This is a genomic window from Mucilaginibacter sp. HD30 (genome assembly GCF_054061755.1).
The window spans coordinates 3800017-4261389 of record NZ_JBSSEO010000001.1 but is presented as its reverse complement, the minus strand read 5'-3'; the positions used below and the strand labels follow the sequence as shown (position 1 = coordinate 4261389).

General features: G+C 42.8%; 404 protein-coding genes, 3 tRNA genes and 3 pseudogenes (2 of these 410 cut by a window edge). 210 read left to right on the top strand and 200 right to left on the bottom strand.

From position 1 onward, the window contains the following. The 8 genes from thrA to ACVW2L_RS19985 form a co-directional block, all read left to right on the top strand. A protein-coding gene (thrA, locus tag ACVW2L_RS20020; RefSeq protein ID WP_457129725.1) for a bifunctional aspartate kinase/homoserine dehydrogenase I crosses the window boundary here: on the top strand, positions 1 to 1776 show its 3' portion. 675 nt of this gene lie to the left of the window's left edge; the window shows 1776 of its 2451 coding nt (coding positions 676-2451); its start codon lies beyond the left edge, outside the window; the stop codon is at positions 1774 to 1776. Between the two features lie 66 nt (positions 1777 to 1842). Continuing rightward, on the top strand, positions 1843 to 2820 hold the full coding sequence (locus ACVW2L_RS20015; protein WP_457129724.1) for a homoserine kinase: 978 nt from the start codon (positions 1843 to 1845) through the stop codon (positions 2818 to 2820). A 97-nt stretch (positions 2821 to 2917) separates the two neighbouring features. Next, the gene (gene thrC, locus ACVW2L_RS20010; protein WP_457129723.1) at positions 2918 to 4225 is read left to right on the top strand and encodes a threonine synthase; all 1308 of its coding nucleotides are present in this window, start codon (positions 2918 to 2920) and stop codon (positions 4223 to 4225) included. A gap of 41 nt (positions 4226 to 4266) precedes the next feature. Further along, positions 4267 to 4509, top strand: coding sequence for a DUF6364 family protein (locus tag ACVW2L_RS20005; protein WP_457129722.1), 243 nt, complete (start codon positions 4267 to 4269; stop codon positions 4507 to 4509). Further along, the gene (locus ACVW2L_RS20000) at positions 4499 to 4918 is read left to right on the top strand and encodes a type II toxin-antitoxin system VapC family toxin (protein WP_457129721.1); all 420 of its coding nucleotides are present in this window, start codon (positions 4499 to 4501) and stop codon (positions 4916 to 4918) included. The genes ACVW2L_RS20005 and ACVW2L_RS20000 overlap by 11 nt, the downstream gene beginning before the upstream one ends. Positions 4919 to 5154: 236 nt before the next feature. Further along, a complete protein-coding gene (locus tag ACVW2L_RS19995; protein WP_457129720.1) occupies positions 5155 to 6318 on the top strand; it encodes a zinc-dependent alcohol dehydrogenase in 1164 nt (387 codons plus the stop codon). A 16-nt stretch (positions 6319 to 6334) separates the two neighbouring features. Next, on the top strand, positions 6335 to 7129 hold the full coding sequence (locus tag ACVW2L_RS19990; protein ID WP_457129719.1) for an SDR family NAD(P)-dependent oxidoreductase: 795 nt from the start codon (positions 6335 to 6337) through the stop codon (positions 7127 to 7129). A gap of 179 nt (positions 7130 to 7308) precedes the next feature. After that, positions 7309 to 9717, top strand: a complete 2409-nt coding sequence (locus tag ACVW2L_RS19985) for a PAS domain-containing protein (RefSeq protein WP_457129718.1) — start codon at positions 7309 to 7311, stop codon at positions 9715 to 9717. Between the two features lie 292 nt (positions 9718 to 10009). Here ACVW2L_RS19985 and ACVW2L_RS19980 read toward each other — a convergent pair whose 3' ends face one another. From ACVW2L_RS19980 to ACVW2L_RS19945, 8 genes are all read right to left on the bottom strand, one after another. After that, a complete protein-coding gene (locus ACVW2L_RS19980) occupies positions 10010 to 10390 on the bottom strand; it encodes a cupin domain-containing protein (protein ID WP_457129717.1) in 381 nt (126 codons plus the stop codon). Positions 10391 to 10402: 12 nt separating this feature from the next. After that, positions 10403 to 12478: a transketolase C-terminal domain-containing protein gene (locus ACVW2L_RS19975; RefSeq protein WP_457129716.1), complete on the bottom strand. Its 2076-nt coding sequence runs from the start codon at positions 12476 to 12478 to the stop codon at positions 10403 to 10405. A 30-nt stretch (positions 12479 to 12508) separates the two neighbouring features. Further along, on the bottom strand, positions 12509 to 13264 hold the full coding sequence (locus ACVW2L_RS19970) for an SDR family NAD(P)-dependent oxidoreductase (protein ID WP_457129715.1): 756 nt from the start codon (positions 13262 to 13264) through the stop codon (positions 12509 to 12511). A gap of 37 nt (positions 13265 to 13301) precedes the next feature. Next, positions 13302 to 14375, bottom strand: coding sequence for a zinc-dependent alcohol dehydrogenase (locus tag ACVW2L_RS19965; RefSeq protein ID WP_457129714.1), 1074 nt, complete (start codon positions 14373 to 14375; stop codon positions 13302 to 13304). Between the two features lie 2 nt (positions 14376 to 14377). Beyond that, the gene (locus tag ACVW2L_RS19960; RefSeq protein ID WP_457129713.1) at positions 14378 to 15163 is read right to left on the bottom strand and encodes a cyclase family protein; all 786 of its coding nucleotides are present in this window, start codon (positions 15161 to 15163) and stop codon (positions 14378 to 14380) included. Between the two features lie 90 nt (positions 15164 to 15253). Then, a complete protein-coding gene (locus tag ACVW2L_RS19955; RefSeq protein ID WP_457129712.1) occupies positions 15254 to 16726 on the bottom strand; it encodes a CoA-acylating methylmalonate-semialdehyde dehydrogenase in 1473 nt (490 codons plus the stop codon). 78 nt (positions 16727 to 16804) lie between these two features. Continuing rightward, positions 16805 to 17746 carry a sugar phosphate isomerase/epimerase family protein gene (locus ACVW2L_RS19950; RefSeq protein ID WP_457129711.1) on the bottom strand — a complete coding sequence of 314 codons (942 nt, stop codon included), beginning with the start codon at positions 17744 to 17746 and terminating at the stop codon, positions 16805 to 16807. A gap of 17 nt (positions 17747 to 17763) precedes the next feature. Further along, positions 17764 to 18207, bottom strand: a complete 444-nt coding sequence (locus ACVW2L_RS19945) for a DMT family transporter (protein ID WP_457129710.1) — start codon at positions 18205 to 18207, stop codon at positions 17764 to 17766. Between the two features lie 348 nt (positions 18208 to 18555). On the opposite strand from ACVW2L_RS19945, the gene ACVW2L_RS19940 reads away from it, so the two are divergent. The 6 genes from ACVW2L_RS19940 to ACVW2L_RS19915 all read left to right on the top strand — a co-directional run bounded on the left by ACVW2L_RS19940 (position 18556) and on the right by ACVW2L_RS19915 (position 26888). Further along, on the top strand, positions 18556 to 19437 hold the full coding sequence (locus tag ACVW2L_RS19940; protein WP_457129709.1) for an AraC family transcriptional regulator: 882 nt from the start codon (positions 18556 to 18558) through the stop codon (positions 19435 to 19437). 110 nt (positions 19438 to 19547) lie between these two features. Then, positions 19548 to 22127 carry a PAS domain S-box protein gene (locus ACVW2L_RS19935; protein ID WP_457129708.1) on the top strand — a complete coding sequence of 860 codons (2580 nt, stop codon included), beginning with the start codon at positions 19548 to 19550 and terminating at the stop codon, positions 22125 to 22127. Positions 22128 to 22409: 282 nt separating this feature from the next. Next, entirely contained in the window at positions 22410 to 22697 is a 288-nt protein-coding gene (locus ACVW2L_RS19930; RefSeq protein ID WP_457129707.1) for a hypothetical protein, read from the top strand. Between the two features lie 17 nt (positions 22698 to 22714). Continuing rightward, positions 22715 to 23884: an MFS transporter gene (locus ACVW2L_RS19925; protein WP_457129706.1), complete on the top strand. Its 1170-nt coding sequence runs from the start codon at positions 22715 to 22717 to the stop codon at positions 23882 to 23884. A 60-nt stretch (positions 23885 to 23944) separates the two neighbouring features. After that, the gene (locus tag ACVW2L_RS19920) at positions 23945 to 24604 is read left to right on the top strand and encodes a DUF6766 family protein (protein WP_457129705.1); all 660 of its coding nucleotides are present in this window, start codon (positions 23945 to 23947) and stop codon (positions 24602 to 24604) included. Between the two features lie 61 nt (positions 24605 to 24665). Further along, positions 24666 to 26888: a TonB-dependent receptor domain-containing protein gene (locus ACVW2L_RS19915; RefSeq protein ID WP_457129704.1), complete on the top strand. Its 2223-nt coding sequence runs from the start codon at positions 24666 to 24668 to the stop codon at positions 26886 to 26888. A gap of 68 nt (positions 26889 to 26956) precedes the next feature. On the opposite strand, the gene ACVW2L_RS19910 is transcribed toward ACVW2L_RS19915, so the two are convergent. Next, complete coding sequence (locus tag ACVW2L_RS19910) at positions 26957 to 27361, bottom strand: hypothetical protein (protein WP_457129703.1); 405 nt, start codon at positions 27359 to 27361, stop codon at positions 26957 to 26959. Between the two features lie 546 nt (positions 27362 to 27907). Here ACVW2L_RS19910 and ACVW2L_RS19905 point away from each other — a divergent pair. The 3 genes from ACVW2L_RS19905 (at position 27908) to nhaA (ending at position 31253) form a co-directional block, all read left to right on the top strand. Continuing rightward, a complete protein-coding gene (locus tag ACVW2L_RS19905; protein WP_457129702.1) occupies positions 27908 to 28666 on the top strand; it encodes a DUF72 domain-containing protein in 759 nt (252 codons plus the stop codon). A gap of 97 nt (positions 28667 to 28763) precedes the next feature. Further along, on the top strand, positions 28764 to 29876 hold the full coding sequence (locus ACVW2L_RS19900; RefSeq protein ID WP_457129701.1) for an AI-2E family transporter: 1113 nt from the start codon (positions 28764 to 28766) through the stop codon (positions 29874 to 29876). A gap of 48 nt (positions 29877 to 29924) precedes the next feature. Beyond that, positions 29925 to 31253 carry a Na+/H+ antiporter NhaA gene (nhaA, locus tag ACVW2L_RS19895; protein WP_457129700.1) on the top strand — a complete coding sequence of 443 codons (1329 nt, stop codon included), beginning with the start codon at positions 29925 to 29927 and terminating at the stop codon, positions 31251 to 31253. Here the strand turns inward: nhaA and ACVW2L_RS19890 are convergent. Both ACVW2L_RS19890 and ACVW2L_RS19885 read right to left on the bottom strand, forming a co-directional pair. Further along, entirely contained in the window at positions 31250 to 32011 is a 762-nt protein-coding gene (locus ACVW2L_RS19890) for a glycosyltransferase family 2 protein (protein ID WP_457129699.1), read from the bottom strand. The two genes, nhaA and ACVW2L_RS19890, sit on opposite strands and share 4 nt — an antisense overlap. After that, on the bottom strand, positions 32004 to 33275 hold the full coding sequence (locus ACVW2L_RS19885) for a glycosyltransferase family 4 protein (protein WP_457129698.1): 1272 nt from the start codon (positions 33273 to 33275) through the stop codon (positions 32004 to 32006). Before ACVW2L_RS19885 ends, ACVW2L_RS19890 begins: the two co-directional genes overlap by 8 nt. 148 nt (positions 33276 to 33423) lie before the next feature. On the opposite strand from ACVW2L_RS19885, the gene ACVW2L_RS19880 reads away from it, so the two are divergent. Beyond that, a complete protein-coding gene (locus tag ACVW2L_RS19880) occupies positions 33424 to 33945 on the top strand; it encodes a serine acetyltransferase (protein ID WP_457129697.1) in 522 nt (173 codons plus the stop codon). 20 nt (positions 33946 to 33965) lie between these two features. Beyond that, a complete protein-coding gene (locus tag ACVW2L_RS19875; RefSeq protein ID WP_457129696.1) occupies positions 33966 to 34712 on the top strand; it encodes a class I SAM-dependent methyltransferase in 747 nt (248 codons plus the stop codon). Positions 34713 to 34748: 36 nt separating this feature from the next. Here ACVW2L_RS19875 and ACVW2L_RS19870 read toward each other — a convergent pair whose 3' ends face one another. From ACVW2L_RS19870 to typA, 8 genes are all read right to left on the bottom strand, one after another. Next, positions 34749 to 35669 carry a sugar transferase gene (locus tag ACVW2L_RS19870; protein WP_457129695.1) on the bottom strand — a complete coding sequence of 307 codons (921 nt, stop codon included), beginning with the start codon at positions 35667 to 35669 and terminating at the stop codon, positions 34749 to 34751. Positions 35670 to 35709: 40 nt separating this feature from the next. Next, positions 35710 to 39486 carry a T9SS type B sorting domain-containing protein gene (locus ACVW2L_RS19865; protein WP_457129694.1) on the bottom strand — a complete coding sequence of 1259 codons (3777 nt, stop codon included), beginning with the start codon at positions 39484 to 39486 and terminating at the stop codon, positions 35710 to 35712. Positions 39487 to 39607: 121 nt separating this feature from the next. Next, complete coding sequence (locus ACVW2L_RS19860) at positions 39608 to 41104, bottom strand: lipopolysaccharide biosynthesis protein (RefSeq protein WP_457129693.1); 1497 nt, start codon at positions 41102 to 41104, stop codon at positions 39608 to 39610. Between the two features lie 10 nt (positions 41105 to 41114). Beyond that, positions 41115 to 41879 (bottom strand): TylF/MycF/NovP-related O-methyltransferase, encoded by a 765-nt coding sequence (locus ACVW2L_RS19855; protein ID WP_457129692.1) that lies wholly within the window; start codon positions 41877 to 41879, stop codon positions 41115 to 41117. Then, positions 41879 to 43006, bottom strand: coding sequence for a glycosyltransferase (locus tag ACVW2L_RS19850; RefSeq protein WP_457129691.1), 1128 nt, complete (start codon positions 43004 to 43006; stop codon positions 41879 to 41881). The genes ACVW2L_RS19855 and ACVW2L_RS19850 overlap by 1 nt, the downstream gene beginning before the upstream one ends. Continuing rightward, a complete protein-coding gene (locus tag ACVW2L_RS19845; RefSeq protein ID WP_457129690.1) occupies positions 43006 to 43692 on the bottom strand; it encodes a class I SAM-dependent methyltransferase in 687 nt (228 codons plus the stop codon). The genes ACVW2L_RS19850 and ACVW2L_RS19845 overlap by 1 nt, the downstream gene beginning before the upstream one ends. Before the next feature lie 65 nt (positions 43693 to 43757). Then, positions 43758 to 44513, bottom strand: coding sequence for a hypothetical protein (locus ACVW2L_RS19840; protein WP_457129689.1), 756 nt, complete (start codon positions 44511 to 44513; stop codon positions 43758 to 43760). Between the two features lie 101 nt (positions 44514 to 44614). Next, positions 44615 to 46423, bottom strand: coding sequence for a translational GTPase TypA (gene typA / locus ACVW2L_RS19835; protein ID WP_457129688.1), 1809 nt, complete (start codon positions 46421 to 46423; stop codon positions 44615 to 44617). Between the two features lie 180 nt (positions 46424 to 46603). Between typA and ACVW2L_RS19830 the strand changes: the two genes are divergently transcribed. Both ACVW2L_RS19830 and ACVW2L_RS19825 read left to right on the top strand, forming a co-directional pair. Further along, a complete protein-coding gene (locus ACVW2L_RS19830) occupies positions 46604 to 46759 on the top strand; it encodes a FeoB-associated Cys-rich membrane protein (RefSeq protein WP_457129687.1) in 156 nt (51 codons plus the stop codon). A gap of 67 nt (positions 46760 to 46826) precedes the next feature. Further along, positions 46827 to 50186, top strand: coding sequence for a glycosyltransferase (locus ACVW2L_RS19825; RefSeq protein WP_457129686.1), 3360 nt, complete (start codon positions 46827 to 46829; stop codon positions 50184 to 50186). An 88-nt stretch (positions 50187 to 50274) separates the two neighbouring features. Here ACVW2L_RS19825 and ispF read toward each other — a convergent pair whose 3' ends face one another. After that, entirely contained in the window at positions 50275 to 50757 is a 483-nt protein-coding gene (gene ispF / locus ACVW2L_RS19820; protein ID WP_457129685.1) for a 2-C-methyl-D-erythritol 2,4-cyclodiphosphate synthase, read from the bottom strand. 2 nt (positions 50758 to 50759) lie between these two features. Next, positions 50760 to 51923 (bottom strand): type IX secretion system outer membrane channel protein PorV, encoded by a 1164-nt coding sequence (gene porV, locus ACVW2L_RS19815; RefSeq protein WP_457129684.1) that lies wholly within the window; start codon positions 51921 to 51923, stop codon positions 50760 to 50762. A gap of 250 nt (positions 51924 to 52173) precedes the next feature. Between porV and ACVW2L_RS19810 the strand changes: the two are divergent. Then, positions 52174 to 53824: pseudogene (locus tag ACVW2L_RS19810) on the top strand (SUMF1/EgtB/PvdO family nonheme iron enzyme). A gap of 103 nt (positions 53825 to 53927) precedes the next feature. On the opposite strand, the gene ACVW2L_RS19805 reads toward ACVW2L_RS19810, so the two are convergent. After that, on the bottom strand, positions 53928 to 54209 hold the full coding sequence (locus tag ACVW2L_RS19805) for an ATP-dependent Clp protease adaptor ClpS (RefSeq protein ID WP_457129683.1): 282 nt from the start codon (positions 54207 to 54209) through the stop codon (positions 53928 to 53930). Between the two features lie 40 nt (positions 54210 to 54249). Further along, a pseudogene (gene dcd, locus ACVW2L_RS19800) lies at positions 54250 to 54785 on the bottom strand (dCTP deaminase). A gap of 73 nt (positions 54786 to 54858) precedes the next feature. On the opposite strand from dcd, the gene ACVW2L_RS19795 reads away from it, so the two are divergent. From ACVW2L_RS19795 to ACVW2L_RS19775, 5 genes are all read left to right on the top strand, one after another. Then, positions 54859 to 55497: a 4'-phosphopantetheinyl transferase family protein gene (locus ACVW2L_RS19795; protein WP_457129682.1), complete on the top strand. Its 639-nt coding sequence runs from the start codon at positions 54859 to 54861 to the stop codon at positions 55495 to 55497. A gap of 3 nt (positions 55498 to 55500) precedes the next feature. Continuing rightward, a complete protein-coding gene (gene lipB / locus ACVW2L_RS19790; RefSeq protein WP_457129681.1) occupies positions 55501 to 56223 on the top strand; it encodes a lipoyl(octanoyl) transferase LipB in 723 nt (240 codons plus the stop codon). Positions 56224 to 56309: 86 nt separating this feature from the next. After that, positions 56310 to 56717 (top strand): type II RES/Xre toxin-antitoxin system antitoxin, encoded by a 408-nt coding sequence (gene parS / locus ACVW2L_RS19785; RefSeq protein WP_457129680.1) that lies wholly within the window; start codon positions 56310 to 56312, stop codon positions 56715 to 56717. Continuing rightward, positions 56714 to 57175: an RES family NAD+ phosphorylase gene (locus ACVW2L_RS19780; protein ID WP_457129679.1), complete on the top strand. Its 462-nt coding sequence runs from the start codon at positions 56714 to 56716 to the stop codon at positions 57173 to 57175. The genes parS and ACVW2L_RS19780 overlap by 4 nt, the downstream gene beginning before the upstream one ends. Positions 57176 to 57238: 63 nt before the next feature. Continuing rightward, positions 57239 to 57943, top strand: a complete 705-nt coding sequence (locus ACVW2L_RS19775) for an SGNH/GDSL hydrolase family protein (protein ID WP_457129678.1) — start codon at positions 57239 to 57241, stop codon at positions 57941 to 57943. A gap of 52 nt (positions 57944 to 57995) precedes the next feature. Here the strand turns inward: ACVW2L_RS19775 and ACVW2L_RS19770 are convergent, their stop codons facing one another. After that, complete coding sequence (locus ACVW2L_RS19770) at positions 57996 to 60107, bottom strand: LruC domain-containing protein (RefSeq protein ID WP_457129677.1); 2112 nt, start codon at positions 60105 to 60107, stop codon at positions 57996 to 57998. Between the two features lie 149 nt (positions 60108 to 60256). Beyond that, positions 60257 to 61684 carry an L-serine ammonia-lyase gene (locus ACVW2L_RS19765; RefSeq protein WP_457129676.1) on the bottom strand — a complete coding sequence of 476 codons (1428 nt, stop codon included), beginning with the start codon at positions 61682 to 61684 and terminating at the stop codon, positions 60257 to 60259. A 117-nt stretch (positions 61685 to 61801) separates the two neighbouring features. Here ACVW2L_RS19765 and ACVW2L_RS19760 point away from each other — a divergent pair, with 117 nt between their 5' ends. Together ACVW2L_RS19760 and ACVW2L_RS19755 are read left to right on the top strand one after the other, a co-directional pair. Further along, positions 61802 to 62275 carry a DUF5684 domain-containing protein gene (locus ACVW2L_RS19760; RefSeq protein ID WP_457129675.1) on the top strand — a complete coding sequence of 158 codons (474 nt, stop codon included), beginning with the start codon at positions 61802 to 61804 and terminating at the stop codon, positions 62273 to 62275. After that, entirely contained in the window at positions 62275 to 62658 is a 384-nt protein-coding gene (locus tag ACVW2L_RS19755) for a DUF2752 domain-containing protein (RefSeq protein WP_457129674.1), read from the top strand. The genes ACVW2L_RS19760 and ACVW2L_RS19755 overlap by 1 nt, the downstream gene beginning before the upstream one ends. On the opposite strand, the gene ACVW2L_RS19750 is transcribed toward ACVW2L_RS19755, so the two are convergent. Next, complete coding sequence (locus ACVW2L_RS19750; protein ID WP_457129673.1) at positions 62619 to 63362, bottom strand: RDD family protein; 744 nt, start codon at positions 63360 to 63362, stop codon at positions 62619 to 62621. The genes ACVW2L_RS19755 and ACVW2L_RS19750 overlap by 40 nt on opposite strands. Positions 63363 to 63447: 85 nt before the next feature. Between ACVW2L_RS19750 and ACVW2L_RS19745 the strand changes: the two genes are divergently transcribed. From ACVW2L_RS19745 to ACVW2L_RS19720, 6 genes are read left to right on the top strand one after another with little or no spacing between them, the layout of a single operon-like run. Beyond that, positions 63448 to 64410: a stage II sporulation protein M gene (locus ACVW2L_RS19745; protein WP_457129672.1), complete on the top strand. Its 963-nt coding sequence runs from the start codon at positions 63448 to 63450 to the stop codon at positions 64408 to 64410. Beyond that, on the top strand, positions 64397 to 65284 hold the full coding sequence (locus ACVW2L_RS19740) for a hypothetical protein (protein ID WP_457129671.1): 888 nt from the start codon (positions 64397 to 64399) through the stop codon (positions 65282 to 65284). Before ACVW2L_RS19745 ends, ACVW2L_RS19740 begins: the two co-directional genes overlap by 14 nt. A gap of 38 nt (positions 65285 to 65322) precedes the next feature. Further along, positions 65323 to 66006, top strand: a complete 684-nt coding sequence (locus tag ACVW2L_RS19735; RefSeq protein WP_457129670.1) for a DUF4129 domain-containing protein — start codon at positions 65323 to 65325, stop codon at positions 66004 to 66006. Then, positions 66006 to 67172: a DUF4350 domain-containing protein gene (locus ACVW2L_RS19730; protein WP_457129669.1), complete on the top strand. Its 1167-nt coding sequence runs from the start codon at positions 66006 to 66008 to the stop codon at positions 67170 to 67172. The genes ACVW2L_RS19735 and ACVW2L_RS19730 overlap by 1 nt, the downstream gene beginning before the upstream one ends. 5 nt (positions 67173 to 67177) lie before the next feature. Further along, positions 67178 to 68155, top strand: coding sequence for an AAA family ATPase (locus ACVW2L_RS19725; protein ID WP_457129668.1), 978 nt, complete (start codon positions 67178 to 67180; stop codon positions 68153 to 68155). A gap of 5 nt (positions 68156 to 68160) precedes the next feature. Continuing rightward, on the top strand, positions 68161 to 69504 hold the full coding sequence (locus ACVW2L_RS19720) for a DUF58 domain-containing protein (RefSeq protein WP_457129667.1): 1344 nt from the start codon (positions 68161 to 68163) through the stop codon (positions 69502 to 69504). Here the strand turns inward: ACVW2L_RS19720 and ACVW2L_RS19715 are convergent, their stop codons facing one another. From ACVW2L_RS19715 to miaB, 8 genes are all read right to left on the bottom strand, one after another. Beyond that, complete coding sequence (locus ACVW2L_RS19715; protein ID WP_457129666.1) at positions 69505 to 70305, bottom strand: mechanosensitive ion channel family protein; 801 nt, start codon at positions 70303 to 70305, stop codon at positions 69505 to 69507. It lies immediately after the preceding gene. 359 nt (positions 70306 to 70664) lie between these two features. Then, on the bottom strand, positions 70665 to 72302 hold the full coding sequence (groL, locus tag ACVW2L_RS19710; protein ID WP_457129665.1) for a chaperonin GroEL: 1638 nt from the start codon (positions 72300 to 72302) through the stop codon (positions 70665 to 70667). Positions 72303 to 72346: 44 nt separating this feature from the next. Then, the gene (locus tag ACVW2L_RS19705) at positions 72347 to 72637 is read right to left on the bottom strand and encodes a co-chaperone GroES (protein ID WP_457129664.1); all 291 of its coding nucleotides are present in this window, start codon (positions 72635 to 72637) and stop codon (positions 72347 to 72349) included. A gap of 236 nt (positions 72638 to 72873) precedes the next feature. Beyond that, positions 72874 to 73245, bottom strand: a complete 372-nt coding sequence (secG, locus tag ACVW2L_RS19700) for a preprotein translocase subunit SecG (protein ID WP_457129663.1) — start codon at positions 73243 to 73245, stop codon at positions 72874 to 72876. Between the two features lie 7 nt (positions 73246 to 73252). After that, a complete protein-coding gene (locus ACVW2L_RS19695) occupies positions 73253 to 74926 on the bottom strand; it encodes a hypothetical protein (RefSeq protein ID WP_457129662.1) in 1674 nt (557 codons plus the stop codon). Positions 74927 to 74947: 21 nt separating this feature from the next. Further along, positions 74948 to 75460, bottom strand: coding sequence for an LPS assembly lipoprotein LptE (lptE, locus tag ACVW2L_RS19690; protein WP_457129661.1), 513 nt, complete (start codon positions 75458 to 75460; stop codon positions 74948 to 74950). A gap of 4 nt (positions 75461 to 75464) precedes the next feature. Next, a complete protein-coding gene (locus tag ACVW2L_RS19685) occupies positions 75465 to 76712 on the bottom strand; it encodes a sigma-54 interaction domain-containing protein (protein ID WP_457129660.1) in 1248 nt (415 codons plus the stop codon). Between the two features lie 83 nt (positions 76713 to 76795). Further along, positions 76796 to 78244, bottom strand: a complete 1449-nt coding sequence (gene miaB, locus ACVW2L_RS19680; protein WP_457129659.1) for a tRNA (N6-isopentenyl adenosine(37)-C2)-methylthiotransferase MiaB — start codon at positions 78242 to 78244, stop codon at positions 76796 to 76798. Between the two features lie 115 nt (positions 78245 to 78359). On the opposite strand from miaB, the gene ACVW2L_RS19675 reads away from it, so the two are divergent. The 6 genes from ACVW2L_RS19675 (at position 78360) to ACVW2L_RS19650 (ending at position 86168) form a co-directional block, all read left to right on the top strand. Beyond that, positions 78360 to 80249, top strand: coding sequence for a hypothetical protein (locus ACVW2L_RS19675; protein WP_457129658.1), 1890 nt, complete (start codon positions 78360 to 78362; stop codon positions 80247 to 80249). 2 nt (positions 80250 to 80251) lie between these two features. Continuing rightward, positions 80252 to 80911, top strand: a complete 660-nt coding sequence (locus ACVW2L_RS19670; protein WP_457129657.1) for a hypothetical protein — start codon at positions 80252 to 80254, stop codon at positions 80909 to 80911. A 16-nt stretch (positions 80912 to 80927) separates the two neighbouring features. After that, a complete protein-coding gene (locus ACVW2L_RS19665) occupies positions 80928 to 82022 on the top strand; it encodes a hypothetical protein (protein WP_457129656.1) in 1095 nt (364 codons plus the stop codon). Positions 82023 to 82193: 171 nt separating this feature from the next. Beyond that, entirely contained in the window at positions 82194 to 83693 is a 1500-nt protein-coding gene (locus tag ACVW2L_RS19660) for a sensor histidine kinase (RefSeq protein ID WP_457129655.1), read from the top strand. Positions 83694 to 83789: 96 nt separating this feature from the next. Then, complete coding sequence (locus tag ACVW2L_RS19655; RefSeq protein WP_457129654.1) at positions 83790 to 85319, top strand: TlpA family protein disulfide reductase; 1530 nt, start codon at positions 83790 to 83792, stop codon at positions 85317 to 85319. Positions 85320 to 85475: 156 nt separating this feature from the next. Further along, on the top strand, positions 85476 to 86168 hold the full coding sequence (locus ACVW2L_RS19650) for a LytR/AlgR family response regulator transcription factor (RefSeq protein ID WP_457129653.1): 693 nt from the start codon (positions 85476 to 85478) through the stop codon (positions 86166 to 86168). A 23-nt stretch (positions 86169 to 86191) separates the two neighbouring features. Here the strand turns inward: ACVW2L_RS19650 and ACVW2L_RS19645 are convergent, their stop codons facing one another. Together ACVW2L_RS19645 and ACVW2L_RS19640 are read right to left on the bottom strand one after the other, a co-directional pair. Then, a complete protein-coding gene (locus ACVW2L_RS19645; RefSeq protein ID WP_457130217.1) occupies positions 86192 to 87373 on the bottom strand; it encodes an asparagine synthetase B in 1182 nt (393 codons plus the stop codon). Between the two features lie 240 nt (positions 87374 to 87613). Beyond that, positions 87614 to 88225 carry a porin family protein gene (locus tag ACVW2L_RS19640; RefSeq protein ID WP_457129652.1) on the bottom strand — a complete coding sequence of 204 codons (612 nt, stop codon included), beginning with the start codon at positions 88223 to 88225 and terminating at the stop codon, positions 87614 to 87616. 142 nt (positions 88226 to 88367) lie between these two features. Between ACVW2L_RS19640 and ACVW2L_RS19635 the strand changes: the two genes are divergently transcribed. Beyond that, a complete protein-coding gene (locus tag ACVW2L_RS19635) occupies positions 88368 to 91664 on the top strand; it encodes a leucine--tRNA ligase (RefSeq protein ID WP_457129651.1) in 3297 nt (1098 codons plus the stop codon). Between the two features lie 459 nt (positions 91665 to 92123). Continuing rightward, complete coding sequence (locus tag ACVW2L_RS19630) at positions 92124 to 92831, top strand: prolyl oligopeptidase family serine peptidase (RefSeq protein WP_457129650.1); 708 nt, start codon at positions 92124 to 92126, stop codon at positions 92829 to 92831. A 33-nt stretch (positions 92832 to 92864) separates the two neighbouring features. Here the strand turns inward: ACVW2L_RS19630 and ACVW2L_RS19625 are convergent, their stop codons facing one another. Then, complete coding sequence (locus tag ACVW2L_RS19625; protein WP_457129649.1) at positions 92865 to 93257, bottom strand: hypothetical protein; 393 nt, start codon at positions 93255 to 93257, stop codon at positions 92865 to 92867. Positions 93258 to 93458: 201 nt separating this feature from the next. Between ACVW2L_RS19625 and ACVW2L_RS19620 the strand changes: the two genes are divergently transcribed. Further along, positions 93459 to 94976 (top strand): choice-of-anchor I family protein, encoded by a 1518-nt coding sequence (locus tag ACVW2L_RS19620; protein WP_457129648.1) that lies wholly within the window; start codon positions 93459 to 93461, stop codon positions 94974 to 94976. An 89-nt stretch (positions 94977 to 95065) separates the two neighbouring features. On the opposite strand, the gene ACVW2L_RS19615 is transcribed toward ACVW2L_RS19620, so the two are convergent. Together ACVW2L_RS19615 and ACVW2L_RS19610 are read right to left on the bottom strand one after the other, a co-directional pair. Next, entirely contained in the window at positions 95066 to 95836 is a 771-nt protein-coding gene (locus ACVW2L_RS19615) for a GLPGLI family protein (RefSeq protein WP_457129647.1), read from the bottom strand. A gap of 4 nt (positions 95837 to 95840) precedes the next feature. Then, positions 95841 to 98633 carry a TonB-dependent receptor gene (locus ACVW2L_RS19610; RefSeq protein ID WP_457129646.1) on the bottom strand — a complete coding sequence of 931 codons (2793 nt, stop codon included), beginning with the start codon at positions 98631 to 98633 and terminating at the stop codon, positions 95841 to 95843. A 387-nt stretch (positions 98634 to 99020) separates the two neighbouring features. Here ACVW2L_RS19610 and ACVW2L_RS19605 point away from each other — a divergent pair, with 387 nt between their 5' ends. Both ACVW2L_RS19605 and ACVW2L_RS19600 read left to right on the top strand, forming a co-directional pair. Further along, positions 99021 to 99731, top strand: a complete 711-nt coding sequence (locus ACVW2L_RS19605; RefSeq protein WP_457129645.1) for an SAM-dependent methyltransferase — start codon at positions 99021 to 99023, stop codon at positions 99729 to 99731. Then, positions 99732 to 101330 carry an FAD-dependent monooxygenase gene (locus ACVW2L_RS19600; RefSeq protein ID WP_457129644.1) on the top strand — a complete coding sequence of 533 codons (1599 nt, stop codon included), beginning with the start codon at positions 99732 to 99734 and terminating at the stop codon, positions 101328 to 101330. It begins immediately after the preceding gene. On the opposite strand, the gene ACVW2L_RS19595 is transcribed toward ACVW2L_RS19600, so the two are convergent. Both ACVW2L_RS19595 and ACVW2L_RS19590 read right to left on the bottom strand, forming a co-directional pair. Further along, on the bottom strand, positions 101331 to 102782 hold the full coding sequence (locus tag ACVW2L_RS19595; RefSeq protein WP_457129643.1) for a T9SS type B sorting domain-containing protein: 1452 nt from the start codon (positions 102780 to 102782) through the stop codon (positions 101331 to 101333). Between the two features lie 174 nt (positions 102783 to 102956). After that, a complete protein-coding gene (locus ACVW2L_RS19590; protein ID WP_457129642.1) occupies positions 102957 to 103211 on the bottom strand; it encodes a 4a-hydroxytetrahydrobiopterin dehydratase in 255 nt (84 codons plus the stop codon). A 341-nt stretch (positions 103212 to 103552) separates the two neighbouring features. Between ACVW2L_RS19590 and lipA the strand changes: the two genes are divergently transcribed. The 3 genes from lipA to ACVW2L_RS19575 are packed head-to-tail and all read left to right on the top strand — an operon-like array spanning position 103553 to position 105840. Beyond that, on the top strand, positions 103553 to 104431 hold the full coding sequence (lipA, locus tag ACVW2L_RS19585; protein WP_457129641.1) for a lipoyl synthase: 879 nt from the start codon (positions 103553 to 103555) through the stop codon (positions 104429 to 104431). Between the two features lie 24 nt (positions 104432 to 104455). Then, on the top strand, positions 104456 to 105007 hold the full coding sequence (locus tag ACVW2L_RS19580) for an RNA polymerase sigma factor (RefSeq protein WP_457129640.1): 552 nt from the start codon (positions 104456 to 104458) through the stop codon (positions 105005 to 105007). Between the two features lie 8 nt (positions 105008 to 105015). Next, positions 105016 to 105840: an anti-sigma factor gene (locus tag ACVW2L_RS19575; RefSeq protein WP_457129639.1), complete on the top strand. Its 825-nt coding sequence runs from the start codon at positions 105016 to 105018 to the stop codon at positions 105838 to 105840. A 298-nt stretch (positions 105841 to 106138) separates the two neighbouring features. Here ACVW2L_RS19575 and ACVW2L_RS19570 read toward each other — a convergent pair whose 3' ends face one another. Next, positions 106139 to 107644 (bottom strand): NAD(P)H-hydrate dehydratase, encoded by a 1506-nt coding sequence (locus ACVW2L_RS19570; RefSeq protein WP_457129638.1) that lies wholly within the window; start codon positions 107642 to 107644, stop codon positions 106139 to 106141. 42 nt (positions 107645 to 107686) lie between these two features. Next, the gene (locus tag ACVW2L_RS19565) at positions 107687 to 108202 is read right to left on the bottom strand and encodes a GNAT family N-acetyltransferase (protein ID WP_457129637.1); all 516 of its coding nucleotides are present in this window, start codon (positions 108200 to 108202) and stop codon (positions 107687 to 107689) included. 36 nt (positions 108203 to 108238) lie between these two features. Here ACVW2L_RS19565 and ACVW2L_RS19560 point away from each other — a divergent pair, with 36 nt between their 5' ends. From ACVW2L_RS19560 to infB, 4 genes are all read left to right on the top strand, one after another. Then, entirely contained in the window at positions 108239 to 108652 is a 414-nt protein-coding gene (locus ACVW2L_RS19560; RefSeq protein ID WP_457129636.1) for a hypothetical protein, read from the top strand. 146 nt (positions 108653 to 108798) lie between these two features. After that, a complete protein-coding gene (locus ACVW2L_RS19555) occupies positions 108799 to 109269 on the top strand; it encodes a ribosome assembly cofactor RimP (protein ID WP_457129635.1) in 471 nt (156 codons plus the stop codon). A gap of 5 nt (positions 109270 to 109274) precedes the next feature. Continuing rightward, positions 109275 to 110510 carry a transcription termination factor NusA gene (nusA, locus tag ACVW2L_RS19550; RefSeq protein WP_457129634.1) on the top strand — a complete coding sequence of 412 codons (1236 nt, stop codon included), beginning with the start codon at positions 109275 to 109277 and terminating at the stop codon, positions 110508 to 110510. Positions 110511 to 110585: 75 nt separating this feature from the next. Then, positions 110586 to 113561: a translation initiation factor IF-2 gene (gene infB / locus ACVW2L_RS19545; RefSeq protein WP_457129633.1), complete on the top strand. Its 2976-nt coding sequence runs from the start codon at positions 110586 to 110588 to the stop codon at positions 113559 to 113561. A 65-nt stretch (positions 113562 to 113626) separates the two neighbouring features. Here the strand turns inward: infB and ACVW2L_RS19540 are convergent, their stop codons facing one another. Then, positions 113627 to 114301, bottom strand: coding sequence for a LytR/AlgR family response regulator transcription factor (locus tag ACVW2L_RS19540; RefSeq protein WP_457129632.1), 675 nt, complete (start codon positions 114299 to 114301; stop codon positions 113627 to 113629). Then, positions 114298 to 115368, bottom strand: a complete 1071-nt coding sequence (locus tag ACVW2L_RS19535) for a sensor histidine kinase (protein ID WP_457129631.1) — start codon at positions 115366 to 115368, stop codon at positions 114298 to 114300. Before ACVW2L_RS19535 ends, ACVW2L_RS19540 begins: the two co-directional genes overlap by 4 nt. Before the next feature lie 165 nt (positions 115369 to 115533). On the opposite strand from ACVW2L_RS19535, the gene ACVW2L_RS19530 reads away from it, so the two are divergent. Further along, positions 115534 to 116634 (top strand): redoxin domain-containing protein, encoded by a 1101-nt coding sequence (locus ACVW2L_RS19530; RefSeq protein WP_457129630.1) that lies wholly within the window; start codon positions 115534 to 115536, stop codon positions 116632 to 116634. 2 nt (positions 116635 to 116636) lie between these two features. Here the strand turns inward: ACVW2L_RS19530 and ACVW2L_RS19525 are convergent, their stop codons facing one another. The 5 genes from ACVW2L_RS19525 to recJ all read right to left on the bottom strand — a co-directional run bounded on the left by ACVW2L_RS19525 (position 116637) and on the right by recJ (position 122037). Then, on the bottom strand, positions 116637 to 117413 hold the full coding sequence (locus tag ACVW2L_RS19525; RefSeq protein ID WP_457129629.1) for an enoyl-CoA hydratase/isomerase family protein: 777 nt from the start codon (positions 117411 to 117413) through the stop codon (positions 116637 to 116639). Between the two features lie 5 nt (positions 117414 to 117418). After that, a complete protein-coding gene (locus ACVW2L_RS19520) occupies positions 117419 to 117841 on the bottom strand; it encodes a cobalamin B12-binding domain-containing protein (RefSeq protein ID WP_457129628.1) in 423 nt (140 codons plus the stop codon). 133 nt (positions 117842 to 117974) lie between these two features. Next, positions 117975 to 119495 carry a GH3 auxin-responsive promoter family protein gene (locus tag ACVW2L_RS19515; RefSeq protein WP_457129627.1) on the bottom strand — a complete coding sequence of 507 codons (1521 nt, stop codon included), beginning with the start codon at positions 119493 to 119495 and terminating at the stop codon, positions 117975 to 117977. Between the two features lie 12 nt (positions 119496 to 119507). Beyond that, positions 119508 to 120269 (bottom strand): LPS export ABC transporter ATP-binding protein, encoded by a 762-nt coding sequence (gene lptB, locus ACVW2L_RS19510; protein WP_457129626.1) that lies wholly within the window; start codon positions 120267 to 120269, stop codon positions 119508 to 119510. A gap of 70 nt (positions 120270 to 120339) precedes the next feature. Continuing rightward, a complete protein-coding gene (gene recJ / locus ACVW2L_RS19505; protein ID WP_457129625.1) occupies positions 120340 to 122037 on the bottom strand; it encodes a single-stranded-DNA-specific exonuclease RecJ in 1698 nt (565 codons plus the stop codon). A 196-nt stretch (positions 122038 to 122233) separates the two neighbouring features. On the opposite strand from recJ, the gene ACVW2L_RS19500 reads away from it, so the two are divergent. The 4 genes from ACVW2L_RS19500 (at position 122234) to ACVW2L_RS19485 (ending at position 125124) form a co-directional block, all read left to right on the top strand. Continuing rightward, a complete protein-coding gene (locus ACVW2L_RS19500) occupies positions 122234 to 122995 on the top strand; it encodes an MBL fold metallo-hydrolase (protein ID WP_457129624.1) in 762 nt (253 codons plus the stop codon). Between the two features lie 10 nt (positions 122996 to 123005). After that, the gene (locus ACVW2L_RS19495; protein WP_457129623.1) at positions 123006 to 123944 is read left to right on the top strand and encodes an NAD(P)-dependent oxidoreductase; all 939 of its coding nucleotides are present in this window, start codon (positions 123006 to 123008) and stop codon (positions 123942 to 123944) included. Positions 123945 to 124186: 242 nt separating this feature from the next. Next, positions 124187 to 124660, top strand: a complete 474-nt coding sequence (greA, locus tag ACVW2L_RS19490; RefSeq protein ID WP_457129622.1) for a transcription elongation factor GreA — start codon at positions 124187 to 124189, stop codon at positions 124658 to 124660. 71 nt (positions 124661 to 124731) lie between these two features. Next, positions 124732 to 125124: an HIT family protein gene (locus tag ACVW2L_RS19485; RefSeq protein WP_457129621.1), complete on the top strand. Its 393-nt coding sequence runs from the start codon at positions 124732 to 124734 to the stop codon at positions 125122 to 125124. Between the two features lie 131 nt (positions 125125 to 125255). Here ACVW2L_RS19485 and ruvC read toward each other — a convergent pair whose 3' ends face one another. The 9 genes from ruvC to ACVW2L_RS19440 form a co-directional block, all read right to left on the bottom strand. Beyond that, positions 125256 to 125834 carry a crossover junction endodeoxyribonuclease RuvC gene (gene ruvC / locus ACVW2L_RS19480; protein ID WP_457129620.1) on the bottom strand — a complete coding sequence of 193 codons (579 nt, stop codon included), beginning with the start codon at positions 125832 to 125834 and terminating at the stop codon, positions 125256 to 125258. A gap of 55 nt (positions 125835 to 125889) precedes the next feature. Beyond that, on the bottom strand, positions 125890 to 126372 hold the full coding sequence (gene aat / locus ACVW2L_RS19475; protein ID WP_457129619.1) for a leucyl/phenylalanyl-tRNA--protein transferase: 483 nt from the start codon (positions 126370 to 126372) through the stop codon (positions 125890 to 125892). Positions 126373 to 126388: 16 nt separating this feature from the next. Beyond that, positions 126389 to 126529: a hypothetical protein gene (locus ACVW2L_RS19470; RefSeq protein WP_457129618.1), complete on the bottom strand. Its 141-nt coding sequence runs from the start codon at positions 126527 to 126529 to the stop codon at positions 126389 to 126391. Between the two features lie 5 nt (positions 126530 to 126534). Then, complete coding sequence (gene hisS / locus ACVW2L_RS19465; protein WP_457129617.1) at positions 126535 to 127923, bottom strand: histidine--tRNA ligase; 1389 nt, start codon at positions 127921 to 127923, stop codon at positions 126535 to 126537. Between the two features lie 52 nt (positions 127924 to 127975). Then, complete coding sequence (locus tag ACVW2L_RS19460; protein ID WP_457129616.1) at positions 127976 to 128347, bottom strand: VOC family protein; 372 nt, start codon at positions 128345 to 128347, stop codon at positions 127976 to 127978. After that, positions 128340 to 128717: a VOC family protein gene (locus ACVW2L_RS19455; RefSeq protein WP_457129615.1), complete on the bottom strand. Its 378-nt coding sequence runs from the start codon at positions 128715 to 128717 to the stop codon at positions 128340 to 128342. The genes ACVW2L_RS19460 and ACVW2L_RS19455 overlap by 8 nt, the downstream gene beginning before the upstream one ends. Before the next feature lie 110 nt (positions 128718 to 128827). Then, positions 128828 to 130663: a glutamine--fructose-6-phosphate transaminase (isomerizing) gene (glmS, locus tag ACVW2L_RS19450; RefSeq protein WP_457129614.1), complete on the bottom strand. Its 1836-nt coding sequence runs from the start codon at positions 130661 to 130663 to the stop codon at positions 128828 to 128830. 105 nt (positions 130664 to 130768) lie between these two features. Continuing rightward, complete coding sequence (locus tag ACVW2L_RS19445) at positions 130769 to 132169, bottom strand: DUF4270 family protein (RefSeq protein WP_457129613.1); 1401 nt, start codon at positions 132167 to 132169, stop codon at positions 130769 to 130771. A gap of 15 nt (positions 132170 to 132184) precedes the next feature. Then, positions 132185 to 133009 carry a glycogen/starch synthase gene (locus ACVW2L_RS19440; protein ID WP_457129612.1) on the bottom strand — a complete coding sequence of 275 codons (825 nt, stop codon included), beginning with the start codon at positions 133007 to 133009 and terminating at the stop codon, positions 132185 to 132187. A 153-nt stretch (positions 133010 to 133162) separates the two neighbouring features. On the opposite strand from ACVW2L_RS19440, the gene panC reads away from it, so the two are divergent. Together panC and panD are read left to right on the top strand one after the other, a co-directional pair. Then, entirely contained in the window at positions 133163 to 133999 is an 837-nt protein-coding gene (panC, locus tag ACVW2L_RS19435; RefSeq protein ID WP_457129611.1) for a pantoate--beta-alanine ligase, read from the top strand. A gap of 176 nt (positions 134000 to 134175) precedes the next feature. Continuing rightward, positions 134176 to 134526: an aspartate 1-decarboxylase gene (gene panD, locus ACVW2L_RS19430; RefSeq protein ID WP_457129610.1), complete on the top strand. Its 351-nt coding sequence runs from the start codon at positions 134176 to 134178 to the stop codon at positions 134524 to 134526. A gap of 271 nt (positions 134527 to 134797) precedes the next feature. On the opposite strand, the gene ACVW2L_RS19425 is transcribed toward panD, so the two are convergent. From ACVW2L_RS19425 to ACVW2L_RS19375, 11 genes are all read right to left on the bottom strand, one after another. Continuing rightward, positions 134798 to 136237: a TolC family protein gene (locus ACVW2L_RS19425; protein WP_457129609.1), complete on the bottom strand. Its 1440-nt coding sequence runs from the start codon at positions 136235 to 136237 to the stop codon at positions 134798 to 134800. Between the two features lies 1 nt (position 136238). Further along, positions 136239 to 136916: an ABC transporter ATP-binding protein gene (locus ACVW2L_RS19420; RefSeq protein ID WP_457129608.1), complete on the bottom strand. Its 678-nt coding sequence runs from the start codon at positions 136914 to 136916 to the stop codon at positions 136239 to 136241. Between the two features lie 52 nt (positions 136917 to 136968). Continuing rightward, positions 136969 to 139386, bottom strand: coding sequence for an ABC transporter permease (locus ACVW2L_RS19415; protein ID WP_457129607.1), 2418 nt, complete (start codon positions 139384 to 139386; stop codon positions 136969 to 136971). 132 nt (positions 139387 to 139518) lie between these two features. After that, entirely contained in the window at positions 139519 to 141945 is a 2427-nt protein-coding gene (locus ACVW2L_RS19410; protein WP_457129606.1) for an ABC transporter permease, read from the bottom strand. Between the two features lie 37 nt (positions 141946 to 141982). Continuing rightward, positions 141983 to 144340, bottom strand: a complete 2358-nt coding sequence (locus tag ACVW2L_RS19405) for an ABC transporter permease (protein WP_457129605.1) — start codon at positions 144338 to 144340, stop codon at positions 141983 to 141985. Between the two features lie 88 nt (positions 144341 to 144428). Next, positions 144429 to 146816 carry an ABC transporter permease gene (locus ACVW2L_RS19400; RefSeq protein ID WP_457129604.1) on the bottom strand — a complete coding sequence of 796 codons (2388 nt, stop codon included), beginning with the start codon at positions 146814 to 146816 and terminating at the stop codon, positions 144429 to 144431. 31 nt (positions 146817 to 146847) lie between these two features. Further along, on the bottom strand, positions 146848 to 149205 hold the full coding sequence (locus ACVW2L_RS19395; protein WP_457129603.1) for an ABC transporter permease: 2358 nt from the start codon (positions 149203 to 149205) through the stop codon (positions 146848 to 146850). Between the two features lie 30 nt (positions 149206 to 149235). Further along, complete coding sequence (locus ACVW2L_RS19390) at positions 149236 to 151611, bottom strand: ABC transporter permease (RefSeq protein ID WP_457129602.1); 2376 nt, start codon at positions 151609 to 151611, stop codon at positions 149236 to 149238. A 79-nt stretch (positions 151612 to 151690) separates the two neighbouring features. Next, the gene (locus tag ACVW2L_RS19385; protein WP_457129601.1) at positions 151691 to 154105 is read right to left on the bottom strand and encodes an ABC transporter permease; all 2415 of its coding nucleotides are present in this window, start codon (positions 154103 to 154105) and stop codon (positions 151691 to 151693) included. A gap of 124 nt (positions 154106 to 154229) precedes the next feature. Further along, positions 154230 to 154907 carry an ABC transporter ATP-binding protein gene (locus ACVW2L_RS19380; RefSeq protein ID WP_457129600.1) on the bottom strand — a complete coding sequence of 226 codons (678 nt, stop codon included), beginning with the start codon at positions 154905 to 154907 and terminating at the stop codon, positions 154230 to 154232. Between the two features lie 109 nt (positions 154908 to 155016). Continuing rightward, complete coding sequence (locus ACVW2L_RS19375) at positions 155017 to 156270, bottom strand: efflux RND transporter periplasmic adaptor subunit (protein ID WP_457129599.1); 1254 nt, start codon at positions 156268 to 156270, stop codon at positions 155017 to 155019. 314 nt (positions 156271 to 156584) lie between these two features. Between ACVW2L_RS19375 and ACVW2L_RS19370 the strand changes: the two genes are divergently transcribed. The 4 genes from ACVW2L_RS19370 to ACVW2L_RS19355 all read left to right on the top strand — a co-directional run bounded on the left by ACVW2L_RS19370 (position 156585) and on the right by ACVW2L_RS19355 (position 162948). After that, complete coding sequence (locus ACVW2L_RS19370) at positions 156585 to 157943, top strand: sigma-54-dependent transcriptional regulator (protein ID WP_457129598.1); 1359 nt, start codon at positions 156585 to 156587, stop codon at positions 157941 to 157943. Then, positions 157933 to 159282, top strand: coding sequence for a sensor histidine kinase (locus ACVW2L_RS19365; RefSeq protein WP_457129597.1), 1350 nt, complete (start codon positions 157933 to 157935; stop codon positions 159280 to 159282). The genes ACVW2L_RS19370 and ACVW2L_RS19365 overlap by 11 nt, the downstream gene beginning before the upstream one ends. A gap of 524 nt (positions 159283 to 159806) precedes the next feature. After that, positions 159807 to 161522, top strand: coding sequence for an IlvD/Edd family dehydratase (locus ACVW2L_RS19360; protein WP_457129596.1), 1716 nt, complete (start codon positions 159807 to 159809; stop codon positions 161520 to 161522). Between the two features lie 112 nt (positions 161523 to 161634). Next, positions 161635 to 162948, top strand: coding sequence for a gluconate:H+ symporter (locus ACVW2L_RS19355; RefSeq protein WP_457129595.1), 1314 nt, complete (start codon positions 161635 to 161637; stop codon positions 162946 to 162948). Between the two features lie 72 nt (positions 162949 to 163020). On the opposite strand, the gene ACVW2L_RS19350 is transcribed toward ACVW2L_RS19355, so the two are convergent. The 7 genes from ACVW2L_RS19350 to ACVW2L_RS19320 all read right to left on the bottom strand — a co-directional run bounded on the left by ACVW2L_RS19350 (position 163021) and on the right by ACVW2L_RS19320 (position 168130). Beyond that, entirely contained in the window at positions 163021 to 163563 is a 543-nt protein-coding gene (locus ACVW2L_RS19350) for an OmpA family protein (protein ID WP_457129594.1), read from the bottom strand. Positions 163564 to 163749: 186 nt separating this feature from the next. After that, positions 163750 to 164202: a QcrA and Rieske domain-containing protein gene (locus ACVW2L_RS19345; RefSeq protein WP_457129593.1), complete on the bottom strand. Its 453-nt coding sequence runs from the start codon at positions 164200 to 164202 to the stop codon at positions 163750 to 163752. Positions 164203 to 164221: 19 nt separating this feature from the next. Beyond that, positions 164222 to 165163, bottom strand: coding sequence for a DUF5777 family beta-barrel protein (locus ACVW2L_RS19340; protein WP_457129592.1), 942 nt, complete (start codon positions 165161 to 165163; stop codon positions 164222 to 164224). A gap of 7 nt (positions 165164 to 165170) precedes the next feature. Further along, the gene (locus ACVW2L_RS19335) at positions 165171 to 165722 is read right to left on the bottom strand and encodes a YceI family protein (protein WP_457129591.1); all 552 of its coding nucleotides are present in this window, start codon (positions 165720 to 165722) and stop codon (positions 165171 to 165173) included. A 1-nt stretch (position 165723) separates the two neighbouring features. Further along, positions 165724 to 167010, bottom strand: coding sequence for a hypothetical protein (locus tag ACVW2L_RS19330; protein WP_457129590.1), 1287 nt, complete (start codon positions 167008 to 167010; stop codon positions 165724 to 165726). After that, positions 167007 to 167645: an RNA polymerase sigma factor gene (locus tag ACVW2L_RS19325; protein ID WP_457129589.1), complete on the bottom strand. Its 639-nt coding sequence runs from the start codon at positions 167643 to 167645 to the stop codon at positions 167007 to 167009. The genes ACVW2L_RS19330 and ACVW2L_RS19325 overlap by 4 nt, the downstream gene beginning before the upstream one ends. Positions 167646 to 167929: 284 nt before the next feature. Beyond that, on the bottom strand, positions 167930 to 168130 hold the full coding sequence (locus ACVW2L_RS19320; RefSeq protein ID WP_457129588.1) for a hypothetical protein: 201 nt from the start codon (positions 168128 to 168130) through the stop codon (positions 167930 to 167932). A gap of 318 nt (positions 168131 to 168448) precedes the next feature. Between ACVW2L_RS19320 and ACVW2L_RS19315 the strand changes: the two genes are divergently transcribed. The 3 genes from ACVW2L_RS19315 to ACVW2L_RS19305 all read left to right on the top strand — a co-directional run bounded on the left by ACVW2L_RS19315 (position 168449) and on the right by ACVW2L_RS19305 (position 171039). Then, positions 168449 to 169315, top strand: coding sequence for a helix-turn-helix domain-containing protein (locus ACVW2L_RS19315; RefSeq protein ID WP_457129587.1), 867 nt, complete (start codon positions 168449 to 168451; stop codon positions 169313 to 169315). A 1-nt stretch (position 169316) separates the two neighbouring features. Beyond that, entirely contained in the window at positions 169317 to 169742 is a 426-nt protein-coding gene (locus tag ACVW2L_RS19310) for a DUF983 domain-containing protein (protein ID WP_457129586.1), read from the top strand. A gap of 94 nt (positions 169743 to 169836) precedes the next feature. Next, complete coding sequence (locus ACVW2L_RS19305; RefSeq protein WP_457129585.1) at positions 169837 to 171039, top strand: ABC transporter substrate-binding protein; 1203 nt, start codon at positions 169837 to 169839, stop codon at positions 171037 to 171039. Between the two features lie 47 nt (positions 171040 to 171086). Here the strand turns inward: ACVW2L_RS19305 and ACVW2L_RS19300 are convergent, their stop codons facing one another. The 3 genes from ACVW2L_RS19300 to ACVW2L_RS19290 form a co-directional block, all read right to left on the bottom strand. Further along, positions 171087 to 171989, bottom strand: coding sequence for a prohibitin family protein (locus tag ACVW2L_RS19300; RefSeq protein WP_457129584.1), 903 nt, complete (start codon positions 171987 to 171989; stop codon positions 171087 to 171089). Positions 171990 to 172055: 66 nt separating this feature from the next. Continuing rightward, positions 172056 to 172241 carry a DUF6358 family protein gene (locus ACVW2L_RS19295; RefSeq protein WP_457129583.1) on the bottom strand — a complete coding sequence of 62 codons (186 nt, stop codon included), beginning with the start codon at positions 172239 to 172241 and terminating at the stop codon, positions 172056 to 172058. 1 nt (position 172242) lies between these two features. Next, on the bottom strand, positions 172243 to 172557 hold the full coding sequence (locus tag ACVW2L_RS19290) for a rhodanese-like domain-containing protein (protein WP_457129582.1): 315 nt from the start codon (positions 172555 to 172557) through the stop codon (positions 172243 to 172245). Positions 172558 to 172665: 108 nt separating this feature from the next. Between ACVW2L_RS19290 and ACVW2L_RS19285 the strand changes: the two genes are divergently transcribed. From ACVW2L_RS19285 to ACVW2L_RS19270, 4 genes are all read left to right on the top strand, one after another. Beyond that, on the top strand, positions 172666 to 173784 hold the full coding sequence (locus tag ACVW2L_RS19285; RefSeq protein ID WP_457129581.1) for a DUF4407 domain-containing protein: 1119 nt from the start codon (positions 172666 to 172668) through the stop codon (positions 173782 to 173784). A 63-nt stretch (positions 173785 to 173847) separates the two neighbouring features. Then, positions 173848 to 175725, top strand: coding sequence for a M61 family metallopeptidase (locus tag ACVW2L_RS19280; protein WP_457129580.1), 1878 nt, complete (start codon positions 173848 to 173850; stop codon positions 175723 to 175725). Between the two features lie 5 nt (positions 175726 to 175730). Next, positions 175731 to 176720: a M20/M25/M40 family metallo-hydrolase gene (locus ACVW2L_RS19275; RefSeq protein WP_457129579.1), complete on the top strand. Its 990-nt coding sequence runs from the start codon at positions 175731 to 175733 to the stop codon at positions 176718 to 176720. Positions 176721 to 176806: 86 nt separating this feature from the next. Beyond that, positions 176807 to 177217 carry a DUF1801 domain-containing protein gene (locus ACVW2L_RS19270; RefSeq protein WP_457129578.1) on the top strand — a complete coding sequence of 137 codons (411 nt, stop codon included), beginning with the start codon at positions 176807 to 176809 and terminating at the stop codon, positions 177215 to 177217. 184 nt (positions 177218 to 177401) lie between these two features. Here the strand turns inward: ACVW2L_RS19270 and ACVW2L_RS19265 are convergent, their stop codons facing one another. The 4 genes from ACVW2L_RS19265 to ACVW2L_RS19250 form a co-directional block, all read right to left on the bottom strand. After that, positions 177402 to 178304: a helix-turn-helix domain-containing protein gene (locus tag ACVW2L_RS19265; protein WP_457129577.1), complete on the bottom strand. Its 903-nt coding sequence runs from the start codon at positions 178302 to 178304 to the stop codon at positions 177402 to 177404. 224 nt (positions 178305 to 178528) lie between these two features. Further along, positions 178529 to 179356, bottom strand: a complete 828-nt coding sequence (locus ACVW2L_RS19260; RefSeq protein WP_457129576.1) for an SDR family oxidoreductase — start codon at positions 179354 to 179356, stop codon at positions 178529 to 178531. 121 nt (positions 179357 to 179477) lie between these two features. Continuing rightward, a complete protein-coding gene (locus ACVW2L_RS19255) occupies positions 179478 to 179675 on the bottom strand; it encodes a DinB family protein (RefSeq protein ID WP_457129575.1) in 198 nt (65 codons plus the stop codon). Next, on the bottom strand, positions 179662 to 179982 hold the full coding sequence (locus tag ACVW2L_RS19250) for a hypothetical protein (RefSeq protein ID WP_457129574.1): 321 nt from the start codon (positions 179980 to 179982) through the stop codon (positions 179662 to 179664). Before ACVW2L_RS19250 ends, ACVW2L_RS19255 begins: the two co-directional genes overlap by 14 nt. A 158-nt stretch (positions 179983 to 180140) precedes the next feature. Between ACVW2L_RS19250 and ACVW2L_RS19245 the strand changes: the two genes are divergently transcribed. Continuing rightward, positions 180141 to 180662, top strand: coding sequence for an ExbD/TolR family protein (locus ACVW2L_RS19245; protein ID WP_457129573.1), 522 nt, complete (start codon positions 180141 to 180143; stop codon positions 180660 to 180662). Between the two features lie 112 nt (positions 180663 to 180774). On the opposite strand, the gene xth is transcribed toward ACVW2L_RS19245, so the two are convergent. From xth to ACVW2L_RS19205, 8 genes are all read right to left on the bottom strand, one after another. Continuing rightward, complete coding sequence (xth, locus tag ACVW2L_RS19240) at positions 180775 to 181548, bottom strand: exodeoxyribonuclease III (protein ID WP_457129572.1); 774 nt, start codon at positions 181546 to 181548, stop codon at positions 180775 to 180777. Between the two features lie 66 nt (positions 181549 to 181614). Then, positions 181615 to 182067 (bottom strand): rhodanese-like domain-containing protein, encoded by a 453-nt coding sequence (locus ACVW2L_RS19235; protein ID WP_457129571.1) that lies wholly within the window; start codon positions 182065 to 182067, stop codon positions 181615 to 181617. A gap of 30 nt (positions 182068 to 182097) precedes the next feature. Next, positions 182098 to 182862, bottom strand: coding sequence for an SDR family NAD(P)-dependent oxidoreductase (locus tag ACVW2L_RS19230; RefSeq protein ID WP_457129570.1), 765 nt, complete (start codon positions 182860 to 182862; stop codon positions 182098 to 182100). A gap of 27 nt (positions 182863 to 182889) precedes the next feature. Then, positions 182890 to 184527 (bottom strand): UxaA family hydrolase, encoded by a 1638-nt coding sequence (locus tag ACVW2L_RS19225; RefSeq protein WP_457129569.1) that lies wholly within the window; start codon positions 184525 to 184527, stop codon positions 182890 to 182892. A gap of 11 nt (positions 184528 to 184538) precedes the next feature. Continuing rightward, a complete protein-coding gene (gene fucP, locus ACVW2L_RS19220; protein WP_457129568.1) occupies positions 184539 to 185837 on the bottom strand; it encodes an L-fucose:H+ symporter permease in 1299 nt (432 codons plus the stop codon). 245 nt (positions 185838 to 186082) lie between these two features. Further along, the gene (locus tag ACVW2L_RS19215) at positions 186083 to 186631 is read right to left on the bottom strand and encodes a DoxX family membrane protein (protein ID WP_457129567.1); all 549 of its coding nucleotides are present in this window, start codon (positions 186629 to 186631) and stop codon (positions 186083 to 186085) included. An 18-nt stretch (positions 186632 to 186649) separates the two neighbouring features. Continuing rightward, a complete protein-coding gene (locus tag ACVW2L_RS19210; protein WP_457129566.1) occupies positions 186650 to 188626 on the bottom strand; it encodes an alpha-ketoacid dehydrogenase subunit alpha/beta in 1977 nt (658 codons plus the stop codon). A 149-nt stretch (positions 188627 to 188775) separates the two neighbouring features. Continuing rightward, on the bottom strand, positions 188776 to 190161 hold the full coding sequence (locus ACVW2L_RS19205) for a LutB/LldF family L-lactate oxidation iron-sulfur protein (protein WP_457129565.1): 1386 nt from the start codon (positions 190159 to 190161) through the stop codon (positions 188776 to 188778). Positions 190162 to 190286: 125 nt separating this feature from the next. On the opposite strand from ACVW2L_RS19205, the gene ACVW2L_RS19200 reads away from it, so the two are divergent. Then, on the top strand, positions 190287 to 193154 hold the full coding sequence (locus tag ACVW2L_RS19200; protein ID WP_457129564.1) for a hypothetical protein: 2868 nt from the start codon (positions 190287 to 190289) through the stop codon (positions 193152 to 193154). 112 nt (positions 193155 to 193266) lie between these two features. Here the strand turns inward: ACVW2L_RS19200 and tnpA are convergent. Continuing rightward, a pseudogene (gene tnpA / locus ACVW2L_RS19195) lies at positions 193267 to 193690 on the bottom strand (IS200/IS605 family transposase). A gap of 3 nt (positions 193691 to 193693) precedes the next feature. Beyond that, positions 193694 to 195253, bottom strand: a complete 1560-nt coding sequence (locus ACVW2L_RS19190) for a pseudouridine synthase (protein ID WP_457129563.1) — start codon at positions 195251 to 195253, stop codon at positions 193694 to 193696. 247 nt (positions 195254 to 195500) lie between these two features. Here ACVW2L_RS19190 and ACVW2L_RS19185 point away from each other — a divergent pair, with 247 nt between their 5' ends. Further along, positions 195501 to 196283, top strand: a complete 783-nt coding sequence (locus ACVW2L_RS19185; protein WP_457129562.1) for a lytic transglycosylase domain-containing protein — start codon at positions 195501 to 195503, stop codon at positions 196281 to 196283. 67 nt (positions 196284 to 196350) lie between these two features. On the opposite strand, the gene ACVW2L_RS19180 is transcribed toward ACVW2L_RS19185, so the two are convergent. Beyond that, complete coding sequence (locus tag ACVW2L_RS19180; RefSeq protein ID WP_457129561.1) at positions 196351 to 197649, bottom strand: esterase-like activity of phytase family protein; 1299 nt, start codon at positions 197647 to 197649, stop codon at positions 196351 to 196353. A 179-nt stretch (positions 197650 to 197828) separates the two neighbouring features. On the opposite strand from ACVW2L_RS19180, the gene uvrA reads away from it, so the two are divergent. The 13 genes from uvrA (at position 197829) to ACVW2L_RS19115 (ending at position 209905) form a co-directional block, all read left to right on the top strand. After that, positions 197829 to 200672: an excinuclease ABC subunit UvrA gene (uvrA, locus tag ACVW2L_RS19175; RefSeq protein WP_457129560.1), complete on the top strand. Its 2844-nt coding sequence runs from the start codon at positions 197829 to 197831 to the stop codon at positions 200670 to 200672. 68 nt (positions 200673 to 200740) lie between these two features. Continuing rightward, positions 200741 to 200992: a type II toxin-antitoxin system Phd/YefM family antitoxin gene (locus tag ACVW2L_RS19170; RefSeq protein ID WP_457129559.1), complete on the top strand. Its 252-nt coding sequence runs from the start codon at positions 200741 to 200743 to the stop codon at positions 200990 to 200992. Beyond that, positions 200989 to 201243 (top strand): Txe/YoeB family addiction module toxin, encoded by a 255-nt coding sequence (locus tag ACVW2L_RS19165; protein ID WP_457129558.1) that lies wholly within the window; start codon positions 200989 to 200991, stop codon positions 201241 to 201243. The genes ACVW2L_RS19170 and ACVW2L_RS19165 overlap by 4 nt, the downstream gene beginning before the upstream one ends. Positions 201244 to 201311: 68 nt before the next feature. Then, a complete protein-coding gene (locus ACVW2L_RS19160; protein WP_457129557.1) occupies positions 201312 to 202286 on the top strand; it encodes a hypothetical protein in 975 nt (324 codons plus the stop codon). Next, the gene (locus ACVW2L_RS19155) at positions 202270 to 202908 is read left to right on the top strand and encodes a glycosyltransferase (protein ID WP_457129556.1); all 639 of its coding nucleotides are present in this window, start codon (positions 202270 to 202272) and stop codon (positions 202906 to 202908) included. Before ACVW2L_RS19160 ends, ACVW2L_RS19155 begins: the two co-directional genes overlap by 17 nt. Further along, the gene (locus ACVW2L_RS19150) at positions 202868 to 203401 is read left to right on the top strand and encodes a glycosyltransferase family 2 protein (protein ID WP_457129555.1); all 534 of its coding nucleotides are present in this window, start codon (positions 202868 to 202870) and stop codon (positions 203399 to 203401) included. The genes ACVW2L_RS19155 and ACVW2L_RS19150 overlap by 41 nt, the downstream gene beginning before the upstream one ends. A 92-nt stretch (positions 203402 to 203493) precedes the next feature. Further along, positions 203494 to 204690 carry an ABC transporter permease gene (locus ACVW2L_RS19145; protein ID WP_457129554.1) on the top strand — a complete coding sequence of 399 codons (1197 nt, stop codon included), beginning with the start codon at positions 203494 to 203496 and terminating at the stop codon, positions 204688 to 204690. A 42-nt stretch (positions 204691 to 204732) separates the two neighbouring features. Next, entirely contained in the window at positions 204733 to 204915 is a 183-nt protein-coding gene (locus tag ACVW2L_RS19140) for a hypothetical protein (RefSeq protein ID WP_457129553.1), read from the top strand. Continuing rightward, positions 204899 to 205972, top strand: a complete 1074-nt coding sequence (locus ACVW2L_RS19135) for a PP2C family protein-serine/threonine phosphatase (protein WP_457129552.1) — start codon at positions 204899 to 204901, stop codon at positions 205970 to 205972. The genes ACVW2L_RS19140 and ACVW2L_RS19135 overlap by 17 nt, the downstream gene beginning before the upstream one ends. A 65-nt stretch (positions 205973 to 206037) precedes the next feature. Then, on the top strand, positions 206038 to 206646 hold the full coding sequence (locus tag ACVW2L_RS19130) for a ribonuclease HII (RefSeq protein WP_457129551.1): 609 nt from the start codon (positions 206038 to 206040) through the stop codon (positions 206644 to 206646). 96 nt (positions 206647 to 206742) lie between these two features. Further along, positions 206743 to 207945 (top strand): glycosyltransferase family 4 protein, encoded by a 1203-nt coding sequence (locus ACVW2L_RS19125; protein WP_457129550.1) that lies wholly within the window; start codon positions 206743 to 206745, stop codon positions 207943 to 207945. Between the two features lie 75 nt (positions 207946 to 208020). Next, positions 208021 to 209100: a glycine cleavage system aminomethyltransferase GcvT gene (gcvT, locus tag ACVW2L_RS19120; protein WP_457129549.1), complete on the top strand. Its 1080-nt coding sequence runs from the start codon at positions 208021 to 208023 to the stop codon at positions 209098 to 209100. A 49-nt stretch (positions 209101 to 209149) separates the two neighbouring features. Then, complete coding sequence (locus ACVW2L_RS19115; RefSeq protein WP_457129548.1) at positions 209150 to 209905, top strand: 2-phosphosulfolactate phosphatase; 756 nt, start codon at positions 209150 to 209152, stop codon at positions 209903 to 209905. Positions 209906 to 209962: 57 nt separating this feature from the next. Here the strand turns inward: ACVW2L_RS19115 and ACVW2L_RS19110 are convergent, their stop codons facing one another. From ACVW2L_RS19110 to ACVW2L_RS19095, 4 genes are all read right to left on the bottom strand, one after another. Then, a complete protein-coding gene (locus ACVW2L_RS19110; protein ID WP_457129547.1) occupies positions 209963 to 210829 on the bottom strand; it encodes a DUF4349 domain-containing protein in 867 nt (288 codons plus the stop codon). Between the two features lie 86 nt (positions 210830 to 210915). Then, positions 210916 to 211242 carry a nucleotide pyrophosphohydrolase gene (locus ACVW2L_RS19105; protein WP_457129546.1) on the bottom strand — a complete coding sequence of 109 codons (327 nt, stop codon included), beginning with the start codon at positions 211240 to 211242 and terminating at the stop codon, positions 210916 to 210918. A 3-nt stretch (positions 211243 to 211245) separates the two neighbouring features. Continuing rightward, entirely contained in the window at positions 211246 to 211704 is a 459-nt protein-coding gene (gene dtd / locus ACVW2L_RS19100; RefSeq protein WP_457129545.1) for a D-aminoacyl-tRNA deacylase, read from the bottom strand. Positions 211705 to 211738: 34 nt separating this feature from the next. Beyond that, the gene (locus ACVW2L_RS19095; protein ID WP_457129544.1) at positions 211739 to 213289 is read right to left on the bottom strand and encodes a glycoside hydrolase family 10 protein; all 1551 of its coding nucleotides are present in this window, start codon (positions 213287 to 213289) and stop codon (positions 211739 to 211741) included. A 306-nt stretch (positions 213290 to 213595) separates the two neighbouring features. On the opposite strand from ACVW2L_RS19095, the gene ACVW2L_RS19090 reads away from it, so the two are divergent. Continuing rightward, complete coding sequence (locus tag ACVW2L_RS19090) at positions 213596 to 214507, top strand: hypothetical protein (RefSeq protein ID WP_457129543.1); 912 nt, start codon at positions 213596 to 213598, stop codon at positions 214505 to 214507. Positions 214508 to 214575: 68 nt separating this feature from the next. Here the strand turns inward: ACVW2L_RS19090 and ACVW2L_RS19085 are convergent, their stop codons facing one another. Both ACVW2L_RS19085 and ACVW2L_RS19080 read right to left on the bottom strand, forming a co-directional pair. Then, positions 214576 to 215238, bottom strand: a complete 663-nt coding sequence (locus tag ACVW2L_RS19085; protein ID WP_457129542.1) for a hypothetical protein — start codon at positions 215236 to 215238, stop codon at positions 214576 to 214578. A gap of 101 nt (positions 215239 to 215339) precedes the next feature. After that, complete coding sequence (locus ACVW2L_RS19080) at positions 215340 to 215549, bottom strand: hypothetical protein (protein ID WP_457129541.1); 210 nt, start codon at positions 215547 to 215549, stop codon at positions 215340 to 215342. 226 nt (positions 215550 to 215775) lie between these two features. Here ACVW2L_RS19080 and ACVW2L_RS19075 point away from each other — a divergent pair, with 226 nt between their 5' ends. After that, positions 215776 to 217119, top strand: a complete 1344-nt coding sequence (locus ACVW2L_RS19075) for a sigma-54-dependent transcriptional regulator (RefSeq protein WP_457129540.1) — start codon at positions 215776 to 215778, stop codon at positions 217117 to 217119. A gap of 61 nt (positions 217120 to 217180) precedes the next feature. On the opposite strand, the gene ACVW2L_RS19070 is transcribed toward ACVW2L_RS19075, so the two are convergent. Further along, entirely contained in the window at positions 217181 to 219277 is a 2097-nt protein-coding gene (locus ACVW2L_RS19070; protein ID WP_457129539.1) for an LruC domain-containing protein, read from the bottom strand. 461 nt (positions 219278 to 219738) lie between these two features. Between ACVW2L_RS19070 and ACVW2L_RS19065 the strand changes: the two genes are divergently transcribed. The 6 genes from ACVW2L_RS19065 (at position 219739) to ACVW2L_RS19040 (ending at position 225431) form a co-directional block, all read left to right on the top strand. Continuing rightward, the gene (locus ACVW2L_RS19065; protein WP_457129538.1) at positions 219739 to 221187 is read left to right on the top strand and encodes a circularly permuted type 2 ATP-grasp protein; all 1449 of its coding nucleotides are present in this window, start codon (positions 219739 to 219741) and stop codon (positions 221185 to 221187) included. Between the two features lie 137 nt (positions 221188 to 221324). Continuing rightward, positions 221325 to 222260 carry an alpha-E domain-containing protein gene (locus tag ACVW2L_RS19060; RefSeq protein ID WP_457129537.1) on the top strand — a complete coding sequence of 312 codons (936 nt, stop codon included), beginning with the start codon at positions 221325 to 221327 and terminating at the stop codon, positions 222258 to 222260. Between the two features lie 38 nt (positions 222261 to 222298). Next, a complete protein-coding gene (locus ACVW2L_RS19055; protein ID WP_457129536.1) occupies positions 222299 to 223282 on the top strand; it encodes a transglutaminase family protein in 984 nt (327 codons plus the stop codon). A 265-nt stretch (positions 223283 to 223547) separates the two neighbouring features. Next, the gene (locus ACVW2L_RS19050; RefSeq protein WP_457129535.1) at positions 223548 to 224399 is read left to right on the top strand and encodes a helix-turn-helix domain-containing protein; all 852 of its coding nucleotides are present in this window, start codon (positions 223548 to 223550) and stop codon (positions 224397 to 224399) included. An 87-nt stretch (positions 224400 to 224486) separates the two neighbouring features. Beyond that, entirely contained in the window at positions 224487 to 224903 is a 417-nt protein-coding gene (locus ACVW2L_RS19045) for an OsmC family peroxiredoxin (RefSeq protein WP_457129534.1), read from the top strand. A 33-nt stretch (positions 224904 to 224936) separates the two neighbouring features. Beyond that, the gene (locus ACVW2L_RS19040) at positions 224937 to 225431 is read left to right on the top strand and encodes a hypothetical protein (protein ID WP_457129533.1); all 495 of its coding nucleotides are present in this window, start codon (positions 224937 to 224939) and stop codon (positions 225429 to 225431) included. A gap of 142 nt (positions 225432 to 225573) precedes the next feature. Here the strand turns inward: ACVW2L_RS19040 and ACVW2L_RS19035 are convergent, their stop codons facing one another. From ACVW2L_RS19035 to ACVW2L_RS19020, 4 genes are all read right to left on the bottom strand, one after another. Further along, positions 225574 to 226125: an REP-associated tyrosine transposase gene (locus ACVW2L_RS19035; protein WP_457129532.1), complete on the bottom strand. Its 552-nt coding sequence runs from the start codon at positions 226123 to 226125 to the stop codon at positions 225574 to 225576. Between the two features lie 191 nt (positions 226126 to 226316). Further along, a complete protein-coding gene (locus ACVW2L_RS19030; protein ID WP_457129531.1) occupies positions 226317 to 226841 on the bottom strand; it encodes a TlpA family protein disulfide reductase in 525 nt (174 codons plus the stop codon). Between the two features lie 7 nt (positions 226842 to 226848). Beyond that, complete coding sequence (locus ACVW2L_RS19025; protein WP_457129530.1) at positions 226849 to 227862, bottom strand: Gfo/Idh/MocA family oxidoreductase; 1014 nt, start codon at positions 227860 to 227862, stop codon at positions 226849 to 226851. A gap of 98 nt (positions 227863 to 227960) precedes the next feature. Continuing rightward, entirely contained in the window at positions 227961 to 228506 is a 546-nt protein-coding gene (locus ACVW2L_RS19020) for a DUF4142 domain-containing protein (protein ID WP_457129529.1), read from the bottom strand. Between the two features lie 129 nt (positions 228507 to 228635). Here ACVW2L_RS19020 and gcvH point away from each other — a divergent pair, with 129 nt between their 5' ends. Beyond that, positions 228636 to 229016, top strand: coding sequence for a glycine cleavage system protein GcvH (gcvH, locus tag ACVW2L_RS19015; RefSeq protein WP_457129528.1), 381 nt, complete (start codon positions 228636 to 228638; stop codon positions 229014 to 229016). 3 nt (positions 229017 to 229019) lie between these two features. After that, positions 229020 to 229415 carry a VanZ family protein gene (locus ACVW2L_RS19010; RefSeq protein WP_457129527.1) on the top strand — a complete coding sequence of 132 codons (396 nt, stop codon included), beginning with the start codon at positions 229020 to 229022 and terminating at the stop codon, positions 229413 to 229415. Positions 229416 to 229764: 349 nt separating this feature from the next. Here ACVW2L_RS19010 and ACVW2L_RS19005 read toward each other — a convergent pair whose 3' ends face one another. The 5 genes from ACVW2L_RS19005 to ACVW2L_RS18985 are packed head-to-tail and all read right to left on the bottom strand — an operon-like array spanning position 229765 to position 235835. Then, complete coding sequence (locus ACVW2L_RS19005) at positions 229765 to 230751, bottom strand: L-histidine N(alpha)-methyltransferase (protein ID WP_457129526.1); 987 nt, start codon at positions 230749 to 230751, stop codon at positions 229765 to 229767. A 15-nt stretch (positions 230752 to 230766) separates the two neighbouring features. Next, the gene (gene egtB, locus ACVW2L_RS19000; RefSeq protein ID WP_457129525.1) at positions 230767 to 231915 is read right to left on the bottom strand and encodes an ergothioneine biosynthesis protein EgtB; all 1149 of its coding nucleotides are present in this window, start codon (positions 231913 to 231915) and stop codon (positions 230767 to 230769) included. Continuing rightward, positions 231916 to 233487: an ABC transporter permease/substrate-binding protein gene (locus ACVW2L_RS18995; protein ID WP_457129524.1), complete on the bottom strand. Its 1572-nt coding sequence runs from the start codon at positions 233485 to 233487 to the stop codon at positions 231916 to 231918. It lies immediately after the preceding gene. After that, positions 233480 to 234436 carry an ABC transporter ATP-binding protein gene (locus ACVW2L_RS18990; protein ID WP_457129523.1) on the bottom strand — a complete coding sequence of 319 codons (957 nt, stop codon included), beginning with the start codon at positions 234434 to 234436 and terminating at the stop codon, positions 233480 to 233482. The genes ACVW2L_RS18995 and ACVW2L_RS18990 overlap by 8 nt, the downstream gene beginning before the upstream one ends. 7 nt (positions 234437 to 234443) lie before the next feature. Continuing rightward, the gene (locus tag ACVW2L_RS18985; RefSeq protein ID WP_457129522.1) at positions 234444 to 235835 is read right to left on the bottom strand and encodes a mercuric reductase; all 1392 of its coding nucleotides are present in this window, start codon (positions 235833 to 235835) and stop codon (positions 234444 to 234446) included. A gap of 200 nt (positions 235836 to 236035) precedes the next feature. Between ACVW2L_RS18985 and ACVW2L_RS18980 the strand changes: the two genes are divergently transcribed. Next, positions 236036 to 236107 (top strand) — tRNA-Glu (locus ACVW2L_RS18980). On the opposite strand, the gene ACVW2L_RS18975 is transcribed toward ACVW2L_RS18980, so the two are convergent. From ACVW2L_RS18975 to ACVW2L_RS18945, 7 genes are all read right to left on the bottom strand, one after another. Then, a complete protein-coding gene (locus tag ACVW2L_RS18975; RefSeq protein WP_457130216.1) occupies positions 236070 to 237671 on the bottom strand; it encodes a recombinase family protein in 1602 nt (533 codons plus the stop codon). The genes ACVW2L_RS18980 and ACVW2L_RS18975 overlap by 38 nt on opposite strands. A 35-nt stretch (positions 237672 to 237706) precedes the next feature. Further along, positions 237707 to 237910, bottom strand: a complete 204-nt coding sequence (locus ACVW2L_RS18970; RefSeq protein ID WP_457129521.1) for a hypothetical protein — start codon at positions 237908 to 237910, stop codon at positions 237707 to 237709. A gap of 1 nt (position 237911) precedes the next feature. Next, positions 237912 to 238319 carry a hypothetical protein gene (locus ACVW2L_RS18965; protein WP_457129520.1) on the bottom strand — a complete coding sequence of 136 codons (408 nt, stop codon included), beginning with the start codon at positions 238317 to 238319 and terminating at the stop codon, positions 237912 to 237914. A 2-nt stretch (positions 238320 to 238321) separates the two neighbouring features. Continuing rightward, positions 238322 to 239668 (bottom strand): type IV secretory system conjugative DNA transfer family protein, encoded by a 1347-nt coding sequence (locus ACVW2L_RS18960; protein WP_457129519.1) that lies wholly within the window; start codon positions 239666 to 239668, stop codon positions 238322 to 238324. A 122-nt stretch (positions 239669 to 239790) separates the two neighbouring features. Further along, the gene (locus ACVW2L_RS18955) at positions 239791 to 240345 is read right to left on the bottom strand and encodes a hypothetical protein (protein ID WP_457129518.1); all 555 of its coding nucleotides are present in this window, start codon (positions 240343 to 240345) and stop codon (positions 239791 to 239793) included. 155 nt (positions 240346 to 240500) lie between these two features. Continuing rightward, positions 240501 to 241574 carry a hypothetical protein gene (locus ACVW2L_RS18950; protein WP_457129517.1) on the bottom strand — a complete coding sequence of 358 codons (1074 nt, stop codon included), beginning with the start codon at positions 241572 to 241574 and terminating at the stop codon, positions 240501 to 240503. A gap of 221 nt (positions 241575 to 241795) precedes the next feature. Next, a complete protein-coding gene (locus tag ACVW2L_RS18945; RefSeq protein ID WP_457129516.1) occupies positions 241796 to 242107 on the bottom strand; it encodes a hypothetical protein in 312 nt (103 codons plus the stop codon). A 194-nt stretch (positions 242108 to 242301) separates the two neighbouring features. On the opposite strand from ACVW2L_RS18945, the gene ACVW2L_RS18940 reads away from it, so the two are divergent. The 13 genes from ACVW2L_RS18940 to ACVW2L_RS18880 all read left to right on the top strand — a co-directional run bounded on the left by ACVW2L_RS18940 (position 242302) and on the right by ACVW2L_RS18880 (position 259034). Beyond that, entirely contained in the window at positions 242302 to 244215 is a 1914-nt protein-coding gene (locus tag ACVW2L_RS18940; RefSeq protein ID WP_457129515.1) for a P-loop NTPase, read from the top strand. A gap of 2 nt (positions 244216 to 244217) precedes the next feature. Then, a complete protein-coding gene (locus tag ACVW2L_RS18935; RefSeq protein ID WP_457129514.1) occupies positions 244218 to 245054 on the top strand; it encodes a relaxase/mobilization nuclease domain-containing protein in 837 nt (278 codons plus the stop codon). Between the two features lie 77 nt (positions 245055 to 245131). After that, positions 245132 to 245773, top strand: coding sequence for an HsdM family class I SAM-dependent methyltransferase (locus ACVW2L_RS18930; protein ID WP_457129513.1), 642 nt, complete (start codon positions 245132 to 245134; stop codon positions 245771 to 245773). Between the two features lie 224 nt (positions 245774 to 245997). Next, entirely contained in the window at positions 245998 to 246132 is a 135-nt protein-coding gene (locus tag ACVW2L_RS18925; RefSeq protein ID WP_457129512.1) for a hypothetical protein, read from the top strand. Beyond that, complete coding sequence (locus ACVW2L_RS18920) at positions 246129 to 247178, top strand: hypothetical protein (RefSeq protein ID WP_457129511.1); 1050 nt, start codon at positions 246129 to 246131, stop codon at positions 247176 to 247178. The genes ACVW2L_RS18925 and ACVW2L_RS18920 overlap by 4 nt, the downstream gene beginning before the upstream one ends. Before the next feature lie 32 nt (positions 247179 to 247210). Next, positions 247211 to 248185, top strand: coding sequence for a hypothetical protein (locus ACVW2L_RS18915; protein WP_457129510.1), 975 nt, complete (start codon positions 247211 to 247213; stop codon positions 248183 to 248185). A gap of 4 nt (positions 248186 to 248189) precedes the next feature. Beyond that, positions 248190 to 249128 carry a hypothetical protein gene (locus ACVW2L_RS18910; protein WP_457129509.1) on the top strand — a complete coding sequence of 313 codons (939 nt, stop codon included), beginning with the start codon at positions 248190 to 248192 and terminating at the stop codon, positions 249126 to 249128. 21 nt (positions 249129 to 249149) lie between these two features. Next, on the top strand, positions 249150 to 249839 hold the full coding sequence (locus tag ACVW2L_RS18905) for a hypothetical protein (protein ID WP_457129508.1): 690 nt from the start codon (positions 249150 to 249152) through the stop codon (positions 249837 to 249839). A gap of 17 nt (positions 249840 to 249856) precedes the next feature. Next, positions 249857 to 250885, top strand: a complete 1029-nt coding sequence (locus ACVW2L_RS18900; RefSeq protein WP_457129507.1) for a hypothetical protein — start codon at positions 249857 to 249859, stop codon at positions 250883 to 250885. Positions 250886 to 250888: 3 nt separating this feature from the next. Then, positions 250889 to 254566: a hypothetical protein gene (locus ACVW2L_RS18895; RefSeq protein ID WP_457129506.1), complete on the top strand. Its 3678-nt coding sequence runs from the start codon at positions 250889 to 250891 to the stop codon at positions 254564 to 254566. A 32-nt stretch (positions 254567 to 254598) separates the two neighbouring features. After that, positions 254599 to 254994 carry a hypothetical protein gene (locus ACVW2L_RS18890; protein ID WP_457129505.1) on the top strand — a complete coding sequence of 132 codons (396 nt, stop codon included), beginning with the start codon at positions 254599 to 254601 and terminating at the stop codon, positions 254992 to 254994. A 10-nt stretch (positions 254995 to 255004) separates the two neighbouring features. Next, positions 255005 to 258526, top strand: a complete 3522-nt coding sequence (locus ACVW2L_RS18885) for a DUF6443 domain-containing protein (protein ID WP_457129504.1) — start codon at positions 255005 to 255007, stop codon at positions 258524 to 258526. Position 258527: 1 nt separating this feature from the next. After that, entirely contained in the window at positions 258528 to 259034 is a 507-nt protein-coding gene (locus ACVW2L_RS18880) for a hypothetical protein (RefSeq protein ID WP_457129503.1), read from the top strand. Between the two features lie 370 nt (positions 259035 to 259404). Here the strand turns inward: ACVW2L_RS18880 and ACVW2L_RS18875 are convergent, their stop codons facing one another. Then, positions 259405 to 259833 carry a hypothetical protein gene (locus tag ACVW2L_RS18875; protein ID WP_457129502.1) on the bottom strand — a complete coding sequence of 143 codons (429 nt, stop codon included), beginning with the start codon at positions 259831 to 259833 and terminating at the stop codon, positions 259405 to 259407. 218 nt (positions 259834 to 260051) lie between these two features. On the opposite strand from ACVW2L_RS18875, the gene ACVW2L_RS18870 reads away from it, so the two are divergent. After that, positions 260052 to 260273: a helix-turn-helix transcriptional regulator gene (locus ACVW2L_RS18870; protein ID WP_457129501.1), complete on the top strand. Its 222-nt coding sequence runs from the start codon at positions 260052 to 260054 to the stop codon at positions 260271 to 260273. A gap of 84 nt (positions 260274 to 260357) precedes the next feature. Here the strand turns inward: ACVW2L_RS18870 and ACVW2L_RS18865 are convergent, their stop codons facing one another. The 4 genes from ACVW2L_RS18865 to ACVW2L_RS18850 form a co-directional block, all read right to left on the bottom strand. After that, positions 260358 to 260837, bottom strand: a complete 480-nt coding sequence (locus ACVW2L_RS18865) for a hypothetical protein (protein WP_457129500.1) — start codon at positions 260835 to 260837, stop codon at positions 260358 to 260360. After that, positions 260818 to 261075, bottom strand: coding sequence for a hypothetical protein (locus tag ACVW2L_RS18860; RefSeq protein ID WP_457129499.1), 258 nt, complete (start codon positions 261073 to 261075; stop codon positions 260818 to 260820). The genes ACVW2L_RS18865 and ACVW2L_RS18860 overlap by 20 nt, the downstream gene beginning before the upstream one ends. A 129-nt stretch (positions 261076 to 261204) precedes the next feature. Beyond that, positions 261205 to 261501: a hypothetical protein gene (locus ACVW2L_RS18855; RefSeq protein WP_457129498.1), complete on the bottom strand. Its 297-nt coding sequence runs from the start codon at positions 261499 to 261501 to the stop codon at positions 261205 to 261207. 162 nt (positions 261502 to 261663) lie between these two features. Then, positions 261664 to 263346 carry a recombinase family protein gene (locus ACVW2L_RS18850; RefSeq protein WP_457129497.1) on the bottom strand — a complete coding sequence of 561 codons (1683 nt, stop codon included), beginning with the start codon at positions 263344 to 263346 and terminating at the stop codon, positions 261664 to 261666. 466 nt (positions 263347 to 263812) lie between these two features. Between ACVW2L_RS18850 and ACVW2L_RS18845 the strand changes: the two genes are divergently transcribed. Beyond that, on the top strand, positions 263813 to 264988 hold the full coding sequence (locus tag ACVW2L_RS18845; RefSeq protein ID WP_457129496.1) for a type IV secretory system conjugative DNA transfer family protein: 1176 nt from the start codon (positions 263813 to 263815) through the stop codon (positions 264986 to 264988). A gap of 38 nt (positions 264989 to 265026) precedes the next feature. Here the strand turns inward: ACVW2L_RS18845 and ACVW2L_RS18840 are convergent, their stop codons facing one another. After that, on the bottom strand, positions 265027 to 266448 hold the full coding sequence (locus ACVW2L_RS18840; protein WP_457129495.1) for a hypothetical protein: 1422 nt from the start codon (positions 266446 to 266448) through the stop codon (positions 265027 to 265029). Between the two features lie 69 nt (positions 266449 to 266517). Here ACVW2L_RS18840 and ACVW2L_RS18835 point away from each other — a divergent pair, with 69 nt between their 5' ends. After that, the gene (locus tag ACVW2L_RS18835) at positions 266518 to 266889 is read left to right on the top strand and encodes a hypothetical protein (RefSeq protein ID WP_457129494.1); all 372 of its coding nucleotides are present in this window, start codon (positions 266518 to 266520) and stop codon (positions 266887 to 266889) included. 132 nt (positions 266890 to 267021) lie between these two features. Continuing rightward, positions 267022 to 268839 carry a DUF4365 domain-containing protein gene (locus tag ACVW2L_RS18830; RefSeq protein WP_457129493.1) on the top strand — a complete coding sequence of 606 codons (1818 nt, stop codon included), beginning with the start codon at positions 267022 to 267024 and terminating at the stop codon, positions 268837 to 268839. A gap of 452 nt (positions 268840 to 269291) precedes the next feature. Here ACVW2L_RS18830 and ACVW2L_RS18825 read toward each other — a convergent pair whose 3' ends face one another. Together ACVW2L_RS18825 and ACVW2L_RS18820 are read right to left on the bottom strand one after the other, a co-directional pair. Beyond that, positions 269292 to 269816, bottom strand: coding sequence for a restriction endonuclease (locus ACVW2L_RS18825; protein ID WP_457129492.1), 525 nt, complete (start codon positions 269814 to 269816; stop codon positions 269292 to 269294). A 634-nt stretch (positions 269817 to 270450) separates the two neighbouring features. Then, the gene (locus tag ACVW2L_RS18820) at positions 270451 to 273027 is read right to left on the bottom strand and encodes a hypothetical protein (protein ID WP_457129491.1); all 2577 of its coding nucleotides are present in this window, start codon (positions 273025 to 273027) and stop codon (positions 270451 to 270453) included. Positions 273028 to 273308: 281 nt separating this feature from the next. Between ACVW2L_RS18820 and ACVW2L_RS18815 the strand changes: the two genes are divergently transcribed. The 7 genes from ACVW2L_RS18815 to ACVW2L_RS18785 all read left to right on the top strand — a co-directional run bounded on the left by ACVW2L_RS18815 (position 273309) and on the right by ACVW2L_RS18785 (position 290452). Then, a complete protein-coding gene (locus ACVW2L_RS18815) occupies positions 273309 to 277937 on the top strand; it encodes an Ig-like domain-containing protein (protein ID WP_457129490.1) in 4629 nt (1542 codons plus the stop codon). Then, entirely contained in the window at positions 277934 to 278929 is a 996-nt protein-coding gene (locus tag ACVW2L_RS18810; protein ID WP_457129489.1) for a PorP/SprF family type IX secretion system membrane protein, read from the top strand. Before ACVW2L_RS18815 ends, ACVW2L_RS18810 begins: the two co-directional genes overlap by 4 nt. A gap of 10 nt (positions 278930 to 278939) precedes the next feature. Further along, on the top strand, positions 278940 to 280904 hold the full coding sequence (locus ACVW2L_RS18805; protein WP_457129488.1) for an OmpA family protein: 1965 nt from the start codon (positions 278940 to 278942) through the stop codon (positions 280902 to 280904). Positions 280905 to 281223: 319 nt separating this feature from the next. After that, a complete protein-coding gene (locus ACVW2L_RS18800; RefSeq protein ID WP_457129487.1) occupies positions 281224 to 286824 on the top strand; it encodes an alpha-2-macroglobulin family protein in 5601 nt (1866 codons plus the stop codon). Between the two features lie 96 nt (positions 286825 to 286920). Continuing rightward, on the top strand, positions 286921 to 289299 hold the full coding sequence (gene pbpC / locus ACVW2L_RS18795; RefSeq protein WP_457129486.1) for a penicillin-binding protein 1C: 2379 nt from the start codon (positions 286921 to 286923) through the stop codon (positions 289297 to 289299). Positions 289300 to 289383: 84 nt separating this feature from the next. Then, the gene (locus tag ACVW2L_RS18790) at positions 289384 to 289854 is read left to right on the top strand and encodes a ferritin-like domain-containing protein (RefSeq protein ID WP_457130215.1); all 471 of its coding nucleotides are present in this window, start codon (positions 289384 to 289386) and stop codon (positions 289852 to 289854) included. Between the two features lie 37 nt (positions 289855 to 289891). Then, positions 289892 to 290452, top strand: coding sequence for an NADPH-dependent FMN reductase (locus ACVW2L_RS18785; protein WP_457129485.1), 561 nt, complete (start codon positions 289892 to 289894; stop codon positions 290450 to 290452). A gap of 202 nt (positions 290453 to 290654) precedes the next feature. Here the strand turns inward: ACVW2L_RS18785 and ACVW2L_RS18780 are convergent, their stop codons facing one another. After that, the gene (locus tag ACVW2L_RS18780) at positions 290655 to 290873 is read right to left on the bottom strand and encodes a hypothetical protein (RefSeq protein ID WP_457129484.1); all 219 of its coding nucleotides are present in this window, start codon (positions 290871 to 290873) and stop codon (positions 290655 to 290657) included. Between the two features lie 182 nt (positions 290874 to 291055). On the opposite strand from ACVW2L_RS18780, the gene ACVW2L_RS18775 reads away from it, so the two are divergent. The 3 genes from ACVW2L_RS18775 to ACVW2L_RS18765 all read left to right on the top strand — a co-directional run bounded on the left by ACVW2L_RS18775 (position 291056) and on the right by ACVW2L_RS18765 (position 292173). Then, on the top strand, positions 291056 to 291229 hold the full coding sequence (locus tag ACVW2L_RS18775) for a hypothetical protein (protein ID WP_457129483.1): 174 nt from the start codon (positions 291056 to 291058) through the stop codon (positions 291227 to 291229). Positions 291230 to 291379: 150 nt separating this feature from the next. Next, on the top strand, positions 291380 to 291967 hold the full coding sequence (locus ACVW2L_RS18770; RefSeq protein WP_457129482.1) for an SDR family NAD(P)-dependent oxidoreductase: 588 nt from the start codon (positions 291380 to 291382) through the stop codon (positions 291965 to 291967). Then, positions 291940 to 292173: an SDR family oxidoreductase gene (locus tag ACVW2L_RS18765; protein ID WP_457130227.1), complete on the top strand. Its 234-nt coding sequence runs from the start codon at positions 291940 to 291942 to the stop codon at positions 292171 to 292173. Before ACVW2L_RS18770 ends, ACVW2L_RS18765 begins: the two co-directional genes overlap by 28 nt. 171 nt (positions 292174 to 292344) lie before the next feature. Here the strand turns inward: ACVW2L_RS18765 and ACVW2L_RS18760 are convergent, their stop codons facing one another. From ACVW2L_RS18760 to ACVW2L_RS18720, 9 genes are all read right to left on the bottom strand, one after another. Beyond that, complete coding sequence (locus tag ACVW2L_RS18760; protein ID WP_457129481.1) at positions 292345 to 295107, bottom strand: T9SS type B sorting domain-containing protein; 2763 nt, start codon at positions 295105 to 295107, stop codon at positions 292345 to 292347. Between the two features lie 359 nt (positions 295108 to 295466). After that, positions 295467 to 295907 (bottom strand): DUF5627 domain-containing protein, encoded by a 441-nt coding sequence (locus ACVW2L_RS18755; protein WP_457129480.1) that lies wholly within the window; start codon positions 295905 to 295907, stop codon positions 295467 to 295469. Then, positions 295879 to 296505 (bottom strand): DUF1735 domain-containing protein, encoded by a 627-nt coding sequence (locus ACVW2L_RS18750; RefSeq protein ID WP_457129479.1) that lies wholly within the window; start codon positions 296503 to 296505, stop codon positions 295879 to 295881. The genes ACVW2L_RS18755 and ACVW2L_RS18750 overlap by 29 nt, the downstream gene beginning before the upstream one ends. Positions 296506 to 296527: 22 nt before the next feature. After that, positions 296528 to 298321, bottom strand: a complete 1794-nt coding sequence (locus tag ACVW2L_RS18745; protein ID WP_457129478.1) for a RagB/SusD family nutrient uptake outer membrane protein — start codon at positions 298319 to 298321, stop codon at positions 296528 to 296530. Between the two features lie 24 nt (positions 298322 to 298345). Continuing rightward, positions 298346 to 301189: a SusC/RagA family TonB-linked outer membrane protein gene (locus ACVW2L_RS18740; protein ID WP_457129477.1), complete on the bottom strand. Its 2844-nt coding sequence runs from the start codon at positions 301187 to 301189 to the stop codon at positions 298346 to 298348. Between the two features lie 20 nt (positions 301190 to 301209). Continuing rightward, positions 301210 to 303084, bottom strand: a complete 1875-nt coding sequence (locus ACVW2L_RS18735) for a RagB/SusD family nutrient uptake outer membrane protein (RefSeq protein WP_457129476.1) — start codon at positions 303082 to 303084, stop codon at positions 301210 to 301212. A 23-nt stretch (positions 303085 to 303107) separates the two neighbouring features. Then, positions 303108 to 306476 (bottom strand): TonB-dependent receptor, encoded by a 3369-nt coding sequence (locus ACVW2L_RS18730; RefSeq protein WP_457129475.1) that lies wholly within the window; start codon positions 306474 to 306476, stop codon positions 303108 to 303110. 284 nt (positions 306477 to 306760) lie between these two features. Beyond that, positions 306761 to 307957, bottom strand: coding sequence for a FecR family protein (locus tag ACVW2L_RS18725; RefSeq protein ID WP_457129474.1), 1197 nt, complete (start codon positions 307955 to 307957; stop codon positions 306761 to 306763). Between the two features lie 72 nt (positions 307958 to 308029). After that, a complete protein-coding gene (locus ACVW2L_RS18720; RefSeq protein ID WP_457129473.1) occupies positions 308030 to 308638 on the bottom strand; it encodes an RNA polymerase sigma factor in 609 nt (202 codons plus the stop codon). Positions 308639 to 309241: 603 nt separating this feature from the next. On the opposite strand from ACVW2L_RS18720, the gene fumC reads away from it, so the two are divergent. The 8 genes from fumC to trhO all read left to right on the top strand — a co-directional run bounded on the left by fumC (position 309242) and on the right by trhO (position 317664). After that, positions 309242 to 310639, top strand: coding sequence for a class II fumarate hydratase (fumC, locus tag ACVW2L_RS18715; protein ID WP_457129472.1), 1398 nt, complete (start codon positions 309242 to 309244; stop codon positions 310637 to 310639). 138 nt (positions 310640 to 310777) lie between these two features. Then, the gene (locus ACVW2L_RS18710; RefSeq protein ID WP_457129471.1) at positions 310778 to 311278 is read left to right on the top strand and encodes a fumarate hydratase; all 501 of its coding nucleotides are present in this window, start codon (positions 310778 to 310780) and stop codon (positions 311276 to 311278) included. A 3-nt stretch (positions 311279 to 311281) separates the two neighbouring features. Then, positions 311282 to 312070 (top strand): S1/P1 nuclease, encoded by a 789-nt coding sequence (locus tag ACVW2L_RS18705; protein ID WP_457129470.1) that lies wholly within the window; start codon positions 311282 to 311284, stop codon positions 312068 to 312070. A gap of 117 nt (positions 312071 to 312187) precedes the next feature. Continuing rightward, the gene (locus ACVW2L_RS18700) at positions 312188 to 312622 is read left to right on the top strand and encodes a low molecular weight protein-tyrosine-phosphatase (RefSeq protein ID WP_457129469.1); all 435 of its coding nucleotides are present in this window, start codon (positions 312188 to 312190) and stop codon (positions 312620 to 312622) included. A gap of 247 nt (positions 312623 to 312869) precedes the next feature. Next, positions 312870 to 313670: a hypothetical protein gene (locus ACVW2L_RS18695; protein WP_457129468.1), complete on the top strand. Its 801-nt coding sequence runs from the start codon at positions 312870 to 312872 to the stop codon at positions 313668 to 313670. Positions 313671 to 313696: 26 nt separating this feature from the next. Beyond that, positions 313697 to 314461: a methyltransferase domain-containing protein gene (locus ACVW2L_RS18690; RefSeq protein WP_457129467.1), complete on the top strand. Its 765-nt coding sequence runs from the start codon at positions 313697 to 313699 to the stop codon at positions 314459 to 314461. Positions 314462 to 314470: 9 nt separating this feature from the next. Then, the gene (locus ACVW2L_RS18685; protein WP_457129466.1) at positions 314471 to 316609 is read left to right on the top strand and encodes a sensor histidine kinase; all 2139 of its coding nucleotides are present in this window, start codon (positions 314471 to 314473) and stop codon (positions 316607 to 316609) included. A gap of 77 nt (positions 316610 to 316686) precedes the next feature. Next, entirely contained in the window at positions 316687 to 317664 is a 978-nt protein-coding gene (trhO, locus tag ACVW2L_RS18680) for an oxygen-dependent tRNA uridine(34) hydroxylase TrhO (RefSeq protein ID WP_457129465.1), read from the top strand. 21 nt (positions 317665 to 317685) lie between these two features. On the opposite strand, the gene ACVW2L_RS18675 is transcribed toward trhO, so the two are convergent. Both ACVW2L_RS18675 and ACVW2L_RS18670 read right to left on the bottom strand, forming a co-directional pair. Next, a complete protein-coding gene (locus ACVW2L_RS18675) occupies positions 317686 to 318048 on the bottom strand; it encodes a hypothetical protein (protein WP_457129464.1) in 363 nt (120 codons plus the stop codon). Positions 318049 to 318159: 111 nt separating this feature from the next. Then, positions 318160 to 319158 (bottom strand): pyruvate dehydrogenase complex E1 component subunit beta, encoded by a 999-nt coding sequence (locus tag ACVW2L_RS18670; protein ID WP_457130214.1) that lies wholly within the window; start codon positions 319156 to 319158, stop codon positions 318160 to 318162. Between the two features lie 135 nt (positions 319159 to 319293). Between ACVW2L_RS18670 and ACVW2L_RS18665 the strand changes: the two genes are divergently transcribed. Together ACVW2L_RS18665 and ACVW2L_RS18660 are read left to right on the top strand one after the other, a co-directional pair. After that, entirely contained in the window at positions 319294 to 321165 is a 1872-nt protein-coding gene (locus ACVW2L_RS18665) for a DUF4153 domain-containing protein (protein ID WP_457129463.1), read from the top strand. 16 nt (positions 321166 to 321181) lie between these two features. Then, positions 321182 to 321697, top strand: a complete 516-nt coding sequence (locus tag ACVW2L_RS18660) for a hypothetical protein (RefSeq protein WP_457129462.1) — start codon at positions 321182 to 321184, stop codon at positions 321695 to 321697. 404 nt (positions 321698 to 322101) lie between these two features. Here ACVW2L_RS18660 and ACVW2L_RS18655 read toward each other — a convergent pair whose 3' ends face one another. Together ACVW2L_RS18655 and amaB are read right to left on the bottom strand one after the other, a co-directional pair. Then, positions 322102 to 323742: a S8 family serine peptidase gene (locus ACVW2L_RS18655; RefSeq protein ID WP_457129461.1), complete on the bottom strand. Its 1641-nt coding sequence runs from the start codon at positions 323740 to 323742 to the stop codon at positions 322102 to 322104. 475 nt (positions 323743 to 324217) lie between these two features. Next, the gene (amaB, locus tag ACVW2L_RS18650) at positions 324218 to 325759 is read right to left on the bottom strand and encodes an L-piperidine-6-carboxylate dehydrogenase (protein WP_457129460.1); all 1542 of its coding nucleotides are present in this window, start codon (positions 325757 to 325759) and stop codon (positions 324218 to 324220) included. Positions 325760 to 326006: 247 nt separating this feature from the next. Between amaB and ACVW2L_RS18645 the strand changes: the two genes are divergently transcribed. Further along, a complete protein-coding gene (locus tag ACVW2L_RS18645) occupies positions 326007 to 327410 on the top strand; it encodes a tetratricopeptide repeat protein (protein ID WP_457129459.1) in 1404 nt (467 codons plus the stop codon). 102 nt (positions 327411 to 327512) lie between these two features. Beyond that, complete coding sequence (locus tag ACVW2L_RS18640; protein ID WP_457129458.1) at positions 327513 to 328268, top strand: phosphosulfolactate synthase; 756 nt, start codon at positions 327513 to 327515, stop codon at positions 328266 to 328268. On the opposite strand, the gene ACVW2L_RS18635 is transcribed toward ACVW2L_RS18640, so the two are convergent. Next, positions 328237 to 328872 carry a class I SAM-dependent methyltransferase gene (locus ACVW2L_RS18635; RefSeq protein ID WP_457129457.1) on the bottom strand — a complete coding sequence of 212 codons (636 nt, stop codon included), beginning with the start codon at positions 328870 to 328872 and terminating at the stop codon, positions 328237 to 328239. The two genes, ACVW2L_RS18640 and ACVW2L_RS18635, sit on opposite strands and share 32 nt — an antisense overlap. 117 nt (positions 328873 to 328989) lie before the next feature. Between ACVW2L_RS18635 and ACVW2L_RS18630 the strand changes: the two genes are divergently transcribed. After that, entirely contained in the window at positions 328990 to 330258 is a 1269-nt protein-coding gene (locus ACVW2L_RS18630) for a mandelate racemase/muconate lactonizing enzyme family protein (protein WP_457129456.1), read from the top strand. Positions 330259 to 330373: 115 nt separating this feature from the next. Here ACVW2L_RS18630 and ACVW2L_RS18625 read toward each other — a convergent pair whose 3' ends face one another. Beyond that, on the bottom strand, positions 330374 to 331564 hold the full coding sequence (locus ACVW2L_RS18625) for a glycosyltransferase family 2 protein (RefSeq protein ID WP_457129455.1): 1191 nt from the start codon (positions 331562 to 331564) through the stop codon (positions 330374 to 330376). Between the two features lie 173 nt (positions 331565 to 331737). On the opposite strand from ACVW2L_RS18625, the gene ACVW2L_RS18620 reads away from it, so the two are divergent. Next, positions 331738 to 333417 carry a glutamine--tRNA ligase/YqeY domain fusion protein gene (locus tag ACVW2L_RS18620; protein ID WP_457129454.1) on the top strand — a complete coding sequence of 560 codons (1680 nt, stop codon included), beginning with the start codon at positions 331738 to 331740 and terminating at the stop codon, positions 333415 to 333417. A gap of 83 nt (positions 333418 to 333500) precedes the next feature. Here the strand turns inward: ACVW2L_RS18620 and ACVW2L_RS18615 are convergent, their stop codons facing one another. The 3 genes from ACVW2L_RS18615 to ACVW2L_RS18605 are packed head-to-tail and all read right to left on the bottom strand — an operon-like array spanning position 333501 to position 336290. Beyond that, on the bottom strand, positions 333501 to 334397 hold the full coding sequence (locus ACVW2L_RS18615; protein WP_457129453.1) for an N-acetylmuramoyl-L-alanine amidase: 897 nt from the start codon (positions 334395 to 334397) through the stop codon (positions 333501 to 333503). Positions 334398 to 334434: 37 nt separating this feature from the next. Further along, positions 334435 to 335283 carry a KPN_02809 family neutral zinc metallopeptidase gene (gene ypfJ, locus ACVW2L_RS18610; protein ID WP_457129452.1) on the bottom strand — a complete coding sequence of 283 codons (849 nt, stop codon included), beginning with the start codon at positions 335281 to 335283 and terminating at the stop codon, positions 334435 to 334437. Between the two features lie 47 nt (positions 335284 to 335330). Beyond that, positions 335331 to 336290, bottom strand: a complete 960-nt coding sequence (locus ACVW2L_RS18605) for a hypothetical protein (RefSeq protein ID WP_457129451.1) — start codon at positions 336288 to 336290, stop codon at positions 335331 to 335333. Positions 336291 to 336493: 203 nt separating this feature from the next. Here ACVW2L_RS18605 and ACVW2L_RS18600 point away from each other — a divergent pair, with 203 nt between their 5' ends. The 8 genes from ACVW2L_RS18600 to rplS all read left to right on the top strand — a co-directional run bounded on the left by ACVW2L_RS18600 (position 336494) and on the right by rplS (position 341170). Then, on the top strand, positions 336494 to 337027 hold the full coding sequence (locus ACVW2L_RS18600) for a 30S ribosomal protein S16 (protein ID WP_457129450.1): 534 nt from the start codon (positions 336494 to 336496) through the stop codon (positions 337025 to 337027). Between the two features lie 174 nt (positions 337028 to 337201). Next, a complete protein-coding gene (gene rimM / locus ACVW2L_RS18595) occupies positions 337202 to 337726 on the top strand; it encodes a ribosome maturation factor RimM (RefSeq protein ID WP_457129449.1) in 525 nt (174 codons plus the stop codon). A 48-nt stretch (positions 337727 to 337774) separates the two neighbouring features. Then, positions 337775 to 338296 (top strand): hypothetical protein, encoded by a 522-nt coding sequence (locus ACVW2L_RS18590; RefSeq protein ID WP_457129448.1) that lies wholly within the window; start codon positions 337775 to 337777, stop codon positions 338294 to 338296. Between the two features lie 104 nt (positions 338297 to 338400). Then, positions 338401 to 338853, top strand: a complete 453-nt coding sequence (locus ACVW2L_RS18585; RefSeq protein ID WP_457129447.1) for a hypothetical protein — start codon at positions 338401 to 338403, stop codon at positions 338851 to 338853. Then, positions 338850 to 339650: a hypothetical protein gene (locus ACVW2L_RS18580; RefSeq protein WP_457129446.1), complete on the top strand. Its 801-nt coding sequence runs from the start codon at positions 338850 to 338852 to the stop codon at positions 339648 to 339650. Before ACVW2L_RS18585 ends, ACVW2L_RS18580 begins: the two co-directional genes overlap by 4 nt. Next, entirely contained in the window at positions 339647 to 339847 is a 201-nt protein-coding gene (locus tag ACVW2L_RS18575) for a helix-turn-helix transcriptional regulator (RefSeq protein ID WP_457129445.1), read from the top strand. Before ACVW2L_RS18580 ends, ACVW2L_RS18575 begins: the two co-directional genes overlap by 4 nt. A gap of 112 nt (positions 339848 to 339959) precedes the next feature. Continuing rightward, on the top strand, positions 339960 to 340634 hold the full coding sequence (trmD, locus tag ACVW2L_RS18570; protein ID WP_457129444.1) for a tRNA (guanosine(37)-N1)-methyltransferase TrmD: 675 nt from the start codon (positions 339960 to 339962) through the stop codon (positions 340632 to 340634). Between the two features lie 182 nt (positions 340635 to 340816). Next, a complete protein-coding gene (gene rplS / locus ACVW2L_RS18565) occupies positions 340817 to 341170 on the top strand; it encodes a 50S ribosomal protein L19 (RefSeq protein ID WP_457129443.1) in 354 nt (117 codons plus the stop codon). Between the two features lie 156 nt (positions 341171 to 341326). Here the strand turns inward: rplS and ACVW2L_RS18560 are convergent, their stop codons facing one another. The 4 genes from ACVW2L_RS18560 to ACVW2L_RS18545 are packed head-to-tail and all read right to left on the bottom strand — an operon-like array spanning position 341327 to position 343957. Next, positions 341327 to 341989 (bottom strand): phosphatidylserine decarboxylase family protein, encoded by a 663-nt coding sequence (locus ACVW2L_RS18560; RefSeq protein ID WP_457129442.1) that lies wholly within the window; start codon positions 341987 to 341989, stop codon positions 341327 to 341329. A 21-nt stretch (positions 341990 to 342010) separates the two neighbouring features. Next, positions 342011 to 342817 carry a phosphatidate cytidylyltransferase gene (locus ACVW2L_RS18555; RefSeq protein ID WP_457129441.1) on the bottom strand — a complete coding sequence of 269 codons (807 nt, stop codon included), beginning with the start codon at positions 342815 to 342817 and terminating at the stop codon, positions 342011 to 342013. A 5-nt stretch (positions 342818 to 342822) separates the two neighbouring features. After that, positions 342823 to 343029, bottom strand: a complete 207-nt coding sequence (locus tag ACVW2L_RS18550; protein WP_457129440.1) for a hypothetical protein — start codon at positions 343027 to 343029, stop codon at positions 342823 to 342825. Between the two features lie 7 nt (positions 343030 to 343036). Beyond that, positions 343037 to 343957, bottom strand: coding sequence for a CPBP family intramembrane glutamic endopeptidase (locus ACVW2L_RS18545; protein ID WP_457129439.1), 921 nt, complete (start codon positions 343955 to 343957; stop codon positions 343037 to 343039). Positions 343958 to 343999: 42 nt separating this feature from the next. Here ACVW2L_RS18545 and dusB point away from each other — a divergent pair, with 42 nt between their 5' ends. Both dusB and apaG read left to right on the top strand, forming a co-directional pair. After that, positions 344000 to 345010, top strand: coding sequence for a tRNA dihydrouridine synthase DusB (gene dusB, locus ACVW2L_RS18540; RefSeq protein WP_457129438.1), 1011 nt, complete (start codon positions 344000 to 344002; stop codon positions 345008 to 345010). Positions 345011 to 345124: 114 nt separating this feature from the next. Continuing rightward, positions 345125 to 345511: a Co2+/Mg2+ efflux protein ApaG gene (gene apaG, locus ACVW2L_RS18535; RefSeq protein WP_457129437.1), complete on the top strand. Its 387-nt coding sequence runs from the start codon at positions 345125 to 345127 to the stop codon at positions 345509 to 345511. Between the two features lie 56 nt (positions 345512 to 345567). Here the strand turns inward: apaG and ACVW2L_RS18530 are convergent, their stop codons facing one another. Next, a complete protein-coding gene (locus tag ACVW2L_RS18530) occupies positions 345568 to 347172 on the bottom strand; it encodes a glucuronyl esterase domain-containing protein (RefSeq protein ID WP_457129436.1) in 1605 nt (534 codons plus the stop codon). Positions 347173 to 347432: 260 nt separating this feature from the next. Next, entirely contained in the window at positions 347433 to 348161 is a 729-nt protein-coding gene (locus ACVW2L_RS18525; RefSeq protein ID WP_457129435.1) for a zinc metallopeptidase, read from the bottom strand. 92 nt (positions 348162 to 348253) lie between these two features. Between ACVW2L_RS18525 and ACVW2L_RS18520 the strand changes: the two genes are divergently transcribed. Both ACVW2L_RS18520 and ACVW2L_RS18515 read left to right on the top strand, forming a co-directional pair. Beyond that, complete coding sequence (locus ACVW2L_RS18520) at positions 348254 to 349396, top strand: NAD(P)/FAD-dependent oxidoreductase (protein ID WP_457129434.1); 1143 nt, start codon at positions 348254 to 348256, stop codon at positions 349394 to 349396. 204 nt (positions 349397 to 349600) lie between these two features. After that, positions 349601 to 351055, top strand: a complete 1455-nt coding sequence (locus tag ACVW2L_RS18515) for an IS1182 family transposase (protein WP_457128019.1) — start codon at positions 349601 to 349603, stop codon at positions 351053 to 351055. 179 nt (positions 351056 to 351234) lie between these two features. Here the strand turns inward: ACVW2L_RS18515 and ACVW2L_RS18510 are convergent, their stop codons facing one another. Then, a complete protein-coding gene (locus ACVW2L_RS18510) occupies positions 351235 to 351660 on the bottom strand; it encodes a DUF3805 domain-containing protein (RefSeq protein WP_457129433.1) in 426 nt (141 codons plus the stop codon). A 5-nt stretch (positions 351661 to 351665) separates the two neighbouring features. After that, the gene (gene ettA / locus ACVW2L_RS18505; protein ID WP_457129432.1) at positions 351666 to 353348 is read right to left on the bottom strand and encodes an energy-dependent translational throttle protein EttA; all 1683 of its coding nucleotides are present in this window, start codon (positions 353346 to 353348) and stop codon (positions 351666 to 351668) included. 233 nt (positions 353349 to 353581) lie between these two features. Between ettA and ACVW2L_RS18500 the strand changes: the two genes are divergently transcribed. Further along, positions 353582 to 354394 carry a hypothetical protein gene (locus ACVW2L_RS18500; protein WP_457129431.1) on the top strand — a complete coding sequence of 271 codons (813 nt, stop codon included), beginning with the start codon at positions 353582 to 353584 and terminating at the stop codon, positions 354392 to 354394. Between the two features lie 341 nt (positions 354395 to 354735). Here ACVW2L_RS18500 and ACVW2L_RS18495 read toward each other — a convergent pair whose 3' ends face one another. Then, complete coding sequence (locus tag ACVW2L_RS18495; RefSeq protein WP_457129430.1) at positions 354736 to 356472, bottom strand: phospho-sugar mutase; 1737 nt, start codon at positions 356470 to 356472, stop codon at positions 354736 to 354738. Positions 356473 to 356688: 216 nt separating this feature from the next. Here ACVW2L_RS18495 and ACVW2L_RS18490 point away from each other — a divergent pair, with 216 nt between their 5' ends. The 7 genes from ACVW2L_RS18490 (at position 356689) to ACVW2L_RS18460 (ending at position 366706) form a co-directional block, all read left to right on the top strand. Further along, positions 356689 to 357648, top strand: a complete 960-nt coding sequence (locus tag ACVW2L_RS18490; protein ID WP_457129429.1) for a TIGR01212 family radical SAM protein — start codon at positions 356689 to 356691, stop codon at positions 357646 to 357648. A 123-nt stretch (positions 357649 to 357771) separates the two neighbouring features. Further along, entirely contained in the window at positions 357772 to 358971 is a 1200-nt protein-coding gene (locus ACVW2L_RS18485) for an acyltransferase family protein (protein ID WP_457129428.1), read from the top strand. Positions 358972 to 359257: 286 nt separating this feature from the next. Then, positions 359258 to 360451, top strand: a complete 1194-nt coding sequence (locus ACVW2L_RS18480) for a glycoside hydrolase family 26 protein (protein ID WP_457129427.1) — start codon at positions 359258 to 359260, stop codon at positions 360449 to 360451. A 155-nt stretch (positions 360452 to 360606) separates the two neighbouring features. Next, complete coding sequence (locus tag ACVW2L_RS18475) at positions 360607 to 361869, top strand: acetylxylan esterase (RefSeq protein ID WP_457129426.1); 1263 nt, start codon at positions 360607 to 360609, stop codon at positions 361867 to 361869. Positions 361870 to 362178: 309 nt separating this feature from the next. Further along, the gene (locus tag ACVW2L_RS18470) at positions 362179 to 363009 is read left to right on the top strand and encodes a hypothetical protein (protein WP_457129425.1); all 831 of its coding nucleotides are present in this window, start codon (positions 362179 to 362181) and stop codon (positions 363007 to 363009) included. A gap of 58 nt (positions 363010 to 363067) precedes the next feature. Further along, a complete protein-coding gene (locus ACVW2L_RS18465) occupies positions 363068 to 364342 on the top strand; it encodes an acetylxylan esterase (RefSeq protein ID WP_457129424.1) in 1275 nt (424 codons plus the stop codon). Positions 364343 to 364369: 27 nt separating this feature from the next. After that, complete coding sequence (locus tag ACVW2L_RS18460) at positions 364370 to 366706, top strand: tetratricopeptide repeat protein (RefSeq protein ID WP_457129423.1); 2337 nt, start codon at positions 364370 to 364372, stop codon at positions 366704 to 366706. Positions 366707 to 366720: 14 nt separating this feature from the next. Here ACVW2L_RS18460 and ACVW2L_RS18455 read toward each other — a convergent pair whose 3' ends face one another. The 3 genes from ACVW2L_RS18455 to ACVW2L_RS18445 form a co-directional block, all read right to left on the bottom strand. After that, entirely contained in the window at positions 366721 to 367740 is a 1020-nt protein-coding gene (locus tag ACVW2L_RS18455; protein WP_457129422.1) for a hypothetical protein, read from the bottom strand. Positions 367741 to 367814: 74 nt separating this feature from the next. Beyond that, positions 367815 to 368030 carry a DUF2442 domain-containing protein gene (locus tag ACVW2L_RS18450; protein ID WP_457129421.1) on the bottom strand — a complete coding sequence of 72 codons (216 nt, stop codon included), beginning with the start codon at positions 368028 to 368030 and terminating at the stop codon, positions 367815 to 367817. Between the two features lie 54 nt (positions 368031 to 368084). Then, positions 368085 to 368810, bottom strand: a complete 726-nt coding sequence (locus ACVW2L_RS18445; RefSeq protein ID WP_457129420.1) for a YebC/PmpR family DNA-binding transcriptional regulator — start codon at positions 368808 to 368810, stop codon at positions 368085 to 368087. A 225-nt stretch (positions 368811 to 369035) separates the two neighbouring features. On the opposite strand from ACVW2L_RS18445, the gene ACVW2L_RS18440 reads away from it, so the two are divergent. Next, a complete protein-coding gene (locus ACVW2L_RS18440; protein WP_457129419.1) occupies positions 369036 to 369851 on the top strand; it encodes a hypothetical protein in 816 nt (271 codons plus the stop codon). 38 nt (positions 369852 to 369889) lie between these two features. Here ACVW2L_RS18440 and ACVW2L_RS18435 read toward each other — a convergent pair whose 3' ends face one another. The 3 genes from ACVW2L_RS18435 to ACVW2L_RS18425 are packed head-to-tail and all read right to left on the bottom strand — an operon-like array spanning position 369890 to position 371477. Further along, the gene (locus ACVW2L_RS18435; RefSeq protein WP_457129418.1) at positions 369890 to 370210 is read right to left on the bottom strand and encodes a type II toxin-antitoxin system PemK/MazF family toxin; all 321 of its coding nucleotides are present in this window, start codon (positions 370208 to 370210) and stop codon (positions 369890 to 369892) included. Further along, on the bottom strand, positions 370197 to 370490 hold the full coding sequence (locus ACVW2L_RS18430; protein WP_457129417.1) for a hypothetical protein: 294 nt from the start codon (positions 370488 to 370490) through the stop codon (positions 370197 to 370199). The genes ACVW2L_RS18435 and ACVW2L_RS18430 overlap by 14 nt, the downstream gene beginning before the upstream one ends. Before the next feature lie 42 nt (positions 370491 to 370532). Continuing rightward, positions 370533 to 371477, bottom strand: coding sequence for an NAD-dependent epimerase/dehydratase family protein (locus ACVW2L_RS18425; RefSeq protein ID WP_457129416.1), 945 nt, complete (start codon positions 371475 to 371477; stop codon positions 370533 to 370535). A 169-nt stretch (positions 371478 to 371646) separates the two neighbouring features. On the opposite strand from ACVW2L_RS18425, the gene ACVW2L_RS18420 reads away from it, so the two are divergent. Beyond that, positions 371647 to 372654: an aspartate-semialdehyde dehydrogenase gene (locus ACVW2L_RS18420; RefSeq protein WP_457129415.1), complete on the top strand. Its 1008-nt coding sequence runs from the start codon at positions 371647 to 371649 to the stop codon at positions 372652 to 372654. A 309-nt stretch (positions 372655 to 372963) separates the two neighbouring features. Here ACVW2L_RS18420 and ahcY read toward each other — a convergent pair whose 3' ends face one another. The 4 genes from ahcY to ACVW2L_RS18400 all read right to left on the bottom strand — a co-directional run bounded on the left by ahcY (position 372964) and on the right by ACVW2L_RS18400 (position 376187). After that, positions 372964 to 374280 carry an adenosylhomocysteinase gene (gene ahcY / locus ACVW2L_RS18415; RefSeq protein ID WP_457129414.1) on the bottom strand — a complete coding sequence of 439 codons (1317 nt, stop codon included), beginning with the start codon at positions 374278 to 374280 and terminating at the stop codon, positions 372964 to 372966. 93 nt (positions 374281 to 374373) lie between these two features. Continuing rightward, on the bottom strand, positions 374374 to 374730 hold the full coding sequence (locus ACVW2L_RS18410) for a bactofilin family protein (protein WP_457129413.1): 357 nt from the start codon (positions 374728 to 374730) through the stop codon (positions 374374 to 374376). Then, entirely contained in the window at positions 374730 to 375596 is an 867-nt protein-coding gene (locus tag ACVW2L_RS18405; RefSeq protein WP_457129412.1) for a M23 family metallopeptidase, read from the bottom strand. The genes ACVW2L_RS18410 and ACVW2L_RS18405 overlap by 1 nt, the downstream gene beginning before the upstream one ends. Before the next feature lie 135 nt (positions 375597 to 375731). Next, a complete protein-coding gene (locus ACVW2L_RS18400; protein ID WP_457129411.1) occupies positions 375732 to 376187 on the bottom strand; it encodes a DUF4920 domain-containing protein in 456 nt (151 codons plus the stop codon). A gap of 134 nt (positions 376188 to 376321) precedes the next feature. Between ACVW2L_RS18400 and ACVW2L_RS18395 the strand changes: the two genes are divergently transcribed. After that, entirely contained in the window at positions 376322 to 376900 is a 579-nt protein-coding gene (locus tag ACVW2L_RS18395; protein ID WP_457129410.1) for a DUF4142 domain-containing protein, read from the top strand. A gap of 318 nt (positions 376901 to 377218) precedes the next feature. Here the strand turns inward: ACVW2L_RS18395 and ACVW2L_RS18390 are convergent, their stop codons facing one another. The 5 genes from ACVW2L_RS18390 to ACVW2L_RS18370 all read right to left on the bottom strand — a co-directional run bounded on the left by ACVW2L_RS18390 (position 377219) and on the right by ACVW2L_RS18370 (position 385800). Next, positions 377219 to 379450, bottom strand: a complete 2232-nt coding sequence (locus tag ACVW2L_RS18390) for a tetratricopeptide repeat protein (RefSeq protein WP_457129409.1) — start codon at positions 379448 to 379450, stop codon at positions 377219 to 377221. Positions 379451 to 379573: 123 nt separating this feature from the next. Then, a complete protein-coding gene (locus ACVW2L_RS18385) occupies positions 379574 to 380389 on the bottom strand; it encodes an MBL fold metallo-hydrolase (RefSeq protein WP_457129408.1) in 816 nt (271 codons plus the stop codon). Positions 380390 to 380489: 100 nt separating this feature from the next. Next, entirely contained in the window at positions 380490 to 383402 is a 2913-nt protein-coding gene (locus ACVW2L_RS18380; RefSeq protein ID WP_457129407.1) for an outer membrane beta-barrel protein, read from the bottom strand. Between the two features lie 30 nt (positions 383403 to 383432). Then, entirely contained in the window at positions 383433 to 384422 is a 990-nt protein-coding gene (locus ACVW2L_RS18375) for a hypothetical protein (protein ID WP_457129406.1), read from the bottom strand. 196 nt (positions 384423 to 384618) lie between these two features. Continuing rightward, the gene (locus ACVW2L_RS18370) at positions 384619 to 385800 is read right to left on the bottom strand and encodes a sensor histidine kinase (protein WP_457129405.1); all 1182 of its coding nucleotides are present in this window, start codon (positions 385798 to 385800) and stop codon (positions 384619 to 384621) included. Positions 385801 to 385953: 153 nt separating this feature from the next. Between ACVW2L_RS18370 and ACVW2L_RS18365 the strand changes: the two genes are divergently transcribed. From ACVW2L_RS18365 to ACVW2L_RS18350, 4 genes are all read left to right on the top strand, one after another. Beyond that, positions 385954 to 386670: a LytR/AlgR family response regulator transcription factor gene (locus tag ACVW2L_RS18365; protein ID WP_457129404.1), complete on the top strand. Its 717-nt coding sequence runs from the start codon at positions 385954 to 385956 to the stop codon at positions 386668 to 386670. Positions 386671 to 386800: 130 nt separating this feature from the next. Further along, complete coding sequence (locus ACVW2L_RS18360) at positions 386801 to 387346, top strand: peroxiredoxin (RefSeq protein ID WP_457129403.1); 546 nt, start codon at positions 386801 to 386803, stop codon at positions 387344 to 387346. A gap of 89 nt (positions 387347 to 387435) precedes the next feature. After that, positions 387436 to 388020, top strand: coding sequence for a carboxymuconolactone decarboxylase family protein (locus ACVW2L_RS18355; RefSeq protein WP_457129402.1), 585 nt, complete (start codon positions 387436 to 387438; stop codon positions 388018 to 388020). A 120-nt stretch (positions 388021 to 388140) separates the two neighbouring features. Beyond that, on the top strand, positions 388141 to 388605 hold the full coding sequence (locus tag ACVW2L_RS18350) for a response regulator (protein WP_457129401.1): 465 nt from the start codon (positions 388141 to 388143) through the stop codon (positions 388603 to 388605). Positions 388606 to 388614: 9 nt separating this feature from the next. Here the strand turns inward: ACVW2L_RS18350 and ACVW2L_RS18345 are convergent, their stop codons facing one another. The 9 genes from ACVW2L_RS18345 to ACVW2L_RS18305 all read right to left on the bottom strand — a co-directional run bounded on the left by ACVW2L_RS18345 (position 388615) and on the right by ACVW2L_RS18305 (position 399154). Next, positions 388615 to 389037, bottom strand: coding sequence for a response regulator (locus ACVW2L_RS18345; RefSeq protein WP_457129400.1), 423 nt, complete (start codon positions 389035 to 389037; stop codon positions 388615 to 388617). Between the two features lie 6 nt (positions 389038 to 389043). Beyond that, entirely contained in the window at positions 389044 to 390129 is a 1086-nt protein-coding gene (locus ACVW2L_RS18340; RefSeq protein WP_457129399.1) for a hybrid sensor histidine kinase/response regulator, read from the bottom strand. Positions 390130 to 390217: 88 nt separating this feature from the next. After that, positions 390218 to 390730: a phosphoribosyltransferase family protein gene (locus ACVW2L_RS18335; RefSeq protein ID WP_457129398.1), complete on the bottom strand. Its 513-nt coding sequence runs from the start codon at positions 390728 to 390730 to the stop codon at positions 390218 to 390220. A 115-nt stretch (positions 390731 to 390845) separates the two neighbouring features. Beyond that, on the bottom strand, positions 390846 to 391241 hold the full coding sequence (locus ACVW2L_RS18330; protein WP_457129397.1) for a hypothetical protein: 396 nt from the start codon (positions 391239 to 391241) through the stop codon (positions 390846 to 390848). A gap of 9 nt (positions 391242 to 391250) precedes the next feature. Beyond that, positions 391251 to 392696 (bottom strand): 23S rRNA (uracil(1939)-C(5))-methyltransferase RlmD, encoded by a 1446-nt coding sequence (rlmD, locus tag ACVW2L_RS18325; protein WP_457129396.1) that lies wholly within the window; start codon positions 392694 to 392696, stop codon positions 391251 to 391253. Positions 392697 to 392908: 212 nt separating this feature from the next. Then, the gene (locus ACVW2L_RS18320) at positions 392909 to 394342 is read right to left on the bottom strand and encodes a TolC family protein (RefSeq protein WP_457129395.1); all 1434 of its coding nucleotides are present in this window, start codon (positions 394340 to 394342) and stop codon (positions 392909 to 392911) included. Next, positions 394335 to 397502 carry an efflux RND transporter permease subunit gene (locus tag ACVW2L_RS18315; protein WP_457129394.1) on the bottom strand — a complete coding sequence of 1056 codons (3168 nt, stop codon included), beginning with the start codon at positions 397500 to 397502 and terminating at the stop codon, positions 394335 to 394337. Before ACVW2L_RS18315 ends, ACVW2L_RS18320 begins: the two co-directional genes overlap by 8 nt. 22 nt (positions 397503 to 397524) lie before the next feature. Then, positions 397525 to 398604 (bottom strand): efflux RND transporter periplasmic adaptor subunit, encoded by a 1080-nt coding sequence (locus ACVW2L_RS18310; protein WP_457129393.1) that lies wholly within the window; start codon positions 398602 to 398604, stop codon positions 397525 to 397527. A gap of 148 nt (positions 398605 to 398752) precedes the next feature. Further along, positions 398753 to 399154, bottom strand: a complete 402-nt coding sequence (locus tag ACVW2L_RS18305; protein ID WP_457129392.1) for a hypothetical protein — start codon at positions 399152 to 399154, stop codon at positions 398753 to 398755. Positions 399155 to 399432: 278 nt separating this feature from the next. Between ACVW2L_RS18305 and ACVW2L_RS18300 the strand changes: the two genes are divergently transcribed. Beyond that, entirely contained in the window at positions 399433 to 400989 is a 1557-nt protein-coding gene (locus tag ACVW2L_RS18300; protein WP_457129391.1) for a carboxylesterase/lipase family protein, read from the top strand. 316 nt (positions 400990 to 401305) lie between these two features. On the opposite strand, the gene ACVW2L_RS18295 is transcribed toward ACVW2L_RS18300, so the two are convergent. From ACVW2L_RS18295 to recF, 9 genes are all read right to left on the bottom strand, one after another. Continuing rightward, on the bottom strand, positions 401306 to 402214 hold the full coding sequence (locus ACVW2L_RS18295; RefSeq protein WP_457128872.1) for an IS3 family transposase: 909 nt from the start codon (positions 402212 to 402214) through the stop codon (positions 401306 to 401308). Further along, complete coding sequence (locus ACVW2L_RS18290; protein ID WP_457126385.1) at positions 402211 to 402534, bottom strand: hypothetical protein; 324 nt, start codon at positions 402532 to 402534, stop codon at positions 402211 to 402213. Before ACVW2L_RS18290 ends, ACVW2L_RS18295 begins: the two co-directional genes overlap by 4 nt. Before the next feature lie 243 nt (positions 402535 to 402777). Continuing rightward, the gene (locus tag ACVW2L_RS18285; RefSeq protein WP_457129390.1) at positions 402778 to 403797 is read right to left on the bottom strand and encodes an asparaginase; all 1020 of its coding nucleotides are present in this window, start codon (positions 403795 to 403797) and stop codon (positions 402778 to 402780) included. 32 nt (positions 403798 to 403829) lie between these two features. Further along, positions 403830 to 404594, bottom strand: coding sequence for a TatD family hydrolase (locus ACVW2L_RS18280; RefSeq protein ID WP_457129389.1), 765 nt, complete (start codon positions 404592 to 404594; stop codon positions 403830 to 403832). 64 nt (positions 404595 to 404658) lie between these two features. Beyond that, a complete protein-coding gene (locus tag ACVW2L_RS18275) occupies positions 404659 to 405672 on the bottom strand; it encodes an FKBP-type peptidyl-prolyl cis-trans isomerase (protein WP_457129388.1) in 1014 nt (337 codons plus the stop codon). 41 nt (positions 405673 to 405713) lie between these two features. Continuing rightward, positions 405714 to 406640 (bottom strand): FKBP-type peptidyl-prolyl cis-trans isomerase, encoded by a 927-nt coding sequence (locus ACVW2L_RS18270; protein ID WP_457129387.1) that lies wholly within the window; start codon positions 406638 to 406640, stop codon positions 405714 to 405716. A 2-nt stretch (positions 406641 to 406642) separates the two neighbouring features. Then, complete coding sequence (locus ACVW2L_RS18265; RefSeq protein WP_457129386.1) at positions 406643 to 407653, bottom strand: DHH family phosphoesterase; 1011 nt, start codon at positions 407651 to 407653, stop codon at positions 406643 to 406645. Positions 407654 to 407826: 173 nt separating this feature from the next. After that, positions 407827 to 408117: a DUF721 domain-containing protein gene (locus ACVW2L_RS18260; protein WP_457129385.1), complete on the bottom strand. Its 291-nt coding sequence runs from the start codon at positions 408115 to 408117 to the stop codon at positions 407827 to 407829. Next, positions 408110 to 409210, bottom strand: a complete 1101-nt coding sequence (recF, locus tag ACVW2L_RS18255; RefSeq protein WP_457129384.1) for a DNA replication/repair protein RecF — start codon at positions 409208 to 409210, stop codon at positions 408110 to 408112. The genes ACVW2L_RS18260 and recF overlap by 8 nt, the downstream gene beginning before the upstream one ends. Positions 409211 to 409350: 140 nt before the next feature. Here recF and ACVW2L_RS18250 point away from each other — a divergent pair, with 140 nt between their 5' ends. The 3 genes from ACVW2L_RS18250 (at position 409351) to ytxJ (ending at position 411173) form a co-directional block, all read left to right on the top strand. Continuing rightward, complete coding sequence (locus tag ACVW2L_RS18250) at positions 409351 to 410028, top strand: tetratricopeptide repeat protein (RefSeq protein WP_457129383.1); 678 nt, start codon at positions 409351 to 409353, stop codon at positions 410026 to 410028. Between the two features lie 82 nt (positions 410029 to 410110). Next, positions 410111 to 410605 (top strand): 6,7-dimethyl-8-ribityllumazine synthase, encoded by a 495-nt coding sequence (ribH, locus tag ACVW2L_RS18245; RefSeq protein WP_457129382.1) that lies wholly within the window; start codon positions 410111 to 410113, stop codon positions 410603 to 410605. Between the two features lie 235 nt (positions 410606 to 410840). Further along, the gene (gene ytxJ / locus ACVW2L_RS18240; RefSeq protein WP_457129381.1) at positions 410841 to 411173 is read left to right on the top strand and encodes a bacillithiol system redox-active protein YtxJ; all 333 of its coding nucleotides are present in this window, start codon (positions 410841 to 410843) and stop codon (positions 411171 to 411173) included. A 35-nt stretch (positions 411174 to 411208) separates the two neighbouring features. Here the strand turns inward: ytxJ and ACVW2L_RS18235 are convergent, their stop codons facing one another. Beyond that, positions 411209 to 411610, bottom strand: a complete 402-nt coding sequence (locus ACVW2L_RS18235; protein WP_457129380.1) for an OsmC family protein — start codon at positions 411608 to 411610, stop codon at positions 411209 to 411211. A 167-nt stretch (positions 411611 to 411777) separates the two neighbouring features. Here ACVW2L_RS18235 and ACVW2L_RS18230 point away from each other — a divergent pair, with 167 nt between their 5' ends. From ACVW2L_RS18230 to ACVW2L_RS18185, 10 genes are all read left to right on the top strand, one after another. Beyond that, entirely contained in the window at positions 411778 to 412503 is a 726-nt protein-coding gene (locus ACVW2L_RS18230) for an HAD family hydrolase (protein ID WP_457129379.1), read from the top strand. Further along, positions 412478 to 413311 (top strand): phosphoribosyltransferase family protein, encoded by an 834-nt coding sequence (locus ACVW2L_RS18225; protein ID WP_457129378.1) that lies wholly within the window; start codon positions 412478 to 412480, stop codon positions 413309 to 413311. Before ACVW2L_RS18230 ends, ACVW2L_RS18225 begins: the two co-directional genes overlap by 26 nt. Positions 413312 to 413314: 3 nt before the next feature. Further along, positions 413315 to 413869 (top strand): TerD family protein, encoded by a 555-nt coding sequence (locus tag ACVW2L_RS18220; RefSeq protein ID WP_457129377.1) that lies wholly within the window; start codon positions 413315 to 413317, stop codon positions 413867 to 413869. 12 nt (positions 413870 to 413881) lie between these two features. Then, a complete protein-coding gene (locus ACVW2L_RS18215; protein ID WP_457129376.1) occupies positions 413882 to 414493 on the top strand; it encodes a TerD family protein in 612 nt (203 codons plus the stop codon). 45 nt (positions 414494 to 414538) lie between these two features. Further along, a complete protein-coding gene (locus tag ACVW2L_RS18210; protein WP_457129375.1) occupies positions 414539 to 415651 on the top strand; it encodes a toxic anion resistance protein in 1113 nt (370 codons plus the stop codon). A 9-nt stretch (positions 415652 to 415660) separates the two neighbouring features. Further along, positions 415661 to 416617 (top strand): hypothetical protein, encoded by a 957-nt coding sequence (locus ACVW2L_RS18205; protein ID WP_457129374.1) that lies wholly within the window; start codon positions 415661 to 415663, stop codon positions 416615 to 416617. 47 nt (positions 416618 to 416664) lie between these two features. Further along, a complete protein-coding gene (locus ACVW2L_RS18200; RefSeq protein ID WP_457129373.1) occupies positions 416665 to 417417 on the top strand; it encodes a TerC family protein in 753 nt (250 codons plus the stop codon). A gap of 191 nt (positions 417418 to 417608) precedes the next feature. Beyond that, on the top strand, positions 417609 to 419009 hold the full coding sequence (locus ACVW2L_RS18195) for an ATP-binding protein (RefSeq protein WP_457129372.1): 1401 nt from the start codon (positions 417609 to 417611) through the stop codon (positions 419007 to 419009). Positions 419010 to 419036: 27 nt separating this feature from the next. Beyond that, positions 419037 to 420704 (top strand): FAD-dependent oxidoreductase, encoded by a 1668-nt coding sequence (locus ACVW2L_RS18190; protein ID WP_457129371.1) that lies wholly within the window; start codon positions 419037 to 419039, stop codon positions 420702 to 420704. Further along, complete coding sequence (locus ACVW2L_RS18185; protein WP_457129370.1) at positions 420704 to 420976, top strand: UBP-type zinc finger domain-containing protein; 273 nt, start codon at positions 420704 to 420706, stop codon at positions 420974 to 420976. The genes ACVW2L_RS18190 and ACVW2L_RS18185 overlap by 1 nt, the downstream gene beginning before the upstream one ends. 46 nt (positions 420977 to 421022) lie before the next feature. Here ACVW2L_RS18185 and ACVW2L_RS18180 read toward each other — a convergent pair. Continuing rightward, positions 421023 to 421096, bottom strand: a tRNA-Ala gene (locus tag ACVW2L_RS18180). Positions 421097 to 421387: 291 nt separating this feature from the next. On the opposite strand from ACVW2L_RS18180, the gene ACVW2L_RS18175 reads away from it, so the two are divergent. Next, entirely contained in the window at positions 421388 to 421711 is a 324-nt protein-coding gene (locus ACVW2L_RS18175; protein ID WP_457126385.1) for a hypothetical protein, read from the top strand. Further along, a complete protein-coding gene (locus tag ACVW2L_RS18170; RefSeq protein ID WP_457128789.1) occupies positions 421708 to 422616 on the top strand; it encodes an IS3 family transposase in 909 nt (302 codons plus the stop codon). The genes ACVW2L_RS18175 and ACVW2L_RS18170 overlap by 4 nt, the downstream gene beginning before the upstream one ends. A 270-nt stretch (positions 422617 to 422886) precedes the next feature. On the opposite strand, the gene ACVW2L_RS18165 is transcribed toward ACVW2L_RS18170, so the two are convergent. Next, positions 422887 to 423915: an IS3 family transposase gene (locus ACVW2L_RS18165; protein WP_457127555.1), complete on the bottom strand. Its 1029-nt coding sequence runs from the start codon at positions 423913 to 423915 to the stop codon at positions 422887 to 422889. Continuing rightward, positions 423912 to 424238: a hypothetical protein gene (locus ACVW2L_RS18160; RefSeq protein WP_457127556.1), complete on the bottom strand. Its 327-nt coding sequence runs from the start codon at positions 424236 to 424238 to the stop codon at positions 423912 to 423914. The genes ACVW2L_RS18165 and ACVW2L_RS18160 overlap by 4 nt, the downstream gene beginning before the upstream one ends. A 758-nt stretch (positions 424239 to 424996) precedes the next feature. Between ACVW2L_RS18160 and ACVW2L_RS18155 the strand changes: the two genes are divergently transcribed. From ACVW2L_RS18155 to ACVW2L_RS18120, 8 genes are all read left to right on the top strand, one after another. After that, positions 424997 to 426202 carry an MFS transporter gene (locus ACVW2L_RS18155; protein ID WP_457129369.1) on the top strand — a complete coding sequence of 402 codons (1206 nt, stop codon included), beginning with the start codon at positions 424997 to 424999 and terminating at the stop codon, positions 426200 to 426202. A 210-nt stretch (positions 426203 to 426412) separates the two neighbouring features. Further along, positions 426413 to 426601 (top strand): hypothetical protein, encoded by a 189-nt coding sequence (locus ACVW2L_RS18150; RefSeq protein ID WP_457129368.1) that lies wholly within the window; start codon positions 426413 to 426415, stop codon positions 426599 to 426601. Positions 426602 to 426611: 10 nt separating this feature from the next. Next, entirely contained in the window at positions 426612 to 426761 is a 150-nt protein-coding gene (locus tag ACVW2L_RS18145) for a hypothetical protein (RefSeq protein ID WP_457129367.1), read from the top strand. A 35-nt stretch (positions 426762 to 426796) separates the two neighbouring features. Further along, entirely contained in the window at positions 426797 to 426946 is a 150-nt protein-coding gene (locus ACVW2L_RS18140) for a hypothetical protein (RefSeq protein ID WP_457129366.1), read from the top strand. Positions 426947 to 427249: 303 nt separating this feature from the next. Continuing rightward, positions 427250 to 431182: a DUF4175 family protein gene (locus ACVW2L_RS18135; protein ID WP_457129365.1), complete on the top strand. Its 3933-nt coding sequence runs from the start codon at positions 427250 to 427252 to the stop codon at positions 431180 to 431182. A 1-nt stretch (position 431183) separates the two neighbouring features. Next, complete coding sequence (locus tag ACVW2L_RS18130) at positions 431184 to 431603, top strand: ATP-binding protein (RefSeq protein WP_457129364.1); 420 nt, start codon at positions 431184 to 431186, stop codon at positions 431601 to 431603. Next, entirely contained in the window at positions 431603 to 432034 is a 432-nt protein-coding gene (ybeY, locus tag ACVW2L_RS18125) for an rRNA maturation RNase YbeY (protein WP_457129363.1), read from the top strand. Before ACVW2L_RS18130 ends, ybeY begins: the two co-directional genes overlap by 1 nt. A gap of 50 nt (positions 432035 to 432084) precedes the next feature. Next, positions 432085 to 432594, top strand: coding sequence for a glutathione peroxidase (locus ACVW2L_RS18120; protein WP_457129362.1), 510 nt, complete (start codon positions 432085 to 432087; stop codon positions 432592 to 432594). A gap of 57 nt (positions 432595 to 432651) precedes the next feature. On the opposite strand, the gene ACVW2L_RS18115 is transcribed toward ACVW2L_RS18120, so the two are convergent. Beyond that, positions 432652 to 433362: a pirin family protein gene (locus tag ACVW2L_RS18115; RefSeq protein WP_457129361.1), complete on the bottom strand. Its 711-nt coding sequence runs from the start codon at positions 433360 to 433362 to the stop codon at positions 432652 to 432654. Positions 433363 to 433443: 81 nt separating this feature from the next. Between ACVW2L_RS18115 and ACVW2L_RS18110 the strand changes: the two genes are divergently transcribed. From ACVW2L_RS18110 to ACVW2L_RS18095, 4 genes are all read left to right on the top strand, one after another. Then, positions 433444 to 434100, top strand: a complete 657-nt coding sequence (locus ACVW2L_RS18110; RefSeq protein WP_457129360.1) for an NAD(P)H-binding protein — start codon at positions 433444 to 433446, stop codon at positions 434098 to 434100. Beyond that, positions 434097 to 435959 (top strand): ABC-F family ATP-binding cassette domain-containing protein, encoded by a 1863-nt coding sequence (locus ACVW2L_RS18105; RefSeq protein WP_457129359.1) that lies wholly within the window; start codon positions 434097 to 434099, stop codon positions 435957 to 435959. The genes ACVW2L_RS18110 and ACVW2L_RS18105 overlap by 4 nt, the downstream gene beginning before the upstream one ends. Positions 435960 to 436060: 101 nt before the next feature. After that, on the top strand, positions 436061 to 437923 hold the full coding sequence (gene mnmG, locus ACVW2L_RS18100; protein WP_457129358.1) for a tRNA uridine-5-carboxymethylaminomethyl(34) synthesis enzyme MnmG: 1863 nt from the start codon (positions 436061 to 436063) through the stop codon (positions 437921 to 437923). 114 nt (positions 437924 to 438037) lie between these two features. Continuing rightward, positions 438038 to 439690, top strand: a complete 1653-nt coding sequence (locus ACVW2L_RS18095; protein ID WP_457129357.1) for an Ig-like domain-containing protein — start codon at positions 438038 to 438040, stop codon at positions 439688 to 439690. Here ACVW2L_RS18095 and ACVW2L_RS18090 read toward each other — a convergent pair. Further along, positions 439677 to 440192 (bottom strand): gamma carbonic anhydrase family protein, encoded by a 516-nt coding sequence (locus ACVW2L_RS18090; protein WP_457129356.1) that lies wholly within the window; start codon positions 440190 to 440192, stop codon positions 439677 to 439679. The two genes, ACVW2L_RS18095 and ACVW2L_RS18090, sit on opposite strands and share 14 nt — an antisense overlap. Before the next feature lie 64 nt (positions 440193 to 440256). Here ACVW2L_RS18090 and ACVW2L_RS18085 point away from each other — a divergent pair. Then, a tRNA-Gly gene (locus ACVW2L_RS18085) sits at positions 440257 to 440329 on the top strand. A gap of 2 nt (positions 440330 to 440331) precedes the next feature. Here the strand turns inward: ACVW2L_RS18085 and nadB are convergent. Next, positions 440332 to 441924 (bottom strand): L-aspartate oxidase, encoded by a 1593-nt coding sequence (nadB, locus tag ACVW2L_RS18080; protein ID WP_457129355.1) that lies wholly within the window; start codon positions 441922 to 441924, stop codon positions 440332 to 440334. Positions 441925 to 442333: 409 nt separating this feature from the next. Here nadB and nadA point away from each other — a divergent pair, with 409 nt between their 5' ends. Further along, on the top strand, positions 442334 to 443326 hold the full coding sequence (nadA, locus tag ACVW2L_RS18075; RefSeq protein WP_457129354.1) for a quinolinate synthase NadA: 993 nt from the start codon (positions 442334 to 442336) through the stop codon (positions 443324 to 443326). 152 nt (positions 443327 to 443478) lie between these two features. Beyond that, entirely contained in the window at positions 443479 to 444162 is a 684-nt protein-coding gene (locus tag ACVW2L_RS18070) for a porin family protein (protein WP_457129353.1), read from the top strand. 55 nt (positions 444163 to 444217) lie between these two features. On the opposite strand, the gene ACVW2L_RS18065 is transcribed toward ACVW2L_RS18070, so the two are convergent. Then, positions 444218 to 445615: a DNA/RNA non-specific endonuclease gene (locus ACVW2L_RS18065; protein ID WP_457129352.1), complete on the bottom strand. Its 1398-nt coding sequence runs from the start codon at positions 445613 to 445615 to the stop codon at positions 444218 to 444220. Between the two features lie 120 nt (positions 445616 to 445735). Next, positions 445736 to 447175 carry a DNA/RNA non-specific endonuclease gene (locus tag ACVW2L_RS18060; protein ID WP_457129351.1) on the bottom strand — a complete coding sequence of 480 codons (1440 nt, stop codon included), beginning with the start codon at positions 447173 to 447175 and terminating at the stop codon, positions 445736 to 445738. A 185-nt stretch (positions 447176 to 447360) separates the two neighbouring features. Between ACVW2L_RS18060 and thiL the strand changes: the two genes are divergently transcribed. From thiL to ACVW2L_RS18045, 3 genes are all read left to right on the top strand, one after another. After that, a complete protein-coding gene (gene thiL / locus ACVW2L_RS18055) occupies positions 447361 to 448410 on the top strand; it encodes a thiamine-phosphate kinase (protein ID WP_457129350.1) in 1050 nt (349 codons plus the stop codon). Between the two features lie 62 nt (positions 448411 to 448472). Continuing rightward, the gene (locus ACVW2L_RS18050) at positions 448473 to 448925 is read left to right on the top strand and encodes a hypothetical protein (protein WP_457129349.1); all 453 of its coding nucleotides are present in this window, start codon (positions 448473 to 448475) and stop codon (positions 448923 to 448925) included. Positions 448926 to 448963: 38 nt separating this feature from the next. Then, positions 448964 to 449821 (top strand): hypothetical protein, encoded by an 858-nt coding sequence (locus ACVW2L_RS18045; RefSeq protein ID WP_457129348.1) that lies wholly within the window; start codon positions 448964 to 448966, stop codon positions 449819 to 449821. A gap of 38 nt (positions 449822 to 449859) precedes the next feature. Here ACVW2L_RS18045 and rmuC read toward each other — a convergent pair whose 3' ends face one another. Next, positions 449860 to 451245 carry a DNA recombination protein RmuC gene (rmuC, locus tag ACVW2L_RS18040; RefSeq protein WP_457129347.1) on the bottom strand — a complete coding sequence of 462 codons (1386 nt, stop codon included), beginning with the start codon at positions 451243 to 451245 and terminating at the stop codon, positions 449860 to 449862. A 148-nt stretch (positions 451246 to 451393) separates the two neighbouring features. Here rmuC and ACVW2L_RS18035 point away from each other — a divergent pair, with 148 nt between their 5' ends. Beyond that, on the top strand, positions 451394 to 451645 hold the full coding sequence (locus ACVW2L_RS18035; RefSeq protein ID WP_457129346.1) for a hypothetical protein: 252 nt from the start codon (positions 451394 to 451396) through the stop codon (positions 451643 to 451645). Positions 451646 to 451652: 7 nt separating this feature from the next. Here ACVW2L_RS18035 and ACVW2L_RS18030 read toward each other — a convergent pair whose 3' ends face one another. Genes ACVW2L_RS18030 through ACVW2L_RS18020 form a run of 3 tightly spaced genes read right to left on the bottom strand, consistent with a single transcriptional unit; the run spans position 451653 to position 454667 of the window. Further along, positions 451653 to 452126 carry a gliding motility lipoprotein GldH gene (locus ACVW2L_RS18030; RefSeq protein WP_457129345.1) on the bottom strand — a complete coding sequence of 158 codons (474 nt, stop codon included), beginning with the start codon at positions 452124 to 452126 and terminating at the stop codon, positions 451653 to 451655. Positions 452127 to 452131: 5 nt separating this feature from the next. Next, the gene (locus ACVW2L_RS18025) at positions 452132 to 453520 is read right to left on the bottom strand and encodes a PSP1 domain-containing protein (protein WP_457129344.1); all 1389 of its coding nucleotides are present in this window, start codon (positions 453518 to 453520) and stop codon (positions 452132 to 452134) included. Between the two features lies 1 nt (position 453521). Beyond that, entirely contained in the window at positions 453522 to 454667 is a 1146-nt protein-coding gene (locus tag ACVW2L_RS18020) for a DNA polymerase III subunit (protein ID WP_457129343.1), read from the bottom strand. Positions 454668 to 454853: 186 nt separating this feature from the next. Here ACVW2L_RS18020 and ruvX point away from each other — a divergent pair, with 186 nt between their 5' ends. From ruvX to ffh, 9 genes are all read left to right on the top strand, one after another. Then, a complete protein-coding gene (gene ruvX / locus ACVW2L_RS18015) occupies positions 454854 to 455264 on the top strand; it encodes a Holliday junction resolvase RuvX (protein WP_457129342.1) in 411 nt (136 codons plus the stop codon). A gap of 16 nt (positions 455265 to 455280) precedes the next feature. After that, positions 455281 to 456099, top strand: coding sequence for a maleylpyruvate isomerase family mycothiol-dependent enzyme (locus ACVW2L_RS18010; RefSeq protein WP_457129341.1), 819 nt, complete (start codon positions 455281 to 455283; stop codon positions 456097 to 456099). 11 nt (positions 456100 to 456110) lie between these two features. After that, positions 456111 to 456761, top strand: coding sequence for an O-methyltransferase (locus ACVW2L_RS18005; protein ID WP_457129340.1), 651 nt, complete (start codon positions 456111 to 456113; stop codon positions 456759 to 456761). Between the two features lie 3 nt (positions 456762 to 456764). Further along, complete coding sequence (locus ACVW2L_RS18000) at positions 456765 to 457337, top strand: glucosaminidase domain-containing protein (protein ID WP_457129339.1); 573 nt, start codon at positions 456765 to 456767, stop codon at positions 457335 to 457337. 14 nt (positions 457338 to 457351) lie between these two features. Then, positions 457352 to 458200, top strand: a complete 849-nt coding sequence (locus tag ACVW2L_RS17995; protein WP_457129338.1) for a glucosaminidase domain-containing protein — start codon at positions 457352 to 457354, stop codon at positions 458198 to 458200. Between the two features lie 65 nt (positions 458201 to 458265). Next, positions 458266 to 459006: a hypothetical protein gene (locus tag ACVW2L_RS17990; RefSeq protein ID WP_457129337.1), complete on the top strand. Its 741-nt coding sequence runs from the start codon at positions 458266 to 458268 to the stop codon at positions 459004 to 459006. Positions 459007 to 459108: 102 nt separating this feature from the next. Further along, entirely contained in the window at positions 459109 to 460095 is a 987-nt protein-coding gene (locus ACVW2L_RS17985; RefSeq protein WP_457129336.1) for a DUF3078 domain-containing protein, read from the top strand. Between the two features lie 90 nt (positions 460096 to 460185). Beyond that, positions 460186 to 460686, top strand: a complete 501-nt coding sequence (locus ACVW2L_RS17980; protein WP_457129335.1) for a hypothetical protein — start codon at positions 460186 to 460188, stop codon at positions 460684 to 460686. 126 nt (positions 460687 to 460812) lie between these two features. Beyond that, positions 460813 to 461373, top strand: partial view of a signal recognition particle protein gene (ffh, locus tag ACVW2L_RS17975; RefSeq protein ID WP_457129334.1) — the start only. It continues 768 nt past the right edge of the window; only the first 561 of its 1329 coding nucleotides appear in the window; its start codon is at positions 460813 to 460815; its stop codon lies beyond the right edge, outside the window.

The following is a 461373-nucleotide window of genomic DNA, read 5'->3' as shown; positions in this document are numbered from 1 at the left end:
TGGACCGATGTTAACGGCATGATGACCGCCGACCCCCGCATGGTTAAAAAGGCTTTTAGCCTGCCGGAGTTAACTTATACGGAAGCCATGGAGCTATCCTACTTCGGCGCAAAGGTGATCTATCCCCCTACCATGATCCCGGCTTTCATGAAGAAGATCCCAATTGTTATTCGCAATACTTTTGAGCCGGAATTTAAGGGAACTTTTATCCGTCACGATTGCAAGCCATCAAACCTGGTCATAAAAGGCATATCATCTATTAATAACATCAGTATACTCAACGTTCAGGGTAGCGGCATGGTGGGCAAATCAGGCTTTAGCGGCCGCTTGTTCTCATTACTTGCCCGCGAACAGATCAACGTTATACTGATTACGCAATCATCTTCAGAACATAGTATAACTTTCGCCGTATCACCTACTGATACCGAGAAAGCCATGAAGGTTATTGAACAGGAGTTTGAGCTGGAGCTGATGGCCAAAAAACTGGAAAACATTGATATTGAGCAGGACCTTGCCATTTTAGCCGTTGTTGGCGAAAATATGAAGGAAACCCCGGGTGTATCCGGAAAATTGTTCAGTTCGCTTGGCCGTAACGGGGTAAATGTACGTGCAATAGCGCAGGGCTCGTCAGAGTATAATATATCGGTTATCATATCAGCAAGCGATCTGAACAAGGCCTTAAACGCAGTTCATGATGCTTTCTTTGTTGAGTTAACCAAAACCTTGCACGCCTTTTGCCTGGGCACCGGCAACATAGGCAAAACACTGTTTAAGCAGTTGAATGGTCATACTACCTTCCTTAAAGAAAATAACGGTATCCAGGTTAAAATTGCAGGCATAAGCAATACCCGTAAAATGGCATTCAACAGTGATGGCATTGATCTGGACGAATGGGAAGAAGCACTGGAAAGATCGCACGATACTGCCGACCTGGCCGGCTTTGTTGCCAAAATGCAAAGTATGAATTTGCCTAACTGCGTGTTTATTGATAACACCGCAAGCCCTAAGCCAATTGCTTTTTACGAGGATGTATTGAAATCAACTATATCTATAGTAACCTGTAATAAAATAGGTAACTCCGGGCCATACAGTCAGTATAAAGTATTCCGCGATGCGGCGCGCCAGCACGGCGTTGATTTCTTTTATGAGACCAACGTAGGTGCAGGTTTGCCCATCATCCGCACTTTAAAAGATCTGATGAACAGTGGCGACCGCGTGCAGCGCATTGAAGCTATCTTGTCGGGCACTATATCATTCATCTTTAACAACTTTAAAGGTGCTGTAAGTTTTCATGATGTGGTTAAACTGGCGCAGGAAAAAGGCTATACCGAACCTGATCCGCGTGATGACCTGCGTGGCACCGACTTTATGCGCAAAATGCTGATCCTGGCACGCGATGCGGGCTACAGTTTAGAGGCAAATGATGTTAAAATAGGCAGCATTTTACCACAAGCTTGTTTAGATGCGCAATCGGTTGATGATTTTTACGCTGCCTTAAAAGCAGAAGATGCCTATTTTGCCAACCTTAAAGCCCAAGCTGAAAGCAATGGCAAAGTGTTAAGATACATAGGCATATTAGAGAACGGCAAAGCGGCTATAACACTTGAAATGGTTGATGAAAATCACCCTTTCTTTACTCTTTCCGGCAGTGATAACATCATATCATTCACAACCGACAGATATAGAGAGCGCCCGTTAGTGGTTAAAGGCCCTGGTGCGGGTGCAGAGGTTACAGCGGCTGGTGTATTTGCTGATTTGATAAATGTAGGGGCGTAGATGATTTGCAGATGAGTGGATATGCAGATATGCAAATGACCATTTAATAAGGATTACAATACAAACATGGAAGAATTAGTAACGTCGGAAAAAATGCCAGCATTTGATATAAAAGAAAAAAGCGTTCACGTTTTTGCCCCGGCAACCGTTGCCAACGTGGTATGTGGGTTTGATGTGTTGGGCTTTGCCGTAAACGAGCCGGGCGATGAGGTGATAATGCGGATTACTGACAAACCGGGTATTACCATTAGCAAAATTACCGGAGATGACGGCAGGTTGCCGCTTAGCCCGGAAAAAAATACGGTGAGTGTTAGTGTAAAGCATTACCTGCAAAGCATCGGTCGTGATGATATAGGTTTGGATATTGAGTTGCATAAAAAAATGCCTATTGGCAGCGGTTTGGGCTCCAGCTCGGCAAGTACTGTGGCGGGTTTGTTTGCTATTAAAACCCTTTTGGGCGATGACAGCGACCCGATAAAACTTTTACCCTTTGCCATGAAAGGTGAAGAAATGGCCTGCGGGCATGGGCATGCGGATAACGTGGCGCCCGCCCTGTTTGGTGGCTTTGTATTGATCCGCAGCTATGAGCCGTTGGATGTGGTTAGATTACCGCACCCTAAAGGTTTGTATTGCGCCATCGTGTTCCCTGATGTTGATGTGCCTACCCGCGAAGCCAGGCAGATCATCCGCAATAAAATTTATATGAAAGATGCCGTTACCCAATGGGGCAATATTGCCGGTTTGGTAAGCGGTTTATTTATGGGCGATATTGACCTGATAGGCCGCAGCATGAAAGATGTTTTGGTTGAGCCGGTACGTTCTATGCTGATACCTGATTTTTACAAAATGCGCGAAATGGCGATGGGGTTAGGCGCGGTGAGTTTCGGCATTTCCGGTTCGGGCCCATCGGTATTTGCGTTTACAAAAGATGAAGAAACAGCAAAGCAGATCACCCAGAAATTACAAAAGCATTTAACTGCGATAAAGATCGGCTCGCAAGCGTATGTATCACCAATTAATGATGCAGGGCCAAGGGTGATATAAGCCCCACCCAAACCCTCCCCGGTAGGGAGGGCTTTTAATTAACTAATGAATAAATATTAAAGTCTCCCCTACCGGGGGAGATTTAGAGGGGGCTCAAATGAAATTATACAGTACCAATAATCCGGAATCAAGCGTTAGCTTTAAAGAGGCGGTTTTTAACAGCATGCCGCAGGATAAGGGCCTTTACATGCCTCAGAACATCCCTCGTTTAAGCGACCTTTTCCTCAATAACCTGGATAGCTACAGCCTGCCAGAAATTGCCTTTCATGTAGCGAGCAATTTGATAGGTGATGATATTCCGGAAGAAGACCTGAAAGCCATTATATACGATGCCATTAACTTTTACGCACCCATTGTAAAACTGGAAGATAAAGCTTATGTATTGGAGCTTTTCCACGGACCATCATTGGCGTTTAAAGATTTCGGTGCACGGTTTATGAGCCGTGTAATGAGTTATTTTCTTAAGGAAGGCGAAAAGCAGCTTGATGTATTGGTAGCAACATCAGGCGATACCGGCGGCGCCGTAGCCTTAGGCTTTTTAGGTGTACCGAATACCCGCGTAACTATTCTTTATCCCAAAGGAAAAGTAAGCGATATACAAGAACTGCAGTTAACCACCAACGGACAAAACATTCGTGCCTTAGAAATTAACGGCACTTTTGATGATTGCCAGGCTTTGGTTAAACAAGCGTTTACAGATGCTAAACTGAACGAGAAGTACCGTTTAACATCAGCCAACTCTATCAACATAGCGCGTTTGATACCGCAAACATTCTATTACTTTAATGCCTATGCGCAGGCGCTAAAACAAGGCAAAACCAAAGTGATATTCTCTGTGCCCAGCGGCAATTTCGGCAATTTAGGTGCAGGCCTGTTAGCGTGGAAAATGGGTTTACCCGTCCATCAATTTATTGCTGCAACTAACGCTAATGATACCGTTCCGCAGTTTTTAAAGACAGGAGTTTACGATCCGAAACCATCTGTAGCTACGCTATCAAATGCGATGGACGTGGGCAATCCAAGCAACTGGGTGCGCATTGCCGACCTGTTCAAAGCAGATGCAGATCAGCTTAAAACATTAATAAAAGGATATAGCTATACCGACGAAGAAACAAGCGCCGCTATTGAAGCTATTTACGCCAATTACAAATATGTTGCTTGTCCGCATACCGCAATAGCGTGGCGCGCTTTAAAAGATCATCAGCAGGAGAATAAAGATGAGGCGACCGGCATATTTTTATCCACCGCTCATCCATGCAAGTTTCCGGATGCTTATTCAAAAGAAATAGCAGCAAAAATTGACCAGCCAGACCAGGTAAAAGAGCTACAGGCAAAAGAAAAACAATCGGTTGAGTTGGGTAAAGATTTTGAAGGATTTAAAGATTACTTGTTGAAGAACGCATAGAATCTATGCGCATAAATTAAATATATACGTATATTTGTTATATGAAAACGCATGTAAACTTGTCTATAGAAAAAGATTTGGTTAAACAGATTAAGGCATATGCTGAAAAGCATCAAACCAGCGTCTCTGATTTGGTTGAAGCATACTTTAGCAAAATTGTTAAACCGAGAAAAAAATCGAATATTATTAACTTAATAGAAAGTTTAGAAAAGCCTGCTATTGACGAAAACATCGATTTAAAGAAAGCTTATTACGAGGATCAAGCTTCTAAATATGGCTTCTAAAATTTTCCTTGATGCTAATATCCTATTAAACTTCACTTTAAAAAGAGGGAATTATAATGCATCACAACAGTTAATTGAACATGTGGTTGACGGACAATTTCAACCTTATATAACTCCGGCTATAGTACACATAACAGGGTATTGGTTGAGTAAGACCTATAGTAAGATCAAAACAAAAGAGATACTTTTAGAATTATTAACTGCTGTAAAAGTTATTGATTGCAAACACGACTTAGTTATCAACGCGTTAAATTCTGCGATGACAGATATTGAAGATGCGTTACAATATTATACCGCCTTACACCATAAAATTGATTATTTCATAACTTGCGATAAACACCTTAAGAAAGCAGCAATCCCTTCTTTACCTGTTTATTTGCCAGAGGAGTTTTTAGCAGAATTTTTATAGTAAGTCAATTCAGCCCTCTTTATACTAAAACGCTACTAATTTTAGGCAGTTAATAACATTGTCGTAGCAAAATCTATACGCCACCCTTATCGCGGTTCCATACTTTAGCCCATAATCTCTTACTATTCCCTCCAACAGCAAATTATTTATGCCGCTGCCTTTACTGTGGAATACTCTTTGTTAATTTTCTATAATAAGAAATTTTATTAATCAATAATTACTAAAACCTATTATTTATGAAAGCAGCAGTCTTCCACAAACCTGGCGATATTCGTTACGATACAATGCCAGACCCGCGCCTTGAACAGGCCACGGATGTGATATTGAGAGTAACATCCACAGCTATCTGCGGTTCTGATCTTCACATACTAAGCGGCGCGGTACCGCAACCAGAGCCGATGATAATGGGACACGAGTTTATGGGAATTGTGGAAGAGGTAGGCGCAGAAGTTAAAAATTTAAAAAAAGGTGATCGTGTTGTAGTACCCTTCCCTATTGCCTGCGGGCACTGCTTTTTTTGCTGTCACGGCGCATCACCGGCTTGCGAAAATTCTAATTATAAACACTACGGGCCAAACGGCGATCTGATGGATCAGAAAGGCGCGGCCTTGTTTGGTTATACCGATCTGTATGGCGGTTACTCTGGCGGGCAGGCGGAGTATGTGCGCGTGCCTTATGCAGACATTAGTCCGCGCATAGTACCCGATAACATGACGGATGAACAAGTACTTTTCCTAACCGACATTTTCCCCACAGGATGGTCTGCAATTGATTGGGCTCAGCTTAAAGGTGGCGAAGTAGTGGCAATTTTCGGCTCAGGCCCTGTTGGGTTAATGGCGCAAAAAGCGGCATGGATAAACGGCGCAAGCCGGGTTATAGCTATTGATCCGCTAAACTATCGCCTTGAAAAAGCCAAAGCTGTTAATAAAGTAGACACACTAAATCCCGACGAAGTAGACGTGGTTGAAGCCATTCGTGCCATGACCGGCGGCCGTGGTGCAGATGTGTGCGTGGACGCGGTTGGCTTTGAGCCGGAACGCACATTTCTGGATAAGGTTAAGGCCACCATCAATTTTGAAAAAGGCAGCATGAAAGTTTTAGACCTTTGCTTTGAAGCCGTGCGTCGTTCTGGCACAGTATCCATAATGGGCGTTTATGGTTCACCTTACGATAATTTCCCGCTACACAGGCTGTTTGATAAAGGAATTACCCTTAAAATGGGACAGGCACCTGTGTTAAATTATATAGATCATCTGATAGATCTGGTTAAAGAAGAAAAAGTGGCACTGGATGACATCATTACCCATAAACTGCCGCTTAGCCAGGTATCGCATGGCTATAAGATATTTGATGAGAAAGAGGAAGACTGCGTAAAAGTGGTGTTACAACCAGGAGAATAAAATAAAAAATACACTTATGGAAAATCAAACAAAAACGGCCCTTATTACCGGCGGAACCAGTGGTATAGGCAAAGAATTAGCAAAATTATTTGCGCTGGATGGCTATAAACTGATCATAGTGGCGCGTAATCAAAATGAATTGGACAACACAGCTACTGAGCTGCGCGGGCTTGGTGTACAAGTTGACACTATTGCAAAGGATCTTTCAAAAATGGATGAAGCTTTTGCATTGTGTCAGGAAGTAAGTCAGCAAGTGGATGTATTGGTTAATGATGCAGCGCAAGGCGTATATGGTTTATTTATGGAGAATGACATTGAGCGCGAACTGGATATCGTTCACCTAAATATTTGCGCTACTGTAATACTTACCAAACACTTTGCAACGCAAATGGCTGCGCGCGGCGAAGGCAGGGTGCTTAATTTAGGATCAATAGCCAGCAAAATGCCCGGCCCATGGCAGGCAGTTTATCATGGGACTAAGGCCTTTGTATATTCATTCACCATGGCTATTCGCCAGGAAATGAAAGACTCGGGCGTTACTTTCACTACCCTGATGCCGGGCGTTACGGATACAGATTTCTTCAATAAAGCAGGCATGAATGAAAGCAGAATAGTACAGGATAAAGACGCCATGTCTGACCCTGCAGACGTTGCGAAAGATGGCTATGAAGCTTTAATGGCCGGCGATGACTATGTTATATCCGGGTTTAAGAACAAAGTGATGGTTGGTTCGGCCAACCTGATGCCCGACAGTGCTGTAACTAAAATGATGGACGAGCAGCAAAAACCGGTTGAGCAAGGCCAACAATAAGAGTAATTTAAACTACAATGCATGGCGCCCGTAAAGGGCGCTTTGTGTTTATTGACAATTTAAAACAAGTGTGGTAAACAATAAAGTTGTAAATTATAAAGAAACTGCAACCGTCACATTAAACAAAAATGTTGATTTTTAGTTATTTTGGTTGTTGATTGTTAAAACGACTATCTTTTATGTTATCTGCCGACGGAGAAGACCTGAATAAAACCATACTTACTGCGCCTATTGGCATTTGTATCCTCAATGCTGACAGCTTAGTTACTGAGACCGTTAATGATAAATTTCTGGAGGTGGCAGGAAAACACCAAAATGAAGTTTTGGGCAAACGCTATTGGGATGTATTTACAGAAACCCGCCCTTTGAATGAACCGGCAATGACCGGCGTAATAACCACGGGCGAACCTTATTACGGAAATGAGGTAGAATTAGTAATTACCAGGCATGGCGTGGTAGAAAGAGTATTTGTAACTTTCGTTTATTCGCCGGTAACAGATAAAACCGGCAAAGTTACCAAGGTGTCGGTATGGGTTTTAGAAAACACAAAACAGGTAGCCGCGCGCAAAAAAGAGGCTGATGCAAAAGCTATTCTTCAACGGGAGCGCAATAGGCTAAAAAGCATTTTTATGCAAGCGCCAGCCAGTATTTGCATACTGCAAGGCCCCGATCTGGTTTATGAGTTAATAAATCCCGCTTATCAGAAAATAATACCCCATAGGAATGTATTAGGCCGGCCCATCTTTGAAGCCCTACCAGAACTTGTAGGCACGCCCTTACAGGATGAGGTACTGAAGGTTTATAGCACCGGCACGCCATATCAGGTTGATAACCTATTGGTACCTGTTGCAGATTATGAAGGCGGCCCGACAAAAGATAGATATTTCACATCAAGCTTTTATGCGCAGCGCGATGACAACAACGATATAGATGGTATAGTTAATATTGTTTTCGAAGTAACGGGCTTCATAAAAATCCAGCAGGAACTTCATGAAGCCCGCGAACAAGCTGATAAGCAAAAACGGATCTATGAAACCATCACATCCGGCACACCCGATCTGATGTATGTGTGGGACCTTGACTATAAATTTACTTACGTTAATAAGGCCCTGCTTAACATGTGGGGAAAAACCTGGGATACGGCTATTGGAAGGGGCTTCAGGGACCATGGGTATGAAGAGTGGCACGCAACCATGCACGAGCGGGAAACCGACCGGATAGTAGCCAACAAACAGCCTATACGCGGCGAAGTTGCTTTTCCGCACGCAACATTGGGTCGAAGGATCTATGATTACATATTGATACCCGTACTTAATGATCACGGCGAAGTGGAGGCTATTGCCGGCACCACGCGCGATGTGACAGAGCGCAAACGGATGGAAGATGCCCTGGCGCAAAGTACAGAAGAATTGCAGGCCATTAACGAGGAAATGGCCGCCAGTAACGAAGAGCAAATAGCATCCAATGAAGAACTGATAGCAACTAATAATGAGTTAGAGTTAGTTAATCAGCAACTGCTTCATGCCAGGCAAAAAGTTGAGGAGAGCGAAGTAGCACTTCGTTTAGCAATAGAAGCATCTGATTCGGGTACCTATTCTATCAATACCAAAACGCTGGAGTTTTATGCTTCGTCGCGTTTGAAAGAGCTACATGGTTTTCGGCGTGATGAAAACCCGTCCTACCAGGACCTTATAGCGCAAGTGCGGGATGATTACAGGCAAGCTGTTAGTGATATGGTGGAAGCAGCAATTACAAAGGGCGACAAATTTGATCTGATTTTTCCGGTCATCGGATTTCATGATGATAAACAACGCTGGCTGCGGTCGGTAGGTACTTTTCAGCAGGTGGCTAACAATTCAGAAACTTATTTTGCCGGTATTACCAATGATGTGACAGAACAAAAAGAGGACGAACAACGCAAAAATGATTTCATTGGGATGGTGAGTCATGAACTAAAAACCCCGCTAACTTCGCTCACCGCTATTGTGCAGGTTGCCAATGCCAAATTAAAGCATAACGAAGATCCGTTCCTGGCGGGAGCAATGGAAAAAGCCAACCTACAGGTTAAGCGGATGAGTAAGATGATAAATGGCTTTCTGAATGTGTCGAGGTTGGAGTCTGCAAAGCTATTGATAGACAAAAAAGAATTCGACCTGCACCACCTGATAGAAGAAGTGGTTAAAGAAACTGCTCTGAGTGTATCTACTCACAATATTACCATGAATTTATGCCATATAATTGTTAATGCTGATGCAGATAAGATAGGCTCGGTGGTTACCAACCTTGTGAGCAATGCGGTTAAATACTCGCCAAAGGGAAAAGAAGTTGAAGTAAAATGCGAAGTGATAGACGATAAAGTACATGTAAGCGTTAAAGATGAAGGCTTCGGTTTGTCGCCCGAGGATAAGGCAAAAGTTTTTGAGCGTTATTTCCGCGTAGAAAGCAGCAATACAAGGCACATTTCTGGTTTTGGCATTGGCTTGTACCTAAGCGCAGAGATCGTCCACCATCATGGCGGTGAAATTTGGGTAGACAGCGAGCCGGGCAAAGGTTCTACATTTTATTTTAGTCTGCCCATTAAAAATTAAACCATGGGTAAACCTATTTTAGGACGAGAAAGTGGGACAAAAAATGCCTATTTTGTATTCGTACTGATAAACAGCAATTTAACGCAAATCCACAGCTAAACTTCCTGACGAATAAGTAGTCTCACTTTGTCCCGCTTAAAAAAGTCAAATAACTTACTATCAAATAGTTGCTGCAATAATTGTCCCACGGTATCTCAATCTGTCTCACACTCGTGTGGGACAGCACAGCACAAAAAAGCCCTCCCGATCGCTCAGGAAGGCTCAGCATTAAACCCAACCGAAAAAGGGTGCCTTATTCAGGGAAATCAATTCCCTCAAACATCTTATAGTTATCAATATTGGTGGCAGGTGCAAAAAAGCATACCACTTTCATTTCAGTATCTCCGGTGTTCTTCAGCATGTGTACTTTGCCTTGTTCAAACAAAATGGCAGAGCCTTCGCGCACCTCGCCAACTTCCCCCTCTATCATTACCTTGCCGTTGCCTTTTATAATGTAGATCAGCTCCTCGCTTTGCGGATGCGAATGCGCCGGCCTTACCGCCTGGCCAGGCAAAACACGGATAACACAACAAGACAAATGGTTAGCTTTAAGCGAATCTTCGCTGGCCAGCCAGCGCATAAACCTGCCCGGGTGCTCTACTTCGGGTACGTCGGCTTCGTTTATAATCGTCATATCAATATCGTATTAAACTGTTTTTAAAGTGTTCAAAATGGTTTGGCTTAACGCAGCTCCGTTCAGGTTATAATGTGCCGCCAGCTCGGCATACGTGCCGGAGTGGATGTAATGCAACCCGCCGTTAGTGGTTGTGTTGATGGCGATAAGCTGTTTGGTATTGATGCTGCTTTCCTGCTCAAATAGCACCTTGCGGAAGTGCGACCACAGGTAACCATTGTTCTGCTCGGCAATAAACACCGGCTTACCTGAGCGATATAGCTTAACAATGGCATCGGCATCAATAGTGGGCATATCAACCACGTTAACTGTTATACCTTCTGCTTCTAACTTATCAGCAGCATCCAGCGCCTCGTACACTCCACGACCAGAGCTAACTATTGTAGCCTCTGCATCTGCCGAGTGTTTAACAATGTAAGCTTTGCTAAACTCAAAGCTAAAATCGGCATCATAGATAGCGTTGGATGGCGCACGCAGCAAACGCATGTAGATCATGCCTTTATTGCCTTCCATTATCCATTTTAAAACACCCAATAATTGCTGCGGGCACGATACATTGATGATCTTGAGCTGAGCAACTTCGTTAAACAGCATCACATCGTCATTGCCCATGTGGGTAGCGCCGTTTGATTGTGTTTCCAGATCGGCTGCGGTGGCAACCATGGTATAATCCAATCCGTGCCCTTCACTTAGCCAACCGTCAGGCTCGGCAATAACCTCAAGGCGCTCCTGATGGCCAACGGCAATGCGGCGCATAACCTTCCAGTCAAAAAACGGGCAGAAGGTACTTACCCAGGCGTTACCGCCCAATATGGCAAACGCCTCGCCTAACAACATCATGTTTGATTCTGCCACACCGGCGTTTAACGCACGGTATTTGTCAACAAACCCAATACCCGATTGCAAACCGCTGGTAGATGCCAGGTCGGAGTCGACAGAAAATACGCGCTCGTCCTGGGCAAAGGCTTTCATGGATAGCTCAATCACTTTATTGGCTGCATAAGGTTTCCCCTTTTCCAGCTTAGGTAATTGTGCTGCGTTGTATCTTATCTTTTTATCGCGTACCGGTGCTTTTTGAGTTTTAACAGGAGTGTCTATGCTTGTGATCTTATCTTTTTCAATTTTAAGACCGATCTTCTCCCCATGTTTTTGAATAGTGGCTCGCACCTCTTCAAATTCTTCGCCGCTTAACCGGTTGAAGAATTTAAAGAAATCCAGCTCTCGGGCAGTTCGTTGGTTGAACTGCAGTTGATCTTCCTGGTCTAGAATATCAGTAGCAATGGTGGCCTTGTGGGTATTCATATAGTCTGACAAGCCACCATGCCCCTTTGTGGTTTTGCAGATGATGACGGTTGGCCTGCCATCTCGCTCACCATATTTAAAGTCCTGCAAGGCAGCATAAACGGGGTGATACTTGGTAGCATCAACCTCAATTACCTTCCACCCAAAGCTGGCAAAGGTGCCGCTTAAGCTGTTATGCGGAAAGTGCAGGGTGCTGGTTATATCCAACTGGCCCCCGTTGTTATCAACCATTACGCAAAGGTTATCCAGTCGTTTGGCACCTGCGTACATTACGGTTTCCCAAACAGGCCCCTCCTGTAATTCGCCGTCGCCGGTAACCGTGTAAACATCAAATTGCGGCGAACGCTGGCCTGCTACCGCAAAACCCTGCGCCACGCCGATGCCCTGGCCCATTGGGCCGGTGGCAACGTGAACACCGGGCAATACCGGACCGGGGTGACCATTCAGTATACTTTTAACCGACCGCGAATTTTTTAATACGGCCTTATCAAAATAACCCAGATCTGAGTAAATAGATGCCAGAGTAGCTACGGCGTGGCCTTTGCTCAGCACAAACATATCCTGATCTGTAGCGGTTGGTTGTTCTACATTTACATCAATAATGCCGCCGTAAAAAAGGCTAACCATTGGTATAGTTGCAGACGACGCACCGCCAATGTGGATAGAGCTATCTACCGCGTGCCTGCACTGGTACAGGTTAAGCAATCTTATATCAGAATCTTTAACCTGCAGCAGGTGCGTGATCCCTTTATTAACTAACGATTTTTTTTCCTCTAAATAAACCAAAACAGTACGTTTAAATTTTAATAAATCTGATTACATGATAGACCAGCCGCCATCAACAAAGTAGGCCGCGCCTGTTACAAACGATGCCTCATCTGATGCCAGGAAATACATTACATTGGCAACTTCTTCTGATGTACCCATGCGGCCAAAAACACTTTTTGATCCAAGGAAAGCTTCGGTAGCTGCAGGGTCGGGCGAATCATTTATAGAACCGCGTAGCAAAGGGGTATCAATTGCACCCGGCACCACGCAGTTTACGCGGATGTTTTTCTCAGCAAGGTCAAATGCCATGCTGCGGGTAAGGGTATCAATAGCACCTTTTGATGATGAATAAGCAGCGCGCTCACCCACTGTACGGTAACCTAATATAGAGCCCGTGTTTACAATGGCGCCTTTGCCTTGCTCAAACATCATGGGGGCAAAAGCATTCGTCATGTAGTACATGCCTTTCAGGTTGATATCATACAGGCGTGTCCAATCGTCTTCAGAGCATTGGGTAATACTTCCTCTAACTTCTAAACCTGCGTTGTTGATCAATACATCAGCACGGCCAAAGTGTTGCTTTGTTGTTTCGGCAGCATTTTGCACCTCTTCCTTTTTTGATATATCGCAATGGCAATAAACCGCATTGGTTCCTATGGCTTTTATCTTTTCAACAGCTGTGGCACCTTTTTCATCATTTATGTCGCAGATAACAATATCGTATCCGTTTCTGGCAAATTTTTCAGCAGCAGCCAGGCCCAATCCTGATGCTCCGCCGCTTACTATCATTACTTTATTACTCATATAGGTTTGATTTAATTTTTGGTCAAATACTAATAGATTACATTCCGTTTGGTTTAGTAGCCACCTTTATGGCACCTTCTTTTCTGCCTTCAAAAACATCCAGCGCTATGGCAAAATCTTTAAGCGCGAAGCGATGCGTCATTAAAGGTGTAAGGTCTACGCGGCCATTTACCAGCAGATCAATAGCTTCCTGCGCGGTGTTAGGGTTTGCGCGGTTGCCTATTAACTCCACTTCATCCAATACAATTCTTTTTATAGGGAGTAAGGGATCTGAATGCGGAATACCGATCATAGATACTACGCCACCTTTTGAAGCAGCCAAACAAGCCAAACGGATTGATTCACTTGTGCCCGCGCATTCCAACACAGCTGGCACACCCAACCCGTTGGTTAATGCTTTTATTTGCGCTAAAACATCGCCCGCTTTATAACTGATGCCGATAGCGCCCAGCTCTTCCGCTTTTTTCAATCGCTCTCCACTGCCAACTGCCAGTATTCTGCCGGCACCTAAAGCCTTGGCACAAAGTATGGCCATTAAGCCTTGCGGGCCAGTACCTAATATCAGTACGTCATCGCCCGGCTGTAAGCGCGAACGTTTAACAGTGTATAAAGCGATGCTCAATGGGTCAACACAGGCCGCATACTCCAGATCCATTGAATCAGGCACTTTGTAAATGCTTTTTACCGATGTACGCATGTATTGCGCATATGCACCCGGTGTATAGTGCCCGTATTGGCGGTGACCGCGCTCCTCGTGCCCGTAGTTTAAGCAATTGTTAAAACGGCCCTTCATACAGTTGGCGCAATAACCGCAACCGCAATGCGAGATACCGCAAACGCGGTCGCCCTCTTTCCAGCCCAGGCTAAGCGCTTTAGGCCCAGACTGAACAATAGTGCCAGACCACTCATGGCCCGGAATAAACGGATATCCGGTTGGCCAAAAGCCGGGAAAATCTCCGTTTATTATATGTGGGTCCGTACCGCAAATAAAGGTAGTATCAACCTTACAGATCACTTCGTCAGTATCCGGCTGTGGCACTGCTACCGTTTGTATTTCAAAATCACGAACGCCTTTTAATACAACAGCGTCCATTTGGTTAGGTAAACTCATAATTATTTGATATTACTTTCGGGCACTATGGCCACACCCCTGAACGGAGAGCCTGAGCCTCCTTTTATTTTAAGTGGTAAACCCACGAACCAAAACTCGTGCGCAGGGATCATGTCCACTTGTGCCAGATTTTCGATGTTAAGTATTTCTCTTTCGCGGCACACAATGTGGGCAGGCTGTTCTTTAACAACCGCCACCTCGTTAAAGCTGTCAATGCTCGGCGCATCGGCTCCAATGCTTATAGCGCCCAAATCATTCAGGTACTCAATTGCGCTTCGGTCAACACCCGGATAATCGCGGATGTAGCCAAAGTTGTCATTCCATTTTTTGTACCAGCCGGTGTAATACAACACTACCGATTGTGGCTTAATGGTTACCCCTGTTTTTTCGATAGCTTCTTCAATATCAGCTCTGGTTATGTAGCTGCTTGGTTCTTTGTGCGAGAAATCAAACCAAACACCGGGTGCCATAAACCATTCTAAAGGCAGTTCATTAATAGCACGCGCATCGGGCTCATTAACTACGTGATTAATTGCATCAACGTGGGTGTTAGAGTGATCGCACATGGTAAAGCCCACCACTTTGTAAGAGTATGGGGCTTTGGTTAACCCCATTTTTTGTGTTTCCTCGTGAGATAGGTGGTTCCATATCAGCGTGCGCTGATGGCCGATAAATGTAGGGTCCGTAGTAGCAATGGTATGACTAAGGTCGGTTACAACACAGTCAATACCCATAAAGTTCATTTTTGTCTGGAACTGAAACGGCGGACAAAAGGCTTTCTTAAACATGTATAATTCGGGTTAATGTTTACAAATCAATTATCTATATGCCCCTCTAAATTCCCCTTACCGGGGGAGATTTAGAGGGGGCTTTTTGCTTTAAAATTTCCTTGACCACTCTTTTGGCCATCTTTCAACAACCACTTTAGTTTGGGTAAAGAATTCAATAGCGTGGCGGCCCTGACCGTGCAGATCTCCAAAGAAACTTTCGTTCCATCCGCTAAAAGGGAACTGCGCCATTGGTGCAGCAACGCCAATGTTAATGCCAATGTTACCTGCATTAGCCTGACTGCGGAATTTACGTGCATTAGCGCCGCTGCTGGTAAACAGGCAAGCCATATTACCATAGTTGTTTCCGTTTATAAAATTTAAGGCATCATCAACAGTATCTAAAGAAATAAGGCTCATTACCGGGCCGAATATCTCTGTTTTGATAACGTCCCCACCTAACGGCAAACCTTCTAAAATAGTCGGGAGAATGAAATTGCCTTTTTCAAATCCGGTTATGCTGGCTTTTCTGCCGTCTAACAAAACCTTGGCACCTTCTGCCTCTGCCTTACCTATCAGGTATTCCACCCTTGATTTGCTTTCGGCGCTTATAACCGGGCCCATTTCGTTGGTTTCGTCTAAACCGTAACCGGTTGTTCTTTTCTTAGCAGCTTCGTATAGGGCCTCTTTAATGTGGCCACTGTCGCCCACAGTAATAATGTTTGATGCCGCCAAACAACGTTGTCCGGCGCAGCCATAAACACTATCGCTTATTATTTGCACAGACATATCTATATCTGCATCAGGCAAAATAACTACCGGATTTTTGGCACCGCCCTGCGCTTGTACACGTTTGCCATTAGCAGCGCCACGGCCGTATACGTACTGTGCAATTTTAGATGAACCCACAAAGCTGATAGCTTTGATAAGCTTATGATCTAAAAAGGCATCAACGGTTTCTTTACCACCGTGTACCAGGCTGATAACGCCCGGCGGAAGATCGATCTGCTCGATCAATTTAAACACTTTCATCATCGTCAACGGAACCTTCTCTGATGGTTTAAGAACGAAAGAATTACCGCAGGCAATGGCGTATGGAAGGAACCAAAAAGGTATCATCCCCGGGAAGTTAAACGGAGCTATACAAGCACAAACCCCTAATGGCTGGCGGATCATAAACTCATCAACGCCACCGGCTATATTTTCTGAAAACTCACTCTGAATAAGCATTGGCGTACCACAAGCCACTTCAACGTTTTCAATAGCGCGTTGTATCTCGCCCCGTGATTCGGCTAAAGATTTACCGCACTCTAATGTGATGGTTCTTGCAATATCTTCTGCATTTTCTTCAAGCAATTGTTTTAGTTTATACAAAGGCTGCACCCTTTTCATCACCGGCACCTGGCTCCATTGTTTATACGCCTCGTGTGCTGCCAACACTGCAGTGTCCACATCGGTAGCAGTTCCGCTTCCGTAAGGAACTTTACCTAATATTTCCTGTGTAGCGGGGTTCACTACATCGGTGGTATTAGACTCCTTGCTTGTTACCCATTTATTGCTAATGTAATTGCTTAAAATTTCCATGTTTTGCTTTTAGAAGACCCATGCCCGCCAGCTAGCTAAGCGCACCATGGATCTTTATTATTTAGTTTTTGATAGATTTTAGATGGTTTTCGGCTCAAACTTATAGTCCAATTTAGCCATAAAATCTCTTGAGATCTTAGCTGCTTCCAAAGGCGAATACGGTGGTTTAACCCTGTTATCGTAATCCAGCTCAAACATCACCATGCCTGCCATTTTTTTCTTACGTTTTTCCAGCATATCCATAATGGTTGCCAGCTGAACCTTACCCTCGCCAAGCGGAGAATAACCCAGATATCCATTATCGCCACCGGCAAAATCTTTCAGGTGAACGTGCTCAATCAAATCCATAAAGTCTTTACAGATCTTAACCGGATCGCCACCACCTTTTTGTATCTGACCTACGTCCGGGCCAAATTTCATGTAGCGGGTATCCACGTTCTCCATTATAAAGTAGATCTCTTCTTCAGTTTCGATAGGTGTTCCGGTATGTGGATGCAACGCTGCAACCAAACCCTCCTCCTGCGCAACTTTACCATACATGTTCATGGAGTCTACCAGGTTCTTTTTATAGTTCTTGTAGTCGTAACCACGGCGGCTGCCGCCGGCGCAATACTCAATTACATTACCTCCGTTGGCTTTCAGTATTTTACACCAGCGCCTTAACTTTTCAACCTCCGCTGCTGTTTTTGCCGGATCGAGCACATCGTGCGTACAAAAGGCTGATACAATTGGCACTTTGTATTTCTCTACAACCTGTGCAAACCCACCCGGCTGTTTTTCAAACTGTTCCATCACCTGGCCAAAGGTTTCAAAAGAATGAAATCCTAATGAAGCGATATCCTTTAACGAAGCCTCCAGCACATCGGCACCATATCCCCAAAGAATAAAAGTTGAGCCTATTTGAAACTTGCGTTTTTTTGCTTCCTCAAAAGCAAGGCTTGGCGCCACAAGCGCCGCTGCCCCGGCCATGCCGGCCAGTCGCATAAAATCTCTGCGATTAAATGAATTTAAATTTTCCATGGTATCAAAATTTAATATTACTTACCAAATGTTACTAAAGCTGTTCCGGCCAACAATAGCAAAGCACCACCTATTTTTGTGTATGATATTGGATCAGGTGCGTTTGCAAACCATCCAAAGTGCGAGAATACCAGACCTGTTATAACCTGTCCCGCAATCATTAAAATGGTTGCCCTGCCCGGGCCCAGTATTGGGAAAGCATAAGCTATGCCTAACACAAGCGCCCCGCCCATTATACCTGCGGTAAGCAACCACATAGGCACTTCTTTTAGGCGCGTAAAAACGCCGGGGTCCCAATCCGTAAGGCCTATAATAATGGCGGCACATGCGCCAATGGCCCAAAAAATGGCATTACCCATACGCGGGTTTGCTAAGATAGCGCCTACCTTACCATTCATGGCAAGGTGCAGGGTTAGTACAAACCCGATAACAAGCATCAGAGCGATTAAAGAAACTTTCATGTTCTCAAAATTTTAAATTAGGTTAATTGGTTAAATTGGTATTTATTAAAATTGGTTTCTAATTGTATCTCAAACTTAATTAAAGTACACCTTTTAACCGCCTTAGCTCATCTTACGATGTTTTGACCGCGCTTTGCAGCATTAGTTAAAATGTAACGCAAAAAACTTTAAGCAATTGTTGGTTTATAGAACCGGCGGTGATATGCCCACCATATCACGTTTATCGTTCTATCCAAATTTCATCTATTAAAGTAGAAAAAATTTCCAACCAATTCGCAAAAAGTAATACTATAGTAACATATATTTGAAAGAAACAACGCCCATATTGTAGATTTTATACCTTCTGCCATGAAACCACACCTGCTGAAAGTACCGCATAAGCCTGAATCCTCGTTTTCTATTTACCAGAACAAGGACGAGAATTTCTATAACCAATGGCACTTTCATCCGGAAATTGAGTTGATCTACATACACAAGGGGCGAGGTACACGGTTTATCGGAAATGACGTGCATCGTTTTGAGCCTGACGAGTTGTGCCTGTTCGGTTCTAACCTGGCGCACATGTGGCGCTGCGACCCTGAATATTTTGTAGAAGACTCTAAATTAAAGGCCGAGGTAACGGTAATTTATTTTCAACATGATTTTTTAGGCGACAAGTTCTTTAACACGCCCGAGCTTAAAAACATTGAATCTTTACTTGAAAAAGCGAAACAGGGCATCAAAATAACCGGCAGCACGAAAGCGCTTGTAAAAACCCTGATAAAAAAGTTGGCAGAAGCCAGCGGCCTTGAACGGATAATGATTTTACTGAACATTTTAGACAAAATAGCAACCTCAAAAGAAAGGGAGTACATTAACACCATTTATCATCCCCAAAAAATTGAACCACAAGAAGCCGACCGGCTTAACAAAGTGTTTCACTATATATCAGAGAATTTTCAGAAAAAGATAACGCTGGAAGAAATAGCATCAGTAGCCAACCTTAGCGCAAAGGCGTTTTGCAGGTATTTTAAATCTAAAACCCGCAAAACTCTCCAGGATTTTTTACTGGAAGTAAAGGTGGCACATGCCTGTAACCTGATCTTAGAAAAAGACATGACCATTTATGAGGTCTGTTATGACAGTGGCTTTAACAACCTGTCTAACTTTAACCGCTACTTTAAAAAACTGATGAAAAAAACTCCGCTGGAGTTTAAAAAAGAACATAGCATGCTCAGGGAGGCAGGGTAAAGCATAAATAATCTTCTCAAAACTTTATTGCTTTTAAAGCCTTATATTTATCCAATGTTGTCGATCTTTCGATACTAATTATAAATGCAAAAGCCAATAGTATTAACTTAATGCCGGAAAATCATAGCGTAAATAATTCAATACTACCCTTCCTGCAGGGCGGCGGCACCATGGGTAAATTAATGAAGGAGTTTAACTGGGAAACGAGCGCGTTAGGTGCGCCTCAAAACTGGCCCGTTCAGCTAAAGCAGCAAACCGGTATCATGCTGAATACCCCCTCACCCATGATGATCTGTTGGGGTAAGGACCTTATTCGTTTATATAACGATGCCTGTATTCCCATTTTAGGGTCAACCAGGCATCCACATGCTCTGGGGATTACGGTTTATGACACCTTTGCCGGGGGACAGGAGACCCTAAAACCCTTATTTGAAAAAGTAATGGGAGGCGAGGCGGTGGCATTTCAAGACGCTAAGTTCAGATTAAACAGGGACGGACAAGAGGAAGATGTTTACTTTGATTTTTCATATACTCCCATTACTGATGAGCATATGAATATTCATGGCATGTTGGTGATATGTACAGAAACAACTGCGAAGGTTCTGGCCCTTGAAGGCCTGCAGAACACCAATAAAAAAATAGCTGAAGCAAACAGGGAGCTCTTAACTAATAATGAACAGTTGTCATCCAGTCAGAAAGATCTGCGGAAGATAGTTTACGAATTAGCTGAGAGTGAACATAGGATAAGGGCCATAATAGAGAACGCTCCTTTCCCAATAGGTGTGTATATGGGCAGGGAGCTGCGTATTGCATTTGCTAACCAGGCTATTCTTGATGTTTGGGGTAAAGGGCAAAAAGTGATAGGGAGAAAATACGCTGAGGTTTTGCCGGAACTTAGCAATCAGTCGGTTTTTACCCAATTAGATGATGTATTTACTACTGGCAAACCTTTCCATGCCCGTAACCAGCGCATTGATCTGAGTGTGGATGGCCAAATGCGCACCTATTATTTTAACTACAGTTTTACCGCACTGGCTGATCAGAAAGGTAAAATATATGGTGTGATGAATACCGCAGCGGACGTAACCGATACTGTATTAGCTAAACAGCAGGTTGAAGAGTCTTCGGATGAACTTGCAGCGCTTAACGAAGAAATGGCCGCCTCTAACGAAGAGTTGCAGGCAATTAACGAAGAACTGGCAAGCACGAACGAAGAGTTGAATGAGAGCAGGCAGCAATTGGAAGCTGCTAATCAGGAACTGGCTACCAGTGCATCAAGATTGCGAATGGCGATAGAATCTACCAGCTTGGGCACTTGGGAATATATGCCTACAACCGGCGAATTATATTGGTCAAAAGAGTTGCGCGAGATCTATGGTATAGCAGAAACAGCTCCTGCTACGATGGAAGCGTTTGCCGAACATATCTATCCTGAAGATTATGCATGGGTACAAGCACAAATTGCCGCTGCAATGGATCCGGTTACGGGCGGCCGGTATGATCTGAGCTATCGCATTACCAGGTTTGATAACCATGAAACACGCTGGATAAAGGTACAAGGCAGTGTTTATTTCGATGAGGGTGAAGCTGTGCGTTTTATAGGTACCGCGTTTGATATCACCGGATTGAAAGACGCGGAGGAGAAAACCGCCAAGTTAGCAGCCATTATAGCATCAACTGATGATGCCATCATCAGCAAAACTTTTGAAAGTGTTATAACCAGTTGGAATGCATCTGCGGAGCGAATGTTTGGGTACAGTGCAGATGAAATTATAGGTGAAAGTATTTATAAGCTTATACCGCACGATAGGCTGGATGAAGAACCCCTTATACTGGCGCGACTAAAATCAGGCGAACGGGTACAGCACTTTGAAACCAAAAGGCTTACCAAGGACGAAAGATTAATAGATGTTTCTGTAACGGTTTCGCCGGTAAAGGACAGCGACGGAAAAATAATAGGCTTATCAAAGATTGCCCGTGATATTACTGAGCGCAAACTGGACGAAAATCGTAAAAACGATTTTATTGGCATGGTGAGCCACGAGTTGAAAACACCGTTAACATCATTGAGCGCTATTTTACAGGTGGCTAAAGCTAAACTCAACAATACCGACGATACCTTCTTGTCTGGCGCTATGCAGAAAGCCAATCACCAGGTAAAACGAATGACAACTATGATAAATGGCTTTTTGAATATTTCGCGCCTGGAGTCGGGGAAGATACAGATAGACAAACAGCTTTTTAACATTAAAACCCTAATTCACGAAGTTGCGGACGAAATGAAAGTTACAGCCACAACTCATACCATCAATATAGACCAATGCGAGGATGTTGACGTTAATGCGGATCAGGATAAAATACAATCTGTTATCTCTAACCTGATAAGTAACGCGGTAAAATACTCTTCAAATGGCACGGTAGTGAGCGTTGGCTGTAAAACCAATGAGGGCGAGGTTATAGTAAGCGTAAGCGATGAAGGGATCGGTATTCAACCCGCCGACGCGGAGAAGATATTTGACCGCTATTACCGCATTGAGAATAGCAATACCAAACATATTTCCGGCTTTGGCATCGGGCTTTACTTAAGCGCCGAGATCATTCACCGCCACGAGGGACAGATATGGGTGGAAAGCGAAAGCGGCAAAGGCTCTACCTTTTACTTTAGCTTGCCGCTTGGCTTAACACCGTAATGGCTTACTGTCCCGCGCGGGTGTGAGACAATGTGAGACCATGTGGGACACTCTTTTTAGTAAGCTATTGACAGTAAACGCTTTAAAGTTTTAAGCTGGGACAAAGTGAGACTACTTATTCGTCAGGAAATTTAGCTGTAGAACATGCATAAGGATGTAATTATTAAGCGCTTATAAATTGGTATTTTTTGTCCCAAATTTTAGTGTAAAAAACCATCACAAAATAAAGGCAAACATTGTGTAATTCGATGGGTTATTCTGTATGTAATTAGCATAAAACCCATGAAAAATCCATTTAAAAAGAAAGATAACACCCTGTTAATAGCCGGTATTGCCATTGGCGCGGCCGCGGCCAGTTTAGCCTATTTATTTTTAACCGAGAGCGGTATTGCAGTCCGGCAGCAACTCGCCGGTTATTTCGGGCAAGGACAAGATGATGCTGACGACCATGAGGAGCAAGATCCGCAAGCCTACATGCACCACCCCGGCAAGGCGCCAAAAACCGACCGGGACGCTCTGTTAAAAAACGAGATTCTTCATAATACTGACGAAGATAACGCGCAGTCTTAATGTATTGATAGGGCAGTATGAAGCTAAAAAGGATTCTTTGGGTGCTGGTGTTTATCTGTATCATTGATTCCATGGGCTTCGGTATGATGATCCCGCTCATCTATTCGTACGGCAAGCAGTTCGGCCTCACCAAGGCAAGCCTTGGCTGGCTAACTGCTACCTTTTCTGTTGTGCAGTTTTTCTCTACGCCGCTGCTGGGTTCACTTTCAGACCGCTTCGGTCGCAAATGGCTGCTGGTAACCTGCCTGGTGGGCACTGCCGCATCGTTTGTGCTTTTCGGGCTGGCCGGCAGCTTGCTCATGCTTTTTTTAGCAAGGGCTTTGGACGGCCTTACCGGCGGGGACATATCCATAGCGCAAGCAATAGTGGCAGACATTTCTTCATCAGAAAACCGGGCAAAATACTTTGGCATTCTCGGTTCGGCATTTGGCTTCGGCAGTGTAATGGGGCCGGCTGCAGGAGGCTTACTGAGCGGCTTTGGTATGAGCACCCCTTTTTTTATCGCCGCCGGCCTTTCACTTACGGGCGCGCTTTTAAGCATGATATTTTTAAAGGAAACAAATAGCAAAACAAAAAAACAGCGGCAAAAGAAAGCCTTCGCGTTTAAATCATTGATCACGGTGCTTAAGCAGCCTGTTATTGGGCCGGCAGTTTGCACGGGCTTTTTACTCACCACGGCGCAATTGGTAATGCTGATCGGTTTCCAGACATTTTGTACCGATGCCCTCAAACTAACGCCCACACAAGTGGGCATTTTCTACGCGGGATTTGGCGTTATGGGCATCCTTACCCAACTTGCGGTTCCGTACATTACAAAAATGATCTCCTCCCGCTCTATTATTTTACTTATATCAACAATAGCTTGCCTGGGGGCAATGGCCTTTACCGGTTTTGTAAACGCTTTAATACCATTCGCCATCGGCATCGGGATATATGGCTTGTTCAATGGTTTAAGAAACCCAATGCTAAATGCCATTATAGCAGACAAAAGTAAAGCAACACAACAAGGCGAGATCATGGGCATTAACCAGTCGTACACCTCATTGGGGCAGGCCACCGGCCCTATTATAGCAGGCTTAGCGCTTGCCATAACACAGTCTGCCGCGTTTTTTTTGGCGGCCCTGCTCATGCTAATTGCCGCTGTGGTAAGCATACGGCTTAAGACTCAGGAGTCTCCGGATAGTTAGCTTACCGGTTAAGCAAACAAAGCGAAACAACTAATGGTTGTAAAAATAAAATTGGTTATTATGAAAAAGCACACCTTTTTTTATCGCAACGGATTAAGTATCGTGTTCTTGTCATTGTTCATCATTTCGCTTTTTGGCCAGGCGTTTACAGGCTGGAAAGAATATAACGACGAACTGAAAGATGAAAATGCTGTGCAGGTATCGTTCCCGGCCTACCTTATTACCGGCCATTTTGTATCGGCAACCTTTGAGAACTTTCAAAGCGAGTTTTTACAAATGGCGCTGTATGTTGTTTTAACAGTGGGGCTTAGGCAACAAGGTTCTTCAGAATCAAAAAGCCTGGAAGGCAAAGAGGAAGTTGACAGGGAGCCCGTTGCTAAAAAAGATGCCCCCTGGCCGGTAAAAAAAGGTGGGATATGGCTTTTGCTATACAGCTATTCGCTTTCCATTGTATTCTTTCTACTGTTTTTTGCCAGTTGGGGAATGCATTTGTACGGCAGCTGGACGGATTACAATGCTGAACAGATGATCAAAGGCAAACTTCCCGAGACGATAAGCGGGTTTTTAACCGCTCCGCGATTTTGGTTTGAGACATTCCAAAACTGGCAAAGCGAATTTTTATCCGTTTTTTCTATAGTTGTTCTCTCTATCTTTCTGAGGCAAAAAGGATCGCCGGAATCAAAACCTGTTGATGCACCTTATATGGAAACCGGCAAATAGCTTAGGTGTAAAGAAATAGCAGCAGTGTAACATTGGCCAAATATCTGCGTCTATTAACCTGATGCTGATCATATCCTTTAAAAACCCGGTTGCCGTAGTTGGCTTTTTACTACTGTCTGTATCAACCTACGGACAATCTGCAACAGATACCTTAAAGACAGACTCTGTCAAAAAGAACAACCAAACCTTACAGGAAGTAAATATCACTGCAAAAACGCCGCTGATACGGATGGAGCAAGGCAAAATGATAGTTGATGTAGCCGCATCAGTAACTAATGTTGGCGCTACTGTATTAGAGGTTTTAGAGAAATCGCCGGGCGTTACTGTTGACAGAAATGGCGGCATTGCCTTGCAGGGAAAAACGGGCGTACTGGTATTAATTGATGATAAGCCCACCTATCTATCGGGATCTGAATTGAATAATCTGTTGAGCAGTATGAATTCGGCACAGGTACAGCAAATTGAATTGATAACCAGCCCTACGGCGCGGTACGATGCCAGCGGCAATGCGGGCATCATCAATATAAAAACAAAAAAAACCAAGGAGAAAGGCTTTAACGGCAACTTTACAGTGGCCGGCGGCTATGGCGTTTATCCTAAAAACAACAATAGCCTTGCGCTTAACTACCGTACCGGCAAGGTAAACCTGTTTTTAAATTACAGCATGAACTATACAGAGTACCTTACAGATCTGTATGCTTTACGCAAATATTTTAACGCCCAACACCAGGTTGTTTCGCAGTTAGATCAGCCAGGTTATTTTTCGGGCACATTTTTAAATAATACCGTAAAAACAGGGCTTGATTATAATGTATCGGCCAAAACTACCTTAGGCATTGTGCTTGGGGGCATCAAGGTTAAACGGGATGGTTATAATACAGCGGTAGCCACCTGGCTAAACCCGGCAGGCGCAACAGACTCGGCAATTTATACGAATAACAGCAGCGGCAGCCGTTTTAAAAACGGATCCGTCAATTTAAACCTACGCCATAAAATAACCGAAAGCCAGGATCTGTCTGCCGATGCCGACTGGCTGGGCTACGATATTACCAGTACTCAGGCTTTCAACAATAGTCGCCCGGGGCCGCCCACAGTTGGTTATGAGCAACAGTCCAGGGGTAACATACCATCCACCATTAAGATACTATCAGGCAAAATAGACTATACCAACAGGTTTTCAAAGGGTGCCACCTTACAGGCCGGTTGGAAATCATCATCAACCAATACGGATAATTTAGCGTCGTACGAAAATTTAAAACCCACGGGCTGGGTGCCTGACAATGTTAAGAGCAATCACTTTTTGTACGATGAGCGCATCCACGCGTTTTATGCATCTATAGATAAAAAGTATAAAAAACTCAACTTTCAAATAGGCTTGCGGTATGAAAATACCGGATATAAGGGCCATCAATTGGGTAACGCGGTTCAAAGAGATTCATCGTTTTCGCGTAACTATAGCGGCTTATTTCCGAGCGGATACATAACCTACCAGGCAGATTCTTTAAACAGTTTTAGCTTGAACGCGGGCAGGCGTATTGACCGGCCGAGCTTTCAAAACCTTAACCCATTTTATTTTATCATTAATAAATACACCTACCAAACAGGTAACCCGTTTTTGTTGCCGCAGTACACCTGGAACTTTGAGCTGAGCCATCAGTACAAAAACCTGTTAACCACAATGCTATCGTACAGTAGTATAAACAACTATTTTTCGCAGCTTTTTTTAACAGATAAGGAAAAAGGGATTTTACTATACACGCAGGGCAACGTTGGCCATACCTACACTATTGGTGTAACTGAAACTGTGGTGGCGTCGCCGTTTAAATGGTGGTCTGTAACAGCGCAGGCGGTTTATAACTATAAGCAGTTGCGGGGCTTTAACGGTAATACCTACACCAGCGATATTAACCAGCTTAGCGTAAGCGCCAACAACCAGTTTACCATAGCTAAAATTTATACGGCCGAACTATCGGGCGCGTACACCACCCGGGCACGTAATGATGTGCAGGAACTACTTTACCCAACAGGGCAGCTATCAGCAGGTATTGCAAGGCCGATAATGAAAAAGCGCGCCACACTACGTTTTACCGCCCGAGACCTGTTGTACACCAACGTAATGCACGGCCTTACACAGTTCCCTAACGCTGAAGAATATTTTAGACTGCGCCGAGATACGCGTGTGTATACATTATCGTTTACTTACAGATTTGGCAAAGCCTATAAAACTAATAGCCGCAGCCAAGGCAGTGCTACTGATGAGGCGCAGAGGGTTGGAAATGGTTGATAAGTTGGCAGCTTGCAGTGAGGCACTATAGATCCTGCTAACTGCTCACTAAAAACTGCCAACTGCCGCTACGGCTGCATTGGGTTAACTGGTCTGGCAGAAACAACACTATCCACAACAAAATTGCTTACACCACGCCAGGGCAAAGTGTGCAGGTACTCTTTGTAATGTAATTCCAGATAAGCGCCCGCGTTTTTGTTAAGTATGTCCGCAACATGTTTATCGGTAACAGAGAACATAAACTCGTTTGATTGTATAGTGCCCTGTGTTGGTGCCCGGATACCGCTTTGGATGAGGCGCCCTTCGTAAGTTTTAAACAGGTAACCTTTGTGCACAAAGTAGTTCATTGTACCCGCCTTAACACCATCGCCAAAAACAAAATAATACCGATAGTAAAATACACCGGATAATATAACAATCACCACTATAGAGATGATGAGGATGATCTTTTTTAAATTGCTGCGCTGTTCCATGTACCCTTAACAAGCGCGGGGCTATAATGTAAGCGCCGGCTGCTTTTATTTTTTGTTGACGAGTTTATGCTGCTGGCAAACTATATTACTTATTTTTACACTGTTACGCACCACCCTAATTTTTAAACTCGTAAATGAAGACACCCGTAGCATTCCTTGGGCCTATATTTTATTTGTGCTTAAGTTTAATAGTCAGGTTAATTAACTGGTCGCGTTTAATGACATAGGGCTTTTAAATGATCCGTATAGGTGCGTGGCTGGGTGGCATTTCTTATGGTATTTATATTATACATGCCCCCTTGCTTTTTTGGGTAGGGAGCATTAGTGTTTTTGAAAATAAGCTTTGGGCTTACATTATTAAGTTTACTTTGCTGTTTACCCTAATTATAATACTCGCATACTTATTAGAAAAAGTATATCAACCCTGAATAAAAAATCTGCTGATAAAGAAAAAAACTGTTTAACCCGGCTAATCAGTATCCTTTACACAGTTAATAAATAACCCTTACAAAAACCGCAAAGCTTACCATGTGTTGAAACTATACAATGGCGAGTGAAAACTATTTTTCGGGCACAAGCGGCCTGGTACTACCGGTGCCCAACAAAACACATTACCCACCTGAGTTTAAAGACAAAAGCAGGTTATGTTATTATACTTCCTTGTTTAACAGCATTGAGGTTAATTCGTCTTTCTACAAAATACCGCAGGCCCGCACAGTGGCCAAATGGGCGCAGGAAGCGGGCGACGACTTTAAGTTTACATATAAACTTTGGAGAGGAATAACACACGAAAAAGGTTTGATATTTGATGTTGCAGATATTAACCGCTTTATGGCGGCAATTGATGGTGCCGGTAACAAAAAAGGCTGCCTGCTCATCCAACTGCCACCATCAGCTAAGGCCAGCCTAATGCCACATCTGCAATACCTGGTTAATTGTGTGTTAGAAGCCGATTTTGATCATAGCTGGCAGATCGCTATTGAACTGAGGCACGCATCATGGTATACCGATGACCTGTTTGAGTTTGCCGAAAGCAATAAGCTAACCATAGTACTGCACGATATACCAGCCTCTGCTACGCCATTGCAATTTTACGATACGGCAGATACGGTTTACCTGCGTTTTCACGGACCCGGCGGCAAATACCGCGGCAGTTATGCTAACGATTTATTATACGAATACAGCAGCTACATACACGATTGGCAGCAGGAAGGTAAAACCGTTTACGTTTATTTTAACAATACCATGGGCGATGCTGTACGTAACCTGGACACGCTGAATACATTTGTGCGGCCGGGCTTTTAGCTGATTTATTACAATGAAATAATTAATGGGACATAAATGGCATCATAAAACAATTTGTCCATAATTTGCTTTTGTGTCTGTACCCAAATCATTGTAAATGGCCATAAAAATTAAAGACCAACCCTTTTATGTACAAAGCACAGCGGTGCTGCTTGGCTTGGTGTTGTTGGTATATGCTTTAGCAACACTTACGGATATTTTAGTACCATTGGCATTTGCGGCATTTATAGCGGTATTGCTAAATCCTGTTGCTAACCGTTTGCAGCGTTATAAAATGTCACGGGCTTTATCCATAGCTATAACCATGCTGGCAGCGCTGGTGGTAGTAGCGGGTGTATTTTATTTTCTTTCCTCGCAAATTGTGCAGTTCGGCGATTCGCTGCCCATGCTAAAACAAAAATTCGGAGAGATAACGCACGACTTAAAACTTTGGGTCCAGGATAACATTGGCACGCCGGTAGCCAAACAAGATCAAATGATAAAGGAGACCTTGGGCAATGGGCAGGCAATGGTTGGTAAAACTTTGGGCGGCCTGGTTGGCACTTTGGGTATTATATTCTTATTACCTGTTTACATATTCTTTTTACTGCTGTACAAACAGCTGATACTAAATTTTTTATACGAAGTTTTTGCTGAGGAGAATTCTGCCAAAGTAAGCGAGGTTTTAAGCGAAACCAAGCTTGCCATACAAAGCTACATTGTAGGCTTGCTGATAGAGATGATAATTGTAGCTGTTATGAACTCAGCCGCGCTGTTATTGCTGGGTGTTAAATATGCCATATTAATTGGCTGCATAGGTGCCATACTTAACCTGATCCCCTATCTGGGCGGCATTATAGCAATTGCTTTACCTGTGCTTATGGCCACCGTAACTAAAGACGGCTACTCAACGCAATTGGGCGTTATAATTGCTTATATTGTAATTCAGTTTATTGATAATAATATACTGGTGCCGCGCATTGTATCATCAAAAGTGCAGATAAACGCGCTTATGTCAATTATAGTAGTGTTGCTGGGTAACCAGTTATGGGGCGTATCGGGCATGTTCCTGTCCATACCTTTTGTGGCCGTGCTCAAAATAATTTTCGACCGCATTGAAGAGCTTAAACCATGGGGTAAGCTGTTAGGCGACAATATTCCCACCAAACGTATTGGCAAGCACACAGGAGCGCGCGGCAAAAAAGAATTGACCAAAGACCCGGATCAGTAAAGACGTTTCAATCTGTTTACGCACTGAAAACGTTATCTTTGGGGACTGATGCAAAAGTCGCCTATAGATAAGCTTATCCATCCTGTTAACCGCTTTATTCATTTAGAGTACACCAGCGGTATTGTGCTTTTTCTGGGCGTAGTTATAGCGCTTATCTGGGTAAACTCACCTTATAGCGAAAGTTACCACCATATCTGGAACATTGAATTTTCTTTTGGGTTTGATAAAAATGTATTGAGCCATCCGCTCCACTTGTGGATAAACGATGGTTTGATGGCCATCTTCTTTTTTGTAATAGGCCTTGAGCTGAAACGCGAATTTATTGCGGGAGAACTATCAACCTTAAGCAAGGCCTCTTTACCGATGGTGGCAGCGCTGGGCGGCATGTTGGTGCCCGCGGGTATTTATATGGCGTTTAACCACGGCACAGCCGGCGAACATGGCTGGGGCATACCCATGGCTACGGATATCGCGTTTGCCCTCGCACTGCTCTCTATCGCAGGCAAACATATTCCGGCCTCCATTAAAGTATTTCTTTCTGCACTTGCTGTAGCCGATGATCTGGGTGCGGTTTTGGTGATAGCCTTTTTTTACAGTTCAGGTATTGTGTGGGTGCCTTTGTTAATAGGCGTTGGCTTTTTAGCTATTCTTGCAGTTGCCAACGTGCTAGGCATCCGCAGTTCTACATTTTATTTATTGATAGGTTTTGGGGTATGGGTTGGCTTTTTGCTATCAGGTGTGCATCCTACTATCGCAGGTGTTTTGGTAGCATTTACGATACCTGCGCGTACCAAGATCAACGAAAAACAATACTCAGAGAGGCTTAATAAACTCTCTGCAGCGTTTGATGCGGAGATCCCTAACTGCAGCTCGCTTACCACTCCTAAACAGCACGATACCATTGAGCATATTAAAGCGCTGAGCCTTGCCGCACAAACCCCGCTGCAAAAAATTGAAACCGCGCTTCACCCCTGGGTGGCATTTGTTATTATGCCGTTGTTTGCATTGGCAAATGCCGGGATTGTTATCGGTGCAGATTTTTTCGCTGTACTTATCAATCCGGTAAGCATTGGCGTAACTGTGGGTTTGGTAATTGGAAAATTTATTGGTGTACTGCTGTTTACGTGGTTATTGGTTAAGTCGGGCATTGGCGCACTGCCCGAGGGCGCTACCTGGAAACATATTATTGGGGTAGCGTTGCTGGCGGGTATAGGTTTTACCATGTCGTTGTTCGTGTCTGCGCTGGCATTTGATAACGTGCAAATGATAGATCAGGCTAAGTATGGGATACTGTTGGCCTCTCTTATCGCGGGTATTGCCGGCGTAATTGTATTAAAGGCTCAACGCGGACGAGTTAAAGCAATCGCAGGACATTAATCGTTTGTGCGTTTGTTTCTAAGCCAGTACCGGCCAAGATTGAAAGCAATAACCATATGGTTAAACACCGTAGGCAACAACCCGTAATGTTTTTTCATAATATCAAAACGCTCCAGCAGGCTTTGCCTGTGTTTTTGTTTTGACATGCCGCCCATTTTATATCGCGCCACATATGTGTGAACATTCACTATGCTCTTGGCTTTCTTTGCCGCACGCAAGATCCAGTCAATATCGGCGCTTAACTGGTATTTTGGATCATAGGGTTCAACAAGCGAGCGTTTTATATAAATAGCCTGGTGACTTATACTCATGCCATATTTAAAGTCCCGCCAGGTAAAGGCTTCGGGTGCGGCGTGGCGGCGGCGACCGAGATTGTTACCCTCTTCATCCATCATCTCTGTCTCGCCATAATAAATATCAGCATCCTCCGCAGACGCAAATACCCGGGCGACAGTATCATCAGAATAGAATTCATCACCAGAGTTCATGAATATAATATAATCGCCTGTAGCCGCCAATATGCCCTTATTCATGGCATCATAAATACCTTTGTCTTCTTCGCTGATGAATTTGCCCAGTTTGTCTTTATAACGCTCAATAATCTGCAAAGTACCATCGGTTGACGCGCCGTCAATAACAATATATTCAATAGCCGGGTAGGTTTGGTTAAGCACCGAAAGCATAGTACGCTCAATATTTGCTACGTTGTTATAAACAACAGTAACAACAGAAAGTATGGGCCGGGCCTGTTTACTCATTACTTAAAACGGAGCGGTAAAGTTCAAGATAATGTTTAGCTACTTTATCATTGGTGTAATTATTTAACACTTTTTGGCGCGCGTTGGCAGCCATTTTTTTTGCATCTGCATTGTACAAAATTTCTGTTATTCCATCGGTTATTCCCTTTGCCGATGCCAGGGCTGCCAGATAGCCGTTTTGTAAATGATCTACCAGTTCTGGCACTCCACCAGTATTAAACGCAACCACCGGCGTACCGCAAGCCATGGCTTCCATTACCATATTGGGTAAGTTATCTTCTAACGACGTGGTTACAAATACATCTGCCATGCTATAAATTCCCGCCAGCTCATTTTCTTTTGTAATTATATTCAACTGATGCACAGGGAACGGCAATTGCGTTACATCAAAGTGCTTGTTCTTACCAAAGATCACTACTTCAACAGCAGAAGTATCCTGATCGTTTTGTTTTAAAAGCTGCAAGGCTTCTACCAGGAACCGGATGCCCTTACGTTTATCATTAATATTAGCTGCGCCGAACAAAATGATCTTAGCGTCAACTTTAATACCGCGCTTGCTGCGTTCCGCTACCTTATTGCCGGGCGAAAATGTCTCGATATCAATAGGATTTGGTATAGCGGTAATAGGGAACTGGCTGATCAAAGAACTTGTGCGAGCCACCTCTCCTAACCAATTACTGCAAGTTACAAAGCTGATATTCTTCGCGCCCGCGTACATAGCAGCCTTGCGGAGCCAACCCTGATGGGATAGGTCGTCTTCCCCGGCATCCCGTAAAAAGGGACAGTTACCACACTCGTTTTTAAACCGCTCACATGTGCCTGAATAGTGGCAGCCACCGGTAAAGGTCCACATATCGTGAAGCGTCCAGATGATGGGTTTACCTGTATCTATCAGTTGTTTCAGATCTGCTATAGAGAGAAAGCCAGAATTTGTCCAATGCAGATGCAGTATATCCGCATCCTTTACCAAGGGGTTATTTGCTATGCTTGTTCCGGCATTAGCTGTAGAGAACGCGAAACGCACCGTTTTGTCCCGTTCATGAAAAAGTATAAAAGGAATACGTTCTGCTAAAAAAGTAAGCCTGGCTTTTAACTTGCTAATGGCATCTTTTACAATACCGGTAACGCCCGCGTTATTTGTTTTTTTATACTGAACCAATAAACGCGCATCGCCGCCCTGCAATTGCAGCGCTTGCAGCAACCGCATACAAGCGGCAGGCGCGCCACCCCCGGCATCAGCAGTGTTGATGAGCGTAACTTTCATTTGCACAAGTATAGTGAAAAGCTGAAAGACTATAGCTGAAAGCGAAAAGACTAAAGCAGAAAGCTTTCAAGCTAACTTGCAAACGTATCCATAGCACTAAAAAAGCTTTGGTCTTTCTGCTTTCCGCTTTTTGCTTACTTTTGAGGAAATGAACGCCATTACCTACTTATTTCAGGACCGCAAAGCCAACTCCTTAAATTTTAAGGGTCAGCTGGTGTTGTTTTTGTTCAGGCTGGCGTCGCTTATTAATCGCTCCATGATAGCTAAGGTGATATTTTATCCTTACCTGCTATGGTACCGTTATGTAGTTGATTGGATTTGGGGGATTGAGCTGCCGCGTAAACTAAAAGCCGGTAAAGGCTTGATCATTTATCACGGCCATGCTTTGGTAGTTAATCAGGGTGTTGTTTTGGGCGATAATTGTGTTTTGCGAAATTCTGTTACCATAGGCCATAAAAAACTGGCCGACGGTAGTTTGAGCGGCTGCCCAAGGATAGGTAATAACGTAGATATAGGGGCCAACGTGGTTATTGTGGGGGATATAGAGATAGGTGATAATGTGATGATTGGCGCCGGGTCGGTAGTTGTAAAAAGCGTGCCGTCTGACTGTACCGTTGTGGGTAATCCGGCAAGGATACTAAAGAAAAAAGAACCATTGCATTTTATTTAAAATAAGGGCTGATCTGATAAATGGAGAATAATTTAACCGACCGTTCGTTCTGGAAATCTTTCTGGGAATCAAGGATCGGCCTGATCTTTACTATAAAACCCGATTATGTTTTTGGCGATATCCTGGCCAAAATAATTAAACAGAAGAACGCCAAAACAGCTATAGAACTGGGCGGCTTTCCGGGTTATTACGCCATCTACCTAAAAAAATATCAGCAAATGGAAACTACCTTGCTGGATTATTTTATCCATGAAGGCCTTGTTAATCAACTGCTTGAAAAAAACGGCCTGAATGAAAGCGATATAAAGATAATTGAGGCAGATCTGTTTAACTACACTCCTGCCGAACAGTATGATATGGTGCTTTCCTTTGGATTGATAGAACATTTCAGCGATACAAAAAGCATCATCAAAACTCACCTTTCTTTTTTAAAACCCGGGGGTACCTTATTTATCACCCTGCCTAACTTTACCGGGATTAACGGTTGGGTGCAGCGCAAATTCGATCGCGAAAATTACGACAAGCATTATATTGAAAGTATGAACCCTCCCCTGCTTGCAGACTATTGCCGGCAGTTAGGGTTAAAAAATGCAGAGGCCTATTATCATGGCGGTTTTTCTATCTGGTTAGAAAACAAAACACATCAGTCTGCGCTAACCAAAAGCTTTGTTAAAGGATTATGGTTTGCCGGGAAAGTGATAAGTAAGATAATTCGCGTAGAAAGTAAAGTATTGTCGCCTTATATAGTGGTTAAGGCAGAGCGTTAGCGATTAGTTGATTGGTGATTAGAGATTAGTTAGTCTCTATTTTCCTTTTATCGCGTACTTTATACGCCACTGCCTTATTAAGCGCAACCCACGTTGCAATAAAGTTCCCTTGCGGTTTTTTAAGAAATGCCATATTGCTAAATGGGCTTTCCCATCTTCCTTTACTTCAGCGGGAAAATGCTTAACAGGTTTATCCGCAACGCTTACGCCGTACATGTGCTCAATATTGGAGTGTACGCCTGTACCGTCATGCCCTATGTTGTGAATAAGCGAATGTGAAGGATGCAGCGCTAAACCGCCTTTTAAAAATATAGAAGCATACCAACGGATGGCCCAGGAATTATTTTTACCGGCCTTAAATTCCATTATCTGTTTCCAGAAGTTGCCGGTTCCGTCAACAGAAAATTCCTGAATTTTTTGGCTATCAAATTGTGCTATCAGTTTATCAACGTCTGGCTCAAAATTACGCCATGCCCTATCCCACGTGGCCCAACCCCAACTGGTAGCAATGCGGTAAAAAAATGTTTCGGGCAGCGTTTTATCATATAACGGAAACATATAGGCCCCAATATGCATAGCCTTTTCCTGGTGTTGGTACCGCGTAAGCGCTTCGTTAAAATACTCCAGCGTATGTGGCGAAGACAGCAGGTCATCTTCAAAAACTATAACGTTGCCATAATGGTTAACCAGCTGCGTAACCCCATCAATAATGGAATTAGCAAGGCCCATATTTTGTTTCCTGCTGATCAGTTGCACCGATTTGAATCCAGTAACCTGCGCTGCCAGATCGCGCACTTCCTGTACTTTCTGCTCATCGCCCGACGTTTTTGCCCCGTCAGAAAAAATATAAAGCTTAGAATCATTAGCCAGCACGTTTTTTTGCAAATAGCACAGCGTGCGGCGGGTATGATCTGGCCGGTTATAAACAAAAAGTGCTATTGGAGCAAGGGATTGCATGTTGGGCCAAAATTAACTTATTGTGTTTAAATCCGCCGTGTTATTTTACAACAGCCACCCATCCTGATAATCCCTTTGTACCGTTTTTCAGGTCGATGGTATAATAGTAGTTGCCAAATGGTACAACTCTGCCGTTATAACTACCATCCCACGCTTTTGAATATCCGATGCTCCTATATAAGAGCTCGCCATTTCTGTTAAATACAGAAACAACACTGCCGCTGTAATTACTTAAACCAGAAATTTCCCACACATCATTTATACCATCGTGATTAGGTGTAAAAGTATTCGGTGGGGCTATTTTAGGATACACTTTTACAAAAACATCATCGAAAACAATAAAACAATTATTGGCACTGGTTACGGTAAGAGTATAAGCGATGCTTTCGGGGGGAGACGCAGTAGGGTTAGCGATATTAGGATTATCCAGATACAAGGTGGGCGACCAATTGTATTGCAGGTCATTCCCTGTTACCACAGCATCAAGCAACACGCTGCCACCCTTTAATATTTCTTTGTCCTTGCCGGCATCAACCGTTGGTGGCGGTATAACATTAACCGTTGTAGTAATTGTGGTACTGCATAATCCATTTGAAATCGTTAGCGTGTATAGCGTGGTAACGGTGGGCGATGCCACCGTATTTGATGAAGTGGTATTTGAAAGCCCAGCTGCTGGAGACCATTGATAGGTAAAATTGCTGTCTCCGCCGATTGGATTTAACGTGGTATTTGCACCCTGGCAGATGGTCACTTCAGCCTGTAGGGTTATAACAGGCATTACATCAACAGTTATCTTTATAACATTGCTGTTTTGCGGAATATTACAACTGCCCGAGGTTACTATGCGGCGAAAATAAGTGGTAATTGTAACGGTGGGTGGATCAAAATCTTTTGCTATCGCTCCACCAATATTGCTGAAAGCAATACCATCGGTTGAACTTTGCCACATGTAGGAGTAGGTGCCATCACCACCCTCAGGCGTGCTCCCTACAATATTACCGGGCTCTCCGCTGCTACAAAAAGAATTGATAACAGGAGAAGTTATTGTGTTATTTGCAACAGCGGGGTCAATCCGTATAACCACCACATTACTTATAAGTGGTACTACACACACAGCAGAACTAACTATCCGTCGAAAGTAGGTCGTCATCGCTATTGACGGCGGATCATAATTATTGGTTATGGCGCCCGGGATATCTGCAAAATGAATATTATCCGTTGTGCTTTGCCATTGATAAATGTAAGTAAAAGCACCTGGCGGAATGTTTCCGGTTATTACCCCGGGATCTGCGTATACGCAAAAAGTTGTCGGCAATTGTGCTGATATTGTGTTAGCTGATACAGTGGACTGTACCTGCAGCTGAATGATATTGCTCGCTGTTTCGCAGGAGCCTGACCTAACTTTGCGACGATAATAAACTGTTGAATTAATAACCAATGGATCATGGTCTTTAGATGTTGCGCCGGTTATATCTGTAAAATTAATTCCATCCACGGCACTTTGCCATTGAAAAACATAGACACCATTGCCGCCTGTTGGCGTGCTGCCTGTTATAACATCCGGGTCGCCATTGCCGCAAAATGCTGTAGCAGACGGAGCATTGATCTGGTTATTTGTTATAGCCGGCTGCGCAGAAAATTGTATCATGTTACTTAAGGATGTTGCGCAACTACCTGATGTAACAATTCGTTGATAATAAACTGTTGAATTAATAACCGGCGCATCAAAGTCCTTTAATGTAGCGCCGGATAGGTCTGTAAAATTAATCCCATCACTTGAACTTTGCCATTGATAAGCATAGGTGCCGACACCACCCGTTGGTGTACTACCTGTAATTGCATCAGGATCTGTGCTGCTACAAAACGAAGTTGTTACGGGAGCGGCTAATTGATTATTAGCTATTGGTGGCTGCACACTTATTTCAACTATATTGCTTATTACATCACACCCCCCCGATGTTACTTTTCTTCGATAATAGGTTGTTACGCTAATAACTCCGGGGTCAAGATTGTTTAAAGTTGCGCCGGTAACGTCACTAAAATTAACGCCGTCGTTTGAATTTTGCCATTGAAACGCGTAGGTGCTGTTGCCACCTGTGGGAGTACTTCCTGTAATAACAGCGGGATCTCCGCTACCGCAAAACTGGACCACAGACGGAGCGGTAATGACATTATTGGCAATGGTGTTTTGTTGATTAATTTGAATTGTGTTACTGCTAATATCTAAATTACAATTGCCTGAACCAACCATTCGCCGAAAATAAGTAGTGCCCGTGGCACTTGGCGGGTCGTAATCTTTTCCAGACGCACCCGGAATATCAGCAAAATTAATTCCGTTGGCAGAACTTTGCCACTGATATGTGTAAGTACCCACGCCGCCGGTTGGCGTACTGCCAAGTATTACCGCGGGGTCAAAAGGGCCGCAAAAGCTTGTTATAATCGGTGCGGTGATAATATTGTTAGCCAACCCTGTAGCGGAAGGAGTGTATTTGGCGAGGAAGGCATCACGAGTGGGACTTGTTGCTGTTAAATTATAAGATGTGCACCCCGAAACATCGAAATTAATAGTTGAGCAGAAGGTGCCGGAAAATAATACATCATTGTTGCCGTCAATACCAACCGCCCGTCCCAATGTATTGCCACAACTGTTATTCCCAGCCGTAACCGCCCATTGGTAATCTCCGTCAATATTATATTTCAGTAAAAAAAAGTCACGCTGCCCGTGATAATTTATAATAGCAGAACCCATAGAGCCATCAAAATCAACAGTACCATTAAAATACCCTGAAATATACACGTTATCGTTTTTAACAGTAATTCCGTTATTTGATACAGACGCATTTGATCCGTCTACCCCCTTCGCCCAAATGAAAGAACCGTCTTGCGCATATCTGGCAATAAACATAGCCTGGCCTGCCGCAGCGTTCAATGTATTTCCAGGATCAAATGTTACAGTTGAATACGTTCCCGTGGCAAATATATTATTGCTACTTCTATCAACGGCAATGTTAGTGGCTGTGTTTCCGGTAATTACTTTTACCCAAATTAACTGACCGGAGGAAGTATATTTGGCAATATATGATGCCGTGCCCGGCGAAGATAAGTTATAACTCGCACCTAAGGGGTTAAAATTAACGGTGCCACTAAAAGTACCTGAAATAATGATGTCTTTGTTGTTATCCGTTTCTATTCCAACGCCCTTATTATCGCCGGATGCCCCAAGGCTGAAAGACCACAAATAGTTGCCCGCGGCATCATATTTAGCAATAAGTCCATTGAATGTTCCGCTGGTAGAATAGGTTACAGTGCCCACTTGAACAGTTTGTTGAAACTGGCCTATCATAATTCTGTTACCATCTTTATCTATTGCCACTTTGTTTCCGTAGTCGGCACCCGAACCACCTATAGACTTAGCCCATAAAAAGTTACCATTAGCGTCCAGATTGATAATGAACATATCGAAATCGGAAGCGTTATTAAGCGAGAAGACGCCCGCACCTGGATTTGCGTCTATAGGTGAATTGAACTGACCAACAATAGTAACATTGCCGTTATTATCTAAATCCATTCCGCTTGGCTGGTCAGTACCTGCCCCTCCCATTGATTTAGCCCAAATCAGATTACCATTCGTATCATACTTTGCAACAAAAGCATCAAAGCCTCCTGTAGCTGTGAGATTAAAGGTGCTGACCGAAGGATCAAAATCTATAATTCCTTCAAAAATCCCTGTAACATAAGTGTTATTTTGTGCGTCAACCCGTAAATAAGAAGATATACACGAGCCGGAACCGCCGATATCACTCACCCATTTGGGCACAGACGGCGTTATCTGGCAAATAGCAACAAACGGCAGAATTAATAGAAGAAGTAGAAAAAAAAGTTTATTCCTTGCAATCACATCATTAATGGAATAGGCACTTACAATTTAGCAATATAAATTAAATAACCCCGATACTTTTCAAGGTCTTATCAACCTTTTCGTTTATATCAGGCGATATTTTGAACAGGTAAGTAAGTATGCTATAACATGCCGCGGTTGTGCCGCTACGCAAAATTATATCAAGCCAAACATTGGGCATTCGCCAAAAATAATAACCCACAGCCAGGCTAACCAGCGAAATGCCGAGCACCGCGATATGCTTATAACCAAAAGGCTGCATTTTAAACCTGTATTTTATGTAAAACCAGGTTATAAAATTTAACGAGCCTATAGAAATTAAATAAGCAAGCGCTGCGCCTAAGCCTTTATAGGTAGGGATAAGCAGGAAATTTAAGCCTACGCAAATTATACTGGCCACCAACACCATTAGGGTAACTAACCTGTATTTGTGCGATGTTGAAACGATATAGGTATTCAAGCCGCCTGTTATATCCACCATAAAACCCAGGCCTATAACAATAAACAAACTAAAATACTTGGGATCTGTAAACTCCTGATTGCGTACCAGGGCATACAAATTTTCTCTATTTACAATTACACCTATAAAAAGCAGCGCGCCAATAGCCATTTGCACAATAGACGTTTTATAATAAACATCGGCAATATTGGCCAGGTTGTTTGATTTCCACGAATCGGCAACCAGGGCATATGTTGTACGGCTAAGCGCCTGTGCCGGTACGCTGATAATGATAGCGATATTAAAATACCAGCTATAAACTCCCTGTTCGGCTTCGCCGGCCATTGAAGTCAGCATCAGAATATCAATCTTTTGTAACGATACATATACCGCGCTGGATAATAAAGTAAATAAGCCAAAACGTACCACTTCGCGTTGTTTTATGGTTTTAAAACGGTAGTCGTTAACCTTGTAACTAAACTTGCCACTGGCGGCTATGCTGATAAGCAGCAACAGCGATATGGCACCGTTAGCGGCTATGTATAGCAATATGAACTGCTGAAAATTTATCCACTTAAAAATTATCATTACCAAAAAAGCAGATGTGAGTAAACGCAACAGCACGTTTTGCAACACATTTGAATAAATGGTTTGATAAATGATGCGGCCCGTCATTTCCAGGTAGTTGAACGCAACTATAAATAACGACAGCGGTATAAGCAAATAGTAGTACTTAACAAAGAGCGGCGATTCATTAATATAAGCCGATACGATTATTGGCCTGAATATTACGTAAAGGCCTGTGGCAGCTAAAAAACCAACAACAGAAATTATGGCCGACCAGTGCATAAAACCACTATGTAGTTTATCATCTGTACGGTAAAACGGGAAGTATTTGGCCAGTATACTTGGTATGCCCATAGACGCCACCAATGAGTATAATACCGATATGCCAATGATAAGGTTATAAAAACCATACTCGCTACTGCTTTTAGGGAAGACGGATGGGAACAATAAAACCGTATTAAGATACGCTATGACCATACCCGCGTAGGATACGATGGTATTTTTATAGGCCTGCGCTTTTACAATCCCCATTTAGGTAATACTAATATTTTATGCCGATACGGCCGGTGTAGTCGATGCGGTTTAACAATAACGGTAGTTTCTCAGATTCAATATATTCATCAACTGCTTTGCGTGCGCCTTCCCAATGGCCGTAATCGTCAATAATAATAACGCCGCCCGGTACAAGCAAAGGGTAAAGGTGCTCCAATTCATGTTTGGTGCTTTCGTACCAATCAGTATCCAATCGCAACAACGCTATTTTACCGGGTAGCGTTTGCGGGATGGTGTCTTCAACCTTACCTTTTACGTAGTGTACTTTAGCTGCCGGATACTTAAGCGTACCGACATTTTTTTGAACCTCTTCTAATGCCGAGTAGCACCAAACCGATGTAGCGTCTTCTTTAACACTGCTGTCTAACAAAACATCGGCAGCAGTACCGCTCAGTTCTTTATCATGCTCCGTTGGTTCAGACATCCCCTCAAAGGTATCGTATAAATACACCGTACGGCTGGTATCGCCTGCTTTAATCAGGGTATCAATAGCTGCCATTGTGCTGCCACCGCGCCATACACCGCACTCTACAAAATCGCCTTCAATGTTGTTCTTAACCAAATAATTTACCGCGTTACATAATGATGCTATGCGCTCGGGTGTAGTCATGGTGTAGGTTTTTACCTTGCTAAATGTGTCTACCGTTTCTTTGTCAAAATCAGCAGGCAAGCCATTCTTTATCAGCCGTTCATCGGGCTTTACAAGATCATAACCAAATTTCTTAAGTGTATTCCGTACCAGTTGTCTTACCATTACTTTTTATCTTTTACTGCCTGCCTAAGTGCGGCAGCTAATGTATTTATCCTATCACTTATATCATAATTTTGGCGTATGTGCTGCGCCTCTTTAGCACCAAGCGAAGCGGCGAGTTGTACATCTTCCGCAATTTTTATCATGTAGTGCGCCATGCCCTTTATATCGTGCTCAGGCACAAGGTAACCGGTTTCACCGTTTATTACGGCTTCTTTTATTCCGGCGTGTTGTGTACTTACAATGGCAAGGCCCGATGCACCCGCTTCTAATATGGTGTTAGGAGTTCCTTCTTTATCACCATCAGTTGCGGTAACAGAGTGCTGAACAAAGCATCGCATTTGCTGCATTAGCGCCTGGATCTCGTTTTTTGACAGTACGCCGGTAAAGGTTATTTTATCTGATAGTTTAAGCTGCCCGGCCAGTTCCTTTGCCTGAATAAACAACGGGCCATCGCCTACCATCCATAACCGGGCATCGGCTACATTTTTTGAAAGTATAAAGAACGCCTCAATAACAGATAACGGAGACTTTTTCTCTACAAAACGTCCCACCGTCAAAAAGTCCGGTGCCGAATCGCTCAGGTTTACTTCGGTGAAAAGATCTGTATCAACACCATATGGGTTTAAAACGACTTTCTCTGCCGGAGCACCTAATTGCTTTAAACTCTCCACCATTTCGTTGGATACAGCAACAATGGTACTTGCATATTTAAACATGGTACGGTATAAGTCGTGATATTTTGCTACTGTCCCCTTGTGGTGTGCATCAGCTCCGTGGAAATGAACAACCATGGGCACGTTAGCTAATTTGCAGGCCTGCGTTATCATGGCTCCTACCATTCCGTATTCGGCCAGTACAACGTCAATTTTCTCGCGCTTTAAATAATTGCTGAGTGCTTTTGTTCTGACGCCAATGTTCTGCCGCTTGAATAAACGTTTTTGTATCAGATAGCTTATTACTCCAAAAACAGACTTGATCAAAAACTTCCCTTCATGATTATAAACCGGAAAGGCCCCGCCGTAAAGCACTTTTTTGTTTCCCGGAAGCCTGTCTATGTGTGCTTGTATAAAGGTCTCAGAAAAAGTGCCTTTGTTTGGCTTTATGATACATAAATTAAAATCTTCCATTAAATGGATGGCTTTTGAGCTATCACTACATATAATGAAGCGTCCCTGTCGCGCTGCGGCTGTGAGTTCATTTTATTGAACAACCTTATTTTTAGCTGCATAACAAAAGCAAAAGGCGGCACTAAAAACTTAGGCAGCTTATTAATAATTGCATCCTGTAATAATTGTAAACCGCTGGCTGCAAGCCCCATAATGCCATGAAAAGATTTTACCTCAAATCCCGAGTCCTCAACTGTTTTGCGTAGACCCGCGCTTGTCCACCGCCAGTAGTCGTTAGGCGTTGGATGGTAATACCAATAACCATGGGTAGTTAAAATAATAGAGCCGCCTGGTTTTAATATGCGCAATGCTTCTTTGAGATAGCCAGAAGGCGAATCAACATGCTCCAGTACTTGGTTGGATAAAACTATATCGGCGTAGTTATCTGGCAGCGTTGTTTTGCTGTCAAAATCAATATGATGCTCTGCTTTAGGATTCATATCAAGATCAACGCCTAAATACCTGCCAACATGCGGTTCAATAACCGACCGGTAAGGCATATCGCCGCAACCAAAATCAACCAGCAACAGATCTTTTTTATCGGCAGTTAATTGATAGATAGTTTTTAAAGTAGCATCACGTAAATGCGTAAGATGTACATAACGCGGATGAAATAAAGAGGGTTGCAGGCGATCGTTACCTTTCATCCGGCTAAGATAATTGTTTTATCAGGTTTATTAAAGCGCAATTACAGTGCATAAGCGCATTGCCCTTAATGCTTTTTATACACCAATAGATAATTGGTTTTTGCCACTGTGTCTTTATACCACAGCTTAAGCGAGTCGGCTGTTAGTTTTTCTACTATGTATGATTTTTCCCAGCGCTTGTTTTTATCTAATACCAGGTTACAATCGGGCTGCGCTATTCCCCACGTTCCTTTAAACAGGAAAGCGTTACTTGTCAGTTCATACCCGGCGTCGGTATTAAATTTTATATACCCCGCCGGATAGCTTATCTGCCTGTTGCTCACGCCTGTTGGGTCATAATCAACAGTGCGGGTCTCAACATTATCCCAACGGTTCTCCAGTTTGTTCATATCAGGGCACATAAACGTTGCAAAATGCAGGGTTGTTGTAATAGCACCAACACGCTCACTTATAATAAGCGAATCGGTAGTTAATTTCTTCACCTGGTAGGTATGCTGGTTTCCGTTGGAAGGCTTTAGTACAAAATTGCAGTTTTCGTCAACAAACCATTTACCTTCCGCAGGCTGCGTGTCTCCAAAAAGTTTATACGTAGCGTTAAAATTGATGTTAAAGTAGCCATAAGCGGGAATAATGGTTGTCTTTTTCACGCCCGATTCCTGGTTATCTATCCGGGTGTAGACAGCGGCCCACTTTTTCTGATAGTACAACGTGGAATTACGCAGGCAAACGTCCGCGTCAATTACCGCTTTAATTTCTTTTTTGCACGCGCTAAAGCATACGCACAGCGAGATTAAAAGAAACAGGGGGTATCTTCTTTGCATCAGGTTATTTAATCAACGCTGCTAATATACAGCGTTTTATGATATAAATAAAAAAAGCTCCATAAAGGAGCTCTTTTTTATCATTTTATTAAAAAGTCTGGTTATGACTGGAACTTCTTAGCGTTTATTCTGCGTTCGTTCTCGTTAAGGAAGATCTTGCGCATGCGGATGCTCTGAGGCGTTACCTCAATGTATTCGTCGGCCTGTATATATTCCATAGACTCTTCTAACGAGAATTTGATAGCAGGCGCTATACGTACGTTGGTATCGCTACCAGATGCACGCATGTTGGTTAACTGCTTGCCTTTGGTTAAGTTAATAACCAAGTCGTTATCACGTATGTGCTCGCCTAATACTTGTCCTTCGTAAATATCAACTCCCGGATCAACATGGAAACGACCACGATCCTGTAATTTGTCAATAGCAAAAGCAGTTGTTTTACCGGTATCCATTGATACCAATACACCGTTTGAGCGGCCGGGGATAACACCTTTCCAAGGCTCGTATGCTTTAAATCGGTGAGCCATAATAGCCTCGCCACCTGTTGCAGTTAATACGTTGTTACGTAAGCCAATAATACCACGTGCTGGTATCTCAAACTCTAAGTGTTGTAAATCGCCTTTAGGCTCCATTACTAACAGGTCGCCTTTGCGTTGGGTTACTAACTCAATTACTTTACCTGCAACATCACCCGGTACGTCTACCGTTAAAACTTCAACCGGTTCGCATTTAACACCGTTGATCTCTTTAACAATTACCTGTGGCTGCCCTACTTGTAACTCATATCCTTCGCGACGCATGGTCTCGATCAATACAGATAAGTGAAGAATACCACGACCGTATACCAGGTATGAATCTGGTGATTCTGTCTCAACAACTTTAAGCGCCAGGTTTTTCTCCATCTCTTTGTATAAACGATCACGTAGGTGACGTGAGGTTACAAATTTACCCTCTTTACCAAAGAAAGGCGAAGTGTTGATGGTGAACAACATGTTCATGGTAGGCTCATCAATATGGATAACTTCCAATTGCTCCGGTTTTTCAAAATCGGCAATGGTATCGCCAATATCAAAACCATCAATACCTACAACTGCACAAATATCACCAGCGCTAACTTCGGAAGCTTTAACCTTACCTAAGCCTTCAAAAGTGTATAGTTCTTTTATTCTTGTTTTTTGGATGGTGCCATCGCGTTTTACTAACGATACTGCCTGGTTTTCTTTAACAACACCGCGTGCAACACGACCGATAGCGATACGGCCCACAAATGAAGAATAATCTAAAGATGTGATCTGCATTTGTAAAGTACCTTCGCTAATTGGCGGCGGTTGGATGTTTGCTATGATCGCATCCATCAACGGGAAAATATCTTCGGTTGGTTTTTTGTAATCTGTACTCATCCAACCTTGTTTTGACGAACCGTAAATTACCGGGAAATCCAGTTGATCTTCGGTAGCGTCAAGGTTGAAGAACAATTCGAAAATTTGCTCGTAAACCTCTTCAGGGCGGCAATTTTCTTTATCCACCTTGTTTACAACCACAATTGGTTTTAAGCCTAAAGCCAAAGCCTTTTGGGTTACAAAGCGAGTTTGAGGCATAGCGCCTTCAAACGCGTCGCAAAGTAATAATACACCATCAGCCATTTTCAACACACGCTCTACCTCACCGCCAAAGTCGGCGTGACCAGGTGTATCAATGATGTTAATTTTAGTACCCTTGTATACTACAGAAACGTTTTTTGAAACAATGGTGATACCACGCTCACGCTCCAAATCGTTATTATCAAGTATCAACTCACCAGTTTCCTGGCCCTCGCGGAAAATTGCACAGCTGTGCAGGATTTTATCAACCAAAGTAGTTTTGCCGTGGTCAACGTGTGCGATGATCGCAATGTTTCTTATATTTTGCATGAAATGCCTCTAAAATTTGGCGCAAAGGTAACGTTAATTTACTTCATTAAAAAGCTTTTAATGCTTTTACTTAGTTACTTAACTTCAGCACAAAGTAAAATTAACTTCAAACACAACATATCCGTGCTATAATCGTATATTAATCAGTACGTATATATTTATTATACTATTTTTGCAGCAATGAATATCCAAACCATAATAGTAATTCTTTTGTTTGCCGGAGCGCTGTTTTACGTTGGCAGAATGGCATACAAAAAGTTATTCACCAAAAAAAGCTGCGGCGGCAACTGCAAGTGTGGGGTTGATTTTTCCGCCATTGAGCCGCAGAATAAGTAATATCCTTCAGTTAGTCTGTTGGCTTTACTAAACTTTTTATCTGATCCTTTAACTTTTATCTGTTTTAATGCGGCATAAACAAATTTTTCAGGCTGACACACCCGAGAGATGGAATCGCTTTAAGTGGACAAGTCGTGTAATATTACTTGTATTGATCATTGGCGTTATAGCCGCTGCCATAACCGTTACCTCGCAAAGCTATCCGGAACTCCCTAACCTTAACCCGGCCCCAAAACGTATCAGCGACCAGGATTTAGAACAATACAAAAAATCAACGCGCTATAAAGATTATAAAATAGACAAACGGCAACTTGAAGTACTGGAAGCCAAGCGCCGCAGCCAGCTTAAGCATGCCAATAATAAAGAGCGTATAAACGCCGCGTTTTACCGCGAATGGGAATCGCAAGCCTATAACTCTTTAAAAGAAAACATTAGTCAGTTAGATATGGTGGTGTCTGAAGGTTTTTTTATAAAACCGGGTGCAGATACCGTTGAGGCCCGTATTGATACCGGCCTGTTGCACATAAACAAAAAATACAACAAGCCAATTGTTGTTTCTATATCCAACTATGTTAATAAAGATAACCAAAGCGGTTATTTTGACACAAAAGATGTTGTGCGCATTACATCTAACAAAGAGCTGCGAAAAATCTTTATAAACGGCCTTGTTAAACAGCTAAAAAAATATAATCTGCGTGGGGTAAACCTGGATATAAACAACCTGCCCGATAGGAGTGACGGAGCCTACCGCGCTTTTCAGGAAGATCTTTATAATATACTCCATCCACAGGGCTTTTTGGTTACGCAAAACGTAATTCCGGATGATGAACGTTACGATCTGAGGCACTTGCAGCGCTTTAACGATTACCTTTTTGTTATGGCGATGGATCAGCATACCGAAGAGAGTAATGCCGGCGATATATCACATCAGCATTGGGTTGAGGAGCAACTTGACCGTGTTTGCGAGATAGTGCCGAGCGAAAAAGTGATATTAACCATAGCAGGCGGTGGCGTAGACTGGCCGGAAAACAGTGAAGGTAATGCTGTTGGCTACCAGGCTGCTGTAAGCATTGCGCAGCAATTTCAGAGCAAGGTTGTTTATGATCCTGTATCTGCTAATTTACACTATAAATATAGACAGGCTGACAGCATTGAGCATACCGTATATTTTGTTGATGCCGCTGCTAATTTTAATGTTATGCGCATGGCTGATGACTGGGGTACTGCCGGCATTGCACTTTGGCGCTTAGGGGCTGAGGACCCGCGTTTGTGGAAGTTTTTCCAAAAGAACCTGGCACTGGCATCATTAAAAAAGACGGGTTTTGATATTAGTCCGTTGGATAACGTAGCGCTGAACAACAAAATTGACTACACCGGCGATGGCGAGGTACTTGAGATAATTACCACCCCATCCAGAGGCAAAATAAACCTGAAGCTGGATAAAGAGAATTACGTTTTTACCGACCAGACGTACATAAAACTGCCTACCAAATATGTTATTAAAAAGTTTGGTTACAAGCGGGGTAAAGTTGTTTTAACTTTTGACGACGGCCCCGACCCTGATTTTACACCGCGTATTTTAGAGATCCTTAAAAAAGAAAATGTTCCCGCCTCGTTTTTTGTTGTAGGCGGCATGGTTGAAAAGAACATCCCTCTTTTAAAACGCATTTTTAACGAGGGGTATGAAATTGGCAACCACACCTACCTGCATCCGGATATATCAAAAGTTAGTTTAGACAGGGTGATATTGGAGCTTAACGCTACCCGTAAACTGATCGAGTCTATAACCGGGCACAGTACCATCCTTTTTCGCCCGCCGTTTAATGCTGATGCTGAACCGCAGACGCTGGACGAGGTTATTCCGGTAGCCGAAAGCCGCAAACAAAACTACATTACCATAGGCGAATCTATTGACCCGCGCGACTGGGAAGAAGGCGTTACTGCGCAGCAAATAATTGACCGCGTAAAGCAGGATTACGATAAAGGATCAATGATACTACTGCACGACGCCGGCGGCGACACCCGCGAAGCTACCGTACAGGCTCTGCCAGAGATAATTCGTTTTTATAAACAGAAGGGGTATGAATTTACCACCATTGCCGACGTTTTAGGTAAAACCAAACAGGATTTGATGCCACCTATACAGGATGATGCCGACAGCGGTGTTATCGGCTGGTTTTATGACGCCGTTGTAGTGGGGCTTTTTTATGGCAACATGTTTCTGTTCTATGTATTTATTTCGGCTATTTTCCTGGCAATTGGGCGCATTGTGCTCATCGGCATATTAGCGATTAGGCAGCATACCGAGAATAAAAAGGAGAAGAGGCCCCAAACTGCCCTATCTGTACCGGTGAGCATTATAGTGCCTGCTTATAACGAAGAAGTAACCGCCCTAAAAACCATAAAAAGTCTACTTAACACCGATTACCCGCTTTTTGAAATAATATTTATTGATGACGGATCAACAGACAATACCTACAATATTATAAATGAAGAATACGCGGATAATCCCTTAGTAACTGTATTAACCAAACCTAACGGCGGCAAGGCATCGGCATTAAACTTTGGGATAAGCCATGCCAAATATGATTTTACGGTTTGTATTGATGCGGATACACAGCTAAAAAATGATGCTGTTTACCACCTGATGACCTATTTTACCGATGATGAAATAGGCGCAGTAGCCGGAACCGTTAAAGTAGGCAACGAAAACAACATTATAACAAAGTGGCAAGCCATTGAGTACATTACGGCTCAGAATATGGATCGCCGAGCTTTTGATCTGATCAACAGTATCACCGTCATTCCCGGTGCTATTGGCGCGTTCCGTAAATCGGCTATAGAACAGGCGGGCGGCTTTACATCTGACACGCTTGCCGAGGATTGCGATCTTACCATGCGCATTTTAAAATGCGGCTATATAGTGCGTAACGCTGCGGAGGCCATTGCCTACACAGAAGCACCCGAGACTTTAGAAGGATTGCTTAAACAGCGTTTTAGGTGGAGTTTTGGTGTGATACAAAGCTTCTGGAAAAACCGCAAGGCCTTGTTCAACAAAAAATTCAAGTCTTTTGGAATGGTGGGGATGCCAAATATTCTGATCTTCCAGATCATTCTGCCGCTGTTCTCACCCCTTGCTGATCTGATGATGATATTCGGGCTGTTCGGCGAAAAGCCCGAGAAGATCTTGATGTATTACGTTCTTTTTGTTGTGATAGACTTTATCGTTTCTATCATAGCCTTCCGCATGGAGAAGGAGAATTACAGAAAACTTATTTACATCATTCCGCAGCGCTTTATCTGGCGGCAGTTAATGTATTATATCCTGTTCAAGGCTATCCGCAGGGCGTTAAAAGGCGAATTAAACGCCTGGGGCGATCTGAAACGGACGGGGAATGTTAAGGGCGAAATGGTAGGTAAAGATTAGTTATCGAAGAATAAAGATTAGCTTTTTTGAGCTCCGAAATCTATTTCACGATGAAATAAACCGGACAACCAATCTTCAATCTTTATTATTAAATTTTTTCAATCAAACAAACAGCATAAGCAACTACGCCCTCCTGCCTGCCTATAAAACCCATTGTCTCGTTGGTAGTAGCTTTTATAGAAATATCGTCCTCGTCAATACCGGCAGCGGCGGCTATGTTTTTTTTCATAGCGGGGATGTGCGGATTGATCTTGGGTGCTTCCAAACATACCATGGCATCAATATTACCTATCCCCCAGCCTTTATCCTTTAACAATTCCAGTACATGCTGCAGTAGTTTCAGGCTGCTTATGCCCTTCCAACGGTCGTCAGTATTTGAAAAATGAAAACCTATATCGCGCAGATTGGCAGCCCCTAAAAGAGCATCACAAATGGCGTGCAACAAAACATCAGCATCAGAGTGGCCGTAAGCGCCAGAGTGATGCTCGAGCTTAACCCCACCTAAAATAAACGGATGTTCATCTTTTAACTGATGCACATCAAAACCAAACCCAACACGTATCTTCCCCATAATTATTTTTTACTGCCAAAGCTAATTCCGAGCGTTATTCTGAGCGTATTGGCTAAAGGGCTGTTTTTTTGGCTTGCTGCCAGGTAAGAAAAATCAAAGCGGTAAATATCATATTTAAGGCCAACCCCAAGCGTAGCATACTGCCTGCCGCCTTTTGATGGGTTTTCGTAAAAATAACCGGCCCTTAACGCAAACTGCTGGTTGTACCAGTATTCAAGTCCGGATGATATACTTACTTCCCTAATTTCTTCTTTGAAACCACCGGGCGCATCAGTAAATGAACCAAATATACCCGAGGGAACCGACACGTTATCGTCGCGTCCCGAGATAATAGAGCCGTTGGCATCGCGCAATGGCGGCGTTGGTACAAGCAGTTTATTAAAATCCACAGTAGCGGTAAGCTGGCTGTAATCATCAATGTTCCAGGTATCTGCAACGCCTAACTTTAAATTGGTAGGCAAAAAGTACGATGGCCCACCCTCTGAATATTTAACCTTTGTACCTATGTTTGATATATTGGCGCCGAAAGAGAAAATGCCATCGGTACCAAACTGTTCCATCGGTTTTTTGTAAAACATAGATATATCTGCAGCGAACGCGTTGGCAGGTTTTATACCCTGGGTTGCGCCTGAAGAAAACGAAGCGTTTGACAGATCTGAATGGATAAACCTCATGGTAAGCCCTAATGAAAAATTATCCCCAAACTTACGAGCCAGCGAAGCATCTATGGAATACTCGTTGGGGCGATAGGTGCCTTGATTAAGCTGATTATTATCTACTAATTGTATAGTGCCTAAATTAAAATACCTTACAGATGCGCCAATAACATTCCGCTCATCTAATTTATGGGCAAACCCGACGTATGACAAGTTTACATCGGGCACTAAACGCCTTAGCCATGGGCTGTATGAAGCGCCTACAGCGAAATCATCTTCAATAAAAGCGAGTTTAGATGGGTTCCAGAAATTTGAATTGGCATCGGCTGATATAGCTACGCCCGCCTCGCCCATTGCACCAGATCGTGAATCAGGAGCGATATTTAGAAAAGGCACTGCGGTAGGAATTGCGCCAAAACCGCTTCCATCGGTATTAGTTTGCGCCATTACACCTGCAGGCATTACCATCAGCAAGTATAAAAAAGCTATCCCACCTATAAAAAACTTCATCGTGCTACAGATTTAAATTAACGGATAAATATAACTGAATTAAATGCTACCCACCTAACAAGATTTTTTTTATTCCATCCTCAGCATCTGCAACATGTTAAAGGTAAATAGCGTTAAAATGCGTACGTAAAACATACATTATCAGCAATGGTAAAATTTTGATTAGCTTTTTACTTTAAAATAATTAAATTTACCCCTATATATATTTATTAAATTTATCCCCCTATAACATATATACAACCGTAAAAATATGAAATTACTTTTTACTCGTACTGCTTTAGCGCTGTTGGGTGTTGCAATGTTAGCGAGCAGCTGTAGTAAACAACGGTCTGAAAAAACGGGTATTCCTTATGGCGACAAAAAATTTGGATATCAAAAATTCAGGCAAACCCACCCTGCTCCGGGGTCGGGCCTTGTTGCTATAGAAGGTGGTACATTTGTTTTAGGCGGCAGTGCTGACCAGGACGTTACATTTGAGTATAACAATGTACGCAGACGGGTAACCATACCCGCGTTTTATATGGATGAAACCGAAGTTTCAAATCAGGATTGGTTAGACTACCTTTCATGGATACGGACTACCTTTCCTAATGACCATGAACTTTATTACAATGCACTGCCGGACACGCTGGTTTGGCGCAGACCGCTGTCATACAATGAGCCTTATGTAAATAACTACCTGCGTCATCCTTCATTTCAGGACTATCCGGTTGTTGGTGTTACCTGGGAACAGGCTAAAGAATACTGCCAGTGGCGCACAGACCGTACTAACGAGTTTATTTTACAAGAGCGCGGAATTTTAATAAATCCACGCGACAAAAAGAACAGCCAGCTTATAGCTGCCAACCCTGACGGGCAGAAAACTCCGTTTAATACGGATATGTATCTTAATAATCAGGTAAGAGGAGTTGGTGTTGACGGTAAACGTATGCCAGTTAACTTAAATCCGACAGCAGACCCTACTGCACCACTTGGTTCTAACCAGAAGCAAGTAAGGCCGGTACGTGTAGAAGATGGTATTTTAAACCCAGCTTACCGCCTGCCTACCGAAGCTGAATGGGAATATGCTGCCTTATCACTTAACGGCAACACGCAATTTGAAAATATAAACGATGGCAAAATTTATCCATGGAATGGTTTAGGTGTGCGTTCGCCTGAAAAAGGAACCAGGGGTTTAATTTTAGCCAACTTTAAACGCGGTAGCGGCGATAATGCCGGTGTTGGCGGATATTTGAACGATAAAGCATTTATTACCGGCCCTGTTAGATCTTTCCAACCTAATGACTTTGGTTTGTACAATATGGCAGGCAACGTTAATGAGTGGGTTGAAGATACCTACCGCCAAATGTCATTTGAAGATGTTGACGCATTTAACCCATTCAGGGGAAATCAATTTAGCGATAAACGTTTGGCTAATGCAAGTACAGGCCAGTATGCCAAAGATAAATATGGCCGCCCGATAAAAGACCCTGCTAAGTCTTCAGAAAAAAATGACCTATGCTGAATTGATAGCGTCGCAACGTGCTGATAGCCTGGCTAACGTAACTGCTGCTACCGGCAGGCCGGCTGTAGCTAATCAAGGCGTTCCGTTTGTAAATAAAGACAAAGATCCATTGGCGGGCAAGGCTTATAGTGCAGATGCCCGCGGTTTCAGGGATACTGTTAATGCCAACTTATATGGCATAACCACTTTGGTGAATGATCGCTCTAAAGTTTACAAAGGTGGCTCATGGAATGATTTAGCCTATTGGTTAAATCCGGCTACCCGCCGTTTTATGGATCAGGCTGATGCCAGCGCCGAAGTGGGTTTCCGTTGCGCGATGGACCTGGTTGGCGCTCCGGAAATAAACCCGAGTGGCAAACCGCATTTCAGCGTAAGAAAATCTAAAGCGGGCCGATAGGTCTCTAAGAAACAGAAAAAATTTTCACTCATAAAAAGAGCCGCTGTAAATATTATAGCGGCTCTTTTATTTTTATATATCTTGTTGCTAAACAAACACACACCTAATCAACAGAAACTGTCAGTCCCTCCTGTTGTAAAATTTTCCGATAGATCTCCATTTCGGTAAATGAACCTTCCAATACAGCGCATTTGCCTTCGTTGTGCACCTTCCACGCAATTTTACCCGCCTGGCTTTCGGTATAATCAAGGTATTTCATCATGCAGTGTATCACATGATCAAAGGTGTTAAAATCATCGTTCCATAATATTAAACGATGCATTTCCTTTAAGCTGGCCAGCAGTTCTTCCAGCGTGAAGGTTTCTTCTTGGGTTTGAGTAGGCATTAGGGGAGCAAATTTACTCAAAAAGCATAAAAAACCTGCATTAAAACGTATTCTTCCACATCATACTCTCAACAGGCCGTGTAGACGGGTTGGTATATTTGGCGTTGGCCTTCTGGCTGTAGCTGGTTTCTACGTCACCGTCAACTACAAAATATATAAGCTGGCCTATTGGCATGCCCGCATAAATACGCACAGGCTGTAAGCACGATATTTCAAGCGTCCATGTATTACAAAAGCCTACGTCGCCTTTTCCGGCCGTGGCATGGATATCAATGCCCAAACGCCCCGTGCTTGATTTTCCCTCTAAAAAGGGAATGTGCTTATGGGTTTCGGTATACTCCATGGTTACCCTAAATACAGCGTGTTGGGTTGCAACACAAAGCCCTCTTTAGGTATCTCAAATGCGTCAATCTCGTTATGCATTTTCGCGTCGAGCATGCGGTTACGGTAGGTAGCCATATGCTTGCCTAAATGAACATCATAGGAGTTTGAACCCAAACATTCCTGCTTAAAGGGCTCAATAACAATGTGTCCATTGTCTATCTCTTCCAGAATACGCTTGTCGGATAAAATCATTGGGGTATTATTTGGAGGGCTAAAATTAGAATTATTTAACATAAGTTTGCCACGCTTTTTGCAATTTTACTTTATGGCCATAGCATACCGCCAACGGATTGATGAGGATACGGAGTTTGCGCTCTGGAAAATTGAAGAACAAGCTGATGAACTATACAGGCAGCTGCAGCTTAACGGCGAAGAAAAGGCTTTTGTAGAAGGGATAAGTAACGGTAAACGGCACCTTCACTGGCTTGGTACCCGGGTTTTACTGCGTAAAATGCTGAACACCGAAGAATATATAGATTGCCGCGTTGATGAACATGGCAAGCCCTATCTGTTTACTTTGCCTTACCATATCTCTTTAAGCCACTCATTTGACTATGCCGCCGTAATGATAAGCCGCAAAAGCCCGGTTGGTATTGACGTTGAACAGATAAAACAAAAGGTAGAACGCATTGCCCACAAATTTATGCGCCCACACGAACTTGCATTTATTGAGCCGCAATACAAAATTGAACAGCTATATGTGTGTTGGTGTGCTAAAGAAGCCGTTTACAAATGCCACGGGCAAAAAGAAGTATCATTTGCTGATGATATTTTGTTACAGCCTTTTAAGTTTGCCAACAAGGGTGCGCTTGAAGCGGTATTGCAGAAAGATGAGGTTAATATTAATTACACCGTAGGTTACCTACATTATGAAGACTATATGGTAGGATATGTAAAGGGATAAGTGATGCAAAACAAAAAAGTTGAGGTGCAGGATTGGGGTTTGATGGATTACAAAGCGGCCTGGGATAAACAGGAAGCCATATTTGCTGATACCATAGCTATAAAAACCGCCATACGAAATAGAGAACATGTAATAACTGCTGACGAGGAGCACTGCGATCTAACACCTAACTATCTTATATTTTGCGAGCATCCGCATGTTTATACGTTAGGAAAAAGCGGCAAAACCGAAAATTTACTGCTTGATGATGCCGGATTGGAAGAAAAGCACGCCAGCTTTTACCCAATAAACCGCGGCGGCGATATAACCTACCACGGGCCGGGGCAGTTGGTATGCTACCCTATATTAGACCTTGACAATTTTTTTACCGATATACATTTATATCTGCGCAAGCTGGAAGACGCTGTAATACTTACATTGGCTGATTACGGTTTAACGGCTGGGCGCTACCCCGGTTACACCGGTGTTTGGTTTGATGCCGACAATGCACGTGCGCGTAAAATATGTGCTATGGGGGTGCGCTGCAGTCGTTGGGTAACAATGCATGGTTTAGCACTCAATGTTAACAGCCATCTGGATTATTTTAAAAATATAGTTCCCTGCGGGATTGATGACAAAGCCGTAACATCGATGCAAAAAGAACTGGGCCACGAAGCAGATTTAAAAGAGGTACAGTTAATATTACAGCAGCATATTGCTAAGCTGTTTGATATGAAACTGACGTAAACCTTTGCATTTAAAGAAAACTTTTTAAAAATTTTACTTGTTTATCTTTGACAAGTGCCGTAAATTTGATGACAGATGTCAAAGATATGAGCAAAGTAAAAAAATATCCAATTGGTGATGATGATGCCTTTGATCTGGCCAATATGGTTAGAGAGGGTGTGCCATATCCTTATTTCACTAAACTTTCTACTCAAATTAATTTTGGTTTCGAGGAGTGGTCGTCATACCTGCATCTTTCTGAACGCACCATCCAGCGTTATAAAAAGGAAAAGAAATCTTTCGATCCTATCTACTCTGAAAAAATACTACAAATTGAACTGCTATATAAAAAGGGAAATGATGTTTTTGGCGTAGCCGATAACTTTTATACCTGGATGGATACCAAAAGCATTGCCTTAGGCGGGGTAAGGCCTAAAGATATGCTTGATACCTCTTTCGGTATAAACCTTATTTATGATGAGTTGGGGCGCATTGAACACGGCATATTTGCATGATTGTTTACCGGCTTAGCAAGCAGGCGTATATTAATGATCTTTCGGGCTATGGGGCCGAAAAAACCGGAGGCAGATGGAACAGCAAAGGTATACCCATTTTATATACAGCGGCATCGCGCGCGTTAGCTGTGGTTGAAATAGCGGTTCATGTTCCTCTGGGTATTATTCCTACCGATTATTATCTGGCAACAATTGAAATACCCAACAAAGCAAGCATTCCCCGCGTAGAAATTGCCGATCTGCCTGCAAACTGGAACAAAAATCCGTTTACAAAAACCACCCAGTTAATTGGCGATGGTTTTATTAAAAGCAACAAGCACTTAATGGTGCAGGTGCCATCAGCAACCGTTACCGGCGATTATAACTACCTTATTAACCCTCGTCATCCCGACTTTAAAAATGTACTAATAAAAAGTGTGGATGCCTTTGAGTTTGACTTGCGACTGTTTAAGAAATAACGCTTTGGACGGCCAAACATCTAAAGCGGCATACTTTTCGTATGATTAGTATAGGGGGTGTTTATGAGAACGTTTATTTCTTTACTATTATCAGTTATAGCGTTAAGCGGATGTGCTAAAAAAAGCGAATTCGACAATGAAGTTTCCAATGGGATATATATAAACCCTTCTGCTAAATATCTGGCCCTGGGCGATTCATATACCGTGGGACAGTCTGTACAACTTGATTTATCTTTTCCTTACCAGCTTACCCGGCAGCTGGGCAAAGATCAAACAGGAGACCCAAGTATAATAGCTGCTACAGGTTGGACCACAGCTAACTTAATGAACGCGATAGATCAAAGCGGTGTACAAAATAAAAAATTCGACATTGTTACCCTGCTTATAGGCGTTAATGACCAGTATCAGGGTATAAATTCTACCACCTATAGCAACAACTTTAAACAATTGCTCAACACAGCAATAACATTTGCCAACAATAAAGTAAACCGGGTTTTTGTACTTTCTATACCCGATTATAGCGTTACGCCTTATGCGGCATCAGCTAACAGAGCCGATATAGCCGCGCAAATAGATCAGTTTAACGCCATAAATAAACAAATGGCTTTATCAGCAGGGGTAAATTATCTTGATATAACTGATATATCAAGAAAAGCCAAAGATGAGCCCGACCTTATCGCCGGCGATGGCCTGCACCCCTCAGCTAAAATGTATGGCTTTTGGATACAACGGCTGGAACCTTTAGTAAGATCTTCGTTATCTAAATAATACAACAAGAGCCGCTCCGTTAAAGAGCAGCTTTGTTGTAGCAGATCAATTATTATTTACTATAAACATTTCCCGAACTGCGGTAGCCAGCAGCGGTATTAGTGTACCAGTCGGGATAGCTTATACCACCCGAGGATGCCCATTCATTAAAGTGAAGATATGTTGCACTTATATTAGCGCCCTCTATGGGGTAACTAAAACCCTCGCTGAAGCTTATACCCCAAGGCAAATTTTCCTTGGTTTGATAATACCTGTTTTGTGCAGGTATTGAGTTATCATCGTCTTTACCGAACAATGTTGTGGTTACTTTGTCTGTTGGCGCATAACCCGGCAAATGCGCTTCGTATCCGCGACGCAGGTCGCTTATGATGAATGGATTAAAGGCAGACGCTGTTAAAACAGAAGAGGCAACAGGCGTTCCAAATTTAACAACAACGGTTGCTGTACTACCATTGGTAACTTTATCTTTATCTGCTTTGGTATTGATGAAATAAGAGAGATCAGGATTTTTTAGCAATATCTCGTGGTTATCAAACGGAATTATTACCGCCTTACTTTGACCTGCCTCAACGCCGTTTGCAGCCAATGTAATGTAATTACTCATAAACTGCTGGCCTGTTACAGAAGTAACAGCCGATGCAGCCACCGGTAGCTGTACGCCAAAACCATTGTGGAACGATGCACCCGAAGCAGCTACCTTAAATTCGCCCTTGAGTTCAACAACCTGGTTGGCCGCGTTACTGGTAAAAGCATAACGATAATTAACAACAAGGTCGTTCAGGTCGTAGTCGCCTTTTTTTGGCCAGTTATCTTCAAAGCCCAGTGTCGCCATTTTACTTGCTGATGGGTAGTAACTTACGTAAGCTCTGGTGCCATCATTTGGGAATGCATCCAATTCGTCCAGAACCCCGTCTCCATCGCTATCGCCGCCATTGTCTATTGCCGCTACACCTGTGTTAGAAATAGCTGTTATGGGATTAGATGTAGCGTAGAAAACCAGATCATTAAAATCGTTATCAGATCCTCCGTTTTGCCGATTTTGGTCTTCGAAGCCCATCAGATATAGTTTATGCACATCATCATACAACATAACAGTATGTTTACGCAGTGCTGCGGTATTTTCAGGGTTAAATTCGTCCTGTGTAAAAAACTTGGTGCCAAGGGTACTAACGCCACTGCCTGTCCACGCGTTTTGAAGTAAAACAAAGCCAATGGTAGTGCCGGCATCAAAAGTGCCCAATTTTACTTTATCGCCTGATTTTAAACCACCACCTGATCCGTTGGCCGACGCATTTGGGAATATATAAGTTATTTTATCAATGCCTCCGAAAAGTGTACCCCCTGCAGAAGCACTTGGTGGCGATCCGGTTCTGTAAGTATAAAAGCCTAAAGTATTTTGAAAACCGGCGCCTTCAGATACGAACGTGATCCATACATCGGCCCTGGCTGTTACATTGATAACTCTTGTAGCACTATTGTTCAGGTACTCCGGGTGAAGATTAGGAACAGTCTGGCTTTCGGGCAGAGACGCATTAACATAGGCGAGCAAAGATGCGTCTATCACATCTGAAGTAGTTTCAAGGTAAGTCGGCTTACCCTGATTAACAGGTGCAGCAAAAGCGTTAGCACTTGAATAACCGCTTGGGTAAGCGTATTCTGTGCCAAGCAAACCATTAACCTGCCTGCCACCATTGGATGTAGGAGTTAAAGGCGTATCATTTATTGCATCAGGCACTATGTCGCCACTATAGCCCGCTTTACCGCCTATAACAGCCGTTGTTGCGTTATTATTCAAGCTAACTGTTACATTGCGCATTAAGCCTACGTATGCCGGGTCAATAACCAGCCGGGTATAATACGCCGGAACGTTAATAGTCGCCGTTATTTTACCTGAGGCATCGCTAACACCTTTAAAAATAGCAGCATCGGCGCTAGTATTGTCAGCTGCATATACACTTAATACCACGCCTTTAAGTGGCCCGTCATTATTATCGCGCAGCGTGACATTAACCGTTACGTTTTTTGAGCTGGAAAAATTAAAACCATCAGGCGCTGCTTTAACTACATTTTCCGGAGGGTTTTCGGGGATCTGATTATTTTTGCGGCATGATACAATGCTACCTGCTATTGTAACAGCGAGAATGAAGGACGTAAGTTTTCTCATAAACTTTCAATTAGTAAGTAAAACTTATACTTACCTTAAAAGCTATTAGTTTCAAACCATTTTGTTCATTTTCATTGCCTGATCAACCAATTAGCTTTTTTAAGACTTTAAAGGAAAATCTAACTATAGGATGTATAGCTCATTGCAAACTAACATTCCGGCAAACTTAACGGAATATTGATGGCCAGGCCGCCATCAGAAGTTTCTTTATATTTAACATTCATGTCCTGCGCGGTTTGCCACATGGTTTTAACAACGGCATCCAAGCTTACTTTAGCCTTATCCGGGTTACTTTGCAAAGCTAGTTGCGATGCTGTTATTGCCTTTATTGCCCCCATGGTATTACGTTCAATACATGGTACCTGCACCAGGCCACCTATTGGATCGCAGGTCATGCCCAAATGGTGTTCCATGGCTATCTCGGCAGCCATTAAAACCTGCCGCTGCGAGCCGCCTAAACGCTCTGTAAGCGCCGCAGCTGCCATAGCCGATGATACACCTATTTCTGCCTGGCAACCGCCCATAGCGGCCGATATAGTGGCTCCTTTTTTAAATATGCTACCTACCTCTGAAGCGGTAAGTAAAAACTTAATAATGTTATCATCATCAAAACCATTGCAAAAAGCTATGTAGTATTGAAGCACTGCCGGTATAACACCCGCCGCTCCGTTTGTTGGAGCCGTTACCACGCGGCCAAATGATGCATTCTCTTCGTTTACGGCCAGCGCAAAGCAGCTTACCCAATCCAGTATATTATGAAAACTATTGCCAGTTTTTCTGATGGCGGCTACCCATTCCTCATAATTACTATAAGCGTTGTCGCCTATCAAACGTTTATTTAATACGTCGGCTCTGCGGGCAACATTAAGGCCGCCCGGCAAATAGCCGCTTGAATGGCATCCCCGGTACATACATTCTGACATCACCTTGAAAATTGCCACCACGCCATCGCGGGTTTCATTCTCGTTTCGCCAGGCCAACTCGTTTTCCATTACAACGTCGGAGATCTTAAGTCCGGTTTTTATGCACCAGTGCAGCAGATTAGCGGCAGTGTCTATCGGGAATGGCAGATCTACTTCAGGCTTGAAACTTCCGCCCTGGCCCTCTGTAACCACAAAGCCACCGCCTATAGAATAATAGGTTTGCGACATGGCCTTTCCATTGGCTAATAAAGCCTGAAAAGTTACGGCGTTGGGATGAAAAGGAAGGCTTTCGTTATAAAGGAACAACAGATCATTATCTATAAAAAAACTAATTTCTTTACTCCCGCCAAGTCGCATGATGTTTCCTGATCGTATCGCATTTATTTCTTCCTCTATTTTATCAACAGGGAAGGTAACCGGATCAAAACCGCTTAAACCTAATAAAATGGCAATATCGGTTCCGTGGCCATGCCCGGTTTTTGCCAGCGAACCGTACAGTAACACTTTAACTTCATTAACCGAAGAAAAAGAATCATTTTTATTAAGCAATTGGACAAACTGCTGTGCCGCGCGCCACGGACCCAAGGTGTGAGAACTTGACGGGCCAATGCCCACCTTAAACATATCAAATACCGAAATCTGCTCGCGCTGCATAGGCGCAAATTTAATTAATAAAAAAGAGCATACTGTTACCGAGTCAGTTTGAAATTTAATTTTTTATATTGCATTGATTATAAACCCTAACTATTTAACCTCTTTATCTTATCAATTATGAATGACTATTCATCAACCACAGCGAACCCTGGCGTGGTAGCCGCATTGTTCGGTATTATCTTTGTTCCTTTTCTTATTATCTGGGTAATTTCTGTAATAGGCAAATGGAAGATCTATGAGAAGGCCGGAAAAGAGGGTTGGGCAGCCATAATCCCAATTTATAATTACATAGTGCTGCTGGAGATTGTAGGCAAGCCCGTTTGGTGGATAATTTTGTTGCTTATACCCTGCGTAAACATTGTAATTTTTATCTGGTTAGCCAACTTATTGGCCAAAAGCTTTGGTCAAAGCGAAGGGTTCACCATTGGGCTTTTACTGCTACCATTTATATTTTATCCGATACTTGGTTTTGGCAATTATGCTTACCTGGGCCCATCAGCCAGCGAAGCAAAATTTGCGGGCATGCCGCAGGACCCATTTAACACTAAACCGCCACGGGATCCATTTGATAACAACCCACTGCAAGTTTAATGGCGCTGATTACTGCCTTAATAAATATATCCCGCGGCCAGCCGGTTTTTATCAGCTGGCTGCGGGATCACTTGTTATCTTGTCCGTTTAAATATATCACCGGTTTAGACTGCCCCGGTTGCGGCTTTCAGCGTGCCGTGCTGGCACTTGTTCAGGGCGATATAAATGAAAGTTTTCGCATTTACGCTCCAACCATTCCGCTATTGCTTTTCTTTACTTATACCCTTACAGACAGGTTTTTTAAACTGGATACAGAAAAAGGCTTGTTAAAAAAGAGTCTTTTTGTTTTAGTTGGCTGGATAGTGCTGATCAATTATGGCATTAAGCTGTGGGGTATTTTCACTCACGATAACTCGCTTGCGTTCGCGGCCGCTACTATGTAATTATAATCTTTGGTAAGCGTTTGTAAAAACCTCATATCATCCATGCCAGTCTGTATGTTCAATACTTGTTTTAACCTGGTGGCTGTATTGTACAAAATAACGCTGTTACCAGATTGAACGTAATTTGTAATTACCTCGTGTATCAGGGCTATATCCTTATCATTTAACTGCACAGCTTCAGGAAAAACCGGGGTATATCCTTCATCCTCCGGCGGGGTGAATGCAATATCCTGCATTTTAGTGCCAGGGCTGGTTCTTATTAAAGCTGTACCCGCTACCATATCTCCAACGCGTTGGTTTTTTTCGCTAACAGCTGCTGATATAAGCGCGCAAAGACTTCCGGTAAGCGAAAAATCAACAATACGGAATAACCACCGTAACATGTATTGCCCAACGGATGGTCTGCCACCGTCAAGACTGATAACTTTGATCTTCATGATTTTTTTTCCGATGCTTTGCCCGTTCATAAATATCTCGCAGAGCAAATCATAAAAAACATATAACAGACCAAAAATGGCTACCATTATGCCAACTGCAATGTTATTAAAATTGCTTCCGGTTAAGCTTAAAGAGATAGCGGCGGCTCCAACAATAACAACAAATAATAATCCATCAAGTATACGTGCCAAAATGCGTGGCCCAACGCCTGCTATTTCATAGTCGATGTCAATATTCTGTGAGGTTGTGATACGGATGGTTGGCATTGCTTAAAATTTATTAGTTGAATATTCAATAAATAGTTGAATGAAACAAATTTTGTATCTAATTTAACCCTGAAATTGATTATAAATGCGCGAACCTTTATTTGTTAAACAAAACTCGGCTAAATGGAAAAGCTTTGAAAACGAGCCATCCAATGACCCTGATGTGCTGGCTGACCGCTTTATTCAGATAACAGACGACCTTGCCTTTGCCAAAACGTTTTACCCCGACTCAAAAACTACAGCTTACCTTAATGCGTTGGCGGCAGGGTTACACCAGTCTATCTACAAAAACAAAACAGAAAAAAGCAACAGGTTTATTTCCTTTTGGAAATTTGAGTTGCCCTTGATATTCTACATCTATCGCAGGCAGTTGCTATACGCGTTTCTATTCTTCTTTGTTTTTTCGTTGATGGGCGCGCTGTCGGCAAAGTACGACGACAGTTTTGTGCGCATTATTATGGGCGATAACTATGTGGATATGACGGAGGCCAACATTGCAAAAAAAGACCCCTTTGCGGTATACAAACAACAAAACGAGTTTTTAATGTGGCTGGCTATTGGTGGCAACAATATTTATGTTGCCCTTAGAACTTTTGTTTGTGGCATATTTGCATCGGTAGGTACGGTATATATGCTGTTTATTAACGGCATTATGCTGGGTTCGTTCCAGTACTTTTTCTTTAGTAAAAGCCTGGGTATGGCATCGGTATTGGTTATATGGGTGCATGGCACGCTAGAGATATCATCTATAATTATTGCAGGCGCGGCGGGGCTTGTATTGGGTAACTCTATATTGTTCCCAAAAACTTTTTCGCGCATAGAATCGCTGAAACGGGGGGCGAAAGACGGAATGAAAATAGCCATAGGCCTGGTGCCTATTTTTATTGTCGCCGCTTTTTTTGAAAGTTTTATAACCCGCCATACCGAAATGCCTATGTGGTTAAGCAGCTTTATATTGGCAGCTTCATTAATTTTTATAATTTGGTACGTAATTATATACCCGTATAAATTATCTAACCCTAAACATATTCACAATGACCCAACCTAATATTGAACTGGCAAAAGTTCGCGACTTCAGCGCCATAATAAGTGATTCATTTTTGTTTTTGAAGCAAAACTTTAAACCGCTTTTACGCTGCTTTTTTACTTTTTGCGGCTTTATTATTGTGGTGGCCATAATTACAAGCATTTTTCAACAGCTAAAAGTTCATGATTTTTATGAAAATAACGGCGTGGAAAACATGTCTTCCAACAAGATATATAACTATTACAGAACGTGGGGCTGGGAGGCGGCCCTCTCCATAATTTTTGCTGTACTAAGCTATACCATCATCCCAATTACAGTGCTATGCTATATTGCTATTTATAAAGCAAACGGAAACGTACCACCTACCAACGAAGAAATGTGGGGGTATATTAAATATTATTACCTGAAGATATTGGGCTGCATGCTGCTTAATGGTATTATAGTTTTTATCGGCGCTGTGTTTTGCCTTGTACCGGGTATTTGGCTATACCCCATTATGTCATTAACACTCCCTATAATTATAATGGAAAACGCTACTTACGGCTACGCTTTTAATCAAAGTTTCCGGTTGATAAAAGATAACTGGTGGACCACATTTGGCGCTATATTTATTATGGCAATAATAGTAGGTATTGCAGCTGCAATAGTTACTGTACCCGCAGCATTGTGGAGCCAATTCTCATTATTACTACACTGGCCCGGCGGTAAAATAGCCACCATTCTCACTTCCGTTTTAGGTCATGTGGCTTTGGTATTGTACATATTACCCGTTATCACAATTGCACTATGTTACTTTAGCCTTAATGAGCAAAAAGAAGGTACCGGCTTAATGGCACGGATAAACCAAATTGGCGAAAACAAAGCTGACAGTAACTTACCCGCCGAAGAATACTAATGCTGCGTTTTTTTTATTTAACTGTATTGTTTATAAGCATGCACGCCGGCATAGCTTTTTGCGCCAAACCTGAAAAGGAAGTAAAAAAGCCATTGGTAGCCAGGTATGATAGTTTGGATATCAGCAAAAGAACGTTCAACCCGCCTGCCTTAGAAAAATACAAGCAGCAAGAAGCATTTCACTATGACGAAGGATATGTGGGAGAATCTTTTTGGGATCGTTTTAAAAGGTGGTTTTGGAGCTTATTTGACAATACAGACAAGAGCATAATTGGGACAGTTGTAACGTATTTACTTATGGGCCTGGGCGTAGCAGCGATTGCTTTTCTTATAATGAAGCTGGCGGGCGTTGATCCGTTTAAAGTTATACGTGGCAAATCTGCGTCGGCAGCGTTACCATACAGCGAGTTTAACGAGAATATTCATGACATTAACATGGATGATGAGTTGGAAAAAGCCGTTAACGTGCACAATTACCGCCTTGCGGTTAGACTGCTTTATCTAAAAAGCCTTAAACAATTAAATGATGCGGGGCTGATACATTGGGAGCCCAATAAAACCAACACCGAATATAGTAATGAATTGCAGGATTTTAACCAACGGCTGGCGTTTAACCTGCTAACCCGGCAGTTTGAATATATATGGTACGGCGAATTTAATATTGATGGCGACGTATTTGCGCGGATAAGTAACCTGTTTAAAGATTTTAAAGTTAAACGCTAATGAAAGACTTTAAGATCTATATTATTATAGGCAGCGTATTGCTAATAATCTACCTGGTTATTCAATACAACAAGCCGGCGCCCGTTAACTGGCAGCCCAGTTTAGCAGCCGCTGATAAAATTCCGTTTGGGACGTTTGTACTGCGCGAGCGTTTAACTGATATTTTTCCGGGGGCGCGGGTTACTAATACAAATAAATCTGTTTACAACTTCTTTCGCCGCCAGATAAAACCCGGCAACTATATCATCATCGCTAAATCTGTTAACATCACCAAGGCAGATTTTGAGCAAATGGTGAGGTATATAAGGGCAGGGAACAATGTATTTATAAGCACATTTACCTGGGACGGGGCGTTTGCTAATAAGCTAAGGCTTGAAACCGGAGTAGAGGATGATAATAAAGCTGCATCTATTAGATTCAACAGTAAATCGCTACAAAACACTACCTCTTACAAATTTGATAAGGATATCAGCACGCAATATTTTTCTTCAATAGACACGGCAAGGGCAACTATCATCAGTAGTAATAAAAATGGCAAGGCCAATTATGTACGTTACCGTTTCGGCAAGGGTAGTTTACTGCTTTGCGCTAACCCCGAACTTTTCACCAATTACAGTTTGCTAAAGCCCCAGGGGGCCGATTATGCCGCCAAAGCATTGTCGTTCCTGCCTGCGCATGACAATATCTATTGGGACCAGTATCAAAATAAAGACATAGTAATTGATAGATCGCCGCTACGGGTTTTCTTTACAAACCCAAGCCTGCAATGGGCATTTTATATAAGTTTGTTGGGTTTAACCTTATTTGTTTTGTTTGAAGTAAAAAGGCGGCAGCGCGTTATTCCGATAATAGAGCCTCTAAAAAATTCGACCGTTGGCTTTGTTGAAGTGGTTGGAAAAGTTTATTACGAAAAACGCGATAACGTCAATATCGCTCATAAAAAAATACTATACCTGCTAAGTTTTTTGCGGGAGCAATACCAGCTTAAAACCACACAACTTGACAAAGAATTTGTTGACAGCCTGGTATGGAAAACCGGGATTGATAACGCTTTGGTACAGGATCTTGTGGACTACATTAATTACATCGGCCACCAAAATAAAGTTAACGACAAAGAACTAATTGAATTGAACCGCCTTATAGAGAAATTTTACCAAAAAATATGAGCACCATGGACGACGAAATATTTGAACAAAGAACAGATCTTAGCAAACTGAGCGCCGCTGTTGAACAGATAAAAGCAGCTATAGGTAAAATTATAGTAGGGCAGCACGATACCATAGAACTGATTATAGCCGGCATTTTGGCCGATGGGCACCTGCTTATTGAAGGGGTACCCGGGGTGGCCAAAACCTTAACCGCTAAATTGATAGCTAAAACCATTAATGCGCAATACTCGCGTATTCAGTTTACGCCAGATCTGATGCCGTCTGATGTGTTGGGAACCTCTGTTTTTAGCCCGAAAACTAACGCGTTTGAGTTTAGGCGCGGACCAATTTTTGGCAACATTATTTTGATAGATGAGATCAACCGCTCGCCGGCCAAAACACAGTCGGCTTTATTTGAGGTGATGGAAGAGCGCCAGGTAACCATTGATGGGCAAACCTATAAAATGCAGGAGCCTTTTATTGTTTTGGCCACGCAAAACCCTATAGAGCAGGAAGGCACCTACCGCTTGCCCGAAGCGCAGCTTGACCGCTTTTTATTTAAGATAGAAGTAAAATACCCATCGCTTGAAGATGAGATAGCCATACTTACTCAACAGCATCAGCAAACACCTGCCGAACAATTAACCCATATAGCCCCGGTACTATCTATCGATGATATTGTAACATTGCGAAAGCAGGTAAAGGGACTGCATGTAGAACCAAAACTACTTGAATTTGCTGCTAAAATTATTCACGAAACACGTAACAACAAATCCTTATACCTGGGCGGCTCGCCACGGGCATCCTTAGCTATAATTAACGCTGCAAAAGCTTTGGCCGCTATAAGAGGGAGGGATTTTATAACGCCTGATGACATTATTGCTACCGCTGTACCTGTTTTGAGGCATCGCATTATGCTTACTCCTGAGAAAGAAATGGAAGGCTTAACGCCGGATGACGTGATCCACCAAATAATTAAAAAAATAGAAGTACCAAGATAATTTTTGTGAAAAGGATCATCAGGTTTTACGCTGATCTGTTTTTAACTAACAGATTATTCATCGCCACTGCCGCTGCAGTGGTGATGTTTATGCTGTCGTTCTTTTTTCCGTGGCTGGGTGTGGTTCCGCAACTATTTTTTTGGGCATTTGTGGTAGTTCTTTTGGTAGACATTATTTTACTTTACAGCACCCCAAAAGGCATCTTCGCGCGGCGCCATGCGCCGGAACGGCTGAGCAACAATGACGACAACCTGCTTGGTGTTTATATGGAAAATAATTACCCGTTTGCTATTAGCGTGGGTGTTATTGATGAGATCCCTTTCCAGTTTCAAAAACGCGACGTTTGGTTTAAAACTAATTTGCAAGCACGCGAGCATAAAGTATTAAATTACATTTTACAGCCCCGAAAACGCGGCGAATACAATTTTGGCTATGTAAGGATCTATGTAAGCTCGCCATTGGGCTTGCTTAACCGCCGGTACAATTTTGAGCAGGCGCAAATACTGCCGGTTTATCCCTCGTTTTTACAAATGCGCAAGTACGAGCTAATGGCCATCTCCAACCGGCTGGATGAATTTGGCATAAAAAAAATAAGGCGCCTTGGTCACAGCCTTGAATTTGAGCAGGTAAAAAACTATGTGCCTGGCGATGATTACCGGGCCATTAACTGGAAGGCGACAGCACGACAAGGTAGTTTAATGACCAACTCTTACACAGACGAAAAATCACAACATGTGTATTGCGTTATTGACAAATCAAGGGTGATGAAAATGCCGTTTGAGGGTTTGAGCCTGCTGGACTATGCCATTAATGCCAGCCTAATTCTTTTAAACGTGGCCATGCTGAAAGAGGATAAAGCGGGGCTGATAACTATATCAGAAAAAAAAGGAACAGTTGTGCCAGCCGATAAACGGGCCACCCAGCTTAATAAAATAATGGAGGCTTTGTATAAAGAGAAGACCCGCTATCTTGAAACCGATATGGGCCTGCTCTATACAACTATTCGCAGTGTATTAAAACAGCGGAGCCTGGTGGTTTTTTTTACCAATTTTGAAAGCCTTTCTGCACTTAACCGGCAATTGCCTTATCTGAAACGAATAGCTAAGTTCCATTTATTGCTGGTGGTGTTTTTTGAAAATACCGAGTTAAAAAAGCTAAGCGAAGAACACGCGGAAGATGTGGAGGGGATCTATATAAAAACCATTGCAGAGAAAATGGCTTTTGATAAAAAGCTTATTGTTAAGGAACTTGCCAAACACGGGATACAATCAATATTGAGTGCTCCCCAGCATTTGAACGTAAATACCATAAACCGTTACCTGGAGATCCAGGCCCGGCAAAAATTATGATCAGGTGCCGAGTAACTTTACCCCGGCAGCCTTTAGCCCTTTAATAATATTTTCCTGAAGCTCCATTTTGGTAGTTAAAAAATCAGAAGGTTTTACCCATACGTTTACTCCGAACCTGATCGAATCAACCTCCAGTGACATAATACCTACTCTTATTGCGGGGCTGGTCAATACGCTCCTGTCAGCCTTAACTGTATCTAAAATAACCTGCTTTACCTGGTCAATATCCACCACATACCCCACCTTAACCTCAAAATCAAGCCGGCGCTTGCCTTCGCGGGTAACGTTTACAATCACCTCGTTAAACAGTTTGCCGTTGGGAATGATGACGGTCTTGTTATCGGCAGTAAGTAATACGGTATAAAATATTTGTATGGAGGTTACTCGCCCATCCTGGCCTTGAGCAACAATGCTGTCGTCCAATTCAAAAGGTTTTAATAACAATATAAGCACACCACCCGCAAAGTTTTGGAACGTGCCTGATAATGCTAAACCAATAGCAACCGTAGCGCCGCCAAGTATAGTGCTAACATTTATTATATCTATCTGGTTTAGCGCTAATACCGATACAATAAGCAACACATACAGTGCTGTTAAAGATAGACTGAGAAAAAATGGCTGTAATGAAGAATGAACTTTTTGCCTGCTCATCCGGCCGCGCAAACGTGTTCCTGTAAACTTAATTATGCGCAGGCCTATTAATAAAATTATTATTGAAAAAACAAACCTGGTGCCGTGTATAAATAGCCATCGGTAGGCCTCGGCATAAAACGCGTGTAAATCGAAATCTTTTAACTTCATGATGGAAGCACGAAGTTAATGAATTAATTACCTTCCGTAAATAGTCACAAATAACTCAGGCACTTTAAATAGTACCCAATCAACCAGCGTTGAGTGTACATGCCTTGTTGTTTGTGTTAAACGTTTCATATTTAGAAGTATTCAATTGTTGTGCCTGATTTGCAGGTTTTAAATACTGATGCAAAAATAAGCTCAGAAAACGCCCGTTTTACCAAAAATTAATCATTTGATTAATTGATGACCGTCTGTTTACCGCATAGTGACAATAACAATCGTATTGAAAACAAAAACCCCTGTACGTAAAAACATACAGGGGTTTTATTAGTTTATTCTGACTCTTACGGAGCCAAGCGTGCATATTACATCATGCCGCCCATACCGCCGCCGCCGCCATTCATTGGGGCGCCGTTAAATTGTTCTTCAGCATCATCAGCCAATACGCACTCTGTTGTTAACAACATAGCTGCAATTGAAGCTGCATTTTCTAAAGCTATACGGCTTACTTTAGTTGGGTCAATTACACCTGCACCAATTAAGTTTTCAAACTTGTCGGTACGTGCATTGTAACCAAAATCACCAGTGCCTTCTTTTACTTTTTGTACAATAATAGAACCTTCAATACCTGCGTTCTCGCAGATTTGACGTAACGGCTCTTCAATAGCACGACGGATGATCTGGATACCAGTATTTTCATCTTCGTTATCGCCTTTAAGATCAGCTAAAGCAGCAACGGCACGGATGAATGCTACACCACCACCAGCAACAATGCCTTCTTCAACAGCAGCGCGGGTTGCGTGTAATGCGTCATCAACGCGGTCTTTTTTCTCTTTCATTTCAACTTCGGTAGCTGCACCAACATATAATACAGCAACACCACCTGATAACTTGGCTAAACGCTCTTGCAGTTTTTCCTTGTCATAATCAGAGGTAGAAGCTTCCATTGAAATGGATATTTCGTTGATACGGCCTTTGATAGCTTCAGCATCACCTTTACCGTTAATAACAGTAGTGTTGTCTTTATCAATAGTTATTTTTTCGGCCTGACCTAAATCGCTTAATTCAGCTGACTCTAATTTGATACCTTTTTCTTCAGATATAACAGTACCACCAGTTAATACAGCGATATCCTCAAGGATAGCTTTACGACGATCGCCAAAACCAGGAGCTTTAACTGCAGCTACTTTCAGTGAGCCACGGATCTTGTTAACTACTAAAGTAGAAAGTGCTTCGCCTTCCAGATCTTCAGCAATAATTAACAATGGTTTGCCTGTTTGAACTTGTTTTTCAAGGATAGGAAGAATTTCCTTCATCGAAGATATTTTCTTGTCGCAGATAAGGATGTATGGGTTCTCTAATTCTGCTTCCATTTTGTCAGTATTAGTAACAAAATAAGCCGAAAGGTAACCACGGTCAAACTGCATACCTTCTACAGTTTTAACTTCAGTTTCAGTACCCTTTGCTTCTTCAACAGTTATTACACCTGCAGTACCTACTTTTTTCATTGCATCTGCAATCATCTCGCCAATTACCTCATCATTGTTTGCTGATATAGAAGCAACTTGTTTGATCTTGCTGAAATCATCACCAACATCTTGTTTTTGTTTCTTTAAATCAGCAACTACTACTTTAACAGCTTTGTCAATGCCACGTTTCAAATCCATTGGGTTTGCACCGGCAGCTACGTTTTTAATACCTGCAGTAACAATAGCCTGCGCTAAAACAGTTGCGGTAGTTGTACCATCACCAGCCTGATCAGCAGTTTTTGAAGCTACTTCTTTAAGCATCTGTGCACCCATATTTTCAATGGTGTCTTTCAACTCAATTTCTTTAGCTACTGTAACACCGTCCTTGGTAACAACAGGTGAACCAAATTTCTTGTCGATAATTACGTTACGACCTTTAGGGCCCAAAGTAACTTTTACCGCATTAGCCAGAATGTCTACGCCTCTTTTTAGCGCGTCTCTTGCTTCAACGTTATATTTAACTTGCTTTGTCATGTGTATTTTAATTTTAATTAATGATTTATTGATTGCTCGATACATTACAAAATAATTCCGTAGATATCGGACTCTCTCATAATTAGATAATCTTTTCCTTCAAGTGGAAACTCTTGTCCAGCAAATTTTCCATAAAGTACTCTATCTCCCTCTTTTACAGTTGGCTTTTTACCATCAGGATCCTCTTCAGATACCGCCACTACTACACCGTTTTGGGGTTTTTCCTGTGCAGTCTCAGGAATATAAATACCTGACGCTGTTTTAGTTTCCGCTGGAGCGGCTTGTATAACTACCCGGTTAGTTGTGCCCGCAATAGGCTTAAATTTAATTGACATAACTTTTTATTTTAGGTTACTTGTAAGTTTTTCTATGTGCTTGCTTTTACACATCAATTATGCCAAGCGGCAAAAAAATTAAAAATTGCCATTATTGGCTGTTTAATTGTCAGTTTTATACCGGTTACTTTTTTTAAGTCTGAAAAGTTTTAACATGGCGTGTCATCATGACAGTTATATATAACACAAAAAAGGCCTTGGGGTTTCCAAAGCCTTTCTATATAAGTTGATAGATATTATTTTTTTGATGTATCTCCTTTTGCCGGTGTGGCAGCCGAAGGGAAGGCAGGCGACGGCGCAAGTGGTGCAGCACTGGTAGTAGGCTTTGCATCAAGCGATTTATTGATCTGCTCCTGATATTTGTTAGCAGTACCAGCGGCGGGGCCGTTTTTAGCTACAACATTAATACCCAATGACAGTACCATTAAGGTGATAGCCAAAACCCATGTACCTTTTTCTAAAAAGTCGCCAGTTTTTTGCACACCCATTAATTGTGATGAGCTTGAAAAATTTGATGAAAGACCACCGCCTTTAGGGTTTTGGATCAATACGATAAGTCCCAGCAACGCACATACTATCACTACCAGGATCACTAATACTATTAACATATCTTTATTAATTTATTTTATTTTCTAATTGTTCAATTTGGCCTGCAAAGTAAAGGCTTTTTTCCGGGAATTTCAACATCAATTTTTTGTATGTTAAAATAGCCTTATGATACAGCATTTGCTCGGTATATATTTTTGCAAGCGTCTCGGTAACAAGTTCGTCCCGGTCTTCAGAGCTTTTCTTTGCCTTATTTTCGCTATCCAGTTTAGCTTTACTGGGATGTTTTATCTGCGGCTCTTCATGAATAAACTTTTCAATTATTTTATCCGCTTTTGTTTCAACAGAAGGTGCATGTTCCTTCGGTGGGATAACTTTTAAATCGCTAACCACCGAGCTTACAGCAAAAATATTTTCAACATACTGTTGCTGCAGGTGGTCTGCGCCAGCTTGTGGCTTTTCTTCAGGCGTAACGGTTTCCGTATGAAATTTACCTTCAACCGCGAAAGGCTGATAAATAGCCGCATGTTCTTTACGCGTTTTATCTAACCACCACATAAAGCTATAAGGTAGCTTCTCGTCATTGTATCTTGAAACACGCTGACGGCTTTGGTTACCCCGCACATCTCGCGTCGCGACATTTGAAGGCTCACGGTATTCTTCATCTGCCGGAAGCGTAGGCTCAAGTACAAAATAATTATTCGCCACCGCCGTTTCCTCAGTTTCTTCAGGATCGTGTGCGGCCTCAGTTTCCGTTGGATGAGGCGTTTCTTCAGTTTCTATCAGGTCACCTGTCTCTTCCTGTTCTGCCAGATCATTTATTACATTCTGCTCGGCTTCATCTGCAACCTTGTCTAATACCGCTAACTGTTCAAGTCCAATATCCTCAATACTTACAATTTCGTCGAATACTTCGTCGTCGATTTCATCATAAGTTTGCGTTGGCTTAATATCTGCTTTGGTATATTCAGTTTCAACTGCAATATCTTTCGTTTGCTCTGTAACCGCCGGGTGTTCAGGCTGTTCACCGGCAGCCGTGATTTCCTCCGCTACTTCAGCCTCAGTTTGTGAAGTTGGAACGACTTTCTCTTCCGTTTGGTTTTCCTCTGCTACTTCGGCATCAATTTCTAATGAAAGGGCAGCATCCTCTTCAACTCGTTTTTCCTCTGCTATTTCAGTATCATCTTCTGATAATAGAACAGCACCCTCTGCTGTCTCGTTTTCTTCCGCTACTTCATTATGAATTTCAGTATCGTGGTCAATAACGGCAGTCGCTACCTCAACCTCCTTATCTGCATCTTCAATTTCAGGATCCTCTTCAAACACTTCTATCTCCTCCGTTTGTTCCTCTGCCTTATAAGCCAGATCAGGATCAATTGGAATATGGAAATAGTTTGATTCATCTACAACAGGGTTAGGTAATTCCAAACCCTTGGGCAGCGGCAGCACTACTTTGGCATCTCCTGGCTTTTGGCAGATTACAATCTGTTCGTCAGATACAGGCAGAAGAGAACCTACAGCATTTGCAATTACATAAAGCAGCTTGGGGTTAACATAAGTACTGGCGCTGTGCAGACTTTCCTCCTCGCGTTTTACGGCCAGTATTGACCGCAGCAAACCGCTTTGGGGAAATTCATTAATAAGCTGTTGTAATTTGAAAGCATTAGCATCAGACAGATCGGCCGGGTTATCCAGCAGATCATAAAAAAAGCCATTCGCACTATTTCTTGTGTATTCGTTCACGCCGTTGAAGCTATAAAATTGTTACCAATTATTAAAGGCTTTGTTAAAAATATCATCAATGATCTGGCTGGTGAGCGTTTGAAGGAGCGCCTGCTCCTGCGATGCCAGATTACCGGAATAATTAATGCTTTTGCTAAAAGTTTGGTCAAACGATATAGTTTTATCTGTTGGATAATCAAACTTAACACGTATGGCCAGCGTAAGCGCCTGTGCTCCGGCTATCGGCGGCGCGTTATTACTTGGCGCCTGTATTGAAACCGGTGCACTCCTGTAATCTGTTATGGCCCCGCTCATATTGGCATTGCCCTCGCCGTTAACAATGCTAAGGCGTGTGGTGGTACGTATGCGAGCCTTAAGCGCTTCGGTAAAGGTTAAGCTTAAATTACTTACAACTAACGGCGCGTTATTTTCAAAAAAAGCTACGTTAACCGTTTTCATTTCGGCGGGGATAGCTGTACTTTTTAAGGTGTAGCACCCTGGCGTTAAAAACGCCAAAACAGCTATAAGGGGTAGCGCTAAAAGAAGTCGTTTCATCAGCTTATAAATTCAGTTCTTTAATTTTTCGGTACAAGGTACGTTCAGATATACCCAGCTCATTAGCGGCAAGCTTACGTTTGCCTTTATGTTTTTTAAGCGCTTTGCGTATCAGGTCAGACTCTTTTTCTATCAGCGACAATGACTCCTCTACTTCTTCGGCGTGTTGCGTTATATTAAAGCTATCGTCATCATTAGTAATTTTATTGATATTATTAACGGGCTGCTGAATAGTAAATTGTTGCTCGCTTGTAACAGGCAGCTCAATATCACGATACAACTGCGTAAGCGTTTGTGAGTGGTTAGGGTAATTGCTTGCCACGCCGCCGTGCTCTATCATATCAACAACCAGCTTCTTTAATTCAACCATATCCCGTTTCATATCAAACAGCACTTTATACAGTATGTCCCGTTCAGAAAAATCTTCTTTTGGCTGATGCTCAAGGCGCATAGGCAAATTACGGTTATTACCATCAGATGGAATGTAGGTAAGCAGCGTTTGCCCGGTTATAAGATGATTTCGCTCTAATACGGCTAATTGCTCTGCCATATTTTTTAGCTGCCTTACGTTACCCGGCCACCCATAGTTGGTGATCATCTGCTGTGCCTCATCATCTAATTGTATGGGTGGCGTGCGGTATTTATCAGTAAAGTCTGAAGTAAATTTGCGAAACAACAGGTAAATGTCTTCTTTTCTTTCGCGTAGCGACGGAATGCGCAGCGGGACTGTATTTAAACGGTAATAAAGGTCCTCGCGAAACTTACCATTTTTAACAGCATCATAAACGTCAACATTGGTAGCTGCAATTACGCGGACGTTAGTTTTTTCAACCTTTGATGAACCTACCCGAATATATTGACCCGACTCCAACACGCGCAGCAGTCTTGCCTGCGTACCCAGGGGCATTTCGGCAATCTCATCTAAAAATATGGTACCACCGTTAACCGTTTCAAAATAACCCTTACGCTCGCCAACTGCCCCGGTGTAAGCTCCTTTTTCGTGACCAAATAGTTCCGAATCAATAGTACCCTCGGGGATAGCGCCGCAGTTAACCGCTATAAACGGCCCGTGCTTGCGCTGGCTCATGTGGTGTATTATGTGCGAGAATACCTCTTTGCCGCTACCGCTCTCGCCGGTAATTAATACCGAAATGTCGGTAGGTGCAACCTGGTTTGCTATATCTATTGCCCGGTTCAGCAACGGCGAATTGCCGATGATACCGAAGCGTTGTTTTATTTCTTGTATTTCCATTGGTAGAGTGAGTGGTTGATTATGTTAGATTAGGTGAATGGTTTTATCAAACACCCAGCTACTGACCTAATCAACCCAATAAACTAATCAACAATTCTTCCCATCAACGTAGCCGTAGTACATCTTTCTGCCATTACATATACATATTGCCCCGGTTTAAATCTTTCATCAACGGGGAAAACCATCATAGCGTTTTGGTCAGTTCTGCCCGCGTAATCGTTTTTTGATTTTTTTGAGAAACCTTCTATCAGTACCTTCTGCACTTTGCCCAACTGCGCTTGCAAACGGTGAAGCGAATGCTGCTGCTGCAAAGCCACAATCTCTGTTAAACGTGCTGCCTTAACAGGCTCGGGTATATCGTCTGCATAGCGTTTTGCTGCTAAAGTACCCGGGCGTTCAGAGTACATAAACATGTAAGCAAAATCGTACTTAACATACTCCATCATGCTTACGGTTTCTTTGTGCTCTTCATCCGTTTCTGTACAAAAACCGGTAATAACATCGGTTGAAATAGCGCAGCCAGGCATAATGCGACGGATAGCATCAATACGGTTGATGTACCAATCGCGATCATAAGTTCGGTTCATCAGGTCCAATATGCGGCTGTTGCCTGATTGTACCGGCAAGTGAATGTACTTGCAAATATTATCGTGCTTAGCCATAGTGTATAAAACCTCGTCGGTAATATCTTTTGGATGCGATGTAGAAAAGCGGATGCGCAGCTCGGGACTAACACCCGCCACCATTTCTAACAGGTTGGCAAAGTTGACTTTAAACGGCTCGTCTTGGCTCTCGCCTGCTGATTCTTGATTCTCACTACTCCATTTGTACGAATCCACATTCTGCCCTAACAAGGTCACCTCGCGGTAGCCCTGATCAAACAAATCAGTACATTCTTTTACAATTGAATAAGGATCGCGGCTGCGTTCGCGGCCACGGGTAAAGGGCACTACGCAGAACGAACACATGTTGTCGCAACCGCGCATAATTGATACAAAGGCATTAATGCCGTTGCTGTTTAACCGTACCGGGCTGATATCTGCATAAGTTTCCTCGCGCGATAGCAATACGTTAACTGCTTTTTGTCCGCTATCAACCTGGTCTATAAGGTTAGGCAGATCACGGTAGGCATCCGGGCCAACAACTACATCAACCAGTTTTTCTTCTTCTAAAAATTTGGCTTTCAAACGCTCGGCCATACAACCAAGCACACCTACCACCATACCGGGGTTTTTAGATTTGGCTGTTTTAAATTCCTTTAAACGGTTGCGTACCCTCGTCTCCGCATTCTCGCGAATGGAACAGGTATTAATAAAGATAACATCGGCACTGGTGTAATCGCCGGTGGTTTCAAAACCCTGTTCTGCTAAAATAGATGCAACTATTTCGCTGTCAGAAAAATTCATGGCGCAGCCATAACTTTCTATATACAATTTGCGCCCGTTATTCTTACCTTCAACCGGCTCTAAAAGTAAAGCCTCGCCCTGTCTGCCCTCATCATGTGTTTTATCCGGAAGAACCAAATCTATCATTTGCTATAAAAATTTGAGCTGCAAAAATACATAAATTTTATATATAGCGTGACAGATTGGCAGAATTAACAAAATCAAGTTTTTGTTGTTATTACATTAAATTAATCCTATTTAAATGGCCGCAGAAAATTCGTTACCCAAAAAAAGCTTTCCCCGCTGGCCATTTATTGTGCTATGTATTTTAATAATTATTGGAGCCGGGACCTGGTATGCTTATAACCGTTATTTTGCAGGCGATAAATGGAAACCTTTATTGCAGGCTAAGTTAAAAGAGATGATCTTAAAATCAACCGACAGTTTGTATCGTATTGAATATTCAGATTTTGATCTCAACCTCGCATCAGGCAACGCTACTTTATCTGATTTTAAGCTGATACCCGACACCAACATTTACAACAAATTAGTTGAACAAAAAAAAGCGCCGGATAACCTTTTTATCCTTGGCGTAGATAAACTCACTATTAAAAATGTAGGCGCAAAAAAGGCTTATCAAGACAAAATACTTAATGTAAGTAGTATAACAATTGATGAACCTCGCCTCACTGTAATTAACAAACGCTACGCTTTTAATGATACGGTTAAGGTTGGTAATCCTAAAACACCTTATCAGTTGGTTAAAAATATATTTAAAGAGGTGCGTGTTGATTCTATCTCACTTAAAAATATCAGCTTAAATTATATTAACAAAAACGAACCGAAAACTAAGCAAACGGCTTTAAAAAACCTGGACATTAATATCTCAAACGTGCTAATAGACTCGTTGTCTGCACAGGATGAAAGCCGTTTTTATTATACCAAAGGCGTAGATGTAATTATTAGGAATTATAAAGTGAAGACACCCGATAGTCTGTATACCTCAGCAATTAAGGAGATCTATTTTTCTACCGCTAAGCGTACCATTAGATTAAATAAGGTTGATTTAACACCCCGCTACAGCCGCAACGCTTTTTACCGCAAGACCGGCGAAAGTGGTGATATTTTCACCATGAAGTTTAAAAAAATCGCCATCAATGATATAGATCTGCAACGCTTTTTGCGCGATCAGAAACTGTATGCCGGAACTATGGATGTTGAGAATGCCGATGTTCAGATCTATCATGATGGCAAATACAAAGGCAAAAAATCATCAAAGATCGGTAAGGATCCGCACCAGGCTTTGCAGAAGGTAGCGTTAGACATGAGGCTAAGTCGGTTAAATATAGCCAATTCTAACATAACGTATTCAGAAACAGACGCAACATCAGAGCAAACCGGATTGATAACATTTAAAAAAACAAACGGATATTTTTTAAATGTCACCAATGATCCGAACGCTAAAAAGAAGAATCATTATATGACGGCTCATATCAAAACATTGTTTATGAGCGCCGCGCCTTTAACTGTTAACTTTAAGTTTGATTTAAACGATAAACGGGGTGGCTTTAATTACTCCGGCCGTTTGGGTAAGTTTGACGGGCGCGTACTCGACAAACTGGTAAAGCCATTGGCGATGGTGCAGGTAAGATCTGCCGATGTTGAGCGGCTTGATTTTAATGTGGATGCCAATAACTATGGCGGTAAAGGTATGCTGCAGTTTTACTACAAAAACCTGAACGTTCAACTACTTAAAAAAGTGGCAGGCAAAAAGGATCTGCAAAACCAGGGCTTTATCTCAACTGTTGCCAACTCGCTTATTATAGAAAACAGTAACCCGGACAGGAAGGGCAATTTCAGGCCCGGCCCCATCAATGTTAAGCGCGATCCCACCACATCGTTCTTTAGCTTTTTGTATAAAGGTTTGTTAGACGGATTAAAACCAAGCGTAGGTTTTGACGCAAAAACCGAAGGTAAGGTTAACAAAGTAATAGAAAAGGTAGGTTCGCTGGTTGATAAGTTCAATAACTTTAAAGAAAACCGTAAATTGAGGCGAGAAGAGCGCAAGCGAAAAAAGGAAGAGAAAAAAATTCTTGAAGAAAAGGCTAAACAAAAGAACGAGGCAGATGCAGGCAAACCGACGGGGAACTAATTATGGCTATTAAATTTTTAAGCACCAAACGCAGCAGAATTGTAGCTGCCGTGATAGTTGTGCCTGTTGTTTTGCTGTTGATAGGCGCCTTGGTTATTAATAGTATATGGTCGCCAATTTTAGCCAGGAAGGTAAGAAATGCCGTTATTAAGGGCAGCGACAGTTTATACCGTGCCGATTTTTCGGATGCGCAACTACACATTCTGCAAGGCAAAATAATGCTTTACAACGTATCATTAATACCAGACACACAGCTTTACCGCCGCAGAGTTAAGCTGGGCACGGCCCCTAATAATTTAGTAAGGCTGAATGCCCGTCGCATCATTTTATCAGAGATCCATCCGTTTAAGCTGTATTTTGGTAAAGTAATAGATATCGGCCGCATTGCCATCAATTCGCCGCACATACAGGTAAGCTACGCACTAAATCATACTAAAGACACTACTGATAAAGACCACCGCACCGCCTGGCAAAAGCTATCCAAAAGCTTTAAGTCGGCCCACGTGGGCGATATTTTTTTGGATAACATCTCTTTTAAATACGATGATTACTCTGGCAACAAAGTTGCCGTGTCTGAAATTAAACAGATGAGCCTGCACGCGCACGATCTGCTGATCGACTCGGCAACGCAAACAGACCGCACCCGTCTTTTAATATTGTAAAGATATATCCGGCGATGTGCAAAATTACTCGGGCCGAACGGCCAATGGGCTATATACCTATTCATTAAAGCGGCTCAAGCTGTCCACTTCAACCGCTAAGCTGGTTGTTACGGGTTTTAAGTTTGATCCCGTAGAGGCTGATGTTTTTTTCGCGAAAAGTCGTAAGGATAAGTTCCAGGTAAGGTTTGATTCTGTGCAACTTAATAACTTCGATTTTTTATCCTACCATAAATACCGCAGCCTTGCAGCAAGCAGCCTAATTATTAACGGCGGAATACTTGATCTGTATAACAATCCCAATAAGATCAGGATATATAAAGACAAGTTGGAAACCTTCCCTAATGTGGCACTTTATAAACTGGAAACTGATTTAAAGATAGATTCCATCGAGCTTAAAAAAATCAATATTACCTACAACGAAGTGGGTAAAAAATCGCATAAAACCGGAACGCTTGTATTTGCAGGTACCAATGCGCTAATAAGGAATGTTACAACCAACCCTAACGCGCTAAAAACAGACAGCATAGCCACAGTAAAGATCAATACCTGGTTTATGGGCAAAGGCAAGCTCAATATTTCCTTCCGTTTTAATTTACGGGCACGCAACGCGCCTTATAGCTTTAAGGGCCATTTGGGCCTAATGCAATTGGAGGCGCTTAATAAAGTCACCATGCCTTTGGCTATGGTAAAAATTACCGAGGGAACAGTAAAAAGCTACGATTTTAACATTCATGGCAATTCCAGCATATCAAGGGGTCATATTGCACTTTTATATAATGACGTTAAGGTTAGGTTACTCCGTGTTAATGATGACAATCTGTTATACTCGCGTAAATTGATCCCTACCTTATTTGCCAACCTGTTTGTAATTAAGCATAACAACCCCGATGAACCCGGCGAAACTCCCCGCACATTCAATGTGGTTTACGCTCGCCCTAAAGATTCTCCGTTCTTTAAAACTGCATGGACAACCATGTTAAAAGGACTTAAACCTACCATGGGTTTAGATGAGAAAACAGAAAGCGCCGTAAAGAAGCGCATGGGCGATATGAGCCAGAAGAAAAAAGACCGTGCGCAAAAGAAAAAAAACAAAGCGTTAAAAAAGAAATAAACCTGCGCTTGTAGTGTAGCAGAAAGGGTGCTACACCCTGCTACAAACGTGCTACATCTGCTACAAAACGCGCTTTGCCCTTTTTCATCCCACGGTTTTGTGTTTTCATCCCAACTGTTTAGCAACTATTAGCAAGCTGCTTACATTGCGGCATATTTAAACCGCATTACAATGGAAGAAGAGTTTGAAATTGATAAGTACAACAAGTCTGAATTTTGGTTGGTTACAGGTGTTTTCATTTTTTTTACGCTAGGCCTTATTAACGATGCCGCAAAAGGCGTAGGATTTAGGCAGGAACAGGTAGTTGGTTTTGCAACGCTGGGTGTAAGCTTATCATATATTGAAAACTACTTTTTGCCTTGGCTTTTCCGGTACATTGCATTATATGGAGTATATGTTTTAGCGCATTTCGTCATTTTAAAAAACCTGGTTAATCGTGTTGCCATACCAACTAATATAATTTACGCCTTGCTGTTGTTTGCCGCACTTATAGGTGTATGGACATGGTCGTCGGTATGGATCAACTACTATCTTTTTTTAAAGCCCGTAAAAGACAGAACCGTTTTATATGGAAGTGTAGGCCTCCAATTGTTTTGGAGAAGCGTAATTACTGTTACATGGGTTACAGGTATTTACGTGGTGTACAGCTACTTAAAATACAAAAAAAATATACTGTTTACTTTTGACGGATTGCGCTTAACGCCACTAAGGCGAGATACTTATATATTATTTGCAATCTGGGCATTACTATATGCATTTATCAATGAGCCGGCAGTGCTTGCGCTACCTGTTATTCCTATATACATTTATTTATCGGCAAGGTTAATACCACTTGTGAAAAGCCAAAACAAGGGCTTTATTAACTACCTGACACGGGTCACCCTGATTGCTTTTGTTATCGGTTTAGTAGTGGTTTTTATCTATGGACTTATGGGGAATTTTAAAGTTGAAACGTTTACACTGATCGCGTTACTTTATGCATCCTCCCAAGTATTTATTGTTGCCCCGGCAACCTGGGCAATTTATCATCATCGGCTATCAAGAAATGCTGAGTTAACCGGCTTAAAAACCGCGCTTGGTCAATCATCTGCCAATCTTGATTTTTTGCGCTCGCAGATTAATCCTCATTTTCTGTTTAATGCGCTTAATACCCTATATGGCACAGCTATACAAGAAAATGCAGACCGCACCGGCGAGGGGATCCAAAAGTTGGGCGATATGATGCGCTTTATGCTGCATGAGAACACGCAGGAAAAAATACCGCTGATGCGCGAAGTTGATTATTTAAAAAACTACATCGATTTGCAAAAATTGCGCACCCACACATCGCCGGATATTGTTATCCAGACAGAAATTGAGGAATCGGTTAATGGCTTGCAGATAGCACCCATGCTGCTCATTCCATTTGTTGAGAATGCCTTTAAGCATGGCATTAGTCTGCGCGAAGCATCGCACATAAAAATAACCCTGCACACAGAGGGGGCCAAACTGTTTTTTGATGTGCACAACAGCGTTCATCCTAAAACAGGTATCGACCCTGAAAAAAACCATACCGGTATTGGCCTGGAGAATGTAAAACAACGCTTGCAATTGCTCTATCCCGACAGGCACGAATTGATGATACGCGAAACCACAAAGGAGTTTTTTGTGCATTTAACGGTACAACTGTAGCCCCCCAGTTTCCATCCCATTAAATCTGTATTTCATCCCAATCACTTGAGCAGCAATACCCCTGCAGGTAATTTTACACCTATAAATTAAATCATCATGAAAAAATTATTACTTACCTTATCACTGCTTACGCTTGTAAAAATTAGCATTGCGCAGCTTCAAATTACAGGCACTATTAAAAATGCAAAAGTGCAGGATGCCATTGAAATTAATTTCTCGCGCGATGGCAACTACTGGCCAAACAACTCGGTTCATTTAAAACCGAACAAAGCAGGCAATTTTCAATTCCGTAGTTCAGAACGCACCGCGAAATTTGCAATATTAGTGTATAAAGAAATTCAGCAATATATATTGCTTAGCCCTAACCGGCCTTTGCATGTCAATATAAACACCCAATCACCCAATCCGTTCAGCTTTAGCGGGCACGCTAAACCGGAAAATAATTTAATAGTTAAGCTGCATTTAAGTAATGTAAGCGATCTCCCGTTTATAAAAGAGTTAAAGGCAAAAAATTCATACGCAACCTGGTCTGTTGATTCTGTGATTCAGATAAAACTCCCCCAAGTTATGCATAGTCTTGACAGTAGTTTAAATTATGTGAATAGATCAGCTGTTCCGCCGGCATTTAAATCGCTAATTGCAGCCGAAGTAAAATACCAGTACGCCCATGCCGTAGCTGATAAGATAGGGGCATATGTAAATAACCGGAAAAACCGGAAAGATTTCCATCTGCGTTTTATTGATTCAACGTTTAAGTTGTTCAAAGCGCCTGCTAAAAATGAACGTGACCGGGGTTTATACGCAAATATCTATCTGGACAATTATGCGCAGTTTAAAGCGTGGCAGGCTTTTTACCCATATACTGTTAACCCTGATAAGCAGTTAGCCAAACAGGCGCTTAAAACTAACTCAGGGATAGATTTTGACGAGTTAATGGAAAATGTAAACGCGAGCGGTGAAAAATATGCCTTTAACCTGGCTGTTAAAAATATTATGCCGCAATATGCCTGGGAGAAACAACTAAGCAATTTGATGTTCAATTTTTCCATGTCGGGACAGCTGCAATTAGCTGACAGGTTGTTGCATTTCATGAAAAACAACTGTACCGACAAGGGGTATATTGCTGCTGCCGAACAGCTATTTTTGCCACTAAAAAAAGCAAGAGACCAGTATGCCCATAATCTGAATATCAGGATACGGCCGGATTATAAAACGGCAAACTCATTAGCTAACGTTTTGCAGCCCTACAAAGGCAAAGTTGTGTTAATTGATATGTGGTTTACGCAATGCCCACCCTGTATTGCGGAACTTAAATATACTCCGGCTTTAAAAGAGCGTTTTAAAAATGACGATGTAGTGTTCTTGAATATTGCCAGAGAGTCTGATAAAGACGATGAGGTATGGCGGGATTTTATTTTTATAAATAATATGACGGGCGAACATATCCGTAAAACAGATAACGAGATAAAGACCCTATGGAATGAGTTGGGCATACCCGATAAGGACCAGGCTTATCCACGCTATTTTATTATTGACAAAAACGGCAACATTGCCGACAACAATGCCAAAAGACCAAGTGATGGCGAAGCGCTTTACAAGGATCTGGAAGCGGCTTTGATTAAATAATTTTATACATTTAACGATACAAGTTAATTAAAACATTATAAGTAATCTGTCATTTCCACATGGTACAAGGAGAGATCTATACACACGCTAAGCAGCCGGATTGGCCGTGTATAGATCTCTCACTACTGTTCGAGATAACAGCGAAAACAATACATTATGCTAACCGCAATAGCCATAGACGATGAACCATTAGCTTTAGAAGTAGTGCGATCGCACGCTGATAAGGTGCCGTTTATTGATTTAAAGGCCAGCTTTGCTGATGCTTTTAAGGCGATGGCGTATTTGCAGCAAGAGCCTGTAGACCTGCTGTTATTAGACATAAAAATGCCCGATATAAGCGGCATGGAGCTAATGCGCTGTCTTAATAAAAAGCCAATGGTAATTTTCACTACTGCTTATTCTGAACACGCTGTTGAGAGTTTTGAGTTAGACGCTGTGGATTATCTGCTTAAACCATTTTCGCTGGCGCGGTTTACCAAAGCCTGCAATAAAGCCAATGAGCTGTTTTTGCTGCGCGAGACTGTGAACGATAAAAAGAATTACCTGTTTGTTAAAACGGGCTACGAGCAGGTACGTGTAAATTTTGACGAGATCTGTTACCTGGAGGCTACTGGCAATTATGTCAATTTTGTTTTAACAAGCAGCACAGTACTTTCCCGTATGACAATAACCGAAGCCGAGGCGCTGCTTCCTGCCGGAAGGTTTATCCGCATCCATCGCTCATTTATAGCGGCTCACAATAAAATTGAAAAGATAGAGCGGCACCAGATCATTGTAAATGGTGCAGTGCTGCCTGTAGGGAGCTCATATACGCAGGCTATGGATCTGGTAGTAAGCCGTATTAAGTAATAATTGCGCAGGAAAGTAGCATATCACGTCTTCTGTTTCTTCTTCTTAGCCGCAGGGAATAGCACGTTATTTAATATCAACCGGTAACCTGCCGAGGCGGGGTGCAGGTTCAGGTCAGTTGGTGGATCGCTTACGGCATGTTGATAATCTTCCGGGTCGTGGCCGCTATAAAAGGTCCATTGCCCTTTGCCATATTCGCCATGAATATAGCGCACCTCGTTGGCCGTCTTCATTTCGCCCATAATAGTAACGCCGGGCTTTAGCACGTTTTTGTTAAAGGCAGTTGTAAGCCCCTTAAACCCTTTAATAACTTTATCATGGTTTTGGGTAAGCATACTTGGTACCACATCCCACTTGGCCGAAAAATCAAACAGTGTAAAATAATCTTCCGGTCGTTCAACCGTACGGGTTGCGTTAACATCAATATTGCTGAACGTGTGCGAGTAAGGGTCGGTATCTAACCTGAAATTCTGAAAAGCAAAGGTCTGCGTAAAATCCAATTTAGATTGCGCGTCGGGGTCGGCACGGTCACCATCAAACATGGCTTCACATATATCAGTATTAGCAGCTGCAAGCGCAATATCAAAGGTTTCGGCACCTGCGCACATAGCAAACAAAAACCCACCTCCGGAGCAAAAATCGCGGATATGCTCTGCTACCGCCAGCTTCATTTTTGATACTTTTTTAAAGCCCAGCTTTTTAGCCATGGCCTCCTGCGCCCTTTGGTCTTCAACATACCAGCTGGCATTGCTGTAATTGGTGTAAAATTTACTGTACTGGCCGGTAAAATCTTCATGGTGCATGTGCAGCCAGTCGTACTTGGGCAGTTCGCCGCCTATAACTTCCTCGTCATAAACAACAACAAAAGGTATTTCGGCATACTTAAGTACAAGGGTAACGGCATCGTCCCAGGGCATTTTACTTTTAGGGGAGTATACGGCTATTTTTGGCGCTTTTTCCAGCTTTACAAGGTCCATATTAACAGAAGGATCGCTCACTTCGGTTATAATAGCGCTGGCTTGCGCGTCGCCTATTAACTCATAGCTAATGCCACGTATTTTGCATTCGGTTTCTATGGTACTGGTATGCTGCGCCATAAAACTACCACCGCGGTAGTTAAGCAACCAGTTAACCTCGCCGCCGTTCTTCAGCATCCAGAAAGCTATACCGTATGATTTAAGGTGATTCTTTTGCGTGTCGTCCATCGGTATTAATATAGACGATGCCTTGCTCAACAATGGCAGCAACGCACAGCATACTAACAATAATAACTTAACACCTACCCTCATATCCAAATTAACGAATAAATTTCGATGCTATTGTAATAACAGGCCTTGTTTATGATAACGTTACTTTCGGCCTGCAAACGCATAAACCTGCACTACCTATAATAAAAAACGGCAGTTCGGTTAACCAAAACTGCCGTCGCCATAATTCAATTTGCTTTAAAAATTTAGCCCAACGTTGAAACTGCTCCTTGTGCTGTGGATAGTTGAACCGGAATTGTTTTTAAAAAGATCTGCCACACCTCCCTGCCCATCATATTCAATATAAAACTTTGTTTTTTCTGAAATTGGAAGCTTTACACCTATACCTAAAGCTAAACCACCGTCGACAGAATTGAAAGCTTCTTTTATCGAACCGGAGTATTTTGACGTTTTGGCATCTAATAAGAAACCGGCATACGGACCAAAGTCAAGATACCAATTTCTGGTTTTACCAAAATGCCAGTTAGCCATAACAGGCACTGTTAAGTAATTTAAAGAAAAGTCAACGTCCGAATAAGTTGTTGTAGGTGTGGTCAAAAAGCCTCCGCCCCAACCTTTTTGATCATAAATTGCTTTTACCTTTAGGCTCCACCTGTCAGAAAAATAATTGTCGGCAGATAAGGCAACATTGAAGCCTGATTTTGATTTGGTACTTTCGTTATTGACCGTGCTAACCGACGCGCCGTTGTAACCAACGCCTATACCAAATTCAACGCCTTTTGATTGTTGTGCAAGGGCCAGGGTGCATAAACCCATCACTGCAAAAAGTGTGGTAAAAAGTTTTTTCATAAATTGTGATAATAAGATATGGCTGCAAAATTAGCAGAATTTGGTGTTTGGTCAAGTAAATCATAATTTCAGTATCCCAATTAAACTACCATACTAATAGAGATTTTCTTAATTTCGCGGTTAAACCGGTAGAATTCAACCAATGGATTATCAATTTAAAGATATAGAGCAAAAGTGGCAGCAGTTTTGGGCCGACAACGGCACATTTAAAGCTGAAAATAACAGCGAAAAGCCCAAGTATTACGTATTGGACATGTTTCCGTACCCATCAGGAGCGGGCCTGCATGTGGGGCACCCACTGGGTTATATTGCTTCAGATATTTTTTCAAGATATAAACGCTTACGCGGCTTTAACGTTTTGCACCCCATGGGCTATGATTCGTTTGGTTTACCCGCCGAACAGTACGCTATACAAACCGGGCAGCATCCTGCCGTAACTACTGAGGCTAATATTGCTACTTACCGCCGCCAGCTGGACCAGATCGGCTTTTCGTATGATTGGAGTAGAGAGGTGCGCACAAGCTCGCCCGACTATTACAAATGGACACAGTGGATCTTTATGCAGCTGTTTAACAGCTGGTATAATAAAGCTGCCAACAAAGCAGAGGCTATTGATACCCTGGTTGCTTATTTTGAGCAAAACGGATCGGCTGGTGTTAATGCCGTTTGTGATGATGAAGTATTAAGCTTTACCGCTGATGAATGGAAAGCTTTTGATAGTCACTCAAAACAAGAAGAGCTTTTAAAATATCGCCTTACCTACCTGCGCGAAAGCACCGTAAACTGGTGCGCTGCCTTGGGTACCGTTTTAGCCAATGATGAGGTTAAAGACGGATTTAGCGAGCGTGGTGGCTACCCCGTTGAACAAAAGAAAATGATGCAGTGGAGCATGCGCATTACCGCCTATGCTGATAGATTATTGCAAGGCTTAGACACCATTGACTGGCCCGAACCTCTTAAAGAAATGCAGCGCAACTGGATCGGTAAGAGTATTGGTGCTTCAGTTAAATTTCCGATTGAGGGTCTGGAATCAAGAGTGAAGAGTCAGGATTCTATTGAGGTTTTTACCACTCGTGTTGATACCATTTTTGGCGTTACTTTTTTGGTGATAGCGCCTGAGCATGAGTTGGTGGCAGAGTTAACTACGCCTGAGCAAAAGGCCGGAATTGATGCTTACATTACCCAAACAAAAAAGAAATCTGAACTGGACCGTATGGCAGATGCCAAAACGGTATCGGGTGCGTTTACGGGTAGCTACGTGCTTAATCCGCTAAATGGTGATCGTGTGCCTATTTATATTGCAGATTATGTTTTAGCGGGATACGGTACCGGCGCAGTAATGGCCGTACCAAGCGGTGATCAGCGCGATTACCTTTTTGCCAAGCATTTTAGTTTGCCTATCATTCCAATACTGGATTCGCAAAATATTGTTGATGAAGCCGACCCCACTAAAGAGGGCAAATACATTAATTCTGATTTTATAAATGGCTTAACCTATAAAGAAGCCACGGCCGCAACCGTTGCTAAACTGGAAGAGTTGGGAGCCGGCCGGGCCAAGGTAAATTTCAGGATGCGCGATGCCATATTTGGCCGTCAGCGTTACTGGGGCGAGCCTGTTCCTGTTTATTTTAAGGATGGATTGCCGCAATTGATTGAAGAAAGCGAATTGCCTCTACTGTTACCAGAAATTGATAAATATCTGCCAACAGAAAGCGGCGAACCACCATTGGCAAGGGCTGAGGGATGGAGTTACAAGCCGGAATCAGCCCCCTCTAAATCTCCCCCGGTAGGGGAGACTTCGCCACCGCACAAAGCCGGTAGTTATCGCGAAACAGCTGACCCGGTTTACTATGAGCAATTAAAAGATTTTAGTCGATCAAATCGCAGCGACCCAACTCAAGCTGAAAGTATTCTTTGGCAGTTGTTAAGAAAAGAGCAAACTGGCTATAAATTAAGAAGACAACACGCCATTGATCAGTTTATTGCCGACTTCGTTTCTCTTGAAAAGGGATTAGTAGTGGAATTGGATGGGCATCATCACAAACTAAATAAAGAAGCCGACGATGATCGGACTGCGATATTGAATCACTTTGGATTTGAAGTAATAAGGTTTGATAATGAGGAAGTATTGCGCAACCCACAGCGAGTTTTTGACCAAATCAAAAACAAACTGGATACATTGCCAGAAAGAGACAAATCTCATTTCACTAAAGAATCGAAAGTCTCCCATACCGGGGGAGATTTAGAGGGGGCTGAATATGCTTATGAATTAAGCACCATGCCGGGTTGGGCAGGCAGTAGCTGGTACTGGTACCGCTACATGGATGCGCATAATAACAGTGAGTTTGCATCAGAACAAGCAATTGAATATTGGAAAGACGTCGACCTGTACATAGGTGGCAGCGAGCACGCTACCGGGCACTTACTCTACAGCCGTTTTTGGAATAAGTTTTTAAAGGATATTGGCAAAGTTGGCGAAGAAGAGCCTTTTAAAAAGCTGATCAACCAAGGCATGATACAGGGACGCAGTAACTTTGTTTATCGTTTGGTAGACGAAGAAGGGCGGGGAACCAACACTTTCGTATCGCACGGATTGATCAAGGATTATAACACCTCTCCTATTCACGTTGATGTTAATATTGTTGAGAATGACACTTTGAACCTTGATAAATTCAAAGCGTGGCGTGACGACTTTGCAAATGCCCAATTTATATTAGAGGGAGGTAAATACATTTGCGGTGTTGAAGTGGAAAAAATGTCAAAATCCAAATTCAATGTTGTTAACCCGGACGATCTGATTGCCCGTTATGGTGCCGATACCCTGCGTATGTACGAGATGTTTTTAGGTCCGCTGGAGCAGAGCAAACCATGGAACACCAATGGCATTGAAGGAGTATTTAAGTTCCTGCGCAAATTCTGGCGCTTGTTCCACAACGATGCCTGGGAGTTCGGCGTATCAGATACTGAATCAACCAAAGCAGAGTTAAAATCATTACATAAGATCATCCGTAAGGTTGAAGAAGATGTAGAGCGTTTCTCGTTCAACACATCGGTTTCCAGCTTCATGATAGCTGTAAACGAGTTAACCGATTTAAAATGCAACAAACGCGCAATTTTGCAGGATCTGGTTATTGTGCTGTCGCCTTACGCGCCGCATATTTGCGAGGAGTTGTGGATCCAATTAGGCAACGCTGCCGGAACGTTGTCATATGCCGCATATCCTAAGTTTAACCCTGCTTATTTGGTAGAGGATGATTTTGCTTATCCTATTTCCATCAACGGAAAAACAAAAATGAATTTGAGCATACCACTAAGCATGGAGCCAAAAGATGTTGAAGCTTTTGTATTATCGAATGCTGATGTGCAACGTTATCTTGATGGCAAACAGCCTAAAAAGGTGATCGTTGTAAAAGGGCGCATTGTTAATATGGTGGTTTAGTTAATCACCGCTTCCAATAAAGTTAGTACCGCACCTTACAACAATTTGGTGCGGTATTTTTATCTTTAGTCACACCAATTAAAATACTTTAAAAATTGTGATCCGACTAAGAGATATTATAGCCGCTATAACTGTCCTTCTGCTTGATGCGCCCCTACTGTTCGCCCAAGTTCCAACCTATCCGCCGACAGAGCAGGTTGCAAAGAATTTTAAGGCATTACTGCAACGCCCCTTGGTTGACGCTAAACCTTTGTTTACGGTTACGGCGACAGATAGCATGCAGACCGAGAAAGGCAGCATCTATACTGAAGCGACCGAGAAGATGCCCGTTATGATTTATAAACCCGTTATAAAAGGGCAAACCAAATTTCCGGTGGTTATTTTTCTGCATGGCACCGGTGGTAATAAAGATGCCGGAGAGGTTAAGGCTGTGTTAGTACCTTTGTTAAACGCGGCATTATGGCTGTATCTATTGATGCACGTTTCCATGGCGATAGGGTACCCGGTGGCGCGCACCGTAGTCAGGAATATGCTGACGCGGTTTATCAGGCCTGGAAAACCAATGACGCTACACACCACGGCTACCCTTTTTTGTACGACACCTCTTACGACCTGCTTCGACTAATTGATTACCTGGTAACCCGCCCAGATGTTAACGCCGACCGGATCGGCATGGGAGGTATATCAATGGGGGGTATAGAAACTTATATGGCCGCAGCTGTTGATCCACGTATAAAAGTTCTTGTGGTAGGTATTGCGGCGCAAAGCTTTAAATGGATCTTGGATAATAACCAATGGCAAGGCCGCGCCGGCACCATAAGCGATGCGCATAAAAAAGCGGCTAAGGATTTGGGCGACACCGACCTGAATACAGCCAATGTTAAAGCCGTTTGGGAAAAGATATTGCCGGGTGTTACCGGCGAGTTTGACTGCCCATCGCTACTTCGCCTTATTGCTCCGCGCCCGCTGTTGATACTAAGCAAAGATAAAGATCCCAATAATCCGTATGGCGGGGCACAAATAGCGTTTATGGCCGCAACGGATGCCTACAAACTGAAAGACGCGACGGGCAATCTGAACATTGTTGTGCAGCCCAATTTGGGGCATGTATTTAATGCAGAAGATAACTGGCTCAGCGTTGAGTGGTTCTACAGGTGGCTGCATTAAAAGAGCCCCTTATCGGGGCTCTCAAAATAATATTTACGATCTTGGTGTTACACCCGGCGATACCGGATTTGGCGTTACCGGCATAGGTGACGGCGTTGGTGTTACACCCGGTGTTACCGGATTTGGCGTTACGGGCATGGGTGACGGCGTTGGCGTTACACCCGGTGTTACCGGATTTGGTGTTACTCCCGGCATAGGAGTTGGCGTTGGCACTGTATTGGGGTAAGGTACAGGGTTAGGGGTAACCTGCGGCGGCAATGGATTTACCTGCCCTGGTGCAGGCTTTTTAACAGCGCCGGGTATGGTATCTGCTGCCACACCAACATAACCTGTGTTTAATCTTACTACTGGTTTAGCGGTTATCGCGCCAGCTCCAAGCATGGCCGATATTGCTATTACACTTGCTATTGCACCTATCTTTTTCATTTTATTTCCTTTCGTTTAAATATTTTAACTTAATATTTAACGCCTTGCCGCCGTATTGGTTTTCACAATTCTTTGAATTAACGCTTTTTTAACAGATCGTTAATATTTCAAGAGACATATTAACGAATGCTTAACAGTCTAACTGAAATGTTTTAACATAAGCGGAATAGTTTTGCGATTCATTTAAAAACCAACTTAAAAATGAAAAACTATTTACTTGCACTTATTGTGGCTGCAAGCTTATTTGGCTGTAAAAAAGCAGCTCAAGAGCCTCAGCCCGAACCTGAATTTTTTGTTAACGAGGACCCGGCCACTTTTGCGGAGATCGGCTCAATTGATATTGGAGATGTAGGGGCTGCCGAGATATCGGCATTTGACCCTTTGACCAAGCGCTTATTTGTAGTTAACAATGGAACAGTCAACAAAATTGATGTGATAGATTTTAGCAACCCCGGTGCTATGACGGTTATTAAATCCATCAGCATGGCGCCATATGGCGGCGCGGTTAACAGCGTTGCCGTATTTGATGGCAAATTGGCGGCCGCTATTGAGTCTGTAGATAAACAGGCAAATGGCAAAGTAGCAATTTTTAAAACAGATGACTACAGCGAGGTTAAAGTTATTACAGTCGGCGCTTTGCCAGACATGATAACCTATTCAAACGATGGTAAATTTATAATCACTGCTAACGAGGGTGAGCCAAATGATACGTACACAAACGATCCTGTTGGCACGGTGTCTATTATTTCTGTAAGCGATAACTATGCGGTTACTACGCTTGATTTTTCGGGATTTGAAGGACAAAAAGCTGCGTTGGTAGCAAAGGGTTTCCGCATTTTTGGCCCGGGTTTGAATTTTGCTAAAGACATTGAACCGGAATATGTAACTGTATCTGACGATTCAAAAACAGCCTGGGTAACTCTTCAGGAAAACAATGCAATAGCTAAGATCAACCTTACCACCAAAACTATTACCGACATCTTTCCATTAGGCTTTAAAGATTATAACGCAGCGGGCAATGAAATAGACCCAAGCGACAAAAATACGGGCACGCCACTTGCCAGCTGGCCGGTTAAAGGCATATATATGCCAGACGGTATTGCGGTAAGCGAACTTAACGGCGTTCCTTACCTGTTTACTGCTAATGAAGGCGACGCGCGCGAATATTCTGCATTTGTTGAAGTGGCACGTGTTAAAGATATTACCCTTGATCCAACTGTATTTCCCAACAGAACCGATCTGAGAAAAGATGAGCAATTAGGCAGACTAAATATCACAAAAACACTGGGTGATATTGATGGAGATGGCGATTATGATGCATTGTATTCGTTAGGTTCGCGCTCTTTCAGCGTATGGAACGGTAATACCGGCACACAAGTTTTTGATAGCAAAAACGAACTTGACGTTAAAACCATTGCAGCAAGTGTTTATGACGACGCCCGTAGCGATGACAAATCTGTTGAACCAGAGGGCATTGCAATTGGGAAAATAGGTAATAAAAAAGTTGCCTTTGTTGGCATGGAGCGTGCTGACGCCGTTGCCGTATACGATATTACCGACCCTACAAAACCTGTTTATTTACAATTGCTTAAATGCGGAGACGCGCCCGAAGGCGTAATGATAATACCTGCTAAGAACAGCCCTACCAAAAAGAGCTTATTGGTTGTAAGCAGCGAGAATGATGGAGTGATAAAGGTATACACGCCTAAAACGCTGTAATAGTCAGCATTCAATTATCATAATAACAAAAGCGCCCCGTATATTCAAACGGGGCGCTTTCTGCTTATATAGTTTAGGTTGATGTGGGGTTATAACAAAAAGGCTTTATAATACAATGGCCGGTAACCTGGGCTCACCTCCTTCATAAAACCCTCAAGTGCCGCGCGGTAGGTTTTATTGTTTACGGCTTTCCCTTTTTTGGGTGCAATTATTTGATTTTGCGGCACAGCAGCGTCTGTAACCTTGGTTGCGGTCCAGATCACGTTTTCGTGCGGCAGGGCCGCCATTAGTATCATCCCCGGCAAACCACTAAACAACTCAGGCCCGCCAGATACGGGTATCTTTTCGGCATAAAAAGCTACAACATAAATAGAGTCTAAAATTAAGGCGTTCGCCCGGCGGCAGGTATAACCGGCTATCTCCCGCGTTTCATCGGTAATCTTCCAATCAATTTTGCGTGTACTGTCTGTCAATAGCATTTTATCGCCATATATTTCTTTTTCAGAAACGGCCATTTTTTTATCTAAATCACTATAAACCGTATTAATTTGTTCGGTAATAAGAAGGTTTACACTCTGCGTATTAGTTTCGGGCACAATAGGTGTAAACAGGGTTTTATTTTCGCCAAACTTTAAAGTGCTTTTAAGCACCCGGAACTGGGGCATTTTTTTAACCTGCTCATAAGCCGGTTTCATATAATACTCGTTTTCTTTAGTTATTAAACGTGGCATTATTGCGTAAATATTTGAGCTTTTATCGTACTCTACGGTACCCGATGTAGTGAACCGTGCGTTCTGCGCGTAGCAAAAGTTAACCGATGCAATCGCAATTAAGATGATGCTTTTTATAAATGTTTTCATTGTGTTATTTTTTTGGAGCCGCGCCCATTTTTGAAAAATCCCAGGTTACAGAAAGCATAAAATACCTTCTAATGGTGGTATAAGAGTTTTGTGTGATCCTTGATCCCTGTGCGCTTCTGTTAAAACCATTATTTTGATTTAAAACGTCGTTTAACGTAGCCGTTAGTTTTAGGCTTTTATCTTTTTTAAGTAGCGTTTTATTTATAGTGGCGTTCCATATAAACCTGGAGTTACTTTCATTAAACGTCTGCGTTTTACCGGTGTAATTGTAACTCATGTCAGATGTGATCTGGAAGTCGGCGGGCAGGTACCAACCCAGGTAAGCGTTGCCATAAATGCTATAGCCGTTATTATTTATGTTTTGCTGTAAAGATGTTTTACTGATATTATAGCTTGGCCCGCCGTATAAATAAATATCATATTTCTTAGCTTCGTATTTACTAAAGCTTAAGTAAGGCGAAAACGATGAGGTGTTTGTTGTATTCAGCACGTTATTAACCATATTGTAACTTACGTTTTTACTAATGCTGCTACCTAACGTAACACTTATGCCCATTAGCTTGCGGCTTGCCTCGGCCGTTAAGCTGTAATTGTATGGCGTTTGGTCAATATTAACGGCTTGTATAATGCTTTTACCATTTACGTCTGTCGTGTTGTTACTCACTATCTGGCTTGTAATGAATGAATAGTTACCCGAAATATAAAACTGCTGCCCGCTTAAAGCCTTATAACTGGTATAATATGCGTTGAAATTGTTTCTAAACGAAGGCTTCAGATCAGGGTTACCCACAACCTGGTTCAATGGATCATTGTTGTTACGTATCGGCTGTAGTTGCGACAATGAAGGCTGTGTTGTAGATCCATTATAACCTAATCTGAAACTTGATTGTGTTCCAAGGCGGTATTGATAAGTCATTTGCGGCATCCAGTTAATAAAGTGGCGTTCATATTTATTAGCAGTCAACTCGTTTATTTGTTTATACTGGACATCGGTTGCCCGCGTACCAAAGTTCACCGTGGTTTTTCCTTTAACATAGTTAAGGATAGCACCACCTTGATGAGCCAATTGGTTTAGCGTAAACTCATTAGTAAGGCCTAAATCCAGTTGATCGTATTGGCCACTGCCCGATTTATTAAATGTACGCTGATCAGACTTGGCATCAGTTATACTTAAACCATAGTTAACTACTAACGACAGGAACTTTGTAAATGGCTCTGAGTAGGTAAAATTTGTGTTGAAAATATTGCTGTTACTTGTGGCTGGTTTATATTGATCCACTTTCTCGTTGCTCTTAAGCGCGCCGGTAACAGGATCATACGTATCTAAATTGGTATATAAATTTCCGTTTTGCGTACTTTTATCAATAGCGTTGCTAAACAATATAGACAGTGTACGACCCTTCTTTTTCAGCTTTTTTGTGTAAAACGCGCTCGCGTTCATTAATTTCTGATCAGTCTCGTTGATGTTGGTACGGGTTTGACTATTTAACAACTTATCGGTCCCCTTGTAGCCGATATCTGTATAGGTTACATCCAGGTAATCTGTTTCTTGTTTTGAGTGTTTCAAGGTTCCGTCAACTATTAATTTTAACGTAGCCGAGGTATCAATTGTTAACAGATAGGTAGCATCCAACTTTTGCCTGAAAGCTGAGCGGTTAAACTTCTGATCTGAGCTTGTGTTGTTTACGCGGTCGGGAAGATTGTTTTGGGTTAAAGTATTTGCGGTACCGTTTACATCAACCTGTCCGATTTTATAATTGGTATTAAAGCTGTTTTTGTCTTTAGGACCCCATTTATTGTCATAATGGGCTCCGCCCGAAATTGCTGTTGGGATACCCCGGCCATCATAATTCAGATCATTTCCGCCGCCTGATATCATTATACCGCCGCCATCCATTACAGTAACATTGCCGCCGTCGCCAAACTTTTGCGCATCGTCTGATCCTAAACTTGTTTTACCTGTATTGGCCGCGATTCCGTAAACAGCAATTTTTTCTTTACCCTGAAACTTGTTAAAGCCAATTTGCCCCGTATAAAAATCGTTGTTACCTATGCCGCCATATAGCTTACCAAAATAACCGTTCTTTTTGTCCTCCCTTAATACAACGTTCATAGTACGTGTTTTCTGCCCGTCATCAATGCCTGTAAATGCGGCCTGGTCGCTTTTCTTATCGTACATCTGCACCTCCTTTACCATGTCAGCCCGTATGTTTTTGGTAACTAATGTTGGGTCATCGCCAAAAAACTCTTCGCCATCTACCAAAAACTTGCTTACGGTTTGTCCGTTGGCGGTTACCTTGCCATCCTTATCTACCTGTATACCCGGAAACTGCTTTATCAGATCCTCTACCTTGGCGTTGGGCTGCACTACATAAGCCGATGCATTAAATACAGTAGTATCTCCTTTTATTTTTATGGCAGTTGGGGTGGCCTTTATAACAATGTCCTGCAATATTTTTGATTTGAGCAGCATGTTAATTTTTCCAAAATCGCGCGTTGGGGTAGCCGCGTTTAATGTAAAGGAGTCAGAATAATCTGCATACTCCGGGTAGGTAATCAGGATCAGGTACTTACCTTCCGGCAAGTTGTTGACCGCAAATTTACCATCCTGATCTGCCCTTGTAAACTTAACCATTATGGAGTCCTTGGCTCGCAAAACCAGCGCTGTGGCATTGTGCAGCTTGCTTGCTGAAGCTGTGTCGGCTACGCTGCCTTTTACTGAAAATGCATTTTGGGCCTTTGAAGAAAAAGAGAGCAGCAGTAGGGAAGAAAAAATTGTGTAAAGTATAAATCTCATATTAGGTTGTTGGTTGTGCGAATATAACTAAGGTTTTAGGAAAATATTATCTCAGGTATTATTTTTAACATAAATTAACTTTATAAGTCGGTTTTTTAAGTTTTACGATTGATATCAGGCTAAAGTACTGCGATAGGATTTCAGGTTTAAATAAGTGTTACGAATACGCCTAAAAAAGGGATGAATTTAAAAACGATCAGTGCAACCTATTTTCAATCGGGTTATAAAAACACTTTGCTACAATTTTGTGCCACTATTGCTCTTTTTAGTTATCAGCTATTTGCGTAAAATTTTATCCACCCTTCTGTGCGGTTACGTTACAACATCTGTGCGGCTGTGATACAGTTTTGAACGACGGATTTTAAAAAAAAAGCGCAACTTTGTTTTATGCCCTACGGAACACTGTTTCTAATCCCCGTGCCGCTTGCAGAAAACGCCGCAGCCAAAACATTCACACCTTTCCTGGTTGACACCATAAACAGCATTAAGGAATACGTAGTTGAAAATGAGAAAACTGCCCGCCGGTTTTTAAAAGAAGCCGGCCTTAAATCCCCACAAAGCGAATTAGTGATCCATGATTACGGCAAACACAACCGCGACAACATTAAGGATTTTTTTAAAGGTCTGCTTGCAGGTAATGATGTTGGCCTGATGAGCGAAGCAGGTTGCCCCGGCATAGCCGACCCAGGTGCCGATATTGTTGCAGCAGCCCATCAACGGGGTATTAAGGTAGTACCATTGGTTGGCCCAAGCTCTATTTTGTTGGCGCTTATGGCCTCGGGGTTTAACGGCCAAAGTTTTGCCTTTCAGGGATATTTGCCAATTGATAAGGCGCTACGATCAAAGAAGATAAAAGATCTGGAAAGTTTTGCCGTGCGTTTTGATCAGACTCAACTGTTTATTGAAACACCGTTCAGAAACAACAACCTGTTAGACGATATTTTAAAGACCGCCCAGCCCAAAACTCGCCTGTGCATTGCCTGCAACCTTACTGCCGAGGATGAGTTTGTACAAACCAAAACCATAGCCGACTGGCAAAAGCAAGTTCCTGATCTGCATAAAAAACCAACCATTTTTATAATAGCGCGTTCTGTTTAAATGACAATTACAGAGCAGCATACCAAAGTATTAATAGTGGGTGCCGGTCCATCGGGGTTAATGATGGCTGCTCAGCTACTTAGGCATGGTGTTATTCCAGTTATTGTTGATATTAAACAGGGGCCAACCAATCAATCTAAAGCGCTGGCTGTTCAGGCCCGCTCGTTAGAGATCTATAGGCAAATGGGCATTGTTGAAAAGGCCCTTCAGGGCGGTAAACAAGCTAATGGCATGGTGCTTCATCAGGAGGGCAAAGAAGTTACCTCTATTTCTTTAATAAATGTAGGCAAACAGCAAACACCCTTCCCATTTGTGCACCTATACCAGCAAAGCAAGAATGAACGGCTGCTGCTTGATTTTTTGACACAAAACTGCTGCCCTGTTTATTGGGACACCACTCTGGTATCGTTAAAGCAAACCGCGAAGGAGGTAGAGGTTGAACTGCGGTCGGGAGCAGACACCACCATTTTAACCTGCGATTATTTGGTTGGTGCCGATGGCGCACACAGCACTGTACGCAAACAATCAAACATCCCTTTTACGGGAGACACTTACGCCAACGAATTCTTTTTGGCAGATCTGGAGCTTAATAATAAAGAGCTAACGGGTACGCAGGTAGCTTTGTATCGTGGCAGGGCAGGCTTATCTGCATTTTTCCCCTTGCCAGAGCATAACAGTTACCGCATAATCGGCAACATTCCGCCGTTAAGCGAAGGCAAGCCGGATCTGAAGCTGGAAGAGGTGCTGCCACATTTAAGCGCGCTTACCGGGTTTACAGTTAATGTGGCAAAAGAGAATTGGTTTACCACGTATAAGCTACACCACCGTATGGCAGACAAATTTAGGAAGGGGCGTTGTTTTTTAGTGGGCGATGCCGCGCATATCCACTCGCCGGTCGGTGGGCAAGGTATGAACACTGGCTTGCAGGATGCGTATAACCTGGGCTGGAAACTGGCAGGAGTAGTTAACGGGCTGATAAAAGAGGGAATACTGGACAGCTACGCTGCCGAGCGTATGCCGGTTGCAAAAACCTTGTTGAATACAACCGACAGGTTGTTTAAAATGATCATATCAAGCAATTGGTTTGTTGTGTTTTTTAACAAGTGGATAATGCCTAAGGCCACGGCTTTAGTTTGGAAAAGCGAGCGCCTGCGTGCGGAATTTTTTAAACGGGTAGCACAGATCAATATTTCCTATCGCGATAGCAATATAAACCTGAACCTTAGCACCGCGAAAAACATAAAAGCCGGCGACCGGCTGCCTTATTTAAAAGTATTTGATGAGAAAAAACAGGAAGAAACCGACCTGCACCAATGGTGCGTTAAGCCCGGCTTTACATTAATGGTATTTGGCAAACTGCAGGAAATAGATCTTTTTACGTTAGCTAAATGGATAACCCAAAATTATCCGGGTCTTAATTTTTACTACCTGCCGCCATCAGCAAAAAATACAGCAATATTTGGCACTTTTGAAATAGCCGACGGGCGTAAAAAAGCTTTGATTGTTAGGCCCGATATGCACATTGGCTTTATCAACGATGTTGTTGATATTGATATGATGGATAATTACCTGCGCAATATTTTAGGCATACAAGCCTGATTACCGGATAACTGTAACCGATCCGGATAATTTAATGCCATTTGTATGAAGATCTACAATATAGTAGTAGTTACCTGCCGGTACAAATTTGCCTTTATAAGTACCATCCCAGGGCGATGATCCGTTTACGCTTCTGTAAACAAGCTGTCCATTGCGGTCGTATACCTGTACCACAGGGCTTTGATAACTGTTAATGCCGCCTATAACCCATGTATCATTAATACCGTCGCCGTTAGGCGTAAACGTATTGGGCAGGTTTATATCATCTGCTACTGATACCGTTACCTTGCTAATAACCTCAACGCCACAGGTATTATTATCCGGCGATGCGTGTAAAACATAAGTGGTTGTTTGGCCGGGCGAAGCGAGTGGATTTAGCACTGTTGTGCTGCTTAATGAGCTTATATCTGCGCCAGATTCCACCGTCCAGTAAAAAGTATCGGAGTTACTACTGCCCTCCAGCAAAACAGGTGAGCCTCCCCGCAAATAAAATTTGGGTGGGCCGGCGCTGACGGTGGTCAGAGGCTGCACCCATACGCTTAACTCATTAGTAACTACGCTGCAAGAAAATTTGGCTATTTTATCCGGCGATGATGAAGATGCCCTATAACGATACCTGCCGGGTACCGTTTCAGATACAAAAGTTATCTTAGTTGATGTTTCGCCCGGAATATCCACCCATATACCATCGTCTAATTTACGTTGCCATTTTATAACATTACCCGGATCAGGAGTAGTAGCTGTAGCAGAATAAGACTGCGCAGAGCTTACGCATGCAATGCGGAAGTCGCCCCCATCATCATATTCAGCGTCAATAATCTGCCCAACAGTGTTAACTGTCATGTCGTCAATCGCTATCTCGTTGGCATTTGCGCCCCCGGGCGTTATGCTTTTAACGTAGATATTAACATCGCTCTCGGCGCTGTTTAGTGTAAAATCGCAGGTTTTATGTACCCACTCAGGGCCATTTGGCGTTTGCGGTAAAGGGCCCACCGGAATATCCTGTAATAGAACGCCTGATGCTGTCTCAACTATAATGCGAATATCCGGCGGATTATTATCTGTCGTTTTAAGCAAATTCAACATCCATATCCCCACCCGGTAGTTAGTGCTGGTGCAAAGATTTTTTACCAGGTATTTAATATAGGTCTCGTATGATTGCGGCCGCGTATTTAATACCATCATATACCCGCCGGTATTGCCTGTATGGTCGGTTGTGTTCCACCATATATTTCCGGCGCCAGCGGTGCTATTCAAAATAGCGTATGAGCCTTCGGGAGGATAATCTAAATTACTAAAAGCGTAGTTGTTAACGCCTGGTATTTCAGGGCCATGAACGGAACTGCCCGCCCCAAAATCTACGTTGATCAATGGATCGCCTAAACCGCGTTGCGCAAACCCTTTAACAGCAATAAAAATAACTATTAAAGTAATAATGTATCTCTTAAACATTCGCGCACCAATAAATATTCATGCTAAATTACACAAGTGCTTGCAATTTTTTTGCATTTTTATCTATTAGCTTAATGATTTTTTACTTTTTAGGCAAAAAACAAAGCATATTAATAAAAACCCGCATAGCTGTGCCATCCAAAATGCTGTATGAGGAATAACCTATATAAATAGTTACAGCTTCCTGCCTTCCATTTCCAGCACCATATCATCTATAGCGGATGCAAGTTCCCGGTCTTTACTGGTAACAGTATCGCCTGCATCATGTGTGCTTAGCCATATCTCTACCTTATTATAGGTATTTGTCCAGGTAGGATGATGGTTATGATGCTGCGCCAGATCTGCAACATTAGTTATAAAATTAAACGCGTGTCTAAAATCTGTAAAAGTAAAGGAGCGATAAAGCTTGTTGTTTAGTTCTTGCCACATAGTAATTAAATTATCGATGTTTAACATTAAACCGGTATCCAGGCAGTCCGTTATGACAAATTACAACAATAAATTTGTCTTACATAAAGAATTCTATCCAGGCATTTACCTATCTGTCTTTTATCAGCAAATTTTTGGTCGCCCAGTTACCCGTCGGCGCAAGTAACAACTGTAAACCACGCATTATTGTTTTAACCCGTAGTGCCCTATTGATCTTGAGCCCGACAACATTGAATCGATGATACGCTAGCTATCGAACGCAGACAGCGCCTTAATCAACGCTCTGTAATATTTACGCCCCTCCTTTAAACGGTTAAAAGGTTTTTAATTACTTTTGTACCATGATAGAATTGCCGGTAGTTCCAGCTAATCAACAAACACGCAAGCCAGACTGGTTAAGAGTAAAACTTCCAACCGGGAAAGAGTATGCTCACGTACGCAGTTTAGTTGATGACCATAAACTACACACCATTTGCGAAAGCGGTAATTGCCCAAACATGGGCGAGTGCTGGGGTGCCGGTACCGCCACCTTTATGATACTGGGTAATATCTGCACCCGCTCCTGCTCTTTTTGCGCTGTTGCAACCGGCAGGCCGCTGGCGGTAGATACCGATGAGCCAAACCGTGTTGCTAATTCGGTTAAGCTAATGCAGGTAAAGCATTGTGTAATAACATCGGTTGATAGAGACGACTTAAAGGATGGGGGATCAACTATTTGGGCTGAAACTATAAACGCTATCCGCCGCGAAAGCCCTGATACTACATTAGAAACTTTACTGCCGGATTTTAGGGGAAACTGGGATAACCTTGCCCGCGTATTACAAACAAGGCCCGAAGTAGTATCGCATAACCTGGAAACGGTAAGGCGCCTCACCCGCGAGGTGCGTATCCAAGCCAAGTATGATAGAAGTCTGGAAGCGCTTAAACACATTGCAGAAGCCGGCTTACGCACAAAATCAGGCATTATGTTGGGTTTAGGCGAGCAAGAAGCTGACGTTTTAGAAGCCATGGACGATCTGCTTGATGCCGGTGTACAAATTTTAACATTAGGCCAATATTTACAGCCAACACGCAACCATCACCCCGTTGTGGATTGGATACATCCGGATCAGTTTGCTTTTTATAAGGAAGTTGGATTAAGCAAGGGTTTCAGATATGTAGAGAGCGGCCCACTTGTACGGTCATCTTACCACGCTGAAAAACACTTGTTTGAAATATGATATTTCCTTTATATATTCACCCCGTTGAGTAAAAAAAGCAAAATATCCCTTTCAGAAGAACAGCTGGTTTTAGCCCTGCAAAACCGCGAAAAAATAGCTATCGAGGCATTGTACGATATGTACTCGGGCTCCTTATTTGGCGTAATCTCGCGCATAATTAATGATACTCCTACAGCCGAAGACGTTCTACAGGAAACCTTTGTAAAAATATGGCATTCCTTTGCCGCGTATAGTCCGGAGAAAGGCCGCCTGTTTACATGGATGGTTAACATTGCGCGTAACTTGTCAATAGACAAGTTGCGATCCAAGGATTTTAAAAATCAGAACAAAAACCAGGAGCTGGAAAATAACGTAACTTTTATAGACGAACAGCGCAACACGGTTTACAAGCCCGAGTTGCTTGGGATAAAAGAAATGGTGCAAACGTTAAAACCCGAGCAGCAAGCAATACTTGATCTGGTTTATTTTAAAGGATACACCCACGTGGAGGCCGCCGAAGAGTTAGGTATACCACTGGGTACCATAAAAACCCGTTTAAGAATGGCCATAATTGAGCTGAGAAAATACTTTAATTAACGCGTAAGTTGGACGACATAAAAGCATATATTGAATCTGGGATACTTGAGTTGTATGCTTTGGGGGATGGAAGCCCCGAAGAGCGCGCACAGGTAGAGCAAATGGCCGCGGCTCATCCGGCTGTTAAAGCAGAATTGCGTGAGGTGGAAAATGCTCTTGAGAAATATGCACTTGAAAATGCCGTTCAACCTGCTGAACAACACCGGTACAAAGTATTAAACAGCCTGCTAACCAATTTTGCCGACGATAGCACTTTCCGCTCTAAACCTTCTGACGTTGGAACAAAAGTGGTTTCAATGCCCGAACGCAATACAAGCAATTTTTATAAGTATGCATTTGCCGCCAGCATTGCACTCTTACTTGGCAGCCTTGTAGCGTTATATGGCCTATATGATAAATTACAACAAAGCAACCAGCAATTACTTACGCTTAACTCGCAAAACACCAAATTTAGCAAAACCATAAGCAATATGGGCGAGGAGATTGGTGTTTTTAGAGATACCACTTTTAAATTGCTGAAACTAAAAGGTACAGCTAAAACGCCTTCTGCACAAATGACAGTGGCCTGGAGTCCTGTCAAAAAGAAGGTAATGATAGATATTGCCGGCATGCAGCTTCCGGCAAACGATGCCAACCATCAATATCAATTATGGGCGCTGGTTAATGGTAAGCCTATTGACCTTGGCGTTTTTGATAAGGGTGAAGCTGACTCGGTGGATATGAAGCTGATGAAACCTATTGATATGGCTAGTGCATTTGCTGTGACCCTTGAGCCGCGCGGCGGTAGCGTGAACCCTACCATGACCGAAATGGTAGTTATCGGACAGTTCTGATCCAATAGTTTTTCGACTAAAAAATTCACGATTTTTGTATTTTTTTAAGCAAAAAATCGCAAAAAAAATCGTTTTGCATACTTATTCTTTTCCCATTAGCCTTATCGTGAGTCTAAAACGGGTATAAGCAATTGCAAATGACGCCTTTATAGCCATTTTTAAAAAAAATCATTATTTACTGTAACGAAACGTAACTAAACGCTGTCTTATGGATATACCAGTTAAGAGTATTAGTTCTTTATAAGATCAGTTAATATGTTTAGAGAAACGGATGTGTGATACTCGCATCCGTTTTTTTTTATGCCAATAATTTTGCCATTGTTGCCGGTAGTCTCCACATTATCTGGGATGGCAAAACTACGTTTGCGCGGTTGGGCAAAGCCAGCTCATCCCCTGCTTTACCATGAACATAAACGCCCAATATGCAGGCTTCTTCGGGTTGATATTTTTGAGCCAAAAGGGATGTTATGATGCCTGTTAACACATCGCCCATGCCACCTGTGGCCATAGCAGGGTTACTTGTAGAATTGAAATAAACGTTCTCGCCAGGAGTAACAACAAGCGTATAATCGTTCTTTAAAACAATATTGATATTCAGCTCGGCAGCTTTGGCTCTCGCTGTTTGCATACGTTGCCACCAGTTGGCATGTTGGCCAAACAATCTGTCAAATTCCTTCATATGTGGCGTTAAAACGCTTTTTGCAGGTAGCTTTTGCAAAAGGTCTGGGTTTTCAGCCAGTAAATTTAATGCGTCTGCATCTACAACAATAGGGCGTTTAAAAAACTCAATAGTATCTATCAATAATTTAAGTGCATCGTCTTTTTTGCCCAAACCTGGCCCTATACCAACGGCGTTATATTTATCCCAATCAATTTCCGGTAAGTTATCTTCATCGCGAATAACAGCCATTATTTCAGGCTGTGAGCTGTTCAATGCAATTAATCCGCTTTGCGGGATGCAGGCAGTTGTGAGGCCCGCCCCGGCAAATAAACAAGCCGAAGCGCTTAATAAAGCGGCGCCCATGGTTTGCGGTGCGCCAGCTATGATCAGGGCGTGCCCGTAGGTGCCTTTATTGCTAAAATGCTTACGGGGTTTAATAATACTCTTTGCAGCCTTCTCTTCAATAAACTGATAATGTGAGTTAAGCGTCTTTATAAACTTTTCGTCAATACCAATATTTACCACGCGCCAGCAATCTATATAAGGCGCCGATTCGGGCAGCATAAAATTGATCTTAGGCTGCTGAAAAGTAATAACAACATCCGCTTTTATCGCCACTGCATCCTTAACTATCTCTCCATCGGCAAAAAACCCTGTAGGAATATCAACGGCTACCACTGTCACCGATAAATTATTAATGAACCTGGCAAGTGTTTCGTAATCGCCTTTTAATGGCTTGTTCAAACCGCTGCCCAATAGGGCGTCAATTATAACCGCTGCCTTTTCATCAGCAATATCAGTTTCCGGAAAAAGCTCGGTGCAATTTGTTAAAATTCGTTGCAAACGATTAAGATTAAAGTCAAAATCGGGTGTGGTCTTTTCAGAGAAACGTGCAATTTTTACGCTTAAATTTATGTAACCATGCTCAAACAATATCCGCGCAATAGCTAATCCGTCGCCGCCATTATTACCTGTGCCGCAGTACACGGCAATACTTTGTTTTTTATCCGGAAAATGATTTACAAACCAACCTACAAACGCCTTTGATGCCCGCTCCATCAGGTCAATAGAACTAACCGGTTCGTTGGCTATGGTATAGGCATCGGCTTGGCGAATCTGTTTGGCAGTTAGTAAAGGCAGCATATTTGATAAATTTAATTTATAGAGGTTTTGTTTATAATATACCTAAAGCAGATGCAGCGTATATAAATGCTCATCCAAAATTTCCCCATCCTTAATAACAGATCTCGGCAATACCCCTTGTTTAATAAAACCGGCTTTTTCTAATACTCGCATGGATGCAGGATTATTGCCCAGTGTGTTAGCCTGGATACAAATAATATCCAAATGAGTAAATGCGTGATTGGTAATAAGTTCAATTGCCTGGGTAATTATTCCCTTGCCGCTATGAGCTGTGCTTATCCAGTAACCCAGCAGAGGGGTTTTGCGGTAAATATCCTCGCGCAGGTCAACGCCTATCACGCCAACTACTTCGCCGTCTATATCAATAGCAAAATTAGTTATGGGTTCTTCGTTAATTTTTATGCTGATAAAGTACTCCGCGTCAGCAAGGTTATAAGGATAGGGGAAGCAATCTAACAACGTGGCCGATACTTTTCTGTCGTTCGCATTTTTTTGAAGTGACGCAGCGTCAGTTTCTTGCCACCTCCTTAGCACAAAATTATTTCCGGTTAATTGCATGCTATAAAATTAGTAATATTACAGTATCGCAAACAGATGAAAAAAATATATCCCCTTCTGCTTTTACTATGCTTTGGCTGCAGCAAGCCCGAACCGGCTAAAATAAAGGTGGAGCTTATAGCCAAAAAAAGCATATTGGCTATAAGCGGCTTAGACTCGCTTATATTAAATGATATTGCCCGTGATAGTATGGTCAACTGGCAAAGTGTTTTCCCGGTTTACCGGATGCCGGTTGATACCGATATGAAAGATTTTCAGAATGAACAACCCGGGCATTATTGGGTAAATAAAGGCTCATTGCTTTTTATGCCTGATACCAGCTTCAAAACAAAACAAACTTACTTTTTACGCTATTTTGACCACGCCGTTGGTAAAGATGCCTGGGATTATATTAAGAACGGTAACCAGAAGACCGGCGCGCCATATAAAGACCTTACATTTACGCCTTAAGGGTATTGATAATCAAATAATAATTACTATATTTGCATCGAAAATAAAAAAAGAGGGGGCCGTTTGCCCCCTCTTTTTAGTTAACAATAATTTTTATTCGCGCATTTGCTGCATACAGTTATTGCGGAATATTTGGGGCCTGAAATATGAATATTGAAAAAAGGGTAGCCGAACTGGTTGAAGAAAAAATAACCGAAATTGAACGCCCCGACCTGTTTTTAGTAAGTGCGAAACTACTGCCCAGTGGAGTATTAATAATACTGGTTGACGGTGACAATGGCATAGGTATAGCCGAATGCGTGCAGATAAGCCGCTATGTTGGCTTTAAACTGGAAGAGGAAGACGTTATAAAAACGGCTTATAACCTTGAGGTTTCATCGCCGGGTATTGATACACCGCTAACCATGCCAAGGCAGTATAGCAAAAATATAGGCCGCAATCTGGCTATAAAAATGGAGGATGGCGCCAAGCGCGAAGGCAAACTGAACGGTATTACAGAAGATGCTATATTAATAGAAGAACAAATAAAACAAAAAGGGAAAAAGGCTGAAATTATTGAAAGCGTTATCCCCTTAGATAAAATAACCGAAACAAAAGTTTTAATATCATTTAAGTAAGAAAAATGAGCAATATTAATTTGATCGATTCCTTCCAGGAGTTTAAGGATTTCAAGAACATTGACAGGCCCACAATGATGAGCGTACTGGAAGACGTTTTCAGAAGTATGATCCGTAAAAAATTCGGCAACGACGAAAACTGCGACGTTATTGTTAACACAGATAACGGTGACTTGGAAATATGGCGCACGCGCAAGGTAATGGAAGATGGCTTTAGCGAAGATGATGACCTTGAAATTGAATTGGCCGAGGCGCATAAGCATGATGAAGATCTTGAGGTTGGTGATGAGTTTATTGAGCAGATAACCTTAGAAAGCTTTGGTCGCCGTGCTATATTGGCTGCACGCCAAACACTGGTTTCAAAAATTCTGGAGCTGGAAAAGGATGAGATCTTCAAAAAATATAAAGATCGTGTTGGCGAGATAGTTACCGGTGAAGTTTACCAGGTTTGGAAAAAAGAAACTTTGGTATTAGATGATGAAGGCAACGAGCTTTTATTACCTAAAACAGAGCAGATCCCTGCCGATTACTTTAAAAAAGGCGACAGTGTTAAAGCTATTGTTTACAAAGTAGATATGCTGAACGCTAACCCTAAAATCATTATATCGCGTACAGCGCCTGAGTTTTTACAGCGTTTGTTTGAACTTGAGGTTCCTGAGATTTTTGATGGTTTGATCACTATCAAAAAGATTGTTCGTGAACCAGGTGAGCGTGCTAAAGTTGCAGTTGAATCATATGATGATCGTATTGATCCGGTAGGTGCCTGCGTGGGTATGAAAGGATCGCGTATACACGGTATAGTACGCGAATTAAAAAATGAAAATATCGACGTAATAAACTTTACCAACAATATTCAGTTATATATACAGCGTGCTTTATCGCCTGCCAAGATCACTTCTATTAAATTAGATGATGAGAAAAAAACAGCAGCGGTTTATTTAAAGCCAGATCAGGTGTCGTTAGCAATCGGTCGCGGTGGACATAATATTAAATTGGCAGGTAAGTTAACCGGCTATGAAATAGACGTTTACCGTGAAGCTGACGAGCATGATGAGGACGTGGACATTGAAGAATTTGCAGATGAAATTGACAGCTGGATACTTGACGAATTTAAACGTATAGGTTTAGATACTGCAAAATCAGTATTAGCCCTGTCTGTAAATGAATTGGTTAAACGCACAGATCTGGAAGAAGAAACTGTTAAAGATGTGCTGTCTATATTAAAAGCTGAGTTTGAATAAAATAATAGAAGACAAATTAAAATCGTATTTTTGCATAAAAGCAGGAAAAGCTTATAAAAAGAGAAAGAGTAATAAATGTCCGAAGACAAATCTATTAAGTTAATAAAAGCAGTAAAGGAACTCAATATTGGTATGGGTACCATTGTAGACTTTTTAGCCGGTAAAGGCTTTAAAGTTGAAAAGCAGCCAATGGCTAAGCTTAGCAATGACATGTACAGTGCCTTGTTGAAAGAGTTTGCTGTTGACAAGAGTATTAAGGAAGAAGCCAAACAGATCAGCATAGGCAAGATCAGGAAGGAGGACGCAGGTTTTCCTGCCGAAAAGCAGCCTGAGGTGCGCCGTTCACGTGGTGATTTTGAAAATGAGGAGATCCTTATAAAAAATGCCGGGCAGTTTGCTGCTCCAGCTGCCGACAAACCCAAGCCAGCGCCTACACCGGCACCGGCTGTCACTCCTCCTGCTCCTGTTGCAGAACGCACAGAAAGTCAGAATCAGGATGCACTTCCGGGTGTAAAGGTGGTTGGTAAAATAGATCTGAACAACTTACACGCAAAACCTCAAGTAACTGAAAATAAGCCGGAACCACAAGTTGAAAAACCTGTGGCCGGAGAGGTAAAACCTTTTACACAGCCCGAGGTTGTAAAAACAGCTGCACCGGAAGTAGTAACACCGCCTGTTGCAGAAGCACCTGTTGCTACCCCTGCGCCAGTGGTTGAAAAGGCTCCGGTTACACCTGCGCCACAACCGGCAGCAACACCAGCACCGCAGCCAGAAGCGCCTGAAGAGAACGAGGTTATCCGCGCGAAAGCAGAGCGTCTTAGTGGACCAAACATTGTAGGTAGAATTACCTTACCTGTTAATGAGCCTAAGCGCAACCCCGTAGCATCGTCATCAAATACCAACGCCGATCATAAGCGTAAACGTAAACGCAAAGAGGGCGGCCCTAACCCACAACAAGGTACCGGCACGCCTGGTACAAACCAGGGAGGCGGTCAAGGCAACAATAATAATAACAACAACAATCGCCCGGACTTTAGAAATAACAGACCAGGTGGTGGTCAAGGTCAAGGTGGTGGCGTGGGTCGTCCTGATTTCAGGAACCGTAATGCACCTCCGTCTACACCTAAAGAAGAGCCTACAGAAAAAGATATACAAGACCAGATCAAGGCAACACTTGCCCGTTTAAGCGGTGCAGGGAAATCAGGGAAATTTGCTCAGCGTGCTAAGTTCCGTCGTCAAAAACGTGATGATGTAGCGGCAAATGCTGATGAGCTGGCAATGGAGCAGGAAGCACAATCAAGAGTGCTTAAAGTTACTGAGTTTGTTACGGCAAACGAGCTGGCTATAATGATGGACGTACAGGTAACGCAAATTATCTCTACCTGTATGAGCCTTGGTATGTTCGTATCAATTAACCAAAGGCTTGACGCTGAAACGCTAAGTATTGTTGCCGAAGAGTTTGGCTACAAAGTAGAGTTTGTTAAGCCACAGGATGAAGAGGCTAACCTTGATCAGCCTGACGAACCGGGAGATCTGGTACCACGTGCACCTATTGTTACTATAATGGGCCACGTTGACCACGGTAAAACATCATTGCTTGACTTTATACGCAAAACCAACGTAATAGGCGGCGAAGCAGGTGGCATAACGCAGCACATTGGTGCTTACGAAGTAACCCTGCCCGGCGATAAAGGTAAAATAACATTCCTGGATACACCGGGTCACGAGGCGTTTACCGCCATGCGTGCAAGGGGTGCCCAGGTAACAGATATTGTAATTATAGTTATAGCTGCTGATGATAGCGTGATGCCGCAAACCCGCGAGGCCATAAACCACGCGCAGGCCGCAGGTGCCCCTATTATCTTTGCTTTCAACAAAATTGACAGGCCAGGCGCTAATGCTGATAAGATACGTGAGCAGTTATCTGCCATGAACATTTTGGTTGAAGAATGGGGCGGTAAATACCAAACTCAGGAAATATCAGCTAAAACAGGCTTAAACGTTGAGGTACTTTTAGAAAAAATATTGCTGGAAGCCGAACTGTTAGAGCTTACAGCTAACCCTAATAAACGCGCAGTAGGTACTGTAATTGAAGCTGCTTTAGATAAAGGCCGCGGTATTGTTACCACCATATTGGTACAAGCCGGCCGCCTTAAAGTAGGCGACCCAATATTAGCCGGCTGCTACAGCGGTCGTGTTAAGGCGTTGACCAATGAGCGTGGGCAGCGTGTTGAATCTGCCGGACCATCAACACCGGTACAGGTGTTGGGTATGCAGGGCGCACCAACCGCAGGTGATAAATTTAACGTGCTTGAAAGTGAAGTTGAAGCACGCGAAATTGCTAACAAACGTATGCAATTGCAACGTGAGCAGGGCTTACGTACGCAGAAACATATTACCCTTGATGAAATTGGCCGTCGTTTGGCAGTTGGTAACTTTAAGGAGCTTAACCTGATTGTTAAAGGTGACGTGGATGGTTCTATTGAAGCGTTGTCCGATTCGTTATTGAAACTTTCAACTGAGCAGATCCAGGTTAACATAGTATCAAAAGCAGTAGGTCAGATCTCTGAATCAGACGTATTGTTAGCTTCGGCTTCTGATGCGATCATCATCGGTTTCCAGGTTCGCCCATCAGGCGGTGCCCGTAAACTGGCCGAGCAAGAGCAGATAGATATCAGGTTATACTCTATCATTTACGATGCCATCAACGAAATAAAAGCGGCGATGGAAGGCATGCTTGCTCCTGAATACGAAGAGAAGATTGTTGCCAACGTTGAGATACGCGAAACCTTCAAGATCAGCAAGGTGGGTACTATTGCAGGTTGTATGGTATTGGATGGCAAGATTAGCCGTAACAGCAAGATCCGCATAGTACGCGAAGGTGTGGTTATTTACACAGGCGAGTTGGCTTCGTTAAAACGTTATAAAGATGATGTTAAAGAAGTTGCAACCGGATATGAGTGCGGTTTGAACATCAATAACTTTAACAATATTGAAGTAGGCGACATTGTTGAAGCTTACGAGAATGTTGAAGTTAAACGTAAGTTATAAGTTAAAAAGTAAATAAAATAACAAAGGCTCTTCGTAAAAGAAGGGCCTTTTATATTTTAGCTCAATCAGGTAAGGCTTTCCAGGTTAATCTTATAATTATCGCCAACCGGGATCTCCTCGTCACCTATTTTTATGGCCGACCTGCTTACCGTGTTTATGTGGTTTTTATTGACCAGGTATGATCTGTGTACCCGTATAAAAGTATCCGTCGGCAATAACTCACACAGGTACTTCATCGTCATATGGGTAAGATAACTTTTACTTGATGTGCAAAGGTGCACATAGTCTTTTACAGAGTGCGCATACAATAAATCCGCATGCATTACTTTTAGCAACCTCCCTGATACCTTAAAATAGCTGTAATTTTTGCTTTTCTGCTGCTCATTTGTTTGAACTTTTAAAAACTTATTGATGCTTTTTTGAAATCGCTCAAACGTTATTGGCTTCAGCAGATAATCTATCGCATCCAGTTCAAAACCTTCAACCGCGTGGTTGGCAAATGCTGTGGTAAAAATCACAGCGGGAGGGTTTTTCAAAGAACGAAGAAAATCCAGTCCATTAATGCCCGGCATTTTTATATCCAGAAACATAAGATCAATTTGCTCCTGATGCAACAAGGTGAAAGCATCTAAAGCATTTTTACAAACCCCTACACATTCAAAATCCGCAAAACGGCAGATGTAATTTTCAATCACCTCCTGCGCCAATGGCTCATCTTCAACAATTATACAGCGTGTCATATCAATTGAAGCGTCAGGGTAACATGATATGTGCCTGCTTCTTCGTTTACCCGCAGATCATGCCTGCCTTGATAAAGTAAAGCTAAGCGTTTTACAACATTCTGCAAACCGATGCCCGGCGATAGGTTTAACTGCCGCGGTTTACTATTACTAACTTCTAAAGTAAGCTCGTTGTCTATAATGCAAAGTATAATATTTACAAAACCCTGTCCGGTCTCTTGTTCAAGGCCGTGTTTAAAGGCATTCTCAATAAAAGGCAGCATTAAAAGTGGCTCAATACTCGCCGCCTCATTAGCGCCCTGTACATCAAACCGTATGGTGTTTTGCTGATGCCTTATTCGCTCTACCTCTACATAATTGGTCAAAAAAATAATCTCCTTTGAAAGCGAAACTTTAGGTTGATCGGCTTCATATAAAATATACCGCATCATGTCGGCCAATTTAGCTACCACCGCCGGGGTATCTTTTGATTGCTTTAACGCGAGTGAGTAAATATTATTCATCGTGTTGAAAAAGAAATGTGGGTGGAGTTGCGCTTTTAGGTAATTGAGTTCAGAAACCAGTTGTTGTTCTTTCAGTTCCTTCATTTCCCGTTCCTGGGTGAGCGACCTGATCAGAAAAGCTAAGCCAATTAACGGAATTATGGAATTGATTAGTCTGTAATTGAACGTGAATATAATACGTGGCCTCAAAAGGTCTTCAACCGCCCGCTTTTTCAAACTGTTTGAAACCCAGTCAGTATGAATTATGACCCAGTTACTCGGAAACTTATCCATTAAGTGATCTATGATCACAAAGCCGGCGCTGCAAAGGATAATACCGATAACCTTGTGTCCAAACACATAGCGTTTTAAGAATGCAAAGTAATATATGGTATAGATGATGAGAGAAAAGCTGCCTGTGATCAGCCGATAACCGATATCCTCAGCAAACCGGGCAATGTCGTGTTGTTCATAGGCACTGTACTCCAGGTCGCTGATGAGCGAAACACCGAAGGACAGGAAAAGCAGGAAACTCAACTCTACCCAAAAGTATGTCCGGTCTATTTCAAAATGAGTCGCCTTCATGATGCAAAATAGGAATTACAAGCTGGGCCTGAAGTGAACGCTGCGGTTTTTTCGACTAAACCCGGTATTTTTTCGACTAAAACGTTTTAAACCAGCTTTGTCTAATTAAATCGACAATCAGTCTAAATAACAAAATTCATTATGCAAAGTATTTTAGATTTGGGCATGAAAACAACGATAATTAACCTAAGCTACGCCGTTATTTTGGTGTGCGCAATTCAATTTAAAACATCGGCACAAAATGTCGGATTCAAAATTAACGGTCAAGTTACCGGTCTGAAAGACAGTGCTAAAATTTATTTAAGAAATGCCAGGCCAGAAAAAATTATTGATTCTGCCCTGGTTATAAAAGGAAAATTTGTAATGAGCGGCCGTATTAATGAGCAGGCAAGACAGGTATATATATTTACCGCTAAATACGAAAACTATGTCGGTTTATGGATAGAGAATAAACCGATGAGCATCGTTCTTAAAGCAGGAGAATTTAAAAAGGCGACAATTAAGGGTTCAGCCACGCAGGACGAGAATAATAAGTTACAAGCAAGTTCTGCGCAGCTTTCATTAATGCAAGATAGCCTTAACAAAATACTATCAAAAACCAAGGTTACGTCGGAACGGGAAGGTTTGTTAAAACAACTCGCTCTATTACGTAACGAGGAACAGCAAGTTGATAGCAATTATGTTAAACAGCACCCCAATTCATTAATTGCTGCTCACCTACTTAATGTCTATTCGTCTACCTGGGGTAAAGAAAAAACGGAGTCGCTTTATAAAAATTTGAGTGCGACTATGAAGCAAACCAATTATGGCAAAGAAATAAACGCGTATATCAGCCTAAATAAAAATGTAAAAGTTGGCGATAAATTTCAGGATTTTGAGCAAGCGAATACTCACGGTAAAAAAGTAAAACTCTCAGATATAAAAGGAGAATATATCTTGCTTGATTTTTGGGCAGCCTGGTGCGGTCCGTGCCGCGAAGAAAACCCGCGTTTAGTTGAATTCTACAAACAATATCAATCTAAAGGGTTTAATATATTAGGGGTTTCGGCAGATGATAATAAAAAGGCATGGCTGGATGCGGTTAAGAAAGATGGTTTGCTGTGGGAAAACGTATCTGATTTGCAGGGTGATAAAAACAAAGCAGCATTAATTTACGGTGTGGATGCCTACCCAACCAATTATTTAATAGACAAGAACGGCACTATCATAGCTAAAAATATCCGCGGTAAAGTGCTTGAGAATAAACTAAAGGAGCTAATGCCTTAAGATTATTTACCCTTAAACTCAGGTTTCCGTTTTTGCAAAAAAGCGGAGACCCCTTCGTTACGGTCTGCGGTGCTAAAACACTCGGCAAACCCCGCTATCTCGGTATCAAATCCTTCTGCGCTGCCGGCAGCATTTATGGCTTTTATAGCTGCGGCAATGGCTAGAGGCGCGCGGGTTAATATTTTTTGCATGATGTCCTCGGCTTTGGGCAGCAATTCGTCCTGAGCAACTACGTGATTAACCAGACCAAAAAACTGTGCCTGGTCGCCCGTCATCATGTCGGCCGTCATTATCATTTCAAAAGCTTTTGCTTTACCAATAAGTTGTGTTAAACGCTGGGTACCTCCATATCCGGGTATCAAGCCTAAAGTAACTTCGGGCAGGCCCATTTTGGCATTGTCAGCCGCTACGCGAATATGACAGGCCATTGCCAGTTCCAATCCACCGCCCAAAGCAAAGCCGTTGATGGCTGCAATAACCGGCTTATTGCCGTTTTCTATCAGGTTGAAAACATTATTATGCGCATTGCGCGCCATTGTTTCGGCACCGGCTTTATCCAGCCCTTCCAGCTCAGAAATATCCGCGCCTGCAACAAAAGCCTTTTGCCCCGCACCCGTAATAATTATACCACCAATGCTATTATCAGAAAAAGCAGAAGTAAAAACAGCATTTAACTCGCGTAAAGTTTCGGCGTTAAGCGCGTTCATTTTGCTTTCGCGGTTAATGGTAATGTATAGTAAACGCTCTTTTTGCTCGGTCAGTAAATTTTGGTAGCTCATCTTAATTAAAAATTACGATGCTGGTGCACCCATTGGGTAATGTATTCAACTATATCCTGTGTACTTGTCCCCGGCGGAAAAAGTTCCCCTACACCCAAAGCCTTTAACTCTTCTCTATCTTCTTCCGGAATAATGCCGCCGCCCGTTATCAGCACATCGTTCATTTCTTTTTCCTTTACCAACTTGATGATCTTCGGAAAGACCGTCATATGTGCACCTGATAGTATCGAAATGCCTATCGCATCCACATCTTCCTGTAAGGCGGTATTCACTACCATTTCGGCAGTTTGCCTTAATCCAGTGTAAATAACCTCCATGCCCGCATCGCGAAGCGATGTCGCAATAATACGCGCGCCGCGATCATGCCCGTCAAGGCCAACCTTGGCAACTAAAACACGTATGGGCCGATTGAATGGTTGGGTGCTCATTTTATGCAAGGTAGCAATAGCTTTGACAACTTTGAAACTTGTCAAAGCTATTGCCCTTCTATTTTCTAGTTTGAATAGTGCATCAGGTGTATACAAATAAATCCTTATTGAAAATCCGATATCAGAAATAACCTTATCCCACCACTTCCACCACCTTCAAAATCGCATCCACATACTCGCGGTTATTAGCTAAGCGTGGTACTTTATGTTGCCCGCCCAGTTTCCCCTTCTCTTTCAGCCAGTGAAAGAATGTATCGCGCGGCATGTTACGCACAATAGGTCGGCGCAGGGCCATGTCTTTAAAGCGTTTGGCGTCGTAGTCGGAATTTACGCGGCGCAGAGTTTCGTCCATAATATCAACAAAACGTTCAAATTCGGTGGGCTTCTTTTCAAACTCTATCAGCCATTCGTGGGCGCCGCATTCATCGCCGTTAAAGTAAACCGGGGCGGCGGTGTAATCGCGTATTATGGCGCCAGTTTGGTTGCAGGCCTCTTCCAAAGCACGTTCTGCATTATCAATAATTACTTCCTCGCCAAAGGCATTTATAAAATGCTTGGTACGCCCGGTTATCTGTATACGGAAAGGAGCCAGCGATGTAAATTTAATGGTATCGCCTATCATGTACCGCCACAGACCCGCATTGGTACTGATGATAAGCGCGTAGTTTTTATCAAGTCCTACTTCATCTAACGTGAGTGTATTGGGATGCTCATCATGCAAGTTCTCTAAGGGTAAAAACTCATAAAAAATGCCGTAATCAAGCATCAGCAGCATTTCGCCGGGCTCTTTGGTATCCTGTATCCCAAAGAAACCTTCAGAAGCATTGTAATTTTCCAGATAATACATATTCTCATCAGGGATGAGTTTTTTAAACTGCTCGCGGTAAGGCGTAAAATTAACCGCGCCGTGAAAATACATTTCCAGGTTGGGCCATACTTCCAGCAGGTTTTTTTTGCCGGTTATTTCTAATATGCGTTTAAATAACAGCAAATTCCACGTAGGTACGCCGCTTATACTGGTTACGTTAACATCTTTAGTGGCGTAAGCCATGCGTTCAATTTTCTCTTCAAAGTTTTCCAGCAGGGCAATATCCAGATCGGGCGTGCGGTGAAACTCCGCCCACAAAGGCAAGTTCTTCATCAACACTGCAGAAAGATCGCCAAAAGAGGTATCAGGGCTTAATTGACTTATCTGATGACTGCCACCAAGCGTAAGGATCTTACCCGTAAACATTTTAGCATCGGGCCTATTATTGAAGTAAATGGTGAGCAAATCTCTACCACCCTTAAAGTGACATTCCTCTAACGCTTCCTCACTAACGGGGATGAATTTACTCCTGTCGTTTGTGGTGCCCGATGATTTAGCAAACCATCTTATCTCTGAGGGCCATAAAACATTTTGCTCGCCCTGAAGCATGCGCTCAATGTAAGGCTTTAGCGTATCATAAGTTTGGATGGGTACCCGCTCTTTAAACTCGGTAAGGTTGGTTATACTTTTGTAGTGATACTTTTTACCCCACTCGGTATTCTCCGCACGCGTTATTAGCTGCTCAAACCACTCCTCCTGTACTTCATTAGGATATTTCATAAAAAGCTCTATCTGATGGATACGCTTTTTCATGAACCATGTGAAAACAGAGTTGAAAATGGTCATACAATCGGTTTATTATAAGGTAGCTTTCTGCCCATCAGGCAAAAAGTTTTTACGTTTTAAAACAAAATTAGCTCCAAGATATACCTTTCGCACCATTTCATTCTCCGCCAAAACCTCGGGCACACCGCTTTCCAGTATCTTTCCTTCAAACAGCAGGTAAGCACGGTCGGTTATAGACAATGTTTCCTGCACGTTGTGATCGGTTATTAAAATACCAATATTACGGTATTTTAGTTTGGCTACCATGGATTGAATTTCCTCAACAGCTATTGGGTCAACGCCGGCAAAAGGCTCATCCAGCAGAATAAAATTAGGCTCCGCCGCCAATGCACGCGCTATTTCAGTACGGCGACGTTCCCCGCCTGATAGTAGGTCGCCACGGTTACGCCGTACTTTATGCAAGCTAAATTCATCTATCAGCGTCTCCAGTTTCTCTTCCTGTATATCTTTGGGTAGCTTACCCATTTCAAGCACCGCCTTAATATTATCTTCCACCGTTAATTTTCTAAAAACTGAAGCTTCCTGCGCCAAATAACCTATGCCCTTTTGCGCACGGCGGTACATTGGGTCGGTAGTAATATTTTGATCATCCAGAAATATGTTACCCTCATTAGGTTTTATCAGGCCCACTATCATATAGAAAGACGTGGTTTTACCCGCACCATTTGGCCCCAACAAACCTACTATCTCGCCCTGCTCCACACTGAACGAAACGTCGTTTACAACAGTACGCTGTTTATACTTCTTTATTAAATGTTCTGCTCTTAATATCATTTATAATTCAAAAATAAAAAGTCAAAATTCAAAAAAGTACATTTTTACTTTTAAATTTTGACTGTTGAATCTACACCCTAATCCCTTTTATATTTAACTGTATGGTGCGCTTTTCGCGCCACACATTCTCTTCAATAGCGTAGCAAATATCAAACGGCACATCCTTTTTAATTTTTGAAGCAAATTCCGCATGGTTAAAGGCAATGCAGTCAAAATGCGCCGATCCTGGCTGCATAACCGTCATTTTTAAATGATTAGCGCCGACTATTGCCGGGTTGCCACTAACATACACATTTTTACTGATGAACACCGGTGCCATGTTCTCGGGCCCAAAAGGTGCAAACTGATTCAATATCCTGAAAAACTTAGCCTCTATCTGATCCAAACGCAATTCCGCATCTATTGGTATTTGCTGTATCAATTGCTCACTGGTAATACTGGCGCTTACCACTTCTTCAAACCTGTTTATAAAAGCAGGTACGTTATCCGGATGCATAGTTAAGCCTGCCGCGTATTTGTGGCCACCAAACTGTATCAGCAGATCACTGCATTCACAAAGCGCCTCGTAAAGGTCATAGCCAACAACAGAGCGCGCGGATCCTGCAACATGGCCGTTAGATTGGGTTAATACCACAGTTGGCCGGTAGTACTTTTCTGTCAATCTTGATGCTACAATACCAATTACTCCCTTATGCCAGGTCTCATTAAAAACCACCGTAGATTTACGACTGATCAACACGTCATCGCTTCCTATCATTTCCAGCGCCTGGTCGGTAATAGATAAGTCATGCTCTTTGCGCTCGGTATTTTTAATGTTAATTAAATCGCCCTTTAGTTGCGCATCCGCCTCGTTGCAGGCCACCAATAATTCCACAGCATGTTTAGCATCATCAATTCGGCCGGCAGCGTTTATGCGTGGCCCTAACAGAAAAACAATATCCGTAATGGTGTAGCTGATACTTTTCCCGGCTACGCCCATTAAGGTTTTAAGGCCGATACAAGGCTCGCTGTTTAGCTTTTGCAAGCCGAAATAGGCAAGCGTCCGGTTCTCGCCAGTAATGGGTACGATATCGCAGGCTATGCTCACCGCAACAAGATCGGCATAGCGGGCAACCTTTTCAAAGTCAATATCATTCTTTTCGGCAAAGGCCTGTATCAGCTTAAAGCCTATACCACACCCCGAAAGTTCTTTATAAGGATAATTACAGTCTGCGCGTTTTGGGTCTAAAACCGCAACAGCAGCCGGCAATTCGGCGCCGGGTGTATGGTGATCGCATATTACAAAATCAACACCGAGGGTATTTGCATATGCAATTTTATCAACTGATTTTATACCGCAATCTAAAGCTATAATAAGGCTAAACCCGTTTTCGGCCGCATAGTCTATGCCTTGTGTGGATATCCCGTAACCCTCTTTGTAACGGTCGGGGATGTAATATTGAATGTAGCTATGATATTGCTTAAAAAAGCTGTACACAACGGCTACAGATGTGGTACCATCCACATCATAATCACCGTATATTAAAATCTTTTCTTTATTGATGATGGCCTGCTCAATCCTTTCAATTGCCTGCTCCATATCCTTCATTAAAAAAGGATCATGAAGGTGGCGGATATCCGGCCGGAAGAAAAACCTGGCCTCCTCAAAGGTGTTCACTCCCCGCTGTAATAACAAAGCACTTAAAACCGGATCGATATTAAGCTCGGCGGCCAGACGATTTACGTTATCAACCGCCGGAACATCCTTAATCGACCACCGTTTATTCATATCTTTGTTGCTTAAAACAGTAAATATACCTTTGGATGTGCAGATTTAAAAATGTGCAGACATGCAAATTTGCGAATGTGCAGATTTAAAAGTGATTACCAGAGACAAATAACTGTTTAAATAAGTTCTTAATAAACACAACAACTCAAAAAATATTGCACACCTGCACATTTGCATATCTGCACATTTACAAAGCATGAAAATATTCGCGTTAAGTGAGGGCTCCTACTCCGTAGATGCATCTAAAAAATTTATTCCGTTTGATCCTCAAAAAGACAACTACCGTGATCGTCCCGGCTCGCTGTTTATCCATGTAAATCCTTTTCTGATACAAACGGCAAAGGACCTTATAGTGCTTGATGCCGGGCTTGGCTATAAAGATGAAAGCGGCGAATTAGTGCTGCATCAGCAAATACGCAAAGCCGGTTTTGATCCGGAAGATGTTACGCTTGTACTGATGTCACATCTGCATTACGATCATTCAGGCGGATTGGTGGTGGAGCGCAACGGCAAATTTGAACCCAGTTTCCCGGCGGCTGAGCATGTTATAAGCAGGCAGGAGTGGGAAACAGCCTACACAAAAAAATCAGATTCTTATCATACAGAAATATTCGACGTATTGCAGCGCTCGGCCACCATAACATTTGTTGAGGGCAATGGCGAGTTTAAGCCGGGGATAAAGTATGAACTATCAGGCGGACATTGCCCTTATCACCAGGTGTTCTGGATACAGGATGGCGAAGACAAGGCATTTTTTGGAGGCGACGAGCTCCCTGAGCCAGAACAATTGATCCGCAAGTTTATTGCTAAGTATGACTACGATGGACGCAAAGCCATGGAGCTGCGCGAAATTTATGGCACAAAGGCAGCACAAGAAGGTTGGACATGTTTATTTTATCATGCTAAATCAAAACCAGTTGGTAAAGTGGGAATAAACGAAAATGGTTTTGTTATTTAAATTAAAAGCAATGGATAACAATAATACCATACTTATAGTTGACGATATACATCCCATTTTTATTGAGCAGGCCGAGGCAATAGGTTACACCTGCAGCTATCAGCCTACTATCAAATTAGACGAAGCACTTACTATTATTGGTAGTTATGCCGGGTTGGTAATCCGCTCAAAGTTTAATGTAGACAGAAAAGTTTTTGATGCCGCCACCTGTTTAAGCTTTGTTTGCAGGGCCGGTGCAGGCATGGATAACATTGATGAGGCTTGTGCTAAAGAAAAAAATGTTGTTTTGATAAATGCATCAGAAGGCAATATGGATGCTGTGGGCGAGCATGCTGTGGGGTTGCTTTTGGCTTTAATGAACAATTTTAACATTGCTGATGCCCAGGTGCGGGCAGGGAAATGGGACCGTGAAGGTAACCGCGGGCACGAATTAAAAGGCAAAACAGTAGGTATTATAGGATACGGTTTTATGGGCAGAAGCTTCGCCAAAAAACTATCGGGCTTTGACGTGAATATTATAGCATACGATAAATATAAAACCGGCTTTAGCGATAAATATGCACGCGAAGTGAGCATGGAGGAGATTGTGAAACACAGCGATGTTTTGAGCCTGCATATACCGCTTACCAACGAAACCAAGGGCCTGGTGAATGATGAATACCTATTCCATTTTAAAAAGGCCATATTTTTCATCAACACATCCCGTGGTAGCGTGGCTAAGGTACAGGCGGTTTTAAACGGAATAAAAAGCGGTAAAATTTTAGGCGCGGGTTTAGATGTGCTGGAAACAGAAAAATTCCCGGCGCTTGCTGAGCAGCCTTGGTTTGATGAATTGAAGCAAAGCGGGAAAGTTATACTTACCCCCCACGTTGCTGGATGGACGTTTGATTCTTATCGCAGAATAAGCGAAGTAATGGCGGGCAAGCTGAAGATTGCTTTTAAAGATTAGCGCATAAGATTGAAGATTGGTTTGTTCCAGGCAACTAATCTTCAATCTTCAAATACCAATCTTTGTTAAGCACACAAAAAATTTGGAGATTAAAACTTAAATCACTTATCTTCGTTTAATACATCGACAAGACTATACAGGCATACCTGCATAGTCTTGTTTGTTTTTAAAGTCAATGCGTCCTTTTCTTAAGCGGGAAGGGCGGTTTTTTTTGGCGATCAATTGATAAATATTATTGAGTTATGGCAGAGGTTGCATATTTTACCAAAGAAGGTTTAGAAAAATTAAAACAGGAATTACAGGAAGCAAAGACCACCGGTCGTTCCAATATATCAAAAGCTATTGCAGAGGCGCGCGATAAGGGCGACCTTTCAGAAAACGCCGAGTACGACGCAGCTAAGGAAGCACAGGGCCTGCACGAAGCCAAAATTGCGCAGTTACAGGAAACACTGGCATCAGCACGTTTATTAGACGAGTCGAAGCTGGATGCTTCAAAAGTACTGGCGCTATCAGTAGTTAAAATAAAAAATGTGAAGAATGGCGCTACCATGAGTTACCAGCTGGTGGCAGAGAGCGAAGCGGATATGAAAGCCGGAAAAATTTCTGTAACATCACCAATAGCTAAAGGCCTATTAGGCAAATCAGTAGGCGAAATAGCTGAAATTACTGTACCTGCGGGTAAAATGGAGTTTGAAGTATTGGAAATTAGTCGTTAGAGAATGGGTGATTAAGTGAGTTGTTTAAAAAATCAACTACTCACTTAATCAACATTATAAACCAAATACCAATGAGCAGCATCTTCTCTAAAATAATAGCGGGCGATATACCTGCTTATAAGGTAGCCGAAAGCAATGATTTTTTAGCCTTTCTGGATATCAACCCATTGGTTGAAGGACACTTGCTGGTGATACCTAAAAAAGAGGTTGACAGGCTTTTTGATCTTGACGATGAAACTTATACCGGGTTGATGATCTTTGCCAAAATTATAGCTACTGCTATGAAAAAGGTTTTCGAGTGCGACCGCATTGGCGTAACGGTTTTAGGCCTGGAAGTGCCTCACGCCCATATTCACCTTGTACCGCTAAACGGTATGCGGGATATGGATTTTACAAGACCAAAACTAAAGTTCACTTCTGAAGAGTTTCAGGCTATTGCTGATAAGATAAAGGAAGCTTTGTAGATGTGCAGATATGCAAATGCGTGGATGTGCAGATTCTTATCGCATTTGACTAAATGGTGAATGATAGTATTTATAGTTCATTTGCACATCTGCATATTTGCACACCCGCACATCTAATCAGCATTCGCACATCACTTCACAATGCGCTTTGAATTATCCTTTACAAAATTTTCCCAACCAGAATAGTTTTTTATAGCGCCGCCTTTACCGGTAGCCACATTTTGGAACGAGTGGCAAACGGCCACCGCTAAACCATCTGTCGCATCTAAAAAATCAGGCGTTTCGGTAAAGTTTAACAGGCGCTGCAACATGCTGGCTACCTGCTCTTTGGTGGCATTGCCATTGCCTGTTATAGACTGCTTTATTTTTCGCGGAGAATACTCCGTAACCTCTATATTTCTGGACAAGGCTGCCGCCATTGCTACCCCCTGCGCACGGCCCAGTTTTAACATAACCTGTATGTTTTTGCCATAAAATGGGGCCTCAATGGCCAGGCAATCTGGTTTGTAATTATCAATTAAAGCAACTGTTTTTTCAAAAATACGCTGAAGTTTCAGCATGTGGTCGTCAATTTTGTCCATTTTAACCACGCCCAAACTTATCAGCTCGATTTTAGAGCCAATTTGTTTTACCAACCCATAACCCATAACAGCGGTACCGGGGTCAATGCCTAAAATTATACGTTCTTTAGCGTTGGTGGTTTGTTGCATAATTAAGAAATCGAACTACCGGGGTGTTACAGTTTTTTATTTGCTAAGTTACCAATCAACCGGCACTATCTGTCAATAACCTCATATATTCCTCCCGCCTTATCATTCGCGCGCCCATTGATTCAAGGTGTTCTGTGTGCACCTGGCAATCTATCAGGCTATACTTCTTGCTTTGGCACAGGCTTATTAGCGCCACTTTTGATGCATTGCTAACCTTACTAAACATGCTCTCGCCACAAAAAATATTTCCTATTTCAACGCCATATGCCCCTCCAACCAACTCATTGTCCTGCCACACTTCTACAGAGTGCGCCATCCCTTGCTGATGCAGGTTTATGTACGCAGCTTTCATATCGTCGGTTATCCAGGTGCCATCCTGGCCCTGGCGGGGTACTTGCGAACATGCATCAATCACCTCAGCAAAGGCCTTGTCGTTGCTAACCGTAAATACATTTTGCTTCAGTATTTTATGCATGGATTTGCTGATACGCAACTCATCGGGATAAAGCACGAAGCGTTCATGCGGTGCATACCACAATATGGGTGTGTCATCGCTATACCAGGGAAAAAATACCGTTTTTGTAGGCCAGTTGCAGGCGCGTGATGGAAAGGTCCCCTCCAACAGCTAACAAACCGTCGGGCTCTGCCAGTTCAGCAGGCGGAAACACCATATCTTCATTCAGCCTGAATATCATCAGGGTTAATCTGCGGAAAACCTCTTTATTATCTCTTCAGACGTTAACTTTTCCTGCGTGCCGGTAAGCATATTTTTAACGGTTAGTAAGCCGCTTTGCATCTCGTCGCTGCCTATTAAAATTACTTGGGGGATATGTTTGCTATTGGCGTAGTCCAGTTGTTTTTTGATCTTGGCACCTGCAGGATAAAGTTCGGCGCTAATGTTCTCTGAGCGTAGGTGCTGTAACAACGGCAGTGCGTACAACTCACCATCCTTATCAAAACAGCATAACAAAACCTGCGATACCTGCGCTGCTTCTTCCGGAAAAAGCTTTAGCTCTTCCATCACATCATAGATCCTGTCGGCACCGAAAGAGATACCTGCGCCTGTTAAGCCTTTTAATCCGAACATACCTGTCAGATCATCATACCGGCCGCCGCCACCTATGCTGCCCATTTGCACCTCGTTAGTTTTAACTTCAAAGATGGCACCGGTGTAGTAGTTTAGGCCACGTGCGAGGGTTATATCCACTTCGCAATTTGCAGTTTGCAGTTTGCAGAGTTTTAGGTAATTGAAAACTGCATCTATTTCATCGCAGCCTTTAATGCCGGTTGGCGATGCTGCTAACACTTCGCGCAATTGCAACAGTTTTTCTTCATTGCTACCTTCTAACAAAATTATAGGGCGGATGCGTTCGATATCGGCTTGGGTAAAGCCACGCTCTAAAAGCTCTTTAGTAACACCATCCAAACCAATCTTGTCCAGCTTATCAATGGCAACGGTCAGATCAATTATGTTATCAGCTTTGTCTATAATTTCTGCTATACCCGATAGGATCTTTCTATTATTAATTTTAACGGTAAAATCCTTCAAGCCCAAACGGGTTAAAGCCTCGTCATATATTAACACAAATTCCGCCTCATTTAACAATGAATCAGAACCAACTACATCGGCGTCGCATTGAAAGAACTCGCGGTAGCGGCCTTTTTGCGGCCTATCGGCGCGCCAAACGGGCTGCACCTGGAAACGTTTGAATGGGAATGTTATTTCGTTTTGGTGCTGTACTACGTAACGTGCAAAGGGCACGGTTAGGTCATAACGCAGGGCTTTTTCTGAAATAACAGAAGTGAGCGACTTTGAAGAAAATTCAAAGCTTTCCGCCTTCTGCTTTCTGCTTTCTGCTTCGGCCCAAAAATCGCCGCTATTCAAAATTTTAAACATCAGCTTATCCCCCTCATCGCCATACTTACCGGTTAGGGTAGATAGGTTTTCCATAGACGGCGTTTCTATCTGCTGATAGCCGTATTTACGGAAAACACTTTTAATAGTATCAAAAATGAAATTGCGGCGGCCCATCTCCAACGGAGAGAAATCGCGGGTGCCTTTGGGTACTGATGGTTTAATTACAGCCATGCGGCAAATGTACAAAAATGCGGGTATTTACTAAGTTGCTATTACAACCGGCTTAAGCAACATACTCCAGCAACTCCAGCCTATTGCCAAACGGATCATAAAAAGTAAAGCGGGCGCGCCCGGCAATTAATGGCTCTTCGTATAACTTAATGCCATTTTCCTGCAGCCACGCGTGCGCAGCGGCAATATCAGTTACTTCAAATGCTGTGTGCCTTGCCGACCGGGGCGATACAGGCTCAATGCCTATATGTAGCTCAATATCTGCCCAGATAAACCAATGGCCGGGAACACCAAAAACATCGGGGCGCTCTATTTGATTAAGGCCCATAACCGTAGTATAAAACTGCCGAGCCTCTTCCAGTCGCTCAACCGGTACACATAGGTTAATATGGTCTGTACGTTTGTATACAAGCGGGTTACTCATGCTGGGCAAATGTAAGTACGTATCCGTTGTTGTCTTTTATAGAAAACTCTGTTGCACCGTAAAACGTGGTCTCAAGGCCCTTTAAAACAATCACTTCATCTTTTACCTCATCAAAAAATTGCCTTATATTTTTAAGGTTGATATATAGCACCAAAGAACCGCCATCGTTACGAGAAATTTCTGGTAGCTCGTCGCCCAGGCTTTCATATGTCTGGAACATCAGTGTAACGTTGCCGTTAACCATGTTTACCCAAACAAATTCGTCTCCTTCTTCGGGCACTGCCATGGTTATGTTAAAGCCAAGTGCCTTATAAAAAGCAATGGTGGCTTTCATATCATTCACAAAAATATTGGGGGATAAGCTTTGCATAAATTTGGTTTATGGCGCTAAAATACACAAACCCGCTTTATTAAATTATGTTAAAACAAAAAGGGCGCTCTGATAAACAGGGCGCCCTTTGCATGTATTTTATTTATGTGTTATTCTACCGTAACAGATTTAGCCAGGTTGCGTGGCTGATCAACGTTACAATTGCGCATAACAGCAATATGGTAAGCCAGCAGTTGTAAAGGTATGGTAGCCAGCAGCGGTACAAAAGCGTCGTTTGTTGCAGGTATTTCAATTACATAATCCGCCATGCCTTTAACGTCTGTATCTCCCTCTGTAACAATGGCAATAACGCGCCCGCCGCGCGCTTTTACTTCCTGAATATTGCTTACCACTTTCTCATACGATGAATTTTTGGTGGCAATGAATACTACAGGTAATTCTGCATCAATAAGCGCTATAGGGCCGTGTTTCATTTCGGCAGCCGGGTAACCCTCGGCATGGATGTATGATATCTCTTTTAGCTTTAAAGCGCCCTCTAACGCCACCGGGAATGAACTACCCCTGCCTAAAAACAAACAATTGCTTGAATTTTTAAATACCTCTGCTATATCCCTAACCTCATCATTGCATTTAAGCGTTTGCTCTACTAAGTCCGGAATTTGGTTAAGCTCAGTTAAATATTCAATTAATTTGCTCTTGGTAAGTGTGCCGCGTAATTGCGCCATATAAAAGGCCATCAGCGTTAAAACAGTAACCTGTGCGGTAAATGCTTTGGTAGAGGCCACACCAATTTCGGGGCCTGCATGGGTGTAAATGCCGGCATGGGTAATGCGGGGGATAGATGCCCCCACTACATTGCATATACCAAATATGGTAGCTCCTTTTTCTTTTGCCATTTCAAGCGCTGCCATGGTATCGGCTGTTTCGCCAGATTGTGATATGGCTATCACTATATCTTTTTCGGATATGATAGGGTTGCGGTATCTAAATTCAGAAGCGTACTCAACTTCTACAGACACTCTTGCATATTCCTCAATCAGGTACTCGCCCACCAGGCCGGCGTGCCACGAGGTGCCACATGCAACTATGATGATCCTGTCTATGTTCTTTAGTTTATCAGCATACTCTTTCATTCCACCCAACTGTATTTTACCTTTGTCGGGATATATACGGCCACGTAAACAATCGCGTATAGACCGGGCCTGCTCATAGATCTCTTTTAACATAAAGTGATCATAACCACCTTTTTCCAACATTTCCAGCTTAAGATCCAGCTCCTGTATGTACGGTGTTTGAACGGTATTGTCTATGTTTTTTATCAGCAGGTTATTACGCTCTATGTAAGCTATTTCGTTATCGTTTAAATAAATAACGTTTTTGGTATACTCTACTATGGGTGTAGCGTCTGATGCTACAAAATATTCGCCTTTGCCTACACCTATAACCATTGGGCTGCCTTTGCGTGCCGCAATAAGCAGGTCGGGTTCCTCAGCGCTCATAATAACAATTGCGTAAGCTCCAATAACACGATTAAGGGCAATACGGACTGCTTCCTTTAAATCAACACCGGTTTCGGTTACAATATCTTCAACCAGGTGTATCAAAACCTCAGTATCTGTGTCGCTTTTAAAAACGTGGCCCTTTGCTAACAGCGTTTCTTTTATAATGCCATAGTTTTCAATAATGCCATTATGAATAATAGTGAGCTTGCGGTCGCCCGATGAGTGCGGATGCGAGTTACGGTCACTTGGGGCTCCGTGTGTTGCCCAGCGGGTATGGCCCATACCTATTGTACCGGTCATTTTAATGCCCTTAACAAACTCCTCAAGGTCGCTTACCTTGCCTGTCTTTTTATATACTTTTAAGTTTTTATCAATCAGGGCAACACCCGCGCTGTCATATCCGCGGTACTCAAGGCGATGAAGGCCTTTAATAATTATTGGATAAGCGTCTCTGTGGCCTACATAGCCTACAATTCCACACATAGATTCTAATATTAATACGCTGTAAAAATAATCAGCTATATAATAACATTATATAGCTGATTGTTTTTTATTGGTAAAGAAACAACACTTCTGTACAGAAACGTGTTATTTAGCCACTTTGCTATAAATTATATTAAGCTTTATACGATAGGGCGAAGGGGAGTCTTTATCAAAGCCCCCTGCAGCAGTACGGCCATCCAATTGCGGATTAGGCGTTACATCGCCAAAATAACTTGATCCCTGGTTATCCGCAGCGCCTAAATAGGCTCCATAATCAACAACTTTCCCACTTATAAGGTCTTGTACGTAAGCGGTTACTAAAAAGTGATATTCTTTTTTTGCCACATTGTAAAACCCTCCATAGGATGGATTTGAACGAGGATCTGTTGAAGTGTTATCCTGAATGTTGATACGCTGTTTTGCCAGATCCAACCTATAAAACATTAAGCTTCTTAATGCTTCGTAAGGAAATGTTGTACCGGGCTGAGCAGATATAACAAGCTCTGCACGGTTAACAATTACATCGCTTCCAACTTTGCTAACAATCTCTTTTAAATAAGGGAACTGTATTTTGGCTCTTAGCCCTAATAAACCTTGCAAATAAAAATTACCGCGGGTTTTTTGGGTACTGGCCAGCTCGGTTGCTATAACGGTGCCGGTATAATTATGGCTTATCTCTGCAGCCCTTACTGCACTTGGCAAAATTATATAGCTGGTATCTGCTTTATCCACTCCATCTGTAGTTGTCTTTACTTTGAAGTAAACCTTAACAGAAGCAGAATCCATATTTAACATAAACGTACCGCCGGGGCCTGTTTGCGCTTTATCAAGCGTAACATATAAACCATTAACCGCATTCTTAAAAATAAGATTTGATGACAACTGTGATGCCCCCGCATCAAACAGGTTTGCTCTGACAAAAGCCGGATCAATTGGTATACGCAGTTGTGGCGCCACTTTTAGTAATGAATCCTTCTGGGCTCTTACAGGCTCTACAACAGTAACGCTATCATGTGTACGCGAAAAAAACGAGCGCGTGCCTAATAATGTGCTTTTACGCTTCCACTTTTTTGAAGCCAGGTACCCGGTTGAACTTAGCACACGTTCATCCAATTGGTAAACATTAGCTTTAAAACGGGTTGTTATAGAGTCGCCATAAAAACCACTTTGATAGGGTAGCACTAATACAGCCGAATCTATTAAAATAGTACCCGTTGGCAAAGTATAGCTAGCTTTGCTGGGAAGGTTCAAATCCATTGCAATATTGGATTCTGTAACGCCAAAAACCGGGTCTTTAAAATAAGACAGGGGTGTTTTTATTAAAGCCGATGTAATAGCATCGTCTTCGCGTATAGTACTGATAAATACAGATGATGTGTCTATTAGCTTGCCTTCAATAAGGTTATCATTGTTAACACCAAGATTAACAGTCCCTTGCTTTTTACAGCCGCTTAAAATAAAAAGACTTATTAACAGGGTCAATAAGTCTAATCTGAAAAATTTCATATATGATCTCAAAGCTTATACAACATTTACCAATTCTTCGGTGGTAATTTCGTCGTAAAAATTGTAATAATTTTCGAAATCTGCAGTAGAATTGAACTCTAAAACCGATTTATGGCTGTTTTTAACATTATTTAACACATCCTCATCAATATTCTCGCTGGCAAGCACAATGCCATCACTGTAATGAATGGCTCCTTCGTAAAGCGATGTGTTGGTGCCTGGTTTGTATATTTCGGTGTGTTGTTCTGTCATGCCACTCATAACTGCCTTTTGGGCAAAATCGGCGGCCATTTCGCCTTTAAAATCATTGTCATAAATAGAGTAAACTATTTTTGAATGCTTAAAAGTCGGATCGTCTTTATAAGTAGTTTTTAGGTACGCCGGCACTAATGCGCTCATCCAGCCGTGACAGTGTATAACGTCCGGAGCCCATCCTAATTTTTTTACCGTTTCCAACGCTCCCTTACAGAAAAATATCATCCGCTCATCGTTATCGGCATAAAACTTCCCGTCTTTATCCTCAAACACCTGTTTACGCTGAAAATACTCTTCGTTGTCCAGAAAATAAACCTGCATACGCGCTGCCGGTATAGAAGCAACTTTAATGATCAGCGGATTATCATTATCATTAATGATAATATTCATACCCGATAAGCGGATCACTTCATGAAGGCGGTTCCTGCGCTCATTAATATTACCGAAACGAGGCATAAGGATACGGATCTCGTAGCCTTTCTCCTGCATTGCCTGCGGAAGCTGCCGTGTTATTTCAGAAATTTTGGTGAGTTCAAGGAAAGGCGACATTTCATGAGTTATAAACAATAGCTTAGATTTACCCATCTCCAATTCAGAATTTAAATTATAAAACTTACCCAAAAAAATTGGGTTTGCAAATATAAGCAATATAATAACAACTATCAACCAATTACACAAGTAGTTTGGTTATTACTGATCTATTATGCAACTTAGCCCCCTTTTGTTGTTGCCAACGCCGTGAAACATTTTTATACCATACAAAGTCTTGCCCAATACTTGTTTCCGTTGCGGCAAAAAGGCCTTAAAATAGGCTTTGTGCCTACAATGGGGGCCTTGCACAACGGGCATTTATCCCTCATAAACATTGCCCGGCAGCAATGCGATATAGTGGTGTGCAGTATTTTTGTTAATCCAACCCAATTTAATGACCCTCGCGACCTGGAGAAATACCCCCGCCCCATTGCCGCCGATATACAAAAACTGGAGCAGGTAAAAGCTGATATTTTATTTGAACCTGCCGTGAACGAGATGTATGCCGATAATGAGCATTGGCATTTACAGATAGGCGATTTAGAGCATTTGCTGGAAGGAGCATCCCGCCCGGGCCACTACCAGGGCGTTACACAGGTAGTTAATAAACTGTTTAACATTGTTAAGCCCGACGTGGCTTTTTTTGGTCAAAAGGATTATCAGCAGTTTTTGGTGATAACTAAAATGGTTGACCTGTTACACTTACACGTTAAGCTGGTAATGTGCCCCATAGAGCGCGAAACCGACGGCCTGGCCATGAGCTCGCGCAATGTGCATTTGTCTGCTGCCGACAGGCAGCATGCGCTGATATTATCAAAAACCTTAAATTGGTTTGCAAAAAATGTTGGCCGCACGGGTATTGAACAAGCCGTGGCTGAATGCAAAAAAATGATACATGCCCAACCGGGCGTGCATCTGGATTACTTTGAAGCCGCAAACCCTGATACACTACGCCCGGCCCAACAAGGCGATACTAACTTAGTAGCATTAGTGGCCGCTAAAGTGGGTAATACGAGGTTGATAGATAATGTGATTATTAGTTAATGGGTTATGGTTCATAGAGCATGGTTCATAGTTGAAGGTTCATAGCGTATAACGACATGTCCTTTTTTAACTCTTGATTCCTGGTTCTTGATCCTTGATTGTTTTTTACATAGCAATGTATTAACTATGAACCATCAACTATGAACTATCTGCCATAAAACATTACCTTTGCCCCCATGATTATTGAGGTATTAAAATCGAAGCTTCATCGTGCGCGCGTTACCCAGGCAGAACTTAACTACGTGGGCAGCATTACTATTGATGAGGATTTGATGGATGCGGCAAATATTATTGCCAACGAGAAAGTGCAGATAGTTAACAACAACAACGGAGCCCGTTTTGAAACCTACGTTATTAAAGGCGAACGCGGTTCTGGTACCATTTGTTTAAATGGCGCCACCGCCCGCCTGGCGGCGGTTGGCGATATAGTTATCATCATGTCATACGCGTACATGGAAATGGATGAGGCGCGCAAATACGAGCCTATTTTGGTGTTTCCGGATAACGATAATAAGTTATTAAAGTAACCGTCAATCCCGGTCTTTAATTCGCCACTGTTGCAAAAGTGTTGCTAATCTGTTGCTTTTCTGTTGCTATTCTGTTGCAGATTGTCGCTAAAAACAGCCAATTTTTAGCTTTTACAAGCAGCTAAAAGCCAGTCATTTACAACCCAATCAAGTGTGTCGTTGCTGACGAATAAGTCATTGACAACCATTTGCTTAAATTACTGTTAATCAAATAATTATATTTTTTCGTTAAGGGGAACACATATTTTTTGCAACACCCGTTTTTATCAGTCTATAAGGCTAATTTTCCCTGGTAATAATCCAATATACGTGTGCGGACCAAGTAATCGTACCGGGCCGTGATCAGGCTGGTTTTAGCCCTGTCCAGGTTACCTTTTACAATCAGAAAATCAACAGATGTGCTGGCTCCGGCATTAAAACGTGCCTCTGCAATATTAAAAGAAGCTGTAAAAGCCTCCGTTTGGCTCAGTACAAGCTGATAGCGTTCGTAGGCTGCCGCCATATTATCATAAGCTTTATCAATGTTTACTTTTAACGCTAACTGGTTGGTTTGCTCAACGTCTCGCGCGGTTTGCAGGTTTAACCTGGCTAAGCTTATTTTATTACGATTTTGAAAATAGTTGAGTATAGGTATCCTGAGCTGCAAACTAATATTGGTGCGATAGTTATTTCTAAACTGATCTACATAAGCTATGTCTTGCCCAACGAAGTTAGATTGCGTGGTATAAACTGTTTGTCTGCCACCGCCCGTAGTTTCTATAAACTGGCTGGTGGGCACGACCGTTTGGTTAACAAATACAGACCGTTGCGCAGCGCTTGAATAGGTTGTATTTACCCCCCCGTACAGCGCCAGCGATGGCAATAAAGCCCCTTTTGCTACCTGTACAGCTTTCTCGGCGCTTTGCCGCTTCAACATTCCGGATTTTACCGACGCAAAGTTGTTTAATGCAACACCGTAAACCTGATCGGCCGAATCGCCGTAGCGTTGTGCAATGGCATCACCTGGCTGGCGCTGCAGCTTAACGTCTTTTCTGTATGGCACATTCAGCATCTGTAGCAGGTTAAGCTTATTTATAGCTATACTATTTTGCGCGTTTACGATGCTAAGTTGATCGGTCGCCATCTGCCCTCTCAGATCAAACAGCTGCTGCGGTGGTATTGCACCCTCCCTGTTCAAAACATCTGCACGGTCTAACTGACCTTGCGAAACAGAAGCCTGCGTTCTGGCAAGCACCAACTGATCCTCGCCGCTAAGTACTTGTAAATACGCTATGATAAGGTTTAGGGTAAGGTCGTTTTTGGCTTGTTCAAAATCCATCCTCCCGGCCTGATAGGCCAAAGCGGTTTGTTTAATACTGTTCTGCAAGGTTAAGCCGCTTGATAGCACAAGGCCACTGCTTAACCCGTAGCTACCCGATGTTATTGGCTGATCAAGGTAACCGTTGGTAAAAGGATTCAAGCTTCGGCCCTGACTAAAGCTTTGGCTTGCATCCCCGCTGAGCGAGGGCAGCAGATTTTCGCGAGCCTGCTGCCAGGAAACGCGGTTGGCCTCCATTTGGGCTGCCGTTTGTCTTATTACCAGGTTGTTTTTTATGCCAATATCCAGGCATTGCTGCAAGGTGAGCACACTGTCTGTCATCTGCTGGGCGGTAACATGCTTGCCTGCGACCAACAGCATTAAAATAATAAAATATCTACCTAACTTGCCCATTTCAAAGTTGTTGTGAGGATGCAATGGCACCATCCAGCAGATTAATAATACGTGTCCCGTATGCGGCATTTTTCTCGGAATGGGTTACCTGTATAATGGTCATTCCTTCTTCTTTATTCAACTTGCGAAAAAGCTCCATTATCTCCTCGCCTTGCTTTGAGTTAAGGTTACCTGTAGGCTCATCAGCCAACAGTAGTTTAGGTTTTACAATGAGCGCGCGGGCTATGCCAACCAACTGCTGCTGCCCACCCGAAAGCTGCGAAGGAAACAGATCTTTTTTACCTACTATCTGAAAACGATCCAACATATCAGCTACCAGGGCCTTCCGCTCAGATGCTTTTACATCATGATAAAGCAATGGGGTTTCAATGTTTTCGTAAACATTCAGCTCATCTATTAAATGGTAGGCCTGAAATACAAAGCCAATATTCTTTTTGTACAAAGCCGAGCGCTGTTTTTCTTTTAGCTGATGAACAGGCTCGTTGACAAAATAGTGATAGCCTCCTGATGGTTCATCCAGCATGCCAATAATGTTAAGCAAAGTTGATTTTCCGGAACCTGATGGGCCCATTATGGATACAAACTCGCCGGCGTCAACGTCAAGGCTGATATTGTTGAGGATGTTAACCTGAGCTCCTCCGTTTTTATAGTATTTTGATATGTTTTTTAATGATAGCATCAGCTTAATATTAAATTAGTGTTTTATTGAATCATTGATATTGACAACTGCATTACTCGCGCCTTAAACTTTTAACCAGGTTTGCGGTAGCTGCTTTAAAAGATTGAAAGCTAATTGTAGCAAAGGCAATAAGTACAGCGGCCATTCCTGATACGCCAAATATCCACCAGGATATGTCTGCTCGGTAGGCAAAGCCCTGTAGCCATTTATGCATAATATACCAGGCAAATGGCGTGGCAATAAGCAAAGCGATAAGCACCAGCTTTATAAAATCAAGAGATAACATGCTCAGGATGCTTGCTATACTTGCACCCAGCACTTTACGTATACCTATCTCTTTTGTACGCTGTTCTGCAGCATAGGCCGACAGGCCGAAAAGCCCAAGGCAGGCAATTATTATAGCAAGCGAAGTGAAGATAATAGAGATCTGCCCCACGCGTTGCTCGGCCCTGTAAGTGGCTTCAAAATCCGCATTCATAAAAGAGTAGCTAAATTGCTTCGAGGGCGCAATGGCTTGCCATTTGCTTTTTATCTGATCCATTAATGACGGTAAATTTGCCGACTTTAAACGAATCCCCAGGTTTCCGTTATCGTAGGCCATTGTCATCACCACCGGCGAAATATTTTCGCGCATAGATTCGAAATTAAAATCTTTAACTACGCCTATTATGGTGTAAGGTTTTTGCGCTTTATCATCGCCCTGATTGCGGTAAAGCGTTTTACCAAGCGCATTATTAAAACCTAAAAATTTCGCGGAAGTTTCGTTAATAATTAATGCGCTTGAGTCTGTACCCATCTGGGTTGAGAAATTTCTGCCTGCAACCAATTTCATACCCAGTGTATTTATATAGTCTTCGTCAACGTTCCATGCTTGGGGAAATATTGATTTTTTCGGATCCCGGGTAGCGTCCTTTCTAAATATAGAAGTGCCGCGTTTTCCGGTAGTTGGGAGGAAGCCGCTGACGGTCACATCCTTTACTCCCGATAGTTGCTTAACTTCCTGCTTAAATGTTTTAGTTTGGTTACCTAATGCAAAGGCATCATGTATCACCAGCACCTGATCGCGGTTATAACCCACATCGCGGTTCTGAATGTATTTAAGTTGTTGATAGATAACCAGCGTACCCACTATTAAAAAAATGGATATGGCAAACTGAAAAACAACCAACGCACTGCGCAGATTTCCCCCTTTAAAACCTTTTGCCAATTTACCTTTAAGTACATCAACAGGGTTAAAGGCCGATAAAAAGAATGCGGGATAAATTCCGGCCAGGCAGCCTATAAGCAATACCGATATTAACAACCCCGGTAACATCCACACAAGGGCTAAATTATTAATAACTATATTTTTTGCAGCTATAGCATTAAAAGCAGGCAGCACGCTTATTGCCACGCAAAAAGCTATAATTGCTGCGATAAAAGTTACCAAAACAGACTCCGTTAAAAACTGACCGATCAGAAAATTTCGCGTTGAGCCTAATACTTTGCGTACGCCAACCTCGCGGGCGCGATTAGATGAACGCGCTGTAGACAGGTTCATGAAATTAACGCAGGCTATTATCAGGCTAAAAATAGCAATGGCAGAGAAGATGTAAATGTATTGCACAGTGCCGTTAGCAGACAATTCACCCGTCATGTTAGAATGCAGGTGTATATCCGTTAATGGCATCAAACTCATTCTGAAATAGCTGCCGCTTTTTTCAAATTGGTCATAGTTCATGCCAACGGCCTTTAATATTTGCGAGCCACTGTAATGCCTTATCAGTTGCGGAAATTGGGCTTCCAGCTTTTTATAATCAGCGCCTTTACGCATTAAAACATAAGTGTTGTAGTCGCTTCGCAGCCACTCGTCCGAACGGCTATCAGCCCAACCGCTCATGGCCATTATAAAATCAGCTTTAAAATGCGATTGTTCAGGAATATCTTTTATCACCCCTGTTATTTTCAATGCAGACTGACCGGGCAGTATTAGGCTTTGGCCCACAACGTTAAGCCTGTTAAAATACTTATTAGCTGCCGACTGCGATATAACAACAGTATTAGGCTCATTTAAAGCGGTGGCCTTATCGCCATAAGTTAACGGTAACGTAAAAACATCAAGTAAAGAAGGGTCGGCAAATATTGCATGGTCTTCCGTTAATTTTTCGTTCTCTTTTTGTATGATAATAGTCGCCTTCTTGATTCGGGCAACATTCTCAACATCCGGAAAATCTTTTACCAGCGTTTGAGCCAGGGGCGGCATGGCAACGGCGTATTGTACTTTGTTATCGCCCAGTTTTAGATCTTCGTTCACCCGGAAGATGCGGTTGGCATTTTCGTTATAGCGATCGTAACTTAACTCATCAATTACATAAAACATTATCAACAGCATTGCGGCAAGGCCCAAAGCCAGGCCCCCAATATTAATGGCAGTAAATCCTTTATTTTTCAAAAGAGATCGCCACGCTATTTTAAAGTAATTCTTTAACATTGTACCGTGTTTTGATTTACAGACAAAATACCATACCAAATTACAATTCACTTATTTACAGTAGGTTATAAAAAATGGAATAATACAGACGTTCATAACCGTAACAGTGATTGTTCGGTTATGATACAGTGGTTATTCACTTCTTAAACTTTTAACAGGGTTAGCCAGCGCAGCTTTAATTGATTGAAAACTGATAGTAGCGAAAGCTATTATAACGGCGCCGAGTCCGGCGGCGATAAGCATCCACCACGAGATTGCTACTTTATAGGCAAAGCCTTGTAACCATTTATTCATAAAAAGCCAGGCTAAAGGCGACGCGATAACTATGGCAATAAATACGAGTAACAGAAAATCTTTTGAAAGCATGCCCACAATTGCTGATATATTGGCCCCTAAAACCTTGCGTATGCCTATCTCCTTGGTGCGCTGCTCAGCTGCATAAGCTGCCAAGCCGAACAATCCCAAACAAGCCACTACTATTGCCAGCGAAGTGAATGCAATGGATATTTTACCCATACGCTGCTCTGCGGAATAAATATGGTTAAAGTCATCGTCCATATACGTGTAATCAAATTGGACATTTGGTGACAATGCGCTCCATTCAGCTGCTATTTTGTTGCGAACGGCGCTTTCATTTGTGGTGTTCAAACGTACACTAAGAGAATAGTATTCGTCGTCTGCAATTAAAACCATGGGCGTAACGCTTTCTTTTAACGACTTAAAATTGAAATTTTTGATAAGCCCAATAATACGTAGTGGTTTTACCCTTTTTGCATCGTTATCCCAAAGGTAATACAGTTTTTTGCCTACAGGATGCTGATAACCTAAGGTCTGCGCTGCAGCTTCGTTAATAATTACAGCATCCGAGTCGGTTTTCATTTCTTTTAAAAAATTACGCCCCTCTTTTAATGTTATACCGAGCGTAGGGATATAATCCTGGTCTACGCTCCATTTTGAAGTGTTCAGGGTTTGTGCTACGTCCAATGTAGGTTCTTTAAAAAACGTAATGGAATTATCTGACGTTGCTGTGGGTAAAAAAGCAGTTAATGTTGCGCTTTTTACCCCAGCTAACTGCTCTATATTATGCTTAAGCATTTTAGCTTTTTCTTTACCGAGACTGCCTGTCTGGTGAACTATCATTACTTGTTCTCGTTTGTAGCCTACGTCTTTATTTTGGATGTACTTAAGCTGACTATAAATAACGGTAGTAGCCGTAATCAAAAAGATGGATATAGCGAATTGAAAAACCACCAGCGAACTGCGCAACCGTCCGCCTTTAAAGCCTGCAGCCAGCTTTCCTTTTAAAACATCAATAGGCTGAAAACCCGATAGGAACAACGCGGGGTACGATCCTGCTATGCATCCTACTACAACTACAAACGCGAACATTATAGGTACTAACCAGCCGATGATTTGTGGTGTTACCGTTAACTCTTTACCCGACATTTGATTAAATACCGGCAAAAACACCCAAGCCAAAAATACTGCTATTAAAGCTCCCGCTAATGTTACCAATACCGACTCAATAAGGAATTGTGCTATCAGGTATTTGCGCGACGAACCCAGAACCTTGCGCACACCAACCTCGCGCGCCCTGTTTGATGAGCGTGCGGTAGAAAGATTCATAAAGTTAACGCATGCTATGAGTAATATAAATAAGGCTATTGCCGAAAAAATATATACTACTGTAATGTTGCCGGATTCGCCCAAGCTGTCTCTTACGTTTGAGCTAAAGTGTATGTCTGTAAGCGGCGTAAAACTAAACCTGAAATAATTTCCTGATGCTTCCAGTTTGGCAAACGTCATGCGTATGATGCTTTGAAGCTGAGGCTCCGCATTTTTTACAAGAAACGCGGGCATTTTAGCCGCGAACTTTTTTATATCTGTGCCGGGGCGGAACAAAATATAAGTATGAACATTATTATTGAACCATACCACATCTTCGTTTTGATCGGTATCTACTACAGATAAAAAAAAGTCAAAGTCCAGGTGCGATTGCTTGGGTATGTTTTTTATAACACCGGTTACTTTGTAAAACGAGCTATCGTTAAACGTTACTACCTTGCCAAGTGCATTTACGGTGTTGAAGTATTTTTTTGCCGCTCTTTCTGTTATAACAACAGAATGCGCCCTTTTTAAGGCTGAAGCCGGGTTGCCTTCTGTCATAGGTAAGGTAAACACATCAAAAATAGTTGCGTCGGCATAAACAATTTTTACCTCAGGAATATTTTGGTTCCCTTTTTTAACCCACTGCTTGCCCCCGGACACGAGTCTTGTTACCTGTTCTACTTCAGGAAAAGTTGCTTTTAAGGTTCGGGCGGCTACAGCCGGGGTCTTTGCAAAGCTCCCTTCGGTACCGCCTAATTTCATGTCGTTATTAATTCTGTAGATCCTGTCAGCGTTGACGTTGTATTTATCGTAACTCAGCTCATCAAAAACATAAAATACTATAAGCAAACAGGTGGCCAGCCCTAAAGCCAGGCCAAAAACATTTATCGCGGTAAATCCCTTGCTTTTTAAAAGCGTGCGAAAGGCAATTTTTATGTAGTTCCTTATCATGTGGTAAATTTTAGGTTGTTGTAATATGTTTAATAAATTAATCGCTTCTGAGGCTTTTAACCGGGTTGGCCAATGCTGCTTTTATTGATTGAAAACTGATAGTTGAGATAGCTATTAGAATTATTACAGCCCCCGAAAGCGCAAACACCCACCAGGGGATAGTTGCTTTATATACAAAATTTTGAAGCCAGCTATTTGTAGCCATCCATGCAATTGGCGAGGCAATTAAAAAAGACACGATTATAAGTTGCAGGAACTCTAATGACAGCAAACCAAACAATGATGCTACGCTTGCACCCAGTACTTTCCTGATGCCTATTTCCTTATTACGCTGCTCGGCAACAAAAATGGATAAGCCCAACAGGCCCATGCACGAAATAAAAATTGCCAGCACAGCACTGTAGTTAGATAGCTTGCTTACCAATTCTTCGCTTTTATACAGTTTGTTGTATTCTTCGTCGGCAAATGAATAGTTGAAGGTAAAATTAGGATTTAACCTTTTTGACAATTGTTCCAAGCCGGAAATTGCCTCCTGTGTTTTGCCCGGATCAACGCGTACCAGGATAGTCCCCCATTTCTGGTTATCAGCGAGGCGGATGATCAATGGTTCTATGGCCTGGTGCATAGAATTAAAATGGAAATCTTTTAATACACCAACTATTTTACCCTCCTTGCCTTTGAACCAAAGCGGCATTCCAAGCGGATGTTTATAACCTATTTTTTTTGCAGCCGTCTCGTTTAGTAGAAAGTTGGCAGAGTCGGCAAATTCTTTTGAAAGATCGCGTCCAGCAGCTAACTGTAGCTTCATGGTCTGCACAAAGTCAAAATCGACGACAGCGTCGTTAAGCGAAATATCCGCTTTTACATCTTTACCGGTCCAGCTAAAATTGCCCGTAGAATGCCCGATGACAGTAGGCGACTCTTTCATTTTAGTAATAGCGCGAATGCTGGATATTTTTTGCGCTTCGTTTTTAAATACCAAGTAGTTTTTGATCAGATCCCCTTCAAAAGGAATATAAATAAGGTTCTCACGGTCATAGCCCAGATTTTTTGACTGCACGTATTGCATTTGCCGATAAATTACCACGGTGCCAATCAGCAACATTATAGTTAAGGCAAATTGAAACACAACCAGCCCCTTTCTGAAATATGCCGAGCCGCTACTAAACTTAAGCTTGCCCTTTAAAGTACTTATAGGACTAAGGGAGGCAAGGAAAAAAGCAGGATAACAGCCCGCTAAAAGTGCAGTCAGCACGAACATGCCCGACAAGATGAGCCAAAAGTTGACACTTAAAAAGGGGATGGTTAATTGCTTTGCAGTAACGGCATTAAACATAGGCAACAGCAATATAACCAACACCATGGCTATAACTACCGCCAATAAGGTTAGCAGTACCGCTTCTGATAAAAACTGCGCTATAAGTGTAGATCTGCCTGCGCCAATAACTTTTCGTACGCCAACCTCTTTAGCCCGTTTAGCCGAACGCGCGGTTGCCAGATTAATGAAGTTGATGCAGGCTATTAATAATATAAAAGCAGCTACAATACCGAAAAGATGGACGTACTCAATACGGCCACCATCAATCTGTCCGTTTTTGAAATTGGCATTCAAATACCTCTCCGTATACGGTTGAAGCGCCAACTGAATGTTCGATTCCGGAAGGTGTTGGCGAATAAAATCTTTTATCTTAATGCCAACTTTATACGGATCTGCATTTGCATTCAATTGAATAAAGGTAGCCGGGCTTGTACTTTGCCATTCATTTGCCCAGGATGCGTTATCAGCAACAAACGCTGTCCAACTCCTTAAAAAATCAAACTGCTGAGAGGAATTAGTGGGGACATTTTCAAAAACTGCTGTAACCTGCAGATTATCGTTATTTTCATACCGCATCATTTTTCCCATCGCGTTTTGGGGTGAACCAAAAAAGAGTTCGGCCATTTTGCGCGAAATAGCAATATCATTCCGGGCATTGATCGCAGTTTCAGCCTTACCCTGTAATAATTGATAGCTAAACATTTTAAAAAAGTCGGGACCGGCATAAGTACCATCTTGCTTTAATACTTTTTTATTTACCTCAAACGTACGAGGGAAGCTTTGTTCTAAGCCGGCTGCGTACCGAATTTCGGGAATGCTCTTTTTAAGCTCATGAGCAAGTAGACCCTGGGTGAGATAACTTGCGTCGACCTTGCCTTCATTTGTTTTGCGTTCATACACCTGGTATAAATAATCACCGTTGGCATGAAAACCATCTACGCTACGCTCATCCTTAATCCAGAGCATTATCATCAGACTACACGCCAATCCAACGGAAAGCCCCGTGATATTGATAAAGGCGTTTGCCTTATGCGTGATAAGGTTGCGCCATGCCACCTTTATATAGTTTTTAAACATTTGTCCCTCCCGATCTTTCTTAATGAAGATGTGGTTTTAATTTGCTTTGATATATTTATGAACATGTTGACTGGCTTCTGCAAACTGCTTACTCGCTTCTTAAACTTTTAACCGGATTAGCCAGTGCTGCTTTGATCGATTGAAAACTGATTGTACATAAGGTAATTATTATCGACACAATTGCTGATATCAGGAATACACCGGGGCCTATGCTTATGCGGTAATCATATTTTTGGAGCCAGCTTTGTAAAAAATAAAGCGCTACAGGCGACGCTATTAAGCCACTGATTAATACCAGCAATATGAAGTCAGATGAAAGCATTATCCATATCTGGGTTACAGATGCACCCAGTACCTTACGAATACCTATCTCTTTGGTGCGTTGCTCGGCTAAGTAAGCGGCTAAGCCAAACAAACCCAGGCATGACACAAAAATTGCAAGGCAGGCAAAAATACCGGCTAGCTTACCAACTAAAACCTCTAAATTAAATTTCTGGTCGTATTCGTCATCTACAAACTTATAGCTATATGAGTAAGCCGGGTTGTATTTGTCAAACACCAACCCTATCTTGTTTATTGTTGCGTGAGTATCGGCATTTTTAGGCAGACGGTACATAGCGTATGAGCCCCAGGTTAAATGCGAAAAAATAGCGGGCATAACCGAGGTAAAAGGCGACTCCATTAGCGCATCCTTTACAACACCAATAATCCTCACCCGTCCGTCATCGTGGTTGTTCCAGCTTATCAATTGATTGATAGGGTGTTTTAAACCCATACGCTTTACAGCCGCCTCATTAACTATAACATTGTTAGTATCAACGCGCCAATCTGATGAAAAACCTTTCCCTGCAATCAAGCTAATACCCAATGTTTCAAAATAAGTTTCGGATGCATAAATGGTACTTATGTTAATACCCTCATCCTGTGCTGTTTTACCCGGCCAGTCTTCTAAGGTTGTGTGTGATCGTACTTCGGTGGCAGAACTTGTAGCTCGGGTTATACTCTCTACTAAACCTGCTTGTAAAAGATCGGCCCTTAAGCTGTTGTAATTTTTATTTAAATCATCGCTCATATCGGTCATCACTAGCTTTGATGAATCGTATCCCGTCGGGCGGCTTTTAACATGTTGAATCTGCCGGTAAATAACTACTGTACTAATAATTAAAGCTATTGAACAGCTGAATTGCACCACCACTAAAGCCTTACGGCTAAATGCATTGATACCCGTTGTTTTAATCACACCTTTCAAAACCGTTGACGGATTAAAAGACGACAAGTAAAAGGCCGGTTTGCTCCCGGCTAATAAACCGGTTAATAAAACATAACTTAACATAGCTACCCAAAAAACAGCACTGGCATAGGGTATGCTGATGTTATTGCCGGTTAAGCTATTAAAATAAGGCAGTGCCAATAAAACAATTAACAAAGACAATACAAATGATATAACTGTGATCATTACAGATTCTGTTAGAAACTGTATGATAAGATGGCTACGTTGTGAGCCTATCGCTTTACGTACGCCAACCTCTCGTGCTCGTTTTTCAGATAGGGCTGTAGCCATGTTCATAAAATTAATACAGGCTATTAGCAATACCAGCAAACCTATAAGACTAAACATGCGCACATAATCAATAAATCCGCCCACAGATCTTCCATCTTTGAAGTCGGAATAGAGGTGCCAGTCTTGCATGGGGTGCAGCCATAGCTCGGGTTTTGAAGGCCGCATCCGTTCGCTGTTTTTTGACACCAAGTTTTTGATCTTAGCATTTAAAGCAATATGATCAGCACCAGGTTGAAGCATTACAAATACCTGGTAGGAATTATTGGTCCAATTGGTAATTTCTTGCTTCATCCAATCGTCCGACTGTATGACGTAGTTAAACGGGAAAAGAAATTTAAACTGAAGAGTTGAGTTTTTAGGTAAGTCGTCTATAACCGCCGTTACTTTAAGGTTATTGCGGTTATCTATTTTTACCAGCTTATTAATTGGGTCGGCATTACCGAATAATGATTTAGCAAGTGATTTTGTGAGTACAACAGAGTAGGCATCTGCAAAGGCGGTACTGACACTCCCTTTAATTAACTTGTGCTGAAATATGTTTAAAAAATCAGTTCCAACCGCTGCTCCCTTAACGTAAAGCTTTTTATCACCCACCATTAGGTTATGTTGCCGCATTCCATCGCTTTCAGCGATATATTTAATTTCGGGATATTGTTTTTTAAGCGCTCCAACAACCGGTATAGAAACGTTATTCTGCGTATGCGTACCATCATGCGTACTGGTTAGGTTCATTTCAAGCTGATATAACCGGCCATAGTCTGGCATCGAACGATCATAAGAATATTCATTAACTACCCATAAGGCAATCAGCAACGCAACCGCCATTCCTGTGGCAAGGCCTACAATATTTAATGCGCTGTAAACTTTATTTCTTACCAGGTGGCGCCAGGCTATTTTTATGTAGTTCTTAATCATATTATAGGTTTTAGGTGTACATTTAATTAATCTATTCGCTCCTTAAACTTTTAACCGGGTTAGCCAGTGCTGCTTTAACGGCATTGTAACTAACGGTAAGTAAAGAGGTAACAATGGCAACGGCTGCTGCCATTACAAAAACCCACCATGGTACCGCTATACGGTAAGCAAACTTTTGAAGCCAGTTGTGCATGGCCCACCATGCAATAGGCGATGCAATGATGACCGACAATACAACCAGCTTTAAAAAGTCTAATGACAGCAATGTATTTATAGACACAATGCTTGCGCCCAATACTTTGCGTATACCTATTTCTTTTACGCGCTGCTCAATGGTAAACGCAGCTAAACCGAATAAGCCTAAAGTTGCCAATATGATAGCGATTACAGTAAACAAACTGAATATTGATGCCAACCTGTCTTCTGCCTTGTATTGCGCGTTAAAGTCTTCATCCAAAAACGAATAGCTAAATGGTGTTTCCGCATCATATTTATTATAAACTTCGTTTACGCTATTCATGAAGGATGGTATATTGGTATGCGGTTTAATCTTAATATAAAGCGTAAATCCAAACCGGCTCCAGTTAGCAGATGAGTCAGGCTTTACAGCCATTGCCAACGGCTGTATGGTTGACGCTAATGACATGGAGTTAAAATTCTTTAACACCCCGCCTATTTTATACTTCATGCCGGCAGTTCCTATTTCTGTCCCAACCGGATTTGGCTCAAGATGCAACTTGCTAATAGCCTCCTCATTAATAAAAAGTTCATTTTGATTGCTGCTTCCCGTTGAAGATGGCTTATACTTCCATTTTAGATTTAAAAGCCTCGCAAATTGACTGTCAACTTCCATATAAGTAACAAAATTGGTTTCGTTGCTTATCTTATCGTCCAGCATAAGTATATTATAACTCGGGTCAAAAATATTGTGCTGCGATGTTGCCACCAGGCTATCGCCTACAAGCGCTTTTATGTCCTGATTAAATGCCTTGTAATTTTTACCAAAACTGGAAGTGCCCGGTATTATAAGAACATTTTCGCGATCAAGGCCGGTATCGGCATGTCTGAAAAAATACAGTTGCCTGTCAATGGTTATCCCACAGATAATAAGGGCTACCGCTATGGTAAACTGCAGGGTGGTGAATACTTTACGTACTATAACACCGCTATTGCTTTTCCCCATTTTGCCTTTAAGGGTGCTGGCAGGTTTAAATGCCGAAAGAACCAGTGCCGGGTAGCTGCCTGCTATTATAATGGTTGTTAAAAGTAACATCGTTAACAGCGATAAAACTACAGGGCTATATAAAAATGTATTGTCAATTTTAAGCTGTAGTACGTTTAAAAACCAGGGTTTAAAAAAGATGAATATTACAAAAGCCAATACAAAAGACAGAAGCGTGAAAAGAGCCGACTCAATAAAAAACTGAATGGCTATAGTTTTTCGGCTTGCGCCGGCTACTTTCCGTACTCCTACCTCTTTAGCCCGCAAAGTAGCCTTCGCGGTAGCCAAACTCATGTAATTAACCAGTGCAAGCAGTAATATCAAGGCTGCAACAAGCGGGAAAATTTTAAGAAAACTGCCCTGTGCCCCCGCGCCAAAAACACCTTTTATATGCTCATTAACCAGCGGAACAAGCCCAAATTTACTTTCATCACCTTTTTTAACAGTTGATTGCACGCTGCGGATCAAATCGGTTGTGTCGGCCGCATTTTGTAAGGCCAGATAGGTTGTACCCGATACTCTGAAACTACCATACTCGTGCATCTTCAACATGCTAAGGTCTGAGGCAAGGAAATTAAATTTGATGGTTGAGTTGGATGGATTATTGTCTGCAACACCAGTAACCTGATACGTATATACGCTATCTGTTCTGATAACGAGTGTTTTACCAAGTGGATCATTGTGGCCAAAGTATTTTTTAGCCATGTCCTTTGATATAACCACCGAAAACGGATCCTTAAGCGCGGTGTTCACATCACCGGATAGCAGCTGAAATGAAAAAAATCTGAAAAAATTTTCCCTGGTGAATAGCAGGTCTTCTTCTGCAAATTTATTATTGGGAGATGAGGGCAGGCTTACAATAACCTTTTTAACATGTTTATGAATACTTGCGTATTCTTCTACCTTGGGGTGTGTTTTCTTGATCTCTTCTCCGGCATTATACCGTGCAAATTCCATTCGGTTCTTGCCAAAACTACTTACATAATGCGCGGTGAAGATGCGGTTAGCGTTTTTATGGAAACTGTCATAGCTTTTTTCATGCGCTACATATAGCATTATCATTATGCAAACAGCCAAACCAACTGCCAAACCGGCAATGGTAATAACACTATATAGCTTTTGCCTAATGAGGTTACGCCAGGCTATTTTTATGTAGTTCTTAATCATATTGTAGGTTTTAGGTTATCGGTTTATTGATCATTCGCTTCTCAAACTTTTAACAGGGTTTGCCAACGCAGCCTTTATCGACTGAAAACTAATAGTAACAAAAGCTATTAGCATGGCTAAGGCCCCGGCAAGTACAAACACTGAATAACTGATAGATATCTGGTAAGCGAAATTCTGCAGCCATTTATGCATACAATAGTATCCTATAGGTACGGCTATCAGTGTAGCTATTAATACCGGCTTAAGCATATCTTTTGAGAGCAGCAGCAAAATATTTTGTACAGACGAACCCAACACTTTGCGCACGCCTATCTCTTTGGTGCGTTTGGCTGCCGTGAAAGATGCCAACCCAAATAAACCCAAACAGGCAACAAATATCGCTAGGCCCGCAAAAATGCTCAATATAGTTTGCTGGCGCAGATCAGCTTTATACGCTGTATCAAAACGCTGATCAAGAAAGGTATATTCAAAAGGGTAAACCGGAGCCACGCTCTTATAAACCGACTCAACGGCGGCTATGCCCGCCTTTACCTGCCCGGGTTTAAGTTTTACCAATATCACCCGCCAATCTTCGCCCGGCGAAATAACCAGCGGTTCAATGTTCTCTTTTAATGATAGGAAGTTAAAGTCTTCTACCACTCCAACTACCTGTCTGCGCAAGCTGTCGCGTCCTATGTTGTGGATCCATTTGCCAATAGCTTGCGCGGGACTGAACCCAAGTTGTTGTGCAGCAGTACGGTTAATTAAAACAGAGCCGGCAGAATCGGTTCCGTATTGTGCAGAAAGATCCCTGCCTGCAATTATTTTAAGTCCCAAAAGTTTGGTGTGATCAAAATCTGCGAACTCTGTGCGCGGCTTAAACGTCTCGCGCTGGCCCTCGGCATTAAAAGCATGAATGTCATGAAAGCCGCCCGGCTCGCCAGACATTAAAGAAACCGCTTCAATACTATTGTTTGCTAAAAGTTCGCTTTTAAAAGCCTTGTTATGGTCGTATATATCACTGTTATCTATTTTAATAACTACTGTTTGCTCTTTATCATAACCCAGCGACTTGCCCTTGATGTATGCCATTTGTCGGGTCATGACAATAGTGCCGATTATTAAAAAGACCGAAATGCTGAACTGAACCACCACCAGCGTTTGCCTTAGCAACACCCCGCTTTTGCCTAAACGCAGCTTACCTTTCAGCGCCTGTATAGGCGAAAACGCCGAAAGGAAAAAAGCCGGATAACTGCCTGCTAAAAAGCCTACAGCAACAATAACACCCAATAAAAACAAATAAATGGGCCATGAACCCCACGGACCCGATAGCGTGTAACCCAACACATCATTATAATAAGGCATCAATATTAAAAGCAAACCTGCGGATAAAATGCAAGCAATAATCGCTAACAAAATTGACTCGCCTATAAATTGTAAAATCAGGTGATCGCGCAGTGCGCCTAATACTTTACGCAAGCCAACCTCCTTTGAGCGTTCTACCGCGCGTATAGTTGACAGGTTCATAAAGTTGATGCAAGCTATCAGCATGATCAATATCGCGATAGAGATAAAAATGTATACTACTGCTTTGTCACCGTGCCGTACATTGTCAAAAGCCGAACTCGGCTCAAAATAAATATCGGTTAAAGGCGTAAGCGACAGGTTGACCTTCGACCCAAAACGCTCCATATCCTTGCCCATATACTTATCCATAAATTTAGGGAACTGCTGCTCAAGCCTTGCTTTGTTGCTGTGCTCATTCAGTTCAACATAAACAAACATGCTGTTATTCATCCAGCGCTTAAAACCCTCTAAGTTAACCTGGTTGGCTATTGGTATCACCATCTCAAAATCCAGATGGGTATTAGATGGCAGATCTTTTGCTACGCCTGTTACCTGCAGTTTAAGCTGTTTATCAAAAGTGATAACCTTGCCCATGGCTTTTTCCGCACTGCCGAAATATCTAATTGCCGAGTTTTCTGTAAGAACTATGCTGTTTGGGTTTTTTAATACACTTGAAGCGTTGCCTTTGATGAGTGGATAGGAGAACAACTCAAAAAACCCGGCATCAGTTGAGTATACTTTTTTCTCGTTAAAAGCCTTGTCGCCATAAGTTGACAGGTAGTTTTCGGGTTTTACCCTTACAGCGGCTTTAATATCCTCCGGAAAATCATTCAATAAAGCCGGCGCATAAGGCCCGGAAAGGTAGGGTACATTTGGCTTTGTAGGATCAAACTGCCGCATTACACGGTAAACATTCTTGCCCTTAGCATGAAACTTGTCAACGCTAAACTCGTTGGTGATATATAAAAATATCATTAAACAAACCGTAACGCCGATGGTAAGGCCCAGTATATGAATCAATGAGAATGCTTTATGCTTGTAAAGGTTTCTCCACGCAATTTTTAAATAATTCTTTACCATTTGTCCTCCAAATCTCTCCGCATCAGGCGAAGGAATTTCTTATATGATTATTATTTATGTCTCTCTAACTGCCAACTTATCATTCGCTCCTTAAACTTTTAACCGGATTGGCCAATGCCGCACTTACAGCCTTGTACCCAACCGTAAGCCAGGCCACCAGAAGCGAAGAAACCACTGCCAACACAAAAACCCCTACCGATAATGGTATCCTGAAAACAAAGTTCTGTAGCCAGTTATTCATCATATAATAAGCAACCGGTGTAGCTATCAGGAATGATATGGCTATCAGCAACATAAATTCTTTGGAAAACATAAACACTATCCGACTTACAGATGCGCCTAAAACTTTACGCACACCCACTTCCTTGGTTCGCTGCACTACCATAAACGATACCAAGCCGTATAAACCCAGGCACGAAATGAATATGGCAATGCCTGCAAATATTTTATATATAAGCGCCATCTGGTTCTCTTGCTTGTAAAATTCTGCTATGTTCTCATCAAGGAAATAGCCATTATAAGCATACTCGGCATAAGTTCTTTCCCATTTGCTTTGCAACAATGCCAAGGTGGGTTTCAAATTAGCAGTAGTTAATTTAATGCCAACAACGCCCTGCTGTTTTTTATTTTGCAGTATAACAATTGGCCGTACCGCCTCGCGCATGGAGTTTGTTTTAAAATCTTCAACAACACCTGCTACCTGTCGCCATTTGCCGCCGCCCAGGCGTATAGTTTTTCCTATTATATTATTGGCACTTTTTAAGCCCAATTTTTTTACAAAGGTTTCGTTCACTATTACTTTACCTGCACTGTCATTTTGCAGATAGGGTTCGCCAGCTTTGAAACGAAGGCCGAAGGTTTTAAAATAATCGGCGTCAGCAAATTTGAGGCTGGTTTGGTAATCTTTGTCTACCGTTGAGTTATCATAGTAAAAATTAGTTGACCAGTTGTTCTCTGACGATGGCTGATCTGACATAAATGTTACCGATTTAACATCTGGATTTTGCAGCAACTCCTGCTTAAAGCTTTCCGCCTTTTGTAAACTCAGGCTATCAGTGCTGCCGGGGATGATCAGCACTGCGCTTTTGTTAAAACCCAGGTCGGCAGAGTTAACGTAGTTCATTTGCTTAACAGCTACTATGGTGCCTATTATTAATAGCTGCGATATAGCAAACTGAGTAACTACCAACGCGCGGCGCAGTGGCACACCGCCTACTGATGCCGCCGTAATTTTGTTCTTTAACGCTACAACGGGCCTGAAACCTGACACCACAAGGGCAGGGTAAATTCCGGATACCAACACCACTACTAATATAGTTGCCATCAGGAACAGAGCCGAACCCCATGTAAACAGCTGTATATCAGACGGCACGCTGGCAATGTTCTTTAAATAAGGTACGGCCATGTAAGCCATCGCAATAGCCATAATGAGCGAGCAGATTACTATAAGCCCTGTTTCGCCTAATGATTGTTTTATAAGCTGTGCACGGCTGCTGCCAAGCACCTTACGTATACCCACCTCTTTTGAGCGGCCAACAGATTGGGCTGTAGATAAATTAATGAAGTTAATTGAAGCCATCAAAATAATGAGCAGTGCAATAAGCGACAACGTATGGATGGTGGCCTTGTTGGTAACATGATCGCCAAGGCTGTTGCCAAAACGAGTATCAAAATGCATATCTGCCAAAGGCTGCAAAAAATGCGTTAAGTTTGCTGCCTTTTTTTTGGTATAGTGTTTATTGCCGAATACTTTTAGCCTGGCATTCATAGCCTGTACAGATGTGCCGACAGGCGGCATAATGAATACCTGGTGATTGCTGGTGTTGTTACCCCAAGAGTCTTCCAGGAAATACGCCTCAAGATTTGACTTAAGGCTTTCGTATGATGCTATTACCTTTAAAGGCAGGTCGCTGTCAGAGGGTACATCCTCAATTATTCCGGCTACTTTAAGTGTTATAAGGTTATCCATTTTTATTACCCGGCCTGTGGCAGTTTTCCAGTCGCCAAAATATTTGGCTGCGGTGCTTTTATCAATCACCACATTGCCCGGATTGGCAAGCGCACTAGCGTCTCCGGTTAACCATTTATAGCTGAAAATCTTAAAAAAATCAGGCTCAATAAAAAATACGCCAATTGGCTCAATAAATTTCTTATCGGTGTTGCCTTTGCCTGTATGTACAGTTATCTGGCTGCCGTAACTTGTTTCAAGCGTAGCAATGGTGGCTTCCGGAAAATCGGCCCTTAACGCCGGAGACATAGGTACAGGCGTGCCTACGGTGTAATTAATTTCATCACCCCGCTTCTCACGCAGCACCACGCGATATATATTTTTATAATTGGACTGAAACTTATCAAAGCCCAGTTCAAAGTTTACCACTAAAAATATTAAAAGGCAGGCGGCAACACCAATGGCCAGGCCCACCATATTAATAGTGGAATAAGCTTTGTGGCGAAGCATGTTTCGCCATGCTATTTTTATGTAGTTCTTAATCATATAAACATGTATTGTTCTTTTTTTAGCCCCGCTGCCAGGGGCTGGTCAGAGCCCCCGCAACACCTTCGGGCCAATCGTATTGTGTATTTTTAAGCTTGATCCGAAGCTTTTATCAGTATTAACTTTAGATCATTATATTTTCCATTACCGTTTGCCCGTCTAACAGCCGGATAATACGATGACTGTAACGTGCGTCGTGCTCTGAGTGAGTTACCATTATGATGGTTGTACCTTGTTCGTTCAAATCTGTAAGCAGTTCCATTACCTCGTTACCATTACTGCTATCCAGGTTACCTGTAGGCTCATCGGCAAGTATCAGCTTTGGGTTGTTCACCACCGCGCGGGCCACAGCTACACGCTGCTGCTGCCCACCCGAAAGCTGCTGCGGATAATGGTTACGGCGATGCATGATCTGCATTTTATCCAGCACTTTCTCAACACGCGCCACCCGCTCTGATGACGGCACCCCTGTGTAAATCAGCGGCAATTCAACATTCTCAAACACGGTAAGCTCATCTATCAGGTTAAAACTCTGAAAAACAAATCCAATGTTATGCTTGCGCAGGTCGGCGCGCTTGCGCTCATTAAAATGGGCCACCTCTGTACCATTAAACAGGTAGCTGCCGCCGTCAGGATCATCCAGCAAACCTAAAATGTTTAACAGGGTAGACTTACCACAGCCCGAAGGCCCCATAATAGCCACAAACTCGCCCTCCTTTATGTCGATGGATAATTTGTTAAGCGCGATAGTTTCCACCTCTTCGGTGCGGTAAAATTTTTCTAATTCGGTTATTTTTATCATTGAGCCTCCCCAACCCCTCGTATAAAGGGGCTTTTGATTTTAATTATTTTTTATTTCTCTTTTAACACGCCTGCCGTCTCCTCCTCTTTAGGGGAGGCCGAGTGGGGCTTTACTTCTGCAATACCAACTCCTGTATGTCGCCGTAATTCTCGTAGCTGGAAGTAATTACTTTTTCTCCTGGTTTTAGGCCTTGCAGCACTTCATAATACTCGGTATTCTGGCGGCCCAATTGTATATCAACCCTATAAGCCATTTTACCATTCTCGCTCATTTTAAAGATCCAATTACCTCCGGTTTGCTGGTAAAAGCCCCCCTTAGGTAGTAAAACCTGTTTTGTTTCGTCGCTTAGTGCCAGTAAGATCTGCAAACTTTGTCCGCGACGAATGCCCGGCGGCACAGCGCCAACAAACTGCATATCAACCTGGAACTTGCCATTGGCTACCTGTGTAAAAACTTTTTTAATTTTTAAGGTGTAAGGTTTATCGGCAAAGCTAAAGGTGCCTGTTAAGCCTGTGTATACCTGCGATATATAATGCTCATCCACATCAACACGAACCTTAAAGCCCGATACAACATCAATCTGACCCAATCTTCCACCCTTGTTTTTGTTTTGGCCTATCTCTGCATCCAGCGATGTTAATTGCCCGTCAACCGGTGCGCGAACTGTTAGATCGGCTACCTTTTTACGCATTAAATTAAGCGTGTTACGCATTTGGGTATACTGCTCGCGGGTTTGCTGTGCCTGCTCGCTGGTAAGTAAGGTATCTTGTTTAAGTATGCGTTTGGTAAGGTTATAACGGTTTAGCGCATATTGGTAAGTGTTGGATGACTGCTGATACTCTTGCGAACCGATGGCTTTCTGATCAAACAAACGCTTGTTTAATTTATATAAGCGCTCCGCCTCTCTGAAAGCGTTATCCGCATCGGCCATTTGATTAAGCTTGCCAATGGTATTTTGCTCTGCATTATTCTGCTGAATACGAATCTGGGTTTGGGCCGCGTAAACTGCTGTTTCCTGGTTAGCCAAACTCAACTCAAGGTCGGTATTTGACAGTTTGAGAATAGGATCGCCGGCTTTTAAAGTAGCGCCATCCTCTACAAATAACTGCTCAACACGCCCGCCTTCTATAGCATCAAGATATATAGTAGTAACAGGCATTACCAATCCGTTTACCGGGATGGTTACCTGGAAAGGCCCTTTTGTTATCTCGCTTACGGTTATACGTTCGGTATCAACATCCAGCTTACTTTTGCCCGAGGTAAAATAAATACTTGATGCTATTAATAAAACGAGCGCGGTAATCCCTGCAATCGTTAATACCCGTTTACTATTCCACCTTTTCTGTTCAATTTTTCTGTCCACAATATTAAAAATGACGATATATATTAACCCTGTTTATAAAACAACGTGCCAAGCTACAAATAGCTGTAAATCAAATTCATAAATAAGTAAATTTGTTAAACCGCGTACGGTTTTGCAACAGCAGGTGTACGGTTGTGATACACTTTATACATAGTCTATTTTACGCAAAAAATTGTTATACAGTACCTTATATTTACGGTTATATTATTGCCGAAAATAGTTGCCCCTCTACATCTCTCCCGGCAGGGGAGACTTGAGGTTTAGAGTCCTCCCTGCCGGGGAGGATTTAGGAGGGGCATTTTAACTTTATTAATATGTTATTAAAAAAAGCCACTGTTTTAATTGTTGACGACGACCCCGATGTACTTACTGCTGTTAAGTTGCTGCTTAAAACCGAAGCGGGAGAAGTTATCACCGAGAAAAACCCGGAGAACTTAAACAGTTTGTTGCAGCGCAATGCCATTGATATTATTTTGCTTGACATGAACTTTAACAGCGCCATTAACACCGGCAACGAGGGCTTATACTGGCTGCGTAAGATAAGAGAGTGGAAGCCAGATGCTATTGTTATTATGATAACCGCTTATGGCGATATTGACCTGGCAGTGCGATCATTAAAAGAAGGCGCTGCTGACTTTGTGGTAAAACCATGGCACAACGATAAACTCACCGAGATAATAAAAGAGCTTTTAGACAAAAAAGACAGCGGAAAACCTGCCAAAAGCAGTTCAGCAAAAAGCGCTGCCACCACCACGACATTACTTGGAGAATCAGATGTGATGGAGGATATATTTTTAAAGGTGAGCAAAATTGCCCCTACCGATGCCAACATTTTGATATTAGGTGAAAACGGCACCGGCAAGGATCTGATAGCAAAGGCCATTCACGAACGCTCTATGCGGGCGGGCAAACCGTTTGTTAAGGTTGACGTTGGCGCGCTAACCGATACCCTTTTTGAAAGTGAGCTTTTCGGGCATAAAAAGGGGGCCTTTACCGATGCCCGTGAGGACAGATCTGGCAGGTTTGAGGATGCCAATGGCGGCACCTTATTTTTAGATGAAATAGGCAATATATCATTAAGGCAGCAAGCAAAATTACTTACCGTGTTGCAAAACAGGCAGGTTACGCGCCTGGGCAGCAATAAGCCAGTTGATATTGACATCAGGCTGATATGCGCCACCAACCTGCCTTTGAATGAATTAGCCAGCGACGACCGTTTTCGTAAAGATCTTATCTATCGCATAAACACAGTAGAGGTTACTATGCCGCCGCTACGCAAGCGCAATGATGATATTGTTTTGCTTGCCAAACATTTTGCATCTACCTACGCTACAAAGTATTTAAAACCCGCAGTTAGTTTTGATGCCGGTGCCTTACAAAAGCTGAACAGCTATCACTACCCTGGCAACGTGCGAGAGTTGCAATATACGATGGAACGCGCTGTGATCATGGCCGACAGCGATGTATTGACCGCCAACGATCTGATATTTTCATCAATAGAAAACACTGCGCCCGAACTTGAAATGCCGGATGATATGCCCTTAAGCATGGTCGAAAAAAACACCATTATGCGGGTAATTGATAAGCACAGTGGTAATATTACACGCGCCGCAAAAGAACTGGGGTTAACGCGTACAGCGCTATACCGCAGATTAAGCAAGTATGATATTTAAAGGATACGAAATGCGCCTGCTGCTGCGGGTAGCGCTGTTGTTTTTAAGTCTGCTTGGGCTCAGCGTTATAATTGTAAGGGGTTGGTATGAAATGCTGATAATAGGTATCCCTATTATCTTGTTTGTATTGGCAGATATGATCCGCTTTCAAAAAAAGGCGCATAACGAGGTGGAACAGTTTGCCGAGTCGGTACATTACCGCGACTTTTCGCGGCATTTTGATGTAAACAGGGCACCGATAGAACTTAAACCATTACGCAAGGGCTTTAATGATATCAACACCACTTTTAAAACCATAAGTCGCGAACGCGAAACACAATACCAATACCTGCAAAAGATCCTGGAGCTGGTTGATACCGGCATAATATCCTACGAGCAGGAAACCGGCAATATAGGCTGGGTTAACGAGTCGTTTAAAAAAACTTTTGGTATCCCTTATTTAAAAACCATCCAATCACTGCAAAAACGCGACGAAGATCTTTATAATGCTGTTATAGATTTAAAACCCGGCGATAGTAAAGTGGTGGCTATTACGCGCAATCAGCAGGTGGTTAAAATTTTGTTAACTGCAAGCATTATGCGCAGCGACGATAAGGTGTATAAATTGCTGGCTTTTCAAAACATCAGTGAAGCGTTAGACGAGACCGAATCGAAAGCCTGGCAAAAGCTGTTAAATGTAATGACGCATGAGATAATGAACTCGGTAGCGCCTATTTCTTCATTGGCTGATACCCTTAAGAACAGACTTAAACTTTACAGCGAAAAAACCAATGGCGGCACTGACCTGGATGATTTGGAGCTGGGCATTGACACCATAAAACGCCGCAGCGAGGGCCTGCTAAAATTCACTGAAAGCTATCGTAATTTGAACAAAATTACCCGTCTTGATCTGAAACACACCTTAGTGCGCGACTTGTTTGAGAATTTAAGCAGCCTGATGCTGCCCACCCTTACACAGAAAAAAATAGAATTGAACATTGTGTTGCGCGATACACAAATGGCAGTAAATATAGACCGTGAACTAACAGAGCAGGTGCTGATAAACCTTTTGGTAAACGCTATAGAAGCCGTAAAAACTGCTGAAAAACCGGTAATTACGCTTAGCGCCGAAGTTTCAAAAGAAGGCAGGCAGTTAATAAAAATTGCAGACAATGGTACGGGCATGTCGCCAGAGTTGGTTGATAAGATCTTTATACCTTTTTTCAGCACCCGTAAAACAGGCAGCGGCATAGGGCTTAGTTTGTGTAAACAGATAATGTTACTGCATAAAGGCACCATAAAAGTACAGTCGGTTGAGGGCGAAGGCTCTGTTTTTGCGATGCAGTTTAATTTTGGATAGCAGTTTTATAGTGATTTCCTGAATTAAATGGCTGTTAAGTGTTTCAGAGATATAAGAAACGAATGGAACATATGGAACAGCATTTTTTTGTACCTATCTGATTGTTAATTGTTTAAAATTATTGCTGGTTTGAACATGAAACAGCTTGAAACACCCTATTCGTCAGCAAACCGGACTTAAAATAAAACACAATAGCTTGATTATCAGCTTATTGAAAATCACACAAAATGGTCTATTTTATAGAAAGTACAACGGCCATTTTTATGCTTGCTTTTACCGCGCTTAGCTGCTGCTTTCTTAATTTTCTGCTATTCAATAACGGGCTGTTCAACAGGATAATAGTTGTTCGGGCGCAAGCGTGTAAGTAGGTTTCAAATTGGTTTTTTTTTACCAGTTTAAATAAAAGATTTATTACTTTGCACGCTATTAACCGCTAAGCGTACTACCGCTTTTTTGGACTTACGTATTGCCCGGCTAACAGGGTAGCGGGTTAGTATTATACAAGAATAACATACATAGATTTTATGAGCAAGTTTCGCAGTTCCGAATGGTTTGGAACAAAGGATAAAATGGGGTTTCTATACCGCAGTTGGATGAAAAATCAGGGCATGCCTGAGGATATGTTTGATGGCCGCCCGGTAATTGGGATATGTAATACCTACTCTGAACTTACCCCATGCAATGCGCACCTGCGCGATATTGCTGAAAGTGTTCGCCGTGGTGTATTAGAGGCCGGAGGCTTTCCGGTGGAATTCCCTATCATGTCATTGGGTGAAACTTTATTAAAACCTACAGCCATGCTTTTTCGCAATCTGGCCAGTATGGATGCCGAGGAATCAATAAGAGGTAATCCTATTGACGGCGTTGTGCTTTTAACCGGCTGCGATAAAACTACACCATCAACCGTTATGGGCGCTGCCAGTGTTGATCTACCTACACTTGTTGTGCAAGGCGGCCCTATGCTAAACGGCAAGTTCAAGGGTGAGGATATAGGCTCTGGTACTGCTCTTTGGAAATTTAACGATAAACTTAAAACCGGCGAGATGACCTATGATGAGTTTGCAGAAGCTGAAAGCTGCCAATCGCGCAGCCCGGGCCATTGCATGACCATGGGTACAGCATCAACCATGGCTGTTATGGTAGAAGCGTTAGGCTTGTCATTAAGCGGAATGGCTGCTATTCCCGCTGTTGACGCGCGCAAGAAAAGAATTGCGCAGCTATCTGGTCGCCGTATTGTTGAGATGGTTAAAGAAGATCTTCGTATCTCAAAAATATTAACCCGCGAAGCGTTTGAAAATGCTATCAAAATAAATGCTGCAGTAGGTGGCTCAACTAACTTTGTTATTCACTTAACTGCAATTGCAGGCCGTGTTGGCGTTGATCTTAACATTGACGATTTTGATAACCTTGGCTCAAAAATGCCATTGTTGCTTAACCTGATGCCATCCGGTAAATTCCTGATGGAAGATTTTTATTATGCCGGTGGGCTTCCCGCAATCATCAAACAAATACAATCTGAACTGCACATGGGTGTGTTAACCGTTACAGGTCAATCTCATGCAGAAAATATTGCTAACAGCGGGACTATATATAACAGCGACGTTATTTATACATATGATGAGCCGTTGATACCTGAAGCGGGAACAACCGTTTTAAAAGGAAACCTGGCGCTTAACGGCTGTGTTATAAAACCATCTGCAGCTACACCGGCGTTAATGACGCATACTGGCCGTGCAGTTGTTTTTGAGAATATTGAAGATTACCACGCTCGCGTTGATGATCCGCTTTTGGATATTGACGAAACCTGTGTGATGGTACTTAAAACCGTAGGCCCTGTGGGCTATCCGGGTATGCCCGAAGTAGGCAATATGCCTTTACCTAAAAAATTATTAGATAAGGGTGTTACCGATATGGTAAGGATATCAGACGGCCGCATGAGTGGAACCGCTTTCGGTACTGTGGTGCTGCACGTTTCGCCGGAGTCTGCCATAGGTGGCAATTTAGGTCTGGTAGAAAACGGCGACATGATCACCCTGGATGTATCCAAAAAATTATTACAACTGGAAGTATCAGACGAAGAGCTGGATGCCCGCCGCAAAGTATGGCAGGCGCCACCAATGATGGCCGACCGCGGTTATGTGAAAATGTACATTGACACGGTACAGCAAGCCGATAAAGGTGCTGACCTTGGTTTTCTGGTTGGTTGCTCAGGCTCTAAAGTTACCAGAGACTCGCACTAAAAACAGTAAACATACAAGCTATTAAGGGATGGGCTTTTAATAGCAATAATATTAACGGAGAGATCTACAACAGTTCTCTCCGTTTTTCGATAATACTAAACCAATTATAAAAATGTTAGTGTTTATTCTTATTCTTTGTATAGGTACGCTCATTGTGTTAACCACATGGGCAAAAATGAACGTGTTCCTCACGTTTATAATAGTATCTATTATGGCAGCGCTGCTGCTGGGTATGCCGCTTGAGATGATACCTAAAACCATTAATAAAGGCATTGGCGATATGCTGGGCTCCCTGGTGGTGGTTATCGTATTAGGTGGTATGCTGGGTAAACTGGTAGGCGTTAGCGGTGCTGCACAACGCATAGCCACATCAATGCGTAATGCCTTTGGCGAGAAGTACATTACATGGGCCATGAGTTTAACCGGCCTAATAGTAGGTATCCCTTTGTATTATAACGTAGGTTTCTTTTTATTGATCCCTATTATATTCTCCGTTGCCGCACGTTACAAATTACCACTGGTTTACATAGGTATCCCAATGCTTACTGCTTTATCAGTTATGCATGGCTTTTTGCCTCCGCATCCATCGCCAATGGCGCTTACAGTGCAGTTTCAGGCAGATATTGCCAAGGTGTTTATGTACGGCTTTATTATAGCCATACCCACCATTATACTTGCCGGCCCCATATTCGCCAAAACGTTGAAGGGCATTAAGTCTAACAGCACAATTACATTTACAGCCGAAGATATCCCGGAAGAAAAACTGCCATCACTGGCAACAAGTATTTTATCATCCTTGCTCCCTGTATTGCTAATAGGCTTAGGCAGTGTAATTGCCAACTTTGCCAGCGGTAACCCCGGCGTACAAAATATAGCGCATTTTATTGCTGATCCTGCCATTGCAATGGTAGGCACTATTTTAATTGCTTCTTATACATTGGGTATTCGTACCGGCCGCACTTTAAAACAAGTAATGGATGTATATGCCGACGCGATAAAAGAGATATCACTTATACTGCTTATTATAGGCAGTGCCGGCATACTTAAGCAGGTATTTATTGATACCGGAGTTAGTGGCCAGATAGCTAATGGTTTGCAGCAACTGAACATGCCGCCCTTACTTTTAGGTTGGTTAATAGCAGCTATATTGAGGCTATGCCTGGGCCCTGCTACTGTAGCCGGCCTTGCAGCCGCGGGTATTGTTTTCCCGTTAATGCAGCAAACCCATGCAGATCCTAATTTGATGGTGCTATCTGTTGGCGCCGGCAGCTTGTTCTGTTCGCATGTTAATGACACCTCATTCTGGGTGTTTAAAGAATACTTTGGCCTGGACATGAAACGAACGTTTTTATCATGGACAATGATGGAATCGTTAGTATCAGTTTTTGGTTTAATAGGCGTACTGATCCTAAACATGTTTATATAGCGCAGCCAAAACGCACAAAAAGAGCGATGAGTTTTAAAACCCATCGCTCTTTTTGTTTTATAAGATGTTAAGCTATTCGGCTTTTTTTATCTCTACCCTACGGTTTAGCGCACGTCCAGCCTCGGAAGTATTATCAGCAATGGGTTTGCTCTCGCCGTTTCCTACGGTACGCAAATTATCGGCATTTATACCGCTGTTAACTAAGTAAGTTTTTACGGAATTAGCTCTTTCAACAGAAAGCGACATATTATGTTGTGGTGTACCTTCGGCAGAGGCGTTGCCATTCAATATAAATTTTACCGAGGGGTCTTTTTTCATCTCTACAATAGCGCGGTCCATCACCGGGTACGACTGCGTTTTTAATATGCCCGAATTAAACTCAAACTGAATGTTAGCGAAATTATAATCTGGAGGAGCAGGCGCTGCTACCGGTTGCGGCACAGGCGTGGGTGTTGGAGCGGCAGGTACAGGCACAGGTGCTGGCTTTGATACCGGCGCCGGCGGAAAAGTTTCGGCAAGGGGTACGGGTTGTGCTAATTTTTTGGTTTTGCACGCAGGGGTAACGGCCACCAAAGCAACTAAAATTGAAAAGAAAGAAAGGCGTAAGGGTTTCATACTGTAAAAAAGGCTTCTTAAAATAAATATAACGATTGATACGGATTTATAGTACCATCTAATGCGTTACAGTCATAAAAAGCTGCTATTCAATCGGCAAACAACTGCAGATAATCAAACGGCGGGCATATATTACGAGCCACCCTATACCCTCGCCCCTGGTAGCTCATAAATATGCCTTTTCTTTTAAGCTATAACGCTAAGTGTTGTACCGCTTATACTCACTGTATATTTTTTTAACGCAACTACAGCTGGCCCTGTAATTACTGTTCCGGTTTGGCTAAACTCGCTGCCATGCAGCGGGCAGATAAACTTGCTTGCCCCGGCGTTATAAGCTATGTTTGTGCCTTCGTGTGTACAGGCAACCTGCACTGCTGTGAACGCGCTCGCTACATTACCTGCAGCTATTCTGGCTAATATCACGCCACCACTTGTTTTTGACGCGCCAACCGCAGTTAGCTCTGCATTAAGGTCGGCGGTGAAAACTGTTCCGGAACCTGTTGAAGGTGGGGTTGCGCCACCACCGCCTGATGGCGTTGGATCATTGCCCTTGCTACCGCCACAGCTGGCAAACCCACAACCTGTGCAAACGGCCAATACGCCTATACCCAGTTTTGATAAAAATTCTTCTCTTTCCATTTTAATAGCTTTATATACGTTAGTTATTTTTTGATTTATGACCTGACAGATCAAAAATTCTTGAAATGGTAAAACCCAATCTAAACTCACCTTTACTAAAATCAGACCGCGTATCGCTTAAATAATTGGTTTGCGATATAGCCTTAGCATTTGAAAAATTTATTGTAAAAACGTGGCCGCCGGTCTCAACCTCAATCCCTACTCCAAGTGGGTCATAAAATTTATCAGGGGCCGGTGAGTTAGTTCGGAAGGATGAAAAAGAATGTGCATAATCTACCACTATACCCATGCGTTTGGTTAATTTTAAACGGGCAGCAGCTCCAAGCGCAAAAAAGCGCTTATCAATTCCCGGCAAAGCGGGCTGCGCTGCATTACTACTTACAAATGTTGGGGTAAGCTGCATAGAAAAGGTTTTAGAAAATTTGTGCCCTATTATGGCTTGCGCAACATAAGCAAAGCGATCTGAGTAGGTAGAAAACGAACCGTTGTTTTTGTAAGGCTTAAGGCCTGCTTTACCCAATAGGGTGATGGCAACAGGGCTTCCATCTTCTGCCTGATGGACGATGTTGTATTTTAATCCCAGATCTATCAATTGTTGAAATTTGCTTCGGCCAAATTGTATATCCAGGTTTTGGCCAAGCCCGTATTCAAACCCTATGTATATATCGCTTGAGTTATCTAGCCCAAACAAAGTTTGACCTCCGCCAAATGGGCCGCCAATATCGCCAAACCGGTGTATCACCAAAAAATTCAGATTACCTTTTTTAACGGTTTCGTTGGTTTCTGATAGTATGAGCCTGCTTGCGGCAAAAATGGCTGTTCGTCCGGCTTCGGGAGGATTAGCGGAGGCCATAGCGTTCATCAACGAGTCTTCGCGACTTATTTTATTGCCGGTTTGCTGTGCATTAAGCTTAACAGAAAGTGATGCAAATACTAACAGTAAATAAAAATACTTTTTCATGATATGGTTATTTTGATTGAGGCACGGCTGTGTACGTGGCATTAACATTTATTTTTATGCTCTCGGCAATATTGTGAAACACTATTGTTGGTATCTTAATGTCATGGTCGGCGCATTTCACCATAAATTCAGAGACAAGGGTTATGTTACCATTGTTAACTGTTATGTTACCCTGCAGCGTACGATTTTGCTTTACGCCGTGCACTTCCAGCTCGCCTACGGCCGTAACAGGATAAGTGCCATTTTGCGAGGCGTTGATGCTGCCCTGTATTTTACCTTTAAAAGCGGCCTTTGGATACTTATCACTTTCCAGGTATTCGCTGTTGAAATGTTCCTGCATCAGCGACTTTTTGAATTTAAATGAAGATATGTTAAGACTGAATGCAACATCGCCTGTGGCGACATTCAGAACTGAGGTTCCGCTTGTTGATGTTGCAGCAATATCTTCAATAGGCGCTGATGAGAACATCGATATACGCGCATTTTTACAAGCATAGAGGTCCTGCCCTGCCTGGAATGAACACATCCAGACAAGTAAAATAATAGCTATGTATTTCATACTACTTGGGTTTTGTGAGCGAATTTATATTCCAGTTAAGTCCAACTGCTACTCCCGCGGTTTGCAGTTTTATCCTACTATATCCAATATCGTTAAGTGGTACTTTTATATATGGCATTATATTCAATCCTATTTTTGAATTGATCTGCCTGCGATAATTTGCCTGAAAATTTACCGAGCTAAACAAATATTTATCCGGATTACTTACATTATAAGATGATAAACCATACACATGTGTTGTTGCATAATTATACTGATAACTCTCTTTCAGCATAACAAAAGACGATATACCGGTACCTACGCTTATTGAGTTTTTGTTTTTTGCAAATACCTGGTAATCTATGTTAAGCGGAATATCCAGCATACGGCAATCAGCAGTAACAGTCTCTGGCGAATACTTAAACTTATAAGCTGAGTTGGGGCTGTACGCCGAAAACGGCATATTGTAAGGCTTTGCCGAATAATAAACGCCTGTGCTTATTGATAATTTATTAAACCGGGCAGAAACAAGCATCCCAATATTTTTACCCGCATTTGTATTGCTGAAAGAGTTTACTCCGTTAATATCGGCCGAGGCAAGCACGGTAACTGTTAATCGAGGCTTTTTAAACCAGCTTTCCCCGTTTTTTGGCCTGCCTTTTTGAGTGGCTTTTATGCTTGAAACTGAATTGGGCAGGCTGTTTATAATATTAACAGGAGCTATAGTATGAATGGGATCTACAAATGTCAAATTCATATTAGCAGGCTTGCCAAGTATAAGCCTCGCACTGTCCCTATTAATGGGGCTAATGTTAGCGGCTACACCTTGATCAATTGGTAAAACCGTTGGCTGTATAAAGCCCGGCGCTAACTGCTCAACCGATACGTATCTTCGTTTCTCTTTTTGTTTAATAAAGCCCCCCGCCATCGGTTTTTTAATGCCTACACCTTGAGTAGTTGCTATATGATCTTTTGGCTCGGTCTGCTGGGCTAAATTTCCCTTTGTTGCGGGGTTGTCAACTTGCAGTGGTGTACCCGTACCTTTCGGCTTTTTCACAACCACCCGAGCAATGTTGGCTTTTTCTGTACCATGAGGCACCAGGAACCACCAGCCCATAACAATCAAGATCATTGCTGCAACAGCGCTGACAAGCGGTAGCCAATACACCATTTTACCCGGCTTTTTTTTACCGTTCAGCATTTCTTCTAATGCATCCCAGTGGCCTTCCTGGTATTCAGGTTCATTTGCAGGGTTATTAATACCCTGCCTGAAAACGTCGTCTATATTTTTGTGCTGCTCGTCTTTCATTCTCTTATTCCGTTGCTATAAAACATCGGTTTTATAGCCGTATTACTGCTTATTGCTACAACGGGCGAAAATTCTGTTCCGTTGTTATAGTCATAAGCGGGTGCCTCTGCACTCATTATCATTTGTTTTAATTTTTGCCTTGCCTTAAACAGGTTTGATTTTGACGTGCCCGTAGTTATGTTAAGCATTTCTGCTATTTCCTCGTGCGAATAACCGTCAATCGCAAACAGGTTAAAAACTGTTCGATAGCTCTGGGGCAATTGCTGTATCATGGTGAGCAAATCGTTATAGTTCAAATTATTATCTGCTACGCTTACTTCGCCTATATGCTCTGCTGCATCCAGTTCCTGCGCATAGGCCATTTTTAAATTTGATCTGTAATAATCTATTGCCGTATTCATCATAATTCTGCTTAGCCACGCTTTAAAAGGCCGCGACGAATTATACCCCTCAATTTTTGTGAATATTTTGTAAAAGCCTTGGTTCATTACCTCTGCCGCCTCGTATTTGTTGGCTGCGTATCGTAAACATATAGCCATAGAGAAGCCATAGAAAGCTTTATAAAGCAATTTCTGGCTTTTACTATCTTGTTTTACACAGCCTTGTATAAGGTGATGTAATTCTTCGTCGCTCATATGTTCGCGTTACATTGTAGTTCCATTAACCCCTACTCTATTCTCATCACGGCTAAAATGGAATAAAGGTTGCTTTTCAAAATAAATTTATTATAAATTATTGAAGATGAGCGTATTTAAAATGCAATAAACCTGTATATGTGGCGGGGCACGGGCCAATAGCCAATACAAAAAAAGCCCTCCAATAAATGGAGGGCTTTAAATGCCAGCCTTAGTACGCTCATCTATCACACTTAACCTTCAGGCTAACTTATATAAGGCTGCCTTTGCAGGAAGCCGGTTAATTAGGGGGCAACATTGGCATATTTAGCACGGCTAAGTAAAAGCGCCGTCCATGTAAAGAAGAATAAGCAAACCAACAATATCAGGTTACCGGCTATATTTGCTGCAGAACCTTCATTCACTACAAAATACATTGATGATACAGTTAAAACAATTAAAGCTATTGTTATAAACACTGTTGCAAATAATGATCTTACTTTCATAATATCCTCCTTTTTATGAACAGGTAAATACAAAATGCTTGCCATTTTTAAAAAGCAGCGTTTTATTCGTTTTTAAGGCCTTTTTAGTTTTGACGGATTATGGAGTGTGCACGGCGTTCCCCAAAACATGGATTTTGTAACACACCCGTTACAAAAAACGAAGTAAAGGGCGACTAATGCCTTAGCAAGCATTAGGGACCTAACTAACGTGATTAACGCTTGGTATAATATGCTGGAAAATGTATCAATAAGTAAAAAGTACCATTATCTCCCTAATTACTGCCATCATTAACGGTTATTAAACTTTAATTTTGATGTATGAAAAGCAACATCCCGGTATATGATATTTGCAGCCTCACCAATAACAGTCAGGATGATATATTAATAAGCCGATTTGGGGAATATCTTTCCATCCACAAAAACCTTTTTATACCACATAAACACTCGTTTTACCACCTTGTCTATTTTACAGACGGAGGCGGATCGCAGACCATAGACTTTGAATATGTTGCAGTAAAGCCACATCAAATATATTTTATGGTTCCCGGACAGGTACATAACTGGAACTTTGAAGGCAAAATTGATGGTTACATTATTAATTTTTCGGCTGCATTTTTTCAGTCGTTTTTGCTAAAAGCCGGTTATTTAGATGAGCTGCCGTTTTTCTCCGGCATCGTGGCCGACGCTGTTATTGATGTACCTAATGATATACAGGTATTTATAACGGATGGCTTTGAAGAACTTGTTAATGAAAATGAAAATCAGCGGCCCTTAAAAGCTGACATGACCAGGGCAATATTATTAAAGCTATTTATCGCGATAGCCAGGCTTAACAATCCGCATAACAGCGCCCCGGCTTATAACTATACACTGCTGCGTAATTTTCAAAAACTAATTGAAAAAAATTACACTACACTAAAGCTGCCTAAAGAATACGCTGAACTATTGTTTATAACGCCCAACCATTTAAACGCCTTGTGTAATGCAATGCTGGGCATGCCCGCCGGGGAGGTTATACGTAACAGGATAGCATTGGAGGCCAAGCGTCTTTTAATTAACCGCGACCTAACCGTTGCCGAAATAGCAGATCAGTTAAACTTTGCGGATAACTCTTACTTTACCAAGTTCTTTAAAAAACAAGCTGGGGTTACCCCTGAAGAATTCAGAAAGCATAACCATAATTAGTATGTATACCTTAGTTGATAACACCATGAAAATATCGCAAACATATGCAGCCGTTAACGCCAAATGCCCTAAATGCCGCCGGGGCGACATGTTTGCTAACGGGATGTACAGTTTTTCATCTCAAAAAATGAATGAAACCTGCCCGCATTGCGGCTTTAAATTTGAAATTGAGCCGGGCTATTTCTACGTAGCTATGTTTGTTAGCTACGCCTTTAATGTTGCACAAATGGTGACATTGGCGGTTGCATTATACGTGCTTACAGGCAGCCAAAATCCGTGGGTGTATGTTGCTGTGTTATTAGGTTCTACGGTCTTACTTTCGCCCTTTAACTTTCGGTATTCAAGAGTAGTGCTGCTTTACTGGCTAACTCCCGGCGTGCATTATGATGCTAAAAGGTCAAGCGATGATTATAAAAAAATTGGATAAGGCAGGTGTTAATACACTTAGCATGGACTTAGGGTTCCCATCTTCCTGATATTTATGTATTTTAGCAAGCAGTGTTGAGTTTGCTTATCTATAAATGAAAAAAATCCTTTTTAGTGCAATTGCCGTTTTAGCCATTGCTGTTACATTCCAATCGTGCGGAAAAAAAGATCCTGAAAGAACCGTTAGCGTTGTAGGCCTTTTCTCTTTAACAGGTAATTGGTCTTCATTGGGCATAACTTCAAAGGCTGCTTTAGAGGTTGCTTCTGATGACATAAACCAATACTTAACGGCCAAAAACACTCATTTTGGCGTAAAGTTTACCATTTACGACACCAAACTGGATGCCGAACTAACAAAATCATACTTTACTAAAGCCCGGTACGAAGGAGCTAAATTCATAATTGGCCCCCAATCTAGCGCTGAATTAGCTGCCCTGAAACCACTTGCTGACGATGCAGAGCTAATGGTGATAAGCCAAAGCAGCACTGCCGGAAGCCTCGCAATACCTAATGATGCGATATTTCGTTTTTGCCCGCCCGATAAAATAGAGGGGGCGGCTACAGCTGCAACCATTTACGCAAAAGGCTTTAGAGGGTTGGTTACTGTATCGCGCAATGATGCTGGCAATAAGGGTTTACAAACATCAACAGGTGCGGCATTTACTGTCAAGGGAGGGCAAACTGTTGCTACTGCGCCATATGCCACTACAGGTGCAAATTATGCAGCGCTTATAGCTACCATTAAGGCGCAAGTTAACACGCTGATTGGCGTGTATGGCGCCAATAAAGTAGGTATATATTTAGCATCATTTGATGAGGTTACAGAGATATTTAAGCTGGCCGCTGCCGATCCGGTTTTGAGCAGCGTTAAATGGTTTGGGGGCGATGGTGTTGTATTAAGTACAGCTTTTTTGAGCGACCCGGCCGTAGCTGAGTTCGCAATAAAGACAGGGTTTTTCGCACCGTCATTTGGGTTACCTGTTGCTACAGAATCTCAATGGAAGCCTATTGCAGCACGCATAAAAGCAAAAACAGGTATTGAGCCGGATGCCTTTGCCCTTGCAGCCTATGATATTGCCTGGACAATAGCGTATACCTTAGAAGCCAGCAACGGTTCTACAATTGATTTTAACAACACAAGAGGTAATTTTATGCGGCAGGCTAACGCACATAGCGGTATAGTTGGGGCGGAAGCGCTGGATGATAACGGCGATAGGGCAAGTGGTACCTTTGATTATTTCGGCATTGCAAAGGAAGGTTCTGCCTACGTGTGGAAACTGGTGGGCAAATCTGAATAAACGAATCAATAATAGCGATGAGTTAACCCATCGCTGTCGTTAAGAGTTTACTTATCGCTCAAAATAATAGGATTGCCTTTACCGCCCATAATTATAACCTTGGTATTGGGCGATAGTGCAATTTCTTTTTGAGCTTTAATGGATTCGTATTGCAGCTGTTTGTCTGACAATCCGGTTGATAATATTTGCTGATAGTCGGCTATACCCTGCGCCTCAACCCTTTTACGGTCGGCCTCCTGGCGTTCCTTCTGCAATACAAACTGCATTTTTTGGGCCTCTTGCTCAGCATTTATTTTTGACTCAATACTGGCTTTTACCGATGGGGGCAAACTAACATTGCGTATCAATATTTGCTGCACTTTAAGTCCGTTTGCCTCAAAGTTTTTACTAATGGTAGAATTTATCTTGTTTTGAAATTCCTGCCGTTTTATAGAGTACAAGTCTACGGCCTGATAAGCCACGGCGTTGTCTCGTAACGCGGTGCGAGTAACGGGGCGCACAATCTTGTCCTTAAAATCAACCCCAATGTTTTGCATGATAAATGGAGCTCTGTTCGGCATTACATTATAAAGTACCGATAGGTCGATAGTCACCTCCAAACCATCAGACGATAATACCCTGATGGCGTCGTCGCCCTGCACATCGCCCTCGTTGTGGGTGCCGCTCATGGTATAGTTTTGGGTACGGGTATCAAACTCGGTTACATCAACCAACGGGTTAATGGCATGCAACCCGCTCTCTAAAGGCTTATCCTGAACTTTTCCAAACAAAACCTGTACACCCACCATGCCCGGATCAATAACTTTAAATGCAGATGATACAATTGCGGCAACTACTATTACAGCACCGGCTACGCTTAAAATACTACCAAAACGATTGGAAGGTTGCGGCGAACGCTTTAAAACGGTGCCCGCAAAAAATACTATTATACCTAAAATTACTACTATCATAAGGTTATTGTTAAAGGTGCAAGGTTGAGTATAAAAAAAGGCCTCAAAATATTGAGGCCTTGTGTATTAGCTTTTAACGCCGCTTTTTACTTGTTTGATCAATTTTATTTTTAAAACTACAAATATGGCTGCAACAAAAACCCCGGCTGCAACAAATTCGTAACGGCTGTTGGTAATGCCCCAATAAGCCGTCATCAGGGTTATAAAAATACCAACATTGTAAAGGGTATTAAGCAATATCTTTTTGCCCATTTTAGTATACCACTACATCCGGGTCTATCTCTGCAGACCAGGCTAAAATACCGCCTTGTAAGTTTGACAGATTAGTAAAGCCTTGTTGCTCTAACTGCATAATTGCAGCCGCACTGCGTTTGCCGCTACGGCACATTACTACAACGGGTTTGTCTTTAGCTATTTTATCAGTTTCAATTAATATGCCACCCAAGGGTATAAGCACGCCGCCTAAGTTTGAAGTTTCATATTCAAAATCCTCCCTTACGTCAATCAGTTGAAAATCTTCGTTATTATCTATCTTTTCTTTTAGTTCCTGTACGGTAATTTCCTGCATGGTTTTAAATTTTATCCGATCAAAGGTAAGTGTTATGTATTAAATATTTAAGCCATACTTTTGTAACAATACGCCCTTTAGAGCGTTTCATTGTATATTAAACAGCTGATGGATAAAATTACCCGGTTTTTCTGGTTCTGCTCGGGCGCCCAAGTTGACATTTTAAAAAAATACCCCGTTGAACATAATAAGTATGTGGGCATAGGGGCCACCATATTCTTTACTGCGCTTTTTGCATCGTTATCTGGCGGTTATGCAATGTATTTTGTTTTTAACGGCGATGCATTTGCAGTGGGCTTTGCTATACTTTTCGGGTTACTATGGGGTACAGCCATTTTTAATATGGACCGCTATATCGTATCAAGCATAAACAAAGAAGGCAGCACTAATCAACAAATATTACAGGCATCGCCACGGATCCTGTTAGCCATAATGATAGGTATTGTTATATCGCGTCCGTTGGAGTTAAAGATATTTGACAAAGAGATACGACAGAAACTAAAGACGTCCTACCTTAAGGGCCAAAACCGCAAGATTGACACCCTGCAAAAAACCTACGTACAGAAGTACGGTATGGAACTGGCCAAAAGCACAAATCTGCGTAAAGAAAAAGACTCGCTGGAAAAAGACATAAACCGGTCGCGCTATCAATTAAACCAGGAAGTTTTTGGTGATAAAACCAATCAAACATCCGGTATTACCGGGTACGGCACCTACGCCAAACGGAAAGAAGCGGTACTGCAAGAGAAACAAGAACGCCTTAAAACCGTAACCTCTGAGTCTGAGCAAATGGATCAATACCTCAGTCAGCGAAAGGATTTTGAAGGATTAAACAATTTGCGGCTATTTAGTGAAAAACAATTGGACAGCCTGGCCAATGTTGCCGGCTTTGCCGACCGTAATTGGGCGCTGGGGCAACTGGGTTACAATAATGACGGCACCCGCGACATTGATACCTACCTCGCCATTTCATTTATAGGCTACCTGTTTATTCTGTTTGAGTGCTTACCTGTGTTTGTTAAGTTGATGTCGCCAAAGGGACCGTATGATGTTGCCATTGGTAAAATGAGCGAAGCGGATACACATTACGCCGAGCGGGACAAAGAGCGCGATATAGCAATAACCGATAGTGTGTTTGAACATCACCTTGATGAGGATATCGGCAACAGAAAGAAAGCCTTAGTTGACCAGTCCAGCAATGATATGTCGCGCTACCGTTACAGGTAGTTTTGCACTGGCATTTCCTTTCTTTGGTTTTTTACGTTATTTTGCCTTTAATTAACTGATGTAATGAAAAAGCTTTCCCTTATTACGCTTAGCGTAGCATTTTTTATATGCGCGGCTACAGCGCAACCCGCCCCCAGTCCTCTTTACTATAGTATCTCATTTCCAAATGCTGCACATCACGAAGCTGAGGTGGTATTTACCATTACCGCGGCGCCGGCGGGGATATTAAATTTGCAAATTAGCCGTTCATCTGCGGGCCGATATGCTACGCACGAGTTCGGCAAAAACATCTATAACGTAAAAGCATATAATGTAGATGGTACCCCGCTCACCATAAAACAAGCCGAAGGCGACAGGTATGAGATTGCCGAACATAGCAACGTTGTTAAGGTAAGCTATACTGTATTTGGAAATTGGACCGACGGCACCTATGCAGGTATTGACGCCAGCCACGCCCACCTTAATATGCCTGCCATTTTTATGTGGCTGGGTAATTTGGACCAGGAAAAGCGCGCTGTACGTTTGCAGTTTAATGACCTTGAAAAATATGGATGGAAGGTAGCCACCCAGTTAAAACACGAGGGTGCTAATGTTTATTGGGCACCCAACTTTCAGTATATGATGGATAGCCCTACTGAACTATCTAACTATAAAATTACCAATTGGGATGTAGTTAATCCCGATGGTAAAAAACAAAAGATCAACCTTACAATACATTCGGTTGATGACCAGCCTGTCATTGATAATTTTGGCAAAATGGTACAAAAAATGGTGCTGGAGGAGCAAGCCGTTTTTGGTGAACTACCCGCTTATGACTATGGCGAATACACTTTTTTAGATGACGTTTATCCCAGTAATGCGGGTGATGGTATGGAGCACAGAAACTCCACCTGTATTGTTGATGTTGCCGATAAAGTTGCCGGTAATGAAATCAATTTATTAGGCACTTTCTCGCACGAGTTTTTCCACGCCTGGAACGTGAAACGCATCCGCCCAAAATCATTAGAGCCTTTTAATTTTACCCATGCCAACCAAAGCAGCGAGTTATGGTTTGCCGAAGGATTTACCCAATATTACGGCGAACTAATACTAACGCGCAGCGGTGCTTATACAACTGATAACTACACCCAGATTTTAGGCGGTTTAGTAAACGCCATATTGAACACACCGGGCGCAGCAAAATATCCGGCTACTGAGATGAGCCGTAAATCTGTTTTTACGGATGCCGGCGTTTCTATAGACCCAAATAATTATGCCAATAACTTTACCAGTTACTACACGTATGGCGGCGCTATTGCCCTTGCGCTTGATCTGACGCTACGCAACGATTATAACCTGACATTGGATGATTACATGCGTGTGGTTTGGTTGGAACGGGGCAAAAAGATGAAGCCCTACACCATTCCAGATTTGCAAAGCGACCTGGCTAAACTGACCAAAGACACCAAGTTTGCTGCCGATTTTTTTAACCGCTACATCTACGGAACAGAGAAAAATAATTACGAAGTACTGCTGGCTAAGGCCGGTCTATTAGTGCGCAAAGCGCAGCCGGGTAAAGCTTGGGCGGGTTTGTCTACCGGCGGCACAAGGGGTCGGTCAGGGCAAGTGCAGGCTATTACGGCAAATGGCTTAACAATTACTAGCAACACGTTAATAGGTTCGCCGCTTTATAATGCAGGGATTGACGCAGGCGATGTTATTCTTACTGCCGATGGTAAGAAAATAACCGACGCGGCATCATTTAACCAGGTAATTGCCGATAAAAAACCCGGCGATAAAGTGCTGATAAAGTATACCAACCGCGCCGGTGAACATGAGGCAACAGTAACCTTAACTGAGAATCCCACCTTTGAAATTGCTACATTTGAAAAAGCAGGCCAACAGCCCAACGCCGGGCAATTAGCTTTCAGAAACAGCTGGTTATCATCCAAAGTAAAATAGATCTTATGAAAAAATTCTTCACCATTGCCTTACTGTTAGGTTTATCTGTTTACGGTTACGGGCAGAAAGTAGATAAATTAATAAAAGAAAAACAGGTTGAGCGCATTATAAAAACGCTCTCTGCCGATGATATGCAGGGCCGTGGCACCTTTACACCGGGCATAGAAAAAGCCGCCCTGTTTATTGAGGACGAGTTTAAAGGCATTGGCTTAACGCCACTAACAGGCCTAAGTGGTTTTAGGCAAGTTGTGGACCCAAAGGCATTGGGACCACTGCCTACAAGGGGTAATATGGCAGAAAAATTGACCAACATTCCCCTTTTTAATGTGGTGGGTGTGCTGCCGGGCAAAACCAAGCCTGATGAATACGTGATTTTTTCTGCCCATTATGATCATTTGGGTATTGGTAAACCAATGGAAGGAGATAGTATATCCAACGGCGCTGATGACGATGCATCAGGTACTACGGCGGTTATTACCTTAGCCGAGTATTTTAAAAAATTGGATAACAATGCCCGCACTTTAATTTTCGTTGCTTTTACAGCTGAAGAGATCGGCGGGTATGGTGCACGGTATTTCTCAAAAATGGTTGATCCTGATAAGACTGTAGCGATGTTTAATATTGAGATGATCGGTAAGGCATCAAAATTTGGCGAGAACTCGGCCTTTATTACCGGTTTTGAGCGCTCTGACTTTGGCACCATCCTGCAAAAAAACCTGGAGGGAACTGCCTTTCAGTTTCATCCGGACCCCTACCCAACACAAAATCTTTTTTATCGCAGCGATAACGCCACGTTGGCAAGACTCGGCGTCCCGGCGCATACAATTTCAACAGATCAGATAGATATTGATAAGCTGTACCATACCGTAAAGGATGAGTTCAGCTCATTGGATGTAAAGAACATCACTGCAACTATAAAAGCCATAGCCTTAAGCTCGCGTGGTATTGTTGCGGGGACAGAGACGCCAACACGGGTGGCTAAGTTAGAAAGGTAATTATTATGTAGCAGGTAGAGTGCTACAGCCTGCTACAAACCTGCTTCACCACTCATGGTTAAAAAACGCCTTAAATTAAATCACGCGTGGCCAAAACACCCAAATTAAGCGGAAGCGAGGCGGTATCAGCTTATATTGCGCAGTTGGATGAAGCCGTTGCGCTCGTAGTGGAAAAACTGCGGCAGATAGTTTTAAGTACCGACCCCGAAATTGCGGAAGAAATTAAATGGAACGCGCCAAGCTTTTACTACACCGGCGCAATGAAACCCTTCAATCCTAAAGAGTACAAGCAGTATATTATTGTGATGAACCTGCATAAACGCATCGTGCTGGTTTTTCCGAGCGGGGCAAAGATCAGCAACGATAACAACCTGCTTACAGGCGACTATGCCGACGGCCGTAAGCTGCTTTACTTAAGCGATATGGACGAGGTTTTGCAAAAAGAGCAGCCCCTGCGAGCTGCCATAAAAGACTGGATAAGCAAGGTAGATAAGTAAAAGTGTATACTGTATACGGGTATCCAACTATTGTATACAAGTATACACCTGCTTTATAAGCTTCTGCCAATCAGGTAGTTAATTTTTGCAAAGGTTCTTTAAATCGTGAAAAAGCCGCAATACAACCACTGGTTGTATACAACTGAAGAGGAATCGAACAGGGCCTCCGCTTATTTTAGTTGTTTTATACTTCCGCAGCCCTGAACGATCGCGGTGTAAATTGCGTGCTCTTTTTAAAGAAATTAATAAAATGCGGTGCTTCCTCAAAACCCAGGCTGTAGCCAATTTCGGCAATATTCCAGTTGCTATGTTTTAAAAGCGCCTTAGCTTCCTGAACAATCCGCTCGCCTATTATCTGTGTAGTTGTTTTTCCGGTAGCATCTTTTAGTGCCCGGTTTAAGTGGTTAACATGCACAGACAATTGATCTGCAAACTCCGTAGCTGACCGGAACTTCATGGTTTGCTGAATAGATTCTATAGGGAATTGCCGCTCTAACAGCTCCATAAATAAGGATGAAATACGTGCGGCAGCATTTGGATGCTCATAGCGCAAAGACGAGGGTTGTAACTTTTGCGCTGTATGGATAAGCTCCATTACCAGCGCGCGTATTGCATCATATTTATAGATATAGTCGGAATCTATTTCATCCATTATTCTCAAATAGATCACCCTTATTTTCTTCGCGTCCTCATCTGTTAGTTGAAAAATTGGATTGCCGCCGGGTTTAAATACGGGGTAATCTTTAATATTGCCGAAATGATTAAAAAACGTTTCGGTAAAAATGCAGAAGAAACCGCTTTGCTCTTCGCTCAAATACTCCCAATTATAGGGGATCTGCGGACTGGCAAAAAACAAAGCCTGCTTATCAATATCTATAGATTTATCTGCATAATGAACCCTGTTTTTGCCCACTATAAAACTTACCTTATAAAAATCTTTACGGCTATAAGGAATGGTTTGGCAATATTTAGCCACAAAATCTTCCAGTTTAAAAACATTAAAATGCCCCATTCCCTTACCCAAATTGTCTGGCATCCAGTTTAATTTTTGCAGGTAAAAATCCTCAAGCGTTTCGGTTTTGTTCATTATACTAAGTTATAAAAATCAAACAGAGGGTGTATCTAGTTTTGAATAATTAAAGATTGTCAGGAGATCAAAACAAGTGGTGGGTGGTGCGATTCCCCTCTTCAGAGGGGCGGAGGGGTGTGTTATTCCGCCTGTTTAACACACCCCCGCAGCCGCACATTCCCAAACGCCCCCTCTCAAGAGGGGAGTTCCGCCGGATATAGTTGCCTGGGACCATCGACTAATTAAAACCCTGTAGAGGTAGTAAGTGCCTTTGTTTCGGCCAGGTCTTTTCGTACAGCTTCTATTTTTGTATTTGCCATATCATAAGCATCCTGTCCTAAAAATAAATGTAGCGGGCACTCGTTTTGTTCGGCAATTTCAATTAACACTGCGGCTGCTTTATCCGGGTCGCCCGCTTGATTGTTATCTATCTGATTTACATGAGCAGCTTCCAGTTCTCTTGCGCCAGTGTAATCTGTAATTGGGTTTTTAGGCAATGTTAATGAGCCCTCTTTAAGGAAGTTTGTGCGGAAGTATCCCGGGTATACAACCGTAGCGCTAACGCCAAACTCTTTAGCTTCTGCTGATAATGATTCTGTAAAACCTGCCATAGCAAATTTAGTGGCGCAGTAAATACCCCAGCCCGGAAAATTACCGGTAAACCCGCCAACTGATGAGATGTTAAAAATAGCACCCGAACGCTGGCTGCGTAAATGCGGCATAACCGCGCGAATGATATTAAGCGAGCCGAACACGTTTACATCGAAATTTGCGCGTGCTTCGGCATCGGTCAGTTCCTCTAACGTTCCTATTTGTCCGTAACCGGCATTGTTTACCACCACATCTATTTTGCCAAATTTGTTGATGATAGCTGCAATTGCGTCGGTAATGCTTTGCTCGTTAAGCAGTTCAACCTGTAGGGGTAAAAAGCTTTCGCTTTCTGCGTCCAGATCCTTTAATTTTCTTGATGTTGCAGCTACTTTATAACCTTCGCTTAACAGTTTTTGTACCAGTGATAAACCAAGTCCTTTTGATGCGCCGGTTACCAGCCATATTTTTTGTGTGTCCATTGTGTGTTTGTTTTAATTGTTTAACAACACAAAGGTATATGACGGATGCTCGCCAGCTATTACGCGAAGCAAACCGATAATTGCAAAAATCAAACAATTAACGAGCTTATCTCATCACCATTTAGTTACTGCTGAAACTTTTATCATCAGCAGATGGCCCATAAATAGACGGCACAGGGATATCCAACAAGCGCATATAAACAGTGAGCTGCCCGCGATGGTGCACCATGTGGTTAATGCATTGCGCTACCTGCTCGCGCTTGGTTGAGCTAAGCACCACCGTGCCATTGGTCTTCAACTCGAATTTATCGTCCGCCATCTTCAACCGTATTGAGCGTAGCTATAGCTTCATCAACATTTTTGTGAAAAAGCTTACTGAGCTCTTCCCCGGTTTTTGGTTGATCATGGGCAAAGGTTGCCAGATCTATTTCGGGATGTAATATAATGTGGGTGACCCACCTGGGGATCTCGCCGGTAAGTAAAGCCAGGTATCCTAACTGCATAGATCTTTCGTGCGGTTTCCAATCAAACTTTTCAAGCGGGATGCGTTCAAGGCATTTCGCTGTTGATGGTATTTCGGCTTCGAGTTCTTTGGCATACTCTTGTGCAAATGCTTTATCGTTCATGGCAAAAATGTTTAAAATATTAACATTGAGCGTGTTGAAAAGATTTAATAAATTTTAAATGCAGTTTTGTTGCATTTAAAAAATACAGTGTTTAAATTTAACTATCCTTTTAGTTAACCCGAATAATTCATCCGCCGCATGGCACAAAACCTAAAATTATGGCAGAGCTAAATACCTCCGACAACAACAAAAGCAGTATCCGCAGTAAAAAGAAAGCACTGCGAGTTGACCTTACCGCAATGGTTGACCTGGCTTTTTTACTTATTACATTTTTTATACTAACCACCACACTGCAAAAGCCCAAAACAATGGAGCTGAACATGCCGGTGGATACTCGGGAAACAAGTGTTGCTTCAAGCCGAACAATGACGGTGTTATTGGGTGCTAATAGTAAAGCATCATGGTATTTCGGCGAACCAGATAAGCCGATGATGGGACCTTCGGTAGCCACTCTGAATAAAAAAGGCATCAGGAAAGTTCTATTGGAGCAAGCCGCCCGCATAAAAAAAGAGCAGGATAAGGAAATGATAGTTTTAATAAAACCCAGCGACCAATCTATTTACGAAAACGTAGTGGGTATAATGGATGAGCTTAACATCACCAATAACAAGATCCGTGCGATAGCTGATATTACCCCGGCCGATGTGGCTATGTTGAAGAAGGATAAGATCTATAATTGAGATAATATCGAATAATGAACGTCGAGTATCCAACACCGAAGTTGACCACTTCATTATATAAGTGCTGGATATTCTATGTTCAATATCAAAAAACCTGAAGCATTTATACTTGCTAATCTGCCAACTCAATCCATACCGGCGCATGGTCGCTGCTCTTTTCCCATCCGCGTACATGCCTGTCAACCCCGGCGCTTTGCAAGCGGCCCTCAATCTGCGGACTTAGTAAGAAATGATCAATCCGTAGCCCAGCGTTACGGCCGTAAGCATTGCGGAAGTAATCCCAAAAAGTATAAATGGTTTCATCGGGATAAAGCTTCCGAATGGCATCTGTCCAGCCCTGCTCAAACAGCGTTTTAAAAGCGGTGCGGGTTTCGGGGCGGAAAAGTGCATCTTCTCCCCAGCGTTCAGGCTTATACACATCCTTTTCGGTAGGCATTACATTATAGTCGCCGGTTAGCACAACGGGTAAACCTTTTGCCATCAAATCCGCAGCGTGCAACGTAAGGCGTTGGAACCAGGCCAGTTTGTAATCAAACTTAGGCCCCGGCGCCGGGTTGCCATTAGGCAGGTAAAGGCAACCTATTATAACGTTGTTTACAATAGCCTCAATGTAGCGGCTGTGCTCGTCTTCCGGGTCGCCGGGAAGCACCCGGCGTACTTCCTTTATTTCGCGCCCACGGCTTAAAATTGCCACCCCGTTCCAGCTTTTTTGACCGTGCCATATAGCATTATAACCGGCTTCAAGTATAGCCGCCTCGGGAAACTTTTCCTGTGGGGCCTTTAATTCCTGCAGGCAAACAACATCGGGTTGTGCTTCCGCAAGCCAGCGCAGCAATACCGGCAGGCGGCCGTTTACGCCGTTAACATTATAGGTTGCTATTTTCATGACTATTAATTAACCATGCCACCTAATAAAAGGTTTGTGTTATCACAATTGATTTAACTACTAATATTAATCTTTAGCCAAGGGATATCCCTCCGATGTCCAATTGTTGCGTAAATTGACGTACAGATTTAATACTTTAACATTGGTATACCCTAAATCCTTTAACTGCTTGTAAGCTGGGCGTATGTTGGGGCATTTGCCAAAAGGACAGCATCCGCAGTATACTACTATCTGGGTATTTTTAGGGTGAGATGCCAGGTCAGATTTAAATTTCGCAAGATTGGCGGCTTCATTGATCGTGCCGATGTGTATGGCTCCTTTTATGTCTTCTACAGTGCCTGTGTTAAATATTACAGGAGCCTTGTCAGTCTTTATATACTCGTTTAGTTCGCCCGGTTCCATCAGCTCTGTTGGTTTCCACGGCGTACCTGCACCCGGCATTGACATACTGGCGGATACCTGCGCGTTAGCTATTAACACGCCGAACAGCAACAAAAGTGTAGTGAACAGATTTTTCATATACCAAATATAGGTATTGTAACGCTGGTGTTAGTTATTTAGTGTGGTGAATCCGCCGTCTATAGGATAATCAACCCCGGTTATAAAAGCCGCTTCGTCGCTGCATAAGTACAACGCCAGTGTGGCAATTTCTTCCGGGGTGGCCATGCGACCTATGGGCTGCGTTTTAGAAAGTTTATCAAACATTTCTTCTATATTATCAGGGTAATTCTTTTGCAGAAAGCCATCTACAAAAGGAGTATGCACGCGCGCCGGTGATATAGAATTGCAGCGGATGTTCTCGCCTATATAATCTTTGGCTACACTCATGGTCATAGAACGGATAGCGCCCTTAGCTGTGCTGTATACAAATCTTTCGGATATACCCACTAACGCTGCAACAGATGATATGTTGAGGATAACGCCACCACCACTGGCTCTTAATTTGGGTATTGCAGCAAAAAGGCAGTTATACGCGCCTTTTACAATAACGCTCATCACCCGGTCAAAATCGGCTTCGGGTGTAGTATCGGCTTTGCCAATGTGGGCTATGCCTGCGTTATTGATGAGGATGTCTATTGTGCCTATTTCTTCAAAAACGTTTAATACAGATTGATGATTTGATACATCGCACACGTAAGCAGTAGCTTGCCCGTTATTCTGCCTTATCTCTGCTACTGTAGCATTCGCCTGATGTTCGTTAAGATCTATGATGTGAATCTCGGCACCATGAGCGGCAAGCAACAGGGCAATCGCCTCGCCAATTCCGCTCCCCGCTCCTGTTATTACAGCTTTTTTATTTTGTAGTGAAAACATCTACTATTGCTTATTTCTATTTGATGTTTACAGGCTTACACCGCGTTTCCAAGGTATAAAATCATCCTGGTTAAGTAGTACGGCTTTGGGTATTTGCCTTCCGCTTGCGGCTTCAATGCAATACTCCAGAATGTCCTCGCCCATTTCTTCTATTGTTTTTTCGCCGCGGATAATTGCACCTGTATCAATATCTATTATATCCGCCATACGCTTAGCCAAAACAGAGTTGGTTGCCACCTTTATGGTAGGGCAAACCGGGTTGCCCGTCGGCGTGCCTAACCCTGTGGTAAATAAGATCAGCGTTGCTCCTGCTGCTGCCTTGCCCGTTGTAGCTTCTACATCATTGCCGGGCGTGCAAACAAGGCTCAGACCCGGTTTAGTTACGGTTTCGGTATAATTTAGCACATCAACAACCGGAGAAGTACCCGCTTTGCGCGCTGCCCCTGCCGATTTAATGGCATCTGTTATCAAACCATCCTTTATATTACCCGGCGAAGGATTCATAAAAAAACCCGAGCCATCGCGGTGAGCCATGGCATCGTAATCGGTCATTAGTTTTATAAACTTTTCAGCCGTTGGGCGGTCGACAGATCTGTCAATCATTTCCTGCTCAACGCCGCAAAGTTCAGGGAACTCGGCCAGTAGTACCTTACCCCCTAAACCTACCAACAAATCCGCGCAATAACCAACAGCCGGATTGGCAGAAATACCACTAAAGCCATCACTGCCACCGCACTTAACACCAAGGTTAAGTTTATCCAATGTAGCAGGTGTACGCTCTATTTTATTGATCTCTATAAGTCCGTTAAAAGTATGACGGATGGCCTGTTTAATCAGGTCCTCTTCGCTTTGCGAGCTTTGTTGCTCAAAAGTGAAATAAGGCTTATTAAAGTTGGGGTCCCTATCTAAAAGTTCCTGTCTAAACTCATCCAATTGCAAGTGCTGGCAACCAAGGCTAAGTACAGTTATACCCGCCACGTTAGGATGATCTGCGTAAGCAGCCAGTAATTTACTCAGCACCAAAGAATCCTGACGGGTACCGCCGCAGCCACCAGTATGATTTAAAAACTTTATGCCATCTACATTTTTAAATACGCGGTTGGCTGTATGCCCTTGCACCGGCGCAAGGTTTAGGTTGTTTATATCTTCGCCGTTTTGAAATGCCTGCACCAGCTGATGGGTATATGCTTTGTATTTAGCATCAACAGCATAGCCCAGCTCATTATGCAAGGCTTCTTTTATAATATCAAGGTTGCGGTTTTCGCAAAATACAGTGGGGATGAACAGCCAGTAATTCGCTGTCCCAACGGAACCATTCTGGCGATGATACCCATTGAAGGTGCGGCCCTGAAATTTGCTTACATCAGGCGCCTCCCATTTATATTCAACATCACGATAAAAATAAGGCTCTGCTGCGTGTTTGATGTTATCAACGCTCATGCGCATGCCCGTTTGTACATCATGCTGTATCTTCCCTACCAATACCCCATACATGTACACTTCATCACCGGTACGCATATCCTGCATAAAAAACTTATGCTTGGCCGGTACAGGTTCAACAATTGTATAGGTGTTGCCTTCAAACAGCACCTGTTGGCCTTGCTTTAAATCCTGCAGGGCCACAAGCACGTTATCGGCTTTATTTATTCTGATCACTAAATTCATTTGCGCGTAACTTATATTTTAACTTCTAAAGCGGCTTCTTTTACCACCGGCATCCATTTTTTCCAGCCGTAAAACAATATCACCATGAAGCATATCATTGGCACTATGTAGCCGTAACGGATAGCCCCTGTGACGTCAGATACATACCCCAGTGCCAAAGGTAATAAAGCGCCACCTACAATTGACATTACAATTAACGAAGAGCCTAACTTGGTGTCTTTACCCAAACCTGCTATCCCCATTGAAAATATGGTGGGGAACATGATAGACATAAAAAAGCAAACGCCTATTATTGCGTAAACACCAACCATGCCGCCGGCCAGTGCTGCCAGCCCGCTTAATAATACGCAAGCAAGTGCATACAGCATCAATAAACGGTTGGGGGCAAAAAATCGCATAAAGACCGTTCCGGCAAAGCGTCCCACCAAAAATGCCAAGCCGGCAATGCTAGAGTACCATTTTGCGTCACTCTGTACAATATCGGTTGAACCCGTTATGTACCTGATGAAAAAGCTGATAACGCACACCTGCGCTCCAACATAAAAAAACTGCGCTATTATACCCCATGTAAGGTGACTGTGTTTTAACGCGTGCGATATGCTTGATCCTTCAATCTCTTCTTTGTTTTCTTTGATGTCGGGGAGTTTGGTAAAGACAACAATTAGTGCTATCAATACAATAACTATCCCAATTATCATATACGGCCCTTTAACGCTGTCTACCTGCGCGGTTAAATATGCTTGCTTATCGATAGCCGACATGGCAGCCATTTTGGTATCGGCATCGCTGGTATCCGTCATAATAAACCAACCACCAACAAGCGGTGCTAAAGTAGCTGCCAGGCCATTAAATGATTGAGAAAAGTTAAGCCGCTGAACAGCTGTTTCGGGCGGGCCCAAAATAGTAACATACGGGTTAGCTGCTGTTTCTAAAAATGTGAGGCCACAGGCTATTATAAACAACGCGCCTAAAAAGAAAACATATTGCCGTGTATCGGCCGCGGGCAAAAACAAAAAGGAACCGATGGCAAACAACACCAAACCTAAAATGATACCACTTTTGTACCCAAATTTGCGCATAAAATACCCCGCCGGCAGAGCCATAGCAAAGTAGGCAGCGTATACTGAGGAATCAATAAAAGCAGTCTGCAGGTCGGTGAGGGTAAATGCGTTTTTAAGGTGGGGGATAAGTATGGGGTCAAGGTTATGGATAAATCCCCACAGAAAAAACAAAGTGGTTACCATTATCAGCGGAAAAAGATACCCCCTGGTTTGGGCACTTTGCTGCGTAGTTGTTGGTTGGTGGCTCATATTTTGGTTTTATGGTTTACTGCAAATTAAGGTTTTTGTATTGATATATTAATTGGTTGATTTTGCGGAGAGCAAGTGGAGTTAAGTTGATAAAACATTATTACAGCAAATAAAAAATTGCTCGGTTCTTTGGCACTTAATCTTAGTATTATAATGTGGGTAACCTACAAAGTAATATTAAAAATACATTTAAAAATTTAATGTTATTATCTAAATAGTAAGGGATATTACCATTATGAGTAGGGTTAAATAGGCCTAAACCAAATTGATATTACAACAGAGAAAGCAAAAAGTAAAAAACCGGCAATTGCCCAGGCGGTGTTATGTGTTGGCAGCGGCCGGTGGTTTTCGGTCTCGTATTGAAAATTGTCTGATAGGAAGGCGAATTTAAGCTTGTTGTAATCCCATAATAGCAGGCAAATGCCGGCTAATACCAGTCCCGATGTAATAACCCAGGTACCTGTGAACGGCAGAGAAATTGTTATTACAAAAATGTTTATAGCGATAAATGAGAAGATGAGTGCTCCGAGTGTTGCAAATCTTTGTGTCATTAACAATAACGCTGCTAAAAGCTGCCCGGCGCCTAAAAAGTTCCAATACAAACCCATTTGATACATGGCCTCAAAAAAGTGACCTATAGGGTCACTGTCTGGTATTTGGGTAAACCTTAGGCCGAGTAGCTTTTTCATACCCGAAGGTATAAACGCAAACCCGATGAGATAACGCAGCAGAAACACTACTCTGCTTAGCCATACTTTAGTTCTTATTTTTAAATAGATCTCGTCAAGTTTCATTATAGAATTAAGCAGAGGTTAATAACTTAACACCTGGGCCATTGCCTTCTCCAACCGCGCTTTAGCCAGAAACTGATTCTCCAACCCCTTATCCATAGGCACGGGCGTATCTAAACTGGCGCAGCGCATTACCGGGGCATCTAAATTAGCGAAGCAATGTTCGGCAATGCTGGCAGCGATCTCGGCACCAAAACCACAGGTAAAAGTATCTTCGTGCAGCACAAGTGCCCGGCCGGTTTTTTTAACACTTTTAATTACGGTTGCCCTATCCCAAGGTTGCAGGCTTCGCAGGTCTATCAGTTCAATAGATTGGGCGGGATGTTTATCCATATATTCCAGCGCCCAATGCACGGCGTAGCCGTATGCTATTATGGTAGCGTCGGTACCTTCTTTTACAATGCGGGCCTTGCCAATTTCAACATAAGTGTCGCCGTCGGGCACTTCGCCTGTCAGGTTGCGGTACAGATGTTTATGTTCAAAATACATTACCGGGTTGGGGTCGGCAATGGCGGCCATCAGCAGGCCTTTGGCGTCATCCGGAAAAGCGGGATAAACTACCTTAAGCCCGGGCGTTTTTATAAACCAGGCTTCATTACTTTGCGAGTGGAACGGCCCGCCGGATGTACCGGCGCCTGTTGGCATGCGGATAACCACATCAACATTTTGGCCCCAGCGGTAATGCGTTTTAGCCAGATGATTGACTATCTGCGTAAAGCCGCTGCTGGCAAAATCAGCAAACTGCATTTCAACAACGGCTTTGTAGCCATTAAGCGCCAAACCCATTGCCGCACCTACAACACCCGATTCGCAGAGCGGCGTATTGCGTACCCTTGCTTTGCCAAACTGTTCAACCAATCCCTCGGTAACTTTAAAAACCCCGCCGTAGTCTGCTATGTCCTGCCCCATCAAAATAAGGTTGTCATATTTTTGCATACTCTGCTTTAGCGCAGCCGATATGCCATCTATATAACGTACAACGTTTTTTCCGGCACTCTCGGTTGCTAAAGGGAGCACAGCATCGCGGTACACATCTCTTATCTCGGTAAAAACGTTAGGCTTTATGTCCGGCTCGGCAAGTGTTTTTTCTATCAATGGTTCTAAGCGGGAGTTGAACTCTTTACGCAGATAGGGCCCCCATTCGCGCTTTATTACTTCCTGGCTAACCAAATAGTTTTCAAACAAAAGTACCGGGTCCTTGTCCTGCCATGCGCTAATAAGCTCCTGCGGAACGTATTTGGTACCCGAAGCCTCCTCGTGCCCGCGCATTCTGAATGTCATACACTCAACCAACACCGGCCGGGGCCGTTGGCGAATGTTTGATGCTATCTCGCTTATGGTATAATAAACAGAAAGTACATTGTTTCCGTCAACCTGCCTGCCTTCAATACCATAGCCTATTGCCCTGTCAACCAACCGTTTGCAGTTGTATTGTTCTACAACCGGCGTAGATAAAGCGTAACCGTTATTTTCAACCAGGAATATTACGGGCAAGTTCCAGACAGACGCAATATTTAATGCCTCATGAAAATCGCCTTCGCTGGTAGTGCCCTCGCCAACAAAAACAATTGTGGCCCTGGCCCGCTTGCTCAACACATCAGCAAGTGCAATACCATTGGCCAATGTTGGCTGTGGCCCCAAATGCGATATCATGCCCAATACTTTATGCTCCTGAGATCCGAAATGGAAAGAGCGGTCGCGCCCTTTTGTAAAACCCGATGACTTCCCTGTCCATTGGGCAAACAAACGCTCAAATGGCACATTCCGGGTAGTAAAAACACCAAGGTTGCGGTGCATGGGTAAAATATACTCATCAGCTTGCATAGCCAGCGATGCGCCAACTGCAATTGCTTCCTGCCCGATACCGGAAAACCACTTGCCAATGCGCCCCTGGCGCAATAGTACAAGCATTTTTTCTTCAATAACACGCGGAAACAACAGTTTTCTGTAGATATTGATTAGCGCGTTATCGTCCAGGTTTTTCCGGTCAAAAATCATATTAACTTAATTATCGGAATTTGGGAGAGGTAAACAAAAACCTTGCGCTCACGCAATCAACGCTTTAAAAAGCACAAAGTGGCAATGCACGTTAAGCACCAGCAATATTATAAATTTATTGAATAGAACTTGTTTTTGAGTGATCCCTTTTATTTTGAAGGGGCATTTTTTTCTTCCCATTGTTTCGCGAAGGATTTTTCAGCCACATCCGGCAGCTGTTTGTAGTGCCCCCATGTTTTTTTGAAGAAAGTCTTCAAAAAAAAGTTTTTCATTTTCCCGCCAAAAAAATCTTCGGTTTTGCGACTTAACATGCCCCTTGTCCACATTTTCCAGCCCCATTTTTCGGCGTTTGTAACAAACCCGCCCTCAACAGCATCGCGGCGGTTTAACAACAGCATTTTATGGATATCTATTTTAACGGGGCACACCTCGGTGCACTTGCCACACAGGCTTGACGCATAACTTAAGTGCTTAAACTCTTTCATCCCCTGCAAATGCGGGGTAATAATAGAACCTATGGGCCCGCTGTACGGGGTATTGTAAGTGTGCCCGCCTATGTTTTTATAAACCGGGCAAGCGTTAAGACAGGCCCCGCAACGAATACAATACAACCCCTGCCGCTGATCTTTCTGTGCCAGCAGATTAGTGCGGCCATTATCTAACAAGATAACATACATCTCGTCAGGGCCATCCGTTTCATTGGGTTGGCGCGGGCCGCTTAATATGGTGTTATAAACCGTTAAGTTTTGCCCGGTACCGTGCCCGGCCAGCATTGGCCAGAAAAGATCAAGATCTGCCATTGAAGGAATGATTTTTTCAATGCCAACAATAGCAATATGAATCTTGGGGAAACTGGTGGTTAACCTTGCGTTACCTTCATTTTCGCTAACGGCTACGCTGCCCGTATCGGCAATTAAAAAGTTGCCGCCGGTTATGCCTACGTCTGCCTGCAGGTATTTTTCGCGCAGCAGTTCGCGTGCCTTAAGGGTTAGCTGCTCAGGTGTGGCATCTGGCGGAGTGCCGAACTTTTCGTGAAAAAGCTTTGCAATGTCTTCTTTTGACAGGTGCATGGCCGGTGTAACAATATGATAAGGCCTTTGCCCCAACAGTTGCACAATGTATTCGCCCAGGTCGGTTTCAATAGATGCTATGTTGTTGCTCTCTAAAAACTCATTTAAACGAATTTCTTCGGTCACCATTGATTTTGATTTCACAATGGTTTTGGCATTAACTCTTTTAAGGATATTTAAAACCTCCTGGTTTGCCTCTGCGGCATCATTTGCCCAGATTACCTTACCGCCGCGTTTCTGAAAATTGGCTTCAAACTCAGGCAGAACCTTATCCAGGTTCTCCATCATTTTCCACTTTATTACGTGGCCGCGACGCTTGGCGTTTTCCATATTGATGATCCGCGACAAACCGCGAGCCACAGCCGTATCATATTTCCCGATATTATAGTTAATTATGCGCCTGTGATCTGTATCAAAGGCCTTATTTTCAGCATCGGCCAAAAATTCTTCGGCAATTGTAGTCATAACGCTAAATTAGGGTTTTTGGCTGACTCATATATCTGCTTTTTTGCAATTCTATTGCTATTGCAATTTCTGTTATTTATGTTTGATGTAACCTAAATTCTTAGTCAGGAATTAAAGCCTAACCGATGACAAAACACCCGCTGAGCCATTTTACTTGTTTGCTTTTTTTAAGCATCTGCTTTTTGTGCAGCGTTGTGCAGGCCCAGCAGGCACCGGCTAATAAGTTAAAAGGATATGCCACCGCCTTAACCAACATCCGCGAGTTAAAGCCCATTGAAAAACTATATCTGCAAACAGATAAGCCACATTATAGCCTTGGAGACACCCTGCGTTTTAAAGGATATTTATTGAATGCTGATTATTTGACGCCTGCTGACCGCAGCGGCCTGCTTTACGTTGAACTGGACAATGAGCAAGGTAAATACGCCAAACGAATAATGGTGCCCGTAATAAGCGGACTGGCATGGGGGGATATAGCGCTGGACAGCGTGGAAGTACCCGGCGGCACTTATACATTGCGCGCCTATACCAATTGGATGCGCAATTTTGGCGAGGATTATATTTTTAAAAAAACCATTACCATATCAAAAAGCGCAAATAACCCATTGCTGGTTAAAGCCAATTTTAAACAGGTTGGCAATAAAGTAGAAGCCGGGCTGTTGTTCAGTTTACTTGATGGAAGGATACAGGCTTTTAAGGATGTTGAGCTGAGGGTGACGAACGGCAGCAGGAATCTGTTAAAAGATAAGATTACAACCGGCGTTGATGGTGGCGTTATTGTTAATTTTACCTTACCCGAAGGAACTGGCGCTTTAAGTATCCAGGCGCATACTACAGGTAGCGGGCTGTTAAACATTCCTGTGCTTATTAACCGCAAAGAAAACACTGATGTGCAGTTTATGCCCGAAGGTGGGCAATTAGTAGCCGGTTTGCCTGCAAGGCTTGGTTTTAAGGCCATTGGCGAAGATGGCAAAGGTGTTGATGTTAGTGGCAGGATAGTGGATGCTAAAGGAATGCAAGTAGTGGTTTTCGCCTCCGCCCACGCCGGCATGGGTAGTTTTGAGTTTACGCCTGTTGCCGGCGAAACCTATTTTGCAAAAGTGGATGGTATTGTTAAAACTTATGCTTTGCCGGTGGTTAAATTAAGCGGAACATCTTTAGCGGTAAGTTTAACAAATTCAGACTCTTTACAAATACATATCGCAGCAACCGGTAATAATACAGCCCCTTACTACCTGATTGCACACTCAAGGGGAGTGGTGTGTTACGCACAAAGCGTCGGTAATTTTCCTTTAAATAAAACTATTGCTAAAAATTTGTTTCCAACGGGTATTGTGAGTTTTAGCTTAATTGACGCTGCCAATCTGCCCGTTAACGAGCGCATTGCTTTTATCAATCATCATGACGAAATGCGCGTTGTAGTGGCCCCCCATCAAACTTCCTATGGCATACGCGATAGTATCGCGTTAGCAATAAAAGTAACCGATAAAGACGGCGCGCCAATACAGGGAAATTTTTCATTGGCGGTTACAGATAATGACCAGGTTAAGCTTGACAGTATGGGCAGCAATATTCTAACCAACCTGCTGCTTACTGCTGATCTGAAAGGTAATATTGAAGAACCCGGCTATTATTTTACCGGCCATGCCGAACGCGCCCTGGATAATTTAATGCTTACGCAGGGCTGGGTGGGTTACGACTGGAAAGAGGCCTTTCAGCCTAAGCTGCCCTTTGCTTTTAAATTTGAAAAAGAGTTTACGGTTAGTGGCAGGGTTGTTAATGTATTTGGCAAACCAATTGAAAAATCTAATGTGGTGCTATTTGCCACTAAACCCCTCACCATTAAAGATACGATGACAGACAATACGGGGCGCTTTGTTTTTAAAGACCTGTTTCCGGTTGACACCGCTATTTTTAAACTACAGGCGAGAAATAAAAAAGGCAAGGAAATAAATATAGGGATTGAAATGGACCTGTTAAAGCTGCCCACCTTTTCGCCCGTGCAAGCGGTTAACCCATGGTATTTAAACCTGGATAGTATTGCATTAAATAACTCGCGATTAAAGACGGCGGAATCAAAAGCGCTGTCAGAATACAAAGGGGAAGGCATGGCGTTAAATGAGGTGAATATTAAGGCAAAAAAAGTTGTAAAGGAGTCAAAAAACCTTAACGGAGCGGGTGAGGCAGATGTAGTAATTGATGAGGAGGAGTTGAAAAAAGCGGATAAGATAACCCTTGCCGAACTATTGCGACAAAAATTCCCGGGGTTTGGTGTCGCGGGGTTTACACCACCTAAACGGGAATATCCTGAAAGCCCAATGAGGGCAAATGATATAGCACGAGACCTGGCGTTGCTATCACCTCCAGAAAAAGGGCGTGCCGCGCAGGCCATTATAGCAAACCAGCATAAACCATGGAGACAGAGCTATACACTGCGTAGCCAGGAAGTACATTTTATTATAGACGGAACAGACGTGGATAGATTTTATGATGAAATGATGGAAACCCCCGGAGACACTAAGCGATACAACTATATAAAAAGTTACCTTGAATTCTTTACTGCCGAAGATATTACAGGTATTGAGCTAATGATAAACAACAAATTTACCGCTGCTTATAGCGCTTCATTCGAAACCAACAAAGAACGAATGGGCAGGTCTAACGCGTTTGCCTATTTTGAAATTACCACCAGGGCAAAAAAAGGCCCTTTTATGCAGGTAACGCCGGGCACTTATTTACTTAGAACGCTGCCCTTCGCTTTAGCTAAACAGTTTTATAGCCCAAAATATACCGTAAAAAATAAAACTGCGGGCGTAGGTACTGATATCCGTTCCACAATTTTTTGGGAACCTAATGTTGTTACCGATAAATACGGTAAAGCTACCGTAACTTTTTATAGTGCAGATAAAGCGGCAACTTACACGTTACTTTTAGAAGGTACCGATATGGACGGGAGGTTGGGTTTTGGCAAAAAACAAATAAACATTAAATAGATCATTAAACGTTCGGTTCTGATGCTTTGGGTTTTGGCAGATAAAAAATAACGATTTAGGTAAAGCCCCCACCTAAGGCGGGGGCCTTACCTAACCTCTGAAAGGGTGTTCCTCAGAAAAGTTTCAGATCTGTTGAGCCGTCTTCTTTCCGTTCTTCTGTTTCCTGATATTTTACGTAATTCTTTATCCGATCTTCATCCACTCCTACTGTAATCACAAAATAACCCCGACTCCAAAAATGATCACCCAATATGGCTTTTTGCGCAGACTTGGATAATTCTTGAACATCAGTATTGCTGTTTTTTCCTTCAGTACCCCATGAAATCACTCACACTCAGCTTTGGGGGGATGCTACATACCAAGTGTATGTGATCTGGCTGAATATTCATCTCCAATATTTCTACCTCTTTTCATTGACAAATCGCTTATATCTTATTTTCAAGCGTATCGGCAACAACATCGCGTAGAACACGAAATCGGCACTTCGGTGTCCAAACTATATGATATACACAACAGCAGGGGTTACAATTATATATATTTTACTTAATCAAATGTTTTAGCTGGATGATCTCTTTCTCATCTAAAAAGCGCCAGCGGCCACGCGGAAGATCTTTTTTGGTAAGGTTGGCATATACCACCCTATCCAGTTTTACTACCTCATAACCTAAGCTTTCAAATATACGGCGCACAATACGGTTTTTGCCGCTGTGGATCTGTATACCTATCTCGCGTTTCGAGCCACCTGCCACGTATGATACCGTATCAGGTTTAATAAGGCCGTCTTCCAGTTCAACGCCGAAACCAATTTTGTTCAAATCGCCCTGCGAAACACTTTTACTTAACTCAACATGGTACAACTTACTTATGTTGCTGCGCGGATGTGATAATTTATCGGCCAGATCACCATCATTGGTCATTAATAATAAGCCAGTGGTGTTGCGGTCCAGGCGGCCGATCGGGTAAATGCGTTCGCGGCTGGCTTTTTCAACCAAATGCATAACCGTGCGGCGCTCCTGCGGGTCATCTGTAGTAGTTATATAGTCTTTAGGTTTATTTAACAATACATAAACCATCTTTTCGCGTTTCAGCATTTCGCCGTTATAGCGAATTTCGTCTTTAAACGGATCAACTTTGTAACCCAGTTCATTTATCACCTCGCCATTAACAGATACTACGCCGGCTTCAATCAGCTCATCAGCCTTACGCCTTGAGCAAATGCCTGCATTAGCAATGTAACGGTTCAGCCTGATCAGGCCACTTTCCTTTGGTTCGGTAGCTTTCTTGCTACGCATGGTTCTAACCGGCGCCTCAGAATCGTCACCTTCGGCCCTTGGTTTGCGGAAAGGTTTGTCACCATCGCGTTTAAACGCTCCCGGTTTTGCGCCGTTGTCGAATTTCTTTCCACCGCGCGATTCAAAACCAGCTCTTTTTGGTTTATCAGTGCTGCCACCTGCGCGTTCGGGTTTTTTCTCGTATGATGTTTCAAAACGTTTTTTCGGCCCGCGGTCGTCGCTAAAATTTCTTTTAGGTCTGTCCTCAGCGCCCTCGGTTGAACGGCTTGCGTATGGTTTTCTATCACCGTCATTGCTTCTGCCTTCACTCCTGTCTCCGCCAAAGTTTCTTTTTGGTCTATCGTCAGAGCTACCTGTTGAGCGTGTGCCGTAAGGTTTTCTGTTTGAATCTGTACTCCGGGTTTCGCTTCTTTCGCCGCCAAAACTTTTCCTTGGTCTGTCCTCGCCGCTATCGGCTGAACGGCCGGAATACGGTTTTTTACGGGGCTCGAAAGTTTTACCTTCACTCTTTTCGCCGCTAAAACTTCTTTTAGGGCGATCATCATCACCGGTCGGTCTTCCTGAGTAAGGTTTACGCGGACCGTAGCTTTTCTTTTCGCCTGATAACGAGAAAGCACTCCGTTCAGCAGCCGGGCCGCTTGAATATCTTTTTTTAGAATCGCTGTTGCTTGATTTGTCCGTGCTTTTTGAGAAGCTACCACGGTTTGACGAAGAGGGTCTTTTTGAACTATCATCTCCCTTTGTACTGCGGCTTGATGACTTGCCGTTTTTGTCGTCGCGACTGTTTGTTGGTCGTTTAAATACCATATATTTTTTGATTGCGCTTTCGCAGCGTGAAGCCGCAAAGATAGCGTTTTTAGGCCCCAAAACGGGGCTTTTTTCAATTTTTTTTGCCGGTTCAAAAACTGCGTTTAAACCACTTTAAACCGCGATTTTTAACTTATTTTAAATTTCTCAAAACACTAAGCCTATGATAAGTGTTTGACAATGTGCTTAATATAAGATACCTTTGCAAAACATTTTACCCAATAGTTCATTAAAAAACGAAGAAAAAATGATGAAAAAACACTTAATTACGTGCTCCGTAATAGTGGTGCTGCTAATCATTTTAAAGCTTAACACTGCCAGCTCAATAGTAACAAAACCCGCGCCAAAAACAGTAACGCCGGTTGCGTACGTAATACCCAATTTGGTTATTAACACTAAAACTACTGAAGCAATTAAGGGTTACAGCTTTGCTAACGAGGCCATGCCCGTTAACGCAACTGTTTACAGAAAATTACAGAAATCACTTACAAAACACAATTTTAAAAACATTCAGTCTAATATACTGCATGCTAAGGCATTAAAGCTGTTTCCTATTATTGAGCCTATTTTAAAAGCCCACGGCATACCAGAGGATTTTAAGTACCTCCCACTGGTTGAATCGGGTTTAAGAGAGGGAACCTCGCCAAAGGGAGCGTCGGGTTTATGGCAATTTATGCCGGGTACCGCACGTACTTATGGCCTAAAGGTTAACCGCAAAGTTGATGAGCGCAAGAATATTGAGAAATCAACAATTGCGGCATGCAGGTATATTAATGATCTGTATGACGAGTTTAACAGCTGGACATTAGCAGCCGCGGCTTACAACAACGGATCTGTTAAACTGGAAAGGGCAATAAACAGCCAAAGCGAGGACAATTACTTTATGATGAAGCTGAACCGCGAGACGGGCAACTACGTGTATAGTATAATAGCAATGAAAGAGATTATTGCTAAACCCAAAAAGTATGGCTACTCTGAGTACTACACACTCGTAAAGTTTGAGCCAAAAAATTTTATCGCGTATAATTAACCATTTTTACGGAGCACATGCGAGCCCGGTTGCCAATGGCAAGCCGGGCTTTTTTATGCTTTAACAATTATTTAAGCTTTACAAAGTAAATGCGGTTGTGGTCAACACTGCCGCTGCTCGCTAATATTTTTGCCATAAAACCGCTTGCGCCATTATCTACAACGCCAAAGTCGTCATCGTTTGATACTGCAAGTATATTACCCGGAAGCAATGCAATACCTTCTGCCTTATCATGCGGATAAACCGTTGGAAGATCTTTTAAAAGGTCTATTGCCAACGTTTTTGTAACCGGGATAATGCCCGCGCCGGTTAATCCCGTCATATCATTCAGTTCTTCAACTGTTTTGCCTCCATATAATTTACCAGAAGCGGTATTTGCAGCGTCAGAAATATCGGTAGCGCCGGAAATATCAATTTTAAATATCTTTTTGAAGGTAGCGGGATTAGTTGCTGCGCCACCATATAAACCATCACGTTCAATTGTAAGGAAGGTAGTGGCGTTTAAAGCCAATATTTCGCTGCAACCTGTAAGTGTGATATTATCCATTAAGTAAGCATATTGTTTAGTTGTCCCGGTGGCTATGTCAAATGTTAATATCCGCAGCACTAATGAGTTAGCAACGGCAGTTTTTGATGGATTATACATAGGCGATTGCATTAAGCCTACAAGCGTTTTACCATCAGGTGTAATAGTTAATCCCTCCATACCACGGTTGGGCCTGCGGCGTGCAAATACCAATGGAATTTTACGGCCGCCTGTGCCGCTGCCAAATGGATTAATACGTTCAATTGTACGGCCTGTGGCATCAAAATGTACAATATGCGGGCCGTACTCATCGCTTACCCAAAAAGAGCCGTCGCTTGCGCGTACTAAGCCTTCAGAGTCAATGCCATCTTCACTGGTTGTTAACGCATTCCCGTTTAAATCATAAGGTAATTCGCCTGTGTTTCCGGCCCCGATAGGGTTGGGTAAACCATTTAAGTTAGCACCTGCAGCATTTTTAAAGTTGATGACCTGCTCTAACACCAATTTTCCGTCTTTCAATCTGAATTTACCAATTGCAGGGGTAAAATCTGATTTACCTAAGATTATTGATCCGGGTACAGTAGTACCGGCAACGTTCGGTCCGCGATCTGTCATCAGGTAAAAAACAGTGGGATCATTAGGGTCAGCAGCAACTGCCGAGCCGTAGCCACCGTTGTAAACTTTAACACCGGCAGCGGTAGTCATTAACAATGCGGGGTCACTTGCTTCGGCCATCGCCGGGTAGGTAATGGTTTCATCAGGAATTTCAGTTTTATTTTTTTTGCAGGCAGCAACGCTGATAGCTGCAAAAGCTAATACGCCAAGTAACGTTTTTTTCATTTGTAATAAATTTTTAATTTTCGCACCAAAGAAACGCTTGCCGTATAACCTCACTGTTAACATAAAAACAATTTGTATTCTGTGTATTAAAAGAATCTGGCAATCCGGCAACGCATCTGTTTTTGCTTATATTTGCTTAAATTTTTAGCATTTTTACCGGCAACGGTTTTATATATAATATGGACGACAAACACATCGACCTGGGCGAGCAGAGTGAAGTAGAGGTATACGGGGCACGGGTACATAATTTAAAAAACATAGACGTTTCTTTTCCGCGTAACAAGCTGGTAGTTATTACCGGCCTGAGCGGTAGCGGCAAATCATCCCTGGCTTTTGATACCATTTATGCCGAGGGGCAGCGCCGTTATATGGAAACATTTTCTGCCTACTCGCGCCAGTTTATGGGCGGTATGGAACGGCCGGATGTTGACAAAGTTTCGGGCTTGAGCCCGGTTATAGCAATTGAGCAAAAAACAACCAGCAAGAACCCGCGCTCAACTGTGGGCACCATTACAGAGATTTACGATTTTATGCGCTTGCTTTATGCCCGTACCGGCATAGCTTACTCGTATATAAGCGGCGAGAAAATGGAGCGCATGAGCGAGGACCAGATCTTTAAAACCATATTAGACAGGTTTGACGGGCAACCCATTAATGTAATGGCCCCGGTGGTTAAGGCACGAAAAGGGCATTACCGCGAGTTGTTTGAGCAGATACGCAAACAGGGCTATTTAAAGGTCTATATTGACGGTGCTATTACCGATGTAGAACCTAAAATGCAGTTAGACAGGTACAAGATCCATGATATTGATATTGTGGTTGACCGGCTGATGGTGAACGCCAGCGACAGCAAGCGCCTTTATGATTCCATTCAATCCGCTTTAAAAACCGCAAAGGGTATTATCCGCATAGCAGATAAAGACAATAACGTTTATTATTTCAGCAAGTATTTGATGGACCCGGTTTCGGGAATCTCATACGATGAACCGCAACCTAATACTTTCTCGTTCAACTCGCCATACGGCGCCTGCGATAAGTGTAATGGCCTGGGTTATATTTTTGAGGTGGACGAAGCATCGGTTATACCTAATCCAAAACTCACTATTATGAATGGGGGCCTGGCACCCTTGGGCGAGTTCCGCGAAACATGGATCTTCCAGGTGTTGAAAGCGCTGGCAAAAAAATATGAATTCTCGCTTTCTGTCCCGATAGAAAAACTGGACCGGGAGAAACTGGATATAATTTTAAATGGCACGCAAGAGCTGCTTACCGTAGCCGTTGAGTACAACAAGTGGAACGTTCAAAGCTACCAGATAACCTTTGAGGGCATCATCCGTATGTTGGAAGAGCAGCAGGAGCGCCGCAACGACGAAGGTATGGACGATATGGAAAATTATCGTGTGTTGAAAACCTGCCCTACCTGCGAAGGTGCCCGCCTGAAAAAAGAATCGCTGCATTTTAAGGTTGACGATAAGAACATTTTTGAACTATCAAGCATGGATATCATCTCCCTGCGCGATTGGTTTACCGGTTTAGAGGGCAGGCTTGATGAGCGCCAGAATATTATTGCCAAAGAAATATTGAAAGAGATCCGCGCGCGAATAGGCTTTCTGCTTGATGTGGGCTTAAGCTACTTAACGCTTGATCGTACTGCCAAAACGCTGTCAGGCGGCGAGGCGCAGCGTATAAGGCTGGCTACACAAATAGGTTCGCAACTGATGAATGTGATGTACATTTTGGACGAGCCAAGCATAGGCCTGCACCAACGTGATAACGAGCGACTGATAAACGCACTTAAAAACCTGCGCGACCTGGGCAATACCGTATTGGTTGTTGAACACGATAAAGACATGATACTGGAAGCCGACCATGTTATTGACATGGGCCCGGCAGCCGGTGTACATGGCGGCCAAATAGTAGCGCAAGGTACTCCGGCGCAATTAATGGCGCAACACACCCTTACTACATCCTACATCAATGGTGAGCGCGAAATAGCTATCCCCCAAAAACGACGCGAGGGCAACGGTAAAACGTTATCGCTTAAAAAAGCGACAGGGCATAACCTAAAAAAGGTGAGTGTAGACATTCCTTTGGGTAAGCTGATAGGCATTACAGGCGTATCAGGCAGTGGTAAATCCAGCCTTATAACAGAAACGCTGTATCCTATCCTTAATCATCACTTCTTTAGGGCTAAAAAGCACCCGTTGCCTTTTGCAACAATAGAAGGACTGGAACATATTGACAAGGTTATTGAGATAGATCAAACGCCTATTGGCCGTACGCCGCGCTCTAACCCGGCTACGTATACGGGTGTTTTCTCTGATATTCGCAATTTGTTTGTTGCCTTGCCTGAGTCGAGGATCCGCGGTTACAAACCGGGGCGTTTCTCGTTCAACGTAAAGGGCGGCCGTTGCGAAACCTGCCAGGGCGCGGGTATGAAAGTTATTGAGATGAACTTTTTGCCTGATGTGCAGGTGCCTTGCGAGGAATGTAGCGGCAGGCGCTATAACCGCGAAACCTTGGAAGTACGCTACAAAGGCAAATCAATAAGCGATGTGTTGGATATGAGCATTGAGGATGCTGTGCCGTTTTTTGAGCATATCCCTTCTATTTATCGTAAAGTAAAAACGCTGCTTGATGTTGGTTTGGGTTATATCCGTTTAGGGCAGGCATCAACCACCCTATCTGGCGGCGAGGCGCAACGAGTAAAACTGGCTACAGAGCTTTCTAAAAAAGACACCGGCAACACCTTTTATATTTTAGATGAACCAACCACAGGTCTGCATTTTGAAGACATTAATGTTTTGCTTGGTGTGCTACAACAGTTGGTTGACAAAGGCAATACCGTATTAGTTATTGAGCATAATCTTGACGTTATAAAGGTAGTTGACCATGTTATAGATCTTGGCCCGGAAGGTGGCTCAGGTGGTGGTACGATACTCTTCTCGGGCACCCCAGAAGGTTTGTGTAAAGTAAAGAACAGCTTTACAGGTAAGTTTTTGAAGAAAGAGATGGGGTTGTAATATTTTCTATTGTACAATAATTTGTACAATAGAAAATAAGTAGTTACCTTTAACTAAACAAGAAACTTATGATTACAACTTATTCCGATTTTCGCCAACAATTAAAGTCGTGGTTAGATAAGGTTAGAAATGATCATACACCTCTATTTGTTACCAATGCAAAGGGAGAAGATGTTGTAGTGCTTTCAAAATCTGACTATGAAAGCATGGAAGAAACATTTTACCTACTAAAAAACCCTAACAACGCTGCAAGATTATTAAAAGGCATTGCAGATTACAATAAAGGCTATGCCAAGGAAAGAAATCTTATTGAAGAATGAAGATCATTTTTTTGGAAGATGCCTGGGAAGACTACCTGTATTGGCAAAACACCGACAAGGCTCTGCTAAAGAAAATAAACATTTTAATAAAAGACATTGACCGCCAGCCTTTTGAAGGAAACGGAAAGCCCGAATTATTACGCCATAATCTTACCGGATGGTGGTCGCGGAGAATTAATTTAGAGCATAGGTTGGTTTATAAAATAGACAACGATGCGATTATAATACTACAGTGTAGGTATCATTATTAACGCATTGTAATATGCCCCCGGCAAACAATTTAGCCATTTGAATTGTACCTTGCACAAATATTTCTGAATTGACCGCTACTACCAAAAAGTTTATCTCCTATGCGCTAAAAGCCACTATACTTAGTGCTGCCTGTTATTTTATCATTCATCAATACGTAAACAAAGGGGATACTTTAAAACAGTTTGAAGTACTGATAAGCCATATTCCGCAAGGGCATGTTATAGCAATAATGTCGTTGGTTGTTGTTTTAATGGTGGCTAATTGGACACTGGAAGCCTTAAAATGGAAATACCTTACCCGTAATCTGGCACAAATTACCTTATGGGAATCTATTGAAGGCGTATTTTGCGGCCTCACCTGGGCTGTTATAACGCCTAACCGTTTTGGCGAGTACGGAGGCCGGGTTATGTACCTGCCACCACGCAAGCGTATTCATGGTGTATTTGCAATGGCGGTAGGTGCGTTTGGACAAAATGTTATTACCAATGTGCTCGGCTTTATTGCCATGGCGTGGTTTGCCTATTCTTTTCTAAATTTAAACACGCTGATGATGACAGGCGCATTTGTATTTTCGTGTACATCTATCGCGTTCTTCCTGATACTTTATTTTAATATTAAATGGGCGGTCTGGTTGCTTGACCGTATTCCCTTTCTCAGCAAATTTCATCGATTTTTTGAGATAATGGGCAGATACCGCTTTGCCGAACTGCGTACAATTATGTATTTCTGTCTTGGCCGGTTTTTCATTTTCTCTTCTCAATATTATCTGGTCATCCATTTGCTTATTCCGCAAATACCTATGTACGAAGTGTTTTTGATGGTATTTATTGTTTTCTTTATACAATCTGCATTACCCTCTCTTGATATTTTTGATATCGCTGTGCGCAGTGCGGTAGCTACAACAGTATTTGCCTACGTGACCGATCAACATGTGGCTATAATTGCTGCTTTTGCATCAATCTGGCTGATAAATCTTATTTTTCCGGCAATAATAGGTTCAGTATTTACGCTAAATATTAAATTCTTTGATCGTAACGCTTAGTATCGCTTTTTTATCGCTCACCGGTTTATACCTGCTGGTGCTTTTATATCTGATAAGGGGATGGGCGGCGTTAAAAACACCACGGGTAAATCCATCAGGTTTTACAACGCGGGTTACTGTACTTATAGCGGCACGTAATGAGGCGGAAACCATCCATTTAACTATTAACGATATTTTAGCGCAGGACTTCCCTAAACATCTTACCGAAATTATAATAGTTGACGACCACTCAACCGACCGTACTGCAGACATTATACGCAGTTATAGTGACCGGGGCGTAAAGCTTCTTCAGCTAAATGAGGACCAACCGCTTAACTCCTATAAAAAGAAAGCAATAAGCGAAGCCATTGCCCTATCAACAGGTGATTTAATGGTGGCCACTGATGCAGATTGCCGTATGGGCAATAAATGGCTATCAACTATTGTTGGGTATTTTGAGGCCGAACAACCGGTTATGATCTCTTCGCCGGTTAGCTATTTTGAAGAAAGGTCCCTGTTTGAACGTATGCAGGCGCTTGAGTTTTCGTACCTTATTGGCGTTGGTGCCGCTTTTATAGGTAATGGTCGCGCCTCAACTTGTAATGGGGCCAATCTCGCCTACCACAAGGATATTTTTTTATGAAGTTGGTGGCTTTAAAGGTATTGATGACCTTGCGTCGGGAGATGATGAGTTGTTGCTCCAAAAAGTCGCGCTGCGCTATCCCGGGCGAATTGGTTTTACAAAACTTACAGATGCTGTGGTATATACCCACGCCAAGCACAATTTATCAAGCTTTTTGCAGCAACGCCGGCGCTGGGCATCAAAATCAACCCGTTATAAAGATAAAAAAATAGTGGCCTTAGCAGTAGGGATATGGCTATTCAATATATCATTGCTGATAAGTGCTGCGCTTAGCTTTTTTAGTTATGATATTTTTATGCTTTTTCTGCTACAATTCGCGCTTAAAATTGCGGTCGAAGCGTGGTTCCTCATTCCAATAATGCTGTTTTTTAAAAGGCCCGGTATGGTACCATTGATTCTGCTCGTTTCGCCTTTGCATGTTATATACCTTGTTTATATCGGCCTTATCAGTAATAACAGCAAGTATATTTGGAAGGGGCGGATGGTAAGGTAGCAAACTACCCCACTATCATTCTATTGAAATTTTCTGAACCCGATTTGCCGATAGCTGTTTATTAAACGATATTTAGCCAAACAATTAAACAATTGGCTGAATTAACCCCCGCGCAGCGCACCTGGAAAGTATTTAAGCGAAACAAATTCGCAGTAGTGGGTCTCGCTTTTATTATCATTACATCAGTTATAGCAGCATTGGGTTATTTAATAATGCCCGATGATACCCCGCTGGCCAATAATCAAACTATACAACTCAGCCTTAAAAAACCCGGGACCAGCTTTATAATGCTTCGGCTTAAAAAGCCGGAGTATGTTGATACGGTATCTTTTTTTACCAAGGTATGGTACGGGCAACCCGCGGTTTATACAGAGCTACCCATAGTAAGTTATAGGTTTGATAAAGATCTGATCCTTGTAAAAGAGTATATAGGCGATGAAGATAAACCTGAAACGCGCAGCTACAATATCTACGAAGTGGTAAGCGGTATAAAGCCTGTTTACAAGCGCGGCAAAGTAATTATAGGGCAGAAAACTTTAAACGCCGGTGAAGCCGCAAACGTCAGATTTCAAGATCAGATAAAATCGCATCACATCGCCCAAAAAACCTTTTGGCTGGGTACAGATATTTATGGGCGCGATATTTTAAGCAGACTGATATTAGGCGCGCGCATATCTCTTTCTGTAGGTGTAATGGCCGTAATCATCAGCTTACTTATCGGCGTTACAATTGGTGCTTTAGCGGGTTATTTTGGTGGATGGATAGATGGCGCTTTAAGCTGGTTGATGAACATATTATGGTCACTGCCCGCCCTGTTGCTGGTGTTGGCCATATCCTTTGCATTGGGCAAGGGCCTGTGGCAAATTTATGTGGCCGTAGGTTTATCCATGTGGGTTGAAGTGGCAAGGCTGGTACGCGGGCAGGTTATCAGCATAAAACAAACGGAATATATTGAGGCCGCACGAGCGCTTGGCTATGGTAACACACGCATTATTATCCGCCATATTTTACCCAATATTATGGGCCCTATTTTAGTGATGGCCTCTTCTAACTTCGCATCGGCAATATTGTTAGAGGCCGGTTTAAGTTTTCTGGGCTTTGGTGCCCAGCCCCCTACCCCCACCTGGGGCGGCATGATACGCGAACATTATGGCTATATAATTATGGATGCTGCCTACTTATCAATTATCCCCGGCCTTGCTATTATGTTGGTGGTTTACGCATTTAATCTCATAACGGTAGCGCTCCGCGATGCTTTCGATATAAAATCGCAAAACACACGTATGTAAAAAAAAATTTCTATTTTAGACAACGCCGAGCAAGCTTACCAAATGCAGGATATAAACCACCCCTCAGGCGAAGAAGAACTAATACGTTTGCTGTTAAAGCGGCAATCTGAGCTGAACTCGCTACTTGAGGTAACCCGTGCTATCAATAAAAACACATCCACAACTGTATTGATACAGATGCTGGAAGTAATTCTGCAAAATCATTTGCATGTTGGGGCGGTTTAGGTTTCTGATAGAAAAAGACAACAAATACGCCTGCATATCAAAATACGGTGGCGAGATTGAACCCACAGGTATATTAAGTAAAGCCTGCGCTAGCTTAAGTAAAATACGGTCGCCGGAGCCTTTGGCTAAAAGCGCCAATACGGTGCTTAATAAATATAATTATTTTATCCCTATATATCATAAAAGCAAAGCGCTCGCTTTCGCGCTGATAGGCGATTTCAGCACCTCGGGCGAAATGCTGAGCAACGACCTCAACTTTATACAAACGCTTGTTAATGTAGTGGTGGTTGCCCTTGAAAACAAGAAACTGTTTAAAGAAAGATTACAAGCAGAACGTTTTCAGCGTGAAATGGAACTGGCGGCCGAGGTTCAAAACATGTTGATCCCTTTAGGGGTACATAAGGAAACCGCGGTAGAGGTGGGCGCAAGATATTTGCCTCATCAAAATATTGGCGGCGACTATTTTGACTTTATACGTTTAAATGAGGATGAGTTTTTATGGTGTATTGCTGATGTATCCGGCAAAGGAGTTTCGGCGGCATTGTTAATGGCGAACTTCCAGGCGACATTACATGCCTGGACAGCGGTTGAAGATGACCTGACAAATATCGTGGAGCGCCTTAATCAAAAAGTTATAGGCAATACAAAAGGCGAGCGGTTCATTACCTTGTTTATAGCCAAATACAATGAGAAAACCCGAAAGCTTAATTACATTAACGCTGGCCATAACCCTACCATACTTTATTCTGAAGGCGAGGCCGTAACGCTTAAATTGGGTACCACCATGATAGGCGCTTTTGAACAGCTGCCTTTTTTAAACCAGGGCGAAGTTGATATTGAACCGGGAAGCCTGTTGTTTAACTACACCGATGGTTTACTTGATTTTGAGCCCTACGGTGATAAGGAATGGACCGAGGAACAGCTGCTCGATTTTGTTATAGTAGAGGGAGAAGAAACACCCGACAACTTTAACCAAGCGCTTTTAAATCATTTAAACATCACCATAAAAGGTAAACCCATTGATGATATTACGATGCTTACCTTGCGCATATTTTAAATTTTGTTAAAAACGTGTGAAAAACATTTGTTGCACCGTTTAAGTAAAAACCGTCTTTTTGTATTGTGTTATTAGCCAGATTTCAGCATGAACTAATTGAGGCCGGTTGCGACGAAGCGGGTCGTGGCTGCCTGGCAGGCCCTGTGTTTGCAGCCGCTGTTATTTTGCCACATGATTTTGAGCACGAATTGCTCAATGATTCAAAGCAACTATCAGAGGAAGTGAGATATACCTTACGCGATGAGATTGAGCAAAAAGCAATAGCCTTCGCCGTAGCCTCGGTTGATAATATTGAGATAGACGAGATCAACATACTTAACGCATCGTTTCTGGCCATGCACCGGGCCATTGAAAAACTGCACTTGCAGCCGCAATTGTTATTGATTGACGGCAACCGCTTTAACAAACACCAAACCATCCCTCATCAATGCATTGTAGGTGGCGATGGTAAATACTTTAGCATTGCCGCCGCTTCTATTTTAGCCAAGACCTACCGCGATGACTATATGAAGCAAATAGCCTTGCACCATCCGGAATATGAGTGGCACAGCAACAAAGGCTATCCAACTATTAAACACCGCAAAACCATTTTACAAATTGGCTACACCCCATATCACCGCCGCACTTTTAGGGTAACGATGCTGGATGCAGGAGAAGAAGTGGTGGCGTTTTAGTCCCTCAAAATTACATTTGTATGTCCGGGCAAGTCTTCGTTACCTTGTTTCTATGAGGCATTTAAGCTATTTTTGGTTTTAACCCTAAATTTAGTTTTGAAGATTCTTATTCTGTCTCATCGTGTACCGTTTCCGCAAAACGGTGGCTACTCTATTGTGGTGTGTAACACCATAAGGGGCTTGCTGCGTATGGGTCACCAGGTATCAGTTTTAGCACTTAACACCAAACCCAGCCTTGAGGACTGCCTGCCTGATGATGATCTGCTTGGTAAAATAAGTTATAAAGCCTATAGCATAGACATTACTGTTACGGTATTGCAGGTAGCGACAAATCTTCTTCAAAAGACATCCTTTAATATTGACAGGTATTACGATGAAGGTTTTGAGCGATTGCTTATAAACGAAGTAAAAACAAACGAGTTTGATATTATTCAGTTTGAGGGTTTGCTTACCACGCTTTATTATGATGCTGCAAGAAAGAACTCAAATGCGCGGCTGATATATCGCGCCCACAATATTGAGAACCAATTGTGGGAACGCCTTTCGCAACAAAAAATAGATCCTTTTAAAAGATCATATTTAAAGCTGCATGCCCGGCGCATAAAAAACTACGAGCTTCATCAGCTTAACAAGTTTGATGCCTTGCTGGTGTTTACCAACGAAGATAAAAACACCCTGGTTAAAGATGGTATTAAGGTAAAAATGCAAGTATTGCCTATAGGTATTAGACTTGATCAATACGCCCCTGACCATAGCCTGATAGAGTTTCCGAGCTTGTTTTTTTTGGGATCATTGGATTGGTTACCTAACCGCGAGGGTATGCAATGGTTCCTTGAAAATTTTTATAAGGACATAGCCGACGGGACATTAATGACCAAACTTTATGTTGCCGGTAATGACATCCCCGAGCTTTTTGATGATTACGAAGCGCTTGGGAAAATTTTTATTCAGGGTGAGGTTGATAATGCGCTGGAATTTGTAAACAGCAAGGCAATAATGATAGTGCCGCTGTTAACAAGCGGCGGTATGCGCGTAAAAATTGTAGAAGGCATGGCTATGCAAAAATGTATTATCTCTACATCCTTAGGTGCCGAGGGTATTAATTATGTGGATGGCCGGGATATACTGATAGCTAACAGCATTGAAGAGTTTGGTAAGGCTATAAAACGCTGTATCAGCGACGAAGAGTTTTGCAGCGAAATAGGCGATAACGCGCGGAAATTGATAGAGGCAGAAAACGACATTCAAATTATAACCCAAAAACTGATTGATTTTTACCACAGCTGCCTACAGTCTTAATATAAAGTTTAAGGAACCAATCAGCCTGCTAAGCTGCTCAATTTTATTACTTTTGCCCCGGTTTAGTTTATTAATATGAAGAATACCGCATTAACTGATATCCATATAAAATTAGGGGCCAAAATGGTACCCTTTGCAGGTTACAACATGCCCGTGCAGTATGCCGGCATTAATGCCGAGCACGAAACCGTGCGCAAAGCCGTAGGCGTTTTTGATGTGAGCCACATGGGCGAGTTCATCCTGAAGGGCGAAGGAGCCCTTGACCTGATACAACGCGTTAGCAGTAACGATGCGGCTAAATTGTATGATGGCAAAGTGCAATACTCCTGTTTGCCTAATGAGCAAGGCGGCATTGTTGATGATCTGCTGGTTTACCGCATTGATGAGAAAACCTACATGCTGGTAGTAAACGCATCCAACATTGATAAAGACTGGGATTGGATAAGCAAATTCAATACAGCAGGTGTTGATATGAAAAACATATCAGACCGTACTTCTCTTTTGGCCGTTCAAGGCCCCAAAGCTGCTGAAGCCTTGCAAAGCCTTACAGATATTGATCTGGGTACCATGGAATATTATACCTTTAAAAAAGGGAAGTTTGCGGGTATAGACAATGTAATAGTATCAGCAACAGGATATACCGGCGCAGGTGGCTTTGAATTGTATTTTGATAACGCCAACGCAGAACAAATATGGACTGAAGTATTTGCAGCAGGCGAGCCATTTGGTATAAAACCAATTGGTTTGGGTGCCAGGGATACTTTAAGGCTGGAAATGGGTTTTTGTTTATACGGCAATGATATAGACGATACCACATCGCCATTAGAAGCAGGTTTGGGTTGGGTAACCAAGTTTAGTAAGCAATTTACCAACGCTAAACAACTGGAGCAGCAAAAGCAGGCAGGCATTAAACAAAAGCTGGTTGGCTTTGAAATGGTTGAAAGGGGCATCCCAAGGCATGATTATGAGATAACAGATGCAGAAGGCAACACCATCGGCAGGGTTACTTCAGGCACACAATCACCTTCGTTGCAAAAAGCAATCGGCATGGGTTATGTACCAACGGCTTTTGCTAAAGAGGGCACAGATATCTTCATCAAAATAAGAGATAACAAAATTAAGGCAAAGGTGGTTAAACCGCCGTTTACCCCCTAACCCCCTAAAGGGGAACTCCTTTCGGTTTAACAGATAAAAGAAAAAAGATTTGAGCATAGATACAAACCATACTCCCCCTTTAGGGGATCGGGGGCCAAAACTACATGCCTGCCTTACACCTGCGCTTATTCCTTTATATAAAGTAGAAGAATATATTGTGGTTATAATTGATGTTTTCAGGGCCACTACTTCTATTTGTTATGGTATTGAAAACGGTGCAGAGGCAATTATTCCGGTATCAAAGGTAGAAGAGTGCAGCGCCTACATCGAGAAAGGTTTTGATTACCTGTTAGCTGCAGAGCGGGATGGCGAAGTAGTATCCGGATTTGATTTTGGCAATTCGCCGTTCTCTTATACTAAAGAGAAGGTTAGCGGTAAAACTGTTGTACTTACCACTACCAACGGCACACATGCCTTGCATCTGTCGCGCAGGGCTAAGAAGATAGTTATTGGCTCGTTTTTAAATCTTACAGCGCTTTGTAACTGGCTAAAACAACAGCAGGAAAACACATTACTGGTATGCTCCGGCTGGAAAAACAATTTTAACCTGGAAGATACTTTGTTTGCAGGTGCCGTTGTTGAGCAATTAAAGAACAACGGCTTCAGCCTGGATGATCCGGCTATTGCCGCCAATGACATGTATAGCCTGGCTAAAGATGACCTGAATGGCTATCTTAAAAAAACATCGCACAGCGCGCGCCTAAAGGCATTAGGCATTGAAAAAGATATAGAGTTTTGTTTGAATGTTGATGTAACCACAGCCATACCCATTTTGGATGGTGAGCGACTGATTAAATTAAAATAGTCTCATAAAAGTCATGCCGAACACGTCCGGCATGACTTCATTAAGGTTGCATTTTAATTAGCCCCTTGATTTCCTGTTTTTTATTACCCATCTTCTGGACAGATAAAATACTCCAAAAAGCATCAACCAGATTGGCCAGCGAGCAATAAGTCCGAAAAATATCTTTCCCAAGATTCTCCATCCATCAATCAACGCCGTCTTTATTTTATATCCGAAAGGATTGCTTTTGTTCGTTACCGTTTGCCTTGAGTAAAATGTGATATCTAAAGAACTGTATTCAACCTGCTTAGTAAGATAATTCAATTGCCCTTGCGTTGATTCTATGCTGCTCCTGATCTCATTCAGTTTACTTTCTATCTCTAAAAGGTCAGATATTTTGGTGCTTTTTTTAAGCAGTTCCAGGTATCGTTGCTCCAGTTTCTTTTTATTGGCAAGTTGCGTTGTAACATCAATAAACTGCGTGGTAACATCCGTAATCCTTATATTTTTTTCATCGATATTCTCGGCGCTGGCAGAAACTTCAATAAGAAATGTATCGAAATTTTTTGCAGGTATACGTGTATGCAACGTTATTTCATTTTCGGCGTCTTCGCTGTCATTGTTCTCGCTCTCTTCTGCCACATAACCACCCAGCTTTTTTAATGACGCGTAAAGTGTTTTACGAGTTTGATTAATATCCTCTGTTTTAAAACGGATGTCACCTTCTTTTACAATTTTTTTCTCAACGGCATTAGAGCTACCTGTTGTTGATGCCTGATCACCGTAACCCTCAACAGCCGCCATCTCCGGAAATTTCATTTTTTCTGCTGCCTGGTTAGGCATTGCGATATCCGCGGTAGATGTTTTATTAACCTCGGGCTGTTGGGCTCTATTACAAGCCGAAGCTGCAAATACCAACGCTGCACCAATGAATATCTTTCTCATAATAAGTAAATTAGGCATATTTTATAAAAGTAGTAAACATTTTGATACCTTAATAGTACCTGTAAGCTGTATTGGTAATAAGGCTGTTACCTCAGCTTCTCATTATTTCTATGCCGCTCTGCATCGCGGATGCTTTTCTTCTCCATGTTTTTCTGTAAGGCATCAGTAAGATCAATACCGGTTTGGTTAGCCAGGCATATCAGCACAAATAAAACGTCAGCCATTTCATCAGCCAGGTTAACTTCTGTATCAGATTTTTTGAAGGATTGTTCGCCGTATTGCCGCGCCATAATACGCGCCACCTCGCCCACTTCTTCCATTAATATGGCTGTATTCGTCAATTCGTTAAAATAACGAATGCCGGTGGTTTTAATCCAGTTGTCAACGAGTTTCTGAGCCTCTGAAAGTTCCATGGGTTAATAATTATCCTTGTCTTTAGTATTCATTATAATGGAAACCGGACCATCATTTATTAAACTCACTTTCATATCAGCTCCAAAAATGCCCGTTGCTACTTTTTGGCCTGTTATATCTGCCAACGTAGCTATCATCTTCTCATAAAGTGGCACAGCTTTATCCGGCCGCGCAGCACGAATAAACGATGGGCGGTTGCCTTTTTTGGTTTGAGCGAATAGCGTAAATTGAGAAATTAGCAGAATATTGCCGCCAACATCAGCAAGGGCTTTATTCATTAAACCGTTCTCATCGCTAAAAATGCGGAGGTTGCATATTTTCTGCGCCAGCCATTGCAGGTCGTCATCCGTATCAGTATCCTCAATACCTAAAAGTATAAGCAGCCCAATATTGATTTGGCCGGTAATGTCTCCATTTACGGTACAACTTGCCTGCGATACCCTTTGTATTACTGCTCTCATATTATCAGTATGCCGGCAAGATAATTAAATGCAGCTAATTTATCATTACAGCTATAGACGGCGTTCGGTCGCTCTCGTTTTTCAGGCGGTCAATTGCGGTTACAACATACAGGTAGGTTTTGCCGGGCTGCACTGTAGTATCATTAAATACCGTACCTGCATTATAATTTATACGCAGGATGTTTTTTGGATCATCTAAATCTATCTTTTCATCACCCTCAAAGCGGTAAATAACATAGCCATAAACAGGTTCTTTATCGCGGGCAAGTAATGGAGTTTCCCATTTAAGTTGTATGGTACGCGGCGCTATTTTAGTTACCGAGAAAACGCGTGGTACATTAGGCGCAACCGAATCAAGCCACAACATGGGGGGCGGCAATGCCGGATACCTGTAAAAATTTTGCTTCAACGAGTCTGTAAAACCATAAAGGTTTTTAGTTAAGGAATTAGTATTAAAAAAAACGCTGCCCTGCACGCGCGGATTACCACGAAGATATCTTATTTGATTAGGCAGTTCTGTTGGATTATGGAAGGCAAGTGATGCTCTTTCGGCCATTCGGTAAGGTGCCTGGCCAATGTACACATGATGGTTATTTGCGTTGTTGCTCCACCAATCAACCAGCACGTCAAACGCGGCCAAACGATAGCCAATTTGCCAATACAGTTGCGGATTAATATAATCAACCCAACCCTCTCTTATCCATTTGCGCGAATCGGCAAACTGTTCATAATAAGCATCGCCGCCTCGGGTGTCAGAACCCTCAGGAGTTTGCGACTTGTTGGCCCAAATACCCCGCGGGCTTAAACCAAATTTTATACGCGGGTTATGTTTATGCACACTATCTGCCAGCTCCTTAATCAGCAGATCCACATTGTTGCGGCGCCAATCACGTATGTCTTGAAACTCTCCTCCGTATTTGGCAAAGGCAGCGGCGTCATTTATTTTTTGTCCCGCTATTTGGTATGGATAAAAATAATCATCCATATGTACACCATCTATATTATAATTATCAACCACATTCAATACTACCTTTATAATATACTCCCGTACCTCCGGCAGCCCCGGGTTAAATAATTTTTCTTCCCCATAAATAAAAAACCACTCGGGTTTTAAATTGGTAATATGGTCGGGGCTTAACAAATTAAACCTTTTGTCTTTAGTAGCGCGGTAAGGGTTAAACCAGGCGTGCAGTTCTATACCGCGTTTATGCGCCTCTGTAATGGCAAACTCTAATGGGTCATAAAACGGTACGGGTGGCTGGCCCTGTTTGCCATTTAGCCAGCGTGCCCAAGGCTCGGTACCCTTTGCGTAATAAGCATCGGCAGCAGGTCGTATCTGAAACATCACAGCGTTTAAACCGATCTGCTGGTGTGCGTTTAATATATCTATCAGTTGTTTTTGCTGCTCGCCTGCGGGCATACCCGGGCGTGTTGGCCAGTCTATATTTTCAACGGTAGCTATCCACGCCCCCCTGAATTCACGTTTGGGCGCATGCTTAACTTTGGGTACGGTATCAGTTTGATTTTGTGCAGCCGCAGTAAAAGGCAACAGTAGCAGTAAAAGTAAATATCGGTATAAATGCATTAAACAGGCTTTTTTGGGGAAAGTGCAAAGATATAAACTCCATTGTATGCCTGTTTATTATCCCTTATTTTAATTGTTGTTTTTAATTAAAGGCGACATTTATACCCACCCTTTTGCGAACAAAATTTTACTGCGTTTTAAAAACATTATCACATTTTTTGCATTTTTACCTATATTAACGTCAAATAGTAATAAATGCCGATAAAATATCCTTTATTTTGGAGCGTTAAGATAATTATAGGGCAAACAGAAATACAGACTGTTTAATTTAGATTAACGTTGCCAATTAATTAATCATCAAATTTTATGGAAAACCAACAGGAACAAACACCTAAAAAAAATTCCAATGTTATTTACTTTTTAATATTAGTAATTGTAGCGTTGTTAGGAACCGATGTGTACTTGTACTTGAAGAAGAATAAATCTGACGAGAAGATAGTATATCAGAACGATGAGAAAACGCGGTTGGAAACCGAACTTGACAGCCTTGAGGCGCAAATAACACAGGTAAACGCAGGCCGCACCAGGATGACAGTGGAAATGCAGGCGAAGAATGATTCGTTACAGGCGAAGATCAAAGTTTTACGTTCTGATCTGGCTAAAGGTAAACTGACAGCTGCGGAGCTTTCAAAAGCGCAGGAAGATGTTAAGCAACTAAGGTATTTTGTAACCAAATACACCGCAGATATTGAGGAGCTGAAAAAACAAAACTCTGATCTTACTACAGAGCGCGATACCTTACGCACCAATCTTACCACTGTTGCAGCCAAGGCCTCTGACCTTGAAAAACAAAACCAGGATCTTAATACCAAAGTTCAGGTGGCATCTGCTTTAAAATTAGGTGGTATAAACGTTGTGGGTTATAAAGTAAAAAACAATGGTAAAGAAAGCGACGAGACCAAAGCCAAAAACGTTAACAAATTAAAAATAAACTTTACCGTAGCAGGTAACCAGGTTGCTGCTAAAGGCACACATGAAATATTTTTCAGGATAATTGATCCCACCGGTAATTTAATTTCATCTGCCGATGGCGGAACATTCAATGCAGACGGCACTGAATTGCAGGCTACTTACAGAACATCAATTGATTTTAACGACGATGGGAAAACTTATCCCGTTGAGTGGATGAGCCAGCAGCCTTTTCAAAAGGGCACATATACTATAATAATGTATGCTGATGGCTATACAATGGGCAAGGGCAGCATTTATTTAAAATAATAGCAGAAAGCAGAAAAACCCGGTTCCTTTTCAGGACCGGGTTTTTTTATTTAATATATGCCTTAGTACTACCTTGCGGCAACCGTTTGCGATGCCGGATGTATCAAACCATCTTTAACCATTTGTTCGCGGATGGTCTTAAGATATCCCTTTAAAAAACTGCTGATACTTACAGGATCATAAGTTTTTGATTGAGCCGTCCATATTAACTGCTCTGTTTTCGCATTGTATAAATTGGTTTCCAGATAATAAACTTTGGTCTCATCGTAATAGTCGGGTGCATATAAGGATGGGTACCAGTTATTATAATAATTCCAAAAAGTATTATAATACCCATAACGTAAGCCCGGGTTCCAATAGCCGCTTCCGGCGCGGTAATGGGTTTCAGTATCTTCCTTCAACAAGGCAATAGTAAGTATCCCATCTGCACCGGTAGATTTAATGCGACTTAATACTAAGTCTTTACGTTGCGCGCTATTGGTGTTAAAATCGGGCGGAAAGGCATCAAGCCCTTTATCAACCTTTATGCCTTTTTCTTGCAATTGTTGCTGTATGCCATCTTCAACCGCTTGCTTCGCAGCTATATTGCTGCTTAAGGCCGCCACAAATATATGGTTGTAACTATCGGCTGTTGCGTTTGGCTTACGCCATGAACTTGTTATTTGGGTAGTTGTGCCGCACCCTACCAATAGCGCTGCCAGCGCTATAAATATTTTTACTGAGCTTTTCATAGTTGTTAAAATTTATTAACAATTATAACAACTCCAGTTCGGCAAAAGTTTCTTTATAATTAATTTATTTTCAGGTGATGGCGGATTGCCTTCAATGCAAATTATCCTACCTTATACGCTTGCTCGTTTGCTTTACCTGACGGCTGGCGTAACGATAAAGCAATTACAAAAACAAACAGGCAGCAGAGTAATACTATACTTGCATAGGTGTTTCTTGTGGTATTGTTATCCATAAAGGAAAGCGCGGCTAAAACAAGCACTATAACAACCAGCGTGATTATGGTTGTGCTTAAAGTAATTTTGGATCTCATAATAAAGTATTTACGTACGCTTGTAGTGAAACAAATTGCGCGCCAATCCGTAAAAACGCCTTTTTGCATCAGTAAAGGCATATCTAAAACCGCGTTGGGGAATATTTTTGATATAGTGGGGAACTGACGCACCTTGTTGCTATAAACATTCGCACTATAAATTTTCCAAAATTTGGAAACGTTTGTCTATTTTAGTTTTTTGCCACACCATTACCACTTTTAAACCATGGATGCTTACCATATATTTATTGTAGAGGACGATGTATGGTACAGCGAGTTGCTAAACTATCAGCTTTCTCTTAACCCGGATTACCTGGTAACTCGCTTTGCTACGGGGCATGACTGCCTTAGAAACCTGCATAAAAAACCTGATCTGATAACGATAGATTATTCGTTACCAGATATGACCGGCGCAGAGTTATTCAAAAAAATCAGGGCGTTTAATCCGTCTGTTCCGGTGATAGTTATAAGCGGGCAAAATGACGTGCATACAGCTGTTGATTTGTTAAAGACCGGCGTAAGCGATTATCTGGTAAAGAACGACAATATTAAAGAGTTGCTTTGGAACGCTGTTATCCGCGTACGCGAAAATCAATCACTTAAAAAAGAGGTTGAGCATTTGCGCCAGGAACTCGGTCATAAATACGAAATCGGGAATATTATTAAAGGAACATCGCCTGCCATAAAGAAAATATTTGGGTTGATTGAAAAGGCATCTAAAGCTAATATTAATGTATCAGTAACCGGCGAGACCGGTACAGGCAAAGAACTGGTAGCTAAAGCTATCCACTATAATTCAGACCGCTCAAAAAAACCCTTTGTTGCACTTAACATGTCCGCAATTCCGTCTGATTTGTTGGAGAGCGAATTATTCGGTTACGAAAAAGGGGCATTTACAGGTGCTTCCGGGCGAAAAACCGGGAAATTTGAGGAGGCCAATAAAGGTACGCTGTTTTTAGATGAGATAGGCGAACTGGAGCCTGGTATGCAAAGCAAACTGTTAAGGGTTTTGCAAGAGCGCGAACTAACCAGGTTGGGCGGGCACGAAAAAATAAAACTGGATGTGCGGCTGATAGTGGCGACACATAAAAACTTAGCCGATCTGGTAAAAAAAGGCAGTTTCAGGGAAGATTTTTACTACCGAATTATGGGGCTGCCCATTGAGTTGCCCCCACTGCGCGAACGCGGCACTGACATTTTATTATTAGCGAAGACGTTTTTAGATGACTTTGTTAAAGAGAACCGGATGGAGGCAAAGTTTTTAGGTAACGAAGCTAAAGACAAGTTAATGAAGTATCCTTTCCCGGGCAACGTGCGCGAGTTGCGGTCGGCAATAGAACTTTCTGCAGTAATGTGTGATGATAAAGAAATATCAGCCGACGATATAGGCTTTCATAATTCGGTTGCAAACAGCGTTGCCGTTGCAGGCGATAAAACGATGAGTGAATATACCTGCGACATTATCAGAGCCTATCTTGATAAGTATGACAACAATGTTATAAAGGTTGCCCAAAAGCTGGATATAGGCAAGTCAACCATCTACAAATTATTACAAGACAAAAAACTTTAAGGTCGCTATACAAAAAAACCGCCCCTGACAAATCAGGGACGGTCTGAACAATTAATTACTTCTACTTCAAATATAAACCTGAAGTTGCGCGGTATCCCGCACCGGTATTGGTAAACCAATCCGGGAAGAGCGAACCGCCTGAGCTGGCCCAATCAGCAAAGTGCAGGTACGCGTCGGTTATTTTAATTTGTTCTTGGGGGTATATATAGTTGTCTGCAAAGTTTATTGCCCATGGCAGATTTTCTTTTGATAAATAATATCTTGATGATGACGGTGCAGAGGTATCATCATCTGTACCAAATAATTTAGCGTCAGCTTTATCAGTTGCAGCAAAACCCGGCAAGTGTATTTCATAGCCTCTGCGCGAGTTGCTTATCAGGAACGGGTTGATGGTAGCCATTGTTAACGTTGACTGCGCAACCGGGGTTGCAAGTGTTACTAACACCGATGCAGTGGCACCATTTGTAACTTTGTCTTTGGAGTTCAACACATTCACAAAGTAAGCGTTATCAGGATTGTTTATCATTATATCCGTGTTATCGAAAGGAATGATAACTGCTTTGCTTTGGCCGGCTTCAACGCCATTGGCAGCACGTGTTATGTAGCTATCTTTAAATTTCTGGCCTGTTACTGATTGTACTGCTGATGCAGCAAACGGGAATTGAACACCAAAACCATTTTTAAAAGAAGCACCTACTGCGGTAACGTTATAATCGCCTTGTATGGTTACTACCTCATTTTTTGCATTAGCTACAAATGTGTAACGGTATTTAACCACTACGTCGTTCAGGTCAAAATCGCCTTTTTTAGGCCAGTTATCTTCAAACGCTACGTTAGCAAAAGCACTGGCTGATGGATAGTAGCTTATAAAAGCTTTAGATGCATCATTAGGGAAAGCGTCTAATTCGTCTAATATGCCATCACCATCAGCATCTTTGGGTTTATCAACTACTGATACACCATCTGTTGATATGGCAGTAACCGGGTTAGATGAAGCGTAGAAAACAAGGTCGTTAAAGTCGTTATCTGAGCCTGTTTGCCTGTTCAGGTCTTCAAAACCTATTAAAGTAAGTTTATGCACATCGTCATACAACACAACGCTATGCTTCCTTAACTCTGCACTATTCTCCGGATTTAAATCACTGTGTGAGTAAAATTTCGTGTTACCAGTATTAATTCCTTTACCTGTCCAACCATTTCCTATCAGTATAAAGCCAATTGAAGTGCCGGCATCAAAAGTTCCGATCTTTACTTTGGCACCGGGTTTAAGGCCGCCGCCTGCGCCATTACCAGACGCGTTTGGCAATATAATAGTAGCGTTCTTAATATCTGATTCTTTTACCGGAGCCGCGCCTGTTTTATAAGTGTAATAAGCAAGTGTGTTTAAATTGCCGGCACCTTCTGCAACAAAAGTTATCCAAACATCTGCTTTTTCTTTAATATCCAGCGTTGACTTAGCAGTGCTTGATAAATATTCGGGATGAGTTGTTGTTAATGGCTTTGACTCTGGTAAAGAAGTGTTTACGTATGATAATAAAGAGGCACTGATCACGTCAGATGTTGCCTCTAAATATTTAGGTACACCTTGGCTTAAAGGCGTTTGAGCCGTATTCACAATTGCATCGTCAGACGAAGTATAAGGCAGTGGATATGCAAAAGTAGTTGTTGCCGCCGCTAATGTTGTTATGCCAGAACCCGCACCGGTTTGTACCACAATTTCCTGAGGCACTATATCACCGCTAAAACCTGCAGCGCCGCCTATTGAAGCAGTTACCGAGCTGCCGTTGATATTAGCCTTTGCATAGCGCATTAAACCAACAAACGCAGGGTCAATTACAAGTTGTGTAAGTGTCGAAGCTACAGATAGTTGCGTTACCAGATTTCCGTTACTGTCTGTCACGCCTTTATATATTGATGCATTGTCTGCCGTATTAGCCGGGTTGTAAATGCTTACCACCACTCCTTGTAGCGCATCGCCGTTTGGGGCCTTAAGCGACAAGTTTAAACTCACGCTTTTTGTCGTGTTAAAATTAAATCCGTCAGGAGCAATTTTGGTTACATTATCAATTGGTTTTCCCTCGTCAGGATTAACACTTGATTTTTTGCATGCTGCTAATAGTGTAAGTGCAGCAAACATTAGTGGAGTAAATTTTTTCATTTATTTGGGCTTTATTTTATTGTTTTCGTGGTATGCAAAGGGTGTTCCATTGTTGAAAAAGGCCTTAAATGCGCTTAGAAAGCATTTTTAGCACCGTGCCAGACTCCGAATTTTGGAACACTTTCCGGATTTTGGAAATTATTTGTTTTATGTGTGGTATCTATTGTAAATAAACATTCTATTAACGTATTTGTTAACTAAATAGATTCGCTTTTATCTTCCTTTTCTGCCATACTTTCATTAGCTTGATTAAAACAATAACTTTTTAAAACATCAGAATAAAGACACAACAATTGCTTACATCGTCGCTAATTTTAAGGAACTTTTTGGCGATTTAACAATTAAATGATTAAAAAATTGTAATAATTTCAAAATAAATTGCATTTTTATAAAAAACACTTCATATATTTCATTTTTAATGAGTAAATTGTGTAACCATAAACTTAAAGGCGCTATTTTACATGCACGAATCAGCTTATTTTAATAAATATAGCCCCATTGACGGAGTATGGGATGAAATGTACGGGGATGATTCAACAGTGCGCGACCATTACAGCAAGGTAATAGACTATATTTCGGGCGAATCTGCTGATGATCTGAATAAAAAAGAAGATCTGGCCAAGCGCCTGTTCATGAGCCAGGGCATTACTTTCACCGTATATAATAATAACGAGGGCATTGAAAAGATCTTTCCTTTTGATATTATTCCGCGTATAATTACCGCCGCAGAATGGGCCTTTGTTGAAAAGGGTATAAAGCAGCGGCTTACCGCGCTCAATCATTTCTTGAAGGATATCTATCACAATCAGTTTATAATAAAAGACGGTATAGTTCCGGTTGATATAATTTACTCGTGCCCGCACTTTCTGCGCGAGATGTATCAGTTGCACGTTCCTTACGATATTTATATACATATATCAGGCATCGACCTTATTCGCGACAGCGACGGTACTTTTTATGTATTGGAAGACAATCTGCGCACACCATCGGGCGTAAGCTATATGTTAGAGAACCGCGAGATAACAAAACGGCTTTTCCCTGATCTGTTACCGCAATGCGGCGTTCGCAGTGTTACAGAATATCCTTCTATACTTTATCGTAATCTGATGGCGCTGTCGCCAAGACAGATCGCCAATCCAACCATTGTGCTGCTTAGTCCCGGCATTTATAACTCTGCTTATTTTGAGCACACCACCCTGGCCCGCTTAATGGGTGTAGAACTTGTTGAGGGACGCGATCTGGTGGTTAAGGACCAGAAAGTATACATGAAAACCACCATAGGTTTGCAGCAGGTTGATGTAATATACCGCCGTGTTGACGATGATTACCTTGATCCGCTTGTGTTTAACCCCAACAGTATGCTGGGTGTGGCGGGCATTATGGGCGCTTACCGCAAAGGGAATGTGGCCATTGTAAACGCTATTGGCAACGGCGTAGCCGATGACAAGGCTATTTACACCTACGTTCCGCAAATGATAAAGTATTACCTTAACGAGGAGCCTATTTTAAAGAATGTACCAACACACCAGTTGGGTAATCCTGATGAAAAGGACTATGTATTTAAAAATATGAACAAGATGGTGATAAAACGCACCAACGGCAGCGGCGGGTATGGTATGCTGATGGGCCACGCGGCATCTGACGAGGAGATAGAAGATTATAAAAAAGAAATATTAAAAGAGCCGCGCAATTTTATAGCGCAGCCAACCATAAGCCTTTCGGCGGCACCCTGCTATATGCAGGGCGAACTAAAACCGCGGCGTATTGACCTTAGGCCATATGCACTGTTTGGCCCGGATGGTATTGAGATAGTGCCCGGAGGCTTGACTCGTGTGGCCTTAAAAGAAGGATCGCTGGTGGTTAACAGCTCGCAGGGTGGCGGCAGTAAAGATACCTGGGTGCTTGCGTAGATGTTGGGGATGTGCAGATATGCAAATGTGCAGATAAGAGGATATAGGGGTGAGCAGATTTCTAATTAATTAAACATAGAGAATCAAATTCGACAATAAACAAATCCGAAATTGAAAATCCGAAATTCGAAATTAAAATGTTAAGTAGGGTAGCAGCAAGCTTTTATTGGATGAGCAGATACATTGAGCGCAGCGACGGTTTATTACGTATGCTGAAGATCAACTATGCATCATCGCAAGATACTATTGAAGAGTTTACGTGGGAGCCCGTTATAGATATGTACGCAGAGTTGGGCGAAGATGAAGGCGGCAAGCTGGAAAACGATAGCCGCTCTGTACTTAAATACATGGTTACCGGCAAAGCCAATTCTAATTCCATCGTAAACATTATCACCCTCGCCCGCGAAAACGCGCGCAGCGTACAGGAACACATTACCAAAGATCTTTGGCAGTGCCTTAACGAATATTATCACGCCGTGAAGGATACTAAACTGGAACGGGCCTTGCAGCGCGAAGATCCTATTGGCGTGTTAGATGTACTGATAAAACAGGTTATGTTATACTACGGTACGGTAGAGATAACAATGGAGCGTGGAGAAGGCCGCAGCTTTATGAATATTGGCAAATACCTGGAACGTTCCATCCAGTCTGTTGATATTTTGGATACTAAATTCGGCTCTATTTCTGACAACCCCGATCTGCTTACTGATACTACTTACTGGAAACACCTGCTGCTCTCCTTAGGTGGATATGAACTCTATCTTAAAACCTACCGGGAGGGTTTTGAAGCCGAGAATGTGCTGGAGCAGGTAGTGCTGAACAATGATTTTCCCCGCTCTGTTATCTATTCTGTAAATAACATACAGCGTTATTTTGAGAGGTTAAAAAAGGATAGTAACCTGGATAATTTCAGGGAAATGTCTTTCAGAATTGGGCGTTTACAAAGTCGTATTAAATACAGTTCGGTAAGGAGTATAAAACAAGAGGGGCTGCATACATTTTTAGCACAAATAAGAGGAGAGCTTTACGGAATTAGCGACGCCCTGAACGAATATTACTTTGCTAATTCATAATTGAATACGACTAACCGGCTATAAATAAATATAAAAAGATGCCTGAGTTTCAGATACAACATATAACTACTTACATTTATGATAGCCCCGTTCGCGACAGCGCTAACCAGATCATATTGTTCCCTATAAAAGACGACTATCAGGACGTGATCAAGCATGATGTTTTGGTAACGGGAAGCCCTGTGGTAGATACTTTTACTGATTATTATGGTAACGAAGTTGGAACATTTACCTACAGCGTACCGCACTCAATAATGGTGATCACCTCAAGAATGCTGGTTACTACAAAGCATCGCCTGTTGCCTATAAACGATATTTTTCCGTCGCAGCAATGGGAAGATCTTAAGCCGTTAAGGTACATGGTGCCATATATAGACTTTTTAAGGCAGGAGTATTTTGAGGGTCTGGCCGATCTGCAAAAAATAGTTGATCAGGAAAGATCACCAGACGACACTCCTTATCAGGTGGTACTGCGCTTTTGCCAATATGTTTATGACAATTTTGATTACATAAAAGGCGTAACCACCGTTGAGACCAAGCTGGACGAAATTTGGAAACTTAAGGCCGGTGTTTGCCAGGACTTTGCCCATATCTTAACCGAAATGTTGCGCCTGGTAAAAATACCTGCGCGCTATGTGAGCGGTTATATATGTACTTACAAAAATGGTATGCGTGGCGAAGGTGCTACCCACGCCTGGGCAGAAGCTTATATCCCGGATTATGGCTGGCTGGGTATTGACCCTACCAATAATTGTATAGCAAACGAAACCCACGTGCGTTTAGCTGTGGGCCGCAATTTTAGCGATTGCTCGCCCGTTAAAGGTGTTTATAAAGGCGCCTCGGGCCACCGTTTAGAAGTATCAGTAACGGTTGATGATGATATTGCCAACCCAACTAATATAGAGACATCAACCGTTGAGATCATATCTGCCCCTACTCCTGCCGATGCCAATGTTGTTACAAAAAACAGCTACCAGCGCCATATGGAGATCATTCAGCAGCAACAACAACAGCAGCAGTAATGATATAGAGATATTAATACCTAAGAATGGAATGCGGGTAAGATACTTCCTTATCTCTCAATACAACAATCCATTTTTTCAATGGTCCAAATTACAACGCATTGTCCAAGTCCCCGGACTTCGCATCACTATCCTTGTGTTGAAATTGTGTGCCTTCAATCTCAGCCACAAGTACTCAAGGGCGCTAACAATGCCCACACTTCCGCAAGCATACTTTTTTTGGTATTTTGGCAATTCGAATTAACACCTCGGTAAGTATTTAAAAATGCAGGGCAACTATAAAAAAATCGATCTGCTTGGAAAATCTTTCCTTCAAAAGTTAGTGGTAAAACCTCCCTTTGCGTTTGACTTTCCGGTGGAAGAACGTGCTTGTTTTTTATATGTTTTACAGGGCGAAATGCAATTTCAATTTGAAGATGACCAAACGGATATCCCTGTAAATCACTCTTTATTATTGAATTGCCTCATCTCGGGGAAACAAATTCGTAACACCAAAGACACCAGCGCAGGCGAAGTGGTTATAGTTACCTTTCACCCTGAAATTTTAAAGAAAATTTATGAAAGAGAATTGCCGGCGATAATTCAACCAGGCAAATCTGTATCCAACCAATCGCACGGCAAGATCAATAATGAGTTTCTGATTCAGAAATATATTGAGGGGCTGCTTTTCTATTTTGAGAACCCATCATTGGTAAACGATGAGATAATGATCTTAAAACTCAAGGAAATCATCCTCTTATTATCCCAAACCCGGCAGGTTGAAACTATCCAGGTTATTTTGTCTCAACTTTTTTCTCCTGCAAAATTTTCTTTCAAACAAATTATTGAAGCCAATCTGTTTTCTCAGGTCAACATTGAAGAATTGGCCAAAAAAAGCAATTTAAGCGTTTCGTCATTTAAAAGAGAGTTTGCTAAATTATATAACGACACGCCTGCAAATTATATTAAAAACAAAAAGCTGATGAAAGCCGCAGAACTGCTCCTGGCTTCTGATAACCGCATTGCTGACATTGCCTACAATTGCGGGTTTAATGATCTGGCTAATTTTACCAAAAGCTTTCATGATAAATACCAGGTTTCTCCAACCCATTACCGGCTGAACCAAATTGCCAAGTAATTGAACTCTTTTACAAAGCTCTTCTCTTTTTTGCATTGCACTTTTGTATTGTCAATATTGACAGTCAAAATTTAATCAAAAAAGAAAATGAAACGCACAGCAAAAGCACATTGGGCAGGTAGTATAAAAGAAGGCAAAGGCCAGTTAACTACACAAAGCGAAATTTTAAACCAAACAAATTACAGTTTCAAAACCCGCTTTACGGGCGAAGAAAAAGGCACTAATCCGGAAGAATTGTTGGCTGCGGCACATGCCGGATGTTTCACCATGGCAGTTAGCTTAGGCTTAACAGAAAAAGGATTCAACCCTACCTCATTGGATACCGAAGCTACCTTACTAATGGAAGGTTTTGATATCAAGAGTATCCATCTTGCTATTGCAGGCGTTGTGCCGGGCATTAATGTAGCAGAGTTTGACGCCATTGTAAGCAGTGCAGAGAAAAATTGTTTGATCTCTAAAGTATTGAAGGTGCAAATCAGTTCAGAGGCTCACCTGGTAGCTTAATCCATTTTTTACAGCATCCTTAATTTTATAAAAATGAGCTTATCTAATTTAGGCATATTCCATACTATTATAGGCATCATAGCCATTATTGCGGCTATGATGTCATATATCAGGTTTGGTAAAATAAACCTGGCGCATAGTTCCGGCAAAATATATTTTTATACAACTGTTGTTACTTCGTTAACTGCATTAGGCATATCAAAAATGGGCGGCTTTAATGCAGGACATATTTTCGCCCTGTTTATAGTTGTATTGGTGGTAATAGCGTACGTTGTTAATTTTAGAAAAAAGGGGAATAACAATGCCAGATTTTTGGAGAATTTCCTTTTGTCTTTTAGTTTTTTCTTGTCGTGGATACCCACTGTTAATGAAACCTTAACCCGTGTTCCAATCAGGCATCCGCTGGCCAAGGCACCAACCGATCCAATAATAGCAAAAACACTTTTTATTATTCTTATACTGTTTATTGCGGGGTCGGTTTATCAATTTATGGCACAAAGAAAAATTAATAGCGTAGCCGTCGGTTGATCGCAACAACAGTATAGTGACCTGTCACCCTGAGTTGTAGAAGGGCGCGCGTAAAGCCTTGCCCGCCATTCCTAAATAAGTCGTCGTATCGAACCCTCCACTGGTCGAAGTTTCCAACTTCGACCTAAAATTGCTTAAGCTTTCAGCTTAAGAGTATAACTGGCAGCACTCCTTTCTCATCAGTATAATAGTCTATGGCACTACTATATAAATAATTGGGCGGATGATCAACAGCGCCTGATTCAACAGGATTATTATGTAAATAATCCAGCCGTTGTATCATCATTTTTTGAGTAGATAATTCAATCGGATGGTTGTTTTGTTGCCAAAACTGATACTTCTCATTATTAGCATTGTGTTCTCCGGCACGTTTAAACATCCACAGCATCCAATCGCGCCGGCTTTCCTGCACATTTTCTTCAATGGCTTTTAAAATCTGTTTGGCGGTGTGCCTTTTCATGTCGCGCATTATATCAGACAAATTGCCATTTTCCGTGCTAATAATCAAATGAACATGGCTCGACATGATGCACCAGGCATATAATTCAAGTCCCTTGCTTTCAATACAAAACCTAAGGCTGTCAACCATTATGTTGCAGTAAATACGTCTTACAAAAACATCAACCCAATTTACCGTAGCAAAACTCACAAAGTAAAGCTGATTGTGTTCATGAAATATGTATTTCCTACCCATTAAGCCAAAGTAGTAAATGTTTTACGCAAGCAGAATGCTTGCACATTTTAGGACGAAGTTGAAAACTTCGACCAGTAGGGGGTAGTGGTTTATCACCCTTAGCCTGTCGAAAGGCGAGCGTAAAGGCCTTGCCCACCATGGTTCGACAGGCTCAACGTTACAGCCCCCTCTTAAGTACTGAATAATCCGCCCTATATTATCGCTTTCTTCACCGCCGCAACCAGATCTTCTATTTTAGGTTCCTTAGGAAAAGCCTTGGTTTGTTTTCCGTTACGATTGTAAATGGCTATATAAGGTGTTGTTTGAATACTGTAATACCTTTGCACAGGGTAAAAACCCAGGGCCAGGTATTCTGGATATTCAGTACCAATAGTGATGTTTTTGTATTTAGAGAGCTCGAAATCGCGGTTAAAGTTTTTTATCATGCCCATCCATGGATATTCCGTTTTAGAGAAAGTTACCATCACTATCTGAATGTTCTTAAAAACATTCATTTTTTCCTTCATCTCCATGGTCAGTTTTTGGCAATGCGGGCAGTCTGTTCCAAAATAGATCAACATAACCGGTTGGCTTTTTTTCAGATCTTTCCATGTGGTGAAGGTACTGTCGGGCCTCAATATCCGGTAATGGGCTATTGTTCCGTTGTCTTTATTCTGCGCGTTGGTGCAGCCCGCAATTATTACCAGGCTTAAAAAAAATAGTAATCTCTTTATCATAGTTAAATTATTCAAGCATTTCCATTTGCCATGTAATATGCTCCTCTGTTATAGGATATAACGCGTTTTCGCGTATGGCATGATACACAGCGTAAAATAAATTATTGTAATCGCCTTTTGGGGCAGGTATAAATTCTATACTTTTTTCTCCGTCAATGCCAATAGTAACCAGTTTTCCGTCGCAACCTACCGGTTCCACGCCATATGCAGCATCATTGGGTAATATCGGGACATTCAACTGGGGTTCCTGCACATCGCAGCGATTTTTGCTGAATGTACCCAAGGACCCATGTACAACAAATGCCGGCAAAGCATCGGCAATAAGCAAGCCCGATATTAAATTCACCACCAAACCTCCGGGATAAACCAAACGCAGGTTCATATAATCAAACACCTCAGATCTTTCGCGCTGTATGGCATCAACGCGATCAAACGATAAAGGTTTGCCAAATAAATGTATAGCCTGATCTACTATATGTGCACCAAGATCGTAACGCACGCCGGCGGCAGGTATGTCCGCTCCTTCCTTAAAGGGTTTCACAGCTAATTCTGGTTTATACCTGTCATACCTGATATGTACCTCAGCAAGCCGCCCTAATCTGCCACTTTCAATCACCTCTTTTACCGACAGGAAATCACTGTCCCAGCGGCGGTTTTGGTAAACCATCACCTGTCGGTTAACCTTTTTACCCAGGTCAAATAATTCTTTTACTTCGGCCGCAGTTGCCGATACCGGCTTTTCAATTAAAACATGTTTACCTGCTGTAAGCACCCGTTTGGCAAAATCGGCATGTGTAAAACTGGGCGTGTTTACAATAATTAATTCTATCTCAGGGTCGTTCAATAACTCATCAACCGCATCATAGCTAACAATATCCGGGTAATCGGCCGGCATTTTTTTTTGATTGCGCTCAACTACAGCCTTTAACTTAAACTGCGGGTTAGTGCTTAAAAAAGGCGCATGAAATAACTTTCCTGACATGCCATAAGCCATTAATCCGGTTACGATGGGTGATGACATAAAATTAATTGCCGTGGTTAATTAAATTACAAAGCCAAATTATTGCTTTAAAAGGGCTAATGCAAAATTAAAGCTAAAAAACCCATATAACGCTTCTGTTAGCGCATGCTGTCTCTTATAGAAAATATAGCTTCCATGTGCCGGTTAAAAACCAGGATGCCTTTTCGGGCGGTTGTTTTTATTTCGTTATCAAAACAATTTTTTTGTGCACGCTCAAAAATTGCTACAGCATTTTTATGATCGGCAGCTATGTAGTCGATATAGGCGCTGTCGAAATCCTTTCCGTTCATACTATTCAACGCAGCTATCTTTTTTGCCGTTTCAGCACGTAAAGTATCGGTCAGCGGTATTCTTTTCGTTTTGGCAAGTTTATCAAGCTTCGCCATCCCCTTTGTATAGTCCTTAACCATTATGCGCCCAAAATTCTTTATCCGCTTGTCTGCCCCCTTGGCCATGGCCAGTTTACCGGCTGCTATTTCTGCATTTACAATATCATTCGCTGTCGCAATAAAGTCAGCATCAACTTTTTCAACCACCATTAACGGAGCCTTTACAACCGGATTGCTTTCGTCGGCAGTATCCTGGTTGCAACTTAGTAAAATGCTAACGCCAACGGCGAAAAGCACGCATTTTATAATTCTCATAAAAGGTTTGTAAAATAGGGTGAGCAGTGTTCCTTAATAACAACCTGCAAAAATTAAATGTAAGCTTTATCCTTTAACTTATTTCTCTTCTATAAAGTTTTCTTATTTTTGAGGATAAAAATTAGAACGATGAATTTTCCAGCTGAATTAAAATACACTAAAGACCACGAATGGGTAAGAGTTGAAGGTAATGATGCCTATATAGGCATTACCGAGTTTGCACAGCGTGAGTTGGGAGATATTGTTTATGTAGATATACCATCAGTAGGCAAAGAGGTGGCTAAAGAAGAAGTTTTTGGCACCGTTGAAGCGGTTAAAACCGTATCAGACTTGTTTATGCCCGTAACCGCTACCGTTACAGAGGTAAATGCTGCCCTTGACAGCCAGCCGGAATTAGTAAATAGCGACCCTTACGGCGAAGGCTGGATGGTAAAAGTTAGTTTAAGCGATATTGCCGAGGCGGAAGGTTTACTATCAGCAGATGCTTACAAAGCGCTTATTGGCGAGTAAGTGATGGGCGTAATATTAAAAAATCAGAGGCTCACCCTGTGGTGGGCCTTATTTATTTTTATAATTTGCAATATTAAATTTGGCGCGGTAGGTAAGTCAAGCCTGTTTTTTCCGGGCTTTGACAAACTAACGCATTGCGGTTTGTTCTTTGTACTAGTGGTATTTATAGCTAACGGCTTTATACGACACAAATTAAATGAACGTCTAACTTTTAAAAACGCTTTCTTTATTACCATGCTTGCCATTGGTTTTGGGGCACTGATTGAAGTACTGCAACTTACTATATTTACCTGGCGCAGCGGGGAGTGGGATGATCTGTTTGCAGATACTATAGGGGCGTGTATGGCTATATTTAGTATATTAATAACTATTGACGCTACTAAGCATGTTAAAAAGTAAATTTATTTTATTGGGATTAGCTATGCTGCTATGCCTATCTGCATGCGGAATTTTTAAAAAGGACTGTGGCTGCCCTAAGTTTGGTAAGGTAAAAACCACACCGTCACCCGCTGTCCGCGCTTAAGTTTATTCAGTGATTTTTGTTCTGCTGCCTGGGACAAAATACTCAATTCTATACCTTTCTGATTATCAGAAAATTGAACTAAAATCACAGCTAAATTTCCTGACGAATAAGTAGTCTCAGTTTGTCCCAACAAAAACCAAAAACACCTTACTGTCAACTATTTACTAAAAATACTGTCCACTTCGTCTCATACTGTCTCACATCCATATGGGACAGTATGCGCAATTAAGCCCCCCATACAGCATCCATAAACCATTGCTTGCTATCAAACAGCTCACGTACGGGCGTAAAGCCTGCTTCGCGGGCCATTTGCTCCGTTTGCTTAATGGTAAACTTCTGCGAGATCTCCATATAGATATACTCATCCTTAGCAAAGCTGATGGTTTCATCGCCTATGCTTACCGTTTGATCGCATAAGCTTACCAGGTAGCTCTTGCAGGCGCCGGTTTCAGGGTCATAGCTGGCATAGTGGTCAAACTGCTCCAAATCAAAGTCTCCGTGAAGCTCCTGGTTGATCCTTTCTAATAAGTTAAGATTAAACCTCTTGGTGATGCCTTCTTTATCATTATACGCGGCAAGTACGGTTTTAGGCGCTTTTTTAAGGTCGATGCCTATCAACAGCATATCACCCTGTGATAGGTTGCGTTTGAGCTCCTTGATAAACCCAATAGCCTCGCTAACAGGCATATTTCCCACATTTGAGCCAAGGAACATCACAACCTTACGGCGGCTTGAGAGGTTAGCGGCCTTTTTAAGCATATCAAAATACTCGCCGTTAAGGCCGGTTATGTTTAAGCCGGGCAGGGTAACCGGCAGGGTGCTGTTTAAGTAGGATATAACGTTATCTGATATATCAATAGGCAGGTAAGTAAAGTCTATATTTTGCTCAAGCAAATACCGCAGCAAATAGGTTGATTTCATGGCATCGCCGGCACCCAGCTCTATCAGGTCAAAAGGCCCGCCATCGCCTGCAATAGCTTGTCCCAGCTCAGCAGTTTGTTCTGAGAAGATCTCCAGCTCGCAATTGGTTGGATAATACTCTTCACAATTCATCAGCTCCTGGAAGATCTTATCGCCTTTGGCATCATAAAAATATTTGGAGCTTAGCCTTTTAGGGTAAGTACTTAGCCCTTTAACTACGTCAGTATAAAACTGGCCGGCTTTTACACCAGTCCGTTCGGTTGTCATGGTATTAGCTGTAGGTTGATCCATGTTTATTGATATTATTTACCTGGCCAGGCGGATCCCTGTAAACTGCCAGCGTAAATTGGTTTGAAAAAAGTTGCGGTAGGTAGCACGGCTATGCCCCGGCGATGTCACCTCTGATGCGCCACGCAGCACCTTTTGGTTCACCATAAACTTGCCATTGTACTCGCCTATTGCACCCGGAGCTTTAGTAAATCCGGGATAAGGCAGGTAAGAACTCTCTGTCCACTCCCAGCTTTTACCCCATTTAAATTGATCTGCCGCGGCTTCCCATTCAAATTCAGTGGGCAGGCGCAGGCCCTTCCATGATGCATAGGCATAGGCTTCAAAAAAGCTGATATGGCAGACAGGCTCTTTCAGATTGAGCAGCTCCAATCCGCGATACGTATAATTGTGCCATTCGCCATCAATTAAATGCCAGTAGAGCGGCGCTTCGATTTTATTATTTTTCACCCAGTCCCAACCCTCGGCGTGCCAGTAGCGAAAATCATGGTAACCATCAGCATTAATAAACTCCAGATATTCCGCATTGGTTACCAGATTGGGGCTTATTTGATAGCTGTTAAGGTACACCTTATGCCGGTTCAACTCATTATCAAAACAAAATCCATCGCCTGTAAAACCTATCTCGTACACGCCCTCGGCCATGTTGATAAAATCAGCATTGACCACCTCAACTTTAGGCGATAGGTAGCTTTTATCATAGGCCGGAAAAAGCGGGTTATGCCCTAAAATATATTTGATATCGGTGTATAGCAGTTCCTGGTGCTGTTCTTCATGATTAAATCCCAGCATGAGCAATTCTTTTACATCGGCAGATGGTTCATGACAAAGAAAATTCACCATTGCCTCATCCACATATTCGCGGTAACGAAAGATATCAATAACAGTAGGGCGGCTAAGGTTACCCCTATCTGTGCGAATTACCCTGTTTCCGACGGTTTCATAGTAACTGTTGAACACGTAGTTATATTCCGGACTAAACTCCTGGTAGCCCATAAAATAGGGCTTTAAAATAAAGGTTTCAAAAAACCATGTGGTATGGCCCAAATGCCATTTAGGCGGACTAACATCCCCTACAGGCTGCACCACATAATCCTCCGTTTGCAGGTGGCTGCAAATGGCTGCTGTTAGTTTACGTGTTTTAAGGTAGCGGTCTGTTAATTTCATTTATTTCTTGTCCAGATAGTGCTTCAAATTTGATATAGTTTTAACACCTAACGCTGCTGCTTGTTTTTGCCGCATCATTAAAGCGTAGGCATTATTAAACCCAATTGGTTGTAGCCACTTAATATGATACTGTTTGGCAAACCCGGCTTTTACATAATTGTATGTTTTATTCTTATCACCGCCGAGGGCATCAACGGCATTTTTTGGCGCTTGTAAAATGGTTAATAACCCTGTACCTGTATACTCCGGATAAAGGTCTATCTGGTTATTGGTAAGCGCGTCAAAACATATTTTAGTGCCGCCCAAACCTGTTTTTGTTGCTACCGAGTAATCAGTATAGCCTTCAATCAGCATAGCATACATATTTGCCAAAATGTATTGTTCTCCAAATATTTTTGAGCCTATGCGCACCTGTCCGGCATTGCCATTGCGGGCAGGTCTCCATAATTTATTTGCTACTAAAAAATCTTTTGCAACCCGTTCGGGGCTTTGGTGAAGATAGTCTGTGCGGTAATTTAAATCCGTCATCAGGCTATCATTTATTTTGCCCGAAAGCAGATTTAATGTCTGTTCAAGGTCAGGAAATCTATTCAACGCCTCGTCGCTCACTATAGGCGCAGCATAATACGGCGGAAATATTTTCTTATCATCAACCAAAGTAACAAGGTCAAATGCTTTCAGGCGGCCGTCTGTAGAGTAGCCACTTATTACATCAAGCTCTTTTTCAAAAGCAGCCTTATACATCACTGCGTCACTTATAACAATGGTATGTATTTTTAGCCCATAACGGCTTTGCAGCCCCAAATTACCGTCTTGCCGGCCCATAAACTCGGGTGTAAAACCAGCGGTAAGCTTGCCCCCGTAAGCAGATGGTAAAAAATAAAATGATGATAGCAGTAAAACTAATACCGGTGCTGCGACGGTTACTACCTTCACTTTTTTAAGGTTGACATTTTGCACCAACGCAAGCAATTGATCAAACAAAATAGCCAGCAAAGCAGCGGGAATAGCGCCTGCCAATATCATGTTGGTATTGTTAAGTGATATGCCACCGAATATGAATTCGCCTAAACCACCCGCTGCAATATAAGAGGCGAGCGTGGCAACTCCTACATTAATTACCGTTGCTGTTCTGATACCGGCCAATATTACTGGCATAGCCAGCGGCAACTCTACTTTGGTCAATACTTGTGTAGTGCTCATGCCCATAGCTACGGCGGCCTCACGCACATCGGCACTTACACCGGTAATGCCGGTATAGGTATTCCGGATAATGGGTAATAGCGCATATAAAAAAAGCGCTACAATGGCGGGCTTTGCCCCAATGCCCAACACCGGTATTAAAAACCCAAGCAAAGCTATGCTCGGGATAGTTTGCATTACTCCGGCAAAGCCTAATATTGTACCGGCAAATTGTTTTCTACGGCTGATAAAAATCCCCAACGGCAAACCTATTATTACGGCTAAAATTAGCGAGATAAAAGTAAGACCAATATGCTGCAATGTTTGGGCCAGCAGTTTATCGGCCTGTTGCTGCATAAATTGCCATAATGTTTGTTGTGCTTCATTCATGGCGGTGAATTTTTTTATGCTGGTAAAAAGTGCTCATCAGCTCTTCATATCCCAATTTTCCAATCTTTTTACCTTCGCTATCTAATATTGATATATGGTCAGTATTAGTAAACTTTAATTGGTCCATTAAAAGCCATAAATTGGCGTCTGATGGCAATACAACTCCGTCCAATTCAAAAACGCCCCCTGCGGGTGGAGGCGGGGGTTTAACCGTTTTAAATTCAAGCAGCAAGCGTTGCTCTTTTAAAAAATCAAGTGCAAATTTATTGGCGGGCTTAAAGAGCAGATCAGTCTTAGAACCTAACTGAACTATGCTCCCTTTATCCATCAAACAAATGCGGTTACCCAGTTCAAAAGCTTCCTGAACATCGTGCGTAACCATAATGATGGTTTTGCGTTTCAGTTCATCAAGGTCTTTAAACTCGGCCTGTATTTTCGATCGTGTTATGGTATCTAAAGCCCCGAAAGGTTCATCCATTAATAACACAGGCGGATTGACTGCTAAAGCACGGGCCAAACCCACACGCTGTTGCTGCCCGCCGCTTAGTTCATTGGGGTAAGCGCTTAAGGTGTTTTTGTCAAGGTGAAGTTTTTCCAACAGTTCATGTGTCCTGGTTTCCGTTTTCTTTTTATCCCATTTAAGCAGTTGGGGCACCACGGCAATATTTTCTGCTATGGTATAATGCGGAAACAAGCCTGTGTTTTGTAATACATAACCAATGCCCCGCCTTAGTTCTGCCGCGTTTTTATTAAGAATATTTTCACCGTTGATCAGTATGGTGCCCGAAGTGGGTTCAATAAGGCGGTTGATCATTTTAAGCAGTGTTGTTTTGCCGCATCCGCTGGTGCCTAATAAAACAAGTGTTTCCTGTTCGGCAACCTCAAACGAAACTCCATCAACGGCTTTTTTAGTGCCAAATAATCTTCTCAGATTTTCAACTTTTATCACAACGATACTACTCTGGAATGGTCATGAATAAATTGTTCAGCGACTCGGAATAGAGCGGATGCGCAAAAACGCAATACCTGATCCTGTCATATGTAATATTGCCTTCCATAGCCATTTGCAGCACCGACATGATCTCACCGCCCTCCTCGCCTAAAACGGCCGCGCCTAATATCTTTTTAGTTTTGGTATCAACAACAGCTTTCATAAAACCACGCGTATCACCTACTTCAACTGCCCTCGCCACGCGAGACATAGGCAAATGCGCTATTTTAACATCCAGGCCGCTTTTCGCCGCCTCTGCTTCGCTAATACCTATCCGCCCCAACTGCGGGTCTGTAAACATACAGTAAGGCAAGGGTCTGTCTTTGGTAGTATACTTAGCTCCTTCAATCAAATTGCGATAGACGATGGTGTAATCATTATAAGCAATATGCGTAAATGCCGAGCCGCCGTTCACATCACCTAAGGCATAAATGCCCGGCACATTGGTTTCCAACTTGCCATTTACTTTTATAAATCCTTTCTCATCTACTGCCACTCCTGTTTTTTCCAGGCCAAGCGATTGAGTTCTTGGAACGCGCCCCACAGCCAGCAAAACATGCGAGCATTTTATCTTTTTCTCTATTTCTGCATTTTTTACTGTAGCCGTTATCTTGCCATTGGTTTTTTGTTTAAAACTAACAACTTCCGATCCAGTTTGGATATCAATCTCTTCCAAGCTAAGTATCTTTTGCATTGCGAGAGATATGTCTTCATCCTCTCTGCTTAGCAGGCGCTGTGACCTTTCTATTAACGTAACTTTGCTTCCAAACCGGCGGAACATTTGACCAAACTCCAACCCAATGTAGTTACCACCCAGTACCAGCAAATGATCTGGTATCTTATTCAGTTCTAAAATACTGGTGGATGTGAGATAGCTTATATTAGACAGGCCATCAACATGAGGAATAAAGGTTTCTGTACCGGTATTGATGAAGATCCAATCGCCCTTAATATGTTTAACTCCCAAACCCTTTAATTTAACGGCAATTGTTTTCTCTCCGGTAAACGTTGCTTCGCCATGTAAAAGGTCCAAGCCCGGGGTTTCAGCCATGCTTTTCTCAATTCCCTTGCGCGCATTGAGCACTATATCGTCTTTCCGCTTTTTGATAAGTGCAAAATCAACCTTATAATTCTTAATTTTTATACCCAAATGAGCGCTGTTTGCAGCAGCCCAGGCGGCCTTAGCTGATGCGACCCATGTTTTGGTGGGTGTACAGCCATCATTTACGCAAGTGCCGCCAACCCAGCGTTTTTCAATCAGTGCTACCTTTTTACCGGCTTTGGCAAGTCTCTTTGCCAGCGGAACACCAGCTTGTCCGGCACCTATAATTATGGCATCATAGTTTTTCAGCATCATAATAATTGTTGGTAAGATATTGTATTAAAGGTAGTTTATACTTTGATAGGATTATAATATCTGATTAATGTTTTTGTTTGACCAAGAGTGGGATATTAGCCTGAGAAAAGCCCGTAAATATTTTTTTAAAAGAATATTTTTAAATTATGTATAAACGTATATCTTTGCAGTCCCAAAATAAGGGAAACAAATTTAAAAAAGGCCCGTTCGTCTAGGGGTTAGGACATCAGATTTTCATTCTGGCAACAGGGGTTCGATTCCCCTACGGGCTACTACTGGAGCAAAAGAGATGCAATCAACAGCATCTCTTTTGCTGTTTTTTGTAACTGCCTGAAAATGAGCAATAAATCCGAACAGGGAATTGACTCTATCGGTTCGACACCTATCAGTAACCTTGTTATAAAAGATACCATTTGGAAATATGAGGTACTGCAACTTCTGCTTGGTGGAATAATCAGCTTCAAGCCATCGGGAAGGCAGATTTAAGGAAAAATCGAAAGCCTTTTGTATACATTCTTCAAGGTTCGACACTTTTTGACTGGCTTTTTCTAGAACGGTGTTCAATTCTACTTTTTCAGCCGAGTACTTGTCGTTGAATTTATGGTACAGATCTTTGCTAATTTCCTCCTCTATAAATCTTTCCTCCAAACGGTAAATTTTTTTTTCTAGTTCAGCGTACTGCTGTTTAATGGTTTGGTATCGCTCTTCGCCGTCTTTTGTATACTGGTTGAAGGTCGCAATCATTTGCTGCTTAATAAGCTTCAAAACACCTGCCGGAACGTCGAGGGTAAAGTGTGTCAGTATCCGAGCGAACCTATCATGTAACTCATCTGCCCGCCTATTGTTGCAGCATTGTTGAGTATTACACTTATAATAGTGCAGCCCCTTCTTTAACACTTTGTAGCCTCTCATCGACTTGCCGCATTTGTCGCAAAGTAAAAATCGCTTCAAAGGCAAGTTCTCGTTTTCAACCGTAATCGAATACCCTTGCGTGTTCTTAGCTAACATCCCGTTCGCCTTTAAAAATATCTCCTGCGATATCAATGGCTCGTGGTTGCCCTTGATTACCTTACCCTCAAGCATCTTGTGGCTCATTAGCCCGCAGTAGAAGACGTTCCTCAGCATTTCCGAAAGCCGCTGGTGGGGTATGCTGAAGCCGTTATCCCTGAGCTTCTCGCGGATCGCTTCATTGGACAAGCCGTCTAAGGCTTTCCAATGAAAAGCTTGCCGGATAAGCTTGGCGGTTTGGTTCGGCACTATCGTTCGTTTCCCGTCAATTTTTTGAATGGAATACCCGTAAACCGGATGCGTGGGCCAGTCGCCGCGAAGAAGCATCTCTTTCGTTCCGGCCATGCAGCGCTGCCTTCGAATTTGATTGTCATGCTCCGAAAATAGTACCAATATGGCCTGCTGCATTTGCCCGGACGGGTTGGATGTATCAATTGGCTGCGTAACGGACACTATTTCCACACCTTCCTTACGTAAACTTCCTATAAGCCAAATCGAATTAGCATTTCTCGAAAACCTGTCCACGCTATACGTAATAATTAAGTTGATGCGTTCCTTGCTTTTCTTTATGTAAGCAAGCATCGCAGTAAATTCCTTCCTTTCGTCATCGGTCGTCGCCGATTCGTACGTTCCGCCGAAATTTTTCAGCACGTTGTACCCGTGCCTTTCCGCATACTCGCTGCACGCTTTCATTTGGGTCGTCAGGCTCATGTTCGTATCCGCCTGCTCCTTGCTGCTCACTCTCGTATAGATCAAACAATTCGAGCTGGTAACGGTCTTGGTTGCTTGCCCTTTGGCAAAGGCTGAGAAGGCGGCTAAGTCATGCATAACTATCGGATTTATAATGATTTAATGCATATAATCTACGATTTTCTCTGCAAATATTCAAGAGATTTTTGATATTTTTTATCGCTTTCAAACACGATCACCGTAAAACTTTTAAGGGTGGAAATTACGCATTGCAGCTCCTCATCCGTCAGATCGGAAAACGCCGGACAGGCCTTCACTTCCTCAACCGTTAGGTCGTGTGTCCGCGTATAATCCAACTTCGTTTCGGTTTGCCTCATCTTACGTGCGCAGATACTCCAAAAGGGAGTTTTCTGCTTTAATAATCAGTGAATAGATATGCGCTGTTGGGTCGTCGCGCTCAATTGCTATCACAGCCATACTCACCGACTGCAGCACGTCTAACAAGCGGGGATCGGGCGTTGGCGGTACGCCTATGCTCGCCAATGCCATCGCTTTCAAATAGGTGGTGTGGCGCATTTCAGCCGCGGTAGCCTTGGCCTTTAATTCGTCAAACTGCTTCAGTGTCACTTCAAACCGTATTTCCATCCTCGGCCTGTTTTGCTTTTTCCAGCGCCGCTTGTATAGTCGCCTGTATTCCGCTTTGGCAAGGGCAATAGCTTTCTCGGGGCCGTTTAGAACGCCGGCCTGAAGTAGATATTGGTATAGCGCCTTGCTGCGAATTCTCATCGTTACTTAATCATTGGAATGGGCGTGTCGGGGATGTGGCATTCCAATTCCGCTGGGGGGATAGCCGCCCTTCTGCGGAAAATCAGCGACCTGTAGTACGGGCTCGACTTGGCGAGTATCAGGGGAAAATTGCTCGACAGTATCAGGCTTCTGTTTTTCGGCATGGTGCGTATGGCATCCATGGAAATAAGGGGCACGACTTTCTCGCTCCCTTTGTCGTCTATATAAATGCGCTTGCCGCTCAGCGTCTCTATTTCGCGCAACTCCTCAATCGAAGTTTGCCCGCTAAGCCAAATTTTGGTTCTGCAATTGCTTTTAATTGTCTCGGATTGGTCCTTATAAAACGACTTTAATTGCGAATGGCTTTGCACGGCGAGATAGTTGCCCACGAACGCCTTACGGCACGTCGCCGTCGCCTGAGCCAGCATTGGGATGTAAAGGGAAGCGCATTCCTCCAGTAGCACGTAAATGCTTAGGTCATCCTTCTGCGGTAGTTTCTCCAAGGCAAATGCGTAAAACTGGTCAAAAAGGATCGAGTTCAGCACGTTTATGTATTTCTGGTCTCCAAGCGTATTGTGTAGGAATATGGCCGTAGGCTCGGTTCGCATCTTTTCGAAGTCGATCGTGTCGTAGGCCGTCGTCTTGGCAATTTCAGGGTCGTCGAATACCTGTAGCGCCGCCTTTACGGAAGCGACCACGTTCTGCAAGGTCTTTTCCGGAGTGGCGACTATGCCCTTGTAGTCGATAATCAGCTTCTCGTCCTTCGTTTCCGCCACCCACGCATCCGTCCTTCCCGGCTCGACACTGAAGAAATGGAGCATCCGGATAAGGTTTGCGAGGTTATGGAACTGCGTCGGCTGGTATAGCAGAATCCTGATAAGGACTTGCGTCAGGTTAATGCTTGCCAGCGACCAGAAAATATCGCCGCTTTGGTGCAGGGTATTCGAGATCAGCAGGCTTGCGAGCTTGTGCACGTCGTTGGGCTTCCTTATCCGCGAAAAGGGGCTGTATCCTGCCGATACGGCGGAATTAGAGAAGTTAATGGAGTAAATATTCTTGAAGTGCCTTTTCAAGTAGCCGCTGCCATATTTCCAGAGTTCAAATTGGGGGTCGTTTACCAGCAGGCTACAGTTTTTCAGGGAAAGGATTTGCTTCAAAAGGTATCGCGACGTTTTCCCGGAACCGGTGTTTCCGCTTAACAAGACGCTCTCGTAACTGTCTCGTTTTTTCAATTTCTTGTAACGTCCCACTACGAAGCCATGGTTGAACCAAGAGCCGATGTCCCCTATGCTGCCGAACTCGGCGGTAAAGGGCTTGCTGGGATCAAAGGGGGTCAATAGTGATTTCATTTGTTGGATTTATTGAACGGAATGTTTCATTTTTTTAACGATGTCCAAAAGCATCAAAAGCGCGTACTCAAACACTAAGATTATGCAGTAGCAGAGAAAGCGAAGGATTTGCACTGCCACTTTCATTGCGGGCTGAATGAGCTGGCAACAAAAACTGATGCCTTTCGCGCTTCGAGAACCTGCCTGTAGGCGTCTGCAACGCCAACATAGCGGTTGTTGTCGTCATAACCTTTCGGGGAGTACATGAGCCAGACTTGGATGCCTGCTAGCTTATCCAGTTGGACCGATTTGGCCAGCGCTTGCCGTAATGATGTAGGTTTACCGTCTAATTCCGCAGAGGCTGTTTTGCCATAAAGGGATAGGGTGCTGTTTTCGTAAAGATTTGAATATACTAATAGTATTCTCCGGCCGGCATTGGAACGGGAAAGGGAATTGCCATACCTGGCTACCGTTCGGAAAATGATCGAGTGGCTGATTGGCTCGCCAACCTTCACCTGATCCAGTGCTTGCTGCACCCTCGTTTTAAAGTGCTGCACCTCCGACGTTCTCAGTACGCGGTTGCCCGACCATTCGTCTTGGGATGGCAGAGAAATGTCTATCGCCGAATTGATATCCTTGTCATTTATCGGGGCTATACGAACGTGAACTCCCTGGTAGATATTCCTAGTCAGCCCCAAAGGCGCTGTAATCGCGTCTGCGGTGGGGTAAAGTGCGAGGGTGTCTGTAACGTCGATGAGGACGCAAAGGTCGGTTTCGAAGCCGTTTTGGGACGACGAGCAGCGTAATTGCGCTAATCCCGTCAAAACAAAAAACAAGATTTTTAATAGCTTTTTCATTGCGATTTTCGGTTAAAGTAATAGGTGAACGTGAAGGGGAATTCCTGATCGAAGCAGTCGATAAGTTGGCAATCGGAGCGGTGCCTCAGGTTCTCGGTTTTCCATTGCGAATAGAGCTGCTTCGCAAAGTCAGCAATGCGGTGCTCGACCATCTGCCCATAGTCGATAATCGCGCTGTTTTGCATGCGCAACCGGTGCTTGCTTTCCTCCAACTCGGACCGGCGGACTTTCGAGGCGCTTATTTCGTATACCAGCTGATTTTGCTTTGTAAGCAGCGTGTCGTAACGGTCTTGGGCATCACGCTCCGACTTCGCGGGCCAATACCTGAAATGGCTCAGGACGGCTACGATAAAGCAAAAGTCCGACAGAACGATAAAGGGCAAGGCGCCTATTGTAGTTGAAGTATCTCCATTTTCGCGAAGAATGGAGGTTTGAATGTAGGCTCGTGAGAGGGCGAAGAGGGTAAAGACGGCAGTCATTGCAACAAATGCAACCACGGCAATTATTCGCTGCTGCTGTATAGTTCTACCCAGCCTTATCAGATAGGGCACCAAATGAGCTGCCAATGCAATGACCAGCGGAAAGAGGAGCGCGATTATCAAAGACTCAAAAAAGCCAAATCCCCATTGCTCAAAGATTGACCTGCTTAGCATGAAATCAAGCCCGCACACGATGAGCAAAGCGGCTATCACTATGCGTTTTCCGTTTTTGTTTGCGAGTATCGGCGTATTTTCAATCGTAGTGGTTATCGAGCTTAGCTTTCCTTCTGCATCAACAATGTCATTTTCCAGTTGCCGCAGCTGCGGGTTAATCAGGGCATCATTTTCGGAAACCTCGAAGCACTTTGTTTGGAACTGTAGGATGCGGTTCGCCTCGTCAACCAGCCCTTGGCATTCGTGAAAGGTAGTCTCGAAATACGAGTTCATCTTGTCGCCGTTGGGAAATGGCAGGTTCCTTTTGCCGAACATCTCTGCATTCGTTTTCACCTTGTCTGCTAGCAAGGGGAATCCGTTTTTAAGCAACGCCTCGACCGAAGCGTTACTGTAATGTGTTTCAATTTGGACTATCATTTTGTTGGATTTTAAGGTGATTGATGCATGTGTAATTGATGTCAAAGCCCGCTTCATTAGATGATTGTAATGTCTTGCTCACAACAGTTTCTAAGTCCGCTGTGAGGGGCGAAAGTTTGGGCATTGAATTTTTTCAATTTCTTTGATTTTTTACTTCGGACGAAAGGCAGAATAGCTGTAATCTGCTGAATTGGTTGCAGCTATGCGGCCCGTTCGCTAATTTACACTTGGGATGAAAGCTGGTCCTTCTTGTAAAAATGAAACCGTTCGAACAGGCTCATTTTCACCACGTCATAGGAAGGGCTGGAGTAGACAATTATGCCTTCGTCCAACAGATAAAATCTGGCTTCGGTCTTGAGGATTTTAAAATGCTCCCATTCGGGATACCAGATTTCATACAAAGATGCATTTGTTATTAGGTTGTGGTAAGAAAGGGATTGGTGGGCTGCATCTTTAGAATCAGCGATAGATTCAGGTCGGTCTTGACTTTCTGAAATGGCAGTAGTACACTGCGCGCGGAGTTGCTTTTTCATTTTGCTAGTGTTTGAAGTACTCCCCACCCGTGTGTCTCGAAAATACAGGGTGGTTTTTTGTACTTGGTTTGTACTCGTTTAATTGGCCTTGCGAGGTAACACTTTTAGTTTTACTTTAGCACTTACCGCCTTGGCCTGCACAACGTTAGCTATTTGGCGAATACCCCCTTGTGGAATTCCACAGAATTCTGATTATGGCTAGAGATAAGAATAGAATTGGTTACGTTAGGTATGTGATAGGTTACCTCAAAGACAATCCAAAAATTTGGAACGGCGTGGGCTATGGCACGTTTGAGGCGTTTGTTGAATCTCCCGCACTCATTAGGGCTTTCCTAAAAAACCATCAAATGGAATTTCATAATGTCCTAGTGGATTTAGGAAAATTAGAAAGCGTATCGAAAGGTATATCGAAGGCGCTTAAAGGAAATAGTATTGATGCTGCGGAAGAAACGCTGGAATTTTTAAACAAAAGTTTTTCTTTACCAATAGACTTTAGGCAGTTTGTACAAGGGATAATTCGCAGAGACCCAAAACTCTTAATTTATTTAAATGATGAAAAAACCAACACCGAATTTGAATTTCATGGGGCAACTGTAATCGACAATTCCTATAAGAAACAAATACTTGATGGTCATAAATATTCAAAATTCGATTTTTATCTCAATAAAATAAATAAAAAGGCACAGTGGTTTGGGGTTTTTCAAAACTTTTCATGGGACGTTTCTAGGTCTATCAATGCAGAAATACTCGAGAAGGTAGAGGATTTTTCACCAGATTTTGCTGAATGTAAGATATTCGTTTTGACAGGCCCGGGCGGCGTTGGTAAGACAATTGCTCTAAGGAGATTGTCGTCCCAAATATTAAATGACTACCATATATTATGGGTAAGTGATTTAGCAAAATTTGAAAATAATGACTTTAATCAATTTAATAGTTCTGAAAAATGGCTTTTGATTATTGACGATTGGGAAAAAGCGAAGTTAGCGGAAGGTAAGAACAGTGTATTTCTTGAAACACTTTTGGAATATGAAAATTTGACTATCATTATTAGCGATTACAATTCTACGAACAAAGAATACCTGCCTTTTTTATCTGAAAACGGCGAGCTGCGTTTAAATATGAACGACCATGAAGCTACTTTTGCGAAGTTGGTTCATATACATCCGGAGTGGAGAGATGCTTATGAGTCCTTCAAGCACAATACAGGAATGCGAAATAGTCCAATTTACTATTCCTTATTTATGCTAATAAAAAAGCATACAAAGGACACAAAATCACCAGCCTACAAAAAAGTTATACATCAACTGAATAATGTGGTAAGGGAAGATTTAAAAGTTGTCAACGATTCCTATCCCGGACTTTCTCGGTTTGTTTATTACTGGGCTTGGCTTTGCCTGAGTAATCGTGATTTTAGGCCCTTGATGTCATGGCAGATATTCTTAAAAATATGTGACCATTTTAATGACAAACCCGTTTTGTACAAAAGATTGGAATTCATCAACAAAGAAAATCCGACTATAGAGATTCTATCCCGGTATATCTCATGGGAGCAAAAGTCCTTACCAAAGCTAAGAAAGTATGATTGGTTTTCATTCCATAACGCATTAATTGCAGAGGCTCTAAAAGAGAAATTTGTTGAGGATTGGCATTTCAGCGACGAAACAATTTTTGAGATTTTAGATGCCCTTATCGACATGCATGAAAATTACACAGCCGAAAGTTTATGTTTTTTTGGTTTAAGATTTTACCCGTTAAAATGGAAATTTTATAAAAGGATGCTTGAATACCGCGAACGGATACCGAGGGTATTACCCACGTTGGATGAATTATTTGGGGTGGATTATTACTTAAATAACATTTATGTATTCGCAAAATATCATGATGAAAAAACCTGTCGTGATGTCATCAATTATCTTTTAACAGGTTATAAACAGGAAATTTTGGATTTTGATGATATACGAGAAATATTTCCCACAATTATAGATAAAGGATGTAGAGACATTGCAATTTTAGAAGTCTCCCAAATTATTAAAAAAGGTAAAGAAGACCTAAAACAATATATGCAGGACCGCAATAATTTCACCGAAGTGAGAACGAGGGAAATGTAATCATGGCAATTGTTAAAATTCTTTCCCGTCATTCACCTTCGTACCGATCGCTCATCGCCTACATATTGAAAGAGGGCAAGGGCGATGAAAGGGAAGTCTATACCAACAACCTCCGCGGTGCCGACATAGATGCCTTTGTTTCGCAGTTTATGGAAAACGAGGCCTTCCGCAGGCAGACCCGTTCCGACCAAATCTATCTTTTCCACGAGATCGTGTCGTTCCATGCAGAGGAGGACGGTACCGCAATCACCAAGGAAACGGTCGACAATTTGGTTGCTAAATACATGGGGTTGAGAGGAGATACAGGGGTGATGCTAGCAGCGGCGCATCGCGACAAGGATCACGTCCACATACATTTTTGCGTTTCGGCGCTCCATTACAGAACAGGCAAATCCTTCGGCCTAAACAGGGCGCAGCTTAACCAACTGAAAACGAGTTTTCAGGAATACCACAGGGAAAAATTTCCCGAACTCACGAAGAGCCATCCGGAGCACGGCAAGGGCACAGCATACAGGACGCACGCGCAGTGGCACACCCACCGCAAGCAGGAGATCGCGGGGCAGGTGCAAGAAATATTAAATTCATCTGCCAGCCAGCGGGCGTTCTTGGAAAGGCTCCGGGAAGCGGGACTCCACCATTACGAGCGGGGCGGCAGGCCGACGGGGATAGAGTACGAGGGGCAAAAATTCCGCTTTTCGCGGCTGCTTGAGGGCACAGCGTTTGAAGACCTGCCTGTTGAGAGAAGCGAGGAAGATACGGCGCTAGCCGAAATCCGGGCGATCCGAGAAATACGGCGTGACCCCGAACGGGAAAGGGAAGGATACGACAGGGAGCGGTAGCGGTAAAAGTTAAAATATTCCTAAACCGGCCTTGCTTTGCAAGGGGTCCGCGGCATGCCATACTTCCCGAAAAAGCCATGGCACGAACCAGCAACCTTGTCCCCCTGTTCGAACGGTACGCGAACGGCGGCAGCCACCACGAGGCGTTCTCGGCGCTCCTCGACCACTTCATTTCCAGTTTCAGCACCCATCCCGCGAGGGAGCCGCTGGCGGCGGCCGACGCTGCCAGGATGCTTCCCCTGCTTGAGGCCATAGGCGAAGGCGCGGAGGGATTCCGCGACCCGCTGGGCGAAATCTACATGGAACTTCTTTCCAAGGGCCGCAACGGGCAGTACTTCACCCCCGAGCCGCTGGGCGAGCTGATGGTCCGGTGCACTATCCCCGGCGAAGCGAAGGGTCAGAGGGTGTTCGACCCGGCCTGCGGTTCCGGCCGCCTGCTGCTGGCGGCGGCGAAGATCGACCGCTCGCGCCTGCTCTACGGCGCTGACAGCGACCTGACCTGCTGCAGGATGGCGGTCGCCAACATGCTGCTCCACTCGCTCACGGCCGAGATCGTCCACATGGACTCGCTGAGCGGAAGGTTCTTCCAGGGATTCAGGACGGGCACGACAGTGGTGGGCGGCTACCACGTCCCGTGGGTTACGCCGTTTGCCGAGAGAGCCGAGAGCTACGTCTGGCGCGCTGGCGGCTACGAGTCCAAAGGCGGAAAAGACGAATAAAGCAATACTAGGGGCGAATAGATTACACGGCCGGGCGAAGCCCGGCTTTTTTAATCGGCCAGATTGGTAAGCCAGGTGGTTTTAGCCAGAACATTTTCACGTAGCGATCAGTACGTCCTGGACTACAGAAATCCCTCCGCCCGTGAACCTGTGCTTGCAGTTTCAAAAAATTTTGTTTTGTCAAAAAGAGTCCTTAGATTAGATTACCTCTATTAAAAATACCTATGCCTGTTCACGATAGCGGGGACTTTGCGTCCCTGCGGCTTTACGTAGCAGATCTTGATAAGGTAACGCGCCGGTGGGTCAAAAGCTACCGTGGCGGCTTGCTTTCAAACAAACGCATCTATATATCACAATGAAAAAAACTGCCCTAAGCCTGTTCGCGCTTTTTGCCGCGCTGCAATTTTCCTATGCACAATGGACAACTTCCGGAACCAATATTTACAGTTCAAACACTGGAAATGTAGGGGTTGGCGTCGCTAGCCCAGCTGAAAAACTGGACTTAAATGGCAATTTGAAACTTCATGGTGACATAACCTTTTCAAACGACCAAACGGCGTATTTTATCCATCCGGTCGGTAACGGCGGCGCGATACGATTGCGCACCAACGTATCTGCCGCATCTGACAGGAATGTGCAATTCGGCAACATTGACAATGCCGGAAATTGGGGAAGCTACATGACAGTTGGCGAGAATGGCAATGTCGGAGTAGGTATAACCACACCTCAGACCAAATTACATGTTTATAGTGGCGGCAGTTCGGCAAATACTACGGACCAGTACAGCGGCAACTTTATAGTAGAGGCCGCCACAGGCGGTAGAAGCAGCACGTCAGGAGCGTCGCTTGAATTTGTCGTGCCTGCAAATACCGACGGGACCAATCCTTGGGGACAGGCAAGAATAATCGCGGTAGCGGGCAGCAGTTCAAATGAAAGTGCAATAGGCAAGATGGTATTAGGTACCAGGCGCTTATTCGATAAGGGAACTGGTAGCGGTATTACCTGGAATTATGGCGACGACATAGTTATAGATGGAGTAGGCAATGTTGGCGTTAACACAAGCGACACCAAAGGCTACAAGTTCGCGGTAAACGGCAGTGCTATTGCAACTTCAATGAAAGTGAAGGCCAACGGTAGCTGGCCCGACTTCGTTTTCCTGAAAAACTACAAGCTGCCCACATTAACCGAAGTAAAAACCTACATCGACAAGAATCAGCATCTGCCGGATATGCCCTCTGCGGATGAAGTGCACACCAACGGACTTGATCTTGGAGAAATGAATAGATTGCTGCTAAAGAAGGTGGAGGAACTGACATTGTATCTAATGGAAGAGCACAGCAAAAACGTTGAGCAAGAAAATCGTATTAACGTGTTGGAAACGGCTTTAAAAAACAAGAAACAATAAGACCTGAAATGACATCTAATTAAACTATCACAATGAAAAAAACCTATCTAAGCCTTATTACGCTCTGCATAGCGCTGTCGGCCTCCGCCCAATGGACAACTTCAGGAACTAACATTTATAATTCGAACACTGGTAATGTTGGCATTGGAACAACAACACCGGGATTTAAACTTGACATTGCCGGAAACGTAAGGTTGTCCAGCGGTAGTCTGCTGTTTTTTGACAACAGCACATCCGGGTCTAATATATACCAGCATAATACCGGATCATTCAGTATGAATGCTTCAACAGCCGGCGGCGGGAACGGCAACCTTGTGTTAAATGCTGCATCGGGTGCAGGAATATACTTGAACTTTAGCAGCGGAGCCAATACATACTTCGGCAATGGTGCATCTGGTACAACAGGGATTATTCAGTCTAACGGCAATGTAGGAATCGGGACGATTAGCCCCGGCGCAAAATTGGATGTTGAAGGTGGGATACTGCGGGTTGGAAATGGTTCGGGGAGCTATAGCGGATTTTTGTTCGACAACACTTCCGGGCTGACTCAGGAAAATAATAATAAAGTAACGCTGCAAGGCGCCTTACAGGTAAATAGTACTGCGGGTATGGACAGCTACATAACCGGCTCGGGTAATGTTGGCATTGGAACAACCAACACAAACGGCTACAAACTTGCCGTAAATGGCGGAATCCACAGCAGATCTGTAAAGGTTGATTTAACGGGTTGGCCCGATTTCGTTTTCCTGAAAGACTATAAGCTCCCAACGCTTACGGAAGTAAAAACCTATATCGACAAGAACCAGCACCTACCAGATATACCCTCGGCTGATGAGGTGCATGCCAATGGTCTTGACCTTGGTGAGATGAATAGGCTTCTGCTAAAAAAGGTGGAGGAACTGACTCTGTACCTTATAGAACAAAAAAACACTACCGATAGCAAGCTAAAAGCTCAGCAATACCAAATTGATCAACTAAATAAGAAAATCAAAACCTTAACCAAATAACGCTATGAAACGGCTTTTTTTAAACCTTGCTTTAATAATCACTACACATTTATGCTTCGGGCAATACTCCGGTAGTTTTAACGTGCAGGGAGATCTTAACAAGTTTTATCCGGTAATTTTCCAAGACTTATCTTGGGGTAACAATAAGGCCACCGAAATTGAGATTGGAAGATCAAATGTTCATACCGATGCAAGCTGGCGAGGATCTGTCATTGCAAAATTTAGTTTTCATACAACTGATTGGGGGCATGGATCTAATTTTATCAATGCCGAATTAAACCAATTTAATGGCGTCTCGGGGCCTCACATTGCAGGCTGGTCCGACGCCACAGCATCTAACGGCGACTCTCAGATTATTATATGGCTTAAAGGTGGCACAACTACCTATTACTTTAATTCACCTGTTAATATCAGTCCTGTAGTTTATGATGGCGTACAACATGCCCTACCCTTTCAGCAAACCAACGGGCCAGCGCATACCTACAAAACAAGTGTAGATTATTACGTAAACAGTTATGGTACAAATGCCGCTACTGCTTACTTCACAGGTGGAACAAACAACTATTTCGCGGGAAATGTGGGGATCGGCACAACAGACCCTCAAGGCTACAAACTTGCTGTTAATGGCCCTGCTGTAGCTACCTCAATGAAAGTAAAACTACAAGCTAACTGGCCTGATTTCGTTTTTCGGAAAGAGTATGAGCTGCCAACTCTTACAGAAGTAAAAACCTATATCGACAAAAACCAACACCTGCCTGATATGCCCTCAGCTGAAGAAGTGCACCAAAACGGCCTTGACCTTGGCGAGATGAATAGACTGCTGCTGAAGAAAGTGGAGGAGCTAACGCTTTATTTAATGGAAGAACACAATAAAAACGCAGACCAAGAAAATCGTATCAAGACTTTAGAAACGGTGTTGAAAACCACCATTCAAAATCATTAAATCATAGCTAAATAAATAACAATGAAAAAAACTTACCTAAGTTTAATCGCGCTTTTTGCTGCGTTGCAAGTTTCGTTTGCACAAACTAACACGTTCCCTGCAAGTGGTAATGTTGGAATTGGCACCACTTCACCAGTTAACGCTTTAAATATAGTTGTTAACTCTTTAGGTTATGGAGATCCACAATATGCATCAGCTGTTCGTGTCAATGATTTCGGTAATGGTACAGGCTTACTTTTGGGGGTAGCCTCAACTTTAAACAATGGTTATATTCAAACGGTACAGCCTCACGTAAGTTGGGCCTCGCGTTCATTGGTACTCCAGCCACTGGACGGTAACGTGGGGATTGGCACGACGGATACACAAGGCTATAAACTTGCCGTTAACGGCAGCGCCATAGCAACATCCATGAAAGTAAAGCCTAACGGTAGCTGGCCTGACTTCGTATTCCTGAAAGATTATCGGTTGCCGACCCTTACGGAAGTAAAAACCTACATCGACAAGAACCAGCACCTGCCGGATATGCCTTCGGCAGACGAGGTGCATACGAACGGCCTTGATTTGGGTGAGATGAACAGGCTGCTGCTTAAGAAGGTGGAAGAGCTGACGCTGTACTTGATTGAGAAAGACAAACAACTGTCTGAGCAGCAGGTCGAGAACAAACTCCAGAATCAGCGCATAAACGCGCTGGAAAAAGCGAAAACTAACTAACGCTAAAAAGCATCACAATGAAAAAGACCTATCTAAGCCTCATCGCGCTCTTTGCCACGCTGCAATTTTCCTATGCCCAATGGACAGGGGGATCCAACATCTATAATACCAATTCAGGAAATGTAGGAATTGGCACCACGAATCCCGTATCGCCACTGGAAATATTTCAGTTAAGTGGTAGTAAGCCATCTGGCGTGAGTGCGCCAACTGCGTCCGTCTTGAAAATATCGCGTATCGGAACGGCGAACTATTCTTACAATGAAAGTGCGGAATTCAGAATAGGGCATGGCGGTCCGAGTGCTTGGGGATCGCAAGTAGATCTTTTTGTCAACGGCGCTTCCAATCAAACTAATATACCTGACCAACACGCTATGACATGGTTATACAACGGCAACGTTGGCATCGGCACAATTACACCAAATGCACCCCTTCATATCGTTAAGGCATCTATCCCATACACAAATGTCAACATGCAAACTTGGGGCCCCTCTATCGCCAATTATGATCTAACTTTATCGAATCACAACAGTACATGGGGAATTGATTATAGATTTACACAATATATCAACGGCGCGCCCGCACCGGTTTTAACTTTTCAGGGCGGTAATGTGGGAATAGGCACCACCGAGCCGCAAGGCTACAAATTGGCCGTCAACGGCAGCGCCATTGCCACCTCTATGAAGGTAAAGCCAAACGGAAGCTGGCCCGACTTCGTATTTCTAAAAGAGTACAATTTGCCAACACTTACTGAAGTAAAAACCTATATCGACAAGAACCAGCATTTGCCCGATATGCCCTCCGCAGATGAGGTGCATACCAACGGACTTGACCTTGGCGAAATGAACAGGCTACTTTTAAAGAAAGTGGAGGAAATGACTTTGTATCTAATACAAAAAGATGAGAAAGACAATCAGCAACAAAAAGAGATTGATGAATTGAAGCAAATAGTAAGTTCCCTGCAATCCAAGATTAGTAGTCTACCCAAACAGTCGCTACAGCGCATTCAAACCAAATACATCACAACAACTGACATCACAAGAAAATAGAATATGTCTTACAGGAAAAAACTAGCCCATATATTTCTTTTTGCCATAGCGGCGTTTAGCGCGGCGGCGCAAAGTACAACCGAGAATGGCAATTACAATCTCAGAACGGTTGTCGCACCCTCAGCAACCACGGCCTCGCTGGGTAAATTCGGCGAGATACCAGTCAGCCTGTATACAGGAATCCCCAACATTTCAATTCCGTTATACGACCTAAAAGACGGAGGCTTGAGCGTGCCCATTGGCTTAAGCTACCATGCGGGCGGCGTTCGCGTGGAGGAGATCGCGTCATGCGTTGGCATAGGATGGGCGCTGAATGCCGGAGGAATGATCGGCAGACAGGTAAGAGGAAAGCCCGATGAAATCGGGGGATGGGTGTCGGGCGCCAGTACCAGGGTTTCAACCTTGCTGAAAAGCAGCGATGCGAGCGTCAGGAACAGCACAAGTATAAATCTGGAAAACGGGTCAAGAGACGGCGAGCCCGACATTTATTACTATAACTTCGATGGGAAGTCGGGAAAGTTTCTTTTTGACGAAGCCGGAAACGTCTACGGCTACCCTGCTACGGGCGTTAAAATACAGTCATTGAGTGGCTCCGGCTTTACTATCACCGCCGAAGAAGGCACGGTGTATCGTTTTGACAAACCGGAAAGTGTGGACACGGATGATTCAGGGCCTGTAACCACGGCATGGTATCTTTCAAAGATCACCTCCGCGGATGGCGCCAAGGAAATCACCTTCACGTATGAAGCGGTAGAATACCTTAACACGCTATATTACGGGGAGACGAAATATTTCCTAGTCGGCGGCGGTAGCGGTAGCGGCTTGAACGACGTTGGCTCTACCAACAGGACGCAAAATACGCACACCTTCCGTCTGACAAGGATTGATTTTTCGGGCGGATATGTCAGGCTTAATTACAACAACGCAAGGCAAGACATCGCTTACGGGGCGGACAAAAGCCTTGATCAGATCGAAGTCTACAATGGCAATAGCCAACTTATAAAGAAGTATGACTTAGCTTATTCCTATTTCGGCACCGGCGGTACCTATCTCGAGAAACGCCTCAAACTAACATCAGTTACGGAAAAAAATCTCACTCAAGCCCATCCCGCGTACACATTTACCTATAACGAGGCGGTGCAAATCCTGTCAAGGAATACCATGGATAAAGACCATTGGGGTTATTATAACGGTAGAGGCAACGGCAGCCTTATCCCGGCGTTCAAGGCTTATGATTTCGGCGGCAGTTTCGGCCAATATAACACAAGCGGGGCTGACAGGAACGCCGATACGGTCAATGCAAAGGCCTTTATGCTCCAAAAAATAATCTATCCCACTGGCGGAGAAACTGAGTTCACTTTCGAAAGCAACACGTCGGCCGATCCCATTCTTGATTTTACCAGCACAACCACTACCAGCTACGGCTTTTCCCGCAACCAGCTGTATTCGACCGTGCCTTCGCCCTACGAAGAACCGGAGTTTACTATCCCGGCTTCGGGTGCAGAGGTGAAAATGACAACGCGAGGGCTCGATAGCAGCGCTCTTGGATGCGACAATTTCCATATGTACATCATCAAGGATGGCGAGATTTGGGCTGGAGGATTTACAATGGACAGTTACAATCTTCACCTTTTTATGCCGGGCGGAACGTACAAACTTCGATTTGAATACACATGTGTGCCAAACTTCACTTTTAATTATCAGGCCGGGTTCGAGGTTAAGACACCAAATACGGCAACCAGCGGAAAAAAACCGGTAGGCGGAATGCGCATAAAACAAATGGTGAGTCGGCCCGGAGGGGGCGGTCAACCGATTGTTAAAAAGTACCGATATGAAGATCCGACTATAGCGGGAAATTCTAGCGGAGTACTGGTCAATTTTCCAACCTACGGGTACGGATTGGAAGCCACGAAGTATACTTATACTACTGGAGGTGGATGCTATCCATCTGGCGTTTATTACTACGTCGCCGCCCAGGGTACTACCAACTATCCGTTAGCCACAACGAACGGCAGTTTTGTGGGTTATGAGAACGTGGTTGAAGATATGGGGGCAATGGGCGAGGTGCGACATAGCTACATTGCCTACGGCACGCCAAGCGGATCCTTTCCCTTTGCACCGCAGGAAGGTCTGGACTGGACGCGCGGCAGTGAGCTGAAGACCGAATACCTGGCATGGAGAAATGGCGTATTGGTTCCTGCAAAAACAATAGAGTACGGCTATACAAGTCTGCTGAAAGGCACTGTGACGGGATACAAGATCGGGCGCCAATCAATCTCAATTGGCGACTGCCCACCCTATTACACAAATGCACCCTATGCCACTTATACGCTATGGCCCCATTTTTACGCGTTAAACCATCAAACAGAGCGCTTATACAATATAAATGATGCGAGCAAGTTTACGGAAACGGCCATAGATTATACTTATGATCCCAGTCATTACCAGTTATCGCAGGTTAGCAAATCAACCAGTTCGCCAACAGGCAACGCCGCCAACGTTATCGATGAGGTAGTTACAAACAAAAAGTACGCGAAGGATTATACCTTTGCCGGATCGCCGTCAGGCTCCGCCGCGCAAGGCATCAAAAAGCTTCAGGATCTGTACGTAATAAACGCGCCGATTGAAGAGTACACTTACAGGCAGCAACGCAATGTGTCAACCAAGGCGGTTTCCAACCAGCGGCTTATTGGCGGCATGGTCAGCAAGTTCCGCACAGACAAGCCTTATCCCGACACGCTGTACCGCTTAGAAATAGCCAATCCTGTAGCTCTTTCTACTTTCGGCAGTGGCTCAGCGCTTAGCAGCAATGCATTTGTAAAAAACAGTGCTTACAAAGCAGCTTTATTGATACCTTATTATGACGACAAAGGTAATGTCCTTCAGCAGCAGAAACCGGGAGGCCCTCCGGTGTCCTACATCTACGGCTACAATAAGCAATATCCCGTAGCAGAGGTAAAGAATGCAACCTATCAGGATTTGATAAATAAACTGACCCAGACCGTTATTGATCAGATCAACGGGGCTCCTATGCCCGACGCGAACTTGCGTAGCGCCTTAGCGCCGTTACGTACAATGGCAAGCGCAGAAGCAACCGTATTTACCTACAACCCGTTGGTGGGAGTGTCAAGCACTACAGACCCTAAGGGCATGATTACCTACAACGAGTATGATGCTTACGGGCGGTTAAATGTGGTGAGGGACAAGGACAACAACATTATAAAAGCCATCTGCTACAACTACAAGGGCGAGGCTACTCAAGACTGCTATGTTCCCGGGGTGCGCGCCATTTATGCCCGGCTTGAATACAGCAACTATTCGTACACCAACATCCCGAGCGGAACAAGCATTGACTACTATACTTATGCGGATATGACGCTCAAGTTCTATTCGGACGTGGCCTGCACGCAACCGTACTCGTTCACGACGTCCACAGCCGTGCTGATACCGGTAAACCTTATTGCTTACGACGATGTCAGCAATACGACGGTCAACTCTGTTAGCAATACCATAAGTGTTACAGTAGCAGCAAACACGTCCACCAAGCCAGTAGGAAACCAGCTGTTACAACACTGGCACACATGGTACGACGAGTATAGCAACTGGTGGAGAGACACTTATGACTTTTATCCAACCATAACCACGCCAACAACGGGCAATCTGTTTGTGGTGCTCTTGTAATTGCATCTTGACAACATTTAATCCATACAGCAATGATTAACAAAAATATACAAGGAATGACGCGAATGGGCGCAATCCTGCTTTTTTTAACGCTTGCCGTTTCAATAGCAAAGGCGCAGGGGCGGGCCGATAATTCCGCAGCAAGCAGCAAGCTTTCGGCCGACCTGTCAATTAGCTTGCAAAAAGCGCTTGAGCTCAACGCCGCGTTAAGCAATCCGGAGCAGCAAATAAAAGACATTCAGGATGACAAGCAACTGCTGCCAAAGCAGAAACAGAAACTAATGGTAGCTCTGTTGACCAAGCGCCGAAGGGCGCTCGATTCGCTGCTTACACCTGAACAGAAAGCGGCATTCCTAAAACAGGCCGCAGCAGCAAGGCAGGCCAGCTACAGGCAAACGGGAACGGATACTTCACGCATTAACCATTAAGCAACGCGATATGAAAGATATTTTTTTAAAAATCAGAAAAGGTTCCTTTTTAAACAGCTTAACTGCGTTGCTGGCTTTTAGCGCTTGTATGTTTACGGGGGGGCGAATCTTTGCACAGAGCGGCACTCGCGTTACGGCTCCGCTTACAGGTACTAACATGCTGGGCCAGTATTACAATTACAGCAACGGCGAGATAGTTTTTGGAGATGGTTTTAGCTCTACGCCTGGAACAGGGGAAAGCTTTGAAGCCTATATTTACTATGACCCATGTCCGCCGCTTACGTTAAGTCCGGGCAATGAGAACTATGTCGTTACCGTCGTTCCCCGCGTTAGTGGTATTACTCAGGGAAGCCAGCTGGCTAACCGCTCGCCTTGCGACGTGATGCAGAGCATAGCCTATTTCGACGGATTGGGGCGCCCGTTGCAGAACGTGCAGGCCAACGCCAGCCCAAAAATGCGAGACGTAGTTCAGCCTATGGCCTATGACGAGTTTGGCCGCGAGATTTATAAATACCTGCCCTATGCCTCTACCGTGGCTAATAACGGCAGTTATAAGCCCAATGCCCTTGCCGGTCAACAGGCTGCCTTTTACAGCGGAACACCCGGTGTGGTAAGCACGGGAACGCCTTACGCGCAAACCGTGTTTGAAACCTCCCCGCTGAACCGGGTGGCAAAGCAGGGCGCTCCAGGAGCAGACTGGCAGCCGTCGGCGCATCCGGCCAGGATGGGTTATGGCGTTAATGCGGCTAACGACATAAGGTACTGGACGGTAGCCTCCAACGGCAATGGCGCGTCTGCAGGCAGCAATTACTACCAGGCCGGAGCGCTTACTGCGGATACCGTGTATGATGAGAACAGCCATGCCTCCGTTACGTTTACTGATAAGGAAGGCCGTGTAGTAGCAAAAAAGGTGCAATCCGGCAACAGCACATGGCTGCTTACTGCGTACATTTACGATGACTTTGGCAACCTGAGATACGTTATCCCTCCTATCCCAACGGGCACTACCAATCCAACCAGCTTTGCAGAAAGCGACAACGTATTTAAATATTTTATATACGGCTACCATTACGATGCCCGCCAGCGGCTGACTGAAAAGAAGGTACCGGGGAAAGGTTGGGAATACATGGTGTACAATAACATAGATCAGGTAGTGGCTACGCAGGACTCGGTGCTAAAGGGTAATAACCAGTGGACCTATGTCAAGTATGACGGACTGGGACGGATAACTACAAGCGGCGTCTATAGCTCTTCCTCATCGCGGGCTACATTGCAGGGAACTCTTAATGGCACAACCGTGCTTTGGGAAAGCCGCACCAGCAGCTACAGCAACGGCGCATGGCCCACCAGCGGCACTACAGCGCTAACGGTTAATTATTACGATGATTACAGCATTACCGGTTTGCCGGGCTATAATTTAACCGGCGCCAGCACCATGAGCCTGCCAACCGCCAGCCAGACGAATGTGCTGGGAACAAGCGACATGTTATGGAAGGTAATGGTATATGATGACCTGGGCCGAGTAAGCAAAAGCTATGCGCAGCATTATTTGGGCGGGGCAGCCAGCGCCAATAATTACGATCAGATAGCTAATACCTATAGCTTTACCAATCAGGCTTTAACTACCGAGCGGAAGCATTATAAAAATAACGGCGGCAGCGCCAGCTTACAGCTTACCCTGTTGGATACTTACGTGTACGACCATATGGGCAGGTCAACCCTGGCTAAAAACAAGGTAAACGCATTAAGCGAGGTTATAATGAGCAGTAACAGCTATAATGAGGTAGGGCAGTTAAAAGGCAAAGGGCTGCATAGCGAGAACAGTGGGAGCAGCTTTTTGCAGGATGTGGCATATACCTATAATGAGCGTGGATGGTTGAGTACAAGCAATACGAGTGGGGGTTTGTTTAATGAATCATTGGGTTACAACAGCGGCTCTGCGCCTCAATGGAATGGCAACATCAGCCAGATGACTTACGGATACGCTGCTGCTCCTTCATCGAGCGCTATCAGCCGTACTTTTGGTTATACCTATGATTACCTGAACAGACTTACTAATGCTGCGCTTGCGTCGGGTACAGCTTTAAACGAAGCGATGACTTACGATGAACTGGGCAATATCGCATCCCTTGCCCGTGGCGGGGTTACTTATGGTACTCTTGGGTATGCTTATACCGGTAATAGGCTTGATGGTGTAACCGGAACCGGTTTTACTACCCGTAGTTATAGTGCTTACGATGGCAACGGGAACGCAAAAAGCGATGGTGTTAGTAAAACAATTGACTATAATTTGCTGAATCTGCCGTCTACCCTGAAAGTGAGCGGAAGCGCCATTGCTACTTTTGCTTATGATGCCACCGGCCAAAAGCTGCGCAGTGTTAGCACAGCTGACGGTACACGTGAGTATATCGGTGGCATCAACTACGAAGGTAGTGCTATCAAAACAATCACTACAGCCGAAGGACGCATAACCAATAACAGTGGCACCTACAGTTACCAGTATGATTTGAAAGACCATCTGGGTAATGTGCGGGTTACCTTTGATAAGAACCCAAGCGGCGGAGCGGCGAGGATTATACAACAGGATGAGTATTATTCCTTTGGTCTGAAAAGCGGAATATATGATAATTCCAACGGAAACCGTTACCTTTATAATGGTAAGGAAAGGCAAGCTGACCTTACCGACCAATACGATTATGGCGTGAGGTTTTATGATCCTGTAATTGGTAGGTTTGCTACTATAGACAGGTTTGCTGAGAAGTATGATTCGGGTACTCCATACCACTATGGGTTGAATAATCCAATATCAAACATTGACATGAATGGCGATTCAGTTTGGACGACAACGTCTCGAGTGATGAGGAACGGCAATATTTATATTACAAGAACCACTCATATTACTGGAAAGGTGCTCGATCTGACAGATAACAGGGGAGCGGACGCATTGGCCTCGGGGCTTAATGCGCGGTTAAATTCTTCGACAACGTCGCAAGTCCGTAACAACGCCAACGGGAGTAAAACTTATACATCTTATAACATAGACGCTCAATTTTCGGCAGCCAATTCAGCTAACGATGTTGGTAAAGGAGATAATGTAGTTGCGATCATAGACAAAATGCTGGGTAAATCGGCAGACGGCGTTACCGATGCAGCAGGCGTCACAAATAATATATTTGGCCTCGTGTCATATGTGGGATGGACAAACCCTCGAAACGCGGTCGACGTTGCATATCATGAAGTTGGACACCAGTTTGGCCTAAGCGATTATTTTGATGGGGACAGGACAAGTCCAATGGACTACAAAGGTGGGGCGCTTTATGGAGGGACGCGATTTAATCAAAATGAAATGTTTTTCGTTTGGGAAAATAATGGCGGACTCTATGATATCCACAGGAAAAAAGTACCGAATACAGCTATCATTACTAATAGGCGAAACACCGGATTCAGCAACGAAAGATCAACAAACGAAAGACCATACAAGGGACCTAGAAGTTTTGGAATGAGGATTTTACTTCCTATTAAAAACCAATAATATGAAACGGTATATTTTTTTCTTCTCCATGTTTTTCATCGCTTGTCGTTCGGATAGCGGAAGCAATAAAACTATATCCATTTTTTTTGAACCAACGGCAAACATAAATGAAAGAGATCGGCATGTTTTTATTTATCTGAACGGTAAAATAATGGCTGACAAAATCATTAAAGCAAACCTGCCGGCAGGTTTTGCCAACGTGGTGTCGTGCTTTGAAGCTAATACGGAATACGAAAATGAGATATTGTTGAAGGTCAATTCGAAAGTAAGAATTATCGATTTAAATCGATATAAGACAAATTGCTTGAGCGTCCATTTCTTTTATGACGACATGTCAATAATTAGAAGAATGGCCCGTAGGGCGGACTCTACTGCGATTTCCCATGGGAAAACCTTAAATAAGTTTTTTCTAGATAGTATGATTGCTCATACAGCGGCAAACAAATTGGATACCCTATGGTATAGCGTAGATGAAGAAAAATGTCCCTGTGGTAGCGCCTCAAAATAGTGGGGTAATGTCTCAAAATAGTTGCTATTTTGTAAACAACTGAAAATAAGTATCTACTTTAGATGCACATTCAAAAACTAGATAGTATGATTGCTCATACAGCGGCAAACAAATTGGATACCCTATGGTATAGCGTAGATGAAGAAAAATGTCCCTGTGGTAGCGCCTCAAAATAGTGGGGTAATGTCTCAAAATAGTTGTTATTTTGTAAACAACTGAAAATAAGTATCTACTTTAGATGCACATTCAAAAACAAGATAGTGTGTCCCTCCGGCGACAGATTGATATCTTGCCTTGTAGGGACACACTATCTTGCGGGGATATCCCCGTACCCCTTAGGAAACAGGCTGCGCGATTGCTTTCCGTTGACTCAGCGGGTGTAAGTGTCCCGACTGTCAACGTACGCAGAAGAGCTGTAGCCAACCTTCGAGATCTGCATCAGCGAGGACGTGAGCTGCAGAATCTTGTAGGTGTCCGCGCCGCCGCCGACCCTTGTAATCGTGAGTTGGCCACCGTCATCCGAAAGGACCCATGCCCTTAACGCGCTGCTGCTTCCCAATACGGAAACCACCGACTTGTCCTCGTGGAACTCGAACGTGAGGGCGTTTATGGGCCCCTTGTCCCACGTACCATCAGGCTTTTGGTACTCGTAGCTCTGGAGCGTCCATTTTCCGCCTACCAGGAGCTTTGCGCGGGAAGCGCTACCGCCATTGTTTCCGCTTTCGGATTTCTTGCATGAAAGGAGCGAGAGGATTAGGAGAAGGGCGCATAAAAGTGCGTGCATTTTGGTTGTTTTCATGACTGCTTTTTTAATTGTATAGTTGCCAATTGGGTTAATTAGTTGCCCTGGACGCTCATTCGTTAAAGCTCAGGGATATTTTTAAAAATATTTACAAGTTAAATATATAGGAAACTTATTAAATATTAAAGATTTAAATATCTTTTAATTTTAATTTATTAAAGTATCAGGAGTATTTAATAAAAATGTGTCTTTTTTATCTTATCTATATTTATGGGATGGAAAAGGAAAAGCGGGTATACAACCGCATAAAGGCCTCTCTCGCACTCAAGAGGGTCAAGAGCAAGACCCTCGCGGAGCATCTTAACGTAAGCGAGCAGACGGTATCTAAATGGTGCACCAACTACAGCCAGCCGTCCCTTCCTGAGTTGTATGCGATAGCCGCATTTCTCGAAATTAATGTGTGCGAGTTATTGGAGCCTCCGCCAGTCAAGGGGTAAGGAGGTAAAAAAACACCCCGAATGGTCGGGGTGTCGTACGTATCCAGAGGCGATAACTCCGGTGGTTATTCAATTGTCATTCTTTCAGGGCTGCTTTAGCTTTTGCCTTTGAGCGTAAATGTGCGCCGCCAGGACGGCTTCGTATATTTTTTTATAGTGGTTATGCCCCGTTGCAAGGCCTTGCTTGTAAAGCGGCAAAAGTTCCGGGTAGAGCATCGGGGCGTAGGTAATCATTTCCTCGGTCGATTTCAGGCACAGCCTGTCCTTTATTTCGTTCTTGGTGATGAGGTCAAAGTCGCAGTAGGTGTCTTTTGCGATAGCCTCTATCCCTCTTAGCAGCCGGGATACCGCCTTGGAGTGGCGGCTGAGCGGCGGAATCTTTACCATGATCGCCGTGACGTTGTGCTGCCGGACGTGCTCGCGGTACTTGTCGGTGATGGCGCGCAGCTTGTTTTCAGTCCACGTTGTCTGGTAGACGTGAGCCTGCCGCTCTAGAATCTTCCCGTCTTCCAATACTGCAATGCCGGTCCGCGCAGTGCCTATGCTAATCCCAAGAACGGTCATTCGTGTTGAAGCGGGACTTAGTGATAATTGAGGTGAAGAGGCGGGGACGGGTCGTGCGCACCGAATGCTCCGGTAGCGTCATAACATGGGCAAGCGTATTGAGCAGGTAGTCCTTAGGGTACTTTTGCGCGCAGGTGAGGTAGAACGCCAGGGACTTCTGGTCGTCAAGGCTGTCCGCCAGCTGGTGCGCCAAGGTTATTTCATTGGGTGTATACATGGTGCTTTTTATAGGTTGCATGGCTGATAAAAAATGGCTAATAATGCTGGTCGAACGTTCGTACGCTTTTTAATTAATCAACGTTCGTACGTTGCGGTTTTCAACAGAAGGCGCAGGGAAAAAGAACGTCTGCAACGCAGGCGGGAAGCGTTATTCAATTATCGGCACTTCATCCCATCTCCGTCGAGAAAGGTCGCCGGTTGGCTTGAGCGTGTAGCGCTCAATCAGCTCGTAGTATTGGGGATACAATTCTTGCACGTCCTTGCCGTACAGCACCGACAGCTTGATGAGGTTGGTTCCATTGGGCATCGTGACGGCCTGTTCCCACTCGCAGAGCGGGGCGGCGGTTTTGTGTCCGAGCCACGAGGCAACTTGCTTTTGCTCATAGCCCAAATGTTGGCGGATTACGCGTAACCGGTTAGGATAATTTGGTTGCTTGTAATCCACTATCATAAATTATCAGGACGCGCAGTAAAGTTGTAGAGGCATTAACTTCGTGAATTCACGAATTGACTGATTTGACGTCGAGTGTTCTACAACATAGTGCGGCGCGAGTATATTACAAGCGCAGTAAACTTTCGCTTAAACGTTTCTAACAAAACTATAAAGTCAAATTTCATTTTTCCACTGGTCTACGATGGGAAACCATGTTTTATTGGGTGTTTCGAGAAAAGAGGTCCTAAGGTCGTTCAGTAGAGAGCACAACACTGAATTACTAGATAAATTCTTAATTAAAGCCTTATTTTCCAAAGCTAAATTAGGTTCAAACGTCGCCGATTGCTCCCTAAGCAGCTCGGCAATCGCTTTGATAGCAACAATCCAATTTACACTTGATAAATCAAGCCTTCTGTCTTTTATGGACAGGTTCCAACCTAAACTAACCAGGATGCCTCTTTTTGTTTCAGGGGTACTGTTTTGAAAGTATCTTATGGCCTGTTCGGAAAAGGCAAATAGCCTGTCCGCTGTATCTATCCAGCCAATTGCCGCCTCATCAGTTTCGTCGATCAGGCTTTTTAAGCGTTGCTCCTCGGCCTTCAATTCAGATGATTTTGCTTTAAACTGGTCGTCATCGATTAGACCGCTTGCGCGCATATCGATAAGGCCGTTTTTCTTTTGTAAAGCAGTGCTGTAAGCCTTTTTGTGCAGTTCGTTTTGGGCATTTGGCGCGAATTGCTTATCGTTTTCGGCGCGAATCAAATCCATCAAAAAACCGTGTAGATAATGGGGAATTTCAATGGATCTCAAAAGCTGGGCTATCTGAGCGTCAAGCATTTTTCCCGATACGGGCATCTCGTTACAGGCAACCCCCGGCTTGTGCTTTGAACAGAAGTAATATTGATACTTATGGACATTGCCGTTCTTTTGAAACTTGGCCTTATTGCAACCACTGACAGCGCAACCGCAGTTGCTACAGTGCAACGAGCAACCACCGTACGGGAAGTAGTGCTTGACCGGGCGGGCACGCCCCGTCTTTCCCATTAGCCGTTGCACCCGCTCGAATTCCTGCTTAGTGACCATTGGCTTATGAATTCCCTTTTGCCAGTTTCCGCTATAGCGCGGCCACTCGTACTCACCGTAGTAAAAGGGATTGTTAAACATGTGGTAGACCATTGACAGCGATAGCTTTTTGCCGGTTCTTCCCCTGAGCCCCAAATCGTCGGTTACAACGGCAAGTATCTGTCGGGGAGTATGCTGACCGCCTAGCATGTAGTCCCACATCTTGCGTACCAACGGAAATTTCACAGGGTCGATTTCTCTTTTGCGCGCTCCCTTAATGCCTCCCTTGTCCGGCAGATAACCCAAAGGCGGGCAACTTGGATAAATGCCCAGTTCCGCGCATTTTCTCATGCCCCCCTGCACGTCTAGCGCCTTATTGTCGTTTTCAAACTTCGCTTGCAGACAGTGGAAGCCAAGCATAAAAATGTCCATAGGATTATTGCGATACGTGTGGCTTTCTGTCACTATTTCTTTCAAATAGCCGGTATCAAACAGGTTGATAATTTCGCCGATGTCGACGGAATTCCTTGAAAGCCGGTGCGGCGCCCAAGTGACAATGCCGTCTATTTTGCGCTCCTTGACAAGCTTTATAAGGCGCGAAAACCCGGGCCTGCCCGGACGCTTTGCCGACATTTTCTCTTCAACAGTTTCAACGATTAACAGGTTGCCGTTCTTTTTCAGGCGGTCAATAACATCTCGCTGACTTGAGAGCGAGAGGACTTGCTTTTCCTTGTCGTCGGTTGATTTGCGCAAATATTCGCTGTACCGAGTTGCGCTGGTTTGTTCGTTCGTCATCTTGTCTAAATGGTTTGGCAAGAACCCAAAAGAGGGGAAGGGATAATCGTCTTAGGTTGCAACACGCAAGACACTCCCCACCCCTCTTTTGAGCCTAAGCCGATTAATTATTAATCTCACGTGTTGCGTCTGCATTATACCACGCGTCAGGGGAAGTTGGGACCTGGCTTTTCAGCGGTATTCTTGAAAGGAGGTGGTTGCTTTTGGCAGAACGGGGCAACGGCGTGAGGTAGACTTGTCGGTATAGTTGCAGTATCTTTGAAAGTTGGCGTTGTGCGGTTTCCTTGTCGAACGTGACGCCGTAGGCCTTTTGGCAAAGGTTGATAAATGTAACTATGTCCTTTTCTTTCAACTCCATGCTGCAATAGTCGCATGCGGGAAAACCAGGCGGTAGAGACAGTAAATTCGTGAATTCACGAATTTACTGTCTCTACAAACAAGTTCACGTCCTGTATATGCTTGAAGTATGTATAACTACAGACCCTTTACGCCTATTGGCAGACTCAACTTCCGCAACCGAGACGAGATTTTTGGAATTAAGCCAGCCGACAGATTATTTCACATGTGGACGCTTGGGAAGACGGGAATGGGCAAAAGCCATTTGCTAGTAAACATGGCTGTGGATGATATTTATAAAAACAATTCGATATGCGTGGTCGACCCTCATCAGGATACGATTACCGCCATTTTAAACCGCTTGCCCGACAATCGTAGAAAAGACGTAGTGTATTTTGACGCGACAAATAAAGATGCGCTGCCGGGATTTAATCCGCTTAGCAACGTCGCCCCCGAGCAACGGCAATTGGTGGCGTCTGAAATCGTATCAACGTTCAAAAAGTTGTTTCTTGAGTCATGGGGAAACAAGCTTGAATATATCCTACGCATGAGCGTAAGCACCAGGTTGCTGTATCCTAATGCTACACTGTTGGACATTACGCCGCTGCTATTGGACAAGGATTTTAGGGCAAACGTGTTAAAGCATGTCGACGACCCGTATATCAAGGCGTTTTGGGAAAGGGAATATAACCTGTATTCCGCCAGTACCCAGGCTTCTACCGTTACTCCTATTATTAATAAAGTGGGGGTGCTGTTAGCGAACGAAACGCTGAGGGGCATATTTGGTCAAACCAACAGCATATCCTTTGAGCGGTGCATGCAGGAAAATAAAATCTTGCTGGTCAACCTGGCAAAAGGCGTAATCGGCGATGACGTGTGTACGGTGCTTGGCAGTTTCCTTATTTCTTCTATTCAGGCTACCGCTATGAGACGCGCGGTGATTCCGGCTGAGCAGCGCAAGCCTTTCTACCTGTACCTTGACGAGGCCCACACCTTCGTGTCCCACACGTTCGCCAGTATGCTGCCGGAAATTAGGAAGTTCGGCGTGGGCCTGTTCCTAGCAAACCAATACCTTGACCAATGGGAGCCCGAAACGAGAAATGCTGTGCTTGGTTCGGTTGGTAGCATAATTGTTTTTCGTGTGGGTTTGTCAGATGCCAAACTTATGGAAAAGGAATTCTATCCGGTATTTACTTATGACGACTTTGCTACGCTGCCAAAGTATCATATCTACCTGAAACTGCTTATTGACGGCACGGAGAGCAAAGGGTTTAGCGCGGTGACATTGGAAAACTTCGATAAATAACGGGGCTGTATTTCAAATATTAAACTTCATCAACTAATTTAAGAGGACACCTCTTCCTTTATCGGGATGCTTGGAAAATTGATAACATTTCCTAACTGATTAATTATTGCCTCGCGGCAATTTTTCGCAAATTGTTCATCGTTATTCTCCATAACGTATTTTGCGACTCGAAATAAATCTGTCGTTAAAATTAGACCTATTTTTTCTCGTGATGCACCAGTTTTACATTTTGCGGTAAAGGTTAGAGTTCTTTCGTTTGGATTAACTAAGCGTTGGGGGTTGCCAAATAGCAAGCCAGAAGCCCTTTCAGCTACCTCATCCTTTTCAAAGTCAGCATTTAGATTATCGAGCAGTTGCCTGAACTTCGAGACGTCTATATCCTTGGAATCCTTTCCTTCGCATTCACCTATTAGTCGGCTTCCTTCTGGTGACAAAATTATTTGATCGAGTTCCAATGTTCCGTCGTCATAATTTTCGGCCTCATAGCCCAAAATAATCAACGCCTTAATAACGGCCCTCTCTAGCAGTTTGCCATTTTCAAAAAGCAAGTCTTTGAGCGACTGCTGTTCTGACAGCACACTACTCAGTACTTCATTTTCTGCGTTTAACCTGGCGCACTCCTCTATATTTATTTGAATTAATTTGTAGGTCTGCAAAGCTTGCATTAACGCATATGCATCATCATCCGCCCAAATCGGCTTAGGTGTCTTAGAGTCCAATTGGTTTAGGCTCTTATCTATTTCTACGATAGCAGCAGTAAACTGATTCCCCTTTTGAATTGCTTTTTTTGTCCACTTTTCGGCGGTCCGTGTATCAATCGAGTAACCGGACTTTTGGAAAGATAGATTTGGAATAAAAACAACATGCCCCTTGCCTATCTTACATACCGCTCCCAATACTCTATCCCCATTTTTAGTAGTGAAAAGTGTCTCCAAACTTGGGTTAGGACTTAAGTAAACCTCATATGACATTAAATCCTTGAAATTGTCGAAGAATTCTTTCACAAGGGGATTAGCTGCAACTATGCTGTTTCCAGCCGCAGAATTGAAAGCGAATTTGAAAGGAATGCAGTTGTAATTAGAAATAGGCGCAACATGGTTGGTTACTTTTTGATTGCGCCCCGTTCCGCTTACCGAGTTTGTTCCCGTGTAATAAAAATAGTCTTCCTTTTTATTCAAGATAAAAAACAATGTCCCACCGTTGCTAACGAAATTGAGCAATTCGTTCTTCCAGTGCTGCGTGTGCTCTAGCACCCGCGCTGAAGACTCTTTATTCCAACATGTCTTTCCTTGATAATACCCGCTATCGGACGAATAACCTTCGTGGTTCGAATATGAAGTAGTCTTAAAATCCGGACAAAAAATCACGATGTCTGTGTCTGACAGGGAAGTCAGCGATGCTAATTTAAAACGGCTATGTGCTGTAGGTGTTTCAATTCCAATCTCTGCAATTGTTCTCATTTATCAGGTTTAACTCAAAAATATTCAATATTTACATATTATTCACTTACTTTAAAATTTATTGAACGCATGAAATATTTTGATTACGGTGAGATAGTGCTTTATAAAGAACAGAAATGGGTTCAATATGTTGAAGATACGGCAGAAGGCATCAGGCTGTACGATGGTCTCAATTATTTTTTCTGCGATGACGATGAAATTGAAAAAGCAGGTTTACCGCTGGGCTTGGATGGTTTAGGGTTTAAGTATATGATAAACCAAAAGACAGGCAAGGAAAATTGGCGTTACCGCAACTTCACGGTTGACATGATTAATGACAAGTACTTCATCGGTAAGAGCGAGGTAATTTACATATCCGAGGTGCAGAGCACTTTCCATTTGTACAAACTGATTCCTTTCAGTGTATTGGAGCGAAGAATGTTCGATCATAAAAAATCCTGAAATGGAATGAGCCGAAAGTTGGAGAATATAAAAGGATCAATAGACCAGAAATAAACGCGGCGTGATCACATAAAACTTCAGACACGACTTGCAACGGGAACCATATTTTTTGAGAATTTCTAAATTTAACAAATGAACCGAAAACCGCAGTTACCCCGTTCAAGTCGGCAGGAAACTTTAGAGACGATTTCGCGCAACAAACTTGCCCTGCGGTTTAATCCGGAACTTTTTGAGCTACGTCCGGAACACCAGCGAGACAAAGGTGTTGACGTGATAGGTGAGATCAAGCAAGACGGCGTGTACACTAACTTTCGTTTTGCAGTGCAACTGAAGTCAACGGAATCTGTCAAAAAGCAAAAAGGCGGCTCTTTATCATATCCGGTGGAGATCAGCAATATCCACTATCTGTTAAACTTCGGGCTACCCAGTTTTTATATCATGTACGACTACCCTGCGGACTTATTCTATATTGCTTCTGCGGCTGAGGTATTTCGCGATCTCCAAAAAAAGTATTTGCCCGATCAGCTGCCGAAAAGCTACAAGATCAAATTCACTGAATTACTCGATGAGGAGAAGATAAACGGCATTTATAAAGAAACTTTTGACAACGGCACTCTGCTAAAAAAGCTGAGTGCGCACATGAGGGCGCGTCCCGAAAATGGTCTGTCGGCGAGTGGTTTTGTGATTGATGAGCTAAAGGATGTTTATAGCGTCGAGCAAAATATAGAGTATATTGACCAAGCAGGATTTTACCTCCTCAATCAGCATGCTTTTTCGCAGATCGTTGAGATCGAGCAGCGTACCCATCCCAGGGTTAAGGCTTCGCCCACGTTTAATATGGTTTGCGGCGTGGCGTACTATCTTCAGGCCAACCTGTTCAAAGCGTTGGATTTGCTGAAGCTGGCTCATAATGAAATTGAGAGCCTCCATCCTGAGGATAGAAGCATGCTGTCTTACACCTTGGCGCATGCGAAATACTTGCTGGGCCTTATGGGTGAATCGGAATTCAGGAAAGCAACTGCGGAGATTGCCGCCAATGAAAATGCAGGGACATTTTTGCAGTTGGAGAACCTGTATAATAAATTTCTAGACAGCAAGGACGATGACCAACGCGACCGCATCAAAAAATTTTACGGGGCTGCCATGCAGATCGTTGCCGACCACCCTGATTTTCACGACATGAGAGTAGTCGCTCATGCCAAGGTATTGACCCTTGAAGCAAAGCTGCTTTTGCATGAGCTGGCTAAAAACTCGATACTTACGATGGGTCGCAGGGTGGACGCTTTTCGCGACCTGCTAGTGGCGGATTGGTTGAGGCTGGATGAGCATTTTCTTCGCCAATGGGAGGAACTTTACGGTTACGCTTTGAAACACAGGAATTTCTTATCTCTAAGCAACCTGATAATGGAAAAAATAGAATGGGAGTTTGGCAAGGTCTACCACTTTCATGCTTTCAGCAATTGGGACAAAGACAAGCTGAGCATCGGTGTGAAGGTGGCGCCTGAAGACCGCGTATTGCTGTACAAGCTGCTAATCAATCTGGATAAGGTGATTGAGACTTATGATCGGCTACTGCATCGTGAAAATCATTTCAACTGCCTGCGCTGTAAGTACGAAATTCTTGATTTTCTTGGTGAAACGGAACAGGCGAATGAATGTGCTAAATTGATGAAGGACTTGATCTCTACTTACGAGATGAACGCTTTGCGCAAGCGGTACGACAAAATGCTGCGAGGAGACGTGAAGCACCGCAAACTCTTCGCTGACCTTGCTCAACGGCGCGCGGCGATTGATCACGTAGCAAGAAACAGCGGCATCTACGAACATCTTTACGGAGACATTACAATAGAAATGAATGAGATTCTAAACCGTAAACCGGAGTGGTCACTTCACGAACTGCTACCGCTTACGTATCCAAATGAAAGTTCGGAGATGGACAAAGACCACTAAGGATATTATGGAACTTTTAAATTATTAACTGCATTTAAATCCTCCAAAAAGTTCGACATTTCGCGCCTTCCCTCTACTGGAAAATAACTTGCTGAAAATCAGCAAGTTATTTTCATTTTAGGCCTCCCGTGAAAAAATCGAACCTAAATTTTTAGCTATAAAAACAGCCGTTTTACGCATAAAATCTCCTCATTTTCCGGTATCATTAATCAAATCTTTCAAAAACGCCCAAAATTTGCTTGCGTCTTTTCTGACGTGTTTTTATTTAGAAAAGACGTCTTGATATCGTTGTAAACAACTGTAAGAAAGGTGTTTACAAGGGTTGGTTTATAAATCACATCTTTCCGCATTAATTAACCCTAATTCATTATAAAATGCTGGAAAAAAGCTTCGGATTGTTTTACTTCTTAAAGCAACCAAAAACCTCAAAAAGACCAAACCACTATGTTTATTTAAGAATCACAGTGAATGTCATTGTGTAATATTTTTTCAAAAACAGGAACACTGGAAAACCATAGTTTTTGATGTTTGATTTCTATTTCAGGATATTCAGATAAAAGTCTGTTTAGTTCTTCCCTGTCAATTACATCTTTTAAGGAACTTATATAAGGCCGCATGGCCTCTACGATATCTTCACGATTCGATAAGGTTAGCAATCTGGATGTTGCCAAAATATAACGGTTAGGTTTCAATTTTTCAATCTTCTCGATCTCGCATTTATGGGTTTTGCTTGATCGGGAAAGCGCAGTAAGGAATGCGGGGAATGCTACATTAGGCTGATGCTTGACTTGAACAATAATATTGTATTTTCCTGGTTCACTGTTGTTATCCAGTAAGTCTATTCCTTGATCTTTTCCTTCTGGAAAACTGGAATAAATTGTCGCTTTTTTATTCGCTTTCTCATCAGCATTCAACAGGTCACGTACTAAATATTCAAGATCTGTGCTATTAAGTGTATCGAAATTATATTGGCGCATGGTTATTAAAAAGCAAAGCTATTTTACGTTATCAGCTTCATCAATCATCTAATATCTATAAAATTACTTCAGAGCTGAATTCCATCAGCTAATTTAATTATAGTCTATTGAGATTATTGTTCGGAGCCAAGAGATTCAATGGGTAAGTAACAGTGAAATTAAACATTATTTGTTATCACCGAGATAGAACTATTGTCTAAGATTACTATCTTTGTATCGATATGGAAATGCAATTGCTCTTGAACATGGTGTAAGATTGTGGTGCAGGCAAAAGGCTTTCGATAATGCTAAAAAGGTTCTTTAAATAAACATATTAAACTGGTCGCGTCATTCGTGGCACCCGGTTTAAGATAAAAAGCAAGTATCTGATATACAGTACCTTATTTATAAGGTTCATATCCCCTACGGGCTACTAAAAAACGCTATTCTTCACAAGAGGATAGCGTTTTTTGCTTTAGGGGTAAAGCAGCGGGTAAATTGAATGACGCGGAATGAAGCTTGATGACTCGATCTGAGGTTGAAAAAGTTTCCCCATCTCCAGAAAGTATCATAGTTAAACTGACTCAAGATTAATTTTACGGTGCGTTTTTTTACGCTAAGTATAATTTTTGAAGATAGGTTTATTGCGTTTATGCTATTGAGTCGTGCTAATTTGAGTGGCTTGCGCCAGGATGCCCATAATCAATATATCTGCATTTAAGCCGTGCTCCCGACAGATTTTATTTGCTTCGTAGCTCATCTGGCGGCAAAACTCAGGTGCAACTTTTCGCAAGCTCTCGTTATTAATCAGGTTTGCCATGGTTCGCAGCTTTAGGTATTTGTAACCAGATTTTTCTACTATGCTATTAATGCTTTTAACCTCGTTCAAAATCAGTAACTGGCGCGGAGTATTAATCATTGTCTTAATGCGTAGAAAATGATATAGTATCCTCATAAAAGGCGTCAGCAAATTTTTGGTATCAGGGAAGGCGGCTGATAAGGCATTAAAAATCAACTCGGCTTTACACGTATAACCCATTTCAAACTGCATGTTTGCTCTATGTACCTGAATAAAATATGTGTATTGGATGATATAATTGTCAAGCGCATCTGGTCTGTAGTTTTTTCTCAAAAAGTTTAAAAACCGCAGTACCTTTTTGGGGTTACGACACAAAAGCAAAGTGTGTACACCCAAAAGATAAAGCATATCATTGGCTTTGGTTTGCTTAAAAATATCTTGATCTTCCGGCGGATTAAAATAAAGTCGCGTTATCTCCCTGATAGCATCCTTTTTAACAATACCATACTTCATACAATTGTAGTAAGTATCAAAACAACTTAGTGGATTTATCGGCAGCGTATTGAAATCTTCTGCCCGGAAACTTCGAAGTATGACAATGATTTCGTGCAATTTATCCAAATCAAGCTCAATCAGAGCAATAATGCCCAGCGCTGTAAATATAATTATGCGCCTTTGGTTAGAAAGCTCAAGTTTTAAAAGCGTGTTTAAGGTATTTTTATAGTATGGATTTATTAACTCAAGGCCAAAAAAGTATTGGAATATCTTATCACTTAACGGCTGTTTAAAATAGCGCATTAAAGGACCATTTCGCTGTTCAGTGTTATACTCACGCTCAAGCAATTCGCCTATAAAAGTTACCAGGCTGGTTTTTTCGTTCGGATTCAGCTCTACTTCAATAATATACTCCAAATCTTTCAATCCATCCACCTTAATAGCATGTATTAAACACCACTTTAAAACATTAACTTTTTGGCTATTGTCAGTAAATAATTCATTTACGGTAGACATTAATTGATCGTCAAACCTATCATCGTGTTTAAATAATAAAGCCTGCGCTATGCTATATTCCAAATAATTGTCGTTACCGAAAACCAGATAAGTATTGTAATGTAAGCTGCTGCTCTCATTCATCTCCCTTAAAAACCCGATACTTATAAGCTCAAGATAAGCGTGAGGGTATCGCTTTATAAGATGTTCTATTTTAAGCTTATTAATTTTATAGTTGCTATTTTGGAGATCTAAATGATCAATAAGTCCGTTAATGAAAGCAATTTTTTCTGACGAGTAAGAGCTTAAATAAACCTTATTTAGTATAAACCCCGCTATTAGTTCATATAAAGAAGCATGATCGGCAGAACTTAATGAGAAATTGCCTTTATTTTGTTTGTAGTATTCCTGAAAGTAAAGAGGGTGGTTGAATTTTTCGGCAATCTCTACATTTACCGGATCGTGTCCGTCTGGATTGATAATGTGACATAACTCATTTATTTCCTGAAAATTAAACAACGGCACGTTGATATAATTAGCATGAAAGCCGGTGTACCAGGTATCCTCGTTAAATTCAATGTGATGCCGGTTGTTTATCCATGTTGAAGTGCGTGTGGTCAACACCAACTTAAACCAATTATGCGTTTGATAAAAAGCAAATACATCTATAAGTTGATTAAGTATGGTGCGGAACTGATCATTTTTAAACATATGTTCATCCAGGCCATCTACAATCAGGAAAAACTTGCCGTTATTTCTATGCGCCACATCAAGAATAGCGTTGATATCATTATCTGCCGTGTAACCTAATAATGTTAGCAGCCAGTTGTTAACATTACCGCAGGCGTGTACCGCGCTAATCAGGGCGTTACTGCTAAATAGCAATACGATATCTTCACCATGATTTACTTTATCGGCAGGCCATTTATAATCTATCCAGTGGCATAACGCTATGGTTTTGCCATATCCTGCCGGAGCAGATATTACGGTTCCGCAGCATTCAGAAGCCATAAACTCACTCATATGGTATTCTATAAATTCGCGTTTTATGGTACGGCTATACGGAATACCAGATTTATTCTTTAATGCTTGTAAGGTGAAGTTAGTTACAATGGCCGCTTTTTGCTGCAACTGCTTCCAACACATATTCTTATCAGTTCCATGCCGTTTGGTGGGGCTAATTTTCTTCTGATAAAAATCCGGCCAGTCTATACAACCGCAAAATTGCGCCATTGTATTTATGGTGAAGAGCGAGGGCTTGAACTTACTGTTTGCAAAACCATATATACGCTTTAGCGTGGTCTCGCTTACGTTTAACCTCGTTTTCTTATAAATTAAGTTAGACAGCAACTTACAATCAGCAGGTATAGGGTTAATTATGCCTGCAGCGGCAAGTACGCAGTTCTTTAGTTCTTCCAGGTGACTCGGTAAAAAAGGACTCATAGGTGCTATGACAGATTCTGGTCTTTATTTTTTCATCAGGCATTATGAAGGGGTATTAATATTCAAATTGGCTATATAATGCCCCAACCATAGGGCATAAATATTAAAATATACGGTAAGATACACACTCATGGTTGTAAAACCTACAGGAATGAACAAAATGAACACGTTAATTAAAAGTGAACAAATTATAATATTTTGATAAACAATGAATAAACTGATTTAGAACCTTAAGTAATTAAGGTATGTAATAAGGGGTGTTAACCAATAACAACGCCACGATGAAAATTTTTACCTTACTTATCAGCTTTGCTGCAGCTTGTTTGTTGCTGCTTACAACACAAGGTGTGTATGCACAGCGTAACTACGCAACCACCAACCGCGTGGGGGCAAACGGACTACTCTGCGTTAATTGTATAGTCACTAATCCTAACAACGGCTCTGATGGCAATCCACAAACTTTTTCTGTTTTAAACGTTGCTGTTGGTGTAGCGGCCAGCACTTATCAGGAACTTATCTTTCCTGCTCCGGGTAAGGTTCCTGCCAATACGCCTGTGTCGTTAAAATTGGGTAGTGGCAACAATCTGCTTGATGTGACCGCACTTGGCGGCATATTTCTGCAAGCCTACAATGGCAATACACCTGTTGCACCGGGGCTTGCTGCCGCAACTTTAGTTAGTGCCGCCAGCAACAATAACCAGGTTTTGGTCAGCTTTAGCCCCACGCAGATCTATGATCGGGTTAGAGTTACGCTTAACGGCGGGCTGGTTGGTGCATTAAGCAGCATTTATGTGTACGAGGCTTTTTACAACGGCCCCGGCCCCAATCTATGTAACACAGCAATTGATGAATTGCACGGCGTATCGGCAGGTTTATTGAATTTGGGTGTAGATGTAGGTGGCGTGGCCAATCCGTTAAATGCTATTGATGGAAATTTAAATACATTCTCTACGCTAAACGCATCAATAGGCGCCGTTGGTGCTTATGCTCAGCAAACAGCTCTTTTTCAATCACTTTCAGTTCCGGGCGATTCAGTAAGACTGACGTTGTCTATTCCGCAGGCGTTGATTGATGCAGGTGTCTTTTCCCGTATATCTGTGAACACGTTTAACGGTAACGCAGACAACGGTGATTCAAGAATACTGAGTTCTTCTTTGCTTACTGTTCGTTTATTGGACCTTTCGGGTCCCAGCCGGCGCGTAACTGTTACTTACGCACCACCTAATGTGTTTGACAGGGTTCGGCTCACTTTAGGAGGCGGGATCTTGAACGCATTAACTTCGTTAAACCTGCACGAGGTACAGCGAATTCTGCCAAGGCCCATTATTTCAAATAATAATGTTGTTGTTTCTAACTTGCAATTATGCGGCAGCAGTTCTGTAACGCTAACAGCAACGGCAAGGCCTAACACTGTTTTCAACTGGTACACAGCCGAAACCGGCGGTGTGCCCATCTTTACAGGCGCATCTTATACTACGCCACTATTAACTTCAAATACTACATATTATGTTGCAGCCAGCAGAGCCGGTTGTACAGACGAGTCTGAACGTACGCCCGTAACTATCACAATAAATGCCGCTCCGGGCGCGCCCAACTTAACCGTTGCTAATACAACCATTTGTGCCGGTGATGTAGCTGTACTTGCAGTTGCATCGCCGTTGGCAGGCATAAGTTACAGATGGTACGATGCAGCTACAGGCGGTGCCCCTCTATTTACAGGCAACAGCTTTACCACGCCCGTGCTTAATGCCAGCAGAAGTTATTTTGTTGAGGCAGTAAATGCGGGCGGCTGTAGCAGCGCTACGCGGGCAGAAGCCGTAATAACCGTGCAGCCAAAACCGGCCGCACCAATTTTAACAGCAAATAACCAAACCGTAAATGCAGGGCAAACTGCAATTATTAACGCAACATCGGCCACATCTGGTGTCATTTTTAACTGGTACACCACCGGCAGTGCCACAACACCATTTTTTACAGGGGCAAGTTACACTACCCCTGCTTTGTATACCTCGCAAACTTATTATGTAAACTCGGTTAACAGCACAGGCTGTCAGTCATCAACGCGTACAGCAATAACAATTACCGTAAACATTGATAATAACTCGCCGTGTACATACGCCAGTACGCAGACAACTAACGTTAACGCCTTGTGTATTGGCTGCGGTGTAACTAATGCCGCCGTAGCTGCTGATGCAGATACAACTACAGCATCAACCATAACTGTAGGTGCCGGATTAATAGGTGGATACGCAGAACAGATCCTACAGTTTCAACAACCGGGCTTTGCCGGCGATATGATAAAACTGGTGATACAAAGCCCGGTAGGTTTAACAGATATTGCTTTGTTAGGGCAAATACAGGTTACCATTTATAATGGTACTACTCCTGTAAATACAGTGTTGCTTAACAATTCTACTGTGCAAGTAAGGCTACTTGGCGGAGGTAACCGTTATGCTGTACTTGTACCCGCACCGGCCGGATATGATGGTGTAGGTATCCGCCTGAGTTCAGGCGCGGTAACTTTATTAACATCGGTACAATTGTTTTATACTTCTCAGCAATATCCGGTACCTGTTTTTGCTAACGCGAATCCTGAAATTTGTAAGGGAAGCCCTACGCAACTTGCCATTACATCACCAACAAACGGAACTTTTAAATGGTATACCACGCCAACCGGCGGAGCACCAGTATATACTGGCAGCACAATTACTACAGACCCCATAACAGGTAACACAACGCTTTATGTTGAGTACAGCCGCGGCACCTGCGTTAATCCCGTTAGATATCCAATTACTATAGTTGCTAATGACGTACCGCTAACACCTGTTGTTCAGCCTGCAAGCGCTTCCATTTATAGTGGTCAAACAACAACTTTTAAAGCAACCCCAGTAGGTAACACTACTATCAATTGGTATACCGGAGCAACCGGCGGAACCCCGGTTTTCACAGGAACAACCTTTACAACGCCGCCCCTGTCTGCCAACACGAGCTATTTTGCCGAAGCCAGCAATGGCACCTGTACTTCGGTTGACAGAACGCAGGTTGACGTTACAGTTTCACCGCTTGTAATTCCGGATGTAGCTGTTAACCCTCCAACACAAAGCATTACTACAGGCCAAACAGCTACCATGACTGCATCGTCAACTACGCCGGGTACTACATTTAACTGGTATACAGCGCCAACGGGGGGCTCATCCATATTTGCGGGGCCAACTTTTATCTCACCGCCATTAAACACCAACACAACTTATTATGCAGAAGCAGTTGTTACTGCAAGTGGGGCAGTTTCGGCTACAAGAGCAAGCGGAGCAGTTACCGTTAATGCAGCAACCGTTCCGGATGTAGTTGTAACGCCGCCAACACAAACTGTTAATCCAGGGCAAACCGCTACGTTCACCGCATCATCTACCACACCAGGTACATCGTTTAACTGGTATACCACGCCAACCGGCGGAACATCGATATATACCGGGCCGGTATTTACAACCACGCCTGTTTTTGCTAATAACACTTACTATGCCGAAGCAGTTGTTGATGCTACTGGAATACCGTCAGCCACAAGAGCAAGCGGCGCTGTTACTGTTGCTATTACCGTACCCGATGTAACTGTAACTCCGCCCAGCCAGAGCATCAACTCCGGCCAAACGGCCACTTTCACTGCCTCGTCTACCATACCTGCCACCTCATTCAACTGGTATACAACACCAACAGGCGGATCCCCAATATTTACTGGCCCTACATTCACATCCCCTCCGTTAAGCGTCAATACAACTTATTACGCGGAAGCAGTGGTTGATGCCACAGGTACGCCATCATCAACTCGTGCCAGTGGAGTTGTTACTATCAATGCCAATGTTGTACCCGATGTGGCGGTAAATCCACCCACCCGCAATATCAACTCCGGTCAAACAGCCACATTTACGGCATCATCTACAACGCCGGGCACGTCTTTTAAATGGTACAGCACACCAACAGGCGGGTCACCAATATTTACCGGTGCTACTTATACCTCGCCATCTGTGTATACCAACACAACGTATTATGCCGAAGCGGTAGTTACCGCAACAAACACCCCGTCAGCCTCACGGGCAACCGGAGTTGTGTCTGTTACGGCTGTCTCTCCGGCTACTCCGGTTATAGCAACAACCGGCACCAATATATGTCCTGGTACTACTACTGCACTTACTATCACCAATCCTAATCCCGATTTCACAGTAAGGTGGTATGCTGATGCCGGGTTAACAGATTTACGAGCAACCGGAAATAGCTTTAACACTACCGCGCTTAACGCCAATACAATTTTTTATGCGCAGTCTACAGATCCTGCCGGCAACAAATCGGCGGTAGCTACGGTAACAGTCACAGTTACAGCACCACCCGCAGCTCCAATTGTAACGGTGGCTTCTGTAACCACATCAAGTATAACTTTTCAATGGAGCGGCGTTGCGGGTGCTGTCGGATACCAGGTAAGCACCAACGGTGGAACCAATTTTGTTGATGTGGGTGCGGGCACTACTTACACTGTGATGGGGCTACAAGCCAATCAAAGCGCTACTGTAATCATAAGAGCTACAGGGGCATGTCAAACAGGTCTCAACTCTGCTGCTGTAACGGGCACATCATCTAATCCATTTGGTAATGACCTATTCATTCCTAATGCTTTTACACCTAATGGTGATGGCAACAACGACGTAGTTTATGTGTATGGCACCGCTGTAAAAGGCGTAAACTTCTCTGTGTATAATCAATGGGGTGAACTGCTGTATCGCACCAATGTGCTTAACAGCGGCTGGGACGGCACCTACAAGGGGCGCGTTCAACCCGTTGGCGTATACGTGTATTATGTAGAAGCCACCATGGATGATGGTCAATTAATTAAGAAAAAGGGAACTATAACTTTATTACGATGAAAAAGGAACTATTAATTCTGATAATACTGCTGCTGATACTCCACCTAAAGTCGAAAGCACAGATCGACCCGCATTTTTCTCAGTACTACGCCTATCCATTATGGCTAAATCCGGCACTTACAGGCGTTATTAATGGCGATGCGCGCATAAATGCCAACTATAAAAATCAATATCCGCAATTAAATAACGCGTATAAAACTACCGCCCTATCTGCAGATATGCGCACCAATAGCAATGTGGCGCTTGGCTTAAATGTCCTCAATCAATCCGCAGGAGATGCGGGGTTTAACTACTTTTCTGCATACGGAACATTTGGCTATAGTATTACCGTATCTAATGATGGCAACAAGAAAGTAAGCTTCGGTTTACAAGCAGGCGTTATAAATCGCAGTTTTGACCCCAGCAAAGCACAATTTGGCAATCAATTCGATCCAAACTCAGGATATAACCCCTCATTACCGTCTAATGAAAGATTTTTAACCACTAACGCCACAGTTTTTGACGCAGGTGCAGGGGTATTTTATTATGATGGCAACCCTATGAGCGACGCCAACCTATTCGGCGGTTTAAGTGTTGGGCACTTATCACGCCCGCGCGATCCATTCGCCACAGAGGGCGATAACTCCAAATTGCCCCTGCGCTATACGGCGCATGCCGGGGTGCGTATTAGAGCCAGTGATTATTTTGATGTGATACCACATGCTATATATATCAGGCAGCAACATGCTCAGGAAAAAGCAATTGGCGCTTACTCAGAATATAAAATGCAAGGCGACAAGGGATTAATTTTAGGTGGGATGTACCGCTTTAACGATGCGGCTATTGCAAGTGTAGGTTACCATGTCAACAGCCTTATTATAGGTACCAGTTATGATTTTAATACCTCATCGCTTAACCGGGCCACAAACTCAAGGGGTGGCTTTGAACTGTCTATAAGCTATTTGTTCAGAAAACGCATAAGCGACCCTGAACCTGTTTGTCCACGTCTTTAATATTTTGGTTATGAAAAGGGCATTTTTAACACTAACAATAACGCTATTTATTTACGCTACAAACGCGCAGGTGAATAGTTCGCCAAAGGTATTGGGCGACAAAGCATTTAAAAACAAGGACTATTACGAAGCTGCGTTTTATTATAAAAAAGCTGCCCTTGGTATGAACCTGATAAACGATAAGCAGATGCCTTATCAATCGGCCAGTAAACCCAATAAAAAAACGGTGAACACTGTAGACCAGGAGTATGTAAGTTATATGCTGGCCGAGTCATACCGCCTGTATCAAAATTATTTGGAAGCCGAGCCTTGGTATTATAAATTACTGGATGATAATTTTGAATCGCAGTATCCGCTTACCAGGCTTTGGTATGGCATATGCCTACGTGCTAACCAACGTTTTGACGAAGCGGAAAAACAGATGCAGCAATTTGTTACATCCTACAAAGGCGATAGCAAAAACATAGAGCTTGCACGTAAAGAAATCGCAACCTGCAGATTTGCCCGCGAACAATATAATTATCCGGTATTAGCAGATCTTTCTGCTATAAAAGGGGCATTCAGTTCAAATGGATCAGACTATGCACTGGTGAAAAAAGAAGGTAATTATTTTTTTACGTCATCAAGAAAAACAAAGGATGAAAAAACAGCGCTTAACCGCATTTATGAAACTAAAACGGGCGACAACAAACCACAGATGCTCAACTTTGACGACAACGAGCCCGGTAAAAACGAAGCGGAATATGGTGCACCTTCTTTTGAGCCATCCGGAAAGCGTATGTATATTACACGATGGTTCAAAACAGGCAGCCATACCACCTATGCTATTTACAAAAGCGAATGGCAAAATGGCAAATGGGCCCCATTAGTAAAGTTAAATAGTTTTGTAAATGCCCAGAACTTTGCGTCAATACAACCGTTTATTACAGCCGACGGAAAACAGTTGTATTTTGTTTCTGATAAGCCCGGCGGCAGTGGCGGTAAAGACATTTGGATAGCCGACTTGAACAGTGAAGGCGATCCGGTTAGTTCGCATAATGCCGGCACTACAATTAACTCGGGTTTTGATGAAGAAGCTCCTTATTTTGATGTTACGAAAAAAAGATTGATCTACAGCTCAAAAGGATTCTTAGGTTTAGGGGGCCATGATCTGTTTGAAAGTTTTAATAACAACTCGCAGTGGGCCACGCCTGCAAACATGGGTTATCCTATCAACTCGGCAAAAGATGATATATATTATTATCCGGATAACTCAGATAAAGACAAATTTTATCTGGCTTCTGACCGCCAATCAGACTGCTGTCTCGAACTTTTCGAGGGATATGATAAACGACACTTTGCGGTTGGGCAAGTGCTTGACTGTGTTAATCAAAAACCACTATTAGGAGCAACGGTAAGTTTAAAAGATTCCATTTCGGGTAATATCCTAAACAAAATAACAATTGCACAAAGCGGGCGGTATCAATTTAACATTACAACAAAGCGCCCTTATAATCTGGTGGTAGAGAAGTCTGGCTATTTTACTAAAGTTATACCGCTGCCTGCATCGGGGCGAATGGTGAAAGACACTTTGTTCAATGCAGATATTTGCCTGCAACCATTTGAAGTCAATAAACCTATCGTGATAAAAAATGTTTTGTACGATTATAATAAAGCCAGCTTGCGGCCACAATCAAAAGCGGTGCTGGACGATCTTGTAAAAATAATGAGTGACAACCCTAAAATAAAAGTTGAGCTTTCGGCCCATACGGACTCCGTTGGCAGCGACACCTACAACAACAAACTATCTACAGCCCGTGCACAGGCCTGTGTCGACTACATAATGAGTCGTGGAATTAACCAGGATAAGATATTTGCACGCGGATACGGAAAAACAAGGCCCATCGCGCCAAACTCTTTTCCAAACGGAACAGACAATCCACAAGGAAGACAGACCAACCGACGCACGGAATTTACGGTGTTGAAAACTGAGTGATTATTTTACCTGTGGCAGTTTAAGCATCGGGCCAATTATGGTTCTGGATATTTTCAATTATGGATGGAATGCGAAAATTTAAATGACGCTGTGCTCTCAATTTCGTCAATAACATCACGTATCTCTGGCAAAACGGATAGCTGGCAGTCATTTGCACGTACATAAAGCCATAGGTTGCCCCGCTTTTGTTCTCAAACCATAGCCGGAATGCATGCATTAAAAAATAGCCCTTATTGTTTTTTCCGGCCACAATCTATTTTTTGACATTAATTATATTCTAATTTTTATTGTTTAATTTTCGTTATCAAACCAACGAAGAATGTCAGCAATAAAGGGCTTTTTTTTAAGCAAAAAAGGCATCATCATAACCACCACATCACTTGTTTTAATTGCAGTTGTAGCTTACGCAATAAGTCGTTTTAAAGGCGACAACCAAATAGACAGATCATTCAGCAAGTACATTGAGTCTTATACTGCGGGTATTATTTCTCGCGAAAGCAGCGTTCGCATCCGCCTTGTATCGCGCGTAGAGGGTACCCATGCGCAAAACGAGCAATTGCCTGATGGCGTTTTTAGTTTTTCTCCTTCTGTAAAAGGTAAAGCTTATTGGATTGATGCACTCACTGTAGAGTTTAAACCTGAGAAACCACTTGATCCGGACAAAAAATATAATGCCACATTTAAGTTAGGCAAGGTTACCAATGTTGATGATGAGCACAAAGAGTTTGACTTTTGCTTTCAAACCATAGCGCCCGATTTTAATGTCACCTTTAACGGCTTGCAAACATCGCCGCGTACATCATTAGACAAAATGAAACTGGAGGGTATAGTGCAAACCGCTGACGCTGAAAGCAATGAAGCTATCGAAAAAATCATAGCTGTTGATTACCCTTCGGATGTGCAGATCAGCTGGCAGCACAACGGCTATAGCCGTACCCATAATTTTACCATTGATAAACTGGTACGGGCCCCTGATAAAACTACGCCGGTGGTAGTAAGCTGGAATGGCGATGCCCTGGACGTTGATAAAAAGGGCGCGCAAAAATTTGAAGTACCAGCCGTAGGCGATTTTCGCGTACTGGATATTAAAGCCATGCAGGACCAGGACCAATACGTGCTGGTACAGTTCTCTGATGCGATTATGGTAGGGCAAGAGCTTAACGGGTTAATAGGCATTGGCAATACTACAGAGCCGTCTTACACTATTGAGGGCAGCATGGTAAAAGTATATGCTGCCGAGCGGCTGGAAGGCAATTACAGCATTTTTGTAAACCCGGGTATTCAGAATATCTCCCACCAAAAAATAACAAAAACGTATACCGCCAATGTGTTTTTTGAGAATAAGCTGCCTGCCGTTACCATCCCCGGCAAGGGCGTTATTTTGCCAAGCGCCGGTAAGCTGATGATGCCGTTTGAGGCAGTTAATCTTAATGCGGTAGACGTAAGCATTATTAAAATTTATGAGGACAACATACCGCAATATTTCCAAACTAACGATATTGATGGCGGGAGCGAATTACGCAGAGTTGGCCGCCCGGTTGTTGAAAAAACCATCAGGCTTGATGCGGATAAGGGTGTAAACCTGCGCAAGAAAAACCGCTTTATGCTTGATCTGGATAAGCTGATCCGTACTGAACCGGGCGCTATTTACCGCGTTGTTATAGGGTTCCGTAAAGAGTACTCGCTATATAATTGCAATGCGGGCGGGCCGGTTAAGGCTGAAGAGGATGGCGATGAGTACGGCTATGATGGCGAGGATGGCTACGGCGGCGGTTCAATAAGTGATGACGACGATGATTTTTGGAGCCGGTACGATAATTACTATCCCGAAGATTATAGCTGGGCAGATAAGGACAACCCCTGCACAACATCCTATTTCACCAAAAGGCGCTGGGTCACCCGCAACATCATAGCATCAAACATAGGATTGATAGCCAAACGCGGTACTGATAACAGTATGGTTGTTATAGCTACCGATATTTTAACCGCTAAGCCACTATCGGGTATTGAGCTTAACTTGCAGGATTACCAAAAACAGGTAATAATGAAAGCCACAACTGACGGGTATGGTATGGCTAAGTTTGATATGAAGCGTAAGCCTTACCTTCTTGTTGCTAAGCGCGGCGAAGAGCGGGGCTATTTAAAAGTTGACGATGGCAATGCCTTGCCTCTTACCCGGTTTGATATAGGCGGCGACGAGGTGCAGAAAGGGTTAAAGGGTTTTATTTATGCGGAGCGCGGTGTTTGGCGGCCCGGCGACAGTATTTACGTTTCTTTCATTTTAGAGGATAAAGGCAAAAAGCTGCCGCCGGAAATGCCCGTTGAGTTTAGTTTTTACAACCCGATGGGGCGGTTGTATAGCCGCCTAACCAGAACAAGCTCTGTTGATGGCTTTTACAGTTTCCATACGGCCACCCAAACTACTGATGTTACGGGTAACTGGACGGCCAAGATAAAAGTAGGCGGCGCTACGTTTACCAAAAGCATTAAGGTAGAAACCATTATGCCCAACCGCCTAAAGATCAACATTGATTTTAACGGGCAAACGGAGCTGACCAAAGGAGCGAATACGAGTGGCAGCCTTAATGCCAAATGGTTGTTTGGCGGCATAGCACAGAACCTTAAGGCCACGGTTGATGCGTACCTGTCGTCACAAAAAACAAGCTTTAAAAACTTTGAGGATTATGATTTTGATGATCCTAACAAAACCTTCAACTCTGAAGTAAAAAATGTATTTGAAGGTAACCTTGATGCAGCGGGCAACGCCAATATCAGCGCCGATATTGAAACCGAAGGCGAAGCGCCCGGGCAGCTGCGTGCCAATTTTATGACCAAGGTTTTTGAACCCGGCGGCAACTTTAGCATAAACCAGGTTAGCCTGCCCTATAATGTTTACCCGGGCTATGTAGGTATAAAGGCGCCGCAGGGTAATGCCCTTTCGGGGATGTTGGTTACAGGAAAAGACCACTTTTTTGATGTGGTGGCTGTTGATACTAAGGGCAATTTAGTAAGCGGCACCCGCACAGTGCAGGTTGAACTGTATAAAGTAAGGTGGCATTGGTGGTGGGACAATACCGGCAACCAGGGCAGCAATTTTACCCAAGACAAGTATAATAAGCTGATAAAAACCGAGACCATAACTTTAGTTAACGGTCGCGGTAAGTGGAAAATGCGCCTTAACCAACCAGAATGGGGCCGCTTTATGGTAAGGATTACGGACGATCAAACCGGCCATACCACTGGTAAAGAACTTTATATTGATTGGCCAAATTGGGCGCAGCGCTTACAACAGGATAACCCCAGCGAAGCCGCCATGCTATCCTTTACATCTGACAAGAAAAGCTATAAAGTTGGGGATGAAGCAACACTTACCATACCTACACCGGCCAACGGCAGGGCGCTCATCAGCTTTGAAAACGGCACCAAAGTTTTAAAAACAGATTGGGTGGATACCAAAAAAGGGCAAACGCAATACAAGTTTGAGGTGGACGAAACCATGGCGCCCAACGTTTTTGTAAACGTTACGCTGCTGCAACCTCACTCGCAAACGGTGAATGACCTCCCTATACGTATGTACGGCGCTATCCCGCTGCTGGTAGAAAATCCGGAAACTATATTGAAGCCTGTTATTACCATGCCTGATAAGATCCGCCCGGAAACACGGTCGGCGGTTACAGTATCAGAAGCAACAGGTAAGGAAATGACCTACACGCTGGCTATTGTTGACGAGGGCCTGTTGGATATCACTAACTTTAAAACGCCCAACCCGCACGCCGCATTTTACGCACGCGAGGCTTTAGGTGTAAAAAGCTGGGACCTTTTTGACTACGTGATAGGCGCCTACGGTGGCGAACTGGAACGCATACTTAGTATTGGTGGCGATGCAGGCGGTAGAAACCTCAATAAAAACATCACCGTAAATCGCTTTAAGCCAGTGGTTAAATTTATGGGACCATTCCATTTGGGCAAGGGCGAACGGAGAACAACTGCTTTTACCCTGCCGCAATACATTGGCTCTGTTAAAGTTATGGTAATTGCCGGGCACGAGGGTAGTTATGGCTTCGCGGATAAGGCAGTGGCCGTTAAAAAACCGTTGATGGTGCTGGCAACGCTGCCAAGGGTTTTGGGGCCGACAGAAAAAGTTTTGTTGCCTGTTACTGTTTTCGCTACGGAGAATAACATTAAAACGGTTACTGTTGATATCCAATCAAATGCGTTCAGCAACCTTATGGGCAATAATCATCAAACTATAACCTTTAACAAACCCGGCGACCAGATGGTGACCTTTGCCCTGGATGTTAAAAATTTTATAGGCATAGGCAAAGTGAAGATCATAGCCAGGAGCGGGAAGGAAACCGCTGCTTATGATGTGGAGCTATCCGTTAGAAACCCTAACCCGGGAATAACCCGTGTATTGGAAAAAGAGTTAGCCCCCGGCGAAACCTGGAGCACGCCTTATGCTGCCGTGGGTATGAGTGGCACCAACAAAACCACGCTTGAGGCATCAAATATTCCGCCGCTTAATCTGGCAAAAAGGCTAACCTATTTAATAGATTATCCGCATGGCTGTGTTGAGCAAACCACATCGGCTGTGTTCCCGCAGTTGTATTTGGCGCAGTTAACTGATCTTTCATCAGCACAAAAAGCATTTTCTGACAGAAATATTAAGGCAGGCATACAAAAATTAAATGGTTTCCAACTCCCCGCTGGTGGCTTAAGCTACTGGCCCGATGGTGGAGAAGCCGATGAATGGGGAACCAACTACGCCGGTCACTTTATGCTGGCTGCACAAGCGGCAGGCTATGCGTTACCGGTTGGATTTATTGAACACTGGAAAACCTATCAACGCCAAAAAGCGCTTACCTGGGCGCCGGATAGCCGCAGTTTTTACGGGGCTGACCTTACACAAGCTTATCGACTGTACCTGTTAGCAATGGCGCGCTCACCCGAGCTGGGGGCCATGAACAGGCTAAAAGAGTTCCCTTACCTGAGTATTGAAGCCAAATGGCGTTTAGCAGCGGCCTACAAACTGGCCGGGCAGCCAGAGGTTGGCCTGCGTATGGTAGCAGGTTTGCCGCTCACCATTAAACCTTATAACAGCATGTGGGGTACTTACGGCTCTGACCTGCGCGATGAGGCCATGATTTTAGAAACCTTGACGTTGTTAGGCAAAAAGAAAGAAGCTGCAAGCCAATTGCGTACCGTTGCCGCACACTTATCTCAGGATAGTTGGTACAGCACACAAACCACTGCATACAGTTTGATGGCAATAGCGCAGTATTGCGGCAAAAATGCATCGGGTAGTAAGCTGGCGTTTAATTACCAGGCAGCAACATCGCGCGGCAGCGTAAATTCTAACACTTACCTATGGCAACTGCCGGTTACCAATCATGCCGGAAATCTCACTATAAAAAATAACGGTGGTGCCCGGCTATACGCAAGACTGATACAGTACGGACAGCCGGTAACAGGTGAAGCAGTAGCGCCGGTAAACAACCCGGATGTGTTAACCATGCGGATAAATTACTTTAACTTAAAAGGACAGGCTGTTGATGTTTCCAGCTTAAAGCAAGGAAGCGATTTTGTGGCACAGGTAATTGTGAAAAACCCGGGCAGGCGCGGCCGTTATGATAATATGGCGCTTACGCAGATCTTCCCTTCGGGATGGGAAATATTGAATACCCGCCTGATGGAAAATGACGATGTGTATAAGTCATCACCATCTGATTACCGCGACATCCGCGATGATAGGGTAAATACCTATTTTAGCCTGGCTGAAGGTAAAGAGGCGACCTTTTACGTGATGCTAAACGCATCATACGCCGGCAGATATTATCTCCCGGCACCTTATTGCGCAGCCATGTATAATAACAATATTAATGCCCTGGCCAAAGGGCAATGGGTTGAGGTGGTGAAGTGAGTACCACCCAACCCTCCCCGAAAGGGAGGGCTTTTAAATGTTGTTTAAAAGTCTCCGCTACCGGGGGAGATTTAGAGGGGGCTAATTGAATTGTTTATGAAGTTTGTTTTTAAAAAGCCCAAACGCATTGCCACTATAATTATAATCGGGCTTGTGCTTCTCTCGCTATTCTGGTTCTGCCTGCCTAAAAAGCTGTTTAACGCACCTACATCATTTGTTATTGACGATAGTAACGGGCAACTGCTCGGCGCAGCTATAGCAGCAGACGGACAGTGGCGGTTCCCCTACAACCAACAGGTGCCTGATAAATTCAAAGCCTGCATTATGGCTTTTGAGGATAAGCGCTTTGAGCATCATTGGGGTTTTGACCCATTGGCCTTTGGGCGGGCGATAAAGCAGAATATAAAAGCGCGACATGTAGTAAGTGGCGGCAGCACCTTAACCATGCAAGTCATCCGGCTGTCTACCCGGCAAAACCGAACTTTTTGGCAAAAGTCACTGGAGATTGTAAAAGCCATGCGGCTGGAGCTAACCTATTCTAAAGCTGAAATATTAGCGCTGTACAGTAGTAATGCACCCTTTGGCAGTAATGTAGTTGGTTTAGATGCCGCATCATGGCGGTATTTTGGGCGCGGGCCGGATAAACTCTCCTGGGGAGAAATGGCGGCGCTCGCGGTGCTGCCTAATTCGCCGTCGCTGGTGCATCCCGGTAAAAATCGCCTTATCCTGTTACGGAAAAGGAATAAGTTGATAGATAAACTCGCGCAGCAAAAAACAATTGATGCCACTACTGCTATGCTGGCCAAATTGGAGCCGGTACCCGATAAGCCGGTACCCTTGCCTCGCCTCGCTCCGCATTTGCTGCAGCGTTTCAGGGTTGATAATATGGCCACGGGTCAAAACGGCGGACGGGTTAAAACATCCATCAACGGTGTGCTGCAGCAAAACGTTGCAGATATTGTGGAGCGCCACCATCAGTTATTAAAGGGCAATAACATTCGCAACGCAGCAGCAATTGTGTTGGATGTAGAGACCGGCCAAACCCTGGCTTATGTAGGCAACATCAATCACCCCGAAAACCTGGATATGGAAAGCGATGTGGATGTTATTGCCGCGCCGCGCAGCCCCGGCAGTACATTGAAACCGATACTGTATGCCGCCATGCTGCATGACGGCCTCATACTGCCTAATAGTTTAATTCCGGATATTCCGACGCAAATAGCAGGCTATCATCCGCAAAATTTTGATCTGGGTTATGATGGCGCCGTACCTGCGTCAAAAGCGCTGTCGAGGTCGTTGAATATTCCGGCGGTCAAAATGCTGGTGCAATATAAGTATGAGCGGCTGCATAGCCTGTTGCGCAAAATGGGCATGACCACCCTTACCCAACCCGCCGATCATTACGGTTTGTCGCTAATTTTAGGAGGATCAGAAAATAACCTGTGGGAACTATCAGGCGCTTATGCGGATATGGCAAGAGTATTAACTCATTATAATAAAAATAAGGGGCAATATGATGCCAATGATTATCATCCCCCCGTCTATACTACTCTTCAGCAGCCCGATAAGCAGTTAGAAAAAGGTGGCTTGTTAAATGCGGCATCAATATATTACACCTTTCAAGCCATGGAAGAGGTTATGCGCCCCGGCGATGAGTTGCTGTGGCAGCAATTTAGCTCCACCCAACGCATAGCCTGGAAAACCGGCACCAGTTTTGGCTTTCGAGATGGCTGGGCCATTGGTGTTACGCCGCGCTATGTAGTTGGGGTGTGGGTGGGTAACACTAATGGCGAGGGTAGCCCGGGACTGATCGGGGTAAATACTGCAGCGCCAATTTTGTTTGAGATTTTCAGGCAATTGCCCATATCCCGACAATGGTTTGCCCCACCCGCAGCCGAGATGATCCGCATTGCCATTTGCCGCGAAAGCGGTTACCGAGCAGGCGAATATTGCCAACCTGTTGATACCCTATTGGTACCTAAAAGCGGCTTAAAGGCGGGGGTGTGTTCGTTTCATCAATTGGTGCATTTGGATGCTACGCGCAAGTGGCAGGTTAACTCAAATTGCGAAGCACCCGGTAACATGGTGCATGTGCCTTGGTTTGTACTGCCGCCATCAATGGAATATTACTATAAGAGCAGAAGTTACAACTACCGCACGCTGCCACCGTTCAGGCCCGACTGTGGTACCACCACACAGCGCACAATGGAAATGATCTACCCTAAAGACGGCGCTAAAGTTTACGTACCGCTGGAGGCCGATGGGAGCCGCGGACGGGTGATCTGCAATGCCGCGCACCGGCAGCCGGGTATTAAACTATTTTGGAATATAGACAACCAGTACCTTGGGCAAACTATCGGTTACCATCAAATGGCCATCAGCCCCCCACCGGGCAAACATGTTTTAACTTTGGTTGATGCTGATGGTAACCGTTTACAAACCCGCTTTGAGGTGCTGGATAAGGGGCGCAATTAGTAGGCTTTTTTCTCGCTGCTCAGCCCGATATTATTGGCTGACTTTTTGCAACAACCCACCTAAACATCAAATTACTATGGAAATATAAAAGCGTCTTCTTTAAAGAGCAAACAAGAGGTAACGAATGATCTGAAAGAGATTTTAGAACTTGTTAATGATGGTAAAGAAGGCTATCAATCAGCAGCAGAGGCGACAGAGAATCCAGTTTTACAGGCTTTGTTTTCGCGGTTGTCAGGAGAACGGATTGTGTATGCGGCAGAATTAAAGGAGCACATAGCACTGCATGGAGAAGAGGCAGAAAATGAGAGTGGAGGCATTTTAGGCGGCTTGCACCGTACATGGCTCAGTATAAAACAAGCTTTAAGCAGTAAGGAAGATAAAGCGATATTAACCGCTATAATTACCGGCGAACGGGCTGCTATTGAAAAGTGTGACGCCTGTATTGCTGATTACGCTGATCATGCCGACCACCTGAGTTTGCTGACAGAACAGCGTGACGGTATTAAGATTGCGCTGGCTGAAATTGAAAGACAGATAGTTGAAAATAATGCTTAACTTTTGACGACTATAACAAAGAGGAACAATTAATTACATGAATTTAAAGATCATTACATCTACCACACGCCCGGGCGGTAAAGGAATAGCAATTGCAGAGTGGGTTTATTCGCTTGCTGCTGCGCAGGATGGCATTAACGCTGAGCTACTTGATTTGGCCAAGATCAACTTACCCTTAATGGATGAGCCTAACCACCCACGCCTGGGTAATTACGAGCATCAACATACCAAAGATTGGAGCGCTAAGATCAATGAAGCCGATGCCTTTATCATTGTGCTTGCAGAATACAATTACGGTTTCCCTGCGCCTATTAAAAACGCCATCGACTACCTGTTTAATGAATGGGCATATAAACCGGTTGGTATTGTAAGCTACGGCGGTGTGTCGGGCGGATTGCGTGCGGCACAGATGTTGAAACAAGTATTAACTACTTTACATATGATGCCGCTCAATCAGGGCGTGACCATCCCGTTCTTCCCTAAATTTTTTAATCCTGATGGAAGCTTTACCGGCGACGAAAGCCATGTTAAAGCAGCGGGTACGATGTTTACTGAATTGGATAAATGGACTGAAGCATTGAAAACGCTTAGGGCATAACAACCAATAAAATAGAGGTTTAATGCACCTGTAGGTTACACCTTTTTGAATAAATACCAGCGATCCAAAGTGTTGCTAACGTGTTGCTTTGTTGTTGCTTTTCTGTTGCTAAAGTGTTGCAGAAAAGGGCAAAAAAACGTCAGTTTAAATATTTTACAGTATATTTATAATCAAATACTTATAAATAATTTATAGCTAATTTTCATGACGAATAAGTAGCCGCAGGTAAAACTGGTAAATAATTAATAATCAAGAAATTAACATTTTTATTTTTTGGTAGCGCATATTTTTTGCAACACCAGCGCGAACCAATAAGAAAAGCCTTCTGATGATACGTCAGAAGGCTTTTCTTATTTTGTGGGTCCTCTCGGATTCTTTCCAAAATCGTCAAAAAATTCCACATTTCGCGCTGGTTTTTCATAACAATTGTTTTATAAGGTTCTGCACTATAGCAACAAAATGCCTGTCTTTTTAAATTATTTATTATAAAGTATTTATAAAATAAATGGCGCCGAAAATTACTTACGACGCTATTCTTATAGCACGATTACGTTTTAAAACATTTCTTTACAAAGGATACAATTTGCAAAGAAAAAACTACCAATGCCGGTTTTAGCTATGGGCTCAGATCATTTTGCCGCAGCGTTTTTAGCAGCCCACACCAAACTGGTTGCCAATAACGTGCAGGAATCGATTATAAAAGACTCCGGCCACTGGGTAGTACAGGAAAACACAGCACAGGTACAAAATGATTTGCTTTCCTTTTTTCTGAAATAAGCTTAAAGTAGATTTAATGGCAAGCACCTTGCTCGTCCGTAGGGTGCTTGCTATTGATAGCATATTGTCAGCGCCGTTCCATGTTTTTGTAAATGGCTACATCTGTACAATTTAATTTTTAGTTTCGTTATACATCAATCTTGAAAATATATGGATCTCCAGTTAAAAAATAAAAAAGCGCTTGTTACCGGCTCGACAGCCGGGATAGGTTATGCGACTGCGCTTCAGTTAGCTAAAGAAGGCGCCGAAGTGTTTATTAACGGGCGCACAGCCGAACGTGTAGATAAAGCCGTAGCGCAAATCAAAAAAGAAAGCGGCAATGATAAAATAAGTGGCGTTATAGCTGATTTTGCCAGCGCGGAATCGATTAAAAATCTAATCAGCGAGCTTCCGGAAGTGGATATCTTAATCAATAACGTAGCCATATTTGAGCCTAAAGCCTTCGCCGATATTACGGACGAAGACTGGATGCGCTTTTACGAGATCAATGTATTAAGCGGGATCCGCTTGTCGCGCGCTTACTTTGGCAAAATGGTGGCAAATGGCTGGGGAAGGATCATTTTTATATCAAGCGAATCGGCAATACAGATCCCCGAAGAAATGATACACTATGGGATGACAAAAACCGCCCAGTTGGCGGTTGCCCGCGGCCTGGCAGAATTGACCAAAGGTACTGCTGTTACTGTAAACTCTGTACTGCTGGCCCCACATTGTCAGAAGGTGTTGGCGTTTTTATAGACAATTTGGCCAAAGATCAGAACAAAACCGTAGCCGAGGTAGAAGCAGATTTTTTCAAAACCATCAGGCCGACATCTATCATACAGCGTTTCCTGAGCACTACGGAAGTGGCCAACATGGTTACCTACCTGGCAAGTCCGCTGGCTTCGGCTACCAACGGAGCCGCTATCAGGGCTGAGGGTGGTTTGTTGAAGGGCGCAGTTTAGCAAAACATCCTGAAGAGTATAAAAGCACTGGCGTCAATTCATTTCCAGGATTTTTTATAAAATCGCTGGACTGTATTGTATTTAAACTTTTGTAGTGTGTGGATTAAAAGCGACAGTTTAAACTTGCTGTGAGGTAACAAAATCGGCTACAGTCAAATACTTTTTGGCACCCTACCGCAATATTGTTAACGGCCCGCTGAGGGGTTTGCAACCCCTCCCCAGGTCAATCAAATAGTAATACGTACCCGGAGGAAGATTCCGGTTATTTATTTTGCCGGTGAAAGGATAATGATAACCCCGGGAGTTAAATACTTCTGTACCCGTACGATTAAGCACCTTCACTGTAGCGTTCGGGTATTCCGTAATGTTAGCAATGTCCCAGCTATCATTCACGCCATCGCCGTTAGGGGTAAACGAGTTCGGAATGTTTATGCCTGATCCGACCAGATGAACACTCACCTTTGCCCGGGGACTGCTGCACGTGCCAACTTCCAACGAGATATAATAGGTAATATTCGCAGTGACGTTTTCAATAAAAATACCCGTATTGTTTTCCTGTAAAGGTACAAGGGCATTTGCAGAGCTATAAAGCTTGTATTTGCCTTTAGTCGGATTGACCACTCGCAGTGGTGTTGCCGCAGGTCCGCAAATATCCACAGAGGGAACTGTTGGCATCGGCAGGATAACATATCGGGCGGGAACGTCAAAACTAAGGATGATACGGTTGCAAGGCGAACGGTTCGCATCGTCAACAGTTAAGGTATACGTTCCGGCTTTTACGGAGGTAAGTGATTGCTTGGTCCCCACGGCGAGGCCTGAGGCGTCCGTCCAGGCAAAGCTGTAGGGCGTTAAACCACCGGTAATCCTTAGCCCCGTAACAGCCCCTGTAGCCCCATTGCAGTCGTCAGGAGTAATAATCGCAGTAGCTGTGTCGGCCTGAAGCAGCATCCCTGGCGATGGGTTACTTAATGCAGTGAGCACCAGTGGCCCATAGCTGGTTTCGCAGCCTGATGCGGTAGTTAGTTTCAGAAAATAGGTATCTGGACCAACATTTTGGAGATCAATAGAAGTACCTACTGTAATTTGTTTAGAATTGACCCACCGGAAAGACACGGGATCGGTGTAATCCTGATGTACAATAACAAGCCCCATAATGCTTCCGGTTTTTGAATCACAGAATGGCTGCTGAATTTTAAGATAAGCATCGTTAACACGTGCGTTAAAATCCTGGATTTCGTAACGATAAGTTTCTGAAGTACAATAGATACCGGCGATCAACTTATATGTACCTGGGGGCACGTCAACAAGATCCAAAGAAGTTGAGACTACTTTTTCGTCACCGTCCACCCATTTTACGGTGGTTGTATTTGATACATGAATATTTTTGATCGAGCCCAGTTTGCCGCATCTGGAATCTGTAACCTTAATGTCGTTTGTATTTATGATGATCGTAGTAAAATTTGATGATTTTTTACCGATGTGGGAGTTTGCAGTTACATACCAGGTTACCGGCTCAATGAACGTATATTGCCATAACCCATTAGCATCCGCCAATGTACTGCCCATCAACCTATCAGGCGAACAATGCGTAGTGCATGCTTCTGTGTGAAATAAGTCGACTATAGCGCCTGGCGCAGCTGTACCCGTAATGGCATTGGGAGTAGAGGATGTGACAGTAGTTAAAGGGATGTCTTCGTTTCCAGGATCAAAGTCGGCTACGTACGTGCATTTAAATGAGTTTCGCATAAGTAATAGATTAGTTATGGCAGCTACGGTAACACCATATTCAGAATAAGCGAAAACGTTTGCCTGTGCGGGATCCGGATCTCCAACTTGCAGATCGCCGAGAAACCTGTTCAACACTAAGCCGGTCCCCAGGCCTCCATACGGATCTTCTCTCATATAGTTTAATGGCACTGTATTACCCCGATCTATACCGAACCAATTGTGCTTAATCACAGCTTTCCCTTTTAGAAAATCAAGCTTGAGACCATATCCATCGTAGTGACTGAAAAGGTTGCCCGTAAATAAAATGTCGACAAGCGCATTGGGATCAGTGGGGTTAATATCACCTCCTACGATTTTTACGCCAACCATGGCACGCTTGGAAATAGTTTTTCCATCGGCCTCTACCGCGAAGTTATTATCAACAAACACAATTTTAGATTCCTCGGAAGTACTTGCGAGCGAAATAAACATCTTTGTGAACACCACGTTGCCCGCGCCAGCTTCGCCAAAGTTTAAGCCCACAATACGCTGAAAATAAATAGGCGCGGTATCATCCGGGTCTTTATTACCAGCTCTTCTATGAAACGTATTGGCCACTATGCTTATCGCCCTACAGTCAATCATCTCTATACTTTGTTGGTTGTATCCATCAATCCAGTTGCCTTTCCCGGCCTTTCCTATGGTAATGCGTTCAGAATTTGTAAACCCAAAGCCATACCGGTTAGATCGGTTAGGGTCTGTTGATCTAAGTAAGTTTGTATCCCACATTAGCAGCCCGTAAAATTCTACATCGTGCACGTCGTTACCTTTAAAAATAACAAAATCATTTTTGGGTTCAATTATGGATTTGATTACCACATGTGTATTGATCGTTCCGGCAATACTATTTCCCGGCTGACTAGTCCCATCAATCACTAAATTGGAGGATACGTTAGGTAGTTGAGCGTTAACCAAGATGGTAAAGTCAGCTTCGGTGGAGCCGGGCAGATTAAAAAGTATGCGGTCTGGTGATGAATCGCCGTTGGCAGCAGCGGCTGTAAGCGCGGCTCTTAATGTGCCCACGCCACTATCTGCTTTGGAAGTTACAAAAAAATCTGCTGCCTGTGCGGGGGCAAATTCCAAAAGTAGCACGCCAAGCAATATAAACTGCAAGGCTTTTTTAAACATTATTTTTACGATAAACCTCAGCACATACAAGGCATCCATATTGTAATAGAAAGTTTGAAACACTTCATAGGCTAACCCACAAATGGTAGCCGATTATCCATTTGAAAAGAAAGAACCCGCCGCCTGCACAAAAACCTCTTAGACCATAAAGGTCTAAGAGGGCATAAAACTAATTATATGAGCGTATATTTAGTTGCTTGTTGAAATACCACAACTCATTTTATCTAAAACGCTTGACTAAAGAGTTGGGGTGAAAAATAATTATGAGGCGAATTTATCTCTCATAATCAGACTCACTGCTGTTGCAAGTGAACAAAGGAACTTTGCCAAAGAAAGGTCCGGCTTTTTACGGCCGGACCTTTTATTCTGATTAGGCAATTTAGACAGTAAATTGAGTGCTATTTAATTACCACGTCGAAATACTCTGCCTTTAAACCTCTGTCTCGAACTATAAGGGTATCCTTAGTAGCGTAACTTACGTTCAAACTTTTAAAATTAACCGTATAGTCTAAATATATAGCACTACGGTCTGTTCCTCCGATGCTATTTTTTTCGCCTTTTGAAACGAACTTACCCGTACCTGTGATATCAAAACTCGCAGGATTATTACCTGTTACTGTACAAGTTCCATTATCGGCAAAAGTGAGCACCAGGGTGAACGGTACGGTAGTACCAGCACTGTTTTTAATTGACAATGGCAGGTTAGCCGTTTTTAAAGAGGCGGTTGTGATGTTAACAGCCTGGTTATTTTCCACAGAAGGGGTATGCCTAACAGCTGTAGAGGGGGCTCCCGTAACCGGTGTAATTTGATCAACGCCTTTCCTTAAATAATCGCCCATGCCATGGATTAACATATTTAACGCCATAAAGTATATAATCTTTAGGCGGAGTTAGCCAGTCTGTGGCTTTTACCCTTGATGGGATTGCAACACCCTTTGCGCCTTTTAGAATTGAATCTGCGCCGGTAACTTTAGTCATTACCAACGGGATAACGTAATTAGCCTTCAGCGCCAAAGGATCAGCAAAAAAAGCATCGGTCAACTGTACCTCAACACCACCGAGAAGGCTTCCGGCAGGAATCTTTATCTGATTAGATGCCAACTTATAATATTGTGCGGGCATGGCGACAATTTTGGGGCCATTGTTGTTAAAATAAAGATTATTCAGCAACGTTTCGTCCACTTGTACGTCTACTAAAACATCTTTTTTATTGTCATATACGCCGCTAACTGTCGCCTTTATAGCAACCTTATGCTGGTTATCTAAAGAGTTATCTACAAATAGATCCTCTCCCAGCTCAACGGTGCGCATAGGGTACTGGCTGGCAAAATAAACGGCAGAGTACGTAAAATCGGGGTAAACAACCGGAGCATTTTTGCACGATGCCAGCAAACCCGCTGAAGCCGCCAATCCTATAATTATTTTATTAATTTTCATGTTTGTTAATTTAAACTCGTTATTATTTCCAATTCGCATTTTGTAACAGCGCATTATACTTTAAAATCTCAGAATTGGGGATAGGCCCATAGTACATATAAGGCTGGTAAGCACGCGTCTCTACACTATTTAATGGGTTATAAACGGTTCCGTTTACGTCCACACCCCTTACCGTCTCATTCAGTTTGGTTATATCCACTTTCCAACGACGGAGATCCCAGAAACGGAAACTTTCAAAAGATAATTCTAAACGGCGCTCATTACGGATCAGATCTTTCATTTTATCTTTATCGCCCTTAATTTCTTCTAAATAAGGGTCGGTAGTTAAACCGAGTGCTCTTTTACGAATGGCTTTGATAACATCGTACGCAGAATAGGCTTGTGTGCCCAGCCCGGTAGGGCCATAGGCTTCGTTAGCAGCTTCGGCATAGGCAAGGTACATTTCGGTATAACGCATACGTGGTGTGTAGTGTGTTTTTCCGTTTGCTCCAACCGAATTACGGTTAACATCCATGCGCAGGCGTTTTTTCATATAATAGCCAGTGCGTGTAGAAAAGCCCGGCCTTTCATTAATGCCGTCACCAGTACCTGCAGTGGTACCCGTTTTAATAACTGTATTACTTACACCGGCTGTGCTGCCATTATATATTATATATTTTGCGAACCTTGGGTCTCTGCCGGCATATGGCGCAGCGGCACTATAACCTGATTTTGCATTGTCAATAGGATATCCATTGGCCATAGGGAAAGCGTCAACCAGATTTTGAGATGGATTCATAAAGCCCGCACCGGTAGTGTTTGCACCGTTTATTGAAGTAGGGAAATGCTGGTTTTCCTGGGTAGCGTCATTTGTTACTATATTCTCTCTCCAGATAATCTCGGGCGGGTTAATACCGCTTGCCAGATTGTCAATTTCTGATGCGTTAGCATAATAAGTAACACCGGTTGCAGGCAAAGCACTTACGCCCCCTTTATAATTAATTATTGCGGCGGCATTATCGGCAGCGTTTGCCCAGGTTGCAGGGTTAGCGCTGTTCTGAAAAGCAGGACTGGCGGCTAACAAGGCAGTTCTTGTTCTTATTACCTTAGCTATCAAACCGTTAAATAATTGACGGCCGTATTGTCCCATTACCCTATTGTAGGTGTCAAAATTAGTTGTGTACTTTTTATAACGGTCAGGAATTTGAGAGGCATTGGATATATCATTATACTCCACCGGAAGATTAACTTCTGCGCTGTCCAGATCCTTGTAAATTTGTTTAACGCAAGCATCAAAACTGGCACGGGGCACATTAAACTGCGCATCAATTGTTTGATACTCCGTTATTATAGGCACGCCCAATAACTGCCCGTTAGCGGCTACACCGCCGTGGTTACGCAACAAGTAATACATAAAAAGGCCCCGCAAACCAAAAGCTTCGCCCCGCATCCTCAGGTTAAAAAGTTTTGCTGCTTCAGGATCAGCCGCCCATTTAACCTTGTTTGAATTTGCGAGAAACAGGTTTAGGTACTGCGTCGCTTCGTAACACTGGTTCCATACAGAAGCAGGGTTATTTTGTGACGACCACGAGCCTGTGGCCAATTGCAAATAAGTGTTACTTAGTTGGTTAGTCACTGCGTCATCCGTAGCATATTCCGAGTTATCGTAGTAACCGGGGATATTCCTGTAAGCCGTAACCAAAAACCCTTGAGCAAAGTTTACATCAGTATACATTTGATCGAGTGACTTTAAATCCTCCGGTTCCGGATTCAGGATTTTCTTGCAGCCTGCAAAAAGCATAACCGCTAATCCAAGAAATATGATCTTTATTTTCATATAATTTTAGCTAAATAATCGTAATTAAAAAGAACCTTTAACGCCTAAGTTAAAAAAGCGCATTTGGGGCGGCGTACCTACATTGGTCTCCATATACTTGCGCTCTTTTGATATAACAAGCAGGTCATCTCCCTGTACATAAACGCTTAAGCCGTGAACAAACGATTTCTTAAACATCTTTTCGTCGAAACTGTAAGTAAACTGAACGCGGCTTAAATTAAAGCGATTTACGTTGTACATCCAAAAAGTAGAGTTCTGGAAATTGTTGGTTCCGCTTGTACTTGTAAGGCGCGGATAGGTGGCTGTAGCTTTGGTTGCTTCTGTCCAGCGTCCCAAAACAATATCAGAATATTTAGTGTTACCACCAACCCAATAACTAGAATTGCTTTTAAAGCCAACAGCTCCGTTTATGCCTGAGCCCAATACAAACATTGTTAAACGTTTCCACTTAACTGTAAGGTTAACGCCGTAGGAAAACGGAGCGGCTGAAAAGCCGTTATGTCCCAGATTTACCTGATCCTTCGCGTCAATCACGCCGTCCTTGTTAATATCGCGGTACTTAATGTCACCGGGTGCCACTGTTCCGCCAAACGTTTGCCTTGCAGAATTGTCTACATCAGCCTGGTTTTGGAAAAAACCTTCGCTTATATATCCAAAATTGGCATCAATAGGCAAACCGGTTCTTGCCTGGTAGCTTTCTGCCGGTAATTCATCCCTGCGTAACACTTTAGAATTATAGATCATCCCGGTAACGCCCAATGAGTATTGTACTTCACCTATCTTTTCGTTCAGATTAACCGCAAAATCAAATCCCTTACGTTGTTCCTTATTAAAATTTATCCAAGGGCGGAAATCACCCGAACCTGCAAAATAAGATGGATAAATAGAAGCTCCGCGGGCAAGTAGTCCGTCTGTGGTTTGCGAAAAGTAATTAAGGTCAACGCTAACTTTGTTTTTGAACAGCGATGCATCTAATCCAATAGACAACTCATTACGTTGCACAAAGGTTAAACCACGGTTATCTGCCTGGCCCACAAGCGTTGTACGACCGCCGGCCAAACCATCGCGCCAGGTGTAGAAACCACCAAGCGTAGCATTATTACTAAAATAACCCTGATACAAGAATTGATCAACTGCGCCCGTAGTACCGGGCCTTGTGCCTGTAACGTCAAGATCTTGCTTTATAGAAGAGTATGAAGTTTTGATCTTCATGTCGCTGATAAACGGTAAATTTTCTTTAATGAAATTTTCATCGCTTATACGCCATGCTGCTGTAACTGTTGGAGAAAAGCCATTACGTTTTTCCGGAGGTAATTTGGCAGAATGCAGCAAAGCCCCAGAAAAGTCAAGGTAATATCTCCTTTTGTAATTGTAACCCGCCTGAACACCAAGATTTGTATTTTTAAAAGGCTGGTATCCGCCACCATTATCAGCAGAAAATTGCGTTGTGTAACCCCAGCCCAATAACGCTGCGGTAACATTATGATCTGTTGCAAAAGTACGATCATACCCTAATTGCGCCTTTAAAGATACCGTTTGCGTGTACGATGCTGACCCAACTGCCTCGTTTGTTGAGTTTCTATCAACACCGAATTTTGTTAAATTGGTAATTACATCTTTCCCGTTTATGGTAGACCAAGTAGGCTGGAAGGTTGCGTAAGGCAATGTGTAAGTTTCGGTATATAATGTTGTATAATCTAAACTTCCTGTGGTTTTAAAAGTCAGACCTGGTAAAACCGAACTTAGGTCTGCCTGTATACCCAGGTTATACATAAATGTATTTGACTTGGTTTTAATGTAACCTGCCGCCAACATATCAGCCAATACGTTAGTTTGGTTAGAGCTTGTTCCGCCAAGCAAATACTGCCCATCAATTATATGATTACTACCTTGTGCAATTGTCTGCAGACCAGGATTATTGGGGTCTAACATACTTATTGGCACAAAGGGCGAATACCTGTTGAAGTTTGGAGCAAGTGTTGATGTCGCGTTCCAGAAATTGCCTCTGCCTACATAATTGTTGGTACTAACGGCTGCAGCGTCCATGGTTGCGCTTAGCTTCTTAGAAAGTTTAACGTCTACATTCCCTCTAATGTTGAACTGCAAATTGCCATTATTTTTCTGTTCGCCGTATTTCAACAGGTCATTGTTATACGCCAGGCCAAAATTTGTATAATAACGGGCAGCGTCGTTGCCACCAGATACTTCCATGGTAACATCTGATTTGTTATACATTTTTTTAAGGTAGTCTGAACCCAAAAAATTAACATCAGGATACCTGTAAGGGTTTGTGCCTGCGCGGGTGGCATTGATTTCATCCGCAGTGAAAGCAGGAGCAATCTTATCATTCGCTAAAGCTTCATTGTAAAACGTCTTGTAATCGGCAGCGTTAAGGTATGTAGGGTACGATTTTGGTACATACACACCTGTATTAGCCCGTACATCAATCTGTAGCGGGTTAATACTACCGCGTTTGGTAGTGATCAATACAACGCCTTTAGAAGCGCTGCTGCCATAAAGTACAACTGCGCTTGCGCCTTTCAGCACTGTTATAGACTGTACCTCGGTCATCCTAATATCCGTAGCACGGCGCGGAATACCATCCACCAAAATCAATGGCGCCTGGCCCCAAATATTCCCGGTATATCCTGCAATAAAGCTTCCTAAGTTGTCTAAGCTGTTAGCGCTGTAGCTCTTTTTTATAATCTCGGTTACGTTAACCGATGCAGCTGGAACAATTAGATCCTTTTTTGCAACCGTTTTAAACGCAACGTTTACCAAGGTATCTGTGTTTTCTTGTGCATATGCTGTTGACAATCCTGATAGTAAAACAACCAGGAGAGCACAGTTTCTTATGTGTTTTCTCATTACTTTTTAGAATTTTTTAGTTACCAACCCGGGTTTTGCTTAAACTCTTCGTACATGTTTATATCTTTTTGCAGGAAAGGGAACCAATAATGCCTGTCAGCCAATTGTCTTTCGAACAGTACGGTTTCTCTGAAATTATTGACCTTAGCATTCCGCGGGTCTGCATATACTTGCGCGTTGGGAAGTCCTCTATCAAATTCAATAGCTTTTTTGTAGGTATAAGGGCGTTGTGTTAAAAGCAACCAACGACGCAGATCTACAAAACGATGACCCTCAAACGCCAACTCTACGGCACGTTCACGTCTTAATTCACCTAAAAAATCGGTGGTGCTGCCTAAAAATTTTGCAGCTACATTGGCAACGCCAGCTCTTTGACGAATTTTATTTACAGCATCAACAGCCGAAAGCGTATAGCCTGTGGCAATGCTTTGAGGGGTACCATAACCCGTTGCAGTAGCTTCGGCATATAGCAGATATACATCTGATAAGCGCATCAAGCTTAAAACAAAGGTGTTGTTTTCTCTGTATCCGTCGAATTCATTCATAAGTTTGGCTACTATTTTTGAATTCAGGTAGCCGGTCCAAACCTTATTGTTGCCATCAGCTGTTCTGTAAAGACCACCGGTGTAAAGACTAGCATACTGGCGGAATTCATTGTTACCTACGGCTCCACCATTTTGCACACATTTTTCGCCATCAATCATAATATCATGGTAAAAACGTGGATCGCGGTTCCTCCATGGATATGATGGGTCGTAACCACTTTCAGGGTCTGCTTTTTCAGGATCCACAATTGGTAAGCCATTAGCCATACCGTAGTAATCAACGTAATTAGCAGTGGGGTATGCTTTGATACCTGTTGTTTGAATAGTAAGCGGACGATAATCATTTACCTGATTGTAGCGGAAACGACCACCAGCACCGGAAAGGCCTTCCAGCATAATTGCCTCTTTCAGCCCCGGAATTTTGCCGCCTGCGTTCCAGGTATTAAATAACTCGCGGTATTGTGAAAATGGCGCTAAAGAGTAGCGACCTGTTGATTCGATAATTTGTAGTGCCTGAGCCAGCGCATCAGCCGCTTTTTTGCAATAAGCGGTATTGTAAGTGCTGCTACCTGTAGAAGACCTATTCATTAAAGGACTACCCGCCCACAGGTAATTTTTACCCATATAGGCAAGTGCCATTATTTTGTTGATACGGGTATTGTTGTTACCAAGCGTTACCTTTCCAACAGTTGTTGCATCCCAGTCAACCGGTAATAAATCAGCTGCCTTTTGCATATCGGCTGCAACTTTATCTGCGCAAGCCTGGTAGCTAAGACGCGGAAGTTTGGTGATCTGATCTGCCGGATAAACCTGATCCAGATAAGGTAATCCACCCCAATATTCCATTACGCAATGGTGGAAAAACGCTCTGAAGAAGTATAATTGGCCAGCAATCAGATTTTTTTCTTCAGGGGTTGCATCAACCATTTTGTCAAGGTTGGCCAGGCCCAGATTGGCCTTGCGGATACCATACCATGATAAGCCCCAAAGCTGTCCTTTATTTCCGGAGTCAGTATTGCCCGCACCACCGGCGTTAGTGCCAAACATGCTATATAAGGTATTTGACCAGCCCGGATAGTTACCATTATCAACCTGGTACATCATCACCCTGGTTTCACCAACTGTCCAAAACTCTTCTTCGCCCAGGTTCCAGCTGTTGTGGAACTGATTAATACTATTCTGCGGAATACAATTATACAATTCTTCGGTAAAGCCTTGAAAGTTTTGAAAGTTTTTGTACGGATCTGTCGGTAAAATATCGGTAAGCGGAGACCGCTCAAGATATTTTTTGCAGGAATTAAGCGTGCCGGTACCCAGCACAATCATAACCAGCATCACAATTTTTTTCATGTAATTTTTCATCTTTAAACAGTTTATAAAGTTATCTCAAGACCAACGTTGTAACGTTTCAAAGTAGGATACGCTCCATTGCCACTATCGTTACCGCCGCTGGCAAAGTTAGACTCACGGTCATCAGGCATTTTAGTCCATAAAAGCAGGTTGTTTCCGTTTACAAATAACCTACAGCTTTTCAACCCTATCTTTTTAATTGCGTTGGTAGGAAGCATATAGCCTATTTCGACATTTTTTAAACGGACATAAGATCCATCGTAAGAGTATCGGGTCCCGGTTGCACCAAAGGCATCAAGAACACTCCAGCGTGGCGGAGGTACGGCGCCACCGCCGTCTTGCTGAAAATAGAATGGGCGCTCAACAAATAACACATTACTCTTTCCTTGAAAATTAGCGAAATTGATTGTACGTGTAACATTGTTTACGCCATAAAACTGGGCAAAAACGTTAAAGCGTTTCCATTCAAAACCAATGGAGGCATTATAGGTATTTTGTGGGTTGCCTGTATACCCATTCGGGGCCTGATCTTTATTGTCGATCACACCATCGGCATTAAAATCGACGATATTATAGTCGCCGGGCAACTTATTTTGATTATTGGCCGAGCGGACAGTACTGCCAAGCAGGTCATCCCAGCTTTTAAGGAAGCCGTTATCAATGTAAGAAACGTTTTGGTTAATTGCATAACCCTGCAGTTTCTGGTAAGAAGGGGTCAAAGCAGGGTCATCACGGAAAATTGTTAAATTGGTAGCATGTGTCATGGAGGTGTTTAGATAAACACGCATACCGTTTGCAAATTTGTGGTTAAGCCTTAGCTCTATTTCGTAACCCTTACTGCTTGATTCGCCCAGGTTAGCATTTGGCGCGCTGCCGCCGTAACCAAAAAATGTCGGTAAAGCACGGTTTCCGCCACCAATCATAATCCTTCTTCTTCTGTCGCTAAACACATCTACACTACCCGCTACGTCGCCTCCGAAGAAACCAAAGTCAAGACCTACGTTGCGTTTTTCTGCAGTTTCCCATGAAATATTTGGATTGCCGATTGTACCTTGACTGTATATTGTGTATGGTGTATTAGCTACCGGGCTACCCATTGCCGTATTTCCACCATAATTATAGGAATCGCGGAATAGATAGCGACCGCCAACATTGTCGTCTCCAATTCTTCCCCAAGAACCCCTTAACTTTAGCTGATTTATGAAAGTTAGCTTTTCCATAAATTTCTCTTTGTCGATTGACCAGCCAGCAGAAAAGGACGGGAAAAATGCAAATCGATATGCAGGTCCAAACTTCTCAGACCCGTTGTAGGCGCCGTTGGCTTCAAAAAGGTATTTTTGTTTATAATTATACGTTGTACGGAAAACCCAGTCTTCTCGGTATGTTGGGAAATTACCCCCCGTTGCATTACGCTGGCGCTGCACAACTGCTAAACCGGTTACATTATGACCGCCAAAGCTGCGGTTATAATTAATGTGAAACTGATAGTTTAAATTACGATAGACGTTGCCGGTAGCAACAGAACCTGGATTTGAAGACCAGGCAATGGCATCATTAAAATCAAACTGAGTGCCTGTGTTTCTTGGTTGCTCGTAAGTTACCAGGCCGTTGGTAGGGTTAATATACTCGCGCTGAGCAGGGTTAAATTGATCGTTTATCCCTCTGTTGTTTTCTAAAAACGTATTGTCTAAAGAGAGGCTGGCCCTAAAGCTAAGCCCTTTGGTTACCATACCCAATTGCTGCTCCAGAATAAAATCTGTTGTTAACTGCGTTGTAGTACGTTTCTCAACACCCGAGTATGCCAGCCAAAACGCCGCATTAGGCTGATCTTGAGCAGATAACGGGTAAAAACCATAAGTCCCGTCTTGATAGATAGGTTTAAATGAATCAGGAGCTGTACGGTAAGCTGATGACCAGTACTGCCCGTCACCATTAGCCAAACCATAAGGTACCTGGCGTACGCCGTTTGAGCCAAATAATTTGGTTGAGAACTTGGTTGTTTTGGTTAGGTTAAAGTCAAGGTTACTACGAACGTTAAACCTATCATAACCAAAGTGCGACTCATAACCCCTGTTATTTTGGAAGGTTTTAAATAAGTCGGCTTCGTGGGTTATGTCAACTCCGGCAAAATAATTTACCAACTTTGAACCGCCCGAAACATTGACTGAGTTATTATAGGATTGAGCACTGCTTCTAAACAATTCTTTCTCCCAATCCACATTCGGATACCGATCTGCTTCGTAAGCGTTAGCAGGATAGCGGTATTTGTTAACCATATCCATAGGCGTATATCCGGCCCATGTGTTTATATCGGCAAGAGACTCTCTTTCTATAATTTTATTCTTTAAAACCAACGCATCGTACGAATCATATTTCGCCGGCAGTTTTGAAGCAATTTTTGTTGTAGTGTTTGATCTAACAGAAACCTGAGCCTTACCTTCAACGCCGCGCTTGGTTGTAATTAATATAACACCATTTGCGCCACGTACACCGTACACGGCGGTAGCAGATGCATCTTTAAGCACAGACACGCTTTCAACAGAAGAAATGTCAATAGCATTGATAGACCTTTCAATCCCATCCACCAAAATAAGTGGCGCGCTACTGTTCCATGAAGTTACCCCACGGATTACGATTTGCGGATCTTCTGAACCTGGCTGCCCTGAAGAAGACGTTGTTACAAGGCCTGGTAAGTTTCCGGTTAAGGCCATACCAAGGTTGGTAACACCACCGGTACGCTGCAAATCTTTACCAGTAACTTGAGTAATAGCGCCAACTACGCTGGCTTTTTTCTGCTCGCCGTATCCAACAACTATAATTTCTTCAAGCCCTTGCTGCGCAATTTCTAATTTGATGACCAGGTTTATCTGTTGTGTACCTAGCGTAATTTCTTGCGATTTATAGCCTATAAATGAAACCTGCAGCACTGCATTAGCTGGCCCTTGTATAGTAAACTGACCGTTTATATCGCTTGCAACTGCCGTTTGTGTGCCTTTTACCTTTATGGTGGCACCGGTTATAGGCTGGTCATGCTCGTCAAGGATTTTGCCGGTAATTATCCGTTGCTGTATATTGAAAGGCAAGTTGGCATTGTCGGCATCTTTGTCTTTAATTACAATTATTTGGTTGACGATGGTATAAGCCAGCGGCTGACCCGCCAGGCAATCGTTAAGCGCATCTTCCAGGCTTACGTTTTTAACATTAATGGTTACCGGCGTCGTTTTCTTTAACAAAGCGTCGGTATAAACAAACGTATAATTCGTTTGTCGTTTTATTTCCTTAAACAGCGTTGAAAGCGAGGCCTCCTTTTCTGACAAGGTTACTCTTTGCGCAAAGCTGTTAGCAATTGATTGTGAGTAGAAAAATAGAAGAAAAATGATGGTTAATTTCATAGCGATTACTTTCTTATTTAAAGAGAAAGTTGACAATGAAAACCGCCCTTTTCTGTCTTTAAAAAAGATAAAAATTAAATGCATAATTTTACACGGGTTTAGTTTTGAAATTGTGTGACAATACTTTAATTATTAAGCCTTAATGGGCCGGAAGTGCTGGTAACACTTTCGGCTTTTTTTATAAGCTCAATAACCTGGCCCTGCCTCCAAACTATTTGGAAACAGCGCAAAGCGGATAATTACTTTCTGAAATTTTATATAAATTGGTTTATATTACTAATTGGCTAATGCTTAAATACCATCACTTTTTTCCCATCAATGGTAAATTTTACCCTCCCTGTTAATTGCAATGCCTTTAATGCATCTGACAGGTTAGTATTTTTTGGCATCTCGGCAAAAAACGAAGCGTCGATACGGTCTTTATAAATTACTTCTATATCGTACCAGCGAGACAATTCACGCATGATTGATTCAAGGCGTTGTTTTTCAAAATGAAACAGGCCGTTTTTCCACGCAAGAACATTGTCGGCATCAATGTCTTTATCTACTGTTATCCCTCCGTTGGCACCAAGATTTACTTGTTCGCCGGGTTTAAGTAAAACAGTTCCGGTTGCGTTATTAAATCTGATTGACCCTTCCAGCAAGGTGGCTTGAAGTGGCGTTTCCTCCTCTTTATAAGCTTTAATGTTAAAATGCGTACCTAAAACTTGTATCTGAGATGACGCTACTTCAACAATAAATGGTAGCTTTTTATTTTTAGCAACCTCAAAGTAAGCCTCGCCGGTTAGCTTAACCCTGCGTTCTTCTCCACTAAATACAGCAGGAAACTGAATACTGGAGGCAGAGTTAAGCCAAACCTTCGTGCCATCGGCCAACAGTAATTGAAACTGCCCTCCTCTGGGTGTTGAAAGGGTATTATATGATAAGGTTGAGGTGTTTATATCTTCAGTTTTTACGCTGTTCGGTTGCCTTTTGTAAGAAAGTTTTGCGCCTTCTTTCATAATATCGGCATCACCTTCTCGCGCAATACGGCGCGTCTCCTCCTCGTTCAAAACAATAGAAGAACCGTTAGATAGTTTTAAGATGGCTTTGTTTTTACCCGGCGCCACATCAGTATTGATAAGCGTTACGGCTTCAGACTGGCTTGAGTCGTTTTTTGAATAATGAACATAAAAAAGACCTGTAAAAAATAAAACGCCGATTAACGATGCCGCTATAGCCAGCCAATGCGTTAAGTTTAAACCACTTTTCGGCTTGCGCGTTTCATCAATCCGGTTATGAATTTTCTCAAGTACTTCTGCAGAAAAAGGCAATTCAATACCTTTTGCATCCAACAAGCTTTCAACGTATTGACTATGCATTAGCTCCTCAAGCTCGCCTTTATCAACGTTGTTTACGTAATGCAGAAACCATTTATACTCTTCAACAGACCATTCCTGCTTACGCAATAATGCCGCTAAGTTTTCTTGCGAATATTCCATGAAATAAAAATCCAGTCGGTTTATTCCATAAATACTCAAAAACGAAAAAAAAGGGGGGGGGGTACGGTATTATTATTTTTTTAAAAAGGGAATAAATAATATAACCAGCAAAATTATGGCACGATCATCAAAATGACACTTTACCTGTGATTTAATACTTGCGATAGCTTGGGACAAATACTCTTTAACGGTATAACGCGAAATACCCATCGCCTTGGCGGTCTCTTCATAGGTTTTATGCTCGATCTTGCATAATTCAAACACCCGTCTTTTTTGTGGCGACAGGCGATTAACTGCTTCCTCTATAAAAGTTAGCTTTTCTTCGGATATAAAGGGATCAAATGTTTCATCCGAAACATCGGCAAGTATTTCTTCAAATACCACACAGGCGTTGGCAGATTTTTTGATGTGGGTGATGGATTTATTGTAGCTAACCACAAACAGCCAGTTGGCAACCGGTTTATTAGCGTCTATCTGGCTTCGTTTATCCCATAGCGTAAAAAAAACCTCCTGCAAAAGGTCTTGTGCATGTTCGTTGCTTTTTACCAGCTTTAAAATATTACGATATATAGCGACATGATATTTTCGATACAAAAGATCAAAGGCTTTTTCATCGTCCAAAATTAAACGGACAACCAGCTTCTTATCTTCGTGCTCGTCAATGCGCTTAATCTCACCCATTGCAAATAAATTAGTTATAATTGGTATTCAATTGCCAGACACGCAATGATTGTAAAATTATTGAAATAAAACAAAAGTCCAATCTTTTGGCAAAATATTTGACTATGCGGTTAAACTTATAAATTACGGCTTGTCTTTTCCATAAAAATGGATAACGACCTGGTTGAATATATTAAACCATTTACTTCGCAGGAACCCTTCAAATGGGCAAATCTTAGGTAAAAAGACTTAAGAAATGAAGATTATGTTTTTCAGTAATTGCTTTAGAGGTAAAGCAATACATAAATTTAAATGGCGCGCTACTAACTCAATTACGCAATTTGAAATCGAAATAAATTTATCTCATCGCGAGGAAAACGTCATCAGACCATACAATCGAGCACTTAAAAACCAGCTTTGTTGATTTTTGGGAGTAGTTAATCAACTTGCATTTAACGGTGTTCTATATAACAAAAAAGCCGTGCGTCCCTTTAACGCGGTTGATCTTTGAGATGGGAATTTCGGTGCCGTCCAATTGCAAAAACAGGTGCAAATTTTTACATGCAAAAATTTACTTAGCACGTGTTTAAGCCATACCTTTGCGCCTGAAAAATATTTATACCAATGAGTTTCAGAACCGAACATGATACCATGGGGCCTGTAGAGGTACCTGCCGACAAATATTGGGGCGCACAAACCCAACGCTCACGCAATAACTTTAAAATTGGCCCCGAGGCTTCAATGCCAAAAGAGATAATTGAGGCATTTGCATTTCTAAAAAAAGCGGCTGCTTACACCAACACAGATCTGGGCGTAATGACTGCTGACAAACGCGACCTGATTGGTGAAGTTTGTGACGAAATATTAGCAGGCGGCTTGGCGGGTGAGTTTCCGCTGGTGATTTGGCAAACAGGCTCGGGCACGCAATCAAATATGAATGTTAACGAGGTTGTTGCCAACCGCGCGCACGTTATAGCCGGTAATAAATTGGGCGAAGGCAAAACCTTTATCCACCCGAATGATGATGTGAACAAATCACAATCATCAAACGATACCTACCCAACGGCCATGCACATTGCTGCTTACAAAATGCTGATGGACGTAACCATCCCCGGTGTTGAAAAACTGCGCGATACTTTACAGGCAAAATCTGAAGCTTTTAAAAGTGTGGTAAAAATTGGCCGTACGCACCTGATGGATGCTACTCCCCTTACTTTGGGTCAGGAATTTTCGGGCTATGTTTCTCAATTGAACCATGGCTTAAAGGCTTTACGTAATACATTAGATCACCTTTCTGAGTTAGCCTTGGGCGGTACCGCGGTTGGTACGGGCATCAATACCCCGCAGGGATATGACATTAAAGTAGCAGAATATATTGCCAAGTTTACCGGCTTACCTTTCCGCACAGCAGAAAATAAATTTGAAGCGCTTGCTGCACATGATGCAATTGTTGAGAGCCACGGAGCTTTAAAACAGATAGCAGTATCATTAATGAAAATTGCTAACGATATCCGCATGCTGGCATCTGGCCCGCGCTCGGGTATAGGAGAGATCCACATTCCCGATAACGAGCCGGGATCATCAATAATGCCGGGCAAGGTTAACCCTACCCAAAACGAAGCAGTAACTATGGTTGCAGCGCAGGTTATGGGTAATGATGTTACTATATCAATAGGTGGTTCAAACGGCCATTACGAGTTGAACGTATTTAAACCGGTAATGGCGGCTAACTTTCTGCAATCTGCCAGATTGATTGGCGATGCCTGCGTATCGTTCAATAACAATTGTGCTGTGGGTATTGAGCCAAATTATGAAGGTATCAAAAAACACCTTGAAAACTCATTGATGCTGGTTACCGCACTTAACCCGCATATCGGCTACGAAAAGGCTGCAAAAATCGCCAAAACTGCATTAAGCAATGGATCTTCGTTACGCGAAGCCGCTATTGGTTTAGGTTATTTAACCAACGAGCAGTTTGACGAATGGGTACGTCCAGAGGATATGATTGGCTCATTAAAATAGAGCCTGATTTTGTCATTGCGAGGCACGAAGCAATCGCACGGAGAACAGTCCGCATGTAACGTTCGCGATTGCTTCGTACCGCGCAATGACAACTGTAATTATGTAATGGGTAGCGATAGCCCAATTAATTTAAAGCAAATGCAAAGAGCTTTTACCTTTCTCCTTTACGCCTTTTGCTTTTTAACAACCGCCTGCTCTTTAAACCCAAGTTTACAGGGCAAGGGCGAGGTTTACCTTCAGGGCGAATGGAAGCAGGATAGTATTGCCATGCAAAAGCAGTTGCTTAGCTATTCTTTATATGAATTTAAGTTTAGTTGCGACTCTGTTTACGGTACCATTCACAGCTTCAGCAAGGTAAACAACGGTTACGACACCTGCATGAATTCCGGAAAATGGACCGAGTTTTTCCGCGGAACTTATCAACAAACAGACGATACCCTGCGCATTAAAGGTAATTTTTGCAATAGCGATTTCAGTCTTAAAGAACCGCAAGGCTGCTTTCGGTCGGGTGTATACCAGGACGTATTTAAGGTAACCCCAAAAAGTGATTCGCTTGTTCAACTTTCAGGCACATCAAACGTTATTCCTGTTAACTTACGTTTAATAAATAAAATAGTTTGTAACCCCAAACCCCTGTAATTTATGAAAGCATTTAAAAAGATCATTGCCGGTATTATGTTGTTTTGCATCCCGATACAAACCATGGCGTGGGGAACAAATGGGCACCGCATAACCGGCCAAATAGCTGATAGCTATTTAACACCAAAGGCGCGCGCGGCCATCAAAAAAATATTAGGTAATGAGCCTGTTTCAGTAGCAGGTAACTGGGCCGATTTTGTGAGGTCTGACCCTAATTATAAATACACAGAAATATGGCACTTTGTTGATTTTGACCGGCAAATGAGTCAGCCTGAACTAACAGAATATTTGGAACATGACAACAATGAAGATGCCTACACAAAGCTCAAATTTTTTGTTGGCGAGTTAAAGAAAAAGAATTTGCCGCAAGATAAAAAATTGATGTATCTGCGCTTTTTAATACATTTAGTAGAGGATATACACCAGCCCATGCATGCCGCGCTGAATGGAACGCAAGGGGGTAATAGTGTTAAATTACAATGGTTTAATGAATCAACTAACCTACACACTATATGGGATAGCAAGCTGATAGATTTTCAGCAATTTAGCTACACAGAATATGCGACATTAATAAACCATACCACAGCAGCACAACGCGCCGAATGGCAAAAAGCACCTATAACCAAATGGGTATTTGAATCCGAAGAAATATCAACTAAGGTTATCGATGAAGCTAAAACGCTACAACTTCAAGCTTATAATTATAACTTCAAATACATCGGCACAATTAACCAGCAGTTACTAAAGGGCGGAGTAAGATTAGCTGGTTTATTGAATCAAATTTTTGGATAATTTCATGATGTACGGATGGGTAAATGTGCAGATATGCAGATCAAAAAATATGCAAATGTTTTCCCGCGCAATTAGAATCTGCACATCCGCACATCTGCATATTTGCACATCTACAGAATGAAAATACTCATGGTATGCCTGGGCAATATCTGCCGCTCGCCGTTAGCAGAGGGCATTATGCAGCACCTGGCGGATAAGGAAGGATTGGACTGGACCGTTGACTCTGCAGGAACGGGTAACTGGCACGTAGGCGAAGGGCCGGATCGGCGCTCGGTAAACGTGGCGCGAAATTACGGCATAGAAATTAGCAAGCAGGTTTGCCGCGTTTTCCGTCAAACAGATTTTGAGGTATTTGACCATATTCTTGTTATGGACAGGTCAAACCTATCCAACGTATTAGCTCTGGCCGGCAGCGATGCGGACAAGAAAAAGGTAAAATTGCTTTTAGGCTCGGCAACCGTGCCTGACTCTTATTATGATGACAGCCTGTTTGATCCGGTATTTAAGTTGATTGAACAAGGCTGTAGAGATTTCATCAATCAATATAAATAGTATCTTTATAAGTAATATTACTGATCGCAATGGCTTAACGCAAATTGTCTAATGTTATTTGCTATTAGCAGCAAAAGAGCATCGCCTCCGGCCTATAAACAAATTTGAATTTTCGTAGATAATTAGTGAAGCTTAAAGTTAGCGACACAATGCTTAAAACTTTTAGTTGTATGCGTTGTTTAATAACTATTTAATTTTTTTAACGTATAAACAAAAATTACCCCTAACCAATAATTTAAACGCTCAGATGGATGACCCCCTAAACATACATCGCCCCGAAGTGCGCATCAGGGCGTTTAGAGCTATTGATGAACCAGAGACATGCCGTTTATTTGTTGAGGGGCATGCTGAGGTTTTGAGCAGCATTGGCATAAAAAAAGTTACATCGTCTAAACATCAATGGACCACTAACCCAGCAGTTTTTGTAATTGTGGTTGAAGATCTGAATAGCAACAAGGTTTTTGGCGGAGCCCGGGTTCATGTTGCAGGGGGAACCGAATACTTACCAATTGAGCAGGCACTGACCGAGCTTGACCCTTCTATACACGCCCTTGTATGGCAATACGCACAGCACGGCAGCGGAGAGATCTGCGGGTTATGGAACTCAAATGAGTTTAAGGGCTATGGGTTGGGCACGCCAATACTTATACGTTCCGGAATTGCAATGGCATCGCAGCTGGGTATAAAAACATTGTTTGCACTGTGTGCGCCTTATACCGTTCAGCCTGTGGTAAATGCAGGCATGGAGTTAGTAGATGTAGTTGGTAACAAAGGCACGTTCTATTATCCCAAACTTGATCTTATAGCCACAGCAATGGTGCTTAATGATTTGCTGACACTGACTAAAGCCAATGAGGAAACGTATGACGAAATTGCCAAAATGCGCGCTGATCCCGATGGTTTCAAGCTTACGGAATTTAAAAACAGGGAGATCGCTATTGATTTTAAACTGCGCGTACCGCATCTTGAAAAATGGAACCTTACTGAAATTATAGCTTCAGCAAAGCAGCTATTTCTTGAAACTGAACATCAGCGACAAAAGGTTTAGAGTTTTTAAATTAAAATAAACACGACATGAGCGAGAAACATTACGACATTAATTATCTACAAAACTCGCGGCGGCTGCTGCTTAATCTGAAGGAGCGGTCATACGCTTTATTTAAAGATGTAAAGCAGGGTACAATTGTTGACCTTGGCTGCGGTGCCGGTAAAGATGTTATTGAACTGGCTAAACAAAACGGGCCACAGGTTAAAGTCATTGGGGTAGATCACGACCCGGTAATGATCAACCAGGGCAATGAGGATGCTAAGGATATTGGGAATGTAAGCTTTGTTTTATCTGAAGCTTCGCCGCTACCGTTTGCTGATAACTCACTTGCGGGCCTTAGAACAGAAAGGGTGGTGCAGCACCTTAAAACCGCCGAACTGGTAATAGGTGAGGTGCACAGGATACTTAAACCGGGCAGCCCGTTCGTAATAGTTGAAACAGACTGGCATAGCCTGGCGTTTTTTACGGAGTTTATAGATATTGAAAAGAAGATAAACGCCTACCTAACAGATGTTAAGGTCAATAATGGCTTTGCGTCGCGCAAGCTGACAGCTTACCTAAAAAACCAATCCTTTAAAGATATAAAAGTAGAAATACATCCAATTGTTGTAAGTACTTTGCAAGAAGCTAATGATTATTTTTGGATAGAGAAAATGGTTAATGAAGCTGTTGAAAAAGGATGTATAAGCCCCCGAGAGCATATCGATTTCTATACCGCCTTGCAAACAGCAGATGAAAATGGCTATTTTGCCGCTTCAATTAATATGGTGGTTGCCTGGGGCAACAAATAAAGATCTATTATGCAGGGAAAAATATTAAAGCCGCTAATATTCCTATGCGTGTTATTATGCAGCCTTGCCGGGGATGCACAAGTATTGGTTACAGACACTACCGGCACCAAGCTGATAGGTAAAGAGGTTTACGTATTGCAGCCGGCAACAGAACTACCCTTTAATGCCGTTGTAAAATCAAAAGATTTTAAAAAGTACAATGCTGATATTCCTAATTTGGGCTTATCTGCAACCAGCGTGTGGTTAAAGTTTACCATTACTAACAACAGCAACAATCCTGATCTGCTGTTGGATGTAGCTTACCCCATACTGGATGAGGTTGAATTCTTCTCTCCAACTGATTCACGCTCTTACAGCAGCCTGTTAACAGGAGAGATAAAGCCGTTTAAGCACCGCGTTTATAATCACCCCGATTATATTTTCGATATCAATATCGCCAAGAACAAAAGCGAAACATACTATTTGCGTGTTAAAAGTGCTGAACAGCTTATACTGCCCATCTCAATAAATCATCCTTCAGTTTTGTGGCAATTTTTAAGTAAAGAGGCGGTGTTATCCGGTTTATTTATAGGCGCCATTATCATTATGTTCCTGTATAACTTGTTCGTCTATTTTTCCGTACGAGACAGGAGTTATCTTTATTACGTAATTTATGTTGCTTCTGTAGGCCTTACCCAGATTGGTATAAAAGGCTATACGTTTCAATACTTATGGGGTAGTTCGCCCGGGTTTGAATTAAAAAGCATCATACTATTTGCGTGTTTGGGTGCCATTGCGGCCATAGTTTTCACCAAAGGTTTCCTTGCAACCCCAGTAAGAGCGCGGCGTTTTAATATAGTGCTCAACATTATTATCGTCTTACAAGCAATAGCATTTGTATTAACCATAGCCGGGCAAATACAGATCGGTTTCCGGCTGATGCAGTTAGCCACGACTTTATTTGTATTCAGTTTGATCATTGTATCGGCTATTGTACTCATCGGGGGGTATCGCCCGGCCAGGTTTGTATTATTGTCATGGTCGGTATTGCTAATAGGTGCCGTTATTTTTACTTTAAAAGATAACGGTATCTTGCCTTATAATACCTTTACCAGCTACTCTATGCAAGGCGCGTCCATCATCGAAATGGCTTTGCTATCATTCGCGCTGGCTGATAGAATAAACATACTTAAACGCGAGAAAGAAGCATCACAGGCCGAAGCACTTAGTGCAGCCAAAGAAAACGAACGCATCATCCGCGAGCAAAATGTTATTTTGGAAGAGAAAGTTACGGAACGCACACACAAACTGAACGAATCGTTAGAAGATCTGAAGCAAACGCAATCGCAATTGGTGGAGTCAGAAAAAATGGCATCATTGGGTCAGTTAACAGCGGGCATAGCGCACGAGATCAATAATCCTATCAATTTTGTAACGGCTAACATTAACCCGCTAAAGCGCGACCTTGAAATCGTATTAGATGCCGTGAACGTAATTGAGGAAATTGGCCTTTCTGATCTATCGACAGAAGAAAAACAAAAGAAAATAGCCACCTATAAAGAAGACCTGGACTTTGATTATCTGCTTGTTGAAATGAACCATCTGATAAAGGGCATACACGAAGGAGCATCAAGAACAGCAGAAATAGTTAAGGGCCTTAGAATTTTCTCCAGGTTGGACGAGGACGATCTAAAACGCGCAGATCTGAACGAAGGCCTGGAGTCGACCATGATAATTGGCAACAATTTGCTTAACCCGCAAATAAAAGTGATGAAAGAATACGGCGAGCTACCGCTGGTAGAATGTTATGCCGGCAAGCTTAACCAGGTGTTTTTAAACATTATATCAAACGCGGCTTATGCTATCGAAAAGAAATTCGCCAGCAGCGAAGGCGGGGCACTCAAACTTCAAACCTACACCGAGGGCAGCAATGTAATTATCAAAATAGCCGATAACGGTATTGGTATGAGCGAGGATACAATACGCAAAGTATTTGAGCCCTTTTTTACTACCAAAGACGTTGGTGAAGGAACAGGCCTGGGCATGTCAATAGCCTACAACACCATAAAAAAACATCACGGGCAGTTGCTGGTAAAATCAGAGGTAGGTAAAGGGTCTGAGTTTACCATGGTGATCCCTGTTATTTTTGATGCTTCGGGCCAGGTGTAACACCGGTTATAGTTTTACCTGTAAATTCTTATCTTTGCGCTTCATTTAACACCGTTTGCAGCGGTATCAATGTTGTTATGGCTAAATATAATACACTACTGTACTATTGTTATTCAACAATAGCAGATGCGGAGCAATTTGCTGCCGATCATTTAAAATTTTGTAAAAGCTTAGGCTTAACCGGTCGCATTATTGTAGCGGAAGAAGGTTTAAACGGCACGGTATCGGGGCCAGCAGAATCTTGTAAAACCTATATGGATACGCTTCATGCTGATCCTCGTTTTGCATCTATCGATTTTAAGGTTGACGAAGTTGATACGCCATCATTTGTAAAAATGCATGTGCGTTATAAGTCTGAGATAGTACACTCGGGCCTGCGCGATCCTAACGTTATCAACCCCCAACTGCAAACCGGCAAGCACCTGGAGCCTAAAGATTTTATGGCCATGAAGGATGACGAAGACGTGGTGATACTTGACGTGCGCTCTAATTACGAACACTCTTTAGGCAAGTTTAAAAACGCCGTTACGCTGGATATTGATAACTTCCGCGATTTTCCGGATAAGATAAATGAGCTGGCAAAATATAAGGACAAAAAGATACTGACCTATTGCACCGGCGGCATAAAATGCGAAAAGGCATCGGCACTTTTACTACACGAGGGCTTTACCGATGTTTACCAACTGCATGGCGGCATCATTAAATATGGCAAAGAAGCAGGTGGCGAGGACTTTGAAGGCAAATGCTATGTGTTTGACAATCGCTTGTCTGTTGATGTGAACAGTGTTAATCCAAAAGTAATATCAGCCTGCTTAAACTGTGGCAAGGTTACCCCTAAAATGATCAATTGCGCCAACCCGGAGTGCAACGAGCATTTTACCCAGTGCGATGAATGCGGCACGGTCATGGATGGCTGCTGCAGCGACGATTGTAAATCGCATCCACGTAAACGTGTTTATGATGGTACAGGGTACTATGTTAAAGTACCGCAGCCTATAGGCGTACCTTTAAAGATGCAAGAGGCGAGAAACAAGAATAAAGAGGTTTTGGAGTAGGGGAAAACTACTAAGGTAATATTACCACTGCATCAATCTGATGCCTATCTGGCCATCAATTATAGCAAACTCTTTGGCTCCCCAAGGCCTTAAAGTTACTTTGTTAAGGTTTGGATGCAGCATTTCTGGAAAACTTGATGCAACCTTTTGATAAACCTCGTCTATGTTATCGGTTTCCAGGCGTAGTTCAGGATGATCGTTTTCTGCCTGGGCTTTGTCTTGAAAGATCATTACACTTAAGCTTCCTTTATTAACCACACAATACGGAGATCGAGTATTTAACTCCTGATGCCCCATGGTAAATTCCAGGCAATCGACAAAAGTTTTAATACCGATATTGATATCAGCATAAAATACGCTGGGAACCAGGCTGGTAAAGTTCATGGTTAAAATGAATTGGTTAAACAAATATAGAAGATACAGCGAATAGCCAACTTTCCGGTTGAAGGTCAAACTTATAACAGAAACGCCCCTATCCGGGGCGTTTCTGTTATATTATTTTGTAACGTACATTACTTCTTTTACCGCTTTTACAACCTTATCTGCGTTGGGCAGATACTCTTGTATAAGCGTTGGTGCGTAAGGTAGTGGCACATCGCCACCCATAATGCGTAGTATTGGTGCGTCAAGGTAGTCGAACGCGTCTTTTTGTACTTTAAATGCAATTTCGGTAGCTATTGAGCCTAAAGGCCAGCTTTCTTCAACCAATACTAAACGGTTGGTTTTTTTAACCGATTCAATTATAGTAGCATAATCAATGGGGCGGACTGTACGTAGGTCGATAACCTCTGCGCTGATGCCTTCCTTTTCCAACTCAGCAGCGGCAGCGTTAACCACCTTCATTATTTTACCAAACCCAACTAAAGTAACATCAGTACCTTGCTTGGTTACAGCAGCTTTACCTATCTCAATATAATAAGTCTCTTCGGGAACCGGGCCTTTATCGCCATACATTAATTCCGACTCCATGAAAATACAAGGATCAGGATCAATTATACATGATTTTAACAACCCTTTCGCATCTGCAGGGTTTGATGGTACAACCACCTTTAAGCCGGGGCAGTTAGCGTACCAGTTTTCAAAACACTGGCTGTGCTGCGAACTTAGCATACCCGCGTTGCCAGTTGGGCCGCGGAAAACGATGGGTACAGAGAACTGACCGCCGCTCATTGACATGATCTTGGCCGCGCCGTTTATCACCTGGTCAATTGCAACCAGGGAGAAGTTGAACGTCATGAACTCAATGATAGGCTTTAAACCATTCATGGCAGAGCCAATGCCTATACCTGCAAAACCTAATTCAGAAATGGGCGTATCAATAACACGTTTAGCGCCAAACTCATCCAACATGCCCTGACTAACCTTGTAAGCGCCGTTATACTCGGCAACTTCTTCACCCATCAAGTATATGGTTTCATCCTTACGCATTTCTTCCTGCATTGCTTCGCGAAGCGCTTCTCTGAATTGTATTTCTCTCATCGTGTAGTAAAGTATGATGTTTTCTGCCGCAAATATAAGCACTAATGTGTGAAAAGCAATTGAGTAGGGTTGCTGTAATGGTTTTTGTTACGGTAACGATGCAGATTTTGTACTTTAGACAAACTAATATAAACCGTAGCCGCTCACAGCATGAAATTCCCTTCAATAAAAAGCCTTGCCGAAGGTTTTAAAACAACATTAGCATTATATCCGCTTGAGGTTGCTTTTGCACTTATTGGCACCATAGCCGCAACAGTGAATGTTGAATTAGATAACATTAACCGCGTGGGCGAAAGCTGGTGCGTAAGAATAATGATGACCGCTAACCTTGGGCTGTTACTTAGCCTGGCAATCACCCTTTACACGCGGAGCCGTAACCCATCAGCATTAACTAAATGGGGCTTAAGGGGTACAGCAGTAGTGCTTGCAATACTTATATGTACCCTTATAGATCCCTATTACCGGCAAAGCGATTATATGCGGTTCTTTTTATTAAGCTTATCCTTCCATTTACTGGTAGCTTATGCCGGCTTTACAATAAGCGGCCATATACAGGGTTTCTGGCAATTTAATAAAACCTTGTTTCTGCGTTTTTTAACCAGTGTGCTTTATAGTGGGGTATTATACCTGGGCCTGGCGGCTGCAATAGGCGCGCTTAACTTTTTGTTCAATTTTAAATTTGAGTGGGATACTTTCCTCATTCTTTGGATCTGGATAGCGGGCATGTTTAATACGCTGTTCTTTTTAGCGGGAGTGCCTGTAGATTTAAGCACTCTTGATCAAGATGACTCTTACCCTAAAGGATTGAAGGTTTTTACCCAATATGTATTGGTGCCGCTTGCTACGGTGTATGTTTTGATCCTATTGGCATACGAGGTTAAAATACTGCTGCAATGGAGCCTGCCAAAGGGCTATGTATCCAACATTATATTAGGTTATGCAGTGTTCGGTATATTATCCTTACTGCTTGTTTACCCCATCCGCGAACGCGAAGAGAATAAATGGCTAAAAACCTATGCCCGAAGTTTTTATTTTTTAATGTTGCCATTGCTGGCCCTGCTATTTGTGGCGGTGGGTACAAGGGTATTTAAATATGGGATTACAGAAGAGCGCTATTTTTTAATAGTGCTGGCTTTCTGGCTGCTGTTTATATCTGTTTACTTCCTGTTATTTAAAAAGCAGAACATTAAACTAATCCCGGTTTCGCTTTCGATTTTAACACTATTGTCGGTTTACGGGCCTCAAAGCGCGTTCTCTGTTTCTAAATACTCGCAAACGCGCATATTGGTCAATATTTTTAAAAAGCACAACTCCTTTAATGATGGTAAACTAAAGCCGCTTACAACGAAAATTGATTCAACATCGGGCGCCGAGGCAGCAAGTAAAGTAGAATACCTGGTTCGCGAGCACGACTTTGCTTCATTGCAACCCTACATAAGCAGGAACCTGGACCTAATAGGTGATTCGATAACTAAAGGAAAGGAGCGTAACATTTATTTTAACCGCTATGAGTTTAAATACCTAAAAACCGAGTGGATGATAAAATATTTAAAACTGAATAAATACTATGGCAGATATGGATTTGCAGATACTGTAGTAACGATGGGGGGTTACTACAGTTTTGAATCGGAAAGTGATGTAGTAGATTTGAAAGAATACGATTATATGCTAACAGGACTCGGCGCGGACTCTACTGTGTTGAAAGTGAACAACCTAAGCTTAAAGCGTACCGAAAAACTGAACGGAAAAATAATTGGACTTTTAGTTAACGGGCAGCGTTTTGAATTTGACATTAACCAGTTTGAAAAGCAACTTTCCGAAGTAAAAACTAAGCCTGATGCCCAAAAATATAACCCGGGCGACGCCGACAAAATTCCTTTAGCAACTATGATTATTATTAAGCAAATAAATGGCTTTAAGGTGGCGCTGGTGGTAACGAGTATCAGCTTTAATATGGACAATAAAGCGCTTGATGATAACTTAAATATTAACGGCTATTACCTGATTAAGGAGTTGCGGTAAAATGATGGGGCTATATATGAAAACTTTGATTATACTATTGCTATTACTTCCGGTTATAGGATTAAGCCAATCGACAACTCTTTACAATGCCAATGGCACTCTTAAAGCCGACAAGCAATATAAAATAACAATTGAAACGCTGCTAAAAGCTCCTGTTATTGAGAAAGATCTGCTCGCCTCTGTTTATAATAACTTAAAGTATCCGGCGGTGGCAAAAGATAACAACTATACCGGATGGGTAATTGTAAAATTCACATCTGTTAGCGGGCGCGTAAGTTTTGAGATAGCAAAGTATCAGGATGAAATATTCAGGGATGCCGTAAATCAGTTTTTCAAGTCGAGACCCGAATGGTATTTGCGCAGTAAATTAGGCATGCATGGCGACATTGTTTTCTATCTGCCAATTAAGTTTCAAATGATCAATGACCGTTTCAAAAAAACCTTGTCAACCAACAAAATGCTTACAATTGAGGCAATAGAGCCTGCACCGGATCCGATTGTTACTGATGATCGGGTTTTTATAAGCAATTAAAGGTATGCCTTTTGCTAATATTCGGCATCATGTTGCGTTGGTCCGGATTTAAAATCCGAACTAACATGGAGGCCCCTTTTAAAAAGTTGCCAAAGCTATCAGTTCCCAATCCCCTTCAATATATTTCTACAAGCGATATCTGCCCCAACGGGGCTACCTGTTTGTAGAAATATATTATAGGAATCAGAGCTCCGTAGGCTGCCCTACGCTTGTTATGTCGCTTTACTATGGGTTGCACCTACGGAGCAAAATGTGTGGGCGGGGTAAAGTACTACAAACAGGTAGCCCCTCCGGGGCAGGTGCAATCTTGACTGACAAACAATGTCATATATTGAAGACGCAGCACAAAAAGGCGAACCGAAGCCCGCCTTAAAATCATTCATCAACGCATTACTGATCTAAACCTACTTTCTCTCGCCCTTCATTGTAGCAGCAATCTGCAATGCTCTGTAAGCATTTGCAATGCCGCCGGTTTTTGAAAGCGTGGTAAAGTCAATTTTATCTGTCTGGCTGCCGGGTTTAAGCACCATCGTGCCGGTAAGTGGCGTAGCCGATTGTAATATCACTTGCTTTAACTGTTTTGCGCTAAGTGTTGGGTAATATTCTAATATTAAACCTGCAATGCCGGCTACAATGGGCGATGCAAAGCTGGTACCATCGGCCGTGTTAAATTCGGCATCCATGTCAATTGAAGTAACTTTTGCACCTGGTGCAAAGATATCAACGTTCTTTTTGCCGTAGTTACTGAACGTGGCAGCAAGCGTTTCGTTTTTATTTGCGCCCGAGGCACCTACGCAAATTACGTTAGGCATATCGGTTACAGATCCATCCTCAAAAGTATCATTAGGGAACTGCGGTTTTACATCCACATCCTGATTGTCATTGCCCGATGCCTGTACTAAAAGTACATCTTTGGCGGCAGCATATTTAAAAGCAGCATCAACCCAGTCTTTATGTGGCGATAGTTTTTTACCGAAGCTCATGTTGATCACTTTAGCACCGTTATCAACCGCGTAGCGAATGGCGTTGGCAATGTCCTTATCATACTCATCACCGTTAGGTACAGCTTTTATGGCTATGATACGCGCATTGTCGGCCACACCATCTATGCCATAACCATTACCACGTGCTGCAGCCATAAGACCCGCTACACCTGTTCCGTGCGAAGCATCCGGAAATTTGACAAGGCCGCTGCCATACGGCTTACCATCCTGAACATCCGGATCATCGCCAACAATGGTTTTACGTGTGGTAAGGTCCGGATTAAGGTCATTATTCAATTTGGCCATGTAGTCGCTCAGCTCTTTTATTATTTTGCCGTTATTCTCATCGCCGCCTTGCTGGTCAAATATCTGCATCCAGATCCCTTTACTTTGTGCAATGGTATCATTGGCAACAGTAGTAAGTTTTTCTACATCGGCCTTTTTAAACGTTCCTGCCGCATCCAGTTTCATTTCCCGTTTAAGGTAGCCGCTGGTTACCATCAAAGCATTCATCATTGGCGAATATTGCTTAAGCTCTGCGTCTGATTTTTGTACAGTTTCGTCATGCGTAGCTTTAACCTTTAACCAATAGGCATAGCCCTTGGCATCATTGGCAGGGGCTGAAGTAAGCGTGCCATATTTAGGTTTAAGGCGATTGTACTCGCGTACCTCCTCGGTGGTTTCGGTATAATCGCATTTGCCTCCTGGGCCACCTAAAAAGTTCCAGCCATGTATATCATCTATATAGCCGTTTTTGTCATCGTCTTTTCCGTTACCGGGTATCTCTTTTGTGTTAACCCATAAAATGCCTTTCAGGTCGTTTTGGGCGGTATCAATACCGCTGTCAATGGTGGCCATTACAACGGTTTTGCTTTTTTTACCCTGTACCAGTTTGTAGGCCTGGTTTAAGCTAATGCCATAATAACCGTCGGTTTTAAGGTCAAGGGTATGCCAGTTTTTTGGCGCATCAGCTTTAGGCGCCTGTTGCGCAAACCCGCCAAAGGTGGTTAAAAAGGCCCCGACCAATACCGGGCCAAACATATGTTTCTTCAAACTGCTCATCTATCTAAATTTTGCGTAATATATTTAAAATATGGTTAAATCGTGGTGGTGGTATTTGAAACTGAGTATTCGACATATCAAAAATAAGCGGCGGGCGGTGCGATTCCCCTCTCGAGAGGGGTGCAGGGGTGTGTTATGTGAGCTACTTAACACACCCCGCAACCGCGCAGTCCAACACGCCCCCTCTCAAGAGGGGAGTTCGGTTGCATATCATTGTTTCAATCGGCACTAATTTCAACTCTCGTTATTAAACCAACTACAAAATCGCATTTCATTAACGCGTAAATTTATTGCTTTTTCATTCATCTGATAAACAGAGACTTAACCACAAATTACAGCTAAACTAACTGACTTATAAGTAGTTTCATTTTGTTTCATCTTAAAATTGCAAATAGCTAACTATCAGTTGTTTAACAATAAATCTGTTTCGCATGTTTCATTTGTGTCGTATATTTTCTGAAACACCTGCTCCTTCCTACAAATCAAACTTTATCCCTTGCGCAAGGGGCAAGCTTGTTGAGTAATTAATGGTATTGGTTTGCCGGCGCATATAAACTTTCCAGGCATCCGAGCCTGATTCGCGGCCCCCGCCTGTATCTTTTTCACCACCAAAAGCGCCGCCTATTTCAGCACCCGAAGTGCCTATGTTGACATTAGCTATACCACAATCTGAACCTGTAACAGACAAAAATGTTTCCGCCTCCCGCAAATTATTGGTCATAATTGCAGATGACAAACCTTGTGGCACACCATTTTGCATGGTAATAGCCTCGTTAATTGTTTTATACTTGATAAGATACAGAATTGGGGCAAACGTTTCATGCTGCACAATTTTATAATTATTTTCCACCTCGGCAATGCAGGGTTTTACATAGCAACCGGATTCATAGGCCCCGCCCTCCAGCTTTCCGCCTTCCACCACAAAGCGGCCACCCTCGGCTTTGCAGGCCTCAATAGCGTTTAAATAACTATTAACCGCATCGCTGTCAATCAGCGGCCCCATGTGGTTGTTTTCATCCAGCGGGTCGCCAATGCGGATCTGCCCGTAAGCATTAACCAGTTTTTGCTTAAAGGCATCATAAACGCTTTCGTGAATAATAAGTCGGCGGGTACTGGTGCAACGTTGGCCTGCCGTACCTACTGCGCCAAATACGGCCCCTATCAGGGCCATATCTAAGTCGGCATTTTCTGTAATTATAATGGCGTTGTTGCCGCCTAACTCCAGTAGGCTGCGCCCTAATCTCGCACCTACTGCCGCACCAACGGCTTTACCCATGCGTGTAGAGCCCGTGGCTGATATTAATGGCAGGCGGGCATCGTTTGCCATCAATGCACCAATATTACGATCCCCGATGACAAGGCATGATACACCTTCGTCAACGCCATTTGCTGCAAAAACAGTTTGCGCTATATGCTGACAGGCGATGGCTGTTAATGGTGTTTTTTCTGATGGTTTCCAGATGCAAACATCGCCGCATATCCAGGCCAGCATAGCGTTCCAGCTCCATACCGCCACCGGGAAGTTGAATGCAGATATAATACCCACTACGCCCAGCGGATGATATTGCTCATACATGCGGTGCAAGGGGCGCTCAGAGTGCATGGTTAAACCGTGCAACTGCCTGCTCAGGCCAACGGCAAAGTCTGCAATGTCTATCATTTCCTGCACTTCGCCCAAGCCCTCCTGCAGGCTTTTACCCATTTCGTATGATACCAGTATTCCCAAATGCTGTTTGTTTTGGCGGAGCGCTTCGCCTATCTGTCGCACTATTTCGCCGCGCTTGGGCGCAGGTAGGGTGCGCCATGTTATAAAGGCAGTCTGCGCTTGTTTAACAACCATATCATAATCGGCAGGCGTAGCCATTTTTACCGAAGCGATGGGTTTGCCATCAACAGGGGAAGCGATCTGTTTCAATTCGGCACCTTTGCTGCTGCCCCATTTGCCACCCGTGCTGAAAGCCTCATTAATAACATCTATATGTAAATGTTTCAGCGTATCGCTAATATTGATATCCATATTTTGTAGATTTGATCAAAGTTAAAAATCTTTTAAGGCAATTACAGTTTATCCCGCCTCATTGCCGCCGCAAATGCTTTCTGATTAATAATCAACCAATTGCAATTGCAGCTGTTAGCCAATGTTTGTATGTTGAAAACTTAATTGCATAGATGGGGGTTTAACTTGTAATTTAAACACAACTAAAAAACCTAATATTCAACCTAAAATTGTATGTTAGGAAGGAATGTTCTGAAAACGCTATTGAATGGAAGAAGAATTTGAATTTGGCTTTACCGAAGATCCAAAATTCTCGGTAGAGCGGTACGAGGAAATGATTCGCAATCAGGACCAGTACTTTTTTGATGCCCAGGCGTTTGAGAACATTATCGATTACTACATCGAAAAGAACGACCCCGCCCGGGCGCTACAGGTTGCAGAGTACGCAATCAATCAACATCCTTTTGCTGCCGTTTTCCTGATAAAGCAGGCCCAGCTGTTGGTGATATCCAACAAGGTTGACGATGCTTTTGCTGCGCTGGATAAGGCTGCCATGCTGGAGGCTTCTGATGCGGATATTTATATCATCCGGGGTAACATCTACGAAGGTATGGAGCGGTTTACCGAGGCTTTGGAGAACTACGAAAAGGCACTTGAACTGGCAGAAGAAATAGACGAGATATTGCTGCACATTGCCTATGTATACCAAAACATGGGCGATTACGAGACGGCCGTAAAGTACCTGAAGCTGTGCCTAAAGCAGAATATGGAAAACCAGGACGCGCTTTACGAGCTTGCTTTTTGCTATGACGTGCTGGACAATCAGGCGGAAAGCGTGCAGTTTTATCAGCAATATATTGATAACGAGCCGTACAGCTATGCGGCATGGTACAACCTGGGTAATGCTTTTACAAAGCTAAGCTTGTTTGAAAAGGCAATTGATGCTTATGATTATGCTATCTTAATAAAAGACAACTTTGCATCGGCTTATTTTAATAAGGGCAACGCACTTGTTAACCTGGAGAAATATGCTGAGGCTATTGAGGTTTACCGCCATACTTTTGAGTACGAACAACCCAACGCTGACACGTATTGCGCCATCGGTGAGTGTTATGAAAAGCTGGAGCAGATGGACGATGCGCGGGTATTCTACAAAAAATCTGTAAAGATGGATCCCAAGCTGTCTGATGCATGGTTCGGCATAGGGGTTACGCTTGATTTTGAAGAGCGCTATTTTGAGGCGCTGCATTTTTACAAAAAAGCACTTGACCTGGACGTTGCCAACGCCGACTATTGGTTTGCCATTGCTGACGCCGAATATAAACTTGGTCATTTGGCAGAAGCCGAAGCGGCTTACGAAAAAGTGGTTGAACTCAATCCTATTGATGTGGATGCCTGGCTGGATTACTCCTCTATTTTATATGAGCAAACCAGGCTAACCGGCGCTATTGAAATAATGGCGGAGGCGATTAAGAATAACCCTGATGCCGCTGAATTATATTACCGCATGGTGGCATATCTGTTTGCCAAAGGTGATTATAACGAGGCGCTTAATTACCTGGAACTGGCCCTGGCCGCCGATCCGGAGAAGCATTATATATTATTTGATTATCTACCACAGTTGCAGGAAAACAAGGTGATATTAGATATTATTAACCGTTACAGCAGGTAAGTGCCTGCCCACCGTTAACATAAAATTAAACTAAAACGCTTTCGGGTTTTAGTTTTTTTTATGACTTTTACCCCGTATAGCTCAAAGTTTACGTTGTTTTTTATGAATTACACCATCAATAATCTTCCCGATAGAGTACAAAAGCCAAGAGACAGTGGGATAACTATGGTAATGGATAAGGGCCTTAGTTTGCGCGAGGTGGAGAATTTTATTGAAGTTGCCGGTACGTATACCGATATGGTGAAACTGGGTTGGGCCACGTCATACGTCACGCCTAATCTGGATCAAAAACTTAAGTTGTATAAAGACGCCGGTATCCCGGTTTACTTTGGCGGTACCCTGTTTGAAGCCATGATAGTGCGCGGGCAGTTTGATGATTATCGTCGCCTGTTGGATAGGTATGACCTTGCTTATGCCGAAGTTTCTGATGGCTCTATTGAGATAAGCCATGAGGAAAAATGCCGCTATATAACCGAGCTGGCTAAACAGGTAACCGTTATATCAGAAGTGGGCTCAAAAGACGTACAAAAAATCTTTGCCCCTTACAAATGGATCCAGTTGATGAAAGCTGAAATAGAGGCCGGATCATGGAAGGTTATTGCCGAAGCCCGCGAAAGCGGCAATGTTGGTATCTACCGCGACTCGGGCGAGGTGCGCCAGGGCTTGGTAGACGAGATCTTAACGCAAATACCGGAACAAACCATAATATGGGAGGCGCCACAAAAGCCACAACAGGTTTGGTTCATTAAATTGGTTGGCGCCAACGTAAGCTTAGGTAACATTGCCCCTAATGATGTTATTCCGTTGGAAACACTGCGTTTAGGCATCAGAAGCGATACTTTTGATCATTTTTTGTAGGGCAGTACTGGGCTATCCAAATAGTTGCTTCCGCGCAATCAGGGTCGTTAACAACGTGCTTTAATACTTTAAAATTATTGTCAATTAGCAACTGCTCATAATCCTTAGTGTTTAGCGAGGCGTGAAACAGGTGTTTTCCGCCATTCATTCCCCATGCTTCCCCTCGTTCCGTCCCTGATGTAAAAAGCAGCAAACCCATAGGGTTCAGGTGCTTTTTTATAATCGGGAACATGGCTTGTTGATCTGTTGCCGATAAATGAAACAGGCTATTCCAGGAGATCATTGCGTCAAACTTTCTATTCAAATCAAGTAGCCGCATATCCTGCAATAAAAAGGATATTGAAGGGAAACTGGCTTTCGCTATGTTCAGCATCTCCTCACTTGCATCCACTCCAATAACATCTACGTTACACCGCACCAAATATTCTAATATTGGCTTTCCTGTGCCACAGCCCAGATCTAAAATGGTGCCGTTAACCGGTATTTTATCTAATATAAAATCCAGATAGCCCTTCTCTTGCAGGTCAGTCGCCCTGTTTTCTGAAAACCAAAGGGCAATTTTATTATAAACTTTGTAAACGTTTTTACGCTCACGTTTTTCCATTTCCTAATAAACAAAAACTTTTGGCTAAATAAGTTTGATTAGCACAATTAATAATATATTTGGCTATCAGGTCTGTCTACCAGGCCGCTAACCAATTATATAATTACCGCTATTTAAATGAGAAGACGCAGCTTTATCCAAAAGATGGCCGTTGCCGGCGCGGCAACCGTGTTTATGCCTTACCTTGATCTGTTAGCATCGCCCAACGTACGCAAGGTTAAGATCACTAACATTAAAACCCTTAGAACAAAAATAGGTTTCAGGCCCAGCTTATTGGTTAAAATTGAAACTGATGCCGGAGTGATCGGGATAGGCGAATGCCATCACGACGAAAATAGCTTTGGTGCTAAAGACATCATTACATCGGTTTTTAAACCTATCCTGATGGGGCAGGATCCATATGAACTGGAGCGCCTGTTATTTAAAATGAGCACCCGCACATCTTACTATGGCGGTAACCATGGTATACCACAACATGCCATAACAGGCATAGAGATGGCGTTGTGGGATATTCTTGGTAAACTGGCAGACCAGCCGGTTCATAATATATTAGGTGGTGGCGCGCACCGTAAACAAGTTCGTGCTTATTGCACCACCCGTCCGGGCGATCTGTTAAGCAAGGACTCATGTGCTGAATATGCCGAAAAAATGAAGCGCTGGAAGCTGACTGCAGCTAAGGTAGATTATATTCGCGATCAGCAATGGGAACGCCTGGATAACCGCATGCTATCTAATAACGAAGTGGACCGCAACGCCCGTGGTTTTCAAAACGTACGCGATGCGGTAGGGCCCGATTTTGAAGTGGTGGTGCATACCCACTGGGAGATGGATTTTGACAGCGCTCTGCGCCTTGCCCATGCTGTCGCCCCAATGAAGCCATGGTGGCTGGAAGACCCGCTTCCATTTGCTTATAACGATCAGTGGGTAAAGCTTACCGAGCGCTCACCGGTGCCCATATTAACAGGAGAGAACTTATATACCCGCGATGATTTCCGTCCGTTTATTGTAAACGGCGCGGTAAATAAAATTGAGATAGATGTTTCTATGACAGGCGGTCTGCTGGAAGCCAAGAAGATAGCCGACATGGCCGAAACTTACTTTATCCCGGTAGTTACACATAACGTTGCCGGGCCGGTTGCTACAATAGCATCTGCACATTGGGCAGCAACAGTGCGTGAGTTTGTTGGGCACGAAGCCTTCATGAATCAAGCCATTAATCAGGATGGAAAAAGCTGCAATGGCGACCCTGAAGTTTTGGGTTACGGCATTGACATGTTAAAGGATGGTTACCTGCAATTTAATGGCAAACCAGGCCTTGGCATTACCCTTAACGAAAAGCTGGTTAAAGAGAAATATATGGTACCGGGCGAAACCTGGTGGGATTAAAAAACCAAAAGCCCTTGCATAACAGCAAGGGCTTTTGGTTTTTATCTATCCATCTTCGGCCGGGCTCACGGTGACTCACCCGGCTCTGAGCCACTCCTTAGCAAACAGATGAACTTTACAAACTAAAGACCGTTTCACATCCCTCAAAAAATACCAGGCAACCTTCTTCTAAAAATTGCGACAGGGTCCACGCAAGCACAGATAAGCCGGTAGTGCTCTTTTTAACTTTTTGTTGCGTTAAGAAGCCACGGTTAAGTTTTTGCCGGCGCCTGCTAAACACCAGCGCCCCAAATAACTCATAGTAATTACGATAGACTGTAACAATTTTATCTGTTAATATATAGGATATTCTTCCAACTATTCTACCCGGCTCTGTTAAACCAATTGATTTTTTATCAAAAGAAAACGCAGGATTAATGCTTTTGTAATAGCCCGCAATGTTACGTAGCTTATAACCTAAAAAATTATCGGCTATTAACGCCGGGATTTTAAAGCGACTACACAGCTGCTTAAAAAGGTAAAAATCATTATATAAAAAGCCTTGAAGAACTTCGGTCTTTAATGAATCGTTATAGAAAAACCGGTATACGGAGGCGGTTTTATTAAGTTTATAAACCTTAAAATAGTGGGCAAACAAGGTAACAAAACATTTATCGGCAGTCGGAAAAAAATCAGGATTAAAACCTCCTGCCTTAAAAAACTTCTCCCGGTTAATAATTATACCTGTTGGCGCTCCTATATGGTCAGCCATTAATTGGTCTATCTCATAAACACGCTGCAAGTCGCCGGCACTCTTATCATCAATAATGTCAGGCTGCCTGCCGCCATCATCAACCCAATGGTGCCATTTAGGTTTTAAAAGCCCCGTCTCAGGATGCCGGTTTATAACGGTGAAACAATCACGTAAAAAAAAGTCCAGGAGCAGATCGTCATCATGCAGCATAACCACCCATTCGCCATTGACCAATTCAAAGCAACGGTTCCAGTTATTGATCTGCCCCAGGTTTTGTTCGTTTTTTAAATAGCTTATTTTTTTGTTGGCAAAACCTTGCATCATTTGCTCGGTCTCGCATCCTCTTACGGGGTCATCGTCTACCACAATAACTTCAAAGGCTGGGCAGTTTTTTTGATTAAAAGCACTTTCAATTGCAGATTTCAGTAAGGTTGCTCTTTTATAAGTGGGGATAACAATGCTTACCAAGGGCAAGGCAAGTGAGTTGTTTTTAAAGATGAGTGTAGATTTAACATCAGTAATGCGGGCCAAATTGTCAATTACTTTAAAGATATCTTGCTTGCTGTCTATCATAGGCAATTATTTAAATCGAAAATTACCTATAGAAATTAATTTCGCACTCAAAAAGTCATTAGAATTTCATTAGAATTCTATTAGAAAGTTATTAGAACTTTAACAATACTATTTGGTAACAACTTTATCCATTCTGCTAAAAAAACCTACTTTTGCAGGATTGCAGAAATAATATGAGCGAAGAGAGATCATTAAACTTTATAGAAGAGATAGTTGAAGAGGATTTAAGTGCAGGCAAGCACGGTGGCCGGGTATTGACACGTTTTCCGCCCGAGCCTAACGGTTACCTGCATATAGGCCATGCCAAATCTATCTGCCTTAACTTTGGTTTGGCAAATAAATATAATGGCAAAACCAACCTGCGTTTTGACGATACTAACCCCGTTACAGAGGACACAGAGTACGTTGAGAGTATCAAATACGATGTAAGTTGGCTGGGCTTTGAGTGGGCCAACGAGTTATATGCCTCAGACTATTTTGACCAATTATATGATTTTGCTACCGCCCTTATAAAAAAAGGACTGGCTTACGTTGACGATAGTACCGCCGAGGAAATTGCTGCCCAAAAAGGCACTCCGACCGAGCCGGGCACACCAAACCAATACCGCCGCCGCAGCGTTGAAGAAAACCTGCAATTGTTTGCCGAAATGAAGGAAGGGAAATATCCGGATGGAGCAAAAGTGTTGCGCGCTAAAGTTGATCTGGCCGCGCCTAACATGCACCTGCGCGATCCGCTGATGTATCGCATTAAACACGCGCACCACCATCGCACGGGCAATAAATGGTGCATCTACCCGATGTATGATTTTGCACATGGACAATCTGATGCTATTGAAAATATCACACATTCTATATGTACGCTGGAATTTATCCCGCATCGCGACCTGTATAATTGGTTTATTGAGCAACTTGATATATTCCAGAGCAAGCAGTACGAGTTTGCGCGCTTAAACATCACCTATACAGTAATGAGCAAGCGCAAGCTAATGCAACTGGTGAATGAAAAGCATGTTGATGGTTGGGACGATCCACGGATGTCAACCATAAGTGGCTTACGCCGTCGTGGTTACACTGCGGCTTCCATTCGCGAGTTTTGTGAGCGCATAGGCGTAGCAAAACGCGAAAACATGATAGACTTTAGCCTGCTGGAGTTTTGTATTCGCGAGGATCTGAACAAAACCGCATGGCGTCGTATGGCAGTGCTTGACCCTATAAAGCTGGTTATCAACAACTATCCGGCAGAGCAAACAGAAATAATGCATGGCGAGAACAACCCTGAAGTTGAGGGTGGCGACGGTGGCCGTGATATTCCGTTCAGCAACGAGTTGTGGATTGAGCGCGAAGACTTTATGGAAGAGCCGCCTAAAAAGTTTTTCCGCCTGGGTGTTGGTTTGAGTGTACGCCTTAAAAATGCCTACATAGTAACCTGCGAAAGTTTTAAAAAGGATGCTGACGGTAACGTTACGGAAATACATTGCATTTATCTGCCTAACTCAAAATCAGGACATGATACCAGCGGCGTAAACGTAAAAGGCACCATCCACTGGGTGAGTGTGCCCCATGCAAAAACTGCCGAGGTGCGTTTGTATGACCGTTTATTTAAAGTAGAAGACCCATCAAACGAGGAAGGCGACTTTAAAGACTATATTAACCCGGAAAGCTTGACAATTATACCCAATGCCTACATAGAACCACATCTGGCTGCTGCTGAAACTGGAAAGGGGTACCAGTTTATTCGTAAAGGATATTTTACTGTGGATAAATTGTCAACACCAGAAAAACCGGTATTTAACAGAACAGTTGCGCTAAAGGATGGCTGGAAGGCCCCCCAATCCCCTAAAGGGGGAGCATAATAGAAAAGGCCGTCTTGAGCGGCCTTTTTTATTTATCATATTTTGCCTGCCAACTATCCTTTCCCTCTTCAGGGGCTAGGGGCTCAATACTTCCTGTAAACATTATACAGCACATTCAGATCCAGCTGGCTCATTATAGGGCTGCTGTCTTGTTGCACAAAATGCCGTTTAAAGGCAATAATGGCAGCGTTAAGGTCCGCTGTATCATAGCCTATTATTCGCAATGCCGTAGCATAGTCAAAGTTGGGTGGCGCCGGGATCAACACAGTATCACTCCAAATACCAAAGCCTTTGTCAGCTAAAGCTTTCCATGGAAACAACGGACCCGGATCGGATTTTCTTTTAGGAGCATAATCCTGGTGACCAATAAAATTGGCTACTGGTATGTTATATGCTTTTTTTAACTGAGTTAATAAAAGCAGCAGGCTATTTACCTGCGCATCAGTAAAAGGCTCACTACCATTATTGTCTATCTCAATGCCTAACGAGGAGCTGTTCATATCGGTAACGCTGCCCCATTTACCCGCTCCTGCGTGGTTAGAGCGCATGTAATCATTCACCATATGAAATATTTTGCCATCCTTGCCAATAACATAGTGGGCGCTTACTTCGGTGCGTAAAAGCGTGAAAGTGCGTAGCGTTTGCTGCACCGAATCTTGCGCGGTGTAATGTAGTATAACAAAATTAGCCTTGCGGATGCCGAAGTTTACTGAGGCCACCCATTCAGACGGCACCGCAATAGCGCCGGTGCTATCATACAACATAGCAGGGGTTTGCTGCTTAAGTATATTCAGCAAAGAGTCTGCTTTAGTAGTGTAAAACTTGTCAGTAGCATCAAATTGCTTTGCTACTACAGGTATGGGCGGTACATCAGGCGGTTGCACCGCTTTGGGCGGCTGTACTATTTTGGGCGAGCAGGCATATAGCAGCACTACGCATAAAAACAGACCTGTTTTGCCAAAAGTTGATAAATTTACCATCGGCACTAAAGTAAAAATTATTAGCTCAAATTACAGGTTATTCTTCTGTTTCAAACGTGTCGCCTTTGCGCAAGTCACCAGTATCAAAGCCTTTTTTAAACCAATACATACGCTGGGCGCTACTGCCATGGGTAAAGCTATCGGGCGTTACTCTGCCCTGATACTGTTGCTGCAGTCTATCATCGCCGATCTGGTTAGCAGCATTTAATGCAGAGTCAATATCCGCGCGTTCAATAACGATATTATTGTGGTGGTTAAGTGCCTGGTAATGCGCCCAAACTCCGGCATAAAAATCGGCTTGTAGTTCCAGTTTAACCGAAAGTTTATTGTATTCCGTTTCGCTAATTCTATTTCGTTCAGCATCCATTTTTGCCGACGTGCCCATTAAATTTTGCACATGATGGCCAACTTCATGCGCTATTACATAAGCGCTGGCTGCTTCGCCCGGTGCGCCAAATTCATTGCCAAGTTCCTGAAAAAATGATAGATCTAAATACACCTTGCCATTAGCCGGGCAGTAAAATGGCCCCGTTGCAGACGATGCATAGCCGCAGCCTTCAGCATTTACTTCATCAGTAAAAACATGTAATATAGGATGCTGATATTGTTGGCCCATGTTGTTGAAAAGACTGTCCCAAACTATAGTGGTTCCTTCAAATATTACCTTGGCGAATTTTTTTTCGCGACTGTCGCTGGCGCCCGGTTGTGTAATTATCTGATCAGAATTGCCAGACTGGTTTAAAATTGCACCCGGATCAATACCGGTAAAGAAATAGATAGCGGCCCCTATCAACCCTATTATGCCACCTCCGAATAACATTCCGCGACCGCCACGGCCGCTGCTTTCTTCGTAATCAGATGTTTCTTTTCCGCCAAACCATTTCATATCTATTGTTTTTTGTTAAGATAACAAGATGGTGCTTTAAATGTTCATTAATTACATTTGCTTTTTTTAAAGGATATACCCGCCGCCACACCTACAGCGAAGTAAGGGTAACTATCTTCAAAATAAATATTGTAAGGATCTTGCCCCCTGTATCCAATTGTAGCTGTGAGTGCTGAATTTTCCATGAAACCAAATTGGTAGTAATATTTAAAGGAAGCATTTAAGCGTTTATTTATGTTGGCGATATTGTAGTTATAAACCTTATCTAAAATATAAGTAAAATCAAACCGGACGCGTTGGTGGCTGGCATAACTATCAGCCTTGCCGCTTTTGTCTTTCATTATATCGTAGGTCCAACTGCCATTTGTGCGTACAAAGCCATATTTGCCTGTTAACTCTTTTGAGTATCCGGTTTTAAATAAACCCGCATGTAGTTCAATACCAATTGACGCAAACTGACTACTGGACTGTGTAACACTGGCGGCCTTTTTACCCCAATAATAGTCCAGCCTGTAAAAGTTGGTGGTGAATTTACCATCTGTACGGTTAAAATCACCATTGGCATCAAGCGTAGATCCCTCCTGTCCGTTAGAGTGATGGGAATACGAGAGCGATATAAACCTGGGGTTAGCGGCATCATTATTCAACCTGGTAAACATGGTGGCGCCCGGCATATAACTTGGCGACCGCACCGGCGAGTGATAGGCAGAAAACAAACGCAGGTAAACCCTTGGCGAGAATAAGAAGAAAAACCTTGATTTTTTTGAGCTAAACAGCACCACATTAGGGTTGATATCGGCCACAAGCAAAGTTTTTTCAGGGCCACCATATTCATTGCCGAAAAATAGCGGTGGTGCGTTTTGGCGATAAATACCATTAAAGGCTTGATTATAAACCTCGTTACGGTTAAGGGTATCAGTAGCGCTTTGACCATTTGCGCTAAATGAGTTAAAAAAGACACCCGCCAATAGTAAACTGCATATTATGCCCGTAGATTTCTTTTTCACAGATTAATATACTCAGTAAGCAGGCCGATGGTTTTTGATTTAAGCAAGATTTTTGAAACAATGAAGAACTGATCGCGTAAAGCATTCAGCATCAAATAAAATAAGCTAACCGTTAATTAAAATATAAAATAAATTTTCTTACCTTTGCGTCCCCGCTGAAAGAAACTCCGGGGAAATGTTGGACACATAAAAAGAATAGAAAAATGGCAACTAAGATCAGATTGCAAAGACACGGTAAAAAAGGAAAACCTTTTTACTACATTGTAGTAGCAGACGCACGCGCACCTCGCGACGGTCGTTTTATTGAGCGTATAGGTTCATACAACCCAAACACCAACCCTGCTACAATTGACATTAATTTTGAAAAAACCCTTGATTGGGTAAACAACGGCGCACAGCCAACTGATACTTGTCGTGCTATTTTGTCTTACAAAGGTGTTTTATACAAAAAACACTTAGAAGGCGGCGTTAAAAAAGGCGCTTTAACTCAGGAACAAGCTGACGAGAAATTTGCAGCATGGACCGATCAAAAAGACGGAAAGATCACCGGTAAGAAAACAGATTTAGTATCTGCAAAAGATGAGGCACGTAAAGCCGCTTTAGCTGCTGAGGCTAAACGTAATGCTGATAAAGCTGCTGCTATTGCTGCTAAAAACACTCCGGTTGCCGAAGAAGTTGAAGAAGAAGCTCCGGTTGCTGAAGAAGCTGCACCAGAAGCTGAAGAAAGCGCAGAATAATTTTTTTGAACTCGTTTCAATACAATGGCGAAGCAACCTACAGGTTCTTCGCCATTGTTGTTTAAAACACGTCAGCTGTCATTGCGAGGCACGAGGCAATCGCGAACTTTGCATGGCCGCTTTTCTACTTGCGATTGCTTCGTGCCTCGCAATGACATAAATAACAAATTTGGTATGAAGATAGAAGACTATTTCCGCATAGGCAGTGTGCTTAAAACCAAAGGCCTAAAAGGCGAAATGCAACTATATGTTGATTTTGACGGGCTGGATGACATCAACTTTAATGCCCTGTTTATTGAGGTGGGCGGTAAGTTGGCGCCGTACTTTGTTGAGTCAATAAAGTACAATCAAAAAAACTCGGCCTACCTGTACCTGGAGGATGTAGACACCATTGAAAAAGCATCTGTTTTAGTAAAGAAAGATATTTACCTGCCTAATAAACTTAAGCCCAAAAAGAGAAAAAGCGATTTCACCTTAAAGGACCTCATAGACTTTACAGCTGTTGATGAAAATGAAGGCGAATTAGGTGTGATAACGGCAATACACGAATATCCCCAACAATTAATTGCTGCCGTTACCTATAAAGGCTGCGAAGTACTTTTCCCGCTAAATGAAGCAACCGTTAAAGGTATTGATGTGGTTAAAGAAATTGTGATGGTTGACCTCCCTGATGGGCTGTTGGAGATTTATTTAGATTAAAAAGTACAAAGTCTTTCTTTAGCTTTAAATAATTTGCGATATTTCGTCATGAAAAATTACCTGATCTTATTGTTTATATTTCTATCGATAGGAAGTTATGCGCAAACTTCGATTAAAGCGGTAACAGATGAGCCCGCAGACTTAGTACCACCTAAAGCTACCGGGAAACAGCCTATTCCAATAACTATTGGCGATTCTGTAACGCTTCACACTTACAGCGTGTCCACAAAACTTTGGCAAGCCACCTATAAAGGAATTAAGGGAACGCTTAAAGATACATTGCTTGCAAAGTCTTATAAAGTCATCGGCTTTAAAAATATATTCATTGACCAGGATTTTAGATCTACAATGATAAAAAAGTATGGTAAGTTTTATGGCACCGATTTATCCAAAGGCACTATAAGTTTGGGGATGACAGCTAAAATGGTGCGTGAGGTATATCCCAAACCAGATAACATAAACCGAACCGTAGGAAGCTGGGGTGTTCATGAACAGTGGGTTTACGACAAAGGCGATAAATCTGAATATCTTTATTTTGAAAACGGTAAACTCACCAGCTGGCAGGATTAGCTAGGCATCTTTTGGGGAATAAATTTCAATCCAAAAAAAATCTGTCAAATATACTTGACATTTGTAAAGTTTGTTTTACATTTGGTAAACCAAACTTTACAAATATGAAAACACGATTTTTATTCCCTTACACGTTTAAAAAAACAGGTACGCTATTATTTTTAACAGGTTTAGCCTTATCTGTTGCCTCAACCTATTTTGAGCCCGAGATTACAACATATTTTGTGTCACAAAATAATCGTGGTAACAGTATTCCGCTGGAGACAATATTAAATGATGCGAAATTAATAACCTTAATAGTAAGTTTAATCTTAATATCATTTAGTAAAGAGCAGATAGAAGATGAGCAAATAGCTCAACTCCGCTTAGATAGTTTGCAATGGGCAATTTACTTTAATTACATATTGATGCTGATTTGCGTGCTGGCTTTTAACGGCTTTGATTTTTTAGCAGTTATAACTTACAACATATTATCGCCGTTGGCATTTTTTATCATCCGTTTTAGATGGGCGGTGTATCAATTAAACAAATTGGGTCAGGAGGGCGAATTATCATGAGCATCAAATCCTTATCTCCCATAGCTAAAAAAACAGGTCACATTTTATTAATGGTCTCGGCGGTGTTGTTTTTTATAAATACATCTGGCTTCTTAGCGCTTCTTCTTATTTCTGGTAACAAAGTTAAAGATCATGATGCACTAAGCTCAGCATGTAACGCTATGGGTTTGGTTGTGTTTGCGCTGGCAATTATATTTATCGTATTTGGCAAGGCTAAAAAACAAGACGACTATTTATCAAACAGGTTATTGTTGCCCCATTATTTTAAATACGCCGGTTACATCTACGTGTTTTTCACCCTGATATACGCTGTAACCAGTTACAAATACCGGACAGTAAAAACTGAAAAGTGGTATACGCAGGTAATGATTCCGTCTTATCAAGATGGCTTAACCGATGAGCAGAATAAAGTTTTCGACAGCATGAAAGAAAATGGTAAAGTTGTACATGCCAGCAGTATTATTATCACTCCCTTTACTATGATTTTGCCGGTTGGTTTGCTGTTTTTGGCTTTTGCTAAAGAAAAAGTTGAAGACGAGCTGATTAGCAAATACCGTACACAGTCGCTGCAATTAGCCATCCTGCTGCTTTTCTTCATTGTTCTGTACCAAAAATTTAATGTGCCCGAAATAAAAACCCTGATTTTGACAAGCAAAAAAGGAGTCGGTTATTTTGATATCCCGGGCGCAAGCTGGCGAGCGGATATATTAATTAATGTAGTTTTAATTTTTAGCATTTTAAGGATGGAATATATGCTAAGATTAAAACCATTATTCACAAAACGCGCCGAATCATGAAAAATTCACTGCGCGTTGAGCGCGCCATTAAAAACATAACCCAGGGCGAACTTGCCGACCTGATAGGCGTATCCCGCCAAACCATAAATACCATTGAGAGCAATAAATACGTACCTTCAACTGTGTTAGCCTTAAAAATAGCTAGGGTATTTGACAAACCCGTAGAGCAAATTTTTATGCTTGACGATGAAGACTAGCCGTTGGCGGAGATTGGTGATTAGAGACTAGTGATTAGGCCTTGTCGTGCAGGTATAAGATCCGCTAAAAACTAATCACTAATCTCCAATCACTAATTACTAACTTTGCCCCATGCGTTTTGATATCATCTCTGTATTGCCTGCTTTGTTAGAAAGCCCTTTTGCCCATTCAATTTTGTTGCGTGCACAAAAAAAAGGCATTAGCGAAATACATGTGCATAACCTGCGAGATTACGCCACCAATAAGCAAAAAAGCGTAGATGATTACCGGTACGGCGGCGGCAGCGGGATGGTAATGGGCATAGCGCCATTTGCAGCATGTATTGAAAAACTAAAAAGCGAACGCGATTACGACGAGGTGATCTTTATGTCGCCCGATGGTGAAACACTTAACCAGCCCATAGCTAACCAGCTTTCATCCAAAAAAAACATTATCATTTTATGCGGGCACTATAAAGGCATAGACCAGCGCATCCGCGACATTTTTGTTACCCGCGAGATCTCTATTGGCGATTATGTTTTATCAGGCGGCGAGTTGCCTGCGGCCGTTTTAGTAGATGCAGTGGTAAGGTTGATACCGGGTGTATTGAATGATGAAACATCGGCCCTTTCAGATTCATTTCAGGATGGTTTGCTGGATGCGCCGATTTACACGCGCCCCGCAGATTGGAACGGCCACAAGGTGCCCGATATCCTTTTAAGCGGCAACACACCCGAAATTGAAAAATGGCGATTTGATCAGGCGGTGGAGCGCACAAAAATCAGGAGACCGGATCTGCTTGAGTAATAATGATACCGCTACAGAAATGTCGTATTTAAGCGCCGAAGAACACCCGATTTATAACGCCATTTGTTAACAAAAAACAAATTGTGGAAATTTTTAAAATCGTTTTTTTATTCTCAAAAATAATCCCTATACTTGCAATCCGATTTTTAGGGGACTAAAAGTCGCTTTAAGAGCTTAAAATCATGGATTTAATAAAATTTGTCGAAGAGCAAACAGTAACAGTTAACACACTTCCGTCTTTCAAAGCAGGCGATACTGTAAGCGTACATTATAAAATCAGAGAAGGTAACAAAGAGCGTATCCAGGTTTACCAGGGCGTGGTTATCCAACGTAACAGCACAGGCGTTTCTGAAACTTTTACCGTGCGTAAAGTTTCTAACGGTATAGGTGTTGAGCGTATCTTCCCTGCTAACTCACCAAACATTGATAAAGTTGAAGTGAACAGCTTTGGTAAAGTACGTCGCGCTAAATTGTTCTACCTGCGCGAGCTTACCGGTAAAGCTGCGCGTATCAAAGCAAAACGCGTAGTAAAATAATTTTACTTTTATAAAGTATATAAACCTTTCTGATCAATTCAGAAAGGTTTTTTTGTGCCTAATGTTTTTTGACAATAGCTTATAAAATATTTTAGCAAACAAAAAAGCTTTCGGCTAATACCGAAAGCTTTAGAACTATTTCTTAAAGTATGTTAACTAAGCCGGCAACTCGGCAAGTACGGTTGTCCCGCCTTTAACTACTTCGCCTATTTCTACATTAACTTTTGATCCCAATGGTAAAAACACGTCAACCCTTGAGCCAAATTTAATAAAACCGAACTGCTCGCCCTGCTCTACTTTATCACCCTCTTTTACATACCAAACAATACGGCGGGCAAGTGCCCCGGCAATTTGCCTGAACAATACCTGCTGGCCAACTTTATTTTCGGTTACAACGGTTGTACGCTCGTTCTCTGTTGATGACTTGGGGTGCCATGCTACCAAATATTTGCCCGGGTGATATTTAAAATACTTTACCACGCCACTTATTGGATTGCGGTTAACGTGTACATTAACCGGCGACATGAATACAGACACCTGTATGCGCTTGTCTTTTAAAAACTCAGGCTCTTCCGTCTCTTCAATTACTACCACCTTTCCATCAGCAGGGCAAAGCACCACTTTTTCGTTTTGGGTAACAAGCAGGTTGGGGCTACGGAAAAATTGAACAATGATTACAAACAGCAGGAACGAGAGGATGTAAATTATCCATTTAAACACCGTTGCCTCAGGTAAATAAAATTGTACAGCAGCATTCAATACAAATATAAAAAGAATGCAAAGTGCCAGTGATGTGTATCCCTCTTTATGAAAAGTCATAGAAATAATTTTTATGCAAAACTAAACATTTGTAACAAAGTATAGGTATGCGTATACAATTGGTGCGGCCATAAGCAGTCCGTCAAACCTGTCCAACAATCCGCCGTGCCCCGGCAATATCCCCCCGGAGTCCTTTACATTCAGGCTCCGTTTAAGCATAGATTCTATCAGATCGCCTATAGTTCCAAACGTGCTTATTAACACCGCCATCCATATTAAGTTTTGTAAAGGCTGTTCGGTAAAAAATCTATCCAATATAAAAGCTACACCAATTGTTATTACCAGGCCGCCAATAAAACCCTCCCAGGTTTTTTTTGGCGAATGGCGCTCAAATAACTTTGTGCGCCCAAGTTTGCTTCCAACCAGGTAAGCCCCGGTGTCGTTCCCCCAAAGCATCAGCAAAAACGCCAACGGCAAATGCGGGTTAAAACTACCGTTAAGGTAGCCCAGCGCGTGGAAAAAACTAAATGGCACAATGGTGAAAAGCAAGCCAAAATAGGTATAAGCTATGTTAGTAAAAGGAGCCTCGTTCTTTCTAAACAATTCTGCTATGGCAACTGCGCTTAAAGTAATAGGCAACAAAAGTATCAACTTATGCGCATCATCAGCATACGCTATCAGTGCAAATATCACGTAGATAATAGCGCCGTTAATTAGCCCTGTAATGCGGTCGGGCATGATGGATGTGCCTTTTAATAAGCCATAAAACTCCCAAAGACAAAAGCTGGCCAATAAGAAGAAAAAAACATCAAAGACGTACCGACCGGTAAAAACCGAAGCCAGCATTACTATCACAAAGAAAAAGCCGGTAATGGCGCGGGTTTTCATAAAATTTAAAAATGATTAAGTACCATCACCTCAATGGCACTGCTGAAATTTTCCTGGTGAATATAAACTTCCACATTGCCGAAGTCGCGGTGTGAGGAGGCTTGTCTGTTGAGCAAAACGGCGTCTATCTCGTGTGCGCACAGCACCTGTTTTACAATCTCCGACTTGTAAAAATCTGAAGAGGTAAAAATTTTTATCCAGTTTTTCTCCATTTTTTGCTTAGGCTGCCGTTTTCTCTTTTTTTGCCTCTTTATGATACAGGAATAGCAAAAATAACACAATTATAAAGCTAAATACATAAGCCGAAGATTTAAAAATGTGCATGTCGTTAGGATCTATTTTTACCAATTTATGTTGGTACAGATAAACAGCAACAACGGCGGTTGCATTATTTAAAAAGTGCGCCCAAACCGCCGGCCATACGCTGCCGCTCCATGCAGTAAAATAGCCGAATAATACCCCCAATAGTACGCGCGGTAAAAAGCCAAAAAACTCCATATGGAAAGCGCTGAACAGAATTGCTGTTATCCAAACAGCCGCATGCACATTGCCGGTCCATTTTATAAAAATGGTTTGCACACAGCCTCTGAACATCAGCTCCTCAACAATGGCAGTAAAAAGCCCCACGGCAATAACGTTCGCTATTACGCCAAAAATGGTATCCATTTTTAACAGCACTTTTATTAGTTTTTCGGCATTATCTTCGCTGTCGCGCATCCATTTTTGTACACCGCTCAAGTAGTCGGGCAATACCATATCTTGATTTATACGACTTAAAAGCTCTATTAGGGGGGATGATACCATCATCACACAAAACACAAGCGCAAACATGGTCCATGGGAAATTAAAGGACGGTTTTAAGTACTCCTGCGGTTGCTTTACAATAAATTGCGCAAACACCAAAGGAGTTATAAGCAGCGGTATGGTGGTGCCCAATATTTGCAGGATCCATAAAGCATTAGCGGTGCCGGGTGCTGAAAAATCAAGCTGTGCTATATTCATCACCATTTTAAGGTCATAAAAAGCGGCAACTACCGCCGCCCCAATTAAGTTTCCAAGCAGCACAACACCAATAGTGATGGCCGTAAGGATGAGAAACTGCAGTGATGGATGCAGGCGATTAGCGGGGTTAGACGTCATTTAATTCAAATTTCGTATTTTTGCAACGGGTTAAAGATAAGCATGTCTGTACAAATAGGAAATATTGATTTAGGGGAGTTCCCGCTTTTGCTGGCGCCGATGGAGGATGTGAGTGATCCGCCGTTCCGTTATGTGTGCAAGCAGCATGGGGCAGATATGATGTATACCGAATTTATCTCATCAGAAGGGTTAATTCGTGATGCGGCCAAAAGCCTTAAAAAGCTGGATATTTTTGAGTACGAGCGCCCCATTGGGATCCAGATCTTTGGTAGTGATATTGAGCACATGCGCGAAGCTTCAGAGATCTCAACCAAAGCCAACCCGGACCTTATAGATATAAACTATGGTTGCCCCGTTAAAAATGTGGCCTGCCGTGGTGCTGGTGCCAGTTTATTGCAGGACATTGATAAAATGGTTGCCATGACCAAAGCCGTTGTTGAGGGCACCCATTTACCCGTTACAGTTAAGACCCGTTTAGGCTGGGATGACAATACCAAAAACGTAGAGGAAGTGGCCATGCGTTTGCAGGACGTAGGCATAAAAGCACTTACCATCCATGGCCGTACACGGTCGCAGATGTACAAAGGTCAGGCAGATTGGTCACTTATCAGCAAGATCAAAAAGAATCCGTTGATACACATTCCGATTTTTGGCAACGGTGATATTGATTCGCCCGAAAAAGCCGCCGCCTGGCGCATGGAATATGGCGTTGATGGGATGATGATAGGCAGGGCGGCTATTGGTTACCCATGGATCTTCCGCGAGATAAAACATTATTTTGCCACCGGCGAACATTTGGAAAAACCAACCTTTGCCGAACGAATTGATGCCTGCCGCACTCACCTTGTAAAATCAATTGAGTGGAAGGGACCAAAAACCGGCGTTTTTGAAATGCGCAGGCATTACTCCAACTACTTTAAAGGGATAGAAAACTTTAAAGAATACCGCGCCAAACTGGTTACCGCCGGCACTTTTGATGAGCTTGATGAAATTCTGAACGAGATTGAACGCAACCCTCGCTTCACTTCGTCCGTATCAGTATTGGAAGTTTAACACTTTCTGTTTGCTTTTTTAATATTAAAAAATATATATTGCTCAAAATTATGCCATTAAGATGGCTTGATTTTTGACGACGAGGTATATATTTGAATTAAACGATAGTACTTTATGGTTACTTATACAACAGACGGGGTTAAGGTTTCGGTAGAAACCATCTATCAGCCGGAGTATTCCAACCCGGCCAACGACCATTTTATGTTTGCTTACAAGGTAAATATTGAAAACACCGGGAGCTATGCCGTGCGCCTGTTAAGTCGCCATTGGTATATTTTTGATTCGAATGGTGCAAAGCGGGAAGTAGAGGGCGAGGGTGTTGTTGGGATGCAGCCTATAATTGAACCTGGCAGCGCGCATGAATATGTGTCTGGCTGTAATTTAAAGACTGACATGGGCAACATGAAAGGCCAGTATCGTATGATGCGTTTATTGGATAATACCTTTTTTGATGTGCAGATTCCGGAGTTTTATTTGATTGCTCCGTATAGGATGAATTAACAAACATGGTCTATAAAGAAAGAGCGATGAGTTTTCAAACCCATCGCTCTTTTGTTTTATTGTCTTGGAGGAAAGCCTTGATTTGCAGTGGCGGGTGCCGCTGCCGGTCGGCCCATTTTCTGGTCGGCCCATTTGATGAACCATTTCATGTTAGCCTGATCCTGGTGACCCTGATCATGCTGGCGCCATGCTAATTCGCCGTCAAGCATAGGTGCATTAACCGGAGGCATTTTTTCTTTGTTATAATCATTCGATACGCCAAGATCTTTTACGCCTAATAGTTTAAAAACCGGTCCGGCGGCAACTGCTGCCATATAGCTCCCTTGCTGATCCAGCCACTTGGCGTCGCCTTTTTCAGGGATACCATAGCTGATGAAGGTTAAACGCGGAGCACATAGCGCAATTATATCATGCGCATCAACCGGGATATCTTTAGCGGTTTTTGCTCCGAAAGTGGCGTCAGAAGCACCATATTTCATAAAGTTTCCGGCCATCCAGTAGTACTCGCCGCCGGTTAGGCTTTCAACGGCTTCACCCCAGTTGCGACGGTGCAGTTTAGCACCACCCTCGCCCGATGAACCTACCAATGCCATATTGAATTTTGGTTCAAAAGCTAAGGTGATCATGGCAGCTTTACCATAACGAGACACCCCTTCGATTCCCACTTTCTTAGCATCTACAGCAGGCTCATTTGCTTCAAGGTAGTTAAGCGCCTGGCCCGCACCCCATGCCCATGCACGTAATGCGCCCCAGTCGTCTGGTTTGCGTGGCTGGCCTTTGTTTACTAAACCTATAATGCCTCTTGTTATACCGGCACCATTATCCGCTTGTATGCTTGATGGGTTAACAGCAGCGTAACCCCAACCCGCAGCAATAAGCTGTTCTGTTGATGGCCCGTCATTATTAACACCCGCTACTCCCGGAATATCAGGAGTTGGTGCCTTTGGCGCCGGAGGGGGACCAAAACCGAAGCCGCCTGCACCTGCTGCAGCAGCAATAGGTTGGTAAGCCGGGTATTTCTCTAAAGCTGCTTTAAGTTCAGGGCTTGAGTCGCCTAATACTTTTCTTAAACCATCATTAATCAATTTTAATGAGGCCGCGTCTGGCTGAGCAGGCGCCGGTAAACGGCCACCACCAAACATCATTAAAACAGGTACGGGCCCCTTAGCGTTAGCCGGAACCACCAATACCATATCAATATCTACATTGATAGCCGGGTATGATGAGTTGTCAACATGGCCAACGATGTGTTTAGCAATAACCGGAATGCGGTTTATTACTTCTCTATCACTAACTTCCACCTTCCAGGTTACTTTAGGAACATTTTTAGGAACACGCCCAACAACTTCCCTTTCCAGATCTTCTACAATCTCGGGGCGGCGCTGTTTCCACCATTGCTCGGCCGTGGTTACCTTTTTGCCATTTTTAAGCGTTAAAAGATCTGGCAGGTTTGGATAGGGATTTGCTAATGATTCGTCATAGTTAGCATGGTTAGGCGCGCTCTCATTGCCGCTGGGGCCTGGGCGAAGCGCTTTAATGCCTAATTGCTCCATCATGTTTTTGTGATCCTGATCGTCGGTGAAGGTCACCATCGCAGGATTGCTGTTTTGGGCCATTGCCGCTGTTGAAGCCAACAATAACAAGCCAAGGATTTTTTTCATTTTAGTATAATTGGTTAATTGGGTTATAATCTGTTGTTTGCCTGGTAGCAAACGCCTGTGTGATGAAACAGGCTTAATCGATTCCTAACAAATCTATGTAAATCCCCCAAAGCAACAAATCAATAAAAAGGAAAATTAGTCGCTAACGTTTTCGTATATGTAAATGTTACATTATCAGGCAGATAAGTGTTTTATGTACACTTAAAATAAAAAAGGGAAAGTGGTAAAACTATCACCTTTTTAAAGTAACTAACCAGCTATTAATCTCTGCGATTAACCAGCATTGAAGCATAATACAACAATGTAGCTAACGATGCTAAAGCGGCAACTACGTAGGTCATTGCGGCCCACCAGAGGGCGTCTTTTGCCTGCTCGTGTTCCGTATTGGTTTGCATAACGTTATAATTGTTGTTTAGCCAGGCCAGCGCCCTGTTACTTGCATCAAACTCAACCGGTAAGGTTATAAAAGTAAATGCAGTAACCACCGCCAAGGCGGCAACGCCTATTGCCAAAACCAGCGGGTTATGCATAAAAAACAATAGCATAACACCAATAAACAAGGTTATCTGCACCAAGGTATTAGCCACATTGGTTAAAGGCACCAAAGTAGTGCGCAGGTTTAGCCAGCTATAGCCGCGGGCATGTTGTACAGCGTGCCCGCATTCGTGAGCAGCAACCGCTGCCGCTGCAACACTCCGGCTGTGATAAACGTCCGGACTTAAATTAACCGTCCGTGTTTCAGGGTTATAGTGGTCGGTAAGTTGTCCTTCAACAAAAACTACCTGCACATCATATATGCCGTTATCGCGCAGCATTCTTTCGGCTACGTCTTTTCCTGATAGGCCGGATGCCAAACCCATTTCCGAATATTGTTTAAACTTGCTCTTAAAACGCCATTGGACTATCATGCTGGCAACCATTATGATTATCATTAACAACCACGCAGAGCCATAACTTATAAATCCTAATATAAATGATAATTGATTCATGGTAAATTATTTAAGATGGATATTTCAAAAAGTATTCCATTCTGATCATAGCAGGTGTTTTTTTGACTTTTGAATTTTTTACATTTGATAGCATGGGGTCATCGTTTTCCTACTGGGAGCAAACGCAGTTTATTAACAATGCCGATGTTGTTATTATAGGCAGCGGCATTGTGGGTTTAAGCGCGGCCCTCCATCTTAAAAAAAAGCAACCCAACTTAAAGGTGCTTGTATTGGAGCGTGGCTTTTTACCCAGCGGTGCAAGCACAAAAAATGCCGGTTTTGCCTGTTTTGGCACTGTTTCAGAACAAATTGCCTACTTAAAACAATCATCAGAAGAAGAAGTGCTGCGCCTTGTTGATTATAAATGGCGGGGCCTGCAAAAACTGCGCGAAAATCTGGGCGATGCTAATATAGATTTTCACCAATATGGCGGGTATGAACTTTTCAGTGATGATGAACAGCTGCGCGCCGAAGAGTGCTTTGATCAATTAACATACTTTAACACTTTGCTGGCGCAGACTACTGGAAATACTGACATTTATGCAGGCGCTGATGCTAAAATTACCGATTTTGGCGTAAAGGGGATCAAGCGCATGATCTGCAATAAATATGAAGGTCAACTTGATACCGGTAAAATGATGCGTACGCTGCTGAACAAGGTTTATAGCACAGGTACATTGGTACTGAATGACTGCGGTGTTAACAATATTGAAAACTCTGGTGACCATATTCAACTAACCACATCTCACGGCATATTCAAAACGCAAAAGGTAATATTAGCCACCAACGCCTTTGCCGCGCAGCTTTATCCTGAACTGGATGTGGTGCCTGGGCGCGGGCAGGTGCTGGTTACCAAACCCATTGCCGGTTTAAAGCTTAAAGGAACTTATCATTTTGATGAGGGATACTATTACTTCAGAAATATTAATAGCCGCGTACTTTTTGGCGGCGGACGGAATATCGATTTTAACAGCGAGCGGACCTATGATCTGGGCCATACTGAAGCGGTAAAGCAACAATTGATAACGTATTTAAGCGAAATGATACTGCCCGGGCAAAATGCTGAAGTTGACTATTGGTGGAGCGGCATTATGGGTTTCGGCGACGAGCTAAAGCCAATAATTAAACAGGTACAACCCGGTGTGTTCTGCGCCGTGCGGTGCAATGGTATGGGGGTTGCTATGGGGAGTTTGGTGGGAGAAGAAGTAGCAGAGATGGTGGTAAACGCTTCATAAAAACGTCATTGCGAGGTACGAAGCAATCCCCCCGATTGCCAGGAAGTGCGTGGTTTCCTATCATTGGACTATCCCCTCGCGCTTGGCTTGCCCCGCTCAATTGCCGCAGAGGCTGTTACTTTTGTCTTGAGTGGCTGTTGCGCAACTAACAGTTTGTTGAAAAGATACAGACAAAGCGGACTGTGGTATGTGTTATCTTGTGGTATGCAAGGCAAAAAGACCTATCAGGAAAAGTTGTTTGTTAACTTTCAACTATCAGATCATATCCCCGCCGACAATTTCTATAGGCGCTTAAAGGAACAACTTGATTTACGATTTATTTATCCGCTGACGGCTGAGTATTATGGTACAGAAGGTCAAAAGAGTATTGACCCTGTAGTGTTTATGAAGTTGATACTTGTTGGTTACCTTGAAAACCTAAACAGCGACCGCCGTATCATAGCCACCTCCCGCTTGCGGTTGGATCTCTTGTATTTCATCGATCATGATCTGGACGACGAATTGCCATGGCATAGCACCCTAAGTCGCACAAGGCAGCTATATGGGGAGCATGTATTTACAGAACTGTTTAAACAAGTGCTGAAACAATGTATTGATAAAGGTATGGTATCAGGCAAAAGGCAGGCTGTAGATGGTTTCTTTATTAAAGCTAATGCCTCCTTGGATAGTCTGATTGAAAAAGACATTTTGGATGATGCGGATGCTTACAGCCGTGAACTACAGGATAATGAAGAGCCATCAGTATCGGTATCACCGTTTAAAAAGGCGGATGAACTTGATGATAAAGGATTGAAGCCAAAGAAGAACCCCTCAAACGACACCCATTATAGTCCATCAGATCCTGATGCAAAGATGTCAGTAAAGCCCGGTAAACCAACGGCACTTAACTATCTTGGGCAGGTAGCAGTTGATACAGCAACTCACATGATCACCCATGTACAGGCTTTTACAGCGGATAAAAGAGACAGTGAATGTTTAGCTGCTGTGTTAAGACATCTCAAAGCTACCTTACTTGAAAATGATATTGCGCTGCAAGAGATCGTAGCTGATACAGGTTATAGCAGTCCCGATGCTTTAAAGGCGCTACAAGCAAGTGGTATAACCGGTTATATTCCAAACAGAGGCCAGTTCAACTATGAGAGAGAAGGTTTTACTTATGATGCAATACAAGATCACTACCAATGCGAGCGGGGCGTAAACGTAAACTATCTGGGAACTTACTTTACCGCAGGCTATTGGATGAAGCAGTATGGAGCCGGGGTGAAGGGTTGTAGCAATTGCGAGCAACAAGCCACATGCGCAGCCTTTAAAGGTAACAGACTAAGGATAAAGGAAACTTTAGACAAACCTTATTACGATACTATGCACCTGAGAATGCGGACCCGAAAAGCTAAAAGACTAATGAAGCTTCGACAAAGTACAGTTGAGCCGGTTATCGGCACATTGGTAAATTATCTCGGCATTAAAAGGGTCAACTGTAAAGGACTTATACAGGCCAATAAATGCCTAACTATGGCTGCTATCGCTTATAATCTTAAGAAAATGTTGAAATACCGACCAAAACCGGTGAAGTTAAGTGTAATTATCCTTCGTGAACACGTTTATAAAGCCTACATCTACCTGGAAAGAATCAACTTCTATCACGTGCAACTATCATAAATATAAAAAATTGAAAGCTCCTTATGGCGGTTGCGCAACAGCCACTTGATACAAAAGTAACCAAAAAATCAAGCCAAGCTGATCGCTGCCACTACACAGGCCAGACTCCCGGCCGCGCACATTGGCAGGCCTTTGCGCTTCTTTTTATAAAATTCTTGACTTCCCTTAGGCCCGATCCCCTAAACGATACTTTTGATAACATCTTGCAATTGATTCAGGTCAATTGAATTTTCTAATTCTTTGTTGGTTGTAAAGGAGCAAATAAAAATATCGTTGTCCTTGCCTGTAATCCAGTAGTAGATAACTAGTTTTTCTCCATCTTCAATTAGATCTTTCTTATAGAAAGCGCAATCAAAATTACCAATTTTAATTCTGATTGCACCTTCATTTTCACGTACTTCATCTTCAATATATTTTTCCGCCTTACTTTCGTCAACGATTACAGTGCCCAGCCAATGAAAAGGTGTTATTCTTAAGTTACCGTTCCATTTTGCGGTATTGAAAAAGCAAAAAGTTCCTTCTTCGCCATCATCATACTCGTCCCAATCATCTGGAAGCATAACGCTAAACCACCCATTTTGCAAATTGCAGGTTTTGATGTGCATATGATCTACACCGTCAACTTCTTATACTTTATCCTCTTAGGCCCAATATCGCCCAAACGTTTTTTGCGGTTCTCTTCGTAGTCGCTGTAGTTGCCTTCGAAGAAGTATACCTGCGAGTTGCCTTCAAAAGCCAGTATGTGCGTGCAAATACGGTCCAGGAACCAACGGTCGTGACTGATGACTACTGCGCAGCCACCAAAGTTTTCTAACGCTTCTTCCAGGGCGCGTAAAGTGTTTACGTCAATATCATTGGTAGGCTCATCAAGCAGCAACACGTTACTGCCTTTTTTAAGGGTGATAGATAAATGCACCCGGTTGCGCTCACCGCCCGATAGTACACCTACTTTTTTCTGCTGATCTGCACCGTTAAAGTTAAAGCGCGACACATAGGCCCGCGAGTTAAGCGGCTTATTGCCAACCATAATGGTTTCCAAGCCGCCGGTAACATTTTCCCAAACAGATTTGTTTGGGTCAAGGTCATCGTGCATCTGGTCTACATAGCCTAAAGCTACGGTCTCGCCAACACGGAAGGTACCTGCATCAGGTTGATCCTGCCCTGTAATTAAACGGAACAGCGTTGTTTTCCCGGCACCGTTTGGCCCGATGATACCTACTATACCCGCTGGTGGCAAACTAAAGTTCAGGTTGTCAAATAGTAATTTATCGCCGTAGCTTTTGCTTACGCCATTGGCTTCTATCACCACATTACCCAAACGCGGACCCGGCGGAATAAACAGCTCCAATTTTTCTTCGCGTTCTTTTGTTTCTTCCGATGCCAGTTTTTCGTAGTTGCCTAAACGGGCTTTTGATTTGGCATGGCGGCCCTTTGGCCCCATACGCACCCATTCCAGCTCTCGCTCCAATGTTTTCTGGCGTTTGCTTTCTCCTTTTTCTTCCTGTGCAAGGCGTTTTGATTTTTGATCCAGCCAAGACGAGTAATTTCCTTTCCATGGTAAGCCTTCGCCGCGGTCCAATTCCAGGATCCACCCGGCCACATTATCAAGGAAATATCTATCGTGTGTTACGGCTATAACGGTTCCTTTGTACTGCTTAAGGTGCTGCTCCAACCAGTCTATGGATTCAGCATCCAGGTGGTTGGTTGGCTCATCCAGTAACAAAACATCCGGCTCTTTCAATAACAACCGGCAAAGCGCCACACGACGGCGCTCACCACCCGATAGTACGGCAATTTTGGTATCCGGCTCAGGGCAGCGCAGGGCATCCATAGCGCGTTCCAGTTTGGTGTCCAGTTCCCAGGCGTTAACCGCATCAATCTGGTCCTGTAATTCGCCCTGGCGGCTCATCAGCTTATCCATTTTATCGGCATCGCCGTAATACTCTTCCAGTCCGAATTTTTCGTTGATCTCTTCGTATTCTTTTAGCAGCGCGGTAGTTTCGGAAACACCTTCTTCTACTACTTCGCGCACGGTTTTTTCGGGATCAAGTTCAGGCTCCTGACTCAAATAGCCTACGGTGTAGCCTGGCGAAAAAACAACCTCGCCTATGTTAGTTTTATCTATGCCTGCTATAATTTTAAGCAGTGATGACTTACCCGAACCATTTAAACCTATAACGCCGATTTTGGCCCCATAAAAAAAGCTCAGGTAAATGTTTTTTAATACGGTTTTTTGCGGGGGATAAACTTTGCTCACCCCGGCCATAGAAAATATTATCTTTTCGTCTGCCATCTGATTAATTAGTGAAGGACTGAATTATTGATTTATTGAATTTTGTTTTTTCAATTGGATTGTATGGCAAATATGAGCAATAGCGGTGCTAAGTGCAAGGGGGATGAAGTTTTAGTTTTGGGGTGGTCGAAAGAAATTTATTTCTGCCGAGAATCCTGCTCAATTGTTTTTAAGCATGCTTTTATTAATTTAACCCGATGATAAAACATTGTTTTACCCGGGCTCTAATTTTATTGCCTTTCTTTTTTTTAAATTCATTTTGTCATCCCGACCAAGAGGTTAGATCCCAACCAACGCCGGTGCCAATATCTAAATTGTTAAGAGACACGGCGGTAGTAAATAAAGCAACAGCCAACCTCAGGTTAAATGCATTTTATAAAAAGTATCTGAATGCGGACGGTCTGCTGATTGTTAGTTCTTCAAATGTCCCTGATGAAGCGCTCTTACAAGCAAGAATGATCATCTTACAAATGCTCGCGAAAATTTCGGCTGTAAAAAACAAATTAATTGCGAATAAAATAAAAGTAGCAGTAATGGGAATAAATGAGGTTACTACAGATATTCCTGAACATAGCGATTTAAACACAGCGTTCCCCGAAACTAATTGGAATACAAGAACCCGGGGCTTAGGGGCAACCGTCGCTCGTCCGGTGGTAAGCTGTGCCGAGGAAAACTTGTTGGGTTATGCAAGAGACAATTATCGTGGTGAGGATATCTTAATTCACGAGTTTGCACACACAATACATTTAATGGGCTTAAACTATTTAGACAACGATTTTGACAATAAATTGAAATCCATTTACAACGATGCCCGGAAAAATGGCTTATGGGAAAATACTTATGCCATTTCTAATTACCAAGAGTACTTTGCCGAGGGGGTACAGTGCTGGTTTAATGCAAACCTGGAAGCTATTCCATGCAATGGCGTTCACAACCAAATTAATACAAAAACAGAATTGAATAATTATGATCCAAAACTGTTTGAACTAATAAGCTTATACTTTAATGATGATCCTAAAAAAGTGAGCAGGCAATCTGCCAAATAAGAACGTAGCCGTTTTTGTAGGTCTTGAATATTTACTCAATTCAGTTTCACTCACCTGTGTAGAATCTGTGCCCGGAAGCTAAAAAATGCTGTTGCAAAAGTGTTGCTTTTTTGTTGCTAAAGCGTTGCAAAAAGTCAAAAGGCAATAAGATTGTATTGGCCTGAACAGGAGTAAGTTAGCGGTTTTTGAGGTGAATTCATCGCCTTAATTCAATAAAAGCAAAACACATAAACGCCTCGCATACAGCTAATTGAATTTTTACTTTTAGGGGAACACATATTTTTTGCAACACCCCACTCCATTGAAAAAACGGAGTGGGGTAAGCAAGTTAAGCAAAGGGTTTAAACGCCCAAATCCTTCATTATCGTTTCTATCTTAGCTTCCATTTGCTGGTCGGTTTCTGCATAAGCTTCTTTTGAAGCCAGCTTGCCTTTTGCGCTACAATAGAACTTTATCTTAGGCTCCGTACCCGATGGGCGGGCGGATATAATGGTGCCATCCTCGGTTACAAACTGCAATACATCGCTTTTTGGTAACTCAATAGGCTTGGTGGTAGTGGTAGCCAGGTCGGTTTCTACCTGCAACTCGTAATCCTTAAGCGTAGTTACTTTTGATCCACCCAAAGTTACCGGCGGATTGGTGCGATAAGCTTCCATCATCGCCTTAATTTCTTCAGCACCTGTTTTCCCTTTTTTGGTGATAGAGATCAGCTTTTCTTTATAAAAACCATATTTAACATACAGCTCCAACAAAGCCTCAAACAAGCTGCTGCCCTGGTCTTTGTAGTAAGCTGTCATTTCCGCAATAAACGCTGCAGATACAACTGCGTCCTTATCGCGCACCAGTTCGCCTATTAAATAACCATAACTTTCTTCGCCGCCGCCAATAAAGGTTTGTTTGCCTTCAAATTTCGTCATCAGTTCGCCTATGTATTTAAAGCCGGTAAGGGTGTCGTAATACTTAACGCTTTTGTCGTTGGCAATATCAGCTATCAGGTTGGTGGTAACAATAGTTTTAACAATATACTGGTTACCATCCAGCTTGTTTTTAGCTTGCCATGCGGTTAACAGATAGCTTATCAATAAGCTGCCTGTTTGGTTACCATTCAATAACACAAACTCGCCTTCGGTATTTTTAACGGCAATACCTACGCGATCGGCATCCGGGTCGGTAGCAACTACAAGGTCAGCATCAACTTCTTCGGCTTTTTTAAGTGCCAAAGTAAGTGCTTCTTTTTCCTCAGGGTTAGGGTATACCACGGTTGGGAAATTGCCATCCGGCGTAGCCTGCTCCTCTACAATTATCACGTTCTCAAAGCCAAAACGTTTTAACGCGGGTGGTACCATTGTAATGCCTGTGCCGTGTATCGGCGAGTATACTATTTTCAGATCCTTCTGGCGTTGTATAGCCTCCGGCGATACCGATAGCTCGGTGATCTTGCTCAGGTATAGTTCGTCTATTTCTTCGCCTATCAGTTCTACATTGGTATCAATGCGGGTAAATTTAACTTCGTCTATGCTCTTTATAGCAGCAACCTCGTCCATAACGGCTTTATCATACGGGGCAACAAACTGCCCGCCATCGGCGCCATACGCTTTGTAACCGTTATACTCTTTAGGGTTATGCGATGCAGTAAGCATCACACCGCTGCGGCAACCCAAATGGCGCACCGCGAAAGAAAGCTCTGGCGTCGGGCGCAGAGCCTTAAAGAAGTATACATGTATGCCGTTAGCAGAAAACACATCAGCAGTAATGCCTGCCAACAAATCAGAATTATTGCGGCTATCGTGCGCTATGGCCACCTTTATTTGCTCTGCCGGATAGGTTTTCTTTAAAAAGTTAGCTAAGCCCTGTGTAGCGGTGCCAATGGTATATTTATTAACCCTATTTGAACCCGGCCCCATGGTGCCGCGTAAACCGCCGGTACCAAATTCCAGGTCGCGGTAAAAAGCGTCTGTGAGCTCGGTAGTATTTCCGTCATCAATAAGCTTCTGTATTTGTTGTTTTACCTGGTCGTCATAGCTTCCGTTAAGCCATGCGTTTACTTTTTTCTGTATTTGCGGATCTAATTCGGGCATAGTGATATTAATTTCAGTATAGATTGATAATAACATCAAATATGATAAAAATGTGTTGAAATGGGCAAAGAATAAGTGTTGCGGATAAAAATTCATGATAAATTAATATCCAACGCCAAATATCCAATGTCGGGGGATGAAGATACTTCGTCATTCAAGATTCAGCATTCGGTGTTCTCTATTAATCCCTCACCTTAAATCCCTATCTTTGCCGCAATGCAAGCAATAAGCACCATACCAACCACTTGGGAAAAAGGCTACAACAACTACGGCCCCTGGCTGCGCGAAAAATACAATGGCGCACGCGTGTTCAAAGTAATTGTTGATGGCGGCTTTACCTGCCCCAACCGCGATGGCTCAAAGGGTTATGGTGGCTGCACCTACTGCAATGTAGACTCGTTTACCCCATCTGTTAGCCGCAACGCGCCAACCGTGCGCCAGCAGGTAATTGAGGGGATGGAGCGTGCCCGTAAAGGCAACCGTGCCGATAAATTTATTATCTACTTTCAGCCTAATACCAATACCTACGCCCCAGCGCATTACCTAAAAATGATGTATGACGAGGCCCTAAGTTATGGCACCGAAGATATTGTTGGTTTAAGTGTGGGTACCCGCCCCGATTGTATCGATGCCCAAAAGATAGCGTTGTTAGAAAGCTATACCGACAGGTTTGATGTGGATCTGGAAATGGGTATGGAGTCTATCTATAACGATACGCTGGCTCAGATCAACCGTGGCTGTGATCATGAAGATCTGATCAAAGCGCTAAAACTGGTTGAGAACAGCAAACTGGATATCTGCGTGCATACCATCTTCGGCTTCCCATGGGAAACCCGCGAAATGATGTTGAAGTACGCAGATGAAATAAACCGGCATCCGCAGATAAAATTTGTAAAGTTCCACCACCTGCATATTGTAGAAGGTTCTGTTATGGGCGTTAAATACAAGCGCGAACCCTTCAAGCTGTTTGAGCTGGATGAGTACGCTGATTTTTTATGCGATCTGCTGCCCCTTGTCCGGCCTGATGTGGTGATACAACGCCTGTTTGGCCTAAGCGATCGTGAACTGCTGATAGCACCTAACTGGGGACTAAAAAAATCAGAGATACAATATCGTATAGACCAACGCATATTGGAGCGTGGTGTGGTACAGGGTTCCTTAGTTGGCCGTTTTTAGTTGGCGGTTAGCTATATTGATTTAACACCTTGCTGTACACTGAGAACTGCCCACTGAACAAGCGGCACCCATTTTGCATTTAAACAGATAACAATTATTTTAGGAACTTAAATATTTGCTCTGTTGTCACAAAAACCGCTTCAAAACTATATTCCCGCGCTAACCGGCGTTCGCGCCCTTGCTGCTTACCTGGTCTTTATATCTCATTACTATGATGTTTTTGGCGATGTTTTTCCCCACATTGTGCAACGCTTTTTAGGCGAGCTGCATATTGGCGTGTCTATATTCTTCGTGTTGTCAGGCTTTTTAATAACGTTTAGGTACTATAATAATTTCCATTTAACTAACAATTGGTTTAGGCAATACCTTAAAAACCGGGTAGCGCGGATCTATCCAATGTACGCCTTACTCACCATTTGCGCGTTTGTATATTATTTCATTACCAAAGACCCTGCAGTTACAAAAGGCAACGACAATCCTGTTTGGCTGATGATCATGAATATTACGTTTCTCCGCGGCTTCTTCTATCAGTTTTGGGATACCGGGATAGCACAGGGCTGGTCATTAACGGTTGAGGAGTGTTTCTACTTTTCTGCACCTATAATATTCCTTATCGCAAAAAAATATAATAAATTTTACCTGCAACCCATTGTTTTAACTGCGTTTGCCGTTGTAATGGTATCAATATTCAGTCGCGTTAACTGGTACGGCTTCTTCGGTAATGTTCCGTTTGTAATGCTGTTTACGTTTTTCGGGCGTTGTTTTGAGTTCTTTGTTGGTGTGCAATTGGCACGCATAGTGCTTAATAAAGGTTTTACGCGTACCAATAAAATAACATACACCTACATTGGCTTTTTGTTAATGATGCTTTGTGTGCTGGTAATGGCATTTCAACCGGTGCCAGCGGGCTGGGCAGCAGGGGTAGAAAGCACTACAGGCATTATAGTTAATAACTACTTTTTATGCATCGCAGTGGCGTTGTTCTTTTACGGCATACTTACAGAAAACACCTTGTTTAAGAAAGTGCTGGCCCTGCCATTTGTTGAGCTGTTAGGTAAAAGTTCCTACATATTTTACCTTATACATTTAGGTTGGATGTATACTTTGATGCATGGCTACTTTGATAATTTAAACGATTATGCTTTTGAGTTGTATGATAAATGGGGTGTTGATTGGCGCTCGCCTTTTGAGTTTGATAAGCTTAACTTGTTATACGCTTTCATCCTACTAAATGCCATATCAATACTGTTGTTCACCAAAATTGAAGAACCGTTAAATCATTACATCAGGAGGTCAAATTTTCTGATAAAAAGCAATAAATAATTAGAAAAATGGTTAAAACAAAGATATTTATATAGTTGGCGTATGAAAGTTTACCAAATTGTATTCTTTTTCGGGTCGTTAGGTCTTGCTGTTGCCAGCGGGTGGAATATTTTTTTCTCTCGCAGTCCTGAATTTCAAAACGTTATGTATTTCGCGGCTTCATTAATCATGCTATACTCGTCGTTTTATAACTCGTTATTTCCAGGGGAACGAATTAAACTGCAGAGAAAGAGGGAAGAAGCAAATAGAAAAAGGAACCAAAGCAAAGACCTTCAGCCATAAATGTTTGATAAATGATATTTTTGCTGATAAGAACATAGAATTTAACAATTTGATATTGAGAGGTTTTAAAAAGAGGATTGTTCAGATATTATTGGTGTGCTGTGTTTCATTATTAGCCCATTGCGTTACGTTAGCAGTTAACGGCCAAAGCATTAGTCCTGTTGACAAACTTGCAACCAAGGAAACCGTAACGCTTTATAGCAACATGTTCAGACTGATGAACAAGGGGGTTATGTACGGGCATCAGGAAGACCCTGCGTATGGAGTTGGCTGGGCATATCAAAATAAACGTTCTGATGTTAAAGATGTTACAGGCTCTTATCCGGCAGTGTATGGGTGGGATGCAGGGCGGATTGAGGTGGATAGTGCCCTCAATTTGGATGGTATCCCGTTTCAAAAAATGGTTACTTATATGCAGGAGGCTTATGAACGCGGGGGCATTAACACCATAAGCTGGCACATGAATGACCCTGTAACTGCCGAAACTTCATGGATCACCACTAAGAGTAAAAGCGTAAAACTTATTTTAGATAGCGCCCGGTATCAGGCAGAATTCAAAAAATACCTTGACAAGTTTGCCGATTATGTAAGCATGATAAAAGGCGAAGACGGCGAGATGATCCCCATTATATTCAGACCGTTTCACGAGAGTACAGGAGATTGGTTTTGGTGGGGAAAAACAAGTTGTACACCCGCCGAATATATTGCATTGTGGCGCCTCACCTTTAATTATCTGGTACAGGAAAAAAATCTTCATAACCTGATATTTGCTTACTCTTCTTCTGATTTTACATCAATAGCTGATTATAGCGAACGTTATCCTGGAGATGATTTTGTAGACATAGTAGGTTTTGATGCGTATTGCGAAAAAGACCCTGAAAACTATGGCCCGTATTTAAACAACCGGCTTCAGCTTTTATCTAACTTTGCGTTAGAACATCAAAAACTCCCTGCATTAACAGAATTTGGGTATAACACAATACCAGACCCTTACTGGTGGACCCAAACCATTTTGCCACTTTTTAAGTTAACTAAGGTTTCGTACGCGCTAACCTGGCGCAACTGGAAAGAAGAACATTTTTTTACTCCGTATCCGGGCCAGGTAAGCGCTAATGATTTTGAAGTTTTTTTTAAAGACGACGTAACGCTGTTTCAAAAGGATTTAAAATCATCCATCTACAGGAAACAAATGAAATAAGGCGAACAATAAATTTAAACCATTTCCGAAAAATAACGTATATAAATATAGGATACACGTTAACAGTAAGCGTTGTATAAGTGATTAAAATGATTTTTTTTAACGTATTACGGGCGCTTTCTAAATACTTTTTCCTTCTTATAGCCTTGCTAATCATGCATAGTGAGCGAGCTGTAGCAACGGCAGATGTAGACGATGACATTGTTTTTGAAGCTACACCAAAAAAGAAAACAGCACTTTTTGAAAAAAACGAAAAAATAGTTTACAAAGTTGATGTTAAAAACAACCTGAGCACTACCCAGGAAGGCACTATTGGTTACGCTATTATGGACCTTAAAGATAAGGTGCTGGATACAGGAACAATAGATGTAAAGTTAGGCAAAGGCGCATCCAACAATTACTTGCTCAGTATGCCATCGCAGAGTACTGGTTTTTACCGCCTTAATATCACGATAAATATTACAGAATATGACGATACATTGAAGCGGGTGTTTGGTGTGAATACAGATGCAATAAGGTCAAAAACGCCCAAACCTGCTGATTTTGATAAGTTTTGGCAAACCAGTTTAGACTCTTTAAAAAAAATACCCTTGCGTACAATGGTTACGCTTAAGCCCGGAATGGAGCGCGAAGGGATTAACTGTTATCTTGTTGAAGTACAAACCTGGGGTAATATTACAATTAGGGGCTGGCTTACCATGAGTGCAAAAGCAAAACCCGGAAAGAAATTACCTGTGTGGCTTGTTGTGCCTGGTTACGGTGGTACCGGCGTTAAACCTATTTATGGCAATGAAGACCTTGCGGTGTTAGCTTTTAATGTAAGGGGGCAGGGTAACAGTAAAGATATTGTAAACCCATCAAAAGATGGGTATTTAACAACCGATATAGGTAGTCGGGATAAATACATTTATCGTGGTGCCATAATGGATGTAATAAGGGCCGTTGACTTTATTGAATCCCGGCCCGAACTTGACGTCAGTAACATCATATGTTCTGGGGGTAGTATGGGTGGTTATTTGTCAATAGCCGCATGTAGCCTGGATAAGCGCATAAAAATATGCTCGGCAAATAACCCGGTTTATTGTGATTACCGCTCTTTGGTGGGTAGTACAGACTGGCCCATGAATACCATAGAAAAATACAGTACCCAGATGCGCATACCACTGGCAACTATATTAGACAATCTGGATTACTACGATCTGAAGAACTTTGCCTATGAATTGAATTGCGAATCGTTAATAGGCGTTAGTTTGCTAGATCCGCTTGCGCCACCGTATAATGAGTTTGTTATGCTTAATAACATAAAAAACAAAAGCAGTTATAAGCTATTTGTATACCCCAATTTGGGCCACGAAGTTCCACCACCCTTGTTTAAATATTTAAGTCAATGGATGATGGATCAGTTCGGCATGTTTTAGCGGCGCCGGTCGCTTGAATTATTTGCTTCTTTGCCGGCCATCTTATTTATTAAAACACATTTAATGTTGATATATTTGAGATAAATTTTCATTTCCGTATTTATTTGATTTACGGGGATAAATTATATCAAAAATATGGTATTGTGTTTGCAATTCCTTTCTGTGAAAAGGCAGGCCACTTATTGTATTTAGTATTTATACACATTTCGCTAAGCTTATAGATCTAAACATTAAAAAAGCCACGCCATATGGGCAATTTTTTCCACAAACAGAGGGTAACAATAAACCAATTACGCTAAATATCGTCATATGAGAAATTTTTATAAAATTTTTATTGCAGTGAGTTTGTTAACAGCTACAAACGTAAATTATGGGTACGCCGGTGGTACGCCGGTACGTAAAGGCGTTTACGTTCTTTCAACATCTTTTAGCTACTTCAGTTCCACCCAAAAGTGGGATGTGAATGGCAAAACCGTAGATTATGATAATAACGGCTATTTTAACTCGGGCGGTGTTTCGGTTTATGGCGAGTACGGGGCCAGCAGGCAGGTTACATTGATAGCCTCACTTCCATATTCATATAACACCTATCAATCTGCCGGGAAGTCAATAACACAGGGTTTGGGAGATGCCGAAATTGGTGCACGCTATTACCTTGGTAATGTGGACTTTAAATTTTATATGGCATTGCAGGGCTCAATGATTATACCGTTGTATAACGTAAATACAAGCCAGCTTGGCTTTGGAGCATTTGGTGCCGATTTTAAATTGATAGGAAGTGGAACTGCAACTACAGGAGATGAAAGTAGTTTATTTTATTCTTTAGAAGCGGGCGGTCGTCAATATTTTAACGAGACCGGGCCGTTCCAATTCAGATCGGCAGCAACGTTAGGTTATAGTTTTGATAAAGAGAATTTAATATCGTTATCTGGCGCGGGAGTTATTTCAACCAGCTCCAACAAATCATTTGCAAACAACATTTTACTTAATAAAGATTTTAAGTATTTTAATGCTACCGCCAGTGTTGGCCATATTTTTGCACCTGCCTTAGCCGTTTACGTTAATTATACCAAGTTTTTTGTTGGTACAAATACAGGTATTGGCAGCAATGCATCATTGTCTTTTATTACAAAGTTTTAATAGTAGGTCTTTTTAAATAATGTTGAAATTGTCTCGGTTTTTAAGTGTTATATGTACCGTGGGATCATTTCTAATGAGCATCCCCACTTTCACATTTGCACAAAATAACGATGAGGACGGCATTGTTTTTACCGCCAACCCTTCAAAAAAAGATGCATTGTTTGGTCGGGGAGAGAAAGTTACCTACAATATTGACATAAAGAACAATCTTACTGAAACGCAAACAGGCACAGTTGGCTACATGGTTTTGAGCATGCAAGACAAGGTGCTTGATCAGGGTTCGGTTAATGTTAATTTAAAGAAAAAAGATTCTAAAAGTGTTACGCTAAGTATTCCATCGCAGCCCGCGGGCTTTTATAAGCTTAATCTGCTTATCAATGTTACGGAGTATGATGATACCATAAAGCGTGTTGTGGGAATTGACGCAAAGAACATCAAATCGCAAACACCCAAACCCGCAGATTTTGATCAGTTTTGGCAAAATGCAAAAGATTCGCTGGCGCTAATACCCATGGCTGCAAAAGTAACCATACAGCCAGGTATGGAAAAAAAGGGCATAGCATGCTACCTGGTTGAATTAAAATCATGGAATAATATAACTATCCGTGGGTGGCTAACCATGAGCAAGAAACTTAAGCCGGGCCGTAAGCTGCCTATATGGCTGGTGGTGCCGGGTTACGGTGGGTATGGCGTAAATCCAATTTATGGATCAGAAGATTTTGCGGTTTTAGCGCTTAATATACGCGGCCAGGGTAATGCGCGCGATAGAATAAACCCTTCAAAAGAAGGATATCTTACCACTGATATTGAAAACAGGTATAAATACATTTTCCGCGGAGCTTTGATGGACGTACTACGCGGAGTAGACTTTATTGTCTCGCGCCCCGATCTGGATGAAGAAAACATTGTATGTTCAGGAGCAAGTATGGGAGGCTTTTTATCCATAGCCGCATCGAGCCTTGATAAACGGATAAAAATTTGTTCAGCGTTCAACCCAATTTTTTCTGATTTCCGCTCTATGATCGGAAGTACAGAATGGCCGATGAAGAATATAGAGGAATACGGTGTTCAGCGCCGAATCCCTTTAAAAAAGTTGTTAATCAATCTGGATTACTATGACCTTAAAAACTTTGCAGTTAACTTAAAATGCAACTCGTTAATGGGTATAAGTTTATTAGATAACCTGGCGCCCGCACAAAATTCCTTTGTGATGGTAAATAGCCTTACTAATAAAAATAAGCTTTTTGTGTACCCCAATTTAGCACACGAGGTGCCACAAACTATTTTTGGTTATTTAAGCGATTGGATGATTGATGTATTTGGAATGTTTTAAAAAATTTATAGCAGTTTCACCCGGCGTATGAAGTATCTTTTTATAGTACTGTTGTTTTTTTCTTTTAATGGGTTTGCTCAAACAGCCGATGATTTTGTGCAGCGTGGCCATGCCAAAGCCAAGGCCGGCGATCAGCAAGCTGCCATAACTGAGTTTACCCGTGCCATTGAGTTGCAGCGCGACTACACTGATGCATATTTTTTCAGGGGAAATGCTTACAGCAACAATCAGAACTATATTTTAGCTATTAAAGACTTTGCGCAGGTTATCAATTTAAACGATAACTATCCTAACGCTTATTTTTACAGGGCAAACGCATATAGCAACTTTAAGGAATACAAGGCCGCAATTATTGATTATAACAAAGCAGCGATGCAGGCACCGGGAAATGCGGAAGTTTTTGAATACCGGGCCAATGCGGAAAGCAACATTCAGGATTACGAAGGTGCCGTTGCAGATTTTACCCGCGCCTTACAGATCAACCCGCGAAAATACCAGCTTTTTGAATACCGGGGTGTGGCCAAAAGTAATCTAAAGGATCACGTGGGCGCAATAGCCGATTATGGTAGTGCACTTAGGCTAAACCCAAAAGCAGCTGAGATCTATTATTACAGAGCAAATTCAAAAGCAGCAATTGCTGACTATAGGGGCGCTATTGTTGACTTTAATAAAGCGATAGAGCTTGATCCAAAAAATGCCGAAGCCGTATACTATCGCGGAAACGCAAAAACTAATTTAAAGGATAATAAAGGCGCCATTGAAGATTACAATCTGGCTATAAAAATGAATCCGAGCTACAAAGAACTGTATGCTTACATAGCCAATGCCCGCATAAACGCTGCAGATAATGAAGGCGCCATCATTGATTATACCAAAGCTATTACAGCCAGCCCGGGCAATGCCGAACTGTACTTATCAAGAGGCAAGGCATATCTCAATTTAAAGAAACGCGATGCGGCACTGAACGACATATCAAAAGCCTTAACTGTAAATCCGAATTTAAGTGAGGCTTATGAGATAAGGGCGAACATCAATATGGAGCGCGATAGTTTACAGAATGCCATAGCAGATGCTGACAACGGGTTAAGGGTCAACCCTAAAAATAGTAACTTGCTGGCTATAAGGGGTAAAGCAAAATACTATTTAAACCGCGATACAAGCGCAGCATTGCCTGATGTTAATGAGGCCATTGCCCTTGACCCCAATAACGAAAGCTCTTATTATACGCGTGGCGATATTAAGGTGGATTTGAAAAATTATAAAGGAGCGTTAGCAGATTATGACAAAGTTATTCAGATCAACGCAAACAGCGGGGGTATTTATTTTAAAAGAGGTTATGCCAAAGCATTATTAGGAGATGTTAATGGATCTATTGCAGATTATGAAAAAGCCCTGGAGATTGATCCAAAAAACTCAAATGCGTTGCTTAGCCTCGGTATTATGAAAGATAAGAATAGTGACTATAATGCCGCCATTAAGCTTTTTACGGCCGGCATAGAAGCTAATCCTAAAAACAAGGAATTGTATTTACGAAGAGGTATAGCAAAAGGACACCTGAGCGGATCGTATACTGCATTGCAAGATTTTGATACCGCTATTGCCTTGGATTCTGCGTATGCCGATGCTTATGCTAATCGCGGTGTTGTAAAGATGAAATCAGGAGATTTAGAAGGGGCCAACGATGATCTGAACACCGCCATAACCATAGCTCATTCAGAAGAGGGTTATTTGTTGATGGGCGATTCTAAGGTTGAACAGAAAGATTATATGGCAGCCATTGAATACTATAATCAAGCTATTGACAAAGAACCGGCGAGTGGTAAAGGATACGTAAAACGCGCGCTTGTAAAAAGCTTACGTGGCGATAGTGAAGGCACTAAGGAGGATTTTATAACAGCCTTACGCCTTGAGCCGTTGAACGAAACTATTTATATTGACAGGGCATTAGCAAAGCTTAATCTGCGCGACTCTGTTAGTGCCGTTCAGGATTGTAACATGGCCATTGCGATGAACCCCCGTAACGCTAATGCGTACCTAAACAGGGGAATGGCCAAATTTGCGTTGACAGATGCACGTGGAGCGATACAAGATTACGATACAGCATTGCAATTACAACCCAATATGGAGCAAGCGTTTTTAAAGCGCGGACAGGCAAGGGCAAAACTGCGGGATTACAGTGGCTCCATTGGGGACTTTACCAAAGCTACCACGCTAAACATCTATGATAAATGGGCCTTTTATTTAAGGGGCTTGGCAAAAGTAGAAGGGAACACAGATCAGAACGGAGCCTGTCTTGATTTCAGTAAGGCGGGCGAATTAGGTTTGGCCGAGGCGTACGTTGCCATAAAAAAGTATTGCAACTAATTTGCAATAAAAATTTAGCTTTCAGCAGGAGGCTCTTCGCTATTATTATCAGCTTGCTGGGCGTTTGTCTTAGTAATACCGGCTTTGAATCTGGGGGTGAATCCAATTTTAGGTTTATCTGCTGTTGGCTCTTCTGCTTTAGGCATTTCCGTTTCTGCAGCGGGTTGTTTATCCTCAGCATCTTCTCCAACGCCGGGCTGTACAGATTTAGTAACCCCCGCTTTAAAACGTGGAGTAAAACCTATATTAACTTTGTTATCAACAGGAGCTTCATCCTTCTTGTTTTCTCCAATTGACGGCTCAGGTTCAGCAGCTTTTGTAACGCCGGCCTTAAAGCGTGGTGTAAAACCAACCTTGGCTTTGGCAGGCTCGTCTGTTTTTGTTTCTTCAGTTGGTGCAGCATTAGGTTCAACAGCAGGTGTTGTTATCCCCGCTTTAAAACGAGGTGTAAAGCCAACTTTAGACTCAGCAGCATCTCCAGTTTTGTTTTCTTCAGATGTTGCAGCGTTAATATCTTCTATTGGTTTAGTAACCCCGGCCTTAAAGCGTCGCGTAAAGCCCGCTTTCGGCTTATCTGGAGCAGATGGTTCTTCCGATTTGTTTTCGTCCGACTGAGCAGCTGGTTGTGCAGACTTGGTTGCGTCGGCTTTAAAACGAGGAGTGAACCCCGTTGCGGGTTTAGATTGGGCTGGTGCACTGCCGGTATGTTCGGTTGCCGGCCGCTCTGGTATTGGGGCGCCTTGAAATTTGGAGGTAGCGGCAGGTCTTGGTTCCGGCAAAGTGCTTTCGGCCAGGCTATCGGTAACCGTTTGTTCGGCTAACGGGTTTTCCATCTTAACCTTTTCTGTTTTAACCTCGGGCGCCAGGTGGTACTGCAAACGCAGTTTATTGAACCAGTACTTTTTGGTATGGTCAAAACTTTTTTCGCCCATTTGCTCAAAGTGATTTTTAAACTCAAAAAGAAGTAGCGGGTTGCCTTTTTCTAAAGCATCCAGATCAATTCTTTTCTTTTTAAAAAACTCTTCGAACGTCATTATTATTTAGAATCAAGAACCAAGAGCCAAGAATGGAGACACTCTGGTCTCCTGATTATTGTATCCTGACTCTATTAAAAAGCTACATCAATACCTAACTTATTAAATCGGAGGCCTTGATCGGTTTGTGCCCAATCTTCGCGTTCTTCTTCTGTAGCATTCAACAATTTCGGGAACCATTCCAATGGAAAAACCTGTTGTTTACCATCATCCTTTTCAACCAGCAGCAGGCCATCGCTAAAGGTAACTTTAACTTTCTTTTCTTGTCTGCGTGTGTTAAGTAGTGGCATGGACCTTGATTTTAGGATTAACTTGATAGGTACGAGACTCTATTCAACTAACGCTTACTCCGCCATATTATGATAAACTGCCTGCACATCGTCGTCCTCTTCCAGTCTGTCTATCAGTTTTAATACATCAGCAACCTGTTCTTCAGTTACCTCATGGAAAGATTGCGGTACACGTTCCAGCTTGGCCGATTTAGGTTCGATACCTAAGGCCTCTAAGCCTTTTTGCATCTTGCCAAAGTCTTCAAATGCTGTATGGATAACTGCTATGTCATTTCCTTCTTCGTCTGCTTCAACAAAAAGGTCTTCTAATCCGGCATCTATCAATTCAAACTCCAACTCCTCCAGGTCACGGTCGCCCGGCTCAAAATTAAATACCGCTTTGCGGGTGAATATAAAATCCAAAGACCCGGTTTTACCCAGCGCGCCACCGGTTTTAGTAAAATAGCTGCGCACGTTGGCAACAGTACGATTGGTATTGTCGGTAGCTGTTTCAACCAACACGGCAACGCCATGTGGGGCGTAACCCTCGTAAACCAGTTCCTCGTAATCTTTCTCATCACGGCTAACGGCACGTTTAATAGCTGCCTCTACCCTGTCTTTCGGCATATTAACGGCCTTAGCATTTTGCACGGCCGTGCGTAAGCGCGAGTTAGTGTTAACATCGCCGCCACCTGCCTTAACGGCCATTACTATTTCTTTACCTAAACGGGTAAACTGAATGGCCATTTTGGCCCAACGCTTAAATTTTCTCTCTTTACGGAATTCAAATGCTCTTCCCATATTTTATTACTGAATGGTCCATGGTTTATAGGTCATGGAAACTGGGGTTAAAGATAGCAGGTTTCTTTTAAATTTTTGAAAGGCCTTATACATCCGTTAATTATTGGATCAAGTTGCCCTTATATACCATTGCTAACATATCAGTTAGCCCCATGGTTTTTGAAATACTTATTTACATTTGCCAAAACACCCAATTATACTAAAGCTTAGTGTATGAATTTTTCTATGAGAACAAGCATCCAAGGCGTGCTATTGCAAGCATGTATAATATTAGTCGCGACATTACTGGCCACTGCTCAAACACCAACTGCTAACCCTGCTGTGCCTGATTGGGCCTTGCCTGCCAGTGCAACGCATAAACAAATATCGCCTCCTGCTGATTTTCATCGCGATGCAAAAACAATAATGACACCTATCGGCATATTTGATGGGCAAAGCGATGTTGGTGCGGCTATTATTCCCGGTAGTTCAAGTTATGAGAGTGCCACAAAGAAATATACCATTACATCTGCCGGTTACAACATCTGGTATGTTAGAGATGAGTTTAGGTATTTGTGGAAGAAGGTATCTGGCGATGTATCGATGGCAGCAGACATCATGTATCCGGATCCGGCTGGCTATGGCGATCGAAAAGCCTGTATTGTTATTCGCCAGAGTTTAGATGATGATGCCAAGCAAGTAGTTGTGGCATTGCATGGTGAGGGAATGATACAATTAGCTTGGCGACCGGAGAAAGGGGTGCGCGTTAGAGATTTTGAATATCGTGTAACCAGTCGTGGGGCATTGCCCGGCGGCAAATCTATGGATGAAGGCATTATTGCTCATGCGCAACGAATAGGCATTGAAAAGCGTGGCGATAAGTTTGCACTTTTTGTAAGCATATTTGGCGAACCGATGACCCAATACGGCACACCTATAGAATTAAAATTGGATAGACCTTTTTATATTGGAATAGGTATGTGTTCGCACGTGCCGGACAAGGCGGATACAGCGGTTTTATCAAACGTTGTTTTTGTTAATAGCGCGGGAAAGGTGAAGTAAAAAAATGGAATTGATCTTTAATAGCAGAGGTAATTGTATCAAGGAATCTGAAGGAACTGTTTTAAACTGTTATCAAGGTCATTTAGCTCAATATTGGTCAGCGTTCCTAAAAACCCACGCGCTAAAGCAATATTTAAAGTAGCAATTTTGCTGGTACGTAGAAGCGATAATTTCTTAAGCCCATTTGTACTCGTTGGATTTAGAATAAGATCAGTTGATTCGTGCCATTGCATTTGGCTGGTTATGAAACAGACTGTTAAATCACTTCCGGTTTCAGCAAGTATTACAGCGGGTCGTAGTTTAGTGCCACTTAAATCTGTGAAAGGAAAGGTAATTAACAAGATATCACCTTTTCCCATAAACTTCCTTTAGATCGCTTTCAGTATAAAGTTCTTCTTCATCCTTCAAAAAATCAAAAGCAGAGTTTGAGGCCATACTTTGCACGTTCTCGTTAAATGTCAATTCATCCATTTGAACAATAAGCTCCTCTCGCATTTGCTTTAACCTTGCATGCATTGCTACAAGTTTATTTTCGCTTTCGATTAATAGGTCAGCAAATTCTGCAATTTTAGTAGCTTCATCTTCCGGAAGCTGATTGATTACATCAATTGTATGTTCAATAATTGCTTGCTTCGTCATAATCAAATATACTAAAAATGTATAATCTATAAAAGCTACTCGTCACCCCTTCAAATTCTCCAGCATATCCTTTGTCATTTCCCTCAAATCGTATTTAATCTTCCAGTCCCAGTCCTCCTGCGCTTTCGTGTCATCAATTGATTTTGGCCAGCTATCAGCAATGGCCTGGCGGGGATCACTGCCTGCATAAGTTATTTCAAAGCCCGGCAAGTGTTTTTTTATTTCTTCGGATAACTGCTCCGGTGTAAAGCTGATGCCCGCCAGATTATAGGATGAGCGGATGCTGAGTTTATAAGCCGGGGCGTCCATCAGCTCAAGCGTGGCGCGTATGGCATCGTCCATATACATCATAGGCAAAGCCGTTTCTGCCGATAAAAAGCTTTCGTACCTGTTGTTTGCTAAAGCTTCATGGAAAATGTTTACGGCATAATCCGTTGTTCCGCCACCCGGATCGCTGCGCCAGCCTATCAAACCCGGATAACGCAGACTGCGCACATCTAAACCATGCTTAAGGTAATAGTATTCGCACCAGCGCTCACCGGCCAATTTGCTAAAGCCGTAAACGGTATTGGGATCCATCACACAAAACTGAGGCGTATTTTCGCGTGGAGAATGCGGACCGAATACCGCTATTGAGCTTGGCCAGAACACCTTTTTGGTTTTATACTTCACAGCCAGATCAAGCACATTAAGCAGCCCGGTCATGTTAAGGTCCCAGGCCATTTTTGGGTGTTTTTCGCCGGTGGCGGATAAAATGGCAGCCAGGAGATAAACCTGGGTGGGTTGTTGCTTTTCAAAAACCGCCTCAAGCACTATCTTATCTAAAACGTTTATAAGTTCAAAAGGACCGCCTTTAATTAGCGGATGATCAGAAAGATGTATATCTGATGCAATTACCGCCCCGGCACCATACCTGTTACGCAGGTTAAGTACCAGTTCTGTACCAATTTGGCCGTTAGAGCCTATCACTAATATCTTTTCGCTCATAGCTAATGCGGATGTTTTGCAAAGGTAAGAATTTGCCTGCAATAGCATCCTTTTGAGGCAGATACAAGCAAAATATAAGCCATCATTTACAATAAATTTACGGCTCTAAACAAAAAAATACGATATTTGCCCTTCGCAATAAATTATTAATTAACAAATTAAAAAAACAATGAAGATCGCAGTTGTAGGTGCCACAGGCTTGGTGGGCACTAAAATGTTGCAGGTTCTTGAAGAACGCAACTTTCCGGTAACAGAATTAATTCCCGTTGCTTCCGAAAAAAGTATTGGTAAAGAAATAACTTTTAAGGGTAAGCAGTTTAAGGTGGTTTCTGTTGAGGATGCGATAAAGCAGAAGCCCGAAATTGCCTTATTCTCGGCAGGAGGCAGCACCTCATTGGCGCAAGCGCCGCTTTTTGCAGCAGCAGGCATTACTGTTATTGATAACTCATCTGCATGGCGCATGGATCCTACCAAAAAACTGGTAGTGCCCGAAGTAAATGCTAATGTTCTTACTGCCGAAGACAAAATCATAGCCAACCCAAATTGCTCAACCATACAAATGGTGGTAGCTTTAAAACCATTGCACGATAAATACAAAATTAAACGCGTTGTGGTATCAACTTACCAATCAGTAACAGGTACCGGCGTTAAAGCGGTTGACCAGTTAATGAACGAACGTAATGGTGTTGAAGGCCCTATGGCTTATCCGTATAAAATAGACTTGAATGTATTGCCTCATATTGATGTGTTTACCGAAAACGGATACACCAAAGAGGAAATGAAAATGGTTAAAGAGACCAATAAAATTATGGGTGACGACAGCATACGCGTAACTGCAACTACTGTGCGTATCCCGGTTATGGGTGGTCACTCTGAGTCTGTGAATATTGAATTTGCAAATGATTTTGATCTTACAGAATTGCGTGAGCTGTTAAGCAAAGCACCTGGTGTTATAGTTACTGATGATGTAGCTAATTTGAAATACCCTATGCCGCTTGACGCGCATGATAAGGACGAGGTTTTTGTAGGCCGTATTCGCCGGGACGAGAGCCAGCCTAATACTTTAAATTGCTGGATAGTAAGCGACAACCTGCGTAAAGGTGCCGCTACCAACGCTGTGCAAATTGCCGAATATTTGGTGGCTAACCATTTGGTAGGGCAGGCTGTAAAAGCTTAGTTGATAGACCTTGTGATTAGGGGATAGGGGTTAGTTCTCTGTTCTATAAAAGAAGCCGCGTTATAAGTTAATTATACGCGGCTTTTTTATTTAAAGATAATTTTGAGCTTCTGGCTTGATAGCGTTTTTTACCAATACAACTGGCATGCTGGGTGTGGTTACGTATGAGTTTCCACTATGTACTGATTTCAAAATTATAAACCAGTTGAGCCTACCTTTCTGTTTTGTGTTCCAATTTTCAAAACAAAAAAGGCCTGATCTCATCGACCTGGCCTTTTGCTTTATACTTTTACCTTTCGGCTCAATAACTTAATAACGGTAGTAATCCGCCTTAAACGGACCATCAACTGTTACGCCAATGTAGTCTGCCTGGTCTTGATCTAACACTTCCAGCTCAACACCAATTTTGGCCAGGTGTAGTCGGGCAACTTTCTCGTCAAGATGTTTAGGCAGGGTGTATACTTTGTTTTCGTAAGCACCGGCGTTGGTCCAAAGCTCTAATTGAGCCAATGTTTGGTTGGTAAATGAGTTACTCATTACAAAGCTTGGGTGCCCTGTGGCGCAACCTAAGTTTACCAAACGGCCTTCGGCTAAAACAATAACGTCTTTACCGTCAATAGTATATTTATCAACCTGTGGTTTAATTTCAATTTTCTTATCACCATAAGCGCTGTTTAACCAGGCCATGTCAATCTCGTTATCAAAGTGGCCGATGTTACAAACAATAGCCTTGTCTTTCAACGCGCGGAAATGCTCTTCGCGAACGATGTTTTTGTTACCTGTAGCGGTAACTACAATATCAGCCTCGGCAATGGCAGTGCTTAATTTTTTAACCTCAAAACCTTCCATAGCTGCCTGCAAAGCGCAGATAGGGTCAATTTCTGTTACAATAACACGCACACCAGCGTTGCGTAATGAATCTGCAGAACCTTTACCCACATCGCCATAACCGCAAACAACACCCACTTTACCGGCCATCATCACATCAGTTGCACGACGGATAGCGTCAACCAACGATTCGCGGCAGCCATATTTGTTATCAAATTTTGATTTGGTAACTGAGTCGTTAATGTTGATAGCGGGCATTGGTAAAGTACCGGCTTTAACGCGCTCATATAAGCGGTGTACACCTGTAGTAGTTTCTTCAGATATACCATTAACACCGGCAACCAATTCAGGATAACGATCTAAAACCATGTTAGTTAGGTCGCCACCGTCATCTAATATCATGTTTAACGGTTTGCGGTCCTCGCCAAAGAACAGTGTTTGCTCAATGCACCAGTCAAATTCCTGCTCATTCAGGCCCTTCCAGGCATAAACAGAAATGCCGGCAGCAGCAATAGCAGCGGCGGCATGATCCTGAGTTGAAAATATATTACATGACGACCAGGTAACCTCTGCACCCAGTTCAACAAGTGTTTCAATTAATACAGCGGTTTGTATCGTCATGTGCAGGCAACCTGCAATGCGCGCACCTGCTAATGGTTTTGATGCACCAAATTCCTGGCGAAGCGACATTAAGCCCGGCATTTCTGCTTCGGCTAATTCAATCTCCTTGCGGCCCCATTCGGCCAGCGACAAGTCTTTAACTTTGTATTGGGTGTAAGCGGTCTCTACTGATGACATAGCGTTTCAATTTTTTTGAAATGCAAAAATACAGTATTCCCTTGTGAAAGTAAAATGCTTTAACTCAGCGCTCGTCAGCGTCTGGCAATATTATCAGGCGTTCATTATTAAACGCCCGTTGTAAACCCCACCCGTTTCAACAGACAGGGCCTTTGTGGTAATATCGCCGGTTACTTTGCCTGTGGCAGCTATCTCAATGGCGCTTACTGTGATATTGCCGTTAACGGTGCCGTGCACTACCATTTCTTTGGTGTTAACATGGCCGTCAATACAGCCCTGTTTGCCTAAAATAAGGCCGTCGGTAATTTCTACATTACCTTTTATGTGGCCATCAATACGGGCAAAGGCTTTGGCTTGCAAACTACCGTCAACCACCGATCCTTCGCTTATTAATGTAGTAATAGACTGGCCATAAATGCCCTGTTTATTCTTCTTGTCCAAAAAACTCATTAGTTATTGAGCGTTAAAAACTTTGTTGGGTTTACGGGTTTGCCGTTTTGTCTAACTTCGTAATGCAGGTGCGCACCTGTTGACCGGCCCGTTGAACCAACTTGACCCACCTTATCGCCAACGCTTACCTTTTGGCCAATTTTTACCGTAATGCGCGACAGGTGACCATAAACAGTCTCGAAACCATTATTATGTTTAACACGTACACAGTTACCGTAACCACCTGCCCAGCCTGCAGAAACAACCCTGCCATTGGCGGTGCATTTTACGGCATCGCCATAACTTCCTTTAAAATCTATACCGGGATGATACTCGGCCCTTGAACTGCTAAACGGATCATTGCGGTAACCAAAGCGGGACGTTAACGAGCTTATCCGCGGATATCCCATTGGAGTGAAAGCCACGGCGGTTACTACACTGTTTAAATAATTATCGTAGGCCATATAAACGTCTTTATCGGATAGATCAGCGTCGCTATTGCCTTTACCGCCAACTGATGCTGTAGAGAATCCTTTAAGGCCCCGCTTTCTTAAGTAATCGTTTATCTTTTTCAGTTTACCCTCAATGGCTTGTACATAAGTTTGCGCCTGATGGTCATCTTCTGTAAGTTTAATGCTTTCGGGTATCTGGCCCTTAAGGTTTTTTATCTGCGAAAGCAATAGTTGCTTTTCTAACTCGTGGCGGGTATTGCTTTGCCGCTGTACAACAATGGTAAGCACAAGTAATGCTAAAACACTAAACATACCCAAGGTATAATACTTAAAACGATAGATGTGCTTTGTTTTAATTTGCAGTGTTTTTGTACCTGCTTCGCTTTTATTTAAAATGATGACGGTGCTGATGTCGTGGGGGTCTAACTTCTTCAATCTTAAATCATTTAGGGTTTGCAAGTTATAAAAACCCTTCCAATAATCAAGGCAAAAATTGTTAAAAATGTGCCGTATACCTGGCTGGTCGGTTACGGCTTTTAACGGGTCGCACATCCCCTTGCCATTAAACGGTTATTTGTAAACCATAAGGCCGCTTACTTCAAAAGTAAGCGCAAGGGGCTTTCCTTTATACACAATGTCCTTGTCAACGGCCGTATTGCCGCCAAAGCGTTGACCATTTGTAGAGTCGACAAGCTTAACGGCTACCCCTTCGATAATTACAATCCTGCCTTTTAACGCCATAGGCAGTGTAACGTTATAATTTTTAAAGTGGGCCGAAATTACCTTGCCATCTCCGGCATCAAGTTTAAACCAACCACCTTTTTGCTTTGTTACGTTAATTACCCTACCCCTTAGGGTTGTATTGATGCGGATCTTCTTTCCCATCAAATCCATCGCTTTTGTTGATGCTACAATTATTGTGGTATCCGGCCTTTGGCCAAACACCATTCCATGCGGCAGCGGTGTTTGTTGGGCATAGGCGTTGCAGCTGAACAACATGGCGATAATAAAAACTACCACTTTCATTAATTTATAACAATACCGCAAGGCGTAGGTTTCCCTATGCTGTAACTTTCAGAAGAATCAAACCCCAGGGTTAAAAAACTTTCTCTGAAACATATTTATTTAATCGTTGTTTGTTGTAACAAACATACATCACTATGAAAAAGCTAAAAGTAATTTTAATGATCGCGTTAACAGCCTTTGCATTGCAGGCTTGTAACAGTACCGAGAAAGACAGTACAGAAACCGCTGACAGTTTAAACGCAGAGAAGGACACTTCAGTGGCAGGGCCGGGAATTGCGGTAGTTGAAGATGACGCCAAGTTTGTGGTTGATGCCGGCAATGGCGGTATGACAGAAGTTGAGCTTAGCAAGCTGGCACAACAAAAAGCAACTAACGCTAAAGCTAAGGAGTTTGCAGACATGATGGTTATGGACCATTCTAAAGCTAACGATGAGTTGAAGGCTTTGGCAAAGGCAAAAAATGTAACATTACCGGATTCTGTAAATGCCGACTCAAAAAAAATGTGGGATGAACTAAATGCTAAAACCGGAAAAGATTTTGACAAAGCGTACGTAAGCACTATGGTGAGCGAGCATAAAAAAACAGTTTCAATGTTTGAAAATGCCAGCAAAGATCTAAAGGATGCTGAATTAAAGGCCTTTGTTGATAAAACGTTGCCGGTATTAAAAGGCCACCTGGATAAAATAACGGCAATTAACGACGGTATTAAATAATCAAAAACGAACAAAAAACGGGTAAAAAGAGGTAAAAAAGTGGATTTTAACCCCTTTTTGTCTATTTTTTATATTTTTTTTGAAAAAAAATATAAAAAGTCTCTGTTAAGTGCGATGTAATTTTATACCTTTGTGATACTTATTACATCGGACTAAACCAATTTGTTCTTTATGAGGATAATAAGATCAGTTAATGGAAGGAGAAGGGTAGTAACTTCTCCTTTTTTTATTTCCTTTTTTCCCGTCGCCTAAGACCTGCTTCCCTCCATCAATTATAAATTTGTTAAAAAAGTTAGTTTTTAACTATTTTTTATAAAATTATAATGTTTTTTCCTTGTTTTTGGTCAAATTTTCTACGGTTGCAAGCGCAGCAAATAGCTTCTCGGGCTCTATGGGCTTTCTTAAAAAACCTGCAAAATAATTATAATGTTCTTTACGATGCTCGGCGGTTATGTCTGCTGTAAGGGCAAAAATGGGCGTCTTATAATTTGCATTTTTTTCCGTCGAAATTTCGCGGGCAGCTTCAAAGCCATCCATTTCGGGCATATGTATATCCATCAAAATAAAATCAAACCTATTGTCTCTTGATTTTACCAATGCCTCAAGGCCATTTTTTGCGTGTTCTGTACGGATCTTCCAGTTGCCTAACAGCCTTGTTATTACCATGGCATTTATCAAATTGTCTTCGGCAAGCAAAACTGTTTTTCCGCTTAAATCGTTAGAGTATGTGATGCTTTTCTTGCCGGGAGCAGCGGATGGCTTAAGTATAAGATCAAAATAGAATGTTGACCCCTTGCCTTCTGTACTTTCTACTTTAACAGTACTGTTATGCAGCGTTACCAATTTTTTTACAATGGCCAGCCCCAACCCGGAGCCGCCATGCTTTTTCTTAGTTATAGAATGGGGCTGCGTAAATGCATCAAAAATGCTTTGCTGGTTTTTGGCACTAATGCCTATGCCCGTATCAATAACTTTTAAACGCAATAGGTGGCCATTGGTCAAAGTATCTATTTTTTCAACATCTATCTGAACGCTGCCTGTTTGTGTAAACTTTATAGCGTTTGTAACAAGGTTTCCCAAAATTTGCGAAAACTTTGTTTCATCGAGCTCATAAGCAGAAGCCACCCCTTCACCAACTTTCAATTGCAGCAATACACCCTTCTCTGAGGCAAGGCTTACGTATGTTTTTCTTATATTTTCAAGAAGGTTGAAAAAATCACATGGAGCAGGTTCAAGGCTTGCTTTGCCCGCTTCCAACTTGGTAAAATCTAATATATCATTGATCAGCAGCAATAAATTGTTTGAGGCAAAGCGGAGCGAGTTAAGCAACTCCTGTTCCTCTTTCTCTACCCGGTCAGACAATAGCGAGGCTATAGTTATAACAGCGTTTAGCGGTGTTCTTATCTCGTGGCTCATGGTTGACAGGAACTCCTGTTTTACCAACGCCATCTGCTCAGCGTGGTTCTTTTTTTCAATGATCTCGGCTCTTTCCAATTGCATCTGGGCCTCTTTTTTAAGGCGATCCATTTCTGCAATCAACTCATAATTCTCAATTAACTTGAGCGTTTGATTGTTAATTACCGTATCCCTTTCTTTAAAATACAATTCAAGATAGCGCAATGCATTTTCGGTATCACCTACCTGCTTATTTATCTGGTAATATAAATAGTAGCATTTAAACCTTACCATCACCAAATGATACTCTGTGCTTAGTTTTAGTGTATCCTCTAAAACTTGCTTAGCTTTTTCAAACTGCTGCGTTTTAACATATAAAATAGCCAACCTGTGCAAGGCCATTCCCAGGCCCAAAACCTCTCGTACTTCCTGATGGATCTTTATGGCTTCGTTAATATCGACTTCGGCTGTTTTATATTTTTTTCTTGCGATAGCTATCTTACCTCTTCCGTAAAGCGCAAAGGCCATGCCCCGTGTATCGCCCGTTTTTAATTTGATGGCAATAGATTGCTCAATAAGCGCGGTAGCCTTTTGTATGTTTTTTTGTTTAAGATAGATGCTTGCCAGCGGGTTGTAGGCATTGGCTTCCTGATTAAGATCGCCGGCCAGTTTTGATTCTGCAATAGCTTCCTCATAGGTTCTAATGGCATTTTTGGGGTCGCCAAAATAATCATAAATGGTGCCTAATGCCTTTAGTGTGCGCGCCAGGTTTTGGTGATCATTATTTTTACGATAAATATTAACGCAATCTGTAAGGTAGGCCATACCCAGGTAGTAGTTATCGGTTTTATAATATACACTACCTAAGTTGTATTTAGCACTTGCCGCTCCCAACTCATCTTTTAATTCTTCAAAATAGGCCAACGCTTCTTTGGACATACTGATGGCCGAGTCGTACTCGCCCTGGATCATTAAAAAAAGAGCATATTGGCTAAGGCTTTTTGCAATGAGCGCATCATCACCCAGATCGCGACTTATGGACAATGCTTTATTTGCCAGCTCCACACTTAACGTCAAATTACTTGAACGGCAGGCATAGCCTTCATCTAATAAGCTAACCACCTGGGCCTTACTATCCTGTAAAGATGGGTTCATAGTTATAATACGGTTAGGTACACAAACGGTTGCCTTTTTTAAAGTTAATATAAAAATGCATTACTCGTTGTTAATGCTTTAGGGTTTTTAGGAGTAACCCGCTTCAAAAAAGGAACTGAACGCTTAAAATAAACTGGACTGCAAATTTAACACCGGGCTATTTATTGGATGCGAGCCCGTAACTTGGTACAAGGCCGTTTCTGCATATCGCGAAGCAACAATTACCTCTGTTTCGCCGGCGCATTTTTTAAAAAGCGTAAGGGCAAGGTCTGGGCAGTTATTATCTTTTGAAAGGTGCGACAGAAAGAGATGGGTCATAAAACCCGGACGATATGCTTCAAAAAGAGCAAGTGCCTGCGCGTTTGATAAATGCCCCTTTCCGCCCCTGATGCGACGTTTTAAATGATAAGGATATCCACCTCGCTCCAGCATATCCTCGTCATAATTAGCCTCGAGAAAAGCAGCATGGCATTGCTGAAATTGAGCGATTAGGTTTTGGCATACCACACCCAGATCAGTAAACACACCTACTTTTAAATCTCCACAAGCTACCGTAAAGCTATGGGGCTCGGCGGCATCGTGCATTTTGTTGAACGGGGTAATCCAAAACGAACCAATACTTACCGGTACATCTGCAAAAAAAGGCCTTAATAAACCCTCTGCAATTTGCAAACCCGAATGCAGAAGGGTGAGTGGCGTTATGTAAACCGGCAAATTGTATTTTTTTGAAAGGACCGCCAGGCCGCGTATATGGTCGCTGTGCTCATGCGATATAAAGACAGCCCGCACCTTGCGTAAAGATAGCCCAAGCCTCGCCATACGCGTTTCTGTTTCGCGGCAAGATATGCCTGCATCTATAAGTACGGCGTCGTGCTCATTGCCAACGTAATAACAATTACCATTACTCCCGGAATTTAATGAGGCTACAAACAAAGACATGTTACAAAGAAACCCGTTTTTAATTAGTTAAACAATAGGCATAAAAAAACCGGGCATTGTATTGCTACAGCTGCCCGGCGTATTGTTTAATCAATTGTTTTTAGTACATAAAGCTACCATCGCCACGGCGTAGTAAATTACGGCCGTCTCTTTGCGCCCTGCCGCTCCATTTTTGTAGGTTAAGCGTAAAGCCCACCATAAAGTAACGGCTAAGCAGGTTTGAACGGGTGTCAGTATAACCGGTATTATTAGCGTTAAAGGCTCTGGTTACAAAGTTGTTTTGATTGAAAATATCAAACATGGAAATCCTTAAGATACCGTTGCGCTTTGCAAACATTTGCTTTTCAAGAAATGCATTTACCACAAATGGATTCTTAGCGGTGTTATTAGCAATACCAGTGACATAGTTTTTACTTAGGTCATACTCAAGTGTCCAACTTCTATCTTTACCGAAATAAAAACGGCCTTCTAAATTGGCGCTTACGCGTGTTATGTTACTGTTAGCATCAGAATTTAAGCTATTGAACGCTCTTTGTAATCTATGAGACACATACGGGTTTATCTCAATCATATCGTTAGGGTTTATTCTTGGTCCAAAACTTTCTGTGAAATTATATGTCGCTACTGTTTGCAACTGACCTGCGTTTAAGCCCAAAGTATAATCGTAAGAAGCTGTTCCGTTCATTTGGATCATGTACCTGCGGTCGCTGAAGCTTTTGGAAATATTGTAGTTACCTGATAAGCTTTTTCCCCCATTTATATTTACATAACGGGTTTCAGTAAAATTACCTCTCGGGTCAGTTAAATCAACCCTTGTATCACTAACTATCTGGTTGGTGTTTAAACTACCGTTGATAGTACCACTTAAGTTAAGTCTTGAATTAGAAAGGTAGTTACTGTAACGAATAGACATGGTATGCCTGAACGCGGGTTTAAGATCAGGATTACCATATGTTATACGCAGTGGCTGAGACTGATCTGGCACTGGCTGGATCTGATCAAACGTAGGTTCAGTTGGTGCGCCGCTATAGTTAATAGCCAATTGCTGCTGACGCGACCACTGGTATTGGAAGCGCAATAAAGGCACCAGGAAAAAATTATTACGTGAGATAGCGATATTGCCGCGGCTAACATTAGTGCCCGCTAAATGGGTTGGAATAGCCGTAGCTCCCAGAGACAAGTTAAATTTAGTTTTAACTAGCCGATAGTTTAACGCTGCGCGCATCTCTGTAAATGAATAGTTAAAAATGTTCGATGCAGCGTCAGATCTTACGTAAACTCCGGATGGGGTTATGTCATCAGTAAGGAGGGTGTTATCATAGCCCCTGTAGTTCATTTGTCCATTAAATTCTATTTGTGACGAAGGAGACAATGGTTCAACATAAGTTAAGCTTGTACGATAATTCTTTGTTAAGTTTTTGCGGCTTACCAGACGATCAATATTAGACCCTGTACCTGTACCGCTGGTTATGACTATATCCGTTTTCTGCGTATTGTCCTGGGTTTGATCGCTATTAGTTAAGTTAAACTGAATAGAAATATTCCTTCTGGGCTTTTTGAATATATATTGGTAAAAAGCTATCAACCCAAATTGTGGTGTGCTGTTAGTATTGCTCGTTATACTATTACTTGTTTGATTACGGAACCCTTTTTGTATCTGATCCTGAATGCTACTTGATGTAGAATTAGTTACGCTGAAACTGGGCGTAATTCTAAAAAAGTTAGAACTGTCAGGCGTAAATTCAAATTCAACACTCGCCCTGTGGGTTTTATTGTTGTTTAGGTTAGTACTATTTGTGGTTGAAAGCAAAGTATCGTTACGGAACACTCCGGATCCTCTTGGATCTTCCGTGCGGTAAGTATTGAACGCGCTGGTATTGTTAAGTACATTGGCGTCTGTGTAATTTACAACATAGCTACCCGTAACCTGTAATATTTTACTTATCTGGTCGCGATAATTTACTGACGCGTTGCCAGATACTGTATTACCGCCGCTGCCAGTGCTGCCACCGCCACCGCCAGCACCACCACCACCACCTTGACGACCTACAGTTGCTATGCCATTCAATGTATTTGATAGTGCTGCATTTACACCAATTTGCTGGTTGCCATTTATGCGTTGTGCAAATATGCGTTCTTCATGCCGCCCGTTAGGACCGGCATTGGCGCTTAGGCGCAGAATATTACCCACAGACCTGTCTGCACGGGTGGTTAAATTAAGTACTTTTTGGGCATCGCCATTTTTTATGCCGGTACGGCCGGCCTGGTCGCCGTAATCATCCACTACCTGAAATTTTTCTATAATATCAGCAGGTAATGATTGTATGGCCTGTGCTACATCACCGCCTGAATAATCTTTACCATTTAAGCGAGCCTTAGATACGGCTGTTCCGTTAAAGGTTAAAGATCCATCTGTTCCTACTTCAAAACCTTCTGCCTTTTTTAGCATCTCATCAACCGTAGCGTTAGCACGTACTTTATAATCGCTTGCGCGGTATTCAACTGTATCCGTTTTATAGGTTATAGCCGGCGTTCCATTAATAACAACCTCTTTCAGCAATTCATTTTCGCCAAACATCTCAATCGGGTCTAAAATAATCCGCTTTATCACATCGTTTTGAAGGTATTTACGGGTTATAGTTTTCATAGACATCGCCTTTACCGTTAGCACGAAAGTGGCAAGTTTTACATCCTTAAAAATAAATATGCCATCCTCGTTTGCAGCTGTCTGCATTGAGTCTTTATCAGATATAAGCTTTATGGTAGCGCCAATTATAGGATCGCCCTTTGTGTCTTTGATCAAACCGCTCACTTCGCGGGTAGGAAGTGGTTCGGGCAGGCCCGGGGTTACCGGTCTTACCGCAGCTGGTGTCGTAGCCGGTGTCGTAGTTGGCTGTGTAGCCGGTGTTACTGTTGCAGGCGGCGTAGCCGGAGTAACCGGTGTTACCGGCTGCTGAGCAAACACGCTGCATGACAAAAATAGAGCAACAGCTATTAGTAATAGTTTTTTCATTGTTGGGTTTGTTAAATAGGTTAGGGGTTTTTATTTTTTTGCCAGCGTATATTTACCCCAAAAATCACTCGGGCTTATCATTTCCTGAAAATTGAAGTTTCCACCGCCGCGGAAGCCGCCGCCGCCGGTACCGGCAAAGCCGCCGCCGCCATTCATACGCACTGCAGTTACTGTACGTACACCGCCGCCAGCACCACCGGGATCTGCGCCGCCGCCGCCTAAACCGCCGCCGCCCATCATATCAATGTTTGGTAGGTTTGGTATCTGTAATCCGTTTAGTTTTACGTTATAAGCCAGTTCATTAGTACTGCCGGGTTCAAGCCCCATCAATTTTAATGGTATAGCTACTTCATATAAAAAGTTGCCCTTATCGTCGTAATTGGCCATAGTTTTTAAGCCATGCTCGTTATACAACGATATCAGCGAATCCGGGATATCCTTAAAGCCTGAAACTTTTATTTCTTTATAAGTTAAAAGTGCCTTTTTACGTATGGCTATAGTTGCAGAGTCAAGTGGGTCACCCGGCGCTCCGCCGCCCATCATTGCGCGCATGCCACCGGCACCGCCTGCGCCGCCACCGCCACCTGGGCCGCCCATTACCATTATAGCACCACCGCCACCGGCAGGGCCGCCGCCTACAGGGCCACCAGCTCCGCGTCGCATGGTGATAGGTTCAATAACAGGGTAGGTAATTTTGTACGTATTTTCGGTTTTCTTTTTACCCTCGGTATTAATAGCTATAGTTATGGCGCCAGCAACTATCTTATTATTGTTCATCGCATCGGTTGACTTGATGGCCAGATAGATGTTTTTAGCATCGTTAGATATGGTATAATAAAGCTTGGTTGCTTTATTATATGCTTGAAAGCTGTCATTCCATTCAACAAGTTTGCCATCGGCTTTAACACCAGCTGGTGCCCAAAGGCTAACTTCCTGCACATCCTTCAGCTTTTTGTCTTGCGCAAGCGCTACCGCGAAGGTTAGTGCGAGCAAAGTGGTTATTGTGAGTTTCTTTTTCATTTTCGCTATATATGGTTATTACCGTGCTTTTTAAGACACGTACAAGAATAAGGAGTATTTATGGTTGCCTAAAATAAAGTATACAAGGTTTATGAATGTTGCGACAATATGGCTAATTGATGCGACGACAATATTAACCAAACGTTTTTATAACTAATTAGTTAGTGCTGTAAATTTATAGTTACCAACTTATTTGTTACTCGGTTAGGTAAATGGTTAGGTCTACCATAAACTTATCCGGTGTATTAGATATGGTGAGTTCATGCTTATCTGGATACAAAATGGCCAACCGCCTGCGCACATTGGCAATACCTATACCAGAGCTGCTATCTTTTGAATCATCAGCAGGACCAACATCATTGGTAACGTTGAAATGCATAAGGCGTGTAGTCTCGTTAACCGACAAACTAATGTCTATCATAGCCGTTTCTAATGTTCCGGTACCATGTTTAAAGGCATTTTCAACAAAAGGTATCAGCAGCATGGGTTCAATAGCGTAAAAGTCAACATTGCCATCCACATTAATATTTGTTTTTACGGCATCCCTAAAGCGCAGCATTTGCAGGCTTATATAGCTCTTTATATATTCCAACTCCTTGCCTAAGGTTACCCGCGAATCATCGCTTTCATATAACATATAACGCATTAGTTGAGAGAGGCTTACAATTGCCGGCTCCAGCGAATCAGACTTTTTACGGGCAAGTGCCACCAAATTGTTCAATACGTTGAATATAAAGTGAGGGCTTATCTGTGAGCGTAAAAACGTTAATTCTGATTTAAGATGGGCCGTTTCGCGCTCTTTTAACAGCTGTTGTTTAGCTCGGTTATCGAAAATAATTCTATAACAAACACTTAATAAGATGGCTACCATTGGCGATAAAAGGAACCAGTATTGATTACCTCTACGAGGCCCGAAAGGTTCATTACCTTTACGTGGCTCAAACGACCGAATGTGGTTAACTGTATCTGCTATCTGATTAGAAAACTTTGGCGCTTGTCCCCGGGGGCCAAATGCGTTAAGTGTATCGCTTATTGGCCGTCTCCATTGCCTCATGGGCATACCTTCAAATGGGTTTTGCCTCAAATAAGTCCAATACAAACAATAAGTGCCCAACAATGCTATAAGCGCGCCAATATACCAAGCCGTTTTCTTGTTAAGTAAAGGATAAATAGCATAAGTGTGTATGTAAAATATACTTAGCAATATGAAGTTATAGATCATTTGATCTATCAATATCTTGTGCTGTATACCAGCCGGAAGGCTGTTAAAAAAATAATTATTCTCGTCGCGCCTTAAAAAAGGCATGCCTAACAATAAAAACCAAATTAATAATGGCAGTATAAACTGAACCCATTTCCAATTGATAGAATTTTTCATGCTACAAATAAAAACATAAAAAAAGCTGCTGTAACATTTATGAGATAAGACGCCCGATTGATGCGACGAAAGACCCAACCTATATAACAAATGTTTAAAGCAGTACAGGATATCGATTGTAATTGATAATTAGTATTATTGTAACAACCAATTATGAACTGTATAATTATAGATGACGAGCCGCTTGCGGTTGAGCTAATGGAAGACAACGTTAGCCGTGTTGAGAACCTGCATTTGGTGGCAAGCTGCAAATCAGCAACGCAGGCATTGCAGATTATGCAGGACCGGGAAATAGATCTTATTTTTTGCGATATACAAATGCCGGGAATAAATGGATTACAGTTTGTAAAAAGCCTGGCGCAAAAACCGCTTATTATTTTTGTTACCGCTTACCAGGAGTTTGCGCTGGATGGCTTTGAGCTGGATGTTGTTGATTATTTGTTGAAGCCGGTTGCGTTTGAGCGCTTTTTGAAAGCCTGCAATAAAGCTACACAACAGTTTGAGCTAACCCGCAGGCAGCCAGAGGTAAAGGCGGGCGAGGTATTAAGAAAATACATTTTTTTGTATGCCGATTATAACCTGATCAAAGTTAATCATGACGATATAACTTATATTGAGGGGCTTAAAGACTATGTAAAAATACACCGCGTCAGTAACCCAAAGGCCATCATATCAAGGGTTACCATAAAATCGTTAGAAAGTCAATTACCGGGTGATGTTTTTTTCAGGGTACATAAATCATACATTGTTAACCTTGACCATGTACACTCCATACGTAAAGGACGTATAAAAATTGCTGACGTTGATATACCCTACAGCGACAGCTTTAAGGATATTATAAGCCAGATGACCGGGAAGATGAATTTTTAAGCATTCTGGATCATAAGCATTTGCTATTTATATAATAAACCGTATAGATTCTATCTATATCGCATAGTTAAATTCAATCATAAGCCACTGCTTAAAATCGTATATTTGCTTTAAATAAAAACAAATATACATGATTACTATAGGCGAAAAATTCCCTGCTTTTTCAAAAACTGCTGTTGTTAGCTTAGAGAAAGGCAAAGAGTTTGAAACAATAACTTCAGACTTTCTAACTAATGATGATAATGTATGGACCGTTATGTTCTGGTGGCCAAAAGACTTTACTTTTGTTTGCCCTACTGAAATAGCCGAGTTCAATAAAAACTTTGGCGAGTTCCGTGATCGCGAAACCCGTCTGATCGGTGCATCAACAGATTCTGAATTTGTTCATGCTGCATGGAGAACCCACCACGATGATCTGCGCGACCTGAAATTCCCGATGCTTGCCGATACATCAAAATCATTGGCTGAAGACCTTGGTATTTTAGAACCTAACGAGAAAATTGCTTACCGTGCCACCTTTATTATTGACCCAACCGGTATTGTACGTTGGGTATGTGTTAACGATCTAAGCGTTGGCCGTAATGTCAAAGAGGTTTTACGCGTATTAGACGGCTTACAAACCGACGAACTTTGCCCATGCAACTGGGAAAAAGGCCAGGAAACCTTAACCGTTTAATTTTATCATAAAAATATCCCCATAGTATATTGCTGTGGGGATATTTTTTTACGGCTACAAATACATAATAAATTGATTATCAAATAACTATGAACGAAACCACCGAAACGATAAACGAATTACTGCAAACTATTGGGCTTGATACGAATTATAGAAATGCGAGCCTGAGCCTGTTAGAAAAAGGTGAATCTCGTTACATACGTGATCTTAAGCTCAATTTTACCAGCACATTAACATCTGCGCATTTGTCAGAAAAAGAATGCGCATTATTGGGATTGGCCACCGCCGTTAACAACAACAATATCCCGCTTGTTGACTTTTACACCGCTTATGCAGAAAAGACCGGCGCTACCGCCGGGGACACGGCCGAGGCTGCGGGCTGCGCTTCGTTGCTGGCATCAAATAATATTTTTTACCGTTTCAGGCATTTTACGCAAAAGGAGAAATATACCCAGATACCCGCGCGCATACGCATGCAGTTAATGATGAAACCCGTAACCGGTAAAGAGTTTTTTGAGTTGATGAGCTTAACCATTTCGGCGGTTAACGGCTGTGAAATGTGTGTTAACGCACACGAGGACTCGCTGATCAAGTTGGGAACAACAGAAGAGCGTATTTTTGATGCGGTTCGTATCGCATCACTTGTTACCTCGTTTGGCAAAATAATATTTTAAGTTTTCGGCATATATTGTACTAACATATAATTAAGAATATAGAAACCCTTATATTTGATATGTGTTAGTACAATTATAAGCCCTTTTCACCACGAAAAAAAGGCACTTCGATTATAGCTTATGGCCGACAAAAAGATATCCGTACTATATGTAGATGATGAGGAAAACAACCTGTTTTCTTTTAAGGCTGTTTTTCGTGTAAAATATCAGGTTTATACTGCTATAAGCGGAGACGAGGCCCTGAAAATATTAGGCGAAAAACCGATTGAGATAATTATAACCGACCAGCGCATGCCCAACATGACCGGCGTTGAGTTTTTGGAGAAGGTAATTGAAAAGTTTCCAGACCCTATGCGTTTGTTACTTACCGGGTATGCCGATATGAACGCAGTGGTTGATGCTGTTAATAAAGGAAAAATCTTCCACTATTTGAGTAAGCCCTGGAACGAAGAGGAATTGGATATTACAATTAATCGTGCCCACGAGGCTTATTTGCACAAGGAAAAGTTAAAAGAGGAGAATAAACAACTTGGCACGTCGAATGACCAGTTGGAGTTCTTATTGCGCCAAAAATTGCTTTCCTAGTAAAACCGGCTATAGCAATTCCATGCCTTTCTCGGTTATCATTCGCATTATTATTGCCGAAAGGTCTTCTGCTAAGAGGGGTTTACTTAAAAAGCCTTTAACGCTTTTATAAGCGCTCATCCGGTTCATGTCCGCGGGTTCATGAGATGAGGTCAAAGCAACAATATAGTATTTCTCCTGTACCACAGGTTCAAGCGCCTCAAAGGCATCTAAAAACTCATACCCGTTCATTGCCGGCATGTATATGTCAAGCAAGATCATTGTATTAGCATTATTCTTAATTAATGCATCTTGGCTTTTTATATAATCAAGCGCAGCCAATGCTTCATAAAATGGCGCAACCTCAAACTTCTTGTCGGCATGGCTTATCATCTTTTTTGCGATGAAATGATCAAGTTCCGTATCGTCAATTACGATAAATGATAGATCCATAGCTTGTTATTTAGTCGGGATTGAAACCTTAAAAGTTGTGCCTTTATTAAGCGCAGAGTTTACTTCAATATGCCCGTTAAGTTTAAGCAAAGCGCTTTTTACATTATATAAGCCAAAACCCGACCCCGCTTCCTGAGAACCGGCGCGATAAAACAGGTTAAATATCTCGCTAATATGGTTACCCAATATGCCTATGCCGGTATCTCTTACCTCAATGTGAAGCATACCCCGGTGTACTAACATGGCCAATTCAACCCTCTTGTCGTCAGTAGCCTTGCTTTGATATTTAAACGCATTTGATAAAAGATTGTTCAATACCAGTTTTAATGGCACAATATCGCTTCTAAACGGTTCGCGCTGGTCAACAGTAATATCAAAGTTGATGTCATTAGAGCCGGCAACCACCCGGTAAATATCCCTAAGTTCTTTTGCCATCTGGTTAAAATCAATCTCAGTTATGCGTAGCTCACCGCGCTGCAGGCTATAATAGTCATGCATGCTAAGGATGTATGTATCCAGTTTTTTAAGCGAGTTTTCCATTAGGAAAAGCATTTCTTTCATCTCATTAATATCATAGATTTCGCGCGCTACGTTTATGGCACCCAAAATTCCGGACAGTGGCCCTCTGATATCATGGCTAACACTATAGGCAAACTTGTCTAACTCGGCGTAGGCCTTGCGCAGTTCTTCGTTTTTAACGGTAAGGACAGAGTTGGTGAGGTAGAATTTGTTCGCCTCTTCAATGGCCGAGATAATATCGGCAGGGTCCCACGGTTTTTTAATAAACCTGAAAATATTGCCCCTGTTTATTGCCCCAATAACCGATTCAACGTCCGTATACGCTGTAATAAGTATCCGTATAGGGGCCGGGAAAGTGCTTCTCATTTCTTCAAAAAACTCAACGCCGGTTTTTCCAGGCATACGCTGGTCGCAAAAAACAATCCTTATATCGGGGTGCTGGGTAAGAAAGTCTATCGCCCCCTCAACATTTACCGCAGTAAAAACCTGATAGTCTAACCTAAACGAAGCTTTAAAGCCGGTAAGGTTATCTATCTCGTCATCCAGATACAGTATTTTGATCTTTTCTACCATTCACGGGGGCTAATTTGTTTTATCAAAGGTGTATCAACAACTGTAATATGGTTTGTTATTTAATTAGCTGTAGTTCCTTCACATCAATTTACCTCAAATAGACCGCGTCTTCCTCACCCTCTTCATCCAGCACTACATCAATATGTTCTTTTATAATGGTTGATAGCGCAATCCCGGCATAATCGGTATTTACCGGAAAGCTTTTGTGGTTACGGTCAACCAACACAACAGTGCGCAGTTTTTTTAATGGGGCATCTAAAAAAACACCAAAGCCATAGGCCAATGATTTGCCGCTGTTCAATACGTCATCAACCAGAATAACTGTTTTATTGGTACATTCATCCAGTTCAAAATCAATGCGTGCATTAAGGCTGGTGCTAAAACGGTCAATCTCAATAGTTAGTAATCTGGTTTTAAAAGGCGCTATCTCATCAAGCACTTTTTTTAGGCGCTCAGCCAGGTGCCCGCCGCGTGGCAGCATACCCGCAATCAAAATTTCCTGTTCGTCAAAATTGTCTTCCAGTATCTGGTAGGCAATTCTGTCTATCTTTTGCTGTATTTGCTGTTTATTAAGTATGAGTAACTTTTTGCCTGATTCCATTGAGTGATTTGTTGTACGTATTGTAAAACGAAAAGTTGTAGCAGATCAATTTTTTATTACAGTAAAGATAGCTTCAAATTACAATAATCAAGCCTGAATACTTAAAATGGCCGCGCTATTTTATGTACGGGAAATAAACAAAATTTGCACCTTCGGGCACCACAACAAACACACACATGTGGTCTTTAGGGCTTTTGTAGCTGGCAATAAAACGCTCTTTAAGCTCGGGCTTTATTACGCCGCGATCAACAAACTCCTCAAGGGTGGAGGCATGAATGGTCCATTCGGAGTTGAGCTCGTGCCGGTCAAGAATTACCTCTCCTAACTTTAACTCATGCTGATGCGCTATAAAAATAGGGTATTTAGATAAGCCCTCCACAATTATCTCAACCGCTACCTCGCGAATGGCATCATTAAAAACTTTAAGGTCGTGCTCTAAACTTAGCAGCGGACTTTTAGCGGCCGGCTGTTGCTGGGCGCCACCTTCATTAAGCAAATCTTCCGGATTCATAAGCCCCCTCTAAATCTCCCCCTGTAGGGAAGGCTTTTTGTTTTCTAAATTTAACTTAAGTAAAACCACATTTTCCACATGCTGCGTATGCGGAAACATATCAACAGGCTGTATGATTACTACATCATATTTTTCTTTTAATACCACGAGGTCTCGTGCCTGGGTAGCGGCGTTGCAGCTAACGTAAACAATTTTTTCAGCTTCAATTTCCATTAACCTTGCAACCACATCAGCATGCATACCTGCACGCGGCGGATCTGTAATTACAACATCAGGTTTACCATGCGCTGCAACAAACTCTGCCGAAAGCACATCCTTCATGTCGCCTGCGTAAAACTTAGTGTTATAAATATTATTAATAGCGCTGTTAATTTTAGCGTCCTCAATAGCATCGGGTACATATTCCACGCCCACAACTTCGCGCACATGGCCCGCTACAAAGTTGGCAATGGTACCGGCGCCTGTGTAAAGGTCGTACACCAATTCGTCGCCTTTAAAACCTGCAAAATCGCGGGTTATCTCATATAAACGTTTCGCCTGTGCCGAGTTGGTTTGGTAAAATGACTTTGGCCCGATACGAAAACGTATGCCGTTCATTTCCTCGTGGATATATTCAGGGCCCTTCCAGGCGTTTACTTCCTGGTCAAAAATGGTATCGTTCTTTTTTTGGTTAAGGATGTATAAAAGCGATGTAATTTGCGGAAACTCAGCCTCAACAAAGCCCATCAATTTGCTTACCCGTTCTTCATCCGCGTAAGCGAAAACAACAATCACCATCAGCTCGCCGGTTGACGAGGTGCGTATAATAAGGTTTCGCAAATTGCCTTCGTGGTTGCGCAGATCATAATAAGTATATGCATTGGCCCGCGCAAAACTGTCAATACTGTTGCGAATAGCGTTAGATGGATCTGCCTGTAAATAGCAATGCCTTACATCTAAAATTTTATCAAACCTGCCGGGGATGTGAAAACCCAGCGCGTTCATATTCAGTTCGGCATCGTCGCGGTTTTCGCCGTCATACAGCCAGCGCTTATTGCTGAAGGTAAATTCCAGTTTATTGCGGTAATACCTGTCAACCGGCGAAGCAACAATAGGCAGCATGCCGCCCACTTCAACTTTAGCCAGGCGCGCCAAAGCATCAGCAACAGTTTTTTGCTTGAACTGCAGTTGCGCGTCATACGTCATGTGCTGCCATTTGCAGCCGCCGCATGTGCCAAAATGCTCGCAAAAAGCAGCTACGCGATGATTGCTGGCCTGTTTTAACGCCGTGATCTTAGCTTCGCCGAAGTTTTTTTTACTGCGATATACCTGTACGTCTACAACATCACCGGGTATTGCTTTTTCTACAAAGAGCACAAAGTCGTCGGCTTTGCCAACCCCTTTGCCTTCCTCGGCAATGTCAATAATGCTTACGTTTTCAAAAACCTGGTTTTTTGCTCCTTTACCTTTGCTCATTGCCGCAAAGGTAGTAAATGTGCAGATATGAGAGAATGTGCGAATGTGGGAAAATGTGCAGATATGCGGATGTGCAAATGTGCATGTCTGTATGATTATGTTAACGAACAAATTCTGCATTAGTCGCTGCCATATTGCAGCGATGTTTCCATCGCCGCAATATGTGCAACTTCCGGTCTAACCAACTAAACCAGCTTCTTCAAGGTTAAAGGCTATCTCCAGCCTCCGCCTAAAAATTTATAAATATTACTTGTAGCTATTAATTGTGCCTTGCGGGTCTCCACCATTTCCAGTTTTGATTCCAGCGCATCACGCTGTGTCATCAGTACCTCAAAGTAATCAGCCCGGGCAAATTTGAACAAGTCATTTGCAATATCTATTGATCGCGTTAAGGCGCCTACCTGTCTTGATTTAAGATCGTAGCTTTTCTCCAGGTTATCAATCCGCGAAAGCTCCGTAGCAACCTCCATATAGGCGTTTAGCACGGTGCGCTGGTACTTGTAGAGCGCTTGCTGCTGCGCCGCATTGGCGTTTAAGTATTCTGCCTTTATGGCGTTACGGTTAACAAGCGGCGCAGTAACCTCGCCAACCAGGTTCCATAATATAGATGCCGGGAACTTAACCAGGTATGATGCATCAAAGGCCTGTATGCCTACAGCAGCCGAGATATTGAGCGAAGGATAAAACTCTTTCCTTGCAACGTTTACATCCAGCTTGGCTGCTGCCAGTTCAAACTCGGCCTGTCTGATATCAGGGCGGTTAGCCAGCATTTGCGCGGGTATACCATAGTTTACCAAGGAAGGTGTAGCCGTTAAAAAACTCACTTTATCGCGAGGGATCTCTTGCGGATACCGTGCTAACAAAAAGTTAATGTGGTTCTCGGTTTCCTTTATTTGCTGCAGCAAGTCAAACTCACGGCCTTGCGAACCTAATACTTCGGCTTCAAACTTTTTAACTCCAAGCTCTGTAGCGCGCGATGCATTTTTTTGAAGTTTTACAACATCAAGCGCCTGTTTTTGCAGCGTTATGGTTTGCCGTACAATATCCAGCTGGTTATCAAGGGCCTGTAATTCATAATATGAATCGGCCACCTCGGCCACCAGGTTACTTAAAACAAAGTTCTTGCCCTCCACGGTTGACAGGTAGCGTTTAACCGCGGCCTGCTTGGCGTTGCTTAGCTTCTTCCATATATCAACCTCCCAGTTAGCCACCGCTGCAACAGAATAATCCGCCAGCACTTCGGGTACTTCTTTTCCGGGTGTGATCTCGGTAGAGGCGTCACCGGCACCCTGGCTGGTATAACGCGCTACCTTATCAACGCCAGCGCCTGCTCGCAAACCTACCGATGGCAGCATAGCGCCTTTTCTTATCCTGATGTCGTTTCTGGCCATTTCAATTTCCTGAAACGTTATCAGCAACTCCTGGTTATTGTTAAGCGCCGTGTCTATCAGATCGGCCAGATACTTATCCTTAAAAAAACTTCGCCAGTTGGTAACTGCGGTGTTCAGAGTGTCTGTATTGGTGTTGTATGATGCAGGCCCCGGCCGCATTCCTGCAGATTGCGTTACAGCGGGTATTTTACATCCTGCAGCTATGATACATATACCCAAAATGGTATAGTATGCTATTTTATTTAATTTAAACATTGTCTTCAATTTCTTCGGTTAACGGGTTTTCTTCTTCGTCACTAACAAACTGGTATTTTGCCGCTATTGAACCAAATATGTAGTATAGACCGGGGATAACCAGTAAGCCTATAATGGTACCGATAAGCATCCCACCAGCAGCTGCGCTACCAATTGTACGGTTACCCAATTTACCTGGGCCGGTGGCAAAAACCAGTGGAATTAACCCGGCAATAAACGCGAACGATGTCATCAAAATAGGCCTGAACCTAACCTTCGCAGCTTCAATAGCAGCCTGGAAAACGGTATCGCCGGCACGGTGACGCTGTGCGGCAAATTCAACTATCAAAACAGCGTTCTTACCAAGCAAACCAATCAACATGATGATAGCCACCTGCGCGTAAATGTTATTTTCCAGATGAAAGACCAACAGAAAAAGTAAAGCCCCAAATATGCCCGCGGCCAGCGAAAAGATAACCGATAAAGGCAAAATAAAGCTCTCATACTGCGCTGAAAGAATAAGGTAAACGAAACCCAGACAGATAAGAAGGATATAAATAGCCTCATTACCCCTGGATGATTCATCTTTTGAAATACCGGCCCAATCAATACCATAACCACGCGGTAGGCTCTTGTTGGCAACCTCCTGGATAACCTTAATAGCGGTACCGCTACTATAACCCGGAGCTGCAGATCCGCTTATCTCTGATGAGTTGTACATGTTATGCCGGGTAATTTCTGACAGGCCATAAACCTTTGTCATTTTCATGAAAGCGGAGTAAGGCACCATTTCATCCCGGTCGTTCTTTACATATAGTTTTAACACGTCTTCGGGTAGTGCACGATATTGCGGCAAAGCCTGAATAATAACCTTGTACTGCTGCCCGAATTTGATAAAGCTAATCTCGTAGTTACTACCTATGAGTGTTGACAGATTGTTCATGGCGTTATCAATGGTTACACCTTTTTGCTGCGCAAGGTCGTTGTCAATATCTAAACGATATTGAGGGAAGCTTGCACTGTAAAAACTAAATACCGCTGATAGCTCCGGCCGTTTCTCCAGGTCGGCAACAAAGTTTCTGTTGATGGTTTCCATCTTTTTGTAATCGCCAGATCCGCTTTTGTCCAGTAAGCGAAGCTCAAAGCCTCCGGCAGCTCCGTAACCCGGAACCGCAGGCGGCTGGAAGAACTCTATCTGGGCACCGGTTATATTCCTGCATTTTTCCTCCAGCTCCTTAATTACGTCCTGAACGCTATGCTTGCGTTCATCCCAACCTTTCAGGTTGATCAAACAAGTTCCGGAATTGGCTCCGGTACCCTCATTTAGTATTTCGTATCCCGCCAATGACGATACGGATTGTACATCGTCAACATCTTCGGATATTTTCTGCAAACGCTCTGCTATTTGGTTGGTGCGCTCTAATGACGACCCCGGAGGTGTTTGTATAATGGCATAAACCATTCCCTGATCCTCATTAGGAATAAAGCCCGAAGGAACAGCTCCGTTTAAAACCCAGATACCGGCACAAAAAGCAATTAGCACACCAAAGGTTAGCGTGCGGCGGGTTACAATCTTCTCTAATATGCCGCTATATTTACCGCCTAACTTATCAAAGCGCTTGTTAAAGCTTATTAATAGCCTGGTAACTATGCCTTCCTTTTTTTGCTTGCCATGGTTATTTTTAAGCATTATTATACACAATGCAGGGGTAAGCGTTAAGGCTACCAAACCCGAGAGTATAATAGAGGTAGCCATGGTGATAGAAAACTGCCTGTAAAACACCCCAACCGGGCCCGACATAAATGCCACGGGAATAAATACGGCCGCCATAACAAATGTTATAGCCACAATAGCTCCGCTTATTTCTTTTAAAGCTTCTATAGTAGCTTTGCGCGGGCCATAGTGTTTGGTTTCCATTTTGGCGTGCACGGCTTCTACTACCACAATGGCATCATCAACAACAATACCTATGGCAAGCACCAATGCAAACAGCGTTATCAGGTTTAATGTGATACCGAAGTATTGCATAAATACAAACGTGCCGATAAGGGATACCGGAACCGTTATAGCCGGAATTAGCGTTGAGCGCCAGTCGCCAAGGAAGATAAACACAACCAGGCCCACCAATATAAAGGCCTCAACAAGCGTATGGATAACCTTTTCTATTGAAGCATCCAAAAACTTAGATACATCATAGCTTATCTCGTAATTCATTCCTTTCGGAAACGACTTGCTTTTTATCTCGGCCAATTTGGCTTTTACGTTTTCAATAACCTTACTGGCATTACTGCCGTAAGATTGTTTTAAAACAATTGCAGCTGATGGCTTACCGTTAAGGCTTGAGTAAATATCGTACATGGAGCTGCCAAACTCAACATCTGCAACATCCTTAAGCCGTAGTATCTCGCCACCTGGTGTTGCCCGTAGTACTACTTTTTCGTATTGCTCTTTAGTGGTAAAGCGGCCCGGATATTTCAACACGTACTCAAAAGACTGAGAGCGCTTGCCAGAGCTTTCGCCCGTTTTACCCGGCGATGCTTCCAGACTTTGCTCATCAAGCGCTTTCATCACCTCATCGGTTGATATCTTGTAGGCCAGCATGCGGTCGGGCTTTAACCATATGCGCATAGCGTATTCGCGGTTACCTAATATGTCCGCAAAACCTACACCATCAACCCGCTTTAATTCAGATAAAAGATTAATATCTGCAAAGTTGAACAGGAATTTCTGATCGGTATGCGGGTCGTCGCTATACAAGTTAATGTACATTAACATGTTTGATTCTTCGCGCGATATCTTTACGCCTTCGCGCACTACCAACGGGGGTAATTTGTTTACTACCGAAGCTACACGATTTTGAACATTTAGCGTTGCCTGGTTAGGATCAGTACCCAGGTTAAATACTACCTGTATAGCACCTTCACCGTCATTGCCGGCATCGGCAGCCATGTACTTCATACCGGGCACACCGTTCAATGCTTTTTCAAGCGGAATAATTACCGCCTTAACCAACAGTTCATTATTAGCGCCGGGGTAAGCGGCTACAACATTAACCTTTGGTGGTGATATAGAGGGGAATTGCGTTACCGGTAATTGAACCATGGCAAGCACTCCCAGAAAAACTATCAGCAGCGATATTACTATTGAAAGTACAGGTCGCTGTATTAATTTGTTGAACATTTTAATTGTCTATATAATGGATTTATTCAGCCTTTAATCTCAGGCTTGACATCACTTTTGCAGGGTCTTCAAACGTAAATTTGATCTTATCCCCATCTTTTACCGACTGTATGCCGTCAAGCAATATCTTATCGCCTAATGACAAACCGGTATCAATTACATACAGATCTGGCAATTCGCCACGTACCGTAATAGGCTGCGAATGCGCTACGCCATTCTTTATAACAAAAGCGTACTTTTTATCCTGGATCTCGTAAGTGGCCTTTTGCGGAATAATAAGGGTATTTTTTAGCGGAACGGTCATTAAAATCTTACCGGTTTCGCCATTACGCAAAAGTCCATCGGTATTAGGGAATTTTGCACGGAAGGCAATATTTCCGGTTTCGTTTTCAAACTCGCTTTCAACTGTCTGTACTTCGCCCTTATATTTTAAAAGATTACCGTTAGCCAAACGCAAATTAACCTTTGTGTCTGCACGCCCTTTTTTATCTTCCTGATAATTCAGGTACTCTGGCTCAGACAGGTTGAAGTAAGCATAAACATCGCTGTTGTCTGACAGGCTTGTCAGCAACTCACCCTCATCAATAAGGCTGCCCAGTTTTTTTGGTATTCTGTCAATATAACCGTTAAATGGTGCACGGATCTCTGTAAAGGACAGATGGATCCTGGCTAAGGAGTGGCCGGCATTTGCTCCGGCAAGTTTGGCCTTTGCCATTGCAAGTTCGTTTTTAGAAACAATATCCTTATCGGCAAGGCTTTGGGTATTCAGCAATTCCACCTCAGCCGCTTTAACTTCAGCTTCGGCTTTTAAAGCCTCAGTTTCGTACATCTTAGGCATTATTCTGAATAAAAGCTGACCGGCTTTTACATATTGGCCTTCGTCAACATAAATATTTTGTAAAAATCCTTTTTCCTGCGACCGGATCTCAATGTCGCGCACAGAACGGATCTGAGACACATATTCTTTTGTAAAAGAGGTGTCCACTTTTAAGGGGCCCGTTACAGTATAAGTAGCGGCCTCAATTTTTTCTTCGGGTTTTGACGTACAGCCTATTTGACCCAACAGGGCCAACATGCCGGCAAGCACCACAATTTTGTTCATAGTATTAATTAAGAAATGATTTTGAAATGTAGAAGGCGGGGGGGAAGACTATCCGAGGCTTCGCCGATAACAGGACATAAAAGCGCTACGCATTAACGCGAAGCCCGGTTACGGCTGTTCTATTTCCCTAAAATGAAGAGTGGGGTGTTCAGATCCGCAAAGACCTTTGAACGATATACCTGGTAGAGGCAGTGGCGGAGTCGAAACGCTCATCGGTCGCAACTTCCGGTTTTATATAGCTTAAAACAGCTTGGCGAAACGATGGCAGCGTTAAATAAAACCCGCACAAAAGTTTAAATTTTGTCAGATCGCACGGAGGGGCGTCTTCCTGGTCTTCCTCGCACTCCCAAAATAAAAACTGCGATGATTTACCAAAACTTCTTTGCTCGCTGTACTTTGAGGCTGCGCGGGAGTTATTAAGCGCCTCGGCTTTTTTTCTTTCCAGAACGAAGGCTTTAACAGCAATAACATGTCTGTTACGAACATTACATGCCTGTGTGTTGGTTTGAAACAACAACAGTACACTTAATATGATCAATGTTAACCTCATTCGGGTGGCAAAAGTAATAAAAGTTTGGTAAGTTGTATACAAACAAGTGTTTGTAATACAGACTTTACCGTTTTGCATTAGTAACGCAAACAATCCGTGTAAATTATAGCCTCAAAAGGCAGGTTTCAGTTTTTACAATTTTAATATAAAGATATTTACTTCTGTGATTGCTTTGCGGACGAAAGGTTTAAGAAGATATAAAAGATAAGCCCTTTAATGCTATTAAATACTGCAACAAATAATTAAGTTTGTTTTGAGCCTATTAAGCATCAAGCTTTATGAACAAAAAAATATACCTGCTTACAGTGGCAATAGCTGCCGTATTTAACAGCAATGCGCAAAATATGACGAGTACCGGTCCGCAAATAAAAACAGCCAATGGCACAGTACAGGGCGTAACCGAAACCAGTGGCATACGCTCATTCAAAGGTATTCCGTTTGCAAAGCCACCCGTTGGCGATCTGCGCTGGAAAGCGCCGCAGGCTCCCGCTAACTGGAACGGTGTGCTTAAGGCAGATCATTTTAGCGCGCAGGCCATGCAGCAGCATCTGTATAGCGATATGATCTTCCGCAGCAGCGGTAACAGCGAAGACTGCCTTTACCTAAACGTTTGGACCCCGGCAAAAGCCGGCAACGAAAAGCTGCCCGTACTGGTATACTTCTATGGAGGCGGTTTCCGTACCGGCGATGGCTCTGAGGGTAGGTACGATGGCGAAAGCATGGCAAAAAAAGGGATAGTAGCGCTTACCGTAAATTATCGCCTGGGTGTATTTGGTTTTATGGCGCATCCTGATCTGACAAAAGAATCTCCGGACCATGCCTCTGGCAATTACGGGCTGATGGATCAGCATGCCGCGTTGCTTTGGGTGAAGAAAAATATAGCTGCCTTTGGCGGCGACCCTGATAAAGTTACCATCGCAGGCGAATCTGCCGGCTCCATGTCAGTATCGGCGCAAATAGCCTCGCCGCTGTCAAAGGGTTTATTTAGAGCGGCTATTGCCGAAAGCGGCGCTTTACTGGGTAACCTATCGCCAACACCATTGGCCACTGCAGAGCAAGCCGGCGTTACCTTTGCTAAGCGGGTTAAGGCTGAGTCATTGGCTGATCTGCGCAAGATTCCTGCTGATTCTTTGCTAAAATGGGGTGCCAACGGCCGCTTTGGCTGCACGATTGATGGTTACTTTTTACCGCAGCAACCCCAGGAAATATTTGCAGCGGGCAAGCAAATGCCTGTTGCATTGCTGGCAGGATGGAACTCGGCAGAAGGCGACTATAAAAGCATATTGGGCAGAAACGTTGCGGCTACACCCGAAAATTACAAGGCGGCCATTCAGCGTTTATATCCCGATAAAGCCGCCGAGGTTTTACAACAGTATCCTGCAACTACCAAAGAAGAAATAATAGCATCGGGCAACGCCCTGGCATCCGATCGGTTTATAGCCTATAGCACCTGGAAATTGATTGATATGCAGGCCCGCACGCAAAACGCACCCGTGTATCGTTATCTATATACCCGCCCGCGACCTAAGCTGGCTACTGATGCAGAGGCTCCCACCGGTGCTGTTCACTCGGCCGAAATAGAGTATGCCATGGGTAACCTGCACTACAATAAGGTATATAACTGGACACCCGAGGATATTAAAACAGCAGAAGTTATGCATGCCTTTTTTGTCAACTTCATTAAAACCGGCAATCCTAATGCCCAGGGTTTACCCCAATGGGACGCGGTACAAGGCAAAGGCACAAAAAAGGTATTGGTAATTGATACCGATAGTAAGGGCGTGCCTGATAACACCGTAACACGATATGCTTTGATGGATGGGTTGATAAAGTAGGTGTTTGATGCCAATAATGTTGGTCGTTATTTAAAATCCGCTAACGCTCAAGCGTGGCGGTTGTTGAGGTTATTATTGTTGCTCCGCTATCGTGTATCGTCCTGAAAAAAGTTTACACTTTTAATGATTAATCCTGTGATAAGTTTACACTTTAATTTTAGTCCTGTTATAGGTTTACACTTTTCTAAATATAAAGAATAAACTATTGTTGTTTGCTTGTTGTGTGGGAATGTGGGAAACTCCTTCAGTTTTCCATATTTCCACATGTTTTTCGTTTTTTGCTTCTTTTTTCTTTTTACTGTCTCCTTTCTTTTGTTTAAAACTGTAGTACCCGATTTCTGCAGGGTCTGTTAACCCAACTCTTCCATTTACGTTGGATCGGGCCGGTTTGCCCATGTGCCTGGTCAGGGGTCATCATATCAATGCTGCTATGCAGCCTCACGCTGTTATAAATCTCAACAGCTGTTACTGCCGACTCCCGGGCGCTTGTAAGGTGGGGATATACTTCCTTAAGTAACTCCAGCTTTAGTATTCCGTTTACTCTTTCTGCAATGGCATTATCCCTGGGATCACCGCTTTGGGTCATGCTGATAGCGATAGCGGCTTGATTTAACAAACCGATATAGTTTTCACAACAGTATTGTGAACCACGGTCTGAATGATGGATCAACAGTTCATTACCCGTCCTTTCTTTAAGCGCCATTTCCAGAGCCGCCACAGGCCCCTGAACTGATAGGTCCTTATTCATGTGGTAACCCACGATCTTACGACTGTAAGCATCTGTAACCAAACTCAGATAAGCGAATATGCTCTTTTTCAGTCGTATATAGGTAATGTCACTCACCCATAATTCTTCTGAACGGCTTAATACGATACCCTTTATCAGGTCGGGGTATTTCTTCATCCAGTGATTCGAGTCCGTTGTCCGGGGCTTACTGTGCCTACGCTTTCTGTTTAACAAACCGTTTTCACGCAGCAGGTCAAACACCCGATCTCTGCCCCTGACGATATGATGATCTGCCATAAATGGCTCCATCATCGCATACAACTTTCGTCCTCCAAGTTTCGGTTGAAGCAGGCGGTGAGCAAGCACCTGAGCGATTATCAGGTCGTCCTCCAGTACACTTTTTCCTAATGCTTTTTGATATTGATAATACGCCTGTGGCGAATGACCAAGCAGTCTGCAAAGCTCACGAAGTCCCCGTGAGCAGCTTTGCATTTTCATTTGGACCGCCTGGTGCCATGCTTTTTTCGCAGGTCTATACCCAGCTCCTTACTGGATATATCGATCATCAGATCCTGTAACTCAATCTTCAGACGAGCTTTTCGAAGCTCCTCACGGAGCGTCTTAACATCATCCGGTAAGGTTGTGTCTTCTACTGAAATGGCTTTAATTGCTGCCGGCTTCTTTTCTTTCTTTTGCTTTGACATCACCATCCGGTGGATTTGCGCACGGGATATTCCGTACTTTTTCTCTAAAGCTCGGTAATTTAATCCCAATAAATTACGATCCATAAGTATCGATTCTGCTGTTCTTTCGTCCATCTTTGTTTACTTAATGTGTAAACCTATTTCAGGACGAGACATCGGGACAAAAAAGCCAGTTTTATAACCGTGTTGACAGTCTGCTACTTATCGGAATTCCACAGCTAATTTCCCTGACGAATAAGTAGTCTCACTTTGTCCCACCCAAAAAACACAAAGTGCTTGTTGTCAAGAGATTACTGTAAAAAGTGTCCCAATTGTCCCATATTGTCTCACACCCACATGGGACAAACAAACTGCAAACTAAGAAACCGTCAGCTCGCCGCGCAGGTCAACCTCCATCAGTTCTTTAACCTGTTTAGGGTCTTCAGATTGCCCTAGCAAGAACATCATTTTGGTCACGGCGGCTTCGTAGGTCATATCGTAACCGTTGGCTACACCGATGTCTTTTAGCTGCTTGCTGGTTTCGTAACGGCCCAGCTCAACAGTACCCACCTTGCATTGCGATATGTCCACTATTACCTTGCCGCCATCAATAGCCTGCTTAAGCAAATCGATGAACCATTGGTCGGTAGTAGTGTTACCTGCGCCAAATGTTTCCATAACAACGCCGCGTACATCAGCGCCTAAAACGGCTTCAACCACCTTTGGGCCTATGCCCGGGTAAAGCTTAAGCACGGCTACATCATTAGCCAGGTTATTATGTACAGTTAAGGCTTCGTTGTTGGGCTGGCGTATATCATTCACACTAAAGCGCAAATGCACGCCAGATTCGGCCAGTATAGGGTAGTTAGGAGACCGGAACGCCTCAAACTTTGATGAGTTATACTTAAAGGAACGGTTGCCACGGAACAGCTTGTAGTCAAAGTAGATGCACACTTCGGGCACGCGTGCACGGTCGCTTTTCTTGGCGTTGGCTATCTCAATGGCCGTCATCAGGTTTTCCTTGGCATCGGTACGTATAGCACTAATAGGCAACTGCGACCCGGTGAAGATGATAGGCTTAGCCAGATTCTCCAGCATAAAGCTCAACGCCGATGCAGTAAACGCCATCGTGTCTGACCCATGCAGGATAACGAAGCCGTCAACGTCATCATAATTGTCCTGGATCAGGCCGGCCAGCTCGCTCCAGATAGCAGGATTCATGTTAGATGAATCAATGATCTCATTAAACGAGTGCACCTTGATCTTGCAGTTCAGCTTTTCCAGCTCAGGCACATTATCCATGATCTGCTCAAAGTTGATAGGCTTAAGCACTTTGGTTACAGGATCGGCCATCATACCAATTGTTCCTCCGGTATAGATGATAAGTATCTGGCTCATTAATCAGGATAATTTAGTTTATTTAGGCAGGTTCACACACCAAATATTTTCTTTGAGTTCGCGGTAGTTATACCGGCCACGGTTTCAAGGTCCGTTTGATAAATCTCGGCAATTTTTTGGGCGATGAATATCAAATAGGAACTTTCGTTGGGTTTCCCTCTGTGCGGAACGGGCGAAAGATACGGAGAATCTGTTTCTAAAACTATATGGCTTAGATCAATTTGAGGTAAAATTTTGTCGAGCCCGCCGTTTTTATAGGTAACTACACCACCAACGCCCAGGTAAAAACCAAGATCAATTGCGCGTTGCGCTTGCTCTGCATTGCCTGTAAAGCAATGAAAAATACCGCGCAAAAGCTCATCATTCTCCTCTGCCAGCACTTCAAAAACCTCGTTAAACGCCTCGCGGCAGTGGATAACAATCGGCAGCCTAAGGCTCTTGGCCCAAGCTATTTGATCCTTAAAGGCCTTTACCTGGTCAGCCAGGTTGGTTTTATCCCAATACAGATCAATACCGATTTCGCCAATGGCATATATTTGACCAACGTCACTTTTCTTTATCGCAGCCAACTCGTCTTCCCAATCGCCTTTTACCGAGCATGGGTGCATACCCAACATAGGGAAACAGTTGTGCGGGTAGGCATGTAGCAGATCGTTTATTTTTTTTACCGACTCAATATCCACATTCGGCAAAAACAATCTGCTGATGCCGTTATCAAAGCAACGCTGCATTAGGGCTGCACACTTATCTGCATCTTGCTCATAATACAAATGGGTATGCGTGTCGGTTAATATCATGCTGCAAAAATAAAAAAGCTCCCCGTTAAAAACGGCGAGCTCCCTGTGTTTAATTAAAAAGAGTTTATGGCTTTTTGGTAACTGTTTTTTTAGTCGCTGTTGCCGGAGCTTTTTTAACCGTTGTAGTTTTTACGGCTGCTTTTTTTACAATCGTTTTTTTAGTTACAGTATGTTTAACCGGGCTAACTTTAACTAATTCAACGTCAAACCTTAGCGTGGCATATGGTGATATATCATTACCCGCGCCCCGCTCGCCGTAAGCTAACTTAGAAGGAATGATAAATGTAGCCTTTGAACCCTCGTTCAACAATTGCAGGCCTTCATCCCATCCGGGTATAACCTCACCTCTGCCCAAAGCAAATGAAATAGGCTCGTATGTGCGCCCTTCCTGTTTGGTGCCGGCTTTTATCGCTTCAGCCTCTATACTGGTGTCAAAAACCTTTCCGTCAAGTGTGCGCCCAAGATAGTTTACATACACCGTATCGCCCGGCAATGGCTTGCGTTTAACAGTGGGTTTGGTAACCACATATTTAAGTCCCGAGGCGGTTGTGTTTAATATTAATTTATTATCGGCAATGTAAGTAGCAGCTGTTCCGGCCTCTTGTACAGCTAACTTAGCAGTAACGGCCTTTTCCGCTTCAAGGGCTTTATTACGTTCGGCCATGGCTTCATCCAACGATTGTATTTTTTCAATTTTCAGAGCGATAATTAAATTGCTTCCTTTAGGAAAAAACGGGGGGCGTTTGTCCTCATTGCCGTTGAACATGCTGTCTGTAGGCACTTTTATTATGGCACTGTCCTTCAAAGCAAGCAGCGGAAATATGTCCATCAAATCACCATCTGGAGCACATCGTGCCTGAAAGGGACGGCCAACTGTATAAGTGCTGGCCAGAACAGAGTCTTTCTCCGTTTTTTGCACCATATTAAAGGTAATTATCTGGTCAAGCTTTATCTTTTCGCCTGGGTTGGATGTTACAATGCGATATATGGTTCCTTTTGGCGTACGTTTAAAATCGCCCTGTGCACTGGCGTTTGCAACAAAAGCTAATGCTGCTAATATTAAAAGATACTTTTTCATATTAAAAAGGTCTTCCTTTAACAGGAAGGCCGTGCTTAAATTTATTTTTTTGTTGGATGGACAATGTCAACCACTTCAATATCAAAAACAAGAGGAGCGTTTGCAGGTATTTCCTGGTAACCTCTTTCGCCGTAACCCAATGCTGATGGAATAACCAACGTGGCTTTAGCACCTTTATTTAACAATTGCAAGCCTTGATCCCAACCTGCTATAACCTGCTGCTGACCAACTGCAAAACGGATAGGTTTAAACGGACGCATTTCTATGTGCTGCAGTTTGGCTTTTACTGCCTCGTCTTTGATGTTAGTGTCGAATACTTTGCCTGTGAAAAGCAAACGGCCAGCATAATTAACCACAGCAGTATCGCCGGGAGCAATGTTAGCGCCAGCCCCTTGTTTAGTAATTACATAATATAAACCCGAATCGGTTTTAGTTACATTCATTTTATTATCAGCAATGTACTTTTGAATTTTGACAGGCTCTTGCTTTTTAACGGTTTCAACCTGGCCGCTAACGTATGTTGATATCGTACGTTGAAACACCTCGTCGGTAAGAGTTCCTTTAGGAATTACTTTATTTATTTTCAAATCGTACACAACATATTTACTGCTTTTAAATTTGTCCGGCCGTGGCTGGCCGCCTTTGAAAGCGCTATCGGCTACCGTCTTTATTGTAACACTATCGCCTTCGCCAACCAATTTAAATCCGTCCATCATATCGCCTTTAAATTGCGCTTTCTCTATTATCAGGTACTGAGGTTGACCACCATCGTAAGAGCTATATATCGTAGAGTCGGCATCGTTTTTTACTACCACAAAGGCCGAAACGAAATCGCCTTCTTTTATTTTTGTTGTGCTTTTTTCGCTGTGTATGTTGTAAAGTAAGCCGCCCGGTCCTTGTTTAAATCCGCCATTACAGCTTGCAAGGCCTATAGCCGCGAGCCCTAAAAACATTAAGTTTTTTCTCATTTTTATTGAATTAGTAGTTTTTTATATTTTGGTAAAATTAATTTGAATTGTTCAACAACCTGCTCAATACCGTTGGCTGATTGCCCTCCGGCAGCATTGCGGTGCCCCCCACCATTAAAATAAAGCTTACAGATCTCGTTAGCCGGAAAATCGCCTTTTGAGCGAAGTGATAACTTTACCTGGTCGCCTCGTTCAACAATGAACGCTGCCAGCCTTATACTTGTTATAGAAAGAGCGTAATTTACTATTCCTTCTGTATCGCCTGTTTGCACATCATAGGCGGCAATATCCTGTTTTCTCAGCACTATTATGGCCGTATTAAACTCAGGCAGCACCTCCAAACAATTGCTTAAGCAGTGCCCAAGCAGGCGTATGCGGTTTTCTGACGCGCTATTGTATACCAGCTCATGTATACGCCAATTTACCGCACCCTTATCAATAAGCTCAGCAACAACCCGATGAACGTCTGCTGTTGTATTTGGCAACCTGAACGATGCTGAATCCGTCATTATGCCGGTATATAAACTGGTTGCTACGTCTTTATTTATGTATTCCTTATGTTGCAAAACATTGGCAATAAAATCATAAACCAGTTGCGCTGTTGCACAGGCACTAATACTCCAGTGCCGATAGTCATCAAAATCAGCAGGGTCAAGGTGATGGTCTATCATTATCTTATAGGCACTGCTGGCGCGTACAAGCTCTCCCATTTCGTTTATTCTGTCAAGACTGTTAAAGTCAAGGCAAAATATAAGGGCGGCATTTTCTATAAGGATTGCTGATTCTTCCGGCCGATCTGTATAAACTATAACATCTTCGTTTCCGGGCATCCATGTTAAGAAATCGGGGTAGTCGCTTGGGGTGATAACCTGTGCGTGATGGCCCAACTGTATCAAATAGTTATATAAACCAAGCGACGACCCAAGGGCATCGCCATCGGGTTTATGATGCGTAGTAATAACTATTTTTTGAGGCTGACCCAACAGATCAATCAGCGAGCCCGTATCTAACATACTCTTTTTAAAAAGATGCAAATCTATGTAAATTAATATGAAAGCATAATTATTTAATTTAAAAAGCGGGGATGTAGGTGCGGTCTTTTTGCTGATTGGTGTTTTATTTTCCGAACACCTTCCGCCCTTGGTTGGTCAGGCCTTTTTAGAAAAAGGTCTTCCGATAAAGACAATTATAGGAAGATAATATCATTTATAAGTTCGTCGCCGGCCTCTGTGTTTATTTTTTCGATGATTTGCGCCCGCATCAATAGTAATTCATTTTTTATTACCGACGATTCTATACGCAGAAAGAGTTTCCTTTCATGTATATAAAGTTCTTTTGTGCGGTTGGCAACAGATTTGCCTACAAGATCCGGCCAATGCGCTGCCACCGCTGTTTCGTCAAAACGGCGCTTTATTTTGTAAACCTTAAGCATTTGCTCCAGGGCCTCTTTTAAATACTTGTCGTTTGTTTTACGCATCTACCTCGCCTTGTGTTATTTTAAACAATTTAACCGGCACCTGCATATTCTCAAATATTTGCTTAACACGGTTGTAGCCCGTGTCTGTAATAAATACTTGTCCAAAATTATGGTCAGACACCATTTGCATTAATTTTTCAACGCGCTTATCATCTAACTTATCAAAAACATCATCAAGCAACAGCAAAGGTTTAAATCCTTTTGCTTGCTGAAGCAATGTGTACTGCGCCAATTTCAATGCAATTAAAAATGACTTTTGCTGCCCCTGCGATCCGAATTTTTTGATAGGCATGCCATGTATGTAGAAGATCAGGTCGTCTTTATGAACACCACAAGTAGTACGCTCAAGCACCTTGTCTTTCTCAGTGTTCTTTTTTAACAACGTTTCGAGGTCCGTCTGTAACAACTGCGATTCATAAACCAATTCTACATTTTCGGCCTCTCCGGTTAAAAACCTGTAATGTTTGTTGAACACGGGCGTAAAGGCCTCCATAAACCCTTTTCTTTTTTCAAATATCTTTTTACCTGATGCGGTAAGCTGTTCATCAAAAATTTCGAGCAGGCTTTGATCATATCGCCCTGTATCAGCCGCTGATTTTAGCAATGCGTTGCGGTTTATCAACACCTTATTATATGCTATTAATTCGTCGAGGTAGTTGTTATCGGTTTGCGATATAACGTTATCAATAAATTTGCGCCTCTCTTCACTACCTTCAACAATAATACTCACATCATTAGGCGACACCATAACAAGCGGCAGCAAGCCAATATGGTCGGCCAGGCGGGGATAATCTTTTTTATTTCGCTTAAACTGTTTTTTCTGATTACGCTTTACAGAACAGGCAATAGCTTCGGTTTGACCATTACGGTTAAATGTCCCCGTTATAATGAAAAAGTCGGCATCCTGTTTTATCTGCTGGCTATCAATAGGGTTGAAATAGCTTTTACACAATGCCAGGTAATGTATTGCGTCAAGCAAATTGGTTTTTCCGGCCCCATTATCGCCCAAAAATGCATTTACGCCTTCGCTCAATAACAATCCGGCTTCGGTGTAATTTTTAAAATTGATGACGGACAGTTGCTGTAAATGCATAAAGAAAGTTCAAATTTAATAATTACAGACTGGCTTTAGTGCTTTCTGACACTTAAAAGCACGCTTCATGCTTAAAATAAAATGCTATTGCTAAACCTTTTTAAAAAGTGTAGTTTTGCAAACTTTAATTTAGAATAACAATGTCAAAAACCCAACAGAGTACCCAACAACCATTGAATGACAGCGGTTTGGGGCAGGTAAGTAAATTTACAAGGGAAAACCAAAAAAGTTTAACATTTATAGTAGCAGCAGTTGTTATAATGATAGCTGTATATGTGCTTTATCAAAAATTATATTTAGCCCCCCGCGAAGTTACTGCAGCAACACAAATGCGCGTGGCACAAGAGTCTTGGCAAAAGAAGGATTGGGATAAAGCCATTAATGGCGATGCGGGTTACCCCGGATTTGAAAAAATAATAAGCGAATACAGCAATACTAAGGCTGCTAATCTGGCCAACTTTTATTTAGGAGTGGCTTACCTTAACAAGGGTGAATACCACAAGGCGATTGATTATTTAAGCGATTACAGAGGCGATGATAGCATGATAGCGGCAGAGGCTTTAGGCAGTACCGGTGACGCATATGTTGAATTAAAGGATTATGACAACGCGGCATCTTACTTTAAAAAAGCTGTAGATAAAGCCGAAAACGACTTTTTGTCGCCATTATATTTGAAAAAACTGGGGCTTGTTTACGAAGCAGCTAATAAGAAAGACGATGCAGCCGACGCTTACAAAAGCATAAAAACGAATTATCCAACCAGTACCGAAGCGCAAACCATTGATGCTTATATAGCGCGCGTACAGGCAAAGTTGTAATTGATTTCAGATTTCGGATGTTCAATTTCGAATTTATCTAATTCGTCAATCCGAAATCCGAAATCCGAAATTTAAAATCAAAATGGCCACCCAGCTAAAGAATTTATCAGATTTTTCAGGAACAACCATACCATCTGCAGCGCCTTTTAGCTTTGCTATAATTGCTGCGGAGTGGAATGCCGAGGTTACACTGGCGCTTTACAACGGAGCGTATCAGGCATTGGTTGATAATGGCGCATTGCCAGAAAATATACAATCGCACTGGGTGCCGGGGAGTTTTGAATTAACAGCAGCTGCTGATATGGTTTTGAAGGCAACCAAAGCAGATGCCGTTATATGTTTAGGTTGTGTAATACAGGGTGAAACGCGACATTTTGATTTTATTTGTAATGCTGTAGCTAATGGATTAAGTAATGTTGCCATTAAATACACAAAACCTGTTATATTTGGTGTACTTACCCCGGACAATCAGCAACAAGCTATTGACCGTGCAGGTGGGAAACATGGCAACAAAGGGGTAGAAGCCGCTGTAACTGCATTAAAAATGGCAGAACTTGGTAAAACTTTGGACACTTAATTTGCGTATAATAACACAAAGATCAACAATGAAAAAAATTGCCTACATACTACTGCTCGTTTTAAGTTTAGGCACGTTAGCGTCCTGCTCCAACAAGCTTTGTCCGGCTTACAGCTCATATCCACGGGGCGGTCGCAGATAAAATAACATATCTTTTCTTTTTATGGTGCAAAGGGCCAATGTTTGACTTTGCAATTACCGAGAACAAATTGTCCGTTTTTATATTTGTAATATTATGAATTGGACACAACTGGAATCGCCCGAACAGCTAAATCAAATAAAACAACAGCAGGGTTACGCGCTTATTTTTAAACATAGCACCCGCTGTTCCATCAGTATGATGGCAAAAAGACGCTTTGAGTTAGATTGGGATAATCTTCCCGCCGATATGCCTCTTTATTTTCTTGATCTTATCCGCTACCGCGATATCTCTAACCAGGTAGCCCAATTATTTCAGGTACATCACGAATCTCCTCAACTATTGCTGATTAAAGACGGCGAATGCATCTTGGATCAGTCGCATGGCTCCATATCCGTTGAGGAAGCAATTGGCGAAATGGGTAATTAATATCCGTAACGGTATTCCGCTTTGAAAACCATTGGCTACCAACCAAAGTCGATAGTTTTTTTAACATCAGGGTGAAGGCTGATAGCAACCGGGCAGGTTGTTGCGGCTAACTCTAAAATTTTAATTTCTTTTTCTGAGTATGTTTTCGGGAACTTTAGTGTTACAATAACCTCAGCAACACGGCGGGGGTTAGGGGCCATTATTTTGGTTACTTCTGCAGTTGTATTATCTACATCAAATCCATGCGTATCGGCAGCTATTGCCATTGTAGTAAGTATACATCCGGCCAGTGATTCTGCTAAAAGGTCGGTCGGCGAAAAAGCCTCGCCTTTGCCCTTGTTATCTACAGGCGCATCTGTTAAAATTGTAGTGCCCGATTGTAAATGTGTAGCCTCGGTTCTTAAGCCGCCCAGGTAGGTAGTTTTAATAGTTGCCATATTTAGAGAGATATAAACTCCAAATTTACACATCCCGATGGTTTTGGAACCCATCGCCATAAAAAAATCTTTCCTTACGGTTTCCTACAATTGTTAGCATATCGCCTTAAAAATTTTTGCCTGATGCTTAAATTATTTATACATTACAAAAAACTTTAGCGCATTATATGCTCTTAACGCAAAATTATCAGCATTTTTCTTTTGATCTGTGGCTCACCCTTATACGCTCAAATCCGGCGTTTAAAGAGGAAAGAGCGGCGTTTTTCCATCAGCATTTTAATTACTGCAACCTATCGCTTGACGGCGTTAAGCACACGTTCAGGCAGGTAGATATTATGTGTAACCTGATCAACGAGAAGACAGGTAAGAATATTGATGCTGATGAGATGTACCTGATGGTGCTCAGCATGATGAATAATGGCGATGGGAGAATATGGAAGATCGACATAGAAAAGTTATACGCCGACATGGAAGAGCTGCTTTTTGAGCACTTGCCCATTGCCTATTGCGACCGTACAATTGCAGTGCTATCACAACTTAAAAAAACCACAACTGCCACAATAGGCATTCTCAGCAACACCGGTTTTATAAAAGGTGTAACATTACGCAAGGTTTTAAATCAAATTGGTATAGATGAGTTTATTGATTTCCAGCTTTACTCGGACGAAGCGGGAATGTCAAAGCCGAATCCGCAATTTTTTAAAATGATGCTTGACCAACTGAGCACACATCATACCGAAATAGATCTGACCCGTGTAATACACATAGGCGATAACCCTGTTGCGGATGTAGCGGGTGCCAATGCGGTAGGTTTGCAAAGCTATCTTATCAATTCAAATAACATTTACCTTCCTGATATAATCAATAATGCACACCACGTACTCGCTCCATAAAATAAGCACTACTGCCGATTTTGGTTTTGGCGCAGCAGAATACAGCCGGTTTAAATTTGGTGATGGCGAAGTAGCCCGGCACTTTGGCGCGGCACTTGCTGCCGGGTTTATAAAGCAGCATTTAAGCGCGCTAACTAAGGGTGAGCAAATGGTGGTTATTTCAAGTCCGTACTCATTTATCCCAACGGCAACGTTTACGCTTAAAAATCACTTTGTATCTATACTGAATCGTTGGCTTGCTCGCCACAATATGCCTGTTGTACAAGAGAGCAAGGTGCACAGAACCATTACGTATAAAGAAGATTATGGCGAGCTGGATGCAGAGCAGCGCCTGCTACTTATAGGTAACGATTCCTTTCACATTGATAAAATGTTTTTAAAGGGGAAAACGTTAGTGTTTTTGGATGATATAAGAATTACCGGCGGGCACGAGCGCATGATCAGGAAAATGATCGATGAATACGAACTGGACAATCCGGTTTATATGCTTTACTTTGCCGAGCTTATAAACCACAATATACATCCAAGCGTTGAAAATTATTTGAATTATTTTAGCGTTCAAACTATTTTTGATCTGGATGACATAATAAACGGCGGTAACTTCTGTATCAACACCAGGATAGTTAAATACATATTAAATTACGACCACGAAAGCTTTTGCGTGTTTTTGCAAAACAAAAACGAAGCTTTTATAAACGAATTATACGACATGGCGTTGGGCAACAGTTACCATAATATGGAAAGCTACCAACTCAATTTAAATTATATTAAAAACCAATTAGTAACGAGTAATAAAAAGTTAGCATAAATTATGGCTATAAATTTGCAAAAAGGGCAGCGCGAATCCATTTCGGCCCCGAAGTTTACCATCGGATTAGGATGGGACACCAACAGTTCATCAACAGGAACAGCATTTGATCTTGACGCGTCCGTATTTGTTATGGGCGATAATAAAAAGCTTTTGAGTGATGAGCATCTTATTTTCTATAATAACTTAAAATCGCCAGACGGAGCAGTAGAGCATACCGGCGATAATTTAACCGGCGATGGCGAAGGTGATGATGAACAGATCAAGATAGACCTGTCGCTTATATCGCCGCAGGCGTCAGAGATCTGCATTGTAGTTACCATCCACGAAGCAGCTAACCGCAGACAGAATTTTGGCCAGATACGCAATTCGTTTATCCGTATATTTGATACCGCTAGCAATACAGAACTGCTTAAATACGAGCTGGAAGAAGATTTTTCTATTGAAACAGCGGTTGAGTTTGGCAGGATATACAAACGCAACAACGAGTGGAAGTTTGAAGCGGTTGGCGCCGGCATGAAAGGCGGCCTGCAGGATTATTTAAATAAATACAATTAAACCCAAGCAACAATGGCAATTAATTTAGAAAAAGGACAGCGTATAAGCCTTGAAAAAAGCAATGGCAGTAAGCTGCAAAATATATGTGTAGGCATTAACTGGGGCGCGATAGAGAAAAAAGGGATGTTTGGTTTCGGTGGCAAAAAAGAGGCGGTTGACCTTGATGCCAGCTGCGCTTTATTTAATGAAGGAAAAGGACTGCAAGAGGTAGTATATTTTGGTAACTTAAAATCAAAGAATGGGTCAGTAAAACATAGCGGCGATGACCTTACAGGTGATCTGGGCGGCGACGACGGTTTAGACAATGAAGTTATAACTGTTGACCTGGGCGCATTAGAGCCTACTACAACTTATGTAGCGTTTGTGCTAAACAGCTTCCGTGGACAAGATTTTGGCAGCATACCGTTTGCATCGCTACGCGTTTATGAAGGCACCCCAAAGCGGGTTAACGAAGTATTTGCTACCTATAACATTACTGGTGCCAACTTTGCGGGCCACGTATCAATGGTGTTGGGGGTTTTTTACAAACGCAATGGCGAATGGAAGTTTAATGCCATTGGCGAGCCAACAAAGGACAAAAAATTACAGGAAACTGTACAAACGGTTACACAACAATATTTATAGAGAATGAGCCCGGCACTTTAGCGCCGGGCCACAAAACATACAAGGATGGAACCTACACCAAATAGTACCGAACCGGTTGTTGCGCCAATAACGGCCGTAAAACTGATTGACAAAGAGGGCAATGTTGACCTTACACAGGCCACTCCCGAAGATATCAGCAAATATTCCGCTTTAAGCAAGGACCTAAGCCCCGCCGATTCCAACTCCATATTAAATTATGGCGTTGAGGTGCAAAATTCTATGGAGCGGTACAGTAACCAGTTTTTATCATCGGTGCGTACCTACAACTCGGGCGAGGTTGGCGGTTTGATCAATGAGTTATTAGTTGAATTAAACTACATTGATGTTGACGAGCTGGAACAAAACTCATTTAAAACGTTTCTTTCAAAGATTCCTTTTATAAAGAGCCTGGTTACAGATGTCAAAAAAATGTTCCAGAAGTACGATCTTGTAGTTAACAATGTAGACAAGATCACCAACAAGGTAAAAGCGGGCCGGTTAAATGCTATAAAGGACAATAGCTCGCTGCAAACCATGTTTGACAGCAATGTGCAGTACATTCACCAGATGGAGGAGCTGATCATATCCGGCCAGATAAAATATAAAGAGCTGATGGAAAAGCTGGCCGAAATGGAAGCCAATCCAACCGCTTATCAGGATTACGAAATTGCAGACTTGCGCGAATTTTGCAGCCGTTTAGACAAGCGCCTGGCTGATATGAAGATTGTTAGGTTTATCATGTTGCAATCATTGGCGCAAATACGCGTTGTGCAGAATAATAACACTTCCATTGCAGAAAAAGCGCAGTCAATTGTATCAACAACCATTCCGGTATGGAAAAATCAGCTTACTATTGCAGTAGCATTGCAACGGCAAAAAGCCAATGTTGAAATGCAGCGAAAAATATCTGATACGACTAACACCATCCTGCAAAAAAATGCTGACCTGTTAAAACAGAACAGTATTGACGTTGCTAAGGAGAATGAAAAAACAGTGGTGTCAATAGATACGTTAAAGCGTACCACTCAATCATTAATTGAAACATTGAACGAGGTTAAGCAAATACACGACCAAGGCACGCAGAACCGCAAGTTGTTAAACACAGAATTACAAACGCTGGAAACCGAATTAAGAAAGAACGTAACCAACGTAAGCTGATGACGGAGAATGGATGACAATCCTATAATACGCGAGTCGACCCGATTATTAAATAAACTACACCTTTTATCCGCCTTTTTTGAGGATGAGATAGTTTATAAAATATACTTGCGTACACAGGTTATCCATAGGCTCTATGAAAGCAACCCCGAACTGGATATTAATAAACTGGAATTGTTCCATGTACAGTTTACCTCTGCCGTTATTGACCTTCTTAAAAAAATAAAAAAGATCAATGAGCGCAGCACTTCTTTATTATTCGAAGAGATACAGCTTAACAAAGATCTTATCCAAAGCGTAAAGGATAGCGATTTTAATTATGCCGACTTTAACAACGATAAGCAGCGGCAGGCCCTACGTATAAATACATCCCTGCGTAAACTGTATGAGTTGCTATCTTCTGACGGGCAGGAATATCCTTTTGCTAAAAGCATTAACGCATTTAGCGCCCGATACGCGCAGGATTACTTTTTTGATATAAGTACTGAAACGCTGGGCGAGCTTACCACCTACCAGCCTAACGAGGTTTATATAAATGCCAGCGCGGTTATTGAGCGTAAATTAATGGGCAAAGCTTGCAAGCACGATTTCCGCACGGAGTTTTACTGCGGATTGAAAACCGGCAACCTTGCGTTGGAGGTTTATAAGTTTATGGATGAGGATACCTACTACCTGTTTTATCCTTCGCGCAATTTGTTTTTACTTTGCGACGCCGCTATTTTAAGCAGCATTGATCAGGCTACCGAAGTAACCCGTAACGAGCGTATAATCCAGGAGTTGTTGGATAAAAACGACCAGTTGCAAAGCAGCGCGGCTTTGGCCCGTATTTATATCCCGCACGAAGTAAGCACCTTGCTTGCAGAGAATTACAAGAAAATTACCGATATTAACTTCCTGCAAAACATAGCGGGATTTGATGCGCAGGCAAATATTTTAAAAACTATGCTGAATACCGATATCATTTAGCATCTTGTAACAGATATTTGCATTGTTGGTCTAACATAAAACATAACATGGACATTTTACATTCGCTTTTGGGCGAAGACATAAAAGCAGGACTGCTAATTATATTAAACCTGATACTTATTGAAAGCCTTTTATCGGTTGATAACGCGGCAGTACTGGCAACAATGGTGCTTGATCTACCTAAAGAACAACGCAACAAGGCCTTACGCTACGGCATTATTGGCGCTTACGTTTTCAGAGGGATCTGTTTACTGCTGGCATCATGGTTGGTTAAAGTATGGTGGTTAAAGCCATTGGGCGGGTTGTACCTAATTTATCTGGCGTTTAGTTATTTCAAAAACAAATCTGCCGAAAAGGGAGAAGATGAATCTGTAAACAAAGACGAAAGCTGGTTATACAAATCAACCGTTGGCATGATAGGGCCCTTTTGGGCAACCGTTGCATTGGTTGAACTGATGGACCTTGCTTTTTCTATCGATAACGTGTTTGCAGCAGTGGCCTTTACTGATCATGTGTTTCTGATCTATACCGGTGTATTCATTGGTATACTGGCTATGCGTTTTGTTGCTCAGGCTTTTGTTAAACTGATGGAGAAATTCACCTTCCTTGAAGCCATCGCCTTTATAGTGATCGGAGTTTTGGGCATTAAACTAACCTCATCATTATTTACCCATTTTTATCCAGAGAGCCCGGTTTCGCATGCCATTGAGGGTGAACAGACAGATATGTACGTATCTATCTTCACTGTCGCTATTTTTGTTCTGCCTGTATTATCGTCGCTGCTTTTTAAACTATCCTAAAAAGAATATTACAAAGCCGGAAGTTGCCGAGGCTGCGGAGGATGTGCTGGATAAGAGCTAAGGATTGGCTTTACTTAAGGTATTATATTCTAAGCAAGAGCGACGAATGACATATACAGGTGGCTAAACGTCTACCTTATCATCACTTTCTCAACTTTTCCCCCTAAATTTATACCATAACATTTTTACTTATGGATAAAGTTACCGCACAATGGCTGCAAAGCATTGATGCCCTTAAAGATGTTCCGTTAGAACAACTACAATGGTTTCTGGATCATAGCGAGCAAATCACATTGCAAGAGGGGGATCGCGTTTTTGTGCCGAACCATCCCATAAAAGGCACTTACATTGTTGTGGACGGAAGCTTCCGCTTGTGTATGCCGCAAGGTAAGGAAATGCGCGAGGTTGCTGTTTTTGAATCGCAGGACATTACGGGTCACCTGCCGTTTTCGCGCGGTAAAATTACTATTGGTAATGCCGAAGTTGTAGAAGCTTTAACCGTTGTGTTTTTTCCAATAGAACATGAGCAAGCCATGATCCGCAGTCAGTTTGAACTAACGCAGGCGCTTGTACATGTAATGGCCAACCGCATCCGCGATTTTACGGCACTGCAGCAGCAAAACGAGAAGATGATGGCGTTGGGCAAACTCTCCGCTGGCTTGGCACATGAGCTGAATAACCCGGCATCCGCAGTAGTGCGGGGCTCCGCTTCGCTTTTAAAACATTTAAAATTAGTACCCGATGCTTTTAAGCGTGTAATGTCACTCAAACTAAGCGTTGATGATGTAACCTACGTGAGCGATAAACTCTTCTCTGTTGTTTGTAAGGATGAAAAGCCAACACTAAGCATGATGGAGCGATCTGAAAGGGAAGATGATGCGTTGGACTGGCTCGATGATCATACAGTAGAGAATAGTCAGGAAATAGCAGAAAACCTCGTTGATTTCGGTTTTTCTGTTGCCGATCTTGATGATTTTAAAAAGCATATTCCAGAAGAAGCCCTCTCGTCTGTTTTTGGATGGATCAACAATAACCTGGTCACCGAGAAAATGGTGATAGATATTGAGGAGGCATCGCGAAGGATAGCGGAACTTGTGGGCGCTGTAAAGACTTTTACCCATATGGATCAGGGCCACGGCAAGCAATACGCGGATATCCATAGTGGCATCCGTAATACGCTAACCATGCTTCAGCATAAAATAAGGCAAAACGGCGTAAAGGTGGAGGAGCTTTTTGACATCACCCTGCCGCAGGTAAACGCCATGATCGGCGAACTGAACCAGGTTTGGACCAACCTCATAGACAACGCGCTTGATGCAATGGAAACCGGTGGGAAAGGTGTGCTGCAAATCAAAACCGGTCGTGCTAAAGACTGTGTGCAGGTTTGTATTATTGATAATGGGCCCGGCATCCCCGAAGACATTAAAAGCCGCATCTTCGATCCGTTTTTTACCACCAAGGAGGCCGGCAAGGGTACAGGATTGGGCCTTGATGTAGTTACAAGCATAGTGAAGCAGCATAACGGAAAAATCAAGGTAGAATCTGAACCGGGCCGCACTGCTTTTATTGTAGAATTTCCGTTTAATGGTTAATCAGCCTATTTGTATCTTTATACCACAATGAGTTTACCTATTATATTTTGTATTGACGACGATGCCCAAGTTTTAAGGGCTATTACCCGCGACCTGAAAAGCCGCTACCGCGAGGGTTATAGAATTTTAAGCACCACCAATATAAAGGAGGCATTAGATAGCCTGCTTGATCTGAATAACAAAGGCGAGAGCATTGCCCTTTTTATATCAGACCAGCGCATGCCCGAAATGCCGGGGGTTGATTTTCTGGCTAAGGCCCTTAAGTTCTTTCCGGAAGCTAAGCGTGTTTTATTAACGGCATATGCAGATAAGGATGCAGCTATTCAGGCCATCAACGCAGTTAAACTGGATTATTACCTGATAAAGCCCTGGGATCCGCCGGAGGAAAAACTGTTCCCGGTTATTGACGATCTGCTGGATAATTGGCAATGCGATTATCACCCCGTGTTTAAAGGCATTAAGGTGATAGGTTATCAATATTCGCAAAAATCGCATGAGATAAAGGATTTTTTGGCGGGCAACCTGGTGCCTTACCAATGGATGGATATACAAACCGAGAAAGAAGCTGAAAAGTTATTGCAGCACAATAACCTTTCAACAAATGATCTCCCGGTTGTTTTTTTAGAGGACGGCAAGTTTTTGGTTAATCCGGGTATTGTAGAGATTGCAGACAGGATAGGCCTTAACCCGCAGATAAAGCGGCAGGATATTTACGATGTGGTTATTATAGGCGCCGGTCCGGCTGGTTTGGCGGCAGGCGTATACGGCGCATCCGAGGGCTTAAAAACGCTGCTGATAGAGCGTCGTGCACCGGGCGGACAGGCAGGCACAAGTTCGCGCATTGAAAATTACCTCGGCTTCCCTACCGGACTAAGCGGTGCGGAGTTAACGCGCCGCGCCATGACGCAAGCGGCACGTCTGGGCACCGAGTTTCTTTCGCCGCAGACGGTTAGCTCTATACAACACAAGGACGGTTACAAGCGCATTCAACTGGAAGATGCCGAAGACATAGTTACCCGTAGCGTGGTAATTACTACAGGCGTAGACTACCGCAAGCTGGAAACGCCCGGCATGAGTGAGTTTACCGGCGCAGGTATTTATTACGGCGCCGCAATGACGGAGGCTACCGCCTGCAAAGACAAAGAGGTGTATGTTGTTGGTGGCGGCAATTCTGCCGGACAGGCAGCCATGTACCTGTCCAAGTTTGCTAAGAACGTTTACATCCTTATCCGTAAAGATAGTTTGAGTTATACCATGTCGGCTTATTTGATAGACCAGATAGCAGGGGAATCAAATATCCACGTAATGCCCAAAACCGAAATCACCCAGGCCTATGGCTCTGAAAGGTTGGAGCATCTGGATATCCGCGACCTGACAACGGGCGAGGTCGCAAAAAAAAGCGCCGATGCCCTTTACATTTTTATTGGCGCCAAACCGTTTACAGACTGGCTCGGTATTGATATTATTAAAGACGACAAAGGTTTTATTGAAACAGGCCGCGATCTTAAACTGAATACAGAGTTTGATAAAATCTGGAAGCAAAAGCGCGACCCATACCTGTTGGAAACCAGCTGCCCAGGTGTGTTTGCCGCGGGCGATGTTCGTGCCGGAGCCATGAATAGGGTGGCATCTGCTGTGGGCGAGGGCTCAATGGCGATTAGTTTTGTACATAAATACTTAGCGGAGGTAAAATAATGGAACAACCCGAAACATGCGCACATATAACGAGCCTTACCGAACTTAAGGTAGCTGATGAGTTGGTTTGCGAGATCTGCATAAAGAACCATGGCCGGTGGGTGCACCTACGCACCTGCCAAACCTGTGGCGTAACTCTTTGTTGCGACGACTCGCCCATGAAACACATGACGGCCCATTACCACGAAACTGGCCACCCGGTTATCTCCTCTGCCCAACCCGGCGAACGCTGGTTATGGTGCTATCCGGATGAAGTGTTTGCAGAGTATTAATCATCGAATGATAAGGCATAAAAAAGCCCACTGTCGTGGGCTTTAGTGGAGAATATCGGAGTCGAACCGATGACCTCTTGCATGCCATGCAAGCGCTCTAGCCAGCTGAGCTAATCCCCCGTTGAGGATGGCAAAAGTAGTAAAAAGATGTAAAGTACCAACAATATATTCTCTAAAAAAGCAAAGCACATAGTGTGAGACACCATGAGACACTGCGGGACGATATTTTAGCAAAGTTGTGATAAATAACTACTTGCCGTTTCGCAGTGGGACAAAGTGAGACTACTTATTCGTCAGGAAAATTAGCTGTAAACTCGTGTTAATTTCTTGATAAACAGCTGTGTTACAAAAAACACAAATAATGTCCCACTGTCTCGTCCTGAAATAGGTTTACACATTAAGTAAACAAAGATGGACGAAAGAACAGCAGAATCGATACTTATGGATCGTAATTTATTGGGATTAAATTACCGAGCTTTAGAGAAAAAGTACGGAATATCCCGTGCGCAAATCCACCGGATGGTGATGTCAAAGCAAAAGAAAGAAAAGAAGCCGGCAGCAATTAAAGCCATTTCAGTAGAAGACACAACCTTACCGGATGATGTTAAGACGCTCCGTGAGGAGCTTCGAAAAGCTCGTCTGAAGATTGAGTTACAGGATCTGATGATCGATATATCCAGTAAGGAGCTGGGTATAGACCTGCGAAAAAAGCATGGCACCAGGCGGTCCAAATGAAAATGCAAAGCTGCTCACGGGGACTTCGTGAGCTTTGCAGACTGCTTGGTCATTCGCCACAGGCGTATTATCAATATCAAAAAGCATTAGGAAAAAGTGTACTGGAGGACGACCTGATAATCGCTCAGGTGCTTGCTCACCGCCTGCTTCAACCGAAACTTGGAGGACGAAAGTTGTATGCGATGATGGAGCCATTTATGGCAGATCATCATATCGTCAGGGGCAGAGACCGGGTGTTTGACCTGCTGCGTGAAAACGGTTTGTTAAACAGAAAGCGTAGGCACAGTAAGCCCCGGACAACGGACTCGAATCACTGGATGAAGAAATACCCCGACCTGATAAAGGGTATCGTATTAAGCCGTTCAGAAGAATTATGGGTGAGTGACATTACCTATATACGACTGAAAAAGAGCATATTCGCTTATCTGAGTTTGGTTACAGATGCTTACAGTCGTAAGATCGTGGGTTACCACATGAATAAGGACCTATCAGTTCAGGGGCCTGTGGCGGCTCTGGAAATGGCGCTTAAAGAAAGGACGGGTAATGAACTGTTGATCCATCATTCAGACCGTGGTTCACAATACTGTTGTGAAAACTATATCGGTTTGTTAAATCAAGCCGCTATCGCTATCAGCATGACCCAAAGCGGTGATCCCAGGGATAATGCCATTGCAGAAAGAGTAAACGGAATACTAAAGCTGGAGTTACTTAAGGAAGTATATCCCCACCTTACAAGCGCCCGGGAGTCGGCAGTAACAGCTGTTGAGATTTATAACAGCGTGAGGCTGCATAGCAGCATTGATATGATGACCCCTGACCAGGCACATGGTCAAACCGGCCCGATCCAACGTAAATGGAAGAGTTGGGTTAACAGACCCTGCAGAAATCGGGTACCACAGTTTTAAACAAAAGAAAGGAGACAGTAAAAAGAAAAAAGAAGCAAAAAACGAAAAACATGTGGAAATATGGAAAACTGAAGGAGTTTCCCACATTCCCACACAACAAGCAAACAACAATAGTTTATTCTTTATATTTAGAAAAGTGTAAACCTATAACAGGACTAAAATTAAAGTGTAAACTTATCACAGGATTAATCATTAAAAGTGTAAACTTTTTTCAGGACGATACACACTCTGACTTGTCACAAAAAAGGTTGACAGTGATTTTTAATAAAGTTAATTAATTGCTTGTTTGTTTGTCGTGTCAGGATGTGGGGAACGCGCAGCGTTGTTCACATCCTGATGCGTTTTTCTTTTTTTGCTTCTTTTTTTCTTTTTCAAAGATGATTCTGTTTTGTTGATAACTACATCCTGCCTGTTCTCTCTGGCAGTTCTGTAATAGTTTTTCCAGCGTCGTTTTACCGGAATATCCCTGCCATGAACCAGTGCAGGCGCTAACATAGATATGCTGCTGTGCGGACGAAGGTAATTATAAGTGTTTACCGCCTTCTCAACGGCTTCTCTGGCGGTTTGTAAATCCTGATATACCGGTTCAAGTAATTCCATCTTGAGTATTCCATTCACTCTTTCAGCTATAGCATTATCCCTTGGGTCACCGCTTTGGGTCATACTGATGCTGATCTGACGGCGGGTGAGTTCACTTACATAGTCATTACAGCAATATTGTCCGCCCCGGTCCGAATGATGGATAAGCCCGGGTAGTTCCCTGCGCCCTGCAATAGCCATTTTAAGCGCCTTTACTGTCCCTTCGGCTGACAGGCTATTGCTTAAATGAAACCCAACTATCTTACGGCTGTATGCATCAGTTACTAAACTCAGGAAAGCATCTTTATGCTGTAATGCCATATAGGTTATATCGCTCACCCATACCTGGTCGGAAGCGGTGAGAGTGACATCTTTGATCAGGTTGGGATGTTTTTTCATCCAATGGCTAGAATTGGTTGTGCGTACTTTATGTCTGCGGCGTTTATTGAGCAGCTCATATTTGCCCAGCAGCTTAAAAAAGGCATCCATGCCCATCTTTATTCCCCGATTAACAATAAAACCTTTGATTAAAAAATACAGTTTACGGCCACCTATGCGAGGCTGCAACCGGCGGTGTTTGAGCACCTGCTGAACAATGAGATCTTCTTGTAATGGCTCCTTTTCCGCTTGTGAACGTTGTTTGTAATAAGCCTGACGGCTGTGGCCAGACAGTAAACATAGCAGCAATAAACTACGCCCGCTGCTTTGCTCTATTCTCATGACTGCCTGGCTCCAGCTTTTTTTCGGATATCGGTACCAAACTGTTCATCCGAGATATCGATCATCGCTTCCAGCAGCTCAACCTTAAGCTGGCTTAAGCGCAAGGCTTCCTGTAGCTCCTCTACAGTAACCGGCATTTCCTTTGATTCCAAAATAGCTTTGGAATACTTTAAAGGGTGGTTCTTTGTTTGTCTTTGATATGCCATAACCCATCTTGATATGGTAACACGGCCATAGCCATACTTCATGGCTAATTTACGTGTACTTGTGTCTCCTAACAAATATTCTGCTATAATCTCTTGCTTGTTTCTATTTTTGCTCATGGTTGACCTTTTTTGTCAACCCATTTCACGACAAGTCACACTCTGAGACACGTTTAATCGTTTTATATCCCGGATTTTGGTCGGAGGATAGCGTAGAAAGCTACCTGGGGTTTTTCGTTTCCCGTTTTGGCCGTGATGTTATCAAATTAACCCTGAATTTTTTGGTGGTAGAAATGCGTGGTTTACCAGATTCTGGCAGCGGTCAAAAAACCTATAAAACAAGTAAGGCCCCTGATGGGCAGGGACCTTTACTAAACCAATTATAAACCTAAATTATGAGAAGACTCTTTATGTGTTAGCCTTTCGGCTCTAACTATCTCGTTGTTGTATGGTGTAAAGGTAACACTATGTTTTAATATGTGCAAATATTTTTTTATAATTTTTTTGTCAAAACAGTGTCACGACCTATCACATTCGCAAAACATAACATAAAACGTTAAGAATTTGTTAAATTTTTATGCCCTCCGGGTTGTTTTTCCACATTTTAGTCAGCAAATAAACAAAAAAATATTTTTGGGTATCTTCCGCGCCAAAAACACCTGGTTTTCACCGAAATTTTATTGTTTTCTGATTACTTCTGCCCATTTTTAGTACTTTTTAAGTCCTTTCAGCATATTTTTTTGAAGATTTTTGCTTCCACCATTGGCTAATTTTTTTTATTTTTTCGGTTAGTAAGTTTTTTTGTCGTGTTTTTTCATAAAAATTTACTTTTGTGCTATATGCCGAATTACCGTAATTGCATATTTGCCCTTTAATTGATGACCGGATCAACAGAAACAGAAGAATCGCTCCTAACGCCATTTACTTTATGGGCTATAACTATTACCACGGGCCTGGTAATTGCCAATATTTATTACAACCAGCCTTTATTGGATGATATATCGCACACGTTTGGTGTTACAAGCGCCAAAGCCGGTCAGGTTGCTATGTTTACGCAGGCCGGTTACGCACTGGGGATGTTTTTTATTGTGCCCATGGCGGATATGCTTAAGCGCAAACGCATGATGATAATTGATTTCGGCTTTATTATTATAGCGTTGTTGCTTGCCGCATTTGCGAGCGATATTAACGCGTTATTATTAGCCAGCTTTTTTATCGGCGTATCGTCTATAATACCGCAGTTACTAATTCCCATGGCGGCGCATTTGGCCAAAGCGCATGAGCGCGGCCGAAAAATTGGATTCGTTCAAACCGGGTTGTTAATAGGCATATTGCTTTCGCGCACGTTAAGCGGTTTTATAGCGGCACATTGGGGCTGGCGCTGCGTATTCTTTGTTGCCGCGGGCCTGATGCTGGTTATGTGGATACTGGTTTATTGGTTGCTTCCGGAAGTGCAGCCTACCTACAAAGGAACATACAAAAGTTTAATGCTTTCAATTGTAGGTTTAATAAAAGAGAACAGGCATTTACGACTTGCCGCCTTAAGGGGTGCATCCTGCTTTGCTTGTTTTAGCGCGTTTTGGAGCACCATTGCATTTCTGCTAAAAGCAAATTTTGGATTAGGGAGTGATATTGCCGGCCTGTTTGGATTAGCCGGCGCTTTTGGTGCGCTTGCGGTTAGCAACATAGGGCGGTTGGCTGATAAAACTAACCCATATAAGATAGCCACATTTACCATTGCTGCATTACTACTGTCGTTCGTGATCTACTATTTCTCGGGCTATAGTATAGTTGGGATGATAGCGGGGGTTATTTTAATGGACATGGGCCTGCAGGGAACACATTTGTGTAATCAAACTATAATATTCGCAAACAACCCGGCTGCACGTAATCGTATTAATACGGTATACATGGTAACCTACTTTAGCGGTGGCGCCATTGGCACCTTTTTAGGAACGCAGCTGTGGTATAAGTACCAATGGACCGGCGTATGTTTAATGGGCATAATACTATCGGCAATAACGCTGGTATTACATCTTAATAATCAGGAAACACTACAGCCAGATACGCCAACTGTACAGTAGTGAGTACTGTTGCAAACACGTTTCTTCTGCTTTAATATACAAGCTGCTGCTATTGTCTTCGTTTGCAATCCATTGGCAATTGTTTGATTTTCAAGCCATTGATAACGGCAAATCGCTGCTGGGTATGTTTTCTATTACATTTTTATCGCGTTTAGAAAAGTCTGGCACTTTATTGGAAATAGAAAAATCAAATTACTTAATAAACTAATAATGGTAGTTAAAGTAAAAACTCCGGGTACCGGCGAAAAAGAGTGGGAAAACCCTCAGGCTCCTGAAAAGACCTCGGACGACCGGGATAAAGAGCAACTGATACGTCAGTTTAAAGAGGCCAAACGCAGAAAGGATAATCTTTCAACCGAGGAGCCACAAACAGAAGAAACAAAGAACGAAGACATTTAAACTATAGATTATGAAAAACAGAAAACCAGCCATCAGCAAATTAGTAGCACGCTTTGATAACGAATTGAAAGCAATACTGATGAACGATCTGAGATCAGTAAAAGGCGCACGTAATGTATTTATGAGGGCCATCCGTACCGAACAATTATCAGTTGCCTAGTAGCAATATAATTTAACCTAATAAAGCATCAACCCATGAAAACTTATAACAAACCTGCAACCAGCAAATTACTTGTACGTTTTGATAACGAATTAAAACAACTTTTAATGGAAGACTTAAAAGCTTTCAGGGCTAAAAACAACCAACGCAACAACCAGCCGGTATTACAACAACAAGCCGCCTGATCCATATATACATCTACCTATAAAAGCTATTCTATCTACCCTATTAAAAGCGACAAAGCTCTCCGGTTTCGGGGGGCTTTGTTTTTATACAGTGCGGTATTTCTTGTTAAGTACTAACAAGTTTTCAGGTGTCGTTTTTACAATTAATAATTGTAAAAATATTGGTAATACGGTAGCTAATTGTTTAGTTATCATATTAAATTGTTAATATTAATTAATAATTTAGCTTACCCTTGTTATCAAGCGTCTGTTACATAACAAATTATGTATAGGGTTTAGTTTAAACATTTAATTGTTTGCGATATGAATAGCCACGGAAATTATGAACTGCTGATAGATAAGATCAATACCTTTATAAAAAGGTATTACCTTAATAGCCTTTTAAGGGGGTTGATATTTCTGGGCGCCGGCTTGTTTTCGGCCTATATCGTTATAACCCTAACGGAGTATTTCGGCAATTTTGATTCGCTTTTCCGCAGTGTATTATTTTATGGCTTTATTTTACTTAACCTTGTTCTGATTGCATGGCTGGTTGTTCCGCCGCTTATGGCCTGGCTTAAATTAGGAAAAACCTTAACCCATGATCAAGCTGCCGACATAATAGGAAAGCACTTTAATGATGTTAATGACAAACTACTAAACACGCTACAGTTAAAAAAACAATCCGCATCTGACGTAGGCCACCAGGACCTTATACAAGCCAGCATTGATCAAAAAATAGAAAATCTGCGCCCAATCCGCTTTCCTTCGGCAATTAACCTTGGCGAAAACCGCCGTTACTTAAAATGGGTGCTTGCACCTGCGGGTGTAATTATAGTGCTTGCCTTTGCAGCACCATCTATGTTAACAGAAAGCACGAAACGGATTTTACGACACAACGAATATTTTGCACCTGTATCACCGTTTAAATTTGTGGTGCTTAACCGCACACTTTCAGTAGTACAGGGGGACGATCTTGACCTTGAACTTAAATTAGAGGGGGATAAATTTCCGGCGGATGTTTATATAGAAATGGCCAACAACACCTTTAAACTGGATAAGGAAAGTGTGAGCCGTTTTAAATACCAGTTTAGCAATGTGCAAGAGAGCATCAAATTCAGATTGTCAGGAAACGGCTTCAGTTCCATTCCGTACGAAATAAAGGTTAATCCGCGCCCTGCGCTTTTGCATTTTGATGTGATGCTTAACTATCCGGCTTACCTACATAAACCATCAGAAACATTGGCTAACGCAGGCGATATTATTGTACCTGCCGGAACAACAGTAACCTGGAAATTCCATACCCAAAACGCTACCGGCATTGCTTTTAATATGGGCAATAAGCAACAAATGCTGCAACCATCAGAAGTTAACCTGTTTAGCCACAGCGAACGCATCTTGACGAATACCATTTATAAATTGAGTCCCGTTAATCCGGTTGTTACTACTACAGATTCTGCCGCTTACCGTATCAACGCTATTGCCGACGAGGCCCCGGCCATTGATGTAGCCGAGCGCCCCGATTCTGTTAGTATGAATGCCTTTTACTTTACCGGTAAAATACAAGACGACCACGGGTTTTCTAACCTTACTTTTCATTATAAAATAAACCCTGGTGGCGGCAAGGCCAACGAGAAATCGTTTGTAAAACCGGTTAAAGCCGATTTAAGTGTCAACATCTCCGACTTTTTCTACTATTGGAGTTTGAAGGATCTGGGGGTTAGGCCCGGCGACCAGGTCACCTACTTTTTTGAGGTTGCAGACAATGATGGTGTAAGCGGACCTAAAAAAGTTCAATCGCCCGAAAAAAGTATAAATGTTCCTGATGCAAAAGAGTTGGAGAATGAGCTCAACAAAGGCACAGAGCAGGTTAGAAAAAACATCCAGCAGGCCGCTAAGCTTGCCGCCGAAATTGAACGGGAGTCGCAAAAACTGAATGAGCTTTTATTAAGTAAAAACTCCATCTCATTTGATGAGCAAAAACAACTGGACGCCCTGATGGAAAAAAGGCGCGAGTTAGATGATCTTGTAAAGCAAATTCAGGCCGATAACAGAAAGAACATGTTTAACAGGCGCGAAAATCAACAGCAAAATCAGCAATTGGCCGACGAACAAAAACAGGTTGAGAAGTTGCTTAATGATGCGTTGGACCCTAAAACACGTGAGTTACTGGATAAACTACAACAGTTGGCACGCAATAACCAAAAAGAGGGCACCCGCGATCAGCTGCAAAAAATGCAGATGGACAACAAGTCGCTTAAACGCGAGTTTGGTCGTTTAGAAGAACTGTACAAGAAAATGGCGTTTGACCAAAAAGTAAATCAAAATATTAACAAGCTGACCGAGTTGGCCGAGAAGCAGGAGAAATTGGCTGATGAGACCAAAAAGCCTGTGGGCGCTGAAAATAAAGATCAACAGAACAAAGACCAAAAAGCCAATGCGGATGCGCAGAAACAAGCGGCCGAGCAATTGAAAAAGGCGTTGCAAGAGGCACAAAAAGAGGCCGCTGAGTTGCAAAAGAATCAGCAGCAAAGCCAGGAGCAAAAAGCACAGCAGGATTTAGATCAGGTTAAAAAAGCGTTGCAGGACGCACAAAAGCAGGCAGCAGAGCTGCAAAAGCAGCAGCAAGGCCAGGAACAAAAGGCGCAGCAAGATGCACAAAAACAGGATGGACAGAAGCAGGATGCGCAGAAACAGGCCACAGAGCAATTGAAGAAAGCGATACAAGACGCCCAAAAAGAAGCTGCAGACGTGCAAAAGCAAAATGAGCCACAGCAGGGTCAGGATAAAAAGGCCCAGCAGGATGCGCAGAAACAGGCAACAGAAGATCTGAAAAAAGCGATACAGGAGGCCCAAAAACAAGCTGACCAATTACAAAAGAACGGCGAGCAGCAACAGGGTCAACAGGGCCAGGATCAGCAAAATAAAGATCAGCAACAACAGGGCCAGCAACAAAACGAGGAAAAAAGCGCTGAAGAACAAAAAAGCGCACAAGAGCAGAAAAAACAGGAAAAACTGAACGAAGAATTTAAGGATATAAAGAAGTCTTTAGAGGACCTGGCCAAGGAAGCAGAAAAAATGCAAAGCCGTCAGGATTTTGAAAACCCTAAAAACGAGCAGGAAAGCATTGAGGATAAGATGGAGCAAAGCAAACAGCAATTGTCAAAAAACAACCGGCCAAAAGCTTCTCAATCTCAGCAGGATGCTGCCAAGCAAATGAAACAGATGGCTCAGAAAATGCAGCAGCAGCAGGAAGAGGAAGAAGAGGAAGAAAACAGCATTAACATAAAACAACTGCGTGAGTTGTTGAAAAGCTTGGTAAACAGTTCCTTCCGTCAGGAAAAGACAATGGAGGCGCTGAAAAACACCAGTCAGATGGATCCAAACTATGTAACATTGGCCCAAACGCAAAAAACCATAAAAGATAACCTTAAAACCGCCGAAGACAGCTTATACGCCATAAGTAAACGCGTCCCTCAGATAGAGGCTACGGTGAACCGCGAAATATCAGCTATAAATGACAGGATAGACCAGGCTTTGGAGAGCCTTGGCGAAAGACGTACGGCAGAGGCTAACCGCAACCAGCAGTATGCCATGACATCAATGAACAACCTTGCACTGATGCTTAGCGATGCGCTTAACAACATGCAGGCTAAGATGAACGAGCAAAAATCAGGTGGTAAGCCTAAAAAGTCAAAGAGCCAGCAAATGCAGCAATTGAGCAAGCAACAACAGCAGCTTAATCAAAATATGCAGCGCGCACGCGAGCAAATGCAGCAACAACAGCAGCAGGGCCAAAATAAGGGCCAAAGCCAACAGCAGCGCGGCATGAGCGAACAATTGGCCCGAATGGCGCGTGAACAGCAGATGATAAGGCAAGAGATGCAGCGTTTAAACAGCGAAGACAGACGCGACGGCGGTACCGGAATAAAAGATCTGGATAAAATGTCGCAACAAATGGAACAATCTGAGAACGATATCGTAAACAGAAGAATAACAGAGGACGCTTTAAAAAGACAAGAGCAAATACATATTCGTATGTTAGAGGCCGAAAAGGCCGCTCAAGAGCAGGAGCAGGAACAACAACGCGAAGGCCATGCAGGCAAGGACATGCCTCCGGGTTATATAAAAGCACTGCAGGACTATCAACAGGTTAAGGAAAAGCAGACAGAACAGATCAGAACAGTTCCGCCGGCGCTTAACTTATATTATAAGAAAAAAATAAAGACTTATTTTGACCAACTTAACATTAACTAATATGCAAGCCGAAACTCAGCCAACAGAATTGTATACGCTACAACTTCCGTCAAAGCTAGAGAGCATAACACAGTTAGAGAATCTGGTGGAGGAAATAGCGGACAGGTACCACATAAGCGAAGATACGTTTGCAAATATGATGACCTGCCTTAACGAAGTTGCTACCAATGCTATAGTGCACGGTAATAAATTAGACGCGGAGAAGAAAGTTATAATTAACGCGGAAGTTGACGGCAGAAGGTCAATATGGACGGTTACCGACGAGGGTGAAGGATTTGACTATCTTAATGTAGCCGACCCTACAGCACCAGAAAACCTGGAGAATCTTGCCGGCAGGGGTGTGTTTATTGTGAAGCACCTGGCGGATCAGTGTGTGTTTAATGCCAAGGGCAACGAGGTGGAACTGCTATTTAAGATATAATGCCGGTTATAAATTTTTTTGAGGAAGATATAGCCTATACGCTCAAAAATAAAATAAAGCTAAAGCAGTGGATAAAGGCTTCTATTGTTGAGGAGGGTTTCCGGCTGGATGAGCTTACTTATGTGCTATGTTCGGATGAATACTTATTGAAAATGAATCAGCAGTATCTTGATCACGACTCTTATACAGATATTATTACGTTTGATAATTCTGAGGAAGAAGGTGTGATAACCGGCGATATTTTTATTTCGATACCCCGGATAAAGGAAAACGCTGAAAAGTTTTCTGTATCAGAAGTAGATGAACTTCACCGTGTTATAATACATGGCGCATTACATTTGTTAGGATATAAAGACAAAGCCGCTGCCGACAAGAAAAAAATGACACAAAAAGAAGACTATTATTTGGCTAAGCGCCTCATAAATAACTAATTTTACAACAAATAACCCGTTTATAATCAATCACTTTAAATATTACTGAAATGAAATTTTTAGGATTCCTGTTAGCATTCGTTTTACTGGCTGCACCGGCCTCGGTTTACGATTTTAAATTAAAAACCCTTGATGGCGATGATTTTTCGTTAGCTAAATACAAAGGCAAAAAAATTCTTATTGTTAATACTGCATCAAAATGCGGTTATACTCCACAATATGCTGATCTGCAAAAACTGTCTGAGTTATACAAAGACAAGCTGGTTGTAATTGGTTTCCCGGCAAATAATTTTGCTAACCAGGAGCCCGGTACCGTTGCTGATATAAAAGCATGTACTGCAAGCCATAATGTTAAATTTACCATAACAGAAAAGATCAGTGTTAAGGGTACAGACATTGCACCTCTGTTTAAGTACCTTACAGAAGCCGAAAATCCAGACTTTACCGGCGAAATTAAATGGAACTTCGAAAAGTTTTTATTGGATGAGAACGGTAAACTTATAGACCGCTATCGCTCTGCTACTAAGCCTTTAGATCCGGCTATTACATCTAAAATATAATCTTAATCTAACTTAAAGAAAAAAGCCCCGGCGATTTATTTGCCGGGGCTTTTTTCTTTATAACATTGGTACGTCTATAATAAGAAGTCGGGTATTTTCCTGAGTATCAATAACAATTGAACTGACATCATAAATCCCAATAGCATCCCTTTTGCTTAGTACCTGATCGTTTATTTTAACGGCACCCTCTAAAACGAATATATATGCACCGTTTTCGGGGCGCGTAATATTATAGTCTATTTGCTGCCCGGCATCAAAACTTCCCATAGCGAAAGTTGCGTCCTGGTTTATCCAAAGAGCTTCCGCGTTTTTATCTGGTGATATCAGCGTTGTGAGTTGATTTTGCTTAAACGAAGTTTTAAAATCCTTCTGATCATATCTTGGCTCAACGTTTCTGTCGCGCGGAAACAGCCAGATCTGCAGTGTGTTGGCCGCCTCTGTTTTTGAGTGATTAAACTCAGAGTGCTTTACGCCGGTACCGGCAGACATTACCTGTACTTCGCCGGCGTGTATAACGCCTTTGTTTCCCATGCTGTCTTTATGTTCTAAAGCGCCTGACAGAGGTATGGTGATGATCTCCATATTATCGTGTGGGTGGCTCCCAAAACCCATGCCTCCGGCTATAATATCATCATTTAATACGCGCAATGCGCCAAAATGTATCTTATCCGGATGATAATAAGATGCAAAGCTGAATGAGAAATTTGCCTTAAGCCATCCATGATCGCTTGTGCCGCGCTCATTGGCGGGATAAAAAATTGTTTTCATGTTCCTCCTTTTATGTGTTTAAACACACAATATTCATTCCATAAATTTATAATGCTTATTTTTGCCAACTAATTACCATCAATGGGAAAAAGAGCGATTATAATCGGCGCAAGCGGACTTATTGGCAGCAAACTACTCGATATTTTGCTTGACAGCAGAGAATACGACCGCGTTATAAGCTTGGCAAGAAAGCGCCTTCAAAAAAAACATCCACAGCTTGTACAAGAGATAATAGACTTTGACAAGCCCGATACCTACCAGTCGCTTATTAGTGGAGATGTGCTATTTTGTTGCTTAGGTACTACGCAAAAACAAACACCTAACCGGGATGATTATCATAAAATAGATCATGATTATCCTGTTGATCTGGCCAGGGCTGCTTGTAAAAACGGCGTGCCCGACTTTCATTTTGTGTCAGCCATTGGCGCCGATCCATCGTCGTCTAATTTTTATTTGAAAACAAAGGGCGAGGCGGAGCGCGATCTTAAAGAAGTTGGCTTAAGAAGCCTGCAAATATATGAGCCTTCGCTTTTAACCGGACGGAAGAGAAAACGGCGAATGGGTGAGCGAATTGCTACTGTTGTTATGGCGATAATAAACCCACTTTTGATAGGTGGTTTAAAAAAGTATCAAAGCATTGATGCCGCTACGGTTGCAAATGCAATGTTTAATCAATCATTAAAAGACAAAAAGGGCGTATCAGTATATACAACCGATAGAATTAAAAAACGCGCGTGAGTACTTATATATCTGCCGAAAACATCGGCCACTCCTTTCATGATAACTGGCTGTTTAAAAACCAAACCATTGGCATTAACCGCGGAAGGCGGGTGGCCTTGGTTGGCATAAACGGTGCAGGCAAATCTACATTGTTGAAATTATTAGCCGGTATACTGCAACCTACAGAAGGGAAGGTTGTACAAAGCCGCGATCTGCGCATGGGTTACCTGGAACAGGACCCGGGCTTTAAAAACGCCGTTACCATTAGCGATTATATTTTTCATGCTGATAATGTGCAGCAGCAAGCTATACGAAAGTATGAAGAGCTATTGGAGAACGATCCGGATAATGCCAAAGCTCTGGAAAAAGTAATGGAAGAGCTTAGCGAGACAGATGCATGGGAGTATGAATACAAGATAAAAACAATTTTAGGGAGATTGGACATCCACCACCTTAATCAGAAGATAGATACTCTTTCCGGCGGACAGAAAAAGCGACTGGCATTAGCAAGGTTGTTAATTGAGGACCCCGAATTGTATGTTTTGGATGAGCCAACCAACCATTTGGACATTGATACAATAGAATGGTTAGAGAAACTACTTACCGAGGGGAATAAAACCATTTTAATGGTTACGCACGACAGATACTTTTTGGATAACGTATGTAACGAGATATTAGAGATAGATAAAGGCAAATTTGTTCCTTATAACGGCAACTATGCATATTATCTGGAAAGAAAGGCTGAGCGTGACGCTTCAGATGAAGCCACATTCCAAAAAAACTCCAACCTATTAAAGAAAGAGTTAGAATGGATGCGCAGACAGCCGCAGGCGCGGGGAACAAAATCCAAAGCACGTATAGACGCCTTTTATGATCTTGATGCCAAAACAAAAAATGCCGGGCCAAAGGTAAATGTGGAATTAAGTGTTAAAACAGCAAGGCAGGGCAATAAAATAATGGAGATACACGATATAAGCAAAGCTTTTAATGGCAACACTTATATCGATCATTTTAATTACGTTTTTAAAAAAGGAGACAGGATAGGGCTTGCCGGTAAAAACGGAAGCGGAAAGTCTACCTTGCTTAATACCATTACCGGTTCACTTCAACCCGATAGCGGCCATATTGAGAAGGGCGAAACAACCGTTATGGGTTATTTTCACCAATCTGGCATACAGTTTAAGGAGGATGAACGCGTTATTGATATAGTTAAAAACGTGGCCGAGTTTATTACCATGGCTGATGGTAAAACCATTTCAGCGTCGGCATTGCTTACATTATTCCTTTTCCCGCCTGTAAAACAGTACGGCTTTATATCTAAATTGAGCGGGGGAGAAAAGAAAAGATTGCAGTTAATGCACATCCTCATGAAAAACCCTAACTTTTTGATCCTGGATGAGCCCACTAATGATCTTGACATAGATACACTAAATGTATTAGAAGAATTTTTAACTAACTATCCCGGTGTTTTAATGCTGGTATCGCACGACAGGTATTTGCTGGATAAGCTAACCGACCAGTTGTTTATAATGGAGGAGAAAGGCCGTGTCAGAATTTATAACGGCAATTATTCTTCATACCGCTTGGATCTTGAGGAAGAAAAGCAGCAAAACAAAAAGGACGATGCAAAACCCGCACCAGCGCCAGCCAGTACACCAAAAAACAAATTACGTTTTAAGGAGCAAAAAGAACTGGATGCGTTAAATATTGAAATAGCAAAGCTTGAAGCGGAAATAAAACAGCTAAATGAGCGTTTATATTCCGGCATTGACAACGCCGCGGTTTTGGAGATTAATGCAAAAATTTCTATCCTAACCAGCTTATTAGATGAAAAAACAATTCGTTGGATAGCCTTAACTGAGCTTAACGAAGGTTAAATTAAGAGTGTTCCACGTGGAACACCACTAAAAAAAACGACAATATTCACGTGGAACGTTAGTCGTCAAAAAAATGTTCCACGTGGAACATGGAGGAATACATGTTTAAGAAATACGACGTAGTAGTAGTAGGGGCGGGCCACGCTGGTTGCGAAGCAGCCGCAGCAGCGGCAAACCTGGGGTCATCGGTATTATTAATTACCATGAACATGGGTGTTATTGCCCAAATGAGCTGTAATCCGGCAATGGGCGGCGTGGCGAAGGGTCAAATAGTGCGCGAAATAGATGCTATGGGTGGCTATTCCGGCATTATAACTGATAAATCATCAATCCAGTTTCGCATGCTGAACCTATCAAAAGGACCAGCTATGTGGAGCCCGCGTGCCCAGAGCGACCGGATGCGATTTGCTGAAGAATGGCGCCTGGCTCTGGAAAGAACACCCAACGTGGACTTTTGGCAAGACACCGTTAATGAAGTAATAGTAAAAAACAATACTGTTGCTGGTGTAAAGACCTCCTTAGGTGTAGAAATTGAATGCAGCGCGGTAGTATTAACCAACGGGACTTTTCTAAATGGTGTGATTCATATCGGCGAAAAGAAATTCGGCGGCGGACGCACAGGAGAGAAAGCAGCTACCGGCCTAACCGAACAACTGCTCTCTCTTGGCTTTGATTCTGGCCGTATGAAAACAGGCACCCCGCCACGCATAGATGGCCGCAGCCTTAATTATGCTGTTATGGAAGAACAGTGGGGTGACGAAGAAAGAGGACGGTTTTCTTACACAGAAGTTGAGCAAATAAAAGAACAACGATGTTGCTGGATAACGTACACCAATACAAAAGTGCACGAAACATTGAAGGAAGGCTTTGAAAAATCCCCAATGTTTACAGGCAGAATTAAAGGTCTTGGCCCACGCTATTGTCCTTCAATTGAAGATAAAATTAACCGCTTTGCTGAACGCGACCGTCACCAGATATTTGTGGAGCCCGAGGGTTTGAATACGGTCGAGATCTATGTAAATGGGTTCTCTACCTCCTTGCCCGAGGACGTTCAATACAAAGCCCTAACACAGATTCCCGGCTTTGAAAACGCCAAAATGTTCCGTCCGGGTTATGCGATAGAGTACGACTACTTTCCACCTACACAATTAGGCTTGACTTTAGAAACTAAATTAGTAAGTAACCTTTACTTCGCCGGGCAGATAAACGGAACCACTGGGTATGAAGAAGCGGCATCGCAAGGGTTTATTGCCGGCATCAATGCGCACCAGAAAATTCATGATAAACATGAGCTGATCATGAAGCGCTCAGAATCTTATATCGGTGTTTTAATTGACGACCTGGTAACTAAGGGCACCGAGGAGCCATACCGCATGTTCACTTCAAGGGCAGAACATCGCTTACTGTTAAGGCAGGATAATGCCGACATCCGGTTAACCCCAATCGGACATGAATTAGGATTAATAAGCGACGAGCGCCTGGCAAAGGTTAATCAAAAAATAAAAAACTCCGACGACATAGTAGCGTATACAAAAGCCAGGCCTATTGATCCTGCTAGCGTAAACTCCTTGCTGGAAGAATTGGGTACCACCCCTATTCAACAAAATGCAAAATTGTTTGCATTAGTGAGCAGGCCCCAGGTATCTATTAACGACTTAACAAGAGCCGACGATAACCTGAAAGACTTGCTTTCAAAATATGATAAAGAAACAATTGAGCAAGCTGAAATAAAAATCAAATACGAGAGTTATTTTGAAAAGGAAATGGAGATCGTCTCTAAAATGAAAAAAATGGAGGATAAAGAAATAAACGCAGAGTTTGATTACCAGCAACTGGTTTCGTTATCTAAAGAGGCACGCGAAAAATTGATGCGTATAAAACCACGCACTTTAGGTCAGGCGTCACGCATTTCGGGTGTTTCACCGTCGGATATATCAGTTTTAATGGTTCATATCACCCGATAACCGCAAATAATTGATTTTCAATCATTTATAAAATTTTATTTATAGGCCATTATTTTCAATTTTTAATGATAGCCTTCATAAAAAGAAAAAAGTTGTTTATATCGCTTAAAAATAATGTTAAATAAAAAACGGCTGTTTCTTCCTTATTTAAAGCCCTTGTTTTTGGGTTTATTGGCCTTGTCGGGCTGCGCAGTGCAACAAAAGCCGCAAGGTGGCCCGCGCGACCGGGCGGCACCAAAATTATTGAACACTACGCCGGCAGACCATACCCGAAATTTTACCGGAAAAAAAATAGAACTGGAATTTGACGAATATTTTAAACTCAATAATCAGTACCAAGAAATTAGTGTATCGCCAGCGCAAGAACGAAGCCCGGAATATACCCAGAAACAAAAAAAATTGGTAATAGAACTAAAAGACTCTCTTCAAAACAACACCACTTATGTTATCAGTTTTGGTAAAGCCATTGCCGATGTAAACGAAGGGAACACCGTAAAAAATCTTACTTACGTTTTTGCAACCGGCCCATCTATTGATTCGCTTACCATAAGCGGAACAGTATCAAACGCGCTCACCCAACAAAAGGAAAAGGACGCGCTGGTATTGCTATTCAATTTGAAACAAGACTCGACGCTATTCGGAAAAAAGAAACCAACCTTATTTACAACTACTGATAGTGCGGGAAATTTTAAGTTCAGCAATCTAAAATCTGATAGCTATAAAATATATGCTTTAAAAGAAACCGCAGCAGATAAAATTTATAATGGCGATAACGAGCTAATTGCTTTCAAGGCCAATCCGATTCAATTAAAAAAAGATACTGCGGGAATCAATTTAACATTGTTTAAAGAGGTACCCGACAATTTACGTTTTACCAACCGCACGTTTGATCGGGACGGTAGCATGTTTCTGATAGCAAACAGACCGCTTAACCGCCCATCGGTAAGAATAATATCACCGGAGGCGCTTGACGCCCAGAAGTTGGTTGAAATTAATAAGGCAGGCGACTCCATAAATGTATACTCAAAAAACATGGATTTTGACTCTGTTAAACTGGCTACATACGAAAACGGGATAGCATTTGATACCGTAACATTACGTAAAGGCCGTCGTGAAACTTTTACACGAAATTTAGCCTTAAATTATAACATTAACCCAAATGGTTTTATCAAACCTGGCAGTGATCTGATAGTTACATCCAACATGCCGATAGAAAGCTTTGATCAGTCTTCAATAACGTTGATGGAAGATTCTGCTAAAGTAAATTATACTGCTCAACGCGATACCGCTACGCGTAAAAAACTCTACTTCAAATATCGCTGGAAACCAAAAGCAAAGTACACCCTGATTTTCAATGAAAACTCAATTACAGGGTTCTTCGGTGACAAAATAAAAAAGGTGCAGAAAATATTTTCTTTAGACAACGCTGAAAACTACGGAGAGCAAACTATGCGAATATCGGTTCTGGATACCGCCAAAAGTTATGTTGTAGAACTGATAACCGCAAATAATGATCAAAAAACCGTCATCCGAACGAATCGTATTAGCCGTAACTCTGCTATTGATTATAAGATGCTGCTGGCAGGCAAATATCAGATAAGGGTTACCTACGACACCAACAAAAATGGTAAGTGGGACCCTGGAAGTATCTTCAGAAAAAAGCAGCCGGAAAACATTTGGTTAAACCCGAATATATATACGGTGCGTGCCAACTGGTCGGATACAGCAACCTTACAAATTCCTGCCGAGCCGGTTACTTCTCCATAAACCAGCCGGAATAGAGAATGTAATTATCGGGCAGCCTGTCTAATAAGGCTTTTTGCTCATCTGTTAGCGCCTTTATTTTTTTGGCAGGAGAACCGGCATATAGATAGCCGGATTCGCATATGCTCCTCTCTAATACCACAGAGCCGGCGCCAATGATAACATACTCTTCTACAACCGCGCCATCCATTACAATGGCTCCCATGCCCACCAGGGAGTGGTCTTTTAAGGTGCACCCATGTACCAATGCATTATGACCGATAGACACGTAGTTACCTATATCTGTTCCCGCTTTTAGATACGTCCCGTGAATGACCACCCCATCCTGTATGTTGCTATTGTTACCAATTTTAATGTAGTTAACATCACCCCTGATGACCGCGTTAAACCAAACAGAACAATTGTTGCCCATTTGCACATCGCCAACTATCGTGGCGTTATCAGCAATGAAGCAATCATTGCCCCAAGCGGGGGATTTATCTTTTACAGGTAGGATAAGCGGCATCGTCTTAATTATTGATGGATTGATTCCGTGTTTAGTATTTTTATTATGTTTGATGTAAATATAAGCGGAAATAGCTCAGTTGGTAGAGCATCAGTTTCCCAAACTGAAGGCCGCGGGTTCGAATCCCGTTTTCCGCTCTTTAAAATACCGTATCCTCTAAAATCTGCTGATGATCCGGATAATCAGTAGTATAATGTAATCCCCTGCTTTCTTTACGCATCATGGCAGATTTTACTACGATAAAGGACACTTGTATCAAATTACGCAGTTCACATAGCTTAACAGACACCTTTGTTTTTTTATAAAAATCCTCCGTTTCTTCATGCAGTAAACCCAATCTACGCAGGGCTCTTTCTAAACGAAAATCAGATCTTACTATACCTACATAATCACTCATCAATTTCTGCATTTCGCGCACATTGTGGGTAACCAGGATATCTTCATTAGAAAGCTGAACGCCTTTTTCATCCCAGTCAGGAATATTATCCGGAATAACTTTACTCTCAAATTGTTGCGAAGCATCTGTATATATACGGTGCGCAAACACCAAGGCTTCTAATAACGAATTTGATGCTAAACGATTGGCACCATGCAGTCCGGTAGACGAACACTCTCCGCAGGCATATAACCTATTGATAGATGATCTTCCATAATGATCAACCAGAACACCGCCACACATATAATGGCAGGCCGGCGCAACCGGGATCATATCCTTTGTCATATCTATACCAATGTCTAAACACTTGGCGTAAATATTAGGGAAATGCGCCAGTATATCTTTTTTGCTGCGATGGCGAATATCTAAATAAACATAATCCTCTCCTGATTTCTTAACCTCAGCATCAATAGCTCTGGCCACAATATCACGCGGCGCCAATGATTTACGCTCGTCGTATTCTTGCATAAATTCTTCTCCATTGGTACGTTTTAAAATCCCACCAAAACCTCTTACAGCCTCTGAGATAAGAAAAGAAGGGTATTCGCCCGGATTATACAATGCTGTTGGGTGGAACTGGATAAACTCCATATTTCTTACCTTACCCTTAGCTCTATAAACCATGGCTACACCGTCACCGGTTGCTATGGTAGGATTAGTGGTTATAGAATAAATATGCCCTGCACCGCCCGAAGCCATTACTGTAACCTTAGATAAGATCTTATCAACTTCTTTATTTTCGGTGTTTAAAGCATAAATGCCATAACATTCAATATTGGTACTTGATTTATCTACAAACTCGCCTAAATGATGCTGGGTAATAATATCTAAAGCAAAATAGTGTGTCAATATCTCAATATTTGGATTTTGATGCAGCTGCTCTAATAAAGCACGCTCCATTTCAAAACCGGTGATATCTTTATAATGCAACACCCTAAATTCAGAATGTCCACCTTCTTTAGCCAGGTCAAAAATACCCTCATTGGTGCGGTCAAAATTGGTTCCGTACTCAATAATTTCATTAATTCTTTCAGGTCCCTCTTTAACAACTATCTCTACAACCTCTTTATCACATAGCCCATCACCCGCATCAAGGGTGTCGTTTATGTGTTTTTCAAAAGAATCTTCTTCTTTATCCACAACCACGGCCACTCCTCCCTGGGCATACTTAGTGTTTGATTCGTCTTCGTTTGATTTTGTAACTATCAGTACCTTACCGTGTTTTGCAGCCTTTAGTGCAAAACTTAAACCGGCAATGCCCGAACCTACTACCAGGAAATCCACAGATCTGGTCATAAAATATATGGTATATGTGTAAAATTAATGCCTTTGTTAATAATAGCCCTTAAAGATGTTAATTTTGTGTAAGTAAATAATTAATAAAATAACTAATCGTGGATAACTCGCATTTACGCTCATAAACACTAAATCTTTTAAGCTACTTTTGAGATACAAAGCACATGAAGTTAACATTTACTAACGTCATAAACTATTAACAAATAACTTTTAAAATTAAACTTTGATTAACAGACTCGTCTAAAAATCAGCTCAATAAAATGTAAAATTTTAATTAGATATGTTAATAACCCGTTAGTAATATATCTGTCAATACCTAATTCATTCTATTTATACACATAACTAACACCATAATAACAATAGGTTTCTTTATTTAAAATAATTAGTTGTTATTAATTGAATTGTTGAAATGAATACCTTCGAAGAAATAAATCTGAAAGGCTACGTTGAGGAATACATAGACCCAACGCTTGATCTTTTTGCTGAAATAGAAAAACTTAAAAAGGAAAAAAATGCGGTTATACTTGCTCACTATTATCAGGACGCTGATATACAGGATATTGCAGACTATATTGGGGATAGTTTGGGATTATCGCAGCAGGCTGCAAAAACCGATGCCGATATTATTGTTTTTGCCGGGGTACACTTCATGGCCGAAACAGCAAAAATATTATCGCCAACAAAAAAGGTTTTACTACCCGACGTAAAGGCAGGTTGCTCATTAGCTGATAGTTGTCCACCGCATTTGTTTAAAAAGTTTAAGGAGCAATATCTTGATCACCTGGTGATAACTTACGTAAACTGCACGGCCGAGTTAAAAGCCTTAAGCGATATAGTCTGCACATCAAGCAACGCTATTGGAATTGTGGAAAGCCTGCCAAAGGACCAAAAAATAATATTCGGACCGGATAAAAATTTAGGGGCCTATGTGGGGAAAAAGACCGGCCGCGACCTGGTTTTATGGAATGGTGCCTGCATGGTACACGAGATATTTTCGCAAGAGAAAATTACCCGTTTAAAAGAACGTTACCCTAACGCGAAATTGTTGGCACATCCTGAATGTGAGGACGTTGTTTTAAAAATGGCTGATTATATTGGATCAACCACAGGGATATTAAAATATGCTACTAACAGCCCTGTTAAAGAATTTATTGTAGCTACTGAGCCGGGTATTATCCACCAGATGCAGAAGGAAAACCCTGATAAAGTTTTTATTCCTGCGCCGCCGAATAACCAATGCGCCTGCAATGATTGCCCGCATATGAAGCGTAATACACTGGAGAAATTATACCTGTGCCTGAAAAATGAAATGCCTGAGATAACCGTACCGCAGCATATTATTGAAAAGGCTGTAAAACCTATTGAAAGAATGCTGGAGATATCAGCAAGGTTGGGTTTGTAAAAACCTGTCATAGCGAGGTACGAAGCAATCGCGAGGTAGCAAATCGCCCGTACAAAATTCGCGATTGCTTCGTACCTCGCTATGACAAATTAATTGATTAAACCTTTATTACTGCTTCCGCTCTAAAATCGTATTAACAACAACATACGATTATGAAAAAACTTTTCTTTTTAGCAACAGTAATGGTGATAGCGATGAGTGCGAATGCGCAACGTAGAGTTTATCGCCAACCGGTTAGGCGTGCCCCGGCACCGCGTTATGTACAACAACGAAGTAATAATTACAATTCATTTCAACCCAGTTTTGGATTTAAAATTGGAGCCAATTTCTCAAACAGCGTAAGTACCCGCGATTATGGTTACACCACCGGTAGCCTGGTGGGTTTAAATTTGGGTTTATTTGCTGATCTGCCTATAATTCAGCCTGTTTCTTTCGCTCCCGAAGTACTGTATTCGCAAAGGGGTTACAGGGTAGGCACCACTTACGGAAATTTTACTCAACGTACGCATTTTATTGATGTGCCATTGTTGGCTAAAATTAAGGTAGCACCCACTTTCAATATTTTGGTGGGTCCGCAGTTATCGTGGTTAATGTCTACCACCAATACTTATGATGATGGTTTTGTGGTTACCGAAAGATCAACTTATGACAGCGACAATAATGGCCATAAAACTTATTTAGATGGAGTGGTGGGTGTAAGCTTTGATATTAACCGCAATGTAGATATACACGGCCGTTACGCCATAAATTTGCAAAAAACAGATAGATACGGTAATACCTATACACCCGATTACCGTAACCAGGTATGGCAGGTTGGTTTAGGCTTTAAATTCTAAAAAAAATTTACGCGACGCCGAATAAAAAAGGTTCCGGATAATTCGGAACCTTTTTTTATAACGGATATTTTTTGGATTCTAAAGCATCCTGAATATGTTGGGGCAAATTGGATAGTAAGTTATAGCCGGTGGCCAACTCAATATACCGCACACTTACCCGGTAAGGTTTCCAATCTTTACTAACATCATTTTTATTGGGTGTATTAATAGCGATAACACGGGTTGACGTGTTAATTCTGCTGATATCGTTATTTCCTGCCGGGATTATTAAAGCCACCTTCCATATAAAAGCAGGCACATTTATTTTATAGTTGCCTGATGTAATGTCGCTAAAAAAACCTTTGGCACCTGTACCTCCGGAACCATAGCTACCCATTATAACATAAACTTCGTTACCTTGTAAAGCAAGTGAGCGTAAATAGTCCTCAAAATTTCCCCAGGTATCCTGGTTATTGTTGGGTGCCTGTGGGATCATATTGGTCATCAAAAAAGTAGATGAATTGGCGTTAACAGAACTTGATCTATCGGCTGAGGGGCAATTATGACCCCTGTCAAATCCATAGGTATTATAACTGTAGCTATTGCTTTTTACCGTAAACCAGTCCTTAGGCAAACCATTAAAAGCAGCAAAATTATTAAGCCTTTCGCTTGTACCGCTTATATTTTTTGCATCTAAATGCCAGCTAACCCAGTTAGGCCCCGCTTTGGTATTATTGTATGATTCAATGTAATAACCCATATCCATCAAATAGTTATCGGCCATGGCCATAACCGGCTGCGCGCCCGATGGATTACCAAATAACATATTGCTGTTATCGCCGATGGCAGGCGGAGCATCGTTGCCGACAGTAACACCCCTTTTGGCACCGGATGGCACCTTTACAGTATCAGGTTGTTGAACTTCCGGAACGCCGATGACAATTCCTGCATCGCCGGTACCTTTAAAGGTGATATCATCTATATTAATGCGGGCAGTACCTTTTTTAACTATCTTAAAACGTACCTTTTTTGCTATATTAAAAGCAAAAGAGTCTGTTTTTAAAACGGTGTCCGTGTCGTGTATGGCAGCACCAATAGGAAGGTAAGAGGTTCCGCTATCAACAGAAAAGTACAACTGCCATTTTGAATCAGCATCATGCCCATATTTAGCGTGTTTTATGCTGATCTGTTTTACACCTACCAAATCAAAATTCATGGCTATAAAACCTGAACGTATACGGGCTGATTGCAAACCGTTTTTTACATCGCTGTCCTTTTCGCCCAACAAAGCGTTTTTTAAGTGCCAGGTACCTGTTATTAATTGAATACCGCCCTCGGTATAGTTAGCTTTTTTGCCGGTTTCAAAATCTTCGATAATGGTATAGACCGGCTTTTGTTGGATAGCTATAAGGCTGATAAGGGGCTGTATTTTGATGCTATCATTTGATGTGATGCTATTACAGGCACTTAGCATCAGAACATACAGTAAACAGCAAAACGCTGATAGCTTTTGTAGCGGCATCAATAAAAATAATTACCCGCAAACTTAGTAAAGCGCGGGTAATTATTTTAGCAAACAGGTTAAGGGTAAGATCTAATTGCCGGGATCTTTTTTGGTTTCTACAGCGTCCTGAATGCTTTGTGCCAAATTTGATAACAAGTTGTAACCTGTGGCCGTTTCTATATCGCGCACACTTACTATATACTGTTTCCAATCTGTGCTTATTGTATTAATATTGGGCGTATTAACGGCAATAACACGTGTAGATGAAGAAACGCGCCCCACATCGCTATTACCGGCAGGAATTATCACGGCAATTTTCCATACATGACTTGGAACATTAATTTGGCCGGTACCAGACAATATAGCATTGAATGGGCCTTTAAGTCCCGTACCACCTGTGCCGTAAGAGCCCATTATAACATAAACCTCATTGCCCAGTACTACCTGAGATCGCAAATACTCCTCTAAAAACCGCCATGTTTGCTGATTATTTTGCGGAGCCTGCGGAATCATGTTTGTCATCAGGAACGTAGCCGAGTTTGCATCAGCAGAACTCGTTCTGTCGGCTGATGGACAATTGTGCCCCCTGTCAAACCCGTAAGTACCGTAGTTATAGCTATTGCTCTGCACCGAAAACCAGCTGGCCGGCAAACCATTAAAGGCGGCAAAATTATCTACGCGTGGCGCAGAGTTAGTAGTATTGGTGGCATCCAAGTGCCAACTTACCCAGTTGGGTGTACCTTTAGTAGCGTTATAAGATTCAATATAATAACCTTGATCTATAAGATAATTGTTCATCATGGCCATTACCGGCTGGGCGCTTGATGGGTTACCAAACAACATATTACTGTTATCGCCCGATGCAGGTGGGGCATCTGAACCAACAATTACGCCCCTTGCGCCCGATGGGGTGCCGGTTTGTGTGGTATCCGGTCCGGCAGGAACATCAGGGATACCGGGAATTAGGCCGGGGTCGCCTTTACCTTTAAAAGTGATATCATCAATGTTGATGCGCGTAGTACCTGCTTTAGAAATTTTAAACCTTACTTTGGTTGTAGCCGTTACCACAAAAGAATCTGTTTTTAAGGTCGTGTTGGTTTCATTAACAGCATCGCCCAAAGGCGTATAAGTTGTGCCGCCGTCTACAGACATAGATAACTGCCAGGTAGAAGCGGCATCGGCGCCATATTTGGCATGTTTAATTTGAATTTGTGTTACGCCGGTTAAGTCAAAATTCATGGCAATGCTGCCGGTACGAAGGCGTACTGACTTTGTATCGTTTTTAACGTCGGCCGCAAGGTTACCAACTAAGGCATCGTCAAACTTCCACGAGCCGGTCAGTAACGCTACATCGGCAACTGCATAACCGCCCTTACTGCCCGACTCAAATGTTTCAACGATAGTGTAAGGTTTTGGGGCCGGTGTCTCCGTTCCTGTTGGGGGAAGGTCTTCGATGCTGTTTTTTTTACAACCGGCGGCAATTACCGTTAGCGCCAATATGGCGTAAAGGGATAATTTTCTTAAAATCATAGGTAAATGTTTTTTTGGTAAATATCACAATCTAATATTAACCTTTCATTAAGTTTATTATTATAAAAGCGATCTTAATTAATCTGTGGGCAAGAGCGAAGGGTTTATTTAACTCAACAAAAAACAGCTGTAATAAGGTACAGCTTTCTTATTTTTGCGTGTATTAATATTAGTGAGCGAAGAGCATGTTTGATAATAAAGAGAAAACCAATATAGAGGCCTTAGGCGAGTTTGGCCTGATAAAGCATTTAACTGATAATATAGCGTTGGTTCAACCAAGCACCATTAAGGGTGTAGGCGATGATGCAGCCGTATTAGACCCGGCAGGGAAAAGAATGCTGGTATCTACAGATTTATTGTTGGAAGGTATTCACTTTGATCTGGCTTATGTCCCTCTAAAGCATCTGGGCTACAAGGCCATACAGGTTAACCTGAGCGATATATATGCTATGAACGGTATGGCTACACAGGTAACAGTGTCACTGGGCATGTCGAGCAAATTTCCTATAGAGGCCATTGAGGAACTATATGAGGGTATATACATAGCCTGCAAAAAATATGGCGTTGATGTTATAGGTGGCGATACATCAGCATCAAAACAAGGGTTGGTTATCAGCATCACATCCATTGGTTATGCCGATGCAGAGGATATTGTATACCGCAATGGCGCGCAGGAGGGCGATCTAATCTGTGTATCCGGCGATCTGGGCGGCGCTTATATGGGTTTGCAGTTATTGGAACGCGAAAAGATGATCTACCTGGAGAATCCAAACATTCAGCCTGATCTGGAAGGCAAAGATTACATTGTAGAGCGCCAGCTTAAACCCGAAGCACGTAAAGACATAGTTGAATTGTTAAAAGATATTGATGTTAAACCAACCGCCATGATAGATGTGTCTGACGGCCTGGCATCAGAGATCTTACATATTTGCCAACAGAGCAACAAAGGATGCAGTATTTACGAGGAGAAGATTCCTATTGACCCAATGACCTTTGAAACCGCCCGCGGCTTTAATCTTGATCCCACTGTTTGTGCATTAAGCGGCGGCGAAGATTACGAGTTGTTGTTTACCGTTCGCCAGGCTGATTATGATAAGATTAAATTCAAAATGGATATAACTATAATTGGGCATATAACCGAGCCGGCATCGGGCTGCAACCTGGTAACCAAAGCGGGAAACATGCATGCGCTTAAGGCACAGGGATGGAATGCTTTTAGCCCCCCAGCCCCCTGAAAGAGGAGCTTTTGATGTAACATTTTGCATTGCTTCAAATCTAATATTAAGAAAAACATGCTATGAAAAAAATTATACTGATTTGCCTTGTTGCTATTGTGATGACATCCTGCTCTGAAAATTACTCTAACGGTGAGCGTATTGGTGTAATTACCCAGTTTTCTTATACCGGCTTGTGGTGGAAATCATGGGAAGGGCACCTGAATGTAACCCAAACAGGTATGAACAGCAGTGTACCGTTTGATTTTTCATTAGATAATGATAAACCCAACCCAACCATTATAAAGCAGTTGGACAGTGCCGCCCAACATGGCTGGAAGGTTAAACTGGTATACCACGAAGCGAAGGGAAAAAACTGGTTTGACAATCGCGGCGAAACCAATCACTTTATAGATAAAGTAGAGGTGTTGGATAAAAATATGGCCTCATTATTCGGAAGCCAAAATACACGCACTGGCAGGGTAATTGATACTATTTATGTGGTGATAGATAAAAGCCAGTTGAAGAAAAAATAAAACGCTTAGCTTAAACAATATTTAATCAAGATCTTATCATGAAAAAGGCCTTTATAGCGGGTATCGCGTTGCTGGTGTCGCAAAGTTTATTTGCGCAGCAAACACTAAAGTTTAGTGTAAAATATTTGCCTATGCAAAACTACGCCACTACCTATAAAACGGACATGGATATGAACATGAATATTGGCGACGAGACTGTTGCGCAAGCGTTGAAAGCGGCTGGCCAGCCTTCGTCTATGTTGATGAAAATGAATATGAGCACGGCTATAGATCTGGCTACTAAGGCTACCAACGCAAAGAAAGAGGTTCCGTTTACAGCAACGTACACTGACTTTGCCATGAGTGGTAGCATGAACGGACAGGCGCTCCCTTTGGGAGAGACCTCCCTTAAAGGTTTTGGTTTCCTGGGACATTACACAAACGACACAAAGAAATTTGTTATAGACGGAATTAATGGCGATACAACAAACGTGGCTGCAAAAACCGCGGCACAAGCACAGCTATCACAGGTTTTTAACCAGTACAGCTTTCCGGAAGCAACCCTGAAAATAGGGGATACTTTTGAACAGAGTGTGCCGGTGAGTGTGCCGGTAGGTGCCGGCAGTACTGAAGTAATGACCAAAATTAAATATACCCTGAAAGAGATCAAAACCAGCGAGGCCATTTTTGACCTGGACCAAACATTAGACATGACCATGGACCTACCACAAGGTGCCGGTAAAATGGATATAAAAGGCGCCGGAAAAGGTACTATGGTTTATGATATTTCCGCCATGTTTCCGGTTAAGTCTGTAATTGATATGAATTTTACTTTCAAAATGAACACGAACGGCACCCCTATATCAGGAGATATGAAAGGTGTTTCTGTTACAGATGTGAAGATAACTAAGAAGTAAAAAGCCCCCTAACACCCTAAAGGGGAAACTTTAGAAGGTTAGGGAACTTCCGTTTCGTCGCTATCACCTATATATTTCTGATCAATTTGCTTATTGGCTTTAGCACCCAGGCTTCTAATTTTTTCTGCCGTGCGGGTTAGGTTACCTGCGCCATCAGTTAATTTGTTAAGGGCGCTGTCATAAGCGCTTTGGCTTTGCTTAATGTTCTTTCCGATACTTTCCATATCGGTAACAAAGCCTACAAACTTATCATACATGCTGCCGCTCAGGCGGGCAATTTCAAGAACATTCTTATTCTGGCGCTCCTGTTTCCACATACTGGCAATGGTGCGCAAGGTGGCCAATAAGGTAGAGGGACTAACAATGACCACCCGTTTATCCCAGGCATCGCTAAACAGCTCAGAATCCAGCTGAACCGCGAAGCTGAACGAAGACTCTATCGGCACAAAAAGCAAAACAAAGTCCGGCGAATTGATTTGGTACAAGTCATGGTAGTTTTTGGTGGACAGGTTATGCACATGACCGCGTATAGACTCCACATGCGCCTTTGAGAACAGTTTTCTATCATCTTCGGTCTCGCAATTTACCAAACGCTCATAAGCTATCAGGGACACCTTAGAGTCGATTATAAGGTGCTTATTATCCGGCAGGTCAATTATGGCGTCGGGCTGCAGGCGGCTGCCGTCAAGGCCCGTTATACTGGCTTGCAGGCGGTATTCCTGATCCTTCACCAGGCCCGAGCGTTCTAATACTTTTTCCAGGATCACCTCGCCCCAATTGCCCTGCTTTTTATTATCGCCTTTAAGGGCTTTGGTAAGGTTGCTGGCTTCGTCGCTAATTTGTTTGTTAAGCTCCATTAATTGGGTTATAACGCCCTTCATGGTGTTGCGCTCCGCAGCCTCCATATTATATACTTTATCCACTTTATCCTCAAAAGCCTTCAGATTTTCCTTTAGCGGATTAAGAATAATATCAAGGTTGGTGCGGTTAACGTCAATAAACTCTTTTGATTTTTCTTTCAGCAGCTTCTCGGCCACGTTTTCAAACTCTTTTTGAAAGTTGTTACGGATCTGTTCCACTTCGGCCTTTTGTTCCTGAATTTTTTCTTGTTGAGATTTATAGTAAGAGCGTGCGCTTTCCAATGATTGATTGGCCTGATCAAGACTGTTGCGAACAGTTAATAACTCGTCGAGCAAGCGGTCTTTCTCTTCTTTTAAAAGCAGGGTGATGCTTTCTTTTTCTGCAATTACCCCCAAGGCTTTTTGCTCAGCTATTGCCAGGGAAATTTTAAGCTGGTCGGTTTCAGCCTTAATGCGCGCTATTTCTTCATCAGAGATACTTGAAATTGCTTTTGGTCGCTTTAAAAACAAAACCACCGCAACAACCAACAAAACAAGCGAAACAATTAGTACAACCAGATCCATTTTGATAAAAATATTAGCAAAACGAAGGTAGGGAAAATGTGCGGATGTGCAAATAAGGGGATGTGCAGATTAAAAGATATTGATTGTATACCGGGCAATTATTCGCTCAACAAGTAAATCCATACCTTTGCAGATATAATTACAACAGATGGAACACACCGATACTAAAGAAATAATAACAGAAGCATTGAATGTGTTAAAGGAAAAAATCGCGGCCTCTTATGACGGTGCGACTGATGGAAATGTGGCAGATGATATTGAGAATATAGCTACCATGCTTACTGGTCTGATAGAAAAGTTAGAAGAATTTGCTTTTAATTCGGCCCGTTCATCAGAGGATGATGAGCAGTATACTTTTACTGATTTTGAAGATTTTAAAAACACAATGAGCGGGCAATAACGCTGTGCTACTTAGCCTTTTCCACCCTCAGGCCCACATCGCTTACCTCGTGCAGAGGGTTGTCGCGCATGTTTTGTTCTATGCTGATTTGGTAAGAACCCGCTGCCCGGAACTTATATTTTAATTTAAAAGGTATTCTAAAGCTGTAAAGATTGCCCGACCCTTTACCCAGCCATTGCCCATCAGGCTGTGCAAGCTTTAATTCATACCGGGCCACGGCGTTCTTCTTTACCGGGTCGGTAATTAAAACAAACATATTAGCGTATTTATAATCGCCTGTTACCCGCAAGTTAACGTAAAGATTGTAAAGCGCGTTAGCGTCGTCAATTTTAAAACTGTTGCTAATTCTGTTATTGTAGGCCCATATTTTGTTGGGCAGCGCCGTGTTATTGTCTATAACCGCCCCCTCATCAGAGCAGCCGTAAAAAGCAAAAATCAAAAAACAAACCGACAGATAATTAAGCAGGCGCGCGTGTTTCATTGCAATTAACTTGGCTGTTCTCCTTTGTTATTGTTGTTATTATTAGGGCGATTATTATTGCGCCTGTGTTTATTACGGTTCCTGTTAGGGTTGCCGCTACCTTCCGGGCGCGGTCCTTGTTCCGGCCTGGGTCCCTGCTCCGGGCGCGGTGCCTGATTAGGCCTTGGCCCTTGCTGTGGGCGCGCCTCCTTTGCTACCCCCTGGTTGGCAGAAACTGCCGATGGCTGCCCGTTGCCGGTACCTGTGTTAGGGTTGGGCTTGTTCTTATTTTTATTGCGATTGTTGTTTTTCTTTTTGCGATTGCGCTCGTCAAGGCGGGTTAAGCTGTCTTGTCCAACAACATTCTCGTAATCTAACACCTTTGGTGCCGGTGTTTCTATTTCAGAAATAACACCCAAATCGTCAGGCAAAACGCCGTCGCGATTCATTTGCTGGATCTCTTTAACACGGGTAAGGCTAAGCGGGATCCACGATTCTTCGCGCAGATAGCTAAACCACATCAGCTTTTTAAAGATGTCGGTTTTTTGCAGACGGGCATCGCCTTTAACCGTTTTCAGGATGTTTACGTTATCGGGGATGTGCTTTAGCGCATCCATGTAAGTATCCAGCTCATAGTTAAGGCAGCATTTTAATTTACCGCACTGCCCGGCAAGCTTTAAGGTATTTAACGATAGATTTTGATAGCGTGCAGCCGAGGTCGAAACTGTTTTAAAATCGGTTAACCAGGTAGAGCAGCATAATTCGCGCCCGCACGATCCTATGCCTCCTAAGCGGCTGGCTTCCTGCCGCATGCCTATCTGCCGCATCTCTATTCGGATGCGGAAAGTTTCGGCCATCTTTTTAATCAGCTCCCTAAAGTCAACACGACCTTCAGCGGTATAGTAGAAAGTAGCCTTTGTTTTATCGGCCTGATAATCCACATCGCTCAGCTTCATGCTCAGGTTAAGGGTAAGTGCCAGTTTACGTGCGCTGTGCATGGTTTCCCACTCCAGGTCTTTAGCGGCTTTCCACTTATCTACATCTGTTGGCGTAGCGCGACGATAGATCTTCTTTAATACATCCTCTTCCTTAACCCGGCGCTTAACCATCTGCATACGCACAAGTTCGCCGGTTATAGATACGTGGCCAATATCGTAGCCGCCGGTAGCTGCTTCAACAACAACCAGGTCGCCGTTTTCAAGGTATATATTATCAGTATTTTGAAAAAACTCCTTACGCGAGCCTTTAAACTTTACTTCTATAATAGAAAAAGGTTTATAATTAACAGGCATATCCATATGCGACAGCCAATCGTAAACATCTAATTTACTGCATCCATTAGTAAGGCATGACCCATTACTTTTGCAACCCGCCGGCGTACATCCGCCTCCGGTTGAGCAACTTCCACATCCCATATTACTTTGATATATATTGATCCCCCTGCGGGGTAGGTTTTAATTTTAAAAATCCAACAATTTGTAAAGATACATCTAAAAACATAATTTTTGGGTTAGCATTTCTTTCCACATGATAATGGGCCTTTTCCAGCTCGCCGGTTATAGCGGCAATGGACGAAAAATTAAGAATCGCCGCCATTTTCTGCGCCGTTTCTAACTCGGCCGCAGGCAGACGGACCAACTCGCCGGCGCCCGCTAAAAGCAAGCCGCACTCCCTTATAAAACTTACGCCATAGCGTATAAAGTTCTTTTGGTTCTCCCGCCCCATTTTTGAAAGCTGATCAACAAAGCCAACCAGCTCAATGCCTTTGTTGCCAAAGCAAAGCCTTAACCATTGCACAAAAAGCGGATGATAACTTTTGCTGCCCTGCTGCAGCATAAACAACGCTTCGTTCAGGCTGCCATTACATAGGTAAGCTATTTCGGCGGCGGCATTTTCTGTTTGGTGATGATCATTTATCAAATGCTGCTTTATTTCATCATAGCCAACAGGTGGGATCTTGATTAGCTGCGTACGCGACAGGATGGTGTTCAGGATCTGATCCTGGTTTTGGGCCACCAATAAAAACAAAGTATTGGGCTGCGGCTCTTCAATAATTTTTAACAGCGCGTTACCTTCTTTATCCAAATACTCGGGTAACCATAAAATAAGCACCTTATAGTCAGACTCGAACGGCTTAAGGCTTAGCTTTTTTATGATCTGATGGCACTCGGCTATGTTAATATTGGCCTGTTTGTTTTCTGCATCCAGGTAACCGCGCCAGTTATCTAACCCTAAATACGGGTTGGCTAAAAAAGCCTCGCGCCATTGCTCAATAAAGGTTACCGAGGCATCGTCCTTGTGCTTGGCAAAGAACGGGTACGAAAAATGCAGGTCGGGATGCATTAGTTTTTGATACTTGCGGCATGATGAACACTCCCCACACGAATCATCTTCCTGCTTATCTAAACAACTCAAATACTGCGCGTAAGCAACAGCAAGCGCCAGGCTTCCAGAGCCTTCCGGCCCTAAAAACAATTGCGCGTGGCTCACCCGGTTCTCTTTTACCGAAGTAACCAAACGCTGCTTAATTGCCGCCTGCCCTACTATTTGTTTAAACTGCATTGTGCAAAATAGTAATTAGATGTGAGATGTTAGATATGAGATGTTAGATTACGCTGTTTTTTGACAAAAGAGAGTGGGTGGCTCACGCGAGCTCACGGGGCTCTGAGCCATCCTTTATTGTAATTACTGTATCTTTGCAATATGGTGAAGTCTCATATCTCATATCTAACATCTCATATCTAAGCCATGAGAATAATGGCCTTTGATTACGGTACAAAGCGAATTGGCATTGCGGTTACAGATCCGTTGCAGATAATAGCAACCGGGTTGGATAACATCCACCCCCTTAAAATAATTGAATACCTGCATAAATATCTGCAAACTGAACAAGTGGAGCGTTTTATTGTGGGTGAGCCTAAGCAAATGGACAACACGCCGTCGCAATCTGCGCAGCACGTAAAAGGCTTTGTTACTCTGCTTAAAAAAACATTCCCTCAAATTCCTATAGAAATGTTGGATGAGCGTTTTACCTCAAAAATGGCATCGGCAGTAATTGCACAGAGCGGCATGGGTAAAAAGGCCAGGCAGAATAAAGAACTGGTAGATACCGTTTCGGCTGTTATTCTGTTGCAAAGCTGGATGCAGCAGTATCGTTAAATCTTATTTTTGTATAATGATTGAGACAAGGCACCTTTTCCCAATATTGCATAGTAAGCTGATTGAATTACTCCGTTCGCTATCTGACAAGGACTGGCAAAAGCCAACAATAGCCGGTAAGTGGACAGTTAAAGATATTGCAGCGCACCTGCTTGATGTTAATTACCGCACAATAGCTTTCCGCAGAAACTACAACTTAAAGCCCGACCGTGCGATCAATTCCTACCGCGACCTGGTTGATTATTTAAATCATTTAAATGCCGAATGGGTTGCCGCCATGAAAAGGGTTGACCCGCAAACACTGATCGGAATGCTTGATGATACGGGCAAACAACATAGCGATTATATGGCATCACTTGATCCTCGTGATGAAGCTCCATTTTCAGTAGCGTGGGCAGGAGAAGAACATTCAGCAATGTGGTTCCATGTAGCGCGCGAGTACACCGAAAAGTGGCACCATCAGCAACAAATACGCGATGCCGTAGGAAAAGAGGGCATAATGGACCGCGAACTTTTTTACCCTTGTATTGATACTTTTATGTGTGGGCTGCCCCATACTTATCGCAACACCACATCACCCGCAGGTACAACCATTAAAGTAACCATTACTACCCAAGCCGGAGGTGAGTGGTTTTTAATAAGCGATGGCGAGGGCTGGCATTTGAATAAAGAAGCTTCTGCAACGCCGTCTGCCACCGTTACGCTTGACCCCGATACCGCATGGAAATTGTTTACAAAAGGGGTGAATCAGCAGGAAGCCGTTAAGCGTGTTCAACTTAGTGGCGATAAACGGCTGGCTGGAGTGCTATTGACAATGGTATCGGTTATGGCTTAAAGATCTCAACCATGAATAACAAACTTGAAATATTGCCCTACGACTTGCAAGAATACCTGGATATGCACTGTGAGCCGGAGCCCGAGGTATTGAAATATATCAATCGGGAAACGCATTTAAAAGTGTTAAAGCCAAACATGCTTACCGGGCACTACCAGGGCCGGGTGCTGAGTATGATGAGCAAAATGATACGGCCGCGCAGAATTTTGGAGATCGGCACATTTACAGGCTATGCCACCATTTGTCTGGCAGAAGGCTTAACAGAAGACGGCGTGATCCACACCATTGAGGCCAATTTGGAAATGGAGGAAATGCTTAACAAACATTTTTCGCTAACAGATGTTGGTAAAAAAATTAAGCTCCATTTTGGCCCCGCAGCGCAGGTTATAAGCATAATTGACGAGAAAGTTTACGATTTAGTGTTTATTGATGCGGATAAAAAGAATAATTTTCTTTACTTTGAATTAATATTTGACAAAGTCAGATCTGGAGGACTAATAATAATTGATAATGTGTTGTGGAAGGGGAAGGTTTATGGCGTTGAAAATGACGCTGATACCCAAAGCTTTCGCCAACTAAATGATCAGATAGCCGCCGACCCGAGAGTTGAAAAACTGATACTCCCGGTGCGTGATGGGCTGCTGGTCATCCAAAAAAAGTAAATTATGAAGAAAACCTTACTGATTGCCACATTGGTCATCTGTAGTTTTGCAGCAACCGCGCAAGCACAAAAAAACACCTCACAATCTTATATTGAACAATTCAAAGATAATGCCATAAGCATTATGCGCGAAACAGGCATCCCGGCAAGCATAATTTTAGGCATTGCTATGCACGAGTCTGGAAACGGAAACAGTTCTGTAGCTAAAAATCTAAACAATCAGTTTGGTTTTAAGGGCAACGGAGGCTCCGTTTACTACAAAAACAACAAGAAAGTACGCTCATCCTACAAAAAATACGATTCTATCTTAGAATCATTCACCGATTTTGCCCGTGTTATCACACAGCGCCGCGATCGGGGAGCCATATCAGCTGAGCTTACCGAAACCCAGTATGAGAAATGGGTTAAAGGTATACAGCGCAGTGGCTACGCCAGCAGTAAAAAATGGAGTGCACAAGTTTTAGCTATCATCAGAAAGTATGAGCTTAACGCGCTTGACAAAGAATCTGCAAAAACAGCAGCGGCACCCCAGCAACTGGCGCAAAACGAAGCTGGCACAACAACCGAGAAAAAATAATATTATTAGCCGCAATGGTATTTAAACGGCGCGTTGTTCATCATTCCATTTTTTTATTATCAGTAAGTTTTTTAGCCGCTTGTGCGGCGCATAAAAGTGTTATTTCTAATAACCAGGCCCGCAAAAACAATAATGCTATTGAGCGCGCTAATAAAGAGGCCATTGGTAACTATGTGCCCTTCACCGTAACATCATACATAGAGAGATTTAAAAAGATAGCCGTTAAAGAGATGGATCTGTATGGCATACCGGCAAGTATCACGCTTGCGCAGGGGCTTTTTGAATCGGGCAATGGCAACAGCGATCTGGCCAAAATTGCCAACAATCATTTCGGAATTAAATGTACTACAGACTGGAGCGGAAAAAGTTACTATAAGAACGATGACCGCGACAACGATTGCTTCAGGGTTTACAACAACCCCGAAGACTCCTACCGCGACCACTCGGAGTTTTTAAAGCGCAAGCGTTACGCCCCCCTTTTTGAGCTGGATAAGAACGATTACCGGGGCTGGGCCAACGGCCTTAAACAGGCAGGCTACGCCACCAACCCTAAATACCCTGAGCTGCTTATAGGGGTTATTGAGCGCTACCATCTTGACCAATATGATAAACCCGAGGGCGAGATACAAAAGATAAAACGCGAGGACAGGGTTTTGGCCGACATAAATAAGAACATCGGCATAGAAAATAAAGATTCGCTTATTCAAAATACTCCTACCGAAAAGTTACATACCGTTGTAGCCGGCGATACACTATATAACATTTCAAAACGTTTTGGCTTTAGTGTGGATGAACTGAAGGCCTTGAATAATATGCCCGATAATAACATAAAACTGGGTCAAAAACTGGTTGTTGTTAAATAGATCCCTGTTAATTATTGTTAAAATGTGTAATCAAAACTAAACAAACGTTTAGCTTTGGCTTTGTAATGAGATGGCTGTTATTGCTTATTGTATTTAGTATCGCATACCTGGAAAGCTTTGCCCAACAAAAGTTTACCGAGGGGCTGGTTTTTGATGCAGTTACAAAAGATCGTATTGCCGTAGTTAGTATTACCAATTTGCGCACCGGCAAAAACATGTATAATAGCCTGAACGGCGTATTTAAAGTTGAGTCTGAACCCGGCGACCTGTTGGTTTTTAGCAAGACAGATTATTTTAATGACACCGTGCGCGTATCAAACGATTTGGCAAAGGTGGTCTATTTAAACCGTACAGGTATAACCCTTAAGGAAGTTAACATTTACGACCAATCGTTGTCGCCCAAATCAATTATGTCAAAAAACCGGTCGCAGTACAGCAAGGCCTATGGTTCTTTGGCCAACAAGGATCTGCTGAGTTTTAGTGGCGGCAGCGTAGGTTTAAGTATTGACGCACTTTACAATATGTTTAGCCGCGAAGGGCGCAATGCTAAACACCTGCGCGAGGTTTTGGAGGTTGATTTCAAACAAAACACCATTGATTTCCGCTTCAATAAAGCGTTTGTTGGCCGCATAACTAATTTGCGGGGCACGCAATTGGATGATTTTATGCGAAAATACCGGCCCGGGTATTATTTTATTACCTCTGCCAGCGAGTATGAGCTGATAGCATCCATACGAGCCAATTTAAAACGATATCAACGCAATCCATTGGCATTTGAAGTGCCGCCGCTTACGCCTATCCAGTAAAAGCAAAATCCTATTTGCCTTTAAGGTAGGTAAAACGCAAAAAAAAACCTTTATTTGTGCGTGATGCCAGGAAAACTATTCCACTTAATTTTTTGTGGATGCATGCTGTTATTTACGGCTGCTTCTGCGCAAAATCCAGCTCCTGCCAGGAGCGATAGCAGCATAATTGATACAGCCCTGTTAAACCGCTACCGTGTATTGCCACGCCGTAATGCAATTCCGGTAAGAACACGGCTCCCGCAGATAAGGCCCGTATTTATCCCTGTTAATATGCCCGATTACGAACTTAATTATTGGCGCAAGTCAATAACCGTAGGTGTAAATTTCAGTCAATCGGCATTTACAAGCAATTACAGCGCGGGTGGCGTAAGTGCAATAGCGCTTAACTCCAACTTTATATATCGTACAGAATATAAAAAGGACCCATTTAACTACACGGCCGACATCAATTTTTTATACGGCATCTCAAAAAACAAGGGGCAGGGTTCGCGCAAAACAAACGACCGTATTTTTATAGACAATAAAATAGCCACTAAACTATCAGAGCATTGGTTCTTTTTTGGGGCGCTAAGCTTCGAGTCGCAGTTTGACAGGGGATACCAATACACCAACTCCGCAGGGCAGGTATTGGCCAAGCCTTTACTGCTGTCTAATTTTATGGCCCCTGGGTATTTTACCGAATCAATAGGTTTTGAGTTTAAGCCCACAAAATGGTTCTCCATGCGTTTTGGTACCGGTACCGCGCGGCAAACATTTGTTTTAGATACTACCATTTATCGTAATAACCCCGCCAATTATGGTGTGCCTATTGGTAAAACCTTTAAAAACGACTTGGCTTTTCAGATAGTTTCACAGCTGGATAAAGATATTTTTACAAACGTTCACCTTAATGCCAGGTATGCGTTATTTATCCCCTACGAAAAAAGAATAGATTTTATAACTCATCGTGTTGATGCGCTTTTAACAGCCAAGATCAATAAATTGATGAGCCTTACCATCAATGGCACCTTTTTGTATGATAAAACCACATCTGAACAAGTGCAGGGTACAGAGGGCATGGCGCTGGGTATAATTTACCGCTTTCCGTAAAATCCGCAGGACAAATACCTGATTTTTTCTTTTGTGTTAAATTTTTTTCTCGTGGAATGAAACTTGCACCATTCATTGAAAAATCTAGTTATGAAAAAGATAGGAATTTTAACGGCAACAGCAATTTGTGCATTAGCCTTGTCTACGGCGTCGGCACAAAGCAGAAGAAGCGATACCACAACTACTCGTGGTAGCAGAACAGGTACCACTACGGAACAGAGAAGATCCGGATCAAACAGCTCAGGTAACGGGTCCACCACAAATGGAGCGCGAGATAACCGGCGAAACGGTACCATAAATAACGGCCAGTCTACTCCCACCAGTGGTTCTCAATCCGGTAGCGGATCAAACAATAACGGAACACGCCCTGGCAGCAGCTCAACCGGCAGCGGATCGAACAACAGCGGCAGCAATTCAAGCGGTAATGGCTCAATGAATAGCGGTAGCGGTTCAAACGGCAATGGTTCAAGTACCAATGGCAGCGGCTCTAATGGATCTGGCTCAAGTACTAATGGCAACGGTTCGGGTTCAAATAGCACTGGTACAAGCGGAGCCGGTTCAAGTGGCAACACCACGCCACCAAAAAGGTAGTGAACAACAATTTATGTAAAGGGCCGAAGAGGCCCTTTATTATTTAATATATGCGCAAAAAAAGATAGTACGCTTTAATTACCGGTCAAAATAATAAATTTGCCGAATAAAATTTAAAGCATAACAATGTTTGAAAATCTTTCGGATAAGCTGGACAGAGCCTTTAAGGTACTTAAAGGCCAGGGAACTATTACAGAAATAAACGTGGCCGAGACCATGAAGGAGATACGCAAAGCCCTTCTGGATGCCGACGTAAACTATAAAACAGCCAAAGCCTTTACAGACGATGTAAAGCAAAAAGCCTTGGGCAATAACGTACTTACCGCTATTTCGCCGGGGCAGTTGCTCACCAAAATAATGAACGATGAGCTGGCCGGGCTAATGGGTGGGACCACCGCCGAGCTTGACCTGAAAGCATCGCCAACGGTTATTTTAATTGCGGGACTGAACGGTGCAGGTAAAACAACCTTTACCGGTAAACTGGCCAACTATTTAAAAACGCAAAAAAACAAGAAGCCGCTTTTGGTGGCCGATGATATTTATCGCCCCGCAGCTATTGACCAGCTTGAAGTTTTAGCCGGACAGATAGGCGCAGCAGTTTATGCCAATCGCGATAGCAAAGACCCCATCGCGATAGCTAAAGAGGGCGTTGCTTACGCTAAACAGCATGGTTATAATGTAGTGATT

Excerpts from the sequence above, each read along its gene's own strand:
- ACVW2L_RS20015 (WP_457129724.1), top strand. The coding sequence starts at position 1,843 with ATGGAAGAATTAGTAACGTCGGAAAAAATGCCAGCATTTGATATAAAA.
- thrC (WP_457129723.1), top strand. The coding sequence starts at position 2,918 with ATGAAATTATACAGTACCAATAATCCGGAATCAAGCGTTAGCTTTAAA.
- ACVW2L_RS20005 (WP_457129722.1), top strand. The coding sequence starts at position 4,267 with ATGAAAACGCATGTAAACTTGTCTATAGAAAAAGATTTGGTTAAACAG.
- ACVW2L_RS20000 (WP_457129721.1), top strand. The coding sequence starts at position 4,499 with ATGGCTTCTAAAATTTTCCTTGATGCTAATATCCTATTAAACTTCACT.
- ACVW2L_RS19995 (WP_457129720.1), top strand. The coding sequence starts at position 5,155 with ATGAAAGCAGCAGTCTTCCACAAACCTGGCGATATTCGTTACGATACA.
- ACVW2L_RS19990 (WP_457129719.1), top strand. The coding sequence starts at position 6,335 with ATGGAAAATCAAACAAAAACGGCCCTTATTACCGGCGGAACCAGTGGT.
- ACVW2L_RS19985 (WP_457129718.1), top strand. The coding sequence starts at position 7,309 with ATGTTATCTGCCGACGGAGAAGACCTGAATAAAACCATACTTACTGCG.
- ACVW2L_RS19980 (WP_457129717.1), bottom strand. The coding sequence starts at position 10,390 with ATGACGATTATAAACGAAGCCGACGTACCCGAAGTAGAGCACCCGGGC.
- ACVW2L_RS19970 (WP_457129715.1), bottom strand. The coding sequence starts at position 13,264 with ATGAGTAATAAAGTAATGATAGTAAGCGGCGGAGCATCAGGATTGGGC.
- ACVW2L_RS19965 (WP_457129714.1), bottom strand. The coding sequence starts at position 14,375 with ATGAGTTTACCTAACCAAATGGACGCTGTTGTATTAAAAGGCGTTCGT.
- ACVW2L_RS19960 (WP_457129713.1), bottom strand. The coding sequence starts at position 15,163 with ATGTTTAAGAAAGCCTTTTGTCCGCCGTTTCAGTTCCAGACAAAAATG.
- ACVW2L_RS19955 (WP_457129712.1), bottom strand. The coding sequence starts at position 16,726 with ATGGAAATTTTAAGCAATTACATTAGCAATAAATGGGTAACAAGCAAG.
- ACVW2L_RS19950 (WP_457129711.1), bottom strand. The coding sequence starts at position 17,746 with ATGGAAAATTTAAATTCATTTAATCGCAGAGATTTTATGCGACTGGCC.
- ACVW2L_RS19945 (WP_457129710.1), bottom strand. The coding sequence starts at position 18,207 with ATGAAAGTTTCTTTAATCGCTCTGATGCTTGTTATCGGGTTTGTACTA.
- ACVW2L_RS19940 (WP_457129709.1), top strand. The coding sequence starts at position 18,556 with ATGAAACCACACCTGCTGAAAGTACCGCATAAGCCTGAATCCTCGTTT.
- ACVW2L_RS19935 (WP_457129708.1), top strand. The coding sequence starts at position 19,548 with ATGCCGGAAAATCATAGCGTAAATAATTCAATACTACCCTTCCTGCAG.
- ACVW2L_RS19930 (WP_457129707.1), top strand. The coding sequence starts at position 22,410 with ATGAAAAATCCATTTAAAAAGAAAGATAACACCCTGTTAATAGCCGGT.
- ACVW2L_RS19925 (WP_457129706.1), top strand. The coding sequence starts at position 22,715 with ATGAAGCTAAAAAGGATTCTTTGGGTGCTGGTGTTTATCTGTATCATT.
- ACVW2L_RS19920 (WP_457129705.1), top strand. The coding sequence starts at position 23,945 with ATGAAAAAGCACACCTTTTTTTATCGCAACGGATTAAGTATCGTGTTC.
- ACVW2L_RS19915 (WP_457129704.1), top strand. The coding sequence starts at position 24,666 with ATGCTGATCATATCCTTTAAAAACCCGGTTGCCGTAGTTGGCTTTTTA.
- ACVW2L_RS19910 (WP_457129703.1), bottom strand. The coding sequence starts at position 27,361 with ATGGAACAGCGCAGCAATTTAAAAAAGATCATCCTCATCATCTCTATA.
- ACVW2L_RS19905 (WP_457129702.1), top strand. The coding sequence starts at position 27,908 with ATGGCGAGTGAAAACTATTTTTCGGGCACAAGCGGCCTGGTACTACCG.
- ACVW2L_RS19900 (WP_457129701.1), top strand. The coding sequence starts at position 28,764 with ATGGCCATAAAAATTAAAGACCAACCCTTTTATGTACAAAGCACAGCG.
- nhaA (WP_457129700.1), top strand. The coding sequence starts at position 29,925 with ATGCAAAAGTCGCCTATAGATAAGCTTATCCATCCTGTTAACCGCTTT.
- ACVW2L_RS19890 (WP_457129699.1), bottom strand. The coding sequence starts at position 32,011 with ATGAGTAAACAGGCCCGGCCCATACTTTCTGTTGTTACTGTTGTTTAT.
- ACVW2L_RS19885 (WP_457129698.1), bottom strand. The coding sequence starts at position 33,275 with ATGAAAGTTACGCTCATCAACACTGCTGATGCCGGGGGTGGCGCGCCT.
- ACVW2L_RS19880 (WP_457129697.1), top strand. The coding sequence starts at position 33,424 with ATGAACGCCATTACCTACTTATTTCAGGACCGCAAAGCCAACTCCTTA.
- ACVW2L_RS19875 (WP_457129696.1), top strand. The coding sequence starts at position 33,966 with ATGGAGAATAATTTAACCGACCGTTCGTTCTGGAAATCTTTCTGGGAA.
- ACVW2L_RS19870 (WP_457129695.1), bottom strand. The coding sequence starts at position 35,669 with ATGCAATCCCTTGCTCCAATAGCACTTTTTGTTTATAACCGGCCAGAT.
- ACVW2L_RS19860 (WP_457129693.1), bottom strand. The coding sequence starts at position 41,104 with ATGGGGATTGTAAAAGCGCAGGCCTATAAAAATACCATCGTATCCTAC.
- ACVW2L_RS19855 (WP_457129692.1), bottom strand. The coding sequence starts at position 41,879 with ATGGTAAGACAACTGGTACGGAATACACTTAAGAAATTTGGTTATGAT.
- ACVW2L_RS19850 (WP_457129691.1), bottom strand. The coding sequence starts at position 43,006 with ATGGAAGATTTTAATTTATGTATCATAAAGCCAAACAAAGGCACTTTT.
- ACVW2L_RS19845 (WP_457129690.1), bottom strand. The coding sequence starts at position 43,692 with ATGAAAGGTAACGATCGCCTGCAACCCTCTTTATTTCATCCGCGTTAT.
- ACVW2L_RS19840 (WP_457129689.1), bottom strand. The coding sequence starts at position 44,513 with ATGCAAAGAAGATACCCCCTGTTTCTTTTAATCTCGCTGTGCGTATGC.
- typA (WP_457129688.1), bottom strand. The coding sequence starts at position 46,423 with ATGCAAAATATAAGAAACATTGCGATCATCGCACACGTTGACCACGGC.
- ACVW2L_RS19830 (WP_457129687.1), top strand. The coding sequence starts at position 46,604 with ATGAATATCCAAACCATAATAGTAATTCTTTTGTTTGCCGGAGCGCTG.
- ACVW2L_RS19825 (WP_457129686.1), top strand. The coding sequence starts at position 46,827 with ATGCGGCATAAACAAATTTTTCAGGCTGACACACCCGAGAGATGGAAT.
- ispF (WP_457129685.1), bottom strand. The coding sequence starts at position 50,757 with ATGGGGAAGATACGTGTTGGGTTTGGTTTTGATGTGCATCAGTTAAAA.
- porV (WP_457129684.1), bottom strand. The coding sequence starts at position 51,923 with ATGAAGTTTTTTATAGGTGGGATAGCTTTTTTATACTTGCTGATGGTA.
- ACVW2L_RS19805 (WP_457129683.1), bottom strand. The coding sequence starts at position 54,209 with ATGCCTACTCAAACCCAAGAAGAAACCTTCACGCTGGAAGAACTGCTG.
- ACVW2L_RS19795 (WP_457129682.1), top strand. The coding sequence starts at position 54,859 with ATGGCCATAGCATACCGCCAACGGATTGATGAGGATACGGAGTTTGCG.
- lipB (WP_457129681.1), top strand. The coding sequence starts at position 55,501 with ATGCAAAACAAAAAAGTTGAGGTGCAGGATTGGGGTTTGATGGATTAC.
- parS (WP_457129680.1), top strand. The coding sequence starts at position 56,310 with ATGAGCAAAGTAAAAAAATATCCAATTGGTGATGATGATGCCTTTGAT.
- ACVW2L_RS19780 (WP_457129679.1), top strand. The coding sequence starts at position 56,714 with ATGATTGTTTACCGGCTTAGCAAGCAGGCGTATATTAATGATCTTTCG.
- ACVW2L_RS19775 (WP_457129678.1), top strand. The coding sequence starts at position 57,239 with ATGAGAACGTTTATTTCTTTACTATTATCAGTTATAGCGTTAAGCGGA.
- ACVW2L_RS19770 (WP_457129677.1), bottom strand. The coding sequence starts at position 60,107 with ATGAGAAAACTTACGTCCTTCATTCTCGCTGTTACAATAGCAGGTAGC.
- ACVW2L_RS19765 (WP_457129676.1), bottom strand. The coding sequence starts at position 61,684 with ATGCAGCGCGAGCAGATTTCGGTATTTGATATGTTTAAGGTGGGCATT.
- ACVW2L_RS19760 (WP_457129675.1), top strand. The coding sequence starts at position 61,802 with ATGAATGACTATTCATCAACCACAGCGAACCCTGGCGTGGTAGCCGCA.
- ACVW2L_RS19755 (WP_457129674.1), top strand. The coding sequence starts at position 62,275 with ATGGCGCTGATTACTGCCTTAATAAATATATCCCGCGGCCAGCCGGTT.
- ACVW2L_RS19750 (WP_457129673.1), bottom strand. The coding sequence starts at position 63,362 with ATGCCAACCATCCGTATCACAACCTCACAGAATATTGACATCGACTAT.
- ACVW2L_RS19745 (WP_457129672.1), top strand. The coding sequence starts at position 63,448 with ATGCGCGAACCTTTATTTGTTAAACAAAACTCGGCTAAATGGAAAAGC.
- ACVW2L_RS19740 (WP_457129671.1), top strand. The coding sequence starts at position 64,397 with ATGACCCAACCTAATATTGAACTGGCAAAAGTTCGCGACTTCAGCGCC.
- ACVW2L_RS19735 (WP_457129670.1), top strand. The coding sequence starts at position 65,323 with ATGCACGCCGGCATAGCTTTTTGCGCCAAACCTGAAAAGGAAGTAAAA.
- ACVW2L_RS19730 (WP_457129669.1), top strand. The coding sequence starts at position 66,006 with ATGAAAGACTTTAAGATCTATATTATTATAGGCAGCGTATTGCTAATA.
- ACVW2L_RS19725 (WP_457129668.1), top strand. The coding sequence starts at position 67,178 with ATGGACGACGAAATATTTGAACAAAGAACAGATCTTAGCAAACTGAGC.
- ACVW2L_RS19715 (WP_457129666.1), bottom strand. The coding sequence starts at position 70,305 with ATGAAGTTAAAAGATTTCGATTTACACGCGTTTTATGCCGAGGCCTAC.
- groL (WP_457129665.1), bottom strand. The coding sequence starts at position 72,302 with ATGACAAAGCAAGTTAAATATAACGTTGAAGCAAGAGACGCGCTAAAA.
- ACVW2L_RS19705 (WP_457129664.1), bottom strand. The coding sequence starts at position 72,637 with ATGTCAATTAAATTTAAGCCTATTGCGGGCACAACTAACCGGGTAGTT.
- secG (WP_457129663.1), bottom strand. The coding sequence starts at position 73,245 with ATGTTAATAGTATTAGTGATCCTGGTAGTGATAGTATGTGCGTTGCTG.
- lptE (WP_457129661.1), bottom strand. The coding sequence starts at position 75,460 with ATGAAACGACTTCTTTTAGCGCTACCCCTTATAGCTGTTTTGGCGTTT.
- ACVW2L_RS19685 (WP_457129660.1), bottom strand. The coding sequence starts at position 76,712 with ATGGAAATACAAGAAATAAAACAACGCTTCGGTATCATCGGCAATTCG.
- miaB (WP_457129659.1), bottom strand. The coding sequence starts at position 78,244 with ATGATAGATTTGGTTCTTCCGGATAAAACACATGATGAGGGCAGACAG.
- ACVW2L_RS19675 (WP_457129658.1), top strand. The coding sequence starts at position 78,360 with ATGGCCGCAGAAAATTCGTTACCCAAAAAAAGCTTTCCCCGCTGGCCA.
- ACVW2L_RS19670 (WP_457129657.1), top strand. The coding sequence starts at position 80,252 with ATGGCTATTAAATTTTTAAGCACCAAACGCAGCAGAATTGTAGCTGCC.
- ACVW2L_RS19660 (WP_457129655.1), top strand. The coding sequence starts at position 82,194 with ATGGAAGAAGAGTTTGAAATTGATAAGTACAACAAGTCTGAATTTTGG.
- ACVW2L_RS19655 (WP_457129654.1), top strand. The coding sequence starts at position 83,790 with ATGAAAAAATTATTACTTACCTTATCACTGCTTACGCTTGTAAAAATT.
- ACVW2L_RS19650 (WP_457129653.1), top strand. The coding sequence starts at position 85,476 with ATGCTAACCGCAATAGCCATAGACGATGAACCATTAGCTTTAGAAGTA.
- ACVW2L_RS19645 (WP_457130217.1), bottom strand. The coding sequence starts at position 87,373 with ATGGACGACACGCAAAAGAATCACCTTAAATCATACGGTATAGCTTTC.
- ACVW2L_RS19640 (WP_457129652.1), bottom strand. The coding sequence starts at position 88,225 with ATGAAAAAACTTTTTACCACACTTTTTGCAGTGATGGGTTTATGCACC.
- ACVW2L_RS19635 (WP_457129651.1), top strand. The coding sequence starts at position 88,368 with ATGGATTATCAATTTAAAGATATAGAGCAAAAGTGGCAGCAGTTTTGG.
- ACVW2L_RS19630 (WP_457129650.1), top strand. The coding sequence starts at position 92,124 with ATGGCTGTATCTATTGATGCACGTTTCCATGGCGATAGGGTACCCGGT.
- ACVW2L_RS19625 (WP_457129649.1), bottom strand. The coding sequence starts at position 93,257 with ATGAAAAAGATAGGTGCAATAGCAAGTGTAATAGCAATATCGGCCATG.
- ACVW2L_RS19620 (WP_457129648.1), top strand. The coding sequence starts at position 93,459 with ATGAAAAACTATTTACTTGCACTTATTGTGGCTGCAAGCTTATTTGGC.
- ACVW2L_RS19615 (WP_457129647.1), bottom strand. The coding sequence starts at position 95,836 with ATGAAAACATTTATAAAAAGCATCATCTTAATTGCGATTGCATCGGTT.
- ACVW2L_RS19610 (WP_457129646.1), bottom strand. The coding sequence starts at position 98,633 with ATGAGATTTATACTTTACACAATTTTTTCTTCCCTACTGCTGCTCTCT.
- ACVW2L_RS19605 (WP_457129645.1), top strand. The coding sequence starts at position 99,021 with ATGCCCTACGGAACACTGTTTCTAATCCCCGTGCCGCTTGCAGAAAAC.
- ACVW2L_RS19600 (WP_457129644.1), top strand. The coding sequence starts at position 99,732 with ATGACAATTACAGAGCAGCATACCAAAGTATTAATAGTGGGTGCCGGT.
- ACVW2L_RS19595 (WP_457129643.1), bottom strand. The coding sequence starts at position 102,782 with ATGTTTAAGAGATACATTATTACTTTAATAGTTATTTTTATTGCTGTT.
- ACVW2L_RS19590 (WP_457129642.1), bottom strand. The coding sequence starts at position 103,211 with ATGTGGCAAGAACTAAACAACAAGCTTTATCGCTCCTTTACTTTTACA.
- lipA (WP_457129641.1), top strand. The coding sequence starts at position 103,553 with ATGATAGAATTGCCGGTAGTTCCAGCTAATCAACAAACACGCAAGCCA.
- ACVW2L_RS19570 (WP_457129638.1), bottom strand. The coding sequence starts at position 107,644 with ATGCTGCCTTTACTAACTGCCAAACAGATTCGCCAAGCCGATGCCTAT.
- ACVW2L_RS19565 (WP_457129637.1), bottom strand. The coding sequence starts at position 108,202 with ATGCAATTAACCGGAAATAATTTTGTGCTAAGGAGGTGGCAAGAAACT.
- ACVW2L_RS19560 (WP_457129636.1), top strand. The coding sequence starts at position 108,239 with ATGAAAAAAATATATCCCCTTCTGCTTTTACTATGCTTTGGCTGCAGC.
- ACVW2L_RS19555 (WP_457129635.1), top strand. The coding sequence starts at position 108,799 with ATGAATATTGAAAAAAGGGTAGCCGAACTGGTTGAAGAAAAAATAACC.
- nusA (WP_457129634.1), top strand. The coding sequence starts at position 109,275 with ATGAGCAATATTAATTTGATCGATTCCTTCCAGGAGTTTAAGGATTTC.
- infB (WP_457129633.1), top strand. The coding sequence starts at position 110,586 with ATGTCCGAAGACAAATCTATTAAGTTAATAAAAGCAGTAAAGGAACTC.
- ACVW2L_RS19540 (WP_457129632.1), bottom strand. The coding sequence starts at position 114,301 with ATGACACGCTGTATAATTGTTGAAGATGAGCCATTGGCGCAGGAGGTG.
- ACVW2L_RS19535 (WP_457129631.1), bottom strand. The coding sequence starts at position 115,368 with ATGAAGGCGACTCATTTTGAAATAGACCGGACATACTTTTGGGTAGAG.
- ACVW2L_RS19530 (WP_457129630.1), top strand. The coding sequence starts at position 115,534 with ATGAAAACAACGATAATTAACCTAAGCTACGCCGTTATTTTGGTGTGC.
- ACVW2L_RS19525 (WP_457129629.1), bottom strand. The coding sequence starts at position 117,413 with ATGAGCTACCAAAATTTACTGACCGAGCAAAAAGAGCGTTTACTATAC.
- ACVW2L_RS19520 (WP_457129628.1), bottom strand. The coding sequence starts at position 117,841 with ATGAGCACCCAACCATTCAATCGGCCCATACGTGTTTTAGTTGCCAAG.
- ACVW2L_RS19515 (WP_457129627.1), bottom strand. The coding sequence starts at position 119,495 with ATGACCATTTTCAACTCTGTTTTCACATGGTTCATGAAAAAGCGTATC.
- lptB (WP_457129626.1), bottom strand. The coding sequence starts at position 120,269 with ATGATATTAAGAGCAGAACATTTAATAAAGAAGTATAAACAGCGTACT.
- recJ (WP_457129625.1), bottom strand. The coding sequence starts at position 122,037 with ATGAATAAACGGTGGTCGATTAAGGATGTTCCGGCGGTTGATAACGTA.
- ACVW2L_RS19500 (WP_457129624.1), top strand. The coding sequence starts at position 122,234 with ATGAAAATATTCGCGTTAAGTGAGGGCTCCTACTCCGTAGATGCATCT.
- ACVW2L_RS19495 (WP_457129623.1), top strand. The coding sequence starts at position 123,006 with ATGGATAACAATAATACCATACTTATAGTTGACGATATACATCCCATT.
- greA (WP_457129622.1), top strand. The coding sequence starts at position 124,187 with ATGGCAGAGGTTGCATATTTTACCAAAGAAGGTTTAGAAAAATTAAAA.
- ACVW2L_RS19485 (WP_457129621.1), top strand. The coding sequence starts at position 124,732 with ATGAGCAGCATCTTCTCTAAAATAATAGCGGGCGATATACCTGCTTAT.
- ruvC (WP_457129620.1), bottom strand. The coding sequence starts at position 125,834 with ATGCAACAAACCACCAACGCTAAAGAACGTATAATTTTAGGCATTGAC.
- ACVW2L_RS19470 (WP_457129618.1), bottom strand. The coding sequence starts at position 126,529 with ATGATATTCAGGCTGAATGAAGATATGGTGTTTCCGCCTGCTGAACTG.
- hisS (WP_457129617.1), bottom strand. The coding sequence starts at position 127,923 with ATGGCTGTAATTAAACCATCAGTACCCAAAGGCACCCGCGATTTCTCT.
- ACVW2L_RS19460 (WP_457129616.1), bottom strand. The coding sequence starts at position 128,347 with ATGAGTAACCCGCTTGTATACAAACGTACAGACCATATTAACCTATGT.
- ACVW2L_RS19455 (WP_457129615.1), bottom strand. The coding sequence starts at position 128,717 with ATGCAAAGCTTATCCCCCAATATTTTTGTGAATGATATGAAAGCCACC.
- glmS (WP_457129614.1), bottom strand. The coding sequence starts at position 130,663 with ATGTGTGGAATTGTAGGCTATGTAGGCCACAGAGACGCTTATCCAATA.
- ACVW2L_RS19445 (WP_457129613.1), bottom strand. The coding sequence starts at position 132,169 with ATGAAATTTTTCAGATTAGACTTATTGACCCTGTTAATAAGTCTTTTT.
- ACVW2L_RS19440 (WP_457129612.1), bottom strand. The coding sequence starts at position 133,009 with ATGGGTAAATCTAAGCTATTGTTTATAACTCATGAAATGTCGCCTTTC.
- panD (WP_457129610.1), top strand. The coding sequence starts at position 134,176 with ATGATTATTGAGGTATTAAAATCGAAGCTTCATCGTGCGCGCGTTACC.
- ACVW2L_RS19425 (WP_457129609.1), bottom strand. The coding sequence starts at position 136,237 with ATGGGCAAGTTAGGTAGATATTTTATTATTTTAATGCTGTTGGTCGCA.
- ACVW2L_RS19420 (WP_457129608.1), bottom strand. The coding sequence starts at position 136,916 with ATGCTATCATTAAAAAACATATCAAAATACTATAAAAACGGAGGAGCT.
- ACVW2L_RS19415 (WP_457129607.1), bottom strand. The coding sequence starts at position 139,386 with ATGTTAAAGAATTACTTTAAAATAGCGTGGCGATCTCTTTTGAAAAAT.
- ACVW2L_RS19410 (WP_457129606.1), bottom strand. The coding sequence starts at position 141,945 with ATGATAAGGAACTACATAAAAATTGCCTTTCGCACGCTTTTAAAAAGC.
- ACVW2L_RS19405 (WP_457129605.1), bottom strand. The coding sequence starts at position 144,340 with ATGTTTAAAAACTATATAAAGGTGGCATGGCGCAACCTTATCACGCAT.
- ACVW2L_RS19400 (WP_457129604.1), bottom strand. The coding sequence starts at position 146,816 with ATGATTAAGAACTACATAAAAATAGCCTGGCGCCACCTGGTAAGAAAT.
- ACVW2L_RS19395 (WP_457129603.1), bottom strand. The coding sequence starts at position 149,205 with ATGATTAAGAACTACATAAAAATAGCCTGGCGTAACCTCATTAGGCAA.
- ACVW2L_RS19390 (WP_457129602.1), bottom strand. The coding sequence starts at position 151,611 with ATGGTAAAGAATTATTTAAAAATTGCGTGGAGAAACCTTTACAAGCAT.
- ACVW2L_RS19385 (WP_457129601.1), bottom strand. The coding sequence starts at position 154,105 with ATGATTAAGAACTACATAAAAATAGCATGGCGAAACATGCTTCGCCAC.
- ACVW2L_RS19380 (WP_457129600.1), bottom strand. The coding sequence starts at position 154,907 with ATGATAAAAATAACCGAATTAGAAAAATTTTACCGCACCGAAGAGGTG.
- ACVW2L_RS19370 (WP_457129598.1), top strand. The coding sequence starts at position 156,585 with ATGTTATTAAAAAAAGCCACTGTTTTAATTGTTGACGACGACCCCGAT.
- ACVW2L_RS19365 (WP_457129597.1), top strand. The coding sequence starts at position 157,933 with ATGATATTTAAAGGATACGAAATGCGCCTGCTGCTGCGGGTAGCGCTG.
- ACVW2L_RS19360 (WP_457129596.1), top strand. The coding sequence starts at position 159,807 with ATGAGCAAGTTTCGCAGTTCCGAATGGTTTGGAACAAAGGATAAAATG.
- ACVW2L_RS19355 (WP_457129595.1), top strand. The coding sequence starts at position 161,635 with ATGTTAGTGTTTATTCTTATTCTTTGTATAGGTACGCTCATTGTGTTA.
- ACVW2L_RS19350 (WP_457129594.1), bottom strand. The coding sequence starts at position 163,563 with ATGAAACCCTTACGCCTTTCTTTCTTTTCAATTTTAGTTGCTTTGGTG.
- ACVW2L_RS19345 (WP_457129593.1), bottom strand. The coding sequence starts at position 164,202 with ATGGAAAGAGAAGAATTTTTATCAAAACTGGGTATAGGCGTATTGGCC.
- ACVW2L_RS19340 (WP_457129592.1), bottom strand. The coding sequence starts at position 165,163 with ATGAAAAAGTATTTTTATTTACTGTTAGTATTTGCATCACTTTCTGTT.
- ACVW2L_RS19335 (WP_457129591.1), bottom strand. The coding sequence starts at position 165,722 with ATGAAATACATAGCTATTATTTTACTTGTCTGGATGTGTTCATTCCAG.
- ACVW2L_RS19330 (WP_457129590.1), bottom strand. The coding sequence starts at position 167,010 with ATGAAAGACGAGCAGCACAAAAATATAGACGACGTTTTCAGGCAGGGT.
- ACVW2L_RS19325 (WP_457129589.1), bottom strand. The coding sequence starts at position 167,645 with ATGAGCGACGAAGAATTACATCACCTTATACAAGGCTGTGTAAAACAA.
- ACVW2L_RS19320 (WP_457129588.1), bottom strand. The coding sequence starts at position 168,130 with ATGAAAGTAAGATCATTATTTGCAACAGTGTTTATAACAATAGCTTTA.
- ACVW2L_RS19315 (WP_457129587.1), top strand. The coding sequence starts at position 168,449 with ATGAAAAGCAACATCCCGGTATATGATATTTGCAGCCTCACCAATAAC.
- ACVW2L_RS19310 (WP_457129586.1), top strand. The coding sequence starts at position 169,317 with ATGTATACCTTAGTTGATAACACCATGAAAATATCGCAAACATATGCA.
- ACVW2L_RS19305 (WP_457129585.1), top strand. The coding sequence starts at position 169,837 with ATGAAAAAAATCCTTTTTAGTGCAATTGCCGTTTTAGCCATTGCTGTT.
- ACVW2L_RS19300 (WP_457129584.1), bottom strand. The coding sequence starts at position 171,989 with ATGATAGTAGTAATTTTAGGTATAATAGTATTTTTTGCGGGCACCGTT.
- ACVW2L_RS19295 (WP_457129583.1), bottom strand. The coding sequence starts at position 172,241 with ATGGGCAAAAAGATATTGCTTAATACCCTTTACAATGTTGGTATTTTT.
- ACVW2L_RS19290 (WP_457129582.1), bottom strand. The coding sequence starts at position 172,557 with ATGCAGGAAATTACCGTACAGGAACTAAAAGAAAAGATAGATAATAAC.
- ACVW2L_RS19285 (WP_457129581.1), top strand. The coding sequence starts at position 172,666 with ATGGATAAAATTACCCGGTTTTTCTGGTTCTGCTCGGGCGCCCAAGTT.
- ACVW2L_RS19280 (WP_457129580.1), top strand. The coding sequence starts at position 173,848 with ATGAAAAAGCTTTCCCTTATTACGCTTAGCGTAGCATTTTTTATATGC.
- ACVW2L_RS19275 (WP_457129579.1), top strand. The coding sequence starts at position 175,731 with ATGAAAAAATTCTTCACCATTGCCTTACTGTTAGGTTTATCTGTTTAC.
- ACVW2L_RS19265 (WP_457129577.1), bottom strand. The coding sequence starts at position 178,304 with ATGAACAAAACCGAAACGCTTGAGGATTTTTACCTGCAAAAATTAAAC.
- ACVW2L_RS19260 (WP_457129576.1), bottom strand. The coding sequence starts at position 179,356 with ATGGACACACAAAAAATATGGCTGGTAACCGGCGCATCAAAAGGACTT.
- ACVW2L_RS19255 (WP_457129575.1), bottom strand. The coding sequence starts at position 179,675 with ATGGCGGACGATAAATTCGAGTTGAAGACCAATGGCACGGTGGTGCTT.
- ACVW2L_RS19250 (WP_457129574.1), bottom strand. The coding sequence starts at position 179,982 with ATGAACGATAAAGCATTTGCACAAGAGTATGCCAAAGAACTCGAAGCC.
- ACVW2L_RS19245 (WP_457129573.1), top strand. The coding sequence starts at position 180,141 with ATGGCAGAGCTAAATACCTCCGACAACAACAAAAGCAGTATCCGCAGT.
- xth (WP_457129572.1), bottom strand. The coding sequence starts at position 181,548 with ATGAAAATAGCAACCTATAATGTTAACGGCGTAAACGGCCGCCTGCCG.
- ACVW2L_RS19235 (WP_457129571.1), bottom strand. The coding sequence starts at position 182,067 with ATGAAAAATCTGTTCACTACACTTTTGTTGCTGTTCGGCGTGTTAATA.
- ACVW2L_RS19230 (WP_457129570.1), bottom strand. The coding sequence starts at position 182,862 with ATGTTTTCACTACAAAATAAAAAAGCTGTAATAACAGGAGCGGGGAGC.
- ACVW2L_RS19225 (WP_457129569.1), bottom strand. The coding sequence starts at position 184,527 with ATGAATTTAGTGATCAGAATAAATAAAGCCGATAACGTGCTTGTGGCC.
- fucP (WP_457129568.1), bottom strand. The coding sequence starts at position 185,837 with ATGAGCCACCAACCAACAACTACGCAGCAAAGTGCCCAAACCAGGGGG.
- ACVW2L_RS19215 (WP_457129567.1), bottom strand. The coding sequence starts at position 186,631 with ATGAAACTTGACGAGATCTATTTAAAAATAAGAACTAAAGTATGGCTA.
- ACVW2L_RS19210 (WP_457129566.1), bottom strand. The coding sequence starts at position 188,626 with ATGATTTTTGACCGGAAAAACCTGGACGATAACGCGCTAATCAATATC.
- ACVW2L_RS19205 (WP_457129565.1), bottom strand. The coding sequence starts at position 190,161 with ATGACTACAATTGCCGAAGAATTTTTGGCCGATGCTGAAAATAAGGCC.
- ACVW2L_RS19200 (WP_457129564.1), top strand. The coding sequence starts at position 190,287 with ATGACAAAACACCCGCTGAGCCATTTTACTTGTTTGCTTTTTTTAAGC.
- ACVW2L_RS19190 (WP_457129563.1), bottom strand. The coding sequence starts at position 195,253 with ATGGTATTTAAACGACCAACAAACAGTCGCGACGACAAAAACGGCAAG.
- ACVW2L_RS19185 (WP_457129562.1), top strand. The coding sequence starts at position 195,501 with ATGATGAAAAAACACTTAATTACGTGCTCCGTAATAGTGGTGCTGCTA.
- ACVW2L_RS19180 (WP_457129561.1), bottom strand. The coding sequence starts at position 197,649 with ATGAAAAAAACGTTACTTGGCGTATTAGCTTTTGCAGCTATCAGCGTT.
- uvrA (WP_457129560.1), top strand. The coding sequence starts at position 197,829 with ATGGACGACAAACACATCGACCTGGGCGAGCAGAGTGAAGTAGAGGTA.
- ACVW2L_RS19170 (WP_457129559.1), top strand. The coding sequence starts at position 200,741 with ATGATTACAACTTATTCCGATTTTCGCCAACAATTAAAGTCGTGGTTA.
- ACVW2L_RS19165 (WP_457129558.1), top strand. The coding sequence starts at position 200,989 with ATGAAGATCATTTTTTTGGAAGATGCCTGGGAAGACTACCTGTATTGG.
- ACVW2L_RS19150 (WP_457129555.1), top strand. The coding sequence starts at position 202,868 with ATGGGGCCAATCTCGCCTACCACAAGGATATTTTTTTATGAAGTTGGT.
- ACVW2L_RS19140 (WP_457129553.1), top strand. The coding sequence starts at position 204,733 with ATGCAGGATATAAACCACCCCTCAGGCGAAGAAGAACTAATACGTTTG.
- ACVW2L_RS19135 (WP_457129552.1), top strand. The coding sequence starts at position 204,899 with ATGTTGGGGCGGTTTAGGTTTCTGATAGAAAAAGACAACAAATACGCC.
- gcvT (WP_457129549.1), top strand. The coding sequence starts at position 208,021 with ATGAAGAATACCGCATTAACTGATATCCATATAAAATTAGGGGCCAAA.
- ACVW2L_RS19110 (WP_457129547.1), bottom strand. The coding sequence starts at position 210,829 with ATGAGAAAGATATTCATTGGTGCAGCGTTGGTATTTGCAGCTTCGGCT.
- ACVW2L_RS19105 (WP_457129546.1), bottom strand. The coding sequence starts at position 211,242 with ATGGAACTTTCAGAGGCTCAGAAACTCGTTGACAACTGGATTAAAACC.
- dtd (WP_457129545.1), bottom strand. The coding sequence starts at position 211,704 with ATGAGAGCAGTAATACAAAGGGTATCGCAGGCAAGTTGTACCGTAAAT.
- ACVW2L_RS19095 (WP_457129544.1), bottom strand. The coding sequence starts at position 213,289 with ATGCATTTATACCGATATTTACTTTTACTGCTACTGTTGCCTTTTACT.
- ACVW2L_RS19090 (WP_457129543.1), top strand. The coding sequence starts at position 213,596 with ATGGAAAACCAACAGGAACAAACACCTAAAAAAAATTCCAATGTTATT.
- ACVW2L_RS19085 (WP_457129542.1), bottom strand. The coding sequence starts at position 215,238 with ATGAAAAGCTCAGTAAAAATATTTATAGCGCTGGCAGCGCTATTGGTA.
- ACVW2L_RS19080 (WP_457129541.1), bottom strand. The coding sequence starts at position 215,549 with ATGAGATCCAAAATTACTTTAAGCACAACCATAATCACGCTGGTTGTT.
- ACVW2L_RS19075 (WP_457129540.1), top strand. The coding sequence starts at position 215,776 with ATGGATGCTTACCATATATTTATTGTAGAGGACGATGTATGGTACAGC.
- ACVW2L_RS19070 (WP_457129539.1), bottom strand. The coding sequence starts at position 219,277 with ATGAAAAAATTTACTCCACTAATGTTTGCTGCACTTACACTATTAGCA.
- ACVW2L_RS19065 (WP_457129538.1), top strand. The coding sequence starts at position 219,739 with ATGCACGAATCAGCTTATTTTAATAAATATAGCCCCATTGACGGAGTA.
- ACVW2L_RS19060 (WP_457129537.1), top strand. The coding sequence starts at position 221,325 with ATGTTAAGTAGGGTAGCAGCAAGCTTTTATTGGATGAGCAGATACATT.
- ACVW2L_RS19055 (WP_457129536.1), top strand. The coding sequence starts at position 222,299 with ATGCCTGAGTTTCAGATACAACATATAACTACTTACATTTATGATAGC.
- ACVW2L_RS19050 (WP_457129535.1), top strand. The coding sequence starts at position 223,548 with ATGCAGGGCAACTATAAAAAAATCGATCTGCTTGGAAAATCTTTCCTT.
- ACVW2L_RS19045 (WP_457129534.1), top strand. The coding sequence starts at position 224,487 with ATGAAACGCACAGCAAAAGCACATTGGGCAGGTAGTATAAAAGAAGGC.
- ACVW2L_RS19040 (WP_457129533.1), top strand. The coding sequence starts at position 224,937 with ATGAGCTTATCTAATTTAGGCATATTCCATACTATTATAGGCATCATA.
- ACVW2L_RS19035 (WP_457129532.1), bottom strand. The coding sequence starts at position 226,125 with ATGGGTAGGAAATACATATTTCATGAACACAATCAGCTTTACTTTGTG.
- ACVW2L_RS19030 (WP_457129531.1), bottom strand. The coding sequence starts at position 226,841 with ATGATAAAGAGATTACTATTTTTTTTAAGCCTGGTAATAATTGCGGGC.
- ACVW2L_RS19025 (WP_457129530.1), bottom strand. The coding sequence starts at position 227,862 with ATGTCATCACCCATCGTAACCGGATTAATGGCTTATGGCATGTCAGGA.
- ACVW2L_RS19020 (WP_457129529.1), bottom strand. The coding sequence starts at position 228,506 with ATGAGAATTATAAAATGCGTGCTTTTCGCCGTTGGCGTTAGCATTTTA.
- gcvH (WP_457129528.1), top strand. The coding sequence starts at position 228,636 with ATGAATTTTCCAGCTGAATTAAAATACACTAAAGACCACGAATGGGTA.
- ACVW2L_RS19010 (WP_457129527.1), top strand. The coding sequence starts at position 229,020 with ATGGGCGTAATATTAAAAAATCAGAGGCTCACCCTGTGGTGGGCCTTA.
- ACVW2L_RS19005 (WP_457129526.1), bottom strand. The coding sequence starts at position 230,751 with ATGGATCAACCTACAGCTAATACCATGACAACCGAACGGACTGGTGTA.
- egtB (WP_457129525.1), bottom strand. The coding sequence starts at position 231,915 with ATGAAATTAACAGACCGCTACCTTAAAACACGTAAACTAACAGCAGCC.
- ACVW2L_RS18995 (WP_457129524.1), bottom strand. The coding sequence starts at position 233,487 with ATGAATGAAGCACAACAAACATTATGGCAATTTATGCAGCAACAGGCC.
- ACVW2L_RS18985 (WP_457129522.1), bottom strand. The coding sequence starts at position 235,835 with ATGATGCTGAAAAACTATGATGCCATAATTATAGGTGCCGGACAAGCT.
- ACVW2L_RS18975 (WP_457130216.1), bottom strand. The coding sequence starts at position 237,671 with ATGCATGACTTAGCCGCCTTCTCAGCCTTTGCCAAAGGGCAAGCAACC.
- ACVW2L_RS18970 (WP_457129521.1), bottom strand. The coding sequence starts at position 237,910 with ATGAGGCAAACCGAAACGAAGTTGGATTATACGCGGACACACGACCTA.
- ACVW2L_RS18965 (WP_457129520.1), bottom strand. The coding sequence starts at position 238,319 with ATGAGAATTCGCAGCAAGGCGCTATACCAATATCTACTTCAGGCCGGC.
- ACVW2L_RS18960 (WP_457129519.1), bottom strand. The coding sequence starts at position 239,668 with ATGAAATCACTATTGACCCCCTTTGATCCCAGCAAGCCCTTTACCGCC.
- ACVW2L_RS18950 (WP_457129517.1), bottom strand. The coding sequence starts at position 241,574 with ATGATAGTCCAAATTGAAACACATTACAGTAACGCTTCGGTCGAGGCG.
- ACVW2L_RS18945 (WP_457129516.1), bottom strand. The coding sequence starts at position 242,107 with ATGAAAAAGCAACTCCGCGCGCAGTGTACTACTGCCATTTCAGAAAGT.
- ACVW2L_RS18940 (WP_457129515.1), top strand. The coding sequence starts at position 242,302 with ATGGCTAGAGATAAGAATAGAATTGGTTACGTTAGGTATGTGATAGGT.
- ACVW2L_RS18935 (WP_457129514.1), top strand. The coding sequence starts at position 244,218 with ATGGCAATTGTTAAAATTCTTTCCCGTCATTCACCTTCGTACCGATCG.
- ACVW2L_RS18930 (WP_457129513.1), top strand. The coding sequence starts at position 245,132 with ATGGCACGAACCAGCAACCTTGTCCCCCTGTTCGAACGGTACGCGAAC.
- ACVW2L_RS18925 (WP_457129512.1), top strand. The coding sequence starts at position 245,998 with ATGCCTGTTCACGATAGCGGGGACTTTGCGTCCCTGCGGCTTTACGTA.
- ACVW2L_RS18920 (WP_457129511.1), top strand. The coding sequence starts at position 246,129 with ATGAAAAAAACTGCCCTAAGCCTGTTCGCGCTTTTTGCCGCGCTGCAA.
- ACVW2L_RS18915 (WP_457129510.1), top strand. The coding sequence starts at position 247,211 with ATGAAAAAAACCTATCTAAGCCTTATTACGCTCTGCATAGCGCTGTCG.
- ACVW2L_RS18910 (WP_457129509.1), top strand. The coding sequence starts at position 248,190 with ATGAAACGGCTTTTTTTAAACCTTGCTTTAATAATCACTACACATTTA.
- ACVW2L_RS18905 (WP_457129508.1), top strand. The coding sequence starts at position 249,150 with ATGAAAAAAACTTACCTAAGTTTAATCGCGCTTTTTGCTGCGTTGCAA.
- ACVW2L_RS18900 (WP_457129507.1), top strand. The coding sequence starts at position 249,857 with ATGAAAAAGACCTATCTAAGCCTCATCGCGCTCTTTGCCACGCTGCAA.
- ACVW2L_RS18895 (WP_457129506.1), top strand. The coding sequence starts at position 250,889 with ATGTCTTACAGGAAAAAACTAGCCCATATATTTCTTTTTGCCATAGCG.
- ACVW2L_RS18890 (WP_457129505.1), top strand. The coding sequence starts at position 254,599 with ATGATTAACAAAAATATACAAGGAATGACGCGAATGGGCGCAATCCTG.
- ACVW2L_RS18885 (WP_457129504.1), top strand. The coding sequence starts at position 255,005 with ATGAAAGATATTTTTTTAAAAATCAGAAAAGGTTCCTTTTTAAACAGC.
- ACVW2L_RS18880 (WP_457129503.1), top strand. The coding sequence starts at position 258,528 with ATGAAACGGTATATTTTTTTCTTCTCCATGTTTTTCATCGCTTGTCGT.
- ACVW2L_RS18875 (WP_457129502.1), bottom strand. The coding sequence starts at position 259,833 with ATGAAAACAACCAAAATGCACGCACTTTTATGCGCCCTTCTCCTAATC.
- ACVW2L_RS18870 (WP_457129501.1), top strand. The coding sequence starts at position 260,052 with ATGGAAAAGGAAAAGCGGGTATACAACCGCATAAAGGCCTCTCTCGCA.
- ACVW2L_RS18865 (WP_457129500.1), bottom strand. The coding sequence starts at position 260,837 with ATGACCGTTCTTGGGATTAGCATAGGCACTGCGCGGACCGGCATTGCA.
- ACVW2L_RS18860 (WP_457129499.1), bottom strand. The coding sequence starts at position 261,075 with ATGCAACCTATAAAAAGCACCATGTATACACCCAATGAAATAACCTTG.
- ACVW2L_RS18850 (WP_457129497.1), bottom strand. The coding sequence starts at position 263,346 with ATGACGAACGAACAAACCAGCGCAACTCGGTACAGCGAATATTTGCGC.
- ACVW2L_RS18845 (WP_457129496.1), top strand. The coding sequence starts at position 263,813 with ATGTATAACTACAGACCCTTTACGCCTATTGGCAGACTCAACTTCCGC.
- ACVW2L_RS18840 (WP_457129495.1), bottom strand. The coding sequence starts at position 266,448 with ATGAGAACAATTGCAGAGATTGGAATTGAAACACCTACAGCACATAGC.
- ACVW2L_RS18835 (WP_457129494.1), top strand. The coding sequence starts at position 266,518 with ATGAAATATTTTGATTACGGTGAGATAGTGCTTTATAAAGAACAGAAA.
- ACVW2L_RS18830 (WP_457129493.1), top strand. The coding sequence starts at position 267,022 with ATGAACCGAAAACCGCAGTTACCCCGTTCAAGTCGGCAGGAAACTTTA.
- ACVW2L_RS18825 (WP_457129492.1), bottom strand. The coding sequence starts at position 269,816 with ATGCGCCAATATAATTTCGATACACTTAATAGCACAGATCTTGAATAT.
- ACVW2L_RS18820 (WP_457129491.1), bottom strand. The coding sequence starts at position 273,027 with ATGAGTCCTTTTTTACCGAGTCACCTGGAAGAACTAAAGAACTGCGTA.
- ACVW2L_RS18815 (WP_457129490.1), top strand. The coding sequence starts at position 273,309 with ATGAAAATTTTTACCTTACTTATCAGCTTTGCTGCAGCTTGTTTGTTG.
- ACVW2L_RS18810 (WP_457129489.1), top strand. The coding sequence starts at position 277,934 with ATGAAAAAGGAACTATTAATTCTGATAATACTGCTGCTGATACTCCAC.
- ACVW2L_RS18805 (WP_457129488.1), top strand. The coding sequence starts at position 278,940 with ATGAAAAGGGCATTTTTAACACTAACAATAACGCTATTTATTTACGCT.
- ACVW2L_RS18800 (WP_457129487.1), top strand. The coding sequence starts at position 281,224 with ATGTCAGCAATAAAGGGCTTTTTTTTAAGCAAAAAAGGCATCATCATA.
- pbpC (WP_457129486.1), top strand. The coding sequence starts at position 286,921 with ATGAAGTTTGTTTTTAAAAAGCCCAAACGCATTGCCACTATAATTATA.
- ACVW2L_RS18785 (WP_457129485.1), top strand. The coding sequence starts at position 289,892 with ATGAATTTAAAGATCATTACATCTACCACACGCCCGGGCGGTAAAGGA.
- ACVW2L_RS18780 (WP_457129484.1), bottom strand. The coding sequence starts at position 290,873 with ATGAAAAACCAGCGCGAAATGTGGAATTTTTTGACGATTTTGGAAAGA.
- ACVW2L_RS18775 (WP_457129483.1), top strand. The coding sequence starts at position 291,056 with ATGCCGGTTTTAGCTATGGGCTCAGATCATTTTGCCGCAGCGTTTTTA.
- ACVW2L_RS18770 (WP_457129482.1), top strand. The coding sequence starts at position 291,380 with ATGGATCTCCAGTTAAAAAATAAAAAAGCGCTTGTTACCGGCTCGACA.
- ACVW2L_RS18760 (WP_457129481.1), bottom strand. The coding sequence starts at position 295,107 with ATGGATGCCTTGTATGTGCTGAGGTTTATCGTAAAAATAATGTTTAAA.
- ACVW2L_RS18755 (WP_457129480.1), bottom strand. The coding sequence starts at position 295,907 with ATGGGCGATTATTTAAGGAAAGGCGTTGATCAAATTACACCGGTTACG.
- ACVW2L_RS18750 (WP_457129479.1), bottom strand. The coding sequence starts at position 296,505 with ATGAAAATTAATAAAATAATTATAGGATTGGCGGCTTCAGCGGGTTTG.
- ACVW2L_RS18745 (WP_457129478.1), bottom strand. The coding sequence starts at position 298,321 with ATGAAAATAAAGATCATATTTCTTGGATTAGCGGTTATGCTTTTTGCA.
- ACVW2L_RS18740 (WP_457129477.1), bottom strand. The coding sequence starts at position 301,189 with ATGAGAAAACACATAAGAAACTGTGCTCTCCTGGTTGTTTTACTATCA.
- ACVW2L_RS18735 (WP_457129476.1), bottom strand. The coding sequence starts at position 303,084 with ATGAAAAAAATTGTGATGCTGGTTATGATTGTGCTGGGTACCGGCACG.
- ACVW2L_RS18730 (WP_457129475.1), bottom strand. The coding sequence starts at position 306,476 with ATGAAATTAACCATCATTTTTCTTCTATTTTTCTACTCACAATCAATT.
- ACVW2L_RS18725 (WP_457129474.1), bottom strand. The coding sequence starts at position 307,957 with ATGGAATATTCGCAAGAAAACTTAGCGGCATTATTGCGTAAGCAGGAA.
- ACVW2L_RS18720 (WP_457129473.1), bottom strand. The coding sequence starts at position 308,638 with ATGGGTGAGATTAAGCGCATTGACGAGCACGAAGATAAGAAGCTGGTT.
- fumC (WP_457129472.1), top strand. The coding sequence starts at position 309,242 with ATGAGTTTCAGAACCGAACATGATACCATGGGGCCTGTAGAGGTACCT.
- ACVW2L_RS18710 (WP_457129471.1), top strand. The coding sequence starts at position 310,778 with ATGCAAAGAGCTTTTACCTTTCTCCTTTACGCCTTTTGCTTTTTAACA.
- ACVW2L_RS18705 (WP_457129470.1), top strand. The coding sequence starts at position 311,282 with ATGAAAGCATTTAAAAAGATCATTGCCGGTATTATGTTGTTTTGCATC.
- ACVW2L_RS18700 (WP_457129469.1), top strand. The coding sequence starts at position 312,188 with ATGAAAATACTCATGGTATGCCTGGGCAATATCTGCCGCTCGCCGTTA.
- ACVW2L_RS18695 (WP_457129468.1), top strand. The coding sequence starts at position 312,870 with ATGGATGACCCCCTAAACATACATCGCCCCGAAGTGCGCATCAGGGCG.
- ACVW2L_RS18690 (WP_457129467.1), top strand. The coding sequence starts at position 313,697 with ATGAGCGAGAAACATTACGACATTAATTATCTACAAAACTCGCGGCGG.
- ACVW2L_RS18685 (WP_457129466.1), top strand. The coding sequence starts at position 314,471 with ATGCAGGGAAAAATATTAAAGCCGCTAATATTCCTATGCGTGTTATTA.
- trhO (WP_457129465.1), top strand. The coding sequence starts at position 316,687 with ATGGCTAAATATAATACACTACTGTACTATTGTTATTCAACAATAGCA.
- ACVW2L_RS18675 (WP_457129464.1), bottom strand. The coding sequence starts at position 318,048 with ATGAACTTTACCAGCCTGGTTCCCAGCGTATTTTATGCTGATATCAAT.
- ACVW2L_RS18665 (WP_457129463.1), top strand. The coding sequence starts at position 319,294 with ATGAAATTCCCTTCAATAAAAAGCCTTGCCGAAGGTTTTAAAACAACA.
- ACVW2L_RS18660 (WP_457129462.1), top strand. The coding sequence starts at position 321,182 with ATGAAAACTTTGATTATACTATTGCTATTACTTCCGGTTATAGGATTA.
- ACVW2L_RS18655 (WP_457129461.1), bottom strand. The coding sequence starts at position 323,742 with ATGAGCAGTTTGAAGAAACATATGTTTGGCCCGGTATTGGTCGGGGCC.
- amaB (WP_457129460.1), bottom strand. The coding sequence starts at position 325,759 with ATGGATATCAATATTAGCGATACGCTGAAACATTTACATATAGATGTT.
- ACVW2L_RS18645 (WP_457129459.1), top strand. The coding sequence starts at position 326,007 with ATGGAAGAAGAATTTGAATTTGGCTTTACCGAAGATCCAAAATTCTCG.
- ACVW2L_RS18640 (WP_457129458.1), top strand. The coding sequence starts at position 327,513 with ATGAATTACACCATCAATAATCTTCCCGATAGAGTACAAAAGCCAAGA.
- ACVW2L_RS18635 (WP_457129457.1), bottom strand. The coding sequence starts at position 328,872 with ATGGAAAAACGTGAGCGTAAAAACGTTTACAAAGTTTATAATAAAATT.
- ACVW2L_RS18630 (WP_457129456.1), top strand. The coding sequence starts at position 328,990 with ATGAGAAGACGCAGCTTTATCCAAAAGATGGCCGTTGCCGGCGCGGCA.
- ACVW2L_RS18625 (WP_457129455.1), bottom strand. The coding sequence starts at position 331,564 with ATGATAGACAGCAAGCAAGATATCTTTAAAGTAATTGACAATTTGGCC.
- ACVW2L_RS18620 (WP_457129454.1), top strand. The coding sequence starts at position 331,738 with ATGAGCGAAGAGAGATCATTAAACTTTATAGAAGAGATAGTTGAAGAG.
- ACVW2L_RS18615 (WP_457129453.1), bottom strand. The coding sequence starts at position 334,397 with ATGGTAAATTTATCAACTTTTGGCAAAACAGGTCTGTTTTTATGCGTA.
- ypfJ (WP_457129452.1), bottom strand. The coding sequence starts at position 335,283 with ATGAAATGGTTTGGCGGAAAAGAAACATCTGATTACGAAGAAAGCAGC.
- ACVW2L_RS18600 (WP_457129450.1), top strand. The coding sequence starts at position 336,494 with ATGGCAACTAAGATCAGATTGCAAAGACACGGTAAAAAAGGAAAACCT.
- rimM (WP_457129449.1), top strand. The coding sequence starts at position 337,202 with ATGAAGATAGAAGACTATTTCCGCATAGGCAGTGTGCTTAAAACCAAA.
- ACVW2L_RS18590 (WP_457129448.1), top strand. The coding sequence starts at position 337,775 with ATGAAAAATTACCTGATCTTATTGTTTATATTTCTATCGATAGGAAGT.
- ACVW2L_RS18585 (WP_457129447.1), top strand. The coding sequence starts at position 338,401 with ATGAAAACACGATTTTTATTCCCTTACACGTTTAAAAAAACAGGTACG.
- ACVW2L_RS18580 (WP_457129446.1), top strand. The coding sequence starts at position 338,850 with ATGAGCATCAAATCCTTATCTCCCATAGCTAAAAAAACAGGTCACATT.
- ACVW2L_RS18575 (WP_457129445.1), top strand. The coding sequence starts at position 339,647 with ATGAAAAATTCACTGCGCGTTGAGCGCGCCATTAAAAACATAACCCAG.
- trmD (WP_457129444.1), top strand. The coding sequence starts at position 339,960 with ATGCGTTTTGATATCATCTCTGTATTGCCTGCTTTGTTAGAAAGCCCT.
- rplS (WP_457129443.1), top strand. The coding sequence starts at position 340,817 with ATGGATTTAATAAAATTTGTCGAAGAGCAAACAGTAACAGTTAACACA.
- ACVW2L_RS18560 (WP_457129442.1), bottom strand. The coding sequence starts at position 341,989 with ATGACTTTTCATAAAGAGGGATACACATCACTGGCACTTTGCATTCTT.
- ACVW2L_RS18555 (WP_457129441.1), bottom strand. The coding sequence starts at position 342,817 with ATGAAAACCCGCGCCATTACCGGCTTTTTCTTTGTGATAGTAATGCTG.
- ACVW2L_RS18550 (WP_457129440.1), bottom strand. The coding sequence starts at position 343,029 with ATGGAGAAAAACTGGATAAAAATTTTTACCTCTTCAGATTTTTACAAG.
- ACVW2L_RS18545 (WP_457129439.1), bottom strand. The coding sequence starts at position 343,957 with ATGACGTCTAACCCCGCTAATCGCCTGCATCCATCACTGCAGTTTCTC.
- dusB (WP_457129438.1), top strand. The coding sequence starts at position 344,000 with ATGTCTGTACAAATAGGAAATATTGATTTAGGGGAGTTCCCGCTTTTG.
- apaG (WP_457129437.1), top strand. The coding sequence starts at position 345,125 with ATGGTTACTTATACAACAGACGGGGTTAAGGTTTCGGTAGAAACCATC.
- ACVW2L_RS18530 (WP_457129436.1), bottom strand. The coding sequence starts at position 347,172 with ATGAAAAAAATCCTTGGCTTGTTATTGTTGGCTTCAACAGCGGCAATG.
- ACVW2L_RS18525 (WP_457129435.1), bottom strand. The coding sequence starts at position 348,161 with ATGAATCAATTATCATTTATATTAGGATTTATAAGTTATGGCTCTGCG.
- ACVW2L_RS18520 (WP_457129434.1), top strand. The coding sequence starts at position 348,254 with ATGGGGTCATCGTTTTCCTACTGGGAGCAAACGCAGTTTATTAACAAT.
- ACVW2L_RS18515 (WP_457128019.1), top strand. The coding sequence starts at position 349,601 with ATGCAAGGCAAAAAGACCTATCAGGAAAAGTTGTTTGTTAACTTTCAA.
- ACVW2L_RS18510 (WP_457129433.1), bottom strand. The coding sequence starts at position 351,660 with ATGCACATCAAAACCTGCAATTTGCAAAATGGGTGGTTTAGCGTTATG.
- ettA (WP_457129432.1), bottom strand. The coding sequence starts at position 353,348 with ATGGCAGACGAAAAGATAATATTTTCTATGGCCGGGGTGAGCAAAGTT.
- ACVW2L_RS18495 (WP_457129430.1), bottom strand. The coding sequence starts at position 356,472 with ATGCCCGAATTAGATCCGCAAATACAGAAAAAAGTAAACGCATGGCTT.
- ACVW2L_RS18490 (WP_457129429.1), top strand. The coding sequence starts at position 356,689 with ATGCAAGCAATAAGCACCATACCAACCACTTGGGAAAAAGGCTACAAC.
- ACVW2L_RS18475 (WP_457129426.1), top strand. The coding sequence starts at position 360,607 with ATGCATAGTGAGCGAGCTGTAGCAACGGCAGATGTAGACGATGACATT.
- ACVW2L_RS18470 (WP_457129425.1), top strand. The coding sequence starts at position 362,179 with ATGAGAAATTTTTATAAAATTTTTATTGCAGTGAGTTTGTTAACAGCT.
- ACVW2L_RS18460 (WP_457129423.1), top strand. The coding sequence starts at position 364,370 with ATGAAGTATCTTTTTATAGTACTGTTGTTTTTTTCTTTTAATGGGTTT.
- ACVW2L_RS18455 (WP_457129422.1), bottom strand. The coding sequence starts at position 367,740 with ATGACGTTCGAAGAGTTTTTTAAAAAGAAAAGAATTGATCTGGATGCT.
- ACVW2L_RS18450 (WP_457129421.1), bottom strand. The coding sequence starts at position 368,030 with ATGCCACTACTTAACACACGCAGACAAGAAAAGAAAGTTAAAGTTACC.
- ACVW2L_RS18445 (WP_457129420.1), bottom strand. The coding sequence starts at position 368,810 with ATGGGAAGAGCATTTGAATTCCGTAAAGAGAGAAAATTTAAGCGTTGG.
- ACVW2L_RS18440 (WP_457129419.1), top strand. The coding sequence starts at position 369,036 with ATGAGAACAAGCATCCAAGGCGTGCTATTGCAAGCATGTATAATATTA.
- ACVW2L_RS18435 (WP_457129418.1), bottom strand. The coding sequence starts at position 370,210 with ATGGGAAAAGGTGATATCTTGTTAATTACCTTTCCTTTCACAGATTTA.
- ACVW2L_RS18430 (WP_457129417.1), bottom strand. The coding sequence starts at position 370,490 with ATGACGAAGCAAGCAATTATTGAACATACAATTGATGTAATCAATCAG.
- ACVW2L_RS18425 (WP_457129416.1), bottom strand. The coding sequence starts at position 371,477 with ATGAGCGAAAAGATATTAGTGATAGGCTCTAACGGCCAAATTGGTACA.
- ACVW2L_RS18420 (WP_457129415.1), top strand. The coding sequence starts at position 371,647 with ATGAAGATCGCAGTTGTAGGTGCCACAGGCTTGGTGGGCACTAAAATG.
- ahcY (WP_457129414.1), bottom strand. The coding sequence starts at position 374,280 with ATGTCATCAGTAGAGACCGCTTACACCCAATACAAAGTTAAAGACTTG.
- ACVW2L_RS18410 (WP_457129413.1), bottom strand. The coding sequence starts at position 374,730 with ATGAGTTTTTTGGACAAGAAGAATAAACAGGGCATTTATGGCCAGTCT.
- ACVW2L_RS18400 (WP_457129411.1), bottom strand. The coding sequence starts at position 376,187 with ATGAAAGTGGTAGTTTTTATTATCGCCATGTTGTTCAGCTGCAACGCC.
- ACVW2L_RS18395 (WP_457129410.1), top strand. The coding sequence starts at position 376,322 with ATGAAAAAGCTAAAAGTAATTTTAATGATCGCGTTAACAGCCTTTGCA.
- ACVW2L_RS18390 (WP_457129409.1), bottom strand. The coding sequence starts at position 379,450 with ATGAACCCATCTTTACAGGATAGTAAGGCCCAGGTGGTTAGCTTATTA.
- ACVW2L_RS18385 (WP_457129408.1), bottom strand. The coding sequence starts at position 380,389 with ATGTCTTTGTTTGTAGCCTCATTAAATTCCGGGAGTAATGGTAATTGT.
- ACVW2L_RS18380 (WP_457129407.1), bottom strand. The coding sequence starts at position 383,402 with ATGAAAAAACTATTACTAATAGCTGTTGCTCTATTTTTGTCATGCAGC.
- ACVW2L_RS18375 (WP_457129406.1), bottom strand. The coding sequence starts at position 384,422 with ATGAAAAAGAAACTCACAATAACCACTTTGCTCGCACTAACCTTCGCG.
- ACVW2L_RS18370 (WP_457129405.1), bottom strand. The coding sequence starts at position 385,800 with ATGAAAAATTCTATCAATTGGAAATGGGTTCAGTTTATACTGCCATTA.
- ACVW2L_RS18365 (WP_457129404.1), top strand. The coding sequence starts at position 385,954 with ATGAACTGTATAATTATAGATGACGAGCCGCTTGCGGTTGAGCTAATG.
- ACVW2L_RS18360 (WP_457129403.1), top strand. The coding sequence starts at position 386,801 with ATGATTACTATAGGCGAAAAATTCCCTGCTTTTTCAAAAACTGCTGTT.
- ACVW2L_RS18355 (WP_457129402.1), top strand. The coding sequence starts at position 387,436 with ATGAACGAAACCACCGAAACGATAAACGAATTACTGCAAACTATTGGG.
- ACVW2L_RS18350 (WP_457129401.1), top strand. The coding sequence starts at position 388,141 with ATGGCCGACAAAAAGATATCCGTACTATATGTAGATGATGAGGAAAAC.
- ACVW2L_RS18345 (WP_457129400.1), bottom strand. The coding sequence starts at position 389,037 with ATGGATCTATCATTTATCGTAATTGACGATACGGAACTTGATCATTTC.
- ACVW2L_RS18340 (WP_457129399.1), bottom strand. The coding sequence starts at position 390,129 with ATGGTAGAAAAGATCAAAATACTGTATCTGGATGACGAGATAGATAAC.
- ACVW2L_RS18335 (WP_457129398.1), bottom strand. The coding sequence starts at position 390,730 with ATGGAATCAGGCAAAAAGTTACTCATACTTAATAAACAGCAAATACAG.
- ACVW2L_RS18330 (WP_457129397.1), bottom strand. The coding sequence starts at position 391,241 with ATGAATCCGGAAGATTTGCTTAATGAAGGTGGCGCCCAGCAACAGCCG.
- rlmD (WP_457129396.1), bottom strand. The coding sequence starts at position 392,696 with ATGAGCAAAGGTAAAGGAGCAAAAAACCAGGTTTTTGAAAACGTAAGC.
- ACVW2L_RS18320 (WP_457129395.1), bottom strand. The coding sequence starts at position 394,342 with ATGTTTAAATTAAATAAAATAGCATACTATACCATTTTGGGTATATGT.
- ACVW2L_RS18315 (WP_457129394.1), bottom strand. The coding sequence starts at position 397,502 with ATGTTCAACAAATTAATACAGCGACCTGTACTTTCAATAGTAATATCG.
- ACVW2L_RS18310 (WP_457129393.1), bottom strand. The coding sequence starts at position 398,604 with ATGAACAAAATTGTGGTGCTTGCCGGCATGTTGGCCCTGTTGGGTCAA.
- ACVW2L_RS18305 (WP_457129392.1), bottom strand. The coding sequence starts at position 399,154 with ATGAGGTTAACATTGATCATATTAAGTGTACTGTTGTTGTTTCAAACC.
- ACVW2L_RS18300 (WP_457129391.1), top strand. The coding sequence starts at position 399,433 with ATGAACAAAAAAATATACCTGCTTACAGTGGCAATAGCTGCCGTATTT.
- ACVW2L_RS18295 (WP_457128872.1), bottom strand. The coding sequence starts at position 402,214 with ATGAAAATGCAAAGCTGCTCACGGGGACTTCGTGAGCTTTGCAGACTG.
- ACVW2L_RS18290 (WP_457126385.1), bottom strand. The coding sequence starts at position 402,534 with ATGGACGAAAGAACAGCAGAATCGATACTTATGGATCGTAATTTATTG.
- ACVW2L_RS18285 (WP_457129390.1), bottom strand. The coding sequence starts at position 403,797 with ATGAGCCAGATACTTATCATCTATACCGGAGGAACAATTGGTATGATG.
- ACVW2L_RS18280 (WP_457129389.1), bottom strand. The coding sequence starts at position 404,594 with ATGATATTAACCGACACGCATACCCATTTGTATTATGAGCAAGATGCA.
- ACVW2L_RS18275 (WP_457129388.1), bottom strand. The coding sequence starts at position 405,672 with ATGAAAAAGTATCTTTTAATATTAGCAGCATTAGCTTTTGTTGCAAAC.
- ACVW2L_RS18270 (WP_457129387.1), bottom strand. The coding sequence starts at position 406,640 with ATGAGAAAAAACTTAATGTTTTTAGGGCTCGCGGCTATAGGCCTTGCA.
- ACVW2L_RS18265 (WP_457129386.1), bottom strand. The coding sequence starts at position 407,653 with ATGTTAGATACGGGCTCGCTGATTGATCTGTTGGGTCAGCCTCAAAAA.
- ACVW2L_RS18260 (WP_457129385.1), bottom strand. The coding sequence starts at position 408,117 with ATGCGTAAAACAAACGACAAGTATTTAAAAGAGGCCCTGGAGCAAATG.
- recF (WP_457129384.1), bottom strand. The coding sequence starts at position 409,210 with ATGCATTTACAGCAACTGTCCGTCATCAATTTTAAAAATTACACCGAA.
- ACVW2L_RS18250 (WP_457129383.1), top strand. The coding sequence starts at position 409,351 with ATGTCAAAAACCCAACAGAGTACCCAACAACCATTGAATGACAGCGGT.
- ribH (WP_457129382.1), top strand. The coding sequence starts at position 410,111 with ATGGCCACCCAGCTAAAGAATTTATCAGATTTTTCAGGAACAACCATA.
- ytxJ (WP_457129381.1), top strand. The coding sequence starts at position 410,841 with ATGAATTGGACACAACTGGAATCGCCCGAACAGCTAAATCAAATAAAA.
- ACVW2L_RS18235 (WP_457129380.1), bottom strand. The coding sequence starts at position 411,610 with ATGGCAACTATTAAAACTACCTACCTGGGCGGCTTAAGAACCGAGGCT.
- ACVW2L_RS18230 (WP_457129379.1), top strand. The coding sequence starts at position 411,778 with ATGCTCTTAACGCAAAATTATCAGCATTTTTCTTTTGATCTGTGGCTC.
- ACVW2L_RS18225 (WP_457129378.1), top strand. The coding sequence starts at position 412,478 with ATGCACACCACGTACTCGCTCCATAAAATAAGCACTACTGCCGATTTT.
- ACVW2L_RS18220 (WP_457129377.1), top strand. The coding sequence starts at position 413,315 with ATGGCTATAAATTTGCAAAAAGGGCAGCGCGAATCCATTTCGGCCCCG.
- ACVW2L_RS18215 (WP_457129376.1), top strand. The coding sequence starts at position 413,882 with ATGGCAATTAATTTAGAAAAAGGACAGCGTATAAGCCTTGAAAAAAGC.
- ACVW2L_RS18210 (WP_457129375.1), top strand. The coding sequence starts at position 414,539 with ATGGAACCTACACCAAATAGTACCGAACCGGTTGTTGCGCCAATAACG.
- ACVW2L_RS18205 (WP_457129374.1), top strand. The coding sequence starts at position 415,661 with ATGGATGACAATCCTATAATACGCGAGTCGACCCGATTATTAAATAAA.
- ACVW2L_RS18200 (WP_457129373.1), top strand. The coding sequence starts at position 416,665 with ATGGACATTTTACATTCGCTTTTGGGCGAAGACATAAAAGCAGGACTG.
- ACVW2L_RS18195 (WP_457129372.1), top strand. The coding sequence starts at position 417,609 with ATGGATAAAGTTACCGCACAATGGCTGCAAAGCATTGATGCCCTTAAA.
- ACVW2L_RS18190 (WP_457129371.1), top strand. The coding sequence starts at position 419,037 with ATGAGTTTACCTATTATATTTTGTATTGACGACGATGCCCAAGTTTTA.
- ACVW2L_RS18185 (WP_457129370.1), top strand. The coding sequence starts at position 420,704 with ATGGAACAACCCGAAACATGCGCACATATAACGAGCCTTACCGAACTT.
- ACVW2L_RS18175 (WP_457126385.1), top strand. The coding sequence starts at position 421,388 with ATGGACGAAAGAACAGCAGAATCGATACTTATGGATCGTAATTTATTG.
- ACVW2L_RS18170 (WP_457128789.1), top strand. The coding sequence starts at position 421,708 with ATGAAAATGCAAAGCTGCTCACGGGGACTTCGTGAGCTTTGCAGACTG.
- ACVW2L_RS18165 (WP_457127555.1), bottom strand. The coding sequence starts at position 423,915 with ATGAGAATAGAGCAAAGCAGCGGGCGTAGTTTATTGCTGCTATGTTTA.
- ACVW2L_RS18160 (WP_457127556.1), bottom strand. The coding sequence starts at position 424,238 with ATGAGCAAAAATAGAAACAAGCAAGAGATTATAGCAGAATATTTGTTA.
- ACVW2L_RS18155 (WP_457129369.1), top strand. The coding sequence starts at position 424,997 with ATGACCGGATCAACAGAAACAGAAGAATCGCTCCTAACGCCATTTACT.
- ACVW2L_RS18150 (WP_457129368.1), top strand. The coding sequence starts at position 426,413 with ATGGTAGTTAAAGTAAAAACTCCGGGTACCGGCGAAAAAGAGTGGGAA.
- ACVW2L_RS18145 (WP_457129367.1), top strand. The coding sequence starts at position 426,612 with ATGAAAAACAGAAAACCAGCCATCAGCAAATTAGTAGCACGCTTTGAT.
- ACVW2L_RS18140 (WP_457129366.1), top strand. The coding sequence starts at position 426,797 with ATGAAAACTTATAACAAACCTGCAACCAGCAAATTACTTGTACGTTTT.
- ACVW2L_RS18135 (WP_457129365.1), top strand. The coding sequence starts at position 427,250 with ATGAATAGCCACGGAAATTATGAACTGCTGATAGATAAGATCAATACC.
- ACVW2L_RS18130 (WP_457129364.1), top strand. The coding sequence starts at position 431,184 with ATGCAAGCCGAAACTCAGCCAACAGAATTGTATACGCTACAACTTCCG.
- ybeY (WP_457129363.1), top strand. The coding sequence starts at position 431,603 with ATGCCGGTTATAAATTTTTTTGAGGAAGATATAGCCTATACGCTCAAA.
- ACVW2L_RS18120 (WP_457129362.1), top strand. The coding sequence starts at position 432,085 with ATGAAATTTTTAGGATTCCTGTTAGCATTCGTTTTACTGGCTGCACCG.
- ACVW2L_RS18115 (WP_457129361.1), bottom strand. The coding sequence starts at position 433,362 with ATGAAAACAATTTTTTATCCCGCCAATGAGCGCGGCACAAGCGATCAT.
- ACVW2L_RS18110 (WP_457129360.1), top strand. The coding sequence starts at position 433,444 with ATGGGAAAAAGAGCGATTATAATCGGCGCAAGCGGACTTATTGGCAGC.
- mnmG (WP_457129358.1), top strand. The coding sequence starts at position 436,061 with ATGTTTAAGAAATACGACGTAGTAGTAGTAGGGGCGGGCCACGCTGGT.
- ACVW2L_RS18095 (WP_457129357.1), top strand. The coding sequence starts at position 438,038 with ATGTTAAATAAAAAACGGCTGTTTCTTCCTTATTTAAAGCCCTTGTTT.
- ACVW2L_RS18090 (WP_457129356.1), bottom strand. The coding sequence starts at position 440,192 with ATGCCGCTTATCCTACCTGTAAAAGATAAATCCCCCGCTTGGGGCAAT.
- nadB (WP_457129355.1), bottom strand. The coding sequence starts at position 441,924 with ATGACCAGATCTGTGGATTTCCTGGTAGTAGGTTCGGGCATTGCCGGT.
- nadA (WP_457129354.1), top strand. The coding sequence starts at position 442,334 with ATGAATACCTTCGAAGAAATAAATCTGAAAGGCTACGTTGAGGAATAC.
- ACVW2L_RS18070 (WP_457129353.1), top strand. The coding sequence starts at position 443,479 with ATGAAAAAACTTTTCTTTTTAGCAACAGTAATGGTGATAGCGATGAGT.
- ACVW2L_RS18065 (WP_457129352.1), bottom strand. The coding sequence starts at position 445,615 with ATGCTAAGTGCCTGTAATAGCATCACATCAAATGATAGCATCAAAATA.
- ACVW2L_RS18060 (WP_457129351.1), bottom strand. The coding sequence starts at position 447,175 with ATGATTTTAAGAAAATTATCCCTTTACGCCATATTGGCGCTAACGGTA.
- thiL (WP_457129350.1), top strand. The coding sequence starts at position 447,361 with ATGTTTGATAATAAAGAGAAAACCAATATAGAGGCCTTAGGCGAGTTT.
- ACVW2L_RS18050 (WP_457129349.1), top strand. The coding sequence starts at position 448,473 with ATGAAAAAAATTATACTGATTTGCCTTGTTGCTATTGTGATGACATCC.
- ACVW2L_RS18045 (WP_457129348.1), top strand. The coding sequence starts at position 448,964 with ATGAAAAAGGCCTTTATAGCGGGTATCGCGTTGCTGGTGTCGCAAAGT.
- rmuC (WP_457129347.1), bottom strand. The coding sequence starts at position 451,245 with ATGGATCTGGTTGTACTAATTGTTTCGCTTGTTTTGTTGGTTGTTGCG.
- ACVW2L_RS18035 (WP_457129346.1), top strand. The coding sequence starts at position 451,394 with ATGGAACACACCGATACTAAAGAAATAATAACAGAAGCATTGAATGTG.
- ACVW2L_RS18030 (WP_457129345.1), bottom strand. The coding sequence starts at position 452,126 with ATGAAACACGCGCGCCTGCTTAATTATCTGTCGGTTTGTTTTTTGATT.
- ACVW2L_RS18025 (WP_457129344.1), bottom strand. The coding sequence starts at position 453,520 with ATGGGATGTGGAAGTTGCTCAACCGGAGGCGGATGTACGCCGGCGGGT.
- ACVW2L_RS18020 (WP_457129343.1), bottom strand. The coding sequence starts at position 454,667 with ATGCAGTTTAAACAAATAGTAGGGCAGGCGGCAATTAAGCAGCGTTTG.
- ruvX (WP_457129342.1), top strand. The coding sequence starts at position 454,854 with ATGAGAATAATGGCCTTTGATTACGGTACAAAGCGAATTGGCATTGCG.
- ACVW2L_RS18010 (WP_457129341.1), top strand. The coding sequence starts at position 455,281 with ATGATTGAGACAAGGCACCTTTTCCCAATATTGCATAGTAAGCTGATT.
- ACVW2L_RS18005 (WP_457129340.1), top strand. The coding sequence starts at position 456,111 with ATGAATAACAAACTTGAAATATTGCCCTACGACTTGCAAGAATACCTG.
- ACVW2L_RS18000 (WP_457129339.1), top strand. The coding sequence starts at position 456,765 with ATGAAGAAAACCTTACTGATTGCCACATTGGTCATCTGTAGTTTTGCA.
- ACVW2L_RS17995 (WP_457129338.1), top strand. The coding sequence starts at position 457,352 with ATGGTATTTAAACGGCGCGTTGTTCATCATTCCATTTTTTTATTATCA.
- ACVW2L_RS17990 (WP_457129337.1), top strand. The coding sequence starts at position 458,266 with ATGAGATGGCTGTTATTGCTTATTGTATTTAGTATCGCATACCTGGAA.
- ACVW2L_RS17985 (WP_457129336.1), top strand. The coding sequence starts at position 459,109 with ATGCTGTTATTTACGGCTGCTTCTGCGCAAAATCCAGCTCCTGCCAGG.
- ACVW2L_RS17980 (WP_457129335.1), top strand. The coding sequence starts at position 460,186 with ATGAAAAAGATAGGAATTTTAACGGCAACAGCAATTTGTGCATTAGCC.